Annotated in this window: 439 protein-coding genes, 1 tRNA gene and 10 pseudogenes (2 of these 450 only partly in view); 243 read left to right on the top strand and 207 right to left on the bottom strand. The window is 37.8% G+C overall.

Features of this window, described 5'->3' with window-relative positions; all coding sequences use genetic code 11:
• The 6 genes from KIP84_RS10725 to KIP84_RS10700 form a co-directional block, all read right to left on the bottom strand.
• Positions 1 to 926 carry the 5' portion of an MFS transporter gene (locus KIP84_RS10725; protein WP_213688445.1) on the bottom strand. Its footprint begins 247 nt before the window's first position, so 926 of the gene's 1,173 nt are visible here — the first part of the coding sequence; its start codon is at positions 924 to 926; its stop codon lies off the left edge, out of view.
• A 63-nt stretch (positions 927 to 989) separates the two neighbouring features.
• The gene (locus KIP84_RS10720) at positions 990 to 1,832 is read right to left on the bottom strand and encodes an IclR family transcriptional regulator (RefSeq protein WP_000081480.1); all 843 of its coding nucleotides are present in this window, start codon (positions 1,830 to 1,832) and stop codon (positions 990 to 992) included.
• Between the two features lie 109 nt (positions 1,833 to 1,941).
• Positions 1,942 to 3,147 (bottom strand): 3-oxoadipyl-CoA thiolase, encoded by a 1,206-nt coding sequence (locus tag KIP84_RS10715; RefSeq protein ID WP_213688444.1) that lies wholly within the window; start codon positions 3,145 to 3,147, stop codon positions 1,942 to 1,944.
• A gap of 14 nt (positions 3,148 to 3,161) precedes the next feature.
• Entirely contained in the window at positions 3,162 to 4,685 is a 1,524-nt protein-coding gene (locus tag KIP84_RS10710; RefSeq protein WP_213688443.1) for a 3-hydroxyacyl-CoA dehydrogenase, read from the bottom strand.
• Positions 4,686 to 4,746: 61 nt separating this feature from the next.
• Positions 4,747 to 5,508, bottom strand: coding sequence for an SDR family oxidoreductase (locus KIP84_RS10705; RefSeq protein WP_213688442.1), 762 nt, complete (start codon positions 5,506 to 5,508; stop codon positions 4,747 to 4,749).
• A 29-nt stretch (positions 5,509 to 5,537) separates the two neighbouring features.
• Entirely contained in the window at positions 5,538 to 6,326 is a 789-nt protein-coding gene (locus tag KIP84_RS10700; RefSeq protein ID WP_069119020.1) for an enoyl-CoA hydratase, read from the bottom strand.
• Between the two features lie 311 nt (positions 6,327 to 6,637).
• Between KIP84_RS10700 and KIP84_RS10695 the strand changes: the two genes are divergently transcribed.
• From KIP84_RS10695 to KIP84_RS10670, 6 genes are read left to right on the top strand one after another with little or no spacing between them, the layout of a single operon-like run.
• Positions 6,638 to 7,792 carry an acyl-CoA dehydrogenase family protein gene (locus KIP84_RS10695; protein WP_000617391.1) on the top strand — a complete coding sequence of 385 codons (1,155 nt, stop codon included), beginning with the start codon at positions 6,638 to 6,640 and terminating at the stop codon, positions 7,790 to 7,792.
• 57 nt (positions 7,793 to 7,849) lie between these two features.
• Positions 7,850 to 9,133, top strand: coding sequence for an MFS transporter (locus KIP84_RS10690; RefSeq protein ID WP_199983926.1), 1,284 nt, complete (start codon positions 7,850 to 7,852; stop codon positions 9,131 to 9,133).
• Between the two features lie 47 nt (positions 9,134 to 9,180).
• Entirely contained in the window at positions 9,181 to 9,849 is a 669-nt protein-coding gene (locus KIP84_RS10685) for a 3-oxoacid CoA-transferase subunit A (protein WP_000608704.1), read from the top strand.
• Entirely contained in the window at positions 9,849 to 10,502 is a 654-nt protein-coding gene (locus KIP84_RS10680) for a 3-oxoacid CoA-transferase subunit B (RefSeq protein ID WP_068565376.1), read from the top strand. Before KIP84_RS10685 ends, KIP84_RS10680 begins: the two co-directional genes overlap by 1 nt.
• Before the next feature lie 38 nt (positions 10,503 to 10,540).
• Positions 10,541 to 11,857: an outer membrane trimeric porin-like protein DcaP gene (dcaP, locus tag KIP84_RS10675; RefSeq protein WP_000733484.1), complete on the top strand. Its 1,317-nt coding sequence runs from the start codon at positions 10,541 to 10,543 to the stop codon at positions 11,855 to 11,857.
• Between the two features lie 18 nt (positions 11,858 to 11,875).
• Positions 11,876 to 13,093, top strand: a complete 1,218-nt coding sequence (locus KIP84_RS10670) for an MFS transporter (RefSeq protein WP_213688441.1) — start codon at positions 11,876 to 11,878, stop codon at positions 13,091 to 13,093.
• 20 nt (positions 13,094 to 13,113) lie between these two features.
• Here the strand turns inward: KIP84_RS10670 and KIP84_RS10665 are convergent, their stop codons facing one another.
• The gene (locus tag KIP84_RS10665) at positions 13,114 to 13,563 is read right to left on the bottom strand and encodes a PaaI family thioesterase (RefSeq protein WP_130118506.1); all 450 of its coding nucleotides are present in this window, start codon (positions 13,561 to 13,563) and stop codon (positions 13,114 to 13,116) included.
• Between the two features lie 307 nt (positions 13,564 to 13,870).
• Here KIP84_RS10665 and KIP84_RS10660 point away from each other — a divergent pair, with 307 nt between their 5' ends.
• A complete protein-coding gene (locus KIP84_RS10660; protein WP_213688440.1) occupies positions 13,871 to 15,673 on the top strand; it encodes an acyl-CoA dehydrogenase C-terminal domain-containing protein in 1,803 nt (600 codons plus the stop codon).
• A gap of 196 nt (positions 15,674 to 15,869) precedes the next feature.
• Positions 15,870 to 16,673, top strand: a complete 804-nt coding sequence (locus KIP84_RS10655) for a thioesterase family protein (RefSeq protein WP_213688439.1) — start codon at positions 15,870 to 15,872, stop codon at positions 16,671 to 16,673.
• Between the two features lie 60 nt (positions 16,674 to 16,733).
• Here the strand turns inward: KIP84_RS10655 and KIP84_RS10650 are convergent, their stop codons facing one another.
• The gene (locus tag KIP84_RS10650; protein WP_213688438.1) at positions 16,734 to 20,216 is read right to left on the bottom strand and encodes an indolepyruvate ferredoxin oxidoreductase family protein; all 3,483 of its coding nucleotides are present in this window, start codon (positions 20,214 to 20,216) and stop codon (positions 16,734 to 16,736) included.
• A gap of 204 nt (positions 20,217 to 20,420) precedes the next feature.
• On the opposite strand from KIP84_RS10650, the gene KIP84_RS10645 reads away from it, so the two are divergent.
• Positions 20,421 to 21,362 carry a LysR family transcriptional regulator gene (locus KIP84_RS10645; protein WP_213688437.1) on the top strand — a complete coding sequence of 314 codons (942 nt, stop codon included), beginning with the start codon at positions 20,421 to 20,423 and terminating at the stop codon, positions 21,360 to 21,362.
• Between the two features lie 247 nt (positions 21,363 to 21,609).
• On the opposite strand, the gene KIP84_RS10640 is transcribed toward KIP84_RS10645, so the two are convergent.
• From KIP84_RS10640 to KIP84_RS10620, 5 genes are read right to left on the bottom strand one after another with little or no spacing between them, the layout of a single operon-like run.
• Positions 21,610 to 22,515 (bottom strand): hydroxymethylglutaryl-CoA lyase, encoded by a 906-nt coding sequence (locus tag KIP84_RS10640; protein ID WP_213688436.1) that lies wholly within the window; start codon positions 22,513 to 22,515, stop codon positions 21,610 to 21,612.
• The gene (locus KIP84_RS10635; protein ID WP_213688435.1) at positions 22,512 to 24,503 is read right to left on the bottom strand and encodes an acetyl/propionyl/methylcrotonyl-CoA carboxylase subunit alpha; all 1,992 of its coding nucleotides are present in this window, start codon (positions 24,501 to 24,503) and stop codon (positions 22,512 to 22,514) included. Before KIP84_RS10635 ends, KIP84_RS10640 begins: the two co-directional genes overlap by 4 nt.
• Before the next feature lie 11 nt (positions 24,504 to 24,514).
• On the bottom strand, positions 24,515 to 25,318 hold the full coding sequence (locus tag KIP84_RS10630) for an enoyl-CoA hydratase/isomerase family protein (RefSeq protein ID WP_213688434.1): 804 nt from the start codon (positions 25,316 to 25,318) through the stop codon (positions 24,515 to 24,517).
• A 9-nt stretch (positions 25,319 to 25,327) separates the two neighbouring features.
• Positions 25,328 to 26,929 carry a carboxyl transferase domain-containing protein gene (locus KIP84_RS10625; protein ID WP_033850254.1) on the bottom strand — a complete coding sequence of 534 codons (1,602 nt, stop codon included), beginning with the start codon at positions 26,927 to 26,929 and terminating at the stop codon, positions 25,328 to 25,330.
• A gap of 24 nt (positions 26,930 to 26,953) precedes the next feature.
• The gene (locus KIP84_RS10620; RefSeq protein WP_005076583.1) at positions 26,954 to 28,126 is read right to left on the bottom strand and encodes an isovaleryl-CoA dehydrogenase; all 1,173 of its coding nucleotides are present in this window, start codon (positions 28,124 to 28,126) and stop codon (positions 26,954 to 26,956) included.
• A 144-nt stretch (positions 28,127 to 28,270) separates the two neighbouring features.
• Between KIP84_RS10620 and KIP84_RS10615 the strand changes: the two genes are divergently transcribed.
• From KIP84_RS10615 to KIP84_RS10595, 5 genes are all read left to right on the top strand, one after another.
• On the top strand, positions 28,271 to 28,888 hold the full coding sequence (locus KIP84_RS10615; RefSeq protein WP_002114305.1) for a TetR/AcrR family transcriptional regulator: 618 nt from the start codon (positions 28,271 to 28,273) through the stop codon (positions 28,886 to 28,888).
• A gap of 109 nt (positions 28,889 to 28,997) precedes the next feature.
• Positions 28,998 to 30,692 carry an AMP-binding protein gene (locus KIP84_RS10610; RefSeq protein WP_213688433.1) on the top strand — a complete coding sequence of 565 codons (1,695 nt, stop codon included), beginning with the start codon at positions 28,998 to 29,000 and terminating at the stop codon, positions 30,690 to 30,692.
• 71 nt (positions 30,693 to 30,763) lie between these two features.
• Positions 30,764 to 31,456, top strand: a complete 693-nt coding sequence (locus tag KIP84_RS10605; RefSeq protein WP_213688432.1) for a class I SAM-dependent methyltransferase — start codon at positions 30,764 to 30,766, stop codon at positions 31,454 to 31,456.
• A 257-nt stretch (positions 31,457 to 31,713) separates the two neighbouring features.
• Positions 31,714 to 33,003, top strand: a complete 1,290-nt coding sequence (locus KIP84_RS10600) for a DcaP family trimeric outer membrane transporter (protein ID WP_213689838.1) — start codon at positions 31,714 to 31,716, stop codon at positions 33,001 to 33,003.
• A 100-nt stretch (positions 33,004 to 33,103) separates the two neighbouring features.
• Positions 33,104 to 34,459, top strand: a complete 1,356-nt coding sequence (locus KIP84_RS10595) for an MFS transporter (RefSeq protein ID WP_213688431.1) — start codon at positions 33,104 to 33,106, stop codon at positions 34,457 to 34,459.
• Between the two features lie 48 nt (positions 34,460 to 34,507).
• On the opposite strand, the gene KIP84_RS10590 is transcribed toward KIP84_RS10595, so the two are convergent.
• Complete coding sequence (locus KIP84_RS10590) at positions 34,508 to 35,746, bottom strand: SGNH/GDSL hydrolase family protein (RefSeq protein WP_213688430.1); 1,239 nt, start codon at positions 35,744 to 35,746, stop codon at positions 34,508 to 34,510.
• A 111-nt stretch (positions 35,747 to 35,857) separates the two neighbouring features.
• On the opposite strand from KIP84_RS10590, the gene KIP84_RS10585 reads away from it, so the two are divergent.
• Entirely contained in the window at positions 35,858 to 36,763 is a 906-nt protein-coding gene (locus KIP84_RS10585; RefSeq protein WP_213688429.1) for a LysR family transcriptional regulator, read from the top strand.
• On the opposite strand, the gene KIP84_RS18825 is transcribed toward KIP84_RS10585, so the two are convergent.
• Entirely contained in the window at positions 36,756 to 37,058 is a 303-nt protein-coding gene (locus tag KIP84_RS18825) for a hypothetical protein (protein WP_016806122.1), read from the bottom strand. The two genes, KIP84_RS10585 and KIP84_RS18825, sit on opposite strands and share 8 nt — an antisense overlap.
• A gap of 906 nt (positions 37,059 to 37,964) precedes the next feature.
• Here KIP84_RS18825 and KIP84_RS10580 point away from each other — a divergent pair.
• From KIP84_RS10580 to KIP84_RS10570, 3 genes and pseudogenes are all read left to right on the top strand, one after another.
• Positions 37,965 to 38,111: a hypothetical protein gene (locus tag KIP84_RS10580; RefSeq protein WP_005069891.1), complete on the top strand. Its 147-nt coding sequence runs from the start codon at positions 37,965 to 37,967 to the stop codon at positions 38,109 to 38,111.
• A 265-nt stretch (positions 38,112 to 38,376) separates the two neighbouring features.
• Positions 38,377 to 38,804 (top strand): annotated as a pseudogene (locus KIP84_RS10575) (hypothetical protein).
• A 95-nt stretch (positions 38,805 to 38,899) separates the two neighbouring features.
• Complete coding sequence (locus KIP84_RS10570; RefSeq protein WP_063098611.1) at positions 38,900 to 39,121, top strand: hypothetical protein; 222 nt, start codon at positions 38,900 to 38,902, stop codon at positions 39,119 to 39,121.
• Positions 39,122 to 39,203: 82 nt separating this feature from the next.
• Here KIP84_RS10570 and surA1 read toward each other — a convergent pair whose 3' ends face one another.
• The 3 genes and pseudogenes from surA1 to KIP84_RS10555 form a co-directional block, all read right to left on the bottom strand.
• Positions 39,204 to 39,521 (bottom strand): surface antigen protein 1, encoded by a 318-nt coding sequence (gene surA1 / locus KIP84_RS10565; protein ID WP_002114287.1) that lies wholly within the window; start codon positions 39,519 to 39,521, stop codon positions 39,204 to 39,206.
• 115 nt (positions 39,522 to 39,636) lie between these two features.
• Complete coding sequence (locus KIP84_RS10560; RefSeq protein WP_213688428.1) at positions 39,637 to 39,864, bottom strand: hypothetical protein; 228 nt, start codon at positions 39,862 to 39,864, stop codon at positions 39,637 to 39,639.
• 280 nt (positions 39,865 to 40,144) lie between these two features.
• Positions 40,145 to 40,620 (bottom strand): annotated as a pseudogene (locus tag KIP84_RS10555) (CinA family protein).
• Between the two features lie 314 nt (positions 40,621 to 40,934).
• Here KIP84_RS10555 and KIP84_RS10550 point away from each other — a divergent pair.
• Both KIP84_RS10550 and katE read left to right on the top strand, forming a co-directional pair.
• Positions 40,935 to 42,353, top strand: coding sequence for an iron-containing redox enzyme family protein (locus tag KIP84_RS10550; protein WP_005076561.1), 1,419 nt, complete (start codon positions 40,935 to 40,937; stop codon positions 42,351 to 42,353).
• 41 nt (positions 42,354 to 42,394) lie between these two features.
• Positions 42,395 to 44,539, top strand: a complete 2,145-nt coding sequence (gene katE / locus KIP84_RS10545; protein ID WP_213688427.1) for a catalase HPII — start codon at positions 42,395 to 42,397, stop codon at positions 44,537 to 44,539.
• Between the two features lie 55 nt (positions 44,540 to 44,594).
• Here the strand turns inward: katE and KIP84_RS10540 are convergent, their stop codons facing one another.
• Entirely contained in the window at positions 44,595 to 45,473 is an 879-nt protein-coding gene (locus KIP84_RS10540) for an SDR family oxidoreductase (RefSeq protein WP_202744254.1), read from the bottom strand.
• Positions 45,474 to 45,613: 140 nt separating this feature from the next.
• Positions 45,614 to 46,015 (bottom strand): DUF6367 family protein, encoded by a 402-nt coding sequence (locus KIP84_RS10535; protein ID WP_213688426.1) that lies wholly within the window; start codon positions 46,013 to 46,015, stop codon positions 45,614 to 45,616.
• A 474-nt stretch (positions 46,016 to 46,489) separates the two neighbouring features.
• Between KIP84_RS10535 and KIP84_RS18930 the strand changes: the two genes are divergently transcribed.
• Complete coding sequence (locus tag KIP84_RS18930; RefSeq protein WP_213688425.1) at positions 46,490 to 47,737, top strand: KGG domain-containing protein; 1,248 nt, start codon at positions 46,490 to 46,492, stop codon at positions 47,735 to 47,737.
• 62 nt (positions 47,738 to 47,799) lie between these two features.
• Here KIP84_RS18930 and KIP84_RS10525 read toward each other — a convergent pair whose 3' ends face one another.
• Positions 47,800 to 48,033, bottom strand: coding sequence for a hypothetical protein (locus KIP84_RS10525; protein WP_002114518.1), 234 nt, complete (start codon positions 48,031 to 48,033; stop codon positions 47,800 to 47,802).
• 287 nt (positions 48,034 to 48,320) lie between these two features.
• Between KIP84_RS10525 and umuD the strand changes: the two genes are divergently transcribed.
• Positions 48,321 to 48,932 carry a translesion error-prone DNA polymerase V autoproteolytic subunit gene (gene umuD / locus KIP84_RS10520; protein ID WP_213688424.1) on the top strand — a complete coding sequence of 204 codons (612 nt, stop codon included), beginning with the start codon at positions 48,321 to 48,323 and terminating at the stop codon, positions 48,930 to 48,932.
• 69 nt (positions 48,933 to 49,001) lie between these two features.
• On the opposite strand, the gene KIP84_RS10515 is transcribed toward umuD, so the two are convergent.
• Positions 49,002 to 49,613 (bottom strand): LysE family translocator, encoded by a 612-nt coding sequence (locus tag KIP84_RS10515; RefSeq protein ID WP_086355143.1) that lies wholly within the window; start codon positions 49,611 to 49,613, stop codon positions 49,002 to 49,004.
• Positions 49,614 to 49,769: 156 nt separating this feature from the next.
• Here KIP84_RS10515 and KIP84_RS10510 point away from each other — a divergent pair, with 156 nt between their 5' ends.
• Positions 49,770 to 50,225 (top strand): Lrp/AsnC family transcriptional regulator, encoded by a 456-nt coding sequence (locus KIP84_RS10510; protein WP_000376211.1) that lies wholly within the window; start codon positions 49,770 to 49,772, stop codon positions 50,223 to 50,225.
• A gap of 58 nt (positions 50,226 to 50,283) precedes the next feature.
• Here the strand turns inward: KIP84_RS10510 and KIP84_RS10505 are convergent, their stop codons facing one another.
• Positions 50,284 to 51,900 (bottom strand): allantoin permease, encoded by a 1,617-nt coding sequence (locus KIP84_RS10505; protein ID WP_213688423.1) that lies wholly within the window; start codon positions 51,898 to 51,900, stop codon positions 50,284 to 50,286.
• 195 nt (positions 51,901 to 52,095) lie between these two features.
• Here KIP84_RS10505 and KIP84_RS10500 point away from each other — a divergent pair, with 195 nt between their 5' ends.
• From KIP84_RS10500 to KIP84_RS10490, 3 genes are all read left to right on the top strand, one after another.
• A complete protein-coding gene (locus KIP84_RS10500) occupies positions 52,096 to 55,560 on the top strand; it encodes an ATP-binding protein (protein WP_213688422.1) in 3,465 nt (1,154 codons plus the stop codon).
• Complete coding sequence (locus tag KIP84_RS10495; protein WP_151827832.1) at positions 55,557 to 56,516, top strand: response regulator transcription factor; 960 nt, start codon at positions 55,557 to 55,559, stop codon at positions 56,514 to 56,516. The genes KIP84_RS10500 and KIP84_RS10495 overlap by 4 nt, the downstream gene beginning before the upstream one ends.
• A gap of 142 nt (positions 56,517 to 56,658) precedes the next feature.
• Positions 56,659 to 56,943 carry a GNAT family N-acetyltransferase gene (locus tag KIP84_RS10490; RefSeq protein ID WP_005069864.1) on the top strand — a complete coding sequence of 95 codons (285 nt, stop codon included), beginning with the start codon at positions 56,659 to 56,661 and terminating at the stop codon, positions 56,941 to 56,943.
• 106 nt (positions 56,944 to 57,049) lie between these two features.
• Here the strand turns inward: KIP84_RS10490 and KIP84_RS10485 are convergent, their stop codons facing one another.
• Positions 57,050 to 57,163 (bottom strand): hypothetical protein, encoded by a 114-nt coding sequence (locus KIP84_RS10485; protein ID WP_079748338.1) that lies wholly within the window; start codon positions 57,161 to 57,163, stop codon positions 57,050 to 57,052.
• Positions 57,164 to 57,227: 64 nt separating this feature from the next.
• On the opposite strand from KIP84_RS10485, the gene KIP84_RS10480 reads away from it, so the two are divergent.
• The 5 genes from KIP84_RS10480 (at position 57,228) to KIP84_RS10460 (ending at position 61,117) form a co-directional block, all read left to right on the top strand.
• Positions 57,228 to 57,887, top strand: coding sequence for an amino acid ABC transporter permease (locus KIP84_RS10480; protein ID WP_002114214.1), 660 nt, complete (start codon positions 57,228 to 57,230; stop codon positions 57,885 to 57,887).
• A complete protein-coding gene (locus tag KIP84_RS10475; RefSeq protein WP_151683885.1) occupies positions 57,877 to 58,542 on the top strand; it encodes an amino acid ABC transporter permease in 666 nt (221 codons plus the stop codon). Before KIP84_RS10480 ends, KIP84_RS10475 begins: the two co-directional genes overlap by 11 nt.
• A gap of 2 nt (positions 58,543 to 58,544) precedes the next feature.
• Positions 58,545 to 59,276 (top strand): amino acid ABC transporter ATP-binding protein, encoded by a 732-nt coding sequence (locus KIP84_RS10470; protein WP_001130360.1) that lies wholly within the window; start codon positions 58,545 to 58,547, stop codon positions 59,274 to 59,276.
• Between the two features lie 30 nt (positions 59,277 to 59,306).
• A complete protein-coding gene (locus tag KIP84_RS10465) occupies positions 59,307 to 60,167 on the top strand; it encodes a transporter substrate-binding domain-containing protein (protein WP_000476797.1) in 861 nt (286 codons plus the stop codon).
• 83 nt (positions 60,168 to 60,250) lie between these two features.
• A complete protein-coding gene (locus tag KIP84_RS10460) occupies positions 60,251 to 61,117 on the top strand; it encodes a cysteine ABC transporter substrate-binding protein (protein ID WP_213688421.1) in 867 nt (288 codons plus the stop codon).
• 54 nt (positions 61,118 to 61,171) lie between these two features.
• Here KIP84_RS10460 and KIP84_RS10455 read toward each other — a convergent pair whose 3' ends face one another.
• The gene (locus tag KIP84_RS10455; RefSeq protein ID WP_213688420.1) at positions 61,172 to 62,101 is read right to left on the bottom strand and encodes a LysR family transcriptional regulator; all 930 of its coding nucleotides are present in this window, start codon (positions 62,099 to 62,101) and stop codon (positions 61,172 to 61,174) included.
• 91 nt (positions 62,102 to 62,192) lie between these two features.
• Here KIP84_RS10455 and KIP84_RS10450 point away from each other — a divergent pair, with 91 nt between their 5' ends.
• Both KIP84_RS10450 and KIP84_RS18810 read left to right on the top strand, forming a co-directional pair.
• Positions 62,193 to 62,831 carry a LysE family translocator gene (locus KIP84_RS10450; protein ID WP_213688419.1) on the top strand — a complete coding sequence of 213 codons (639 nt, stop codon included), beginning with the start codon at positions 62,193 to 62,195 and terminating at the stop codon, positions 62,829 to 62,831.
• Positions 62,832 to 62,919: 88 nt separating this feature from the next.
• Positions 62,920 to 63,040 (top strand): annotated as a pseudogene (locus tag KIP84_RS18810) (hypothetical protein).
• A 394-nt stretch (positions 63,041 to 63,434) separates the two neighbouring features.
• Here the strand turns inward: KIP84_RS18810 and KIP84_RS10445 are convergent.
• The 5 genes from KIP84_RS10445 to KIP84_RS10425 form a co-directional block, all read right to left on the bottom strand.
• Positions 63,435 to 65,396 (bottom strand): family 2A encapsulin nanocompartment cargo protein cysteine desulfurase, encoded by a 1,962-nt coding sequence (locus tag KIP84_RS10445; RefSeq protein WP_213688418.1) that lies wholly within the window; start codon positions 65,394 to 65,396, stop codon positions 63,435 to 63,437.
• Positions 65,371 to 66,303, bottom strand: coding sequence for a family 2A encapsulin nanocompartment shell protein (locus KIP84_RS10440; protein WP_001107594.1), 933 nt, complete (start codon positions 66,301 to 66,303; stop codon positions 65,371 to 65,373). Before KIP84_RS10440 ends, KIP84_RS10445 begins: the two co-directional genes overlap by 26 nt.
• Positions 66,304 to 66,543: 240 nt before the next feature.
• Positions 66,544 to 67,485 carry a serine O-acetyltransferase EpsC gene (epsC, locus tag KIP84_RS10435; RefSeq protein WP_086238171.1) on the bottom strand — a complete coding sequence of 314 codons (942 nt, stop codon included), beginning with the start codon at positions 67,483 to 67,485 and terminating at the stop codon, positions 66,544 to 66,546.
• An 18-nt stretch (positions 67,486 to 67,503) separates the two neighbouring features.
• The gene (locus KIP84_RS10430) at positions 67,504 to 68,013 is read right to left on the bottom strand and encodes a rhodanese-like domain-containing protein (protein WP_213688417.1); all 510 of its coding nucleotides are present in this window, start codon (positions 68,011 to 68,013) and stop codon (positions 67,504 to 67,506) included.
• A gap of 237 nt (positions 68,014 to 68,250) precedes the next feature.
• Entirely contained in the window at positions 68,251 to 68,988 is a 738-nt protein-coding gene (locus KIP84_RS10425) for an SDR family oxidoreductase (RefSeq protein ID WP_023896905.1), read from the bottom strand.
• 125 nt (positions 68,989 to 69,113) lie between these two features.
• On the opposite strand from KIP84_RS10425, the gene KIP84_RS10420 reads away from it, so the two are divergent.
• Positions 69,114 to 70,034, top strand: a complete 921-nt coding sequence (locus KIP84_RS10420) for a LysR family transcriptional regulator (protein ID WP_031993582.1) — start codon at positions 69,114 to 69,116, stop codon at positions 70,032 to 70,034.
• Between the two features lie 37 nt (positions 70,035 to 70,071).
• Here KIP84_RS10420 and yghU read toward each other — a convergent pair whose 3' ends face one another.
• The 3 genes from yghU to KIP84_RS10405 form a co-directional block, all read right to left on the bottom strand.
• A complete protein-coding gene (gene yghU, locus KIP84_RS10415) occupies positions 70,072 to 70,932 on the bottom strand; it encodes a glutathione-dependent disulfide-bond oxidoreductase (RefSeq protein WP_031993581.1) in 861 nt (286 codons plus the stop codon).
• 33 nt (positions 70,933 to 70,965) lie between these two features.
• A complete protein-coding gene (gene yfcF / locus KIP84_RS10410) occupies positions 70,966 to 71,592 on the bottom strand; it encodes a glutathione transferase (protein ID WP_213688416.1) in 627 nt (208 codons plus the stop codon).
• A gap of 119 nt (positions 71,593 to 71,711) precedes the next feature.
• Positions 71,712 to 72,617 carry a LysR family transcriptional regulator gene (locus KIP84_RS10405; RefSeq protein WP_000949920.1) on the bottom strand — a complete coding sequence of 302 codons (906 nt, stop codon included), beginning with the start codon at positions 72,615 to 72,617 and terminating at the stop codon, positions 71,712 to 71,714.
• A gap of 110 nt (positions 72,618 to 72,727) precedes the next feature.
• Here KIP84_RS10405 and KIP84_RS10400 point away from each other — a divergent pair, with 110 nt between their 5' ends.
• The gene (locus KIP84_RS10400) at positions 72,728 to 73,159 is read left to right on the top strand and encodes a CidA/LrgA family protein (protein WP_000102767.1); all 432 of its coding nucleotides are present in this window, start codon (positions 72,728 to 72,730) and stop codon (positions 73,157 to 73,159) included.
• A 13-nt stretch (positions 73,160 to 73,172) separates the two neighbouring features.
• Positions 73,173 to 73,862 (top strand): LrgB family protein, encoded by a 690-nt coding sequence (locus KIP84_RS10395; protein WP_001028714.1) that lies wholly within the window; start codon positions 73,173 to 73,175, stop codon positions 73,860 to 73,862.
• A 7-nt stretch (positions 73,863 to 73,869) separates the two neighbouring features.
• On the opposite strand, the gene KIP84_RS10390 is transcribed toward KIP84_RS10395, so the two are convergent.
• Positions 73,870 to 75,360, bottom strand: a complete 1,491-nt coding sequence (locus KIP84_RS10390; protein WP_213688415.1) for a PLP-dependent aminotransferase family protein — start codon at positions 75,358 to 75,360, stop codon at positions 73,870 to 73,872.
• 114 nt (positions 75,361 to 75,474) lie between these two features.
• Here KIP84_RS10390 and KIP84_RS10385 point away from each other — a divergent pair, with 114 nt between their 5' ends.
• Both KIP84_RS10385 and KIP84_RS10380 read left to right on the top strand, forming a co-directional pair.
• Positions 75,475 to 76,110, top strand: a complete 636-nt coding sequence (locus KIP84_RS10385) for an FMN-binding negative transcriptional regulator (protein WP_068929585.1) — start codon at positions 75,475 to 75,477, stop codon at positions 76,108 to 76,110.
• A gap of 42 nt (positions 76,111 to 76,152) precedes the next feature.
• Complete coding sequence (locus KIP84_RS10380) at positions 76,153 to 76,746, top strand: GNAT family protein (protein ID WP_000060332.1); 594 nt, start codon at positions 76,153 to 76,155, stop codon at positions 76,744 to 76,746.
• Positions 76,747 to 76,753: 7 nt separating this feature from the next.
• On the opposite strand, the gene KIP84_RS10375 is transcribed toward KIP84_RS10380, so the two are convergent.
• Positions 76,754 to 77,941 (bottom strand): MFS transporter, encoded by a 1,188-nt coding sequence (locus KIP84_RS10375; protein WP_213688414.1) that lies wholly within the window; start codon positions 77,939 to 77,941, stop codon positions 76,754 to 76,756.
• A 382-nt stretch (positions 77,942 to 78,323) separates the two neighbouring features.
• On the opposite strand from KIP84_RS10375, the gene mdcA reads away from it, so the two are divergent.
• From mdcA to madM, 9 genes are read left to right on the top strand one after another with little or no spacing between them, the layout of a single operon-like run.
• Positions 78,324 to 80,003, top strand: coding sequence for a malonate decarboxylase subunit alpha (gene mdcA / locus KIP84_RS10370; protein WP_213688413.1), 1,680 nt, complete (start codon positions 78,324 to 78,326; stop codon positions 80,001 to 80,003).
• Entirely contained in the window at positions 80,003 to 80,887 is an 885-nt protein-coding gene (locus KIP84_RS10365) for a triphosphoribosyl-dephospho-CoA synthase (RefSeq protein ID WP_213688412.1), read from the top strand. Before mdcA ends, KIP84_RS10365 begins: the two co-directional genes overlap by 1 nt.
• A gap of 2 nt (positions 80,888 to 80,889) precedes the next feature.
• Positions 80,890 to 81,189: a malonate decarboxylase subunit delta gene (locus KIP84_RS10360; RefSeq protein ID WP_126645657.1), complete on the top strand. Its 300-nt coding sequence runs from the start codon at positions 80,890 to 80,892 to the stop codon at positions 81,187 to 81,189.
• On the top strand, positions 81,182 to 82,033 hold the full coding sequence (locus tag KIP84_RS10355) for a biotin-independent malonate decarboxylase subunit beta (protein ID WP_213688411.1): 852 nt from the start codon (positions 81,182 to 81,184) through the stop codon (positions 82,031 to 82,033). Before KIP84_RS10360 ends, KIP84_RS10355 begins: the two co-directional genes overlap by 8 nt.
• Complete coding sequence (mdcE, locus tag KIP84_RS10350) at positions 82,030 to 82,857, top strand: biotin-independent malonate decarboxylase subunit gamma (protein WP_213688410.1); 828 nt, start codon at positions 82,030 to 82,032, stop codon at positions 82,855 to 82,857. The genes KIP84_RS10355 and mdcE overlap by 4 nt, the downstream gene beginning before the upstream one ends.
• Complete coding sequence (locus KIP84_RS10345) at positions 82,848 to 83,456, top strand: malonate decarboxylase holo-ACP synthase (protein ID WP_213688409.1); 609 nt, start codon at positions 82,848 to 82,850, stop codon at positions 83,454 to 83,456. Before mdcE ends, KIP84_RS10345 begins: the two co-directional genes overlap by 10 nt.
• Before the next feature lie 12 nt (positions 83,457 to 83,468).
• Positions 83,469 to 84,401, top strand: coding sequence for a malonate decarboxylase subunit epsilon (mdcH, locus tag KIP84_RS10340; RefSeq protein WP_213688408.1), 933 nt, complete (start codon positions 83,469 to 83,471; stop codon positions 84,399 to 84,401).
• 53 nt (positions 84,402 to 84,454) lie between these two features.
• The gene (gene madL, locus KIP84_RS10335; RefSeq protein WP_002114391.1) at positions 84,455 to 84,856 is read left to right on the top strand and encodes a malonate transporter subunit MadL; all 402 of its coding nucleotides are present in this window, start codon (positions 84,455 to 84,457) and stop codon (positions 84,854 to 84,856) included.
• A 43-nt stretch (positions 84,857 to 84,899) separates the two neighbouring features.
• The gene (madM, locus tag KIP84_RS10330) at positions 84,900 to 85,661 is read left to right on the top strand and encodes a malonate transporter subunit MadM (RefSeq protein WP_002114328.1); all 762 of its coding nucleotides are present in this window, start codon (positions 84,900 to 84,902) and stop codon (positions 85,659 to 85,661) included.
• Between the two features lie 54 nt (positions 85,662 to 85,715).
• Here madM and KIP84_RS10325 read toward each other — a convergent pair whose 3' ends face one another.
• The 5 genes from KIP84_RS10325 to KIP84_RS10305 all read right to left on the bottom strand — a co-directional run bounded on the left by KIP84_RS10325 (position 85,716) and on the right by KIP84_RS10305 (position 90,841).
• Complete coding sequence (locus tag KIP84_RS10325; protein WP_213688407.1) at positions 85,716 to 86,633, bottom strand: LysR family transcriptional regulator; 918 nt, start codon at positions 86,631 to 86,633, stop codon at positions 85,716 to 85,718.
• Between the two features lie 101 nt (positions 86,634 to 86,734).
• Positions 86,735 to 88,153, bottom strand: coding sequence for a PLP-dependent aminotransferase family protein (locus KIP84_RS10320; protein ID WP_213688406.1), 1,419 nt, complete (start codon positions 88,151 to 88,153; stop codon positions 86,735 to 86,737).
• Between the two features lie 93 nt (positions 88,154 to 88,246).
• Complete coding sequence (locus KIP84_RS10315) at positions 88,247 to 88,381, bottom strand: hypothetical protein (protein WP_000749813.1); 135 nt, start codon at positions 88,379 to 88,381, stop codon at positions 88,247 to 88,249.
• A 14-nt stretch (positions 88,382 to 88,395) separates the two neighbouring features.
• Positions 88,396 to 89,403, bottom strand: a complete 1,008-nt coding sequence (cydB, locus tag KIP84_RS10310; protein WP_086376588.1) for a cytochrome d ubiquinol oxidase subunit II — start codon at positions 89,401 to 89,403, stop codon at positions 88,396 to 88,398.
• Complete coding sequence (locus tag KIP84_RS10305) at positions 89,396 to 90,841, bottom strand: cytochrome ubiquinol oxidase subunit I (RefSeq protein WP_213688405.1); 1,446 nt, start codon at positions 90,839 to 90,841, stop codon at positions 89,396 to 89,398. Before KIP84_RS10305 ends, cydB begins: the two co-directional genes overlap by 8 nt.
• A 643-nt stretch (positions 90,842 to 91,484) precedes the next feature.
• On the opposite strand from KIP84_RS10305, the gene KIP84_RS10300 reads away from it, so the two are divergent.
• From KIP84_RS10300 to KIP84_RS10285, 4 genes are all read left to right on the top strand, one after another.
• Positions 91,485 to 92,303 carry a hypothetical protein gene (locus KIP84_RS10300; protein WP_087400512.1) on the top strand — a complete coding sequence of 273 codons (819 nt, stop codon included), beginning with the start codon at positions 91,485 to 91,487 and terminating at the stop codon, positions 92,301 to 92,303.
• A 136-nt stretch (positions 92,304 to 92,439) separates the two neighbouring features.
• Positions 92,440 to 93,735, top strand: a complete 1,296-nt coding sequence (locus tag KIP84_RS10295) for an acyl-CoA dehydrogenase family protein (RefSeq protein WP_213688404.1) — start codon at positions 92,440 to 92,442, stop codon at positions 93,733 to 93,735.
• Between the two features lie 177 nt (positions 93,736 to 93,912).
• Positions 93,913 to 95,304 carry an LLM class flavin-dependent oxidoreductase gene (locus KIP84_RS10290; RefSeq protein WP_213688403.1) on the top strand — a complete coding sequence of 464 codons (1,392 nt, stop codon included), beginning with the start codon at positions 93,913 to 93,915 and terminating at the stop codon, positions 95,302 to 95,304.
• Between the two features lie 194 nt (positions 95,305 to 95,498).
• Positions 95,499 to 96,965 carry an MFS transporter gene (locus KIP84_RS10285; protein WP_005069766.1) on the top strand — a complete coding sequence of 489 codons (1,467 nt, stop codon included), beginning with the start codon at positions 95,499 to 95,501 and terminating at the stop codon, positions 96,963 to 96,965.
• Between the two features lie 61 nt (positions 96,966 to 97,026).
• Here the strand turns inward: KIP84_RS10285 and KIP84_RS10280 are convergent, their stop codons facing one another.
• Positions 97,027 to 98,211, bottom strand: coding sequence for a hypothetical protein (locus KIP84_RS10280; RefSeq protein WP_213688402.1), 1,185 nt, complete (start codon positions 98,209 to 98,211; stop codon positions 97,027 to 97,029).
• Between the two features lie 441 nt (positions 98,212 to 98,652).
• Between KIP84_RS10280 and tauA the strand changes: the two genes are divergently transcribed.
• From tauA to tauD, 4 genes are read left to right on the top strand one after another with little or no spacing between them, the layout of a single operon-like run.
• On the top strand, positions 98,653 to 99,693 hold the full coding sequence (gene tauA, locus KIP84_RS10275) for a taurine ABC transporter substrate-binding protein (RefSeq protein ID WP_213688401.1): 1,041 nt from the start codon (positions 98,653 to 98,655) through the stop codon (positions 99,691 to 99,693).
• A 9-nt stretch (positions 99,694 to 99,702) separates the two neighbouring features.
• Positions 99,703 to 100,497 carry an ATP-binding cassette domain-containing protein gene (locus KIP84_RS10270; protein ID WP_213688400.1) on the top strand — a complete coding sequence of 265 codons (795 nt, stop codon included), beginning with the start codon at positions 99,703 to 99,705 and terminating at the stop codon, positions 100,495 to 100,497.
• A complete protein-coding gene (gene tauC, locus KIP84_RS10265; RefSeq protein ID WP_163049825.1) occupies positions 100,494 to 101,363 on the top strand; it encodes a taurine ABC transporter permease TauC in 870 nt (289 codons plus the stop codon). Before KIP84_RS10270 ends, tauC begins: the two co-directional genes overlap by 4 nt.
• 8 nt (positions 101,364 to 101,371) lie before the next feature.
• Complete coding sequence (gene tauD, locus KIP84_RS10260) at positions 101,372 to 102,253, top strand: taurine dioxygenase (RefSeq protein ID WP_199112352.1); 882 nt, start codon at positions 101,372 to 101,374, stop codon at positions 102,251 to 102,253.
• 67 nt (positions 102,254 to 102,320) lie between these two features.
• Here the strand turns inward: tauD and KIP84_RS10255 are convergent, their stop codons facing one another.
• Entirely contained in the window at positions 102,321 to 103,055 is a 735-nt protein-coding gene (locus KIP84_RS10255) for an aspartate/glutamate racemase family protein (RefSeq protein ID WP_199112353.1), read from the bottom strand.
• Complete coding sequence (locus KIP84_RS10250; protein WP_199112354.1) at positions 103,052 to 104,521, bottom strand: NCS1 family nucleobase:cation symporter-1; 1,470 nt, start codon at positions 104,519 to 104,521, stop codon at positions 103,052 to 103,054. Before KIP84_RS10250 ends, KIP84_RS10255 begins: the two co-directional genes overlap by 4 nt.
• A 400-nt stretch (positions 104,522 to 104,921) precedes the next feature.
• Here KIP84_RS10250 and KIP84_RS10245 point away from each other — a divergent pair, with 400 nt between their 5' ends.
• A complete protein-coding gene (locus tag KIP84_RS10245) occupies positions 104,922 to 105,662 on the top strand; it encodes a GntR family transcriptional regulator (RefSeq protein WP_213688399.1) in 741 nt (246 codons plus the stop codon).
• 49 nt (positions 105,663 to 105,711) lie between these two features.
• On the opposite strand, the gene KIP84_RS10240 is transcribed toward KIP84_RS10245, so the two are convergent.
• Positions 105,712 to 106,602 carry a LysR family transcriptional regulator gene (locus KIP84_RS10240; RefSeq protein WP_005802433.1) on the bottom strand — a complete coding sequence of 297 codons (891 nt, stop codon included), beginning with the start codon at positions 106,600 to 106,602 and terminating at the stop codon, positions 105,712 to 105,714.
• A gap of 196 nt (positions 106,603 to 106,798) precedes the next feature.
• On the opposite strand from KIP84_RS10240, the gene KIP84_RS10235 reads away from it, so the two are divergent.
• From KIP84_RS10235 to KIP84_RS10225, 3 genes are all read left to right on the top strand, one after another.
• Entirely contained in the window at positions 106,799 to 107,485 is a 687-nt protein-coding gene (locus tag KIP84_RS10235) for a hydrolase (RefSeq protein ID WP_001043290.1), read from the top strand.
• A 109-nt stretch (positions 107,486 to 107,594) separates the two neighbouring features.
• Positions 107,595 to 109,469 (top strand): amidohydrolase, encoded by a 1,875-nt coding sequence (locus tag KIP84_RS10230; protein WP_213688398.1) that lies wholly within the window; start codon positions 107,595 to 107,597, stop codon positions 109,467 to 109,469.
• A 56-nt stretch (positions 109,470 to 109,525) separates the two neighbouring features.
• Positions 109,526 to 109,687, top strand: a complete 162-nt coding sequence (locus tag KIP84_RS10225) for a DUF1427 family protein (protein ID WP_000784879.1) — start codon at positions 109,526 to 109,528, stop codon at positions 109,685 to 109,687.
• Between the two features lie 69 nt (positions 109,688 to 109,756).
• On the opposite strand, the gene arsC is transcribed toward KIP84_RS10225, so the two are convergent.
• Positions 109,757 to 110,185 (bottom strand): arsenate reductase (glutaredoxin), encoded by a 429-nt coding sequence (arsC, locus tag KIP84_RS10220; protein ID WP_213688397.1) that lies wholly within the window; start codon positions 110,183 to 110,185, stop codon positions 109,757 to 109,759.
• A gap of 84 nt (positions 110,186 to 110,269) precedes the next feature.
• On the opposite strand from arsC, the gene KIP84_RS10215 reads away from it, so the two are divergent.
• Genes KIP84_RS10215 through arsH form a run of 4 tightly spaced genes read left to right on the top strand, consistent with a single transcriptional unit; the run spans position 110,270 to position 112,834 of the window.
• The gene (locus tag KIP84_RS10215) at positions 110,270 to 110,599 is read left to right on the top strand and encodes a metalloregulator ArsR/SmtB family transcription factor (protein WP_005076425.1); all 330 of its coding nucleotides are present in this window, start codon (positions 110,270 to 110,272) and stop codon (positions 110,597 to 110,599) included.
• Between the two features lie 4 nt (positions 110,600 to 110,603).
• Entirely contained in the window at positions 110,604 to 111,077 is a 474-nt protein-coding gene (locus tag KIP84_RS10210; RefSeq protein ID WP_213688396.1) for an arsenate reductase ArsC, read from the top strand.
• 10 nt (positions 111,078 to 111,087) lie between these two features.
• Positions 111,088 to 112,134, top strand: coding sequence for an ACR3 family arsenite efflux transporter (gene arsB, locus KIP84_RS10205; protein WP_213688395.1), 1,047 nt, complete (start codon positions 111,088 to 111,090; stop codon positions 112,132 to 112,134).
• On the top strand, positions 112,121 to 112,834 hold the full coding sequence (arsH, locus tag KIP84_RS10200; protein ID WP_213688394.1) for an arsenical resistance protein ArsH: 714 nt from the start codon (positions 112,121 to 112,123) through the stop codon (positions 112,832 to 112,834). The genes arsB and arsH overlap by 14 nt, the downstream gene beginning before the upstream one ends.
• Before the next feature lie 57 nt (positions 112,835 to 112,891).
• On the opposite strand, the gene KIP84_RS10195 is transcribed toward arsH, so the two are convergent.
• A complete protein-coding gene (locus KIP84_RS10195; protein WP_017386147.1) occupies positions 112,892 to 113,794 on the bottom strand; it encodes a LysR family transcriptional regulator in 903 nt (300 codons plus the stop codon).
• Between the two features lie 101 nt (positions 113,795 to 113,895).
• Here KIP84_RS10195 and KIP84_RS10190 point away from each other — a divergent pair, with 101 nt between their 5' ends.
• The 3 genes from KIP84_RS10190 (at position 113,896) to ahpF (ending at position 116,718) form a co-directional block, all read left to right on the top strand.
• A complete protein-coding gene (locus tag KIP84_RS10190) occupies positions 113,896 to 114,456 on the top strand; it encodes a chromate transporter (protein ID WP_005069729.1) in 561 nt (186 codons plus the stop codon).
• Positions 114,456 to 114,977 carry a chromate transporter gene (locus KIP84_RS10185; RefSeq protein ID WP_000501457.1) on the top strand — a complete coding sequence of 174 codons (522 nt, stop codon included), beginning with the start codon at positions 114,456 to 114,458 and terminating at the stop codon, positions 114,975 to 114,977. The genes KIP84_RS10190 and KIP84_RS10185 overlap by 1 nt, the downstream gene beginning before the upstream one ends.
• A 175-nt stretch (positions 114,978 to 115,152) precedes the next feature.
• Complete coding sequence (ahpF, locus tag KIP84_RS10180; protein WP_032055535.1) at positions 115,153 to 116,718, top strand: alkyl hydroperoxide reductase subunit F; 1,566 nt, start codon at positions 115,153 to 115,155, stop codon at positions 116,716 to 116,718.
• 53 nt (positions 116,719 to 116,771) lie between these two features.
• On the opposite strand, the gene KIP84_RS10175 is transcribed toward ahpF, so the two are convergent.
• The 8 genes from KIP84_RS10175 to KIP84_RS10140 all read right to left on the bottom strand — a co-directional run bounded on the left by KIP84_RS10175 (position 116,772) and on the right by KIP84_RS10140 (position 130,310).
• The gene (locus KIP84_RS10175; protein WP_101663585.1) at positions 116,772 to 118,778 is read right to left on the bottom strand and encodes an alpha/beta fold hydrolase; all 2,007 of its coding nucleotides are present in this window, start codon (positions 118,776 to 118,778) and stop codon (positions 116,772 to 116,774) included.
• A 116-nt stretch (positions 118,779 to 118,894) separates the two neighbouring features.
• Positions 118,895 to 119,833, bottom strand: a complete 939-nt coding sequence (locus KIP84_RS10170; RefSeq protein WP_017399898.1) for a hypothetical protein — start codon at positions 119,831 to 119,833, stop codon at positions 118,895 to 118,897.
• 105 nt (positions 119,834 to 119,938) lie between these two features.
• Positions 119,939 to 120,751, bottom strand: coding sequence for a serine O-acetyltransferase (gene cysE / locus KIP84_RS10165; RefSeq protein ID WP_017403186.1), 813 nt, complete (start codon positions 120,749 to 120,751; stop codon positions 119,939 to 119,941).
• Positions 120,744 to 121,583, bottom strand: coding sequence for an RNA methyltransferase (locus KIP84_RS10160; RefSeq protein WP_032006696.1), 840 nt, complete (start codon positions 121,581 to 121,583; stop codon positions 120,744 to 120,746). Before KIP84_RS10160 ends, cysE begins: the two co-directional genes overlap by 8 nt.
• Positions 121,584 to 121,597: 14 nt before the next feature.
• Positions 121,598 to 125,161 carry a DNA polymerase III subunit alpha gene (gene dnaE, locus KIP84_RS10155; RefSeq protein ID WP_213688393.1) on the bottom strand — a complete coding sequence of 1,188 codons (3,564 nt, stop codon included), beginning with the start codon at positions 125,159 to 125,161 and terminating at the stop codon, positions 121,598 to 121,600.
• Between the two features lie 197 nt (positions 125,162 to 125,358).
• Positions 125,359 to 126,426: a type II asparaginase gene (locus KIP84_RS10150; protein WP_014206524.1), complete on the bottom strand. Its 1,068-nt coding sequence runs from the start codon at positions 126,424 to 126,426 to the stop codon at positions 125,359 to 125,361.
• A 670-nt stretch (positions 126,427 to 127,096) separates the two neighbouring features.
• Positions 127,097 to 128,404, bottom strand: a complete 1,308-nt coding sequence (locus tag KIP84_RS10145; RefSeq protein WP_174724638.1) for a dicarboxylate/amino acid:cation symporter — start codon at positions 128,402 to 128,404, stop codon at positions 127,097 to 127,099.
• A 475-nt stretch (positions 128,405 to 128,879) separates the two neighbouring features.
• The gene (locus KIP84_RS10140; protein ID WP_005069706.1) at positions 128,880 to 130,310 is read right to left on the bottom strand and encodes a pyridoxal phosphate-dependent aminotransferase; all 1,431 of its coding nucleotides are present in this window, start codon (positions 130,308 to 130,310) and stop codon (positions 128,880 to 128,882) included.
• A 238-nt stretch (positions 130,311 to 130,548) separates the two neighbouring features.
• Here KIP84_RS10140 and msrB point away from each other — a divergent pair, with 238 nt between their 5' ends.
• The 4 genes from msrB to KIP84_RS10120 all read left to right on the top strand — a co-directional run bounded on the left by msrB (position 130,549) and on the right by KIP84_RS10120 (position 132,992).
• A complete protein-coding gene (msrB, locus tag KIP84_RS10135; RefSeq protein WP_002114184.1) occupies positions 130,549 to 130,968 on the top strand; it encodes a peptide-methionine (R)-S-oxide reductase MsrB in 420 nt (139 codons plus the stop codon).
• Positions 130,965 to 131,450, top strand: a complete 486-nt coding sequence (locus KIP84_RS10130) for a glutathione peroxidase (protein ID WP_213688392.1) — start codon at positions 130,965 to 130,967, stop codon at positions 131,448 to 131,450. Before msrB ends, KIP84_RS10130 begins: the two co-directional genes overlap by 4 nt.
• An 8-nt stretch (positions 131,451 to 131,458) precedes the next feature.
• On the top strand, positions 131,459 to 132,295 hold the full coding sequence (locus KIP84_RS10125) for an AraC family transcriptional regulator (protein ID WP_213688391.1): 837 nt from the start codon (positions 131,459 to 131,461) through the stop codon (positions 132,293 to 132,295).
• Positions 132,296 to 132,359: 64 nt separating this feature from the next.
• Positions 132,360 to 132,992 carry a LysE family translocator gene (locus KIP84_RS10120; protein ID WP_199112372.1) on the top strand — a complete coding sequence of 211 codons (633 nt, stop codon included), beginning with the start codon at positions 132,360 to 132,362 and terminating at the stop codon, positions 132,990 to 132,992.
• 53 nt (positions 132,993 to 133,045) lie between these two features.
• On the opposite strand, the gene dapC is transcribed toward KIP84_RS10120, so the two are convergent.
• The 6 genes from dapC to KIP84_RS10090 all read right to left on the bottom strand — a co-directional run bounded on the left by dapC (position 133,046) and on the right by KIP84_RS10090 (position 139,838).
• On the bottom strand, positions 133,046 to 134,215 hold the full coding sequence (dapC, locus tag KIP84_RS10115) for a succinyldiaminopimelate transaminase (protein ID WP_025469676.1): 1,170 nt from the start codon (positions 134,213 to 134,215) through the stop codon (positions 133,046 to 133,048).
• Between the two features lie 25 nt (positions 134,216 to 134,240).
• The gene (glnD, locus tag KIP84_RS10110; protein ID WP_000608324.1) at positions 134,241 to 136,904 is read right to left on the bottom strand and encodes a [protein-PII] uridylyltransferase; all 2,664 of its coding nucleotides are present in this window, start codon (positions 136,902 to 136,904) and stop codon (positions 134,241 to 134,243) included.
• Between the two features lie 27 nt (positions 136,905 to 136,931).
• Positions 136,932 to 138,149 carry a formate-dependent phosphoribosylglycinamide formyltransferase gene (purT, locus tag KIP84_RS10105; RefSeq protein ID WP_213688390.1) on the bottom strand — a complete coding sequence of 406 codons (1,218 nt, stop codon included), beginning with the start codon at positions 138,147 to 138,149 and terminating at the stop codon, positions 136,932 to 136,934.
• Positions 138,150 to 138,251: 102 nt separating this feature from the next.
• The gene (locus KIP84_RS10100; protein WP_213688389.1) at positions 138,252 to 138,641 is read right to left on the bottom strand and encodes a tautomerase family protein; all 390 of its coding nucleotides are present in this window, start codon (positions 138,639 to 138,641) and stop codon (positions 138,252 to 138,254) included.
• Positions 138,642 to 138,772: 131 nt separating this feature from the next.
• Positions 138,773 to 139,114 carry an L-valine transporter subunit YgaH gene (gene ygaH, locus KIP84_RS10095; RefSeq protein ID WP_001047275.1) on the bottom strand — a complete coding sequence of 114 codons (342 nt, stop codon included), beginning with the start codon at positions 139,112 to 139,114 and terminating at the stop codon, positions 138,773 to 138,775.
• Between the two features lies 1 nt (position 139,115).
• On the bottom strand, positions 139,116 to 139,838 hold the full coding sequence (locus tag KIP84_RS10090; protein WP_213689837.1) for an AzlC family ABC transporter permease: 723 nt from the start codon (positions 139,836 to 139,838) through the stop codon (positions 139,116 to 139,118).
• Between the two features lie 121 nt (positions 139,839 to 139,959).
• On the opposite strand from KIP84_RS10090, the gene KIP84_RS10085 reads away from it, so the two are divergent.
• Positions 139,960 to 140,430 carry a hypothetical protein gene (locus tag KIP84_RS10085; protein ID WP_025469827.1) on the top strand — a complete coding sequence of 157 codons (471 nt, stop codon included), beginning with the start codon at positions 139,960 to 139,962 and terminating at the stop codon, positions 140,428 to 140,430.
• 74 nt (positions 140,431 to 140,504) lie between these two features.
• Here the strand turns inward: KIP84_RS10085 and KIP84_RS10080 are convergent, their stop codons facing one another.
• A complete protein-coding gene (locus KIP84_RS10080) occupies positions 140,505 to 140,840 on the bottom strand; it encodes a hypothetical protein (protein WP_213688388.1) in 336 nt (111 codons plus the stop codon).
• 171 nt (positions 140,841 to 141,011) lie between these two features.
• Positions 141,012 to 141,719, bottom strand: coding sequence for a Crp/Fnr family transcriptional regulator (locus tag KIP84_RS10075; protein ID WP_213688387.1), 708 nt, complete (start codon positions 141,717 to 141,719; stop codon positions 141,012 to 141,014).
• A 92-nt stretch (positions 141,720 to 141,811) separates the two neighbouring features.
• On the opposite strand from KIP84_RS10075, the gene KIP84_RS10070 reads away from it, so the two are divergent.
• Complete coding sequence (locus tag KIP84_RS10070; RefSeq protein WP_213688386.1) at positions 141,812 to 142,333, top strand: Mpo1-like protein; 522 nt, start codon at positions 141,812 to 141,814, stop codon at positions 142,331 to 142,333.
• Positions 142,334 to 142,385: 52 nt separating this feature from the next.
• Here KIP84_RS10070 and ychF read toward each other — a convergent pair whose 3' ends face one another.
• The 8 genes from ychF to KIP84_RS10030 all read right to left on the bottom strand — a co-directional run bounded on the left by ychF (position 142,386) and on the right by KIP84_RS10030 (position 150,868).
• The gene (ychF, locus tag KIP84_RS10065) at positions 142,386 to 143,477 is read right to left on the bottom strand and encodes a redox-regulated ATPase YchF (protein WP_002050104.1); all 1,092 of its coding nucleotides are present in this window, start codon (positions 143,475 to 143,477) and stop codon (positions 142,386 to 142,388) included.
• Between the two features lie 93 nt (positions 143,478 to 143,570).
• Positions 143,571 to 144,230, bottom strand: a complete 660-nt coding sequence (locus tag KIP84_RS10060; RefSeq protein WP_017386774.1) for a methionine ABC transporter permease — start codon at positions 144,228 to 144,230, stop codon at positions 143,571 to 143,573.
• Entirely contained in the window at positions 144,211 to 145,287 is a 1,077-nt protein-coding gene (locus KIP84_RS10055; RefSeq protein WP_213688385.1) for an ATP-binding cassette domain-containing protein, read from the bottom strand. The genes KIP84_RS10060 and KIP84_RS10055 overlap by 20 nt, the downstream gene beginning before the upstream one ends.
• A 5-nt stretch (positions 145,288 to 145,292) precedes the next feature.
• Positions 145,293 to 146,126 (bottom strand): MetQ/NlpA family ABC transporter substrate-binding protein, encoded by an 834-nt coding sequence (locus KIP84_RS10050; RefSeq protein ID WP_213688384.1) that lies wholly within the window; start codon positions 146,124 to 146,126, stop codon positions 145,293 to 145,295.
• A gap of 13 nt (positions 146,127 to 146,139) precedes the next feature.
• Positions 146,140 to 146,970 (bottom strand): MetQ/NlpA family ABC transporter substrate-binding protein, encoded by an 831-nt coding sequence (locus tag KIP84_RS10045; protein WP_039760684.1) that lies wholly within the window; start codon positions 146,968 to 146,970, stop codon positions 146,140 to 146,142.
• Positions 146,971 to 146,984: 14 nt separating this feature from the next.
• Positions 146,985 to 148,397 carry an LLM class flavin-dependent oxidoreductase gene (locus KIP84_RS10040; RefSeq protein ID WP_213688383.1) on the bottom strand — a complete coding sequence of 471 codons (1,413 nt, stop codon included), beginning with the start codon at positions 148,395 to 148,397 and terminating at the stop codon, positions 146,985 to 146,987.
• Positions 148,397 to 149,620, bottom strand: coding sequence for an SfnB family sulfur acquisition oxidoreductase (locus KIP84_RS10035; protein ID WP_213688382.1), 1,224 nt, complete (start codon positions 149,618 to 149,620; stop codon positions 148,397 to 148,399). Before KIP84_RS10035 ends, KIP84_RS10040 begins: the two co-directional genes overlap by 1 nt.
• Positions 149,621 to 149,632: 12 nt before the next feature.
• Positions 149,633 to 150,868, bottom strand: a complete 1,236-nt coding sequence (locus KIP84_RS10030; RefSeq protein WP_213688381.1) for an SfnB family sulfur acquisition oxidoreductase — start codon at positions 150,866 to 150,868, stop codon at positions 149,633 to 149,635.
• A 345-nt stretch (positions 150,869 to 151,213) separates the two neighbouring features.
• On the opposite strand from KIP84_RS10030, the gene KIP84_RS10025 reads away from it, so the two are divergent.
• From KIP84_RS10025 to KIP84_RS10005, 5 genes are all read left to right on the top strand, one after another.
• Positions 151,214 to 151,978 (top strand): glutathione S-transferase family protein, encoded by a 765-nt coding sequence (locus KIP84_RS10025; RefSeq protein ID WP_005076380.1) that lies wholly within the window; start codon positions 151,214 to 151,216, stop codon positions 151,976 to 151,978.
• Between the two features lie 533 nt (positions 151,979 to 152,511).
• Positions 152,512 to 153,405, top strand: a complete 894-nt coding sequence (locus tag KIP84_RS10020; RefSeq protein WP_002114541.1) for an amino acid ABC transporter substrate-binding protein — start codon at positions 152,512 to 152,514, stop codon at positions 153,403 to 153,405.
• A gap of 94 nt (positions 153,406 to 153,499) precedes the next feature.
• A complete protein-coding gene (locus KIP84_RS10015; RefSeq protein WP_002114400.1) occupies positions 153,500 to 154,342 on the top strand; it encodes an amino acid ABC transporter permease in 843 nt (280 codons plus the stop codon).
• 2 nt (positions 154,343 to 154,344) lie between these two features.
• Positions 154,345 to 155,022, top strand: coding sequence for an amino acid ABC transporter permease (locus tag KIP84_RS10010; protein ID WP_213688380.1), 678 nt, complete (start codon positions 154,345 to 154,347; stop codon positions 155,020 to 155,022).
• Between the two features lie 13 nt (positions 155,023 to 155,035).
• Positions 155,036 to 155,779, top strand: coding sequence for an amino acid ABC transporter ATP-binding protein (locus KIP84_RS10005; protein WP_174723884.1), 744 nt, complete (start codon positions 155,036 to 155,038; stop codon positions 155,777 to 155,779).
• A 51-nt stretch (positions 155,780 to 155,830) separates the two neighbouring features.
• Here KIP84_RS10005 and KIP84_RS10000 read toward each other — a convergent pair whose 3' ends face one another.
• Entirely contained in the window at positions 155,831 to 157,144 is a 1,314-nt protein-coding gene (locus KIP84_RS10000) for a DcaP family trimeric outer membrane transporter (protein WP_213688379.1), read from the bottom strand.
• A 346-nt stretch (positions 157,145 to 157,490) separates the two neighbouring features.
• Between KIP84_RS10000 and KIP84_RS09995 the strand changes: the two genes are divergently transcribed.
• Positions 157,491 to 157,961 carry an Lrp/AsnC family transcriptional regulator gene (locus KIP84_RS09995; RefSeq protein ID WP_002050132.1) on the top strand — a complete coding sequence of 157 codons (471 nt, stop codon included), beginning with the start codon at positions 157,491 to 157,493 and terminating at the stop codon, positions 157,959 to 157,961.
• Between the two features lie 45 nt (positions 157,962 to 158,006).
• Here the strand turns inward: KIP84_RS09995 and KIP84_RS09990 are convergent, their stop codons facing one another.
• The 3 genes from KIP84_RS09990 to KIP84_RS09980 form a co-directional block, all read right to left on the bottom strand.
• Complete coding sequence (locus KIP84_RS09990; RefSeq protein WP_002114471.1) at positions 158,007 to 158,756, bottom strand: YebC/PmpR family DNA-binding transcriptional regulator; 750 nt, start codon at positions 158,754 to 158,756, stop codon at positions 158,007 to 158,009.
• A 161-nt stretch (positions 158,757 to 158,917) separates the two neighbouring features.
• Positions 158,918 to 159,463, bottom strand: coding sequence for a 1-acyl-sn-glycerol-3-phosphate acyltransferase (locus KIP84_RS09985; RefSeq protein WP_002114566.1), 546 nt, complete (start codon positions 159,461 to 159,463; stop codon positions 158,918 to 158,920).
• Positions 159,464 to 159,649: 186 nt separating this feature from the next.
• Positions 159,650 to 160,222, bottom strand: coding sequence for a TetR/AcrR family transcriptional regulator (locus KIP84_RS09980; protein WP_005802380.1), 573 nt, complete (start codon positions 160,220 to 160,222; stop codon positions 159,650 to 159,652).
• A gap of 277 nt (positions 160,223 to 160,499) precedes the next feature.
• Here KIP84_RS09980 and KIP84_RS09975 point away from each other — a divergent pair, with 277 nt between their 5' ends.
• Positions 160,500 to 161,363 (top strand): iron-containing redox enzyme family protein, encoded by an 864-nt coding sequence (locus tag KIP84_RS09975; RefSeq protein WP_002115982.1) that lies wholly within the window; start codon positions 160,500 to 160,502, stop codon positions 161,361 to 161,363.
• Between the two features lie 168 nt (positions 161,364 to 161,531).
• Here the strand turns inward: KIP84_RS09975 and KIP84_RS09970 are convergent.
• Both KIP84_RS09970 and KIP84_RS09965 read right to left on the bottom strand, forming a co-directional pair.
• Positions 161,532 to 161,608 (bottom strand) — tRNA-Ile (locus KIP84_RS09970).
• Positions 161,609 to 162,722: 1,114 nt separating this feature from the next.
• Positions 162,723 to 163,607, bottom strand: coding sequence for a LysR family transcriptional regulator (locus KIP84_RS09965; protein WP_005076369.1), 885 nt, complete (start codon positions 163,605 to 163,607; stop codon positions 162,723 to 162,725).
• Positions 163,608 to 163,696: 89 nt separating this feature from the next.
• Between KIP84_RS09965 and KIP84_RS09960 the strand changes: the two genes are divergently transcribed.
• Complete coding sequence (locus tag KIP84_RS09960) at positions 163,697 to 164,134, top strand: PACE efflux transporter (RefSeq protein WP_005076367.1); 438 nt, start codon at positions 163,697 to 163,699, stop codon at positions 164,132 to 164,134.
• Between the two features lie 59 nt (positions 164,135 to 164,193).
• Here the strand turns inward: KIP84_RS09960 and KIP84_RS09955 are convergent, their stop codons facing one another.
• The 3 genes from KIP84_RS09955 to KIP84_RS09945 all read right to left on the bottom strand — a co-directional run bounded on the left by KIP84_RS09955 (position 164,194) and on the right by KIP84_RS09945 (position 167,482).
• Positions 164,194 to 165,609, bottom strand: a complete 1,416-nt coding sequence (locus KIP84_RS09955; protein ID WP_213688378.1) for a cytosine permease — start codon at positions 165,607 to 165,609, stop codon at positions 164,194 to 164,196.
• Positions 165,610 to 165,850: 241 nt separating this feature from the next.
• Positions 165,851 to 166,315, bottom strand: a complete 465-nt coding sequence (locus tag KIP84_RS09950) for a hypothetical protein (RefSeq protein WP_202744199.1) — start codon at positions 166,313 to 166,315, stop codon at positions 165,851 to 165,853.
• 237 nt (positions 166,316 to 166,552) lie between these two features.
• A complete protein-coding gene (locus KIP84_RS09945) occupies positions 166,553 to 167,482 on the bottom strand; it encodes a DMT family transporter (RefSeq protein WP_005076361.1) in 930 nt (309 codons plus the stop codon).
• Positions 167,483 to 167,576: 94 nt separating this feature from the next.
• On the opposite strand from KIP84_RS09945, the gene KIP84_RS09940 reads away from it, so the two are divergent.
• Positions 167,577 to 168,428 (top strand): LysR family transcriptional regulator, encoded by an 852-nt coding sequence (locus KIP84_RS09940; RefSeq protein WP_069123055.1) that lies wholly within the window; start codon positions 167,577 to 167,579, stop codon positions 168,426 to 168,428.
• A gap of 53 nt (positions 168,429 to 168,481) precedes the next feature.
• Here the strand turns inward: KIP84_RS09940 and KIP84_RS09935 are convergent, their stop codons facing one another.
• From KIP84_RS09935 to KIP84_RS09915, 5 genes are all read right to left on the bottom strand, one after another.
• On the bottom strand, positions 168,482 to 168,661 hold the full coding sequence (locus KIP84_RS09935; protein WP_031948130.1) for a hypothetical protein: 180 nt from the start codon (positions 168,659 to 168,661) through the stop codon (positions 168,482 to 168,484).
• 559 nt (positions 168,662 to 169,220) lie between these two features.
• Entirely contained in the window at positions 169,221 to 170,240 is a 1,020-nt protein-coding gene (locus KIP84_RS09930) for a fimbrial protein (protein ID WP_060465772.1), read from the bottom strand.
• Positions 170,237 to 172,681: a fimbria/pilus outer membrane usher protein gene (locus tag KIP84_RS09925; protein ID WP_081325730.1), complete on the bottom strand. Its 2,445-nt coding sequence runs from the start codon at positions 172,679 to 172,681 to the stop codon at positions 170,237 to 170,239. The genes KIP84_RS09930 and KIP84_RS09925 overlap by 4 nt, the downstream gene beginning before the upstream one ends.
• Positions 172,682 to 172,820: 139 nt before the next feature.
• The gene (locus tag KIP84_RS09920; RefSeq protein ID WP_017399866.1) at positions 172,821 to 173,564 is read right to left on the bottom strand and encodes a fimbria/pilus periplasmic chaperone; all 744 of its coding nucleotides are present in this window, start codon (positions 173,562 to 173,564) and stop codon (positions 172,821 to 172,823) included.
• A 73-nt stretch (positions 173,565 to 173,637) separates the two neighbouring features.
• Positions 173,638 to 174,210 (bottom strand): fimbrial protein, encoded by a 573-nt coding sequence (locus tag KIP84_RS09915; protein WP_213688377.1) that lies wholly within the window; start codon positions 174,208 to 174,210, stop codon positions 173,638 to 173,640.
• Between the two features lie 410 nt (positions 174,211 to 174,620).
• On the opposite strand from KIP84_RS09915, the gene KIP84_RS09910 reads away from it, so the two are divergent.
• The gene (locus KIP84_RS09910; protein ID WP_017386793.1) at positions 174,621 to 174,971 is read left to right on the top strand and encodes a hypothetical protein; all 351 of its coding nucleotides are present in this window, start codon (positions 174,621 to 174,623) and stop codon (positions 174,969 to 174,971) included.
• Between the two features lie 63 nt (positions 174,972 to 175,034).
• The gene (locus tag KIP84_RS09905) at positions 175,035 to 175,247 is read left to right on the top strand and encodes a hypothetical protein (RefSeq protein ID WP_081174201.1); all 213 of its coding nucleotides are present in this window, start codon (positions 175,035 to 175,037) and stop codon (positions 175,245 to 175,247) included.
• Positions 175,248 to 175,295: 48 nt separating this feature from the next.
• Here KIP84_RS09905 and bioB read toward each other — a convergent pair whose 3' ends face one another.
• The gene (bioB, locus tag KIP84_RS09900) at positions 175,296 to 176,285 is read right to left on the bottom strand and encodes a biotin synthase BioB (protein WP_005076331.1); all 990 of its coding nucleotides are present in this window, start codon (positions 176,283 to 176,285) and stop codon (positions 175,296 to 175,298) included.
• Positions 176,286 to 176,372: 87 nt separating this feature from the next.
• Complete coding sequence (gene queG, locus KIP84_RS09895; protein WP_213688376.1) at positions 176,373 to 177,473, bottom strand: tRNA epoxyqueuosine(34) reductase QueG; 1,101 nt, start codon at positions 177,471 to 177,473, stop codon at positions 176,373 to 176,375.
• 26 nt (positions 177,474 to 177,499) lie between these two features.
• Between queG and KIP84_RS09890 the strand changes: the two genes are divergently transcribed.
• Positions 177,500 to 178,957 (top strand): NAD(P)H-hydrate dehydratase, encoded by a 1,458-nt coding sequence (locus KIP84_RS09890; RefSeq protein WP_213688375.1) that lies wholly within the window; start codon positions 177,500 to 177,502, stop codon positions 178,955 to 178,957.
• A gap of 9 nt (positions 178,958 to 178,966) precedes the next feature.
• Here KIP84_RS09890 and ruvC read toward each other — a convergent pair whose 3' ends face one another.
• Positions 178,967 to 179,512, bottom strand: a complete 546-nt coding sequence (gene ruvC / locus KIP84_RS09885) for a crossover junction endodeoxyribonuclease RuvC (RefSeq protein ID WP_002121356.1) — start codon at positions 179,510 to 179,512, stop codon at positions 178,967 to 178,969.
• A 197-nt stretch (positions 179,513 to 179,709) separates the two neighbouring features.
• Between ruvC and KIP84_RS09880 the strand changes: the two genes are divergently transcribed.
• Both KIP84_RS09880 and KIP84_RS09875 read left to right on the top strand, forming a co-directional pair.
• Positions 179,710 to 180,303 carry a helix-turn-helix domain-containing protein gene (locus tag KIP84_RS09880; RefSeq protein WP_199976692.1) on the top strand — a complete coding sequence of 198 codons (594 nt, stop codon included), beginning with the start codon at positions 179,710 to 179,712 and terminating at the stop codon, positions 180,301 to 180,303.
• A complete protein-coding gene (locus KIP84_RS09875) occupies positions 180,300 to 180,845 on the top strand; it encodes a GNAT family N-acetyltransferase (protein WP_213688374.1) in 546 nt (181 codons plus the stop codon). The genes KIP84_RS09880 and KIP84_RS09875 overlap by 4 nt, the downstream gene beginning before the upstream one ends.
• Positions 180,846 to 180,920: 75 nt before the next feature.
• Here KIP84_RS09875 and blaOXA read toward each other — a convergent pair whose 3' ends face one another.
• Positions 180,921 to 181,742: an OXA-213 family carbapenem-hydrolyzing class D beta-lactamase gene (blaOXA, locus tag KIP84_RS09870; RefSeq protein ID WP_213688373.1), complete on the bottom strand. Its 822-nt coding sequence runs from the start codon at positions 181,740 to 181,742 to the stop codon at positions 180,921 to 180,923.
• A gap of 417 nt (positions 181,743 to 182,159) precedes the next feature.
• Here blaOXA and KIP84_RS09865 point away from each other — a divergent pair, with 417 nt between their 5' ends.
• Complete coding sequence (locus KIP84_RS09865) at positions 182,160 to 182,726, top strand: FxsA family protein (RefSeq protein ID WP_002121432.1); 567 nt, start codon at positions 182,160 to 182,162, stop codon at positions 182,724 to 182,726.
• Between the two features lie 66 nt (positions 182,727 to 182,792).
• Here KIP84_RS09865 and KIP84_RS09860 read toward each other — a convergent pair whose 3' ends face one another.
• On the bottom strand, positions 182,793 to 182,984 hold the full coding sequence (locus KIP84_RS09860) for a hypothetical protein (protein ID WP_068527076.1): 192 nt from the start codon (positions 182,982 to 182,984) through the stop codon (positions 182,793 to 182,795).
• Between the two features lie 259 nt (positions 182,985 to 183,243).
• On the opposite strand from KIP84_RS09860, the gene KIP84_RS09855 reads away from it, so the two are divergent.
• Positions 183,244 to 183,492 (top strand): hypothetical protein, encoded by a 249-nt coding sequence (locus tag KIP84_RS09855; protein ID WP_002121448.1) that lies wholly within the window; start codon positions 183,244 to 183,246, stop codon positions 183,490 to 183,492.
• 128 nt (positions 183,493 to 183,620) lie between these two features.
• Here KIP84_RS09855 and metK read toward each other — a convergent pair whose 3' ends face one another.
• On the bottom strand, positions 183,621 to 184,787 hold the full coding sequence (metK, locus tag KIP84_RS09850) for a methionine adenosyltransferase (protein WP_005069601.1): 1,167 nt from the start codon (positions 184,785 to 184,787) through the stop codon (positions 183,621 to 183,623).
• Positions 184,788 to 185,323: 536 nt separating this feature from the next.
• On the opposite strand from metK, the gene tkt reads away from it, so the two are divergent.
• Positions 185,324 to 187,312 (top strand): transketolase, encoded by a 1,989-nt coding sequence (gene tkt, locus KIP84_RS09845; RefSeq protein WP_174725627.1) that lies wholly within the window; start codon positions 185,324 to 185,326, stop codon positions 187,310 to 187,312.
• Positions 187,313 to 187,368: 56 nt separating this feature from the next.
• Here the strand turns inward: tkt and KIP84_RS09840 are convergent, their stop codons facing one another.
• Positions 187,369 to 187,776 (bottom strand): OsmC family protein, encoded by a 408-nt coding sequence (locus KIP84_RS09840; protein ID WP_174725629.1) that lies wholly within the window; start codon positions 187,774 to 187,776, stop codon positions 187,369 to 187,371.
• A 213-nt stretch (positions 187,777 to 187,989) separates the two neighbouring features.
• Here KIP84_RS09840 and KIP84_RS09835 point away from each other — a divergent pair, with 213 nt between their 5' ends.
• On the top strand, positions 187,990 to 188,580 hold the full coding sequence (locus tag KIP84_RS09835) for a YceI family protein (protein WP_002121395.1): 591 nt from the start codon (positions 187,990 to 187,992) through the stop codon (positions 188,578 to 188,580).
• A gap of 45 nt (positions 188,581 to 188,625) precedes the next feature.
• Here KIP84_RS09835 and KIP84_RS09830 read toward each other — a convergent pair whose 3' ends face one another.
• Positions 188,626 to 189,216 carry a lecithin retinol acyltransferase family protein gene (locus KIP84_RS09830; protein WP_213688372.1) on the bottom strand — a complete coding sequence of 197 codons (591 nt, stop codon included), beginning with the start codon at positions 189,214 to 189,216 and terminating at the stop codon, positions 188,626 to 188,628.
• Positions 189,217 to 189,409: 193 nt separating this feature from the next.
• Between KIP84_RS09830 and KIP84_RS09825 the strand changes: the two genes are divergently transcribed.
• On the top strand, positions 189,410 to 190,156 hold the full coding sequence (locus KIP84_RS09825; RefSeq protein ID WP_213688371.1) for a phosphodiester glycosidase family protein: 747 nt from the start codon (positions 189,410 to 189,412) through the stop codon (positions 190,154 to 190,156).
• A 35-nt stretch (positions 190,157 to 190,191) separates the two neighbouring features.
• On the opposite strand, the gene KIP84_RS09820 is transcribed toward KIP84_RS09825, so the two are convergent.
• The 4 genes from KIP84_RS09820 to putA all read right to left on the bottom strand — a co-directional run bounded on the left by KIP84_RS09820 (position 190,192) and on the right by putA (position 196,194).
• A complete protein-coding gene (locus KIP84_RS09820) occupies positions 190,192 to 190,422 on the bottom strand; it encodes a hypothetical protein (protein ID WP_213688370.1) in 231 nt (76 codons plus the stop codon).
• A 248-nt stretch (positions 190,423 to 190,670) separates the two neighbouring features.
• Positions 190,671 to 191,756, bottom strand: a complete 1,086-nt coding sequence (gene trmA / locus KIP84_RS09815; protein ID WP_213688369.1) for a tRNA (uridine(54)-C5)-methyltransferase TrmA — start codon at positions 191,754 to 191,756, stop codon at positions 190,671 to 190,673.
• A gap of 107 nt (positions 191,757 to 191,863) precedes the next feature.
• Entirely contained in the window at positions 191,864 to 192,337 is a 474-nt protein-coding gene (locus KIP84_RS09810) for a GrpB family protein (protein WP_213688368.1), read from the bottom strand.
• Between the two features lie 104 nt (positions 192,338 to 192,441).
• Positions 192,442 to 196,194, bottom strand: a complete 3,753-nt coding sequence (gene putA / locus KIP84_RS09805) for a trifunctional transcriptional regulator/proline dehydrogenase/L-glutamate gamma-semialdehyde dehydrogenase (RefSeq protein ID WP_213688367.1) — start codon at positions 196,192 to 196,194, stop codon at positions 192,442 to 192,444.
• 124 nt (positions 196,195 to 196,318) lie between these two features.
• Here putA and KIP84_RS09800 point away from each other — a divergent pair, with 124 nt between their 5' ends.
• On the top strand, positions 196,319 to 196,807 hold the full coding sequence (locus tag KIP84_RS09800) for an Lrp/AsnC ligand binding domain-containing protein (RefSeq protein ID WP_213688366.1): 489 nt from the start codon (positions 196,319 to 196,321) through the stop codon (positions 196,805 to 196,807).
• A gap of 34 nt (positions 196,808 to 196,841) precedes the next feature.
• Here the strand turns inward: KIP84_RS09800 and putP are convergent, their stop codons facing one another.
• The 14 genes from putP to KIP84_RS09730 all read right to left on the bottom strand — a co-directional run bounded on the left by putP (position 196,842) and on the right by KIP84_RS09730 (position 210,461).
• Positions 196,842 to 198,332: a sodium/proline symporter PutP gene (gene putP, locus KIP84_RS09795; RefSeq protein ID WP_213688365.1), complete on the bottom strand. Its 1,491-nt coding sequence runs from the start codon at positions 198,330 to 198,332 to the stop codon at positions 196,842 to 196,844.
• A gap of 412 nt (positions 198,333 to 198,744) precedes the next feature.
• Positions 198,745 to 199,452 carry a Sir2 family NAD-dependent protein deacetylase gene (locus tag KIP84_RS09790; protein WP_213688364.1) on the bottom strand — a complete coding sequence of 236 codons (708 nt, stop codon included), beginning with the start codon at positions 199,450 to 199,452 and terminating at the stop codon, positions 198,745 to 198,747.
• 109 nt (positions 199,453 to 199,561) lie between these two features.
• Entirely contained in the window at positions 199,562 to 199,936 is a 375-nt protein-coding gene (gene gcvH / locus KIP84_RS09785; RefSeq protein ID WP_005069578.1) for a glycine cleavage system protein GcvH, read from the bottom strand.
• A gap of 37 nt (positions 199,937 to 199,973) precedes the next feature.
• Entirely contained in the window at positions 199,974 to 200,999 is a 1,026-nt protein-coding gene (locus KIP84_RS09780) for an AraC family transcriptional regulator (RefSeq protein WP_002121430.1), read from the bottom strand.
• 108 nt (positions 201,000 to 201,107) lie between these two features.
• Positions 201,108 to 201,548 carry a MaoC family dehydratase gene (locus KIP84_RS09775; RefSeq protein WP_002121358.1) on the bottom strand — a complete coding sequence of 147 codons (441 nt, stop codon included), beginning with the start codon at positions 201,546 to 201,548 and terminating at the stop codon, positions 201,108 to 201,110.
• A complete protein-coding gene (locus KIP84_RS09770) occupies positions 201,548 to 203,395 on the bottom strand; it encodes an ABC transporter ATP-binding protein (protein ID WP_014206581.1) in 1,848 nt (615 codons plus the stop codon). Before KIP84_RS09770 ends, KIP84_RS09775 begins: the two co-directional genes overlap by 1 nt.
• A gap of 361 nt (positions 203,396 to 203,756) precedes the next feature.
• Complete coding sequence (locus KIP84_RS09765; protein ID WP_068566137.1) at positions 203,757 to 204,293, bottom strand: DUF2058 domain-containing protein; 537 nt, start codon at positions 204,291 to 204,293, stop codon at positions 203,757 to 203,759.
• 3 nt (positions 204,294 to 204,296) lie between these two features.
• On the bottom strand, positions 204,297 to 204,977 hold the full coding sequence (locus KIP84_RS09760; RefSeq protein ID WP_213688363.1) for a YoaK family protein: 681 nt from the start codon (positions 204,975 to 204,977) through the stop codon (positions 204,297 to 204,299).
• A 5-nt stretch (positions 204,978 to 204,982) separates the two neighbouring features.
• Positions 204,983 to 206,185, bottom strand: a complete 1,203-nt coding sequence (gene sstT, locus KIP84_RS09755; RefSeq protein ID WP_213688362.1) for a serine/threonine transporter SstT — start codon at positions 206,183 to 206,185, stop codon at positions 204,983 to 204,985.
• A gap of 407 nt (positions 206,186 to 206,592) precedes the next feature.
• The gene (locus KIP84_RS09750) at positions 206,593 to 206,904 is read right to left on the bottom strand and encodes a metalloregulator ArsR/SmtB family transcription factor (protein WP_002121379.1); all 312 of its coding nucleotides are present in this window, start codon (positions 206,902 to 206,904) and stop codon (positions 206,593 to 206,595) included.
• Positions 206,905 to 207,372: 468 nt separating this feature from the next.
• Complete coding sequence (locus KIP84_RS09745; protein ID WP_002121343.1) at positions 207,373 to 207,936, bottom strand: TetR/AcrR family transcriptional regulator; 564 nt, start codon at positions 207,934 to 207,936, stop codon at positions 207,373 to 207,375.
• A 354-nt stretch (positions 207,937 to 208,290) separates the two neighbouring features.
• Positions 208,291 to 209,454, bottom strand: coding sequence for a cupin domain-containing protein (locus KIP84_RS09740; RefSeq protein ID WP_174723758.1), 1,164 nt, complete (start codon positions 209,452 to 209,454; stop codon positions 208,291 to 208,293).
• Positions 209,455 to 209,484: 30 nt separating this feature from the next.
• Positions 209,485 to 210,078: a Maf family protein gene (locus KIP84_RS09735; RefSeq protein ID WP_017482282.1), complete on the bottom strand. Its 594-nt coding sequence runs from the start codon at positions 210,076 to 210,078 to the stop codon at positions 209,485 to 209,487.
• Positions 210,078 to 210,461: a DUF2237 domain-containing protein gene (locus KIP84_RS09730; protein WP_002121396.1), complete on the bottom strand. Its 384-nt coding sequence runs from the start codon at positions 210,459 to 210,461 to the stop codon at positions 210,078 to 210,080. The genes KIP84_RS09735 and KIP84_RS09730 overlap by 1 nt, the downstream gene beginning before the upstream one ends.
• A 138-nt stretch (positions 210,462 to 210,599) precedes the next feature.
• Between KIP84_RS09730 and KIP84_RS09725 the strand changes: the two genes are divergently transcribed.
• The 3 genes from KIP84_RS09725 to fba all read left to right on the top strand — a co-directional run bounded on the left by KIP84_RS09725 (position 210,600) and on the right by fba (position 213,315).
• Positions 210,600 to 211,787, top strand: a complete 1,188-nt coding sequence (locus tag KIP84_RS09725; protein ID WP_032007254.1) for a phosphoglycerate kinase — start codon at positions 210,600 to 210,602, stop codon at positions 211,785 to 211,787.
• Between the two features lie 123 nt (positions 211,788 to 211,910).
• On the top strand, positions 211,911 to 212,156 hold the full coding sequence (locus KIP84_RS09720; RefSeq protein WP_002121463.1) for a hypothetical protein: 246 nt from the start codon (positions 211,911 to 211,913) through the stop codon (positions 212,154 to 212,156).
• A gap of 121 nt (positions 212,157 to 212,277) precedes the next feature.
• Positions 212,278 to 213,315: a class II fructose-bisphosphate aldolase gene (gene fba, locus KIP84_RS09715; protein WP_002121428.1), complete on the top strand. Its 1,038-nt coding sequence runs from the start codon at positions 212,278 to 212,280 to the stop codon at positions 213,313 to 213,315.
• A gap of 118 nt (positions 213,316 to 213,433) precedes the next feature.
• On the opposite strand, the gene KIP84_RS09710 is transcribed toward fba, so the two are convergent.
• Complete coding sequence (locus tag KIP84_RS09710; protein ID WP_017482279.1) at positions 213,434 to 214,744, bottom strand: peptidylprolyl isomerase; 1,311 nt, start codon at positions 214,742 to 214,744, stop codon at positions 213,434 to 213,436.
• The gene (locus tag KIP84_RS09705) at positions 214,744 to 217,176 is read right to left on the bottom strand and encodes an LPS-assembly protein LptD (RefSeq protein ID WP_213688361.1); all 2,433 of its coding nucleotides are present in this window, start codon (positions 217,174 to 217,176) and stop codon (positions 214,744 to 214,746) included. The genes KIP84_RS09710 and KIP84_RS09705 overlap by 1 nt, the downstream gene beginning before the upstream one ends.
• A gap of 120 nt (positions 217,177 to 217,296) precedes the next feature.
• Here KIP84_RS09705 and KIP84_RS09700 point away from each other — a divergent pair, with 120 nt between their 5' ends.
• The 28 genes from KIP84_RS09700 to pyrF all read left to right on the top strand — a co-directional run bounded on the left by KIP84_RS09700 (position 217,297) and on the right by pyrF (position 239,408).
• On the top strand, positions 217,297 to 218,310 hold the full coding sequence (locus tag KIP84_RS09700; RefSeq protein ID WP_063098710.1) for a phosphotransferase: 1,014 nt from the start codon (positions 217,297 to 217,299) through the stop codon (positions 218,308 to 218,310).
• Positions 218,310 to 218,999: an N-acetylmuramate alpha-1-phosphate uridylyltransferase MurU gene (gene murU / locus KIP84_RS09695; protein WP_199976721.1), complete on the top strand. Its 690-nt coding sequence runs from the start codon at positions 218,310 to 218,312 to the stop codon at positions 218,997 to 218,999. Before KIP84_RS09700 ends, murU begins: the two co-directional genes overlap by 1 nt.
• An 87-nt stretch (positions 219,000 to 219,086) precedes the next feature.
• Positions 219,087 to 219,719, top strand: a complete 633-nt coding sequence (rsmG, locus tag KIP84_RS09690) for a 16S rRNA (guanine(527)-N(7))-methyltransferase RsmG (protein ID WP_017482277.1) — start codon at positions 219,087 to 219,089, stop codon at positions 219,717 to 219,719.
• A gap of 21 nt (positions 219,720 to 219,740) precedes the next feature.
• Positions 219,741 to 220,523 (top strand): AAA family ATPase, encoded by a 783-nt coding sequence (locus KIP84_RS09685; RefSeq protein ID WP_002121458.1) that lies wholly within the window; start codon positions 219,741 to 219,743, stop codon positions 220,521 to 220,523.
• Positions 220,520 to 221,407 (top strand): ParB/RepB/Spo0J family partition protein, encoded by an 888-nt coding sequence (locus KIP84_RS09680; protein WP_104074600.1) that lies wholly within the window; start codon positions 220,520 to 220,522, stop codon positions 221,405 to 221,407. The genes KIP84_RS09685 and KIP84_RS09680 overlap by 4 nt, the downstream gene beginning before the upstream one ends.
• A gap of 50 nt (positions 221,408 to 221,457) precedes the next feature.
• A complete protein-coding gene (locus KIP84_RS09675; RefSeq protein WP_005069550.1) occupies positions 221,458 to 222,093 on the top strand; it encodes a MotA/TolQ/ExbB proton channel family protein in 636 nt (211 codons plus the stop codon).
• Between the two features lie 15 nt (positions 222,094 to 222,108).
• On the top strand, positions 222,109 to 222,537 hold the full coding sequence (locus tag KIP84_RS09670; RefSeq protein ID WP_005069548.1) for a biopolymer transporter ExbD: 429 nt from the start codon (positions 222,109 to 222,111) through the stop codon (positions 222,535 to 222,537).
• Positions 222,534 to 224,261 carry a lipid A export permease/ATP-binding protein MsbA gene (gene msbA, locus KIP84_RS09665; protein WP_069030654.1) on the top strand — a complete coding sequence of 576 codons (1,728 nt, stop codon included), beginning with the start codon at positions 222,534 to 222,536 and terminating at the stop codon, positions 224,259 to 224,261. The genes KIP84_RS09670 and msbA overlap by 4 nt, the downstream gene beginning before the upstream one ends.
• Positions 224,262 to 224,263: 2 nt before the next feature.
• A complete protein-coding gene (gene lpxK / locus KIP84_RS09660; RefSeq protein WP_069123106.1) occupies positions 224,264 to 225,274 on the top strand; it encodes a tetraacyldisaccharide 4'-kinase in 1,011 nt (336 codons plus the stop codon).
• Between the two features lie 9 nt (positions 225,275 to 225,283).
• The gene (gene kdsB, locus KIP84_RS09655; RefSeq protein ID WP_213688360.1) at positions 225,284 to 226,045 is read left to right on the top strand and encodes a 3-deoxy-manno-octulosonate cytidylyltransferase; all 762 of its coding nucleotides are present in this window, start codon (positions 225,284 to 225,286) and stop codon (positions 226,043 to 226,045) included.
• A 13-nt stretch (positions 226,046 to 226,058) separates the two neighbouring features.
• Positions 226,059 to 227,039, top strand: a complete 981-nt coding sequence (locus tag KIP84_RS09650; protein WP_039761071.1) for a DNA polymerase III subunit delta' — start codon at positions 226,059 to 226,061, stop codon at positions 227,037 to 227,039.
• Between the two features lie 10 nt (positions 227,040 to 227,049).
• The gene (locus tag KIP84_RS09645) at positions 227,050 to 227,391 is read left to right on the top strand and encodes a PilZ domain-containing protein (protein ID WP_002121335.1); all 342 of its coding nucleotides are present in this window, start codon (positions 227,050 to 227,052) and stop codon (positions 227,389 to 227,391) included.
• 17 nt (positions 227,392 to 227,408) lie between these two features.
• The gene (locus tag KIP84_RS09640) at positions 227,409 to 228,182 is read left to right on the top strand and encodes a TatD family hydrolase (protein ID WP_005069538.1); all 774 of its coding nucleotides are present in this window, start codon (positions 227,409 to 227,411) and stop codon (positions 228,180 to 228,182) included.
• A gap of 36 nt (positions 228,183 to 228,218) precedes the next feature.
• Positions 228,219 to 228,827, top strand: a complete 609-nt coding sequence (locus KIP84_RS09635) for a TetR/AcrR family transcriptional regulator (RefSeq protein WP_213689836.1) — start codon at positions 228,219 to 228,221, stop codon at positions 228,825 to 228,827.
• 6 nt (positions 228,828 to 228,833) lie between these two features.
• On the top strand, positions 228,834 to 229,388 hold the full coding sequence (locus tag KIP84_RS09630; protein ID WP_039761075.1) for a type II secretion system protein: 555 nt from the start codon (positions 228,834 to 228,836) through the stop codon (positions 229,386 to 229,388).
• Entirely contained in the window at positions 229,378 to 229,758 is a 381-nt protein-coding gene (gspI, locus tag KIP84_RS09625; protein ID WP_002121425.1) for a type II secretion system minor pseudopilin GspI, read from the top strand. The genes KIP84_RS09630 and gspI overlap by 11 nt, the downstream gene beginning before the upstream one ends.
• The gene (gspJ, locus tag KIP84_RS09620; RefSeq protein WP_039761079.1) at positions 229,758 to 230,513 is read left to right on the top strand and encodes a type II secretion system minor pseudopilin GspJ; all 756 of its coding nucleotides are present in this window, start codon (positions 229,758 to 229,760) and stop codon (positions 230,511 to 230,513) included. Before gspI ends, gspJ begins: the two co-directional genes overlap by 1 nt.
• Positions 230,514 to 231,473, top strand: coding sequence for a type II secretion system minor pseudopilin GspK (gene gspK / locus KIP84_RS09615; protein WP_213688359.1), 960 nt, complete (start codon positions 230,514 to 230,516; stop codon positions 231,471 to 231,473).
• A gap of 227 nt (positions 231,474 to 231,700) precedes the next feature.
• Positions 231,701 to 232,297 carry a 6-carboxytetrahydropterin synthase gene (locus tag KIP84_RS09610; protein WP_017386831.1) on the top strand — a complete coding sequence of 199 codons (597 nt, stop codon included), beginning with the start codon at positions 231,701 to 231,703 and terminating at the stop codon, positions 232,295 to 232,297.
• Positions 232,298 to 232,350: 53 nt separating this feature from the next.
• Positions 232,351 to 233,064 carry a uracil-DNA glycosylase gene (gene ung, locus KIP84_RS09605; protein WP_005069527.1) on the top strand — a complete coding sequence of 238 codons (714 nt, stop codon included), beginning with the start codon at positions 232,351 to 232,353 and terminating at the stop codon, positions 233,062 to 233,064.
• A complete protein-coding gene (locus KIP84_RS09600) occupies positions 233,061 to 234,185 on the top strand; it encodes an enoyl-CoA hydratase/isomerase family protein (protein WP_014206599.1) in 1,125 nt (374 codons plus the stop codon). Before ung ends, KIP84_RS09600 begins: the two co-directional genes overlap by 4 nt.
• Positions 234,186 to 234,190: 5 nt before the next feature.
• Positions 234,191 to 234,691, top strand: a complete 501-nt coding sequence (tadA, locus tag KIP84_RS09595; RefSeq protein WP_213688358.1) for a tRNA adenosine(34) deaminase TadA — start codon at positions 234,191 to 234,193, stop codon at positions 234,689 to 234,691.
• Between the two features lie 74 nt (positions 234,692 to 234,765).
• Positions 234,766 to 235,206, top strand: coding sequence for an SRPBCC family protein (locus tag KIP84_RS09590; protein WP_014206600.1), 441 nt, complete (start codon positions 234,766 to 234,768; stop codon positions 235,204 to 235,206).
• Between the two features lie 10 nt (positions 235,207 to 235,216).
• Complete coding sequence (gene cmk / locus KIP84_RS09585) at positions 235,217 to 235,897, top strand: (d)CMP kinase (RefSeq protein WP_213688357.1); 681 nt, start codon at positions 235,217 to 235,219, stop codon at positions 235,895 to 235,897.
• 111 nt (positions 235,898 to 236,008) lie between these two features.
• Complete coding sequence (gene rpsA, locus KIP84_RS09580) at positions 236,009 to 237,682, top strand: 30S ribosomal protein S1 (protein ID WP_002121348.1); 1,674 nt, start codon at positions 236,009 to 236,011, stop codon at positions 237,680 to 237,682.
• A 156-nt stretch (positions 237,683 to 237,838) separates the two neighbouring features.
• Entirely contained in the window at positions 237,839 to 238,141 is a 303-nt protein-coding gene (locus KIP84_RS09575; protein ID WP_002121337.1) for an integration host factor subunit beta, read from the top strand.
• A gap of 25 nt (positions 238,142 to 238,166) precedes the next feature.
• On the top strand, positions 238,167 to 238,532 hold the full coding sequence (locus tag KIP84_RS09570; RefSeq protein WP_002121360.1) for a lipopolysaccharide assembly protein LapA domain-containing protein: 366 nt from the start codon (positions 238,167 to 238,169) through the stop codon (positions 238,530 to 238,532).
• A 177-nt stretch (positions 238,533 to 238,709) separates the two neighbouring features.
• Entirely contained in the window at positions 238,710 to 239,408 is a 699-nt protein-coding gene (gene pyrF, locus KIP84_RS09565; protein WP_063098720.1) for an orotidine-5'-phosphate decarboxylase, read from the top strand.
• On the opposite strand, the gene KIP84_RS09560 is transcribed toward pyrF, so the two are convergent.
• Entirely contained in the window at positions 239,405 to 240,316 is a 912-nt protein-coding gene (locus KIP84_RS09560) for a lysine exporter LysO family protein (RefSeq protein ID WP_213688356.1), read from the bottom strand. The genes pyrF and KIP84_RS09560 overlap by 4 nt on opposite strands.
• A gap of 46 nt (positions 240,317 to 240,362) precedes the next feature.
• Entirely contained in the window at positions 240,363 to 241,910 is a 1,548-nt protein-coding gene (locus KIP84_RS09555; protein WP_213688355.1) for an NAD(P)/FAD-dependent oxidoreductase, read from the bottom strand.
• Between the two features lie 121 nt (positions 241,911 to 242,031).
• Between KIP84_RS09555 and KIP84_RS09550 the strand changes: the two genes are divergently transcribed.
• The 4 genes from KIP84_RS09550 (at position 242,032) to KIP84_RS09535 (ending at position 247,357) form a co-directional block, all read left to right on the top strand.
• Positions 242,032 to 243,054, top strand: a complete 1,023-nt coding sequence (locus KIP84_RS09550) for an AraC family transcriptional regulator (protein WP_213688354.1) — start codon at positions 242,032 to 242,034, stop codon at positions 243,052 to 243,054.
• Positions 243,055 to 243,131: 77 nt separating this feature from the next.
• Positions 243,132 to 244,274: a cell division protein ZapE gene (gene zapE / locus KIP84_RS09545; RefSeq protein WP_002117902.1), complete on the top strand. Its 1,143-nt coding sequence runs from the start codon at positions 243,132 to 243,134 to the stop codon at positions 244,272 to 244,274.
• A gap of 368 nt (positions 244,275 to 244,642) precedes the next feature.
• A complete protein-coding gene (locus tag KIP84_RS09540) occupies positions 244,643 to 246,808 on the top strand; it encodes a malate synthase G (protein ID WP_002117981.1) in 2,166 nt (721 codons plus the stop codon).
• Between the two features lie 99 nt (positions 246,809 to 246,907).
• On the top strand, positions 246,908 to 247,357 hold the full coding sequence (locus KIP84_RS09535) for a GNAT family N-acetyltransferase (RefSeq protein ID WP_199992455.1): 450 nt from the start codon (positions 246,908 to 246,910) through the stop codon (positions 247,355 to 247,357).
• A 68-nt stretch (positions 247,358 to 247,425) separates the two neighbouring features.
• On the opposite strand, the gene KIP84_RS09530 is transcribed toward KIP84_RS09535, so the two are convergent.
• From KIP84_RS09530 to KIP84_RS09505, 6 genes are all read right to left on the bottom strand, one after another.
• The gene (locus KIP84_RS09530; protein WP_213688353.1) at positions 247,426 to 247,839 is read right to left on the bottom strand and encodes a biopolymer transporter ExbD; all 414 of its coding nucleotides are present in this window, start codon (positions 247,837 to 247,839) and stop codon (positions 247,426 to 247,428) included.
• A gap of 19 nt (positions 247,840 to 247,858) precedes the next feature.
• Positions 247,859 to 248,281 (bottom strand): biopolymer transporter ExbD, encoded by a 423-nt coding sequence (locus tag KIP84_RS09525; RefSeq protein WP_002118000.1) that lies wholly within the window; start codon positions 248,279 to 248,281, stop codon positions 247,859 to 247,861.
• A 15-nt stretch (positions 248,282 to 248,296) separates the two neighbouring features.
• The gene (locus KIP84_RS09520) at positions 248,297 to 249,178 is read right to left on the bottom strand and encodes a MotA/TolQ/ExbB proton channel family protein (protein WP_075382891.1); all 882 of its coding nucleotides are present in this window, start codon (positions 249,176 to 249,178) and stop codon (positions 248,297 to 248,299) included.
• Positions 249,179 to 249,218: 40 nt separating this feature from the next.
• Complete coding sequence (locus tag KIP84_RS09515; RefSeq protein ID WP_213688352.1) at positions 249,219 to 249,932, bottom strand: energy transducer TonB; 714 nt, start codon at positions 249,930 to 249,932, stop codon at positions 249,219 to 249,221.
• Between the two features lie 109 nt (positions 249,933 to 250,041).
• Entirely contained in the window at positions 250,042 to 252,729 is a 2,688-nt protein-coding gene (locus KIP84_RS09510) for a TonB-dependent receptor (RefSeq protein ID WP_213688351.1), read from the bottom strand.
• 520 nt (positions 252,730 to 253,249) lie between these two features.
• Positions 253,250 to 253,372, bottom strand: a complete 123-nt coding sequence (locus KIP84_RS09505; protein ID WP_014206611.1) for a hypothetical protein — start codon at positions 253,370 to 253,372, stop codon at positions 253,250 to 253,252.
• Between the two features lie 131 nt (positions 253,373 to 253,503).
• Here KIP84_RS09505 and KIP84_RS09500 point away from each other — a divergent pair, with 131 nt between their 5' ends.
• The 7 genes from KIP84_RS09500 (at position 253,504) to KIP84_RS09470 (ending at position 263,781) form a co-directional block, all read left to right on the top strand.
• Positions 253,504 to 255,294 carry an ABC transporter substrate-binding protein gene (locus tag KIP84_RS09500; RefSeq protein WP_213688350.1) on the top strand — a complete coding sequence of 597 codons (1,791 nt, stop codon included), beginning with the start codon at positions 253,504 to 253,506 and terminating at the stop codon, positions 255,292 to 255,294.
• Positions 255,295 to 255,309: 15 nt separating this feature from the next.
• On the top strand, positions 255,310 to 257,133 hold the full coding sequence (locus tag KIP84_RS09495) for an ABC transporter substrate-binding protein (protein WP_213688349.1): 1,824 nt from the start codon (positions 255,310 to 255,312) through the stop codon (positions 257,131 to 257,133).
• Positions 257,134 to 259,167: a M3 family metallopeptidase gene (locus KIP84_RS09490; protein WP_081309837.1), complete on the top strand. Its 2,034-nt coding sequence runs from the start codon at positions 257,134 to 257,136 to the stop codon at positions 259,165 to 259,167. It begins immediately after the preceding gene.
• Positions 259,168 to 259,179: 12 nt separating this feature from the next.
• A complete protein-coding gene (locus KIP84_RS09485) occupies positions 259,180 to 260,118 on the top strand; it encodes an ABC transporter permease (RefSeq protein WP_000881922.1) in 939 nt (312 codons plus the stop codon).
• Positions 260,119 to 260,125: 7 nt separating this feature from the next.
• Positions 260,126 to 261,268 (top strand): ABC transporter permease, encoded by a 1,143-nt coding sequence (locus tag KIP84_RS09480; protein WP_213688348.1) that lies wholly within the window; start codon positions 260,126 to 260,128, stop codon positions 261,266 to 261,268.
• 12 nt (positions 261,269 to 261,280) lie between these two features.
• Positions 261,281 to 263,014 carry an ABC transporter ATP-binding protein gene (locus KIP84_RS09475; protein ID WP_213688347.1) on the top strand — a complete coding sequence of 578 codons (1,734 nt, stop codon included), beginning with the start codon at positions 261,281 to 261,283 and terminating at the stop codon, positions 263,012 to 263,014.
• A 107-nt stretch (positions 263,015 to 263,121) separates the two neighbouring features.
• Positions 263,122 to 263,781: an SOS response-associated peptidase family protein gene (locus KIP84_RS09470; RefSeq protein ID WP_213689834.1), complete on the top strand. Its 660-nt coding sequence runs from the start codon at positions 263,122 to 263,124 to the stop codon at positions 263,779 to 263,781.
• A gap of 58 nt (positions 263,782 to 263,839) precedes the next feature.
• Here KIP84_RS09470 and KIP84_RS09465 read toward each other — a convergent pair whose 3' ends face one another.
• Complete coding sequence (locus KIP84_RS09465; RefSeq protein WP_046811477.1) at positions 263,840 to 264,208, bottom strand: hypothetical protein; 369 nt, start codon at positions 264,206 to 264,208, stop codon at positions 263,840 to 263,842.
• Positions 264,209 to 264,503: 295 nt separating this feature from the next.
• Here KIP84_RS09465 and KIP84_RS09460 point away from each other — a divergent pair, with 295 nt between their 5' ends.
• Positions 264,504 to 265,361 carry a 3'(2'),5'-bisphosphate nucleotidase CysQ gene (locus KIP84_RS09460; RefSeq protein ID WP_213688346.1) on the top strand — a complete coding sequence of 286 codons (858 nt, stop codon included), beginning with the start codon at positions 264,504 to 264,506 and terminating at the stop codon, positions 265,359 to 265,361.
• A gap of 57 nt (positions 265,362 to 265,418) precedes the next feature.
• Complete coding sequence (locus tag KIP84_RS09455; RefSeq protein ID WP_213688345.1) at positions 265,419 to 266,153, top strand: histidine phosphatase family protein; 735 nt, start codon at positions 265,419 to 265,421, stop codon at positions 266,151 to 266,153.
• 57 nt (positions 266,154 to 266,210) lie between these two features.
• Here the strand turns inward: KIP84_RS09455 and rpsT are convergent, their stop codons facing one another.
• Positions 266,211 to 266,477, bottom strand: a complete 267-nt coding sequence (gene rpsT / locus KIP84_RS09450; protein WP_002117906.1) for a 30S ribosomal protein S20 — start codon at positions 266,475 to 266,477, stop codon at positions 266,211 to 266,213.
• 212 nt (positions 266,478 to 266,689) lie between these two features.
• Between rpsT and KIP84_RS09445 the strand changes: the two genes are divergently transcribed.
• The 8 genes from KIP84_RS09445 (at position 266,690) to KIP84_RS09410 (ending at position 275,947) form a co-directional block, all read left to right on the top strand.
• On the top strand, positions 266,690 to 267,355 hold the full coding sequence (locus KIP84_RS09445) for an NAD(P)H-binding protein (RefSeq protein ID WP_005802305.1): 666 nt from the start codon (positions 266,690 to 266,692) through the stop codon (positions 267,353 to 267,355).
• Between the two features lie 12 nt (positions 267,356 to 267,367).
• Positions 267,368 to 267,874 carry a ribonuclease E activity regulator RraA gene (rraA, locus tag KIP84_RS09440; RefSeq protein ID WP_213688344.1) on the top strand — a complete coding sequence of 169 codons (507 nt, stop codon included), beginning with the start codon at positions 267,368 to 267,370 and terminating at the stop codon, positions 267,872 to 267,874.
• A gap of 21 nt (positions 267,875 to 267,895) precedes the next feature.
• Positions 267,896 to 268,678 carry a glutathione S-transferase N-terminal domain-containing protein gene (locus KIP84_RS09435; RefSeq protein ID WP_213688343.1) on the top strand — a complete coding sequence of 261 codons (783 nt, stop codon included), beginning with the start codon at positions 267,896 to 267,898 and terminating at the stop codon, positions 268,676 to 268,678.
• Between the two features lie 143 nt (positions 268,679 to 268,821).
• Positions 268,822 to 269,754 carry a Dyp-type peroxidase gene (locus KIP84_RS09430; RefSeq protein WP_206216324.1) on the top strand — a complete coding sequence of 311 codons (933 nt, stop codon included), beginning with the start codon at positions 268,822 to 268,824 and terminating at the stop codon, positions 269,752 to 269,754.
• A gap of 81 nt (positions 269,755 to 269,835) precedes the next feature.
• On the top strand, positions 269,836 to 270,192 hold the full coding sequence (locus tag KIP84_RS09425; RefSeq protein ID WP_086264580.1) for a hypothetical protein: 357 nt from the start codon (positions 269,836 to 269,838) through the stop codon (positions 270,190 to 270,192).
• 134 nt (positions 270,193 to 270,326) lie between these two features.
• Positions 270,327 to 273,788, top strand: coding sequence for a transcription-repair coupling factor (gene mfd / locus KIP84_RS09420; protein WP_213688342.1), 3,462 nt, complete (start codon positions 270,327 to 270,329; stop codon positions 273,786 to 273,788).
• Between the two features lie 201 nt (positions 273,789 to 273,989).
• On the top strand, positions 273,990 to 274,424 hold the full coding sequence (locus KIP84_RS09415) for an HIT domain-containing protein (RefSeq protein WP_002117900.1): 435 nt from the start codon (positions 273,990 to 273,992) through the stop codon (positions 274,422 to 274,424).
• Between the two features lie 56 nt (positions 274,425 to 274,480).
• The gene (locus KIP84_RS09410; RefSeq protein WP_014206624.1) at positions 274,481 to 275,947 is read left to right on the top strand and encodes an adenylate/guanylate cyclase domain-containing protein; all 1,467 of its coding nucleotides are present in this window, start codon (positions 274,481 to 274,483) and stop codon (positions 275,945 to 275,947) included.
• Positions 275,948 to 276,001: 54 nt separating this feature from the next.
• On the opposite strand, the gene fdx is transcribed toward KIP84_RS09410, so the two are convergent.
• The 8 genes from fdx to KIP84_RS09370 all read right to left on the bottom strand — a co-directional run bounded on the left by fdx (position 276,002) and on the right by KIP84_RS09370 (position 282,118).
• Positions 276,002 to 276,340 carry an ISC system 2Fe-2S type ferredoxin gene (fdx, locus tag KIP84_RS09405; protein ID WP_009387062.1) on the bottom strand — a complete coding sequence of 113 codons (339 nt, stop codon included), beginning with the start codon at positions 276,338 to 276,340 and terminating at the stop codon, positions 276,002 to 276,004.
• Between the two features lie 17 nt (positions 276,341 to 276,357).
• A complete protein-coding gene (hscA, locus tag KIP84_RS09400) occupies positions 276,358 to 278,217 on the bottom strand; it encodes a Fe-S protein assembly chaperone HscA (protein ID WP_014206625.1) in 1,860 nt (619 codons plus the stop codon).
• A 38-nt stretch (positions 278,218 to 278,255) separates the two neighbouring features.
• The gene (gene hscB / locus KIP84_RS09395) at positions 278,256 to 278,774 is read right to left on the bottom strand and encodes a Fe-S protein assembly co-chaperone HscB (protein WP_005076214.1); all 519 of its coding nucleotides are present in this window, start codon (positions 278,772 to 278,774) and stop codon (positions 278,256 to 278,258) included.
• A 90-nt stretch (positions 278,775 to 278,864) separates the two neighbouring features.
• Entirely contained in the window at positions 278,865 to 279,185 is a 321-nt protein-coding gene (iscA, locus tag KIP84_RS09390) for an iron-sulfur cluster assembly protein IscA (RefSeq protein ID WP_002117986.1), read from the bottom strand.
• Positions 279,186 to 279,215: 30 nt separating this feature from the next.
• A complete protein-coding gene (iscU, locus tag KIP84_RS09385; RefSeq protein WP_002117907.1) occupies positions 279,216 to 279,602 on the bottom strand; it encodes a Fe-S cluster assembly scaffold IscU in 387 nt (128 codons plus the stop codon).
• Between the two features lie 66 nt (positions 279,603 to 279,668).
• Positions 279,669 to 280,886: an IscS subfamily cysteine desulfurase gene (locus KIP84_RS09380; protein ID WP_002117998.1), complete on the bottom strand. Its 1,218-nt coding sequence runs from the start codon at positions 280,884 to 280,886 to the stop codon at positions 279,669 to 279,671.
• A gap of 1 nt (position 280,887) precedes the next feature.
• Complete coding sequence (locus KIP84_RS09375) at positions 280,888 to 281,361, bottom strand: Rrf2 family transcriptional regulator (protein WP_002117915.1); 474 nt, start codon at positions 281,359 to 281,361, stop codon at positions 280,888 to 280,890.
• A 109-nt stretch (positions 281,362 to 281,470) separates the two neighbouring features.
• Entirely contained in the window at positions 281,471 to 282,118 is a 648-nt protein-coding gene (locus tag KIP84_RS09370; protein WP_213688341.1) for a hypothetical protein, read from the bottom strand.
• 208 nt (positions 282,119 to 282,326) lie between these two features.
• Between KIP84_RS09370 and KIP84_RS09365 the strand changes: the two genes are divergently transcribed.
• From KIP84_RS09365 to KIP84_RS09355, 3 genes are all read left to right on the top strand, one after another.
• Positions 282,327 to 282,782 carry a phasin family protein gene (locus tag KIP84_RS09365; protein WP_005069443.1) on the top strand — a complete coding sequence of 152 codons (456 nt, stop codon included), beginning with the start codon at positions 282,327 to 282,329 and terminating at the stop codon, positions 282,780 to 282,782.
• Positions 282,783 to 282,951: 169 nt separating this feature from the next.
• On the top strand, positions 282,952 to 283,224 hold the full coding sequence (locus KIP84_RS09360; protein ID WP_001043034.1) for an HU family DNA-binding protein: 273 nt from the start codon (positions 282,952 to 282,954) through the stop codon (positions 283,222 to 283,224).
• 131 nt (positions 283,225 to 283,355) lie between these two features.
• On the top strand, positions 283,356 to 285,221 hold the full coding sequence (locus KIP84_RS09355) for a SurA N-terminal domain-containing protein (protein ID WP_032034927.1): 1,866 nt from the start codon (positions 283,356 to 283,358) through the stop codon (positions 285,219 to 285,221).
• 47 nt (positions 285,222 to 285,268) lie between these two features.
• On the opposite strand, the gene KIP84_RS09350 is transcribed toward KIP84_RS09355, so the two are convergent.
• Positions 285,269 to 286,231, bottom strand: coding sequence for an AraC family transcriptional regulator (locus KIP84_RS09350; protein WP_005076206.1), 963 nt, complete (start codon positions 286,229 to 286,231; stop codon positions 285,269 to 285,271).
• 171 nt (positions 286,232 to 286,402) lie between these two features.
• On the opposite strand from KIP84_RS09350, the gene KIP84_RS09345 reads away from it, so the two are divergent.
• Entirely contained in the window at positions 286,403 to 287,614 is a 1,212-nt protein-coding gene (locus KIP84_RS09345) for an alkane 1-monooxygenase (protein ID WP_017386863.1), read from the top strand.
• Between the two features lie 125 nt (positions 287,615 to 287,739).
• Here the strand turns inward: KIP84_RS09345 and KIP84_RS09340 are convergent, their stop codons facing one another.
• The 4 genes from KIP84_RS09340 to KIP84_RS09325 all read right to left on the bottom strand — a co-directional run bounded on the left by KIP84_RS09340 (position 287,740) and on the right by KIP84_RS09325 (position 292,391).
• A complete protein-coding gene (locus KIP84_RS09340) occupies positions 287,740 to 288,945 on the bottom strand; it encodes an acyl-CoA dehydrogenase family protein (protein ID WP_213688340.1) in 1,206 nt (401 codons plus the stop codon).
• Positions 288,946 to 288,968: 23 nt separating this feature from the next.
• The gene (locus tag KIP84_RS09335) at positions 288,969 to 290,252 is read right to left on the bottom strand and encodes an acyl-CoA dehydrogenase family protein (RefSeq protein ID WP_213689833.1); all 1,284 of its coding nucleotides are present in this window, start codon (positions 290,250 to 290,252) and stop codon (positions 288,969 to 288,971) included.
• A 228-nt stretch (positions 290,253 to 290,480) separates the two neighbouring features.
• The gene (locus tag KIP84_RS09330) at positions 290,481 to 291,854 is read right to left on the bottom strand and encodes an AarF/ABC1/UbiB kinase family protein (RefSeq protein ID WP_213688339.1); all 1,374 of its coding nucleotides are present in this window, start codon (positions 291,852 to 291,854) and stop codon (positions 290,481 to 290,483) included.
• A gap of 234 nt (positions 291,855 to 292,088) precedes the next feature.
• Positions 292,089 to 292,391 carry a hypothetical protein gene (locus KIP84_RS09325; protein WP_005076193.1) on the bottom strand — a complete coding sequence of 101 codons (303 nt, stop codon included), beginning with the start codon at positions 292,389 to 292,391 and terminating at the stop codon, positions 292,089 to 292,091.
• A gap of 189 nt (positions 292,392 to 292,580) precedes the next feature.
• On the opposite strand from KIP84_RS09325, the gene ybaK reads away from it, so the two are divergent.
• The 8 genes from ybaK (at position 292,581) to KIP84_RS09285 (ending at position 301,244) form a co-directional block, all read left to right on the top strand.
• The gene (gene ybaK, locus KIP84_RS09320) at positions 292,581 to 293,045 is read left to right on the top strand and encodes a Cys-tRNA(Pro) deacylase (protein ID WP_213688338.1); all 465 of its coding nucleotides are present in this window, start codon (positions 292,581 to 292,583) and stop codon (positions 293,043 to 293,045) included.
• A gap of 621 nt (positions 293,046 to 293,666) precedes the next feature.
• On the top strand, positions 293,667 to 295,814 hold the full coding sequence (locus tag KIP84_RS09315; protein ID WP_213688337.1) for an HAD family hydrolase: 2,148 nt from the start codon (positions 293,667 to 293,669) through the stop codon (positions 295,812 to 295,814).
• A gap of 105 nt (positions 295,815 to 295,919) precedes the next feature.
• Positions 295,920 to 296,546, top strand: a complete 627-nt coding sequence (locus KIP84_RS09310) for a 2'-5' RNA ligase family protein (protein ID WP_213688336.1) — start codon at positions 295,920 to 295,922, stop codon at positions 296,544 to 296,546.
• A complete protein-coding gene (gene cobU / locus KIP84_RS09305) occupies positions 296,534 to 297,052 on the top strand; it encodes a bifunctional adenosylcobinamide kinase/adenosylcobinamide-phosphate guanylyltransferase (RefSeq protein WP_213688335.1) in 519 nt (172 codons plus the stop codon). The genes KIP84_RS09310 and cobU overlap by 13 nt, the downstream gene beginning before the upstream one ends.
• A 1-nt stretch (position 297,053) precedes the next feature.
• On the top strand, positions 297,054 to 298,109 hold the full coding sequence (gene cobT / locus KIP84_RS09300; RefSeq protein ID WP_213688334.1) for a nicotinate-nucleotide--dimethylbenzimidazole phosphoribosyltransferase: 1,056 nt from the start codon (positions 297,054 to 297,056) through the stop codon (positions 298,107 to 298,109).
• Positions 298,102 to 298,701, top strand: coding sequence for a histidine phosphatase family protein (locus KIP84_RS09295; protein WP_213688333.1), 600 nt, complete (start codon positions 298,102 to 298,104; stop codon positions 298,699 to 298,701). Before cobT ends, KIP84_RS09295 begins: the two co-directional genes overlap by 8 nt.
• A gap of 124 nt (positions 298,702 to 298,825) precedes the next feature.
• Positions 298,826 to 300,394, top strand: coding sequence for a histidine-type phosphatase (locus tag KIP84_RS09290; RefSeq protein ID WP_213688332.1), 1,569 nt, complete (start codon positions 298,826 to 298,828; stop codon positions 300,392 to 300,394).
• Between the two features lie 106 nt (positions 300,395 to 300,500).
• Entirely contained in the window at positions 300,501 to 301,244 is a 744-nt protein-coding gene (locus tag KIP84_RS09285; RefSeq protein ID WP_213689805.1) for an adenosylcobinamide-GDP ribazoletransferase, read from the top strand.
• A 72-nt stretch (positions 301,245 to 301,316) separates the two neighbouring features.
• Here the strand turns inward: KIP84_RS09285 and KIP84_RS09280 are convergent, their stop codons facing one another.
• Both KIP84_RS09280 and KIP84_RS09275 read right to left on the bottom strand, forming a co-directional pair.
• Entirely contained in the window at positions 301,317 to 302,426 is a 1,110-nt protein-coding gene (locus KIP84_RS09280; RefSeq protein ID WP_017482234.1) for a 3-deoxy-7-phosphoheptulonate synthase, read from the bottom strand.
• A gap of 96 nt (positions 302,427 to 302,522) precedes the next feature.
• Positions 302,523 to 303,410: a sulfite exporter TauE/SafE family protein gene (locus KIP84_RS09275; RefSeq protein WP_032052162.1), complete on the bottom strand. Its 888-nt coding sequence runs from the start codon at positions 303,408 to 303,410 to the stop codon at positions 302,523 to 302,525.
• A 61-nt stretch (positions 303,411 to 303,471) separates the two neighbouring features.
• Between KIP84_RS09275 and KIP84_RS09270 the strand changes: the two genes are divergently transcribed.
• Positions 303,472 to 303,588, top strand: a complete 117-nt coding sequence (locus tag KIP84_RS09270; protein WP_002122212.1) for a hypothetical protein — start codon at positions 303,472 to 303,474, stop codon at positions 303,586 to 303,588.
• Here the strand turns inward: KIP84_RS09270 and KIP84_RS09265 are convergent.
• From KIP84_RS09265 to KIP84_RS09250, 4 genes are all read right to left on the bottom strand, one after another.
• Complete coding sequence (locus KIP84_RS09265; protein WP_017482232.1) at positions 303,563 to 303,844, bottom strand: hypothetical protein; 282 nt, start codon at positions 303,842 to 303,844, stop codon at positions 303,563 to 303,565. The two genes, KIP84_RS09270 and KIP84_RS09265, sit on opposite strands and share 26 nt — an antisense overlap.
• A complete protein-coding gene (locus KIP84_RS09260) occupies positions 303,841 to 305,397 on the bottom strand; it encodes a PepSY-associated TM helix domain-containing protein (protein WP_213689804.1) in 1,557 nt (518 codons plus the stop codon). Before KIP84_RS09260 ends, KIP84_RS09265 begins: the two co-directional genes overlap by 4 nt.
• Entirely contained in the window at positions 305,390 to 305,689 is a 300-nt protein-coding gene (locus tag KIP84_RS09255) for a hypothetical protein (RefSeq protein WP_068566255.1), read from the bottom strand. The genes KIP84_RS09260 and KIP84_RS09255 overlap by 8 nt, the downstream gene beginning before the upstream one ends.
• Positions 305,690 to 305,755: 66 nt before the next feature.
• Entirely contained in the window at positions 305,756 to 307,855 is a 2,100-nt protein-coding gene (locus KIP84_RS09250) for a TonB-dependent siderophore receptor (RefSeq protein WP_213689803.1), read from the bottom strand.
• 220 nt (positions 307,856 to 308,075) lie between these two features.
• On the opposite strand from KIP84_RS09250, the gene lpxB reads away from it, so the two are divergent.
• Positions 308,076 to 309,251, top strand: a complete 1,176-nt coding sequence (gene lpxB, locus KIP84_RS09245; protein WP_213689802.1) for a lipid-A-disaccharide synthase — start codon at positions 308,076 to 308,078, stop codon at positions 309,249 to 309,251.
• A 35-nt stretch (positions 309,252 to 309,286) separates the two neighbouring features.
• On the opposite strand, the gene KIP84_RS09240 is transcribed toward lpxB, so the two are convergent.
• Complete coding sequence (locus KIP84_RS09240) at positions 309,287 to 310,156, bottom strand: DUF2797 domain-containing protein (RefSeq protein ID WP_213689801.1); 870 nt, start codon at positions 310,154 to 310,156, stop codon at positions 309,287 to 309,289.
• 39 nt (positions 310,157 to 310,195) lie between these two features.
• Between KIP84_RS09240 and KIP84_RS09235 the strand changes: the two genes are divergently transcribed.
• Together KIP84_RS09235 and KIP84_RS09230 are read left to right on the top strand one after the other, a co-directional pair.
• Positions 310,196 to 310,657 carry a DUF6231 family protein gene (locus KIP84_RS09235; protein WP_005069394.1) on the top strand — a complete coding sequence of 154 codons (462 nt, stop codon included), beginning with the start codon at positions 310,196 to 310,198 and terminating at the stop codon, positions 310,655 to 310,657.
• Positions 310,658 to 310,756: 99 nt separating this feature from the next.
• Positions 310,757 to 311,347: a YidB family protein gene (locus KIP84_RS09230; protein ID WP_213689800.1), complete on the top strand. Its 591-nt coding sequence runs from the start codon at positions 310,757 to 310,759 to the stop codon at positions 311,345 to 311,347.
• A 110-nt stretch (positions 311,348 to 311,457) separates the two neighbouring features.
• On the opposite strand, the gene KIP84_RS09225 is transcribed toward KIP84_RS09230, so the two are convergent.
• The 3 genes from KIP84_RS09225 to KIP84_RS09215 all read right to left on the bottom strand — a co-directional run bounded on the left by KIP84_RS09225 (position 311,458) and on the right by KIP84_RS09215 (position 313,532).
• Positions 311,458 to 312,576: a porin gene (locus KIP84_RS09225; protein WP_017386885.1), complete on the bottom strand. Its 1,119-nt coding sequence runs from the start codon at positions 312,574 to 312,576 to the stop codon at positions 311,458 to 311,460.
• Between the two features lie 255 nt (positions 312,577 to 312,831).
• Positions 312,832 to 313,245 (bottom strand): HIT family protein, encoded by a 414-nt coding sequence (locus KIP84_RS09220; RefSeq protein WP_005069390.1) that lies wholly within the window; start codon positions 313,243 to 313,245, stop codon positions 312,832 to 312,834.
• Positions 313,246 to 313,262: 17 nt separating this feature from the next.
• Complete coding sequence (locus KIP84_RS09215) at positions 313,263 to 313,532, bottom strand: YARHG domain-containing protein (RefSeq protein WP_002122146.1); 270 nt, start codon at positions 313,530 to 313,532, stop codon at positions 313,263 to 313,265.
• An 845-nt stretch (positions 313,533 to 314,377) separates the two neighbouring features.
• On the opposite strand from KIP84_RS09215, the gene KIP84_RS09210 reads away from it, so the two are divergent.
• Positions 314,378 to 314,842 (top strand): hypothetical protein, encoded by a 465-nt coding sequence (locus KIP84_RS09210; RefSeq protein WP_033849959.1) that lies wholly within the window; start codon positions 314,378 to 314,380, stop codon positions 314,840 to 314,842.
• A 113-nt stretch (positions 314,843 to 314,955) separates the two neighbouring features.
• On the opposite strand, the gene KIP84_RS09205 is transcribed toward KIP84_RS09210, so the two are convergent.
• Complete coding sequence (locus KIP84_RS09205; RefSeq protein ID WP_213689799.1) at positions 314,956 to 316,041, bottom strand: alpha/beta fold hydrolase; 1,086 nt, start codon at positions 316,039 to 316,041, stop codon at positions 314,956 to 314,958.
• Between the two features lie 136 nt (positions 316,042 to 316,177).
• Between KIP84_RS09205 and KIP84_RS09200 the strand changes: the two genes are divergently transcribed.
• The 5 genes from KIP84_RS09200 to KIP84_RS09180 all read left to right on the top strand — a co-directional run bounded on the left by KIP84_RS09200 (position 316,178) and on the right by KIP84_RS09180 (position 320,429).
• The gene (locus tag KIP84_RS09200; protein ID WP_213689798.1) at positions 316,178 to 317,365 is read left to right on the top strand and encodes an O-succinylhomoserine sulfhydrylase; all 1,188 of its coding nucleotides are present in this window, start codon (positions 316,178 to 316,180) and stop codon (positions 317,363 to 317,365) included.
• A gap of 169 nt (positions 317,366 to 317,534) precedes the next feature.
• On the top strand, positions 317,535 to 317,771 hold the full coding sequence (locus KIP84_RS09195) for a hypothetical protein (protein ID WP_060465696.1): 237 nt from the start codon (positions 317,535 to 317,537) through the stop codon (positions 317,769 to 317,771).
• 265 nt (positions 317,772 to 318,036) lie between these two features.
• Complete coding sequence (locus tag KIP84_RS09190; protein WP_002113538.1) at positions 318,037 to 318,366, top strand: YbaB/EbfC family nucleoid-associated protein; 330 nt, start codon at positions 318,037 to 318,039, stop codon at positions 318,364 to 318,366.
• A gap of 9 nt (positions 318,367 to 318,375) precedes the next feature.
• The gene (gene recR / locus KIP84_RS09185) at positions 318,376 to 318,972 is read left to right on the top strand and encodes a recombination mediator RecR (RefSeq protein WP_002113756.1); all 597 of its coding nucleotides are present in this window, start codon (positions 318,376 to 318,378) and stop codon (positions 318,970 to 318,972) included.
• A 332-nt stretch (positions 318,973 to 319,304) separates the two neighbouring features.
• On the top strand, positions 319,305 to 320,429 hold the full coding sequence (locus KIP84_RS09180; RefSeq protein ID WP_213689797.1) for an HRDC domain-containing protein: 1,125 nt from the start codon (positions 319,305 to 319,307) through the stop codon (positions 320,427 to 320,429).
• Between the two features lie 464 nt (positions 320,430 to 320,893).
• Here the strand turns inward: KIP84_RS09180 and KIP84_RS09175 are convergent, their stop codons facing one another.
• Positions 320,894 to 321,568 (bottom strand): NAD(P)H-dependent oxidoreductase, encoded by a 675-nt coding sequence (locus KIP84_RS09175; RefSeq protein ID WP_213689796.1) that lies wholly within the window; start codon positions 321,566 to 321,568, stop codon positions 320,894 to 320,896.
• Between the two features lie 118 nt (positions 321,569 to 321,686).
• Between KIP84_RS09175 and KIP84_RS09170 the strand changes: the two genes are divergently transcribed.
• From KIP84_RS09170 to KIP84_RS09160, 3 genes are all read left to right on the top strand, one after another.
• Entirely contained in the window at positions 321,687 to 322,538 is an 852-nt protein-coding gene (locus KIP84_RS09170) for a LysR family transcriptional regulator (RefSeq protein ID WP_213689795.1), read from the top strand.
• Positions 322,539 to 322,635: 97 nt separating this feature from the next.
• On the top strand, positions 322,636 to 322,902 hold the full coding sequence (locus KIP84_RS09165) for a hypothetical protein (RefSeq protein WP_014206661.1): 267 nt from the start codon (positions 322,636 to 322,638) through the stop codon (positions 322,900 to 322,902).
• 178 nt (positions 322,903 to 323,080) lie between these two features.
• Positions 323,081 to 323,416: a hypothetical protein gene (locus KIP84_RS09160; protein ID WP_213689794.1), complete on the top strand. Its 336-nt coding sequence runs from the start codon at positions 323,081 to 323,083 to the stop codon at positions 323,414 to 323,416.
• Between the two features lie 71 nt (positions 323,417 to 323,487).
• On the opposite strand, the pseudogene KIP84_RS09155 reads toward KIP84_RS09160, so the two are convergent.
• A pseudogene (locus KIP84_RS09155) lies at positions 323,488 to 323,652 on the bottom strand (hypothetical protein).
• A gap of 510 nt (positions 323,653 to 324,162) precedes the next feature.
• Here KIP84_RS09155 and KIP84_RS09150 point away from each other — a divergent pair.
• The 8 genes from KIP84_RS09150 to KIP84_RS09115 all read left to right on the top strand — a co-directional run bounded on the left by KIP84_RS09150 (position 324,163) and on the right by KIP84_RS09115 (position 331,563).
• Positions 324,163 to 324,423, top strand: a complete 261-nt coding sequence (locus KIP84_RS09150) for a YcgL domain-containing protein (RefSeq protein ID WP_002113722.1) — start codon at positions 324,163 to 324,165, stop codon at positions 324,421 to 324,423.
• Positions 324,416 to 324,802, top strand: a complete 387-nt coding sequence (locus tag KIP84_RS09145; RefSeq protein ID WP_002113949.1) for a hypothetical protein — start codon at positions 324,416 to 324,418, stop codon at positions 324,800 to 324,802. The genes KIP84_RS09150 and KIP84_RS09145 overlap by 8 nt, the downstream gene beginning before the upstream one ends.
• 29 nt (positions 324,803 to 324,831) lie before the next feature.
• The gene (locus tag KIP84_RS09140; RefSeq protein ID WP_002113662.1) at positions 324,832 to 325,683 is read left to right on the top strand and encodes a MoxR family ATPase; all 852 of its coding nucleotides are present in this window, start codon (positions 324,832 to 324,834) and stop codon (positions 325,681 to 325,683) included.
• A 15-nt stretch (positions 325,684 to 325,698) separates the two neighbouring features.
• A complete protein-coding gene (locus KIP84_RS09135) occupies positions 325,699 to 326,886 on the top strand; it encodes a VWA domain-containing protein (protein WP_000498060.1) in 1,188 nt (395 codons plus the stop codon).
• 36 nt (positions 326,887 to 326,922) lie between these two features.
• The gene (trpB, locus tag KIP84_RS09130) at positions 326,923 to 328,128 is read left to right on the top strand and encodes a tryptophan synthase subunit beta (protein ID WP_213689793.1); all 1,206 of its coding nucleotides are present in this window, start codon (positions 326,923 to 326,925) and stop codon (positions 328,126 to 328,128) included.
• A 236-nt stretch (positions 328,129 to 328,364) separates the two neighbouring features.
• Positions 328,365 to 329,372 (top strand): 50S ribosomal protein L3 N(5)-glutamine methyltransferase, encoded by a 1,008-nt coding sequence (prmB, locus tag KIP84_RS09125; RefSeq protein WP_002113580.1) that lies wholly within the window; start codon positions 328,365 to 328,367, stop codon positions 329,370 to 329,372.
• A gap of 12 nt (positions 329,373 to 329,384) precedes the next feature.
• Positions 329,385 to 330,476, top strand: coding sequence for a chorismate synthase (gene aroC / locus KIP84_RS09120; protein WP_086264617.1), 1,092 nt, complete (start codon positions 329,385 to 329,387; stop codon positions 330,474 to 330,476).
• 331 nt (positions 330,477 to 330,807) lie between these two features.
• Positions 330,808 to 331,563, top strand: coding sequence for a hypothetical protein (locus KIP84_RS09115; RefSeq protein WP_068565733.1), 756 nt, complete (start codon positions 330,808 to 330,810; stop codon positions 331,561 to 331,563).
• Between the two features lie 270 nt (positions 331,564 to 331,833).
• Here the strand turns inward: KIP84_RS09115 and KIP84_RS09110 are convergent, their stop codons facing one another.
• Positions 331,834 to 333,063 (bottom strand): diguanylate cyclase, encoded by a 1,230-nt coding sequence (locus KIP84_RS09110; protein ID WP_060465690.1) that lies wholly within the window; start codon positions 333,061 to 333,063, stop codon positions 331,834 to 331,836.
• Between the two features lie 320 nt (positions 333,064 to 333,383).
• Between KIP84_RS09110 and KIP84_RS09105 the strand changes: the two genes are divergently transcribed.
• The gene (locus KIP84_RS09105) at positions 333,384 to 334,136 is read left to right on the top strand and encodes an iron-containing redox enzyme family protein (RefSeq protein WP_002113940.1); all 753 of its coding nucleotides are present in this window, start codon (positions 333,384 to 333,386) and stop codon (positions 334,134 to 334,136) included.
• 48 nt (positions 334,137 to 334,184) lie between these two features.
• On the opposite strand, the gene KIP84_RS09100 is transcribed toward KIP84_RS09105, so the two are convergent.
• Together KIP84_RS09100 and lipA are read right to left on the bottom strand one after the other, a co-directional pair.
• Positions 334,185 to 335,324 (bottom strand): hypothetical protein, encoded by a 1,140-nt coding sequence (locus KIP84_RS09100; protein WP_032003586.1) that lies wholly within the window; start codon positions 335,322 to 335,324, stop codon positions 334,185 to 334,187.
• A gap of 156 nt (positions 335,325 to 335,480) precedes the next feature.
• The gene (gene lipA, locus KIP84_RS09095; RefSeq protein WP_213689792.1) at positions 335,481 to 336,467 is read right to left on the bottom strand and encodes a lipoyl synthase; all 987 of its coding nucleotides are present in this window, start codon (positions 336,465 to 336,467) and stop codon (positions 335,481 to 335,483) included.
• 364 nt (positions 336,468 to 336,831) lie between these two features.
• On the opposite strand from lipA, the gene KIP84_RS09090 reads away from it, so the two are divergent.
• From KIP84_RS09090 to KIP84_RS09065, 6 genes are read left to right on the top strand one after another with little or no spacing between them, the layout of a single operon-like run.
• Positions 336,832 to 337,794, top strand: a complete 963-nt coding sequence (locus KIP84_RS09090; protein WP_213689791.1) for a thiamine pyrophosphate-dependent dehydrogenase E1 component subunit alpha — start codon at positions 336,832 to 336,834, stop codon at positions 337,792 to 337,794.
• Positions 337,795 to 337,807: 13 nt separating this feature from the next.
• Positions 337,808 to 338,827 carry an alpha-ketoacid dehydrogenase subunit beta gene (locus tag KIP84_RS09085; protein WP_001133054.1) on the top strand — a complete coding sequence of 340 codons (1,020 nt, stop codon included), beginning with the start codon at positions 337,808 to 337,810 and terminating at the stop codon, positions 338,825 to 338,827.
• 1 nt (position 338,828) lies between these two features.
• Complete coding sequence (locus tag KIP84_RS09080; RefSeq protein WP_213689790.1) at positions 338,829 to 340,364, top strand: 2-oxo acid dehydrogenase subunit E2; 1,536 nt, start codon at positions 338,829 to 338,831, stop codon at positions 340,362 to 340,364.
• 10 nt (positions 340,365 to 340,374) lie between these two features.
• Positions 340,375 to 341,778, top strand: a complete 1,404-nt coding sequence (lpdA, locus tag KIP84_RS09075; RefSeq protein ID WP_213689789.1) for a dihydrolipoyl dehydrogenase — start codon at positions 340,375 to 340,377, stop codon at positions 341,776 to 341,778.
• 26 nt (positions 341,779 to 341,804) lie between these two features.
• Positions 341,805 to 342,590: an acetoin reductase gene (locus tag KIP84_RS09070; RefSeq protein WP_213689788.1), complete on the top strand. Its 786-nt coding sequence runs from the start codon at positions 341,805 to 341,807 to the stop codon at positions 342,588 to 342,590.
• A 29-nt stretch (positions 342,591 to 342,619) separates the two neighbouring features.
• On the top strand, positions 342,620 to 343,678 hold the full coding sequence (locus KIP84_RS09065) for a 2,3-butanediol dehydrogenase (RefSeq protein ID WP_057092891.1): 1,059 nt from the start codon (positions 342,620 to 342,622) through the stop codon (positions 343,676 to 343,678).
• 47 nt (positions 343,679 to 343,725) lie between these two features.
• On the opposite strand, the gene KIP84_RS09060 is transcribed toward KIP84_RS09065, so the two are convergent.
• Positions 343,726 to 344,637 (bottom strand): bestrophin family protein, encoded by a 912-nt coding sequence (locus KIP84_RS09060; protein WP_005305012.1) that lies wholly within the window; start codon positions 344,635 to 344,637, stop codon positions 343,726 to 343,728.
• A gap of 69 nt (positions 344,638 to 344,706) precedes the next feature.
• Positions 344,707 to 345,978 (bottom strand): sigma-54 dependent transcriptional regulator, encoded by a 1,272-nt coding sequence (locus tag KIP84_RS09055; RefSeq protein ID WP_213689787.1) that lies wholly within the window; start codon positions 345,976 to 345,978, stop codon positions 344,707 to 344,709.
• 191 nt (positions 345,979 to 346,169) lie between these two features.
• On the opposite strand from KIP84_RS09055, the gene KIP84_RS09050 reads away from it, so the two are divergent.
• From KIP84_RS09050 to KIP84_RS09035, 4 genes are all read left to right on the top strand, one after another.
• Entirely contained in the window at positions 346,170 to 346,865 is a 696-nt protein-coding gene (locus KIP84_RS09050) for an MBL fold metallo-hydrolase (RefSeq protein WP_213689786.1), read from the top strand.
• A gap of 9 nt (positions 346,866 to 346,874) precedes the next feature.
• A complete protein-coding gene (locus KIP84_RS09045; protein ID WP_213689785.1) occupies positions 346,875 to 348,530 on the top strand; it encodes a bifunctional protein tyrosine phosphatase family protein/NAD(P)/FAD-dependent oxidoreductase in 1,656 nt (551 codons plus the stop codon).
• A gap of 173 nt (positions 348,531 to 348,703) precedes the next feature.
• Positions 348,704 to 349,495 (top strand): sulfite exporter TauE/SafE family protein, encoded by a 792-nt coding sequence (locus tag KIP84_RS09040; protein ID WP_017399570.1) that lies wholly within the window; start codon positions 348,704 to 348,706, stop codon positions 349,493 to 349,495.
• 109 nt (positions 349,496 to 349,604) lie between these two features.
• Complete coding sequence (locus KIP84_RS09035) at positions 349,605 to 350,612, top strand: homoserine dehydrogenase (protein WP_063098788.1); 1,008 nt, start codon at positions 349,605 to 349,607, stop codon at positions 350,610 to 350,612.
• A 31-nt stretch (positions 350,613 to 350,643) separates the two neighbouring features.
• Here the strand turns inward: KIP84_RS09035 and KIP84_RS09030 are convergent, their stop codons facing one another.
• On the bottom strand, positions 350,644 to 351,561 hold the full coding sequence (locus tag KIP84_RS09030; RefSeq protein WP_213689784.1) for a DMT family transporter: 918 nt from the start codon (positions 351,559 to 351,561) through the stop codon (positions 350,644 to 350,646).
• A 166-nt stretch (positions 351,562 to 351,727) separates the two neighbouring features.
• Here KIP84_RS09030 and KIP84_RS09025 point away from each other — a divergent pair, with 166 nt between their 5' ends.
• The gene (locus KIP84_RS09025; protein ID WP_213689783.1) at positions 351,728 to 352,582 is read left to right on the top strand and encodes a helix-turn-helix domain-containing protein; all 855 of its coding nucleotides are present in this window, start codon (positions 351,728 to 351,730) and stop codon (positions 352,580 to 352,582) included.
• Between the two features lie 18 nt (positions 352,583 to 352,600).
• Here the strand turns inward: KIP84_RS09025 and chrA are convergent, their stop codons facing one another.
• Together chrA and KIP84_RS09015 are read right to left on the bottom strand one after the other, a co-directional pair.
• A complete protein-coding gene (gene chrA / locus KIP84_RS09020) occupies positions 352,601 to 353,947 on the bottom strand; it encodes a chromate efflux transporter (protein ID WP_063098791.1) in 1,347 nt (448 codons plus the stop codon).
• Between the two features lie 184 nt (positions 353,948 to 354,131).
• Positions 354,132 to 355,418, bottom strand: a complete 1,287-nt coding sequence (locus KIP84_RS09015) for an MFS transporter (protein WP_002133419.1) — start codon at positions 355,416 to 355,418, stop codon at positions 354,132 to 354,134.
• A gap of 516 nt (positions 355,419 to 355,934) precedes the next feature.
• Here KIP84_RS09015 and KIP84_RS09010 point away from each other — a divergent pair.
• The gene (locus KIP84_RS09010; protein ID WP_213689782.1) at positions 355,935 to 358,151 is read left to right on the top strand and encodes a TonB-dependent siderophore receptor; all 2,217 of its coding nucleotides are present in this window, start codon (positions 355,935 to 355,937) and stop codon (positions 358,149 to 358,151) included.
• 54 nt (positions 358,152 to 358,205) lie between these two features.
• Here KIP84_RS09010 and KIP84_RS09005 read toward each other — a convergent pair whose 3' ends face one another.
• Positions 358,206 to 359,624 carry an aspartate ammonia-lyase gene (locus KIP84_RS09005; RefSeq protein ID WP_032013041.1) on the bottom strand — a complete coding sequence of 473 codons (1,419 nt, stop codon included), beginning with the start codon at positions 359,622 to 359,624 and terminating at the stop codon, positions 358,206 to 358,208.
• A 413-nt stretch (positions 359,625 to 360,037) separates the two neighbouring features.
• Between KIP84_RS09005 and KIP84_RS09000 the strand changes: the two genes are divergently transcribed.
• From KIP84_RS09000 to KIP84_RS08985, 4 genes are all read left to right on the top strand, one after another.
• Positions 360,038 to 360,220, top strand: a complete 183-nt coding sequence (locus KIP84_RS09000; RefSeq protein ID WP_005305057.1) for a hypothetical protein — start codon at positions 360,038 to 360,040, stop codon at positions 360,218 to 360,220.
• Between the two features lie 111 nt (positions 360,221 to 360,331).
• Positions 360,332 to 360,553 carry a hypothetical protein gene (locus KIP84_RS08995; protein ID WP_080645707.1) on the top strand — a complete coding sequence of 74 codons (222 nt, stop codon included), beginning with the start codon at positions 360,332 to 360,334 and terminating at the stop codon, positions 360,551 to 360,553.
• A 544-nt stretch (positions 360,554 to 361,097) separates the two neighbouring features.
• Positions 361,098 to 361,991 carry a LysR substrate-binding domain-containing protein gene (locus tag KIP84_RS08990; RefSeq protein WP_002113716.1) on the top strand — a complete coding sequence of 298 codons (894 nt, stop codon included), beginning with the start codon at positions 361,098 to 361,100 and terminating at the stop codon, positions 361,989 to 361,991.
• Positions 361,992 to 362,223: 232 nt separating this feature from the next.
• Entirely contained in the window at positions 362,224 to 363,117 is an 894-nt protein-coding gene (locus KIP84_RS08985) for a LysR family transcriptional regulator (RefSeq protein ID WP_003651675.1), read from the top strand.
• Between the two features lie 49 nt (positions 363,118 to 363,166).
• Here KIP84_RS08985 and KIP84_RS08980 read toward each other — a convergent pair whose 3' ends face one another.
• The 5 genes from KIP84_RS08980 to KIP84_RS08960 all read right to left on the bottom strand — a co-directional run bounded on the left by KIP84_RS08980 (position 363,167) and on the right by KIP84_RS08960 (position 368,404).
• Positions 363,167 to 364,339, bottom strand: a complete 1,173-nt coding sequence (locus KIP84_RS08980) for a thiolase family protein (protein WP_213689781.1) — start codon at positions 364,337 to 364,339, stop codon at positions 363,167 to 363,169.
• Between the two features lie 65 nt (positions 364,340 to 364,404).
• Positions 364,405 to 365,814, bottom strand: a complete 1,410-nt coding sequence (locus KIP84_RS08975) for a TIGR00366 family protein (protein ID WP_213689780.1) — start codon at positions 365,812 to 365,814, stop codon at positions 364,405 to 364,407.
• Positions 365,815 to 365,930: 116 nt separating this feature from the next.
• On the bottom strand, positions 365,931 to 366,572 hold the full coding sequence (locus KIP84_RS08970) for a 3-oxoacid CoA-transferase subunit B (RefSeq protein ID WP_014206696.1): 642 nt from the start codon (positions 366,570 to 366,572) through the stop codon (positions 365,931 to 365,933).
• Between the two features lies 1 nt (position 366,573).
• Positions 366,574 to 367,278, bottom strand: a complete 705-nt coding sequence (locus tag KIP84_RS08965; protein ID WP_002113873.1) for a CoA transferase subunit A — start codon at positions 367,276 to 367,278, stop codon at positions 366,574 to 366,576.
• A 244-nt stretch (positions 367,279 to 367,522) separates the two neighbouring features.
• On the bottom strand, positions 367,523 to 368,404 hold the full coding sequence (locus tag KIP84_RS08960) for a LysR family transcriptional regulator (RefSeq protein ID WP_213689779.1): 882 nt from the start codon (positions 368,402 to 368,404) through the stop codon (positions 367,523 to 367,525).
• 806 nt (positions 368,405 to 369,210) lie between these two features.
• Here KIP84_RS08960 and KIP84_RS08955 point away from each other — a divergent pair.
• The 12 genes and pseudogenes from KIP84_RS08955 to KIP84_RS08900 all read left to right on the top strand — a co-directional run bounded on the left by KIP84_RS08955 (position 369,211) and on the right by KIP84_RS08900 (position 377,976).
• The gene (locus KIP84_RS08955; protein WP_104074553.1) at positions 369,211 to 369,549 is read left to right on the top strand and encodes a hypothetical protein; all 339 of its coding nucleotides are present in this window, start codon (positions 369,211 to 369,213) and stop codon (positions 369,547 to 369,549) included.
• 607 nt (positions 369,550 to 370,156) lie between these two features.
• Positions 370,157 to 370,765 (top strand): hypothetical protein, encoded by a 609-nt coding sequence (locus KIP84_RS08950; RefSeq protein WP_104074552.1) that lies wholly within the window; start codon positions 370,157 to 370,159, stop codon positions 370,763 to 370,765.
• Positions 370,766 to 370,985: 220 nt separating this feature from the next.
• Positions 370,986 to 371,339, top strand: coding sequence for a hypothetical protein (locus tag KIP84_RS08945; protein WP_104074710.1), 354 nt, complete (start codon positions 370,986 to 370,988; stop codon positions 371,337 to 371,339).
• An 8-nt stretch (positions 371,340 to 371,347) separates the two neighbouring features.
• On the top strand, positions 371,348 to 371,539 hold the full coding sequence (locus KIP84_RS08940; RefSeq protein WP_063098800.1) for a hypothetical protein: 192 nt from the start codon (positions 371,348 to 371,350) through the stop codon (positions 371,537 to 371,539).
• A 119-nt stretch (positions 371,540 to 371,658) separates the two neighbouring features.
• Positions 371,659 to 371,792: pseudogene (locus KIP84_RS08935) on the top strand (glutamate 5-kinase); the annotation flags it as partial.
• Positions 371,793 to 371,833: 41 nt separating this feature from the next.
• The gene (locus KIP84_RS08930; protein ID WP_063098801.1) at positions 371,834 to 372,430 is read left to right on the top strand and encodes a hypothetical protein; all 597 of its coding nucleotides are present in this window, start codon (positions 371,834 to 371,836) and stop codon (positions 372,428 to 372,430) included.
• Between the two features lie 189 nt (positions 372,431 to 372,619).
• The gene (locus KIP84_RS08925) at positions 372,620 to 372,973 is read left to right on the top strand and encodes a hypothetical protein (protein WP_081309813.1); all 354 of its coding nucleotides are present in this window, start codon (positions 372,620 to 372,622) and stop codon (positions 372,971 to 372,973) included.
• Between the two features lie 102 nt (positions 372,974 to 373,075).
• Positions 373,076 to 373,411, top strand: coding sequence for a hypothetical protein (locus tag KIP84_RS08920; protein ID WP_228308309.1), 336 nt, complete (start codon positions 373,076 to 373,078; stop codon positions 373,409 to 373,411).
• Positions 373,412 to 373,538: 127 nt separating this feature from the next.
• Positions 373,539 to 373,955 (top strand): hypothetical protein, encoded by a 417-nt coding sequence (locus KIP84_RS08915; protein WP_213689778.1) that lies wholly within the window; start codon positions 373,539 to 373,541, stop codon positions 373,953 to 373,955.
• A gap of 466 nt (positions 373,956 to 374,421) precedes the next feature.
• Positions 374,422 to 375,843: a GntP family permease gene (locus KIP84_RS08910; protein WP_213689777.1), complete on the top strand. Its 1,422-nt coding sequence runs from the start codon at positions 374,422 to 374,424 to the stop codon at positions 375,841 to 375,843.
• Positions 375,844 to 375,876: 33 nt separating this feature from the next.
• Entirely contained in the window at positions 375,877 to 376,662 is a 786-nt protein-coding gene (locus KIP84_RS08905; protein ID WP_213689776.1) for a 3-hydroxybutyrate dehydrogenase, read from the top strand.
• A 327-nt stretch (positions 376,663 to 376,989) separates the two neighbouring features.
• Complete coding sequence (locus KIP84_RS08900) at positions 376,990 to 377,976, top strand: AraC family transcriptional regulator (RefSeq protein ID WP_069036033.1); 987 nt, start codon at positions 376,990 to 376,992, stop codon at positions 377,974 to 377,976.
• Between the two features lie 69 nt (positions 377,977 to 378,045).
• On the opposite strand, the gene KIP84_RS08895 is transcribed toward KIP84_RS08900, so the two are convergent.
• Together KIP84_RS08895 and KIP84_RS08890 are read right to left on the bottom strand one after the other, a co-directional pair.
• On the bottom strand, positions 378,046 to 379,389 hold the full coding sequence (locus KIP84_RS08895; protein ID WP_199112517.1) for an MFS transporter: 1,344 nt from the start codon (positions 379,387 to 379,389) through the stop codon (positions 378,046 to 378,048).
• 16 nt (positions 379,390 to 379,405) lie between these two features.
• Positions 379,406 to 380,659, bottom strand: a complete 1,254-nt coding sequence (locus KIP84_RS08890; protein WP_213689775.1) for an OprD family outer membrane porin — start codon at positions 380,657 to 380,659, stop codon at positions 379,406 to 379,408.
• 324 nt (positions 380,660 to 380,983) lie between these two features.
• On the opposite strand from KIP84_RS08890, the gene KIP84_RS08885 reads away from it, so the two are divergent.
• Genes KIP84_RS08885 through KIP84_RS08865 form a run of 5 tightly spaced genes read left to right on the top strand, consistent with a single transcriptional unit; the run spans position 380,984 to position 385,873 of the window.
• Positions 380,984 to 382,234, top strand: a complete 1,251-nt coding sequence (locus KIP84_RS08885; RefSeq protein ID WP_213689774.1) for a dienelactone hydrolase family protein — start codon at positions 380,984 to 380,986, stop codon at positions 382,232 to 382,234.
• A 12-nt stretch (positions 382,235 to 382,246) separates the two neighbouring features.
• Positions 382,247 to 383,032 (top strand): SDR family oxidoreductase, encoded by a 786-nt coding sequence (locus tag KIP84_RS08880; protein WP_199976837.1) that lies wholly within the window; start codon positions 382,247 to 382,249, stop codon positions 383,030 to 383,032.
• 43 nt (positions 383,033 to 383,075) lie between these two features.
• Positions 383,076 to 384,314 (top strand): styrene monooxygenase/indole monooxygenase family protein, encoded by a 1,239-nt coding sequence (locus KIP84_RS08875; RefSeq protein WP_213689773.1) that lies wholly within the window; start codon positions 383,076 to 383,078, stop codon positions 384,312 to 384,314.
• Between the two features lie 28 nt (positions 384,315 to 384,342).
• Positions 384,343 to 384,873: a flavin reductase family protein gene (locus KIP84_RS08870; RefSeq protein WP_213689772.1), complete on the top strand. Its 531-nt coding sequence runs from the start codon at positions 384,343 to 384,345 to the stop codon at positions 384,871 to 384,873.
• 52 nt (positions 384,874 to 384,925) lie between these two features.
• Positions 384,926 to 385,873, top strand: coding sequence for a transporter (locus tag KIP84_RS08865; protein ID WP_213689771.1), 948 nt, complete (start codon positions 384,926 to 384,928; stop codon positions 385,871 to 385,873).
• A gap of 53 nt (positions 385,874 to 385,926) precedes the next feature.
• On the opposite strand, the pseudogene KIP84_RS08860 reads toward KIP84_RS08865, so the two are convergent.
• The 4 genes and pseudogenes from KIP84_RS08860 to antA all read right to left on the bottom strand — a co-directional run bounded on the left by KIP84_RS08860 (position 385,927) and on the right by antA (position 390,384).
• Positions 385,927 to 386,986 (bottom strand): annotated as a pseudogene (locus tag KIP84_RS08860) (AraC family transcriptional regulator).
• A gap of 448 nt (positions 386,987 to 387,434) precedes the next feature.
• The gene (antC, locus tag KIP84_RS08855) at positions 387,435 to 388,469 is read right to left on the bottom strand and encodes an anthranilate 1,2-dioxygenase electron transfer component AntC (protein WP_213689770.1); all 1,035 of its coding nucleotides are present in this window, start codon (positions 388,467 to 388,469) and stop codon (positions 387,435 to 387,437) included.
• Between the two features lie 5 nt (positions 388,470 to 388,474).
• The gene (antB, locus tag KIP84_RS08850) at positions 388,475 to 388,966 is read right to left on the bottom strand and encodes an anthranilate 1,2-dioxygenase small subunit (protein ID WP_000076809.1); all 492 of its coding nucleotides are present in this window, start codon (positions 388,964 to 388,966) and stop codon (positions 388,475 to 388,477) included.
• 2 nt (positions 388,967 to 388,968) lie between these two features.
• Positions 388,969 to 390,384 carry an anthranilate 1,2-dioxygenase large subunit gene (gene antA, locus KIP84_RS08845; RefSeq protein WP_213689769.1) on the bottom strand — a complete coding sequence of 472 codons (1,416 nt, stop codon included), beginning with the start codon at positions 390,382 to 390,384 and terminating at the stop codon, positions 388,969 to 388,971.
• 221 nt (positions 390,385 to 390,605) lie between these two features.
• On the opposite strand from antA, the gene KIP84_RS08840 reads away from it, so the two are divergent.
• The 7 genes from KIP84_RS08840 to KIP84_RS08810 all read left to right on the top strand — a co-directional run bounded on the left by KIP84_RS08840 (position 390,606) and on the right by KIP84_RS08810 (position 396,297).
• Positions 390,606 to 390,956, top strand: coding sequence for a LysR family transcriptional regulator (locus KIP84_RS08840; RefSeq protein ID WP_000664122.1), 351 nt, complete (start codon positions 390,606 to 390,608; stop codon positions 390,954 to 390,956).
• A 471-nt stretch (positions 390,957 to 391,427) separates the two neighbouring features.
• On the top strand, positions 391,428 to 392,213 hold the full coding sequence (modA, locus tag KIP84_RS08835; protein ID WP_213689768.1) for a molybdate ABC transporter substrate-binding protein: 786 nt from the start codon (positions 391,428 to 391,430) through the stop codon (positions 392,211 to 392,213).
• Positions 392,210 to 392,902 carry a molybdate ABC transporter permease subunit gene (gene modB / locus KIP84_RS08830; RefSeq protein ID WP_199984365.1) on the top strand — a complete coding sequence of 231 codons (693 nt, stop codon included), beginning with the start codon at positions 392,210 to 392,212 and terminating at the stop codon, positions 392,900 to 392,902. Before modA ends, modB begins: the two co-directional genes overlap by 4 nt.
• 4 nt (positions 392,903 to 392,906) lie before the next feature.
• Positions 392,907 to 393,527 (top strand): ATP-binding cassette domain-containing protein, encoded by a 621-nt coding sequence (locus KIP84_RS08825; RefSeq protein WP_213689767.1) that lies wholly within the window; start codon positions 392,907 to 392,909, stop codon positions 393,525 to 393,527.
• Positions 393,528 to 393,886: 359 nt separating this feature from the next.
• Complete coding sequence (locus tag KIP84_RS08820) at positions 393,887 to 394,657, top strand: SDR family oxidoreductase (RefSeq protein ID WP_213689766.1); 771 nt, start codon at positions 393,887 to 393,889, stop codon at positions 394,655 to 394,657.
• Between the two features lie 72 nt (positions 394,658 to 394,729).
• Entirely contained in the window at positions 394,730 to 395,392 is a 663-nt protein-coding gene (locus KIP84_RS08815) for an isochorismatase family protein (protein WP_213689765.1), read from the top strand.
• Positions 395,393 to 395,895: 503 nt separating this feature from the next.
• Entirely contained in the window at positions 395,896 to 396,297 is a 402-nt protein-coding gene (locus KIP84_RS08810) for a transcriptional repressor (protein ID WP_086395109.1), read from the top strand.
• A 67-nt stretch (positions 396,298 to 396,364) separates the two neighbouring features.
• Here KIP84_RS08810 and KIP84_RS08805 read toward each other — a convergent pair whose 3' ends face one another.
• Positions 396,365 to 398,146: a bifunctional metallophosphatase/5'-nucleotidase gene (locus tag KIP84_RS08805; RefSeq protein ID WP_213689764.1), complete on the bottom strand. Its 1,782-nt coding sequence runs from the start codon at positions 398,144 to 398,146 to the stop codon at positions 396,365 to 396,367.
• A 247-nt stretch (positions 398,147 to 398,393) separates the two neighbouring features.
• Here KIP84_RS08805 and pqqA point away from each other — a divergent pair, with 247 nt between their 5' ends.
• From pqqA to KIP84_RS08765, 8 genes are all read left to right on the top strand, one after another.
• Positions 398,394 to 398,468, top strand: a complete 75-nt coding sequence (gene pqqA, locus KIP84_RS08800) for a pyrroloquinoline quinone precursor peptide PqqA (RefSeq protein ID WP_001982218.1) — start codon at positions 398,394 to 398,396, stop codon at positions 398,466 to 398,468.
• A 74-nt stretch (positions 398,469 to 398,542) separates the two neighbouring features.
• Positions 398,543 to 399,454, top strand: a complete 912-nt coding sequence (pqqB, locus tag KIP84_RS08795; RefSeq protein WP_213689763.1) for a pyrroloquinoline quinone biosynthesis protein PqqB — start codon at positions 398,543 to 398,545, stop codon at positions 399,452 to 399,454.
• Between the two features lie 8 nt (positions 399,455 to 399,462).
• The gene (pqqC, locus tag KIP84_RS08790) at positions 399,463 to 400,221 is read left to right on the top strand and encodes a pyrroloquinoline-quinone synthase PqqC (RefSeq protein ID WP_002113690.1); all 759 of its coding nucleotides are present in this window, start codon (positions 399,463 to 399,465) and stop codon (positions 400,219 to 400,221) included.
• Positions 400,218 to 400,502 (top strand): pyrroloquinoline quinone biosynthesis peptide chaperone PqqD, encoded by a 285-nt coding sequence (gene pqqD, locus KIP84_RS08785; protein WP_017481150.1) that lies wholly within the window; start codon positions 400,218 to 400,220, stop codon positions 400,500 to 400,502. Before pqqC ends, pqqD begins: the two co-directional genes overlap by 4 nt.
• Positions 400,499 to 401,653, top strand: coding sequence for a pyrroloquinoline quinone biosynthesis protein PqqE (pqqE, locus tag KIP84_RS08780; protein WP_213689762.1), 1,155 nt, complete (start codon positions 400,499 to 400,501; stop codon positions 401,651 to 401,653). Before pqqD ends, pqqE begins: the two co-directional genes overlap by 4 nt.
• 15 nt (positions 401,654 to 401,668) lie before the next feature.
• Positions 401,669 to 402,721, top strand: a complete 1,053-nt coding sequence (locus KIP84_RS08775) for a dipeptidase (protein WP_086354828.1) — start codon at positions 401,669 to 401,671, stop codon at positions 402,719 to 402,721.
• Positions 402,722 to 403,300: 579 nt separating this feature from the next.
• Positions 403,301 to 403,477, top strand: a complete 177-nt coding sequence (locus KIP84_RS08770) for a hypothetical protein (RefSeq protein ID WP_002113575.1) — start codon at positions 403,301 to 403,303, stop codon at positions 403,475 to 403,477.
• Positions 403,478 to 403,729: 252 nt separating this feature from the next.
• Positions 403,730 to 403,966, top strand: coding sequence for a hypothetical protein (locus KIP84_RS08765; RefSeq protein ID WP_014206727.1), 237 nt, complete (start codon positions 403,730 to 403,732; stop codon positions 403,964 to 403,966).
• 80 nt (positions 403,967 to 404,046) lie between these two features.
• Here KIP84_RS08765 and KIP84_RS08760 read toward each other — a convergent pair whose 3' ends face one another.
• Both KIP84_RS08760 and KIP84_RS08755 read right to left on the bottom strand, forming a co-directional pair.
• Positions 404,047 to 407,154 (bottom strand): efflux RND transporter permease subunit, encoded by a 3,108-nt coding sequence (locus KIP84_RS08760; RefSeq protein ID WP_213689761.1) that lies wholly within the window; start codon positions 407,152 to 407,154, stop codon positions 404,047 to 404,049.
• Entirely contained in the window at positions 407,151 to 408,317 is a 1,167-nt protein-coding gene (locus tag KIP84_RS08755; RefSeq protein WP_057070833.1) for an efflux RND transporter periplasmic adaptor subunit, read from the bottom strand. Before KIP84_RS08755 ends, KIP84_RS08760 begins: the two co-directional genes overlap by 4 nt.
• 143 nt (positions 408,318 to 408,460) lie before the next feature.
• Between KIP84_RS08755 and adeR the strand changes: the two genes are divergently transcribed.
• The 3 genes from adeR to KIP84_RS08740 all read left to right on the top strand — a co-directional run bounded on the left by adeR (position 408,461) and on the right by KIP84_RS08740 (position 410,953).
• Positions 408,461 to 409,192 (top strand): efflux system response regulator transcription factor AdeR, encoded by a 732-nt coding sequence (gene adeR / locus KIP84_RS08750; protein ID WP_213689760.1) that lies wholly within the window; start codon positions 408,461 to 408,463, stop codon positions 409,190 to 409,192.
• On the top strand, positions 409,182 to 410,246 hold the full coding sequence (gene adeS, locus KIP84_RS08745) for a two-component sensor histidine kinase AdeS (RefSeq protein ID WP_213689759.1): 1,065 nt from the start codon (positions 409,182 to 409,184) through the stop codon (positions 410,244 to 410,246). The genes adeR and adeS overlap by 11 nt, the downstream gene beginning before the upstream one ends.
• A gap of 119 nt (positions 410,247 to 410,365) precedes the next feature.
• Positions 410,366 to 410,953, top strand: coding sequence for a uracil-DNA glycosylase family protein (locus KIP84_RS08740; protein ID WP_206242561.1), 588 nt, complete (start codon positions 410,366 to 410,368; stop codon positions 410,951 to 410,953).
• Between the two features lie 17 nt (positions 410,954 to 410,970).
• Here the strand turns inward: KIP84_RS08740 and KIP84_RS08735 are convergent, their stop codons facing one another.
• Positions 410,971 to 412,560: a phospholipase D family protein gene (locus tag KIP84_RS08735; RefSeq protein ID WP_213689758.1), complete on the bottom strand. Its 1,590-nt coding sequence runs from the start codon at positions 412,558 to 412,560 to the stop codon at positions 410,971 to 410,973.
• Between the two features lie 201 nt (positions 412,561 to 412,761).
• Here KIP84_RS08735 and KIP84_RS08730 point away from each other — a divergent pair, with 201 nt between their 5' ends.
• The 3 genes from KIP84_RS08730 to KIP84_RS08720 all read left to right on the top strand — a co-directional run bounded on the left by KIP84_RS08730 (position 412,762) and on the right by KIP84_RS08720 (position 414,983).
• Positions 412,762 to 413,208: a GFA family protein gene (locus KIP84_RS08730; protein WP_104074533.1), complete on the top strand. Its 447-nt coding sequence runs from the start codon at positions 412,762 to 412,764 to the stop codon at positions 413,206 to 413,208.
• A 176-nt stretch (positions 413,209 to 413,384) separates the two neighbouring features.
• Positions 413,385 to 413,846: a hypothetical protein gene (locus KIP84_RS08725; RefSeq protein ID WP_213689757.1), complete on the top strand. Its 462-nt coding sequence runs from the start codon at positions 413,385 to 413,387 to the stop codon at positions 413,844 to 413,846.
• An 831-nt stretch (positions 413,847 to 414,677) separates the two neighbouring features.
• Positions 414,678 to 414,983 carry a hypothetical protein gene (locus tag KIP84_RS08720; RefSeq protein WP_017386953.1) on the top strand — a complete coding sequence of 102 codons (306 nt, stop codon included), beginning with the start codon at positions 414,678 to 414,680 and terminating at the stop codon, positions 414,981 to 414,983.
• A gap of 65 nt (positions 414,984 to 415,048) precedes the next feature.
• Here the strand turns inward: KIP84_RS08720 and KIP84_RS08715 are convergent, their stop codons facing one another.
• On the bottom strand, positions 415,049 to 416,206 hold the full coding sequence (locus KIP84_RS08715) for a catalase family protein (protein WP_213689756.1): 1,158 nt from the start codon (positions 416,204 to 416,206) through the stop codon (positions 415,049 to 415,051).
• A 183-nt stretch (positions 416,207 to 416,389) separates the two neighbouring features.
• Between KIP84_RS08715 and KIP84_RS08710 the strand changes: the two genes are divergently transcribed.
• Together KIP84_RS08710 and KIP84_RS08705 are read left to right on the top strand one after the other, a co-directional pair.
• A complete protein-coding gene (locus tag KIP84_RS08710) occupies positions 416,390 to 418,261 on the top strand; it encodes a phage capsid protein (RefSeq protein WP_213689755.1) in 1,872 nt (623 codons plus the stop codon).
• Between the two features lie 228 nt (positions 418,262 to 418,489).
• Positions 418,490 to 419,599, top strand: a complete 1,110-nt coding sequence (locus KIP84_RS08705) for an S-(hydroxymethyl)glutathione dehydrogenase/class III alcohol dehydrogenase (RefSeq protein WP_125507624.1) — start codon at positions 418,490 to 418,492, stop codon at positions 419,597 to 419,599.
• A 56-nt stretch (positions 419,600 to 419,655) separates the two neighbouring features.
• On the opposite strand, the gene KIP84_RS08700 is transcribed toward KIP84_RS08705, so the two are convergent.
• The 5 genes from KIP84_RS08700 to KIP84_RS08680 form a co-directional block, all read right to left on the bottom strand.
• The gene (locus tag KIP84_RS08700; protein ID WP_213689754.1) at positions 419,656 to 420,609 is read right to left on the bottom strand and encodes a DUF4882 family protein; all 954 of its coding nucleotides are present in this window, start codon (positions 420,607 to 420,609) and stop codon (positions 419,656 to 419,658) included.
• Positions 420,610 to 420,722: 113 nt separating this feature from the next.
• The gene (locus tag KIP84_RS08695) at positions 420,723 to 421,733 is read right to left on the bottom strand and encodes a fimbrial protein (RefSeq protein ID WP_213689753.1); all 1,011 of its coding nucleotides are present in this window, start codon (positions 421,731 to 421,733) and stop codon (positions 420,723 to 420,725) included.
• Positions 421,730 to 424,288: a fimbria/pilus outer membrane usher protein gene (locus KIP84_RS08690; protein WP_213689752.1), complete on the bottom strand. Its 2,559-nt coding sequence runs from the start codon at positions 424,286 to 424,288 to the stop codon at positions 421,730 to 421,732. Before KIP84_RS08690 ends, KIP84_RS08695 begins: the two co-directional genes overlap by 4 nt.
• 58 nt (positions 424,289 to 424,346) lie before the next feature.
• Positions 424,347 to 425,081: a fimbria/pilus periplasmic chaperone gene (locus KIP84_RS08685; RefSeq protein WP_000774083.1), complete on the bottom strand. Its 735-nt coding sequence runs from the start codon at positions 425,079 to 425,081 to the stop codon at positions 424,347 to 424,349.
• An 86-nt stretch (positions 425,082 to 425,167) separates the two neighbouring features.
• Complete coding sequence (locus KIP84_RS08680; RefSeq protein WP_213689832.1) at positions 425,168 to 425,683, bottom strand: fimbrial protein; 516 nt, start codon at positions 425,681 to 425,683, stop codon at positions 425,168 to 425,170.
• 735 nt (positions 425,684 to 426,418) lie between these two features.
• Between KIP84_RS08680 and adeT1 the strand changes: the two are divergent.
• Positions 426,419 to 427,294: pseudogene (adeT1, locus tag KIP84_RS08675) on the top strand (putative multidrug efflux protein AdeT1); the annotation flags it as partial.
• Between the two features lie 43 nt (positions 427,295 to 427,337).
• Here the strand turns inward: adeT1 and KIP84_RS18800 are convergent.
• A pseudogene (locus tag KIP84_RS18800) lies at positions 427,338 to 427,433 on the bottom strand (hypothetical protein); the annotation flags it as partial.
• Positions 427,434 to 427,563: 130 nt separating this feature from the next.
• Between KIP84_RS18800 and KIP84_RS08670 the strand changes: the two are divergent.
• Together KIP84_RS08670 and KIP84_RS08665 are read left to right on the top strand one after the other, a co-directional pair.
• Positions 427,564 to 428,199, top strand: coding sequence for a 3'-5' exonuclease (locus KIP84_RS08670; RefSeq protein ID WP_213689751.1), 636 nt, complete (start codon positions 427,564 to 427,566; stop codon positions 428,197 to 428,199).
• Positions 428,200 to 428,409: 210 nt separating this feature from the next.
• The gene (locus tag KIP84_RS08665) at positions 428,410 to 429,297 is read left to right on the top strand and encodes a prolyl oligopeptidase family serine peptidase (protein ID WP_213689750.1); all 888 of its coding nucleotides are present in this window, start codon (positions 428,410 to 428,412) and stop codon (positions 429,295 to 429,297) included.
• A 49-nt stretch (positions 429,298 to 429,346) separates the two neighbouring features.
• Here KIP84_RS08665 and KIP84_RS08660 read toward each other — a convergent pair whose 3' ends face one another.
• Complete coding sequence (locus KIP84_RS08660; RefSeq protein ID WP_213689749.1) at positions 429,347 to 429,874, bottom strand: hypothetical protein; 528 nt, start codon at positions 429,872 to 429,874, stop codon at positions 429,347 to 429,349.
• A 171-nt stretch (positions 429,875 to 430,045) separates the two neighbouring features.
• Between KIP84_RS08660 and KIP84_RS08655 the strand changes: the two genes are divergently transcribed.
• On the top strand, positions 430,046 to 430,588 hold the full coding sequence (locus tag KIP84_RS08655) for an RNA 2'-phosphotransferase (protein WP_213689748.1): 543 nt from the start codon (positions 430,046 to 430,048) through the stop codon (positions 430,586 to 430,588).
• Between the two features lie 24 nt (positions 430,589 to 430,612).
• Here KIP84_RS08655 and KIP84_RS08650 read toward each other — a convergent pair whose 3' ends face one another.
• The 5 genes and pseudogenes from KIP84_RS08650 to KIP84_RS08630 form a co-directional block, all read right to left on the bottom strand.
• Positions 430,613 to 431,200, bottom strand: a complete 588-nt coding sequence (locus tag KIP84_RS08650) for a hypothetical protein (RefSeq protein ID WP_068564324.1) — start codon at positions 431,198 to 431,200, stop codon at positions 430,613 to 430,615.
• A 170-nt stretch (positions 431,201 to 431,370) separates the two neighbouring features.
• Positions 431,371 to 431,448 (bottom strand): annotated as a pseudogene (locus KIP84_RS08645) (TetR family transcriptional regulator); the annotation flags it as partial.
• Positions 431,449 to 431,452: 4 nt separating this feature from the next.
• Positions 431,453 to 431,971 carry a GNAT family N-acetyltransferase gene (locus tag KIP84_RS08640; RefSeq protein ID WP_213689747.1) on the bottom strand — a complete coding sequence of 173 codons (519 nt, stop codon included), beginning with the start codon at positions 431,969 to 431,971 and terminating at the stop codon, positions 431,453 to 431,455.
• 61 nt (positions 431,972 to 432,032) lie between these two features.
• Positions 432,033 to 432,701 carry a HEPN domain-containing protein gene (locus KIP84_RS08635; protein ID WP_213689746.1) on the bottom strand — a complete coding sequence of 223 codons (669 nt, stop codon included), beginning with the start codon at positions 432,699 to 432,701 and terminating at the stop codon, positions 432,033 to 432,035.
• A 52-nt stretch (positions 432,702 to 432,753) separates the two neighbouring features.
• Complete coding sequence (locus tag KIP84_RS08630) at positions 432,754 to 433,308, bottom strand: TetR/AcrR family transcriptional regulator (RefSeq protein ID WP_213689745.1); 555 nt, start codon at positions 433,306 to 433,308, stop codon at positions 432,754 to 432,756.
• 810 nt (positions 433,309 to 434,118) lie between these two features.
• On the opposite strand from KIP84_RS08630, the gene KIP84_RS08625 reads away from it, so the two are divergent.
• Positions 434,119 to 434,559, top strand: coding sequence for an HD domain-containing protein (locus KIP84_RS08625; RefSeq protein WP_213689744.1), 441 nt, complete (start codon positions 434,119 to 434,121; stop codon positions 434,557 to 434,559).
• A gap of 200 nt (positions 434,560 to 434,759) precedes the next feature.
• Here KIP84_RS08625 and KIP84_RS08620 read toward each other — a convergent pair whose 3' ends face one another.
• The 10 genes and pseudogenes from KIP84_RS08620 to KIP84_RS18970 all read right to left on the bottom strand — a co-directional run.
• Complete coding sequence (locus tag KIP84_RS08620) at positions 434,760 to 435,923, bottom strand: hypothetical protein (RefSeq protein ID WP_213689743.1); 1,164 nt, start codon at positions 435,921 to 435,923, stop codon at positions 434,760 to 434,762.
• Positions 435,916 to 437,244 carry a TolC family protein gene (locus KIP84_RS08615; RefSeq protein WP_213689742.1) on the bottom strand — a complete coding sequence of 443 codons (1,329 nt, stop codon included), beginning with the start codon at positions 437,242 to 437,244 and terminating at the stop codon, positions 435,916 to 435,918. The genes KIP84_RS08620 and KIP84_RS08615 overlap by 8 nt, the downstream gene beginning before the upstream one ends.
• Entirely contained in the window at positions 437,241 to 438,827 is a 1,587-nt protein-coding gene (locus KIP84_RS08610; RefSeq protein WP_213689741.1) for a GH3 auxin-responsive promoter family protein, read from the bottom strand. Before KIP84_RS08610 ends, KIP84_RS08615 begins: the two co-directional genes overlap by 4 nt.
• Entirely contained in the window at positions 438,824 to 439,612 is a 789-nt protein-coding gene (locus tag KIP84_RS08605) for a hypothetical protein (RefSeq protein WP_171261699.1), read from the bottom strand. Before KIP84_RS08605 ends, KIP84_RS08610 begins: the two co-directional genes overlap by 4 nt.
• Before the next feature lie 187 nt (positions 439,613 to 439,799).
• Positions 439,800 to 441,347 (bottom strand): DHA2 family efflux MFS transporter permease subunit, encoded by a 1,548-nt coding sequence (locus KIP84_RS08600; RefSeq protein ID WP_101663398.1) that lies wholly within the window; start codon positions 441,345 to 441,347, stop codon positions 439,800 to 439,802.
• A gap of 24 nt (positions 441,348 to 441,371) precedes the next feature.
• The gene (locus KIP84_RS08595) at positions 441,372 to 442,433 is read right to left on the bottom strand and encodes an HlyD family secretion protein (protein WP_213689740.1); all 1,062 of its coding nucleotides are present in this window, start codon (positions 442,431 to 442,433) and stop codon (positions 441,372 to 441,374) included.
• A 693-nt stretch (positions 442,434 to 443,126) separates the two neighbouring features.
• Entirely contained in the window at positions 443,127 to 444,587 is a 1,461-nt protein-coding gene (gene iaaH, locus KIP84_RS08590) for an indoleacetamide hydrolase (RefSeq protein WP_213689739.1), read from the bottom strand.
• A gap of 91 nt (positions 444,588 to 444,678) precedes the next feature.
• Positions 444,679 to 445,398, bottom strand: a complete 720-nt coding sequence (locus KIP84_RS08585) for a helix-turn-helix transcriptional regulator (RefSeq protein ID WP_199992333.1) — start codon at positions 445,396 to 445,398, stop codon at positions 444,679 to 444,681.
• A 252-nt stretch (positions 445,399 to 445,650) separates the two neighbouring features.
• Complete coding sequence (locus KIP84_RS08580) at positions 445,651 to 445,989, bottom strand: hypothetical protein (RefSeq protein ID WP_000720086.1); 339 nt, start codon at positions 445,987 to 445,989, stop codon at positions 445,651 to 445,653.
• A 267-nt stretch (positions 445,990 to 446,256) separates the two neighbouring features.
• Positions 446,257 to 446,436, bottom strand: a pseudogene (locus KIP84_RS18970) (DUF4236 domain-containing protein); the annotation flags it as partial.
• A 460-nt stretch (positions 446,437 to 446,896) separates the two neighbouring features.
• Between KIP84_RS18970 and KIP84_RS08570 the strand changes: the two are divergent.
• Entirely contained in the window at positions 446,897 to 447,787 is an 891-nt protein-coding gene (locus KIP84_RS08570; RefSeq protein ID WP_213689737.1) for an endonuclease/exonuclease/phosphatase family protein, read from the top strand.
• Positions 447,787 to 448,200, top strand: coding sequence for a hypothetical protein (locus tag KIP84_RS08565; RefSeq protein WP_213689736.1), 414 nt, complete (start codon positions 447,787 to 447,789; stop codon positions 448,198 to 448,200). The genes KIP84_RS08570 and KIP84_RS08565 overlap by 1 nt, the downstream gene beginning before the upstream one ends.
• Before the next feature lie 8 nt (positions 448,201 to 448,208).
• On the opposite strand, the gene KIP84_RS08560 is transcribed toward KIP84_RS08565, so the two are convergent.
• The 7 genes from KIP84_RS08560 to KIP84_RS08535 all read right to left on the bottom strand — a co-directional run bounded on the left by KIP84_RS08560 (position 448,209) and on the right by KIP84_RS08535 (position 455,390).
• On the bottom strand, positions 448,209 to 448,733 hold the full coding sequence (locus KIP84_RS08560; protein ID WP_213689735.1) for a hypothetical protein: 525 nt from the start codon (positions 448,731 to 448,733) through the stop codon (positions 448,209 to 448,211).
• Positions 448,734 to 449,431: 698 nt separating this feature from the next.
• On the bottom strand, positions 449,432 to 449,554 hold the full coding sequence (locus KIP84_RS18925) for a hypothetical protein (RefSeq protein ID WP_013197824.1): 123 nt from the start codon (positions 449,552 to 449,554) through the stop codon (positions 449,432 to 449,434).
• Between the two features lie 166 nt (positions 449,555 to 449,720).
• A complete protein-coding gene (locus KIP84_RS08555; RefSeq protein WP_213689734.1) occupies positions 449,721 to 451,115 on the bottom strand; it encodes a methylenetetrahydrofolate reductase C-terminal domain-containing protein in 1,395 nt (464 codons plus the stop codon).
• Positions 451,116 to 451,187: 72 nt separating this feature from the next.
• Positions 451,188 to 451,955, bottom strand: a complete 768-nt coding sequence (locus KIP84_RS08550) for an NUDIX domain-containing protein (protein WP_213689733.1) — start codon at positions 451,953 to 451,955, stop codon at positions 451,188 to 451,190.
• Between the two features lie 60 nt (positions 451,956 to 452,015).
• Positions 452,016 to 453,509, bottom strand: a complete 1,494-nt coding sequence (locus tag KIP84_RS08545) for a nicotinate phosphoribosyltransferase (RefSeq protein WP_213689732.1) — start codon at positions 453,507 to 453,509, stop codon at positions 452,016 to 452,018.
• 11 nt (positions 453,510 to 453,520) lie between these two features.
• Positions 453,521 to 454,405, bottom strand: a complete 885-nt coding sequence (locus KIP84_RS08540; protein ID WP_213689731.1) for a phosphoribosyltransferase family protein — start codon at positions 454,403 to 454,405, stop codon at positions 453,521 to 453,523.
• A 181-nt stretch (positions 454,406 to 454,586) separates the two neighbouring features.
• On the bottom strand, positions 454,587 to 455,390 hold the full coding sequence (locus KIP84_RS08535) for a sulfite exporter TauE/SafE family protein (protein WP_213689730.1): 804 nt from the start codon (positions 455,388 to 455,390) through the stop codon (positions 454,587 to 454,589).
• Positions 455,391 to 455,488: 98 nt separating this feature from the next.
• On the opposite strand from KIP84_RS08535, the gene KIP84_RS08530 reads away from it, so the two are divergent.
• Positions 455,489 to 456,277, top strand: a complete 789-nt coding sequence (locus KIP84_RS08530; RefSeq protein ID WP_213689729.1) for a helix-turn-helix transcriptional regulator — start codon at positions 455,489 to 455,491, stop codon at positions 456,275 to 456,277.
• Here the strand turns inward: KIP84_RS08530 and KIP84_RS08525 are convergent.
• Genes KIP84_RS08525 through KIP84_RS08510 form a run of 4 tightly spaced genes read right to left on the bottom strand, consistent with a single transcriptional unit; the run spans position 456,272 to position 459,553 of the window.
• Positions 456,272 to 456,763 (bottom strand): GNAT family N-acetyltransferase, encoded by a 492-nt coding sequence (locus KIP84_RS08525; RefSeq protein ID WP_213689728.1) that lies wholly within the window; start codon positions 456,761 to 456,763, stop codon positions 456,272 to 456,274. The genes KIP84_RS08530 and KIP84_RS08525 overlap by 6 nt on opposite strands.
• Positions 456,760 to 457,524 carry an ABC transporter ATP-binding protein gene (locus tag KIP84_RS08520; protein ID WP_198078176.1) on the bottom strand — a complete coding sequence of 255 codons (765 nt, stop codon included), beginning with the start codon at positions 457,522 to 457,524 and terminating at the stop codon, positions 456,760 to 456,762. The genes KIP84_RS08525 and KIP84_RS08520 overlap by 4 nt, the downstream gene beginning before the upstream one ends.
• Entirely contained in the window at positions 457,521 to 458,531 is a 1,011-nt protein-coding gene (locus KIP84_RS08515; protein ID WP_199976936.1) for an iron ABC transporter permease, read from the bottom strand. The genes KIP84_RS08520 and KIP84_RS08515 overlap by 4 nt, the downstream gene beginning before the upstream one ends.
• A gap of 2 nt (positions 458,532 to 458,533) precedes the next feature.
• Positions 458,534 to 459,553 carry an ABC transporter substrate-binding protein gene (locus tag KIP84_RS08510; protein WP_213385000.1) on the bottom strand — a complete coding sequence of 340 codons (1,020 nt, stop codon included), beginning with the start codon at positions 459,551 to 459,553 and terminating at the stop codon, positions 458,534 to 458,536.
• Between the two features lie 323 nt (positions 459,554 to 459,876).
• On the opposite strand from KIP84_RS08510, the gene KIP84_RS08505 reads away from it, so the two are divergent.
• Positions 459,877 to 461,220 (top strand): PepSY-associated TM helix domain-containing protein, encoded by a 1,344-nt coding sequence (locus KIP84_RS08505; RefSeq protein WP_213689727.1) that lies wholly within the window; start codon positions 459,877 to 459,879, stop codon positions 461,218 to 461,220.
• A 116-nt stretch (positions 461,221 to 461,336) separates the two neighbouring features.
• On the opposite strand, the gene KIP84_RS08500 is transcribed toward KIP84_RS08505, so the two are convergent.
• Positions 461,337 to 461,373: the end of an NAD(P)-dependent oxidoreductase gene (locus KIP84_RS08500; protein ID WP_213689726.1), read on the bottom strand. The gene runs 836 nt beyond the window's last position; only the last 37 of its 873 coding nucleotides appear in the window; the start codon falls outside the window, past its right edge; its stop codon occupies positions 461,337 to 461,339.

The raw sequence follows: 461,373 nt of genomic DNA, 5'->3' as shown, positions 1-461,373 counted from the left end.
AGAATGAGTAAGGCAATAATATAAAAGGCGAAATGGTAGGGTAAAAGTGAAAACAGAACCCAACTTAAAATAAGGCCAACGCCACAATAAATTGAAATTTTATGGACATAGCCTTGGTCAATAAATTTGCCTGAAAAATTGGCAACGAAAGTTCCTAACACGCCAACAAAACCGAAAAGGCCAATGGTAAAGTCACTAAAAAAATAGGGCGCTGGAGCCAGAAGCAAAGACATGGTGGTAAAGGTTAAACTTACACAAGCAAATGTAAAACCACCAATATAAGTTCTGGTTCTTAACCGTCGATTTTGAATAAAAATCTGTGGAAGAGAGCGAATAGTTTTTACATAATTTTCAGATTTAGTCGGTGGAAATAACCCAATATTACGATGCAAAATAATGGCAATGATGAGTAACAGAAAACCACTGACCAGATAAATAATATTCCATGCAAAAAGTGTAGACATTAGCCCAGAAAGGGAGCGGGCGAGTAAAACCCCCATCATCAGTCCACTCAGTAGAAAGCCAACGACACGACCGCTTTGTTGAATTGGAACCAGACTTGCAGCAAGCGGTAACAACAGTTGGGCTGCACTAGAAAATAGGCCAGTAATGACAGTACCAAGCAGTAAAAGATAAATATTGTGCGAAAACCCGCTAATAATTAATCCGCTTGAAGCCAATAACATAAAGATAAATAGCAGCTTGCGCTTTTCTAATATGTCACCCAACGGCATTAAAAAGAGTAAGCCACATGCGTAGGTGATTTGGGCTAGAGTTGGCACCCACGCTGTAGTTGTTTCAGTTAAATCTAGGCTTACACTAATTGAATGAATAAGTGGCTGACTAAAATAATTTCCACCTGTACAAATGCCTGCGGCAATCGCCATTAAAATAATGGTTGGGGTATAGAGTGCGTTTTTCATCATGCCTTAGTCATAATGAAAGTGGAACTTTAATCAATACAACCATGACTGTTTTAAGCACGACTGTTAGTGCGTTTCATTCAAAGCATCTTGAATATTGTGCACCATGTGGATTAAACGTGGTCCAATTTCACCTTCAAGTTTTTCCGGATTTAAATGAAAACTTGGCGCACCACAGTTAAAAACATAAAGACCGTGTTTCGAGCTGACCAAAGGTACAGCCACTGAGTTCACTTCTTTATGCCACTCACCTAAAGACAAACAATATCCATAATCTTGGTAATCACGGAAAGCTCGTTCTAATGAGCGTTTTATGGCTGGCCAGTTTTCGGGATTTTTTTGTTTCAACGCATCAAGTAGAAAATTGCGCTCACGTTCAGGGGTCGCAGCCAAGCATGCTCGGCCCATAGAACTACTATGAATTGGCAAAGTCGAACCAATTGGACGGCGCATATTTAAGGCTGTTTCAATTTGCACAACATCGATATACACCATATTTAAGCGGTCACGTGTTGCCATCGCCACAGGCGCTTGAACATACTGGCTCATCTCTTCCATATATTGATGAGCAATATTACGAATCGAGATGTTAGATAAAGCTGCGTATCCTAAAGATAAGACACCAATATCTAATGTGTACTTGGTCGAGTTAGGCAGTTGTTTTAAATAACCTAATGACACAAGGGTATTGGTAATACGTGCAATGGTCGGTTTAGGTAAACCTGTCATTTTTGCTAATTCTTGGTTGCCAAGCACCTGATTATTTGCAGAAAAGCATCTTAAAAGTTCTAAACCGCGCGCTAAAGAAGCAATAAATTGCGGATTATTTTCCCGATGTATATGCGAAATAGGATCTAAACGTATCTCATCAAAATTTATTGGTTTCTCAGTTTCCGTGTTTTGAGACATTCGATCCTCAAATATAATTAAAGCAATAGTTTTGCCATTATATTTCGCTCTGCAAAATAAATCCATTCATCACTGCGCTGTTGTGATGAATGGATATCTGGTTCAATGGTTATGAAACGTTTTCAATCACCATTGCAAGACCTTGGCCTACACCAATACATAGGCTCACCACGGCATATTTTTTCTTACGGCGAATTAACTCCCGCGCTACTGTTAACGCAAGACGAGCGCCAGAGGCACCAAGTGGATGACCAACTGCAATTGCACCACCGTTGGGGTTCACACGCGGGTCATTAAAATCAACATTTAAACCTTTTAAACAAGATAAAACCTGTGAAGCAAAGGCTTCATTAATTTCAATAATATCCATGTCATCTAAAGTAAGGCTAGCACGAGTAACTGCTTTTTTAATGGCTTCGATCGGGCCTGCACCCATAATGCGCGGTTCAATACCCGCAGCTGCCGCTGATAAAATTTTTGCCATTGGTTTTAGGCCATATTTTTGACCCGCAGCTTCTGAACCAATCAATAGGGCTGCTGCACCATCATTAATGCCTGAAGCATTACCAGCTGTAACCACGCCACCTTCAAATAGAGGTTTTAACTTTGTGAGTGCTTCAACAGTTGAGCTTGGGCGAGGGTGTTCATCTTCTGAAACGAGTTTGGGCGGTAATTTTTTGCCTTGGAAAACCTCAATTGGAGTAATTTCATCAGCAAAGAAACCTTCTTCTTTGGCTTTTTGATATTTGGCTTGTGATTGAGCTGCAAATAAATCAGCTTGCTCACGGCTAATACCAAAGTCGGCTGCAACGTTATCGCCTGTTTCAGGCATTGAATGACCGCCGTACTGAGCAATAATTTTTTTATTTGGAAAGCGAGAGCCAATGGTGGTGTCATAAATTTTTGCATCACGGCTATAAGCACTTTCAGCTTTACCCATCACAAAGGGTGCACGTGACATACTTTCTACACCACCTGCAATATACAGTTCTCCTTCACCACAAGTAATGGCACGTGCTGAGTCAATCACAGCGCCTAAACCACTAGCACATAGGCGGTTTACCGTTTGGCCCGGCACAGTGACAGGTAAACCGGCAAGCAATAGTGCATTTCGTGCCACATTACGACTATCTTCACCCGCTTGGTTGGTGTCGCCTAAAATCACATCTTCAATATCAGCGCCCGGTATACCAGTTTTTTCTAGTAGTTTTTGAATGATAGTGGCAGCTAAATCATCAGGGCGAATTGAGGCAAGTTCACCTGCATGGCGGCCAAATGGGCTACGCAAACCATCATAGATATATGCATTTAACATTGAGAAATTCCTTTTCAAGACTCGTGAGTAAAAGTAAGAGGTAAATGAAGTGCGACACGACGCTGTAACCACGGGCTAGGGCGGTAACGTGGGTCATGCGTAAGTGCTGTGATACGGTTCAGAATGAGTAAGATTTTTTCGCTGCCGACTTGATCGCCCCATTCAATTGGGCCAAATGGATAACCTAAACCAAGACGTACCGCGGCATTAATGTCATCTACAGTGGCAACATTTTGCTGTGCAATATCGCAGCCTAAATTAATGACCATGGCTAAAACGCGCTGCGCAACAAAGCCAATACTTTCAGCAATCATGCTCACCACATTTCCATCTAAATTGAAAATAGAGTGAGCTGCTTGACGATATTCAGGTTTGGTAACAAGTGAAGGCATCAAGGTGCGGTGCTTTGCAATGCCATAAAGCATGTCTATAGCAACGGCTTGTTCGAGGTTAATCCCTAGTCGGGTCGCCGCTTGGGTTGTGTCTTCACCGTAACAAGCGAGCAAACATAAGCTATCTGTTTGTGGTTCCGAATTGGTGTCTAAGGTAATATTTTGCTGAGTTAAATAATCTTCGAGCTGTTTTTTATCGTCTAAAAAATCTGCCGCAATCCAAACTTTTGGATATTGTGCTAAACGCTCTACAAACTTCGCAGGTTGTTCACCTGTTTTTGAACCAGTTTCATAGTTATAAAAACCTTGATTAACTTTACGTCCAAGTTGTTTGGCATCTAGCATTTGTTTGGTGAGCGGGTTTGGTTTGTAGCGGGCTTCTTCATAGTATTGGTGATAAATCGACTCCATGACTGGATGAGAAACATCAAGACCTGTTAAATCGAGTAATTCAAAAGGACCCATTCTAAAACCAACGCCGTCACGTAAAATTCGATCAATTTCACTGATATCACAGACGTTCTCATTTAAAATTTTAAGCGCTTCTGTTCCATAAGCTCTGCCCGCGTGATTAATAATAAATCCAGGGGTGTCCTTCGCTACAACAGGGCGGTGACCAAATGCACGAGACAGATCGTTTAAAGCATCAATAATAAGTGGATCTGTTTTTAAACCACGAATGACTTCGACCACTTTCATGAGTGGAACTGGGTTAAAAAAATGATAACCCACAACACGCTCAGGCTTTTTACAGTTTGCCGCAATGGCTGTAATAGAAAGAGAAGAGGTGTTTGAGGCTAAAATAGTATTATCCGAAACAATATCTTCAAGTTGCTGCATCAAGCTTTGTTTGATATCAAGACGTTCAACAATTGCTTCTACAATCAGGTCGCAATTTTTTAAATCTTCAATTTGATGAACAACAATTAAATGGTTATTTGCCGCTGTCGCTTGCTCAGATGTAATTTTATTTTTGTCGACTAACTTTTGAAATGTAGCAGCCAGTTTTTCTTTTGCCTGTTCTGCTGCACCGGCTTTGGCATCATATAAATAAGTGGTATGACCTGACTGTGCAGCAATTTGAGCAATACCACTGCCCATGACACCTACACCAATCACAGCCATGCTTTTAATATCATAAGTCATGTCGATCATCCTGATTATTGATCTATATTTGAAATTAAACGGAAAAATAGGGTTGGGTGATTTAGCTTAAACATTGTTTATCACCATCAATTGGTAAGATTTGTCCTGAAATTGAGCGGCCACTATCTGATGCTAAAAATAGGCATAAATCTGCAATATGTTTTGGATTGACAAAATATTTGAGTGACTGATTTTTCAGTGCATTTTGAATCACTTCTTCAAGTGAGGTATGCGCTACATCGGCACGGGCCTGTAATACGCGTTGAACCCGATCACCATCGACTGCACCCGGAAGAATAGCGTTAACTCGAATATTGTCTGCACCGAGTTCCATAGAAAGGGTTTTGGTAAAACCGATCAGCCCCCATTTTGAGGTGGAGTAAGCTAATCGGTATGGATAGCCTAAGCGTCCGGCAATAGATGACATATTAATAATCACGCCTGCTTCTGCTTTCTTTAAATAGGGAATTGTTAATTGGGTAATTAAAAAAGTGCTATTCAGGTTTAAATTTATAACTGTATTCCAATCTTCAAAACTTAGCTCATCTGCGGCAACAGTCGGGCCTGAAATGCCTGTGTTATTAACTAAAATATCAATACCGCCAAGTTTCTGAACTGCATGACCAAACATGAGTTTAATTTGCTCATGATTAGCTAAATCACAGGTATATATGTGCAGCTTTGGATAATCTTTTTGAAATTGTTCTAGGCTTTTAGCATTAATATCACAAACGAAAACCTCATCCTGATTGTTTAAAAAGACTTCAGCAATGCATCGTCCAATCCCTGAGCCACCTGCACTAATCAATACTTTTCTGGCCATTTTCATTCCTTTGTTATTATGATTTTAAGTTATTTACCTTGATAAGATGGTTTACGCTTTTCGATAAAAGCTTGAACGCCTTCATTTTTATCTTCGGTAGAAAACAACAACTGGAATGCTTTTCGTTCTAGCGTTAAGCCTGCATTTAATGGAACATCTTCGCTCATTAAGGCAACTTCTTTAATTTGTTGTAGGGCAATAGGAGGCATTTTTGCGAGGCTTTGTGCCATTTGAATCGCAGTTGGAATAGTTTGGTCATCTTCGGTGACTTGTGAAACAAGACCGATGATATAAGCTTCTTCGGCTTTCACCATGGCACCCGTCATAATCATGCGCATGGCATGGAATTTACCGACAGCACGGAATAAACGTTGTGTACCACCAGCACCCGGCATTAAACCGACTTTAATTTCTGGTTGACCAAAAGTCGCGCCTTTACCAGCAATAATAATGTCAGCATGCATTGCAAGTTCACAGCCACCACCTAATGCATAGCCATTTACAGCAGCAATCACAGGTTTAGGGCACTGAGCAATCGCATTCCAGTAACGTTCCGTATGACGCAATAACATTTCTGTGGAAGTTGCGGTTGCCATTTCTTTTAGATCTGCGCCTGCGGCAAAGACTTCTTCACCACCTGTGAGCACAACCGCATTGATCTCATCGTTAAAACTTAATTCGGTAAAAGCTTGTGCTAGTTGTTTGCGAACCTCTGTATTCAGTGCATTTTTTGCTTCAGGTCGGTTTATTTTTACAATCGCTATTTTTTGAATAGAAAAGTCGACTTCTACGAAATTATTCCCTGTTAATACACTCATTTTTGAATTCCTTGTTTCGCATATCAAAACTGTATTCCTTTTATGATGCTTATTTTGGAATTTATTTCAAGTCTTATTTAGTCCATTAGAGCAATTATGATTTATTAAATAAGCTAAGTTATTGATATTTAGTAATGGTGATTTTTTAAATTTCGTTAAACGAAATTAATTTTCAAAAAAGCTTGAAATTTGTATTTTCGTTCTCGTACTATGAAACACATCCGCAGTAAACAAGATTTAAAACATGGTATCCAGACAAGCTGGAGATGGCTGATGGGTACGATGGAAATACATAAAAAGGGAGATCACAGATGATCCGTGATGAAGGGATGTTGGAGCAGTTACTTTCAACAATTCGAGATTTTGTAAAAAATGAATTGATCCCTCGTGAAAACGAAGTGGTAGAGAAAGACAAAATTCCGGATGACATTGTGCAGCAAATGCGTGAGCTTGGTTTGTTCGGCCTAACAATTCCCGAAGAATATGGTGGCTTAGGCATCACTATGGAAGAAGAAGTCAGAGTTGCATTTGAACTTGGACAAACTTCACCGGCTTTCCGTTCTTTAATTGGGACTAATAACGGTATTGGCTCAAGTGCAATTTTGATTGATGGCACAGAAGAGCAAAAGCAAAAATATTTACCTCGTTACGCAAGTGGCGAAATTATTGGTTCATTTTGTTTAACCGAGCCTGAATCTGGCTCTGACGCTGCCTCCTTAAAAACCAGCGCAGTTAAAGATGGTGACTTTTATGTGTTAAACGGCACAAAACGTTTTATTACCAATGCACCTCATGCTGCAACTTTTACCGTAATGGCTCGAACCAATCCTGAAATTAAAGGGTCTGGTGGTATTTCAGCTTTTTTAGTCGAAGCAAATACACCGGGCATTACGTTGGGAAAAATTGACCAAAAAATGGGGCAAAAGGGCTCGCACACTTGTGATGTAATTTTTGAAAATTGCCGTGTGCCTGCTTCTGCATTGATTGGTGGCGTAGAAGGTGTCGGTTTTAAAACGGCCATGAAAGTGCTGGATAAAGGGCGTTTGCACATTGGTGCCTATAGCGTGGGTGTTGCCGAACGCATGTTAAACGACGCACTGCACTATGCGATTGAGCGTAAACAGTTTGGTCAACCTATTGCGAACTTCCAGTTGATTCAAGCCATGCTTGCCGACTCAAAAGCTGAGATTTATGCAGCTAAATGTATGGTTTTAGATGCAGCTCGCCGCCGTGACAATGGCGAAAACATTAGCACAGAAGCATCATGCGCAAAAATGTTTGCGACTGAAATGTGCGGACGCGTTGCTGACCGCTGTGTACAGATTCACGGTGGTGCGGGCTATATCAGTGAATATGCCATCGAGCGTTTTTATCGTGATGTTCGTTTGTTCCGCTTATATGAAGGAACCACGCAAGTTCAACAAATTATTATTGCTAAAAACATGATTAGGGAAGCTACAGCCTAATAAAAAACAAATGCCATGAGGCATTGGATGCCTCATGTTCCTTCTGAGGATATGGACATGACAACAGAAACAGTTACCCAAAATACGGCTAGCAGTGAAGCTATCCAAACACCAAAAAAGATTTGGATTACCGCATTTATATTCGCTTTTTTAACATTGTTGTGTGATGGGGCAGACTTAGGTTTTTTGGCATTGAGCCTGACCAGTCTTAAAACAGAATTTCATTTGACGGGTGTACAAGCTGGAACGCTAGGCAGCTTAACGCTTTTCGGTTCCGCTGTGGGCGGTCTGATTGGCGGCTGGGCGTGTGACCGTTTTGGGCGAGTTCGCATTATTGTGTTCTTTATTGCTTATTCTTCAGTTTTAACTAGTGCGCTGGGTTTTACTGATTCTTATATGCAATTTGCAGTTTTAAGAACATTTGGAGCGATGGGCTTAGGCGCACTTTATATTGCCTGTAATATTTTAATGTCTGAAATGGTGCCAACCAAACATCGCTCGACCGTTTTGGCTACTCTCATGACTGGTTATACACTGGGTTCTTTACTCGCGACCTTATTAGCTGGACATATTATTCCTGAACATGGCTGGCGTTTCCTTTACTGGATTGCAATTGCGCCTGTGGTGTTGTCAGTTTTAATGCACTTTTGTGTACCTGAACCTGAGTCTTGGAAAAAAGCGCGTCAATTAAAAGCGTTAGAAGTTGCTCAAAGTAACCAACCTAAAAAACGTCAAAATCCATATTTTGAGATTTTAAAAGATAAAAAACATGGCACCATGTTTGTTCTCTGGATTATTAGTACGGGTGCATTGCAGTTTGGCTATTACGGCGTGAGTAACTGGTTACCTGCTTATTTAGAGTCTGATCTTGGCATCAAGTTTAAAGAAATGGCCATGTATATGGTCGGTACTTTCCTGATTATGATGTTTGCTAAAGTGATCGCAGGGATCGTTGCCGATAAATTAGGACGCCGCGCTGTATTTGCTTTTGGAACTATTGGTACAGCTTTATTTATTCCAGTGATTGTCTATTTAAATACACCAACCAATATTTTATGGATGATGCTGTTCTTCGGTTTCCTTTACGGTATTCCTTACGCCATTAATGCCACATATATGACAGAAAGCTTCCCGACTTCGATTCGAGGCTCGGCAGTGGGTGGTGCTTATAACATTGGCAAAGTACTTTCTATTTTCTCTCCATTAACAATTGGTTATCTATCGCAAAATGGTTCTATTGGCTTAGGGCTTTTGGTGATGGCTGCAGCTTATTTTATCTGCGGTGTAATCCCATTGTTATTTATTAAAGACCGACTATTTAACCCGCAAAAGGCAGAGTGACAGATCAATCTGTCACCTTAAATTAAGGATGAAAAGGGACAAGTGAGATGATAAATAAAATCACCAGTGACATTGAACCAATTTTAAAAGCTATTCCTGATGGGGCAACCATCATGACAGGCGGGTTTGGTGTGACTGGGCAACCTGCTGAATTAATTGAAGCCTTAATCGATTTAGGAAAAAAAGAACTCACCGTTGTAAATAACAATGCGGCTTCTGGTGATCGTGGCCTAACCAAGCTCATTATTGCTGGCTGTGTAAAGAAAATGATTTGTTCATTTCCGAAATCTGCTGGGTCAACCGTTTTTCAAGATTTATATAGAGCGGGAAAAATTGAGTTAGAACTAGTTCCACAAGGTAATTTGGCTTGTCGGATTCAGGCCGCTGGGGCTGGTTTAGGGGCTATTTTTACGCCGACTGGTTATGGCACCAAAGTTGCCGAGGGTAAAGAGACCCGAACCATTAACGGTAAAAATTATGTGCTTGAATATCCACTTGAAGCTGATTTTGCACTGATTTATGCCGATAAAGCCGACCGCTGGGGCAATTTAACTTACCGCAAAGCAGCCCGCAATTTTGGGCCGATCATGGCAAAAGCCGCCAAGACCACGATTGTTCAAGTGAATGACACCGTAGAGCTAGGAACGCTTGACCCAGAGTGCATTATTACACCGGGAATTTTTGTTCAGCACGTTGTAAAAGTAGGAGATATCTAATGTCAGTTCAAAAACGTTCTCGTGAAGATATTGCCAAGCTCATTGCTAATGACATTCCGGAAGGTTCATATGTCAATTTAGGAATTGGCTTGCCGACCAACGTTGCTAAATTTTTGCCCAAAGACAAAGAAATCTTTTTACATTCGGAAAATGGGGTTTTGGCTTTTGGCCCACCACCACAACCGGGTGAGGAAGATGAAGACTTAGTAAATGCCGGAAAAGAACTTGTCACTTTGTTAGATGGCGGATGTTTTATGCATCATGGTGACTCGTTTGACATTATGCGTGGCGGCCATCTGGACATTTGCGTAATTGGGGCATTCCAAGTTGCGGTAAATGGAGACTTAGCAAACTGGCATACCGGTAAAGCAGATGATGTACCCGCAGTTGGCGGTGCTATGGATTTGGCAGTCGGCGCAAAAACGATTTATGTCTATATGGAGCATGTCACCAAAAAAGGTGAGCCCAAAATTGTAAAGGAAATTACATATCCAATGACGGGTGAGCAGTGTGTAGATCGTATTTATACCGATTTATGCATTATTGAACTCAAAGACCAAAAAGCTTATGTCACGGAAATAGTCGAAGGCTTAACTTTCGATGAATTACAGGCTGTCACAGACTGTGAATTGATAGATGCACGTGTAGCCTAAATTACACACGGAAAAAATGCTTCTTTAAGGATTAAAAGATGAAAAAATTAATTTTAGCTGCAGCTTGCGCTGCGGCCTCAGGGACTATTTTTGCAAATTCTTCAGATACCACAGAACAAAGAATTAATTTGCTAGAAACCGAGCTGCAAAAATTAAAAGCAGAACTTGCTGCTCAGAAACAAACTCAAAATAATTTACAGGTCAAACAGGTAAAGATTGAAGAGAACATCGAAAAAACTAAAGCGACTGTAACAGAGAAGCCTGTTGCTCCTTCGTGGGTGACTTGGACGGATAATGTGAAGGTTTACGGTATTGCTCGTATTGATGCGGCGGTCGATTTTAAATCTTCACCAGATTCGGGTGGTAGAACGACCAGCAGTCTGTACCGAACACCTTTTGAAAGTGAAAAACGTTCAAATCATGCACGTTCCGATGCCATGATTAATGCAAGCCGATTAGGTGTTTATTTTAATAGCCCAAATAAAGCGGTTACAGGGAATATCGAAGCCGATTTCTTTGATAGCTCTAACATGGGAACGGGGGATGGTAAATTCCGTATCCGCCATGCATTTTTTACCTATAAAGACTGGACCTTTGGTCAAACATGGTCACTCATGTCTAACATGGAAACCCGTACAGAAGCTGTCGATTACACCCAATTTGTGGGAACTTCCTATACGCGTACTCCTCAAATTCGTTATGACTGGAAAATTGATGCCAATAATGATTTAAAAGTAGCTTTGGAATATACAGGTTCGAGAGTCTCGGCATTTCCAACTTTAACGGGGCGCTACACCTTTAAACAAGGGCCTTTAACGGCACTTGCACAAGGCTTTATTAATGAAAAGTCTACAGATGTCGCAACTGCCACAGTGAAGAAAGTAAGCTGGGGTGCTGGAGGCGGCTTAAAATATCAACTCACACCAAAACAATCGGTACAAGCAAATTATCAATATATTGTCGGTGATCAAAAATTTATGCCGTACACCACCCAAAGTGGGTTGGCAAATTCAGCAAGTTTAAATGCCGCGGGTGATTTCTCATTAAACGAAGATAAAACAGATTTGGTTATGAATAAGTTGAATAGCATCAATATTGGCTATTCATATAAATTTAATGAGCAATGGCGTGCAAACTTATCGGCTTCAATGTTTGATTATGATGACGACACGGCTTATGCCAAACTCAACCCAGATGCTAATAAACGCTTAACTGACTATGCAGCTAACGTCTTTTATTCACCAATTGAGCAAATGGATATTGGGATGGAATATCACCAAGGCAAACGAGAAGTATTTGATGGCAGAACCGCTGATGTATCACGCGTAAACTTTGTATCGATGTATAAATTTTAAAATAGGGCGTAGTTAAAAATGGAAAAAATAGTTGAGCCCAATGCAGAAAATATACTGTCAAAAAGCTTTATTTTTATCATGGCAATGACATGTGGAATTTGTGCGGGTTCAAACTATTATAACCAGCCCTTAATCTATTCAATTGCAGAAGCATTAAAAGTTAATGCTGATCAAGTCGCTTTAACTATTGTGATTAGCCAACTGTCATATGCAGTTGGCCTTTTTATATTGGTTCCCTTAGGCGACTTTTTTGAAAAGCGCAGTTATATTTGCTTGCTCATGTGTTGTACGGGGCTTGCACAAGTAGGGCTATCTTTAAGTCAAACCTTGCCAGCTTTATATGGCTTTACCTTTTTAGCGACATTCTTTTCGATTGCAACTCAAGTTTTGGTTCCTTTCGCCGCAGGTTTAGCCAGCCCGAAAAAAAGCCCTCAAGTTGTAGGCACTCTCATGAGTGGTTTGTTCTTAGGAATATTATTAGCGCGTTCCATTGCAGGCTTACTTTCTACAGTTTGGTCTTGGCATGCGGTTTATTTAATTAGTGGAATTGTCATTTTGGTGTTTGCTTGGGTGATGTGGGTGAAGTTGCCAGTTGCGCGTAAGTCTCACCAACTCAATATTCTACAGATTTATGGTTCACTATTTTCATTAGCTGTTCACCAGCCGCATTTATTACGCCGTGGTTTTGCTGGTGGAATTGGCTTTGGAATTTTAGCTCTGATTTTTACCACTATGACTTTTATTTTGGCGAATGAGCCTTATCACTTTAACGATTTCCAGATTGGTTTATTTGGGATTGTTGGATTGGCAGGTGTATTTGCGACTCCTTGGGCAGGTAAGAAAATTGCAGCGGGTCTTGAAAATAAAATTGCAGTGATTTGCATGGGGTTATTAATAAGTGCATGGATACCACTATTTTTTGCCCAGCAGTCTTTGGTTGCCTATGCTGTTGGTGTAATTATGGCGTACTTTGGTTTGTCGGCATTTCATGTACTCAACCAAAATTTGGTCTATCGAATTTCGGCTGAGGCGCGTTCTCGTATTAATTCAATTTATATGACTTTATATTTTGGTGGAGCCGCTTTGGGTTCTTTTATTGCGGTGTATGCATGGAAACACTGGGGATGGGAAGCGTGTGCTGCTTTAGGCTTAGCGATGGCATTGGTGAGTTTTATGATTGATCGCTTAGATTTTTATGAAATGAACAAGTTAGCAAAGCAAGAAAAAGCTCCATAAATAGGAGCTTAGATATTTTATTATTTGCGAATAATCATTAAGGTTGCTGAAGCAAAAGCATACACTTTGCCGTTCTCATCTACGATTTTTCCTTCGGTACTAATAATATTACGGCCCGCATTAATTAATTCGGCTGTCGCATAGTACGAAGTATCAACTTGCATGGGACGGATCATTTTTACATTTAAATCAATGGTTCCATAGCCAACACCATGTTCAAGTAACGTGTGAGCTGCGCTGCCTGTTGCTGTATCTAAAGCTGTAGCGCAAAAGCCGCCGTGTACACCGCCTTGTATATTTCTATGTTCTTTGCGAGGGGTAACTTTATAAGTTGCTTTACCTTCGGAAACTTCAATGAGTTCCATTGGTATGGTGTGAGCCATAGGTGACGGAGAAACTTCACCATTTTTTAAAGCGGTTAAAAACTCAAGACCTGTGTATTTCGGGCTTTCCATAAATCGTCCTTGCATGATTAAGCAATCTAAATCACCATACTATAAATTGATTTTTTACGGAATAAAATTTTGCAATACAAAATTTAAATTTATTCTGATTAAGCAATGTTAATTACTTTTAATACTATATTTTTATTTTAAAACATGAATTTATGTCTTATCTTCATTTATGAGTTACGATAATTTTATTAAATTAGTGAAAATATATTTTGCTATAAGAAATTTTTTGATATTTTGGTGAGATTGAAACAATAAAAGTCCATTTTTAAGGAAAAACGATATCTGCCCATGACACAGGCAGTGAGGTGAAAGGAAAAAAACTATGCCTTTATACAAAGCTCCATTGCGTGATATGCAATTTGTATTGCATGAAATGCTTCAAACAGAACAAAACTATCAAGGTTTAAGCAAATATCAGGAAAGCGTAAATCGAGAATTAATTGATCAATATTTAGAAGCAGCAGCAGATTTTTGTGAAAATGAATTGGCGCCCATAAATCAAAATGGTGATCAGGAAGGCTGTCATTTAAATCAAGGTATAGTCACAACCCCGAAAGGTTTTAAAGAAGCCTACCAAAAATATGCCGAGCTAGGTTTTACCTCACTAACCGCCGACCCTGAATATGGTGGGCAGGGCTTGCCGACATTGTTGCGGATTGCGATTTCTGAAATGTTATGTGGTTCTAATTGGGCGTGGGCAATGTATCCGGGCTTGTCTCATGGCGCGATGAGAACCATTGAACACCATGGTACTGAGCAACAAAAACAGCAGTATTTAACTAAACTCATTAGCGGTGTCTGGACCGGAACCATGTGTTTAACCGAATCACATGCGGGTTCAGACCTTGGGTTAATTAGAACTAAAGCAGAACCAAATCCGGATGGTAGCTACTCCATTACAGGCGAAAAGATTTTTATCTCGGCGGGGGAACACGATCTTTCCGAAAATATTATTCATATTGTTTTAGCCCGTTTGCCTCAGGCACCTGCAGGGACCAAAGGTATTTCTTTATTTATTGTGCCTAAATTTAATGTGAGTGATGACGCTCAGGTGCTTGACCGTAATAAAGTCGTTTGTAGTGCGATTGAACATAAAATGGGGATTCATGGAAATGCCACCTGTGTACTGAATTTTGATGGCGCCAAAGGCTATTTGATTGGTCCTGAAAATCGCGGACTCAATTGTATGTTTACCTTTATGAATACCGCACGCATTGGAACGGCAGTACAAGGGCTCGCTGCTTCTGAAATTTCATTTCAAGGCGCATTAAGTTATGCCAAAGAGCGACTCGCTATGCGTTCGTTATCTGGTCCTAAATATCCTGAGGAGAATGCCGACCCAATTATTGTGCATCCTGCTGTGCGTTCAATGTTAATGACACAAAAAGCTTTTTCTGAAGGCGGTCGTGCTTTAGCTTACTTTTTAGCTCAGCATGTCGATATTGTCGAAAGTTCAAATGATCAGGAACAGCAAAAACACTCCGATGAATTACTGGCTTTTTTAACGCCAATTGCTAAAGCTTTTTTAACAGAGTCAGGTAATGAGTCTGCCAAACATGGCGTTCAAGTATTTGGCGGTCATGGCTTTATTGTTGAGCATGGCATGGAGCAAATTGTACGTGATGCGCGTATCTCAACGTTGTATGAGGGAACGACCGAAATTCAGTCTTTAGATCTACTTGCACGTAAGGTCCTTAAGTCGGAAGGCAAACTTTTAAAGAACATGACCGACTTAATTGATCAATTTATTGGTCAACAGCAATCAAATGAAGTGCTGAAACCTTATCTAGAAAAATTAGCTGAGCTTAAGCAGCAATGGCTGTCACTGACCAAATCGATTGCAGAGAAAGCCAAGCACAACCCTGAAGAAATAGGAGCCGCTTCAGTAGATTATCTTTATTTTTCCAGTTACGTCGTGTTCGCGTATTTGTGGGCTCGAATGGCACAAGTTGCCCATGAAAAATTAGAATTGGGTACACAAGAGGAAGCTTTTTATAAAGCAAAATTAACTACTGCTAAGTTTTTCTATCAAAAGCTTTTGCATCGTACACAGAGTCATGCTGCTTCTATCGAGTCTGGTGCTGACGCTGTGATGGAGCTCGATCAAGATGCTTTTGCTTTTTAGTGAATAGTCATTTTTAGAATCACTGGGTGAAATTGACATGCGAAATTTTACCTAGTGATTAAATTTGTAATTTTAGACTCATCAGTTTTTGGTAGGAAAAACCAGTTGAGCCAATGAAATAGAGGGTTAACATAAGCATTATAATGTGAATTTTCATCAAATATTGATGTTGGACAAGGACTACGGAAAGAAAATCATGAATGCTTATTATCAATTACTGAATAGAACAATTGGTCCTCAAGGTGAAGTTATTGCTCATTATTGCTCAATTGTTCATGCACAAGGAGCTTGGAATCCTCATGAACAGCACATGGCGCCTGCAAGTGGTGTAATCGCAGCAGAGTTAGAGCAATTTTCACCACGACAAGATATGCGAATTGGTCGAATTAGTTTTGATATTTTTGGATTGATTGCCTTTGGTGAGTTTACGATTAAGACACATGTCATTCGTGCCGGTAAAACCATTGAACTGATTGAAGCTGAAATGCAAGCACAAGGTAAAACTTGTATTGTGGCTAGAGCATGGCGCATGTGTACTCAAGATAGTTCCGATATTGCTGGGCTTGAAGATCAACCAATTCATCATCCCGATACCTTTACTGAATGGTCGGGCATGAAAAGGTGGCCGGGTGGTTTTATCCAGACATTAGTCACTAAAACTAATGATCAGCATCGCGCGGGCAAAGGCATTGTTTGGCTAAACAATGACAAAGAAATGGTTGAAGGGCAGCCGCCCACAGATTTTGCCCATTTAATTGGCATGGTAGATGCGGCAAACGGCATTGTCCCAAGACAAGAAGGCGAATTTACTTGGGGCTTTCCAAATCTTGATTTACAAATCCACATGCACCGTTATCCGCAAGGGAAATGGCTAGGTTTGGAAACCGTTCAGCAATATGGTTCGGATGGTATTGGTTTAACCAGTGCAGTTTTACATGATGTATATGGCCCATTTGGACGAAGCGAGCAGATTTTGACTTTGCGTAAAATGACTGAATAAATTTTTGAGCCAATAAAAAAGTCATCCTTAGGGATGACTTTTTTATTTTGAGATTTAATTTTAGTTACGGACTTTTAGCAGTGTTGGTGTAAGTTCATCCCAACGTTGTTTTGCAGCGTCCATTGCTTTCATTTTGATATGACCATAACCGCGGACTTCTGCTGGTAATTTTGCAATTTGCTCAGCAACTGCCAAGTTATGATTGTCTGGTGCTTCAACAAGTGCTTCAACAAATGCGATGTAACGATCACGCCATGCTTGTTCGTGTTGACGTTCTTCTTGACGTGCAAATGGGTCAAGGAAAGTTTCACGAAGCCATTGTAAGCGAGCAAGCATCATCATTGGGAAGCGCATCCAGTAACCAAACGCACGTTTACGGACATTTTTCAGACCACCAAGCAACGCTGGCGGAGCAAGATGATACGTTAAACGTAAGCCTTTACCAAACTGGGTTTCAATCGATTCTTTGAAGCTCTTACCTGTTAAAAGACGAGCAACTTCATATTCATCTTTATAAGCCATGACTCTATAAAGCTGAGTTGCAATGGTACCCGTTAATTCTTCTGGTAACTTTTTAGCTGCAAGTTCTACAAGCGTGCGGTATTTAGCTGCATAAGCTTCATTCCAGTAGTCTGTTAAACGAGCAGAACGGTCTTCAACAAGTTCAGCCAAAGTTTGCGGAGTTTTGGTTTTTGGCATTGCTGCAAGTAAACGAGCAGCTAAAGTCGGGTCACTTGCAAGATGACAACCTACACGGAAAGCTTCGAGGTTCTTTTCAACAGCAGTACCATTTAAACGAATTGCTTTTTCAATGCTTTCACGTAATAACGGAATACGACCAGATTGCCATGCCATACCGAGTAATAACTGGTTGGTATAGATTGAGTCACCTAAGAGTAGTGTTGCGATGCGAGCTGCTGGCAGAGAAACCAGTTGACCTTGACGAACACGACCACGAAGACGATCAATTAAATCAGTAATAGGTGCATACCAGTCACGAGATTTGATAAATTCAGAAGTAGGGGTACTGTCTTCATTCACAATAACCAAAGCGTCATCTTTTAAGCGAGATAGAGCAGCGCTACCACCAGCCACTACGGCATCTGCACCAATCAATAATTCACATTGGCCCGCGGGAATTTTTGTAGAAGAAATTTGCTCATCAGTTGCCGCAAGTTGAACGTATGAATAAACCGTACCACCTTTTTGGGCAAGACCTGCCATGTCCATAACACGTGTGGCTTTACCTTCTAGGTGAGCTGCCATACCGAGAAGTGCACCAATAGTTACAACACCTGTACCACCAATACCGCCAACCATAATACGACTTGGAACGTCATATAACTGAGGAATAACTGGTGATGTTGGCCAGCCTGCACCAATACCTTCAAATTTAGCAGGACGTTTCATATCACGTGTATGAACAGTCACAAAACTAGGGCAGAACCCTTCGGCACAAGTGAAGTCTTTATTACAGCTACTTTGGTTAATTTGACGTTTAGTGCCTAAAGCTGTTTCTACTGGCTCAATAGATAAACAGTTTGATTTTTTTGAACAGTCGCCACAGCCTTCGCAAATATCACTGTTAATGTATAAACGCTCAGCTGGGTCAGGATAGGCATCACGTTTACGACGACGGCGTTTTTCACTGGCACAGGTTTGTACATAAATTAAAGCGGTCACACCTGTAATTTCTCGAAGCTCGCGTTGAACTGTATCGAGTTCATTACGGTGGCGAATTTCGACACCCGGTGCAATGCCATCTTCTTCGTTTAATAGTTTAACTTCATCAGTAACAATAACTTGTTTTTTAATGCCTTCGGCAGCAAGCTGACGAGTTAACTGCGCAACACTCAAATGTCCATCTACATGCTGACCACCTGTCATAGCGACTGCATCGTTGTAGAGGATTTTGTAGGTAATATTGGTTTTTGCAGCGATAGACTGACGGATTGCTAAGTAACCAGAGTGGAAATAGGTTCCATCACCAAGGTTAGCAAAAATGTGTTTTTCATTGGTAAATGGTGATGCACCCACCCAACTTACACCTTCACCGCCCATTTGAGAGAACGTTTCTGTACCGCGGTCAAGTGAAACGGCAATATAGTGACAACCGATACCGCCTAATGCACGGCTACCTTCAGGAACTACGGTTGAAGAGTTATGAGGGCAACCACTACAGAAATAAGGTTTACGTTCTGCAAGATCAATAACACGTTTTGATTCTTGCTCTGCTTTTAATAGTAAGTCGATTCTGCTTTGGATTTGTGTTTTTAAGCTTTCTGGAATATTGAGTCTTAAGAAGCGAGCAGCCAGCATTTTTGCAATAGGTTCAGGCTGGTACTCATAGTGACCAATGAGCGGTGCTTCTTCAATAGAAGTACTCCATTCGCCTTTGCCGTCAGTTGCTTTACCAATCACACGAGGACGTTTGTCATCAGGCAGTGAGTACAGCTCATCTTTAATTTGTGTTTCAAGAATTGGACGTTTTTCTTCAATAACGATTAGCTCTTCTAAACCTTCGGCAAATTCACGAATGCCTTGTGGTTCTAAAGGCCAAATCAGTCCAACCTGATAAACACGTAGTCCAAGCTGTTGGGCTTTTTCATCTTCAATACCTAAAATGCGTAAGGCTTCAATGGTATCTAAATAACCTTTACCACTTGCGGCAATACCAACACGGGCATTTTCACAAGGCCATGTAACAGTATTGATTTTATTGGCACGGGTATAGGCCAAAACAGCAGGTAAGCGATACTTATAAAGGCGTTCTTCTTGTTGGATACCATGATCGGGCCAACGAATGTTAACGCCACCCTCTGGGAAATTGACATCTTCAGGTATAACCGGAGTAACACGGTCTAGGTCGACATGAACTGACGCAGAAGTCTCTACAATTTCACTGACCAGCTTCATTGAAGACCAAACGCCAGAAAAACGTGAAACAGCAATGGCGTGAACACCAAAGTCTAAAATTTGTTGAACGGATGTTGGGTAGAAAATTGGAATACCGCAACCAATCATGACATGTTCGGACTGATGCGGGATTGTAGAAGATTTACATGAGTGGTCATCACCAAATAAAGCAACAACACCACCACGTTCAGAGGTACCAGCTAAGTTAGCATGGCGGAGCACATCGCCTGAACGATCAACACCCGGGCCTTTACCATACCACCATGAAGACACTCCATCATATTTGCCTTGGCCTGAAAGATTAACTTGTTGGGTACCCCAAATTGCGGTAGCAGCCAAGTCTTCGTTTACACCAGGTTGAAATACAACATTATGGGATTTAAGTAATCCTTGAACTTGCCAAAGGAAACTATCATAGTTACCAACAGGAGAACCGCGATAACCAGAAATAAAACCAGCAGTATGATAACCATTCATCGCGTCACGGCGAGTTTGGGCAAGAGGCAAACGAACAAGTGCCTGAATGCCGGTCATATATGCTGTACCGTTATCACTTACATATTTATCTTCAAGTGACACATCCTTTGTTGCAATAATATTTGGAGTGACTTTTGTAGCTATATTCATTTATATCTCCTTAGAATTTTTAGTAGCTCGGACTACTTTCTTTTTTCAACATCCAGTTGAATATTTGGAGCAAGTGACATACGAAATAAAAAAAGATCGGTTCCTCTTCTTAAAAAGAATTAGTGCCAATGTATGTACATTTAGTCATTGTGGTTGAACTAAACTGGTGCAACAATCCGTAATTTAGGAAAACATATTTACGTTATGCGCAAAAATCTCGATGGTGGACTATTGCATGCAATGCATGCATTCCTGAAAGTGATTGATAGCGGGAGTTTCACAGCAGCAGCTGAGCAGATGGATCTGACCACAGCACAGGTTTCACGTCTTATCAGCGAGCTAGAAACACGCTTAGGTACAAAATTAATACAACGCTCAACGCGCCAGCAGGCACTGACCGATATTGGTGCGACTTATGCAGAGCGCTGTCGCCAAGTCATTTCAATGGTGGATGAAGCAGAATCAGAAGTAACAGGGACGGCATCTAAACCCAAAGGACGTTTACGTGTGTTAAGCATGGGAAGCTTTGGGCATCATTATGTTTTTCCAGTGATGGCCGAGTTTTGTAAGCATTATCCCGAATTAACCGTGGAATATACGACTTCACAGTACGTTCCAGACTTGTTGGCAAAAGGGGTGGATGTCAGTCTGTATCTGACCGAATCATTAACAGATTCTCGTTTTGTTGCACGTAGAATTGGCACTATTTTTTCTGTTTTATGTGCATCACCTGCTTACCTAGAAAAACATGGTGTGCCGAAGTCCCCAGAAGACTTAAAAGATCATGCCTGTTTACGCTTGGTAAACCCGTCTATTACACCAGATTGGCACTTATTAAATACAAGTGGTAAGTCTTACCAAATCGACATTGGCGGGCAACTCATTGCAGATAACCCTGAGTTATTATTAGATGTAGTGCAACAAGATATGGGCGTGGCATTATTGCCGATGTTTTCGGCTTTAGATGCGGTTCAAAATGGAAGATTATGTCATATCTTGCCAGAGTGGCGTTCGCCCGATATAGGAGTTTATACCTTATTGCCTTCGCGCCATTTTATCGATGCCAAAACACGTGCATGGTTAGATTGGGTGGAAGAATATATTTCCCCAAGAATTGAAATGGATGCATCTTATTTTTATAAATAATAAGATAAATTTTTTAAGGACTAAGATAGAAAAGGATGAAGAATAATACGGTTTAGAATAAAAATAGGGTAGAGAATGCTTCTTTTGAAAGAGGCATTTAATACAGAGATAAATAATAGATTTTAAAAAAATTGCATGAGGAACTTAGTCCCAATTCCTGAACAGAATGAGATAAAAATGAGATAGGATGATCTGGTACTTCGCCTAATATTCAGCTTTATACCAGATGCTGAGCTATTTTAATTGATTACGATGCACAATTGGTTTGCCAATACGCATTTGCATAATTCGACAAGCTTTTTCGGTTTAATACGTTGCTAATATTTTGGCTGGCTTGCATCAGTTTCTCTAAGTCAATGCCAGTTTCAAAGCCCATGTGTGACAGCAAATAGAACAGATCTTCGGTCGATACATTACCCGAAGCTCCTTTGGCATAAGGGCAACCACCGAGTCCTGCAAGAGATGAGTCAAAAACACGAATACCTTGCTGTAAAGACTGATAAATATTGGCAATCGCCATGCCGTAGGTGTTGTGGAAATGCCCAGCCAAAACCTTGCTGTCGAGTTCAGCAAGGCAGGCCTGCCAAACCTTTTGAACACGATCTGGTGTTGCGGTGCCAATAGTTTCACCTAAAGACACTTCATAGCAGCCCATGTCATAGAGTCGTTTAACAACTTTTACCACTTGTCTAGGGGCAATTGCGCCTTCATAGGGACAATCGACAATACAAGAGACATAACCTCGCACCCGTATGTTATGGGTTTTTGCAGCAGCCATGACATCGCTAAATTTCTCAAAGCTCTCGTCGATTGAGCAGTTAATATTTTTACGAGTAAAACTCTCAGAAGCTGCGGTAAACACCGCAACTTCTTTGCATCCTACCGCATGAGCAGTTTCAAAACCTTTGATATTGGGGGTGAGCAGGCTAAATTGCACATCGCTTGTTTGGGGTAGTTGCTTAAATAGCTCATCACTTTGGGCCATTTGCGGTACCCATTTTGCCGAAACGCATGAACCGACCTCAATCGATTTTAGGCCCGCACTGATTAGGTCATTAATAAAGTTTAAGCGTTGTTCGACAGTCAAAGCCTGCTTTTCGTTTTGGAGGCCGTCTCTGGGACCGACCTCCACAATTTTGACAAACTCACTCATGCAACTTCCTCCTGAGCAGGCTGAAATTCCACAAGCTCGTCACCAGCTTTGACCTGATCACCGACTTGGAAATAAGAGTCTACAATCACGCCGTCTTTAGGGGCGCGGATGGTATATTCCATTTTCATGGCTTCAAGCGTCATTAAAATATCATCTTTTTTAACGCTATGATTTGCGCTTACCAAAACTTGAGTGACTACACCCGGCATTGGTGCTTTTAGGTGGCCTTCATCGGCTTGGCTATCTGCTTGATTAAAGTCCTGACGAATATAAGCAAACTTATAGCTTTGTCCATTTTGGAACAAGGTAATGCCTTGCTGACTTTGGTTAAAAGAAAGTTTTTGCTGAGTCCCACCAATTTGAACAGAGGCAGTATGCGTATCAATCAATTGACCTGAAATTGGGTAGCTTTGACCGTTATATTCTGCGGTGAAGCCACCTTCATTTGAGGCAAACTTGATTTGGATATTTTGGTTTAAATAATTCAGCTTAATACTGTGCTGATAAGCAATATTTAAGCGCCAAAGTGGCTGAGCTTGCCAAAGCTGTTTTTGGCTTGAGCTGTTGTTATTAAGTTGGCTTAAAAACTCAATAAATGCCGCTGCTACCACCAGTTCTGGTTTGATCTCTTCAGGACTAAACAAGAAGTTTTGTTCACGTTGAATCAGGTTGGTATCAAGCTTGGCTTGTTTAAAAGATTCGCTACGAACAATCTTTTCAAGAAAGGCAATGTTGTTACCTAAGCCATCGACATGGAATTGACTTAAAGCGTGTTGCATTTGAATGAGCGCAGCTTCACGGTTTTTACCCCATACGATCAGTTTAGCAATCATTGGGTCGTAATAGGTCGTGATTTCATCGCCTTCAACAATACCGCTGTCTACACGCACATATTGGTTTTGCGTTGGGTAGTGCAGATAGTCAATTTTACCAATGGCAGGTAAAAAACCTTTTTCAGGTTCTTCGGCGTAGATCCGCGCTTCAAGCGCATGTCCATGAATCTGCAATTCGTTTTGTAGTTTAGGTAAAGGTTCACCATAAGCCACACGAAGTTGCCATTCAACTAAGTCTTCACCTGTTATCATTTCGGTGACAGGGTGTTCGACTTGTAAGCGCGTATTCATTTCCATGAAATAGGCTGTACCGTCTTGTTCCACAATAAACTCAACTGTACCGGCACCGACATAATTTACCGCACGCGCAGCATCAATTGCCGCTTGGCGCATTGCATCTAGCTTTTCGCTTGGCATTTGTGGAGCAGGGGCTTCTTCTAGCACTTTTTGGTGACGGCGTTGTACGGAACAATCACGTTCAAACAAATGTACATAGTTGCCATGTGTATCGCCAAACACTTGCACTTCAATATGGCGAGGCTGAATCACATAACGCTCAATCAAGACATCATCATTACCAAAGCTCGATTTGGCTTCACGTTTACAAGAGGCTAAAGCATGCAGAAAATCTTCACTGCGTTCAACCAGACTCATGCCTTTACCACCACCGCCAGCACTGGCTTTAATTAAAACAGGATAGCCAATTCGGTCTGCCTGTTGTTTTAAAAAGTCGGCATCTTGGTTGGTTCCGTGATAACCCGGTGTTAAAGGGACACCAGCTTTTTCCATTAAAGCTTTCGAGGTGGCTTTTAAACCCATCGCTAAAATGGCATCCACTGGTGGCCCAATAAAGCAAATGTTGTGTTGTTGGCAAGCGAGTGCAAACTGGTCATTTTCCGAAAGGAAGCCGTAACCTGGATGAACCGCTTGGCTACCTGTATCAATGGCAGCTTGAATAATGCGGTCAGCTTGTAAATAACTTTGAGTTGCAGGGGACTGACCAATATAAACTGCTTCATCTGCAAGTTTGACGTGTTGTGAATTTGCGTCTGCATCTGAGTAAACGGCAACCGTTGCAATACCTAATTTTTTAGCTGTGCGAATTACGCGGCAGGCAATCTCGCCACGGTTCGCAATTAAAATCTTTTCAAACATGATGATCGTCCTTAATTGTTGTTATTCGAGTTAGAAACCCAAGCAGGCTGCTGTTTATTTAAAAAGGCACTCAGACCTTCTTTTGCCTCGCTGCCTTGACGAACTTGAGCAATATGATGTGCTGTCTGTTGCAGCAAGTCATTGCTCATGGTCTGGTTGCTGACCATTTGAATGAGTTGTTTTGAGGCCGCTTGAGCATGCGGGCCACCAAGTAATAGAGCATCAACAATTTCTTGAACTTTTTTATCTAAGTCTTCGGCATCTGCAACTTCATGTGCCAAGCCAATTTGTTTGGCTTCACGTGCTGAAATCCGCTCGGCAGTTAAGAAGTAACGAGAAGCTTGTCTTGCACCAATCGCACGAATCACATAAGGACTAATGGTAGATGGGGCAAGCCCTAAACGAACCTCAGATGTTGCAAACTTGGCATCCGTGCTGGCAATGCAAATATCACATGCCGATGCCAAACCCATACCGCCGCCAAAGGCAATGCCATGTACACGAGCAATGGTCGGTTGTTTTAACGTTGCAAGTGCATCAAGCATTTGCGCAAGTTTTAATGCATCTGCTTCGTTTTCTGCTGAAGATGCCTGACCAGCCTGTTTCATCCAGTTGAGGTCGGCACCTGCCGAAAAGCTTTTGCCGCGACCAGCCAGAACCACAACACGAATATCATCACGTGTATGGATTTGCTTAAAGCAGGCATGTAGTTCTTCAATGACTGTGGTGTTGAATGCATTGTGCAATTCAGGGCGATTCAGCCAAACATAGGTAACCTGATCTTGTTGTTCGAGTTGTAAAAATTGAAAGCTCATATACACCTCTTACATGCGGAACACGCCAAATTTGGTTGGCTGGATTGGGGCATTCATAGCAGCAGCAAGACTTAAACCGAGTACTTGGCGAGTTTGCGCTGGGTCAATGACACCATCATCCCAAAGTCGGGCAGAAGCATAATATGGATGACCTTGACGCTCGTATTGTTCACGAATTGGTTGTTTGAATTCATCTTCTTGCTGAGCTGACCAATCGGCACCTTTTTGCTCAATTTGATCACGTTTTAAAGTTGAGAGTACGCTTGCTGCTTGTTCGCCGCCCATCACAGAAATACGAGAGTTCGGCCATGTCCATAAAAAGCGTGGCGAATAAGCACGGCCACACATACCGTAGTTACCTGCACCAAACGAACCACCAATAATCAAAGTGAGTTTTGGTACATTTGCTGTGGCAACTGCCATAACCAATTTGGCACCGTTTTTTGCAATCCCTTCATTTTCATACTGGCGACCGACCATGAAGCCCGTAATGTTTTGTAGGAATAACAATGGAATATTGCGCTGTGTGCATAGCTCAATGAAGTGCGCACCTTTTTGTGCAGACTCAGAAAATAAAATCCCGTTATTGGCAATAATGCCGACCGGCATACCATAGAGTGAAGCAAAACCGGTAATGAGTGTTGAACCAAAACGTGCTTTAAACTCATCAAAACGAGAACCATCTACAATGCGTGCAATCACTTCACGTACATCGAAAGGTTTACGCGCATCGCTTGGCACCACGCCATAGAGTTCAGATGCATCAAATAGAGGCTCATCAACTTGTTTATTTAAATCGTTTGGCTTTTTATTGAGGTTAGCGACAATGTTACGTGCAATCGCAATTGCATGTTCATCATTTTCAGCTAAATGATCAGCTACACCTGAAAGACGTGTATGCACATCACCACCACCTAAATCTTCGCTGCTCACCACTTCGCCAGTTGCAGCTTTTACCAGAGGAGGGCCGCCTAAGAAAATCGTACCTTGATTACGGACAATAATCGTTTCATCCGACATGGCAGGTACATATGCACCACCTGCGGTACAGCTACCCATCACCACAGCAATTTGGGCAATCCCTAAGCTCGACATGCGTGCCTGATTATAGAAAATACGCCCGAAGTGATCACGGTCTGGAAAAACCTCATCTTGCATTGGTAAATAGGCACCGCCTGAATCCACCAAATAAATACAAGGCAAGTGATTTTGTTCAGCAATTTCTTGTGCGCGTAGATGCTTTTTAACCGTAAGGGGGTAATACGTTCCGCCTTTAACCGTTGCATCATTGGCAACGATCATGCAAGTGATGCCGTTGACTTGACCAATACCCGCAATTACACCCGCAGCAGGAACATCATCTTCATAAACGTTGTACGCTGCCAATTGACCAATTTCTAAAAATGCCGTACCGACATCAATGAGTTGATCAATACGTTCACGAGGTAAAAGTTTACCTCGAGCCAAATGTTTTTGACGGGCATTTTCACCGCCGCCTAAAGCAATACGCTGGGCAACTTGTTTTAGATCTGTGACCAATGTTTGCATGGCTTGCTGGTTTGTTTTGAAGTCTTCACTTCGAACATTAATCTTGCTTTGTAATTGGTTCATAAGATGCGTCCTTATTTATAATTATTATTTGGTTTCATTAAAGAGTTCGCGGCCAATCAGCATGCGGCGAATTTCAGAAGTTCCTGCACCAATTTCATAAAGTTTTGCGTCGCGCCATAAACGGCCAGCGGGGAATTCATTGATATAACCATTACCGCCTAAACTTTGGATTGCTTCACCAGCCATCCATGTTGCTTTTTCGGCAGCATATAAAATGGCACTTGCAGCATCTTTACGTAGGCTGCGGTCATGGTCAGCTTTATCACATGCAGCACCAACAGCATAAACAAGAGCTTTACATGCCAACCAAGTTGAATACATATCGGCAAGTTTGCCTTGCATAAGCTGGAATTCACCTAAAGCTTGGCCAAACTGTTCACGTTGGTGCAAGTATGGGATTACCACATCTAGGCAGGCATCCATAATGCCTAAAGGTCCGGCACTTAAAACTGCACGTTCATAATCCAAACCACTCATGAGTACTTTTGTACCGTTACCGACACCGCCGAGTACGTTTTCAGCAGGAACTTCTACATTGTCAAAGAACAGCGGGTATGTGTTAGAGCCACGCATACCGAGTTTGTCTAAGTGGTTGCCATGACTAAAGCCTTTCATGCCTTTTTCAATTAAAAAAGCAGTCATGCCTTTTGCGCCAGCTTGTGGGTCAGTTTTGGCGTAAACCACCAATACATCTGCATCACCGCCGTTAGTGATCCACATTTTTGAACCATTTAAAACGAAGTGATCACCTTTTTGTTCAGCACGTAATTTCATGCTGACGACATCAGAACCCGCATTCGGTTCAGACATCGCAAGGGCACCCACATATTCACCGGAAATCAATTTTGGTAAATACTTTTGTTTTTGCTGCTCGTTACCGTTACGGTTAATTTGGTTTACACATAAATTAGAATGAGCACCGTAAGACAAACCAATGGCTGCCGAAGCACGAGAAATTTCTTGCATAGCAATAATATGAGCTAAATAACCCATATTGGCACCGCCATATTCTTCAGAAACCGTCATGCCTAAAAGGCCCATATCTCCGAATTTTTTCCAGAGATGTGCAGGGAATTTGTTGTCTTGATCAACTTGTTGGGCAATTGGTGCAATTTCCTTTGCACAAAATGCTGCCACTGAATCTTGAAGCGCAATTAAAGTTTCATCTAGACCGAAATTCAAGCTGCGTAGGTTCATGATATCTTCATCCTATTGGTTATATTTGTTGTCCATAAAATATTTTGTGGGTATTTGATAATTACCATACAATGATTTTTTAAAAAAGTGAATACTGATTCATAAAATGATTTACAATTCATTTTATTTGTTAGAGAATAAATTATGAGCTATAAACGATCATCTTTAATGCAAGAGCGGATGGAGCAAAATCGTAAGTCGATTTTGAGTTCAGCCAGAAAGTTAATTTCAGAGGGAGGGTTTAAAGACGCACAAATACAAACAATTGCAGAGCAAGCGGGCGTATCAAGTGGTCTGGTTTATCGCTACTTTGATAATAAAAGCCAAGTGCTGATTGAAGTTTTGTCCGAAGCCATTAATACGGAACTATTAGTGATTGATTCGATTACTGAAAGTGACTTATCGGCAAAGCAGAAATTACATAAGGCTGTGGCAACCTTTGTAAAACGGGCACTCAATAGTCCTCAGCTTGCATATTCACTCATGTTTGAACCTGTCGATTCAACGGTTGAACATGAGCGTTTTCGTGTGAAGCAATTGATCAAACAAAGTATTAAAAAAATACTTGCGGATGGAAATGCAAGTGGTGAGTTTGTCTTGGATGATTTAAATACAGCAGCACTTTGTGTTGTCGGTGCCATGACCTATGTGGTGGTTGAACCCCTAGACCCAGCTCAAAATACAAAGTTTGATCATGCGCATAAAGACTATTTTTCAAAACAGATTGCTGACTTTTGTGTAGATGCTGTGCAGAGGAAATAGAGCATATAAAGGATAAAACAACACAAAAAAAGCGGTTTAGAAAAATAGTTGCAGTAACAACAATTAGATCAGGTAAGAAGAGAATAAAAGAATCAAGGAGAATGATTCAATGCAACAAGAACGGTTAAGCTACGCCTCGGGACCAAGCACGCAGCCCTTATTGGGTATGACCATTGGTGAACAATTTGATCAGGCTTGTCGGCAATATGCTGAAAAGGAAGCAATCGTTAGTTTTCATCAAAACAGACGATTAACCTATAAAGCTTTACAGGATGAAGTAAATGCTTTTGCTTGTAGCCTTTTAAAATTGGGATTAAAAAAAGGTGATCGATTAGCCATCTGGTCACCTAACTGTGTGGAATGGACGGTAACCCAATTTGCAGCTTTTAAAGCAGGGATTATTTTAGTCAATCTAAATACAGCTTATAAAAGCCATGAACTTGAATATGTGTTGAATAAAGTCTCATGTAAAGGATTGATTATTGCTTCTCAATTCAAAACGACTGATTATCAAGAGTTACTTACAAAAATTGCCCCTGAGTTAACTATCAGTCCAGATAAAGTGCTGAGTTCAGCTCGACTACCACATTTAAAATTTGTCATTAAAATTGATGACCAGCATCATACGGGTATTCATCGCTTTAGTGATTTAGTCACTACACCAACTCCTGAACAGCTAGAAGAATTAAAACAATTAGCCAGACAGCTCCAGTTTGATGAAACCATTAATATTCAATTTACTTCAGGTACAACGGGTAATCCTAAAGGGACCATGTTGACCCACCATAATATTTTAAATAATGGCTATTTTGTCGGTGAAGGCATTCGTTTAACCCCTCAAGATAAAGTCTGTATTTCTGTACCGTTGTTTCATTGTTTTGGCATGGTGATGGGGAATTTAGCCTGCGTTACGCATGGTTCAACCATGGTCTATCCATCGGCGGTATTTAATCCTTTAGAAACTTTAAAAGCGATTCATCAAGAGCGTTGTACGGCAGCTTATGGCGTGCCCACCATGTTCATTGCAACCTTAGAACATGAACAGTTTAATGAGTTTGACCTGTCGAGCTTAAGAACGGGCATTATGGCAGGTAGTCCTTGTCCAAGAGAAATTATGCAGCGGGTTATAGACCGCATGCACATGTCTGAAATCACGATTTGTTATGGTATGACTGAAACCTCGCCAGTGAGTGTACAAAGTTCGGTAAATGATTCGATTGATAAACGAGTAAGCACAGTTGGGCATGTCCATCCGCATGTTGAAATTAAAATTGTCGATTTAGAAGGGCAGATTGTTCCGCAAGGAACTTTGGGTGAGCTATGCGTTCGCGGTTATTCAGTGATGGCTGGCTATTGGGGCGAAGAAGAAAAGACCCGTGAAGTGATTGATGCTGCTGGCTGGATGCATACAGGTGATATTGCCGAAATGGATCAAGACGGTTTTATTAAAATTAAAGGCCGTATTAAAGATGTGGTGATTCGTGGTGGGGAAAATCTCTTTCCAAAAGAAATTGAAGATTTCTTATACACTCATCCAGATGTAAGCGATGTCCAAGTCATTGGCTTGCCAGATGCCAGATATGGCGAAGAACTCTGTGCTTGTATTATTTTGCATGAGCATCATCAAATTGATGAAGACAGCATTCGCCAATTCTGCAAAGAGCATATTTCTCATAATAAAGTGCCGCGCTATGTCCGATTCTTTAATGAGTTTCCAATGACAGCTTCAGGCAAAGCGCAGAAGTTTAAATTGCAGGAAATTATGCGAGCTGAACTTAACTTAACTGGAAATGTCTTTGACTAAAGAGGTTAAAAGTTTGGTCAAAGTGCAGCAAACTATAAGTTGAAAGGCAGCTTAAATAGAGGATAAGCAAAATGGCAAAAGACTTTAATAGCCCAAAGGTAGTCGAAGGATATGACGAACATATTCGTAAATTAATTCCGGGTTATGAGGTGATCCATCAACAGGTGGATGCCATTTTGCAATCAGTGTTATCACCAAATGCTCATATTTTAATTGTGGGTTGTGGCACGGGGTATGAACTCGAATATTTACTTAAACGTCATCCAAACTGGAAATTTACAGCAGTTGATCCATCTTTGACTATGCTGCAAAAAGCTCAGGAACAGGTTGAACTTTTAGATAAATCTTCTCAAGTCACCTTTGTTCACGGTGAAACGTCAGCTTTACCTCTTGAGAATTGCTTTGATGCTGCACTTTCTATTCTTGTGGCTCATTTTATTGCAGATGATATAAAACCTGTTTTCTTTAAAGATATTTATGATCGTTTAAAAGAAAATGCTGTTTTGCTGACCTACGATTTAATGACGTGTGTAAATCCACAGCATCTTCAAGCTTTACATTATTTATGTTTAGCACAAGGCTTAACAGAAGAACAATGTCAAAAAATGTTAGAGCGTATGGCGCAAGACTTTTTTAGCCTAACCACTGAAGAGTATATAAAACTTTTAGAAAAAACTGGTTTTGAAAGTGTGCAGCCTTATACACAAATTTTGACGTATCAAGGGTTTATTGCAAAAAAAATAATAGATTTCGGAAAGCGTTAATACGGATATAAAACCTACATATTCTCAATGAGGAAGAGAATATAAAAACTGAAAAAAATTAGAAGATTTAGCTTTACTTAAAAACAAATTAAAAGTGGTTTTCAGGCCGCTTTAGGGAGGTTTTGTCTAAAAAATATGATTGAAGGTCTTTCTTGTGAAAGAAAAGCAAATTTTAAGCACCTATTTTAGATAGGTACATAACAAAAAGGATGTCGAGATCTTTAAGTCGAATTAAAGATCAAAAGGAAAATTTCATGATGAAAGTTTTAAATAAAACGGTTCCAAAAAGCCTATTGGCTGTTTCTGTGACCCTGTTTGTGTCTTCTGCTTTTGCAGGTCAAACAGATCCTGAAATAGCACAACTTCGCCAAGAAGTAAAAGAACTTCGGGCTATGTTACAAGCCAATATGCAGGCGCAAGAATCTTTATCGCAAGGACGAGTGGAACTAGCAAATTCAGCGACTCCTCAAGCCGTACCCGTACCACCAATACAGCAAGGTTTAACCAAGTCTGGTGCAGAATTTAACTTATATGGTTATATACGGGCAGATGCTTCTTATCAAATGAAAGGGGCATCTACGATGTATAACAATATTAGCGGTGTTCCACTTGAGAACACGCCAGAAGAATCTGCACAAAAAGACCAGTTGCACAGTACGGTTAATGTGACACGTTTCGGGTTGAATTTTAAAACCCCAACTGCTGTGGGTGATGTGGGCGGAAAGTTAGAAATGGACTTCTTTGGGGCAGCCACTCGTGATCAGTTTCGAATACGCCATGCTTATTTAACGTTTGATAAATGGCTTATCGGTCAAACGTGGTCAACATTTATCGCACCTGAATATTATCCGGAAACGATTGATGCGGGAACATTTGTAGGCAGTGCATTATTAAGATCACCGCTAGTTCGCTATAGCGATAACTTAACGGCAAATACAAGCTTTGCAATATCGGTTGAAGATCCGAAATATACTGCGACCTCAGATCCAGATAATAAAATGCGTTTACCAGCCTTGGTAGGGCGCTTAAATCATAAATTTACTAATGGATCGATGTTATCGGGACGTAGTTTTGTTGCTGAAAAAAGAACTAATCATGATGAGGAAGTCGCTTGGGGCGTAGGCTTCGGCGGTAAATACCAAATTACACCTGATACATTACTCAAAGCCGATTATTACCATGTCAAAGGAGATGGGCGTTTCCTGCTATGGAGTAACAGCGGCTATGCAATAGATGATCAAAACAATATGCATAGCAATGAATTTGATACCGTTTCTTTCGGTATTACTCATCAATTTACACCGCAAATTCGCTCGACTTTAGGCTACGGCTATATGAAAGCCAAAGATGATAACCGTTTTGCTGAATTACAACGTAATAGCACCACTCAAAACAAAGAGCTTTGGCAAAGCTGGGTGAATGCACTGTATAACCCATACAAACCAATTACCTTGGGCGTCGAATATGTGTATGGCGAACGAGAAACTTTTGATGGACGTAACGGGATTGATAACCGCTTCAATATGATGGCGAGTTATGACTTTTAATTTATTCAATAAAACCTTGAATAATTTGTTTTTTCTTTAGGGTGCAGTATGTCGTTTTAAAAAATTGAATATGAATTTATCTCACAAAGGAGGTGAGTAAATGACAACATCTAAATTAAATGTAAATGAAGTTATTGATCAGGCCAGATTTACCCCTTTTCACTGGAGTATTTTACTTTGGTGTTTATTAATTATTATTTTTGATGGTTACGATCTGGTGATTTATGGCGTTGTATTGCCTTTGCTAATGCAAGAGTGGTCGTTAACAGCTGTACAGGCGGGGATGTTAGCAAGTACGGCACTATGCGGAATGATGTTTGGGGCGATGTTCTTTGGAACATTGGCAGATAAAATAGGCCGTAAAAAGGTAATTTTAATCTGTGTGACTTTTTTTAGTGGTTTCACCTTTTTAGGTGCTTTTGCATCAAGCCCACTTGAGTTTGGGGTACTTCGGTTCTTGGCGGGATTAGGCATTGGTGGGGTTATGCCAAATTTAGTTGCACTTACCTCCGAATATGCGCCTAAACGTATAAGAAGTACGCTGGTGGGGAGTATGTTCAGTGGTTATGCAATTGGCGGGATTCTTTCAGCATTAATTGGTAGTTATTTGGTTGAAAGTCAAGGATGGCAAATTATGTTTTTAATTGCCGGTATTCCACTATTTTTATTACCTGTCATTTGGAAGTTTTTACCTGAGTCTTTAACCTTTTTAGTTAAGACGGGTAAGACTGAGCAAGCACAGCGCATTATTCAAAAGATTTCACCTGAACAAAACCTAACGATTAATACTTACTTAGTGCTTAATGAGGATAATGTACCCACAGGTAGTTCTGTAAAGGGATTATTTCAGCAAGGCCGTGCTTTCAATACACTCATGTTTTGGCTTGTATTCTTTATGTGCTTACTCATGGTGTATGCCTTAAGTAGCTGGTTACCAAAACTCATGCTAGCAGCAGGCTATTCGCTTGGAAAGAGTATTTTATTCTTGCTTGCCTTAAATGTGGGGGCAATGATCGGTTCAATCGGTGGCGGTATTTTGTCTGATAAATTCCATTTAAAACCTGTAATTATGGGAATGCTACTGGCAGGTGTTGTCGCTTTAGTCGGTTTAGGTTTTAACTCACCAGCCTATGTTTTATATGGTTTAGTGACTGTTGCAGGAGCAGCAACAATTGGTACTTCAATTCTTCTTTATAGTTATGTTGCACAATATTATCCACTAAGTGTGCGTTCTACTGGGATTGGCTGTGCCTCTGGTGTAGGTCGAATTGGAGCTATTGTTGGACCTATCTTAACGGGCCTGTTATTGGGTTTAGAGTTACCACATAAGATGAATTTTGTGATGATCGCAATTCCTGCAATTTTAGCGCTTTTCGCCGTCATGGTTTTAAGACGATATGCAACTGAAAAACAGCCTATTACACCAAAACTTAATGTCGAGTTAGAGGGTAATTAATCCATATTGATACAGGTAGGGGAGCAAATTCCTACCTGTATCTAGACATTAATTATTGAGTAACTGGTTTATATCAACCAGATTTGCCATTTGTTGATTACCACGGTCATTCGGATGTAAATGATCACCCGAATCATAAATTGGATTTAATCGATCGGGATGTTTAGTGTCTTTTAAGCCTTGCTCAAGATCAAGTACACCGTCAAATGTATGGCTGGTTCTGATCCAATGATTAATGCGCTGGCGTAATTCATCTTTATTCGGTTGATAGTAGTTATCAAGAGGAGTATTGGGTAAAGCTCCCGAAAATGGTAATAAGGTTGCTCCAATCACTTGAATACCTTGGCGATGTGCTTCATCTACAACACGTTTATAACCTTGGGTGAGTGCTTCAAAAGTCGGTATTTGTTGTTTAGGTGCAAAAGCAGTACCGGGCCATGAAATATCATTAATACCCACCAGAACAATTAATGTTTTCACACCTGAATATTGAAATATTTCTTTTTTCAAACGATCTAAAGCATTGTCACCCATACCGTCTGTGAGTAGTCGATTTCCTGAAATTCCACTATTAATTACTGCGACTTGATGTGGTGATAAGCGCTTAGCTAAAAAGTCGGTCCATCGAGTATTTGCATCTAAAGTTGCAGTTGCTCCATCGGTAATTGAGTCTCCAATGACAGCAACAACATGGGCTTTACGCTTTGGTTTTACTTCTACAGCCGATAATAATAATCGTGCAGTTGTGGTTTTGGCACTGCTAGGCGTATTTAAGTTCGCAGCCTGGTTGCCCGTAATGAGCCAACTGGTTTGTTTAGCATCCCAATGAAAAGTTTTAAATGTAGTGGGCTTTTGAATAAAGGTATTTACCATTAACTGTGCATGATCTGGAACAGGGAGCGGGATTGGATCACTGATCAGTTGTTTGCCTGGTAAAATTTGTGCTTTAAGCTTTCCAGAGAAATAAACTGGATAAGCACTCTTTGATTTAAGACTTTGTCCTTTGACTAACCCCACAGTAGTTTTATCAATATAAAGCGGTTGATCCCCATATTGATTGGTAAAAACGAGCCTAACCGCTTCACCACCTAAACTAATTTGACTGATTTGCTTAATGGTCTGATTCGATATTTGATCTGGAATATTGGTCGGGAAAAAGAAATCTTTATTCCAGACTTTTTGTGGACTAGCTGCCCAAGTGGTAACCCACTGGCTCTTTTGTACTTCTGCTTGTGCAAAGCTCGTAAATAAAACAAGAGAGAATAGGGTGGGTTGATAAAGTTTCATCTCGTAAACTCTTTAAAAGAAATTAAAGTTATCTTGAAACAAATTACTGGCTTGTTATAGCAACATAAGCGGAATAAGATTTGTGAATGAAATTCATAAATAGATTTTGTTATGTCATATTTTGATATTAATCGGTCTGGTGAGTTAGCAATTTTTATTCGAGTGGTCGAGTTAGGAAGCTTTTCAGCAGTCGCAAGAGCTTGCGACATGACGCCGTCTGCGGTGAGTAAGTTAATTTCTCGGTTGGAAAAAAGACTTGGCGTTAGGTTGCTTAATCGCTCAACACGTCAGTTCCAACTCACCAGTGAAGGATGTCAGTTTTATGAGCAAGGTAGTCACATACTCAATAACTTAGATGAACTAGAACAATCTGTTACTGTAAATCACATGCCGCAAGGGCGAATTAGAATTCATACCAGTCTTTCATATTGGACACACTTTTTATTACCTTGTATTTCTCTATTTAACGAGTGCTATCCACAAATTGAATTAGAGGCTCATTTGAGTGATGAAGTCATTAATTTAGTTGAGCAAAGAATTGATATCGCAATTCGCACGGGACCTTTGAAAAGCTCAAATTTGGTTGCTCGCTCACTCGGAAGCACTCAGAAACATTATGTATGTTCACCTACCTATATTGAAAAGAATGGTTATCCGCAGCATCCAGAAGAGTTATACGAACATCAGCTTTTAGACGTAAGTTACCAACGTCAAAATAAAACGTGGCTTTTTAAAAAAGACGATCAAGAAATCACACTTGCTCCCACTAAGGTTTTAAGAGTAAATCATGGAGAAGCCATCTTACAGTTAGCGCTTGCAGGTGCTGGTATTGCACAGCTTAACCAGTTCCAAGTCAAAAAAGCTTTAGAACAAAAACAGTTGGTCAAAATCCTTGAAGACTGGAATATCAAGGCTTCAGAAGAATTTCATGCTGTTTGGATAGGACATGATAAATATGTCCCTAAGCGAGTAAGGGCTTTTTTAGATTTCTTGGTAGAGCATACAAAAGTTAGTTAATGGAGTCTTTTCTTGCGCTTAACTGACATTGGTGCATAGTTTCATTCATAGTTTCCACAAAGTGCATATTCGCATTAATATTTTGTAAGCTTACTTTGGGTAAGTTCTCTACAAACTGCGGTGAATAATGTTTTTCTAAAGAGTTATAAATACAGTTGCATTGTGAAAGTGCACGACCTGCCCAAACACAATGTGTATTAAATTCATTTTTACTGATAGACCTGCAACCTAATAAACTTATAGAACTTATTAATAGGGTGCAGATTAAAACAATACGATATAAAAAAAACATCATTATTGCTCTTCATTGGTTGTTGTTATCGTTAAGTCATGTTTATAGAAATTTTCTAGTCTTTATCGAGAGTTAAATATGGAAATATTTACTCTGAAAAGATAGGAAAGCAGAAACATAAAACTGTAGGATATTTTCTTAAAAATATTTTCAGTTAAGTCGATAACGTGATGAAGAGTAGAAGAAAAAACACGATATAAAATAATAGTCATTAGAGACTCCTTGATGAAAAGAAGTTGCGCCCAATCACTGCTATTAATTATGGTGGTGAAACGAAAGAGGGTTAGCAGACTGATACCTAAGAAACCAGCACACCCGAAGGTGTCCCACTCCCGTTCCTCCGTCAAAGGCACGAGGGGCTACACACCAAAAAACTTGTTTTTAGTGCGCTTAGGTAGACGGTCTGCTAAAACCGACTGACAAAATAGGTCAGCCGGAGCATCATAAGCTGAGCCTTAAAGCGGGTCAATTGCAAAAATAAAAGATTGGTTTATATAAACAAATATTAATATTTTTAAATTTTCATTAATAAAATAATGAGTTATTTAGAATTGAAAATATTGAATAATGGTTCAATAGAGGTTAAAAAATAATTTTTAATGTTTATATATCAAATATTTATTAATTGTTTATTTATATAGTGTTTGCAAGTAATGACTTATTTCAACATAAGTCAAAAAAGAGCGGGAAATTTTGATTTTATGAATATCATGTAATTAAATAAATAGCCGTTGCCAAATTTTAATTAAAATATCAATTGCAAGAAAAGTAATTTTTTAACATTTATATTATTTAGATTTTTACAAAAGCTTGCACAACCTACAAAACTTAAGAGAACCATAGCGGTAGGCCAACATAAGATAATGTTATTCATAAGCCTACATCTTAAGATTTATAAGGGTGACCTCAATGTTAAGAATTTTTTGTGCAGTGAGTATGGTAGTTGCAATCGCAATGGGTATGAGTGCCTGCCAAGATCGAAATTCAACAGATGATGATGGAACACATGGTTCGAATGACCCAGCAACTACTCAACAAATGGAAAAAAACTCATAATTATTTCGCTTAAGAAAACTCACATTTATGTGGGTTTTCTTATCGTTATTTTCTATAAAATATGTAACATAATAAAAAAAGCAATTATATAAAAATATAAAATTAATCAATAAATTAGTGTGTTATAGCCTTTATATTAATTTGTTGTTATTGAATTGTTTCCTCAGTAAATTATAGTTTCAAAAAATTAATAAAATAAACACAATAAATTACTTATATTCATCCAAAATTCATTTTAGTGAAAACAATTTTTAAAGGTAAGGATATGCCCCAGTACTTAAAAATAGCTGAGAAAATCTATCAAAATGTTAAGGAAAAAAAGGGTTTGTAGATGATCCTATGGAAGATCTTAACAATTTAATGATTGAGCTTAGACATGAGATTAAGGGGACAAAACTTAAACTTTTATACAATTATATTGATTTTGCTGAATTGCTGATTAAGCCTCTTCAGGAATCTAAAATTAAATTAGATTTAAGTATTATTCCGAAGAGTAAAAACACACAAGAATTTGTATTGTGGCTTGCAGGTTTTATTGAGCGTATTACTACAGGTGGCCAAGAAAAGTTACCGCCAATTCGCGATAAAGTTGCATTACCTGCATATGCTTATGAAGAAACATATCCTGCTAAAGAAACTCCCGTGAATAACGGGGAAGAAATTATTGAATATTTTAAGAAAAACCAAAATTGATATTTTGTTTATGTACGGCTCAAGTTTATTGTTAGGCTTTTACGTTAAATAAATGGGAAAAACCAGTAACTTTAATTAAGAGATAAGGTGGCGGTATGTTTGTATATTTTACTGATGGAACTTGCATTAATGACTCTGAAATTTATGGTGTGAAAGCTAAGCAAGAACAAAACAGATATGTAGTAGAAGTTACGATCAAACCAACACATACTCTATCTACAACGCCGGATGTACAATTTAAAAAAGAAATTTTTGATGATCCGAACCAAGCCAATCAATATCTTAGTAATAATTTTAATATGCCGCCGTTTTTCTAATATAAATACTTCAAATAATAAAAAAGCTTATTTCCCAGGGCCAATAGGAAATAAGCTATATGCTTTGGACCAATTAAGGATGTTACATGTCATCCCATGCATCTTTAATGGCTTGTTTTGCATGTTCCCATTTTAATCGGGATTCAGCTTTGAGCTCTTCCCATTTTTGTTGCAAGCTACCTTCCATCTCTTCAAACTGAGTTCCTTCTTTAGATTCTGAACGGGCACGATGACCTAGTTCATAAGCTGCAGAAAAATCACGATCATAATCCAGATCTGGCGTAGTTAATTGAGCTTCTTGATAATAAGGTCGAGTAAGATAACTTTCTCGCCAGCGAGAGTCAGAATAATTATGGTCGCCAGCTACAAGTTGAGCATGGTCTGTATTTTGATCTGTCATCAGTTTTTCCTCTTCTCTTATTTAATTTTATGCTTATGTTAAATTTAGGAAGGTGAGGGCACCTTCCTAAATAAAATGAATGACCGCATCAAATGACATTTAATTCAACAACGGATTAGCGTTGCTGATTATTGTTATTTGAGTTTTGTTGGCCTGAATCTTTTTGATTAGAGCCTTGTTGTTGGCGGCGGTTGTCATTTTGCTGTTGTTGCTGATAGTTTTGTTGCTGTTGATCGTTTTGCTGTTGGTTGCCTTGCTGCTGCTGGTTGTTACGGTTGTCGTTTTGCTGTTGTTGTTGCTGCTGATTATTGCGTTGATTGCTTTGATTATTAGTAGTGCTCATCTTTAATTACCTCATATCATTTATGATGTGTGTTTTATCTGAGAGCTTCAGATAGGTTCATTAAAACATGAAAATTTTTAATGTGTAGCGTTGGGGTGTTACCCTATATTTAAATGTAAATTTAAAAAATTAAATAAAACCTTGATTTCTATAAAATGTAATTTTAATGATTAAACATAATTAATATGAATATAGTTAAAATTACATTTGGGTACATAGAGGTTAAATAAAAACTATGATCATTTCTAAATGTGTATTTGTTATCTTTTATAAAAGAATTCTATTTTTTATTATCTGATATTATGCATTTAATATCTTGTGTAATGTAATAGAGTAATTGTATAAGCTTAAGGCTAGGAGGTCCTTTAAATATACGTCTAAAATTATAAAAATTATCTTTATAATAAATAGAATAAAAAAGGTGCCTACAGGTTTTTCTTGAGTTTCAGAGCCTCCTTTTTTTAATAACCCAGTACAAGCGATATAAAGGTCAGCATGTAAAAGTTCTTTACCTTTTTTGATCATTTCTACAGTGACTTGCATCGACTCAGGTGTATATTTTTCAATGAGTTCAGGTGAAATGTGAAGAGTATTTTCTTTTACACGTAAGTCGTAGCTAACTAAGCTTCCAATAAGAATGTCACCAGAATAGGGGCTTAAAGAAAAACGGTAAGCGAGATAACCCGCCGAAGCACTTTCAAAAAAAGCGATTTTAATTTTTTCCTGTGCTAGTAATTTGCAACATGAGTTAAACATTTGTTTTCTCCCTAAAACTGTTTTAATTTATTTATAAAATTATTTTTAATTTCTTTTTGTTAAGTTTTTAGCCTTTATAATTTTAAAAGTAAATCAAATGTAAATTTAGTTTGTTATTTATATATTTTTTATAAAAACAGATAGTTAAATTATTCTAAAGTTGAGAATGTAAGTTTGTGTTATTTTTTATGTCATTGAATTTTAATGATTTAAAAATATATGAGATTTCTTAATAACGTAATATAACAAAGATACGCTGGGATTATAGTTTGGTTAAAGTATGGTAATTTATATCTCACTAAAGGAGAATAGAAATGCCTGTTGTAGTGAAAAAAAGATTATTAGACCTATTACAAGATAATCAACAGAACTATTACGAATTATTCGTTTTTTTCCTTGATCCTGATATTTCTAGTTTTGAAAAAGAGAAGAAAGCACGAGATTTCCTTGTTAAAGAAATAGATAAAATAAATGAAAATGAAATAGATTTTCCTGCAACTATAAATACGGTTAAAGAATGGTGTGTAAATGACAATAAACAAAATTGTGAGTTATTTCAGGCCTATTTAAACCGTAGACAAAGTGGGGGTGAGAGAGAGTATTTCCAGAATGTCGGTCAGGCATTTGAATTTTTAATTAAGGTCTCTCCAACTAAAAAGGTAGATGGTGCATGGTTATATAGTTCAGTTCACTACTGGAACGATCCGGTTTTTCATGACCTTATTATTACCTATCTAGAAGAGCTTGGACTCGGTGAGCCGAAAGCAAATCACGTCTGTATCTATGAAGACTTGCTGCGTAGTCTAGGACTCGATAGCTTTGATCTGCTTTTAGAGGATGAATACTATCATAATGCCGTGATTCAGCTGGCGCTTGGTTATGCTCCACCTGAGTTTATTCCCGAAATTGTCGGTTTCAATTTAGGTTATGAGCAACTGCCACTGCATTTACTCATTAGTAATTATGAGCTTGCAGAACTGGGTATTGATTCTAAATATTTTAATTTGCACATTACTATCGACAACATTGATAACGGACATGCAGATAAAGCAATTAAAGTTATAGAAAATATTTACGATAAATACAGAGATAAAGAAGCTTTCTTTAATAAATTAAAACGTGGTTTTGCTCTTAATAACCATGGTGTTTCTTCTTCAAAAATTATTAAAAATTTAAATCTTGAAGATTTAGTCCTCAAAATTTTAAAAAGAAAAGCGCTCGTGGGTCAGCTAATACATAACGAAACCAGACAGTTTGGATGCAAAACCATTAACCAATGGTTATCAAATCCAGAAGACGTTAAAGGCTTAGTTACACATCTCATTGATCACAAGTGGATTAAATTGAATACCGATCCTGAACAGAGCGTATTCTGGCGAATGATTAATGAAGAAAATGGAAAAATGTTTGGGGTATTTAACCCTGTAGAACGACAAATTATTCATGACTGGATTGCTGGAAGTGATCATTCTTCTAACTACTTGGCCTACAGCAGAGAACTAAAGAATAGCCAGCGTATTCAAGATTATCTGTTTAGCTATATTTCTGATGGCGAACTCGATGCACTCCAAGAGCGTATACGTCAGACACCTGATCTTGCCATAAAAATATGCAAGCTGACTCCGTTTTTGGCCCCAGATTCACACCATAAAAGCATTGGGCTTTGGAGCACACGTAAATATGTCGAGCTCCTTTTTCCATATTTAAGTTCCTTTAACAAAACTAACTCTTGAAGTTTTTAATTCACCCCACGTTTAACTTTAAAACATAGGTAATGAACATGACTGATAATGTTAAATCAACAAATAAAACAAGTGAAATGGCTGGTGCTGACGCTGCAAATAAAGCCAATACTACCCAAAAAACTGAACAATTAGACTCAGTCAGAGATGATGCAACCAATGAAGCATTAACCACAAATCAAGGGGTTAAAATTGCTGATAACCAGAATAGTTTAAGAGCAGGTATTCGCGGTTCGACACTATTAGAAGATTTTATTTTACGAGAAAAGATTACTCATTTTGACCATGAACGTATTCCTGAGCGTATTGTGCATGCGCGTGGCGTGGGTGCTCATGGTTACTTTCAGGCTTATGAAGGAAATGAGCGCTTAACAAAAGCTGGTTTTTTGACTGACCCAACCATTCAAACTCCAATTTTTGTACGCTTCTCAACAGTGCAGGGACCACGTGGTTCTGCTGATACGGTCCGTGATATTCGTGGTTTTGCCATTAAATTTTATACCCAAGAGGGTAATTTTGATTTAGTCGGTAACAATGCGCCTGTGTTTTTTGTGCAAGATGGCATTAAGTTTCCAGACTTCGTTCATGCTGTAAAACCTGAACCAGATACAGAAATGCCAACAGGAGCATCTGCACACGATACTTTTTGGGATTTTGTGTCTTTAGTACCTGAGTCAGCACACGCGGTGATTTGGGCAATGTCAGACCGTGCAATTCCACGTAATTTACGCTCAATCCAAGGGTTTGGGGTTCATACATTCCGTCTCATTAATGCCGAAGGAAAATCACATTTTGTGAAATTCCACTGGACCCCTAAACAAGGTTTAAGTGCGTTAGTTTGGGATGAAGCTCAAAAGCTTGCTGGTAAAGATCCAGATTTCCACCGTCGCGATCTTTATGAAGCCATTGAAAATGGGGTTTATCCTGAATGGGAACTCGGTGTACAAATTGTTGAAGAAAAAGACGAGATGAACTTTGACTTCGACTTATTGGACCCGACAAAAATTATTCCTGAAGAGTTGGTTCCAGTGACACCAATTGGACGATTTGTTTTAAACAGAAATGTAGATAATTTCTTTGCAGAAACAGAGCAGGTGGCTTTCTGTCCGGGACATATTGTGCCAGGAATTGACTTTACAAATGACCCGCTTCTACAAGCACGACTATTTTCATATACCGATACACAGTTAAGTCGTTTGGGTGGACCGAACTTCCATCAAATTCCGATCAATAAACCTGTGTGCCCATTCCACAATAATCAACGTGATGGTATTCACCAGCATACGATTCATAAAGGGCAGGCTTCATATCAACCAAACTCAATTGATAATGATTGGCCAGCCGAAACCCCACCTGCTGCTTCAAACGGCGGTTTTGAAAGCTATCCTGAACAGATTAGCGGACATAAACTTCGTCAAAGAAGCGAAACTTTTTCTGATCATTTTTCTCAACCGCGCCTTTACTACAAGAGCCTTGCCCCTCATGAGCAAAAGCATGTGGTCGATGCCTATACTTTTGAATTAAGTAAAGTGCAACGAAAACACATTCGTGAGCGTCAAGTTCAACAAATTTTAGCAAATATTGATCTTGACTTAGCACGACAAGTAGGCGCTAATTTAGGAATTGAAGTGCCTGATTTGACGCTAGATTATAAAAAAACTGCAGTTGAAAAATCGGCTAAATTATCTTTCTTGGCTTTCCCGCCCCAAGATATTCAAGGTCGAAAAGTTGCAGTACTTATTCATAATTTAGTGAAATCTGATGCATTAGAAGCGATGAAAAACTGGGCAATTAAAGAAGGGGTGACTCTTCATTTATTAGCGCCAAGCTTAGCTCCTGTAAAAGATCATCAAGACAGTATTATTACGGCTGATGGTATGCAAATGGCTGAACCTTCAATTGCTTACGATGCGGTAATCATTCCTGATGGCGATAACTTAAATGTCGTGCTGCAAGATGGCGTAGCGCGCCACTATGTACTCGAAGCTTACAAGCATTTAAAACCAATTGCGTTTTTAGGTAATAAATCTGATTTGCTTGAACCGCTAGGTTTAGTTCCCGATGAAGGCACTCTAGTTGGAGATGAATTCCAGCCGATTGCTGAAAATTTCAAAAATCTGATTATGGCTCATCGTGTTTGGTCAAGAGAACAAATAGCTGCTCAGATACCGGCTTAACAAACAAAAAAGCCCTGAAAGTTTTAACTTTCAGGGCTTTTTTATATCTTAGGGATTAACCATTTACGATTTGACCACCATTTACATGAATGACTTGACCTGTAATGTAACTTGCATCATCTGAGGCAAGGAAAAGATAAGCAGGTGCAACTTCACTTGGTTGTCCCATTCTTCCCATTGGGGTATCTTTACCAAACTCCTTAACGGTTTCTGCATCGAAACTGCTTGGAATTAATGGTGTCCAGATGGGTCCTGGCGCAACACCATTTACCCGAATTCCTTTTTTCTGTTTCATTAAATTGTTCGATAAGCTACGCGTAAAAGTAGTAATCGCACCTTTGGTACTTGCATAATCAATGAGCTCATCATGGCCTTGATAGCTGGTAATACTGGTTGTATTAATAATACTGTCGCCTTCTTCCATATAAGGAATGGCTTCTTTAGTAAGATAAAACATTGGGAAAATATTAGTTTTAAAAGTTTTTTCTAATTGCTCATTACTAATGCTTTCAATTTCTTTTTGTTGATATTGCACACCAGCGTTATTCACTAAAATATTAATTTTACCGTAATGTTGTAGAACTTTATCAATATCAAGTTTTGCCACATCTGGATCAGAAATATCACCTTTTAATAAAAGACAATGCTGTCCTTCTCTTTCAACGAGTTGTTTAGTGATTTCAGCATCTTGATCTTCTTCAAGATAAAGGATTGCAATATCGGCACCTTCACGGGCAAACAATACTGCGACAGAACGCCCGATACCGCTATCGCCACCACTAATAACCGCAACTTTACCTTTTAGCTTATCGCTACCTTTATGGGTACTTTTTATAATCTCAGGTTCAGGGTGCATTTTTTCCTGATCGCCTGGTTGATGAGATTGAACTTGTGCGGGGGCAGATGTTGGATACTGGTTTGTTGAGTTTTCCATTTTTAAATACCTCGGTTGTAATATCTAATTTTCATATAGTGAGCTGTTACCGCGTAAATGTGAGTAAAATGAATTTTTTAATAAGTTGTCTTTGTTATTTTATTTATAAGGATGTAAAAAAATATTTTTATATTTAAGGATTAAATAATATCGATTACCTTGATTTTGTTTTTATCAATCATACTTTCAATAATAGATCTATTTCCTGTATCCTCTAACCAGTTTTCTATCGGTATATTATTAGATAAATCTAATATTTTTTTAATAATTTCTTTTGCTCCATCTATATTTTCTGAATTTTTATTATTTTTAATAGCTATATTATCTAGCAACAGTTTTATATCTTCATGTTCTATATTTTCTGACTTAATAATATATAAGTCTCTTTGGAAGGGATGACTTGCATGAGGTGGGTCTAATCTATAGCTCCATTCTTTGTCATAGTCCTGCCATGAGTTTTTGGACTTAATATGTCCTAGTAAAATTTCAGGGATAGAAATATGGATATATTGCAGAGCTGACTGTTGATTTTTTAATTGCATAGTTAAGTTACTCAAACCATCTTATTAAAATTAGTTTTAAATATTCATATTAATCTCTCAAGTAAATTAATTCTGAAAATGTAATGATATATGTTATTGTTTTTTAATTAAAAAAATTGTTTGCTTGTTATTTTCTCAATAGATCTGGTGTTGTGTTAGTTTACTGTTTTGTACGTTTTGAAATTTTTTGTTATCAGTTAAATTATTTTAACTGTGTTTGTAAAAATATATTGTAGTGTGCCCTTAGGTAATAATGAGTATATCCAATATTTAAAGAGTAAAATTATTAATAATTAAAATTTTTAAAATATTTTAAAAATAATGTGTTTATAAGAAATTTCATTTTTTGATTGATATACATTTAAAAGGATTGATACATCACTTGGGTGGGAAAATATTATAGATATTCTATTGTTATTAAATCCGTTAACTAAAAGCGGTAGTGACTATAATTAAATATAGGAAGATATAACTATGGCTAATACTAGATATGAAGATGATGATAACAATAGAACAGGTACTTCAAATCGTGGATTTGCAAGTATGGATCCTGAAAGAGTACGAGAAATAGCCAGCAAAGGTGGGCGAGCTGCTCACGCGAGTGGTAATGCACATGAGTTTACCTCTGAAGAAGCTCGTGAAGCTGGCCGAGCAGCCCATGCAAGTGGTAACGCTCATGAATTTACGTCTGAAGAAGCGCGTGAAGCGGGTGCATTAAGCCATAAAAATGATGGCCGTAATGGTCGTGGCCGCGGTCGTGATGATGACGACAATGATGACGATCGCGGTGGCCGCTCAGGCGGTCGAGGTCGAAGCCGTTACGACGACGATGATGACGATGATCGCGGTGGCCGTTCAAGCGGACGAGGCCGAGGTCGCAGCCGTGATGACGACGATGATGACGATGATCGCGGTGGCCGTTCAAGCGGACGAGGTCGTGGTCGCAGCCGTGATGATGATGATGACGACGATCGCGGTGGCCGTTCAGGCGGACGAGGTCGTGGTCGCAGCCGTGACGATGATGATGACGATGATCGCGGTGGCCGTTCAGGTGGCCGAGGTCGTGGTCGCAGCCGTTATGATGACGACGATGAAGATGACGATCGCGGCCGTTCAGGCGGACGAGGCCGAGGTCGTAGCCGCGATGACGATGAGGATGACGATCGTGGCCGCTCAGGTGGACGAGGTCGTGGCCGCAGTCGCGATGACGATGATGATGACGATCGCGGTGGTCGCTCAGGTGGTCGAGGTCGTGGTCGCAGCCGTGATGACGATGATGATGACGATCGCGGAGGCCGTTCAGGCGGACGAGGCCGTGGCCGCAGCCGTGATGACGATGATGATGACGATCGCGGAGGCCGTTCAGGCGGACGAGGCCGTGGCCGCAGCCGTGATGACGACGATGATGATGATCGCGGTGGTCGCTCAGGTGGACGAGGTCGTGGTCGCAGTCGTGATGACGACGATGATGATGATCGCGGAGGCCGTTCAGGCGGACGAGGCCGTGGCCGCAGCCGTGATGACGATGATGATGACGATCGCGGTGGCCGCTCAGGCGGACGAGGTCGTGGTCGCAGCCGTGATGACGACGATGATGACGATCGTGGCCGTTCAGGCGGACGAGGCCGAGGTCGCAGCCGTGATGACGACGATGATTATGATGGCCGTGGTCAAAACTCTCGTAATCAAAAACGTGATGCCTACGGACGTTTTACGTCTTAAGCAGAATGTTTTAAAAACAAAGGAGGCTTTTGCCTCCTTTGTTTTTAGCTTACTTACTGTATTTACTGAGGGAGAGGTTGTAGGCCTTTTACAATATCAAGGTATTCAGAACCGTTTAACCAAAAAGATTTTTTCAAAAAAAGTGTCGTCATAATACTTTCGGCTGCTTCGCTATCTGGATTTTCACAAAATAATCCGTAGCTTTCACCTAAAACCGCATCATTTTCAATTAGGCGGATATAGTAAGCATGTTGCTCATTTGCATAACCTAAAACCGCATCACGTTGATTTTTCATTTCGCATGTCTCCATACCAAAAAACTGAATTTAACCAGAATGTTAAGTGTTCAGAATCTCATTTGATAAAAATCAAAAAACAGTCAGCGATAACGACTATTCCGAAATAGGTTTTGATTTTCTTCAAATTGCCATTTTGGTTAAAACATCCCTGTTAAAAGCAAAATGGATTAAAATCTGATCATGAGATTTATTGTTATGCAAAAAAAATATTTCGTCAACTTGAAAATGTAACTTTTTCAAGTTACATTGTTTGTGTAGGATTTGAACAGTGGAATGGAGGCAATATGCCAAAGAAAAAAGAGTTCGAGCATGGCGGTGCACGAGAAAATGCCGGACGTAAAGCACAGTTCAATGAACCCACCAAAGTCATTCGTGTTCCCGAGTCTCAAGTTAAATTTATCAAAAATTGGTTACTGAATAATGTCAAAACCAATAACTTGACCGACTTTAACTCAAAACTTAATGTCCAACAGGTTCACCCAAATAACGATAAAATTTACCACATTCCTCTGGCAACTGAACGTGTTGCGGCAGGTTTTCCTTCACCTGCGCAAGATGATATTGAGCAAGCACTCGATTTAAATGAATATTTAATTAGAAATGAAAATGCCACGTTTATTGTTAAAGCCAACTCTTTATCCATGTTAGATGCTGGAATTGATATTAATGATCCGCTTATTGTGGACCGTAGCATTCCCGCTAAATCAGGTGATATTGTGATTGCACTCATCGACAATGATTTTACTGTGAAGCGCTTAATGATTGATAGTCAATTTCATCCACCTAAAGTTTGGCTGAAAGCAGAGAACCCTGATTATCAGAATATTTATATTGAAGAGGGGCAAGAACTGGTGATTTGGGGAGTGGTGACTTATAACCTCAAACGAATGAGATAATTTTTTCTTATATTTATTATTTAAGTTACTGACCTGAAATCGAGGCCAGTAACTTTTGTTGAATGACTTTTAAATTTGCCCAATCAATAAGCACGTTGCGATAATGATCATCAAACCACCTGAAAAACGACCAACTAACTGTGCTGCTTGTGGTCTGGTTTTTAAAATAGCCTCTGAACCATAACCCACCATTAAGTAAATTATCGCGCAGCTAATCATGTGAACAACACCAAAGGCAAGAATTTGTGTTGTTACTGACCATGAAGCAGTAGTATCAATAAACTGAGGAAGCAGGGCTAAAAAGAGTAAAAAAACTTTCGGGTTTAATCCACTCACGTAAACGCCTTTGGTTGCCCAGCTCAACCATGACTGAGCTTTTTCAGAACCAGATTCGTTCGGAGTAGGAGGGGTAAGTAATAAATTTATACCCATCCATAACAAATAAGCAGAACCCGCAACAGTAAGAATCATTAGAGCAGTTGGATTATTTGCTACAAGCAGACCAACACCAGCCGCTACCAATAAAATCGTAATAAAGTGTCCAAATAGCATACCTGCGACGGCGGGTACGACGACTTTGCCTTTAATCCCTGCTGAAATGGCATAGGCCCAGTCTGCCCCTGGCGTAATAATAAAAAGAATGGAGACACTCCAAAATGCAATAAAAATGTTAAAAGCCATATGCTTATCTCAGCAAACTATTTTCCAAAGGTTTCGCTCGTGGTTTAGAAAAAATCCCTATTTATTCGAGCTTGTTGAAAATAATATGCTCATGTATTTAGAATGTGCTTTTAAATGTTTGCTCATATCACACTCATTTGGGGTAAATTTTTCTAAATGGATCGCACAGATAAAAAGATTCTTGCTGAATTGCAATTAAATGGCCGATTATCTATCACCGAGTTGGCAGAAAAAGTCGGTTTGAGCATTTCACCTTGTCATAGACGAGTAAAGGCTTTAGAAGAGTCAGGAGCTATCAAAGGTTATCGGGCAGAACTCGACCCAAACTTAGTGGGATTTGAATTTTCAGCGATTGTTTTTATCACGCTTAAAGAGGGCGATAAACAGGCAGTCGAGAAGTTTGAAAATGCCGTGATAGACATCCCGCAAATTATTCAGGCACAGCGTTTGTTTGGTGAGCCAGATTATTTACTACATGTGGTGGCTAAAGATTTACCTGCTTTTCAGCGGTTATATGATGAAAAATTATCAGCTATTCCAAGTGTGCAACGACTCATCTCAACCATTGTGATGAAAGATGTAGTACCTGAACGTTTATTCCCGATTGGCTAAGGATCATCAGATATAAAAAAAGAAGCTTTAAAGCTTCTTTTTTAGTTGGTATAGAATTTTAAGCATCAAGAGTTTTACACAAAGAGCAGATCGTACCGTTATGTTTATGAGAGAACATAATATCTGGACGCTCGTAGCCTTGCTCACATACGCGGCAGTGATAGACGGTAGCAACAGGAGTGCCTTCAGCATCGTAACGTGGTTCTTTAATACCGTCATCGTGTGACTTGATGTAGTATTTTCCTTTGGTTAATAACCCCATGATTGGTGTTAATACAAAGGCAAGTACAAGTGCGATAAGCGGTGAGTAAGGCGCCAAGAAACTACCGAGTAAGCCGAAGAATGCTGCAATTGATAGGCCTGCTGATACAAGGAATGCAACCATACCGACAGGGTTTACGTTGTATAACATGTCACGGCGGTATTCCGGCTCTTTAGGTGAAAGTTTTAAAACATATTTGTTGATTGAAATGTCTGTTGCGACAACTACAACCCAAGCAATCGCAAAGTTTGAATAGAACCCTAAGATTTTACCTAGTACCGCAAACATATTGCCTTCCATCAAAGCAAGCGCAATTGCTAAGTTCACCATCACAAAGATAATACGACCAGGATAATGTTTGCTAATACGAGTGTAGGCACTTGTCCATGCAAGGGAACCAGAGTAAGCATTAGTCACATTAATTTTAATTTGAGAAATAACCACCAAAATCACTGCAAGTGTTAAAGCTGCCCAGCCCGGAAGCATGTCATGAAACGCTGCATTAAACTGTTGAACAGGTTCAGTGCTGTTTACGCCCGGTATTTTAGTGAGTAAATAGAACCCTAAAAATGCCCCAATAATTTGTTTAATCGCCCCTAAAATCACCCAACCCGGACCCGCTGAAATAACCGCAGTCCACCATGCTTTGCTATTTTCTTTTGTTTTTGCAGGCATGAAACGTAAATAATCAATTTGCTCACCAATTTGCATGATGAGAGATAAACAAATACCAGCACCCAACATGATTGCAGCCATGTCTACAGTTGCAAAACCTTCGTTACCTGTGAAAGTTGCAAACTGGCTGACTAAGGTAGGTTCTTGATAAATCAGATAGGCCACAGGACCAATCATCAGAACCAGCCAAAGCGGGGTAGTCCAGACTTGTAATTTACTTAAGGCTTTCATGCCGTAAATTACCAGCGGTATGACCATAACGGTTGAGATGAGATAACCTGCCCAAAGCGGAATACCTAAACCGAGCAATAACCCTTGCGCCATGATTGAACCTTCAAGGGCAAAGAAAATAAAGGTAAAACTGGCGAAAATGATACTGGTCAGGACTGAACCGATATAACCGAAACCTGCACCGCGGGTAATCAAGTCAAGATCGATGTTATAGCGCGCTGCGTAGTAGGCTAAAGGAATGCCTGTTAAGAAGATAATAATCGCTGCAAATAAAATGGAGAAAACAGCATTGGTTGTTCCGTAAGACATACCAATACTGGCGCCAATAGAAAAGTCAGCAAGATAGGCAATACCACCAAGTGCAGTAATAGCGACAACTTTGGGACTCCAGCGCCGAAAGCTGTGTGGAGCATAACGTAAAGTATAATCTTCTAAGGTTTCATTCACTGCTTTTTGTGAATCTGTACCTTGCACAGTGTCCAGATTTGGATGTTCAGATACACTCATAACATCAATCTCCCAATCATTTTCGGTCAATCAACACAAATATTGATCATTGTTTTTTGATGGATTTGAGTGTGTGATTTTTGGGAAAAATTGAAAATACGTTATTTTGCGTATATGTGCGTATTCGAGAAAATCGCCATGATAATTGACTTTTGGCATAAGGATTGCTGGGTTTAATGCAGCCACAAGCCAAACATGAGTGTTATGCCAGATTCTTCACGCCCCCAACAAGCCCCACAACGTGTGATCAAAACACGCCGTGAATATAATATTTGGGTGGCAGATGAAAGTATTGAAGATTATGCGCTCCGCTATGCACCCACCTCTGTACGTAAATGGTCACCTTGGACTGTGACCAACACCGCAATTTCGACCGTTAGCTTTTTGGCGATGGAAGCCATTGGGGCGACTATGCTTTGGCAGTATGGCTTTAGCAATGCAGTATGGGCAGCAATAGTCGTATGTACCATTATATTTTTAACCAGTTGGCCGATTAGTTACTACGCCGCAAAATATAATGTAGACGTCGATTTGCTTACTCGTGGTGCAGGTTTCGGCTACATTGGCTCAACCATTACATCTCTGATTTATGCCAGCTTTACCTTTATTTTGCTTGCGTTTGAAGCCGCAATTATGGCGATGGCACTTGAGCTGGCTTTAGGTATTCCACAAGTCATTGGTTACTTAATTTCGGCATTAGTGATTTTGCCTTTAGTGGTCAAAGGTATTGGTTTTATTAATAAAGTTCAGGCAATCACACAGCCAATCTGGCTCTTATTGCTGTTATTACCGTGGTTTTTTGTACTTTGGAAACAACCACAAATTTTAAGTAGTAGTTTGCATTTTGTTGGTGCGGTTTCAAACTCGACTGATTTTAATCTGTATTACTTTGGTGCGGCGTGCACTCTTATTTTTTCATTTGTGATCCAAATTGGTGAGCAAGCTGACTATTTACGCTTCTTACCGCAAAAAGAAAAGAACAGAACCGCATGGCGTTTTGCCGTTTTTCTAGGTGGTCCATCTTGGATTATTTTTGGATTTCTAAAAGTTTTGATGGGCATGCTGCTGATGGTGTTGGCTTTTCAGTTGTTTATTCCTGTCTCTGAACTAGATAATCCGACTTATTTGTATTGGGTCGCCTATCAACAATTTATTCCAAATCCTCAGCTAGCGTTAATATTGACTCTAGCGCTAGTTTGCTTGGCGCAAATTAAAATTAATATGACCAATGCCTACGCTGGCTCATTGGCATGGTCCAACTTTTTTGCGCGCTTAACTCATAGCCATCCGGGGCGAATTGTTTGGCTTCTTTTTAACGTTTTTATTGCCATTGTTTTGATGGAAATGGGCATTAGCCATGCGGTTGAACGTATTTTGGGACTATATAGCAATATCGCTTTGGCATGGATTGGCGCCGTTGTTGCCGATTTAATTATCTGTAAGCCTTTAGGCTTAAGCCCAAAGGGAATTGAATTTCGCCGTGCTTATTTATATGACATCAATCCCGTAGGTGTAGGCGCGTTACTCATCGCTTCAGTGTTATCGATGCTGAGCTATTTGGGCTTTTTCGGTCTCATGGCGAAAGGTTTAGCAAGTTTCATTGCTTTGGGGAGTGCGGTGTTATGCGTTCCTATTATTGCTTACCTAACTAAAGCCAAATATTACATTGCACGCCAGCCTGAAAAAATTCAGGCGACTTCGGTTGCTAACTGTGTCGTGTGTGAACGGGATTATGAGCTTGCTGATATGGCGGGTTGCCCAGCCTATAACGGTACGATTTGCTCTCTATGCTGTTCACTTGAAGCACGCTGTCACGATTTATGTAAACCCGATGCACGTTGGTCAGTACAGCTCAAAAAAGCCATCTGGCACTATTTACCAGAACGTTGGGCTAGCCGTTTAAATAGCAGGGTCAGTTTGTATTTATTATTGACTTTAGGGCTGTCTATTGTTTTGGCAGTGAGTTTAAGTCTGGTTTATATCCAAGAAAAAACCTATTTAGAAACCATTAATGCCGCAGCCGTTCCTCAGTTATTTACACTGTTTGTCAAAATTTACACCATTTTATTTTTATTAATGAGTGTTGCTGCATGGTGGTTAGTGTTAAACGATGAAAGTCGTCGCAATGCCGAAATCGAAACGCATCAGCAAACTGCATTATTGATTGATGAAATTGCTGCCCATGAAGTCACTTCAAAAGACCTGCAAGATGCCAGAATTTCAGCAGAACGGGCAAATGATGCAAAAAGCCGTTATGTCATTGGCATTAGTCACGAACTAAGAACGCCTCTAAATAGTATTTTAGGCTATAGCCAATTGCTTCAAAAACAAGAGCAGCTTTCAGAACAAGGCAAAATGGCGCTCGGGGTGATTAGCCGTAGTGGGCAACATCTGACTTCACTGATTGATGGTTTACTAGATTTAGCACGCATTGAAACAGGCAAAATTTCTTTAAATGTGGTGGATGTTCATTTCCCCAATTTTATAGAACAGATTATTCAAATGTTTCAGCCACAGTTTGAACAGAAGAATTTGCAGTTTGTTTATGAAATTGGAGATAACCTGCCGCACTATGTTCGTACCGACAAAAAACGCTTAGAACAGATACTTATTAACTTACTAGGCAATGCTTTAAAGTTTACAACGAGCGGCACAATTACATTGAAAGTCGAGTACAGATTTCAAACAGCATATTTTGAAATTAGAGATACGGGCTGTGGTATTGCCGAGGCAGATTTAGAACGAATTTTTAACCCGTTTGAACGGGGCAGCAATGTAGTGCAAGGTGGATTTACCGGAACAGGGCTAGGCCTACCCATTGTAAAATTGTTGGTCGATTTACTCGGTGGACAGCTATCTGTGACTAGTCAGCTCAATCAGGGTTCACAATTTAAGATTAAGTTTTACTTACCTTCAAAAGAAGTGGTTCATCCAATTTCTAATGTTTATTCCAACCAGATTACTGGTTATCAAGGCGAACGAAAACGAATTTTAGTTGTCGATAATGAAGCGGTGGACCGAGGCCTAGTCGCTAATTTTCTAAAACCTTTGGGATTTATGATTGAAGAAGCCGAGTCGGGCATTGATTGTTTAAGACGTGTACCTATTTTTCAGCCGAACCTGATTTTGATGGATTTAAATATGCCTTTGATGGGCGGGTGGGAAACTGCGCGTTTGTTACGTCAGAATAATATTACCAATGTACCGATCTTAATTATTTCGGCCAATGCAGGCGAGCGTGAAGTCAATCCACAAGATGCGGTCTTAAGTGAAGACTTTATGTTAAAACCAATCGACCTGAATTTGTTGCTCAGTAAAATTGGAGATAAGTTAGGTTTGACATGGATTGATTCCAAATCAGATGCACACCTTGAAAATAATGAAGTTCAAGCATTGGATGTAAAAGTGTTTAAGCAAGAGCAAGCCACTGTTCATACATCAATTACACAACCAGAAAATAATGATCTGCTCGATTTACCGCAAAGCTTGCAGCATTTAAATGATTTAATTGGGCAGGGTTACATTCGAGGAATTCAACAGACTTTAACGCAATGCCGTCAAAATTTTCCGGAGCATGATGAGTTATGGGAACAGCTTGAACAGGCGATTCAAAAGTTTGATTTAAAACACGCGCAACGATTAATTCAGGATAAGCAATGAGTACGCAACATGTTTCTTTTCAGCAAGCTTCACCAAATGAGCAAGCTGTTATTCTGATTGTGGATGATGTGCCAGAAAATTTAGGCTTGCTACATGAAAGTCTAGATCAGGCAGGTTATCGCGTACTTGTCACAACCGATGGGTTAAGTGCTATTGAAATAGCACACCGATGCTTACCAGATATGATTTTACTCGATGGCAATATGCCACATATGGACGGTTTTGAAAGTTGTATACAACTTAAAGCGAGTCCAATTACGCAGTTTATTCCCGTCATTTTTATGACAGGTTTGTCTGAGACAGAACATATTGTGCGTGGTTTTCAGGTCGGTGGGGTAGACTATGTAACCAAACCTCTGAATATTGAAGAAGTATTAGCAAGGGTAAAAACACATTTGGCACATGCCAAACTATTGCAGCAACAAAAACAGGTGATTGATGCAACGGAAACAGCCATTCTTGCGCTAGATGTTCACGGTAAAATTGTTTGGAAAACCCAAAAAGCCAGTGATTTACTGAATCAATATTTACCTGAGTTAGAGGGCTTTGAAGCAGGCTTAAAAGCTTGGTTTTCAGACTTAGAGCAAGAAAAAGACCCCAAAAAAATAACAAGCTGTTCTTATTCAACGCCATCTCAGCAATTACAGCTTTTATTGCTTACGCCGTGGCAAACTGAACCAAGTGTGGCAAAAAATTATCTGATACAGATTAAGACTTCTACGTCGGCTTTGGAAATGGCTGATATTTTGAAATATTGCCCACAGTTGACTCAACGTGAGGCCGAAGTCATGCACTGGTTGTTGTTAGGCAAAACCAATAAAGATATTGCAGAAATTTTGGAGCTGAGCCCACGGACGGTGAACAAGCATTTAGAGCATGTTTTTGAAAAACTTTGCGTTGAAAACCGAACTGCTGCTGTGGCGCACATTAATAGTCTGGTACAAGAGTTTCACTAATTTAATTGACGATTGTATTTAAAAAGCATACAGACTCACTGCTAAAAATAGTCTATTTTTTTACACTTAAATTTGTTCTTATAGATAAAGATATATAAAGTCATTTTTAAATAAATTTGAGCCATAATACGAGGAATTCATTGTGAATATTCAACAAAAAGATGATGCAAAACACGGCAGCTTTAGCTTACTTGATGGTGAAACCGTTGCGGGTGAAATGACTTATACATGGGCAGGCGAAGGCATGCTGATTATTGACGCTACAGATGTAAATGAAAATTATCGGGGACAAGGCGTAGGTCGCCAATTACTTGATGCTTTGGTGGCTTTTGTTCGTGAAAAAGACGTAAAAGTAATTCCGCTTTGCCCATATGCTAAATCGGTTTTTGATAAAGACCCAAGCATTGGTGATGTACTTAGAAAATAAACAATAGATTGAAAATCATTTAATAAAAATCGGGCCTTGGTGTCCGATTTTTTATTGGTTTTATTATTCATCTTTGTTTTAGTGAATATGTTTTGAGCGGTTGTATTCAATTGATTCGAAGGTTTTCGATTGCCAGATCGAATTTATCAAACTTATAGAAAAGCTTATCTAATAAAAATAGTTTTAGACCAATTGGGAAAAAAATAAACTCGTTGCACAAATATTTAATAGCTGACGAAAGCTAAATATTTATAACGTTTTAATATTATTTGTTGGAATTTTCCTTGAACTGGCAGTATATCCATAGTGTGTTGCCGCAATTTTTCTCTGCAACTTTGACCACGCTGAAAATTTCAATTATCAGCATTATTCTGGCCATTATTGTAGGGCTGATTTGCAGCATTTTAATCACATATCGCGTGCGGGTGCTAAATAGAATTGCCCAGTTCTATATTGAGTTATCTCGAAATACCCCTTTATTAATTCAACTGTTCTTTTTGTATTACGGTTTGCCAAAACTCGGTATAAAAATCGATGGTTTCGCTTGTGGTGTGATCGGATTGACCTTTTTAGGTGGAAGCTATATGGCCGAAGCATTCCGAGCAGGTTTGCAGTCTGTTGCAAAAGGGCAGATTGACTCTGCAAAAAGTATTGGTCTACAACCGATTCAAATTTTTAGATATGTCATTTTTCCTCAAGCACTGGCTATTTCAATTCCGGCAATAGGGGCAAATTGTCTATTTCTGATTAAAGAAAGTTCTGTGGTTAGTGCCATTGCTGTTGTTGAACTGCTTTTTGTCACCAAAGACTTAATTGGCATGGACTATAAAACCACCGAAGCTTTGTTTTTACTCATCATGGCTTATCTGATTATTTTATTACCCGTGTCTATTTTAACCAGTTATCTGGAGCACAGAAGTCGGAAGGTGAGCCATGGAACTTGATTATCTATTTCAAGCGAGTCACCTCGAACGTTTAATGTGGGGACTTTGGGTAACTGCAAAAATTGCATTTATTTCAGTGTTTTTCTCTGCAATTTTTGGCACAGTTTTCGGCGTCATTATGACTTCTAAAAACATAGTCGTTAAAGCATTGTGCCGCCTGTACTTAGAAGCGATTCGAATCATTCCAATTTTAGTTTTGCTGTTTGTGTTTTATTTCGGCTTTGCGACATGGTTTAACTGGCAGTTTTCCGCAATGTGGGTCTGCGTTGTTGTGTTTGTTTTATGGGGTACGGCAGAAATGGGCGATTTGGTTCGTGCAGCCATTACTTCAATTGACCAGCATCAACGCGATTCAGCCTATGCGCTCGGACTTACCCATGTTCAAGCCTTGGTCTACGTCATTTTTCCGCAAAGTCTAAAACGAGTAACTCCAGGCGCGATTAACTTATTTACCCGAATGGTGAAAACCAGCTCTTTGGCAGTCCTGATTGGGGTGGTTGAGGTCATTAAAGTTGGTCAGCAAATTATTGAAAATTCGCTGTTGACCGTGCCGAGCGCTTCTCTTTGGATTTATGGCTTTATTTTTATTTTGTACTTTCTGATTTGCTATCCCTTATCTCGTTTGGCGGCACATTTAGAAAAGGTCTGGGAGTAATTATGCCTTTGTTATCGATACAACAATTACAGAAATCATTTGCACAAAGTCATATTTTACAGGGCATTGATCTGGATGTAGAACAAGGAGAAGTGGTTGTTATTTTAGGCCCATCGGGCTGCGGTAAAAGTACCTTACTGCGTTGTATTAATGGCTTAGAACCGATTCAGGGTGGTGAAATTCGTTTAACTGGCTCAGGTGTACTCGGTAAAGATGTGGACTGGACTAATGCTCGTCAGAAAATTGGCATGGTTTTTCAGAACTATGAGTTATTTGGGCATATGAATGTCATTGACAATATTTTGCTTGGACCCCTCAAAGTACAAAAACGTCATCGTGATGAAGCTGAACAAGTAGCAGATGAGTTGTTAAAGCGAGTGGGGCTATTTGAGCGAAAACTTGATTATCCACGCCAGCTTTCAGGTGGACAAAAACAACGTATCGCTATTGTGCGTTCGCTAGTTATGCAACCTAAAGTCATTTTACTTGATGAAATCACTGCTGCGCTTGACCCAGAAATGGTCAGAGAAGTGCTCGATGTCGTACTCAAATTGGCGAATGAAGGAATGACCATGTTGATTGTGACACATGAGATGTCCTTTGCCCGCAAGGTTGCTGACCGCATTATTTTTATGGATAAGGGCAAGATTATTGAACAGGCTTCACCAGAAGAATTTTTTGAACAGCCGAAAACAGAACGAGCGAAAGCCTTTCTAAATATTTTGTCGTACTAAATTTTTATTATTTGAATCATGAGGAAGTGAATGTTTAAACGTAATTCAATAAAAATATTAAGTAGTCTTGCGGTAGCTGGGGTTTTATTAACTGCATGTAGTAAAACGCCATCAACTGAACAGGCAAGCAATAGTCAAGAAGACCATTCTTTAGAGCAAGTCAAAAAAAATGGAGTTCTACGCGTTGCTGTTTTTGCTGATGATCCGCCGTTTGGTTATGTAGATAGTGCGGGGAATAATCAGGGCTTTGATGTGGCTTTAGCAAAACGGGTAACTAAAGATTTGCTCGGTGATGAAAAGAAAGTTGAGTTTATTGTGACTGAAGCTTCAAATCGGGTTGAGTTTTTAAAATCAAATCGTGCCGATGTTGTATTCGCGACATTTACGGTAACGCCTGAACGCAAGGAAGTTGTAGATTTTGCTGAGCCTTATTTAAAAGGTGCTTTTGGTATTGTCTCGCCTAAAGCCAAACCGATTACAGATATTGCCCAATTAGAAGGTAAGACCTTAATTGTCAATAAAGGCACAAGTTCAGATACCTACTTTACCAAGCATTATCCGAAAGTGAATTTACTCAAGTTTGAAAGAAACTCAGATGCTTTCAAAGCCTTAACTGATGGTCGTGGTGACGCGATTTCACAAGATAGTACTTATGCTTTGGCATGGGCCGCGAAGAACCCAAGTTATGTGGCGGGTATTCAGTCTATTGGTGATCAAGAGTTTATTGCACCAGCAGTGAAAAAGGGCAATACCCAATTATTGAATTGGCTCAATACTGAAATCAAGCAGCTCAGAACAAGTGGTGAAATTAAGAAAATTTATGATGAAACCTTGAAACCAATTTACGGCGACTCGGTCAATCCGAATGTGTTTTTAGATGTAGGCCAATAATTTTTGATATCGCTAGAGCAGTGTCTAAAATTAGGCGCTGCTATTTTTAAATAAGACTTTTACAAGAACGAGAGGGTGAAATAATGACAACATTAACATTTCAAAACGTGAAGCATATTTTAGCTGCGTCTTTACTGAGTTTAGGTTTGGTTGCATGTGATAAAGGAACTCAATCTACTGAAAAAACGGCCAATACCACACAAACTGTATCGAGTATTGAACAGATCAAAAAGAATGGTGTGGTACGAATTGGCGTATTTAGTGATAAACCGCCGTTTGGATATTTAGATGCTCAAGGTAAAAACCAAGGCTTTGATGTAGAGATTGCCAAGCATGTCGCTAAAGATTTGCTCGGTGATGAAAACAAAGTGGAGTTTGTTTTAACTGAAGCGGCTAACCGCGTTGAATATTTAAAAGCCAATAAAGTAGATATTATTTTTGCCAACTTTACTGTCACACCAGAACGTAAAGAAGTGGTCGATTTTGCTAAACCTTATTTAAAAGTTGCTTTGGGTGTGGTTTCTCCTAAAAGTCATCCGATAACCGATGTGGCCCAACTGAAAGATAAAACTTTGTTGGTAAACAAAGGTACAACGGCTGATTCATTCTTCACCAAGACTCATCCTGAAATTAAACTACAAAAGTATGAACAAAACACTGAAACTTTTGATGCTTTAAAAGATGGTCGTGGTGCTGCGCTTGCCCATGATAACTTGTTGGTTTTAGCTTGGGCTAAAGAAAATCCAAATTACACCGTTGGCATTACCAATTTAGGTGAGCAGGACTTAATTGCACCAGCAGTGAAAAAGGGGGATAAAGAGTTATTGGACTGGTTGAACCAAGATTTAGAGAAACTGGCAAAAGAAGGTGTGATTCATCAGGCTTATGAAAAAACGTTAAAACCAGTCTATGGCGATACGATTAATCCAAAAGATCTATTAGTTGAGTAATCGTGCTAATAACGATTAGAACTCTAGATAGTCTTTGCTCGAGTTAGGAGCCGACTAGATTTTTAAAGTTGGCTCTGCTGCTAGTTTATCTGCCAAATATTGAATCAATACACTTAATTTAGGCGGGACATGCCGTGTCGGTGGGTAAAGTAACCACAGCCCGCCACTATAATAGGTTTTAAAATACCAGTCTGGTAAAACCTGAACTAAGGTACCTTGTTGTAGAGCATGGCGTGCAACGAAGTATGGCAGGCTCGCAATACCTAAATGCTGTAATGCAGCACTCAGACGCACACCCGTATGGTTTGCAGCATAACGGCCACGCACAGCCACACTGATCGATTTGTTTCCTTGCTGAAATTTCCATTTTGAGTCACTGGCTTGTTCGCCCAAGTAAATACATTCATGCTGTTTTAAATCATGAGGATGGTTCGGAGTGCCATGCTTGGCCAAATACTCAGGTGTAGCACAAACTAAATGGTCAATATCAATCAGCTTTCGACCCATAAGGCCACCCGGTGGTTGCTCTGTAATTCGAAGCGCTAAATCGACTCCATCATCAATGAGATCTACATAGCGATCTTCTAAAAGCATTTGTATATCAATTTTCGGGTAGCGTTCTAAAAATTCGGGTAAATGCGGATGAATCATAAAATGTCCCACAGCTTTGGGAGCACTCATGCGAATAATACCTTCGGGTTCGACATGGAATTGGCCCGAACTTTCCATGACTGCTTGCGCAGCATTCACCATATCTAAACAACGTTGATAAACCTGTTGTCCACTTTCACTTAAACGAAGTTTCCGTGTAGTCCGATAGAGTAAGCGGGTGCCTAAAGCACGTTCTAATCGAGCAATCGCACGGCTAACAGCAGAAGGCGTAGTTCCGAGTTGCCTTGCGGTTTCAGAAAAACTTTCTGACTCGACCACCTTAACGAAGGTCGCCATTTCATTTAACAGAACCAGACTTTGATTTGTGCTCATGAGGCAAAAGTTATTTGGATTTTGATTAGATTATCGCGTCTAAAAAATCGCAATACAATCTTTTAGGTGATTTTCAGGAAACTAAATTGTTATGTGGCAGTTGTATGGACATGAGTTTTTAACGCTAGCTCTTATTCACTTTATGGCGGTGATTTTACCGGGACCAGATTTTGTGATTACGGTAAGGCAAAGTGTACGTTATGGCTACCTGATTGGATGTCTAACCGCAATTGGTATTGGTGTCGGGATTTCAGTGCATGTGTTTTATACACTTATTGGTATTGGCTTTTTGATTCAGCAAAGTGAATGGCTCATGTCTCTGATCAGAACAGCAGGGGCAGCTTATTTGATTTATTTAGGATGGCAGTGTTTACGTAGCCAGCCGAATACAAATCTTGAGATCAATAACCAAACTGATAGTGATGCTCCAAATTTGTTTAAAGCTTTTACGATGGGTTTTCTTACCAATGCGTTAAACCCAAAAGCCACTATCTTTTTTCTGGCAATTTTTACAACGATTGTAAGTACAACCACACCAATGAAAGTTCAGGTTTTTTATGGTGTGTGGATGTGTATGGTCAATGCCATCTGGTTTATGGTGGTGAGTGTACTGTTTGCACAGCCTATTGTACGTAAACGGTTTTTGGAGTTTGGAGTGTATTTTGAGCGGGTGATGGGAGTTTTATTAATTGGGATTGCATTGAGATTGATTTGGGGATTGTTTAATTAAGTTGGTTTTATTTATAAGTGGATGGGGTGGCGCGACGGAGTCTTACCGTTTATACGTCATAATAAAGTAGCTAATTCTGTTACTTTTTTTGGAAAAAGTAACCAAAAAACTTTGTCATCTACAGAACCTGTTCACTGTTTTCATCTATCAGGAAATGTTGCAAAAACATTATTTTTATAAATTATGGGCAGGCTGTAGATGACTCTTAGCACGAGCCGAAGGCTAATTCAGAAATCGAATTTAAAATAACAAGACTCCGCAGTGATAACTACTTTGAGTTGTCCGAACTATTGATGACTCTTAATTTGAGCTAAAATCATCTGCAACCTGCATGGTATTAAATAGTTTATGTTTCTGCGATATATCGATTAGATATAAGAAGAGGACAGGTTTTGCAGATGAAAATGCTTTTGCTTACTTTGGGCGAAACCAAAGTAAGTCTAGCCGAAGGCTAATTCAGAAATCGAATTTAAAATAATAAGACTCCACTGTAATAGCTACTTTGACTTGTTACTTCATATATAACTTTTGGGCTCAAGTAGTTTTAATAAATAATCCATAAAAAAGACCGCCCAAAAGCAGTCTTTTCTCAAAAAAATAAATTTAACTAGTACGCCTATTACGCGTCAGTTGATGTAACACCGACACCAATAAATCAATTTCTTCAGTCGTATTATAAAAAGCCAAAGACGGACGCACGGTCTGTTCTACACCAAAACGACGTAAAATTGGCTGTGCACAGTGATGGCCAGAACGTACCGCAATGCCATGTTGATTTAAAGCTTTACCGACTTGTTCGGTTGAATAGCCTTGTAAAGTAAAGGACATCACACTGGCTTTATGATGTGCGGTTCCGATCAGACGTAAACCAGACACACTGCTCAGTGCATTTTGACCATATTCGAGTAGATCATGTTCATAGCGAGCAATGTTATGAATACCTAGACTTTCGACATATTCAAGTGCAGCGCCTAAACCAACGGCATCGGCAATGTTTCCAGTTCCAGCTTCAAACTTGTTTGGTGCAGGTTGGTAAACCACTTGTTCGAAGGTCACATCCTGAATCATGTTACCGCCGCCTTCCCAAACAGGCATGCTTTCAAGTAGTTCTGGTTTTGCATAGACCGCACCAATACCCGTCGGCCCAAACACTTTATGTCCAGAAAATACAAAAAAGTCTGCATCGAGAGCTTGTACATCGGTAGGGATGTGCGAAACAGATTGCGCGCCGTCAACTAAAACACGTACACCTTTGGCATGGGCAATTTTAATGACTTCAGCAACAGGTGTAACTGTTCCTAAAGCATTCGAAACTTGAGTAATCGATAGCAGTTTAGTGCGCTCATTAATCAGTTTTGGCAACTCTTCTAAAATAATCTGGCCCGTGTCATCCACAGGAATGACTCGTAATTTCGCTCCAGTTTTTTTAGTGAGTTGATACCAAGGCACAATATTGGCATGGTGTTCTAAGTGAGAAACGATAATTTCATCACCTTCACCAATATTTTGCTCACCCCATGTTTTTGCAATCAGGTTAATGCCTTCGGTTGTTCCTCGAACAAAGATAATTTCTTTAGAAGAGGGTGCACCAATGAATCGGGCAACTACATTTCTTGCATGCTCATAGGCATCGGTTGCACGAGCCGCTAACTCATGGGCAGCACGGTGAATATTTGAGTTTTCATGCTGATAAAAATAAGCAATCCGGTCAATCACACGCTGCGGTTTTTGTGTGGTCGCTGCATTATCAAACCAGACCAAAGGTCGACCGTTGACGCGTTCCTGTAAAATTGGAAAATCGCGACGTATGGCATGTACATCGAGTGGTTGAGCACTACTTGCTACAAAAGTGGGTTGCGATGGTTGATAGTGACTATAACTTTGTCCACTTTGAGGCAAGTCTAAAAAATAAAATGCAGAGCTTGCCGAGCTTTGGGGAGTCTTGTTCGTTGCAAAACGATCTTCCGTCAGCAATGATTTCAGCTGGTCACCATGTGGTAACTGAAAAGACTGCGCAATCGAATAATTATCTTCAACACCTTTAACAGATGGTTCTACTGCATTTAGAGCAGAAAAATCATTTAAAAAATAATAAGGTGATTCACCTGCACCCGTTGGTAAGCTTGGTTCAATGCGTGGCACATTGGGTTCACTATGAGCAGCTTGTGGTAAATGTGGCTCAAATGGTGGGCGCGGCAAATTAGCTCCACCAACCACAGGCGCAGACGCTACAATTCGACGTTCAGGGTAGTCTGGCAAATTTGGAATATGCTCAGGATATTCTGGATTAAGACTTTTCTGAAAGGCGATATTGGGCGCACGACCACTGAGAGCAGAGAATGGTTCACCCGGTTGTGGAGGGTGCGGTGGCGCTCCGACAGGTAAGTCCAAGTTAAGGCCCGATGAAGAAGTCGAACTGCTTGAGCTTGGTAATGCTGAAAAAAACTCATTAGCAAGTCGAGCAATGGTGGACTCATCAGGGAAGTTGGCTGGTGGGTTAACACTAGTCACTTCAGGCCCCGTTGGACTACCTTGCAGATTACTTGTAGTTAACTGGGTAGTCATGATATTTGTCCACCTCCACATCATCTAATACTGCCAACGCATCATCAGTGAGTACTGCAAGTGAGCAATATAACGAGATTAGATACGACGCAATCGCGTTACGGTTAATTCCCATAAAGCGTACTGAAAGCCCTGGTGACTGTTCACCAGCAAGACCTGGTTGGAACAAACCAACAATCCCTTGACGCTTTTCACCTACACGAAGCAGCAAGATTTTAGTTTTGCCATCTTCTACAGGAATTTTATTAGATGGAATGAGTGGAATTCCGCGCCATGTAATGAATTGCGAACCAAATAAGCTAACCGTTGGAGGTGGTACACCACGGCGTGTACATTCACGTCCAAATGCTGCAATCGCATCAGGATGCGCTAAGAAAAACCCCGGTTCTTTCCAGACTTTACGTAATAAGTCATCAAGATCATCTGGAGTAGGTGGGCCATTTAAAGTCGAAATACGTTGGTCATCTGTCACACTTGCCAGTAAACCGTATTCAGGATTATTGATGAGCTCACTTTCTTGACGTTCTTTAATGGTTTCAATGGTTAAGCGAAGTTGTTCTTTAATTTGGTCATGTGGGCTACTATAAAGGTCGGCTACACGTGTATGCACATCTAAAACTGTAGATACACCATTTAAAAAGTATTCGCGTGGCTCAGGGTCATAATCAACAAAAGTTTGTGGCAAAGTGGCTTCATCACGTTGTGTGCAAGCCACCTGAATATCATCGGTATTATTGACACGGTTTAGGCGATAAATACCTGCTTCAACAGGAATCCACTGAAGTAAGTGAGTCAACCAGCGGGGAGTAATTGTAGAAAGCTGGGGAGCTGTCTTGGTTGCATTGGCCAATTGACGGGCCGCATGGTCCCCAAGTGCAAGTTGGGCTTTGTCTGTATTTTTCGCCATGAATCATTTTTCCTTATTACATTGGCTTTTTGAAAATAAAAATTCTAGGATGCATATAAACTAGAATTAGTTCTGGTTTTAAAATTAAAATCGCGTTATAAATTTTTTAAATACTGAGCTTATTAATGAGTTATCTATTTTCTAAATAAAAATATATTTAAACTAGAAATAAGCATTTTATTAATCTGCACGTTCTTTGTTTATTTATCTCCTTATCTATTTATTTCACATCTATAGTTTTTAACCGGCTATATGATTTTTTTGATAAGACTCATTCGGTGACTGTAAAATCTGACTACCTGCAGCAACACTATGGGTTAGCCAAACATTTCCCCCAATAATTGACCCTCGACCAATGGTAATACGGCCTAAAATAGTGGCACCTGCATAAATCACGACATCATCTTCAACAATCGGATGGCGTATATAGTCTTTTTTCAAAGCGCCATCATCATTGGTTTCAAAGCGTTTTGCTCCAAGGGTCACGGCCTGATAAATACGAACGCGTTCCCCAATCACACAAGTTTCGCCAATCACCACACCCGTACCATGATCAATGAAAAATCCTTTACCAATTTGCGCACCCGGATGAATATCAATACCCGTAGCAGAATGGGCCAACTCAGAAATAATACGTGACAATAAAGGCACTTGAGCATAGAGCTGATGGGCAATTCTGTGATAAATAATCGCAAATATGCCCGGATAGCAGAGTAATACTTCGTCTACACTATGTGCTGCTGGATCACCTTCATAAGCCGCCCGCACATCGCCGTCTAAAAGGCGCCGTATAGAGGGCAAAGTGTTGGCAAAATCCTGCACAATAGTTTGAGCAAGTTCTTGTGGCTGCTGCACTGGGCTTGAATGACTCAAATGTCGTTTCGCTTCATAATTCAAAGCCAGTTGTACTTGAGCATGTAAAGCTGTTAGCACCCGATTTAAGGTATAGGCAATATAAGAATCTTCAGTTTCTTGGCGTAAGTCGGCAGGGCCTAAACGCATTGGAAATAAAATCCCGCACAGGTCATCTAAAATGGCCTTTAAAGCTTCTTTAGATGGAAGTTCACGGCCTCCAAATTCTTTTGTTCTGTGCTGTTGCTGACGCCAGTCATGCCTTGCTTGTTGTAAACCTTGTACAACCGCATTAATGTTCCATTGAGTCACAAGCTTTCCTTGATTCACTGAAAATTGATTGAAGTATTAGTCTTGTTGCCAAGGAAGTTGGTGGATGCGCCAGCCATTTTTCTGATTACGCTGTTGCTGTTCATTTAGATCACCTTCAAAGCCTTCAAGAACGTTATAAATGTGTTCAAAACCTGCATTAAATGCGGCTTCGGCAGCTTGTGCTGAACGGTTGCCACTACGGCATAACAAAAGAATGGTTTTGTCTTTACCAACTTTTGATTCAAGTTCTTTTAAAAAGCGTGGATTACGATTAAATGACGTGCCTGTTGCCCATGCAACATGGATACTTTCAGGGACATAACCCACAAATTTGCGTTCTTCATTGGTACGCACATCAACTAAAACAGCTTCTCCTTGTTGTACGAGTTGCCATGCGTCAACAGGTGATAAACTGCCACTAAAATTTAGTTCGTGTTCTTGTGCATATTGCTGTGCTTTAGCAAGAATATCTTCGGCCGAAAAGGATGTATTTGAACCATTTGAGATAAAACCTTGTGGATTTTCAGTATTTAATTTAGCGTTCATTGAATATATCCTTATCTTTGATTCAGATTGTTAAGGTTCAATTTACGCGGTTTTAAATATAAGCAAAAATAAGGAATATCTATTTATATATATTATTTTGATAAATAAGAGCGGTGAATATTTTATATAAATTAGTATTAGTTAATTTTATAAAGTTATTAAAATAAAATAGATTTAAGAAATTTTATTATTTAGTAAAAACCGTACAGATTAAAATAATCCGCACGGTTTTTAAAATTAAGCAAATCCACCATTTACACGAATGACTTGAGAGTTTACCCAGCGCCCATCTGGACCAGCCAGCATGGCTACTACGCCAGCAATTTCGTCAGGTGTCCCGATTCGTTCCAATGGAGCAAGTTTTGCAATAGCCGCTACTTGCTCGTCAGTTTTTCCATTGTAAAAAAGGTCAGTGCCTGTCGGGCCGGGTGCAACGGCGTTTACAGTGATATTGCGTCCACGTAACTCATTTGCTAACACATGTACCAAACCTTCGACACCTGCTTTTGAAGCAATATAAGGACCATATGCCGGAAAAGATTTGGCAATTACACTGGTTGAAAGCGCAATAATCCGACCACCATCTGGCACTGTTTCGGCCGCATGTGCCAATATTAAAAACGCGCCACGTAAATTGGTATGAATCACTTTGTCGAAATCTGGCAGGCTTTCAGGTGTAATTTTTGCCATAGGCATAATACCGGCACTATGAACTACCACATCTAACCGACCGTTAATGGCCTTTGCTTCTTGAAACAAACGGCTCACCTCATGTTCATTTGCAACGTCCGCTTGAATAGCTGAGGCTTGACCACCTTGCTCAATAATATGTTCTACAGTGGCTTGGGCATGCGCTTTATTGCCAGCATAGTTAACAATCACATAAAAACCATCTTGAGCTAAGCGTTCTGCAATAGCACGGCCAATACCACGTGATGCGCCAGTAACCAGAGCTGTTTTTCTTGAAATATTCATTTTTAGATTGCCTGTTTGAGTAAGTATGGCTTATTTTAATAATATAGAAATATGGGATAAATCATCAGAATTGGATAAGATAATTCCATAAACATTAATAATGGGTAGGGTTAAAAGATAGCACCATGGACAAATTTGATACCTTGCAACTTTTTACCCGCATCGTAGAGCTGGGTAGTTTTAGTCAGGCAGCCGATCAGCTAAATATCCCACGCGCTACAGCAAGTAATGCCATTAAGGAGTTAGAGAATAACTTACAGTGCCGTTTACTAGAGCGGACGACTCGGCATGTAAGGCCATCACTAGATGGACAGGCATTTTATGAACGCTGCACACAAATATTATCGGAACTTGATGATGCCGAATCATCTTTACGCAATGTAATTGCTCAGCCCCGTGGTTTATTACGTGTCGATTTATCAGGAGCACATGCAACTAAAATTGTTTTACCCAATATCGACCAATTTCACGAGTTATACCCTGACATTGAACTGGTAATCAGTACGGGGGATCGCTTGGTTGATCTGATTAGGGAAGGGATAGACTGCGTAGTGAGGGCGGGGCGTTTAGATGATTCCACTTTAATTGCCAGACATTTGGTCGATATGCCACAAGTCATTTGTGCAAGTCCTGACTATTTAAATAAACATGGAACGCCAGAGCAACCAGAAGATTTGTTATCACATTATTGTGTTAATTTCTTCTCGACATCAGGCGGGCGAAATTATCCATTTGAATTAATGGTGAATGGTAAAAAACAAGATTATTTTTTGAAAAGCTGGATTGCGGTAAATGACGCTGAAAACTATGTATTATCTGCCTTACAAGGGGCTGGCTTAATTCAAGTACCGCGCTACCATGTGGCAAATGAATTAAAAAATGGACGTCTAGTTGAGGTTTTATCTGAGTGGGAAATTCCGAAGATGTCAGTTTCTGCTTTATATCCGCAGCATCGGCAGCTCTCACCACGCGTACGAGTTTTTGTAGCTTGGCTGAGTGAGTTATACACGAGTTATTTTGCCAACTTTGAATACCCGCAAAAATGAAATATCTTGCGGGTAAGTCAAAAACTGAATGATATTTTTAAGACTGATTCTGTAATTTATCTTGAGTCTTGGTCTCAAAATCACTTGCATCATGGCGTTCATGCAACTGCGTAGCTAAATCACCAAAGGTACGATTTACCATACGGCCACGTTGTACCGCAGGGCGCGCTAAAATCGCATCTGCCCAACGTTGAACATTTTTATATTGATCGACACCTAAAAACTCCGCGCCGTTATACACCCAGTTTTTAACAAGACCGCCATACCAAGGGAACGCTGCAATATCAGCGATGCTATATTCAGAACCAGCCAAATATTCGTTTTTTGCCAGATGCTGATCTAATACATCAAGTAAGCGTTTTGTTTCCATTGCAAAGCGGTTAATCGCATATTCAATTTTAACAGGGGCATAAGCATAAAAATGTCCAAAACCACCACCTAAGTAAGGTGCACTGCCCATTTGCCAGAATAACCAATTGAGGCATTCAGTACGTGCAGCGATATCAGTCGGAATAAACGCTTTAAACTTTTCAGCCAAGTAAAGCAAAATTGAGCCAGATTCAAATACTCTTAATGGCGGTTTTTGGCTATGGTCAACCAATGCTGGAATTTTAGAGTTGGGATTAATTTCTACAAAGCCACTGCCAAATTGCTGTCCTTCTCCGATTTTAATCAGCCAAGCATCATATTCAGCATCTTTATGTCCTAACGCTAAAAGCTCTTCAAGCAAAATAGTAACTTTTTGACCATTAGGCGTTGCTAAAGAGTAGAGTTGGAGCGGATGTTTTCCTACTGGAAGTGTATGCTCGTAACGCGCACCTGAGGTAGGTTGGTTTAAATCGGTTTTTTCTCCAGTCCATTGCCAAACTTGTGGAGGAATATAGTTTGAATCACTCATTTTTTATCTCATGTTTGGTGTAAATATAAGGGTTTAGTTATGTCGTAAGGCAAGCCATTTTTGTACGCTCGGACGTTGCCATTGCTGTAATGCATAGGTTTTTAAACGCTGTGGTACAGCATCACCATTTTGAATAAGGCGTTGCAACATCAGGGCAAGTTCAGCATCCACAATACTCCATGAACCAAAAAGAAATTCAGCATCAGACGCAAGAAGTTTTTCTGCAACAAAGAAAAGTTTCTCGGCTGCTTTTTTGCCTTCTTCTGAAAGTGGAGTGGACTTGGGCTGAATAAAAATAACATCGGTTGGACGCTCAGTTCTTAGTGCCACTAAGTCCGATCTGAGCCATGCCTGAATTTGTCGTGCTCTTGCGCGAGCTTGAATATCTTTCGGATAAATAGCTGTGTTTGGATAAAGTTCTTCTAAATATTCCAAAATGGCAGAAGATTCTGATAAGGCAAAATCGTTATGCTCAAGTACAGGCACTTTAGCTGTTAATGACTTTTCTACAAAAGATGTTTCAAACTGGCCTTGCTGAGCTAAGTCGATGGTTGCTATTTCAAATGGAATTTGTTTTTCGTGTAGTCCTACAAAAACTGTAAATGCATAGGGACTTAGAAATTGTGAATCTGTATACAGCTTAAAATGCTCGTTATTCATTGTTATTGTCCGTGTGATAAACAGATGGGTCTAGTCTAAGTGAGCTAAGCCAAGATTGGGTAGCTTTTTTGTGGAAAAGCTTTATCGGTTTTTGAACTAAGCTATTTCGGTGGTCAACGTTAGGGTTTAATGTGCTGAAAATGTTGACGAACAATGCTAAGCCAAGCTTGTACTGCTGGTGAGACAGGAAGATTCTTTTTCCAAGCCATCACTAAGTGCCACTGAATATTTGGTTTTTCGAGTGGCACTGCTGCAAATAAACTAGGGTCAAGCATGTCGGTATAATATTGAGGGAGAAGCGCAATTCCCATACGTTGTAACACCATGTCTGCCAAGAGATGCCATTGGCTGGTACGGCAAGCAATGGTTGGGTAAAAACCATGCTGCTTACAAGCATCGAGAATAATACTGTTTAAAGAGAAATTTTCAGGAAACATTAAAAATGATTGGTGTTGTAGCTCTTCTAGATTTATTTTTTTGCGGGTTGCCCAAGTTGCATCACGACGTAAAAGTACCATTAAAGGGTAGTTACATAATTCGATGCTATTAAAAGTTTGTTTATCAAAAGGCTGCAATAAAACACCAACGTCTAGCTCATTATTGAGTAAAGCCTGTTCAATACCGCGTGAACCCACTTCCATAAAAGCCAATTCAATATCTGGCCATTGACGATGAAAGTCAAATAGGGCAGTCGTTAGGAGCTGCGAACCTAAAGGTGGAACGCCAAGTTTTAAAGTACCTGTTTTTAATTGTTGGTAGTTTTCTATCTCAAGAAAGATGTTTTGCTCTGCCTGAAGAAGTTCGACCGCATGTTGATAAATACGCTCTCCAATTTCGGTTAATTCAATTTGTCTTTTTCGTCCATGATCGGGTTTAACCAAAAGCTGTACCTGAAGTTGCTCTTCGAGTTGTTGTAATATTTTACTAATGGTGGGCTGAGTCAGATATAACTCTTCAGCAGTACGGGTAAAACTTTTAGTTTTAACCAGAGTAACAAAGCACTGTAATGATTTTAGAGAAAGCATAATAAAGAATAGATTATTCCATTTTGGAATAATATTAACATGAATAATTCATATTTAGCAGGTTTAACCAAGCTAGCATAATAGTGTAGTTAACCATTTAATTTCGAAAAATGAGTACTGAATCTGCTTCTGGAACACCCTCACAACCATCACTGTTCGTGTTAGTTAAACAAATTCTCATTTTGGCTGGATTTTGGTGGATCGGATATCTCTTACACCAAAAACTCGGTGTGCCTGTCTCGGCAGGTATTTTAGGTATGTTTTTATTGCTTTTATGCCTGTTCTTTAAAATTATCAAAATGGATCAGGTGGCAATGGGAGCAACTGTGGTTTTAGGTGAGCTATTACTGTTTTTTGTGCCTGTAGTCGTTGCCGTTGTCCAGTATAAAACCTTGTTTATGACCGAAGGATGGCAAATCGTCTTAAGTATTGCGGTTGGAACCATTTTAGTCATGTTAAGCACTTCACTGACTATTCATTATTACAATCGTTTGAAGGCTTACTTACAGGCTCGAAAACGTCTTCAACATAAGCATATCTAAAGAGCATAATGACATGAATATCTGGTCAATTCTTTGTCTCATCTGGACTTTGGTCGCTTATGTTGTGGCAAAGCGAATCTATCAAAAACATCCAAAACTTTGGTTATCACCCGCAATTAGTGTGCCTGTACTTACCATCATTTTGATGACGATTTTTGGAATTTCATACCAAACTTATTCAGAAGATACCCAGTGGATTGTTAATTTATTAGGTCCTGCAACGGTAGCTTTCGCCATACCGATTTATCGCTATCGGGAAACGATTCGTAAAAACCTCGGAGTTCTTACGATTGCGATTATTGTGGGCATGAGTGTAGGCGTGATGACTGCCTATAAAATGGCGCAGTGGTTCCACTTTAGCCCTGAAGTCACCAACAGTTTGATGGCACGTTCTATTTCAACACCTTTTGCCATGATTTTAGCTGAAGATATTCATGGTTCGGCGGCATTGGTTTCCCTATTTACTGTTATTACCGGTTTGGTCGGTATGATTTGTGGCGATGCAATTTTGGCAATTACTAAAATCCGTTCTAATGTGGCAAATGGTGCCGCCTTGGGTAACGCAGCGCATGGTTTTGGTACAGTCAGAGCACAGCAAAGAAATAGTGAAGAAGGGGTGATTGCCAGTTTAACTATGGTTATTGCTGGCATTTTAATGGTACTCATTGGGCCATTTGCCATTCATCTATGGTTGCTGTTGTAGGCCTTATCTAAAAAGGCCTGTCATATTGTTGAATAATCTTTGATAATTTTTTGATAGCTTGTTGCATCAGTTCGGGTTCAAAATCGCCTAAGCCGACAATTAAACCCGAACGTCGCCGCTCTTTTGAAAATGTCGGTGAAATTGCTTTGATGGCAATACCTGCATCGACTGCCGAGCTTGCAACGTCAATATCATTAATATGCTGAGCAAGCCATAACACCATGTGCATGCCTTGATCGCCCGGTTGTAACCAAGCAAACTCTTGAGGTATGTATTTTTCAATCAAGCCAATAATGTATTCACGGACTTCCGCATAGACATTCCGAGTCCGTCGGATATGCCGTTCTAAATAACCCTCTTGAATAAAAGCAGCCAAAACGTGTTGGTCGGCAGCAGGCGGGTGTCTATCAATTAATACTCTAAGCCCACAAAAAGGAGCTACCAGTTCTTTAGGCAACACTGCATAGCCAAGCCTAAGCGATGGAAATAAGACTTTGCTGAAAGTCCCAAGATAAATGACTTGGTCAGGTGCCATGCCTTGTAAAGATGGGAAGGGCTGACCGTTGTAACGAAGTTCACTGTCATAATCATCTTCAATGATCCATGCATTTTGCTGTTTTGCCCAAGCTAATAATGCCGTGCGTCTTGCTAGACTCATCGGCATACCCAATGGATATTGGTGAGAGGGTGTTACAAACGCAGCACGCGCTTGTTTAGAAAGTTTAATTCCGGTTTCAACCTGAATGCCTTCTTCATCAACAGGAACACGCACCATTCGAATGTTTTGTACAGTATGCTCAAAAATGGCTGTTGTACCGCGATAAGCCGGATCTTCAACCCAAACTTCATCTTTCGCCTCAAATAAAATTTGGCTGCAAATATAAAGTGACTGTTGAATGCCAGGTGTAATCACAATTTGTTCAGGTTCGCAGTGGACAGAACGTGACCGTCGTATATAGTCTGCTATAGCAATTCTTAGTGATAATACACCTTGAGGTTCACCATAACCTGATGGAGCACCTGCTCCCCGTGATCTAAATTTATTACCAAATTTACGCCAAATATCACTTGGTTGAGTACGTCCAACGGGGACAGATACCGCAAAAGGAACATGGGGAAGTGGTTTAAATTCATCAAGCACTTTGGCATATGAACGTGCCGATTTGGTCAAAGATATCGAGTTAGGTTTATTTTCTTTTGATGAATGTTGTATTACAGGTGTTTTAACCAAAGCATGAGACACATAAGTGCCAGTTCGTGGTTGAGAGTCAAACACACCTTCAGCTAAAAGCTGATCATAAGCTTCAATAATGGTTCCGCGAGCGACACCTAGGGTTAAAGCCAGTTCACGAGAAGAAGGCAATGGATCGCCGGGTTGTAAATCACCACTTTGTACAGCTTCACGTAAAGCTTGAGTCAGTTGAGCACTTATCTTTCCTTTGCTTTTATCAATCTTTGCAATAGACGGAAGTTCAACAACTTTTGCCATTCTTGCCATAATTCTGGTCTACTTAAAAAAATACAAAGTGGTTCTTTTTAATAAACCACAGAAACCAGAAAATTTACAACACAAAATATAAATAACCCTGATATTTACAGCGAGGTTTTAGTCATGTATATCCCTGATGATTTTGCAGAAAACCGTTTGGATGTGTTGCATTCTATTATTGCAGAACATCCATTTGGAGTGCTTTTTACTCATGGAAGTAATGGCTTAGATGCAAATCATCTTCCATTTGAGTTGCAGGAAAATGAAGGGGAATTTGGCATGCTACATGCCCATGTGTCACGAAATAATTCTGTTTGGCAGGACATTAAAAATGGAGATGAGGTACTCGTCGTGTTTCAAGCAGGCAATGCTTATATTTCACCAAACTGGTATCCATCCAAACATGAACAGCACAGACAAGTACCGACGTGGAACTATAGGGTTGTGCATGCTTATGGCAAAGTGACAATTCGAGATGATGAGCGTTATGTTCGTGGTGTAGTGGCTCGTTTAACCCGTACCCATGAAGCATCTCAACCTGAACCATGGAAAATGTCCGATGCACCAAAGGACTATCTTGAACCAATGTTAAAGGTGATTGTGGGAATAGAAATTGAGATTACCAAGCTACAAGGCAAATCAAAACTTGGGCAAAACAAAGAACGTCGAGACATTTTGGGCGCGGCAGATGGCCTATCGAAATCTGGTCATCAAACTATAGCGAATGCCATGTACAGTGTGGCTGAGTTAAATAAATAATTTTGAAAATATAAAAGCTTAATATCAATTGAGGAGATAAAGATGTCTTTGACTACACCTGTTGAGTTGCTAGGTGAACACGTTATTTTAAAGCCGTTAGATGTAACTCAAGCTGAAGCGCTCAAAGAGGCCGTTTGCGATGGGGAACTCTATAATCTTTGGTATACCCGTGTGCCAAGACCTGAACAGATGACTGCTGAAATTGAAAGACGTCTTGATTTGCAAAAATCTGGCTCTATGTTGCCATTTTATATTGAAGACCGAAAAACGGGGCGAGCGCTGGGCATGACAACTTTAATGCATATTGAAGAAGCCCATCGCCGTGTAGAAATTGGCTCAACATGGTATCGAAAGTCTGCACAACGTACGCCTGTAAATACTGAATGTAAAAAGCTATTGTTGGCTCATGCATTTGAGACTTTAAACTGTATTGCGGTTGAGTTACGCACATCTTCTTTAAATGTTCAAAGTCAAGCCGCGATTGTACGCTTAGGTGCAAAACTCGATGGTGTGCTAAGAAGTCATCAAATTGTGAAAGATGATATTTTGCGGGACACTCATGTTTATAGCATTTTGAAACATGAGTGGCCTGCGGTCCGTCAAAATCTAGAATGGCTATTGAGCAAACCGCGTTAAAAAGAATTTAAACAAACTGCTTTTCTCTTTTTTGGCTCTGCCAGAAGAGAGAAGCTGCAGCAATCACCAACCATGGTATTAACGCGATATTCATTGCTTTCCAGCCAAATAAATCGAGTAAAGCACCTGCACTAAACGAACAAATCAAACCGACAACAAAAACGGTCATATCGTTAATGGCTTGGGCCTTGGCTTTTTCAGCCACGGCATAGGTTCCTGTGAGTAAAGAAGTACTGCCAATAAATAAAAAGTTCCAACCCACGCCTAATAAAATTAAAGAAATAGCAAAAGATGCGAACTGACTACCTGAGAGAGCAAACCCAATGTAGCAAGTAAATAATAAAAGACCTGCAAACATGATTTTAAGCACACCAAATCGAGCGATTAAATGTCCAGTAAAGAATGAGGGTAAAAACATACCAAGTACATGTAGTTGAATGACTGTCGTAATTGACCCAAGTTCATGGTGTGAATGTCGCATGGCAATGGGTGTTGCGGTCATACCTAAAATCATAATGCCATAACCTGTGACGGCACCAAACAGAGCAACTAAATAGGTCGGTTGAAAGACAATCTGTTGCCATGGACGACCAGCAGTAAAGTCAGACTTTTGCTCAACTGTATTGGCAATATGTAGGCTAGATAAAATGCCCATTGCCACAAGTGAAATGATACTAATAATTAAAAATGAACCGATATATTCTAAATGTTGAAATAATGGGCCACCAAAGCGCGCCAAAGTCGGACCAATCAGTGCGGCAACAATTCCACCTGCCATAACCCAAGAAATAGCACGTGAACGGAACGCATCATCTGCTACTTCACTGGCAGCAAAACGATAAAACTGAGCAAAGGATTGGTAGACTCCGACACATAACGTGCCTAAGGCTAAGAAAGTAAGTGAACTATAAAAGATACCAATGGCGGCAATAATACCGCCAATTACACCTAAAAAAGCGCCGAAAAGAAAACCCTTACGCCGTCCCACATGTGCCATCAACATTGATGCAGGGAACATCATTAAAGCTGTACCCAAAAACATAGATGCGATGGGTAAAGTTGCTAGTATCGGTGTGTTAGAAATATTTGCCCCAGCCAAACCACCAATCGTCATGACCATGATCGATACGGTTTGGTAAAGTGACTGAGAACTCGCCAAAATAAGAACTTGGCGATGCATCGTATTTTGAAGCATGAGAGCCTTTAATTATATGTGTTAATCGATGAGTCTGGGTGCTGAGTTTTTATATAGGAAGAAAGTATCAACAGCTCAGCTTGAAAATGTTGAGATGTTCTTGGCGGTAGTTATAACAATATTTCTTTGGCATAAACTATTTTTTATCAAGTAATTGCAGCTGAATAATCGGACTTAATATTCTATCATCTGATAGTTTAATACAAAACAATCGAAGCCCCCCAATTTTTCTAAATAAGTCTATTTTCTCAAATTCTTTTTCAGCCACCTTAAAATAAATCATTAACCTGAGGTTAATAACCATTGATGTAGGTTGATTGATCAAAATTCCATAAAGCGTTTTTATAGATTCAGAACAAAACTGCGATCTATAGGTAAGCACATGGAAGGATCAGTTCAGAATAAAGAACGGTTATGGACAAAACGGCGTCATGCCAAACAACTAAAACTAGAGATGGCAAACCAATATACCGATGGTGTGGTGATTCCAACTCAAGACATTATTAAAGTTTTGGAAACCTTGATTACTCCGGGTGACAGAGTTGTACTCGAAGGAAATAACCAAAAACAGGCTGATTTTTTATCGCGCTCTTTGGCTCAAACCAATCCAGATATTTTGCATGATTTGCATATGATCATGCCAAGCGTAGGGCGTTCGGAACATCTTGATCTGTTTGAAAAAGGCATTGCGCGTAAGCTCGATTTTTCTTTTGCTGGCCCGCAAAGTTTACGCATTAGTCAGTTAATTGAAGATGGTTTACTAGAGATTGGTGCGATTCATACCTATATCGAACTATATTCACGTTTGGTAGTCGACCTCATTCCAAATGTGGTGCTCTCAGCGGGCTTTATGGCAGACCGCCAAGGCAATATCTATACAGGGCCAAGTACTGAAGATTCTCCGGCACTGATTGAACCTGCCGCTTTTAGTGACGGTATTGTGATTGTTCAGGTCAATGAATTGGTCGATGACGTCTCAGAGTTACCCCGTGTCGATATTCCTGCTTCTTGGGTGGATTATGTGGTGGTCGCAGATCAGCCATTTTATATCGAACCGTTATTTACTCGTGACCCGAAACATATCAAGCCAGTGCATGTGCTCATGGCGATGATGGCAATTCGCGGAATTTATGAAAAGCATAATGTGCAATCGTTAAACCATGGTATTGGTTTTAACACTGCGGCAATTGAACTGATTTTACCGACCTATGGTGAATCTTTAGGTTTAAAAGGAAAAATCTGCCGAAACTGGACTCTGAATCCGCATCCAACCTTAATTCCAGCAATTGAAACGGGATGGGTTGAAAGCGTGCATTGTTTTGGTACTGAACTCGGTATGGAAAAATATGTTGCTGCTCGTCCCGACGTGTTCTTTACAGGTCGTGATGGCGCTTTACGCTCCAACCGTATGATGTGTCAGCTTGCAGGTCAGTACGCCGTTGACTTGTTTATTGGCGCAACTTTGCAAGTTGATGGCATGGGCCATTCTTCGACTGTTACTAAAGGTCGTTTAGCTGGTTTCGGTGGCGCACCAAACATGGGGCATGATCCACGGGGACGTCGTCACGATACGCCAGCATGGCTAGATATGCGTTTACAAGGTGCCAGTGAAACTGAAACCTATTTGGCACGTGGTAAAAAGCTAGTTGTACAAATGGTGGAAACCTTCCAAGAGGGTGGCAAGCCAACTTTTGTAGATCGTCTTGATGCGATTGATGTGGCTAAAATGGCAGGCTTACCTTTAGCCCCGATCATGATTTATGGCGATGATGTGACCCATTTACTCACCGAAGAAGGCATTGCTTATCTATATAAAGCAAGCAGCCAAGAAGAACGTCAAGCCATGATTGCTGCGGTGGCAGGTGTGACCAGTATTGGTTTAACTCAAGATCCGAAAACAACAGCACGTTTAAGACGTGAAGGTCTGGTGGTATTTCCTGAAGACTTAGGTATTCGCTGCACCGATGCAACACGTGAGCTTTTAGCTGCAAAAAATATTGCCGACTTGGTGACATGGTCAGATGGTTTATATCAACCACCTGCAAAATTTAGGAGTTGGTAATGATGGCACAAGTTCAATATCAAGCACTTAGCGATAGTCAGATTTTGGCAAGTTTAGCAGTCGAAGCGTTAATTGATGAAGTTAATCTGACACCGAAACCAGCTTTGGTTGATCGTCGCGGCAGTGGTGCACACAATGACCTGACTTTTGAATTAATGGAGCGCTCTGCGAAAAGTTTAGGGCCCATGTTTGAAGCGATGGCTCAAGCTGCAAAGCATCATGGAAAAGTCTGTTTGGCCTTGCGTGAAGACATTGGCGAAATTGGTCGCCAAGGTGAAAAGACCATGATGTTGGCAACAGATGGTGTTAACACACACCGCGGTGCAATTTGGGCCTTGGGTTTAATGGTTACGGCAGCAGCATTGGCGCGCACCAATCAACAATATTTATCGGCTGTTGAACTATGCCAGTTAGCAGGTCAGATTGCTCAGCTTGAAGATCGTTTTATTCCAAAGCAGACCTTGAGTCATGGTCAGCAAGTCCAAAAGAAATTAGGCATCTTAGGTGCCAAAGAACAGGCTCAACAAGGTTTTCCAACTATTGTGAATTTTGGTTTAAAGCAGCTTTACCAAAGTCGTAGTAAACCAATGAAAGAAGAGTTCGCTCGCTTAGATGCCTTACTTGCCATGATGACCAACCTGACCGATACCTGTGTGCTTTATCGCTCTGGAACAAATGGCTTAAAGCGTATGCAACAAGGTGCTCAGCAAGTGCTCGATTTGGGCGGTAGCTCAAGCTTAGAAGGTCGACGTGCTTTGCATCTTTTAGAGATTGATCTGCTTCGGATGAAAGCTTCCGCTGGTGGTGCCGCAGATTTGTTGGCAACAACACTGTTTATAGATCGTGCTCAGCAGTCATCTTTAAAAAATAAAGAGGGATTTTGATGATGGAAACACTTCATTTTGAATTTGTGGCTACAGAGCCACCAATAAAAAAAGCGTTGGTAGGATGTGTTGGCTCGGGTGATTTAGAAATTTTGATGGAACCTGGTGAAACAGGAAAAGCTTCTATTCAGGTAGTGACTTCGGTAGATGGCAGTGCAGCGCGTTGGCACAATCTTTTTGAACGGATTTTTACCGCTCAAATACCGCCAGCGGTCAATATTGATATTCATGACTTTGGTGCAACTCCCGGTGTCGTTCGCTTACGTCTAGAACAAGCATTGGAGGAAATTGCTCATGACTGATATTCAGAGTTTGTTAAATAAACAAGATTTTATTGAACTCAGCGCCAGAGAGCGTGCCAAAGCGCTATTAGATGAAGGGACTTTTCGAGAGTTACTTGACCCATTTGCACGTGTTATGTCGCCTTGGCTCGTTAAGCAAAATATTGTCCCGCAAGCCGATGATGGTGTAGTGATTGTAAAAGGATCTATTCAAGAATGCCCAGTGGTTTTAATTTCTATTGAAGGCTTATTTCAAGGCGGAAGTTTAGGCGAGGTAGGCGGAGCTAAAATTGCGGGTGCCTTAGAACTTGCAGTTGAAGACAATCTGAAAGGGATTCCAACAGCGGCAATTTTACTTTTGGAAACAGGTGGTGTTCGCTTACAAGAAGCAAATCTGGGTTTAGCTGCAATTGCTGAAATTCAGGCTGCAATTGTGAACTTACGTCAGTATCAACCTGTGATTGCAGTCGTTGCTGGCAGTGTAGGGTGCTTCGGCGGTATGTCAATTGCGGCTGGCCTATGTAGCTATATTGTAATGACACAAGAGGGACGTTTAGGCTTAAATGGCCCGCAAGTGATCGAACAAGAAGCTGGCGTGCAAGAATATAACTCCAAAGATCGTCCATTTATATGGAGTATTACTGGTGGTAATCAGCGTTTCACTAGTGGTTTGGCAGATGCTTATGTTGACGATGATCGCCAGAAAATTCGTGAGCAAGTCATCGATTATTTAATTCAAGGCGTGCCTCAGCAGCATCGTAGTTCAAACTACTCATTCTATTTAGCGAAGCTACAACAAGTCGATACTGCTGAGCAAATTACCCCAGCACAGGTTCAAGCTTTGTATCAAGGAGAGCAAGCATGAATATCGCCGTTGATACATTAAAAGCATCTACTCGTGGTGCACATTGGTTTAAAGCACTGACACAAGGCTTTAAGACAGTTGAAGGTTTTCCAGCTTCTGTTTGGGTGGCTGATGGTCAGATTGATCAGCAAGCAGTACGTGTGATTGCAGTTGTCCAAGACAGCAATAATCTGTTCCCACGGGCAAAACAAGGTGAAGTTGGACTGCTGGAAGGCTGGAATTTAGCAAAAGCGGTTGATGACATTATTCAAGCCGATACAGATGCGGAAACTAAACGCGGCATTTTATGTTTGGTTGATGTTCCAAGTCAGGCTTATGGACGCCGTGAAGAATTATTAGGTATTCATCAAGCTTTAGCGGGTGCAGTAGATAGCTATGCTAGAGCCAGATTGGCAGGTCATCCTATTGTGAGTTTATTGGTTGGTAAGTCGATGTCGGGTGCTTTTCTGGCGCATGGATACCAAGCCAATCGTATTATTGCCTTAAAAGATTCAGGTGTTATGGTGCATGCGATGGGTAAGGAATCTGCTGCACGCGTTACCTTACGATCGGTTGATGAGTTAGAGCAATTGGCATCAAGCATTCCGCCAATGGCTTATGATATTGAAAGTTATGCCACGCTTGGTTTGTTATCTGAACTGTTATCTGTTGAAAATCCTGAACAACCGACAACCGATGATCTTTTGTTAGCGAAGCAGGTGATCGCTCAAGCGTTTAAAGAAATTAATGCTGATCAATCTAGAGGATTGGAACAAAGACTTCACGGCCAAAACCGTCAAATGTCTAAAAAAGTCCGTGAATTATTGCGTGAGCAATGGTCATGAAACTTAAGTTCGAAGCCCATGATTTACTGTGGGGTATGACGGTCGATTGCTTGGCCGATGATGCTCCACTTTGGGTGAAACAAGTATTGCTACGAGGCGATCCTGTTGTGGTTCGGCGTGCAATCAGTCCTGTAAATCAGGTGGCTGTGGGTGTAAGAGGGCAATTTCGCTATCAACGATATGCAGCTCAAATGCCACGATCTGCAATTAGCAAACAGCTTAAGCCAGAAGCTCTGACTCACGTAGATAAGCAACAGTTTGAGCACTTGGCAGAACGTTTACAGAGCATTTCCAGCATCATGAAAAACTTTTCAGAATGCTGGGGATATACAGGAAGTTTTGGGTTTGAACTGGCAACGGGCATTAAAACAGTAACTGAGCAAAGTGACATAGATTTATTGATTCGAGCTGAACAGCCTTTTGCCAAAAAGCAGGCAGTTGAGTTACTCGAAAATTTTCAGCAAGCCGGGCTGAATGTGGATATACAGCTTCAACTTCCACAAGGTGGGTTGGCGTTAAAAGAATGGGCTAGGAACAGTGGAAAAGTTCTATTGAAACGTCCTGAGGGTGCTGTTTTAGTAGAAAACCCATGGAATTAGGGAATAGATATCATGGCTTCAATTTGGGTATATCCGGGACAAGGTGTGCAACGAAGCAATATGCTGCACGACTTACCTCAAAACGCTCTAGTTAAAGAATACCTTGAGCGTGCATCGGATGCACTCAAAGAAGATGTCTTGATGCTAGATAGCCCGGCTGCATTGCAGTCGACACGTGCAGTACAGCTTTGTTTACTGATTTCAGGTGTGGTGAGTTCAGCTTTATTAACAGCGGAAAACTTAACACCTGATTATGTAGCGGGTCTATCAATTGGCGCATGGTCGGCTGCGGTTGTAGCAGGAGTTTTAGCCTTTGAGGATGCCGTTCGTTTGGTTGCCTATCGAGGTGAACTCATGCAAAACGCCTATCCAACAGGCTATGGCATGATGGCCCTAATTGGTACAGACTGTGCAGCTGTTGAAACATGGGTCAAACAAATTTATGAAATAACGCCAGAGGTGTTTGTCGCAAATATTAATGCATATAACCAGATCGTTATTTCAGGAGGCTTTGAAGCCATGAACCAAGTTGCTGTTTTGGCAAAGCAACAAGGCGTGGTGGCAAAAAAATTAGATGTATCGGTGCCATCGCACTGTGAATTATTAAGTCAGCAAGCAAAGCAACTTGCAGCGTCTATGGAGGGAGTGACTTTAAAGCAGCCTAAAATACGATATTTAAGTGGTACAACGGCTCGTACGCTTAGCAGGCCAGAACAGATTGGTGATGACTTGGCTTTTAATATGAGTCGAACTATAGATTGGGAAAGTACCATCCAAGCTGCATGGGAGCGAGGTGTGAGGTTACAGATCGAAGCTTTGCCGGGAACGGTACTTACTACACTTGCACATCGAACGTTTAAAGAAGGAACTGTATTGTCATTTCAGGGAACACGTTTAGACAGCATTCAATTGGCAATGCAAAACGAAAATAATGCTTCTTTGTAATTACAATACAAATTAAAAATTGAGTAATAACCCAAGGATATGAGGGATTTACAATGATTATTTATGGAACAGCAATATTAGCGATCTGCCATTTATTAGGTGACTATCTTGGCAACACCTTAGGCATGGTATTAGGCGTTAAAGCCAATGTCGGTGGAGTGGCTATTTCGATGATTCTGTTAATCTTATCTAAAGAGTTATTGGCAAAAAAAGGTTACTTACCTCAAGTCACACAATTTGGCGTCTTGTATTGGTCAGGTATGTATATTCCGATCGTAGTTGCGATGTCAGCAGGTCAAAATGTGGTTGCCGCTTTATCAGGGGGCATGTTAGGACTGATTGTCTCTATTGCATCGTTAATCGGCACGGTTTTAGTCATCCGTTATTTAAATAGAATTAGTGGCGACTATGAAACCTATGAATGGACGATAGAATCCAAGGAAAAAATAGCCTAAGCAACATAAACTACAAAAAGTTCAATCAAAAAGGATTTAAATGATGGACGCTATAATTGCTGTGTTATCAAAAAATGCATTAGTTACTGCTCTTGCCGTAACGGGTTTAATGATGTTCGTTTCCCATCTACTCTCAAAATATTTGACGAAGGGAAAATTACAAAGTTCTGCAATCGCGATTACTTTAGGTTTGGTTGTTGCTTACTTCGCAGGGGTTTATACGCAAGGAACCAAAGGCGTTTCTGACATCGCTATTTTTTCTGGTTTTGCGCTGTTGGGCGGAGCCATGATTCGTGATTTAGCGATTGCTTCAACTGCATTTGAAGTTGATGTGAAAGAAGTGAAGAAAGCAGGCAAAATTGGTCTAATTGCATTAATGCTTGGTTGTGTTGTGCCTTTTGCAATTGGGGTTATGGTTGCATGGGTTATGGGCTATCGAGATCCAATTTCGATGACAACAATCGGTGCAGGCGCAATGACTTATATTGTAGGTCCAATTACTGGCACTGCAATTGGCGCGAGTTCTGATGTCATCGCACTTTCTATTGCAATTGGTTTAATCAAGTCAGTTTTCTTTATGGTCGGTACGCCGCTGCTTGCTAAATTTATGTATCTAAAAAGTCCACGCTCTGCCATGGTCTTTGGCGGTTTGGCAGGAACAACCAGTGGTACAGCTGCGGGATTGGCAGGTACAGATGTACGATTGGTACCTTATGGCGCTTTAGTTGCAACCTTCTATACAGGACTAGGGTGCTTACTTGGACCTTCTGTCTTTTTCTTAACGGTTAATGCGATTTTTGGATAAATTTTTGAAAATCCTATAACGGCAACTCATTATTCTTTAATAAGTTGCCGATATTTATCTTTTAAAATTAGAGGCAAACATTCGACATTCAGCAATCAGAGCAAGTAAGTTTGGGTCGCGTTCTTTACTTTTTAAAAAGACCAGACCAATTTCTTGCTGCATATGATATTGCTGTTTTAGTGGAATAAGTTTAACTGAACTTTCATAAACCGCAGAAATACGGCCGGGTAATAGTGCAAAACCTACGCCTGAGCTGACCATACTAATTAGGGTAAAGATATCATTGACTTGTAAAGCAACTTTAGGTGAAAAACCAGCTTTTTTAAAAATGATGTCGCTGTCGTTATGAGTTGCAAAACCCTTAGTTAAAGTTAAAAAAGTTTCTTCTTTTAAAAGGCTTAAATCAATATTTTTAAAATCGGCATATTTTGAATCTTTATTAACTGCCAGAAAAATGTCGTCTGAAAACATCGGCAAAATTTCAAATTTATCATCTTGAGTGGTTTCATTTAAAGCAACGATAATGGCATCCAGCTCAGTTGCTTTAAGCTTTTTCACCAAGTCCTGATTTGAACTCAGCAACAGCTGAATATCAAGCTCACTACGTCTGAGCTTAAGACCGCTAATCACATTTGGAATTGTGTTTACTGTCAAAGAATAAAGAGAACCTAAATGTAAAACCTTAGCTGCAAAGCCAGCGGCTTCTCTGGTTTTATTTACGGTGATAAAGATATCTTGTACGATTTTTTGTGCGCGTTCTTCAAAGACATAAGCACTTTTTAAAGGAATGAGGTTACGGCCTTCATTTTTAAAAAGAGGGCAACGTAAAGCGCTTTCTAAAGAGTGTAAGGCTTTATGAACACTGACATTACTTAACTGCATTTCTGTGGCTGTTTTAGACAAATTTCCACAGCGCATGAAAGCCAAAAAAATCTGTATTTTTTTAAGGGTGAGTTCTTCATCAATTTCCATATTAATCCTTTGAACCTGTTTCCCTATAAAACTATAGATTTGAGCTATAAAGTTACCACAAAATAAAGTCTATAAAATTGTGCTTAGGTCGAAGCATTTCTTTAGAGGCTTGCTTCAACTCTTTGTTGAATGGTTTTAATAACCTGATTTAATGCGCTTTGAATTTTAGTGTTCCATTCAAAAGAACAGTTAATTCTCAAATAATGCTGCTGTGCAGGTAAAACACTAAACAGAGGGCTTGGCGCAACGCCAATATCTTGCTGAATCAACTCTTCATAAACTTGCATACTGTCTAACGTACTAGGGAGTTTGATCCATAGAAAATAGCCACTTGGGTAGTAATACACTTCGCAAGAGCTCGGTAAATGCTGCTTTAAATAGTGATAAAACTGCTTTTTATAACGCTCAAGTGAAAGTCTAAGTGTACGCAAGTGCTTTTCATAATGATGATGAGACAAAAACTCAACCAATGCATTTTGAATGAGAGCATTTACTGAAATGGTGCTCATGAGTTGCAAGTGTTGAATATGATCTGAAAATTTACCCGCATAGACCCAACCAACCCGAAAACCTGCACCTAATGTTTTAGAAAAAGAAGAGCAGTGAAGCACCAGATTTTGTTGGTCAAAATACTTCATTGAAAGTGGTTTTTGGCCACCATAAAAAAGCTCTTCATACACATCATCTTCAATTAAATAGATTTGATGTTCGTGAAGCAACTTAGCAATTTTATATTTAATGTCATCACTGACTGTAAAACCAATCGGGTTATGGGCATTCAGCATGAGCCAGCACACCTTGATTGGATATGTTTGAATGACCTGTTCAAAAGCTTCTAAGTCAAAACCATGCTGAGGATGTTCAGGAATGGTAATCACTTTAAGCCCTAAACGCTCGGCGGCTTGCCAAGCCCCATAAAACACAGTTTGCTGTAATAAAATATAATCGCCGGGTTGAGCGACAGCTTGTAGCGAAAGGTTCAATGCATCTAAACCTCCAGATGTAATGACAATGTCATCTGGATCAGTCTGTATGCCTTGCATACAGTAGCGCTGAGCAATCAGTTTTCTTAAGGCTAAATTGCCTGGCGGTAGGCTCGTGGTCTGGTCATAACTTTGTCTTTGGCGCGCAAGTTGCCCCATAATTTGAATGAGTTTGGGGGCTGTTAAAAGCTGACTGTCTGGAAAAGCTGAACCAAAAGGTACGACGGACTCGTGTTGGATTGACTTAAGATATTTAAAAACTAATGAATTAATTTCAATTTTAGAGTTCAGTGAAACAACTGAATATTGCTCGAGTGGCTTTAGTGCAATTTGCTCGGCAACAAAGTATCCAGATTTTTCTTTTGAATAGATCAGACCTTGTGATTCAAGCTCCTGATAAGCATTCATTACGGTCATTAAACTAAAGCCAGAGCGTTGTACCTGATCTCTCAATGACGGTAATTTTTCATGCGCACTTAAAGTGCCACTTTCAATGAGTTGGCGAATGCTATGAGCGAGTTGTTCTGATTTATACATGTATGAGCTGCACGAAATAAAAAAAGATGCACTGAATCAATAATAAATGCCGTTTGCAGAATCTACAAACGGCATTTGTTTAGAAAGTTGGAATTACTTTAAGTAAGGGGCTGCATAAATCAATATCACTTTAAACAAACCCGCAATCACAGCTAAGGCTAAAAAACCACCGAGCCATAGTAGAATAAACCATTGGGTTTGATTGAGTTTAACTGATGACTTTTTCATAAAACCCTCCATACTTAATGATAGCCTTCATCACCTACACGGACTTTGTCTCTAAATACCCAGTAAGACACAATGGTGTAAGCAATAATGATTGGAATCAAAATAAGCGCACCGACCAGAGCAAACATTTGGCTTGAATGAGGTGCTGCAGCCTGCCAGATGGTGACTGATGGCGGAATAATATAAGGCCATAAACTAATTACAAAACCAGTAAATGCAAGGAAAACGAGGGCCAATGTATATGCAAATGGTTTGAGGTCATGATCCTGTTTTTTACATGCCGATAAAATCAGACCAACAAACAATAAGACCAAAATAGGCACAGGGCTAAAATAGAACAGATTTGGTAAAGAGAACCAGCGATCTGCAATTTCAGGATGAGTCAACGGCGTATATAAACTTACGCCACCAAAAATAATGAGCAGTGCAATAATCAGCTTTGGCATAAGCTCATACATACGTTGCTGCAAACCTTTTTCGGTTTTTAAAATAAGCCATCCACAGCCTAAAGTGGCATACATGGCAACTACGCCAACACCTGTAAAGATCGTAAACGGGGAAAGCCAATCAAAAGACCCACCAGCAAAAATACCATTTTCGGTTTTAATCCCTTGAATATAAGCACCCAAAATAATCCCTTGAAGAAAGCTGGTTAAAACTGAACCCCAAATAAAAGCTAAGTCCCAAAGGTGTTTGGTTCGATGAGCTTTAAAACGGAATTCAAAAGCAACTCCACGGAAAATCAGGGCAATGACCATGAAAATGATCGGTAAATATAGTGCTGATAAAACTGTTGAATAGACCAGTGGGAATGCTGCGTATAGACCAGCACCACCGAGAACCATCCACGTTTCGTTACCATCCCAGACAGGAGCCACGGTATTCATCATCACGTCACGTTCTTGGCTGTTCTTAATGAAGGGGAACATAATTCCGATTCCTAAGTCGAAGCCATCCATGACCACATAAATCATGACACCTAAACCGATAATACCGACCCATATTAAAGAAAGATCAATCATGACGGTTCTCCCCAGATTTTTGATTATCGTCAATGTTTTCATCGACAGCACTGAGTGGACGCATTGGTGTTTTAAAGTGTCCAACACCACCAGATTCAATAGTTGGTGTATCGATAAATACAGGGCCTTTATTAATTAGTTTTAAGGTGTAGTAGATACCGCTACCAAAAACGATGGTATAGACCACCACAAAAATAAACAGGCTCAGTCCGACCTGATCTGCGGAAACCGTATGTGAAAGTCCATCTTTAGTTCGCATAATGCCGTACACCACCCATGGCTGACGGCCAACCTCAGTGGTTACCCAGCCTGCAAGTAATGCAACATAACCTGCTGGGCCCATTAATAAAGCAAATTTGTGGAACCAAGATGTTTCATAGAGTTTCCCGCGTTTACGTAACCAAAGCGCAATTAAAGATAGAGTGACCATGAGTACACCAAGACCCACCATCACACGGAAGCTCCAGAAAACAATCGTTGAATTTGGACGATCTTCAGGTGCGAAATCTTTTAAGCCTGTCACTTGGCCATCTAAGCTATGCGTTAAAATTAGGCTACCCAAATAAGGAACACCCACTTCGAAGTGGTTACGTTCTTCTTTCATATCTGGAATTGCAAATAGCAATAATGGCATCGGCTCATTGTGATTGGTTTCCCAGTGTCCTTCCATTGCTGCAAGTTTGGCTGGTTGATGTTCACGGGTGTTTAAACCGTGGTTATCGCCAATTACCACTTGTAAACATGAAGTCACAAGCACCATCCAGAGACCCATCGAGAACGATTTTTTCACCAATTCATCACGACGGCCTTTTACTAAATGCCATGCAGATGTTCCGACGACCAATAATGATGAAACCAAAAAGGCGGCAGCACCCATGTGGGCAAAGCGGTAAGGGAAGGATGGGTTAAAGACAATTGCAAACCAGTCTTTTGGCACAATAATGCCATTTTCGATGGCAAAGCCTTGAGGTGTCTGCATCCAACTATTTGAAGATAGAATCCAGAACATGGAAATACATGTTCCGATGGCAACCATAAGTGTTGCGAAGAAATGGGCTCGAGGACCAACACGTCCCCAACCAAATAACATAATGCCTAAGAAACCTGCTTCTAAGAAGAAGGCACTCAAGACTTCATAGGTAAGTAAAGGGCCAGTAATACTTCCGGCGACACGTGAAAATTCACTCCAGTTCGTACCGAACTGGTAACTCATGACCACGCCCGAGACCACACCCATACCAAAGGCAACGGCAAAGATCTTAATCCAGTATTTAAATAGATCTTTATAAATCGGGTTTTGGGTTCTTAACCATTTCCATTCTAACACTGCTAAAAAGCACGCAAGACCGATGGAGGTGGCCGGAAAAATAATATGGAAGGATACTGTAAAAGCAAATTGTATTCGCGCTAATTCTAGAGCGGTTAGACCGAGGCTCATAAACTTTCCCCCTGTAAACTAGCTGATGATGGTTAAATGAGTTAAATACTTATTTTCAGGCAACAAAGTATTCTGACGATTAAACTTGCATCTGTGATAAATGTTCTTAGCAAGTAAAATGCCAACAGGGTTAAGCAATATAATTGCTTGATATTTCAAGAGAATAGACTGATTGATTGTTCTCAATCTATTAATAAAGTTTATGCTTGATGTTGCATTTGTAAAAAAGCATGTTGCATTGAAACATTGATGAAATATCTGGCGATATGCAATAGATCGTCTCATGAAAACTACCTACCTTAAGAAGTTTCCTTAATCATGCACTTACTATTTTTGTATATGTAGATACAGAAATTTTTCATAAAACTATAACAGTCTGCAGCAGACATGAGGTGTGCTATAGTTTTTTTTCAATTATCTGTAGCTATGTATCCATTCTTCAAAAGTCCAAAATAAATGAACAAGATTTACGAATGGCCAAAATCACTCTTCAAAATACAGTGAATGCGACTTTGGGTAATAAGTGCAGAATAATTTCTTCTTTTTTATTCCCTTGTTGTTTTGCGTGAGGTCTGGTTGTTACGTAGGTTATTAAAGACCTGATTTAAGTGTAGCTCTTCTAAAATAGCTTGGATGTTAAAAAATGTTTATTACTTCTCAACTCAATGTCCTGCATAAAATTATTAAAAATCAGCCTATTCCTGTATCTATATTGGCTCAATTAGAGCAAACCTACGTTAATTTTGAAGCTACTTTATTAAGAGCGAAAGTACTCAGAGACTTTTCTAAATCTGAAACTGTATATTTAATTCAATCTCATATTGAGGCACAGCAAAGTAGTGTGGCCTATCTATTTTCACCATTTATTTTTGCTAACTTAAACAAGGCCGCTATTTATACAACGCCTGCAACTGCGCCTGTGCTTTCTATTCTTAATAAATATTACCAAGCTGAAAAGAAAGTACTCTTTAAAGTAGATGACGTTTTAGAAAGTCTAAAAATTTATATAGATTTGGAACTTGCAGAGCTTAATGAAGTCGAATTTATTTATCTAAGCTTAATCAAGGCACTATGCCGAAGTGATCTCTCTACCGTTTTTTTAATTACGAGTTTAGAGATAGATGTCGAGCATTTAAAAGCATTGGAGCAATTTTTAAAAGTCAAAATTTATTGGATTAAAACCACAAAAGATGATGACTTAAAAAACCTAAATAGCTTAGAAATGCGGAAATTATTATTCAAAAATAAAGATGAAACTTATGTCAAATTATGCGCGAAATTTGCTCAAATGAACGCAGAGTTGGTAGGGCTGTGTGACACTTTCACGACATCTCAAATGACACATTTAATTGATGATATGTTTTATTCGGAGCATATTTTCGAAAAATTATCTGTCTATTCAGAATATATACAAACACTTCTGCAAAGCCAGCAGAGCATTAGACAAAAAGAGCTATCTTAGGGCTTGAGAGATGAGCTTTTTATGTTTGTGCTTGGGGGGCTTATATAAAGAATGAATACAGTTATAAAAAAATAATCGTTTTCATGTGAAATAAATATTTTATGGTAAAAGCAAAGCAATTATTGGTTTTACTTACATGACAAATTTAAATTTTGAGCATCATCTCGGTTCACTAACGCATGCAGCACTTAGTCAGGCTTCAATCATTTCTCGCGTGTGGGGAGAAGGGCCTTCAGAACGTTATGATGAGTTGGCAAAAAATTTCAGACCAACTTTTGCCCGTATTAAAGAAGGGGCTTTAATTCGTGAGCAACAGCATATTTTGCCCTATGAACAACTTCAGTGGCTTAAAGATATTGGTTTTACACGGTTAAGACTTCCCAAAGCTCAGGGGGGCTTTGATGCAACCATTCCTGAACTATTTGCATTGCTCATTGAACTTGCCGAGGCCGATTCAAACTTACCGCAAGCTTTGCGTGTACATTTTGGTTTCACTGAAGATGTCTTGGTAAGTAAAGACAAAGCGTTTCAACAGCGTTGGCTTAGCCGAATTGCAAATGGGGAAACAGTCGGTAGTGCATGGTCTGAAGGTGGGAAAGAGTCAATTGATCAGTTCGAAACTCATTTGTATCGAGACAGTGAAGGAAAAATTCGCGTTAAGGGTAAAAAATATTACACCACAGGGAGTCTATATGCAGACTGGGTGGATGTTGGTGTAACAGATTTAAAGGGTGAGTCTGGCTCCGTTGTTGTTCGCCGTGAAGATGAAGGTGTCGAAATTGTTGATGACTGGAATGGCTTTGGTCAGCAACTCACCGCGAGTGGTACAGCATATTTCCATGATGTGTTGGTCGATGAAACTGAAATTTTACCTGATGATGACCGTTTTAAATATTCAGCGGCTTACTACCAACTGGTTCAACTCGCAATCATTACAGGTCTAGGACGTGCTGCAACCTATGATGTTTCTCAAGCTGTTGCTAAACGTACCCGAAACTACACGCATGCAAATGCTCAATTTGTAAAACAGGATCCGCAAATTTTACAAGTCGTAGGTCAAATCCGTGGCGCGGCTTACAGTGCAGGAGCGATTGTTGAAAAAGTTGCACAAAGCTTGCAACGTGCTTATTTGGCTGCATTTCAAAATAATGAGCAGCTTGAAGAAGAGCAAAATGCACTTGCCGAACTTGAAAGTGCGCAGTCTCAAACGGTCATTACCGATCTAATTTTAAATGCTTCTACAATTTTATTTGATGCTTTAGGTGCTTCTGCAACAGACAAAGATTTAGGCCTAGATCGATACTGGCGTAATGTACGAACTTTATCTTCACATAACCCGAGAGTATTTAAAAATCGAATTGTCGGTGATTTTAGTGTGAACGGCACATTACCACCGTATCAATGGCGAATAGGGAATGTTGATAAACAATAAATTATAGTTTTAGATATTAAGCTGCTATTTTTAGCGGCTTAATATTATTTTGATTATTAAAATTAAATTATAAAAATCTATTAGAATAAAATCATATTTTGTTTGGGGTATATATTATAAAGAAAATGTAAAAATTGCTTTAGTATAAAAATTAAATAAAATGCTGGTTGATATTTTATGACTAAGAAAATTAGTTTTAATGCTTTTGAAATGAATTGTATTGCCCACCAATCTCCTGGATTATGGCGACATCCTCAAGATCGATCTGTTGAATATAAAGATTTAGAATATTGGACAGATTTAGCACAAATTCTTGAGCGTGGTTTTTTTGACGGTATTTTTATTGCAGATGTGCTTGGTATTTATGACGTTTATCATCAAAGTGCTGAACATGCCTTAACCGGTGCAGTACAAGTTCCGGTCAATGATCCGCTACAGATTGTGCCAGCGATGGCCGCAGTCACCAAGCATTTGGGCTTTGGTGTCACAACTTCGATTTCCTTTGAACATCCTTATCCTTTTGCTAGGCGTATTAGCACGCTAGACCATTTAACCAAAGGGCGAGTGGGTTGGAATATCGTGACGTCTTATTTGGAAAGTGGTTCGAAAAACTTGGGCCTGAAAACTCAGGTCAATCATGACAATCGTTATGATATTGCTGATGAATACTTAGAAGTCCTTTACAAACTTTGGGAAGGTTCTTGGGAAGAAGGTTCGGTACTTCGTGACCGTGAAAGCGGTATCTTTGCTGACCATAAAAAAGTGCATCCAATTCAGCACGAAGGTAAATACTTTACTGTACCGGGCATCCATATTTGTGAACCATCACCGCAAAGAACACCAGTACTTTACCAAGCAGGTGCATCTTCACGCGGGCAGAAGTTTGCCAGTCAAAATGCCGAGTGCGTATTCATAGCGGCGCCGTCTAAAATTGCCACTAAAAAAGTGGTACAGGGCATTCGCCAAAAATTGGCTCAAGAAGGCCGCGACCCGTACTCAGTTAAAATTTATGCACTTTTGTCGATTGTCACTGATGAAACCGATGCAAAAGCACAGGCTAAGTTTAAAGAATATCAAACCTATGGAAGCTACGATGGCGCTTTAACATTGCTATCTGGCTGGTCGGGTGTTGATTTTTCACAATATCAACCCACCGATAAAGTTGAATATATTCAAACCAACGCCATTCAATCTTTATTAGATTCTTATGTAAATGCAGATCCAGAGCGTGTTTGGACCATTGAAGAAATTGCAAACTGGAACAGCTTAGGCGGTAATGGGCCTGTGTTAGTGGGTTCGGGAGAAACCGTTTCGGATGCTCTACAGCAATGGGTTGAAGATACAGATGTCGATGGCTTTAACCTTGCCTATATTTTGGCGCATCAAACCTTTGCCGATGTAGTTGAGTTTATTGTGCCAGAGTTGCAAAAACGAGGGGTATATCAAACCTCTTATGCACAAGGAACATTAAGAGAAAAATTATTTGGTGCCGGGCCATATTTGCCTGAAAATCACCGCGGTGCAAAATATCGTAATCTAAAAGAGTTAAAACTTGCTGAGGCGAGTTAATATTTTAGGAAGCCTTTAAATAAATAGCTGGTTAAATACCAGCTTTTATTTTGTCTTTTTATATCGGTTTTATTGCTGAGTTAATAATGAAAAGATAATTCTATAATTTAGATTAAAACATCAGATTAATTTGTTTTTGTATTATATGAATAATCATTATTTTGTTCCTGTTATTAAAGTTTAGGAATTATTAAGTGAGCACACAAGAACTCGATCATAACCATCGTTATGAAATTAAATCTCCCGATGATGTTTCACAATTAATTTCCAAGTTTGCAGGGAAGGGTAAATCGAATAAAGTTATTTGGTTGGCACTAATTGGCGTGTTTATTGATGCCTATGATTTAACAACGCTCTCTTTCGGTATTGAGCAAGTTATCTCAGAATTTTCCTTAAGCCCTGTCATGACTGGTGTGGTGGCTTCAGCAATTGTCTGCGGAACCATTGTAGGTAATCTGATTGGTGGTTGGCTGACAGATAAAATCGGCCGTTATCGAGTCTTCATGGCAGACATGGTGCTCTTTGTTATTGCGGCAATTGTTGCTGGTTTTGCACCGAATGTATGGGTTTTGATTTTAGCCAGATTTATTATGGGGATTAGTGTTGGTATCGATTTGCCTGTTGCAATGTCATACTTATCTGAGTTTTCAAAATTTAACGGGAGTAGCAATAAGGCAGCGCGTTTAGCTGCATGGTGCCCAATGTGGTATGCCGCTTCTTCGGTGTGTTTTGGTCTAGTTCTGGCACTTTATTTTCTTTTACCACCTGAGCATAGCAACTGGTTATGGCGAGCATCTTTAATTTTTGGAGCAGTGCCAGCGTTACTCATTATTTTTATTCGCGGTAAATATTTAACTGAGTCACCCATTTGGCTTGCAAACCAAGGCGATTTAAAAGGGGCAGCTCAAGTTCTACAAGAATCCTATGCAATTAATGCAGTCGCTACAGTTGAAAAAGTAGAAAGAACTGCTGAAAAGAAAAAGCGCGAGGGTTTTGCAGTTTTATTTAATAAAACCTATTTACCAAGAACGATTGTGGCAATTGTGATTCACATTTCGGTGGCATTTCAGTACACGACCATTGCTTTCTTTTTACCTTCTATTTTAACGCGTTTCTTTCATACCGATGTCTTGACGACGATTACTACAACGCTCGGACTCAATTTACTATTTGCATTTACGGGCGGGTTGTTAGGCGTATTTGTTGCTAGCAGATTTAAATCTCGTCATGTGTTGCTTACAGGCTTTTTACTCCAATTTATAGCCCTTATTACCTTAGCATTAATTGGTGAACCCGGTAATAGCTTTTTACTCTATACCGCAATTGGCATGCTCGGTTTATGGCTTTTTGCCGAAGGCTTTGGGCCAGGGGCACAAATGATGGTTTATCCAACCATGGCTTATCCAGCTTCGATTCGTGGCGTTGGTGTTGGCTTTAACCGTGCAGTAACGGGTGTTGCTCAAGCAATCGCTTTGTTTGTTTTACCAATCTGGATGGCGGGATATAAAACCGATGTTTACCTGATTATTTCTATCTTTGCATTTATTCCTTTAATTGTGATTGGATTGCTGATTAAGTTTGAGCCTACCGCCCAAGATGTCGATGTTATTGATGAAGATAAAACAGAACTTCCTCTCAATAATTCACCTGTAATCGACTAGAGTAAAAATAGATATCTAAATGAAAACAAAGGCCAACAATTGTTGGCCTTTGTTCTTGGAGTTAGAAGTAATAAGCAAAAATCACAAACGCTTTTTTGTTCCATTTATCATTGCTTCCACCAGCCGCAAGGCCTTCGCTATCGCCTAAATATGGGTCATGTTTACCCATCAGCAACTCGGCTTGTACCGTCAATTTTTGATAATTAAACGCAATACCCGGAATAAAACGGGTGGAGTCTTTAAAGCCATCTTGCTCTTTGCGATAAGAACTATAGTTTAGGTATGGACGAACAGAGGTAATAGGGCCAAATTGCTGAGGAAATAAATAGCTCAGTTCGGCTGAATAAATCTGACCTTTGGTTGCCGAGTTAAATGAATAATCGAAACCGCCCAAAGTTAGGTGGTCTTTATATTCAGTGTCGGCATTATCAATGTCTTGATAACCAGCCAAAAGCTGTAAATTCCATTGATTATAATTGGTATTGCTAAAAACCGAATAGACTTGGCGATCTCCATCTTGCCCTGAACGCTTGTTTTCAATAGTGGAATACCACGCAGAGGCGCCCAGTTGGGTAGAGAAATTTTCTTGGCCTAAGACATTTTTAAAGGTATGAGCACCACGAACAACAATGGAGTTCTTTTCTTTAGTATTGGTGCCTTCTGGTACTGAGTCATCTGCATTGACAGGGTTGATACTAAATCGACTCGAGTCTTTGCTTTTACCTCTATAGGTGCCACCATCGGTAGGATAAAAGGCGAGTTGTGCTTCATTGATTCCATCATTGAAATCATATTTCACCCCAAGGTTGTGTACATCTTCCCAACCAGCACTATTGGCAATGCCTAAATAATAAGTATTTCCCCAAAAGCGACCCAAGCCAAAAGGAACGGGGTTTAAGCCAGCAATAATTTTACTGTTGTCATTAATTTTATAACCCATCCATGCATCGGTGAGCCAATTGGCATCGCCTAAATGCCCGTAATATTCATAAATCCGATAATCTAAGCGGCCAATCCATTTCGAGGAGTTGTAATCTAGCCATAATACGGCGTCATTAAAAGAAAATTTACTGGTAGAGGGTTCAGAGTCAAAATCATAAACATATTTAGCCCGAACAGTACCACTTACTTTAAGTTCACCTTCTTCAGCATTGCCAAAGGTAAGCGCTGCATGACTTGAGAGGCTGAATGTAATTAAAGACGTTGTAATTAATGTTTTTTTCAAAATTTGAGAATGTTTAAACAAAAGAATTTTTCTCCTCTTAAAAATAAAAATTAAATTTGCGTCATGTATAAACCAGAAAAAGATTTGCCCAAATCTCAATATTTGCAGAAGATTTAAGATAAAAAGATAATAAAATCTGAACTTTATATAAAAGAATAAAAATTAATTAGATGCAAAACTCTGGATGCAATAAGCAAAAATAAAAATGCTCAAATACGAGAGGATAAAATACTTAGAGGGCATTTGTCAGGTTTTTCTCATCATATGATTTGTGAATATCGTTTTTAATTATTGATATATAAGTATTTTAATTTTTATTTTAATCTGTAAGTTTACTTAAAATTTGCTTTTTACCAAAAGATAAAAACTTATAAGGAAAAGTTATTTATAAAAATTAGATAAGCAACTCATATTTTTTTATTTTTCATTATAAAGCCGGCTGCATACCATGGGCTTATATTATTGAAAGATCATGAAATTATGAGCACGAAGACCAAACCGTTGATTATCACGGCAATTGTGGTTGTAGCAATTGTTGCATTTATCGTATGGCAAAATAAGAAAGATAATAATACGGGTGCTTCAGTTCGTGACAACAAACCTGTCGTGATTGCTTATCAAACTGGGGTTGACCCAAGCAAAGTTGCACAGGTTAACGGAGATTATGAAAAACATAGTCAACGTACCATTCAATGGAAAAAATTTGATGCGGGTTCAGATGTAGTTAATGCACTTGCTTCAGGTGATGTGGTACTTGGTAATATTGGTTCAAGCCCACTTGCTGCTGCGGCAAGCCGTGATTTACCAATTGAAGTATTCTTAATTACTTCAAAAATTGGTGGGTCTGAAGCATTAGTGGTGAGTAATAAATCAGGCATTAAAACCCCTCAAGATTTAATTGGCAAAACCATTGCTGTACCTTTTGTTTCAACAACCCATTACAGCCTTTTGTCTGCACTTAAACATTGGAACATTCCAGAAGACAAAGTAAAAATTATTAACTTGCGTCCACCTGAAATTTCAGCGGCGTGGGAACGTGGTGATATTGATGCTGCCTATGTTTGGGAACCTGCATTAAGTAAAGCTAAAGCATCTGGTACGGTTTTAACTGACTCGAAACAAGTCGGTGAATGGGGTGCTCCAACTTATGACTTATGGGTTGTACGTAAAGATTTTGCAGAGAAAAACCCTGATTTCTTAAAAGCTTTTGTTAAAACTACGCTTGAGCAGCTTGAAAAATATAATCAAGATCCAGCCGCTTACGTTAAAGATGCCGATAACGTGCAAAAAATTGCGCAGCTCACAGGTTCTGATACAAAAGATATCCCACTTTTATTAAGTGGAAATATTTACCTTGACCACGCTCAGCAAAAACAAACTTTAGATGGTGAATTTGCACAAAATATTTTTGATACGGCGAAGTTCTTAAAAGGTCAGGGCAAAGTCGATCAACTGAAAGCCGATTATAAAGGCAATGTGAATTCTTCATTTTTGCAGCCTTAAGGAGTTGTCATGAGTGTACTAGAAGCCAAACATATTCATCTGACTTTTCCTAAACAGCAAAAGCCAGTTTTACAAGACATTAATTTAACGATTGAAGAAGGTTCTTTAACCGTGATTTTAGGCGAGTCAGGTTGCGGTAAAACAACTTTGCTTAATATCTTGGCAGGGTTTCAAATGCCGAGTTCAGGGGATGTGCTTGTAAATCATGAAGTCGTAACTGGACCAGATGTAACTCGCGCTGTTGTATTTCAGGATCACGCCTTACTTCCTTGGTTGAATGTTGCAGATAATGTTGGCTTCGCTCTGCAGTTAAAAGGTTTAAAGCGTGCAGAGATCGGAACACAAGTAAACGCAATTTTAAAAATTGTAGGTTTAAGTCACGTTGAAAAAGCCAATATTTGGGAACTTTCCGGTGGTATGAAACAACGTGTTGGTATTGCCAGAGCTTTGATCAGTCATGCGCCGTTTATTTTATTAGATGAACCTTTTGCGGCATTAGATGCTTTTACGCGTGAAAACATGCAGCAATTAGTGCTCGATTTATGGATTCAACAGAATAAAAGCTTCTTTTTAATTACTCATGACATTGAAGAAGCATTATTACTCAGCAATCAGCTGGTACTAATGACAGCGCATCCAGGCAAAATTGTAGAAACTCTACACCTCGATTTTGCTCAACGATATCGTCAGGGCGAGTCTATTCGTTCAATTAAATCGGATCCTCAATTTATTCAGCTCAGAGAACAGTTATTTGAAAGTTTAAGGGCACAAAAACAAAGCGGTAAGGAGGCGTTACCTACATGAACACTAAAGATAACGTCTATGAATATGACAAAGCAGAGCTTAAACCTGAGTTAAATGTGCAAACAGAAAATGCTTCATTTCTATCATCATTTTTTGAGAAGCATCGTACTTTGGCGGTCAGCATAATCAGTGTGGGAAGTGTAGTTGCACTCTGGTTCCTCATTACTGCTTTGCATGTTGTACCTGAACTTTTTTTACCGAGTCCACAGGCAGTCTGGCAAAAATTTATATCGGTCAGCCAAGAAGGCTTTATGAAAGCAACTTTGTGGCAACATTTGGCAGCCAGCATTTCTCGTGTATTTTTAGCTTTGATTGCTGCCGTTGTGATTGGTGTTCCGCTGGGTTTGTGGATGGGGCTGAACAAATGGGTTCGTGCTGTTCTAGATCCTTTGGTTGAATTATTACGTCCAGTTCCACCGTTAGCTTATTTGCCATTACTTGTTATTTGGTTCGGTATTGGTGAAACCACAAAAGTACTTTTGATTTTCTTCTCGATTTTGGCGCCTGTCATTATTAGTAGTGCGCATGGTGTGTTAAGCCATCAGCTTAATCGTGAACGTGCGGCATTGTCATTAGGGGCAAGTCAGTCACAAGTCTTTTGGCATGTCATTTTACCAACCGCTTTGCCTCATATTATTACCGGTATTCGTATTGGTCTTGGGGTGGGCTGGTCAACATTAGTTGCAGCTGAGTTGGTTGCAGCGGACCGTGGTATTGGTTTTATGGTGCAATCGGCAGCACAGTTCTTAATTACCGATACGGTGATTCTGGGCATTATTGTGATTGCGATTGTCGCAGTTAGTTTTGAGCTGTTTTTACGTTGGTTACAAAAACAGTTTTCTCCTTGGTATGGTCAGCAGTTGTAGTAAAGAAGATGAATACAGTAGTAGCAAACTTAAATATAGAAGTGATCAAGCCTACCATTGGCGCAATTATTCACGATATTGATTTGAATGCGTTAAATGAACAGACAACGAAACAAATCCAGCAGGCTTTGCTTGATCATCAAGTCATTTTTTTTCGAAAGCAACAATTAGCTCCGCAAGCACAAGCAGACTTGGCCCGTAGTTTTGGCACGTTGCATGTGCACCCGATTTATCCTTCAATTGAAGATGTACCTGAGGTGATGGTACTCGACAGTTGGAAACAAGATTTGCGTGACAATGAACTTTGGCACACAGACGTGACTTTTAGTAAAACTCCACCTTTAGGTTGTGTGTTGCAAGCCATTAAAATTCCATCTGTAGGCGGTGACACGTTGTGGTCGAGTAATACAGCAGCTTTTAAAGGGCTTCCGCTTGAGTTACAGCAAAAATTGCGTGGCTTAACTGCAACACACGATATTCGTAAGTCTTTTCCACTTGAGCGTTTTGCCCATAACGAAGAAGAGCGTGAAAAGCTTTTACAAACCTTTAAGCGTAACCCGCCAGTAGTTCACCCAGTGGTACGTACTCATCCGGTTACAGGTGAGCCTTTGTTATTTGTAAGCGAGGGTTTTACCACACACATTAATGAGTTACCCGAGCAAGAAAGTGAGCAATTACTTAACTTCTTGTTTGAACATGCGACCCAAGAGCAATTTCATTTACGCTGGAAATGGCAAGACGGTGACGTCGCGATTTGGGATAACCGTTGCACACAACATAAAGCATTATTTGATTATGGCGACGCCCATCGAATTATGCACCGCGCAACTATTAATGGCGATGTGCCATTTTATAAAGAAGAACAACAGCCAGAGTTAGCAGAGGCTTAATTCTTTTGATTATTTTTCGTTTCAATTCCAACTCTGAGTTTTGAGCTGGAATTGAAACAGTAAATCTTTAGCGTACTCCAAAACCTGACAATATGCCTGTGTAGTTCTTTACAGGAGGTGAGGCCCAATCACCAACTTTGCTGGTTTTTAAATTTAACTGAACTAACATTTCAGCTTGTTTAACTGCTGCTGCAACGCCGTCAATAACAATCACTCCCAATTCGTTTTGTAGTTTTAGGCATAAATCACTCATACCTGCACAGCCTAAAACAATTGCATCGCTTTTATCTTCTGCGAGTGCTTTTTTGCACTCATCTCGTATGGTCCGATAAGCATCTGAGTCAGGAAGCTCTAACTCTTCAACTGCAATGTCACAAGCTCGAATATTTTTGCAAAATGGTGTAGCCCCATAGCGATGAGCCAGATGCCAGCTCATATTTACTGTGCGTTGTAAGGTTGTGACCACACTAAAACCAGTACTGACATAACTTGCAGTTCGCATAGCTGCTTCGGCAATCCCAATCACAGGTGCCGAACTGATTTCACGGGCGGCATAAAGCGCAGGATCACCAAAACAGGCAATAACGTAAGCATCTACATCTAGAAGTTCACCTTGGCGAATTTCCTCTAGCACACCTATGGCACTTAGGGCTTCATCATAATAACTTTCAATTGTTGCAGGGCCCATTTGAGGACTCACAGCAATAATTTGAGTATCAGAATTTGCGACTATCTTTGCTGATGCAGCAATTTTGTCAGTCATGCTTTGGGTGGTATTAGGATTAATAATTTTAATTTTCATTGTACTTTTACCTTAGTCATTGCCGATTTAGCATGGGCAAGCGGTTGGTTAAGAAATCGGTAAATGACAAAACCGAATCCCATCCCAATAAACCATGTGAAATTAGCCAGCCCAGACAGTTGTGGTAAAAGTACGCAGAGAATAGGAATTAATGAAGCTGGAATTAACGCATAAAAGGCAGAGTGGTTATAACCATTTTTGTACCAATACGAACCTTTGGTATCTAAGGTATATAAATCATCTACCACAATTTTTTGTTTTTTAACGAGGTAAAAATCGGCTATCAATACGCCAAAAAGCGGACCGATAAATGCACCTAAAATATCAATGGTGTAATGGATCACTTGAGGATTATTAAACAAATTCCATGGGGTAATGAAGATCGAACCAACTGCTGCAATCATTCCACCCATGCGCCAGCTAATTTTGCTCGGTGAAACGTTGGAAAAATCAAAGGCAGGTGAAACAAAGTTAGCGACAATATTAATCCCAATGGTGGCAATCATTAAGGTCAAACTACCTAAAATGACTACAAATGTGTTATCCAGTTTTCCAACCATCTCGACAGGGTCTGTAATGAGCTTGCCGTAGACTGGAAGCGTTGCCGCAATACACACCACAGTAAGTAAAGAAAAGCCTAAGAAGTTAATCGGTAGGCCAAGAAAGTTGCCCATTTTAATCGCGTTAAAGCTTTTACCATAACGAGAGAAGTCACCAAAGTTCAGCATCGGCCCTGAAAAATATGAAACTACAAGCGCAATAGCACCAATCATGACTGGTACAACCGCAAAGCCGTTGTATTGAACACCACTCAAGTTTAAATCAATATTTTGCCAGCCAGCTTTCCAGATCAGCCATACTGCCATCGCAAACATAATTACGTAGACAGCTGGGCCTGCCCAGTCAATAAACTTACGAATACTGTCCATGCCAGACCAAAAAACAATCGCTTGCAGTAGCCAAAGCAGCATGAAGCCAACCCATCCTAAATAGGAAAGCCCGAGAAAGCCGTAAGTTGAAACATCAGCATAGGCTGACCATTCTGGAAAGAACTTTAAAATGACCAATAAGAATGCACTTGAGGCCAAATAGGTTTGAATGCCATACCATGCGACAGCAATAAGACCACGAATAACAGCAGGAATATTTGCACCAAGCACACCGAAAGTGGCACGACAAATAACAGGATAGGGTGTGCCTGTTTGTTGGCTAGACTTGGCAATCAGATTTGTAAAAAACTGAACTATGGCAATGCCGATGAGTAAAGATAAAAGTACCTGCCAGCTATTTAGCCCAAGTGCAAAAAGGCTCCCAGCCATGACATAGCCACCGACACTATGAACATCAGACATCCAAAAGGCAAAAATATTATAAGCGCCCCAAGTTTGCTTTTTTAAAGGAGCTAGGTCTTGATTTGTTAGCTTTGCATCATAAGAAGGTTTAATTATTGCTTCGGTATTATTCATCTTGAACACTCACTTCCCTTATGTTGGGCGGGCACGTTCTTCAGCAGCTTGAAACTCTGGCTAAAAGAATGAAGTTAAAATTGTGCACAATGTGATATTTGGATTGTGCACAATTATATTGAGCAAAAGTTATGCCAAACTTGAGATGTGGTATTGATGATTGATTTCGCTTGATACGATTTTGGAATATGAAGAGACAGATTTATAAAATGATAAGTGCTTAATTTTTTATAAAAAGTAAATAAATTTAGGTGTATAAGTTGATATTTTAAGGTTTATTTTTGAATTGTTCAGCAGCACATAGTTGCTGTGGAAATGAGAGTAATATTCCCAAAAGGTTAAGTTAAACTTACACTACAGTTATTAGATAAAGTTTTAAAAAGAGGAGGCGTTAATAAAAATGGAGAAATCAATGCCATCGAATGCACCAAAAAAAGCCTTAGAAATGAGCAATGATGAAATTGATGACCATATATATAACGCAATTGTAGATGCTATTTTAAATAGGCAACTTGCCCCTGGCGCACGTTTAGTAGAAGCACCTTTGTGTGAAGCATTCGGTGTAACGCGAGGAGTGTTAAGACGTGTTTTCGTAAAACTTGCCCATGATAAGGTCATCGAAATTCAGCCCAATCGTGGGGCACTCATCGCAAAACATAGCGCTCATGAGACAAAAGAGGTCTTTGAAGCACGCAGCATGCTTGAAATCGCCACTGTAAAAAAGCTCGCTCAAAAGTCACATAACCTAGATTTTAGTGAGCTTCGAGGCTTAGTAGATCAAGAGTCTCATGAGCGTTTAGCTGGCAATTGGGCCGAGTGGATTAAGCTATCGGGGCAATTTCATTTAAAGCTGATTGAAGCAAATCAAAATACGATTATGACCAGTTATTTGCAGACGCTTATTGCAAGGACTTCATTATTAATTGGCTTATATGAAATTCCAAAACATAATAATTGTTCGGCAGATGAACACCGTGCAATTTTAGATGCGATTGAACAAGGCGATGAAAAACGAGCCACTCAATTGATGGAAGAGCATTTAGAACACTACGCGACGACCTTTATTGAAGAAGACAGCACAGCAACAGCAGAGCAAAATTTATTAAATTTATTTAAAAATAAGAAGATTGAAACCATTTAAACTAACTGAAAATCATGGGCCAATTTCCTATGGAAAAGGCCCGGATTAGTTATTTTATAGGAACGATTTGACGTGTTAAAAAATCAATAAATAGTTTTACTTTCTTCGATAAAATCTTACGGTTTGGCCATGTGACATATAGGTGAAGCGGTTGACTGGTGTAGTCTTCCAAACATTTTTGTAATTTACCTTCTTTATAGTAAGGCTCTGCAATAAACTCTGGAAGAAAAACAATACCGTGATCTTTCAAGCACATATCTAATAATAATTCACCATTATTACAGGTCATCACAGGGAAGCAATTAAAGGACACTTCTTTTTGATCTTTTTGAAAGATCAACTTCTTATGTCGGCTATCCTGATAGTAAATTAGAAACTTATGTTCTTTAAGTTCTTCTAATGAATCTGGCAATCCATGCTGATTAAAATACTCAGGTGTTGCATACAAATATCGTTGATAGGTATTTAATATTTTACTATTTGCCAAATTTGGAGGAGAGCCATCTACACGAATGGTTAAATCAAATTTATTATTATTCATGTCTAATAGCTGATCAGTCATGAATAAATCAATTTTGATGCTCGGATATTTCTCTATAAAGTCCGAAATGATATGTTGAAGAAAAATGTTGCTAAAAGACATTGGTGTATTGAGCTTGAGTTCGCCTTCAGGGTACTGCTGATTGTAGCTAATTTCATATGCAGCCCATTCGAACTCACTTAAAATGACTTTGCTATGTTGATAAAACTTTTCCCCACAAGAGGTGAGGTTCATCTGTCTTGTTGTTCGAGTTAAAAGTGTGGTTCTGAGGTCGTTTTCGAGGTAGCAAACACGTTTGGCAACTAAGTCACGAGAAATATCGAGTGCTCTGGCTGCGCTACTAAAATTCCCATGTTCTACAACACTTACAAAAGTGGAAATACAGTCTAATCGATCCATGGATAAGCGAAAGGTAAAAAATATATATCAATGATTAAACTATAAAAATTAAAAAGCAATCATTGTTTTGATTGTATTCGTACAGAATACAGATTCGTGGTGATTTGCTGTCTATGCTTTTACATTTTTATCTGTTTTCATAATAACCAGTAAGCAATTCTAATGCATTACTCATAAGGAATAATGGAGTTTACCCATGAATAAATCACTTTTAGAACAACTATCACCAACCAATTGTCAGGTTATTTTTATTGATCATCAGCCACAAATGGCTTTTGGGGTACAGTCAATAGATCGCCAAGTATTAAAGAATAATACTGTAGGGTTAGCAAAAGCAGCTAAAACATTCAATATTCCTGTCACCATTACCACGGTTGAAACGGAAAGCTTCTCTGGTCATACCTATCCAGAGCTTTTAGACGTATTTCCAGATGCTCCATTACTAGAGCGTACTTCAATGAATTCATGGGATGACCAAAAAGTACGTGATTCGCTTGCAAAAAATAATCGTAAAAAAGTGATTGTTTCAGGTTTGTGGACTGAAGTGTGCAACAACACCTTTGCTTTTGGTGCGATGCTTGAAGGGGATTATGAGATTTATATGGTCGCGGATGCTTCAGGTGGTACATCGAAAGAGGCTCATGACTATGCCATGCAACGCATGATTCAAGCTGGTGTTGTTCCGGTAACTTGGCAACAAGTATTACTTGAATGGCAGCGTGATTGGGCACACCGTGATACGTATGATGCAGTTATGGCGATTGTCCGTGAACACTCTGGTGCTTACGGTATGGGTGTGGACTATGCCTATACGATGGTACATAAGGCACCTGAGCGTACAACATCAAAACATGAAGTACTTGCACCAGTTCCTGCAAAATAAAACACTACTGATTTAGGTAAAGGCATGTCTAGTATTCAATATTTAAGTGATATTAATACAGATATGCCTTTATTTTTTAGAACGATAATTCACAAGAATGGAGTTCAGAATGACCGAAATAAATCTCATACTCAAAAACGGTAAAATCACAACTTTAGATCCAAAAAATCCAGAAGTACAAGCAATTGCGATTGCAGAGGGTAAAGTCGTACGCACGGGTACAAATGAAGAGATCATGAAGCTCGCAACAGCGACGAGCAAAGTTGTAGACTTAAATGGTCGTCGCGTTATACCGGGTCTAAATGACAGTCATTTGCATATTATTCGTGGTGGCCTAAATTACAATATGGAGCTGCGCTGGGAAGGTGTGCCATCTGTTGCCGATGCGTTACGCTTACTCAAAGAACAAGCAGACAATACTCCAGCTCCACAATGGGTTCGTGTCGTAGGCGGATGGACTGAATTCCAGTTTGCCGAAAAGCGTTTACCGACTTTAGAAGAAATTAATAAAGCTGCACCAGATACTCCTGTCTTTGTTTTACATCTATATGCCAGTGCTTTGTTGAACCGAGCTGCACTTGATGTATTGGGCTTTAACAAAGACACACCGGACCCACCTGGCGGCAAGATTGTACGAAATGAAAAAGGTGAGCCAACAGGACTGTTGCTCGCAACGCCATCCGCTATGATTTTATATTCGACCTTAGGTAAAGGACCGAAATTGCCAGTTGAAGACCAAGTCAATTCAACTCGTCATTTCATGCGTGAGTTGAACCGATTAGGTATTACTTCAGCAATTGATGCAGGCGGTGGTGGTCAAAACTACCCTGAAGATTATGATGTGATTAAGCAATTACACGATCAAAATCAAATGACCGTACGTATTGCTTATAACCTATTTGCTCAGAAGGCAGGCCAAGAACTTGATGATTATCGTCGCTGGACAGAAATGACATTTCCGGGCGATGGTGATGAGCTATTTAGAATGAATGGAGCAGGTGAGAACCTGACTTGGTCAGCGGGGGACTTTGAGGACTTCTATGAACCACGTCCAGATTTACCAGAAAAAATGGAAGGTGAACTCGAAGCTATTGTAGAGCACTTGGCTGAAAAGAAATGGCCATTCCGTATTCATGCAACTTATGATGAAAGTATTAATCGCTTACTGAATGTATTTGAAAAAGTAAATTCAAAACAGCCATTTGCGACACGATTTATTATTGACCATGCCGAAACTGTATCTGAGCGTAATATTGAACGTATTGGCGCGTTGGGTGGTGGTATTGCCATTCAACACCGTATGGCATATCAAGGTGAGATTTTCGTAAAACGCTATGGTGCCGAAGCCGCTCAGGCAACGCCACCAGTCAAGAAAATGTTAGAACTTGGTGTTCCTGTGGGTGCGGGGACAGATGCGACTCGTGTTGCTTCTTATAACCCTTGGGTGTGTTTGTATTGGCTAAGTACTGGTAAAACAGTCGGCGGTTTACCTCTCTATGATGAAAAAAATCTATTAGACCGTCAAACAGCACTCAAACTCTGGACTAAAGGTTCAGCTTGGTTCTCAGGTGAAAAAGATGTCAAAGGTTCACTAACAGCAGGAGAGCTTGCTGATTTGGTCGTATTATCTGATGACTACTTTAAAGTTGAAGCAGAAGATATCCAGTGGATTGAATCTGTACTTACTGTTTTAGGTGGCAAAGTGGTGTACGCAGGGGCAGAGTTTAAGCACGACGATCCGCCGTTACCGCCAGCATCTCCAACATGGTCGCCGGTAAAACGCTTCGGTGGTCAGTGGCGTTTATCTGAAAACCGTAATGCTCCTTCCAATCAATCATTACAGTCACAAAGTGCATTGTGTGCATGTGCTAGCAGCTGTGGCATGCATGGACACAGCCACGCTTGGATGCTTGACGTGCCTGTAAATGATAAGGACAAAAAATCTTTCTGGGGCGCACTTGGGTGCTCGTGTTTTGCATTTTAAATAAAACAGTATGGGAACCTGCTGATTAAATGGCTTGATTCTCTAAGGTATGTACGATGAAAATGTACTTGTTATCTTTGGCTGTAGGGTTGCTTGTTGGTGTCTTATATTATGTTTTAAATGTTAAGTCACCAGCTCCACCTCTTGTTGCATTAGTAGGTTTATTAGGCATGGTAATAGGAGAGCAACTGCTTCCTTTTATTAAATCCTATTTTTAATCCGTTTCATTCAGAAAAAGCTAAATGGTGCCATGCCATTTAGCTTTTTATATTAATAAATATCTTCAATTACTTTATACGGCGGCCTTGTTCATCAATGATTACTTCGCCATCTTCTTTTGCAAAATAGCTTAAGTTTTGTGTATCTAAAATATCCAATACAATCTCAGAAGGGCGGCAAAGTCGCGTGCCTTTTGGTGTAACCACAAATGGGCGATTAATTAAAATTGGGTACTGAACCATAAAATCAATTAACTGTTCATCGGTCCAATGGCCTTGTTCCAACTCTAACTCTTTATATGGATCAACATTTTTACGAATTGCTTCACGTACAGTTAAGTTTGAATTCTTAATGAGTTGGATTAGCTCATCTTTACTTGGTGGTGTTTGCAAATATTCAATAACGATAGGTTCAATTCCTGCATGACGAATAAGCGCCAATGTATTGCGCGAGGTTCCGCAAGCAGGGTTATGGTAAATCTTCACTAGCTCAGTCATGGTAAATTTATTGTCAAATTAAGATATTGCATTTATATATGGATATCCGTATATTTGCAATAACGAATATATTCTGCTGAAGATATGATCAACCAAGTCGATTTCTTTAAATGTCTATCTGACCAAACTCGGTTAAACATTCTTAAATTAGTTCTAAACAAACAAAATATTTGTGTTTGTGAGCTAACAGAACAGCTTGAGTTGAGCCAACCGAAAATCTCCAGACACTTAGCTTTGTTACGAACTCATGGCATTTTACTTGATGCACGACAGGGACAATGGGTGTATTACAGCGTCAATCCAGATTTACCCAATTGGGCTGTTGAAGTTTTGAAAACTATAGCAAACCAAGATGAAAATTTAGTGAATCAATCATCTTCACAGTTTTCTTCTATTTCTACCTATTGTGAGTAAGACCATGAAATTCTTATTTTTATGTACTGGAAACAGTTGCCGTAGCATTTTGTCAGAAGTTTTATTTAACAGTTGTGCACCAGAAGGCTGGAAAGCGTATAGCGCTGGGAGTAAACCATCAGGACAGGTACATCCATTAACGATTGAAACTCTTGAAAACTTAGGTCTTTCAACAGATGGGTTATGGAGTAAAACGATTGATGACTGTGAACAATATCAACCAGATGTTGTTATTACAGTCTGTGACTCCGCTGCGCAAGAAGCATGCCCACTATATTTAGGTGGTGCAATCAAAGCACATTGGGGTTTAAGTGACCCATCTCACTTAGACTTGCCGAAAGAAGAAAAGCTTAAAGCATTCCAAGAGACTGTAGCTCATATTAATCGTCGTTTAGATGCTTTGTTTGTACTTGATGTTGCGAACTTAAACCGTTCACATTTGATTGCTGAGATTAATAAAATCTCTCATATTGAGTAAGAGAGCCGAGATGACTAAGCAAAAGCTTTCTTTTTTAGACCGTAACCTGACGCTATGGATTTTTATTGCCATGGCTTTAGGCTTAGCGATTGGAGTTTTCTTTCCTCAGGCATCTGTGTCTTTAAATGAATTAAGTGTAGATAACGTTAATATTCCGATCGCAATCGGCTTAATTTTGATGATGTATCCACCTTTAGCAAAGGTTGATTATGCTACGTTACCAGAAGTATTTAAAGATAAGAAAACCTTAACTTTATCGTTGGTACAGAACTGGATTATTGCTCCAGTTTTAATGTTCCTACTTGCGATAGTTTTCTTGCATAGTTATCCGGAATACATGACAGGCCTGATTTTGATTGGTTTGGCACGTTGTATTGCAATGGTTTTGGTGTGGAATGGTCTAGCTTGTGGTGATAACCAATACGTTGCAGCTTTGGTTGCCTTTAACAGTATTTTCCAAATTTTGTTCTTTAGTACCTACGCCTGGCTTTTCTTAACCTTCTTACCTCCGTATTTTGGTGTGGCAGGGCAAGTCATTGATGTGAATTTTTGGACTATCACACATGCGGTTTTGGTGTACTTAGGTATTCCATTCTTAATGGGGTTCTTGACGCGTTTGATTTTAGTCAAGTCGAAAGGGTTGGAATGGTATCAAACTAAATTTTTACCAAAAATCAGCCCAATTAGTTTAATTGCTTTACTTTTTACCATCGTGGCGATGTTTAGCCTAAAAGGTGGTGATGTAGTGAGCTTGCCTTTAGATGTATTGCGTATTGCTATTCCACTCACGATTTACTTTGTGGTGATGTTCTTTATTAGCTTCTTTATGAGTAAACGTATGGGGAATAACTATCCACGTACCACTGCTATTTCGTTTACTGCGGCTGGTAACAATTTTGAGTTAGCTTTAGCGGTTGCCATTGCAACATTTGGTTTGGCATCACCTGTGGCATTTACCACAGTGATAGGACCATTGGTTGAAGTACCCGTTTTAATTTCACTCGTTACCGTTTCTCTTTGGTTAAAGAAAAAGTATTTCTCAGATGAACAGTCTTAATAATGATTTATCAAATGTAGCGTTAGATCTTTTAGATAAACCTACATTTGAGCAAGTGCAAGCGCAGCAGCTTGAGCATCCACCTCGCATTTTATTGCTATATGGTTCTAATCGCGAACGTTCTTATAGTCGTTTTGCTGTGCTGACTGCTGGGCAAATTCTTGAATACTTAGGTGCTGAAGTCAAAATCTTTCATCCTAAAGGTTTACCTTTACCTGAGGATGCAGAAACAGATCATCCGAAAGTTCAAGAATTACATGCGCTTTTGGCTTGGGCAGAAGGTATGGTGTGGTGTTCACCCGAACGTCATGGCGCGATGAGTTCAATTTTAAAAGCCCAGATTGACTGGATTCCTTTGGCAGCCGGAGCAATTCGTGCAACTCAAGGTAAAACCTTAGCAGTCATGCAAGTTAGTGGTGGTTCGCAGTCGTTTAATGCGGTCAATCAAATGCGTATTTTAGGCCGTTGGATGCGCATGATTACCATCCCAAATCAGTCTTCAGTTGCTAAAGCCTTTTTAGAGTTTGAAGAAGATGGCAGTATGAAACCATCCTCTTACTATGACCGAATCGTTGATGTTATGGAGGAGTTGTATAAGTTCACTTTATTAACACGTGGGCAAAAACAATACCTGACAGATCGCTACTCTGAGCGTAAAGAGTCGGCAGAAGAGCTGGCAAAACGAGTAAATCAAAAATAAACAGTTTTATAAAAAAGTGCTCCACTCGGGGCACTTTTTATTGTTTAGCTTTTACATTCAGGCCATTGTGGGCAAAAGTTTTTGCAATAGTTCAATAAAGTTTGAAACTTTGGCTGAACTCTCATTTTCTCGTGTAATCAGGTAAATAGGCGCGTTTAGTTTTATTGAATCATCAAACTCGCGATATACAATTTCATGTTCCCAAAAATTATGCATTGAGGCCGGCACAATCGTTATACCAATTCCAGCAGCGACTAAATTTAATGTAGCGGTAGGTCGAGGCGCTTCTTGAATAATGCGTGGACTAAAACCTGCTTGGTAGCAACTATATAAAATATTGTCATATAAACCTTGTCCTGAAGAACGACGGTATAAAACAAAATTTTCATTTGATAAGTCATTTGAACTAATTTTTTCTTTTTGTGTAAGTGAATGGCCTATAGGCAATGCCACCATCATTGGCTCATCTAATATATGGTGATGTTTTAACCCAATATCACGGCTGATTGGTGCTCTTAAAAAAGCGATATCAAGTTTCTCTGAGATTAGTCGATCTAATTGTTTTTGGCTGCCTGCTTCTTCAAGTTTGGTTTGTACTTTTGGATATATTTCTCGATATGACCGCAATACGAGTGAAATAAGCGGGTGTAAACCTGCGGAACTTGTAAAACCAATATTGAGTTGTCCAGTTTTACCTTGGCTAACATCTTGGACTAATTTTGGAATATGTCTGGCATGTTCTAATAAAAGTTGTGCTTCTTTAAATAAGGCTAAACCAGCCTCAGTTGGTTCAATTCCTCGAGGCTGGCGAATAAGTAATTGTGTACCAAGTTCTTCTTCGAGTTTTTTAAGTAAACGCGTTAGAGGCGGTTGTTGAATAAACAATCGGTTTGCGGCATGCGTAATATTCCTTTCTTCAATTACCACAACAAAGGCATGGAGCTTATGTAAATCGAGCATAGGAATACCTTTATGGTATGGTTAATGAAAATAAAAGCATTTGTAGATATATCACAAAAGTATCATTCTATCTTGGTCAGATAAAGTGAAAAGTAACGAAAATGAACCATGTTGAGATTGCTGTGCAGAAGGAGAGTGTCCCGACCTGCACAGAGTTATTTTTAGGTTTTTTAACATTAGGTTTAATTGGATTCGGTGGCGTGCTGCCTTTAGCCCGTAAAGTTATTGTAGAGCAAAGGCATTGGTTAAGCCCTGAAAAATTCACTGAGTTACTTGGTCTGTGTCAATTTTTACCGGGCGGCAATATTATTAATTTATCGGTTGCGATTGGCATGGAGTTTCGCGGTGTTCGTGGGGCAGTGAGCTCACTCATTGGTCTGATCCTTGCACCTACGATAATTGTTGTACTTTTACATTATGTTTATGAGCAGTTCCAAGATAATTTAATGGTTAAGCATCTTTTTGAAGGTTTAGCTGCTGCTGCGGCTGGGCTACTAGTTGCAACAGGTTTAAAAATGCTTAAGCCATTGTTACGTAATCCATTAGCGATTTGCGTAGTGGTTGCTGCAATTATCAGTATTGCTTTTCTAAAAATCTCTTTACTAGTGACTATGCTGATTTTGTTGGCATTTTACTCGGCAATCATTTGGAGACGTGTGTAATGGGTGCAGTTCTACTTACTTTAGCGATCATTTTTACTCAATTGTCTCTTATTGCATTTGGTGGTGGAAATACGATTTTGCCTGAGATGCAACGCCAAGTAGTTGATATTCATCACTGGATGACGGCACAAGAATTCAGTGCATTGTTCGCCATGGCCCAAGCTGCACCCGGTCCGAACATGATGATTGTACCGTTGGTGGGATGGCATGTAGCAGGGTTGTCAGGTCTACTTGTAACGTCTACCGCTAAATTTTTACCTTCATCTCTTATTACTGTATTTGTGATGAGAGGCTGGTCAAAATTTAAAGATAAAAAATGGAGACGTGTTTTACAGCTTGCTTTACAACCTGTCACTGTGGGAACTGTACTTGCTAGTGCTTGGATTATTTCTGAGGCAGCGGCAATAAATACGTTACTCATTATTATGGTAGTCATTGCGACTTTATTATCTTTAATTAAAAAGGTTCATCCTTTACATGTCTTGATTGCTGGGGCTGTATTTGGTGTGGTCTTACTCTAGTTTAACCAGTTTGCCGACCTGCGCTGGATGAGTTCAGGTTGGTTTTTTTTAATGAAGTAAATAATTGAATCTAAAAAACCGATCAAATATATAAAAACATACTGTTTTACCTATTTTATGTTTTCACGTACTATGCATCTATTGAAAGAATTTGGATGCATTGGAGAAAAAACAGATGTTAGATCAAAACATTAAAACTCAATTAAAAGCTTACTTAGAACGTCTAGAAAGTCCAATCGAATTAGTTGCTGCTTTAGATGAATCAGACAAAGCAGCTCAAATTAAAGAGTTGGTAAGTGAAATCGCTGAGCTTTCTGACAAGGTAACAGCCCGTTTTGACGGTAATAATACACGTCGTCCAAGCTTTGGTGTGGCTAAAGCAGGTGAACAGCCTCGTGTGTTCTTTGCAGGCTTACCAATGGGTCATGAGTTTACGTCTTTGATCTTGGCACTGTTGCAGGTCTCTGGCTATGCACCTAAAGTGTCGGATGAAGTTTTAAATCAAATTAAAGGTTTAAACCTTAAAGCAAACTTCGATGTGTTTGTATCCTTAAGTTGTCATAACTGTCCGGATGTAGTACAGGCACTTAACCTGATCGCGATTTACAACCCGAACACCACGGCAACCATGATTGATGGTTCATTCTTCCAAGACGAAGTGGAACAACGCAAAATCATGGCTGTACCGATGGTATTCCAAGACAACGAGCACATTGGTCAAGGTCGTATGACCCTTGAAGAGATTGTGGCAAAACTTGATACCAACTCAGCTGAAAAAGATGCAGCAGCACTCAATGCCAAAGATGCTTTTGATGTATTGGTGATTGGTGGTGGTCCTGCAGGTGCAACAGCTGCAATCTATGCTGCACGTAAAGGCATTAACACGGGTATCGTCGCTGAACGCTTTGGTGGTCAGGTCATGGACACCATGGATATTGAAAACTTCACTTCTGTGCAAAAGACTCAAGGTCCTAAGTTTGCTGCCGAGATGGAAGCACATGTCCGTGAATATGATGTCGATATCATGAACCTGCAACGTGTCAGCAAAATCACGGGTGCAAACCAAACTGAAAATGGCTTGGTTGAAGTTGAACTTGAAAACGGTGCAAAACTTGAATCGAAAACTGTGATCCTTTCTACAGGTGCACGTTGGAGAGAAATGAATGTACCGGGTGAGCAAGAATACCGTACCCGTGGTGTTGCCTACTGCCCACACTGTGATGGTCCATTGTTCAAAGGCAAACGTGTTGCGGTGATTGGTGGCGGTAACTCAGGTGTTGAAGCAGCAATTGACCTTGCAGGGATTGTTGAGCATGTCACTCTGGTTGAATTCGATACCAAACTTCGTGCAGACCAAGTCTTGCAAAACAAATTGCATAGCTTGCCAAACACAACGGTGATTATGAATGCCTTAAGTACCGAAGTATTAGGTGATGGTTCACAAGTGACTGGCCTTAAATATAAAGACCGTGCGACTGATGAAGAGCATGTAGTCGAGCTTGCAGGGATCTTTGTACAGATTGGTTTACTGCCAAACACTGACTTCTTGAAAGACAGTGAAGTTGAGTTAACCAACCGTGGCGAGATCATTGTGAATGACCGCAACGAAACCAATGTGCAAGGTGTATTTGCTGCAGGTGACTGTACGACTGTACCTTACAAGCAAATCATTATTGCTACAGGTGAAGGTGCTAAAGCATCGCTCTCTGCGTTTGATTACATCATCCGTTCTGGGCAGTAAAATTTAAGTCCAAAACGAAAGAGCCAAAGGATATCCTTTGGCTCTTTTTCTTTTTATGGTTTATATAAACCGTGTTCGACTAAATGCTCTCGTAAAATACGACGTAACTCTAATACAGCTTGTGGTGTCAGTTGAATTGAATGGCCACCTGGAAGAACCTTCTCAGACTTTGCTCCATCTAAGTGAGCACTTTTGTACGGAACGATGCCATCGGTAATCACATTAGGATCATCACTCTTGGTAATATTTCCCATTATTGAATGGAAAACTAATCCTTGGTGTGGGTTAATATTTTTAGTCAGCTCCATAAATTTAGATTGATGACTTAGATCACTTGGTCCATTTTGAATCAAACCATTATCAATATTACTCAAGAAATCTTTAACATCTAAATTTTCAGTTGTCAGTGAAGTCGCTACAGCTGACAAGAATGCACCGGGTAAACGAATAATTTTACGTGCTGCCAAGGTAAACCAACGATCTGCATAATCTGTACCTCGATGAGGAGAAGCCAAGAAAATTGCACGATCAAAATTATTGATTGAATGCATTTGCAATCGTTCAGTAACCATTGGATGTTTTTTAAAGCGGTTTTGCTGACGAATCGTCATCAAATCTAAGGCAGGTTTAGTAATATCTCCATCACTGACCAGTAAACGGCTGATAATACCTCCCATACTATGTCCAACAAGGACTGCATCATGCGCGGCAGGGTCACTTGGGTTTAATGAACCAAAAGCTTGTTTCAAGAGTGCATAAATCTGAAAACGACTTTCCAAAATTGGCATGTTGGTCGAATAGAAAACCTGCCAAACTTGGTAATTGTCTCTTAAAACCGTATCGCCCATAACATCATTGGTCAGTGCAATCCATGCCTCGGGGCTACTTGCTAAACCATGTACCAACACGATAATTTTTTTGTTCGGATTATACGGTTCAAGCATATATAAATGCGGCATAGTTAAATGCTGATCGCGGTCAATCAGAGTTAAATAAGCTGCAACCCCTAAATTGTTTTCGGCTAACCATAGGCCATAAGGTGCTGAAAAGTTAGCTGCTAGAGGATATTGTTTGCCTGCTACATTAATATTATCTGTTCGATATGGGTCATAAACTCGAATCACGAATTCTGGATTATTAATAATTTCTTCGACAGTGGTCGCGTGTTTGGGTTCAGCTACAATAGTCGCAGCTAAGTAGCGTGCATTATGAATATTTGGATTAACACCATTTTTATAATTATATTTAAGTGGGTCTAGGATATATTCATTAATATCTTCATTTCCTGAACTCGGAAAAACAGCCACAAATTCGGAGCCAAAACCATCGCGGCGGTTAATGGTTCTTAAGCCAGAAAAATTCAGGTTATAACTTGAAATTAATTTTTCTAGTTTTTGACCCGTTAATTGTTTATGAAATTCAAAATCGATTGAATAAATACTCTTACCAATATGAATTTGTGGTTCAACAACATTTTTCTTTGGATGTCTTAAGTCGTAAACACCGACCATTTTGGCGATTGCTTGATTATAGAAATCGCGAATTTGAACTTGTCTATTATCAAAAATACGGTCATTAGGCTTACGTTTTGTTGAAAATAGATAGGCATAGCTATAACGAATACTTTTATCTAATAGGCTCAATTGCTGGTCTAAGCAATCATCATATCTATTCAGAATATTCTTTTGTTCTTCTTCAGATTTATGTTTAGTAAATCTACTTACTTTACAGTCAGATGTATCTGATAAAGCCATTGCTTTTGCGAGATACATTTCGCTTGCTGCTGATAAGAACTGTTCATCTAAAATTTGAGGAAGGTTTTTGAGTTGATTTACACAGGTTTCAGGTGTATCTGTACAAACTTTAGCTTCCTGACCAGACATTGATAAAACATTCAGACTCGCTTCGCTAAGTTTATCTTGGGTAAGAATACTATTACGTTCATTTGCAATCGTTACATTCAAAGCTTGCTGTTTAACATTTACGACCTGACAACCACTCAGAATTGAACCGAGTAGTATGACCGTCAACAGTGTTTTGCTTCTTTTTATTGAAAACATTATGGTCAAAATATAGTGGCTCAATGGTAGGTAGATCATACAAATTTTAAAATATTTTTCAAATGATCAAATATAAAAAAGGGCTGTCAAAACAGCCCTTTTTTATAGAATTAAGCTTATTTTTTAGGTGCAGCAGGAGTAGTTGCTGACATTGCTGGGTTAGTTAAAACTTGCCATACGTTCCAACGACCTTGTTTTTCAATTTCTTGAATTAAACGGTCAGCAATTTCCGCTTCATCTGGATATTTAACTTTATAGTTCTTTAGCGTCTGGATCGCGTTTTTCTTTTGCTCCATTGCAATATAGTTATTTGCAGCAGCTAAATATGCTTCTTGAACATTACCTTTAATGGCTTTGTCTAAGTATGGAATCGCTTCACGTTGACCGCCACCTTCAGATAAACCAAAACCGAACCAGAAATTTGTTTCCGCATCATCTGGATTAATTTTTAAAAGTCTTTGAGCATATTCTAAAGATTTAGTGGTATGAACAGTACCTAAATCAAGGTTACGTGCAAGAACACTTGCTTTAAAAGCACGAATTAAAATATCAAATGATGCATTTGGATTTGCAGCAAGTGTATCAAGTTGTTGTGTTACTTCTTTAAGTTTACTTTCAAAGCCTTTACGTTCTTGACGGTCAGTAAAGCGAGGTGGGTAGTGACGTGCTTTACCTTCCACTAACTGTAAGAAGTCATCAATAGTAGTCACGTCAATTTCATTTTCACCGGCTAAAACTGCGTATTTCATTGAACGTTGTGAATTATTGACAGTCGGAACGATCAGTTTATTGACGTCGAGAGTAAGCTGTTTGGTTGGATCATCTTGACGATTAACGACCATTTTGGTTACAGGCTGTGCAGCAGCGTCTTTTAATGCAACTTCAAATGCCGGTGGCTGATCATAGTTAAAAGGGTTTAGCGCATAAAAAGGAGGAGTAAGCTCTGGTTCCTTGAAAACAAAAGGCTCAATTTTTTGTTCTTTTACGGGTGCCATTGTACAAGCGGTTAAACTTGAGGTCGCAAGGATTATATATGCCAAAGGCTTAAAATTCATAGGATCTTCCGTTCATTTTAGTAAAGTCAGATTTGGTACAGGTAAGTCTAGGAAAAGCTAAACAGACATGCAAGGGTAAGCGTGTTACATTATGAATCAAGAATATTACGTTTTTGATGTCTTATCTTGCGCACCGCATTCACGACGAACTTCTTCAATAATTTTCAGTTCTTCATCACTAAAAGGCTGTTCATCCTGACTTTCTTTTTTGAAGCTCGGGTCTAGCTCTGATAAACGTTGGCATAAATTATTCATACGCGTTTCATTATGCTGAATACGATCAAGTAAAACGCGCATACCCTCTAATATAGGGTCAGACTGATCAGCAGTTGTCGCATATGGAGCGAAACCAATACTTTGCGCATAATCACGGCGACGTTCTTCATCTTTATTCTTGTCAGGTGCATCTTTATAAATATAGCGAGCAGGGTTCCCTACAGCGGTCACGCCAGCAGGAACAGCTTTAGTCACCACAGCATTTGAACCGACTTTAGCGCCTTTACCTATTGTAAATGGACCTAAAATTTTTGCACCCGCACCAACAACAACGCCATCTTCTAAAGTTGGGTGGCGTTTACCTTTATTCCATGTTGTTCCACCTAGGGTCACACCATGATAAAGCGTAACATCATCACCAATTTCAGCAGTTTCACCAATCACAACACCCATACCGTGATCAATAAAAAAACGTTTACCGATTTTAGCGCCAGGATGAATTTCAATGCCTGTTGCAAAACGACTAAATGAAGAAAGAAGGCGAGCAGCACCTTTACAATCTTTTTGCCATAATTCATGAGCAACACGATGCATCATAATCGCATGAATGCCAGGATAGGTCGTGAGAACTTCGAGTGTATTGCGGGCAGCAGGATCTCGCGCAAATACAGCCTTTATATCTTCTTTCAGCTGTTTAAGCATTGGGTTGATCCTCCTTGTCAGATAATGCTTTTTTCCATTTACCACTGGTTAGGGCTTGTACACGACTAAAAATACCGCGAAGTAAATGATATTCCATACGATCTAATTGTATACGACCAAATAAACGACGCAAGCGTAAAGGTAACAAACGTGGATTATCTGGATCTAAAAATTCAATTTCGGTTAGCATTTTCTCTAGATGAGGATAAAACTCTTCCATTTGTTTTTGAGTCACCAATGGTTCATCCCATTGCATGCTTTGACCTTGGACTAATGGCATTTCATCTGCATCTTGATCCACGTTTTCTTGTTCCAGAGCTGACATGCGAAGCTCGTAACATACCACTTGAATTGCTTGCGCAACATTTAATACACCATAGTCAGGATTGACAGGAATTGTTAAATGATAATTTGCTAGGGCTAATTCTTCGTTAGTTAAACCACGATCTTCGCGGCCAAAAACAATCGCAATTTGCTGTCCCTGAGAGGTGGCTTTAATGGCTTCTTTGGCAGCAGGTCTTACGTCAAGTAAAGGCCAAGGAATGGTGCGGCTACGTGCACTTGTTCCAAACACTAAATGGCAATCTTTAATAGCATCTTCTAAAGTATCGACAATCTCAAGATGTTCAAATAAATCCTGAGCACCAGCAGCAAGCGCTTGTATGTCTGGGTGAGGATATGTTTTAGGTGCAACAAGAACTAATTTAATTAGCCCCATTGTTTTCATGGCACGTAAAGCACTGCCAATATTGGCAGGCAAGGTAGTGTTTACCATGACAATACGCACTTGTGCTAATTGTTTTGACACAGTGTTGTGATCAAACGAACTCATAAGATTTCCAGAAATTACGAATATTGAGAAACTTCGCTTTGGTATAAATCCAATGCATCGTCCATAGTCATGTCCGCGGGAGGGGAAGCAACGGTTTGCGGACGAGCAGGTTCTGCTGCTTTAGCTGCTTTCGACTTTACTTGATATTCAATATAAATATTATCTTTACCAAAATAATCTCTGAGTTTAGCAAGTAATTCATCGAGAGGAGCAACTTTCCATTGCGGACCAAGTTGAAGCTCGGCTTGAGCATAAGGTTGATCAATCAGGAGTTGTAAAGTGATATGTTGATGCATATCTACATTGCAAAATGGCAAGATTATGTTTTGTAAATCTTTTGCCAAAGTGGCTTGCATAAACTCTTCTGTTAATTTGATCTGAATGCTATTAGCACGTTTTTGTCGTATTTCATTTAAAGTAAAAGCCTTGGTTAAACGGCCCATTGGACGTTCAAAGCCTTCTCTTTCATAAATTTCGCCTTCAAAGACGACAACACGCTCAACTTGGATAATATCTTTAAAACGTTGGAAACGTTCATGGTTGCAACTTACTTCAATACGAGCTGTACCATCATCTAGTACAATAACTACGCGATTTGGAAAGTTTGCGACGTCAATGACTAAACCCGCATAGACTGTTGTAACACCACGACGTGTAGCCGTAATTTCATTAAGTTTTACCGGAATAAAAGCCTTAAGCTCTTGGCGGTAAACATCAATTGGGTGGCCCGTTAAATATAACCCAAGCGTGTCTTTTTCGCCTTTTAGACGAACCTCGTCACTCCACGGTTTAACAGGTTTAGCTGGCTTACGCTGAACTTCTTCAACCTCACCAAATAAATCCATAATACCGCTTTCACGGTTACTGCGCGCTTGTTCAGCAGCTTGAACAGCTTCAGGCAATTGTGCCATTAAGCTTGCACGTTCAATTCCCAAGCAATCGAGTGCACCTGCACGAATTAAAGCTTCAAGAGTACGCTTATTGATTTTCTTCAAATCAATACGATGGCAAAAATCGAATAAATCTGTATAAGGACCAAATTGTCGACGAGAGTCAATAACTGACTGCATCGCTTGTTCGCCGACACCTTTAATTGCACCTAAACCATATACAATAGTTTTATCATCGCTCGCATGGAAATGATAAGTCGACATATTGACTGATGGTGGTAAAACTTCTAGGCCATTATTTCGGCAGTCATCAATTAAAAATACAACACTGTCAGTGTTCTGCATTTCCGATGACATTACTGCTGCCATAAACTCAGCAGGATAATGTGCTTTTAACCAGGCAGTGTGGTAAGCAACGAGGGCATAAGCTGCGGCGTGAGATTTGTTGAAACCATAGCCTGCGAACTTTTCCATATAGTCAAAGATATGGTTGGCTGTACTTTCATCAATTCCTTTTTCAGCAGCACCTGCCAAGAAGATTTGGCGTTGCTTAACCATCTCCTCAGGTTTCTTTTTACCCATTGCACGACGTAGTAAATCCGCGCCACCGAGCGTATAACCCGCACAGATCTGTGCTGTCTGCATCACCTGTTCTTGGTAAACCATAATCCCGTAAGTTGGCTCTAATACACCTTCAAGAAGTGGGTGAAGATATTCAAAATCTCCACCATGCATACGGTGAATAAAGTCAGGAATAAGATCCATTGGACCAGGACGATACAATGATACGAATGCAATAATCTCTTCAAATTTACTTGGACGTGCTTCTTTGAGCATTCGTTTCATGCCGACGGATTCAAACTGGAATACCGCTGTTGTATTTGCATCGGCAAAGACAGAGTATGCTTTAGCATCATCAAGTGGAACATGCGAAATAATGAGCGGATCATTACTATCGCGATTTTTATTAATATTTTGAATTGCGTCTTCAATAACGGTTAAGTTACGTAAACCCAAGAAGTCGAATTTGACGAGACCAGCTGCTTCTACATCGTCTTTATCATATTGAGCAACACGGCTAGTTCCATCTTCATCACAAAGTACAGCCGAGAAATCGGTAATCTTACCGGGTGCAATAACAACACCACCGGCATGTTTACCAGTATTTCGGGTGATACCTTCTAGTTTTAATGCCATTTCCCAGATTTCACTCGCATCATCATTATCTGGGTTAGATGGGTTGGTAACGATATCTTTAAGCTGAGGTTCCATCTCGATAGCAGTGGCTAAGTCCACACCGAGTGGTTTCGTAGGCACCATTTTTGAGATACGGTCAGCTAAACCGTAAGACTTACCCAATACACGGGCAACGTCACGAATTGCACCTTTTGCCGCCATCGTACCGAAAGTTGCAATTTGCGACACGGCTTCACGGCCATAAGTACGGGAAACATAATCAATAACGCGGTCACGTCCGGCAATACAGAAGTCGACGTCAAAGTCGGGCATCGAAACACGTTCTGGGTTTAAGAAACGTTCGAAAAGTAGATCGTAACGAAGTGGATCAAGGTCAGTAATTTTTAAGCTATATGCAACGAGTGAACCCGCACCTGAACCACGACCAGGTCCTACAGGAACGCCATTATTTTTTGCCCACTGAATGAAGTCCATGACGATAAGGAAGTAACCCGGGAATCCCATTTTGAGGATAATACCAACTTCGTAATCAATTCGTTCATCGTAAGGCTTACGAATCTCCGGCCAGTCTTCGCCACGTTTTTCGAGAGGGTAGAGATAATCTAAACGTTCTTCTAGACCTATTTTTGACAAATGCTCAAAGTAGGTGTCGATGGTAAAGCCATCTGGAATTGGATAGTCAGGTAAAAAGTAGGTGCCTAGTTGTAAGCTAACATTACAGCGTTTTGCAATGTTATAGGTGTTTTCGATAGCACTTGGGATATCTGAAAACAACTCAATCATTTCATCGGAGGTTTTAAAATGTTGCTCAGGACTATATAAGCGTGGACGACGGTCATCTGCTAATACATAGCCATCAGCAATACAAACACGTGCTTCGTGGGCCTCAAAATCTTCCTTTTCTACAAAGTGCACATCATTATGCGCAACTACACCGACATTATATTGGGCAGCAAGTTTAGCGGCTTCTTGAATAAAGTCTTCTTCACCAGGACGATCGGTGCGTGTTAAAGCCAGATAAACACGGTTACCAAATTTTTCGATCCATGCTTCTAAAAGCGGAGCTGCTTTTTGAGGGTTAGATGAGCAAAGCATCTGACCCACATCACTATGTTGGCCGAGTAAAACAATAATATCTTGATGCTGTTCAAGTACCCATTCTTTTTTTACACATGGAATACTGAGTTGTTGACCTTCAATAAAACCGCGTGAAACGATTTCGGTAAGACTTTTCCAGCCTACATTACTCATTGCAAGTAAAGTTGCACGATGTTGAGCATCGTCAAGGCGAATTGTGCTACCTAAAAGCGGTTTAATTCCTTTTTTTAAACAAGAATTATAAAATTTTACTGCTGCATGAAGGTTTGATAGATCGGTTAATGCCAGCGCGGGCATTTGGTCCTTAACCGCAGCGTTGACCAAGTCAGGTATGCGAACTATCGACTCTGTAATCGAAAATTCTGTATAAATACCGAGATGAACAAACTGCATAAACCAATCCTTAATACGACTGCAGCATAGTTTAGCACGCAAAGTTAAAACGAAATGCTTAATATTTTGGCAAACTGTTAAGGATTTTATTATTTAAGAAGAATGATTTGAATATCTATTGTACAGATTTAATATAAAAGAGCTTATTTTAAGAAATAGAACCAACCCAAACTTTGTGTTTGGGCTGGTTGAAAAACTTAGTACTGCCAGAACATGCGCTGAATTTCTTTCGTGTCATTAGTCTTAGTAAGAGCTAAAGCTGCAAGAAGACGCGCTTTTTGAGGGTTTAAATCATGTGCAGCTACCCAACCATATTTAGAGTCAGGTTGTTCTGCATCACGTAATACGAAGCCTTGTGCGACACGTGATGAACGGATAATTTGAATACCGTTTTTGTCGTGAAGATTTTGTAAGGTTGGTACGATATATTTTGGTACAGAACCGTTACCAGTACCTGCATTAATGATCGCTTTAGCACCAGCTTTTGCATACGCTTCATATGCATCTGGAAGCATAGAGTCCGAACCATAAACGATCTGTACAGTTGGAAGTGCATCGCCTTTAATATTTTCAATATTAAATTCTGAAGCATTTGTATGGCGTTTTACAGATTGTCTGAACCAGTATGGTTTGCCTTCAACTAATGTACCTAAAGCGCCCCATTGGCTAACAAAAGCATTGGTATGAATGTTAATGCCTTTAGTTACATCACGTGCAGCAAAAATAGAGTCGTTCATAAGAACCATAACGCCTTTATTTTTTGCATCATCAGAAGCTGCTAAAGCAACTGCACTATAAAGGTTAAGTGGACCATCAGCTGAAAGAGCAGTTGAAGGACGCATTGAGCCAACAAGTACAATCGGTTTATCAGTATGAACAACCAAATTTAAGAAAAATGCTGTTTCTTCTAAAGTATCTGTACCGTGTGTAATTACGACACCATTAACAGATGGCTTTTTAACAAGCTCATTCACTTGACGAGCAATTTCTAATAATTCCTTGTCAGTAATACTCTCAGAAGCGATTTGTAATGCTTGAATACCAGTTACATTTGCCAAATCTTTGATTTGTGGAACTGCGTTAATTAGCGTATCAACAGGAACTTTTGCAGCAGTATAAGTTGCACTATTTGCCGAGCTTGCGCCAGCACCAGCGATAGTACCGCCAGTCGCAACTACAACAACATTATTTTTTGCATAAAGTGGGAGAGAGCAGGCTAATAAGCCCATCGCTAAACCTAAAGATTTAACAGTTTTAGTCAACATCGAAAATATCCTTATGAAGTGACGAAGTAAAAGTTTGTTGAATATGACTGCTTTTCCTAAGCAAAATACATACCATGTAAAACATATTCATAACTTGTTTGAATAAGAAGCATCCTTGAATAGCATTTTGTTTCATCAACAATTGCTTAGTCATTGCTTTTATTTAGCGCTAATAAATAACATGAATAAAATAAAAAATCTATTAAGTTTTTCTAATTTATCTTGATTTGTTTATTTTTTAATATAAATAAAGCAAATGATTTTTTTATCTGTATAAAATTAAAAAATAATAGATGTGTTTGAGTAATTTTTTGCCATTTGATATTTTTATCTTATTGATTTTTATTGTTATAATTTAATATTAAGATGGTTTTAAATTTTTCAGTATGAATTGAAAAATAATTCCATTAATTTAATATAATTTAATTTTTGTAAATTGAATTAAAATTTAATCACTTGGTATTTATTTTTAAAAATATAAAATTTGTTTGAATCATTTTTATTCTATTTTTAAGGTTTGATTTAAGAAAATTTAATAGCAGTTTAAAGTCATTATTTAATATAAAAATATAGGTGAATTTCTGCCAATAATTTTAAAATAAAAAAAGAGCAATTTTATAAGGTCATATAAAATTGCTCTTAAGTTGGGAGAGTGGGAGAAAAGAGAAACTTAAGCGGTCGTTTGTTCTTGAGTTGATTTAATTAATACTGGTTCTGGTAGTTCTTCAGTATCAACCACTTTATCGCCTTCAAGCTTGGCAACAACTGCGGTTGCAATACTGTTACCTACTACGTTTGTTGCGGTACGGCCCATATCAAGGAACTGATCGATACCGAGCAATAAAAGGATGCCAGCTTCAGGTAAGTGGAACATAGTGAGCGTCGCTGAAATAACTACAATAGAAGCTCGAGAAACACCTGCAATACCTTTACTTGTTACCATTAGAGTTAACAAAATTAAGATTTGTTGAGTGAAACTAAGGTCAATATTGTAGGCCTGAGCAATAAAGAGTACTGCAAACGTGGTGTACATCATTGAACCATCAAGGTTGAATGAATAACCTAAAGGTAATACAAAGCTCGTTACTTTTTTAGGCACGCCAAATTTATTTAGTGCATCCATTACTTTAGGGTAGGCTGATTCACTTGAAGCTGTAGCAAAAGCAAGCGTTACAGGTTCACGAATTAATTTACCTAAACGGAAAATATCTTTTTTAAGTACGATTGCACCTACGGAGAATAAGATGATCCACAGTAATAAAAGACCAAAGTAGAACTCCGCGATTAAAATGCCATAGTCAACAATCAAGCCTAAACCTTGTACTGTAATTGCTGAAGCGATTGCTGCAAATACTGCAACAGGTGCAAACATCATGACGTAATCAGTAATACGGAACATGATTTTGCTGAGTTCATCAGTCAAACGAATGATAACTGAATCTTTTTCTTTGCCTTGATTTACAAAAGCAAGGGCTGAGCCAAAGAAAATAGAGAAAACAAGGACTTGCAAAATATCGTTATTTGCCATTGCTTCGGCAATACTGCGTGGGAAAACATGGCTTAAAAATGATTGTAGAGTGAAGCCTGTAGTCGCTGGAGCAGAAGAGCTACTCAATTGTTGCGCAGTTGGTAATACTAAATCTAAAGCTGCACCTGGTTGGAAAAAGTTTGCCAGACCCATACCGATAGCAAGCGATACGAACGAAGCAGTAATAAACCAAGTCATTGATTTAAGGGTGATACTGCCGATCGATGTAGATTTCCCCATTGATACAATGCCTGAAACAATAGTGGCAAACACCAATGGAGCAATAATCATTTTGATAAGGCGTAAAAAGATATCTGTAGGTATGTTGAGATAAGAAGCGATTTGCTTCAATTGTTCACCCTCATTAAAGAAGTGGTGACAAATCCAACCTGTCAGTATGCCAAGTAAAATAGCAACAACAATATACTTGAGCAATTTCTTTTGCTTCATATGAACCTCTATCCATTTGATTCAATCATCCTTTGATGGGATTTGGATGATTGAAAGCTTTCCTTGTTAGTTCAGTTCGGTCGTTCTAACGATGTTATCTTCCAAGATCTGTATCTGTTTTAACCGAATCGAATATGGTGATGTTGTTATGGAGATGGATTGTTGCTCGATTTTGATGCGGTGTGAAATGCAAAAAAATATTGATCCATGCATTTTTTGCATAATATAGTTTGAGTAGATTTAAAAAAATCAAGTGATTTTAAACGTATGGTAAAAAATATATAAATCAAAAAATTAACTAATTTTAATAGTTGAAATAAGTGTAAATTTAATAAAAATTACTTAAATTTTAATTATTTATTCTGTGGAGATAAGGTTGTTGTGTGGTTGGGAGATTCTTCTTTTATAAAAATGAATAAAATAGAATTATAAAAAAGGCACCTATTTAGAGATGCCTTTTTTGTTATGCATTTTTTTAACGACGATTGGCTAAAAAACGACCTAGACGGGTAATAGCTTCACGTAATTCATTTTCAGCAGGTAAGAAAACCACGCGGAAATGATCAGGTGTTGGCCAGTTGAAGCCTGTACCTTGTACCAATAAAACTTTTTCTGCACGTAGCAAATCAAGCATTAACTTTTCATCATCTTCAATTGGGTAGATGTTCGGGTCAAGGCGCGGGAAACAGTACATTGCTCCATCTGGTTTTACACAACTTACACCTGGAATTTCATTAAGCATTTCCCAAGCAATATTACGCTGTTCATATAAACGGCCACCAGGACGGATCAAGTCATTAATTGATTGATAACCGCCTAGGGCAGTTTGAATCGCATATTGAGCTTGAACGTTTGCACATAGGCGCATTGACGCCAACATGTCTAATCCTTCAATATAGTCGGCAGCACGGCTTTTATCACCCGTAATTGCCATCCAACCTGAACGGAAGCCTGCAATACGATAAGCTTTTGATAAACCATTAAAAGATACACAAAGCTGGTCGCCCGCTAATGACGCTACTGAAACATGTTCAATACCGTCATAAATAATTTTGTCGTAAATTTCATCAGCAAATAAAATTAGATCGTATTTTTTTGCAATCGCTACAATCTGTTCAAGAATGTGGCGTGGATATACCGAACCCGTAGGATTGTTCGGGTTAATGATGACAATACCGCGAGTATTCGGAGTAATCTTGCTTTCAATATCAGCAATATCTGGATACCAGCTATTTTCTTCATCACATTTATAATGAATTGCTGTGCCGCCTGAAAGATTAACGGCTGCTGTCCAAAGCGGATAGTCCGGCATTGGAATAAGCATTTCGTCTCCGTCATCTAATAAGCCTTGCATAGCCATTACGATAAGCTCAGATACGCCATTACCAATATACACGTCATTGACATGCATATTGAGAATTCCTTTTTGCTGGTAATACTGACAAATTGCTTTGCGAGCAGGGAAGATACCTTTTGAGTCAACATAACCAATTGCGTTTGGTAAGTTTAAAGCAACATCATTAATAATTTCTTGTGGTGCTTCAAATCCAAAAGGAGCTGGGTTACCAATATTCAACTTGATAATCTTATGTCCTTGCTCTTCCATTTCATTGGCGGCTCGTAAAACTGGCCCACGGATGTCATAACAAACATGCTCAAGCTTCGATGATTTTTTGATTTCTCGAGTAGATGGCATGGAATGGAGGGTAGCAGTATTTTTAGACATAACGGGATTCACTTTTGCATATCGGTATAAATAACTTTTAAATGTTTTAACTGTTACCAAATTTAGATCATGTTGATCTTTCAATAGTTCAACAATTTTTTCATGGGTAAAACCCGATTGTTGATATTGTTTGATAATTGGTAGTAGTTGTTGGAAAACCACACTTTTTTTCTGAGACATGTTCTGTCCTATACAACCGTGCGCACTTAGAATAGCACTATGTTTGCTTGCTTTAAAGAAGATTAGTAATAAATTTGCTTACTTTTGATTTTGTGTTTTGCTTACTTTTTGCTTTTCGTTCTTTATATGTTTAAATTCCAACAAATTTTACGTTCAGAGACTAGTGTTTTTGTGATGAATGGCGTAAATATAAAACTCGATCATTAGAAATGTTTACTTCAGAATAAAGGTGTATGTCATGGGAAAAGTCAATAAAACAGACCGGGAATGGCAAAGAGAGTTATCACCAGAAGAGTATCGGATTACACGACAAAAAGGCACTGAACCTGCATTTACGGGGCAATACTGGAATACTAAGCAACATGGTACCTATGTTTGCCGTTGCTGCGGTGCGGAGTTATTCTCATCGGATACCAAATATGATAGCGGTTGCGGTTGGCCAAGTTTCTTCCGTCCGATCAATGGTGCTGTCATTGATGAACATGAAGATTTAACGCATGGTATGGTCAGAACTGAAATAGTTTGTCATGATTGCGAAGCTCATTTAGGGCATGTATTTGAAGATGGACCACAGCCGACTGGTTTGCGCTACTGTGTGAACTCGGCATCATTACAACTGAAAACAGAAGAAAAAAATGATGAGGAAACCTATCCATGAGTAATATTTATCAGTTTGAAGCTGAGCTGTTAGAGGGTGAAGTTAAGCAATTGGCTGATTACAAAGGTAAAGTTTTACTAATTGTAAACACCGCCAGTAAATGTGGTTTTACACCACAATTTGCTGGCCTCGAAAAACTTTATGAAAAATATAAAGATCAAGGATTAGAAGTTTTAGGTTTTCCCTGCAACCAGTTTGGTGGGCAAGATCCAGGAAGCAATAAAGAAATTGGTAGCTTCTGTCAGCGTAACTATGGGGTAAAATTTCCCATGTTTGCTAAAGTTGATGTAAAAGGTCCGGAAGCCCATGTAATTTTTAGATATTTAACACGTGAAGCTAAAGGTATTTTAGGTAGTAGTAGCATTAAATGGAACTTTACCAAATTTTTGGTAGGCAAAGATGGTACTGTTTTAAATCGCTATGCACCTACGACTAAGCCAGAAGCTTTAGAAGCTGATATTGAAAAAGCATTAGCGAGTTAATCGTTTAAATGAACGCTATTCCTCAAGCTTTTGAGTTTTGGCAAGATGGGCGAATGCCGTATGTTGAAACCAGAAGATCCTGTTTTAGCCGAACGTGTTATAAGTCTCATAGTCATCCAACGTTTTCTATCGGGGCTATAGACGAGGGGAATAGCGTTTTTCAAAGTACATTTGGTACACCGCAAAAGATTGATGCTGGTACTTTGGTGATCGTACCCGCACATATTGAGCATTCATGTAACCCTTTGCCAGATCAGGCTTGGAGCTACCAGATGCTACATTTGGACATAAGGTGGTTAAATCAGCTGTATTCAGAATTTCGAGAACATGGTCTCGATTTGCCTCTGCCTCAGCATAAGCCGCTCATAATAAAAGAAGAAACTTTATATCAGGCTTTTTCTGATATGAATGAAACTTTATTTGATCCTGAAAAATTAATTATTGAAAAAGAACAGTCGCTGATCTATTGCCTTACCCAGCTGTTACTCCCTCATTTCGTATTACAAGAAATACAAAAAACTGAATATTTGTATGAAGATTTTTTGGACTTAATTCATATTATTAAATCGTCAGAACGATTTATTTCTCTTGAAGAGCTTGCAGAACAGGTTGGTCTTAGTCGATATGCAATCATTCGTTTATTCAAGGCCAATGTTGGTTTAACTCCACATGCATTTCAAATTAATTTAAAGATTAATCAAGCCAGAGCTCAATTAAAGCAAGGGATTTCACTCGCAGAGCTAGCTGTCAATTTAGGCTTTAGTGATCAAAGCCATTTTCATAAAGCTTTTAAAGCACATACGGGAATTACTCCTCGACAGTTTCAACTTGCAGCCGCGCAATAATTTACAAGAAATTATTTTTCTCTATTTTTAAGCTACTCCATACAATTTTAAAGATGAAATCGTTATGGAAGTTTTTTTGGTTATCGCCTTTACTCACTTTTTAGCACTACTATCTCCAGGTCCAGATTTTTTTCTTATTTTGACCAGTCTTTTGCAAAAAGGAGCGCGTTATACCTATGGCGTTATTCTGGGAATTACTTTGGGTAATGCTGTTATCTTAATGGTGTGTATATTTGGATTTATGGTGCTTGGCAATTTAAGCACAACGATTCTTTTAGTACTTAAATGGCTGGGGGCTGGATATTTAGTTTATTTGAGTTTTCTTTGTTTTAGAGCCACTCAAGGAACAATCTTAAATATTACAGTTGCTGAAAATAGTTTGTTTGAACAAGAGTCTAGTTATAAGAGTAAAGTTAAAAGCTTAGCTTTGGGTTTGCAATCCAGTCTTCTTAATCCTAAAAATATTATGTTTTATAGTAGTTTAATGCTACTTATTCAACAGGAATTTAGCTTATTTCAAAAATTACTAATGAGTATATGGATGACAGGAGTAGTTTTTGGCTGGAATTTATTATTGGTTCGTTTATTGCGTCAAGAGCGGGTATTAGCACAGATTAAACGTTCTGCTAGAGGAATATATTATTGCTCTAGTCTGGCTTTCATTTTTTTCGCAGTGTTATTGGTTGTCTATAGTTAATATGCATTGCATAGCCTTCTAAATAATACTGAAGGCTATGCAATTTGCTGGGTTTAAAGAATCGCTTTTAAACGTTTAACAACTTCTTCACATTGTGCCAAATCTGCTACTAAAGCCATACGCACATGGTTGGCACCAGGATTACCTTGTTCGGTATCACGAGATAGGTAACGACCCGGTAAAACTTTAATGTGTGCTTTTTCCATCAGCATCTTGGCAAAAGTTTCATCATTATCGACTTTTAACCAGTAATAAAAACCGGCATCAGGTTTTTGTAATGGGAGGAGATGACCTAGCTCAGATTGGAATAAATCAAACTTTGCACGATATTGCTTACGGTTTTCTTCAACATGGTTTTCATCGTTCCACGCTGCGATTGAAGCAAGCTGGTGTTGTACTGGCATTGCAGCGCCGTGATAGGTGCGGTATTGCAAATATGGCTTTAACAGATCGGCATCACCCGCTACAAAACCTGAGCGCAAACCCGGTAAGTTTGAACGCTTTGAAAGTGAATGAAATACGATACAGTTTTTGTAGTCATCACGGCCAAGCTCAGCACAAACTTCTAATAGACCAGTAGGTGCTTGGTCAAACCAAAGCTCTGAATAGCATTCATCAGAAGCAATAACGAAATTATATTGATCAGATAAGGCAATTAGCTTTTTAAATTGTTCTTTGGAAAGCACAGTACCTGTTGGGTTACCCGGTGTACATACAAAAAGTAGGGCTGTCTTTTCCCAAACTTCTGCTGGTACTGCATCAAAATCACCTAAATAGCCATTTTCTTCCGTGCAATTAATGAAGTATGGCTTTGCACCTGCAAGTAAAGCTGCACCTTCATAAATTTGATAAAACGGGTTCGGCATCACCACATAAGGTGCATCTTCACGATTAATTAATGCCTGTACAAAAGAGAAAATGCCTTCACGTGTACCAGAGACGGGCAAGATGTGGTTTTCAGCGCTAATGCTGTTAAGTTTAAAGCGCTTAGTTAACCAATCTGCAATGCTTTGGCGAAGCTCAGGTAAGCCTTTGCTGTTTGGATAAGTTGATAAATGGTTAAAGTTATCAATAATAGCCTGTTTAACAAACTCTGGTGCTGGATGCTTAGGTTCGCCAATTGATAGAGGAATCAAGGGAAGGTTAGCAGGAGTAGTATCCTTAAAAAGTTGGTTTAACTTTTCAAATGGATACGGGTGTAATAACGACAAGCTAGAGTTCATTAAACAGTTACCAAGTAGTTGAGTTTCAGTGCTGACAAATTTGATTAGATGCTTCATCTAATGCAGCTTTCAGTTTTTCCGAGAAGAGTTTGACCTCTTCGTTATTCAGCGGTTTCCCATCTTTTTTGGTGACAAAGAAAATATCTTCGGCACGTTCACCTAAAGTTGCGATTCGAGCTGAATGGATGTCTAAACCTTGCATCATAAATAAACCACCCACACGTGCAAGTAGGCCGGGGTGATCGAGTGTTGAAATTTCGACCATATTTTGCTGTAAGGCTTCATTTAATGTTACGTCGACTGTATTTTCAATATCGAAATGACGTAATTGACGTGGAATACGACGTTGCATGAGTCCCGGATATTGGTCTGGTTGGCTAAGGGCTTTCACTAATGCATTTTTAACGGTTTCTTCACGTTCTGGGTCGGTAAGCAATGTACCGAAACGATCCAGTACTACATAGGTATCTAAGCTAAATGCTGTACTGGCCGTGATAATTTTTGCGTCCTGAACGTCTAAGTTCATTCGGTCTAAAACGGCAACGGTGGTAGCAAATAGGTTAGGTTGATCGCGAGTATAAATAAAGATTTGCACCGCATCTTGAGCTGCTTTACGGTGAGCACGCAAGAGGACTAATGGCTCTGGATTATCGCCATGTTTTAAAATTGCTTGTGTATGCCATGCAATTTCATCAGCTGATTCTTTAATGAAGTATTCATCACCAAGTTCTTGCCATACTTTTTCGACATCTGCTAATGCGAAGTTATTTACCAGTAATTCACTTGCTGCAAATTTGGTGTCTTCAATTAACATTTGGTAGTCAACAGGACGACCTAAACCTGTACGGATTACATCACGGGCATGCGTATAAAGCTGACGCATAAGCGATGCGCGCCATGTGTTCCAAAGTTTTGGATTTGTGGCGTTAATATCTGCAACTGTTAAGGTATATAGATAATCAAGATGCTCCATGTCGCCAAGTTTTTCTGCAAAATCTTTCACGACATCAGGATCAGAAATATCTTTTTTCTGAGCAGTCAAAGACATGAGCAAATGGTTTTGAATGAGCCATGCAATTAATTTACATTCACGCTCTGTAAAGCCATGTGCACGACCAAACTCAATCGCGTCTTCTGCACCTAGTTCGCTATGGTCACCACCGCGACCTTTTGCGATGTCATGGAATAAAGCAGCAATAAATACAATATCTTGACGAGCAAGACGTTGGAAAACTGAACTTACTACAGGGAATTCTTTGGCAAATTCAGGTTCTCTAAAACGATTTAAATTACGCAGCAATAATAATGTGTGAGCATCGACCGTATAGATATGGAACAGGTCATATTGCATAAGGCCCATAATTTGGCCAAAAGCAGGTATATAGTTTCCTAAAACCCCATAACGTTTCATCGCAACCAAGGTATCGTATAAACGATATGGTGAGCGAATAATCGACATAAATAGTGCTTGATGCTCTGGATTATCACGATAACTTTGGTTGATTCGTTTCGCAGCAAGAATAAGTAAGCGTAAAGTCCGAGCGCGAATCCCTTCAATATCTGGCCGATTAGCCAAAATATAGAACAATTCTAAAATTGCGCTTGGATGCTCGGCGAATATTTTATGATGTTGTACGGCAAGTTTATTATCGACAATTTTAAAGTGATCGTTAACGACTTCAATTTTGCGTTCATAGTTGGGTAAGCGAGGGGTAATCACTGACTCGCTAAAATACGCCAGCAACATTTCATTGAGTGTTGAAACTTGTTGCGCCGTACGGTAGTAACGTTTCATGAACTGCTCAACACCATAATTTACAGGTTGGCCTTCTTGACGAACATAACCAAATTTAGCGGCAATTTCCCTTTGATGGTCAAAGAGTAAACGGTTTTCATCACGTTTAGCTAAACGGTGCAAATGGTGACGAATTTCCCAAAGAAAACTTTCTGCTTCTTCTAAAACTGCCAATTCAAACTCTGAAATGAAACCTAAATGCACTAAGTCATAAATACGATTTACACGAAAGTGACGTTTGGCTATCCAGCCAATTTGATTAATGTCACGAATACCGCCCGGTGCATTTTTAATGTCAGGTTCTAAATTACTTTCAGTATTGTTGTGTTGATGGTAACGCTTGGCTTGTTCGGCCATTTTTGCGTCATAAAATGTTTTATCTGTCCATGTCTGCGAAACAATACGGCGAGGCCATTTCGCAAGCTGACTATTGCCAGTAATTAACCGCGCCTCAATTAAAGTTGTTGCAACGGTTAAATCGGTAGCGGCCTGTTCAACACAGCTTTGAATCGTGCGAACACTAATGCCGGGTTTGAAATTACCAACGTCCCATAAAGAGGAAATAAATGTAGAGATACGTTTTTCGTTTTCTTCGTTAATTTCATGCTCCGATAGGATCATGATATCGACGTCGGAATAGGGCAACATTTCACGGCGCCCATAACCACCTACAGCAAAAAGGCCCAGTTCTGTCTGATCGAGTTCAGCATGTTTCCATAAAAAGATCAGTGCTTCATCTACTAAATCTGAACGGGCTTTAATGATTTCGCGAATAGATTGCCCATTTTCATATGAATCTTGCAACTGCTTTTCTACATCCGTTCGCCATTGATTAATGGCTTTAATATCATGATGACTTGAGACATAGTTCAACAATGGCGATATATTGATCATGAAAATGGGTCTACCAATAAGTAAAAATTAAGAGTTTGTTTGAACGCTTACTTGATCAGCGGTTTCTTTCGCTAAAGTACGAGCAAGATCAGTATTTTCAGCACGAGCGGTTGCTACCCCCATACGACGACGTTTGAAACCTTCTGGTTTGCCAAACAGGCGTAAATCGGTGTCTGGGTGTGTTAAAGCTACATTGAGATTGCTATAACTTAAATTGCTGGCATCAACTCCAGCATAAATTACTGCACTTGCTGCAACACTGTGGCGTGCTGTGTTTACAGGTAAACCTAAAATTGCACGTGCATGCAGTTCAAATTCACTTTGAAATTGTGATGCTAAAGTTACGAGTCCTGTGTCGTGTGGACGAGGTGAAACTTCACTGAACCAAACCTTGTCACCTTTAATAAACAGTTCTACACCAAAAATACCACAGCCACCAAGTGCAGTTGTCACTTTATTCGCAATACGTTTTGCTTCTTCGAGTGCTGCCGCAGTCATTGGTTGAGGTTGCCAGCTTTCTACATAATCACCGGCATCTTGGCGGTGACCAATTGGGTCACAGTAATGAGTTTCAATTTCACCAGTTTCAGGGTTTTTAGCGCGAACGGTAAGTAATGTAATTTCAAAATCAAAATCAATTTGAGATTCAATAATGACCGTGCCTTGGTTAACACGGCCACCTTGCATTGCATATTCCCAAGCTGCATCGACTTCATCGAAACTTTTTACACGAGACTGTCCTTTACCAGAAGAAGACATGACCGGTTTTACAAAGTTTGGATAACCAATGTCATCGCAAGCAGCACGGAAGCTTTCGAGCGTATCAGCAAAGCGATACGCAGAAGTAGGTAGGCCAAGTTCTTCAGCCGCAAGACGGCGGATGCCTTCACGGTTCATGGTCAGGTTTACAGCTTTAGCCGAAGGGATGACAGCTGCTACTTTGCTCGCTTCAATTTCAAGTAAAACTTCTGTCGCAATTGCTTCAATTTCTGGAACAATTAAATTTGGTTTAATTTTCTCGATGAGTTGTTTTAATTGGGCAGGATCTGCCATGTTTAACACATAAGAAAAATGTGCAACTTGCATTGCTGGTGCGTGATCATAACGGTCGGCTGCATGTACTTCTACACCAAGGCGTTGTAAGGAAATTACAACTTCTTTGCCAAGCTCTCCTGAACCTAACAATAAAACTTTAAATGCAGAAGATTGAAGTGGGGTACCGAGTGTCACGCTCATGCGAATCATCCTGACAAAATTATTTTTTTAAGCATAGCAGAACTTATGGTGGAGTTAAGCCTTATCATGCATAAAAAAAGTAATTTTGTCGGACAATTAAAAAAGTGGTTTTTAGATATTAACCTGATAGTTTAAAAGCAATTCATCCGCATTTTTACCACGGATGCCCCAATTTTCTTTTGGTGTTTCAAAAATAGTAATTTCAATGTCTTGTGGAGAAATTCTGCATTGTTCTTGAATATTACGGAATAAGGTTTGAATAAGCTGCTTTTTAGTGGCTGGACTGCGGCCTGAAAACATTGAAAGTTCAATAATAATGTAATGCTGGCTTCTGTCAGAAGGGTAAATGAAATTTCCTGGTTTAAGGCTAATAAAACGTTGAAATCTTTTCTCAACAGGATATTTCAATTCTTCAATAAGCGCTTGATGGATTGCATGAGAAAGTAATTCTCGGTACTGCATAATGGTTTGTTCATTTGCATAAATTTTAACTTGTGACATTTTTATCTCTATTAAGTAGCTAAGGTTATCTTTTTAATCAATTCAAAAATTAAATTTTCCAAGCCAGAAGTTTCAATCTTAAACGCTTCTGGCTAGGTTTTATTTTATATAAGGAAGATGAGTTTATCTATTTATAAAGGTAAATAAGTATAGATCAGGCCATAAACAATTGCGGCAGTTAAAGTTGCCGGTACGATTTTCTTAAATTTAAAATAAAGACCTGCTAAAACTAAAAAACCGATAAGCATTGCGAAACTCTTATTGGGAGTTTCAAGGAGAGGTGGAAGAGTAGCAACTACAAGCATGGCACTAATTGCAGATATTCCAATACTTCCTAAGGCAATTTTGATCCAGATTGAGCCGCGTCTTTGTTGGTTGCCCTGTAGTTTTTGTATTACGAAAAAAGGTCCAAAGCGTGAAGCAAAATTGGCTATGCCTACAATAATGCCGACCAGAATAATTTCTAGGTTCATATTAAGCCTCAACCTCATCATGCTGTTTCAGCACATAATGTTTAAATAGACCAGCTAAAATGCCTGAAAAAATACCAATAAAGATAGCCGCTGATAAGTTAATCCAATAACATGCCAAAGCTGAAACTACTAACGATACAGCAACAACAAGGCTATGCTTTCGTTCGAATGCCGCTAATAAAAAACTTAAAAATAAAGCAGGTAATAAGAAGTCTAAAGCTGCTTGTAAAAACTTTGGTAAATGAGCAACTTGATCGGCGAATAATCCACCTAACAAAGAGCCACTTGCCCAAGCCATCCAACTAAATAAACTTAGGCCAAGCATCCAAGACTCGGACCATTGTTCTCTGCGCTGTGAAAGTTGGATCATTCCACTGGCAAAAACTTCATCCGTTAAGCCCCAAGCCCATATTGCCGTTTTCTTAAGATTTAATTTGTTTGGAATCAGGTTGTATAGAGCAGGTCCATAAAGGACATGGCGAATATCTAGTGCAATGACTGTTAATGCTGTTAGCCAAATGGATGAACCGCTAGCTAAAAGCGCAACAACCAAAAATTGGCTAGCGCCGGCATACATTGAACAAGATAGAAAAAAAGCTTCCCATGGTGTAAAACCAAACTGAGATGCAGAAACGCCAAAGGCAAAAGAAACGGGTAAATAGGTGAGTACGATAGCTTGGCTATCTTTGGCGCCTTGCCAAAAAGTTGCTGTTTGGGCAGGCATCAATTGTTGTTCGGACACAATACACCTTGGCAATAAACCAAATGATAAAAATACTTGAAAGATTGAGTATTGTAGCCGAATTTAATAGCATAGTGCCGAAATGTTTAATCGGCAGTTTGATATGTTCAAGGCAAAGATTCGTTTAGTTTATATCGCCATGATAAGTGCAGGTATTTTTACATTGCAGGGCTGTGATAATGGTAATCAGGGTGCAGAAAAAAAAGTAGAAATTAAGCCAGCACCGAAACTAACCAATGATGCAACTGTTTATGCTCAAAAAGCATGGACATTGATTAACACGGTTGAGCATTTAGTTTATGAAAAACAACTCAGCCAAATTGATGACAAAGTTCGTAAACCTTTACGCCAATTGAGTACAGACTGGCGCATTAATGTAAAAATGACGGACTCAGTGACAGAAGGGAAATATGCACTCTGTCGTAAAGCCCTGACAAGTTTAGATATATGGGCACGCGAAACACTAGAAAACAATAGTTCAGTGGCCCAAAAACAAGCGGACTATGAGCGAGATAAGGCTCAATGTAAGGATGCGATCGATACGCCAAATCTTGGAAATACTTCGCCAAAATAAAACTAATGAATATAAAAAAGCGAGATGATCAATCTCGCTTTTTTTGCTTTTAAACGATAATGAGTGAATGTGAATTACGGTTTTGTGGCAGCTTTAGCGGTGTTGGCAGTTTTCACAGCGTCTTGTTTCATTTGGTGAGTCATTTGCTGTGATTCATGTTGAGCATGTGTCGCGCTGGTCATTGCATCATGTTTTTGAGTGCTTAAGTCTTTTTTAACATCCTGTTTAGTTTTAGTTACCTCTTTCTTGGCTTTTTGAGCTGTAGTTTTTCCATGTACCACTACACATTTTCCACCTTTGTGATTCGGTCCTGTACCGCCTTGTAGTTGAGTTCCTTTTGGACATGCAAATGCCGAAGCACTTAACATAGCCAATACGCCTGCTGTAAGAATTGTTGATAATTTTTTCATGTTAATCAGTGCCTTGTTGAGTATTGTTGCTCAGCTTGAGTGTAGGGTGAAAATATCTGCTTTAACACATTTATTTTGTGGAAATAGAGTTTGAACAATGTTTTGATTTGCAGTGTTATCTAATTTTTTAATTTAATTTTAAGTTTTTATTATTTAGCCGCTTTTAAAAAATTAGCATTGTGCTTGAGCAACTACTTTCAATTTCTCAATATCTAGAATCTCAATTTTTCTAAAAGCAATTTTGATGATTTTCTGTTTTTCGAGTAGGCTCAGCTCATGATTGATCGTCTGTCTAGATGTGGTCAGCATATTTGCCAACTGTTCTTGAGAAATATGAATTTGATGATCTTGAATAAGAATATGGTTACCGTATCCCTCTAAAATGAACAGAAGACGTTGAGCTAGCCGTTGAGAAATACTACGTGTTTGGATAGCAATCTGTTCTAAGAAAACATATCTGAGTTTTTGGCTCGTTAAACGTGCGAAAAAATACCAATAATATGGATTGTCCTTGAGTAGATCATTTAATGGTTTTGCAGGAATATGTAGAACTGTACTTTTTTTCAAGGCAATGGCATCGTGTGAGCGCGGTTTATGGTCAATTAGCGATATTTCACCAAACCACATAATCGGCTCAGCAATTGCAGAAAGAGCTTCATTACCATTTACATCGACATAACCCAAGCTAATTGAGCCTTCAAGCACAGTATAAATGCCATCAAACTCATCTTGAGCGTGGAAAACGTAGCTATTTTTATCAAAAATAATTTGCTTGCCATGTTCTAAAATAAAATTTTGGAATGTTTCTGGAAGCACATTAAACCAAGTGTTTTCTTTTAGTCGGTTAATATAAATTAGATCCAAAATTCGGTCATCCATGAAAAAATTCTTTACTTTGTCAAATAGCTGACAACTTTAAGTTTTCCTTATTTGTACAGTATGACTATATGTTGATGAATAGGGAATAACTCATGTCAAATCTGGAGCAGAAACTGAGCCAATATGCGGCTTATCATTTAAATCATCAAAATATTTTGACGCATTTTATAGGCATTCCACTCATCGTGTTTTCAATTTTATGTTTAACAGCGAGGGCAGGAATCGATATTGGTAATTTTAAAGTTACTTTAGCTATGGTACTGATTGCAGCTAGTACGATCTATTATTTATTTCTAGATAAAGTTTTTGGCTTAATCATGCTCATGATATTGGTGGCTGTGTATCCATTAGCGAGCCAAATTGCCGAACTTTCTTTAGGACAATGGTTGGCTGCAAGTATTGGTTTCTTTGTTGTGGGATGGGCTTTTCAGTTTGTAGGGCATTATTTTGAAAAGAAAAAACCTGCTTTTGTTGATGATGTGATAGGACTTGCGATAGGACCATTATTTGTATTGGCAGAATTTATATTTATGCTAGGTTTTAGAAAGCCTTTGCATGCGCGTATTTTACAAGAGGCGCGTAGTAAACGAGAGACGATGGATTTAAGTCATTAAATATAAAAAAGCCCCAACATACTGGGGCTTTTTTCTTTTTTAAGCTTTAAACTTAAACGTTAAAACGGAAGTGCATTACATCGCCATCTTGAACAACGTAAGTTTTACCTTCTAAACGCCATTTTCCAGCTTCTTTAGCGCCGTTTTCACCGTTGTATTGTACGAAGTCATCATATGCAACAACTTCAGCACGGATAAAACCTTTTTCGAAGTCAGTGTGAATAACACCAGCTGCTTGAGGAGCGGTTGCACCAACTTTTACAGTCCATGCACGAACTTCTTGTACACCAGCAGTGAAATAAGTCTGTAAACCTAAAAGCGCATAACCTGCACGAATAACCACATTTAAACCTGGTTCTTCCATACCCATTGCTTCTAGGAACTCAGCACGATCTTCATCTTCTAATAATGAAATTTCAGCTTCGATCTGGTTGCAAAGAGGAACAACAATTGCGTTTTCTTCCGCAGCAAGTTTTTTAACTGCTTCTAAGTGCGGGTTGTTTTCAAAACCATCTTCTGCAACGTTTGCAATATACATAGTTGGTTTTAAAGTCATTAAACCAAAACCACGAACTAATTTGCGTTCGTCATCAGATAAATCAGCTGCACGCGCTGGTTTACCTTCGTCAAGTAACGGTTGGATTTTTTCTAAAACTGCTTTAGTTGCTACAGCTTCTTTATCACCGCCTTTAGCAACTTTAGTTAAACGTAAAATTGCTTTTGCAACAGTTTCAAGATCGGCAAGTGCAAGTTCAGTATTGATAGTTGCGATGTCGTCTAATGGATCAATTTTACCATTTACGTGAATGACATTTTCGTCTTCGAAACAACGTACAACGTGTGCAATTGCATCAGTTTCACGGATGTTAGCAAGGAATTGGTTACCTAAGCCTTCACCTTTTGACGCACCAGCAACAAGACCAGCAATGTCTACAAATTCCATGGTGGTAGGCAAAATACGCTGTGGTTTTACAATCGCAGCAAGTTTGTCTAAACGTGGATCTGGTACAGGAACAATACCTGTGTTTGGTTCAATGGTACAGAAAGGGAAGTTTTCCGCTGCAATCGCTGCTTTCGTTAATGCATTGAAAAGGGTAGATTTCCCTACGTTTGGCAGACCAACAATACCGCAATTAAAACCCATGAAAACCACTCACAAATGTGTAAATTAAAAATTGTCGCTGATTTTACATGAAAGCCATGACAAAGTCATGGCTAGAGCAGGGTTGTATTGCGTTTAAACTTTACGTTTATCAAGTTGCTGGGCTAATGCATCGCCAGTCGCTTGTACCAACATGACTAAAACAATTAAGACTAAAATGACAGCCACCATAATTTGCATATCAAAACGTTGATAACCATAACGATAAGCAATGTCTCCTAATCCACCTGCACCGATAGCACCGGCAATTGCAGAAGAGTTAATCATAGTCACAATAGTCACGGTAAAGCCTGCCACAATACCCGGCAAAGCCTCTGGTAAAAGCACATGCCAAATAATTTGTTTACGGTTACAACCCATGGCTTGAGCAGCTTCAATTAAGCCTTGGTCGACTTCACGTAAGCTGACTTCTGCAATACGCGCAAAGAAGGGAATTGCCGCAATCGTCAATGGAACAACGGCTGCCCAAACGCCATAACTTGTACCCACAATCCAGCGAGTAAGCGGAATAAGCGCAACCATTAAAATAAGAAAGGGTACAGAGCGAGTAATGTTGATGACCCAACCTAAAGCTTGATTAATCTTTTGTGACGGATGAATGCCGTGCTCAGAAGTACTGACTAAAACAACAGCAATCGGTAAGCCAATTAAAAAAGCAATAAACGCAGATGCACCTACCATGAGTAAGGTATCTACAGTTCCAGTAATTAATAAATCAATGAGCTGGTCGTGCATAGCCAAGTACCTCAAATTGTGCAATTGCAGTTAATGCATCTTGTCGTATAGATGAAATATTAATTTCTACGTTAGGAATACCGACTAAAAGTGAACCAATAATATGCCCTTGAATGGTATCGACCTGACTTTGATATAAATTGACAGGTGCTTTAAATTTGGCAAGTAATTCTTGAATATCCGGAACCTGATGTGCTTCAGCCTCATATTTCAGTTTTACAATAATATGAGTCGAATCTTCATCGGGTAGAGGACTGATTTTAAAAGGCAGGGTAATTTGCTCAAGGTTTAACAATTCTTGAGTAATTTGTTGTTCTGGTCGTGAAAATACAGACCAGACTTGTCCAGCCTCTACTATCTCACCTTGATCAATCACCACCACTTGATCACAAATTTCTCGAATGACCTGCATTTCATGAGTGATGAGTACAATCGTTAGACCCAACCCATGATTAATCTTTTTAAGCAAAGCCAGAATAGTGGCGGTACTTTCAGGGTCAAGTGCAGAGGTTGCTTCGTCACAGAGTAAAATTTCTGGATGGTGAACAAGTGCACGTGCAATACCGACACGTTGCTTTTGTCCGCCTGAAAGTTGCGATGGATAGTAGCCAGACTTATCGGCAAGACCGACGAGTGCTAGAACTTCATTTACACGTTGGTCGATATCTGCTTTGTTGTAATTGGAAACTTTTAAGGGCAATGCCACATTTTCCCAGACCGTTTTTGCAGACATTAAATTGAAATGTTGAAAAATCATTCCAATGCGTTGGCGAGTTTGAATAAGCTCTGAATGACTCAATTCAGCAATGTTTTGTTGATGAATATGAATGCTGCCAGTATTTACTTGTTCTAAGCCATTTAATGTGCGGAGTAGGGAAGATTTTCCCGCACCACTTTTACCAATAATGCCTAAAATCTTACCTTGAGGAATATCAAGGTTAATATCTTTTAATGCATGCAGTTTTTGACCTTGCGATTGGTAAAACTTATTTAAACCGCGAATTTTGATATGGGGTAGAGAAAAATCAACTTGCGATCCAAAACTCACCATCATCATTCTCCTTATTTCCAGCCTTGAAACCACATACCTTTACCAAAGTCTTTATCCAGAATGTCTTGTGCTTGTTTTGAGTTCTGGAATGCTTTAACAAAGGTTGCAAGTTTTTGGTTTTTGTCTTGGTAATCGCGACGGGTCACAAACAAAATTGCATATTTTTTATCGATTGGATCTAAAAATAATGCGCTATGTGGGTCGGTTACTTTTGCCATTTTTAAGTAGTGGGGGAAGCCGAAAATTAAATCGACATCGTTATAGGCATGTGCTGTCTGTGGGCCTTCAACTTCAACGAAGCTCAACTGTTTAGGATTAGCAATAATGTCTTGAGTGGTTGAAAGCTCATTATTTATATCTTTAAGCTGAATTAAACCTGCACGATGCAATAAAATTAAAGCACGAGCTAAATTGACCGGATCGTTTGGAATAGCCACACGGGCATTTGAAGGTAAGTCTTCAAGTGATTTATATTTTTTTGAATATAAACCCACATGACTTCCTGAACCCACACCAAATGCGTGTAAGTCATAACCTGTTTCTTTAACAGCATTACGTAGAAATACGCTTTGCTGGAAAAAGTTTGCATCAATATCGCCGTTTTGTACGGCAACATTGGGTGCTCGCCAATCAGAAAATTCAACGAGTTTGACATGAACGCCTTGCTTCTCTACTTTATTGGCTACGCTTTGTAATAGCTCAGCATAAGGTGGGCTAATACCGATCGTTAAAACATCATCGGCTTGTTTATTTTTAATATAACGGTAACCGACGAGGCCCAGAATTACGATCAAAATCGTAATTCCGAGTAACCAAGGCTTATGCTGTTTGAACTGAATCGCCATAATCTTTCCGTTATTACTTCCAGCCAGGGAACCAAAGTGTTGGCCCAATCTCGGCATCTAACACAGCTTTAACTTTTGGCGAGTTTTGATAGATCTCAACAAATTTCTTTAATTTGTCTCCCTTATCTTGGTAGTCATCACGCACTACAAACAAAATTGCATAACGTTTATTGGTATTGTCATCAAGTAAAAGTGCACTTTCAGGGTCAGCTGTTTTTGCTAAGCGTAGGTAATGCGGATAGCCAAAAGCCAAGTCAACATCATCAATTGCACGAGCAGTTTGTGGTCCTTCAACCTCTACGAATTGCAAATTTTTAGGGTTTGAAACTACATCTTTAAGTGCAGATAAATGATTATTTGAATCTTTAAGCGTAATTAATTTAGCTTGCTGTAAGAGTAGCAGGGCACGACCTTGATTCACCGGATCATTTGGAATGACTACGCGCGCGTTTTGTGGCAATTCATCTAAGCTTTTGTACTTCTTTGAGTAAAGTCCCACATGTGATGCTGCACCCACTGCAAATGCCTTTAATTTAAAGCCTGTTTCTTTAATTGCATTGTCTAAGAAAGGTTGGTGCTGGAAAAAGTTCGCATCAATATCCCCGTGATTTAAAGTAATGTTTGGTGTATTCCAGTCAGAAAATTCGACCAGTTTTACATTTAAACCCTGTTTCTTTGCTTCATCGGCAGCAGCTTGTAAAGTTTTTGCAAATGGTGGGCTAATACCAATCACAAGTTCATTTGAGCCACTTTGGCGATGTTTATTCCAAAAGAATAAAGCAACAATAAGGACTACAACGACTAAGCCTACGCCTAGCCATTTTTTTGAGGCTGTTTGAGCCATGTCTATCTCCAAATTTAAGCGGTTATTTCTTCAATTGTTGTTAAGTTTTCGCTGTTGTTATAGGGACTACATCGGAACGCTTGAACAGGGTGTTGTTTTGGTAATTGATCACCCCGATTAAAAATTTTGTTCCGCAGTGAACCCGTTTTATATGCAGTTTTATAGCGACCACGTTGTTGTAGCTCAGGAATGACCAAGCGAATAAAGTCGTGGTGAGACTCAGGTGCAACTGTACGTGTCAAATTAAAGCCATCAATATCTGTCTCATCTAAAAGATGAATTAAGTATTCAGCAACTTCTTCACCACTACCCACGATGAGGGGATAACGACCACCTAAAACATGCTGAGCTTTTAAGTCATTTTTCGTGATTTGTTGCTCTTTAAACTTTTCGGTAATCGAAACTATGCTGTTACTTTTTTGGTAAGGAATCGCTTCATCGTCGGCAAATTTACTTAAGTCGATGCCAGTTGAACTCGCATAATGCGCTAAGCCAGCTTCAGGGCTTGCATACTGACGATATTCATTCAGTTTCTGTACAGCGAGACCATGTGTTTCGGCCACAACAACAGTTATACCGACAAAGACTTTAATGTCATCTGCTGAACGGCCTTGCTGTTCTGCAAGAGCACGAATCTTTTTCACTTGTTCGCGTATTTTTTCGGGTTTGTCGCCGCCAATAAATACACACTCAGCATGACGAGTAGCGAACTGCATACCTTTGGGTGAAGCACCAGCTTGGAACAGCGTTGGAGTACGTTGCACAGAAGGAGATACCTGAAAGACACCTTCGCTCTGGTAATATTTGCCGTGGTGATGAATGGTGTGAACTTTAGACGGGTCTGTAAAAACACGTCGTGCTTTATCTTTTTTAACGGCGTCGTTTTCCCATGAACCTTCCCAATATTTGTAGCAAAGTTCTAAAAACTCTTCGGCTTGCTCATAGCGGGAATCGTGATCTTTTAAACCTTTTTGACCAATCAAGCGTTCAGCACTATCTAAATAACCCGTTACGATATTCCAGCCAATACGTCCTTGAGTTAAATGGTCAAGACTTGCGAAGCGACGAGCAAATTGATAGGGATGTTCATAGCTCAAATTCACAGTGACCCCAAAACTTAAGTTTTGAGTAACTGCCGCCATAGCTGAAATAAGTGTAGATGGGTCATGGCTCGGAAGCTGAATGGACTCTCTTAAAGTCAAATCAATACCATTTTGATAGACGTCATATACACCTGTAATATCGGCGATGAACAAACCGTCAAATAAACCACTTTCTAAGGTTTTGGCTTGTTCTGTCCAGTAGCTCAATTCGTTAAAACGATGTGATTCATCACGTGGATGTGTCCATAAGCCATGATTGATATGCCCAACACAGTTCATGTCAAAGGTATTTAGTAGAATTTCTTTTGGTTTAAAGTCTGCCATTACAATGTCCCCCGACGAGGTGGTAGAACACCGTTAAGAACATAGTTCCCAATAAAGTAATATTTCCATCGCGCAGCATCATGCAACGTATGTACACGTGCATTACGCCAGAAGCGATCTAGGCCATCTTGTGATTGACTACCACGGCTTCCAGCAAGTTCAATCAGCTTAGACGATGCTTTCAGTGCGATATCGCTACTATGAGCACGCACTTTGGCAACATCAATTGAAGCTTTTGCAATGTTTTCAGGTGTGGTTTCAATTTTTGCGGCATCAATTGATTGAGCTGCTTGTTTTAATAACACTTCACTTGCTCGTACATCTACGGCAATGCGTCCTAGCTCATAAATCGTTAAAGGATCTTGGTTTGCAGTTTCTACATTTGAATCAATCCATGGGCGCGCTTGATGCACTCTTTGCAAGCTTTCTTCAAAGGCTCCACGTGCAATGCCTACTTCAATTGATGCATGCATAATTTGGGCAAAAGGGCCCACTAAGGTTGGCTGTAAAAATGCAGTATCAAAAGGAATAACATCATCTGCATCGACAAAAACCTGATCAAACTTGACCGTGCCGCTGCCTGTGGTTTTCTGTCCAAAGCCAGACCAGTCATCAACAAGTTTTAATCCTTGTGAACCGCTTTTTACAAAGGCTAGATACTCACGCCCAGCATCGTCTAAAACTAAGGTTGGAATACGGTGAGCAAATAAACTTCCTGTGCAGTAAAACTTTTCACCCTGAATCAAATATCCATTCTCATAAGGACGGATATTGGTTTGTTTGTGAGTAGAAGTTTTAGTTTTGAATTCAGCAAGGGCATTACCAAAGCGGGTACCATTTAAAACTTCGCCGTATAATCGTTGTTTTTGAGCTTCTGTTCCAGTATTGCGTAAAACTTCTAAAGCATAAAAATGGTTTTGTGGAATTTGTCCGATTGAACCATCTGCACCGCTTAAAAGTGCTATCACTTTAGCAACTGTATGGCTTGAAACTTCGGCACCGCCATATTGCTTTGGCACTGTAATTGCCCATAGGCCAGACTGGCTCAAAGCATCGATTTCTGTATACGGTAAAATCCGCTTAGCGTCTCGCTCAACAGCGGTTTTTTTAAATTGTTCGGCAAATTGTTTGGCAATTTCTAAAGCTTCAGCATCATTTTGAATAATGTGTGCTTGGCCAGATGCCGAGGTTTGTTTAGTTTGAACTGATTGATATGAAGTCATGACAATTTCTCCTTAAATCCAAGCATGGCGGGCAGGGAAATGACCATTAAGGTAATAATTGCCAATGGCGTGTAATTTCCAGCGGACAGGGTCGTGTAAAGTATGTACACGGGCATTTCGCCAATGTTGATCTAAATTGTGTTGGCTTAAACTTGAACGGCTACCGCCCAGTTCTAGCAACTTTTCAGAAATTTGTAGGGCAGCATCATTGGCATACACTTTCGCTTCAGCGACCAAAATTGAAGCTTTAGCTACTTGTTCATCAGTCACCGTTTGAAGTTGATCAAGTTCATCTAAATATTCAGCAGCTTCATCAAGCAGTAAAATTGCCGCGTCGAGTAAAATATTTAACTTACCTACCTCTTGCAGTGTGTAATGTTCAAAGCTGGCTTTTTCAACCTTTGCATCAATAATCGGGCGTGCTTTATGAATAGTCGATAAAGTATCGTCAAATGCAGCTTCTGCAATCCCCACATCAATGGCAACTTGTAATAACTGAGAATAAGCACCGCGATAAGTAGGGGCTTTAGTTAATAAGCGTTCATCAAAAATGAGTTCTGGATTAACTTCAACATGATTTAATTTAACCGTACCACTCGCTGTCGTACGTTGCCCAAATCCATTCCAGTCATTAATGACTTCAATGCCTTGAGCATCTCGGTTAACAATCACTAAAACCACATGACTATCAGGATGAATTGCTTTAATCGCGAGCCAGTGCGCAAAGCTCGTACCTGTCGAATAAAACTTTTCGCCGTTTAAAATATATTTGCCGTTTTCAACAGTAAGAGTGGTTTTTAGTGTTTTTGAATCATGGGTATTACGTTCTGGCCCACCGTTGGCAAGACGTTTACCTGCTAAAATTTCTGAAAAGATAAATTGTTTTTGTTGTTCTGTACCCATGATTTCGATCAGGTTTAACAGGCTAATCTGATTTTGTGGAATCTGACCAACATTCGCGTCACCTTTACTCAAAATACGGAAAACTTGAGCCAAAGTTTTATTGGAAACAAAAGCACCACCGTATTTTTTTGCAATGCGAATACCACCTAGGCCTTTTTGGCTAAAGTTTTCGATTTGCTCATGCGGTAATAAGCGTTGTTGATCACGTGTATTACGACCCTCTAAAGCATAATCCGCCACTTGATAAGCAGCATTAATCGCTTGTTGATCATTTTGAATGATTTGGACGTATGCAGTCGTTTTTGATAGAGAATTAGACATAATGACACCTTGTATTGCTGTCATTACCTTACAAAAGAAATATTTTTCCACTAAACGAGGACTTATGCTCAGCTTATGAAATAAAGTGCAAAGCATTTTTTTTGCTTTTTAATGAAAAAATAGAGATATTGAAAGATTATAAAAAACAATAGTTTAAGTTTGTTATGCGGAAAAATAATAATAGAATTGGTTTTAATATGAAAAAGAGCAATAAGTACGGTAAAAAAAGATATAAAAAAAATAGACTTAAGTGTCAGTGAAAAATGAGCACAATATCCATTGTTTTAACTAAAAATAGCTTCTAAAGTATCTACTTACCGACGACCATTTTTGTACAAATAGTCAAATAAAAATAAACGTGGAGATTTTATGCGGGTTTTGTATCAGTTTCCTTTGTCCCATTATTGTGAAAAAGCTCGCTGGTTGTTAGACCATAAAGAACTTGATTATGTGGCTCATAACTTAATTCCAGGCTTTCATCGTGCTTTTGCACAACTCAAAACAGGCCAAAATTTACTGCCTATTTTGAAAGATGATCATCAATGGATCGCTGAGTCGACTAAAATTGCACTTTATCTGGATGATACTTATCCAGAGCATTCACTGTTACGTCGTGATGAACAATTAAGACAGCAAACATTAAAAATAGATAGCTTGGCTGATGAGCTGGGTATTCATGTCCGTCGTTGGGCTCTAGCTCATACGTTGGCGCATGGAGACCATGCTTTAGAAATTATGATGGGTGAACAAGGCTATTTACGTCAGTTTGAAAAAATATCGAAGCCATTTCTCAAAACACTGGTAAAGAAGAACTATAAACTTGAAGAAGAGCTAGTCAACCAGTCAAAAGAACGTATGGATGAACTCATAAATGAACTAAATAACTGCTTAATCGAAAATCAGGCACGTTATATGGTAGGTGATCGCTTAAGTCTTGCTGATATTTCTGTATGTTCTATGCTTGCTCCTTTATTAGAAATAAAGGGTACACCGTGGGAGCGGGAAGAGGCTGAAGGTGTTTCGGAAGAATGGAATAACTATCAACAAAATTTACTCGATTTACCTCTAGGTCAGTATGTTTTAAGAATATATCAAACTGAGCGTAATGCGCGAGTAGATTGGCGCGGAATTTAAAATTATAAAATGCCCTGAGAAAATCGGGGCTTATTTTTATCTTTGCTAGTTATTTTATTAATGTAGATATTACTATCAATTTTCTAAATGATTTTTATTAAGCCATTTGTTTATATTATTTTGATGCCAAAATTACTTTCTACAATATAAATTCCATTTTATCTAAATGACTAATAACTTTAATTTTTATGATTTTTTGGAAAATACAATTTTTCTAAATACTATTTTTAGCCAAAGTTAAGCTACTTTATTGTGCATGTGTTTACAATGTAATCAATAATTGCCACATTTAAGTGTAAATAGATGAGCTTAATAATAGACAGAAGATTAAAACATAGATTAAAGTAGAAACATGTGAGCAGTTTTAAAGGTATTAATTCTGCAAAACAGATTGAATAGAATAAGTGAAGCAAATGGATGGGTCCGACTTGGAAAAGTTGGCTCGATAATTGCAATTTAATAAAAAATCACTCTATTGCTCTATATGAATGATTCTATAGATAAATAGAGAGAATGATCATCAAGGAGTTCTTATGAAACGTTCTGCAACCTCTCTCATTATTTCAACAGTTATGCTTTGTACGGTTGGCGCTACTTCTCAAATTCAAGCAGCAGATACATTAGCTAAAATTAAAAGTACCGGAAAAATCGTAATTGGTCATCGAGAATCCTCAGATCCAATTTCATATGTTGTTGCAGGTAAACCAGTAGGTTATGCAGTCGATATCTGTAACCAGTTTGCAAATGACATTAAAAAAGAATTGAAAATGCCTAGCTTAAAAGTTGAGTACAAGGCAGTAACTTCATCAACACGTATTCCTGAGCTTTTGGCAGGCAATATCGATATGGAATGTGGTACCACTACAAACTCTAAACAACGTCAGCAACAAGTCGGTTTCTCAACTAACTACTATGCAACAGAAGTGCGCATGGCTGTTAAAGCAAACTCTGGTATTAAAAGTTTGGCGGACTTAAATGGTAAAGCAGTTGTTACTACTCAAGGAACTACATCTGACAAATACATCAAGATGAATGAAAAAGGTCAGGCAGTTAATGTTCAAAATATTTATGGTAAAGATCATGCTGACTCTTTTGCCATGATGGCATCTGGCCGTGCTGCTGCATTTGTAATGGATGATAATATTTTAGCAGGCTTGATTGCTAAGTCTTCTACACCTAAAGCTTTCGCAATTGTAGGTCCGGTACTTTCATCTGAACCTTATGGAATTATGCTTGCTAAAGATGATCCAAAATTTAAAGCGGTTGCAGACCGTACTGTAAATAACTTGTGGAAAACTGGTAAAATGGACGCTTTATATAAGAAGTGGTTCTTATCTCCAATTCCACCAAAAAACACGAATTTGAACATGCAACAAAGTTCATCTTATAAGAAATTAAAAGCTAACCCAACAGATGCAGGAATCTAACTGGATCTTTTTGTCCTAAATTTACTTGTGTAAGTGTAAAGATTCATTTGCACAAGTGGTCTATTTTCTAAAGATATTAATTTAAGGGGCAAACATGTCAGTCGGCTCGCTAAACTGGACTATATTCTGTGCGGAGTCTAATGAATATGGTGTCGATAAAGCCGCATGGGCAGAATCAGTTTGTAAAGCTATTGGTAGCTCAAGCTACAATGCTTATGCTGAGGCACCCACATGGTTACAAATGTTAGGTTCAGGCGTGTTCACTATGGTTTGGACAGCTATTATAGCCTTTCTTATCGCATTTTTATTAGGTTCTCTCCTAGGGGTAATTCGTACATTACCCAACAAACCTCTCGCATTTATCGGCAATTGTTACGTTGAAATTTTCCGTAATATTCCACTTATTGTGCAACTATTCTTTTGGGCTTTTGTTTTTCCCGAGTTTTTACCGGACAGCTTAAGTGCAGGTAGTGGGGATGTAGTTGCTGGTGGTTGGTGGAAAAATATTTTAAATCAGCAACCTGCGGTTATTGGTGTTTTTGCATTAGGTCTCTACACGGCTGCCCGTGTATCTGAGCACATACGTGCCGGAATTAATACCGTTTCTCGTGGACAGAAGTTCGCAGCTTCCGCTATGGGTTTTACTACTGCACAAAGCTATCGTTATGTCATTTTACCGGTTGCATATCGTACCGTATGGCCAACGATTACATCTGAAGCAATGAACGTTTTTAAAAATTCAGCTGTTTTATATGCGTTGAGTGTGTTGAATTTCTTTGCTTACACGAAAACCATGCGTGAAGAAACTTCTCAGGACATTATCATTCTTATTCTCTCTACACCTGTTTATTTGATTATCACTTATAGCATTAAGTTTGTGATGGCATGGATTGAGAAACGAATGGCTGTACCTGGCTTAGGTTCAGGAGGGAAGTAATCATGGATTTTTCTTTATTACAAAACCCTGATGTGATCGCGGCACTCAAAGAAGGTTTCATTTTTACGCTTACTGTAACGGTATTAGCAATGATGGGCGGTATCCTAATTGGAACCCCATTGGCAATGATGCGTTTATCTAGCAATGCCATCGCAAGTAATTTTGCAAAATTTTATGTTGATCTGTTTCGTGGTATTCCACTGATTCAGGTGATCTTTATCTTCTACTTTTTGTTGCCGAAAATATTTGAGTTCCAATCTGATACCTATTGGGGTCCGTTGTTTTCGAGCGTTGTAACTTTTGCCATTTTTGAAGCAGCTTTTTTCTCGGAAATTGTACGTTCTGGAATTCAGTCTATTTCAAAAGGTCAGGTACATGCAGGCTACGCGCTTGGTTTTACCTATGGTCAATCAATGCGCTACGTGGTTTTACCTCAAGCCTTTCGCAACATGCTTCCGGTATTGTTAACTCAGACCATTATTCTGTTTCAGGATGTGTCGTTAGTTTATGTGATTAGTGCACCAGACTTTTTAGGTCGTGCAGATACATTAGCTAATACTTATGGACCTGAAACGAAAGCAACATTCTATTTAATCGTCGCTGTAGTGTATTTCTGTAGCTCGTTTGTGCTGTCGCATTTAGTCAAACGCTTACAGCAAAAAATTGCCATCATTCGCTAATTGGAGATTTTAAATGCCAATGATAGACATCCAACATATCTCTAAATGGTATGGTGATTTTCAAGTTTTAACAGATTGCACGACGAGTATTGAAAAAGGTGATGTCGTTGTTGTTTGTGGACCATCTGGTTCAGGAAAATCGACACTCATCAAAACAGTAAATGCTTTAGAACCATTTCAACAAGGTGACATTGTTGTTGATGGAATTTCGCTTAAAGATCCAAAAACAGATCTTGCTAAATTCCGTTCACGAGTGGGAATGGTCTTTCAGCACTTTGAACTTTTTCCGCACATGACTGTTTTGGAAAATTTGACGATTGCTCAAGTTAAAGTGTTAAAGCGTTCAGTTGCAGATGCTCGTGCAAAAGGTCTGAAATATTTAGAGCGTGTAGGCTTACTTGCTCATAAAGATAAATTTCCGGGGCAGTTGTCGGGTGGTCAGCAGCAACGCGTAGCGATTGCACGTGGCTTGTCTATGGACCCAATCTGTATGTTGTTTGATGAACCAACTTCTGCACTTGATCCTGAAATGGTTGGTGAAGTTCTTGAAGTTATGGTGCAGCTCGCACATGAAGGCATGACCATGATGTGTGTTACTCATGAAATGGGCTTTGCTAAAAGAGTATCTAACCGTTTAATTTTTATGGATGAAGGTAAAATTTTAGAAGATTGCCCAACCCATGAATTCTTTGATAATTTAGAAGCTCGTCATGAGCGTGCTAAACTTTTCTTAGAAAAAATTCAGGCGATGCACTAATAACCCTAATAAAAAAAGAGCCATTAAAGGCTCTTTTTTTATATCTAATTTTTAGAAGCTATACTTTGCTAGCAGGTTGATACGTGAGTAATCACCCTTGTCACCTGCAAAAGTTTCACGTTGACCGTAAGTATATTCTGCTCCTAAATCAATATTTTTAACTGGGTTCCAGATTAAATTGACTAAAGCGTTATAAATTTCTTTGTTATAGCTGGTATTGGTTAAATTGTTATTTGCATAGACATTATCATCTTTGTATTGAATACCGCCTACAGCAAAAGTAGAACGTAGAATAGGGCTCCATTTACGTTGATATCCAATTACTGCGCTATCAAATTCACCTAAATTAATATCCTGTGTTGTGGTGTCATAGTTATAAGCTGAATTGCTATAAAGTAAATAACGGCCATCACCTTTAACATGATAGTAGTTAGCAACCACGCTATCTTGGGGCGTTAAATCATATTTACCACCAACGCCTACACCCCAACCAAATTTTTCTTCTGAAGCACTATCTTTTGGAGCTACACGGTTTTCATGGGCAAGACCATGTAACTGTAATAGGCCTTTGTTATTCGTAGTTTTGAAATCATATCGTGCTGTTAAAGCAGGAAAGCGGCTTCCACCAGCAGCATTACCAGCTTTTTCAACATCACCACCTTCTAAGGCAACTAATATTTTCTGTTGTGCATTAATTGGCTGAGTGTATCTAACCTGTACTGTTCGTGTAGTACCTGTACCAATAGCGCCATTAAAATCTACTGTCTCTGGTGATGTATCGGTATTTACAAAAGGTGAGGTCGTTTGACCAGCTAACCATTTTCCTAAAGACATATAGGCATGGCGAACACGGAAAGTACCATTGCCATTATCTCCATTCCCACCCATGAAATCGGCTTCAATTTTACCTGTTAAATCTCCATATTGAGTTGGACGAGTAATATCTAAGCCAATTCGTGAAGTTGCTGCAGATACATTTAGTGAGTCTTGTTTAGGGTCATCTTTATTCAGTGGATAATTGGCACCATTTGAAATACTGCCATTTGAACCTTTAAAGTCATAGGTTGCATCTGCGCGAACACTACCATAAAGCTTGACTTGAGTTTGTCCATCGACCATAGCCATCCAACCTGGTTTTGATGCAGGTGGTGTAGGGGTGGCAGGTAGTGCGGGACTTGTTGCTGGAGCAGTGACAGTTAAAGCTGTTTTTTGTTGATCAGATAGTTTCTGAACGAGTTGTTTTAACTCCTTTACTTCATCACGTAAGGCGTTAACTTCAGCATCTGTAGCGGCATGCACAGGCATCGTCACGCTCATTACACCTAAAGAACTCATTGCTAACACTAGTGTTTTGATCTTATTCACAGGAACTCCCCCGACATGGATAAAAATTTTCCTGCAAATACATAACAAAAATGATGCCAACTTTACGAAGCTTTAAAAATAGTCAATTTTTGATGATTACTTCCTTTTTAGCCTTAAATGGTAGTGAGAATAAGGATTCTGAATAGATAAATCAGATTTAAGCATAAAACTGACTCTCTAAAATGAACCGCCTCTGACACTACTTGCACGTTTAAAAGGCATAAAAGAATTAAGCTCTATAAAAGAAAAAGAGTTTTGCTGTCCATAAACCTTTGTATTTTCAATGCAGAGGTGGTGGTATAGGGTTATACTGTCTTTACTGTGAAATTCTGGCTGGAGATTAAGAGTGGAGTTAGATCGTTTTGATAAACAAATTCTAGAAATTTTGTCTCATGAAGACTTAAATTTGAATGAACTTTCAGAACGGATCAATCTGTCAGTCAGTTCTGTGCATCGCCGTATTAAGCACCTGATTGAAGCCAATATCATGGGGCAGCTCAAAAGGGAAATTAATTTTAGTAAGCTTGGTTTTACTTTACATATTTTATTGCAAGTTTCATTGAGTAAACATGATAGTGAAACATTTGATAAGTTTCTGTCTGAAATAGAAGCAATTCCAGAAGTAACCAATGCATTCTTGGTAACGGGTCAGAGTGCCGATTTTATTTTAGAGCTTGTAGCACGCAACATGGATGACTACAGTGAAATTTTATTAAGACGTATTGGAAAAATCGACAACGTAGTTGCTTTGCATTCTAGCTTTGTCATTAAAGAATATAATGTGTTCAATTGCTATAACTTGCTCAACAAGCTATAAAAAAACGCACCATTTGGTGCGTTTTCTTTGATTCAAATGTTTGATTTAAGCATCAAGTTGAGCCAAAACCTCATCCGAGAATTCAACGTTAGTATAAACGTTTTGTACATCGTCAAGATCTTCAAACATATCAATCATTTTAAGAATTTGTTTTGCTTGGTCAACATCTGTAATTTCAGCTTTTGTAGATGGGCTCATCACAACTTCTGCGTTATCAGATTTTAAACCAGCAGCAGTAAGGGCATCTTGTACTTCACCGAAAGTTTCTGGTGAAGTGATTACCAAAATTTCATCTTCTGAAACTTCAATATCTTCAGCGCCAGCTTCTAAAGCAACTTCCATGATTTTATCTTCTAAAGAAACATCTTCAAAAGTAATCTCACCACGTTTAGTAAATAGATAAGATACAGAACCCGCAGTTCCTAAGTTACCATTTGTTTTACTAAAACAGTGACGTACGTCTGGTACTGTACGGTTTAAGTTATCTGTCATTGTTTCAACAAGAACAGCAACCCCGCCAACACCATAACCTTCATAAGTTACTTCTTTTAGATCATCATTATCTTCACCACCAGCACCACGTTGGATAGCACGGTTAATGGTGTCACGTGTCATATTAACTGAGAGAGCTTTTTCAACTACTGCACGCAGACGAGGGTTGCTAGCAGGATCTCCACCACCAAGTTTGGCAGCAGTCACAATTTCACGAATATATTTAGTAAAAACCTTACCGCGACTTGCATCTTGTTTAGCTTTACGATGCTTAATATTGGCCCATTTAGAATGACCCGCCATGGACGTGAACTCCAAAAAAAGAAAATGCAAAAGTGCTGGAATATTAGCATAGGCTTGGTTTTGTTGAAAACTGTTGCCCTGCGTTTTGTTAGCCAATTGAATAAGAACAATAAGCTTAAGACCTAATGATTGAGATTAGGTCAAATCAAGTCCAATTTGATTTAGTTAATTTTTACATCTATACCAAATTGAGCGTACAGCTCTTTAATGGTTTCCAAGTCTTTTTGTAAATCAGTCGGGTAAATTTTACCTAAAATCCCACCTTGTTTACTTCGAGCATTGGCATACATTAAAACAATAGGAACATTGGCTGCTTTTGCAATATGCCAAAAACCTGTACGGATAGGCTTACGTTCAGAGCCATCTTTAGCACGTGTAGCTTCTGGAGCAATCACTAAGTTAAAAGTTTCATGGGTTTGAAATTGTTCAACCATTTGCGAAACGATATCTTTACTTGCTTTACGATCAACAGGAATGCCACCCAATTTTTCTAAAATTGGCTTAAGTGGGCCTTTGAAAAGTTCTTTCTTTATTAGAGTATGAATTTTGATGTCTAACATTTGGAAGAGGGCAATCGAGAGCACTGCATCTAGATTTGAGGTATGTTCAAAGCCAATAATAACTTGTTTTTTCTCAAGAATTTGTGGGTCTACATTGTAGGTCCAACCAACGGCTTTAAAGATAGAGTTACCTAGAAATTTTTTCATACATCAGTGCAAATTGATAAATTTTCAGGATTCTAATATGAGTTTGTAAAAAAGCCTAGAAAAATTATGAAAGCTAAAGTAGAGCACAAAAGTTAAGGATTATCTAAGTTCTAAAATACTTTAAAAGTTCTTTTTTTATTTTTCTCAAACTTCGTCTGAAAGTAATAAACCTAGATAATTTTAAAATTAAGATACTGGCTGCGGTATCTCTTCATTAATTAAATATTCAATATATTTCCAAATTTTTTCAGGGTTAATAAGGTTTTTATCGGTCGTTCCATCAATAATCATCCCATCAATAATAGAAATAATGATATGAACAAGGGGCGTTGGATTTTCTATACCTAATTGATTAAGCTTTTCATGTAATAGATTAGTCAACCATTTTGTATATTCATAAAATGGTTCACGAATTGAAGTATATTGTTTAGATACTTCAATAAATGCCTTTTTAAATAAACAGCCATTAAATGTTTCGCTATTGATCCATTCAATATACCAATTAAAAATAATATGAATTTGCTCAAGAGGACTAGCATCTTGATGTAAACTTAATTGTTCATTGATTGAGTTTTGAATATTTATATTTCGATGTTGCAAACATTCCATAATTAAATTTTCCTTTGATGGAAAATATTTATAAAAAGTCATTTTTGCAACATTTGATTCAGCAATAATACGGTCAACACCAGTAGCATTGTACCCAATCTGATTAAATAAATTTAAAGCAGTATTTATAATATCTTCTTTTTTTGACATTACTATTCCATATAGTTAAAACTAATTATAACTTAATCTAAAATATTAAATTTTTAATACAAATTATGATAATAAAAAACTGATTTTGATTCAAGTTGAGATTGTGATAATGATTATCATTAATTGGATTTTTTAAAATTTTTTATTTGATTTCGTACGATTTTAATTCTAATATTAATCAATGAAGGAACATATTTAAATATTAATTTAAGTCATTGTTTTTATAATAAAATATGTAAAAATCGATCATGCTTCAATAAGTTTAATGAGAGCGGATATGCCTAAGAAATTTGAGAATTTTAATAATCCTAGAAAGAAAGCACTCGCAGGGATGAAACAAAGCATTTCAGCTGAACTATGGGAAAAAAATTCAAACTTTTTGACCCGATTAAGAGCAAAGATAGCGAAACATCCTGTATCTCATCATCCTGCAATAGATACTTTAAATAATGGCGAAATTAATAAAGAAGATTTAAAAAAAATTCATTTAGAGTATCGCCATGCAATTGTGCAAACTTTTACTGATGCATTGCTCATGGCTCAATTTCAAACTAAACAATTAGAGCCGAGATTGCATGCTGGTGCAAAAATGTTCCCGCGTTTTCTTTTAAGTTTAAATATTTTTGATGAATTTGGATTTCGGCCAGGATTAGATAAAGACGGCTACTATCAGGGCAATCCTGAATATGCTCATTATCCCTTATTTGAAGATATATTGAATGATTTTGGTATTACAGAACAAGATCGTCTAACTTATCATCCGACTGAAATTGCAGATCAGGTTAGAGTATTTTTAGAAAATGCTTATGATGACTATAAAGCTGTTTCAGCCTTATTAGCAGTCGCAGAAGAAGAAGTCATTCTGTATAGTCCACCTTTACGTAGAGCAACTAAGGCAGTTGGTCTAGATGTGGAGGGTGGTGGTTATTATCATGTACATGGTATCTCTGAAGATGAAAGTGCCGAAGCAGCAGATGATGATCATGAAGAAGATTTATGGTATGTCTTGATGCAAGCTTGTACAGAAGAAGACTATAACTATATTGAAAAATTGTGCTTAGAGTATTGTGATTTATGGGAAAAGTTCTGGGATACACAATTAGAGAATTCTGAGCCCATGCGAAAGCAAATCTTAGCTTAATAGATGAAAGATGGATATTTAGTACGGAACGTAAGTGTATTTTAAAACATCTAAAATTTAGGGATAAAATAAATTTAAAATTTGAGTTTTTTTATAAGAGCAAAGCATATTCTATTTGGATATATATTAAAAAACCCCATAAACTTTTTGTTTATGAGGTTCGGTATTTGGTGGGCCCACACAGACTTGAACTGTGGACCAACGGATTATGAGTCCGCTGCTCTAACCAACTGAGCTATAGGCCCTATAAGGCAGAAAAGCTTTTAATCTCAATGCTTTTCAGTGCGTGCAATACTAATCAATTTTTTAATTAAACACAAGTCATTTTCTGAAGTAGACGCAAACTAAACCCAAAAATATTGTGTCTTATTGGTTAATATTTCAAGCGATAGTGATTCTAGCTTATGTGTAGTTCAAGAGTAAAGTGGGGGAAGTTATTTATCGATCAATTAGAATTTATTCCAACAATCTATTGTGACGATGACTTAATTGTATTTGTAGTTTGAGACATTAATTTATATAAAATAAATTTTGTTTAAAATATGAGCAGGAATTGTAGATGTGCTGTTTGTGTGTTGTGAAAATATAGAATTAGAAAAAACTTATTTAAGATAAATATAAATGGTGATTAAAAATATTATATATTTTTATATTGTAGTTGAGCTTTAGATATATGGTAGATTGCCTTTTTAATTATATATTTCGAAAAATAATAGTTACAATAATTCTATTAATAGAGTTCTAGCCTATATGTAGTAAAAAATATAGACTATTAGGCCCAAATTACTTAAGAAAAATAATATTATTAATTTTTAGAGTAGGTGTGAAACTTAAATTCAACTTAATGAAAAGTAAAAATTAACATATAAAGTTAGCAACTTTAATAATGAAACATAAAAGTAACGAATAAACGGATTCAATATTTTTTGATGCAAATAAATTTAATTAAAATATAATACTTTTTCTTAAAGTGTTGTTGTTTTTTTCTAAAAAAAAGCTGTTAAGGGTGGTAATAGAAATTTTTATTACTAAAATATCTTTCCTTCTCTAAAGTATTTTCTATATAAAACCTAAATTGTGATTGTCTTCACAAGAATACAAATGTTTGTATCTTATAAACTTTATTCTTGACTAAAACACTTGGTTTTAATAAAGTATAAGTGTATTTTTTACAAAACAAAATATTATTGCTTAATCCTGAAATACAACAAGAGGCCTACTTTCTAAGTAGGCTTTTTGTTTTTAGTAGTATTTAGAGAGATGGTACAGAGTAATAAGCTTAAGCTTTAAATAAACTAGATTTAACAAAAATAAAAATTATAAAAAATCTTTAGACTTTCAGAACTAACCTATAAAGTTTTATAAATTTTCTTGAATAATTTGAATTAACTCTCTAGCTGCTTTAGGTAAAGGGCGGTCTTGGAGCCAAATTAAATAAATAGATAGAGGTAAATGATTTTTCGTATTTTTAAAATCTAAAAGGACTAAGTGACCTTGATCAATTTTATCTTGTACTAGTGATAAGGGAAAATTTCCCCAACCAAGTCCAGCTTCAACCATATTAATTGCTGTTTGTAGACTATTGGTTTTCCAGTACATTGCACCAATAATTGAGCGGGAATCTGTCATTTCATGCTCACTACTCGCCACAACAATTTGTCTAATATTAATTAATTCCTCAATAGAAAAGCGTTTTGTTCTATCTTGTAGAAGAGCATGGTTAGAAGAAATCGTAGCCGCCACTGTTTCGGTCATTACCAATTGTAGATTCTCGCGCATTTTTATATTGAGGTCTGAACCCGCTAAGCAAAGACTGATTTGCTCCGTATAAAGTAAATTAACAATGTCGTCTTGGGGAGCAGTAATAACTTCTATGTTCAGTAAAGGGAATTTATCGGCTAGTTTCTTTATTGAATGGAATAATAATTTTGTATTTACATCGGAAACAACGCCAATACGCAATTTACTTTCAAGTCCTAAAGAAAGTTCATGTGCATGAGTGCTAAATAGCCTAAGTTGTTCAGAAATGATCCGTGCTTGAGGTTCCAAGGCTAATGCTGTAGCTGTAGGAATGACCTTTCGAGGAGTCCGTTCAAATAATATATAACCCAATTCTGCTTCTAAATTAGCAACGGCCATACTTACTGCTGAGGGGACTCGATTTAGTTTACGAGCAGCCGCAGAGAAAGAACCCGTATCGAGTACGGTTATGAAAAGTTCAATATTTTCACTGTTAAAATTCATTTTAATATCAGCTGAACTGAAAGCTATTAACTTTATATATGATTTTGACTGAAATTAAAATATAAGGAATGAAGCAGAGTTTATTGATTATGCAAGGTATAAAGCGTCGAATTGTATATGTTTCTTCCTATGAAATAATCGGAATGGTTATTTCATCAGTAGGGTTAGCGATTTTGGCGGGTGATAGTGTTGAACATACTGGACCACTATCTGTCATGATTACGACCATCGCTGTAACTTGGAATTTTATCTACAATATTTTATATGAGAAATGGGAAGCTAAACAAAGCAGTCATATCCGTACAGTTAAGCGTAGAGTTGGACATGCCATCGGGTTCCAGCTTACTTTGGTTCTGTTTTTAATTCCGCTTATTTCATGGTGGATGGATATTTCACTGATTGCTGCTTTTTGGTTAGATGTGGCCTTTATTATCATTATTCCTGTCTATACTTTTATATTTAATTGGAGTTTTGATAAGTTATTTGGATTGCCTATTTCGGCACAGGCTAAAGCGCTATCAGAATAACCGTAAAATTATTTTATAAGCTATCAAGGTGATCGACGTTGATAGCTTATCTAGTTTCATTATTTGATTTGATCAATGACTAACTGTTTTGAAAACTTGAGTTGAGCTTTCTTGGCGAAAATATAATAAATCACTGCTGCAGAGATAAGTCCTACAAGCCACGATAAATCGATTCCTCCTAGCATTGCCGCAATTTGACCCGTATAGAATTTACTATCAATAAATGGTAATTGAATCAAAATACCTAGAAAGTAGCAGGTAATACCAATCCGATTCCAACGGCCATACTTACCATTTGGATCATAGAGCGCATCTACATCACATTCTTCTTTAGAGATAAAGTAATAATCAACAAGATTAATGGCGCTCCACGGAATAAAAAAGGTAAGCAAAAACAAAATAAATGCTTTAAAGGCAGTTAAAAAAGTATGCTCACCTATAATTGCAATAAAGGTTGAGACTACAACCATAGTAAGAACAATCAGTAATCTTGTTATTTTTGAGATTTGATTTGTCGATTTGAAACTATTCCAAATCGTAGCAATACACATAAAACTGCCATAGGCATTTAAGGTCGTTAGAGTAACTTTCCCAAAAGCGATACTAAAATATAGAAAGGTTACGACAATGGCAATTGGGTTCATACCCACAACATATTGAACTTCATTTCCGACAAAATTGCCGTTTGCAACCTGAGCGATTAAAACGCCTAAGCTCATAGAAATTTGTGAGCCAATTAAAGAACCTAAGCCGACAGCCCAAAAAACACGAGATGAAGATGTTTTAGTTGGAAGATATCGAGAATAATCTGCAACATAGGGACCAAAAGAGATTTGCCAAGAAGCAGAAAGGGAAACTGCTAACAAGAATGAAGACCAGCTGAAATGACGTACTGCTAAGAGTTCAGAAAAATCAGAAAGTGCGAAGATCTGAGTCAAAATAATCACAAAAGCAATCAAACCAATAATACTGGCTACTTTGCCTACCAAATGGATTAAACGGTATCCAATTGTTGCGAATAAAATGATTAAACTTGCATAAATTAAGATACCAGTTGTATTGCTGACATGTGCCAAATGTGCAATTGCTTTACCCGCTAATACCTCTCCAGTTGCGGTAAAGCCAATATACATAAGGCAAACGAGTATGATTGGAATACAAGCGCCATAAACCCCAAATTGCACACGGCTTGAAATCATTTGAGGGAGACCAAGTTTAGGACCTTGGGCAGCATGCAGTGCCATGACGGCAGCACCAAAACATTGTCCTACTAATAAGCCGATAATAGACCAAAAAACATCTCCGCCTAACACAACGGCTAGCGCGCCTGTCACAATGGCTGTGATTTGTAAGTTGGCACCGAACCATAGGGTGAATTGAGCAAATACTCCGCCATGTCTTTCATTTTCAGGAATAAAGTCGATGCTTCGGTTTTCTATAAAACTACTATTAGGTTTCCCAGCCGATGAGTCCATTTCACTCTCCTTATCCTTTAAGAGCCATCCTATTCTTATTCATTCATATTTGTATAAGCAAATACAATCATGTATATACAAGTAATTTTAAGGAGAATCAAATATTTTTGAAGTATTGGACGTTAAAATTGAGTTAAATAATTCATAGATAAATAGAAAAAGTATTTGACTGATTTTATTTTTTAAAAGTTAAATGATAAAAAAATAATATATGAAAAAGCCCTCTGCAGAGGGCTCAATTTTATGCGTTTGCGTCTAAAACAAGTTGGATATAAGTGGGAAGTTCGGAAAATTGTACCAGTTGGGTCTTATCGTCTTGCTTAAAATAATACTGATAATTTGGAGTGTCTAAATGGTTATCTAGATATTGGGTTGCATCTGTAAACTGTGCTTTTGCAATAGGCTTATCTTTCTTGCATTTAATAATAACAGGATTTACAGAGTTTAATTTTACAGGAACACCATTTTCAAATTTAGCAGTTTCAATCAATAAGGAAATTTTGAAATCTCCGAAGGTTACACAGAAGTGACCTCCATTTTCAGTCTTAATTTTTCGGTCGGAGAAAAGATCTTTAAATAAATTCTTAAGGGATTCTCTGTGTTTATCTAAGGCAACTTGAAATTCATGATCTCGTTGCTCGATCTTTTCTTGCTCTTCTTGTAGCAATTTGGCTTGCTTTTCAATTGTTGTAAAATCCAGCTTCATTTTAATATCTCCTTTGATTGTTTCAAAACTATATATGGCAATCTTTTATTAAGTTTTAAAGAAACATACAGTATTTGTTACAACGGAATAATTAAGATGAGCTTTTGTATAAGCCATCACAATTGTAAAAAAATATTTTGAAAATATAAGAATTTAAAGAAATTGTTGAGGAATAATTTATATATTTGAAATGCTGCTACATATTAAGAATAGATTTTTAATGTAGCAGCATATTTCTTATTTTGTACAATGTTTTGCCATAAGTGGAGTGCTTTTAATTTTAAAAAAACCTCCGCTACTCATTACACCAAGCATCACTAAAACTGTTCCTACTAACTGCCAGATATTGAGGGCTTGTCCAGTAAGTAGAGCAATTATCATACTGAACACTGGCACAAAGTTAAAAAAGACAGAAGCACGACCAGCTCCTAACTTTTGTATACCATTAAACCAGAATAAATAAGCAATCATGGTAGAGCAGATAACAACATATCCCATGGCTAAGTGCGCATTTATAGGGGCAGATGTAATCGCTGTAAGAGGATCTTCAAATATCACACTCAACAAACCAAGTGTTATTGCCCCGAACAGCATAGAAAAAGTTGTTGTTTCTAAGGGAGTAGCATTTTTTACATAACGGCGAGACAGTACATTTGCAAGACAAAATCCAAATGCGCCCAATAATATAAATAGATCTCCAATGTCTATTTTGAGGTGCAGCAAAGTCGTTATATGTCCCTGACTAATCACCAGTAACACGCCACTTAAGCCAAATAAAACGCCTAAGAATTTATTAGTAGTAAGTTTTTCACCATCTAAAAGGATTGTCATTAATAGAGTCATTAATGGCGTGGTTGCCATAATTAAAGCACCGTTAACAGCTGATGTGGTTTGAAGTCCATAAAAACAGCCAATGTTAAATCCCGCAATTCCGATAATACCAATAATCAGATAGATAGCTAGATTCTGTCTTAAGGCTGTCCATCTAAGCTGGCCTGTTATTGAAAAGATTAAGAGTAAGCCTAGACTTGCAATAAAAAAACGTTCAGACGCAGCAGATAACGGGGGCATATGTTGAATAATATAAGACATTGCATTAAATGCAGATCCCCAAAAAAACATCGTTAAGACAACACCAGCATAGGCATAAGCCACCGTTCTGTTCATGGACAGGCTCCCATTAAGAAAGGTTTTATTCTCGACAAATCTATAAAGGTGTACAATTCCATATTAATACACTTCTAATGTGAAAATTTGCACAATGATTGATTGGGAAAATTTGCATTACTTTTCAGTTTTTACAGAAGAAAAGTCACTTTCTGCTGCTGCCAGAAAATTGGGAGTAGATCATGCAACTGTATCTAGAAGAATTGCCCAGCTAGAACAAAATTTAAAACTTAAATTAGTTGATCGTAGGCCACGGACATACATTCTGACTCCTGACGGAGAACGTCTTGCACAAGTAGTTGCTCGTATGATGGAAGAAACTTTTTCTATTGAACGTTTAACTCAAGCAGGTCAGCAAGAAGTAATGGGAAGTGTCTCTATTAGTATGCCTCCTTTAACTGCTGCACATCTCATCATGCCTCATTTGGGTAAATTTTATCGCCATTATCCGCAATTAAAATTACGGGTGCTCGGTGATGTTCATTATGTTTCTTTACAGCATAGTGAGGCCGATATTGCGGTACGATTTGGACGTCCTAAGGATGAAAATTTAGTTGCTCGAAAAGTAGGTGAAATACCTTTTGGAATATATGCAGGTCCAAATTATTTAGCTTCAACAGATCCTGAAAATTATGAATGGATTAGTGTAGAAGTGGGGGGAGTGCATGGTCAAAAACAGCAAAAGTTAAAAGAAAGGTTAAATCATAAAGAACCGATAATGGTTACCAATAATCCCGAGTTACAGTGGAGAGCTGCATGTGGAGAAATTGGTTTAGCGGTCTTACCAGATTTTTTAGGAGCTCTTAGTAATTTGGTCAGATTACAAGATGATTATCCGATGAGTGCTGAAATATGGTTAGTCACACACGAAGATTTAAGGCATAGCCCTGCAATACGTGTAGTAATGGATTTTCTAGTAAGCTGCTTCGAACCTTTCAAAATATAAATTTTCTTTAATAAACAAGGTAGAAATTGATAGTTACACCCAAGTGGTTTCATCTAGTTATCAGAAAAAAAGCCTGCATCTTCACGTGCCTGTTTTAAAGCTAAAATAAAAGATATTAGTAAAAGTAGCCCTATGAGGAAAAGAAAAAGATCAATTTTACTGATCGCGTAACCTATACTTGTAGCTCCTAGACTTAGTAAAACAATACATAATATTTTCCAAAAAATGAGCATGTTACGTTCTGATAAAAGCCTAAGAATATTGTTTGTAATTGAAGGGGATTTCTAAATTTATTTATGTTTTTTTTTATTATAGATTATGTAATTCTTTATAATTTTATAAAATTCATTTTCTATTAAGCTTATGAAAATAAAATAAATTATTTTTAGGTCATATGTATCGCTTTCTTTCTTTTTTTCTTAAAATTAAGTTTTTATTAATTAATAGAATGATAATTCTTTAGAAACACTATAAAATAGGATTCTAAAATATAAATTTAATTTTTTAATTATTATAAAACAATATCTTAATGTGATTATTTAAATTTTTGTTAAAAAAAAGACTTGATTTTTAAGCTAAATTTTGGAATTATAGTAATGCAAATTGTGATCTATTTCCCACAATTTGTATTTCAGGTTAAGTGGTTATCACTAATGCTCATTTGCTATTTTTGCTTATGAGCATTTTTTTATGGGACTTTTTAATATAACTACAAAATTTTGGAAATATTAAGTTTTAAGATTATTTAGCTGAGCTAAGCTTAATTATTTTTAGTAAATTTTAAGAGATAAATTAATCATATTGAATAGTCACCGTCGCAGTGGCTTTAACCTCACCTGCGGTCACATTGGTGGCGGTCTGATAATAACGAGCAGTTAAGGGGATATCGTACTCTATAGTCTGATTAGAGCTGACTATGCCTATATTTTGTTTTATTGTTTTTTGAATTGGGGTAGTGGCACCATTCATATTCCATAATAATTCTACACCCACACCATTGGCTTTGGTTGAGTCCGCGGCACTATTATTAATGACCTGATTATTTGTAGAGTCAGAAGTATAATCAAAACTTAAACTGATCATATTACTTGTAGATATACCGGAAGTATTTTCGCCGCCGTTACATAAAATTGATAGATTAAAATTCTGTTCTCCTTGGGTTGAACCAATCGCTTTAAAACCTGACTTTGTAACAGTTGGGAGCTGAATGGGTATATCCACACCATTTTGAATTTCACACGATGAAGATGCAATTCGGATAGGAGCATTACTTAATACAGTTGTTGTTAATAAAGGTCGATTTAGTTGTCCTGTTACATAATAACTACTATAACGGCCAGCTACTAATGCTCCAGAGCCAGTAATTTCAGCAGTTTTAATTATCTCCATAACGAAATATCCTTGTGAAAGCGTATATGGTGTATTTGGAGGTAATGGCTGTGAGTATGGATAATATCCTGTAAAATCTGAAACATCTGATGTTTCGCGATAAAGACGAATACCAATACCAGGTATATTTGTCGCAAAGACATTATTTCCAATAGGACTAATAGGATAATTTAAAGGGAGGATGGCATTAATCAGATCACCGGGACGGTTACAAGTTGCAGTTGAGTCATTTGGAGAAATTGCAAATGTACTTTTCTGTAAGATAGTCCCTATAGGGTCCGTAGGACGAACTACAATTGTTCCAACTGTCATTATAATGTCTATTGTTTTAAACCCTTTACTTAGAATGCAATTTGCATTTGTATGACTATATGCAAATAGACTCATCGCCAAAAATCCAATTTTTTTTAAGATATTGTTCATTTACACGCTGCCTTTGTCATAATAATTGACTGATTGTTATGCTTTATTTGATCCGTGATATCGTATTCAAGCTCGCACTTTTCAGTACTCTTATCACCCCATTTCACATATAAACGGTCATGTGTTAAAGGGGTTCGTAAATAAATACGGCTGCCTTGCGCAACAATACCTATCACTTCGTTATTTTGGTTGTATACCTGTGCTGCAAAAGGTAAGTGTGAGCCATCTAAAGTGGTCGTGCTAATAAAAAGTGCATAACCTTTTTTTGTTGTGAATTGAACTTTAGTGATTGAGCCTGCATAGGGAGCAATACGTAAGCTAGTTTCAGCTAGCTCAACCTGAGTAGACATGTTTTGCGGATCAAGACTAATGTCATTCATATGGTAAGGCGTAACATAGGGGATAACCGCATATCCATTTTTGTTTATGCTGAGGCCTGGTGTATTACCGACTTGTGCTCCTGTTGCATCTGGTGCATAAACTAAAACCATTGTTTGTGCTTGATCTGGCCCAAATAGAATTCCTTCGGAGTGGGCAACGATATTGCCACTCAAGTTAAGCATTTCTTGTTGATATGAGTCAGCGTAACTGAATGAAGCACCTAATGTTGTGTAGTTTGTCTTATAGTTGCCATTAATGTTGAGGTTTGTTTGACCATGGTCTTGACTAGAAATTGATGCGCCGTAATTCAAACGGTTTCCTGTAAAACCGCTAAAACTCAAAATTTGGCTATCTTTACTTAGAAGACTATTTAAATTTAAAGAGCTTTTCTTAAAATCTAAGGGAAAGGATAGAGAAATGAGGTATTGAGTATCTTGGTCAGCTCGCCCACCAGCTTCAATAGTTTCACTATTAATTGCAGAGAAACTATAAGTTAAATCTTTAAATTGGTTGCTATAACCTAATTGGAATTGCTTATTAGTAGTAGACTGGTTCCAATAGTTTGTCCACGAACCTACTAAATAGAAATTTCCCCATTGGTTTGGAAGAGCTTGATTTAAATTAATCTGGAATTCACTTTTTTGCTTACCTACCGAAAAACTATCAATGTTTTGCTCTTGTAAGTCCCGAATTAAAATTGCATCTCGTAGCTTGATATAGTTTTGTGTTGAATAACGATAAGTTGCTAGTGTTAAGTTAGTATGCGTTGGAGAAAATAACTTATTGTAACTTAGACGATAACTTTGCCCTGTCATTTTAGGTTGATGGGAAAAATTGGCATTTGACTGAGTTGCATCAAAAGAAATAGCACCAGCTGGCGTTGAAAAAGCTGTACCTAACAATACAGAGAAATACTGCTGCGTTCCTTGAATTGCGCTATAAGTTGTAAGGTAATTATTGATTCCGCGTTGATATTTACCCTGTATTAGCCATGGAGTTAACTTAATGTTTGGGTCTCGAAATTGTCCTAACGTGAATGAATATCGGCTTATTTGAGGACGTAACATTTCAATGACAGAAGCATATGGAATAGAATATTTTTGAACTATTCCATTAGATTCAAGTACCGAAACTTGTAATTCACCTCCAAATCCTGTGGGATAGAGATCATTAATTTCAAAGTTCCCAGGTGGAACAGTGGTCTGGTAAATTAAATTACCTTGTTGTCTAACTTCGACTTTTGCATTGGTTTTGGCATAACCTCGAACTCTTGGAGCATAACCGAGCATGCTATTTGGAAGCATTCGGTCATCACTTGAAATATTCATTCCACGATAGGGCAAAGAGTCAATAAAATCGCTATTAGTAAAATAATCTCCTAAAGTCACAACACCGTGAATATCGGGAAACGCCTTTTGTATATATGTATTTGTCGATGTATAAGAAGAATTATTAGATTGGCTTTGCCATTTCCATTGTCCATTATGGCGAAACTGCCACCTTGCTAAATTTGCTCCAAGATTGGTTCCCATAAAAGCATAACTATTTTGATGTTGTTCATTGACTATTCGATATGCTGTGGCGTTATAGCTTAAAAAAGCTGCATTAATACCGCGATCCCATAAATGTGGATCGATATAGCCTTGCGGATTTTTTTCTAAGACGACTTGCGGGATCGAAATATCAATTCTTAAACGGGAACTATCAAATACATAAAAAGCACCATCTATCCATGACGCGAGAGCTTTACATGAAGGTGATGAATTAGAATCATGTTGACTTAGAACATCAGCTTTTACGCCATATTCAAGCAACGCGGCTTCTGTAAAACATGTTTCAGCATTTGTGTTAGGAGCTGAGGCAGTAAATCGCATACGCCGTTTACCCAGCCATTGACCATTAATATAGACATCTAAGCTATATTCACCAGGCAAGATCGGGTTTCCGTATTTGAAGCGAGCTATATCAATTTTTTGTGCATTACCTACTAAGAAATTGCTATCAAATTCAGCCTTTGTAAAATGTGGAGCATCAGTATTATTTTCAGCATATATAGCCACAGGCATGAATAGCGTAATACTTGAGACGACATACCAAGTAAAGGGGCTTTTTAAACATATATAAGGTATAAACCATTTAGACATAGTTCTAGAGTCTATTCATGATAGGTTTTAAATTTTCTTAAGTAATACAATGAGGTTAGAATTTTATTGGGTGTTCAACTCGTCCACCGTAATCATTGATATATACAAAGCTCATATCGGCTAAGTTTTTATTTTTTAGTTTAATTTTATCCTCTGAATAAGGGGCAATCATTAAGCCTTGTTGCAATAAGTCTGTTTTATGGCCTTCACTTCCTTGAAAAATGGAGGTAATAGTAAGAAAAAAAGGTGTCGGATTTTTTATCATTAGATATTGATCATTTATTTTCCACTCGACTTTGTCACTTAGTTGATCAATATTTTCTTTTAGATCTATAGGGCGGTAAAAAAATTTAATTCGCGAACGAACAGCGAGTTGCAAAAAATTGTTAGAGGTTGTTGTGGTTTGACCTTGTTGAGTTCTCCCTTCAGGTTTAGGAGGTATATCTAAAACATTAAGCCAAAAAATAGATTCTTGTTGTTGGCTTAGTTGAGATGTAGTAGGCAACGCTGTAATTCTTAAGGTTTGCCCCTTAGTTGCTTCTACTCTTGAAATTGGTGGAGTAATAATGAAAGGTACATTTGTTTCATCTGGTGTTAAATTTGCATTTCCATCATCGATCCATGCTTGAACAAGAGACGGGGCCGTGCCGTTATTACTTAGTTGTAATGTGATCTCACGTGCATTTGAAGGGTAAATGACACGAGTACCATGTAAAACAATTTCAGTATGGCCTGTAGTAGTGAGCGCTACTTGCAGACAAACTAATCCCCAAAAAAATTTACGACCACGAAAAAGCATCAGTCATATTCTCAATAATAAATAATAGGAAGGAGATAGCTTCTATTCATGAATAGAAGCTTCAATTTTAAGTTTATTGATAAATGATCGTGTATTTTACTTGCGATGTTACCGTACCAGCAGTAGAAGCACCTGTAGCATAATATTCAGCATAATAGTTAAGATCAGCACTACCGCCTGCTGAAACATTTACCCATTGTGAATTCGTTTGAGTTTCATTTGTGCTTGTAGCAAGTACAGGAATTACAGCGTTATTACTGCCAAGTAACTGAATATTTACATTTGTTGCTGCACCAGAAGTTGCTTGGTTTAATAAACGACCCGTATTAAAGTCAACGGTTGCGCCTGGTTCAAAATAAGTTGCGACTTTACCTGCAGCGGTACAGTTCGTTAAATTAATTTGAAAAGGTGTGCGACCAGCTACATCACCAGCATTTTTTAAGGTTTGAGATGAAACAGTAGGTAAATTGATTGTTAAATTTTTATCTCCAGTATCAATAGTACAAGTATTATCCGTGACAAGACCATTAATAGTAATTGTGCCATCTGCTGCTTGTGCATTTGCTATATTTAAGAGAGAAACCCCCACCACAAAAATAAACTTTTTCATAAAATCCCCAAAATATATTTTTAAAATAAAACCCATTACTTTTCAGTAATTTTATTCTGATTAAGTAAGGCGAAGGAAATATATCACTTTTCAATCAAAAAACAAGAAAAACATTATATTTATATATATTTTGATCAATTATTTTCATTAATGAAAATTAAAAAAATTATTTTTTATCATTTGGTAAAATAATTAATTAGTTTTTATCTAAAATAGAATTTAAAAATTAGTAATATCTAAGTAATTGTATTCTATTGAATTAATGAAATTTTAAAATATTTAAGATAATATATATTTAATATTTTTTTATTAAACCATTGTTTTTAAATGATAAAATTGTTTTGTGTGTATCTTATAAATATATTTAATTTTTTAAGAATTTTTTAAGGTTCAATTCCTACTGTTTTAGTTGTAATTCAATAAAAGATAATCTGGAGTTCAGTTCCATGAATACTATGAAGTATAGCTATAAACCTAATTACTTTTTCTTTGCTCATAAATTAGTTTTATTTTTAAAGGATTATCTCATCAAGCATCCGACGGAGCAGCAAACAACGTTTAACTTGCAAACGATTTATGACATCTTTAGCCATGATCTTGCTTCAAGTACGACAAACCTTGAAGGTATCTTAAATATTGCAGATGAATATGTCTTTGAAACAGAAGATGGCTTACTTCCATTAATTAGTAAGCATTCAGTCAATCTCAAAAATCATGTGCTTTCTTTAGAATTTACACCTCAAGCCTTGGCAAGTCTGTTATCAGGTCATTCGTTAGTAAATCCTAAAGCAGCTTAGATTTTCTTTTAAGGTAGAGTGAACTCATATAAAATTCATAAAATTTATTTTTAAGAGTTATTTATGAGTAAAGACTTCAAGGCCTTAACTTATATTGCGGATGATAATGTAGCAGATACGGTGACTTGGCTTTTACACCATCAAGATGTTTTTGATTCTTTTAATTTTGATGTGTTGAGCCAAGAATTCACAGTAACGCATGCAGCAGGAAAGGATATTATTCGAGTCGGAACCTTTCTGAATGCTACTTACGGAATATTAGTAACTTCTATATAAATGAAAAAAGCCCTGAATGATCAGGGCTTTTAAATTTTTTAATTTGAGTTAAGCACTCATTGCATCTACTGATAAATCAGCAACTGTTGGCTTTGGTTTTTCAGCCGTTAAACCTAGTTTATTAAATAAAGCTTGGTCTTTACCTTCACCGGCATTTGGTGTGGTTAGTAGTTTATCACCAGAGAATAATGAGTTTGCACCTGCCATAAATGCTAATGCTTGGTCTGAATCACTTAATGACTCACGACCAGCAGACAAACGAATATAGCTATACGGCATGATAATACGCGCCACAGCAATAGTACGAATCCACTCAATAACATCAAGCTTTTCAACATCAGCTAAAGGTGTTCCTTCAATTGGAACAAGCATATTGATTGGCACAGATTCAGGATGAATTGGTAGGGTAGCTAGTTCATGTAATAAACCAATTCGGTCTTCACGAGTTTCGCCTAAACCTACAATACCGCCACTACAAACTTTCATACCAGCTTGACGAACATAATCAAGGGTATTTAAACGATCATCAAAAGTACGAGTACTAATAATGTGAGAGTAATACTCACGAGATGTATCTAAATTGTGGTTGTAGTAATCTAAACCAGCAACTTTTAGGCGTTCTGCTTGAGATTGATTAAGCATGCCTAAAGTCATACAGGTTTCCATACCTAATGCTTTAACTTCACGTACCATTTCTAAAACATAAGGCATATCGCGCTCATGTGGGTTACGCCAAGCAGCACCCATACAAAAACGTGAAGAACCGGAATCTTTTGCAGCTTTCGCTTCACTAATCACTTTTTCTACAGCAATACGTTTTTCTGCTTCTAGTTTTGATTCGTAATGTGCCGATTGTGAGCAGTATTTGCAATCTTCAGGACATTTACCCGTTTTAATAGATAAAAGGGTACTGACCTGAATTGAATTGGCAGTGAAGTGCTCACGATGTACTTGTTGAGCCTTGAAAACTAAATCCAAAAAAGGTTGTTCATATAAAGCTTGGATTTCTTCACGATTCCAATCATTACGTAGAGTCATTGTCATATCCATGATGATGGCATTAATTCACTATACATAATCATACAGAATTCGTATTAAAGCTATAGGGCAAAAAACATCATTTTTTTAATTTGATAGCTGAAGTTGATTAAGTTGCTGTTCAATTGCCCAATCAATATGCACATTGACGATTTCGTCATGTAAATTTTTGCCATTTTGTAGTTGATCTACAATTTCTTTTGAATAAGGAGCATTTCCTAATCCGATTGCAATATTACGTTTAAATGATTGATAACCTGTGCGGCGGATAGGGCTACCTTCCGTATTGGCTAAAAAAGTTGCTTCATCCCACTGCCAGATGTCAAGTAGACTAATATTATCTAATCCATGTCTAGGATTAAAATCAGAAATAGAAGCTGTTTTGGCAAAGCTATTCCAAGGACAAATTAACTGACAGTCATCACAGCCAAATATTCGGTTTCCAATACCTGTACGTAATTCTTCAGCAATAATTCCTTTATATTCGATAGTTAAATAAGCAATACAACGTCTTGCATCTAACATATAGGGCTCGACAATTGCTTGCGTCGGGCAAATATCAATACACGCACTACAAGAACCACAATGTGCTGTGGCTGGCTCGTCAAAAGGTAGGTCGAGTGAAGTAAATAACTCGCCTAATACGAAAAAAGAACCAGACTTTTTATGAATGAGTAAAGTATGTTTACCTGTCCAACCCATTCCAGCACTTTCAGCTAATGATTTCTCAAAAATAGGCGCCGAATCTGCAAAAGGACGAGATTCAAAGTCACCAACTTTTTCACGAATTCGTGTTGCTAAAGTTTTCAATCGGCCACGCATGACTTTATGGTAATCACGCCCACGTGCATAGCGGGCGATAATGGCAGAGTTAGGTTCCAAAGGTACATATCGCGGTTTTGGAGATTCCACAAGATAATTCATGCGGACACAAATAATACTTTTTGTGCCAGGCACTAATAGTGTTGGATCAGCTCGCTTTTCTAGATTTTCTTCTAAATAGGTCATGTCTGCATGATAACCACGTTCAAGGTACTCCAAAAAACGTGGCATTTGCTCTTGAGCATCTGGTTTTGCGATGACACAATCAGCAAAACCCAAGTCTAATGCTTGAGCTTTGATCCATGCTTTTAATTCATGTGGATCAATTTGTTGCACTGTAATGCGTGATGTGTCGGAAGATGTCATAAACCAAAATGCAAGAGGATAATAATATGCAGGCGGTAGTTTACCATAGCGATGATATTCGAGCATGGGAGCGGCGCTGGTTTGCTGCGCAAAACTCATCATTAGGCTTAATGCAACAAGCAGCTTGGTCAATCACTCAACAGCTCATCGTACTTTTTGAAAATCATGCCACTAAGAATATCGCGGTCTGGTGTGGACAGGGTAATAACGCAGGTGATGGTTACTTTGTAGCAAGTTACCTTAAACAAGCTGGATTTAATGTTGAAATCTTTGCAGCTCAATTGGGTGAGTCAGCCGATTTACATTGTGCAGCGCAATTTGCTAGAGAAATAAAAGTCCCAATTCACTCAAATTTTGAGATTAAAAGAACATTTGATTGTCATATTGATGCTTTATTTGGCATAGGTTTAAACAGAGAATTAAATATAGATTGGCAACAAGTAATTCAAAAGTTTAATGAACAATTGGGCCTAAAAATTTCGATTGATATACCTAGTGGCTTACAAGCAAATACAGGACGAGTCTTACCCTGTGCAGTAAGAGCTAATCATACCTTTACTGTTTTAGGTCTTAAAGCAGGGCTATTTACAGGACAAGGTAAAGAGTACGCCGGACAAGTTCATTTAATTAATTTAATTCCTACAGACCACGAGTTGAAACCCTTAGCTTATTTGTCACCCACAAATATTAAACTTCCTCAGCGTATGGCATTTGGTCATAAGGGAAGTTACGGGCATGTTTTAGTGGTGGGGGGACATGAGCAAATGGGCGGTGCAGTTATTATGGCTGCTGAAGCGGCCTTTCATGCAGGAGCAGGCAAAGTGACGGTTGTCTGTCACCGTAATCATCATCATGCTATTTTGTCACGGGCGCCTAATATTATGCTTCGTGATATTAATGCCTTAGATGAAAACAGTATTAAAGAGATTCTATCTCAGGTCGATGCAATATGCTTTGGAATGGGATTAGGCCGTGACGATTGGGCAAAGCAGATTTACCAACAATGGTTTAAATTGTTAAGTCATAGTACACGCCTAGAAGTTGTTTTAGATGCAGATGCTTTATGGTTTCTGGCTAAACAGCCTGAAAAGTTAAATACACATATTTATGCCACACCTCATCCTGGAGAAGCTGCAACTTTACTTGGTTGCTCTACAGCGCAAATTGAAAATGACCGAATTGCTGCAATTTATGCCTTACAACAAAAATATGCAGGCCAGTGGGTACTTAAAGGAGCGGGTAGCTTAATTTTAGAAGATAATTTGTATATTTGTACGCAAGGTAATGCTGGTATGGGAACTGGTGGAATGGGAGATGTGTTAGCAGGAATGATTGCAAGCTTAAAAGCCCAGTTTCACAAAGGTATTGCATTACATGAGATTGTTGCCCTTCATGCTCAAGCTGGAGACCTCTTAGCAAAAAATGGTATGCGTGGTTTACAGGCCTACCAAATGAATCAAGCCATTACTCAGGTTGTAAATTAATAAGTTTTTTTAACGTCTACGACTGCTAGAGCGGCTTCGTCCACGTGCCATACCACCTAAGGCGTTTAAAACAGACAATTTGCTCATACTTCCCGATGCATGAGCATGGCAGATAGCAGCAGCAAGGGCATCGGCTGCGTCGGATTGAGGTTTAATGGTCAAATTAAGTAATCGCATCACCATCATTTGGACTTGTTCTTTATCGGCAGCGCCATAACCAACCACAGACTGTTTAATTTGACGGGCAGTATATTCTGCAACTTGTAAATCTAAATTCACTAATGCGGCTATGGCAGCACCACGCGCTTGTCCGAGTTTTAAGGCAGAGTCTGGGTTTTGAGCCATAAAGACTTGCTCAACCGCAGCTTCAGTTGGACCATGAAATTTCACAATTCGCTCAACGCCAGCAAAAATACGTTTTAAGCGTTCTGGCATTTCTTGAGTTTCTGTTCGGATTGTACCAGCATCAACAAAACGCAGTTTACTACCATCTTTTTCAATGATTCCATAACCTGTTAAGCGTGAACCTGGGTCAATACCAATAATCAGTGCCATGTGAAGACTTATATAAATAGTTTAGAGAGTATTGTTACATAGCCAAAAAGGTTCTGCATGCGTAATTTAAAGAATGCTGCGATGAATGGTTATTTTTCGGTTTTTATGGGACTAATTTATATCTTTAAAATAATTTGATGTAATTCTATTTTAGTGGAATACTTATCTATAATTTTGGAATTAAATTTTATCGGTAGATGGAAGATATTAATATCCGCATTGCGCAGCAAGTGCGTGAAATACGTCTAGCGCGTGGATATACTCTAGATGTTCTTGCTAGTCGATGTCAGGTAAGCCGTTCTGCAATTTCACTCATTGAAAGAGGAGAAGCGAGTCCTACAGCTGTTGTCCTTGAAAAGCTGGCAAATGGTTTAGGAGTGCCTTTGACTCAGCTATTTGATAGCCCACAGAATACTCAATCGCCTCAACCTATGGTGCGACGTAATCAACAATCACAATGGAAAGATCCAGAAACAGGGTATATTCGCCGTCAAGTTTCCCCTCCAAATTGGAAATCTCCATTTCAAATCGTTGAAATTGAATTTCCTGCTCAGTCTCGAGTTACGTATGAAACAAGTGTAAATTCTAAGGTTGTATTACAGCAGATTTGGGTAATTGAGGGACAAATCGATATTCAATTGGGTGAAAACTTTTATGCTTTACATGAGGGTGATTGTTTGGCGATGCAATTAGGTCAACCGATCATATACAGCAATCCTTCTTCTAAAACCGCTCGCTATATTTTAGTTGTATGTAATGAGCTCGTCTCTGTTCTTAAGGAATCTTCATGATTAAAAATCTTAATCCAAATTTACGTTTAATTGATTGTCATGAAGCTACACATGCAAAGGCTATATTAGATATTTTGAATGAAGCAATTATCAATTCTACCGCTTTGTATGACTATTTGCCGCGCTCTGAAGAGTCAATGAAAAGTTGGTTTGCAGTTAAAAGAGAAAATGGTTTTCCTGTGATTGGTATTGTAGATGAGACAAATAAGTTATTAGGTTTTGCAAGCTGGGGAACCTTTAGAGCTTTTCCTGCCTTTAAATATACGGTCGAACATAGTATTTACATTCATCATGAACATCGTGGTGGCGGATTAAGCAAAATTCTAATGCATGAATTGATTAAGCGTGCTCAAGAGGCAGATTTGCATGTATTGATAGGCTGTATCGATGCAACCAATCAAGCAAGTATTGGTTTACATGAAAAAATGGGCTTTATCCATGCAGGTACTTTTAAGCAAGTCGGTTTTAAGTTTGGCCAGTGGCTCGATGCTGCTTTCTATCAGTTAAATTTAAATACACCGCATACGCCAGTTGACGGATAAATAATAAAGCTTTCAAATTTTAAGCAAATAGCCCAGTTCATGATGATGAAATTAAATTGGGCTATAGGGTCTAAATTATAAAATACCTAATTGTTCTAATCCTTTATAAGCAATTTCTTTTCGAATAGAACTAGGTATTCCTTTTTTCATTTCTAAATTAAGTGCGAACGCTACAATTTCTCCTTGTGGTTGAACCACCCAGCCTGTAAACCAACCAACTTGTGGTTCAACATCCCATCCCCAACCACTTTTAGCATAAATTTTTCGTCCATTTTTTTCTTCTATGAACAGCATAGATTGAACTTGTTCTTGCACATTTTTGCTAAAAGGAAGAGTTTTATGGGCTAGTTCATAAGCAAACTGGGCTTCTTGTTGAGGTGTAATTTTAAGTGGGCCAACAAGCCAAAAATTATCTACTTTTGAACCAATATCAGCATTACCGAAACCAATGCGCTTTACCTCTTTAGACATAAGATCAAGGCCAATTCGTCGAGCTAGTTCCTGATAAACTGGAATAGCAGAAGCTTTCATAGCATCGCCTAATGTCATGTCTTTTTCCCAATCGGGAAATAAACGCTTTTGCCCATCCCATTTAAACACTTCAGTTGGCGTTGCTTTATGATGCTCAAGTCCAATCAAAGCATTTAACATTTTAAAGGTAGAGGCGGGAACATATTCGGTTGATGCTCTTTTAAGATCATTGCCATAGACTTCCTCTATTTGCCCACGTTTTATAACTAAAACACCTTCAGTTTGTGCTTGATCAAACAATGATTTAATTTTCTCTGAGTTTTTATTGGTAGAAATTGACTGTATTTGATGCTGTTCTACCGTATTAAAAGAACATGCCGATAAAAACATCGTACCAATGGCAAAGAAAAGAGCTTTTTTAGTCATGAGTCTATGTGGGTTTAAAAGAGTTATTCTTTAATTTAACTTGAATAGAAGTCCTTTTAGATAGAAAAAATGTAAGTTATTTACGAAATTCTATATCTATGTACTACTTTTTAAAATTTTATAAAACAACTATATAAATAAAGGAATATATCCATGTTTTCTAAGAATCTAAGTTTTCAACTAGACTAAAAAACTGCTTTCTTGAAGGACTTTCCGTTTAACTAAAGTAAAAAAATTAAAATCTAATAGAAGTCACACTTGATAAACTTGATACAGCACTCATTAATAATAAAGCATGTTTGTTTTTATCGAGTTAAAATCAAATGTACTCTAGTATTGCAGACTCTGGCTGATTCGATAGGGTTGGGGCAAATAAAACTGCAATGAATTTTCTTTTTGAGATAGATAAAGTTTTACATGAATTTACTTCTTATTGTAGTTCTGGGCGCGATTGTTGAAATTGCCGTATGGATTGGCGTAGCACAGTTCATCAGTGGATGGTATGTGTTCTTTTGGTTCATTCTTGCTTTCTTTATTGGTTTGGGGCTTATTCGCAGAAGTACTGCTGGTATTATGCCTCAATTACAGCAAATGCAGATGACTGGCCAACTAGGTAATGACCCAACAGTAACTAAAAAACTTGCTTATGCTTTTGCAGGTTTCTTATTAATGTTGCCAGGCCTTGTTTCTGATGTGTTAGCGGTTTTAATTTTGATCCCTGGTGTTCAAACTGCTTTCCGTAATATAGCCATGAGAACTCTTGCAAAACGCCAACAAGCTATGATGGATAAAATGATGGGTGGTATGGGCGGTAATATGGGTGGGCAAAATCCATTTGCAGATCTAATGCGCCAAATGCAAGATATGCAGAATCAACAAGGTGGTGGTAGTCAAGGTCAATACCGTGATTCAAGCATTATTGACGGAGAAGCGCGAGAAGTCACTCCAGATCACAAGAAAATTGAACATAAAAATAAGGATTAATAAATACCTTATCTAAAGGCCTAAACCTCTAAAGTTTAGGCCTTTTTTATTTTAAGAAGATATAAATTATTTAGTTAGATGTTCAGTCACAACAGAATCTGTTTGAGCCACTTCAGTTGGGCTTTCTTGTGATTTTGTTTGAGGTTGGTATTTGTTTGAAGCTAAGGCTGTTTGCTTATTCTCAGATTGTTGATAACCTCGGCTTCGGTTGGCTCGTTCGCGAAAGCCACCTTTATTAATGAGCTTTGTATGTGACATGCATTTGCCTAAAATGTGAGATTATTTGCTTATTTTAACAAATTTGGCAAAATATCAAAATAAGAAAAATAGTCCTATAAAAATAATATTTAACTTATATATATGTTTTTAATTAATATTTTTTAATTGACTCAATTGTTCATCCAGATTGAATTATCTATTCATTTCACATAGGATAAATATAAAGGATGTATAAATTAAAAAATGTAGCAAACCTATTAAAACAACAACGGTTGAAATGAGGGAAGGAGGGTTACCTATGCTATATCAATACCATTGTGCGTGTTGCGACAAAGTTGTGGCATCGACTGATAAATCATGTCCATATTGTGGTTCACAACATATTCGAAGCCCGTATGGCTTATGGATGTTTTGTGTGATGGCTTGTCTAGCTGTTGTCGTTGTATTTAAAGTTGTCCATATTTATATCCAGAACCATCAAGATACTCCAACGCAGTCAACTTTACTGGATGTATTAAATCAGGATGATAAAACGACAAGACAATAGATTTTGATTACAGCTACAAATGATATGGCATCAAGGATGATTGCTAGAAGATTAAACCCTACATACCATAAAATTTGAACTATAAATAAAAAAACCCGCTCAATGGCGGGCTTTTTTATGATTTTATTTTAGAGGCCAGCAGCATCTTTAAGAGCATCAACTTTATCAGTTTTTTCCCAAGTAAATGCAGAGTCAGAACCTTCGCGACCAAAATGACCATAAGCCGCAGTTTGTTTGTACATTGGTTGAAGAAGATCCAACATACGAGTAATACCAAACGGTCTTAAATCGAAATGATCACGCACAAGTTGAATAATCAACTCATCAGAAACTTTTGCTGTACCAAAGGTATTAATTGAAATTGAAGTAGGTTCTGCTACGCCAATTGCGTAACTCACTTGAATTTCACATTTGTCAGCAAGACCAGCAGCTACAATATTTTTTGCAACATAACGGCCAGCATAAGCAGCAGAACGGTCAACTTTAGATGGATCTTTACCAGAGAAAGCACCACCGCCGTGACGAGCCATACCACCGTATGTATCAACAATAATTTTACGACCCGTTAAACCACAGTCACCTACAGGGCCGCCAATAACGAACATACCTGTTGGGTTAATATGGAACTTAGTAGCTGCATGGAACATTTCAGCAGGGATGATCGGTTTGATAATTTCTTCAATAACTGCTTCTTTAAGCTGGCTTTGAGAAATTTCAGGATCATGCTGAGTAGATAAAACAACAGCATCTAGACGTACAGGCTTGCCATTTTCATAGGCAAAAGTAACTTGGCTTTTTGCATCTGGGCGTAACCATGGCAGGGCACCAGAACGGCGAAGTTCAGCTTGACGCTCCATTAAGCGGTGAGCATAAGAAATTGGCGCAGGCATAAGCACGTCTGTTTCACGGCTTGCATAACCGAACATTAGGCCTTGGTCACCAGCACCTTGATCTTCTGGTTTTTGACGGTCTACACCTTGAGCAATTTCAGGAGATTGTTTACCAATCATATTGATTACAGCACACGTTGATCCATCAAAGCCAAGATCAGAGTGGTGATAACCAATACCGTTAACAGTATTACGAACAACAGCTTCAACATCAATATTAGCAGTCGTTGTTACTTCACCAGCAAGTACAACAGCGCCTGTTTTTACCAGTGTTTCACAAGCAACACGTGCGTATGGGTCTTCTTTTAAGATTGCATCCAAAATAGCGTCGCTAATTTGGTCGGCCATTTTATCGGGATGACCTTCGCTTACAGATTCCGAGGTAAAAACAGCGTACTCGCGCATGAAAGTCCTATCTTGGTTATTTCAAAAGACATAATATGTTACATCGACTTGAGCTTTAGGACCAGTTCATACTGACTAAAAAGCATGAATTTATTTCATTTATAGTGTGTTTTAATTGATAAGTGTATTAGCAAAATTGATATAGAAAGCTTTAATTTAAAGTATTTATATTTTAACAACTTGTTGCTAGTGTGTTTTTTAAACATATAACTTAATAAAAATCTTAAATATCAGAATTTGAATTTTAAAGTAAAGAAACATGATCAACGCATACAAGATTAGCTAATTATTTTATCTATATATCAAAAGCTAACAAGATTAATGTTCTTACATTTAGTCGTTGTGCAGAAAAATGAACACTGTTTTGTATAACTTAAAGATTCAAATGTTTTTTGTGTAACCAAGAAACGGTTAAAAATAAAGAAATATACCGTGTTGGGGTTTACCCTAGGCCTTTTTTTTAAGACAATATAGCGGCATTGAATGGTTATTCATCTTCTTCTTTTCATCAATCTATTAAAATTGGATTCTGATCTATGACGACCCCTTTAAACGAACGTCGTATTGCAAATGCAATTCGTGTATTGGCAATGGATGCTGTGCAACAAGCAAACTCAGGGCATCCAGGTGCTCCAATGGGGATGGCAGATATTGCTGACGTCGTCTGGCGTGAGTTTTTAAATCACAACCCAACAAATCCACAATGGGCAAACCGTGACCGTTTCGTTTTATCAAATGGCCATGGCTCAATGTTGCAATACGCTTTGCTTCATTTAACAGGTTATGATCTTTCAATTGAAGATTTAAAACAGTTCCGTCAATTGCATTCTAGAACTCCTGGTCATCCTGAATATGGCTATGCACCGGGTGTAGAGACGACAACTGGTCCTTTAGGTCAAGGTATTGCTAATGCTGTTGGTTTTGCTTTAGCAGAAAAAACATTGGCTGCTCAATTTAATAAAGATGATTTAAAAGTTGTTGACCATTTCACTTACTGTTTCTTAGGTGATGGCTGTTTAATGGAAGGTATTTCTCACGAAGTATGTTCTTTAGCTGGCACATTACAACTTGGTAAATTGATTGCTTATTATGATGATAATGGCATTTCAATTGATGGTGAAGTAGAAGGCTGGTTCAGCGACGATACAGAAGAGCGTTTCAAAGCCTATGGTTGGCAAGTTCTTCGTGTAGATGGTCATGATGCTGATGCGATTCGTCAAGCGACAATCGAAGCAAAAGCTGAAACTCAGAAACCAACAATCATTATGTGTAAAACGATTATTGGTTTAGGTTCACCAAATAAGCAGGGTAAAGAAGACTGTCATGGTGCGCCATTAGGTAAAGATGAGATTACTTTAACTCGTGAAGCATTAGGTTGGAACGAAGAAGCATTTGTTATTCCTGCTGACGTATATGCTGCATGGGATGCAAAAGCAAAAGGTAGTGAATCTGAAGCGGCTTGGAATGCGGTATTTGCACAATATCAAGCAAAATATCCAACTGAAGCGGCTGAGTTACTTCGTCGTATCAGTGGTGACTTACCAGCAGAATTTGCAGCGCAAGCAGATGCTTTCATTCGTGAAACAAATGCGAAAGGCGAGACAATTGCAACTCGTAAAGCAAGCCAAAATACATTACAAGCATTTGGTCCTTTATTACCTGAATTGTTAGGTGGTTCTGCTGACTTAGCAGGTTCTAACTTAACACTTTGGAAAGGTTGCCAAGGTGTTCAAGAAAACCCAGCTGGTAACTACGTATATTATGGCGTACGTGAATTTGGTATGACTGCGATCGCTAATGGCGTTGCATTGCATGGTGGTTTCGTTCCTTACGTTGCAACATTCTTAATGTTTATGGAATATGCACGTAATGCAGTACGTATGTCTGCTTTGATGAAACAACGTGTAATTCATGTTTATACACATGACTCAATCGGTCTGGGTGAAGATGGTCCAACTCACCAACCGATTGAACAAATTGCTTCATTACGTGGTACACCTAACTTAAATACATGGCGCCCTGCGGATACTGTAGAAACTGCAATTGCTTGGAAATCTGCTTTAGAACGCAAAGATGGCCCTACAGCACTTATTTTCTCTCGTCAAAACTTACCATTCCAAGCACGTTCTGAAGAGCAAATTCAAAACGCTGCAAAAGGTGGTTATGTACTTGCTCAAGAAAAAGGCGAATTAAAAGCAATTATTATTGCAACTGGTTCTGAAATTTCTTTAGCAATGGAAGCTTATGCACAACTTGAAGGTGTGCGTGTAGTTTCTATGCCATGTGCAGAAGAATTTATGAAGCAAGATGCCGCATACCGTGAAGCAGTATTGCCAGCTCATATCCGTGCGCGTGTTGCTGTCGAAGCAGCTCATGTTGACTACTGGTGGAAGTTTGTTGGCCTTGATGGCAAAGTAATTGGTATGACAACTTATGGTGAGTCTGCACCAGCAAAAGATTTGTTCCAATTCTTTGGTATTACGACTGAAGCTGTTGTTGCAGCGGTAAAAGAATTAACTGCTTAAATATTAAAGTAGTGTAAAAAAGCGCTCTAGATAGAGCGCTTTTTTTATTTGAGAAGTTAACTAGTGAGTTCTGTTTGGATATTAATCTGAGAGGTTAATAACTTATGAATAGGGCAATTCTCTGCAACTTTTAGTAATCGCTTATGCTGGTCTTCAGTAAATTCACCTTTGAGCGTAATTTTACGCTCAATATTATTTTGGCCTTTTTCAGGTTCGCCACTTGGGTTTAATGCTAAATCCACTTGAACATGATCAAGCTTAATACCTTTAAGATTCGCATACATTTCTAATGTAATTGTAGTGCAAGCCCCTAAAGCGGCTAATAAAAGCTGAACCGGATTCGGAGCTGTATCTTGTCCACCTTTATCAGTCGGTTCATCTGCAAACCATTGATGACCTGAAGGATCGGTAAGAGTTACTCGATATGGGGTAGAAGTACTTTGTGCTTGGGCTGTATTAACCATGTTTTACCTTGTTATTCATCAATAAAATCGTAATAAAAATTAATAAATCTGAAGCTTCGAATAGAAGAATATCTATACTTTATAATATTGTTTTTGAATAACAACTGTAACGCTTTTATTGTTGCATGGATGAAACATATCGTTTTATAAAGAATAGTGAATTAAATTACTTGATGTATACACTAACGACTATATCAATAAAGGATACGAAAAATGCATCTTAAAACATTAAGCTTCGGTTTGGCAGTAGCATTAGCTAGTTCAGTTACTTTAGCTGCACCAGTAGACTACAAAATTGACCCAACACATACAGCTACTGTTTTCTCATGGAATCACTTTGGTTTCTCTACTCCAAGCGCTAACTTCTCGGATATCCAAGGTGTAATTAAAGTTGATAATGCTAAACCAGCAAACTCATCTGTAAATGTGACTATTCCTTTAAGCAGTGTAAATACAAACGTACCTGCTTTAGATAAAGAGTTCCAAGAAGAAGCTTGGTTTAATGCTGCTAAATATCCAAATATTACGTTTAAAAGTACTAAAGTTGAAACCAAAGACAAAAAGCACTTTAAAATTACTGGTGACTTAACTGTTAAAGGCGTAACTAAGCCAGTTGTACTGGACGCTGTTTTAAACAAGCAGGGCGAGCATCCAATGGCTAAAGTTCCAGCGATTGGTTTTAATGCTACAACTTCATTCAAGCGTTCTGACTTTGGTTTAGGAAGTTATGTACCGAACGTTGGTGATAAGATCACTGTAAACATTACGACAGAAGCAACTGCCGCTAATGCAGCTAAAAAATAAGTTATAAGTTTTCTAAAAAGCCCTCAAATATGAGGGCTTTTTTATTTAGACTGGCTCTTTTTTATCTGGGTCTATAAATACTAAAGGCGCTGAAGGATCGATATTTCTTTTCTGAGATTTTTCTCTTAAGAACTGGTAAGTAGGGACTTTTCTTTTTGCCTGATCGCGCAGTTTCTTTTTAATATAAAGAACCAGAGCAAAACATGTAGTTGCAACGGTGAGCATCATACCATTCATATAGCTCATGATTGAGCTTACATAGCCAATAGTCGTTAAGCGATGCATCATACGTTCAACTTGAGTGCTACTTTCAATGCCGGTAATTGCCCAACTACATAGATGTTCACAGTTATTAATAATCAAATGATAGTGGTTTTCATTCATACGTGAACGCATTCGGCGAACGACAATCTTTCCTTTATAACGAGGTTTGTCATAAGAACGGACGTGTATTTTTTTGCCATGTGAGAAAGCATCTATTGAAGTGATTTCAATCGGGCGTTTTTTGATGAAATGAGCTAAGCCGGAATAATGAATAACTCGACCTCTCCCTGCATATATACCATGATGGCTATAGCCGAGATGCTTTACGATGAGGTGAGCCCCTAAAGGGTAGCGTTTATTCGGTTGTTGCATGCTTACGCTGATCCAATAAAGTGTAAATGGCTTTTATTGAAAAGCTGCTAAAGATTATAACCAATATCAGCAATTTGGAGTGTATTGATTACGTCGAATGAATGAGTTTGATGCATATCCAATCTATTTATATTTCTTGTATATAATTTAGTTACTTAATATGAAGGATAAATGTCATGTCAGGTGTTATTCAATGAAATGGGTTGTCGGGTGCTTAGCTTTTTATGGGCTTTTGTTTCAGTCTGCATATGCTATAGCACATCAGCAGGTTAAAACGGTGGAAGGTGATCAATACGATGTGGTCTCGATCAGCGATTTTAAAGCATTGCGCTTATTTTTAAAAAATCCTCACAATCAACAATACTATAAAAGCTTTAACACTATTCAGGAACAATTAAAACAATGTGAGCAACTTAGCTTTGCAATGAATGCAGGCATGTTTCATTTAGGGTTTTCTCCAGTAGGGTTGTATATTGAACGAGCTAAGGTGATCCATCCTATAAATAAGAATAAAGGGTTTGGAAATTTCTTTTTACAACCGAATGGTGTATTGGCTTGGAACAAAAAACAGGCCTTTGTTTTAACTACACAGCAATATAGCCAAAAAAACTTGAAAGTTGACTATGCAACTCAATCAGGCCCGATGTTAATTATTGATGGAAAGATAAACTCTCTTTTTGTAACGGACTCTCAATCAAAGAAAATTCGTAATGGAGTTGGTATTCGAGATAATAAACTCTACTTTGTAATATCGAAAAATAGGGTGAATTTCTATAATTTTGCCGAGTTTTTTCAAAGAAACCTTAAGGTGGAGCAGGCTTTATATCTCGATGGTTCTATTTCTAGTTTATATATGCAAAAGAACAATCGGAATGATCAGCAATTTCAAATGGGACCAATGGTCGGTTGGGTGGATGAGTCTAATTGTGCATTAAAGTGAAATATAAAAAAGCCAGTACAAGACTGGCTTTTTAATTAATGAATAGACGGTTTATGAGTGAGTTCATTTAACTCTTTTCGGCTATAACCACGGGAAATAAGAACTTTTTTAATTCCCTTAATGACATCTTCATCTGTTGCTTGTGCAAGTGCACTTAGAAGTTGTTCATTAGTTTTACATGAGCAGTCATTTTCAACACAAGCAGTTTGGTTTTTATGCTCGTTATGCTGTTGATCTGCCAAGAACAGCTTTTGCCAAAAACTCATAGAGCCTTCATATACAACCTAACATAGCTCGAAATATAGCCAATTTAAAATAAAATACAAGACTCTATAAGTGATAAATCCACCACTTGAACTCGAGAATTTTCGATGGGAATGCTTGAGTTAAACGAAATTATGACACACAGATGACTTGATATTTTTTGAAAATTTAAATACTTAAATAATAAAACTTTAAAAAATAAGGAGGTATATAACCTCCTTATTTAAAACTTTACAATGAAAGATTTTGTTTAAATCTTCTCAAGTAAAACACCAGACTCGACATGATGCGTATAAGGGAACTGATCAAATAAGGCAAATTTAGTCACTCGATGAGTTTGACTGAGAGTTTTTAAGTTTTCATATAACGTGTCAGGATTACATGAAATGTAGATAATACGTTCAAAACCTTGTAAAAGTTTTAAAGTCTCATCATCAATTCCTGCTCGCGGTGGATCTACAAATACGGTGTCAAAGTCATAGCTTTGAATATCAATATTTGCTTCTTGTAGACGACGGAATTCGCGCTCACCTTGATAAGCTTGAGTAAACTCTTCAGCCGATAGACGTGCTACTTGAATATTATCGATTTGATTTTGTTCAATGTTCCATTGAGCTGCATAAACAGAGGATTTTGCAAGCTCGGTAGCCAATATTCGTTCGAACTTTAAAGAGAGCGGAAGCGTAAAATTACCATTACCACAATAGAGTTCTAATAAGTGTTTCTTTGATCCTTCAGCTGCGTCACATGCCCATTGCAGCATTTTTTTGCAAACCTGTGCATTAGGCTGGGTAAAGCTACTTTCGATTTGCTTGTATTTAAATGAACGATTTAAAAGCTCGAATTCTTCAACAACGAAATCATCGCCAATAACAATTTTCTGGCCACGGCTACGGCCCATAATTTTAATATCTAATTTATCGGCAAGTGCTTTAGCGGCTTGTTCCCATTCTTGATCCAGTTTACGGTGATAAATGAGGGTAACCAACATTTCTCCGCTAAGTGTTGCGAGGAAATCAGCTTCAAATAAACGATTAGAAAGCTTAGGTTCAGCCTTGAGTTCTTCCAAAAGTTTTGGCATTAAATCATTGATGCTTTGATCTGCAATTGGAAACTCATCAATGCGTACAACGGTTTTTTGCTTGTCGTCATCGTTACGCTCAAACATGGCATAGAACATATCATTTTCTGTATGCCAGATACGAAATTCAGCACGCATACGGAAATGTTGCTCAGGTGATTCAAACACTTCTAATGTAGGTGGTGTAAATTCAGAAAATTGAGTAGTAATGCGTTCAATTTTAGCTTGAAGTTGTTGACGATAAGAAGAGGTCATAGACAAAGAAAATTTAGACAGAATCAAATAGTGAATGGTATCAAAAAAAATGAACTTACAGGAGCCAATTTTAACCAGATATTCATAAGAGAAAGCAGGTACCTAAACTAGAGATGATTTAAAACGCGATTAATAAAGTCTGATTTTATTGTTCTATATTGATCGGGGTCTAAATGGCTACACTGTAATTTTAATTGATTATATTCATTGACCAATGTGGGTGAGCTTATAAGCTTATTTTTAAATGTTAAGAAAAATGTGAATATTGAATCCGTGACTACAATTTGAAATGCTACATCATCATTGTTGAGTGATTCGAGCATACAAAGCTCATGTGTCCTTAATGTATTTTGTTTTTCGATAAAATTAAGTGTTTTTAATTGTTCTATTGTGAATTCGAATTGCTCAGGTATAACTTCAATATAAATATCTAAATCACCTTTTGAAATTGTATTCGGTATAGCGGATGAACCAATATGCTCAATTTTGGCAAATGGTAGAAGTGTGGAAATTTCTTTTTGATATGAATTAAAAAGTTGAGTGCATCTTTGTTGATACTGTTCTGGTTCTAAAAAGATCATTATTAGAATCTCGAATTGATAAAATTTATATATTTAGGGATAGCTTACTTTATTAAATAAAAAAGCCCAAATACTGAGATTTGGGCTTTTTAGAAAGTTATATATTAATCAGTCATTGTCATTAAGCTTGCGTTACCACCAGCTGCAGCTGTATTCACGCTAATTGCACGTTCAATCACTAAACGCTCAAGTGGAATAGTTTCATTCGGCTCAACATGGGTAATACCGACAATTGCACCAGAACGAGTAGCAATCTCTTGCTGTAATGAGAAGATCTCTTCGCGATTACCATGATGTAAAACTGCATCAAAATCATCTGATGTGATATTTTTAACTGTAGTAATTGCAGCAAGCACATCTTTTGGCAATGTTTGTTTGTGTTTTGCCAATAACGGACTATTTGGCATTACGGCCGCTTGGCTACCCACTGCAAAAATTGCGAGCAACTGATGCAACTGATTTTGTTCTGTATCAGCGATAGAAAGAACACGATGACGTGGCAAAATAATATATTGGTTACTTTCCCCAGTAGGACCTTGTAACTCATAAAACTTGCCTACACCAAATGGTTCAATCTCAAGATTTGCTTGCGGTAAATGCTGTTTCGCCCAATTTTGTAAGCTCTGATAAACCTCACGGTTAAAGCCTTCAAAAGCAGTTTGCTCAGTCTTCATAGCAAATGGTGTTGCTAATACTTTGTTTGAACACTGCTGCATCAAGCGATACATGTAAAGCGGACCACCAGCTTTCGGGCCTGTACCAGATAAACCTTCACCACCGAATGGTTGTACACCAACAACAGCACCAACAATATTACGGTTGATATAAAGGTTACCCACTTCAGCATGCTGAATGACTGTTTGGATGGTTTCATCAATACGGGTATGTAGACCCATTGTTAAACCATAACCTTTGGCATTAATGCGTGAAATGAGTTGTTCAAGCTCACCATACTTATAGGTAATGATGTGTAAAACTGGACCAAAAACTTCACGTTGTAAGTCATCAAGATTAGGAAGTTCAATTGCTGTTGGTACAACAAAAGTTCCTTTATCTAGTTCATTCTGACTTGTTGCACCAAACATTAACTGATGTACTGGATAGCCTTTCGACTTCATTTTTTGGATGTGTTGATCAATCGTCTGTTTTGCTTCGTCATCAATAACAGGACCAATGTCAGTTTTTAAAATTGCAGGGTTACCTACAATTAACTGTTGCATTGCACCTTTAAGCATTTTAATAACGGTTGCAGCGCTGTCTTCTTGCACACATAAAATACGTAAAGCAGAGCAACGTTGACCCGCGCTATCAAAAGCGGAACTTACAACATCGAGTACGACTTGTTCAGTTAATGCAGATGAATCCACAATCATTGCATTTTGACCGCCAGTCTCTGCAATGAGAGGAATCGATTGACCATTTTCAGATAAACGTTTCGCAACGGTTTTCTGTAAAATTTTTGCAACTTCAGTCGAACCAGTAAACATGATGCTATCAATACGGCTATCTTGGCTAAGCTGAGCACCGACTGTCTCACCGCGGCCAGGAAGTAACTGTACAGCACCATGTGGAATACCAGCTTCCCATAAAATCTGAACTGCTTGAGCTGCGATTAATGGGGTTTGTTCAGCAGGTTTAGCAATAACGCAGTTACCACTGACTAATGCTGCAGCAATTTGACCAGAGAAAATTGCAAGAGGGAAGTTCCACGGGCTAATACAAAGTACAGTACCTAAAGGTTGAATAGCTGTATTTGCAGGAAGATTCTCAACTTGAGTTGCGTAGTAACGTAGGAAATCTACAGCCTCACGAACTTCTGCAATCGCATTGGCATAAGTTTTACCACTTTCACGGCAAAGTAATACCATCAACTCTTGAATACGGCTTTCCATTAGGTCAGCTGCACGTTTTAAGTATTGAGCACGGTGTTCTTTAGGCGTATTTGACCATTCTGATTGAGCTTGTTCAGCTGCATTAAGTGCAATTTCAACATGCTTAAGATCAGCTTCTTGCACATAACCAACAATTTCATCATTTTGTGCTGGGCTTGTAATTGCAACAGAATGACCTTGCTCTAACGACTCGTTATTTGCCAATAATGGATGACTTTGCCAAATACGATTACGTAATTCTTGAGCTGTGTTATCTAAAGCTGCAAGTGGAGTGTCGTTTGCTAAATCATAACCTTTAGAGTTCTTACGAAGTGTTCCGTACATATCTAAAGGTAGAGGAATAGATGGATGTTTTAAGCCAACTGAACCTTCAAGCTTAGCTGCATGACGAATATCGTAAATTGGAGACTGGATAAGGTCTTCAACTTTAAGTGTTTTATCGGCAATACGGTTAACGAATGAAGTATTCGCGCCATTTTCGAGTAAACGACGAACTAAATAAGCTAACAAAGTTTCATGGTTACCAACGGGTGCATAAATACGGCATGGCACGCCTAATTTATTTTGCTCGCGTGGACCAACAACTTGTTCATAAAGCGGTTCACCCATGCCATGTAAGCATTGGAATTCATATTGACCAGCATAATATTTGCTTGGATCAGCTAAATGATAGATCGTTGCCAATGTTTGAGCATTATGAGTTGCAAATTGCGGATAGATAAACTCAGGTGCTGCAAGTAATTTTTTAGCACAAGCGATATAAGATAAGTCTGTATGTACTTTACGAGTAAAGACAGGGTAGTCATCCATACCTTCGATTTGCGCTTTCTTAATCTCGCTATCCCAGTACGCACCTTTCACAAGGCGAATCATGAGACGCTTTTGGCTGCGTTTAGCAAGGTCAATAATATAATCAACCACGAAGAAACAGCGTTTTTGGTAAGCTTGAATAACGAAGCCAATACCTTTCCAGTTTGCAAGTTCTGGCTCGAAGCAAAGACGTTCTAGTAACTCAAGAGAAATTTCTAAACGTTCTGATTCTTCAGCATCGATATTTAAGCCAATATTGTACTTTTTAGCCAAACGAGCGAGTTCAAATACTTTGCCGTAAAGTTCTTGATGAACACGTTCAATTTGCGCGCGTTGATAACGAGGGTGTAAAGCAGAAAGCTTAATTGAAATACCTGGGCCATCATAAACGCCTTTACCATTAGACGCTTTGCCAATTGCATGAATGGCTTGTGTATAATCGTTAAAGTAGCGTTCAGCATCATGTTCGGTTAAGGCTGCTTCACCTAACATATCGTAAGAATAGCGGAAACCTTTGTCTTCGAGTACTTTCGCATGGTCTACAGCTTCTTCAATGGTTTCACCAGTTACAAACTGTTCACCCATCATACGCATTGCAACGTCAACAGCTTTACGAATGATGCCACGTCCACTGCGTGCTAAAAGGCCAGTAAGTACACTTGAAAGACTGGTTTGCTTAGGAGTTTCCATCAGCTTACCAGTTAACATGAGGCCCCATGCCGCAGCATTTACAAACATTAAGCTGCTTTGGCCAACATGTTCTTTCCAGTTACCTTGATTGATTTTATCTCGAATAAGCAAATCACGTGTTGCTGAGTCTGGAATACGAAGCAAAGCTTCGGCTAGACACATGAGCGCCACGCCTTCTTGTGAAGAAAGAGAGAATTCTTGTAATAACCCTTGAACAATACCTGCTTTGCCGGAAGAGGTCTTACGTTCACGTAAATTATTGGCAAGATTAAAAGCAAGGTCATAAATTTTATGATCTAAATCATCAGATACCGCGGCAGCTTGTAATAGCTCTTCTACAGCTTCTGGTTCAGCACGTCGCCAAGCTGTATTAATGCGTTGTTCAAACTCACTTTTATCGTTAAATTCGGTGATATAGCCTTGGTGAGATTTATCCATTTGATGAAAAGTATCCATTGTGTTCATATCTGTTTCCGCCAAGCAACTCTCATACTGCCATCTTGAGTAGAGAGGTTTAGATAATTTATCATTACAGAAGAAACACCGAATAACTCACTATATTTTGCCAATTTTTTAGAGGAAAATTCAGATGAATGGCCCAATATTAAGCCTTGACCGCATTGATTTAAAAATTTTGGATATTCTTCAAACAGATGGGCGAATTTCTAATAGTAAATTAGCCGAACTTGTTAACTTGTCACCAACAGCAGTGATGGCCCGAGTTCAAAAATTAACGAAAGATGAATTCATCTTAGGATATGAAGCGAAATTGAATCCAATTAAGTTAAATGCAAATTTTTTGGTGTTCGTAGAGGTGCTATTAGATAAAACAACACCCAATGTTTTAGATGAGTTTATTGATGCTGTTGTTCACTATCCTGAAATTGTTGAATGCCATATGGTCAGTGGTGGGTTTGATTTTTTAATTAAATTACGAAGTGGCAGCATGGAAGAGTTTAGACGAATTGCGGGGCAGGTACTGTGGCAATTACCAGGGGTAAAAGAGACTCGTAGTTATCCTGTCATGCAAGTTGTAAAAGATACTTCAAAAATTAAAATCAAAACTAAAAATAAATAAAGGGGCCGAAGCCCCTTTGATTTATTTCAATAACTTATACACTTTCTTTGTAGAGTTCATCTGCTTTTTCAAAGCGGCCAGTTACTGTCGTATTTGGCGCTTTAGTTAAGAGACTCACTACAATGATGCTGATAAATGCAAGGATAAAGCCTGGGATAATTTCGTAAACACCAGTGTCTGCGAAAAGATTTTTCCAGCCAATCACTACAACTGCACCAACGATCATACCCGCTAGAGCACCCTGTAAATTCATACGTTTCCAGAACAATGATAAGATGATAAGCGGACCAAATGCAGCGCCGAAACCAGCCCATGCATAAGCAACAAGACCAAGAACTTTACTGTCTGGATTACCAGCAAGAGCAATTGCAAGAACAGCAATCGCAAGAACCATGATACGGCCAACCCATACAAGTTCTTTTTGAGATGCATTCTTACGAATGAAGCCTTTGTATAAATCTTCTGTTAATGCACTTGAACATACCAAAAGCTGGCAGCTCAATGTACTCATCACAGCAGCTAAAATCGCAGCCAGAATGATACCTACAATCCATGGATTGAATAAGATTTTAGTCAATTCCATAAATACTGTTTCAGGGTTTTTGCTTACAACTGCTGCTAATTCAGGGTGTTGCTGGAAGTAAGCAATACCGAAGAAACCAGCACCGACTGCACCAGCTAAACATAAAATCATCCAAGTCATACCAATACGGCGCGCAGCAGGAATTGATTTTACAGAGTCAGCAGCCATGAAACGTACAAGGATATGTGGTTGACCAAAGTAACCCAAACCCCATGCCATGGAGGAGAGAACCGCCACAACACTCAAATCTGAGATGATGTTAAACGCATGTGGACGAGCAGTTTCAATGAGTGTCACAAATTGTGTTGTATCGCCAATTGCAAGATAAGTTACGATTGGTGTTAATAACAGAGCAAAAATCATTAGGCCAGCTTGGAACGTATCGGTCCAGCTAATCGCTAAGAATCCACCGATACAAACATAACTGATGGTTGCAATTGCGCTGAGCCAAATAGCAGTGGTGTATGACATTCCGAATAAATTTTCAAATAAACGGGCGCCTGCTACCATGCCTGAAGCACAATAAATTGCGAAGAAAACCAAGATGATAACGGCAGAGAAAATACGAAGTACTTTTTTCTGATCGTCAAAACGACTTGTAAAATAATCTGGCAACGTGAGTGCATTATTTTGGACTTCAGTATGAACGCGTAATCGACCAGCAACCAGTAGCCAGTTAAGCCAAGCACCGATAATAAGACCAATTGCAATCCACGCTTCAGATAAACCAGAAAGATAAATCGCGCCTGGTAAACCCATGAGCAGCCAACCACTCATGTCTGATGCGCCTGCGGATAATGCAGTTACGAAACTGCCTAAACTACGACCACCGAGAATATAATCTGAGAAGTCGCTTGTAGCACGGTAGGCAAATAAGCCGATAAGAACCATTGCTACGATGTACACCATAAACATGATGAGGGTGGGATCAAAATAACTCATAATGGATGTGTGTCCTTATATCCATAATCCGTGATTGTAACCTAATCCAGGTCGCTGTTTTCTTGTACGGCATCCAAGAGGTTGAGATTCAACCACAAAAGATTTTTTTTGCACTGTTATTTTTGTATTATACTTTTGTATCATTGTGTAACTTGAAATAAATTGATTTTAGAGATATAAAATTATAATATTAATCATTAACTTATAATTTTTTAATATTTATTTTTTTAATTTTTTTCAGCAAAAAAATGTCATTTTCTAAAAAAATAAATCTATATTCAGTCATAAATAGGCTATTGCTCAAAAAAAATTTATAGAAATTTAGAATAAAGTTAAAAAAATCGACAATTTTTTGTTCAATTAATAATTTTTTTTATTCAAATTAAGCTTATTTACTGTCTAAAAATAGCAATTAGCCGATTAAATTTTCAAAAAGTCTATGCATTCCTTGAGTCGCTGACATTTTTAATAATTCATATTGATGAGGAACACGCAGATGATCCGCATTTGGATCTATATAGTAGGCTTTACATTGATTTGAAATTTCATGAACTAAAGCTGCAACCGGATATACGCTTAATGTCGAGCCGATCACAATAAAAATATCTGCACTTTGTACTAATTGAATTGCTTCTTCATAGGCAGGTACAGCTTCACCAAACCAGACTACATGTGGACGCAGCGGATAGCCATCTGGGCAAAAGTCTTGTTCTAAATCTAGCTTCCAACCATTAATATCGTAAAACTTTGTTGCAAATTGTGCATTTGGGCCAGAGCTTTTCGCTAAACGAATATTTCCATGCAAATGTAAAACGTTAGAGCTTCCAGCCCGTTCATGTAAATCATCAATATTTTGAGTAATCACTTGTACGTCAAAGTAGTCTTGTAGTTCGGCAATATATTGATGAGCTTCGTTAGGTTCAGCCTCTAAAATATTTTTACGTCGCTCATTATAAAAGCGTTGAACTAAAGCAGGATTCTTTTGCCATGCCTCAGGTGTGGCAACTTGTTGGATGTCGTAATTTTCCCATAAGCCATTGCTGTCACGAAAAGTGCTAATTCCACTTTCAGCACTCATGCCAGCGCCAGAGAATACAACAAGCTTTGTCATAGAAGTCACCGATTCGTAAAACTGAATTTGAATAGATTTTGAATAGATAATAGATAAAGAAAAAACCAGTTTAAGACTAAACTGGTTTTTATTAAATATGAAAAGCTATAGCTATCTTTTATAAGCCAGCTTCATATTCTGCATTTGTTAAAAGTTTTTCAACATCTGCAATGTTGTCTGGTTTGATTTTATAAATCCAGCCTTTTCCATATGGATCGTCATTTACAAAATCAGGATCATCTTCAAGGTCAGTATTTACTTCTACTACAGTGCCTGAAACAGGAGCATGGATGTCAGAAGCAGTTTTTACTGATTCAACCACACCAGCTTGTTCGCCAGCAGTAACTTTACTCCCAACTTCCGGAGTTTCAACGTAAACCAAATCGCCAAGTTCATCTTGTGCATGATCGGTAATCCCTGTAATAACAAGATCACCCTCAATCTTTACCCACTCATGTGTACGTGCATACTTCAGTTCCGAAGGATGATTCATGGTAACTCCTTAAGCTTGTGTCCAATAGTTTTTAACATTATAAGTATGGGTCTTTACGCCAGTTGCTTGGGCTACGGCCACTCCAGCGTTTAAAAGCACGGCTAAAATTTGCAACGTCTGAATAGCCAAGTTCATCTGCAATTTGTTCAAGACTGTAATCTGTACGTGAAAGCAGAGATGTTGCGTGTCGATAGCGTACTTCATCAACTAAAGTTGAAAATGATGTTCCTTCCGCTGCTAATTGGCGCTTTAGTGTGCGGTCTGACATGTGTAGACATTCAGCTACATTTTCAATGCTTAAATAATGTTGTTCAGAATTACTTAAAATATCACGAACTCGCATTGCTAAACGACGGCGCTCACCTAAAGCGGAAAGTTCTGCTTCGCACTGATTAATAGCAACCTGACTTGCGATAGGATCAGCATTAACTAATTTAATTCCTAAGTATTTTTTATCAAAACTTGAAATCAGATGTGGCTGGTTGAAGCGAATTGTGCTGCTTAGTTTATTTCTATACTTTTCAAAGCCTTCTGGTTCAGGAAAGTCCAAATCTACATCACCAGCTAAATCTTCGATACCCGTAATCGCTTTGGCCATACTCATAATACCAATGGTCAAACCTAAAACGATTTCTGTTCTTAGAGGTTCAAGTTCGATGTCACACTGTAATTGTAGGGTAGCTTTTGGCCCAAACGTTGAAAAATAGAGTTGTAAAAAAGGTAGTCGTAGTTGAATAAAGCGTGCTGCAAGGGCAATTGCTTCAGTAATGTCTTTGGCTGTCATAATCGCATAGCCAATAAAGCCATGAATCGAAATACGCATTTGAGTACCAAGGTGGTAACCCAACGTAGTTTCACCAGTTAAATTAAGCGCGTGTTTAACTAGTTCGTTTGCTACAGGTGTAGAAATACGATAATCAGGATCGGCCAGTTGCTCACTAGTAAGATGAAATGGAGCAAATAATGTTTCATCGTTATATCCCCAACGCGAAACAACATCTAATAGCAATAAGCCATAGACACCCGGAATACCTTGATCTTGACGAGCTGAGGTAATTTTCATATGCGTTCCATTGCTCTCATCAATTTGTCACATGCATTTCTTACACATCTTGTCATGAAATATAATCTGAGTTTATAAAAACTGTTAGACAATCATATCAACCATGTTTTAAACATTCTTTTTAAAGACAACAATTTTTGTTGTTGAAATAAGTAATACGTCGCCATTTTGATTTAAGGCTTGCGTAACGTAACTTACAATACCACGATCTAATTTTGTTTTGGATGGTGTGATTGCTGAAATTTCTGCTTCCACATGAATTTTATCACCTGGTCGAGTAGGGCGTGGCCACCGTAAGCTAGACTCTGAACCAATCAGGCCGCCATGAATCGGCATACATTCCGTCCATAACCGCATAGTAATTGCAGAAGTATGCCAACCGCTAGCAGCAATTCCTTGAAAAATTGGATCGTGCTTAGCTTGTTCTTCATCTATATGGAAGGGTTGAGGGTCATAGGAGCTTGCGAATTTTTTGATTTCATCTAAGGTAATTTCATATTCACGGCTAATGAAACGATCACCAATTTTCAAATCTTCTAAATAAAGCATTAATCTTGACCCTGTAATACTTTTTGTTCAATTAGGAAACCGCCTGTTTGACGTTTCCATAACTGTGCGTATATACCATTTTGCGCAATTAACTCTTCATGAGTTCCTTGCTCAGCAATTCGACCTTCATCAAGAACGATTAAACGGTCCATTTGTGCAATAGTAGATAAACGGTGTGCAATTGCAATAACGGTTTTATCAACCATTAGGTCATTTAAACTTGACTGGATTGCTGCTTCAACTTCCGAGTCTAATGCACTAGTTGCTTCATCTAAAATAAGAATAGGAGCATCTTTTAAGAAAACACGTGCGATAGCAATACGCTGTCTTTGACCACCAGAAAGCTTGACGCCACGTTCACCTACTTGAGCGTTATAACCACTACGTCCTTTTAAATCAACTAATTGTGGAATAAATTCAGCAGCTTTGGCTTTATTTACAGCATTCTCCATGTCTGCATCAGACGCATCTGGGCGACCATATTTAATATTTTCTGCAACTGAGCGATGTAATAAAGACGTATCTTGAGTAACTAAAGCAATATTAGCTCTTAAACTATCTTGAGTTACATCTTCGATGTTTTGGCCATCAATTAAAATAGCACCTTGCTTAAGATGGTAAAAATGTAAAAGCAACTGAATCAGCGTAGACTTTCCTGCGCCAGAACGGCCCACAATTCCTATTTTTTCACCTGCTCTAATATGCAAGTTGAAGTGATCAATCACATTTTTATTGTTATAAGCAAAGCTTACATCTTTAAATACAATCTCACCTTTGGTCACTGCAAGTGGTTTCGCATCTGGTTTGTCTTGAATATTGATTTTTTTACCTAATGTTTGCATACCATCTTGAATGGTTCCAACATTTTCAAATAAGGCTGACATATGCCACATCATAAATTCAGCCATACTATTAAGTTTTAAAATCATTGCAGTCGTTGCTGCGATTACACCTAATGCTGCTAAACCTTGGGTCCATAGCCAAACAGAAGTACCAATTACACCTACAAACAAAACAGCAGACAACATATTGATGCTGACTTCAAAGAGGGTGCCTAAACGCATTTGAGCATAGACTGTAGTCATGAACTCTTTCATAGATGCTTTTGCGTATTGGCTTTCACGACCAGCATGGGCAAATAGTTTTACCGTTTGGATGTTGGTGTATGCATCTGTTACACGGCCCGTCATGATCGCTCTAGCATCGGCTTGTTGCTGAGAAACTTTACTTAAGCGGGGGATAAAGAACCATGCGCTTAATAAAAATAGGCTTAACCAAACTAAAAGTGGAATAAGTAAAATTGGTGAAATTGCGCCAAGAACAATGCTGACTGTAATGAAGTAAATGCTGACGTATGCCAACATGTCACCCAAAATAATCCAGAACTCACGGATTGCTAACGCTGTTTGCATAACCTTAGCAGAAAGTCGTCCTGCAAAGTCATTATGGAAAAAGTCCAAGCTTTGTTTCAATAAAAGATTATGGAAACGCCAGCGCAAACGCATTGGGAAGGTGCTATATAAAATTTGATGTTTGATAATAGATTGAATATTTACAAAAAAGATGTTGGTAAATAAGACCGCAATCAAAATGAGTAAATCAGTAGCATGCTGACTTAAAAAGCTTTCTGGATGACTTTTACTTAACCAGTCTACGAGTTGTCCAATCTTTGAAAAAAGTAAGGCTTCAAAGCTTGCAGCACCTGCTGTAAAAAGAATAAGTAAGAATAAGTAAGGGCGTAGGCCTTCCGTAGCTTGCCACACAAATGGAAAAAAACGAGTCGGTAAGGGTTCATCTAAACCTTTAGTTGGGTAGGGATCTACAAGTTTTTCAAACCACTTCAGCATGAATTACTACCTTTGAGACAAAAGCCACTTAATTAAATCTTTGCAATTTAATTTGCAAAAAGTCAGTTAGATCAATATCACTTAGGGTTTTGATCTTGTGAATATATGCAAATACACATGAACTGATAATGTTGTACGTCTTAAATTAATACATGACGTAAAAAAGGAGACTTGAAGAAACCTTCAAGAACGTCGCGAGGACTAAAAGTATTATTCATTATATCGAGATTAATAGATAAAGGGGGAAGGAATTTATGCTTTAAGTATTTTTTCTTAGTATTTTGAACATTTGTTAAATTATTACAGCTACACGTATTAGAAAAGGCCTTTAGATCTATATCCTAAAGGCCTAAGTATTGTATTACCACATTAGGTCGTCTGGAATAACATATGCTGCATATGGATCTTCCTCATCTGTGGCTTGTTCGTTTTTCTCAGCATTATTAATCAAAATGAAGCCTTGCATTTTTTGATCAATTTTTTCACCTAAAGCTTTTGGAAGATAGGCGTATTGATCTTGATCTTTAGCAATAACTAGGCTACCTGCAACAAGTGCATTATAAACTTGCTGAGATAGATACACTTTTTTGATTTTATTTTCATCAATAAATTGATAAGCCACATCCCCAGCAAAATCAGTAATCTTGTGCTGCTTAATCATCTGAATGATTGATGCTTTAAGTGCTTTTTCTTCAAGCTGTTTCTGTTTTTCTAAATTTAAAGCCTGATCTTTAGCTAACTTTTCTTGTTGAGCTTTTTCAATATTTGCTTTGATTTCAGCTTCATTATTTAGCCCAAGACGTTGTTCGTGATGAGCTTGCTTTGTTAATTTTTTTGCTTTTTTATTATCAACTAAACCAGCTTTTAATAGCTGTGCTTGTAAGGCATTTTTAACCATGTCTTAGTCCTTGTGTGAAGTTGAAGTACTATAGAGATAAACTATCCAGTAAGAAATACTTAAGGCTAAGCTTAAAATTGCTGGCAATAAAAATGATTGTAATTTCAAATATGGATGTACTGAAGCAGCAATAATTCCACCCAGCAGAAAGCCAACAAGAATAAGTAAATGTAAAACAATACGTCGATTTTCTACAATTAAGCCTCTGGCTTTATATCCAAGTGCTAAACCAATATCAGTCAGCACACCAGATAGATGAGTAGTGCGAATAATCGTTCCTTTGTAGTGGCTTACCATCGCATTTTGTAACCCCATTGCCGTACAAGCCCATAATAATCCATAGCGTGGAAAATAAGGAAGCAATAGCCAGCAAAGGAAAATGAATAAGGCAACAAGGCTCAAAGGTAAGCCATAACGACGACCTAGTCGAAAATGACTACTACCTAAAATAAAACCACTATAAAATGAACCGCAAACATAACAAATAATCACCAGAAGTAAAAAAATGATATGTTCTGGTTGCCACTCTACCAAACTCATAGCCAGCATACTAACGTTGCCAGTCATATGTGAAATAGATTGATGCAAAAGAGTAATTAACCCTAAGACATTAATCATTCCGGCATTAAATGCCAGCAAAAAGGCTCCAAGTTGGAACCAGTTTGGTAGACGTTGAAATGGCATTTTGTTTAAGACGTTTGCTTAGAGCGAATATCTACAGCTGCGGTAAATAATACATCTGTAGATGAGTTAAGGGCTGTTTCTGTAGAATCTTGCAATACACTGATAATCATACCAACAGCTACAACTTGCATAGCAATTTCTGTTGAAATACCAAATAGACTACAAGCTACTGGAATCAGAAGTAGAGAACCACCTGCAACACCAGAAGCACCACAAGCTGAAACAGTAGCAACAACTGATAAAATAACCATTGTCGCAAAATCAACATGAATGCCAAGCGTATGTACAGTAGCTAATGTAAGTACAGTAATCGTGACTGCTGCACCTGCCATATTTACTGTTGCACCTAAAGGAATAGACACACTAGCTGTAGATGGGTTAACACCTAAACGCTCTGCCAAATCTAAGTTAACTGGAATGTTTGCTGCTGAGCTTCGAGTAAAGAAAGCTGTAATACCACTTTCTTTTAGACACTTAAATACGAGAGGGTATGGATTTCCACGTATAGTAAGGGCAACAAGAATAGGGTTGATAACTAATGCAACAAAGAACATGGTACCTAACAATACCACTAATAATTGTGCATAGCTTTCAAGTGTTGCAAGGCCCGCATCGGCAAAAGTCACTGCAACTAATCCGAAAATACCGATTGGTGCAAAAGCAATTACTTTATGAATAATAGCACTTACAGCATGTGAAACATCCTGCATCACTTGTTTTGTAGTGTCTGAGCTATGACGCATAGCTAAACCTAGGCCAATTGCCCAAGCTAAAATACCAATAAAGTTAGCTTCACTAATTGCTTGAACAGGGTTCGCAATAAAGCTTAAGAGCAAGTTTTTTAATATATCTGCGAGACTACCAGGCGCTTGTAAATCATTATGCGAAACTGTATTGAGGAATAATGTGCTTGGAAAAGAAAGACTGACAATCACAGCTGTGAAAGCTGCAAGCAACATACCTGCCACATATAGAATCATAATAGGGCGTAAATTGGCGCTATGACCCACTTGGAAGTTGGCAATAGAAGAAAGCACCAATACAAAAACTAAAATAGGGGCAACCGACTTTAAGGCTTTAATGAAAAGCTCACCAAATAAACTTAAGTAAGGCGTAACGTTCGGAAATAGTAATGCAACGCCTATCCCTAGAATAATGGCGATAATAATCTTAGTGACTAAGCTTAATCGAGAAAAGAATGCAAGCATATAAAGGCCTTATTAACCTAATCATGGCTAAAGGTTGAACAAGCGGAGTATTTTATACTTAAGTGATGTGAATCTTAAGCTTTTTTATAGCACCTAGAAGTATTTATACTTAATGGTAATATTAAATATTTGTTTTTATTGGCCTTAATTTAATATTTTTAATTTTGGAGTTGGTGATTTTGCTTGTTAATTGCTCATTAAAAAACTAGGTATATCAAAAAGCTGTGAAAGCATGGAATAGGCTAAAGAAAATAGGGTGGCAAAAAGTTAAATATGGTTGAGCTTTTTAGAAAAGCTACGCGAATTTTCAAAACTTTGTGCTTGGATTGGACTCTAAGCTTTCAAGCTGAAAAATCGCATATTTCAGGAAGTTACTACTATTATTATAATTTATAATTTAAAAAATATTATTTACTTGCACAGTACAGCTGATGAAGCGTATTTAAAATTGAATGCATATTGTCATCCTTAATTGAATAAAAAATTTGCTTGCCATCACGACGGGTTGATACAACATCACTTTTGCGTAGCATCATAAGTTGTTGTGAAAGAGTGGGCTGGGTAATTTGGGTCTTCTCTTCAATTTGAGAAACATTTAACTCCTCATAAGCTAAGTGACATAAAATTAATAAACGATCTGTATTAGCCAAAGATTTAAGAATTCCAACGACTGAATCAGCCGCATTTTTCATTTCTTCGATTTGGAGTCCATCTTTCATACTTTATACCTATATCAATATAGCGGGCATAGTATAGATTGATCTTATGAAAATGAATGTAGCAAAACTAATCAATCCAATTGTTTTTGTTGAAAAGCAATATAAGCGGAATTGATAAATAAGTAGTCTTTCTAATTAAAAACAACTATTTGTATTTCTTTTGTGTCTAAAGTGTTGCTTTGTGTTATAAGTGTAATTGTTAAGTATAAGTGAAACGAAGTCAACCTAAAACAATTTCAATTTGCTTTCGATAAATAGTTAAATCTAATTTATCTTGAGACAAATCATAAAAAAGGATTGAGTTTTTATTTTTTAAATATATAATCTGTTTTGTACAGACAGGTCTGTATATTTTGGTTCAGTAAGGTCGAAAAAAACGTCTAATTGTGAACCAAAATGACTTTCAGACGCAGCGTGATACATAAGAAGAATCATTAAATATAAGAAGAAGAATATCACGCTTTATTTTTAGGCTGCTCTTTCGAAATCGATTAATTTTTCTACTCGAGTCCAGTAATCATTAATTTTTATTGAACCATGTTCGACTTGAGCCTGTATGGTCATACCTTCCAAAATATTAACGAGTAGTAAAGATAGGGGAACTGGCTCTTTTACATCATACTGGTTAAGAAGATTTTGCATGAGTTGGGTCAGCCAAGCTTTATACAAAGTGGCAGGTTGATGTGTTGAAGGATATTGTTTTAAAACCTCTTCCAAGGCTTTTTGAAACATACAGCCATTAAAATCTTCGCTATTAAACCAGTCAGAATACCATAAAAATACTGCTTTAATTCTTGCAAGAGGATCTAACTCATCATGTTTTGATAAGGCAGAAGTAAGAGAGTTTTGTAGAAGCGTATTTCGAAGAAGTAGACACTCTTCAATTAATTTTTCTTTTGATGGAAAATGCTTATAGAAAGTCATTTTTGCAACGCCAGATTCATTAATGATGCGATCTACACCTATAGAATTATAGCTATACGAGTTAAAAAGTCTTAATGCGGTGTTAATAATATCATCTTTTTTCGACATATTTTAGCCTCTCACAAATGAATTGCTATTAGCTTGAACGGTGATCTTTATCAATGAGAATCTAGATAATTTAATTTTACAAGGTATTGTTTGTTATTGATAGAAAAAAGATATTATTTTTTTAAACGCTGAAGTTTTACTTTTAAGGAAATGGTAAAGAGTTTTAGGCTATATATTTAAATAATTATACTTCCTTTTTCAAAATCTTTTAACTCCAATATTTTTGCCATAGGTCGCTTTAAAATTTTAAAAAGGGAAATTAATAAATAAAAAACAAATTTATTTTTGATTTTACTGACCAATTTACAAGTGGACTTCCCATTGCTTTGAAAAGTCCACTTTTATTAAAGTTTCTTACTCTGAAGGGGGTAAAAGCATCAAAATAGATTCATTGAGTAAATAAACAACATTTTCAAGGATTTCAAGCTCATTAAAGTCGTTATCGAAAGCTAAGCTTTCTCCATCAGCAATAGCTTTTAATTTTGGTGCAAAAGTTTCAGCTATACATAGCGCTTCGCCATTTCCCCAGAAGCTTAGAACTCCATCACTTTCTGTATAAAGTAGGCGAGAAGCAGGTTCTAATAGAACTTCATAACCTTCATGTAAGATCTCTTGAAGATCATCGGCTTCGATCTCATCAGGTTCTGGAATATTATCTGGATATTTAGGTTCGCTCATATAAGACATGATTGCTGCATCAAGTGCTGCAGAGTCTTGCAACTGAGCTAAAACTAAGTCTTTTAGATAGCTTAGTTCAGTTGAGTTAATTTCACCAATTTGACTCATTTGTTTGCGTGCGATGTCTATAACAGGATTTTGAAGTAAAGTATTAGCTGAAAATTGATCACTAATGCGTTCCATCATTCCTGCAACGTTTGGCATGCGAAAGCCAAATGAGAAAGTTAAGCAGTCATCTTCGGCAACCCCATAATGTGCCATTCCAGGTGGAACATAGAGTAAATCACCTGGTGCTAAAACTTCATCAAATTGCACATCTATTTCTGGCAAAAGTTTTAATGGTTGATTGGGTGCAAATGCAGTATTTACATCGCACATTTGACCTAGCTGCCAGCGACGATGACCATGACCCTGAACTAAAAACACATCATAAAAATCGAAATGTTTCCCAACTGAACCACCCTTAGGGGCATAAGACACCATAATATCGTCGCGGCGCCATTGAGGAATAAAAGGAAATTTTTTCCAAAGTTCAGAAAGATCAAAAGAGTAGTGATCTACTGCCTGTACTAAAATTGACCATAATTTTGGTAGCTTTTGAAAATCACCTTTGGTTAAAGGTGAAGACTTTACGTGCCATTCATTTGGATTTTTATCTTTTTGGCGAATCAGTCTGGCACTTGCATGTTCTTCCAAGGCAAGTTCTTGCACATCCTGAGGTTGTAAAAGACCTATAATTTCTGGTAATCCGTTACGCACCAGTAAAGGTTTTTTCTGCCAATACTCTGCTAAAAATTGCTCGGCAGTAATACCGCCTAAAACTGTTAAAGGTTCTGTCATGGAAATAACCTATTTATAAAATATCTAGAATTAAGGAATTTGTAGATCAAGTTGCCTTAAAATATGGCAAAGTTGAATCATAGGAAGACCCATAAGAGTGGTCTGGTCTTGGCCTATCATTTTTTCAAACAAGCTAATTCCTAAACTTTCACACTTAAAGCTACCTGCGCAATATAGTGGCTGATCTAATAGAACGTATCGTTCAATTTCAGCTTGATTCAGGTTTCGAAATTTAACTTGATAATGTTCAACAAGCGTTTGCTCAAAGTCTCTATCGAGCCATTGCACGCTAAGAGCTGTACTAAAAAAAAGAATTCGACCAGAATTTTCGGCTAGTTGTGCTTTGGCATTTTCACTAGTCATCGGTTTGCCAATAAAGTCATGCGGGGTATGCTCTCGCCAAGCAACTTGATCTGAACCAATAACGATGGCTGATGGATTCTGTTCAGCAATCACCTGAGCTTTTGTGAAAGCGAGTCTTTTTGCAAGTTCATCGGCATGGGTTTCATCGCGAGGACTTTCATCAATATCGGGACTAATACAAATATAATTAATTCCAAGACGGTCCATTAAGTCTTTGCGAGTTTGACTACTCGATGCCAAAATAATTTGTGGCTGAACCATTACACTGCAAATTCCATTAATACATCTAAAGGTACATAGCTTAATACAGCTTGATGACATGCATGTATTTTAATAGGAGGAGCTTCACCAGCTTGATAAGCCTCTACCCAGCGAGTTACGCAGATACACCAGAAATCACCCGGTTTCAGACCAGGGAAACCTACTTCTGGCAAAGGAGTAATAAGATCATTACCAATTTTCTGAGAGAAATTTAAGAAATCAGAGGTCATTTGTGCACATACGGTGTGCTGACCAAGGTCTGTTACTGCTGTGTGGCAGAAACCATTTCTAAAATAGCCTGTAATAGGGTCAAAGCAACAACTTGCTAAAGGTTCCCCTAAAACATTTAAGCGATTGATTTGTGGATCTGGATGAATAGACATAATGGGTGAAATATCAAATAACTACCTCTATCATAATCAAAACTGGGGCTTTCTACAGCTTTTATGCAAAAAAACTAACCTTTTTTGATGTAATCATTTAAAATTGGCGCGTTTTTAAAATCATAAAGAGAGCTTTACATGAATTTTCAGCGTATGACTGACCTTAACTTAACAGGCAAACGTGTCCTTATTCGTGAAGATTTAAACGTTCCTGTCAAAAATGGTGTGATTACTAGCGATGCTCGCTTACGTGCAGCATTACCAACTATTAAAGCTGCTTTAGATAAAGGTGCAGCAGTGATGGTATGTTCACATCTAGGTCGTCCTGTTGAAGGTGAACCAAAGCCAGAACAATCACTTGCACCAGTCGCTGCTTATTTAACAGAAGTATTAGGTCAAGAAGTTAAATTATTAACTGATTATTTAGAAGGCGTTGAGGTTGAAGCTGGTCAAGTTGTATTGCTTGAAAATGTACGCTTTAACCATGGCGAAAAGAAAAATAATCCAGAGCTCGCTCAAAAATATGCTGCATTATGTGATGTATTTGTTATGGATGCATTTGGTACTGCTCATCGTGCAGAAGCATCTACTGAAGGTGTAGCTCGTTTTGCTCCAGTTGCTGCTGCTGGTCCTTTGTTGGCTGCTGAGTTAGATGCACTAGGCCGTGCAATGCAAACTCCTGAAAAACCAATGGTTGCAATTGTTGCTGGTTCTAAAGTTTCAACTAAACTCGATGTTTTAAACTCACTTTCTAGTATCTGTGATCAACTGATCGTTGGTGGCGGTATTGCAAATACATTCTTAGCAGCTGCTGGTTTTAACGTTGGTAAATCATTATATGAAGCTGACTTGGTTGAAACTGCTAAACAAATTGCTGCTAAAGTAAGTGTTCCACTTCCTACAGATGTTGTAGTTGCTGATGCATCGCAAATTAATTTTGAAGATTTCTTAGGTTCTTTAGCAGCAGCTCAAGCTGTTGTGAAGAAAGTAGAAGATGTGACTGCAAATGATATGATTTTAGACGTTGGTCCAGAAACTGCTAAAGCATTCGCTAATATTTTAACAACATCAAAAACGATCCTTTGGAATGGTCCAGTAGGCGTATTTGAGGTAGATCAATTTGGTGAAGGTACGAAAGCGCTTTCTCTTGCGGTTGCTCAATCGGAAGGATTCTCGATCGCTGGTGGTGGAGATACATTAGCTGCAATTGATAAATATAACGTAGCTGATCAAATTGGTTATATTTCTACAGGTGGTGGCGCATTCCTTGAGTTTGTTGAAGGAAAAACATTGCCAGCAGTTGCAGTTTTGCTTGAACGTGCTTAATACTGTTATATAGAAATAAGAAGGGATTGGGTAACCAATCCCTTTTTCATTGATAAGTCATTAAACTGTCATATATTTGCAATAAAATGTCGAGTATTAAATCACCAACTGTGGAAAATAGTGATGAATTTAAAGCTTACATTTGCTGCTATGTTAATTGTACCAATGATGTTGACTGCTTGTGCTAAGAAAGATGAAGCATCTCAAGCGGGCCAAGAATCAGCTGCATCTACTGCTGTTTCTGAAAAAGTAACGCCTGAGCAACAAGCAGCAATTGATGCGATTGATAAGCCAGTTCTAGATGAAAAGAATACAGATGTGGTTGAAGGTAGTGCGCCAAGTGAGGCTGCTGCTTCAGAAACACATTAATTTGTTGTTTTTTGTTAAAAAATCCCTGCAAATGCAGGGATTTTTTTTGAAATACTGTGATTTGTTGCTGAATTGAAATAAATGACAGGGTAGAATAAGCCGCACTACCTGGGAGGATATTATGGCACTCATTTCAATGCGCCAGCTCTTGGATCACGCTGCTGAACATAACTACGGCGTACCAGCATTTAACGTAAATAACTTAGAACAAATGCGTGCAATTATGCTTGCCGCGGATGCAACCAATTCACCTGTAATTGTTCAAGCATCAGCTGGAGCTCGCAAATATGCAGGCGCTCCATTCTTACGCCATCTTATTTTGGCTGCAATTGAAGAATGGCCACATATTCCAGTGGTAATGCATCAAGACCATGGAACAAGCCCTGATATCTGTCAGCGTTCAATTCAGCTTGGCTTTAGCTCAGTGATGATGGACGGTTCATTAGGTACAGATGGTAAAACACCTACTTCTTATGAATACAACGTTGATGTAACTCGTAATGTTGTTGCTTTGGCACATGCATGTGGTGTTTCTGTCGAAGGTGAGATTGGCTGTTTAGGTAGCCTTGAAACTGGTATGGCTGGCGAAGAAGACGGTGTTGGTGCAGAAGGTGTACTTGATCACTCACAACTTCTTACTTCTGTTGAAGAAGCGACTCAGTTTGTTGCCGATACTAATGTAGATGCATTAGCGATTGCTGTAGGTACTTCACATGGTGCTTACAAGTTCACTCGTCCACCTACAGGTGATATCTTGGCAATTGACCGCATTAAAGAAATTCATGCGGCATTACCAAATACTCATCTTGTTATGCATGGTTCAAGTTCTGTGCCGCAAGAGTGGTTGAAAGTAATCAATGAGTTTGGCGGTGATATTAAAGAGACTTATGGTGTACCTGTTGAGCAGCTTGTAGAAGCAATTAAACATGGTGTGCGTAAGATCAATATCGATACAGACTTACGTTTAGCATCTACTGGTGCAATTCGTCAGTTTATGGCTGAAAACCCAGCTGAATTCGATCCACGTAAATACTTTGCTAAAACTGTAGATTCAATGAAGCAAATTTGTATTGATCGTTATGAAGCGTTTGGTACAGCTGGAAATGCTGACAAGATTCGTCCGATTTCTTTAGAGAAAATGGTTGATCGTTATAAATAATTCCCGTCAGGGTTTAATTTATAGGAACCGGTTATTTATATAACCGGTTTTTTTATTAGGTAAATTTCATGCATAAAAAACCTGTGACAAACACAGGTTTTAATAAAGAGAAAAAGAGTTACTTTTGTAAGTTCTTTTTGTCTAGACTTGGATCTTTGATTTCTACATATGCATTTGCACGTACTTCACGTAACCAGCTATCAATTTCAGTGTTGAATTGGCGTTCACCTAAAATTTGACGTGCCATACGCTCTTGATATTCATGCGTCATATCTTTTTCACGTTTATCCGTTACTTGTAAGATATGCCAGCCGAACTGAGTTTGGAAAGGTTCGCTAATTTCACCTACAGGAATTTCCTGCATTTTTTTATCAAATTCAGGAACCATCATTCCAGGTGTTACCCAACCCAAACTTCCCCCATCACGTGCTGAACCTGTGTCATTTGAATAGGTTGCTGCAAGTGTTGCAAAATCTTGACCAGCTTTTAAGCGTTTATAGATGTTATCAATAATTTGCTTAGCATTCTCAAGAGTGACTACTTCAGATGGTTGAATGAGAATGTGGCGGGTTTGAAATTGAGGTACTAAAGCTTTTTGCTCATTTTGTTTACGTTCAAGAAGCTTTAAAACATGTACACCATCACGTACTGAAACTAAGTCAGTTGTTTGACCATCTTGTAATGGAGTAATACGAGCCGCAAGTTCAGCAGGAATATCAGACAGTGGGCGGAAACCCATGTCAGCACCTTCAACTTTTACATTTGCAGTTGAAAGTTTTTTCAAAGCATTTATATCATTACTTTGCGCAAGCTTTGAGCGTACTTCTTGAGCTACAGATTGAACTTCTTGTGCATTGTCACCTGAAATGCGCATATGAATTACATGTGCTTGATTACCTAACGCAGCTTGTCCCTGAGGTGATTTTAAGAAGTTTTCTACATCTTGATCACTAATTTTAATACGAGACATCACTTGTTGTTGGCGCAAACGGCTAATCGCTAAATCCTCAGCGATTCGGCCACGTAAACTTTCATAAGTTCCTGGTGCCATAGCATCCAACTTTTGCTGGAAAGCTTCTAAACTTTTAGAGCCAGATTGACCTGCTACTTTAAGTACAGCTTCATTTAAGCTCTTTTCATCAGGTTTAATGCCATATTTTTTAACTTGTTCAAGTTGTGCCTCACGCAAAATTAATTGATCTAATACCTGAAACTGTAAGTATTGCTGAGGTGGCACTTCTTTCTTTTGAGCTTGCAGTTCATGAGCTGCTTCAGCCATACCTTGTTGAAGATCGCTTTTTAAAATTACGCTATTGTCCACAATTGCCACAACTTCATCAGCGGGTTGGGCAAAACTATGCATTGATGAAGAGATTAGGGCAGCAAGTGTAGTTGCTTTAAAAAACTGTTTAAGATGCTTTGTCTTCATTAACGTTGTGTCCAAGATTGATTAATTTTGTTAAAACCTAAAACGCGATTTTCAAGTAAAGACGCGAGTTTATTGTTTAAACCACCTAAACCTTTTAGTGTAATTTCGGCCATGATCGCGCGCTTTTCACTAACATCTGGAGATTTTGGATCGTCTAGATCGTTATAGTATGAACGGCCATAGACAGAAATACCCCAGCAACATGACTCATAGTTAACTCCTAGCAAGAGTTCACGGGCAACATCATTGTCCATGTCATATTGTACGTGGCCCATAATACGCCAATTGTCTTTAATTGGTTGTATAAACGATGCAACAACTTGGTCATAAGTATCTTGACGACCAGGAATATCTTTACGATAGAAATAGCCTAAGTTATATAGATTTCCTTTATCACCAGTATAGTAAAGTTGGAAGTCACGTTGAGCATTGTCACCATTCGACATCCATGCTGAGTTGGCAGCAATGGTAAAGTTTTGATTAAGCTGGCTTGATAGGCTTACAACAGGACCAGTGTTACGCTCGGTATCAAATTCATCTTGCTGTTTTAATGTGACACGACGATCTTCGAAATAGTAACTTTGACCAACACTTGCACGTAAGCGTTCTAAGCCTACTGTATCAAAGAGGCTATAACTTACACCCAATGATAAGAAGTTGTTGTCTTCAAGACGGTCATGTCCATAAAAACGATATGGGTTAAATAGCTGATCATAACTAATTGATGCACTTGTCGAATCAAAGTTAGGGTAGCCATCTTGATTTTTGTAAGGCGCGTACGCATAGAAAGCGCGTGGTGTAAGTGTTTGTAAGTACTTACCATCACGTTCAAAGTTTAGCCCAGTGTCTAAAGTAAACTGAGGTACAACGACTGATTTATTTTCAGAACCGCCAGGGTTATTTAACTGAGTGTCTTTATCATAAAACGTTTGAATAGAACGTACAGAGACTTCAGGAATCACAAAAGCTGCTGGTGTTCGGTAGTTATAACGTGTTGCGAACTGGTTATAAATACGTGTACCACTACTTTCTTGAGCAGAATCATCATTAATTGATTTCTTAAAGTAAGCAGTGTCGTTATTAAATTCGTATTGTAGTCCTTGTGGATTACCTGTGACGTAATTTAATAAGAATTGTGGTAAACGCGCGTATGGTTTATCTGCATCCGCAACTTCTGGATCAAGCGTCTGGAAATCTTCGACCTTAAGCTGTGCTTTTAAACCCGGAATACCATGTTGATAGTTAAGTTCCCAAGCTCTACGTAAGTTAAGATCTGTTTTAGAGTTAGGACTGCTATCTAAGTCAGAGAAATAATCTTTATCTGATGCATAGTTATATTCGAGGTTAGTAGACCACTGATCGTTGATATCCCAATTATGTAAAAAATGGAAATCTTTACGGTCTTTATCATCATAACCTTTGTCAGATGGTAAGATGCCACCCCACATTTCACCAGCACCAAAGCCATCGGTTAAATATCTAAACTCACCTTTTAGCATTGCACCGCGGTCTGCTAAATATCGCGGAGTAAGTGTCAGATCGTAGTTAGGCGCAAGGTTTAAATAAACCGGAACTGAAAGCTCAACACCACCATCGTTTGAGAAACCAAATTGTGGGTTGAGGATACCTGTAGTACGGCGGTCATCAATCGGGAAGTTAAAATAGGGAACAGCTAGAACAGGAACGTCCTTAACATATAATTTTGTTCCACGAGTTACGCCGCGTCCAGTTTCCTGATTTAACTCAATTTTATTGGCTTGGATTTTCCAACCGGGTTTTTGGCCTGGTGGGCAAGTGGTATAGGTTGCATCATTAAGAACCATAACGTTTGGTGAGGTTCTTTCGATTTTTCCTGCGTGACCATGGGCATGTTGCTGTTCAGAAATATAAAAACTATTGTCTAAATTCCCGGTTTGGGTTTTTAGGTTGTAATTAATTTCATCACTCTGTGAAAGTAACCCGCCTTGAGCTAACTGTACTCGACCTTGTGCATGCGCAAAGGTTTGGGTCTTATCAATCGTTACTTTGTCAGCACGAACTGTGCGTCCTTCCTGATCAATAACGACATCACCTTCTAAAACAGAATCACCCGCTGGATTGTAATGTCCGTAGTTAGCCGTAACGACAGAAGTCGCTTTGTCGGCATCTAAAGCTTTGGTCTCAGGGTTAATCGGTGTAACCCATGTGCCTTGGCAAAATGCCGAGCTTAAATATTTATTGTCACGAAGCTGAGCTTCAGGTGCAGATTTATCAACATAATATTGCTGAAAGAATTCTTGACCTGGGTAAGCTTCCTTGATGCTCGCTTTAAGTTGATTATTGTCTATATTGGAGACAACATCAGTTGACTCAGCATAACTTGATTGTATGGAGCCACATAAGAGCGTAAAAATAGCTGTCGCTAAAGGATTAAATTTAAACTGATGCTTCATTGTCTCATTAACCAAGTATGCTAATTCACAATTAATTATTGTCGCATCATAGAGAAAAAGTTTATAAGTGGCTACACTTAACCCTTCAAAAATCTCAGCTTGTTTTAGATTTTATTGCAAATGAATACACAACGTGAACAATTGATATATACATGGCTTACATCTGTTCTTGAAAATGATCAATTTAAGATCGCTTTTTTAGCAGGTGATGCAAGCTTCCGCCGTTATGCGCGTATCGAGTTACAAAATAAAACGTATATGCTCATGGATGCCCCTCCAGAAAAAGAAGACTGTGTTCCGTTTGTGACCATTGACGAGTTTTTTGCGAGCCATGGTGTGCGTGTGCCTCAGATCGTTGCGAAGGATCTGGCTCAAGGTTTTCTATTGTTAGAGGACTTTGGTGATGTGCTTTTGTCGACATTATTAACTAATGAAACTGTTGATAAATACTACGAACAAAGTTTTAAACAGCTTATTCAATTGCAGTCTATTGACGGGACTAATCAGTTCCCAGCTTATTCTTACGAAAAATTAATGTCGGAAATGCAGCTACTCACAGACTGGATGTTACCGTCGCTTTCTATCCAGCCGACTGCTGAACAGAAAAAAACGATTGATAATGCATTTGATTTCTTGGCTCATGCTGCATTAGCCCAACCTCAAGTTATTGTACATCGAGATTTTCATAGTCGAAATTTGATGAAAATTACCGATGAGCAAGAGTTAGGGGTAATCGACTTCCAAGATGCTGTTATTGGCGCTGATACATATGACCTAATTTCGATTACTCGTGATGCGTATGTTCAATGGAACGCTGATCGTGTTTATCAATGGTTTAAAGTGTTTTATGACCTGTTGCCAGCGTCGACTAAACAAAACCGTAGCTTTGATCAATTTAAACGTGATGCAGATTTAATGGCGATTCAACGCCATATTAAAATTCTAGGTATTTTTGTTCGCTTGTTTGAACGTGATGGGAAGTCGGGTTATTTGAAGGATTTACCACGTGTCATGTGGTATTTACTTGAAGAAAGCCGTGGTTACGCTGAGCTTGAAGAGTTTATGGTATTTATGAATAACATCGTGATGCCTAAATTTATCGAGAAATATGGTAGCTATGAGGTGGCAGCATAATGAAAGCAATGATTCTTGCTGCTGGCTTGGGCAATCGTATGCGTCCACTTACGCTATATACACCAAAGCCTCTGCTTGAGGTGGGTGGTAAACCGCTTATTGTGTGGCATATTGAAAAACTTAAGAAAATTGGTGTGACTGAAATAGTCATCAATTCTGCATGGTTGGCCGATAAACTCATCAGTAGTTTGGGCGATGGCTCTCAATTTGGTGTGGATATCCGTTGGACACGAGAGGAAGAAGGTCTGGAAACAGCTGGTGGAATTATTAATGCTTTACCACTGCTTGGAACAGATCCGTTTATTCTGGTGAACGGAGATGTATGGACCACAATGGATTTTGAATCTCTACGCCATATTAAGCTAAATGATGATTTGGCACATCTTGTGTTAGTTGATAATCCGAAACAACATCCTGAAGGCGACTTTACATTATTGGATGGACGCGCTTTTGCATTCGATCAAGACGTGGAGGGTGAGAATCTTACTTTTAGTGGTGTATCTGTTATTCATCCTAAGCTTTTTGATGGATTGGAAGCTGGTAAACGTCCTTTAGCCCCACTGTTAAAGCAAGCGATGCGCAATCAAAAAATATCTGGTGAAAAGCTTAAGGGTGCATGGGTAGATGTGGGGACGCCAGAGCGTTTAATGGAGCTAGATTTGCAAATTCGTGAAGGCTTCTACGATTAAGTGTGTAATCCCTAATCGTTAACTAGTGTTCCACGATGCATAAATGGGTATACTTTGTTTTAAATTTTACTTAGATGTTATCTGTTTATGCATCCGTTTTTTCAAGAGTTACAACAGGGTAGTCAAAAATTAGGTTTATCGCTTAGCGATGAAGCTTTGACATTATTGTTGAAGTATCAAGATGCTTTGGTACTTTGGAACAAAGCTTATAATCTAACAGCGATTCGTGATCCGAAAGAAATGTTAGTGAAGCATTTGTTAGATAGCCTAAGTATTTTGAAAGATTTGCCAGCAGGCCGTTTGCTTGATGTAGGTACAGGTGGTGGTATGCCGGGCATGATCATTGCTTTATGTCAGCCGGAACGCTCATGTGTATTACTTGATTCAAATGGTAAGAAAATTCGTTTTTTGAAACAGTTTATTGCTGACCTTAAGTTAAAAAACGTAGTAGCCGTGCAAACACGTGTTGAAAATCAAGATACAATTGATGAGCTTGGTCAATTTGATGTGATTACAAGTCGCGCTTTTGCTTCTTTAACGGATTTTGTGGATGCAGCTCAGCCATACTTGCATCAGAGCAGTATAATTGCAGCAATGAAAGGAGTTGTGCCAGTTGAGGAAATTGAGCAACTTAAGCAGGACTTTTTATGTAAAGTGATTGAGCTGCGCGTACCAAGACTTGATGAACAACGTCATTTACTTTTACTTCAACGTATTTAAATAAAAAGTATTAGGGTTACCATGGCTCAAATTATTGCGATTGCAAACCAAAAGGGTGGTGTTGGTAAAACAACGACTGCAGTAAATCTTGCAGCGTCTCTAGCTGTATTAAAGAAACGTGTATTACTTGTAGATATGGATTCACAAGGTAATGCTACGATGGGGTCCGGTATTCAAAAGAACGATCTTTTGTATTCGATTACGGATGTTCTACTTGGTGAAGTACCAATTGAAACAGCTATTCAAAAAGCAGAAGTTGGATATAAAGTTTTAGGATCTAATCGTGAACTTTCCGGTGTTGAGCTTGCTATTGCAGAGCAAGAAGGGCGCGAATTTATTCTAAAAAATGCTCTGAATGAAATCCGAAACTCATTTGATTTTATCATAGTGGATTGTGCGCCAAGCTTGAGCTTGATTACTGTTAATGCTTTGGCAGCTGTAGATAGTGTAATCATTCCAATGCAATGCGAATATTATGCGCTAGAAGGTTTAGCTGATTTAACCCAGACTATTGATCGTATTCAAAAGGCATTAAATCCTGATTTAGAAATTATTGGTGTATTACGTACAATGTACGATGCACGAAATGCTTTAACACGTGATGTATCTGCTGAGTTAGAACAGTATTTCGGTAAAAAACTTTATGATACTGTCGTTCCACGTAATGTTCGCCTAGCAGAAGCGCCAGCACATGGTTTGCCTGTTATCTATTTTGAGAAAAGTTCTAAAGGTGCAGTTGCATACTTAAATCTTGCAGCTGAGATGTTGAAGAAAAGTAAAGTGAAGAAAGGAAGTAAAGTATGAGCATCAAAAAACGCGGATTGGCTAAAGGACGTGGTTTAGATGCATTACTTGGTTCAATTCAAAAAGAAAAATTACAGCTGGAAGCACAGGCACTTGACCACGGACAGTTGAAACAAATTGATGTAAATTTATTGAAACGTGGTGAATATCAACCACGTCGCTTTATTCATGAGCATGATTTGCAAGAGTTAGCATCTTCTATTGAAAAACATGGAGTGATGCAACCTATTGTAATTCGTCCAGTTGATGATGAATCACATCCATACGAAATCATTGCGGGTGAACGACGCTGGCGTGCAGCGCAGCTTGCGGGTTTAACTGAAATTCCTGCAATTGTTCGTGATTTAAATGATCAGGTTGCCATTGCGTTAGCACTTATTGAGAATATTCAGCGTCAAGATTTAAATCCGATTGATCAGGCTATAGCCTTGCAGCGTTTTCATGATGAATTCGGTTTGAGCCATCAAGAAATTGCTGACACAGTAGGGAAAGCACGTACTACGGTAAGTAATTTACTTCGTTTGTTGAGTTTAGCGGATGAAATTAAAGATTTCATGCAGCAAGGCCAGCTTGATATGGGGCATGCTCGAGCTATCTTGACGTTAAAGGGTAAAGATCAATTAGACATTGCTAAAATCGTAATTGAAAAAGGACTATCTGTTCGTCAAACAGAGCAATTGGTGCGTGATAGAAGTGAGCCGAAGCAGGAGAAGGAAAAAGCACCTGTAGCACCAGATATTGAACAATTGACACAAAAATTATCAGAGCGTTTTGGCGCTAATGTGAAAATTGATCATAATCAAAAAGGTAAGGGTAAGCTTGTTATTCATTACCATACCTTAGATGAGTTAGATGGCATTTTAAATATTTGTTTGCCTGATTAATTTACATTTGGGTCATATATTTCTAATTTTATATTCTTGGGGAAGAAGATATGTGGGAACTTGTGAGAGCGGGTGGCTGGTTGATGCTGCCTTTAATTCTATGCTCAATTTTAACTGTTGCGATCAGCATTGAACGTTTTGTTCGGTTAAGACGTTCACAAGTTCTACCCAAAGCATTAATTGATGATAGTTCGTTAAGAACTGAAGATATTGTGGAAAATTTGGAACAAAATGTAGAAGTGCAAAACAGCGCATTGGCTCACATTTTAAAAGCAGGTTTTGATCATCGTGAGCATGGCGAGCAATTTGCACGTGCACAAATGGAAGTAGCCGCTTCTCAAGAAATTTCTTATTTAGAAAAAAATATTAATTTCTTGGGGACTTTGAGTGCTGTGGCGCCTTTATTAGGGCTGCTTGGTACAGTAGTCGGGATTATTGAGTCATTCCTTGTGATTGATTTTGGATCGGCAGGTAGTCCAAGTTTAATGATTCCGGGTATTTCTAAAGCGCTTATTACTACAGCTGTGGGAATGTTAATTGCGATTCCTGCTTTAGTTGCTTATCGCTATTTTCAAAGATTAGTACAAGATTATATTGCTGAACTAGAGCAGCAATCGACTTTATTTCATGCCTCATTGTTCTATAAACGTTCCTCGTCTATAGCAGAACATCGTCGTGTTGGTTGATGGGTGAATAGCCAGATGAAATTTAAACGTTCTCAGGTTGAAGACATTCATATCAATTTAACGCCTATGATTGACTGTTTGTTGTTCATTTTGGTTTTTTTATTACTATCGACTACTTTTAATCAGCCAAGTCGCCTCAATTTAACGTTACCAGATGCACAAGGTGTTCCACCAAAACAGTACGATCACAAAATTGAAGTCGTGGTAGACTCTTCTGGTCATTATGCTGTAAATGGTCAGGCACTTTCGTCTAAAGAGGTTGCTGATCTGAGTACTGCGATTAAGCAAGTTGCTCAAGAGCGCCGTGATTTTATGTTCATCATTGCTGCGGATGCCAAAGCGTCTCATCAGGATGTAATTCGCGTTATGGATGTAGCAGGACAGCTCGGTTTTGTTAACATCAATATTAGTACCAAAGTTCCTTCTAGAGGTTTTTCTGAGTGAATCAAGATTTTAAGGTTTATTTGCGTCTCATAGCCTATTTAAAACCTTATTGGGGCGTGGCCTTATTAGTTCTTATCGGGTTCGGTATTAACTCAGCAACAGAAGTCTCCGTTGCTAAATTGATTAAATTTATTATTGATGCAATCCAAAATGGCAGTAGAGCTAATTTGGATTGGTTCCCATTATTAATCATTTTATTGGTTTTTTTCCGTGGCTTAGGCCTTTTTATGGGAGGTTACTATACTGCGGTGATTTCACGTAGTTTAGTTTTTAGTATTCGCCAAGAAGTATATGCCAAACTTTTAAGACTACCGGCACAATATTACCTAGATAATTCATCTGGCCATATTACTGCCAAGATTATGTATAACGTTGAGCAGCTAACGGCAGCTTCTTCAGAGTCATTGAGAACCATCGTTAGAGATGGGATGGTTACTCTAGGATTATTGGGTTATCTGTTTTATACAAATTGGCGTCTTACGCTATGTATTTTTGTATTTTTACCCGTAATTGGTGTATTGGTACGTAAAGCTTCAAAACGTATGCGAAAACTCTCATTACAGGTTCAAGATACGATGGGTGATGTGAATCACGTTGTGCAAGAGAGTATCAATGGTAATGCTGTAGTAAAAACTTTTGCTGGTGAAGAGTTTGAACAAGAACGATTCTATAAATCATCGGAAGAAAACTTAAAACGTGGTTTAAAAATGGTAATTGTACAAAACCTGAATAGCCCTGTGGTTCAGGTAGTGATGGCTTGTGCGATGGCCCTTATTGTATGGTTAGCTTTACGACCACAGATTTTAGGTAATACCAGTGCTGGTGAGTTCGTGGCTTACATTACAGCTGCTGGTCTATTAGCAAAACCAGTAAAAAACCTGACTGATGTTAATGAAAAGTTACAACGTGGTTTGGCGGCAGCTCATTCTGTTTTTGAACTATTAGATTTGCCTGAAGAGCAAAATAATGGTCAGTTGAAACCTAAACTAAATGGTGCGATTCGTTTTGATCATGTGGCATTAAATTATGCTGATGGCGTACAAGCTATTAAAGATTTCTCTTTAGATATTCTCCCTGGTCAAACTGTAGCATTAGTTGGGCGTTCAGGCGCTGGTAAAAGCTCATTAGTTAATATGTTGGTACGTTTCCAAGAAGTATCAAGTGGGCAAATTTACTTAGATGGTTTGCCAATTAATGACATTGATCTTTCTTGTTTGCGTACCCAAATCGCAATGGTAAATCAGCAAGTTGTATTATTTAATCGTACTGTTCGTGAAAACATTGCGTATGGTCAGTTGCAAGGTGCATCAGATGAGGAAATTCATGCCGCTGCAAAAGCTGCATATGCACATGATTTCATTATGAACTTACCAAATGGTTATGATACTGTTTTAGGGGCACAGGGCCTAAACTTATCTGGTGGTCAGCGTCAGCGAATTGCTATTGCTCGAGCAATTTTAAAGAATGCTCCAATATTAATTTTAGATGAAGCTACAAGTGCTCTTGATAATGAATCTGAACATTTTATTCAGCAAGCATTTGATGAAGCGATGCAAGACCGCACTACGATTGTCATTGCTCACCGTTTATCAACAATTGAGAATGCTGACCGTATTGTAGTGATGGATCAAGGACAAATTGTTGAACAAGGTACTCATCAAGAACTCCTCGCAAAACATGGTGCTTATTATCAATTACATCAGCGTAATTTCGAGGATAACTAAGCATGTCATTAGCCCAGCTGATCCAGAATGCATGGAATAAACAATCGAGTTGGTTGATTGCTTTACGTCCATTGTCTTGTTTGTATCGGGCTGGGTTTTTACTAAATCGTAATCTTTATAATTCAGGTTTTAAGCAAGTTTATAAAGCGCCCGTACCTGTGATGGTTATAGGTAATATCACAGTAGGCGGAAGTGGAAAAACTCCCTTGCTCATACAACTAGTGAATTATCTACAGCAGCATGATGTAAAAGTGGGGGTAATTAGTCGGGGATATGGGGGTAATGGTCCTTTTCCAATGCTGGTTACCTCGGGTGCCCAGGTAACTCAGGCGGGGGATGAGCCAGCATTAATTGTTCAGGCTACAAGTGTACCAATGGCGGTAGGTCCCAATAGACAGGCTGCAATAGAGTTATTGCTTGAGTCATCAGAAATAGATTTGATTATTAGTGATGATGGGTTGCAGCATTGGGCATTAGATCGACAGATCGAGTGGATTGTACTGGATCAAAATCGTGGTTTAGGGAATAAAAAACTATTACCTGAAGGCTATCTGCGAGAGCCTGTTGAACGTTTAGAAACTGGAACAGTGATTGAGCATACTCATAAACCTGATACAGAATTAAACATGCATCTCGAGACAGGACAGCCATATTTACTTAACCCTTTATCTAATTCTAAACCAAGCCTTAATCTTGAGAATAATTATCATGCTGTAGTTGGTATTGGTTTTCCTCAACGGTTTTATCAAACACTCAAAGATCTAGGGGTGAAGCAATTCCAAGAACATGCATTTCGCGATCATCATGATTACACAATCAATGATTTAATTTTTAATGATGAGCTGCCACTTATTACAACTGAAAAAGATGCAGTTAAACTATTACCATTACTTGAAAAACATCCTGAATTTAAACAATCTATTTGGGTAGTTCCTGTTAAAGCTGTCCTGTCTACACAGTGTTATCAGGTTTTAAAAATGCAATTGCAAGAACTTGATATTCAATTATCTTAGGAAGAAAAAATGAAACACATCGTCATTCCAGCACGCTTCTCAAGTTCGCGTTTGCCAGGTAAACCATTGTTGCTTATTCATAACCGTCCTATGATTTTACGTGTAGTGGATCAGGCAAAAAAAGTCGAAGGTTTTGATGATTTATGCGTGGCAACAGATGACGAACGTATTGCTGAGATCTGCCGTGCAGATGGAATTGATGTAGTTCTTACCAGTGCTGATCATCCTTCGGGTACAGACCGTTTAAGTGAGGTGGCTCGCATTAAGGGTTGGGATGCAGACGATATTATTGTAAATGTTCAAGGTGATGAACCTTTATTGCCAGCTCAACTTGTTCAGCAAGTTGCAGAACTTTTGGTTAATAAACCAAATTGTTCAATGTCTACGTTGTGTGAGCCGATTCATACCTTAGATGAGTTCCAGCGTGACAGTATTGTAAAAGTAGTCATGTCTAAACAAAATGAAGCTTTATATTTTAGCCGGGCTACCATTCCTTATGATCGAGATGGGGCTAAGCATGATAAACCGACTTTACATTCACAAGCATTTCGTCATTTAGGTTTATATGCTTATCGAGTGAACTTATTACAAGAATACGTAACATGGGATATGGGGAAGCTTGAAAAGTTGGAGAGCCTTGAACAATTACGTGTTTTGGAAAATGGTCATCGAATTGCAATTGCTGTAGCCGAAGCCAATTTGCCACCAGGTGTGGACACTCAAGCTGATCTTGATCGCTTAAATAGTATGTCTGTTGAATCTTTCGAATAAGCGTTAATTTTTAATGAATCCGAATGTTACTTCAAAGGTTTATCCTTGGCAGCAAACAACATGGGACACCTTGACATCAAGGTTTCCCAATATTGGACATGGTCTCTTGTTTTACGGCAAGCAAGGCTGTGGGAAACATGCTTTTGCTAAGCAGTTTTTGGCATGGGTACTTTGTTTAAATAAGCAGCCACAGGGCGCTTGTGGTGAATGTAGTAGTTGTCAATGGTTAAAATCAGACACTCATCCCAATTATGTTCATATCACAACGGATGAGGAAAATAAAAAACAGAATGCAAAAATTAAAATAGAAAAGATTCGTGACTTACTACCTTTCGTACAACAAACGGGAGAAGGTTGGCGCGTTATTGTGATTGAGCCTGCAGAAGCACTTAATTTGGCATCTTCAAATGCTTTGCTAAAGACTTTAGAAGAACCAGGCGAGCGTGTTGTTTTAATTTTATTAGCTGATCACTATCTTAAACTACCGGCCACTATTCGTAGCCGATTGCAACATTTCGCTTTAGATCGTATTTCATATGAGCAAGCTACTTCTTATTTGAATGAGCATTTATCTGAACTTGCGGAAGTGCAGCCTGATTTACTGCTTGGCTTATCTAATGATATGCCTTTACAAGCAATAGAAATTGCTCAAAGTGACTGGTTTGCGAAAAGGCAAGTTTTCTTAAATGATTGGCTTAAAATTGTTGCTCAAAAAAATATGCCTTTATTTTTCTCAGGCAAATGGCAAAAAGAATTAAGTTTTAATGATTTTATAATGCTTTTTGAATACTTGTTGGGTGATTTAATTTGTGTCAAGCTAAACCAACCACAGAAAAATACTGATTTAGATTTTGATCAGTTAAGCCCATATTATGATTTAGAAAGCTTATTTAATATTTATAGTGAATTACAGCAAGCAAAAAAGCTTGTTGAACAAAATGTACAAAGCCAACTTATTATTGATCAATTATTTATAACGTTAATGAATATTTAAGGGGAAAACTATGCAGCCGCAAATGGGGGGGATTATTCAGGTAAATATTCCTGATAAAGCTACTTTGCAAGCAAGCTATATGGGATATGTGCAAGGTGGAGGCCTATTCGTACCATCAAAACAAAAGGTAAAGATGGGACAAGAAATTTTCATTTTAGCGACTTTGCCTGAGCAGTCTCAAAAAATTCCTCTAACAGGCAAAGTAATCTGGATCTCCCATAAGCAAAGTGGATTTAAACCTCAAGGTTTTGCTATTCAGTTAAGCGGAGATAAGGGAATTTACTATAAAACTGAGGCAGAACGAGTTTTGGCTGGTAGTATGTCTCTAGACCGTCCAAGTTATACGATGTAATTAAATAGGAAAGAAAAGTGTTTGTTGATACGCATTGCCATTTAACGATGTTAGATTTAACACCTTATAACGGTGATCTGGACCTTGCGCTTGCAGCGGCGCGAGCAGAAGGAGTGTCTAAGTTTATGGCAATTTCCGTTGATCTCGATGACCATATTGCATTGGCTGAAATTGCAAATAAACATGCAGATGTTGGTTATACGGTAGGTGTACACCCTTGTGAGGATGTGGGCACAATGGCACGTGCAACAACTGAGTATTTGGTTGAATTGGCTCAATCAGAAAAAGTATGGGCTTTAGGTGAAACTGGACTGGACTATTATCACAGTACTGATTTTATTGAAGAGCAAAAAGCATGTTTTGCAAGACATATCCAAGCTTCAAAAATTGTAAAAAAACCAGTTGTCGTTCATACCCGATCAGCAAAGCATGATACGGTAGATATTATCCGTGCTGAACACTCAACACATGGGATTCTGCATTGTTTTACTGAAGATTGGGAAACTGCTAAAGCTGTACTTGATTGTGGTTATTACATTTCTTTTTCCGGTATTGTGTCATTTAAGAATGCACAGGATTTGCGCGATGTAGCTAAACAGGTTCCACTAGATCGCCTTTTAATTGAAACAGATAGCCCGTATTTAGCACCTGTCCCATATCGTGGTAAAACAAATGAACCAAAATATGTGCCTTATGTAGCCAAAGCGCTCAGTGATGTATATGATAAATCGGTTGAGGAAATTGCAATGATCACCTCACAAAATTTTGAGAACTTGCTAAAAGCGATTTAGGTTATAGAAACTATATAAGAGAGTAATTGCGTGAAGATGGATCGTCAGGCTCAGTTCCGAGCAAGAGAAGTATTAATATTTCAGGTTGCGGAACAATTATTGCTAGAAAATGGCGAAGCCGGAATGACACTCGATGTCTTGGCTGCTGAGCTTGATTTAGCAAAAGGAACTTTGTACAAACACTTTCAAAGTAAAGATGAGTTGTACATGCTGTTGATTATTCGTAATGAGTGTATGTTACTTGAAATGGTTCAAGATACTGAAAAAGCCTTTCCAGAGCATTTGGCCTTTTTCATGTTGCATCATTTACATCATCCTGAACGAACAGTTTTATTTCATCAAATTGAGGAAAAACTCTCAATCACTGCTCAAGGCGTACATCATCTTTTTCACGAACTTTATCAAGTGCGTAAACAGAGATTGCGAATTATCATTCGCATGACAGACCATTACCTGGAATCTATTCAAAGCAGTATGCCTACACGAGATTATCTTGCTTCTATTTGGTCATTAACTCATGGTGCGGCAGCTATTCTCAATTCAAGTTTTTATCAACGATATTTAGGTTCAAGAGACACTTTAAGAGTGGCTTATATTGATCAGGCTTTAGCCTTACCTAAACAAGCTGTTGAGCAATATGCTTAGGTCGATATGAAATCTCAATCACCACTTAAATCCCAAAAAGGTTTTACTCTCATAGAAGTGATGGTGGTGATTGTTATTATGACGATTATGACTTCTTTAGTTCTACTCAACATAGGTGGGGTTGACCAAAAGAAAGCGATGCAAGCAAGAGAGTTATTTTTGCTTGATATGCATAAAATTGGTAAAGAGTCGCTTGATCAGTCTCGTGTTTTAGCTTTATCTACTCTCAGTGAAACAGATGTTTCACCATTTTCTTATGAATTGTATGAGTATCACGACCAGAGTAAATTACAGGTCCAAGATTTAAAAAATCGCTGGCAGAAATATTCTGAGTTTAATACACGCCAGTTGCCTAAACATGTATCGTTTACAATACAACCTTTAGATGAGCAAAACTATTCAAAAGCTACGAATACCGATTTAATTGGAGGGCAGGCTCCGCAGTTAATCTGGTTCGGTAACGGTGAAGCTAAAACTGTGAAAATACAGTTTTACTTTGAACAAAAACCAATTGGTTCAGAAATACAAATTGATCATTTGGGTAAAATAAATGAAATCTAAAGGCTTTACTCTATTAGAAGTAATGGTTGCTTTAGCAATTTTTGCAGTAGCGGCTGTCGCGTTAACTAAAGTAGCCATGCAATATACTCAATCTACCTCAAATGCAATTCTTAGAACCAAAGCTCAGTTTGTAGCAATGAATGAAATTGCTTTAATGGAGATAAATCAGGAATGGCTTGAAGGTACTCAAAGTAAGCAAGTTACTTCTCAAGGCGAAACATGGCAGATTGACAAATCTGCACAATCTACAATTAGCCCGAATGTTCAGAAAGTAGATTTACAAATTAGCTTATATGATTCTGATAAGGGCAAAGTTCAAAATGGTATTACTCACTTGGTATTTTTTAATTATCCAATGAAAGCAAAATAATGATAAAGAATAAAAGTTTTCGCTCTCCAAGCTCAGCTTCCCGTCTTGCGGTACGATCGGAGCAGATGATGAGGGGTTACTCTAAGCAAAGCTCTTCGTCTTCCGCTCAGACAAAGCTTCGCTTTGTTAATCCTCGCTCAGGATTTACTTTAGTTGAGCTTTTAGTTTCAATTGCAATTTTTGCTATTTTATCTTTGTTGGGGTGGAAGGTTTTTGACTATTTATTAAAAGTTCGCGATCGTAATACTCAACATGAAGTGCAGCTATTTGAATTACAAGATGCTTATCAACAAGTTTTGCGTGATACATTGCAAATTATACCTTTATCAGCCAATCAAGGCGGGCAATTACGTCCAGCTTTAGAGATTGATAATCAAGTTCTCCGCTTTAGTAAGGCGGGTGTTACTGATCCATTAAAGCAAGGATTATCACCTTTTGAGCGTATCGAATATCGATATGATCCTGATCAAAAAAAGCTTTATCGCCTAAAATATAGTAACTTAAATACTTCAAATAGAGAGCAACCCTTATCAAGTACGCTGTTGAGCCAAGTTGAACAATTTCAAATTATGGTTTTGACACCTCAAGAAGTAACAAAGTGGCCTGAAGTTAACATTGACCCTACAAAACCTGATGAATTTAGGAAGTTGCCAAAAGGAATAAAAATGCAACTCACGGTTGCAGGTGTAAGTTATGAGTGGATTTATAGCTTAAACCAAGGTGACTTATCGCTCTCCAAACAGGGAGGTCAATAAATGTTACTCTATAAAAAAAATCAGCAAGGTGTAGCGTTACTCACAATTTTGATAATGGTTGCTTTGGCTACAATTTTAGCTGCCTCTATCGCAAAGCATCAAACTAATACGATGGAAAATACGGGTTATTTGATGCGTCAAAATCAGTCATTACTCTATGCAAAAAGTGCAGAAGCTTTTTTTTCTGAATTATTAATTCAAGATGCAAATAATGCTGGTGGTATCGATCATTTAAAGGAAAGTTGGGCTCAGCCAATGCCACCTTTTCCAATAGAAGATGGAGCCGTATCGGGGCGCTTACTAGATGAGTCAGGAAAATTTAATCTAAACAATTTAACGACCAATGAAGGCAAGGTAAACGAAGCTGCTAAAAATTGGTTTGAGCGATTGCTTGTGCGTGTAGGATTGCCAGCAGAGTTAAGTCAAGCAGTTATTGATTGGCAAGATCCAGATGATGAACCAAGCGGCCCTATGGGGGCAGAAAGTAACTATTATGAAGGACTTGACCCTGGCTATTTGGCTTCAAATGCTAAATTTCATCGTATAGAAGAGTTGAAATTGGTAAGAGGTTTTGAAGGCAAGAAATATGATTTAATAGCACCATATATTTCTGCATTACCTGAAAATACAAAAGTGAATGTTAATACCGCATCACCATTAGTATTAGCGAGTATTGATCAAAAATTAGATTTAGGGACTATAGAAAAAGAACTTCAATTACGCCAACAGAATTTAAAGTTCTTTCAAAATATTGATGAATTATGGCAATTGAATGCTTTTTCAACAGTTGATCCACAAAAGAAAACTGAAGTTAATAGTCTTTTAGATGTGAAGTCGAACTTTTTTCAAGCACAAATTGAGGTTGTGTTGAATAATAGAAAAAGACAGTTTACAAGTGCTTTAATGCGCAGTGATAAGCAGGTTTATGTATATTCTAGAAATATAGTGCCTTTTAACTAATTGAAAAATTATGATTTATTTACTTTTGATGTTCTTTAAGTTTGTAATTATAAATTTTTCTCAAGTTAAACGTTAAAGTAAATATAAATTTTCTATATGTTTATATTCAATATTTCTTCATCAGTCTTATCATACTTTTTGCTAATTGTTTCTAATTGAAAAGTGGTGCGAAATTTTCGTCTTTTGCTTTATAATAATGTTCTTAGAAGGAATGATCGATTTGGCACATGTTAATTCGTAAGTTATTTAAGTTTGAAAATGCACATGTTGTACGTAACTGTACATCGGATCGTTGTAAGCGATCAATTCATGGACATAGCTATAAAGTTGAGTTATTGCTTAAAGCTTCGAAATTAGATCATGGGCAAATGGTTTATGATTTTGGACTCCTAAAAGGAGTAATAAAAGACCTATTCGACAGCTTTGATCACGCAATCTGTTTTTGGGAAAAAGATGATTCTCAATATATTGATGCATGTCAGACTTTTAGTGCTCGTTGGATTTCTTTACCTGTTTCACCATCGGCTGAACAGTTTTCACGTATTTTCTTTTATCTAGCTCAGCAAGTTTTACAATCAACAGTCACTCAAAATGGGGAAGGTGATGTTGAAGTATATTCTGTTATTGTTCATGAGACTGATACTGGATATGCTCAGAGCTTTATTGAAGATATTCAAAACGAACAAATGGGTATTTTAAGCCTTGATGGAATTGTTTTTTCAGAACAAATTCAGATAGAGTGGACAAATCCACAAATGTATGAAGACTTGAAAAAAGGGATTAAATTTAATAATCCTCAAGTTGATTTGCAAGTCGAAGTATAAATCGAATTACTTATTTTATTTGTAGAATTGAAAATTGATCTAGGATGACATTAATGCAATTAACTGAGCAACAGCAAGATAAACTCAGTAAAGTTCAATTAGAAGAAAGTTGGAAAAGATCTTTAGCACCTTTTCTATTAAGTCCTCAGATGGATAGTTTGCGCGATTTCTTATTTCAACAGAAACAAGCTCAGAAAATAATATATCCGCCTAGTAAACAGATCTTTAATGCTTTAAATACCACACCACTGGCTGATGTGAAAGTTGTGATTTTAGGGCAAGACCCGTATCACGGGCCAAACCAAGCGAATGGATTAAGTTTCTCTGTTCAAAAAGGTATTGCATTACCACCATCTTTGCGCAATATTTTTCATGAATTACATACAGATTTGGGTATTCCGGCTCCTCGCCATGGTGACTTAACAAAATGGGCTACGCAAGGCGTGCTTTTACTCAACAGTGTGCTTACCGTTGAGGCTGGACAGCCGACTTCACATCAAAAGCAGGGTTGGGAAGCCTTTACTGATGAAGTTATTGATGTTCTTAATGAACAGAGACAACATATAGTATTTATTTTGTGGGGTGCTTATGCACAGCGCAAAGGACAACGTATAAATAGAGATAAACACTTGGTTTTAACAGCCGCACATCCATCACCTCTTGCTGCAAATAGAGGGGGATTTTTTGGATGCAAAGTGTTTTCAAAAACAAATCAATATTTGAAACAACATGGCATTGAGCCCATAGACTGGCAATTGGACGCATGATGAACTCTCCCAATGTAAATAACTATCACCCGGACTTGGTGGTTGAAGAAGCAAAAAATGGCTGGCGTATAGTACGTTTGAATCGTCCTAAATCGTTACATGCTTTAGACGAATCAATCGTAACGGCATTATTGCGTGTATTTGAAGATTTCCGTGACGATGAACAGGTTAAAGCAATTTGGTTAGACTCAACTACACCAAAAGCTTTTTGTGCAGGTGGTGATGTTAGAAAATTACGCCAACTTGTTATAAATCAAGAAGTCGATACTGCAAATAAGTTCTTCCAGCAGGAATATGCTTTAGATCTACTTTTACATAATTATGCTAAACCGGTTGTGGTTTGGGGAGAAGGTTATGTAATGGGCGGTGGTTTAGGCTTGTTTATGGCTGCACCATTCCGTCTAGTGACACCATATTCACGTTTAGCAATGCCTGAAATTAATATTGGTTTATATCCTGACGTTGGTGCGAGCCGTTTCTTGGCAGATCGTGGTCCAATAGGTTTGTTTACGGGTTTAACCGGTTCAATCATGACCGCTGCTGGAGCATATAGCATTGGTTGGGCAACACATATTTGTGAAGCACAGCGTGATAATGTTTTGCAAAAAGTTTTAAATATTAATTGGGCTCATTATCCTGCAGGGGATTTCCGAGCAATTGATGATACTTTAAATAGTTTGCACCGTCCTGTTGCGGCAGGTCCATTGCAAAACTCACTTGATGTAATTCATAGCGTTTGCCGTGGTTTTAATTTTGAACAAGACTATCAAGCTATTGTTAGCTTACGTGATGCGAGCAGTGATTGGTTACGTCAAGCGAGTGAGAATTTGCAAAAAGGATCTCCTAGTACTGCAGCAATTACTTGGTTACTGTGGCAATGGGGCAAACAAATTCACTCATGGGATGAGGTCTTTGATCTAGAGGCTCAGATTTCTGAGTGGAAAATACGTCATCCTGACTTTGTGGAAGGTGTTCGCGCACGCTTAGTTGATAAGGATTTATCTCCTGAATGGAAACCATGTGACGATCTAAGCTTGAGAGGTATATTGGCTGATTGTCCACCAGTAACTTCAATTGATAGCTGGAATGCCTTACTTAGACAACACGGTGTGATCACCTAAAATAAATGACTGAATATAGTGATGAATACTGGATGCAGCTTGCTTACGAGCAAGCTGAATTAGCTGCTCAGCAGGGTGAGATCCCTGTTGGAGCGGTTCTGGTGAGCCAAAATCGAGTAATTGGATCTGGTTATAATGCTCCAATTACTTTATTAGATCCAACTGCACATGCAGAAATTCAAGCTATCCGTGCAGCGTGTTCCTCTTTAGAAAATTATCGATTACCCGAAGATACAACTTTATATGTCACTCTTGAACCATGTACTATGTGTGTAGGTGCGCTCGTACATGCAAGAATTAAACATGTGGTTTTTGGTACACCAGAACCTAAAGCAGGCTCTTTGGTGAGTGCGCGTCAGTTATTACAGCAAGGTTATTATAATCATAGGTTTACATTTCAGAATGGCTGTCTACAAGAAAAATGTGCACAACAGCTTAGCCATTTTTTTAAACGAAGACGTGAGCAAAAGAAACAAGATAAACAACAAAAAAACGTCCTTAAATGATTAAAAATTAACATACTCTTATGGCAAACTAACGCGGTTTTAATGTCATGATTCTATTTAATAAGGACGATCCAATGCGTAATGTAATTACCGTAGAAAAAGAATTTAATGCTCCTCTGACTGATGTATTTAATTTGCTCTCTAAGCATTCAACTTACAATACTGCTTTTGCACCTTTACAGGTTGTGCGTGTTAAAGACTCCGCAGATTCTAAAAGACCTGATGGTTTAGGCTCAATTCGACGTATGGGATTTGGTCCAATTAAGCCACTTAAAGAAGAAATTACATTGTTGGAAGAAAATAAAAGTATTGAGTATAAATTAATAGACAATCCTTTGATTAAACACCATTTAGGTAGAATCGAGTTTTCTGAGATTACTCCATACATTACCTTAGTTACATACCGCATCGAGTTAACGGCAAAAGCGCCAGTGGTCAGTAAATTAATCCTTGCACAGCTAAAACTAGCCATTACACTAGGCTTTTCGAGATTAGCTAAAGCATTTGCTTCTTAGTGAGAGTTCAATGACAGTTCAAATTATTACTATTGATGGTCCGAGTGGTTCGGGTAAAGGAACATTGGCCGCAAAAATTGCAGCACATTATCAATATCATTTACTTGATTCGGGTGCCTTATATCGTTTATTGGGGTTGTCATTACATAAACACGATTTATTAGAGAAATTAGACAGTCAGCTTGATGAATGTATTCAATATGCACGTCAACTGGACATCAAATTTGAAACATCTACCTCAGGGATTTTGGTCTTCTTGGATGGAGAAGATGTATCTCAAACAATCCGTACAGAGCGAGTTGGTGAGTACGCTTCAAAAGTTGCAGTGGTTCCAGAGCTTAGACAGGCACTATTTGAAAGACAAAGAGCTTTTGCGCAAAGTCCTGGTTTAGTTGCAGATGGCCGTGATATGGCAACATCTATCTTTCCAGAAGCTAATGCCAAAATTTATCTGACAGCTTCGGCCGAGTCGCGCGCTGAGCGAAGAGTAAAACAGTTGCAGGGTATGGGGCTAGATGCTAAAATAAACGACATTTTAGCTAATATACAGGCACGAGACAAAAGAGATATGGAGCGAGAAGTTGCTCCGCTCAAGCCAGCCAAAGATGCTTATATCATTGATAGTTCGGAATTAACGATCGATCAGGTATTTAAGTTAATGGTTGATTATGTCGATAGCCGTACTATTTAGTAAATAGAATTATCAGTTGAAGCATAGCTTGATCAGTCTATAAAGACTATGTTGATACTTAACTAAACCGGCCTTGTCTGATCCAAGACCGCTGAATTTATCAGGTATATCATGACCGAATCTTTTGCAGCCCTCTTTGAAGAAAGTGAATTAAACCTCAACGTTGAAAAGGGTGCAGTCATCCAAGGTGTTGTTGTAAACATCGATAGCGACTGGGTAACTGTTGACACTGGCCTAAAGTCTGAAGGCATTGTTGACCGTGCTGAATTTTTAAATGAACAACGTGAACTTGAAGTTCAGGTTGGTGATACTGTTGACGTAGTTGTTGAAGCTCTTGACAACGGTATGGGTCAAACAGTTTTATCACGTGAAAAAGCTAAGCGTGCTGAAACTTGGACTAAACTTGAAAAAATCTTTGAAGATGGCGAAATCGTTACTGGTGTTATCTCTGGTAAAGTTAAAGGCGGTTTCACTGTTGACATCGGTCCTGTTCGTGCATTCTTGCCAGGTTCATTAGTTGACACTCGTCCTATCCGTGACACTACTCACCTTGAAGGTAAAGAGTTAGAGTTCAAAGTAATTAAACTTGATGCTAAACGTAATAACGTTGTTGTATCTCGTCGTGCTGTTATGGAAGCTGAATCTTCTGCTGACCGTGAAGCATTACTTGCTCAACTTGAAGAAGGTCAAACAGTTACAGGTACAATCAAAAACCTTACTGATTACGGTGCATTCGTTGATCTTGGCGGTATTGATGGTCTTCTACATATCACAGATATGGCTTGGAAGCGTATCAAGCATCCTTCAGAAGTTGTTGAAGTTGGTCAAGAAGTTACTGTTAAAGTACTTAAATTTGACCGTGAACGTAACCGCGTATCTTTAGGCCTTAAACAATTAGGCGAAGATCCATGGTTAGCGATCATGAGCCGTTACCCTAAAGGTTCTATCGTTAAAGCTCGCGTAACTAACTTAACTGACTACGGTTGTTTCGCTGAAATCGCTGAAGGCGTTGAAGGTTTAGTTCACGTTTCTGAAATGGACCACACTAACAAAAACATCCACCCATCTAAAGTTGTTCAGATTGGTGATGAAGTTGACGTTATGGTTCTTGAAGTTGATGAAGAACGTCGTCGTATTAGCCTTGGTATCAAACAAACTCGTGCTAACCCATGGGAAGAGTTTGCTAAAGCTCATGAGAAAGGCGAAAAAGTATCTGGTACTATCAAGTCTATCACTGACTTCGGTATCTTCATTGGCTTGAACGGCGGTATCGACGGTTTAGTACACTTGTCTGATATTTCTTGGAACGAGCAAGGTGAAGAAGCTATTCGTCGTTACAAGAAAGGTGACACTGTTGAAGCAGTTATCTTGTCTGTAGACGCTGAAGGTAACCGTATCAGCCTTGGTATCAAGCAATTGAACAGCGATCCGTTCAATGACTTCTTAGCTGCTAACGAACGTGGTGCTTTAGTTAAAGGTACTGTAACTGCAGTTGATGCTCGTGGCGCAACTGTTAAGTTAGCGGACGAAGTTGAAGCAACTCTTAAAGCTTCTGAAATCAACCGTGACCGCGTAGAAGATGCGACTAAATTCTTAGAAGTTGGTCAAGAAGTTGAAGCGAAGATCATCAATGTTGATCGTAAATCTCGCTCTATCAACTTGTCTATCAAAGCGAAAGACGAAGCTGAAGAGAAAGAAGCAGTTGCTAGCTTACGTACAGCAACTACAAGTCAAGACAATGGTCCTAAGACTATTGGTGACTTGATCAAAGCACAAATGAAGTAATAAGTTAACAAAGTACAGTTTCATGTAACGGAATTGTACTTTTTATACAAATTACTGTAAACGGTAGCCTAGTATTCAACATACTGCGCTACCGTTTTGTATTTAAACAGGTTATTATCGAACGACATAGAGTAGCAATAAATAACGAGGTCGTAGATGACTACTGAAGCTCTTAATAAGTCTGATTTGATTGAACGCATTGCGCTAAAAAACCCACACTTAGCTGAACCTTTGGTGGAAGAGGCGGTTAAAATTATGATTGATCAAATGATAGAAGCACTATCAACTGATAATCGAATTGAAATCCGTGGTTTTGGTAGCTTTGCTTTACACCACCGCGATCCAAGAGTTGGTCGCAATCCTAAAACAGGAAAATCAGTTGAAGTTGCAGCTAAAGCTGTTCCACATTTTAAACCCGGAAAAGCCCTTCGTGACGCAGTAAACGAATCTGGGAAATAAATAAAATTTATAAGTCGGGGTGCCTATGCGTTATATTTTAATTGCATTGCTTATTGTTGTATTTGGCTATTCTTTAGCACTTGTTTTGCAGAATCCAACAGAACTTTCTGTTGATTTGTTATTTACCCAAGTTCCAGCTATGCGTTTAGGCTTATTATTGCTACTCACATTAGTACTAGGAACAGTGGTCGGTCTTTTACTTGGTGTACAGGTTTTCAGAGTATTCCAAAAAGGTTGGGAAATTAAACGCCTGCGTAAAGATATTGACCATTTAAGAAAAGAACAAATCCAAAGTGCTCAATTAGCAGCGGCTGAAGCAGCTGCAAATGTAAGACATGAAAAAACCGTTGTAGATATTTATCCGCAAGATAAAAATTCTACTCCGCTATAATCCCCGTACTACTCTTTATTAATGAGTAAAGAGTAGTATCTCTCTAAATTTTATTTCTTCTTTTATTCTTCCAAATATAAATGCTTTTGTTCTTATCGCTTTAATTTTGGAAAGCAGCTCTCTACATTCCTTTATTCCTTCATGAGTTGTCTATTATAATAACGCTGATTTTATATGATGGAAGAAAGTCTCTTGAGTATCATTGTTGCGTTAGATGCAAAAAGCCAATATGACGCTTTAAAAATTGTTGAACAGCTTGATCCTGCTTTATGTCGTGTAAAAGTGGGTAAAGAGCTTTTTACTCATGAAGGCCCATCTGTTGTAAAAAAACTGCAAGAACAAAATTTTGAAGTTTTTCTTGATCTTAAATTTCATGATATTCCAAACACTACAGCTCAAGCAGTATGTGCAGCGGCTGATTTAGGTGTATGGATGGTAAATGTTCACGCTTCAGGTGGCCGTAAAATGATGGAAACCTGTGTGGAGCGTTTAAAAGCGGGTAACTATCAAACCCAACTTATTGCTGTGACAGTACTCACATCAATGGGTCGGGAAGATTTAAAAGATATTGGTTTAGATGTTGAACCTGTAGAGCATGTGAAGCGCTTAGCTAAATTAACTAAAGAAAGTGGCTTGGATGGGGTGGTTTGTTCTGCTCAAGAAGCTAAGATTCTTCGTGAATTGATCGGGCAAGACTTCTCTCTGGTAACACCAGGAATTCGTCCAGAAGGTTCTAATGCAGACGACCAAAAACGTATTGTAACTCCAAAGCAAGCTATGCTTGATGGCTCTACGCATCTGGTAATTGGTCGACCGATTACTAAAGCAGAAAAGCCAACAGAAATGTTGAAGTCTATTCTTGCTTCGATTGCCTAAAAATTTAGGAATAAGCTAATTAATAATGGGGCGAGTAGGCTTAATAGTAAGCCGCTCATCATGGCATGTGGTACATAATGTGTACCACATGACTGTTTTACCATTGCTAAGGTAACATCCATGGAGGTTGCGCCTGCACTTGAGATAGCAGGGCGTGGAAAACGCCAACCCATGGTATACATTAGAAAAATGGCAACAATTTCTCTAAATAAGTCAGTTAATAAAGCAATTCCACCCAACTCTGCCGAATGTAATTGCGTAAATAAAATCCCTGACATTGAATACCAGCCATAGCCTTGTGCTAAAGCTAAAGTTTCATTAAGTGTAAAATGCTTGTTGAGCAAATAGTAATTCAAAAAGCCCGCTATACATGACCCTATAAAAGCAGCTAAGGGTACAATTAAAATCTTCCAGCTTAACCATGTGCGGTTAAAGTGGGTGAAGGCAAGTTCGATACCAATTAAAAAAATAAAAAGTAATAACAAATACCAGCTATTAAATGCGATATGTGAGGTGAATTGAGTAATGATAGCGCCGAATAAAACACCGACACCTAGTGCAAGAAAAGCCTTCGCAATATTCTTTAAAGCATTTACAAAAAGTTGTAGGGAAATTTTGCCTTTAACACTTTGTTTATCAAAAATTGTATAAGCAAATAAACACGTAAAGAAAGAACCAAAAGATGTTGTAAGAGCAATGATAATAGCGGGTGGAAGTATGGCAGAAGGATTCTCGATTTGATCAAGTGCCAAGGTTAATTCAAAAGCTACACTAGCTAAAAGAATATAAGAAAAATAGGGCAGTATTTTAAATATAAAGTGTCGGATATTTAGAGATAGTTTGGGTGCTAGGAAATAACCGGAAGCAAGTGCTAAAAAGATTTGAATAATGAGATAAAAAGATTGCATATAATAGGTAGATTGTTATTAACCTACCTATTATGTCTTGAACATTTTAAGCTGCATAGCTCTGTGAGCTTTTATTTAAAAGTAAGTAGTCATTGGGCTTAACTTTACGAGTTTCTAACCAATACTTCCATGTGTAAGTTGGCCATAGTGAAAAGTTTCTACCATCGGCAGATTGATACCAGCTACTACACCCACCAGCTTGCCATACAGTTCCTTGAAGCTGCTTTTGAACACGTTCGTTAAAAGCATCTTGAACATCTGGTTTGATCTCAATTGCTTTTTGACCAGACTCTTCTACTAACTGAATAAGCTGTAAAATGTAATTTACTTGAGATTCAATCATAAAAATAATCGAATTATGACCTAGAACTGTATTAGGACCTACCAATTGAAATAGGTTAGGAAAATTTTTGGTCATAATTCCGTAATAGCTTTCAGCGCCATCTTTCCATGCTTGTTTTAACTCGATTTGATTACGTCCGATACATGTGAAATGTTTTAAATAAATACGTGGGTCAGTAATAAAACCTGTACCGTAAATTAAACAATCAATAGCTCTTTCTTGTCCATCTTTGGTAATAATACTGTTTTCTTTAATCTCTTGAATACTATCAGTTACTAGCTCAACATTTTTTCGGTTAAAAGTAGGAAAGTATTTATTTGAGATAAGAATACGTTTACATCCCATAACGAAATCAGGTGTAAGTTTTTTTGCTAACTCTTTATCTTTAACTTGAAAACGTATGAATGCTTCTGCCAATTTTTGGCCATACTTCATGATTTGAGGTTGAACAATGGGTACAACGCGAGATTCATTACTCCAGTAAAGTCGACTACGATGAAGCTGGCGATAAATATTAGAAGATTTGAATAATGCTTTACTTAAGCTTGAATATTTACGCTCATCTCGTGGTATTACCCATGCAGCTGTTCTTTGAAATACATAGAGCTGTTTAACATCTTTGGCTATTTCAGGAATATATTGAATTGCGCTACCACCTGTACCAATAGATGCAACTGACTTTCCGTTTAAGTCATAGTCATGTTCCCATTTTGATGAATGAAATACTTTTCCTTTGAATTTCTCTATCCCCTTGATAGGAGGAATTTGTGGGATGTGTAGGGGACCAGATGCAAAAACTACAAATTGCGCTTCTATAGAAGGTTGGTTCTTAAAATCTAGAATCCACACATGACGTGTTTCATCATATTCGACATGAGTTACATCATGGTTAAACTTGCAGTAATCTTTAATTTTATATTTCTGTGTAATGTCTTGAATATAATTAAAGATCTCTGGCCCCTCAGCATAGCGTTTTGTCCAATCTGTTTTTGGTGCAAAAGATAATGAATACATATGAGATTGAACATCACATGCTGCACCTGGATAACGATTTTCTCGCCAAGTTCCGCCGACATCGTTTGATTTTTCTAAAATAACAAACTCTTGCTGTTGATTTTGTAGTAAACGGATTGCCATTGCTAGGCCACCAAAGCCAGCACCAATAATAGCGATTTTAGTTTTTTGAATAGCATATTGCTTTGTGTTTAGCATTGGAAACCCTGCATAAGCTGAAAAGAGGATTGCTCGCAAGACTAACGTTTTTTAATCAGTTTAAACATGATTGTAACGACGTGAAAATTGATAGATTCGGCAATTAATTTTCTTGCTTCTTTATAGTAAAACATTTCAGTCTAGGGAAATTGATAGAAGAATGAAACGGTCGATACTTGGTTTAATCTATTTAATTCAAGGAATGCGCAATGCTGGCATTGATGTCGACTCACGTTTGGCTGATATAGGTATTAAAGTTGATGCTTTAGACCCGAGCTCTACAATTCATGATCGTCTTGAATGGGACATTCAACAAATAATTAGTAAAAATGTAGAGCCTGAAAAGGGTTTATTTATTGGACAGCATTATGCTTTAGCCGGTTACGGCCCATTGCTTATGCTACTTGTCACAAGTAATGATATTCAAACTGCTTTAAATAAGGGTATAAAATATCAAAAGCTTACGCATTTATTTGGTAGCTTAGCTTTATACGAAACTGATGAGCGGACCATTTTAAATTATTTGCCTGTTGATTTAAAAACGGAAATTGGGCAGTTACGGGCACAATGTGAAGTCTCAGGAACTTATAAGTTTATTCAAGATATTTATACGATGATGGGATTGCAAATGCCTGCGATGCGTATAGAACTTCCATTTGAAAAGCCTACTAATATAGATACTTTGTCACGCTATTTTGCATATTATGGCGAAGATGTGCATTTTAATGGTAAATATGCGGCATTTAGCCTAAGTAAGGATGTACTTGAAATCAAGATTCCTTCTTCCGATATCATTACACATCGTATTTATGAATCAAAATGTATAGCAGAAATAACAAGATTAAATCAACAAGATCATCAAACTCCACATATCATACAATGTGTGCAAGATTATCTTGAACTGCAACAAGGAATTATCCCGAGCATGGCGGAAACGGCTTTTGCATTGAAAATGCCTGAAAGGACATTAAGGCATCAACTGCAACAGCTAAATACGAGTTATAAGCAAATTCGTGAACAAATTATCAAGAATAAGGCATTGAAGCTTATGGAATATAGGGAATACTCAATAGAAGTTGTTGCCGAATTACTCGGCTATTCTGAACCAGCGGCATTTAATCATGCATTTAAACGATGGTTTGGACAGAGTCCTCGACAATATGCAAAAGAGTCATCGTCGTAACTCTTGATGCTAAAAGCTAATGTGGTTGAACAAAATGTTCGCTATACTCTCATCAGTTAAAATTGAAATAAAACGATATGTTAAATTTAAAATCTTCTCATAGTACTGCATTCACACCTTCTTCCCCAGCAGAACGCTATGCTGAGGCTTTAGCTTCAGGTCAATTTATGGCAGATGAAGCGCAAGCACAGGCAGTGCAAGAATTAGATCGCGTATGGAAAGAACTTTTAAACCGTTATAAAGCCTCAAAAAAAGCTTTCCGTCGTTTTCGTCGCCAAACTTCACCTAAAGGTGTATATATGTGGGGCGGAGTAGGCCGTGGTAAAACTTGGCTTATGGATCAATTTTACGAGTCTGTGCCATTTCGCCGTAAAACGCGTATGCATTTTCATCATTTCATGCAACATGTTCATAAAGAGCTAAATAAGCTTTCAGGCCAGCGTAATCCACTTGAAATCGTAGCTGACCAAATCTATAAAGATGCTGTCGTTATCTGTTTCGATGAGTTCTTTGTATCAAACGTAACAGATGCAATGATTTTGAGCGATTTATTCCAAAAATTGTTTGTACGTGGTGTAACATTAATTGCAACATCAAACATTGCACCAGATGGCTTATATAAAAACGGTATTCACCGTGATCGTTTCTTGCCAACCATCGAAATGGTTAAAAAGAACTGTGCTGTTTTAAACGTAGATGCAGGTGTGGACTATCGTTTACGCGTACTAAAACAAGCTCAATTATTCAAATCGCCATTAACGAATGAAGCACAAAGCTGGATGGCTGAACGTTTTAGTGCATTAACTCATACACAAGCTCATTCTCAAGAGCCGATTGTGATTAATAATCGTGTTGTCGAGACTCTGGGGCATACAGAAGATGTGTTGTGGTGTGAGTTTTCTGAACTCTGCTTTAAACCACGTAGCCCAGCAGATTTCATTGAAATTGCAAATATTTATAATACGGTTTTAGTCAGTAATGTTCCTCATTTGACAGATTTCTTGTCTGAAGGTACTCGTCGCTTTATTTATCTAGTCGATGAATTCTATGATCGAGGTGTGAAATTACTTTTAACGTCTCAAGATAGTATTATTGATATTTATCAAGGTGAAAAGTTAGCATTTGAAATTGAACGTACGCGCTCACGTTTGCTAGAAATGCAATCTGATGAATATTTACATTCTGAACATCGTCATATTGATGCTACTAAAACTTCTTAAGAAAGTAGATATGAAAAGCGCTCTAAATTGGGCGCTTTTTTTACAACAAAAATTGATAAATTTAGTTAAATAGTGCTTTTTCACGCTGTAAAGTTTGATATAACTAAATACGCTTTAGAAAAACAAGATAGTGAAATTTTTTTGTCTGTTAACAAAAAGTCTAGTTTCAGTATCTTTAAATATTGAATAAATTGATGGGAATCCTAGTTAGAATTTTAATATTTCCTATATAGAAAAATTTATCTTTGTCAATAGTTTTGCAATGGAAAATGCTTACTATTTAGGAATGTGATATTAGTATTCAGCTTAATTTAAATCGGTATACTAGGATTCTCTTGGTATAAAAAGTAGCAACTTCAGGAAAGACAATGACTGCACGTATTCAAAAAGGCAAGTTAGCGATTGCTAAAGAACTTTACGATTTTATCGAAAATGAAGCTTTACCAGGTTCTGGTTTAGATAGTGAAACTTACTGGAAGAACTTTGAGCAAGTTGTTGTCGATCTTAGCCCAAAAAATAAAGCATTATTGGCTAAGCGTGATGAATTACAAGCAAAAATTGATGAATGGCACCGTAACAACAAATTTGAATTAGGTGCTTATAAAGCGTTCTTAACTGAAATTGGTTATTTATTGCCAGAAGTTGAAGATTTTCAAATTACTACCGAAAATGTAGATGAAGAAATTGCGTTGTTGGCAGGGCCACAGTTAGTTGTACCTGTACGTAATGCACGTTATTGCTTAAATGCAGCAAATGCCCGTTGGGGTTCTTTATATGATGCACTTTACGGCTTCGATGTAATTTCTGAAGAAGGTGGAGCTGAAAAGGGTAAAGGATATAATCCTGTTCGTGGTGCAAAAGTTATTGAGTTCGCTAAGAATTTCTTAAATGAAGTTTTCCCGCTTGCTCAAGGTTCACATGCAGATGCAACAAAATATGCAATTGAGCAAAATAAACTCGTTGTAACTTTGAAAGATGGTTCAAAAACAGGTTTAGCACATGAAGCTCAGTTTGTTGGTTTCAATGGTGAAGAAGCAAATCCTTCAGAAGTTGTACTTTTAAGTAATGGTCTTCATGTCATTATCGAAATTGATGCAAATAGCCCAATTGGACAAACTGATCCAGCGGGTGTTAAAGATTTAACATTTGAAGCGGCAGTAACCACAATTCAAGATTTGGAAGACTCGGTTGCGGCTGTTGATGCAGAAGAAAAAGTTGAAGGTTACCGTAATTGGTTAGGTTTAATGAAGGGTACACTTCAAGAATCTATTGAAAAGAATGGTAAAACGATTGTTCGTGATCTCAATAAAGATCGCGAAATTAAAAACTTAATTGGTGGTACAACAAAACTTCATGGTCGTTCACTTATGTTACTTCGTAACGTAGGTCACTTAATGACTAACCCAGCTATTTTGGTAGATGGTGAAGAAATTTTTGAAGGTATTATGGATGCATTGGTAACTCCATTGTTATCAATTGCTGATATCCGTAGTACAAACGAAAATAAAAACTCTCGTAAAGGTTCTATGTATATTGTTAAGCCAAAAATGCATGGTCCTGAAGAAGTTGCGTTTGCTGTAGAGTTATTTGAGCGTGCTGAACAGGCGATTGGATTACCACCTAAATCGTTAAAAATCGGTATTATGGATGAAGAGCGCCGTACGTCTGTAAACTTGAAGAACTGTATTGCTGCTGCAAAAGACCGTACGATCTTTATTAATACTGGCTTTATGGACCGTACGGGTGACGAAATCCATACTTCTATGGAAGCTGCGCCAGTTGTTCGTAAAGAAGCGGTTAAAACACAAAAATGGATTGCTGCTTACGAAAATCGTAACGTTGCAATCGGTTTGAAATGTGGTTTACAAGGTAAAGCACAGATTGGTAAAGGCATGTGGCCAAAACCAGATAGCATGAAAGATATGTTAGCAACTAAAGCTGCACATCCAAATGCTGGTGCTTCATGTGCTTGGGTTCCATCTCCAACTGGTGCGGTACTTCACGCGATGCATTACCATCAAGTGAATGTAAAAGCACGTCAAGATCAGTTAAAAGCTGAAGAAATGTTATCATTAGATGACTTGTTGACCCCGCCGTTTGCACCAGATACAAACTGGTCAGCAGAAGAGATCAACAATGAACTTGAAAATAACTGCCAAGGTATTTTAGGTTATGTTGTTCGTTGGGTTGACTTAGGTGTGGGTTGTTCGAAAGTTCCTGATATTAACAACGTGGGCTTAATGGAAGACCGTGCAACATTACGTATTTCTTCTCAACACGTTGCTAACTGGTTACGTCACGGTATTGTGACTCGTGAACAAGTTGAAGAAGTGCTTAAACGTATGGCAAAAATTGTTGATGAGCAAAATGCGAATGATCCATTGTATAAACCAATGGCAGCTAACTTTGAAACAAATATTGCTTTCCAAGCAGCTTCTGATCTTATCTTCAAAGGTTGTGAACAGCCTTCTGGTTATACTGAGCCTTTACTTCATGCGGCTCGTTTGAAGTTAAAAGGTTATACAGGTGATTAATTTCATCCTGTTTTGAAAAAAAGCCTCTTCGGAGGCTTTTTTATTTTCGGTATATTTTGTGCTTATAGAAAGGGAATTTATAGCTAAAAGGTTTTGAATTTGATTAGTCTAAAAGATCTCGATCGTGAGAATTGGCTTCTATGCGCAAAATTATCATTAGATGATTCTCAAAAAGATTATGTTGCACCAAATGTATATTCTATTGCTGAGTCTAAAGTGGAAGCACATTATTGTCCAAGAGTGATTTTTTCGGATGATAAAGTCATTGGATTCTTAATGTATTGTATCGAAGTTGATCCACCTGATGAGACATTATTTTGGTTGTTTCGTTTTATGATTGATGCAAATAATCAGGCTAAAGGTTGTGGTACCATTGCATTGCAAATAGCGATTGATGAAATGGCTGCAAAAGGAGCTAAGCGTATTCGAACAATGTATAAATCATCCAACTATGTGGCTGGAAAACTTTATAAAAAAAAGGGTTTTCAAGAAACTGGAGAATATGATGAGTGTGGAGATATTATTTTAGAGTTGAATATTTCTAATTAAAAAAAACGCTAACTGAAGATTCAAGTTAGCGCAGGAGTTAATAGAATTAAATATATTGAAAAGCAATATTAGTTACTGCTCACAATTCCAATTTTATTGACACCTAAACGTTGTGCTGTAGCCATGACCATCGCTACATTCTTATATTCAGCCATCTGGTCTGGTTTGAGTTTGATTTGGTCTTGATCTTTTTTAGCAACAACACCTTGAAATAAAGTCTCTAGTGCCTTTCGGTCAGAAACCTCTTGGTTATTCCAAAATACTTTGCCTACTGCATCAATTCTTACATCAATCACTTCAGGTGGTTTTTCATTTGTTGGTGGCGGTGTGCCATTTGGCAAATTAATATTAATCGCGTTGTTTGGTGCAGGTATGGTAATAATAAACATAATAATGAGTACCAGCATGACATCAATGAGAGGTGTCATGTTGACTTCTAACATCACATCGTCATCATTATTTGAACCGACATTCATACCCATAAAATTCTCCTTAAGTTAATTACGGGGAGGCTGGAGGGGTAGTAACAAAAGCAATTTTGCCAATACCAGCTTCTTTGGTCGTACTAATGACCTGATCTATCGCTTCAAAATGAGTAAGCTGATCACCCCGAATATGAACTTCTGGCTGAGGTCTTTTTTGTGCAACTGCTTGAAGTTTTGCCAGCAATATCTCTTTACTAGGCACATAACTTTCGTTCCAGAAAATATCGCCTTTCTTATTTACTGAGAGTTGAATATTTTCAGGAGTGGTTGCATATGGAGTATTTTTTTCTTCTGGTAGTTTCACTGGAACCGTATGTGTGACTACCGGAATAGTAATAAGAAAAATAATAAGTAAAACCAACATGACATCAACCAAAGGTGTCGTGTTAATTGTGCCAATCATTTCATCATCATCTTCAGAACCAACACTCATACCCATAATATTTGCTCCTGATTATTTAATACTGCGATTAACTGAATTATTGGTATTAATTTCTCCACTTAATAAAACCGCGTGTAAATCTGAACCAAATGAACGGACATTTTCCATAACGGCCTTATTGCGGCGAGTAAGCCAGTTATAACCAAGTACAGCAGGTACTGCGACTGCAAGACCAATCGCTGTCATAATGAGAGCTTCACCAACGGGGCCTGCAACTTTATCAATAGATGCTTGACCTGAGATACCAATGGCTGTTAATGCGTGATAAATTCCCCATACAGTACCAAAAAGACCAACAAATGGTGCAGTAGAACCTACTGTTGCTAAAAAGGCTAAACCACCGCCTAAATGATTTTGTATTTTCTCAATTGCGCGTTGAATTGAAATGCTCACCCATGTATTAAAATCGATTCGTTCAAGTAAAGAACCGCCATGTGATTTAGTTGAATTAATGCCTTTTTCTGCAATAAAGCGATAAGCGCTACTTTGTTCTAAACCTTCTGCAGCATTATCAAGGGAAGTCGCTTCCCAAAAGTGTTTTTCAGCTTCTTTGCCTTGGCGTTTGACTTTACCTTGCTGCAATAGTTTAGAGATGATGATGTACCAAGTTCCAATCGACATGAGTACTAATATAAATAAAGTAGACTTAGCAACTAAATCACCTTCGCGCCAAAGGGCTTCTAGGCCATAAGGGTTTTTAACAGTTTCACTCGTTGCGGGTTTCGGTGGTGGAGTTGGAGTATTTGTACTTGATGTAGCTTCAGTAGTTGCTGTGGCCACAGGAGTATTGCTTGTTTCTTCTGCGAAAACTGAGCTTAATGGAAGTAACGAGCAAGCTGCGATTAGACTTGCAGAAGCGAAACGAACTAACGGTTGAGTTGATTTTTTCATCATATATCTCCAATATTTTTTAATTTCTTGCTAATTCAATTGTTTATTCAATTACAAATGGATATTCAATTTCATACCAATCTTGCTGAGGTACACCATCTTTCATTGCTGGTTTGAACGTACATAAGCTGTAAGCTTTAGTTGCCGCCTTATCTAAAATTTTACTGCCACTCGATTTTTTTACTTTGGCATCAATAACTTTGCCGGATGTATCAACCAGAACACGTATACGTACTGTCCCTTGTTCTTCATTCATAAGTGCTTCTCGTGGATATTCTGGTTTTTCACAACCAGCAGAACCCTCTGAAACACCACGACTTACACCAGCTGGTTTGGGGGCTGGCGCAGCAGCCACTGGAGCAGGTGCGGCAACAGGGCTTGGTGATGGGGTACTAGGTGCCGCAGGAGCTGGGGTAGCCGCTTTAGTCGGTTGAGCCACTGGTGTCGTTTTTTGTACCGGTGTTGCTACTTTCTCTACTTGTTTAGGCGGCTCAGGAACCTTGGCAACTTTTTCTACCATTTTTGGTGGCTCAGGCGGTTTTTCCTCTGGTTTCGGCTCTTCCGGCTTTGGTGGAGGAGGCGGCTTAATATCCTGAATAATTTGTAATTCCACAGGTTTTTCTGCTGGTTTTTGAATATTGTTTGCTAAACCTGACATCAGAATATAGGCAACAAGAAGATGCAGAAAAATAACTGCAGCAATACCAATTAGGCGTTTGGCAGATTTATTTTCTATGTCTGTAAAAGTCATGCCCATAGTTACTCCTGAAACTGTAGACAAACAATTTTTAAAATGACTGTTTGGCTAAGAATGAGTATTTGTTCTGCAAACTAACCGTTGAGAGTTATATTTGCAGAACAACCATTTAGAACTTATATGTACCTCGTACAAAGTAAGTACGTCCTAAAGGATCTGCGTAACGTGGGTCATATCCCATTTGGAAGTTGTCGCCAACATTTGAAGCTGGTGGGTCTTCATCAAAGATATTCTTAATGCCCGCTGTAACTTCTAGATTTTTAAAGCCTTTGTATGTGCCTGAAATATTATAGGTTGTATAGTCGCTCACTTTGTGATTTCGATAGCCTGCCTTAACAGAAGAACTTGAATTTTGATCCTCATAACCGCGTGAAAAATTTTGTTGTAGGTTTAAAGCCCAATTCTCATAATTCCAATTTAGGTTTGCAGTATGTTTCCAGCGAAGAATAATAGCTTGGTAGTCTAGACCGCTATAAGTGCCTGCAACACTTTTCCATTCACCATTTTGCTCGGCTTGATATTTGTAATCCGTAATATATGTTCCATCAATATTGAAACCAAAACGACCTGTAGCAGTCATTGGAGAAACCCAACTTAAGCCCACATCGAAACCAGATGTTTTAATTCCACCTAAATTTTGTTGTGTTGTAATAATATAATCTAATGAGCCATCAGGATTACGTACAAATTTGTCTGCATATTTCACAGGGTCATCAAAAATAGCAGTTTCTGAAAGCGTAGCAATTTGCTTATCTACTTCAATATTGAAATAGTCGAGAGTCAAGGCTAAATTTTTAATTGGTTCAAATACTAAGCCAGCAGTAAAAGACTTTGACTCTTCCGGATCAAGACTTTTATTTCCCCCATTTTGTCTATCAAATTGCATATTACAATCACGCTCTCTTACACCACCTGGTTTTAAGACATTCCCTGGGCAGAGTACGGGATCATAATAGTATCCACCCGTATTGGTTACGGAGTTTGGTCCATTCACTTCCCAAAGTGTTGGAGCTCTGAAGCCCGTACTATAAGTCGTACGGAACATTAACTGTTTAATAGGTTCCCAACGAAGTGCAAATTTTGGATTAAACGTATCGCCAAAATCGTTGTAGTCATCATAACGAGCAGCGATTTGAGCTTCTAAAGTTTTATGAAGGGGGATATGAAATTCGGTAAATACCGATTTAATATTACGATCGCCAGTATTTACTGGCTCATCAGGATCGACACCTGTACTAGGTGCAACTCGGGCAACATCAGTAACGACTTTTGAAGTCCAATCTTCATAACGATAGCTTGCTCCAACTGCAAAAGCCACATCTCCTGCTGGTAATTTAAATATAGGTCTACTTGCAGTGAAATCGACTGTAGTTGTATCAAGATTGGCTTTTAAATATTTACCTTCAACACCTAACTGGTTCCATACATTGGCATCTTCAGGACTTTGCGGTCCGAATGGGTTTAAAATACCATTGTTTAAAGCTTCTTGTGTTTTGTCAAAGTTTAAATAGCCACTTACTACTGCATCCGATGCACTACTATGAGCATAGGTAACGCCGGAGTTAATGTCCCAACCATGAGTTTCACCCTCAATACCAGCAAATATTCTATGTGATTGATTAATACTATTACTTACACGATTACCTGATTGTGAACGCAAATATAGAGGGATAGTTCCAGTAGCGCCTGCTAAAGCTGGAGTAATACCTTTACCTGGATAATATTTACTACTAGGGTCAAGCGTCAAATCAAAAAATACATCTGGTGCGACTGACGTTGTAACTTCATTTCTTGCATATAAATATTCTGCAATCGCGTTAAAATTATCATTTAATTTAAAAGTAGCTCGGCCCATAGCTGAGATGTCTTCTGTCTTTGGAACAATACCAATTACTGCTTGGCTGTTATATTTACAAATTTGACCATCAGTCTCTACTAGAGGGTTATTACCACAACCTGTAGATGCATAGGGATTACCTAATCCAGGTATATTGGCAGGGAATGAACCACTACTAGTTTTATGGATTCCTAATTCAGGTAATATGCCTCCACGTCGACTAACTTTACGATCTTTGGCCATGACATCGTCGCCTTTGCGATAGTCCACAACACCAAAAACATTGTAGCCATTTTCGTCTAAATCACCGAAGCCGCCAAAGATACTGTAGTCTTGTTGCTCACCGCCTTTTTGTTCTGGTTTTTGATAGCCAGCAGTCAGATTAAGTCCTGTAAACTGTTTTTTGGTAATGAAGTTAATTACCCCACCAATTGCATCAGTGCCATAAATGGAAGAGGCACCATCTCGTAAAACCTCAATACGGTCTAACATTGCGAGTGGAATAATATTTAAGTTGGTAACGCCACTGTCATAGGCGTTTGCAGCCAATCGACGGCCATTAAGTAAAACAAGTGTCTTATTGGCACCTAAGGCTCTAAGGTTCGCTGCTGAACCCACCGTCTTACTTGCGCCTACATTACTTGCAGTCACAAAGTTCGATTGGTTTGCACTGATCTTTGCTAATGCTTCCTCTGTTGTTGTTACCCCTTGTTTTAAGATTTCATCAACTTTTACGATGGTAATGGGGGAAGCACTTTGTGCTGCAACTCCTTTGATTGAAGAACCTGTAACGGCAACTTTTACGACTTTTGTTGGTTTTTCATCAGTACTTGATTGTTCAGTTTCTGCTGCCTGTGCCAGGGTAAGACACATCATACTTAAACTAAGGGTGCTTAATTTAAGAATTGTTTTGCTGATCTTGGGGGTTGCCTGAGATCGAACATTGTATTTTTTTTTCATCGTGGATTTGATCCCTTTTTGTTGTCGTTAGCGATATTGCTGGAAAGTTTTTAAGCAAAGCAAGTGCCAACTATATATTTTTCTTTTTTTAGTTTATGCAAAATATTGATATATATTGATTTTATTATGGTTCAGCACGAAGGTTCATCTTTTATTAAACAAAAATAAATTTTCCGTTTGGAAAATTTTTGAACGCTGGCCAAAAGTTTCAAATTTTTTTGTATAAAAAATATACATTGCTGGACTCTTCACATGCTTAATAAATAAAAATGTATCGTTTTAGAACCTTTTTATATGTAATGTTATACTATTTGTAATGCTGGGATTTGTTTAATTTTTTATTTTAAATCAATTGTTTATTTTATATTTATTTGTTAATTTGGCTTGTCTCAATATGAATCATAATGTGTCATTAATGTATTTTATTTGTGCATTTAAGGTATTGGATGATTAACATATGCAAATATAATATTTGGCAAAAAGTTACTTTTATTTATATAGTTCAAACCATTTTAAGTACCTAATAAAAATATGAATTTCTAATATTATTAATTATTTTGTGATGAATATTAATAAATGGCATGAAATTCGCTTTATTTTCAGTAGTTACAAAAGATTGGGTTTTTTGACTTTGTTTTTCCATTTGTTCAAATAAAAACGCTTATAGAAAAGTAAAGAATTAAACCCAAATAGGCTTATCTGTTGAAAAAGAACTTTTCTTATGCAGATTTAGATGTTACTCAAAAGGATAATATCTTTTAAAAAACTAATTACGTGGGTATGAACTTGAAATTAAAATTTTTTAAGCTCGCCATTTTAAGTCTGGCTATTACATCAGTTCCTTGTGCTTACGCAATTACACCAGCACAACCAAACAAAATTTTGCATGTTGCCTATGAAGCTCCAGATGATGGCTTCGATATGGTTAAAACTACCAATTTCTATAGTGCTAATATTGCTGAGGCAATTTTTGAGCCTTTACTCAAATATGACTATCTGGCACGTCCATTACAGTTAGCTCCCTATACAGTAGAGAGTCTGCCTAAAGTGGAACAAGACGGTAAAGTTTATACTTTTAAAATTAAGCCAGGTATCTATTTTACCAATGATCCAGCTTTTAAAGGTAAACGCCGTGAGCTAGTAGCCGAAGACTACGTCTATACAATTAAACGGATTCTAGATCCTAAAAATAGAGCACCGTCTGTTTCATTCATTGATGGTAAGTTACTAGGTGCCGATGCGGTTGTAGCCCAAGCAAAGAAAACTGGAAAATTTGATTATGCTGCTCCAATTGCAGGAGTCAAAGCGCTTGATCGATATACTCTACAATTTACCTTAACTCGCCAAGACTATAATTTTCCTTATATTCTTGCCTATATTACTTTTGGCGGAGTTGCTAAAGAGGTTGTTGATTATTACGGTGACCGTATTGGTATGCATCCCGTAGGTACAGGCCCTTACATGTTAAGTAAATATGTACCAAGAAGTAAGGTCGAGTTGATTGCTAATCCTGATTATCGTGGTTTTGTCTGGAACTTTAAGTCGACAGGAACACCTTGGGATAACCAGCTTGTTAAGGAAATGTCTGGAAAGAAAATGCCACAAATTGGAAAGGTGGTGGTCAGTATTATTGAAGAACAACAGTCAAGATGGTTAGCTTTTCAATCTGGGCAACTAGACTTTGACAAACTTACAGCAGATGCTGTTCCTCAAGCTTTAGATGGAAATCAACTTAAAGCCTCTTTCAAGAAAAGAGGAATTAAACATTATCCAAATAAAGACCCCGAGATTACCTATACCATGATGAACATGCGTGATCCGGTGATTGGTGGTTTTAGTCCAGAAAAGATCGCTCTTCGTAGAGCAATTACTTTGTCGTACAACCAAAAAGAAAGTATAAAACAGGCTTACAAAGGGCAAGCTGTTCGGGCTGAAATGTTTATACCTGAAGGTGTGAATGGCTATAATCCGAAATATAAAAGTAGCGTAGGATACAACCCGCTATTAGCAAATAAATTACTTGATTATTATGGTTATAAAAAAGGTGCTGACGGTTATAGAACCCAGCCAAACGGGAAACCTTTGATTTTAAAAATTAATACAGAAAATAGCTCGGCCTCAGTTATCCACTCCGAACTCTGGAAAAAGAATCTGGATGCGATTGGCATTCGAGCTGACTTTAAGGTGAGTAATTTTGCAGATAACTTAAAAGCCGCAACTCAATGTAAATATATGATTTGGAGTGGGGCATGGATTGCTGACTATCCTGAAGGAGATAATTTTGCACAATTATTATACGGACCAAATGCTGGACAGGGAAACCATGCTTGTTATCAGTCCAAAACGTATGATGCTCTTTATACTCAGGCCATTCATTTACCACCGCAACAACGTCTACCATATTATGAAAAGCTCAACCGCCAGATTGAAGCTGATAACCCATGGATTGTTCATGTAACTCGCATTCGTAACTGGTTAGTACGGCCACAAGTTCAGGGTTTTAAACCCCATCCTATGATGAATACAAACTGGCAATATCTTGATATTACTCCTATTAAAAAATAATTTTAGATAAAGATCATGATGACTGAAAATTTAAAACAAAAGCTCAAGCACTGTAGTATCAGCTTGCTATTCGCTAGTATGGCCTTAACGGGATCTACAAGTATTTTTGCGAAAAGCCCAGCCGATCCGAATAAAGTTTTACGTTATGTATTTCCAACAGCTGAGACAGGTTTCGACCCGGCTTATATCCATGATTTATATTCGGCGCATGTAACCACTTCGATATTTGAAACTCTATATACCTATGATTATTTAGCGAGGCCGGCAAAGCTTATTCCGCAAATAGCAACTGCTATGCCAGAAGTCAGTGCCGATGGTCTGAGCTATACCATTCGAATTAAAAAGGGAATTTATTTTACGCCAGACCCTGTTTTTAAAGGCAAACCTAGAGAATTAACAGCCAATGATTATGCGTACTCTTTTAAGCGTTTATTAGACCCGAATCTGCGCTCTCCAAATAGCTGGCTATTAGAAAACAAAATTGAAGGTATGGATGCGTTAGTCAAAGCAGCCAATAAGTCCGGAAAATTTAACTATGATCAAAAGGTAAGTGGTTTACAAACACCTGATAAATACACTTTGGTGATTCGTTTAGTTAAGCCAGACTATAACTTTCCGTTATTACTGGCCCATGACCCGACAAGTGCTGTGGCACGCGAAGTTATCGAAAAGTATAAAGACAAAGCCGGTTATGTTATGGGCCATCCTGTAGGTACAGGTCCTTATGTGCTGAGCAAGTGGGTACCAGCATCGCGCATTGTTTTAAAAGCGAATCCTGATTATCGGGGTTTTACTTGGAACTTTAATGCCAGCAGCCCTGAAGATCAGGCAATTGTGAAGCGACTTAAAGGTAAAAAAATGCCTCAAATCGGCACAATTGATATTCAGGTGATGGAAGAAAACCAATCGCGGTGGCTAGCATTTCAGCGTGGTGAGGTTGATATATTTCAGCTTGAAGGCCAACTGGTCGCAAAAGCGGTTAAAGACGGTAAATTAAGACCTGAACTTGCTAAAGAAGGTGTGCAGTTATCTCGCATTGTTGACCCCGAAATTAGCTATATTTATTGGAATCTTAAAAATCCAGTCATTGGCGGAATGAGTAAAGAAAAAATTGCTTTACGCCGTGCGATTGCGATGTCTCGTTCGATAGATCAAGAAATTAAACTAGTAAGAAATGATGATGCACAGCGTCTACATTTTTCAATTCCACCAGGTGTAGTGGGTAATGACCCTCAATACAGAACCAGTACCCCATATTCTGTGAAAGCAGCAAATTTACTATTAGATAGATATCACTATAAAAAAGATGCCTCAGGTTGGCGTACTCAACCAGATGGGAAACCTCTGGTCATTGAATATATGGCGCGTAGTGACAGTATTGGCCAGCAAAGCGCTGAACTCTGGAAGAAAAATTTTGATAGTTTGAATATCCGTATGGTCTTTAAACCCATGCTCTTTGCAGATCTTATTCGTGCGCAAAAACAATGTGAAGGGATGTTCGGGTCTTCTGCATGGATAGCCGATTATCCAGATGGGGATAATTTTATGCAAAATTTTTATGGACCCAATACACATATGACGAACTGGTCTTGTGGTTCTACACCAGAGTTTGATCAGTTGTATCGCCAAACGCAACAAATGCAAGCAGGTGCTGAGAGAGATGCGCTTTATCGAAAAATGACACGGTTGTTAGAAGTGTATATGCCTGTTCAAATCTCATATGCACGCTACCGGAATATGCTGGCTCAACCAAAAATCATTGGATATAAGAAGCATCCAATTTTACATGCAGAGTGGATGTATTTCGATATTGATACAAATACTAAATCTAATCATTAAATGAAAAAAATTGGAGATACGATGAAAAATAATGCACTGAAAATGACAACCTTATGTATGTTGACCATAGGTGTAAGTCAGTTTGCAACGGCAGAGACAACACGTCCTATTTTGCCATTACTTAAAGCACAACAACTTCCAGCATGGTGTGATGCGAATTTAAAAAAGATTCAGAAAGAGATTTCAAATTTTGAAAAAACGCCTGTTAAAGATAATGCAGCAGCGGCGCCTATATTGGCAAAATGGGATAAAGTTTTTGCGCATTTTGAAGATTTCTCAGGTCCTATAAGTCTATATAGTAACGTAGACCCAGATGCAAAGTTACGTAAGGCAGCAGAAGACTGTGAAATCAAAATTAATCAGTTTCATACTGATATATTTCAAAATTCAAAATTATATAACGTCATTAAGAATACAAAAGCTACTGATCCGATAGGCCAAAAATATCGTCAAGATATCTTAGATCAGTTTGAAGACACAGGCGTTCAACTTGAGCCAGTAAAACGTGCACGAATGAAAGCTATTCTGGATGAGTTGACCAAACTCGAACAAGAATATGCCCGTAACGTCCGTGATAATCCGGAAAAACTTGAGTTTACTCCTGAAGAGATGAAAGGCTTACCTCAAAGTTATATTTCAGCATTAAAGAAAAATGCTAAAGGTAATTATTTATTAGGTTTTGAATATCCAGAGTATCGTCCTTTTATGGAGTTGGCAGATAATGATGATGCCCGAAAAAGATATCAAATTGCCTTTACTAGACGTGGTACTGAACAAAATTTAAAACTACTTAAACAGGCAATTGATTTGCGTTATGAGCTTGCTCAGTTATTTGGAAAAGCAAGTTATGCAGATTGGGTTTTAAAAGACCGTATGGCTAAAACGCCTGAGGCTGTAAATCAATTTTTAGCAGAAGTACAAAAAACAGTAGCACCACTAGAACGCAAAGAAGTAGAAGAACTCCGAGCATTTAAAGCACAAACATTAAAAACACCATTAGAAAAAACCGAGATAACACGTTGGAGTGAAGCTTACTGGAGTGAAAAACTTCGTAAGAGTAAATATCAAATCGATCAGGAAAAACTTCGTGATTATTTTCCAACTTTAGCTGCTCAAAAATGGTTATTTGCCATTTCATCTGACCTTTATGGTATTGATTTTAAACCTGTCAAAGTTAAAGCATGGCAGGACGAAGTTGAATATTACGATGTAGTTGATAAGAAGACAGGAAAACTCCTTGGTGGCTTATATATGGATAAATTCCCTCGTGAAGGGAAGTATGGCCATGCCGCTGTTTGGGGAGTATATGGTGGTAGTACATTAACAAACCGCTTACCAGTTTCAGCCCTAGTTACGAACTTTAATCGTAAAGGGCTAAATAGCGATGAGCTTGAAACGTTTGTCCATGAGTTTGGTCATGCTCTACACGGCATTTTGTCAAATACCCGCTATACCAGTCAGTCTGGAACATCCGTAGAGCGTGATTTTGTAGAAGCACCATCTCAAATGTATGAAGAGTGGGCACGCCGTAAAGAGACTTTATCTAAAGTGGCTGATTATTGTGATCCAGCCTGTCCACGTGTTGACGATGAATTAATTGCCCGTTTAAAAGCTGTACATAACTATGGTCGTGGCTTGCGTTATGCCCGTCAGACCCTTTATGCACAGTATGATATGTCATTGCATACTGCTGATGCCTTAAAAGTAAAACCTTTAGAAAATTGGCAAAAAATGGAAGCTGCTACAGCTTTGGGTTATGTACCAACAACAGAGTTTCCTGGGCAGTTTGGGCATTTGATGGGCGGTTATCAAGCAGGTTATTACGGCTATATGTGGTCTGAGGTTTTAGCTTTAGACATGCTTTCTGCATATGGTGACAACCTTAATAACCCGCAAGTAGGGCAACGTTACCGTCAAACGATCTTATCGCAAGGTAGCCAAAAACCAGCAGCTGAATTAGTTAAAGATTTCCTTGGCCGTGATCCTGACAATAAAGCATTCTTTAACGAAATTACCGGACAACGGGTTAAATAAGGAATTATCACTATGCTGGCATATGTTATTCGGCGTTTATGGCAGATGATTCCAACGATGTTGGGGGTAGTCTTACTTATTTTTATTCTTTTTAACTGGGTAGGTGGAGATCCTGCTTATATTTTAGCGGGCAAGATGTCTAATCCTGAGCAGATCGAAAACATTCGTAAGCAGTTAGGTGTCGATCAGCCTTATTACGTTCAGCTTTGGATTTTCATTAAGCAGATTCTCACTTTTGACTATGGTGCAAGTTGGAGTACTGGCGAACCTGTTTCTCAAATTATTTTAACTCGATTAGGGCCCTCGCTCACGCTTTTAATTCCACTGACTATTTTACAGACGGTTATTTCAATTATTTTGGCATTGGCTGTTGCCGCGGTACGTGGTTCTTTAACCGACCGTATGGTCATGATGCTATGTACTATTGGCATGTCGATCAGCATCTTAGTTTACATCATCGTTTTTCAATATGTTCTGGCTTATCAGCTAAGTTGGTTTCCTGTGCAAGGCTGGAGCGACACCTTTACTGATAATTTATTTAAGTTTGCCTTACTACCAATTCTAATCATGTTGGTGGTGAGTATTGCACCGACTTTACGTTTATATCGTAGCTTTGTGCTTGATGAAATTAATCAGGACTATGTTCGAACAGCACGTGCTAAAGGTGTGGGGGAAAGTCGAATCTTAGGTGTGCATGTACTGCGTAATGCTTCAATTCCCATTATTACCGATGTGATGTCAACTTTACCTGCATTGCTCATAGGCGCATTTTTAATTGAACGTTTTTTTGGTATTCCTGGGATTGGTCGAGAGGTGATTATTGCAGTTGAGCGGAGTGATTTTCCTGTTATTAAAGCAATTACAGTTTACATCGCAGCTGCAACCATGATTTTTAACCTGATTGCCGATTTGGTCTACAAAGTGGTTGATCCACGTGTACAGTTGAAGTAGGTGGGCTATGCTGAGCGTTTTATCAAAAAGAAAACAACAAACAAAAGCCGAAGCTCATTCATCTGGCCTGTGGAAACTTGCCATACGTCGTCTTCGGGCCGACAAGATCGCAATGTCATCGCTAGTGATTGTATTGCTTTATTTTATTATCTTGGTTCTATCAATGACGGGCGTGATTGCATCTGACTGGAATAAAGAAGTTGCTGTGAGTTATGCGCCACCGACATTTATAGGGGCAGACAAGACAACAGAAGCTGGACAAAATTCAGCAGCAATTGAGGAGGAATTACCAGAAAATCCAGTTGATCCTTTAAAAGATGTAATTAACAAGCTTAAGGCTGAAATTAAACAAGAAAAGAGCTCTGGAAGCGCAATTGATTATTATGGTGTAGTTGACCCATTAGCCGATGATATGAAAGCGATCGATCAGCAACTGGGCGGACATCTACTAGATCAGCAAGCAGAACTGAAAAGTACCCTTGTGTTTGGAGCTGATAAATGGGGACAGGACGTTTTAAAGAAAACTATTAAAGGTGCTGAAACTTCAATTATTGTTGGGGTGATATCGGCTTTACTCGCAGTAGGGATTGGTACACTTTTAGGCGCAATTTCTGGATATTTCGGTGGTTGGGTTGATGATATTCTCAACTGGTTTTATAACATTTTTACCTCAATTCCATATTTATTATTAGTTCTCGCGATTGCTGCCGTACTTCAACAAAAAGGCATATTGTCCATTGTTCTGATTTTAGGTTTAACGGGCTGGACCGGTGTTTATCGTTTAATTCGTGCCGAATATATGAAACATACTGCACGTGAGTACGTTCTTGCTGCCAAAGCAATTGGTGTTGGTCACTTCCGCCGTATGTTCATTCATATTTTCCCAAATGTCAGCCATATCGCTTTAGTCCAAATGTCAATTTTGGTGGTTTCTTTTATTAAATCTGAAGTTATTTTGAGTTTCTTGGGCTTCGGTGTGCCTGTAGGCGTAGTGTCTTGGGGGAGCATGTTAAATGAAGCGCAAAGTGAACTTCTTTTAGGTAAATGGTGGCAGTTAGTCGCTGCCTCTGTCGCAATGGCTGTTCTGGTTACGGCATTCTCAATGTTTACTGATGCACTTCGTGATGCGTTAGATCCAAAGCTAAAATAAGAGGAAGGTCAAATGTTAGAACAAGAAAATAAGAATGCGCCGCTACTGCATGTTAAAAATTTACGAGTAAGTTTTAAAGGTGAAGATAAGCAATATATTGAAACCGTAAAAGGAATTACTTTTGATATTCCTGCAAATACTACGGTTGCTTTAGTGGGTGAGTCGGGTAGTGGTAAATCGGTTACTTCTTTGGCAACTATGGGATTGCTGCCTGTAGGTCAGAGTAAAATTGATGAGCAAAGTAAAATTATATTTGAAGGCAAAGATTTACTGAGCTTATCTCGTAAAGATATGCGCAAAATCTGTGGTAAAGATATTGCGATGATTTTTCAGGAGCCGATGTCATCATTAAATCCAGTTTTTACGGTTGGCAATCAAATTGCAGAAGTGTTGTGTTTACATATGGGGTTGAATCGTAAACAGGCTCGACAACGCGTTTTAGAATTGCTTAAAGAAGTAGGTATTCCTTCACCTGAAACTAAAATTAATGCCTATCCAAATCAACTTTCGGGTGGTCAACAACAACGTGTCATGATTGCTATGGCGATTGCATGTGAGCCTAAACTGCTCATTGCCGATGAACCGACTACGGCCCTTGATGTCACGATTCAAAAGCAAATTATTGATTTACTCGAGTCATTGCGTAAGCGCCGTCAAATGTCGATGCTTTTTATTACCCACGATTTAGCATTGGTCGGTGAAATTGCAGATAAAGTCATTGTAATGCGTCATGGCGAGATTAGAGAGCAAGGTGCTGCTGAACAGGTTCTTGAACAGCCTAAAGATGTATATACGAGAGCTTTGTTATATTGCCGCCCGCAAATGTCACAACGACCTTATCGTTTACCAGTGACCAGCGATTTTATGCGTCAAGAAGACGATGTATTGGTCGAGCAAAGTTTTGATGCTTCAGAAATTCCCGAACGCAAACGTGGCTTAAATGGTGATGAACAAATCATTTTAGAAGTAAAAGACCTGAAAAAAAGCTTTTATAGCCGTAAAGGTCTATTTGGCAAAGAAGAGTTTCAGGCCGTAAAAGGTGTTTCTTTTAAGCTGGCTAAAGGAAAAACCTTAGGATTAGTTGGTGAGTCAGGTTCAGGTAAAACGACTGTTGGGCTATTACTCATGCGCTTACATCAGGCATCTGGTGGGCAGGCTTTCATCGAAGGTAAAGATATTCTTTCATTAACTGAAAAAGAGTTTGCTAAATATCAACGGAAAATCCAGATCATCTTTCAAAACCCATATGCCTCTCTTAATCCACGCTTTACCATTGGACAGATTTTATTAGAGCCTATGCAAATTCATAACATTGGTAAAGATGATGCAGAGCGTAAACAAATTGCCCTTGGACTGCTTGAGCGAGTGAATCTGCCTGAACAAGCTTACTACCGATATCCACATGAGTTTTCAGGTGGACAACGTCAACGTATTGCCATTGCACGCTGTTTAACGCTAAAGCCTGAAATTTTAATTTGTGATGAATCTGTTTCTGCGCTCGATGTTTCAGTTCAGGCACAAGTACTTAACTTATTACAAGACTTACAAGATGAGTTTGGGCTTAGTTATATATTTATTTCACATGACTTATCGGTTGTGAAATATATCTCTGATCAGGTCATGGTCATGAATCATGGCGAGGTTGTTGAAATAGCTAATTCAGATGAACTCTATGCACATCCTCAACATGATTATACTAAACGACTATTACAGGCGATTCCTCAAGGGATTCAACACGTTTCATGAGCGTAAAGTTATGTCGTTAAGGGCACTTTCGAGTGCCTTTTTATTTGGTTTATGTGGTAAATGCTTATAAAATAAGAGAGATAAATGTAGAGTATTTTATTCTTGCTATGTGCGCTAATTTTAAACCTTTAACGCTTGCCCAATTACAGCAACTTCAGTTGCCTGTAGTCGGCTTTAGCTATGCCGAAGAGGTTTATCCTGCAGGAACAATGCCACTATTATTCAAATCACCACAAGGTTTTGAATGGCGCAAAGTGATGTTTGGATTGGTTCCTAAATGGGCTGAAGATACAAATATAGCAAAACATACCTACAATGCCCGCCATGAGACTATTTTCCAAAAACCGAGTTTTCAAGAAGCCGCACTTAAATGTAAATTTGGTGTGATTCCAGTGACCGAATTTTATGAAAGTAAGTATATAAATGATAAGCCTGAGCGGTGGGGTGTACGCCGTAAAGATGGGCAGGCTTTTTTTATTGCAGCGATCTACGAAATTTGCAAAATGAATGAAACGATTATTCGTTCTGCAAGTATGTTGACGATGGATGCTATAGACCATCCGATGATGAAAGACTTTCATGAACCAGGCGATGTCAAAAGATCAGTGATTGTGATTCCACATGATCGACTAGAAGAGTGGTTAAGTTTAGAATCACCTGATATTTCCAGCTTTATCGAAGGCTTTCCGGTTGAAGAATTTGAATGCTCTCATGTGCCAAAAGAAAAAGTTATAAAACCGACACCACAGCTAAGCATGTTTGACTAATCTATCTAAAATAAGATGAGGTTATTGATATCAACTCTGAATCAATAACCTATATTATTTATTCAATATTTTTACTTAATGTTTGTACTTCAGAATCTTGAGCTAGATAACTTAATTCAATGGGTGAAATAACAAAAGTTGTATTATCTGAAGTCTGTTTAAATACAAAACCATATTCAAAAGACTGGCTACTTTTGTTTGGTAACCAGAATAGATAAGGACATCCTGTATAACTACCATCCCAACCCATTTCTCTTGCTAAAGCTAAAGCTGTATCTGATTTTGCAATGATTTCTTTAAGAGATTCTTTATCTCTTGTTGAAACATCACCATCATCATCTGCAAAAGTTTGTAGAAACTCATTTAAGGGCTTAAGGTCTTCCCAGTTATGTTCTATTGTCGAGAAATGATATCCATATAGCATCATGTGCACTTTCTTCCATCTTGTTATTGTGTCCTTGACCATACCAAGAAATATATGAAAAGGAAATGGATAAATCTGATTTAAGTTGTTTATTTTTCATAACTTATAGATTGTTTTTTGTACGGAATAAAGGCTTTTATAAATAATATAATTATTCATATTAACTAAATAGCATATGCAGAAAGCAATGGTTCTAATGATTAAGATAAATGACTATTTTAGTAAATCAAACTGTTGGCGAATATAGAATTGTTCATAATTCACCTATAATAGAAGTGAAACTATGTAGAGCATATTTATGTTTATAACAACTACGCGCCCACAAGATAATTTAATTAATCAACTTTTGCCTATTTTGGAACAGGCGAGCCAGATTCTACTAGAAGAATATCAAAACTATTCTGCGGGTTATGAGTTTACTATTCATGAAAAGCAAGATGATTCACCTGTAACCCAAGCAGATCTAAAGGTAAATAGATTTTTATTAAAGCATCTTGCAGACATTACTCCAGAGTTGCCTGTATTGTCTGAAGAAAGTGATTATAGTGCCCGTCATGAATGGTCTACTTGTTGGATGTTAGATCCACTCGATGGAACCAAAGAATTTATACATGAACGTGATGAATTTACGATCAATCTAAGCTTGATCAACGGCAAAGAAACAGTTTTCTCAGTTATTGCCGTGCCATGTGAACAAGTTGTGTACTTAGGATATCTGCAAGATTTACCTTTTAAATATAGCTTTAGCCAACAACAATGGTATCAATATCAGGTTAGTTCAACTCCGCTAGATGCACCTATACAAATAGGACTTAGTCACGGTAGTAAAAATCCAAAATACCAAAAATTTATTCAACCTATTGAAAAAGAACATCGCATTATTCGACGAGAAGCCGGGAGTGCCTATAAGTTTTGTATGATGTTAGAAGGTGAAATAGATATTTACCCACGCTTTCATCCTACTTCTGAATGGGATACCAGTTCTGGTCAAGGTCTCTTAGAAAGTATAGGCGGTGGTTTACTTACTCTTGATGGAAAACCTTTTGAATATAACCAAAGAAGCACGGTTTTAAATAAGGGCTTTATCGCTTTTCGTGATCAGGAAAGCAAAAAAATAGCATTTGAAGCATTAGCCCAATCAGGTGTTATAGATTGAGAGTTATGCCAGACATGTTATAGTGGCAAAGTATTGAAAAAAGATGACAAGATAAAGATGGCACTCGATTTATTGCCTAAAAGTATGTTTGAAGCAATTGATTTATTGCCCGATGCTTCAACTCCTGTAACCTTATTTACGCGCCATTCTTTAAGAGAACTTGTAGATGGGCAGGGCTTGGCTGGTTATGATCTCCAACTTACTCCTCAAGGACGTGAGCTTGCGCAGGCATGGGGTAATTACTTAATCAAAAATACAGATCGTGTTATTCAGCATTGTATTTCAAGTCCAATACAACGCTGTGTCGATACGGCGGCACTCATGATTGAAGGGGCTGATGACGTAAGTCCTCAATCAAATACTCATACGATTGAAATTATTGAGCAAGGGCTACTTGTTGAACCAGGTAGCTTTGTGTTGGATATACAACAAGCTGCTCCTTATTTTAAAAAGCAGGGCGCTTTAGGCTTTATTAATAGTTTTGTAAATAATGTATTACCGGGTATGAAACATCCTATTACGGGTGTTTTAGATGTACTAGAGCTTATTTACCGAACTCATCCAAAAACTAAAGGCGGTCTTAGTTTAGCCGTCAGTCATGACACGATTATTGCAGCAATTGTTGCTGTAATTTCTGGCGAAAATAAAATTAAGAAAGAAGACTGGCCGGAAATGATGGAAGGATTATTTGTCTGGTTTGAAGGTGAAGAGTTTCCAAATTGTAAATTAAAGTGGATTTGGAGAGGAAAAGCCTATGAGCTGAATGTAGCTAAATTTCATAAAGTGCTATAAGCTCAAAAACGATAGATAATAAAAAAAGCCCTATTGGGCTTTTTTTACATGTTCAAATTAGTTAGCTAACGCTTTAACTTGAGCATTTAAACGGCTCTTATGACGAGCAGCTTTATTTTTGTGGATGATGCCTTTATCAGCCATGCGGTCGATTACAGGAACAGCTTTTTTGTAAGCTTCTGTAGCAACAGCATAATCACCACCAGCGATTGCACTTAAAGTACGTTTGATGTAGGTACGAACCATAGAACGCAAGCTTGCGTTGTGTTTACGCGCTGTAACGTTTTGACGCGCACGTTTTTTAGCTTGAGCAGAGTTTGCCACTCTTGCACTCCTTGAAAATAAGTTGGTCTGGGCGGGCTGTGGTCAATTCAGTAAACTGGTGTAACCATCACCAGCCCGTAAACAAGTGCCATATTGTGATGAATCAACACCGTGAAGTCAAGCCTTGCGAGCATTTTAAGCGGTTTTAGGGGCTGCTAAAACGGTAAGAAAAGGTTAAATTTGATACAAACTTAAAGAGGGTTGGATAAAAAATGACTATAAGTACTAAAAAAGCAATTGTGATAGGTGCTACGGGACTTGTGGGTTTAGCGCTTGTCGAACAGCTTGAGCAAACTCCGGAATTTGAAGCGATTACTGTTGTGGTCAGAAAAGAATCACAACTACTTAATACATATAAAAAAGTTACTCAACTCGTTATAGAGGATTTTTTATTACTCAATGATGAAGATGTGAATGGCCATACCCATGCATTTAGCTGTTTGGGAACAACATTAAAAGTGGCAGGCTCAAAACAGGCTTTTTACGCTGTGGATTATGAAATCAATGCTCATTTAGCAGATTTAGTGCAAGATAAACACATTCATTTACTGCTAGTGAGTGCCCTTGGAGCAAATGCAAATTCTCCAATTTTCTATAATAAAGTGAAAGGACAATTAGAAGATTATATTGAGAGTCTAGAACTCGAAAAACTATCTATTTTTAGACCGTCTTTACTGATTGGTAAACGCAGCGATGTACGGTTTATTGAAGACTTAGGGCAGAGTCTATTTAAACTTATTGAGAATAAATTTCAGAAGCCATTCAAATATAAGCCAGTAACTGCGGAGCAATTGGCTCATACGATGGTCGTAGCGGCGCTAACGCAAATTGAAGCCTTTAAACGATATGATAATCTGAGCATACAACAAACTCGATAAGGGAGTATTAAAGTGTCGACAGTACCATTTGTAACATGTGATTTATTAGATGATAACCCTGAAAAAGACTTACAGGTTGTAATCCCATCAATGGATGGCAAGTTCTTTCAAAGTTATGGAGCACGTAAAACTTTTGGGGGACAGGTTGTAACAGTAAAGTGCTTTGAAGATAACTCACGTGTAAAAGAGTTATTGGCAACAGATGGTACAGGTAAAGTATTAGTTGTGGATGGTGGTGCATCTATGCGCTGTGCACTCATGGGTGATTTGATTGCTGAGTCAGCGGTTAAAAACAACTGGAATGGTGTAGTGATTTACGGTTGTGTAAGAGATGTTGATGCACTTGCGAACTTAGATTTGGGAGTACATGCATTGGCTGCAATTCCACAAAAAAGTAATCGTAAGGGCATTGGTGAGGTAGATATTAATTTGTATTTTGGTGGAGTCACAATTCAATCTGGTGATTTTATCTATGCTGATAATAATGGGATTGTGATAGCAAAAGAAAAATTAGTCTAATTCTCTAATATAAAGGAAGGCATGATGGTGATTCATCAAATTAAAGTACTTCAAGCAGTTGTATCTGCAATTGCTGAAGGTGGTAGAGGTGTTTCAGGAACAGCATTTCCACAACAACCTGTAAAGGCTTTGAAATTATATGAATTTGAAGGTTCACCATTTTGCCGTCGTGTTCGTGAAGTGATTACACTTTTGAATCTGGACGTTGAAATTTATCCATGTCCTAAAGGTGGAACAAAGTATCGTTCAGTTGTAAAAGAAAAAGGCGGTAAATTACAGTTTCCATTTTTAATTGATGAAAATACTGGCGATCAGCTATATGAATCACAGGATATTATTCATCATTTATTTAAATATTATGGCAAGACAGGGAAAACACCACAGAAATTTTCGAGTTACCCAAACATGCCTTATGTTGCAGTTGCTGGAACTATATTAAATGGAGCTCGTGGAATATGGATAAATAAAAAAATTGTTAATAGAGCTGCACCTGAACAAAAACTTGAGTTATGGAGTTTTGAAGCAAGTCCGTATTCACGAATTGTAAGAGGTCTACTCTCTGAACTTGAGCTTCCATATATTTTGCATAATGTAGCAAAAGAGAGATGGCAAGATATGGGACCTGCTATTCTTCGCTTAAAACCAGGGAAATATATACCTTTAGAAGGTGGGAAAAGGGAAAAGCTGTTGCCTATTATGCAGGATAAAATGCAAGTACCATACTTGGTAGACTCAAATACGGGAGTGAAGATGTTTGAGTCGGCTCAAATCGTAAAGTATTTAAAAAAGCAATATGGACGTTGATTAAGGTTAATTTGAGTAAGGGTTTAAGGCGTTTTACTTAAACTCTTATCAACATCAGATTTCTTAACAGGTTGTATGAAAAAAATATGAGTATGCTAAATTAATAAACTTAAATACCTAAAAAGGCATATTTTATGGAATGTATGAGAATTCAACCTGTAACGAGTGCTCCTGGTGAAAATGCATTATTTATTGTATTGGGACTAGCTCAAGGTGATTCTGTAATAGAAAAAGTAAAAGATTTTGCTGCTAATTTTTCAGCACTAACCAGAAGTCTCTTTAATCGTTACCCAGATAGTAAATTTAATGCCACTTTAGGTTTTAGCTCCAATGCATGGGATATATTATTTCCAGAGCAATCCAAGCCTCAAGAGTTAGAGCCATTTCAAGAAATTAGAGGCCCGAAATACACAGCTGTCTCAACTCCGGGTGATTTATTTTTTCATATACGTGCTGATCGTCAGACTTTATGTTACGAGATGGGCAATATAATTAATCAACAGCTTGGTAAAGTAACGTATCCAATTGATGAAGTTCATGGTTTTCGTTATTTTGACGGACGAGCAATTATTGGCTTTGTAGATGGGACTGAGAATCCTGAACCAGTTATTGCAGCGCAGTGGGCGTTAGTAGGTGATGAAGATCCTGACTTTATCGGGGGAAGTTATGCTTTTATCCAAAAATATACACATGATATGGACAAATGGCGTTCATTAACTGACGAAGAACAAGAAAAAGTGATTGGCCGTAAAAAGTTCAATGATGTTGAGCTCGGCGATGATGAAAAACCTTTAACTGCTCATAATGTCGTTAGTAAAGCTCATGATGCGGAAGGTAATGAACTTAAAATTATGCGAGCTAATATGCCTTTTTCAAATCCTTCTAGAAATGAATATGGCACATTCTTTATTGGCTACTCGCGTAAATTTAGTACAACCCGACAAATGCTTGAGAACATGTTTTTAGGCAACGAGCATGGTAACCTAGACCGGTTACTTGACTTTAGTACTGCTCAAACAGGTACTTTATTCTTTGTACCGACTGTAGATTTTCTTGATGATTTAGGCGATGAATAGTCGTTAATTTAGAAGACTTAAATGATGGAAGTGACTAGGTTACTTCTATCATTTAAATTGAAATAAATATGATGTGATGAAATGTTTAAAAAGATAACGCAGCTTTTTCAAGGCTCGAAAGAGACACCTGAACAAATTTACTTGCAAGAGAACCAATTAAAATTTGATTCTGAACGTGGGCCTATTATTAATGATGTATTGATTAATCAGAAATGGTCAGAGCATCTGGAATATTTCTCAAACCGTAAATTACAGAATTTTGATAATCTTCAAAAGTTATTTCAAATTACGCCACAAATTAATGAAAAGATTGATCTAGAAATTGCAACACAGCGTTATGTTGCAAGATTAGAAAATACTCAAGAAAAACTACTTCAACTCAAAGCGATTATACAAATATTGAATCAATATTACGTTTTGTTTTTGCGTGATAAATAATCATAGTTGATTGATTAAAAAATATAAAAAGTAGGGCCAACTAGTAGTTTGATTTTCAAAAAAATAACTCATTTCACTAAAAACATCATGCTACTATTGAGCTCATATCTTCTTAGCTGATAAAAGCCATATACATGTTTCAACAAGAAATCTCTCAATTGAATTTACAACAGCTCAAAGCCGGTGAAAAGCGTTGGGTAGGGTCGTTATTAGGTTCATCTGCTGCATTATTATTCAAAGAAATTGCCGTTCAGCATTCATCTTTGCTCGTTATAGTGGCTCGAAATAACCAACATGTTGCTCAGTTAGAAAGTGAACTTGAATTTTATGGCATAAAGCCGACAATTTTCCCTGATTGGGAGATTCTGCCTTATGATCGCTTGTCACCTCATCAAGATATTGTTTCAGAACGTCTCGCGATTTTATCCAATATGCCGCAAAAAGGTGTATTGCTCGTTTCAGCAAGTACTTTAGCTCAAAGAGTTGCACCCTATTCTTGGGTTTTAGGTGAGCATTTTGATATTCGTGTGGGGCAAAAATTTGATTTAGAACAGCAGAAGCTGCGTTTAGTACAAGCTGGGTATCATTTAGTAGATACAGTTTACGACCATGGTGAGTTTGCTGTACGTGGTAGCATCATGGATATTTTTGCATCAGGACAGGAAGCACCTATCCGTATTGACTTATTTGATGATGAAATTGATACTTTAAAATTCTTTGATCCAGAAACACAAAGAACAACAACTACTTTAAAAAGTTTTACCGTCTTACCAGCAAAAGAGTTCCCATTAAAAGAAGCTCGTTCAATTTTTAGAGACCGTTATTCTGAACTTTTTCCGACTGCAAATCCTAAGAAAAACCCAATTTACCAAGACGTTCTTGATGGTATCGCATCTCCGGGAATCGAGTTCTATTTACCGTTATTTTTTGATAAAACCCAAATGCAATCCCAAAGTACACTTACAACGTACTTTCCAAAGAATTGCATTGTAATTACAAATGATGATGTGGATGCTGATTTAACCAGTTTTTGGAAAGAAGTTTTCCGTCGCTATGAAGATAGACGTCATAACGCAGACCAGCCAATTCTCCCACCTGATGAGTTATTTATTGCACCAAATAACTTACTAAGTGCCTTAAATCAGTTCCCACGTATGCTTGTGAGCGCTGAAACAGTTGAAGAAAAAGCTGGGGCTCTAAATCTTAAGGTTGAGCAACCACCTAAGTTGCCAGTTGATCCGAAAAAAGACAAACCATTTGCCGTAGTTAAAAAATATATTGATGAAGCAAATCATCCTGTTTTATTGGTTGCAGAAAGTGCTGGTCGACGTGAAAGTTTAAGAGACGGTTTGCGTGCCAGTCTGGGAGATATTCCTAGTGTAGATAGTTTCGAGCAATTCCAGAAAAGTCAGTTTGCGATTGCGATTACGAATGCGCCATTAGACCGTGGGTTGCTTTTAACCGATCAATTGTCTGTTATTTCAGAAAATCAGTTATATGAGCATCGCGTAGTTCAACGTCGTCGTAAACGTCAGCAAGAAGTTTCAGAAGAGTTTCTAATTCGTAGTTTGACCGAATTAAGCATAGGAGCTCCCGTTGTTCATATCGATCATGGTGTCGGGCGTTACGCTGGATTAATTACTTTGGCAATTGAAGGGCAAGATTATGAATTCTTGCAACTAGACTATGCTGAAGAGGCAAAAGTTTATGTGCCCGTGACTAACTTGCACCTCATTAGCCGCTATAGTGGCGGAGATCCAGATTTAGCACCATTACACAAAATTGGAACTGACGCGTGGAGTAAGGCTAAACGTAAAGCTTTAGAACAAATTCATGATGTTGCAGCAGAGTTGCTACATATACAAGCACGTCGTCAGTCAAAACCTGGCTTTGGTTTTGAAGTCGATCAGTCACTTTATATGCAATTTGCAAGCGGATTTGCGTACGAAGAAACACTTGATCAAGCCAATGCTATTGAAGCGACGCTTTATGATATGCAACAAGCTAAACCGATGGATCGACTTGTTTGTGGGGACGTTGGTTTTGGTAAAACAGAAGTTGCGATGCGTGCGGCATTTGTTGCGGTGCAAAATGGCAAACAGGTCGCTGTGTTAGTACCGACGACATTACTTGCTCAACAGCATTATGAATCTTTTAAAGACCGTTTTGCCGATTGGCCTGTTCGTATTGAAGTATTATCACGTTTTGGTTCAAATAAAACCCATACGAAAAATATTGAAGACCTTGCTGAAGGCAAAGTCGATATTGTGGTGGGCACCCATAAACTTTTACAAGAAAATGTGCAGTTTAAAGATTTAGGCTTAATGGTGGTCGACGAAGAGCACCGTTTTGGGGTGCGAGATAAAGAGCGTATTAAAGCATTACGTGCAGATGTAGATATGTTAACGCTTACAGCTACACCAATTCCTCGTACGCTTAATATGGCTTTTTCGGGAATGCGTGATTTATCTATCATTGCTACACCACCAGCCCGTCGTTTAGCTGTTAAAACCTTTGTACAAGAACATACTGAAGCATCTATTAAAGAAGCGATCTTGCGTGAGTTACTACGTGGTGGCCAAGTATATTTCTTGCACAATGAAGTTGATACGATTGAGAGAGCAGCTGAAAATATTCGTGTGCTTGTCCCTGAAGCTCGTGTAGCTGTTGCACACGGACAAATGAGGGAAAGAGAACTTGAGCAAGTCATGCAACAGTTCTATCACAAAGAATACAATGTATTGGTATGCTCAACAATTATCGAAACCGGAATCGATGTTCCAAATGCCAACACTATTTTGATAGAAAGGGCCGACAAACTAGGTTTAGCTCAACTACACCAATTACGTGGCCGTGTAGGACGTTCACACCACCAAGCCTATGCCTATTTATTGGTTCCTTCGATAAAGCATTTAAAAGGTGATGCTGAAAAACGTCTAGATGCAATTCAACGTGCTTCAACTCTTGGTGCTGGTTTCATGCTGGCTACAGAAGATTTAGAAATTCGAGGTGCCGGTGAGCTTTTAGGTGAACAGCAAAGTGGTTCAATGCAGGCAATTGGATATAGCCTATATATGGAAATGCTGGAAAAAGCTACTAAAGCGATTCAGCAAGGGAAAACGCCGAATTTTGATGCACCTTTATCATTAACAGCAGAAATTAATTTACACATTCCTGCACTGATTCCAGATGAGTATTTAGGTGACGTACATCAGCGTTTATTATTCTATAAGCGTATTAGTAATACAGATACCCAAGAAAAGCTCGACAATATACGTATGGAGCTGATTGACCGTTTTGGGGTTCCACCGCAATCAGTTAAACACTTATTTAGTGTTCACCAAATTCGCCTGAAAGCTGAACAGTTAGGTATTACTAAAATCGATATTAATACTCAAGGTGGCAATATTGAATTCTCGCCTGATACACCTGTTCAGGCCATCAGTATTATTCAACTCATGCAAAAGCATCCAACCTATTATCGTATGGAAGGTGGTCAACGTTTAAAGGTTATGGTTCAGCTTGAAGAGCAGGAAAAACGAATCCAATTTATTAATGATTTATTAGCGAAATTATTGAATGAATTACATGCTTAAATAGTGTTTTAAAGTGATTTTTATTCTATATAAATCCTTTGTATGTTGATAACAGAATTTTATGCACGATTTCTCGGTCTATTAGGGGAATAAGTGCATAAAATCATTGTTATTTGTAATCAAACCAGACACTAGCAATACTCACATCAAAACTGATGTGATAGTATTAGCCATTATTGTTTATTGTCATTTATAAAAGATATGTTTAGTTTGCATCCACAACTTGCTCAAGATACTTTTTTTGTAGGCGATTTTCCGCTTTCAACATGTCGTTTAATGAATGATATGCAATTCCCTTGGCTGATTTTAATCCCTCGTGTGCCGGGAATCACAGAACTATATGAGTTGAGCCAAGCTGACCAAGAACAGTTTTTACGTGAATCAAGTTGGTTATCTAGCCAGCTATCTCGCGTATTCCGTGCTGATAAAATGAATGTTGCAGCTTTGGGGAATATGGTGCCTCAATTGCATTTCCATCATGTGGTACGTTATCAGAATGATGTTGCATGGCCTAAACCAGTATGGGGGACACCTGCGGTTCCTTATACAAATGATGTGCTGGCTCATATGCGTCAAACTCTTATGCTTGCGTTACGTGGTCAAGGTGATATGCCATTTGATTGGCGCATGGACTAAATCAATGCAATGCCACATTTATATGAATGTGGCTACATTGAGGTGTGGAGGATAGGGTGCAATTAGAGAGGTTTATCGATAGAGAGCCTAAGCAGTTTGCATATTTTCATCGTTTGATGGGATATTCAATTCTGTCATTAATTTTAGTGATCTATGCTTTTACCTCACCTAATACTAATTATCAGATCTATGTTCCACCTTTTTTCCTATTCCTACTTTTTATTAGTTCGAAGTTAGAACACTGGCTTCAGTACCAATTCGATAAAAAAACTCAAAAAAGTGTTTTCTTTGCAATCGATGCAATTGTTGTAGCCGTTACCTTAGCAGGTTTGCATCTTAATTTGGTGCCTACATTTATTGCAATTTTTGCATTATTTTATTCAGCAATTAATAGTCGTATTTCTTTCGCAGTCATTTGTTTGACCAGTTTGTTAGGCGCGATTATTTTTTATTTAAGTACTTTCTTTTTATTTGGTTTTTATACATATTTTGAACCTACTAGCCAAGAGTTGACTGTAATTACACTTCTTGGCTTGGTTATGTTTATTACTATCGGAAACTACTACCAGCATCGTTGGGTTAAAAAAATCAGTCAGCAGCGTCAACATTACTATGACCAAATGACCCGCTATATTGCTTTTGCTAATCAGTTAAGCCGTTATGCGCCATTACAGTTATGGCAATCTATTATGCGTGGTGAGGCTGAAGCAAAGATTGAATATAAGCGTAAAAAAATGACGGTGTTTTTTTCTGATATTCAGGGTTTTACAGAATTATCAGAAACTTTAATTCCAGATGATTTAGCATTTTTGCTTAATGACTATTTAAGTCATATGACAGAAATTGCTAAACAGTATGAAGCCACAGTCGATAAATTTATGGGTGATGCCATCCTCATATTTTTTGGTGATCCGAATTCACAAGGTGTGGAGCAAGATGCTAAAGCATGTGTAGAAATGGCAATCGCTATGCGTCAGCAAATGAAATTGTTGCGCGAGCGCTGGAAAAAAATGGGTTACTCAGCATTGCATATCCGGATGGGTATTAGTACTGGTTATTGCCACGTAGGAAATTATGGGGCAACCCATCGTATGGCTTATACGATTGTGGGGCGTGATGTGAATTTAGCGGCTCGTCTGCAATATGCTGCTGAAATAGATGAAATCTTAATTTCAGATGATACTTATCAATTAATCAAAAGTGATTTCCTGTGCGCACCTAAAACACCGATTTATCTAAAAGGTATTCAAGGTGCCGTAAAGACATGGCAAGTGATGGAGAAATATACAGGGAATAAGTCAGATCATCAGCAATGGTTTGATTATGAGTATAAAGGCTTTCACTTGGTACTTAATTTAGAGGAAGTACAAAACTATGAATATCCTGAACTAGTAGAAGTGCTTGAAAAAATGATTCAACGAATTAAAGTTCAACAAACTTTAGTGAATACTCAAGGTATAGCGCAGTTAAGACTTGAAGATGAAGTTAAACCTTTAGAAATAGACCAGCAAGATCAGGTTTAGAGTTTATAAAACATAAAAAAAGCTGCTTTTAAAGCAGCTTTTTTATTAACACGATTAATGATTTTCTGAAGCGTGGTTGATTGTATATTTAGGGATCTCAATTTCTAAATCTTCATCAACAATTTTTACTTGGCATGAAAGGCGAGAATCTGGTTCAAGACCCCAAGCGCGATCTAAAAGGTCTGCTTCAACATCATCCATTTCTTCTAGGCTATCAAAACCTTTGCGAACTACTACGTGACAGGTAGTGCAAGCACATGACATGTCACATGCGTGTTCGATTTTAATTCCTCGATCAAGCAAACTTTGGCAAAGATTTGCATTCTGTTCAACTTCAAATTCTGCACCTTCAGGACAAAATTGAGCGTGAGGAAGTACTTTAATGCGGGGCATATTGATCACCTATACCTTTAGTTTGAATTTGACCAATCTTCAAGTTTTGTACCTTTTAAGGCGTGGTCAATATGTCGATTCATACGTAGTGCAGCAAAAGCATCACTATGTACTTTAAGTTGTTCTACAGCTTTTTCAATTGCTTGAATATCATTGCCTTCAAGTTGTACTTTAAGCGAGTTTTCAGCGGCTTTAAGTGCTTCGAGCTGTTCATTATTGAGTAAATCAGCATCTACTTTCAAAGCTTGTTCTAATGCTTCAAGCTCGCGTTGGGCCTCAACTTTGGTTTCTTTTAAATGACGCAGATTTTTGTCTTCTTCTGCGTGTTGGAAACCTTCAATTAATAAGCGTTCAGTGTCAGACTCTGATAAACCATAAGATGGTTTAATATCAATTTGAGCTTGTACGCCTGAAGTTGTTTCACGAGCTGAAACAGTAAGTAAGCCGTCTGCATCTACCTGAAAGGTAACTTCAATACGTGCTTGACCAGCAGTCATTGGAGGAATGCCATGAAGAACGAATCTTCCTAACGATCGACAGTGTTCGACTAAATCTCTTTCGCCTTGAACTACATGAATCAGCATGGCAGTTTGGCCATCTTGATACGTAGTAAACTCTTGGCGACGAGCAACCGGAATAGCTGTATTACGAGAAATAAGACGCTCTACTAATCCACCCATGGTTTCTAAGCCAAGAGAAAGAGGAGTAACATCTAAAAGTAGTGAGCCGTCTTGGCTGTTTCCAATTAATTGATTGGCTGTAATAGAAGCACCAATCGCTACTACTTCATCAGGATTAATTGTGCAAAGTGGTTCTTGGTTAAATACATTGCGAACTGCTTGCTGAACAGCATACGAACGGGTAGAACCACCTACTAAAACAACATTTTGAATATCTGATAACTCAAGTTTTGCATCACGTAAAACACGTTTGCAAACACTGATTGTTTTGTCTAAAGCAACTTGAATAATGCTCTCAAAGGTTGCGCGATCAAGTGTTAGTACATTTTCAAGTAGTTTTAACTGAACGGATTCTTGTGTAGAGAGCTGTTCTTTTGCTTGGCGAGCAGCAACAATAAATACTGCATAGTTTTCATCACTTAGCGTATCAATATTTAATTGTTTTTTAGCCCACTTAACAATGAGACGATCTAAATCATCACCGCCTAAAGCAGTATGACCACCTGTAGCTAATACTTCAAAGACACCTTGTGAAAAACGTAAGATTGATACGTCGAAAGTACCACCACCTAGGTCATAAATCACATAGTTATGATCTGTAGCTAAATTCGTTTCTTGGTCTAAACCATAAGCCACAGCAGCAGCAGTTGGCTCATTTAAAAGACGTAGTACATTCAACCCAGCCAGCTGTGCAGCATCGCGTGTTGCTTGACGTTGTGCTTCATCAAAATAAGCTGGAACAGTAATTACGGCTCCATTTACTGGGTTTTGTAAACTAGATTCAGCACGTTCTTTTAGTTGTTTTAAAATTTCAGCTGAAATTTCAACAGGCGTTTTACGACCAGAACGTGTCTCGAAAGCTGGCATCTCATTTTCAGAACCCACTAATTCATATGGGTGTTGAAATTTGATATCTGCTTTTGAGCGTCCCATAAAACGTTTTACAGAAACAATTGTATTTTTTGGATCAGCAATAATGAAAGGTTTTGCTTCTTCACCATAATGAGTGACATCATTTCCATAATGCACAATAGAAGGAAGAAGTCTTCTTTCTTTTTCGTCGTTAAGGACTTTTGGTTTGCCTGATAACACTGTCGCAACTAAAGAATGTGTTGTTCCTAGGTCGATACCAATCGCAATGCGGTGTTCATGTGGGGCACTGGATTGACCCGGTTCAGCAATTTGCAAAAGTGCCATGAGTTAAATCCTTTGAATATAAATTGGAAAAAAGCAAATTAAAAATCATCGTCTAAATCAAAGTTGTCTTCATCATCCAACAGTTGATCTTCTGCTTTTTCAATATCGTTAAGAACGCGCTGAAAGAAACGTAATTTACGTACAGTATCTCGAGCTTCGCCCCAATCTTCATCTGAGTAGTCAATTTTAAATTCGCGAACTAAGCCCTCAATCCACTGAAAAACTTCTTGCTTAAGAGTACTCAAATGCTCTTGTGAAGTTGCTTCATCAAGTTGCTCACGAAGCTCTAGAGCTGATTGTAGGAACTCAAAATCACTGATGGATTGATCGAGGTGATGATCTTGCTTTTTTAACGCTAATAGATAAGCAGCGCGGCTATCTACTTGCGAAAGTACTTTAAAAGCTTGATTGATTTCACTTGATTTGATCAATGCCTGATCTTTATCTTCTGCTTTATCTGGGTGATATTGCTGTTGCAAACTTAAGAAACTAGATTTTAAGCTCGCCAAATCGATATCGAGTTCTACGGGTAAATTGAACAACTCAAAATGATTCATTAGAAAGGAGGTCCACGTTAATTAAATACATTAAAACAGTGCTATAAAAAGTCACTGTTTTAATGAAAAGGATGGAAGGAGAAGAGGGAGTTATACAGTGAAAGACTCACCGCAACCACATTCACCTTTTTTATTGGGATTGTTAAATTCGAACCCTTCGTTAAGGCCATTCTTTACGTAGTCCATTTCTAAGCCTTCTAAATAGACAAGACTTTTCGGATCTACAAAAACCTTAACGCCAAATTGTTCGAAAACTTGGTCATGTTCATCGACAGAATCAACAAATTCGAGAACATAAGCCAACCCAGAACAACCAGAAGTTTTCACACCCACGCGAATGCCTTCACCCTTACCTCGATTTTTAAGGTAATTGCTAATATGAGTCGCAGCATTTTCAGTTAAATGAATCATGAAAACTCCAACGTTTACAATGGTAACAAATTAAGCTTTAGATTTTTTACTGCGGTAATCATCAATCGCAGCTTTAATTGCATCTTCAGCTAGTACAGAGCAGTGAACTTTTACTGGAGGAAGAGCAAGCTCAGTTGCGATATCAATATTTTTGATCGCTTGAGCTTCATCAAGAGTCTTACCTTTTAACCATTCAGTTACAAGTGAGCTTGATGCAATTGCAGAACCACAACCATAAGTTTTGAAGCGTGCTTCTTCAATCACACCACTATCATTTACCTGAATTTGCAAACGCATCACGTCCCCACATGCAGGTGCTCCCACCATGCCTGTACCAACATTTTCAGAGTTTTTATCTAAAACACCAACATTACGTGGGTTTTCGTAATGATCAATTACCTTTTCGCTATAAGCCATTTCGCTTCTCCAAACCTCGGGGTCAGCCTAATATTAATATGAGGGTTAAAACACTAATTTCAATAATTAGTGTTCTGCCCATTCAACTGTAGAAAGATCGATACCTTCTTTGTACATATCCCAAAGCGGAGAAAGTTCACGTAATTTCTCAACAGCAGCTTTGGTAATTGTAAGCACGTGGTCAATGTCTTCTTCAGTTGTGTATTTACCAAAACTAAAGCGGATTGAGCTGTGTGCTAGCTCATCAGATAAACCTAATGCGCGAAGAACATATGAAGGCTCTAAAGTTGCAGAAGTACAAGCAGAACCACTTGATACTGCAGCATCTTTAAGCGACATCATTAAAGATTCACCTTCAACAAAGTTGAAGCTAACATTTAAATAGTTTGCAACGTTTTGAGTTGGGTGACCATTTAAGAACACCTGTTCAAGGTCTTGTAAACCGTTCCAAAGTTTGTCACGAAGTTTACGGAGACGCTCTTGTTCTGCATGCATTGTTTTGCCTGCAATTTCAAAAGCTTCACCCATACCAACGATTTGGTGAGTAGCCAAAGTACCAGAACGCATACCACGCTCATGACCGCCACCATGAATTTGTGCTTTTAGGCGAACACGTGGGCTACGACGTACATATAATGCGCCGATACCTTTTGGACCATAAATTTTATGAGCAGAGAAACTCATAAGGTCAATTTTCATCGTAGATAAGTCGATATCAACTTTACCAGCTGCTTGCGCTGCATCTACGTGGAAAAATGTTTTGTTGGCACGTGTTAATTCACCAATCGCCGCTACATCTGTAACTGTACCGATTTCATTGTTTACCATCATAAGAGAAACAAGAATAGTATCTGGGCGAAGGGCAGCCTTAACCATTTCAGGAGTGATTAAACCTGTTTGTGGTTCTGGCTCTAAATAAGTAATTTCAAAACCTTGTTCTTCTAATTCACGACAAGGATCTAGAACAGCTTTGTGTTCAATTTTACTTGTAATGATATGTTTGCCTTTAGATGCATAGAATTGAGCTACACCTTTAAGGGCAAGGTTATCTGATTCAGTTGCACCAGAAGTCCAAACAATTTCACGTGGATCAGCTTTAATTAAATTTGCTACTTGCTCACGTGCATATTCAACTTTTTCTTCTGCCTGCCAGCCATAAGCGTGCGAACGAGACGCAGCATTACCAAAGGTACCGTCGAAAGTTAAACACTCCATCATACGTTCTGCAACTTGCGGATCTACTGGAGTGGTTGCTGCGTAATCAAGATAAATTGGACGTTTCATATCAAATACCTGTACCCGATAAAAGAGCTGAATCTGTGCCAGTCACATTTTGGCGTAATGCAACAGTTTGAACGTTGTCTCGGCTAATGAGGTCGGCAAGAGAGATTTTTGCTAAATAGTCGGCAATATGATGAGAGAGTTCTTGCCATAAATCATGAGTGAGACACATTGCACCATTTTGGCAGTTACCTTTATGGTCACAACGTGTTGCATCAACCGTTTCATTTACAGCTTCAATAATTTCTAACACAGTAATTTCATCAGCATTTCGAGCCAAATGGTAACCACCATTTGCACCACGAACACTAGAAACTAACCCATGACGCTTAAGTTTTGCGAATAACTGTTCTAAATAAGCAACTGAAATGGATTGGCGTGCGGCAATTTCGGCGAGCGTGATCGTTTGTTCAGTTGGCTGCAAAGCTAAATCAAGTAGAGCAGTCACTGCGTAGCGACCGCGAGTTGTAAGGCGCATGATTCGATACACATGTTAAGACTAGATAATAGGATTTTATGAATCCCGACTAAAATAGTCAAGTTTTTTTATTTTTAATTCAAGTGTAGGAACAAAATAGAAAAATAAATTAGGCAACCCACAAATTATATATGAAATAAACAATAAATATTAGGCTAATTATACCAAAGGAGAAGTTAATATTTCGTTGACGTCGTTGTAAGCGAGTAATTCGATTTTGATACTGTTTAATTTCCACGTGAAGGGAGTTGATCTCTGATCTTTGTTGATCAATTTTCTCAAGTAATGGAGCGATCCGTTTACGTGAAGCAAGGGTTTCAGCTTCATCATCTGAAGTGTTAAACCACTGTTTCCAGTCAACTAGCAATTTTGGAAGAGTTAAATGAGAAATTAAATCTAGAAGTTCCTTTTTCGTTTCCTCATCACCATCAATACGCATATTTTTAAGACTGCGTTGGTTAGAAAAACCAAAAATTTTAATTAAATCGATAAGCGTACTATTGATCTCAAGATCAACACGTCTATCAAAAGAATGAATATCGAATAACAAACCTTTTTCTGTAAATTGAACATAGAAGTCAAAGAAAGGTAAATAGCTATTAATACGAATCGTTGTTTTGTTCAAAATAAACTTTTTCGCTTGCAAGCGAAGGGCACCATCGTGGGTGAGAATAAATGAAAAAAAAGTTTCTAAAATAATTAGAACAATATTCAGCAACAGACGCGGATGTTTTTGTCTTTGTTGCGTTTCACTCATAAAAGTTTATCCTTAGAAATAGCAATTAACCGAAGAATGGGACATCCTATCCCAAACTTAACACAATGTCGTGTTAAATATATTTACATGACTTATTTGCTTTGTAGAACAGTTTTGTAAATGGATCAAGTCTTTACTTTGATATTATAGAAATATTTTGTGGTCAAATCAGTCATCATTTCTCTCATCTGATTAGGAGTTTAGATTAATGGATAATGCAAATACAGATACCCAGATAGAAGAGTCGGAAGAAAAAAATAAATTAAAATCAAAAAGTTCAAGAAAATCAGCTTTAGATTTTAGGAAGTATACTAAGCAAATTTGGCTAGCAGGACTTGGTGCTTTTTCACGTGCGGAAGAAGAGGGAAATAAGCTCTTTGATTCTTTGGTTAAAGTGGGTGAGGAGCTAGAATCAAAAACTGGAGACTTGGCAGACAATACTGTTGGCAAGGTCACAGAAAAAGCAAAAGAATCTGTATCTGAAACAAAAGACAGAGTAGAAAAGATTCTTGATACGAGTGTTAATCACTCTTTAAACCGTATTGGGTTGGTGACACCGAAGGATTTGCAACACATCGAACAACTGCTCGTACAACTGCATATTAAAGTGGATGCTTTAATAGAAGAAAATCAACAGTTGAAAGCAAAATTGAATAAAAAGTAAAAAAATGTTGGGATTTAGCAAATATATAACAGTTTTTTAGCATTTATTTTTGCTAAAAGCCCTGCTCTAGTATTGCGTTTTCCCCTAAAGCATTGCTATAAAGGCGTCATGGCCTTTTAAACTATAGCCTTGGACCTTAAACAAACGATATTAAGAGGATGTTTTATTCATGAATAAATCAGAATTAATCGATGCAATTGCTGAAAAAGGGGGAGTATCTAAGACTGATGCAGGCAAGGCACTCGATGCGACAATTGCGTCAATTACTGAAGCACTTAAAAAAGGTGACACAGTAACTTTAGTTGGTTTTGGTACTTTCAGTGTTAAAGAACGTGCTGCACGCACTGGTCGTAACCCTAAAACTGGTGAAGAGCTTCAAATTAAAGCAACAAAAGTACCTAGCTTTAAAGCTGGTAAAGGTCTTAAAGATTCAGTAGCTTAATCTTTTAAGATGAATAAACGCGCCAATATAGGCGCGTTTTTTATTAAATATCTGAATTGACCAATATTGCTCATTCATTGATTGTGGTTTTTCAGTTAAAATTCTCCTCGAAATAAAATATTGGAATACTTATGGAATCGTTTCGTACAGTCATTAAGGGTTGGCTCGGCAAAGTCCTTCTAATTTTGTTTTTGACCCCTTTAGCACTTGTAGGTATTGAAGGATATTTTAATAGGGGAAACAAGGCTGATGTTGCTAAGACAGTAAACGGTCAAGAAATATCTAAAAAAGACCTTGAAACTTTAACTCAGTCTTACAAAGAACAATATTTAGCTGCTGTTAAAGGGGATGAAAGTTTACTTAATTTGCCTGTCATTCAGGCTAAGGCACTCGATATTTTGGTGTCACGTAATCTATTAATACAGCAAGCAGAAAAATTAGGTATCTCTTTGAGTGATGCTCAAATTGAGCAAATGTTAGCTCAGCAGCCTAGTTTGCAAGAGAATGGTCAATTCTCACAAAAACTCTATGAAAATTACTTACGTTCTATTGGCATGACGAGTCAGGGTTTAATAGCAAGCCTACGTCAAGATCATGCTTTGAAAATGTTAACGTCAACCTTTGCTGATTACTCTTTAGTAAGTAAAGTTGATCTAATGCAAATTGCGAATTTGCAAACTGAACAACGTACGTTACATTTAGCTAGTATTAAATTAGATGCTTACAAAACAGGTTTAACTGCATCTAATCAAGAAGCTACAGATTACTATAACAAGCATCAAAATGAATTTAAGCAACAGGCTTCGGTTGATGTTGATTATGTTGTCTTATCTCCATCAATGATGGCTAAACCAGCTCCTGCAACTGAAGCTGAACTTCAGCAAGCTTATGCAAAGTTTGTTGAAACTCAGAAAAAAGATGCTAAACGAACTGTAAAGCATATTTTAATTACTACTGATGCTCGTGATGATGCAACTGCACAAAAACTTGCAAAAGAAGTTTATGCAAAAATTCAGGGTGGTCTATCGTTTGCACAAGCTGCATCGCAGTTCTCTGAAGATCCTAGTTCAAAAGCAAAAGGTGGTTTAGTTGAAGCATATGCTCCAGGTGTTTTCTCGGATGCATTTGATAAAACTGTTTTAAGTTTGAAAAATGGACAAGTTTCGCAGCCAGTAAAAACACAATATGGTTATCATATTATTGAAGCAGAAACTCAAGCTAACCAAATCCCTTCATTTGAAGCTGAGAAAGCGCGTTTAACGGCTGAGGTTGAAAAGAATAAAGTTGCTACTGTTTATTCAGATGCCGTAAACAGTTTGAATGAAACAATTGTTGGTAATGATTCTTTAGAAGCTGTTGTACAAGAAGTAAAAGGTGCAAAAGTTGAATCATTGAATGGTGTAACTTTAGCAACTCAAAACCCATATTTAAGTGATCCAAGTGTCAAAATTAAGCTATTTAATGATGATGTGAAAAATGGTGACCGTAATGCATCATCTAATATTCAATTAGCAAATGGTGATACGGTATGGGTTAAAGTACGTGATTACCACGCAGCTGGTGTAAAACCATTAGCGCAAGCGATGAATGAAGCAAAAGCCAAAGTTATCGATGCAAAAGCGCGTAAAGCAGCCCAAGCAAAAATTGCTACCATGTTGACTGAGTTTAAAACTCAACCAGCAGAACAAGTAGTTGCTAAAAATAAAGTCGCATTTGAATCAGCTGGCGTATTTAGTCGTTCACAGGGGTTAAAGCGTGAAATTGAACGTGCAGCATTTAGTTTAGCTACCCCTAAACCGGGTATGTGGTCTGTTACAACAGCAAACTTACCAAATGAGCTGGTAGTCGTTGCAGTTTCAAATGTAAATTCATCAGCCGCTAATGCTATTCCTGCTGATCAATTACAACAGCTAAAACAACTTTATCGTCAATCTCGTGGTCAACAAATATTGGAAGATTACAGCCAATATTTAAAATCACATGCAAAAATTAAATAATAATTTGATCAAATAAAAAAAGCGCTTCGGCGCTTTTTTATTTTCTATTAATCGAGATGATGTTCGATATATTGCTGTCGATATTGTTTAGGTGATAAATCAAAAATTCTTTTAAAGGCCTGACTAAAAGCAGTTTCGGATGAATAGCCGACTTTGTTTGATATTTGCTGAATTGAAAAATTACTTGTGCGTAAGTACTGACTTGCTAAACGAAAACGGTAATGTTGCAAATAAGTTAGAGGTGGTTCCCCAATAATACTATTAAATAGATTTGCAAATTTGGACCGTGACATACAGCATTGTTCTGCTAAAGATTCAACTGTCCAAGCGACTTCTGGTTGGCTATGAATAGCGGATAGGGCATTACTCAATTCAGGATGGGTTAACGCACTTAGCCAGTTTTGTTGATCAGTCATTTGTTGAACATGATCACGAATGCACTCAATGAGAAGAATACTGACTAAATGATCAATAATTTTGTCATGTCCCGGCCTGATTTTTTGAGTTTCAATTGCTAAAAAATAAAGCCCAATTTGTAGCCATTCTGGTGGGTTGGTTTGATTTTCGTGTTGAATATGCATGATCGAAGGCAATGCATTAATCAAAGGGCCTGCCATATGAGTATCAATCTGACAGCGTAAACACAGTAATAAGGTTTTATTAGGAGAGGAGGTGCCAAATTCAATTGCGTCTTGTCTATGGCCGTTAAAAAGCGAAGTAATATCTAATGAATCTACTAATTTAGTTGCTGTTGATTTTGAGTCGGTGGCATTATGTGCCTTTCCAGAAGGAATTAAAATAATATCACCAGCTGTCGCAATTATTTTTTCTGACGCATTAAGTTGAATATATACTGAACCAGTTAAAACAATATAGGCAAGTAAAGCAGATTGATCTTGTGTTTTAAAAGCCCATTCTCCTTGTGCTTTTAAATAGATGTATTCAGACTTATTAAGGTGAATATCATCAAAAAATTTACTTAGTGCATCCATCTTTAAATGATCAATCATTATTTTAATAAAATTATAGTGAGGTATAAGAATAGATCAACATGTGTTTTTAGGACAAAAAAGTGGAAGAAAATGCCAAAGACTTTGAAATAGGTTTTTTGGACGGTTACTACTGTTAAGTAAGTACTATTTCTTTAACTATATAGATATATAGAAAAAGGAAATATGACTATGAATGCACCAGTAAATGTTCAGCAAGAACTTATGCCAGTGCCAGCGTCTATGCGTGAGATAGATCGTAAGCGCTATTTATGGATGATTAGTCCAGCTCTACCTGTAATTGGTTTAGGTATTTTAGCTGGTTACCATTTTGGTCCACGCCCATTAAAAAAAGTTTTCGCTTTAGGTGGTCCACTTTTATTACATGTTGTGATCCCTGCAATTGATACTGTTATTGGGAAGGATGCACGTAATCCGACTGATGAAGAAATTAAGCTTTTAGAAAAAGATCCATATTATTCACGTCTTGTGAAGAGTTTTATTCCACTGCAATATGCTGCAAATGTTTATGCATGTTATTTAACAAGCCGTAAAACCACGTCATTCATTGATAAAATTTTGCTCGGTGTTTCAATGGGGGCGATTAATGGTATTGCGATTAATACAGCCCATGAATTAAGCCATAAGCATGATCGTATTGATCATATTTTATCTCATCTTGCTTTGGTTCCTACAGGTTATAACCACTTCCGTATCGAACATCCTTATGGACACCATAAACGTGCAGCAACTCCTGAAGATCCGGCTTCTTCACGTATGGGCGAAACATTTTATGAGTTCTGGCCACGTACAGTTGTAGGTTCTTTTAAGTCTGCAATTGAAATCGAGAAAAATCGTTTAAAACGTAAAGGAAAAGAGTTCTGGTCAGCAGATAATGAATTATTACAAGGCTGGGGAATGAGTGCTGCTTTTCATGCTTCTATGGTGGGAATTTTTGGTAAAAGTACAATTCCATATTTAGCGACACAAGCATTTTATGGCATTAGTCTTTTTGAAATTATTAACTATATTGAACATTATGGCTTACTGCGTCAGAAAAAAGAAAATGGTCAATATGAGCGCACAATGCCAGAGCATAGCTGGAACAATAACAACGTAGTAACAAACTTATTTCTGTACCAGTTGCAGCGTCACTCAGATCATCATGCTTATCCGACTCGTCCATTCCAAGCATTACGTCATTTTGATGAGGCGCCAGAATTACCAAGTGGTTATGCAAGTATGTTATTACCTGCGTTAATTCCTTCGTTGTGGTTCAAAATAATGGATAAGCGAGTTTTTGATCACTATAAAGGTGATTTGAACAAAGCGAATATTTCACCAAAACGACGTGCAAAAATCTTCAAAAAATTTGGTGCAGTAGATAAATCATTAGAAGCATAAAAATTGAATAAATAATATATATTCCTGAAATACCAAACCCTCTAATCATGTGATTAGAGGGTTTTATCTTTTAGATAAATCTTAGAGTTATGAAGCAAGAGAGTTTAGATTCTCTTGCGTCTTTTTTATTTTAATTCACTGGAAGATTTACCAAGCTCACGACGCGCAATAATTAATTGTTGAATTTGCTGAGTACCTTCAAAAATATCAAGAATTTTTGAATCACGTGCCCATTTCTCAAGTAATTCATCTTCGTTATAGCCAACACTTGCTGCTAACTCGACACATTTTAAAGTGATCTCGTTACCAACACGACCTGCTTTTGCTTTTGCAATAGAAGCTTCTTTAGAATTTGGCTTTTTGTTATCAGCCATCCACGTTGCTTTTAACATGAGCAGACGAGCAGCTTCCCATTCAGCCTCCATGCGGTAGATTTGTGCTACAAGGTTAGAAGCATGCAGATAGGGAGTCGAGTAGTCAGGATCAAGCTGATCTTTAAAAATCTCTTTAATACGCTCTAGTGAAGCTTTCGCACAACCGATTGCCATTGCTGCAACTAAAGGCCGAGTATTGTCAAAAGTTTCCATTACTCCGGCGAAACCTTTAGCAACATCCACTTCGGCATTACCCAAAAGGTTCTCAGCAGGTACACGGCAGTCAATAAAACTGATGACTGCCGTATCTGATGCTTTAATTCCTAATTTATGTTCGAGACGTTCGACCTTCATGCCAGGCGTACCTTTGGGCACTACAAATGATTTAATCGCTGCACGGCCAAGTTTACGATCAAGTGTAGCCCAAACAACGACAGAGTCTGCTCGTTCACCTGAGGTCACAAAAATCTTTTCACCATTTAGAATGTAGTGATTGCCATCTTTGGTTGCTGTGGTACGGATAGCGGCAGAGTCGGAGCCACAACCCGGTTCTGTGATGGCCATTGCTGCCCATGTTCCTTTGAACCGTTCTAATTGCTCATCATTTGCGACAGCAGCAATTGCTGAGTTTCCAAGACCCTGACGAGGCATACTCAGTAATAAGCCTGTATCGCCATAACACATCTCAATAATTCCAAGAGCGGTCGACATGTTGGTTCCATTGCGAATACCTTCATTGTCGGTATCACCGCGCTTTCCAGCACCCGCAGCACCAGCATTAATTCCTTCACCACCTTCATTCATGCCATCAATGAGCGAGGCAAGCATATCAAGTTCTTTTGGATATGCATGTTCAGCTTTATCATATTTGCGAGAAATAGGGCGTAAAACATTGATCGCAACATCATGTGCCTGATCAATCATCATTTTGAATTTTTTAGGATTTTGTAAATTCATTAAAGTATCCTCTGATTGATCTTTTAAGCATGTAAGCCAGATTGTAAAATTGCAGTAGCCCGTAAATCTCGGTACCAACGTTCAACGGGATGTTCTTTTGTGAAACCATGTCCACCAAGAATTTGCACACCGTCTGTACCAATTTTCATGGATTTTTCAGCACAAAGTAGATGAGCTAAGTAAGCTTCGCGGTGAAATGGCTTGCCTGACTCTGCAAGGCTTGCTGCATTTAAAATCAACATACGCATTGCATCAATTTCAATTGCCATATCTGCAATCATGAAAGCGACACTTTGACGATGTGAAATAGGTTCACCGAATGCAGTTCGTTCATTGGCATATTTAATACAGTAAGCTTTTACAGCTTCACATGTACCCACAGCCATTGCACACCACATTAAGTTGCCCAAATCTAAAAAAGCAGTGTAATCAAAATCTGTTGCACCTAAACGTAGAGCAGGAGTGTGATTAAAGCGAAGAGTTGCTGTTTCTGTTGCTTTAAGGCCCATGGCCGGAGTGTTTTTTATTGAAATTGTTTCATTACACTGCACGACAAATACATCTGGTTTACCGTTAAAGTCTGCACTTACTAAAAATACATCAGCTAAATCGCCTAAAATGACTAATGTTTTTTCACCATCAATAAAAAACTTATCATTTTCAAGTGATGCTTTTGTTTTTAAAGCATAAGAATTAAATGCTGGAGTTGTTTCTTGAACAGCAAAAGTTGCGGTAATGTCTGAGTCTTCTGCAAAACATGGTAGGTACATCGACTGAACTTCAGCAGAACCCCAACGTGTGATTGCATTAATAACGCTAAATGTACTGAGTAATCCTGCTGTAAGACTAAAATCACCTTCAGCTAGTTTTTCAGCAATTAATAAGTTACTAACAATATTTTGTTCAGCCGCTACTCCACCGAGTGCTTCTGGAAGTGCATAATAGTTAAGTCCTAAATCTTCAACATATTGCCAAAGACTTTCAGGAAACTGAGCTTCCTGATCGGCATCATGAGCTAACCCCAATAAAACCTCTTGAGCAAATTGAGACATTGCTTCAGAAGTCATTTGTTGTTCTTCGGTTAAACTTAAATCAAATAAATTTTTTTGTTGGCGAGGTAAACGTTGTTGAGAGATTTGCTTGGGCTTAAATGCTTTTTGAGTCTGCGTTAATGCTCTAAAGCCAGCTTTTGAACCTTGATAAAGAGATTTTTCAACAAATTTACGCAACTTGAGTTGATCAAGTACATCGCTTCCAGCCAATCTGGTGATCAGCGATAAACCCAAACCCTGAGCTTTATTGATCATACTTGTCATGATTATGGTGTCCTAACACATTGTTATTGTTTTATGCTGACACGCCTTATATTAAAAAACTATGTCGTTACTGACATTCGAAAAATGAGTAGATAAATGGTAAATAGAAAATAAGAAAACTATAAGTTTTTGATTTTATTTATTTAAAATAATTGCAATGTTGGGGAGCCGAGAAGGATTGACTAGAATGACATGGAATCATTCTAGTCATTCATTAAATCAAGCAAAGTTACGAATCATACGTCGCACATTGGTTTTTGCATCAATAACCGTCATAAATGTGTAGGCTCCAATGAATTTACGGCTAATAAACATAAACTCTTTTGGCGGAACTGAAAAATAACGTGAAGCCATTGATTTACTAGCTTGTTGCATGACACGGCTATGAAGCTGGCTTTTCTTCCAGTCATAACGTTCGTGTTCATCCATAAGACCAGCGGGCATATCTGGGTTATTTGCAGGAGTACTGAATGCTTCTGTTGCAAGTAAAAAGACATCAGCCATACCTGGTTTAATACTTTCAGGCATCGCATCAAAGAACTCGTAACCAGTCATGGCTTTGACCATTGCATCTTTATTATGTTCATAACCTGCCTGAATGAGTTGACGGGCAACTGATAGCAAGTGTTCATCAAACTGGCGAATAGCACCAAAATCTAATAATACAATTTTGTCTTGAATGTCTTGGCCATTACCTAAACGAACAAGGTAATTACCAAAGTTAGGGTCAGTTTGCATTTCACCCCATTCAAAAATTTCACGAACCGCAATCTCTAATGACGCTTCACCGAGTTGATTACGACGTTCCTGAGGTAATGACAACATCACAGGGCTATTAATTGGCACACCACGTTCAAAAGTCATGCAGAGCACTTGATTTGTGCAATATTCATCTACAATTGTAGGAACAATATAGCGCTCATCATCTTTTAAGCGTTCACCAAAGCGACGAGTAGTGGCAGCTTCAACATCATAGTCAACTTCACGATGCATCATTTCACGTACTTCATCAAACCACTGATCAAATTCACGGGTTTGTGGAACCATACGCGTCAGTTTAAGCATGTTTTTAAACAAGCTCATATCGGAGTCAATAGCATTTGCAACGCCCGGATATTGAATCTTTAAAACTAACTCTAAACCATCTGATTTACGCGTTGCACGGTGTACTTGTGCGAGAGAAGCCGTACCAATTGGCTCATGATCAATTGTTAAATCATTTAATTTAGCGCCCAATTGCTCTTGAAGGTGCGGCTTAATTGCAGGCCAATCTAAAGCAACTGTCTGGTTATTTAAGGTGTTTAATGCTTGTGTAATTTCTTCAGGTAAAAAATGTTCACCATAAAGGGCCATCATTTGTCCAATCTTAACAATAGAACCCTTAAGTTTACCTATTTCAGAAACCAGATAATTAGCTTGCTCGCTCATCGCTTTTTTGCGTTTCTTTTCTTTTTCTTCCTCATTAGAAAATAAAGAAGAGGCACTTGCAGTTGCCCAACGTGTTCCTGCAAGTAAAGAAGCTTTCGCGATTGATAAGCGTCGATCCATGGAAGAAGTTTTTAAACTCTTAAGCTTATCTTTCTGATTTGACATGAAAATAGAATCCTATGCGCATCATGCAGCCAAACGCTGGTGATCTAAAATTGTAACGAATATTACATGTTTTGAGCGTATTAAAATAGTTCTCTCAGACTGAATGATCAGTCGAAATGGCTATCTTTATTTCATTAACTTTAAAATAGCCTAAGCAATTTTAAAATTTAAGAAATTTACAGCGTTCAGGTGAGTAAAACTAGGGTAAAAACAGATCTTTCACAAAAACTTAAATTACATTTTAAATTGGATCTTTAATTCAGACTTCTGCATTAAGTGAAGGCGATTGGACTGAATATGCTGTAATAACATTTGTTTGACTGAATCATGCATAAAACCAAGTGCATGAGCTTTTACAATAATAATGCTGGGTAAGGTATAGAAAAAATACTTAACATCCTCAAGTGTTGCGTTATTAAAGATGCCTTGTTCAATTAACGTCTGCTGTAAAAACTGCTTTTCATTTAAGACATAATCTGAAGATTCATCCCAAAAACGGTGACGCATAGCCATCAGATTGTTGTGTTTATAACTCATAAAATTGTCAGCTCAGACTTAAATCTAAATAAAATATATGGAGTCGAGCCATGAATATCAAGTTGAGATTATTTTTTATTCAGTTGCTGTTTGATTTTTTATGTAATTCTTGTAAATAGCCTAAGCGAATTTTAAAAATTTTCTAAAAAAACTATAATCGAAATAATTTCATCCATAACACAACCTATTATGACTCCTGCATATAGACTGTTAAAAAGTAATAAAATTGAATTTTCTATTCATGAATATGAACATGATTCAAATGCTAAAAGTTTTGGATTAGAGGCAGCAGAAAAACTAAATTTAGATGTAAGGGAAGTATTCAAAACTTTAATGGTGAGTGATGATAAGAATTTTTTTGTTGCAGTATTGCCAGTTAATCACCAATTAAATTTAAAAAAAGTGGCTATGGCGTTTGGCTGTAAAAAATTGCAGATGGCTAATCCTAAAGACGCTGAACGTTTAACAGGATATTTGGTCGGAGGGATTAGTCCTTTAGGTCAAAAGAAACGCTTAAAAACCGTTATTGATGCATCTGCACAAGAGTTCAGCAAAATTTATGTGAGTGGAGGAAAACGGGGACTAGATATTGGCTTAAACCCGAAAGATCTAGCACAACTCTTAAATGCTCAATTTGTTGATGTGCTTGATTAATAAAAGACTTAGAGAAATTTGCTAAGAACTAATCATTATTTTTAGGTGATATTGTATTAAGAGAGGTATCAAGTGCTATGGACATCTCATTTTTCAAAAATGGGATGAGCAAAAATGATAAAGAAAAAGCTTGAATTTATAATTGATAATGATTATCATTATCTATATTGAAAGTTGAGAAACGTTCTAGTAATTAAGATTAACGTCTACTACTGTAATGCTAAGTTTTAGGCGATTTAAAGTTATACCAGAGACTCCAATAACAATGGTGTTGAAAAATATGAGTTGATTTCTGGTATGTGAGCGCCTGCAGGATATTATAAAAATAGGCAGGTTCAACTAGCGGTAAATGGAACAAAGAAAAATAAACATTATCAGCGCAACAAAAAGAACTAACCAAAAGCAGCAGGCGAGGATGGCCTGCTGCTTTTGTAGTTAAAGTTGATTTCATAATTATTTATATATTTCAACTCTTTTGGATGTTTAACTTGACTCAGTAACAGATCGATTATATTTTTGATTAAAAAATAACCACTAATGTTTCATTTATTAACATCCTGCCTTTTTAGCCATTTTTTTGTATACCCTGAATAAAACATGATCAAAAAAAGAGGTAAAAACGTGCTTATTTTTCATGGAAAACCTGTTCACGGAGCTATCTTCGATATGGATGGGACAATGTTTGATACTGAGAGATTGCGGTTTCAAACATTGCAACAAGCATCTCAAGAACTCATTGGACAGGAGTTTTCACACGAATATTTAATGCAATGTTTAGGTTTAAGTGCAACTACTGCTGAGCAATTGGCGCAACGTCTATATGGCGTAAATGTTCCATATAAAGAAATTCGAAAAAAAGCTGATGAGATGGAACTCGAATATATTCGAAAACACGGCGTACCTATCAAAAAGGGTTTAGTTCAAGTTTTAGAACGTTTACGAAAATCTGGTTTGAGAATGGCTGTTGCGACTTCAAGCCGTAGGGCAATTGCAGAAGAATATTTAATTAATGCGAATGTTTATAAATTTTTTGATGTGATTACCTGTGGTGATGAAGTAGAGCAAGGCAAGCCGCATCCAGAAATCTTTTTAAAAACTGCTAGTCAACTTCACTTGGATGCCAACCAGTGTCTTATGTTTGAAGATTCTGAAAATGGTTTAACTTCAGCCCACACTGCAAAAGGTTTAACGATTTTATTAAAAGATATTAAAGAACCAAATGATGAAATGCTGGAAAAAGCACATTTTTATTATGATCAGATGTATGACTTTTTAACCGATCTCGATCAATTTATCCCTGTTATGGACATGCCGGAAATGCAGGAACCTTTTCCACAAAGTCTCAACCAATTAACAGTTGGAATACATGGTTTCGGTGCTATTGGCGGTGGTTACATAGCGCAAATCTTGTCACATTGGGATGGATATACAAAACCAAAACGTATTATTGCATCAACGCGAAATAGTCTTTTTCGCGAAGCCGTAAATGCATTTGGAACATATAGCATTCGCTATGGGCAATTTTCTTATGATGAACGTATTGAGAATATGACCATTGTTGATTCTGAAAATGAACAACAAATGTTGGAGATGTATACCCATTCAAGTTTAATTGCACTTTGTTTACCCGAACAGGCCATCGAAGTTGAGGCAAAAATAATTGCAAAAGGGCTATATGCACGTTTTAACTCATCACTTGAAATATGTATTGAACCGTTAACTTTTCTAATTATTTTAAATAAAGTCGGCGCGAAATATTTAGTTATGAAGCATCTTAGAGAAGCTCTATTAGAATTGACCAACGATGAAGATGTGACGGAGCATATTTTAAAAGAACATTACTTTTGCGATACCGTTGTAAATCGCATGGTTTCAAAATTATCTAATCAGAATTTGTATCGCCAACTTCGTATTAAGCATAATTTTCTTGAACAGCATTTAGAAGATGTTGAACACGAAGAACAAATCGAAATTGAAGACTGTAATAAACTGACTCAAGACCAGCAAAACCAGGCATCTTTATATGTTGATAACATGCGCCGTAATTTCCAGCCAGGCCATATATTACAAAGCATGGACTTAATTCTGTTTCATAGCGAAATGGATATGCCAATTTATGTAGAAAAAGGCAGCCCTTTACTCGAAAAGTTGCGTCAAGTTGTCTTGGTTAATCAGATTACAGACACTCAATTAATCAAAAATCGTCTATGGAACGGCGTACATGCCATGCTTGCTTGGTATGCATCTTTACTAGGTCATGATTCTATTGGTGTTGCCATGGGAGATCAGTCAGTTAAAGCATTTGCAGAAAACTTAATTACAGACGTAAAACAAGGGCTTGCAATTGTATTACCTAATTATGCGAAGGATTTGGACCGGATGGCACAAAGCTTTCTAGACTCATGTGAATATGCTTTTAAAGATCCTTGTCAAAGAGTGGCAAGAGATCCACTTCGCAAATTAACTCATAATGAAAGAGTAATTGCATCAATTGGGGTGAATATCGCTCATGATTTACCTTATAAAAACCTTTTAAAAGGTGCTGCGCTAGGTTATGCCTATGCGATTCAATTTTTAGAAATTCAAGAGACTGATGCAATTAAACATTTACACGACCAAGTTCAAAAACTGGATATGAGTGCCGCTCAAAAAGGGCAACTTGAAGTTGAGTTAACACAATTAGTTCAATATTTATTTTCTGAACAAAGCAAACAGCCTTTAAACATGAAAATTACCAATTCAAAAAATGCGAGTGCTCAACATGCCTAAATTCTTTTAAGTAATTAATGCTCTACAACTGAAAGGCAAACATGCTTTAATACAAAAATTGAATGATTTTGAATTAAAGCTGTGCTGATAAAACCCTCGAGGTTCATGGTGCCAACATCTATACGTGATTATCCTGAGTGGCACCTTGGGCGTCAAAATTACGCTTTATGGTATCTAGAAATTAATGATCGGAAATTAGTTCATTATCTAGATCAATTGCGTGCGCATTTTTCAGAATTCTTATTAGAACCCAATAGCCGTCAATATCATGTCACATTATTTATATGTGGATTCTTAACTCATGAAACTAAAATTTATAGTGATGACTTTAGTTTTGGTGAATTTGAGCAGCAAAGAGAAATCTTAAGAAAAGAAGATTTTGCTCCGTTTCATTTAAGAATTGGTTTAGTCGATAGTTTTAGTAGTGCTTTATTTGTAGAAATCCAAGATATCAAAAATACCTTACCTCTAATACGCCAAAAGCTAGGTTTAGTTTCTAATGAAATAGCTGCTTTAGAGTATTGCCCGCACATTACATTGGGGTTGTATAAAAAAGACTATAGTAGTGATTTGATTTTACGAAAAATTTCTGAATTACCTGTACAATACAAACACGCTGAATTTGATCTTAAAGTCGAGCATTTAACGTTTGGTTATTATCAAGCTCAAACTTTACAAGGTAAGTTATATCCATCTCAGCATTTGTTTTTAGGTGATTCATGTTGCAACTGATTTTAGGTGGAGCCCGTTCTGGTAAAAGTCGACTGGCTGAACAAACGGCAATAAATACGCAATTAGCTGTGACTTATGTTGCTACGGCGCAAGCGCTTGACCTAGAAATGCAAAGTAGAATTGAACACCATCAAAATCAGCGTCCTGCTCACTGGTCTTTGGTTGAAGAACCATTGTATTTAGCAAATGCTCTACAAAAAATTGATCGCCCTAATCAAATTATTTTGGTGGATTGTTTAACGCTTTGGCTAACCAATTTGTTACTTTTAGATGATCAAAGTGTTCAACAACTTGAGTGTGAGCAGCTGTTAAAAGTTTTACCTACGCTTGAGTCAGAAGTTATTTTAGTAAGTAATGAAACGGGTTTAGGCGTTGTGCCACTCGGTGAGATAAGCCGCCAGTTTGTAGATGAAGCAGGCAGACTACATCAAGCTCTAGGGCAAATTGCAGATAAGGTTGTGTTTTGTGTGGCGGGTTTTCCAATGATTTTAAAAGGTGAGAAATAAAATGAACTGGTGGTTAGAGTCTGTACAGCAACCAAATTTGGACGCAAAACAACAAGCAGAGCAACATCAACTCCAACTCACAAAACCTACTGGTGCCTTAGGTGATTTAGAACTGATAGCCGTTAAACTTGCCAGTTTACAGTCAAATGCACATCCACAAGTTAGTCATCCCTGGATTACGATTTTTGCGGGCGATCATGGCGTGGTTGAAGAAAATATCTCTGCATACCCTCAAGCCGTAACTCGTCAAATGCTGCAAAACTTCACAACTGGCGGGGCAGCAATTAGTGTCATCGCCAAATATCATCAAGCTCATTTGCAAGTGATTGATTGCGGAACCGTAGGTGAAGCGTACGAATACGCAGGCTTTGAACGTCATTGTATTCGTGCTGGGACAGCAAATTTTGCCAAACAAGCGGCAATGAATGCAGATGAATGTCGTGCTGCTTTAGAGTTAGGTAAAAACAGTGTAGACACGGCCAAATCTAAAGGTGCAGATATTTATATTGCGGGTGAAATGGGGATAGGAAATACCTGTTCTGCTTCTGCCTTAGCATGTCTTTTATTAAATGATACTGCCGAACAATTAACTGGAGTTGGTACAGGAATTGGTGCCGATCAGTTAAGACATAAAATTGAAGTAATTGAAAAGGCAATTGAACTTCACCATAAACATGTTGTTGGTGATGTATTCAAAACACTATGTGCTGTAGGTGGTTTGGAAATTGCAGCAATTATCGGTGCTTACATTCGCTGTGCGCAGGTAGGTTTACCTATCATTGTCGATGGTTTTATTAGTTCGGTCGCTGCTTTATGCGCAGTACGAATGAATTCTAACGTGCGTGACTGGATGCTTTTTGGCCATCAATCGGCAGAATATGGACACCGACGTATTTTACAAGAACTCAATGCTGAGCCGATTTTAAAAATGAATTTGCGTTTAGGTGAAGGTAGTGGGGCTGGCGCTGCTTTGGCATTAGTTAAAATGGCATGTGTATTACACAACCAGATGGCTACATTTGCTCAAGCTGCTGTAAGCGGGGATAAAATTGGGTAAATTCAGAATTGATTTGCTCAGACATGGCGAAAGTCAGTATAGCCATACTTTACGTGGACATTTGGATGATGAGTTAACGGCAAAAGGTTGGCAGCAAATGCAGTCAACCATTGAGCAAGTTACAAATCAGTCATGGGATGTCATTATAAGTTCAACATTAAAACGTTGTGCTTGTTTTGCTGAGAAACTTGCAAAGACAACTCAGCTACCTTTACTTTTAAACCATGACTTAAAAGAAATGTATTTTGGTGATTGGGAAGGCGTCTCAGCTCAGCAAATTTATGAAACCTCACCCGAATTACTTGCAAATTTTTGGCAAAAACCGAGTCAATATTGTCCACCTCGCGCAGAAACATTAAACCAGTTTCAAACAAGGGTGCTTAAAGGTTTTCAGGATTTGCTGGAGCATATGCAAAAACAAAACTTAGAGCATGCACTGGTTATAACTCATGGCGGTGTAATTAAGCTATTGGCTTGCTTAGCCAGACAACAGCCTTTAGACGATTTACTTAAAATGCCAGCAGAACTTGGGAAATTATATTCTCTTGAATTTTCTGAAGCAGATGGTCAATTAACTTTTATATTAAGATAGTAGTTTTATATTTTTATACACTTGTAAGTTATTATTTTTATAAAGATATTTAAGTTAATGTAATAGAACTGTCATTGCTAAAAATTAAGCTATTGGCATTTCTTATTAATCACTCATCTGACTTATGAATATTTTATTTAAAACAACTATGCTCGCCGCATCACTATTACTCGTAGCTTGTAACGATAATGATGATCAAGAAGCTCAAACTGTACCATCCACAAACCCATCAAAATATTATCAAACGAAAACGCCTTACCAACCTCAACAAGAAATAAAAAACTATGAACAAGCACCGAATGGATTCCAGCCAGTTTTTACAGAGCTAGTGGCGCGTCACGGTTCAAGAGGCCTCTCAAGTCTGAAATATGATTTGGCACTTTATAATTTATGGAAACAGGCAAAATCAGAAAATGCCTTAACACCTTTAGGTGAGCAATTAGGTGCTGATTTAGAAGCCATGATGAAGGCAAATATCTTATTAGGTTATGGCGTGGAAGGGATCCGCCAGTACGGTTATGGAAACGAAACCATGACTGGTATCTTAGAACACCGTGGCATTGCAGATCGTTTATTACAACGCTTACCAACTCTTTTAAATTCGCAAGCATCTATATTGGTACAAAGTTCTGGAGTGGATCGTGCGGTAGATAGTGCAAAATTCTTCACTGCTGAACTCATCAAACAACGACCGCAACTGAAAGATAAAATTTTTCCATTGTCTTATACCAATTTATCAAGTGAGAGCGTGGCGAGTGTTGAAGATGGCGGCGTAGATCGTTTCAAACTCTATTTTCATAGTTTGAATGCAGACGAAGACTTAGCTCAACCCCTGAGTGCTAGCCAACAAAAAATTTATGATGCTAGTCAGGCCTATCAAGATTTTGAAGAAAATAATAAAGATTTAGCACAAAAGTTAGATGAGTTATCAAAAAATACTGAGGCTGAAAAAACAGCTCAAACAGTGCTCAGCCCGATTTTTAAAGCAGACTTTATTAAGAAACTTGGTACAAAAGGTTATAGTTTTAGCAACACTGGATCTTTTACAGTCACTTCACCTAAAGGTGAGCAAATTACAGAAAAAGGTAAGGGCAAAAATACGATTGCTAGTGCAGTAGATGCAGCAGCTTATATTTATGAGCTCTATTCAATTTCTGGTGGTATGAAAGATGAGTTGAAAGGTATTGATTTTGATAAATATATGCCGTTAGATGCTGCAAAATTTTATGCTGAATTTAATGATGCGAATGATTTTTATGAAAAAGGTCCAAGTTTCACAGAGTCAAATCAGGTCACAAGTAAAATTGTTCAAGGACTCAAACAGGAGCTGTTCCAACAAGTTGATGCTGTGGTGAATAAAGCCCAACCTTACAAAGCCGTTTTACGTTTTGCCCATGCTGAAATTATTATTCCTTTGGCAACCAGCCTAGATTTGTATAATATGATGCAGCCGTTACCACTACGTCAGACTTATAACTATTCAACAAGTACATGGCGTGGTGAAGTAGTTTCACCTATGGCGGCAAATGTACAGTGGGATATTTATCAAAATAGCCAAGGCTCTACTTTGGTAAAAATGCTTTATAACGAAAAGGAAACTTTATTTAAATCTGCATGTGATTATGCACGTTACACACCAACCAGTTTTTACTACGATTACATGAAATTGAAACAGTGCTATCAAATGCAATAGATTTTCAGTTTTTGAAGTCTTTAATGGGAATAGGGATTGCTATTCCCATTTTTATTTCTTCATAATTCAATTTGTTTTTAGATATAGATCAGTTAGAGACTTGGATATGACACCTTTTTGGATAGCATTGCAATTTTTAACTGTTCTGCCTATTGAGCTAAAGACAATACCAACGGCGCAACAAAATGGTCGAGCTATTTTGTTTTATCCTCTGGTCGGGCTGATTATTGGCGGTATTCTTTTTCTTATCTCATGTCTTTTAGCTAAATTACCCGTTCTTTTGCTTGCTGCCATCATAATGACTTTATGGATTTGGCTGACAGGCGGATTACATTTAGATGGGCTAGCAGATACTGCAGATGCGTGGGTAGGCGGTTTTGGGGACAAACTACGTACTTTACAAATCATGAAGGATCCAAGTTGTGGCCCAATTGGCGTACTCAGTCTAGTCATTATTTGTTTACTCAAATTTGCACTGATTTATGTGTTGATTGAACAGCATCAAACGTTATTTTTATTCTTTGTTCCTATCTTTGGGCGTGTGGTGCCATCTATTTTATTCTTAACTACACCATATGTCCGTGAAAAAGGCCTAGGCCGTTCTTTGACAGACCATTTACCCAAAACTACTTCATGGATAATAGCTGCGGTAGTTTTGTTATTGGCTTTATATTGGGAATGGCAAGGGCTCATCGCCATTATTGGCTTTTTAATCAGTCTGGTTTATTTAAGACATTTATTTGTAAAAAGGATAGATGGTATTACAGGTGATACAGTCGGGGCAGCGATTGAGCTTAGTGAAACCGTGCTGCTTTTTGCTTTTGTTTTGAGTTATTTTTATTTAGTTTAATTTTGAGTTTCATCCAAAAATAAAAAAGCCCTCAAAAAATGAGGGCTTAATTTTCAATCTTAAAAAGATGAATTAGCGGTTTGGTAAAACATCTTTTAAAGCTTCATGCATTTCAAGCAACGTCTTTTCAGTAGTTTCCCAATCGATACAACCATCAGTTACTGATTTACCATATTCTAAATCACAAAGATTATCTGGAATATCTTGGCGTCCACCTTTTAGATGACTCTCAACCATAATACCTACGATTGACTTATTACCATCTAAAATTTGTTCAGTAATATTTTTAAGAACAAGTGGTTGTAAGTACGGGTCTTTATTTGAGTTAGCATGGCTCGCATCAATCATGATTTTGTTGCTCACTTTAGCTTTTGCTAAAGCATTTTCTGCTTCTGCAACCGAGCCTGCATCATAGTTCGGTTTACCGTTACCACCACGTAATACAACGTGTGCATAAGGGTTACCATTTGTATTAATAATTGAAACTTGGCCGTCTTCGTTTAGACCCAAGAAACTATGACCATATTTAACAGATTGCATCGCATTGGTTGCAACAGTTAAACCACCATCTGTACCATTTTTAAAACCAACTGGTGAAGATAAGCCAGAAGACATTTCACGGTGAGTTTGGCTCTCGGTTGTACGTGCGCCAATTGCAGACCATGAAATTAAGTCTTGGTAGTACTGTGGAGAGTTAGGGTCGAGTGCTTCAGTTGCACATGGCAAACCTTTTTCATTTAACTCAAGCAAGAGTTTACGGCCAATACGTAAACCTTTTTCGATATTAAATGAGTCATTCATATCAGGGTCATTGATTAGGCCTTTCCAACCAATTGTTGTACGTGGTTTTTCAAAATAAACACGCATAACTAGATATAGAGTATCTTTAACCTTTTCGCTTAGCGCTTTTAAGCGATCAGCATATTCGTGAGCAGCTTTTGGGTCGTGAATAGAGCAAGGACCAATAACAACAAACAAACGTTTATCTGAACCATCTAAAATATTACGAATAGTTTCGCGGCCTTTTAGAACAGTTTGCGAAGCAACATCAGATAAAGGAAGTTCTGACTTAAGCTCATTTGGTGTTACAAGAGTTTGAATGCTTTTAATATTAACGTCGTCGATATCTGGCTTTGAAACGGAATTTGAATGTGTAGTCATTGCTGTCACTGGTTCGATCATACTAAAGGTTGTTTTGTGTACTGAATATACCATGAAATAATTATGAAAATACTACATCTCATGGTATTTCAGATTGGAAAAATCCTATTGATTTTACTATCTTTCAGTCGAGTTGCCTGTTTTTTCGGCAACTACTGCTTGTTGTTGTACCACAGGTGCTTTCGGTTTTGCTTTGACTGGATGAACCATAAAGTTAACACCGAGGGCAAATAGGGTAATCCCTAGAATTTTTCGGATTAAACGTTCAGGCATACGAGAGCTAATTAATGTTCCAATAATAATTGCTGGAATTGAACCCACCAATAACCACATCAGAAGGGTAAAGTCGACGTTACCAGCACTCATGTGTCCAAGGCCAGCCACTAGGGTAAGTAATACCGCATGTACAACATCCGACCCGATAATTCGGATCATTGGCAAGTTCGGGAACATAATCACAAGTGCCATGATCCCAAATGCACCCGCACCAACTGATGAAAGAGTTACGAATACACCTAAAATGATGCCCATAATCACGATAAAGCTACGTTTTTTATGGATTGCCAATTGCTCATTTTCAGTTTGAGTGACTTCTTTAGTTCTGAATTTATTAAAGAATTTCTCAATACGCGTACGGAAAATGATGGAAACACCAGTTAAGGTCAGCATAAAACCTAACACCATGGTGAGTACAGCTTTATAGTGTGTTGACTGGCTTAAATAATGCTCAAGTACCCATGAAGTACCGAAAGATGCAGGAATACTACCTACTGCTAACCATAAAACAATTGGCCAGACAATATTGAGTTTTCTAGCGTGAACCATTGATCCACAAAATTTTGAGATTGCAGCATAAAGTAAATCGGTACCAATTGCGATATGAGGTTCAATTCTAAAAAGGCTAATTAAAATTGGTGTCATTAATGATCCACCACCAACTCCTGTAATCCCTACACAGAAACCAACTAACATACCCGCTAAGATAAATTCAAAAGCACCAGACATCTTTATCGCCACTTATCACGAAACGCAGATATCTTATTCCTTTTAGAGATAAACAGTTGTCATGAATAATGATTTACTTATGCAAAAAAAAGCTAAGCAACGAAAATTTTGCTTAGCTTGTACTATTTTTCATCATTTTTTAAAGAAAATGATTATTTTGATGACTTTAGTGGGTTAATTAAAAGTATAAGAATAAAAGTTAATGGCGTTGCAAAGATCCACCAACTGACAAAACCAATTGAAAATTTATATTGTTGAATAAGAATAAATGCACATAAACCAAATAGCATGAATGCAGCTATTTTAAAGTGCCGGTAATATTTTTGAGCTAATGATTTGAAATGACCTGTTGATTTCGGTGATCGATATTTTTCGCTCGCCATAAACAACAAATACATACCTAATAAAATTAAGATGAAAGCTATAAGAATCATGAGCTCACCTCAGTATTTAATTTATTCAGCTTTTTTTGAATTTTTGCGACAGCTTTATGCTGGATAGGTTGAATTTTGCAAAATATAAAAATGGCTAAAGCTGAAAATAGCCACAAAAATACATCTACACGTGCAAAGATCCAATAATCACTGAGGCTTTGAGCATACTCATGTTTAAGTAAATAAATTAGATTTAAGATTGGAAGTGCAAGACACAGCATAATAAAAACGCTAAGTTGAGTTCGCCACAAATGCTGCTTTTTAGTGATTAATGCAATGATTAAGCTGATTAGCCAAACCAAGAAAAAGCTATAAATTTCATAATTGGTTGTGGTTGAAGTAACTGTAAATAATCGATTAGCGCTTAAGTAGGCGACAGTTGCACACGGCAACCCTACAAACGCTGCAACATTTAAACGGTCAACTAAGTAGTGCCCGAAATGAAACTGACTACTTTTATTTTGAATTTGGCGTTTAAGACTCCAAAGTAATAAACCAGAGGCAATCATTACACAGCCTAAAATGCCTGAGAAAAAGAATCCTAAGCGAAGTAAAGGCTGAGCAAATGTTGCCATGTGCAGGCCATAAACACCCGCATTTAACGTTGCAATAGGACTATTATTACGTGTATCTGCCAAGACTTTGCCAGTTGAAGCATTTAAGGTAATTTGAGGCTGATTTCGAGTAATAGTGCGGTCTTCTTTTTGAATAAATGTAATTTGAGCTTGATTGGTATTTGGATTTTTTACACTCATTGTTGATAAAGGTTGGTTGCCCCAACTTTGTTGAACTTGGCTCAACAGCTTCTCAATAGCTAAGTTTTGAGCAGGCTGAATCGATTGATTCTCAAGTACAGTCTTTGTGCGGATTTCGGTAAAATATTGATAAGGGTTTTCAGGGTAAAGCTTTTGCATTCCCCAAGGCAAATATAAATAAAAGAAAATAGCTAAGCCCGTAAATGTAATAGTTAAAAAGAAGGGCAGAGCAACGACTGAAGAAATATTATGAAAGTCTAGCCATGAACGCTGAGACTTAAATGTACGTAAAGTAAAAAAGTCAGTGAATATTTTTTTATGGGTAATAATGCCTGAAACCAAAGCAATCAGCATAATAAATGCTGCAAGACACACGACTAATCGCCCAACTATTATTGGAATGCCAAAAAGTTGGTAATGGAAACGGTAAAAAAAATCGCCGCCTAGAGTTGCCGAAAGTTGAAGTTCTTTTCCCGTATTAGCATCAAGTGTGGCATTGCCATAACCGCCGTCAGCTTTTTCCCAATACATAGTGTTGACGGGACTTTCTGGTGTAGCAACTGTTAAATACCAAGATTTGGCATCTGGAGCGTTTTCTTGTAAATATTGATATGCTGTTTTAATAGCAATATCTTGCTTTACTTCATATTGCGCAAGTGCAGGCTGCATCCATAAATTAATTTCGTGGCGGTAATAAGATAGGCTACCCATTAAGAAAATGGCAAACACGAGCCATCCAAAAATTAAGCCAGTCCATGAGTGTAGCCATGCCATAGATTGACGTATACCTTTATGCATAACCCACCGTCCGTGTCACAATAAAGAAAAGGGCAAATAGTGCGATTGATAGAATGGTCAGTCGTACTAATGATTGAATGCAGAACCCAACAATCACAAAGACTAGGTAAAATAAAATCGCTATAAATGCTGAGAGATAGATAGCCTCAGCTTTGTCCAGATTCAAAAGGAAAATTCCAGTGAGTCCAAGACTTAAACACGCCATGCAGGCAAAGCCCATACCGAAAACTAGCAAGAATCGATAGAAAACTTTTATACGATATGACACAGGGAGATTTACAGTTTTGGACATCTTTATTGGCACATAAACAAAGAATAATAAGTAAAGCCAATCCCTAAATTGGGATTGGCTACGGTATTAATATTTAAACTTTACAGCAACTGTATAGTTGGCTGGAGCGCCGTAGTAACCTTGGCCACCAGATAAACCTGTCAAATATTTTTCATTTGTTAGATTGTTTCCATTTATTTGGAACAGTACATGTTCGTTTAAATCATAACTGGCCATAACGTTAAGCAATGCATACGCATCCTGTTTTACAGTTGAGTAAGAGGTGTCATGTATATCATCTTGCCATTTAATGCTTGCACCAACTTTTAATTTTGGAATCTGTGGAACAGTATAAGAAGCTAAAACATTAAGTGTTTGAGTCGGGATATTAGGTCTGCCTCTTTCACCCGTTTCCATATTTTTTAGACTAAATGTTGAAAAACCAAAAACCAAATCTAAGTTATCAGTTAATTTTCCAGTTAATCCGACCTCAACACCTTGCGATCTAATTGTTCCGATTGGAGATGAGTATTTGTTATAAAGCGGATCCCATAATGGGTTTAGTGCAAAATTATCTTCATCTGTTCTAAAGATTGCGATATTTCCTGTTAAAGCTCCATCTAACCACGCGCTTTTTACACCTAATTCATAACTTTCACCCTCTACTGGTACAGCTGTTTGTTTAGTAGAAAGATCAATAACAGTTTGTGGTCTAAAAATAGAGGTGTAACTCATATAACCTGTATATTCAGGAGTAAAGTTATATGTAATACCTGCATATGGAGAAACTTTATTCTTTTTATATTCTAAAGTATCGATTTCAGTGTAGTTGGCACCTAAGATAAATTTAAGATCCTCACCTAAATGAAGACGGGTCGCACCGTAAACGGACTTCATGGTTCTTTCTTCTGGGTCTGCATAGGTAAAGTCTCCCCAAGTCGGTTCATCAGGTGTCCAGCTTGGTAAGTCTGTGGTAATAACACCTAAACTACTGCCATACGAATAAACACTTTGAGCACTATATTTTGACCAGTTATAACCAATATTTGCTTCGTGTTGCTGCCCTAATAAATTAAAAGTACCTTGGATGTCTGCATTAGCAGTAGTTTCTTTAAATTTTTGATTATAAATCTCTGGATAGAGCGAAATACCAGATGTATTGTCAGTAGCAGAAGGAGAGCCACTGAGATAAAGCATTTTATCTTTAACATCTGATTTCTTAAGGTTATAGCCTAATCTTAACTTCCAGTCTCCCCATAATTTTTGTTCAATATTGGCAAAGTAATTATCTATTTCCCAATCGTAGTATGTCCATGACGGTGCATAATTATAGTTACGAGAATAACTTAATGGTTCACCTTTGGAGTTAACCAAGGGTAGAGCACCCCATTGAGAACCATTAGCGTATTGACGAGTTTTCGAATATCCTGCTGAAACATTCGTAGTGTCTGTAATATCAGCTTCTAAAATTCCTTGAAATCCATTTTTTTCTTCTGAATAGCGGTCTAGATAAGAATCTCCTACTTTCTCATAACCTACAAGACGTCCTCGTACTCGTCCATCTTGTGTAAGAGAACCAGAGATATCCGCTTCATAACGTTGTGTATCCCATGAACCATAGCTCACCCCAGCATTTGCTTGGAATTCTTTAGTGGGACGTTTACGGATATAGTTAATTGTAGCGCCAGGATCTCCCAGAGCATTTGTTAAGGCATCAGCACCTTTGACAATTTCAACACGATCATAGAAATAACTGTCTGCATCACTATTGTTATAATTATAGCTGTCAACTTGAGGGATACCGATTCCATCAACCAAAATATTTGAAATATCAAAACCACGAGCCGTATAAGTTGTTCGGTTGGTTTCTAATCCGGTTACAGTTACACCTGGTGTATTACTTAAAATATCTCGGGTACTGGTAAGTCCGAAATCTTCAATTTGCTGACGAGTAACGACGTTAATGGTTTGAGGAGTTTCTTTAGCCTCAATATTAAGCTTGGTTGCGCTACTCGAATTTTTAACATTATATGCTTTGGTTTGTTCAGAAGACTGCTCAGCATTTGATGCTTTAACTTGAATCGTCTGTAAAGATTGTACCTCTGAGTCCTGAGCATGAGAGAGGTTCGCATAACAAATCGCGCAGGCGATTACGGTAAGCTTAAATGGTCGAGGTGGGATATTCATAAGATTAAGGATAATGTAAATAATTCTCATTTATTTTATTGTTTGTAAATGTAAGCTACAATTCAAATTGCATTGTTAATTTAGATTAAAAGACGGTGAATGAGTGTAATTTTAGATAGCTTGTGCTGTGGCTGCTCTTGGTAAGTACATATAGATCAAGTTCAAGATTGATAAACCTCTATGCTAGAATGCATTATTTCAAATTCTTGGGTAAATCACCTTGGCAAATCGAAAACTTAAAATAGGCATTGTAGTTGGGGAAGTTTCTGGAGATACGCTTGGTGTGAAACTTATGCGTAGTTTTCGAGAACAGGGAATCGATGCTGAATTTGAGGGAATCGGTGGTCCCCAAATGATTGCTGAAGGTTTTAACAGTTATTACCCGATGGAAACTCTATCTGTGATGGGGATTGTTGAGGTCTTAAAAGATTTAAAAAAATTATTCGCCGTGCGGGATGGTCTAATCAATCAATGGACTCAAAATCCGGTTGATATTTTTATTGGTATTGATGCACCAGATTTTAATCTCAGACTTTCTAAAAGTATTAAAGAAAAGAATCTTCCCATAAAAACTGTTCAATATGTGAGTCCTTCAGTTTGGGCGTGGCGTCAAGGACGTGTTCATGGCATTAAACAGAGTATAGATTTAGTACTTTGCTTATTTCCTTTTGAAAAAGTTTTTTATGAACAATATGAAGTTCCAGCGGCATTTGTAGGACATCCGCTAGCTAAACAATTACCACTTGAGAACCCAATTCAAATTGCCAAACAGCAATTGGATCTTAATGAAAATCAGAAGCATATTGCCTTGTTACCTGGTAGCCGCAAAGGTGAAGTAGAGCGCCTTCTTCCTATGTTACTGGGTGCTGCTAATATTTTGCATACCAAACATCCAGACATTCAATTTTTAATTCCGGCAATTAATGATGCTCGTAAACAACAGATTGAGCAGGGTGTTGAACAATTAGCGCCGCAGTTAAAAGCAAAAATTCATATTTTAGAAAATACGGATAGTGAATCGAAAATTGGTCGTATGGTCATGAACGCGAGTGACGTTATTGCTTTAGCATCAGGAACGGCGACATTAGAAGCCATGCTCATGCATCGACCAATGGTCACATTCTATAAATTGCATTGGTTAACTTATTTAATAGCTAAATTCTTGGTGAAAATTCCTTATTATTCTTTACCCAATATTATTGCGGGTAAAAAAGTAATTGAAGAGCTGATTCAGGCCGATGCAACACCAGAAAATTTAGCAGCTGAAATAGAAAAATTGATGAATGTAGAAACCGCTCAAATTCAAGTGATGCAACATTTAACTATGCATAAAAAGCTCATTTCTGGAAATACAGAAGACCCAGTTCAAGCAATCCTAAAAGTACTTGAAAAGTAAAAAAAGCCCCATTTCTAGGGGCTTTTTAAATCTACTTAAGCACGTACAATCAGCTCGTAACCAGTATATTTACGAATGTTGATAACACCGATATCAAAGATTAAATATTGTCCTTTAATACCTTGTAATACACCGCGAATTTTTGGTGTTTTATCTAAGTTTAAAGACTTAATTTTTTCAGGATATTGTTCAACTGGGTATATAAACTCACGTGACAATTCATTTTCTAGTAGTTCAACCGTTTCGTTAAATTCAAGGTTTTGACTAAATTCTTCACGAATAGTTTGAATTTTAGGGGCGAACTCTTCGATTAATTGATCACGTTGTTCAACCATATTTAAAGGTTCAGCTTCACCCTTGAGGAGTTTTCGCCAATCTGTTTTATCAGCAATTAAAGAACCAAACATGGTTTCAAGCTGACCAGATAAACGGCGTGATCCAACTTTTAAAATAGGTAAGGCTTGAGTTGCACCTTGATCTAACCAACGACCTGGCATATGACTAACGCGAGTAATACCTACTTTTAGAGCACTTGAATTTGCCAAATATACAATATGAGGTTGGAAACAAACACTATGGGCAAAGTCATCTTCACGACATGTACCTAAATGATAGTGACATGTTTCAGGTTTCATAATGCAAAGGTCACATTCTGCTTTGGTCTTAAAACATTTAAAGCAGTGGCCTTGAGAATAAGACTTTGGTGTTTTAGTGCCACAAGAAGTGCAATAAATATTACCTGTCCATTCGATTTCTAGTTCTTGTCCTAAATTAAAAGGAAGATCAATTTCTGAACGGTCTAATACAAATTTGTATTCAACATTTGCCTTGGTTGTCTGTTGATCAGTTACACTAGCATCTTTTAGGCCTGCATGCATTTTATGGCAAATGCCTTGTAGTTCCATAAAGTTTAAACTCACATCTTTCAATTAAGGGTTGCAGTTATGGCTGAACAAAATGTCATCACTTCTATGCTAGACGATTTATCAAACGAACAGCCCATTCATACTGCACTTTGTATTGGCCAGAAAATTGACCAGAATAACGCAATTCAATGGCACTATTTTACCGTAACTGAGCTTTTAAGTCTGCCTTTTACTCAGCGTTATGACTTGGGTTTTGTATTGTTTGATACTGATGAAATGCAAAACATCAGCGATGTACAAAAATCACAATTATTAGTAAAGCTAAGAGATTTATTAGCGAAACGAATTGTAGTGGTAAGTAAACGCAGTGATGAGCAGTTATTACGTTCTTTAGGTTTTACTCAACTTATTGATAAAACTTCACATGATAGTGATTTTGCTTTATGGCAATTTAATATATTGACTTATAAACATGTTCCAGACTGGTTTAATTCAAAGTTCTGGGCGAACCCGGAAAACTGGAATAAATTCCGCTGGTAAAAGGGCCTTAAATCTCTTTCAAAATTTAACAATTTGGTTTTTGCTGTCTTAACAAGAATCCGCGTATGCTCATGTATAAACCATACATAAGAGTTACACATGACTAATTTAAGCAACATTGTAGAAGTTTTGGCTAAGCAGGCTTTAGGTGGGAATCAGCAAGCGTCAGGTCAAGATGGTTTAGGTGGAATTTTAGGTTCAGTACTCGGACAAATGGGGGGCAATACTTCTTCGGGCGCTCAAGGTGGCCTTGGAGGAGTATTAGGTTCTGTATTAGGGCAAGTGACTGGCAATAACAGTACACCTCAAACAGGTGGCGGTGTACAAAGTTTATTAATTGCAGTTGTGCCTTTAATTTTAGGTTGGGTACAGCAACAAGGTGGTTTACAAGCTGCATTAGAAAAGTTAAAAGGGGCTGGTTTAGGAAGTCAGGTTCAAAGTTGGGTTGATCCAAATCAAAGTAATAGCGAAGTTCCGACCCAACAGTTACAGAGCCTATTTAATCCGTCTGACATTGAACAAGTTGCCGAGCAAGCTCAAGCGCCCAAAGAACAAGTTTATGGTGCAATCGCATCGGTTTTACCTCAGGTCATTGACTCTTTAACACCTCAAGGTGACAGTACCGATCATCAAGAAGCAAACCAAGATATTCAAAATGTCATGAATCTTGTAAGTGGTTTTTTAAAATAAGATATAAATCTTAAAAAAGCCGATAAGTTTTATATCGGCTTTTTTTACTCAGGAAAAAAAATAAAAGGGCATAAGCCCTTTTATTTTAGATCTGAATCAAACATAACTGATTAGAAGTTATATTCGATACCAGTACCTACAACAGTTTGTTTGTCGTCTTCTTTAATCCAGTCGCGTTTTTGTTGAGCAACGATACCGTAGAAGCGAGCTTGTTTGTTGATTTGGTAATCAAGACCTAAACCGTATAAGTCAATTTTACGATCTTGTTTACCGCTTACTTGTGTTTCAGCAGAAGCGTATTCTGCTTTCACTTTAAGTTTAGTGTTAGGAATTTTATAAGCAGCTGTTACTGCATATGCTTCTTCTTCTAAACCTTTGTAGTTTGTATAGGTATCTGTAGTTTTATCAACACCATCTACACGCGTAGTTTTTGACGTTTTATAAGCAGTCAAGTCATCAGTAGGTTCAGCGTGTTGCCATAAAGCACCTACAACAAAACCAGATTTAGCAATATCATAAGAACCAGTTACACGGTAAGCATCGGTATAAACATCTTTTAGACCGTAAGCTGCATATTTACCTTTAATACCAAAGTCACCAGCAGCAGCAATTGCTAAACCGATATCTTTGTTTTCGTAACCAAGCGATGTTGATACAGAGTCAAAGCTATCATTTTTGCTGTCTTTACCAGTTTCACCCGGTTTGCTATCAGAGGTGCTTTCACCAGTTTGAGCCATAATATTGAATGTTAAACCAGCTAATAATTTAGGGTCTAATTCAAAACCGATCACGTTGTCTAAACGGTTTTCACCATACATGATATTAGTAATATCTAAACGTGTATCGTCATTAAAGATGTCTTGGTTACCACCGGCAGCTGTTTTGAAGTAAGAATCATACTTACCTACTTTTAATGTACCAACACCTTCAGTTTTTAAACCGATAAAACGGTTACGAGCACTAAGGTCAGTATCAGAACCTGAACCATCAGTAGAAATTGCCCATTCAGCTAAATAAACAGCAGATAACTTGTCAGTTAATTTCTCTTCGCCTTTTACCCCAATACGAGAAGAGTTTGAGTTAACTTCGGTAACGTCACTTTTACCATCGAAATTTTTATTATCAACTTGGTTAATAGAAACATTTAGTTTGCCATACAAAGTTGGCGCTGCTTGCACCGCGTTTACGCTCAAAGTTGCAACTGCGGCAGCGAGTAGCAATTTCTTCATTGAGATTTCTCCAAAAGGTATTTAAAAATGGCGTATGCCTAGCTAACTATTTATTTTGTAGTTGACTTATGTACAAAAAGTTACAAAAGCTCACCAACTTGCTAAGCAGTATCGGTAAATTTTGTGACAGAGAAGTGAAGAATAAATGACAGTTTTATGACGTTTAAAATTTAGAAATAAATTAGTTGTTTGTATTTTTTATAGTTTTTAGACGAAAAAAAGCGGAGCCTAAACTCCGCTTTAACCATCTAAAAATCAAAGAGCTGCTTTAATTTTTTCAGCTAATTCTTTAATTTTTTCTTGATCCCCTAACTCAACAGCATGGCGTCCAAGATGATGCACATTTGTTGGGATTAGGTGAAAATGAACATGTGGAACAGTTTGTCCTGCTGCTGCTCCAGAAAGTTGCATCAATACAATACCTTCCAAATTGAGCGCTTTTTCCATTGCCTTAGCAATCTTTTGAACAATTTGTATAGTATAGGCTGCTGCTTCAGCAGGTAAGTCCAGCAGTGTTACAGCAGGTGTTTTTGGAATAACTAATGTATGACCATCGGCTTGAGGCATAATATCCATAAAAGCTAGAACTTGATCATCTTCATAGACTTTTATCGCTGGAAGTTCTCCACGTAAAATTTTTGCGAAGATGTTTTGATCATCATATGCCATGTATTATTCCTTTAAAATTATTTACATTTCAATTCTTTTTGACGTTCTTTAATAGCGTCAAGACGTTGTTGCTCTTTGTCAGAAAACTTTGGTTTTGTCGTATGACAGTTTTCATTACCATATTTTTCTTTAGCATCAGGATCTTTAAAACAAAAGCCTTTTGACGCATAAATCAAATTGTAATCATCTTGCAATTTTTGACATTCTTGCTCAGGTGTTGCAGCTTGTACGCCTAAACTAGCAATGCTCACCATGCCAGTAAAGACTGCAACCATAAATTTATTCATGAGCTTTTCCTCAGTTAAAGGTATGAACCTGTACTCAATATAAGGTTTCTTACCAATATTTCAATGACTATTAATTACTCAAGTGTCATTTTGGTTTGAATTTTGGGCAAAAAATAAATAAAATCTTTACATATCAATGTTTTAAAAATAAACAATAAAAACAAAAACTTAACTAAATTTTTATATATCTTTCTATAATTTAAGTACTATCTAACACCTTGTAATTGCTCGTAATGAATCAGATAGGGGGCTTACCTCTATTAAATAAAAAATCAAAAAGTTCGTAGAAAAGTCCTATTCATGACTCATCTTTTGCTGAAAAGACAGTTTTAGTTTGAATTTTGGTCAATGGAAAAGAAAGATATTAATGCAATGATCAAAGAATAAAGCGTGATAATTATCACGTTTTGTATTTTAGGATTTGGTGGAATTCACTAGGCCCATTTATTTTAGACGGAAATGGGCTTCTCTTATTGAAACAGAGACAAAATTATTTTCGACTTTTATTTAAGACTAAAATTCACCTGAAAGATGCATTGATTTTACATATTTAAAGTCTTATTATATGGCCCATAATTGCTGCGTTTGATAGTTTTTGTTTTTATAGCCTATTTCTCCAAATGAAATAGGCTTTTTTTATTAAAGTTATTTCAAATCATGAAAAATAAACGGTTTATAATGATAATTATCATACACGATATTGTATTTTTGTGATCAAATAGATGGATCACTTTCACAATTGCTCTAGTCGTTACTTTATAGCATCAGACCCTTACATATAATAATAGCATACTTCCTTAAAGGATCTAGTCATTCGTTAAGACTAAATATTAAAGGAATAGGTGATGCCACAATTTTTACTAATTGCTGAAAGAGTTTATAAAAAATTTGAAGAGCAAAAGCTTTTCTCAGAGGATATGATCGAGCATTTGAATAGCTTAGTTAGTATTATTCGACTAGAGATAAAAGACACTTCATATAAACTAAAATATAACTTTATTGATTTTGAAGAATGTTTAAATAAGCCTGCAAAGGAATGTACAGTTAAACTCGATATCAGCTTAATGCCAACTTATAAGAATAAAAGTGAGTACATTATGTGGTTGGCAAGTTTTATCGAAAAAATTACTCTAGGTGGTAGGGAAAAGTTTCCACCGCTTACAAATAGTTTACTACCGAGCTGTATAGTGACGAATCCTTATGTAACAAAACTGGAGCAGGCCAAGGCCTCTTCTGAAAAAAGTGCACAGATGATTGTAAATTACTTTAAATCATCCGATTATAAAAAAGTTAATAAAGTGCCTTCATAATGAAAATAATAATTTTCTATTAAAACAATAATATTATTGGTAAATGCACTGTTATACGAGGGTTTATTCCACCCAAGCGAATAAAAGCAATAGATTGAATCATGACCTTATTCTTAAATTTGCGTTGATCGATCGGTGAGCCATTTTGCTAGTTGTGGCCAGAACTCCAATGCACTTGCCTGACTCGACATGAGGCCTAAATGTCCGCCAGGGATGAGAGTAAACGTAACATCTTGGCTACTGGTTAACTGGCTTAATGGTTGAGCTGCATCAGCGGTAACCAGTTGATCACTACGACCCGCGCCTACTAAGAGAGAGCAGTCGATATTTTTTAATTCAATTTTTTTATCTTTTAACTCAATAAAGCCGCGCTTCAATGGATTTTGTAGCCAAACATTGAACAACATGTCCTGATTAATTCCCCCCGGGTAATCAATCATATTATTTAAAAAGCTACTTAGAGTGGCATGCTCTTGTACGAACTGAAGATCATTAAGATTTTTTAGTAGTTGAATATGACCATCGAACCAGCCTTTAGGGTCGAGAATTTTGAAACCTAAAGAATTTAAAATTCCTGGGCTATGAATCAGACGTTTTGGTAATCCGGAATAAATACGTTCTTGAATTTTTTTATTGCGACTAATCGCGTTGTTTATGGTTCGATAGAGTTTCCCAATATAGCCAGAAGCATAACTGTCTATTGGACTACCAAGTACTATAAGGTTTTTAACATAATTTGGATGATTATGCGCTGTATATAAAGTGACGAATATACCTGCCATACTCCATCCATGAAGCGAGATTTGTTCACTTCCTGAATGTGTGCGTACAAGTTGTATTGCTTTAGGAAGGAAGTCTTCAATAAATGATAAAAAGGTAAGATGTCTGTCCTTAAACTTTAAACGGCCCCAATCTACCAAATAGACATCAAAACCAGCATTTTGGAAGTATTTAATAAGAGAACGATAAGGGTATAAATCATATATCGCCATATTAATAGCGAGTGGTGCAACAAATACCAAAGGTTCTTTAAATTGTTTTTGGTTAGCGGCGTAATAACGAATACGGGTTTGATTGAATTCACCAATCACTTCAAACGGAGTGCTTTGTGACAATACTAATGTTTGAGGGCGAAATAGTCGGGTAGAGAGGTGCTTGATTTGACTTTGTTCAGAGACAAGGGACTTTAAGCGTTTCATCTTGCTTTTACCAACTATTTACTAAAGTTGAATAAAGTCTAAGCGATAATTTTAAGGTTTACCTTGACCTTAAATACCCTAGACACTCAAAATGATGATAGTTTTTTAGTACATGACCAGTAAAGGCGAACATTTAATGCACCAGTCTGATGATTTAGAATACCAACTTGATACTTTAGCCATTCGTACCGGACATACTCGTAGTTTTGAAGGCGAACATGGCGAACCGATTTTTTTGACTTCATCATTTGTATATGAAAATGCGGCTGAAGCTGCAGCAAAATTTTCTGGTCAGGTTCAAGGAAATATCTATTCTCGTTTTACTAATCCGACTGTATCGATGTTCGAAAAACGCTTAGCAGCTTTAGATGGTGCTGAACGAGCTGTAGCGACGAGCTCTGGAATGGGCGCAATCTTGTCAGTTGCTATGGCATATCTAAAAGCGGGTGATCATGTTATTTGCTCAAGAGCAGTTTTTGGTTCAGTTGTTGCTTTGTTTGAAAAATATATTGCCAAGTTTGGTGTAGACATTACATTTGTTGATTTGTGTGATTTAGACGAATGGAAAAATGCTGTACGTCCTGAAACCAAACTTTTCTTTGTTGAGTCACCGTCTAACCCTCTAGCTGAGATTGCAGATATACAAGCACTAGCAGATATCGCCCATGCGAATTGCGCATTACTTGCGGTTGATAACAGTTTCTGTACACCTGTTTTGCAGCAACCACTCAAGTTTGGTGCGGATCTTGTGATTTACTCTGCGACTAAATACTTAGATGGCCAAGGCCGTGCATTAGGCGGTGCTGTTGTTGGTAATCATCAGTTGTTAGAAGAAGTTTTCGGTGTTGTTCGTACGCTTGGACCATCAATGAGCCCATTTAATGCATGGGTTTTCTTAAAAGGTCTAGAAACTTTACGTTTACGTATGAAAGCACACTGTGAGAGTGCTCAAATTCTTGCAGAATGGTTATCTAGTCATGAAAAGGTAGAGAAGGTTTACTACGCTGGTTTACCAGCTCATGAAGGTCATGAACTTGCTGCTAAACAGCAAAATGGCTTTGGCGGTATTGTATCCTTCGTTGTTAAAGGCGAGCGTGAAGGTGCTTGGAAGGTTATTGATAATACTAAGTTTATCTCGATTACAGGTAATCTAGGTGATGTGAAATCGACGATTACCCATCCAGCAACCACAACTCATGGCAAACTTTCTATTGAAGCAAAAGAAGCAGCTGGTATACAAGAAGGTCTAATTCGTGTCTCTGTGGGTCTAGAAGATATTAATGACATTATTGGTGATATCTCGCGTGGATTAGATTTAATCTAATTAAATTATGTTTGTTATGGAAAAGCCACATACATTTTAATGTGGCTTTTTTGTGTTACTAATAAGCAACAATAGCAATAAAAAGTCTACATATTGTTATAAATCAGTCTAAAATTTCAACGTATAAAAGTTCTAAATTTAATAAAAATAACAAAGAGAGTCTTTAGTCATGCTTAAACCAATAATTATTTTAGTTGCGATAGGGGCAATTGGACTGGTTGGATATAAAGTATTTGCTCAAAAAGATGAACCAACACAGATGAGTGAAACTGTATTATTAATTAATGATGCAAACAAATCCGTTCAAGATGCTGATCTTTCAATAGAAAAAGCCAATACTTCGTTCAAGAAAGTTCCTTTAAGTGAATATAAAACAAACAATAAAAGTCTACAGGCTGCCCAGTAACTTTTCTAAATTTTACTTTTTTCTATTCATCAAAAGTTTTTTATATAAAAGCTTTATAGTGGATTGACCATAGAAAATAGTTTCATAGATACCAATAGAAAACATTGATTTATTGTGTCAGAATTACGGATTAATTTTGATTTAAACGTACTAACCTCAATGATCTTGATGATCTATAGGGGGAGTAGAAAGAGTTTAAGTTTTGCAGTGTTATGTGACTATCAATAATACTTGAAATATTTGATAGAGATACGGAGTTAGGTTTATGAATATCAATATGCTTATGCAGCAAGCGCAGCGCATGCAAAAAGATATGGAATCAAATATAAAAAAGGCTAAAGAAGAGCTTGCTCAAACTGAAGTACACGCTGAAGCGGGCGGTGGTTTGGTTAAAGTCACAATGACTGGCCGTTATATCGTAAAACGTATCGAAATTAATCCAGAATTACTTCAAGATGAACCAGACATGATTGAAGACTTAATTGCTGCTGCAGTAAATGATGCTGTGCGTCAAGCAGAAGTGATTTCTGAAGAAAAAATGCAAAAAGCAAATTCTGGTATGGGTTTACCACCTGGCTTAGCGGGCATGTTCTAAGGAAATTCAGTGTTTAGCGATAGATTTGAACAACTCGTTCAAGCTTTACGTATATTGCCAAGCGTTGGTCCGAAGTCGGCTCAACGTATGGCTTTACATCTTTTGATGAAAAATCGAGAAGGGGCATTTGCATTAGCGCATGCTTTACATGAGGCTTCAAGTTATATACATGAATGCAGTGTCTGCCATTCTCTGACTGAACATGAAATTTGTGATATTTGCGCCTCAACTGACAGAGATGATCAGTTATTGTGTGTGGTTGAATCACCAGCGGATGTGATGGCGATTGAGCAAAGCGGTAGCTTTCGTGGAAAATACCATGTTTTAGGTGGCCATCTTTCTCCATTAGATGGTATTGGTCCGGAAGAAATTGGTATTCCTTATCTCATTCAGCGTCTAAGCCAAGGTACTATTGAAGAAGTCATTTTGGCAACTAATGCGACTGTAGAAGGACAAGCGACAGCCCATTATTTGGTAGAGGCGACTAAACATTTACCAATACAAATGACGCGTATTGCTCAAGGTGTACCTCAGGGTGGTGAACTCGAATACGTAGATAGCCATACTTTAAGTCAGGCAGTGCATAACCGCATGAGAATGAAATAAGCATTCCGATGCTTATTTCATTAATGAATGTACTATCAATTTGATTAAATTTATTAATTAAATTCAGTTATTAAACATAAATATTATTCTGTCTTTTATTATTAAAGATAGTTTAAATAAAATATGAATATAAGAATGAAAAAGGTCTTATAAATTTTAAATAAAGAACATTTGGAGATAAATTTAAAAAGTACAAATAAAAGATCAAAAAATTATCTATTTTCGAAAAATTGTTCAAAAATAGAGTATTCATAAAGGTTTAAGTGGCATTTTTCTGCTTCTATGTTATATATACCAGAGTTTAAAGCACTCTTTGCAATACTTGAGAAAGCATGTTTCAGTTTATCCAACAGCAAACCGAATTGGTTGATGTTCTTCAAAAAATGGATCAATGTTCAATATATGGACTTGATACAGAATTTATTAAGGTTGACACACTCTGGCCTAAACTTGGAGTATGCCAAGTCAATGTAAATGGTGATGTCTATCTGTTGGATGGTGTTTCATTAGATCTAAGTCAGTTTTGGAAAAAGATCTTCCTCGCACAGCAAAACATTTTTCATGCATGTGGAGAAGATATTGATTTAATCTATCATTATGCTGATCAAGAAGATTTGCTTAATGTGTTTGATACTCAAGTGGGTCTTTCTTTTTTAGGTTATGGCCTGCAAGTGAGTTACCAAGGTGCTTTAAAACTTTGTCTTGATATTGATATTGAAAAAGATCAAACCAGATCTGATTGGTTAGCTAGACCTTTATCGCCTCAACAACTTTGTTATGCTGCTAATGATGTTTTGTATCTAATGAAGTTAGCTCATCATATTCAAGAGCAGCTTAAGCAGAAAGGGCTTTATAATTATGTTCTTGAGGACTGTAGTAGTCTAACTAAAGAAATCATTAGTGAAACCCCTAATGAGTTACTATATACAGATGTGGGAAATTATCGTCATTCACGTCGTCAGTTAATGCAATTACAAAATTTAAGTGAGTGGCGTGAATACATTGTAAAAGCAACGAATCAGCCACGCAGTTTTATTCTTAGAAATTCAACCATGATTGATATGGTTGAAAAGAACCCACGCAATAGCTTTCAACTTTCGCAAGTTAAAGATATTCGTCCAAACGTAGTTCGCGAGTACGGCAAAACGATTTTAGAACTTCTTAAAGATTTACCAGTCGAAAGCAAATGGCCATCAAAGATTGCAAAACCATTTAAGGTTACGTCTAAAGAGACTTTAAATAAAATGGATATGGTGCTTGCTCATGCAATAAATGAGACTTCTATTCCTAAAGAAGTGTTGCTGAGAAAAAAATGGTTAAACGCCATTCATCAACATGTTCTATCTCAAGGGGATGAACAGGATTTACCCGACTATCTGTTAGGATGGCGTTATGAGTTATTAACGCAACCATTAATCCAATTGTTTCAAGAAGAAAAACAAAGTTTATCTATTTAAAATGCAATAAATAATTAGAAATTTAAAGGCTCATCATATGATGAGCCTTTTTAACTAAAGCATAACCATTCTGTTAAATTTTTAATTAATTACTATTTAAAATGAGCTAATTATAATATCTAAGTATACAAAAAATAGATTTTCTGTAGTTTATCTAAATAATTATTTAATCTAATAAAATTCATAAAATAATGTAATAAAGTAAATATAATTTGAAATTTCAATAATGAATTAAATTAACTTATATAATGAGAAAAATTTAATTGATTAAACATACAGGTCTGTATATTATTGGGTTTAAGAAAAACAACTTCAATTTATATAATATATAACTATAAGTTTGTTTCGGTGCAGAAATGAAAAGCCTACCCAATTGGGTAGGCTTTTTTATTTTTAATGATATGGCTTAGTTAAAGTAACTTAATTTTATGAAATTTAAAAATGAGTATTAAAATCTACAGATATTATCTAAATGAATCAGCAAGTTTAGAAACAACTTCTTCAGCTTTTTGAAAAGCATTTTCCAATGATTCTATATGCCTATGATCTCCAAACTCTTGATACTCAGAAGTAATTTCATAAATTTTTTCTACGCCTAAATATTTGCTCAGTGTACGAATGTGGGGTACAAGATGACTCATATCATGCCGAATCTCATCTTTCTCAAACCCAAATTCACCGCTGGAAGTGATAATAATTAAAATTTTTCCAGCTAAAAGAGGTTGTAAGGGAAAGTCTCCACGAGCTAGGTCAAAATCAAAAGTTTTATTGATACGAATAATTTGATCAAACCATGCTTTCAGTTGAGCAGGCATGCCGTAATTGTACATAGGTGAAGAAATTACAAGAATATCTGAGCTCGAAACTTCTGCTATTAATTGATCTGATATAGATAAAACATCACGTTGAGTTTCGGTCCTTTTATTGTCAGGTGTGAATACAGCATCAATCCAGTCTTGATTAATAAAGGGTGGTGGATTCATTCCTACATCACGATAAATATACTCATCTATAGGCAATTGTTGTTTCCAAGAGTTGATCAACCGACTGGCAATATTTTTTGAAATAGAATTGTGATTTGGGTTGGGGTTACTCGCAGCTCTGACACTAGCATCTATATGTAATATTTTACTCATCATTAATTCCAAAAAGGTTAGGATTTAATTTATTTTGAGTTTTAAAACATAAGTAGACAAACGAGAAAATTACATTTATAGATGATTTTAATTCATTCATAAATGTAAATGGGGAGGAAGCATGCAAGTTTCTTTGCAAGCACTTAAAGCATTTGAATCAGCCGCTCGATTGGGTAGTTTTAAGTTGGCTGCTGAAGAACTCTCGCTTACACCGACTGCAATTTCACATCATGTTGCGAATCTAGAAAGCAGATTAAATGTTGATTTATTTCATCGACAGGTAAGGAAAATAACCCTTACAACGACAGGGCAAAGACTTGCTGGAGCAATTTCTGAAGGATTTCGTAAAATTGAAGATGCACTAGATGAAATAACAGTAAATGGAAACATAGTAAGAGTCGCTAGTACGTCTTCACTAGCTGCAATGCTGCTAATTCCTTCAATAAATGAATTTTATCAATTGCATCCCAATATATCAGTTGAGTTTTCTACAGGTGAAACTTTAGATAATCACTTATATACATTACCTATTCGATATGGCGACGTATCATTGGTCCAGTCTCAAGATATCGTTAAATATGAGTCCTTTAATGTATTTGGTTCATCCAAACTTGATCCGCTTAAATGTTCTAGTAAACCAATAACTTTATTTACGACAGAATGGAAAAATAAGGCGTTACCAAGCCCACCACTAGAGGCTTGGCTTGAGGAAAATGAATGGAACCAAGATAGGATGACAATTAAGAAATATGATCAGGAAATTTTTGGGATACATGAGGCTTTATCTGCTAATGGTTTAGTATTTTGCTCTACTACACTTACCCATAGGTTTGTTAAAGCGAATCTTTTACAGGAGTTTAAAACTAAAGCCGTAGCATCAAAGCTGTGTTACTACATTCAAAATAAGGAGAATCTTAAAAATAGAAATGCGAGAAAATTTATTGAATGGGTAGAAAGTTTATTCAATCAATAAACTTATATCTTTGATTAGTTTCAACTACACAACACTAAAACTTACATAGCCTTTTTATGCTATAAAATTATATAGATTAATAATTAGAGAGATAAATATGCTTAACAACTTTAATGCTGAACAAGCTCGTCAAAATGCTAAAAACTTTAAAATAAATCAAGACGTCATATTGGAAAAAATTTTAACTGGTACTGAGTCTGAATCTAAGGAGGGGAAACGAAAAGCAACTTTCTGGTTTCCTGTTGATGCTATAAGTCCTGATCATCTTACACTGGTTGAAGAGGAGCTTAGAAGCAGAGGTTTTAATGTCTCAACTGATATTGAGCACTCCGGTACCACGATCACAATTGAAATAAGCTTCTAATGAATGATAGTTTTAACTAAACCACTCTTAAAAAGGAGTGGTTTTTTATTGCATGATTTATTGTGAGTTAAAAGAAATTAAATATAAATTTATTTACAATTAAATTTATATTAATCAGGATATTATTTGACAGGTTCTATCTTCTTCTGTAGCTTTACTTTTTAAGTGGAATATGGATATGAACTTCCAAACAATACTTTTATCTTTCAAAAATCAAACTACTGGTACAGATGCATTTAAAGACTTAAAAAATGCATGTGAGCAGTCTCTTAAAGAATCTCAAGATACAAAAGAAAAAGCAGCAGTTTACCTAATCTACGGTTTTGCACGTAGTTATGTAATCTTATATGAAGATGAAGCTGTAACGACCGAATTTGCCCATACTTCTAAAACCCAACTCATCGCTTATATGGAAAGTCTTAATGAGGCTTTATTAAGTCAAGATGATAGCGCTATTTTGAGTGCCTTAAATCAAGTAAGCGATGACTACATAAAAAGCTCTCGCGTCTTCTAGAAAAAAATTAAAACGTCCTTAAATAGAAAATACTTCTTTAGTTTGGCTAAAGAAGTATTTATTTTTATATATTAATGGGACTTTTTCTTACCGCCACCATCTTGTTTGTTGACGGTAGACCATGCAATTCGTTCGGCTTCTTCTTAAGAATGGCCTCTAACTACTTCACTCTCAACAATATGTTTGGCCTGACGTTTTTGCTTTGCTGTATAAGCAGTTTTATCACCACGAGGCATAAGTTCATCCTCCATATCTATGAACAAGATACTTATTATTGAAACATATCTCGCTATTAAACGAGTTAAGTAACGTCTGGTGATGTGTAGTGAAGTAGTTAAAAGTTTTACTCAAGTGTGTATTCTTAAATAGGTGAAAAAGAAATTTATTATTTTGATAGCTTAAGTATAAATCTTGCAAGAACACTATTATCAAATCTTTGATGATGAATACTTTTTTTTAAAATCCAAGAACTGCTTTTATTTTAATAAAATAGATTTTGTATTTTAATATTTAAAATCAAAAACTTATATTGTTTTTATGAAATCTAACTCCTGTTTGGAACAAAGTTATTATCGACCTTAATCAATGTTGTAGGTTAATATTTCTCAAGAATTAAAAAAACGACTGATGCGTAAACAAACCTGCGTGTGTGTGTCGTTTTTTTTCATGTATGCTGTCCTTAGTTCAAGAGTTGATTTGAAATGCACTGTGATATTTATAGATCGAGCAAAAAAGATGAAATGTACATGTATATTGCTCGTCCAAACTATCCTGACAATACGGAACAAGCTGATCCGTTTGAAAATGTTCCTGAAGCTGTTTTACAAGCGTTTGGTCGTGCAACGTTTGTCATGCATTTAGAGTTGGCTCCAACACGTAAATTGGCGCGTGTTAATGTTTTACATGTTTTAGACTCATTACAAACAAAAGGTTTCTTTATTCAGATGCCGCCAGAAGGGTTAATTAACCCGAATGCAGTTGAACCAGAGGGCTTACGTGGTGCGTGAAGATCAAACTGGAATAATGAATCAGTTATTCTCTTTTTTGGATGTTATTCCTGAAGGTGTTATTGCTTTAACAGCTTATGGAATAGGCGCTATTATTGCTTTGTGGTGTTGGTGGCGATTAATGCGCCGTCTTCCTACCACTTTTGGTGCAATTAGCTGGTTGATTGTATTTGCTATTTTAGTTACACCAACAGTGTCTGAAGGACCGAATGCATCTGTAGCACCAGCTATTTTTGGACTTCTTTTTGGTGTTTTAACTAAAGATAGTCCGTTAATTTGGTCAAATTTATCTTTAATTCTGTTTGTAGTTGGTCTAGGTTTGGTGATTGGATATTGTTGGTCAAAATATTCAACAAACAAAAGCATGCGTTCCATCTAACCATTGAAATAGAAAAATAAGGTCTTTACATGTCTGCTGATACCCAACATTTTACCGGTACAGATCAATATATCGCGACTGATAGTCTTAAGCTTGCTGTAAAAGCAGCTCGTGCTTTGCAAAAGCCTTTACTGATTAAGGGTGAACCGGGCACGGGTAAAACTTTACTTGCTGAACAAGTAGCACAAAGTTTGGGTTTAAAACTGATTACTTGGCATATCAAATCTACAACTAAAGCGCAGCAAGGGTTGTATGAATATGATGCGGTTTCTCGTTTAAGAGACAGCCAGTTAGGTGATGACCGAGTTTACGATATTAAGAACTACATTAAACCCGGTAAATTGTGGGAAGCTTTCACCAGTGAAGAGCGTTGCGTATTATTAATTGATGAAATTGATAAGGCCGATATCGAGTTTCCAAATGACTTGTTGCATGAACTCGATAAAATGTCTTTTTATGTTTACGAAACGAATGAAACAATTACGGCAACGCAACGCCCAATTGTAATTATTACTTCAAATAATGAAAAAGAATTACCGGATGCATTCTTGCGTCGTTGCTTCTTCCACTATATTGAGTTTCCAGATGAAGCCACAATGCGAGAAATCATTGCGGTTCATTTCCCAAATATCTCTGCAACACTAGTAAACGAAGCTTTACAGGTTTTCTTTAAACTACGTGAAATTCCTAATTTAAAGAAACCACCATCAACCTCTGAGTTAATTGATTGGTTAAGCTTACTCATGGCAGATGATATGCCTGAAGATGTATTACGTAATCGAGATACCTCTAAAGCTATTCCACCTTTATATGGTGCTCTCATCAAAAACGAGCAAGATGTACAACTTCTCGAACGCTTGGCTTTCATGTCTCGACGTTAAGGGAGGGAGTAACCCATGTTTGTGCGGTTATTTTACACCTTACGTAAATATGGTGTTCCAGTTACCACTCGTGAACTCATTGATCTAAACCGTGCGGTGAGTGAAGGTTTGGTTTTTGCCGACCAAGAAGAGTTCTATCAGCTTGCTAAAACTATTTTAGTTAAAGATGAGCGATTTTTTGATAAGTTTGATCGTGCCATGAAAGATTACTTTGATGGCATTGAAACTTTTGATATCGATGAGTTGCTTAAGCAAGTTCATAAATTACCAAAAGACTGGTTCGATTTAGAACTTCTCGAAAAGCATTTAACACCAGAGCAAAGAGCTGAACTTCAAAAAGCGGGTTCTTTAGAAGAACTGATGAAAATGCTAGAAGAGCGTTTACGCGAACAGCATAAGAAACACCAAGGTGGTAACCGTATGGTTGGCACAGGTGGAACTTCACCTTTTGGAGCTTTTGGTGACCATCCAGAAGGCGTCAGAATTGGTGGGCCGGGGCGTAAACGTTCGGCGGTTAAAGTCTGGGAACAGCGGAAATACCAAAATCTAGATGATGACCAAGTTCTTGGAACTCGTCAGATGCAAATTGCGTTACGACGTTTACGCAAATTTGCTCGCCAAGGCGCAGCTGAAGAGTTAGACGTTGATGGAACTATTCGAGAAACAGCCAAACAAGGTATCTTGGATGTTCAGATGGTGCCAGAGCGTCGCAATCGAATCAAAGTACTGATGTTGTTCGATGTGGGTGGTTCGATGGATGCACACATTGCCCAATGTGAAAAGCTTTTCAGCGCAGCTAAAACCGAATTCAAAACGCTTGAGTACTTTTATTTCCATAACTGTCTTTATGACTATGTTTGGAAAGATAACTACCGAAGAACAGCAACCCGCATGAATACGTGGGATCTGTTCCATACTTACGGACGCGACTATCGTGTAATTGTGGTGGGTGATGCCAGTATGGCACCGTATGAGCTGAAATCGGTAGGTGGCTCGGTTGAATATATGAATGATGAAACAGGTGAGGTTTGGTTACGTCGCCTACGTCAACATTTTGATAAAACAGCATGGTTAAACCCTGAAACTGAAGGGTATTGGCATTACACTCAAACCATTGGTTGGATTAAAGAGATTTTTGAAAACCATATGTATCCAATGACCTTAAAAGGCATTGAGGACTTAACACGCTACCTTTCTCGATAAACTTGATAACTTTAATAATTTAAAAAGAGGGATGATATGCAACATCAAATTAATGGTATTGCTTTGCCAAATGAACAGGGATTTTTTGGTGAATATGGAGGCCAATTTATTCCTCCGCATTTAAAAGAAGCAATGGATGAAATTAATGTTGCTTATGAAGAAATTCGACATACACCAGAATTTCAAAATGAATTATCGGACCTCTTTTCAAATTACGTAGGTCGTCCAAGTCCTTTATTTCACGCAAAACGTCTTTCTGAGCAGTTAGGCGGTGCACAAATTTATTTAAAACGTGAAGACTTAAATCATACGGGTGCCCATAAAATTAATCATTGTTTAGGTGAGGCTCTACTTGCCAAATATATGGGCAAAAAGAAAGTTATTGCCGAGACTGGTGCGGGACAGCATGGCGTTGCTTTAGCCACGGCTTGTGCTTTAGTTGGCATTCCATGTGAAATCCACATGGGGCAAGTAGATATTGAAAAAGAACACCCTAATGTGGTCAAAATGAAAATTTTGGGTGCTCATTTAGTTTCAGTAACACGTGGTACAGCAACCTTAAAAGATGCTGTAGATAGCGCGTTTGAAGAATATTTAAAAGACCCTAAAAATTTTATTTATGCGATTGGTTCTGTGGTTGGACCACATCCATTTCCAAAAATGGTCCGAGATTTTCAATCGATTATTGGTAATGAAATTAAAGAGCAGACGCATCATCGTTTTGGTAAAAACCCAGATTATGTTGTCGCATGTGTTGGTGGCGGTTCAAATGCAATCGGTGCCTTTACAGCATTTCTAAATGATTCGGATGTAAAATTGATTGGGGTTGAACCAGCAGGACATGGTTTAGAAACTCACATGCATTCGGCAACTTTAACCTTAGGTAAACCAAGTCAAATTCATGGTATGGCGTGTTACGTGCTTGAAAATGAAGCTGGTGAACCATTGCCAGTGCATTCTATTGCTTCAGGATTGGACTATCCGGGTGTTGGGCCACAGCATAGTTTCTTAAAAGATTTAGGTCGTGTGGAATATAACACTGCAACTGATCAAGAATGTTTGGATGCTTTTATGACCTTATCGCGTGTTGAGGGAATTGTTCCTGCGCTTGAAAGCTCACATGCTGTGGCTTGGGCAATGCGTGAAGCACCAAAGCTGCCGAAAGAAACCATGATTGTGGTTAATCTTTCTGGCCGTGGAGATAAAGATTCGGATTATGTGGCAGAAAAGCTTAAGCTTTAAACCGACTAAACACAAAACGCGGTCGAACTTCAAAGACCGCTTTTTTATTTCATAGACTAAATCTATCCTTTCTTAAAAGTTCATTATTTCTTAATTAAAACAAAGTATTCTGATTTCAAGCTATGATTGTTAGAGATAGGTGTGTAAAACACTGCTTCACAAGGCAAAGCGTTGCGTTGCTTTGTCTCACTCAGTAGAATAGTCACTTTGCAAAATTTGCCTTTGGAGACGCCTAAGTGGAGCGACCGACGATTAGCCCTGAACATTTACAGGAAGCTGCTGAAAATTTATCTACAATTCGAGATTTTATTCGTTTTGGGGTATCAGCATTACGTCAACATGATGCACATTTAGGACAAGGTACTGAAGATTATTTTGCAGAAAGTTCTGCATTAGTTTTACAAACCTTATCTCTTGAATGGTCAGCAGACTCAGAGATTTTAGATGCTAAGCTTTTGCCAAGTGAAAAAGCAGAATTCTTAAGTTTGTTAGAACGTCGTATTAATGACCGTATTCCGACTTCTTATTTATTAAATTTAGCTTACTTCTTTAATAAGCCATTTTATGTGGACGAGCGTGTACTTATTCCGCGTTCACCAATTGCAGAATTAATTGAACAACGTTTTGCACCATATTGCTTGGATGAAAATGGTCAAATGCGTGAAGCACTTAACAACCTACCAGAAAATGCAAAACCTAAAACTCCACAACGTATTTTAGATATGTGTACAGGTTCTGGTTGTATTGCTGTAGCTTTGGCTTATGCATATCCAGATGCTGAAGTAGATGCAACGGACATCTCGAAAGAAGCTTTAGAAGTAGCATCGATTAATGTTGAACACCATAATAAACAATATCAAGTTGCTTTACTTGAATCAGACCTATTTGCCAAAATTCCAGCTGAAAACCAGTATGATTTGATTGTAAGTAACCCTCCATATGTTGATGCTGAAGACATGGCTGACTTACCGGAAGAGTTTTTACATGAACCTGAGCTTGCATTGGCAGCAGGCCAAGATGGTTTAGATCTTGTGCGTAAAATGCTTGCTCAAGCCGCAGATTACTTAACTGAAGATGGTTTAATTGTAATTGAAGTGGGTAACTCTGAATGGGCTATGCGTCAGAACTTCAATACCATTGATTTCAACTGGCTTACTTTCCAAAAAGGTGGTTCTGGCATTTTTGCTTTAACTGCAGAACAATGTCGTCGTTATAGAAAACTATTTGAACAGCAACAAGCATAAGGAGTTGTACATATGGCAGGGAACAGTATTGGACAACTCTTTCGTGTAACGACATGTGGTGAGTCTCATGGTGTTGGTTTGATGGCAATTGTTGATGGTGTGCCTCCAGGCATTGCATTAACCGAAGAGGATCTACAAAAAGATCTAGACCGCCGTAAACCAGGTACATCAAAATTTGCGACACAACGCAAAGAGCCTGATCAGGTTGAAATTATTTCAGGTGTATTTGAGGGAAAGACTACCGGCACATCAATCGGTTTACTCATTCGTAATACTGACCAAAAATCGAAAGATTATGGCAATATTGCGCAAACTTTTAGACCGGGTCACGCAGATTATACCTATACACAAAAGTACGGTTTCCGTGATTACCGTGGTGGCGGGCGTTCAAGTGCTCGTGAAACTGCTATGCGTGTTGCAGCTGGTGCAATTGCAAAGAAATATTTAGCAGAAAAGTTTGGTGTATTGATTCGCGGTCATGTCACACAAATTGGTAATGAAGTTGCTCAAAAACTGGATTGGGATGAAGTTCCAAATAATCCATTTTTTTGTGGTGATGTAGATGCTGTTCCTCGTTTTGAAGCATTGGTTACATCTTTACGTGAACAAGGTACAAGCTGCGGGGCTAAGCTAGAAATTTTAGCTGAAAAAGTTCCTGTAGGTTGGGGGGAACCCGTTTTTGACCGCCTAGATGCTGATATTGCACATGCGATGATGAGCATTAATGCAGTTAAAGGTGTTGAAATTGGTGATGGTTTTGAAGTTGCTGGGCAGTTTGGTCATGAAACACGTGATGAGCTAACTAGTCATGGTTTCTTAGCAAATCATGCGGGTGGTATTTTAGGTGGTATTTCAAGTGGTCAGACGATTCGAGTCGCCATTGCATTAAAACCTACTGCAAGCATTACAACACCAGGTAAAACGATTAATTTAAATCGTGAAGATACTGATGTGTTAACTAAAGGCCGTCATGATCCGTGTGTAGGTGTTCGAGCAACTCCAATTGCTGAAGCAATGTTAGCAATTGTCTTAATGGATCATTTTTTACGTCATCGTGCTCAAAATGCAGATGTTGTTCCTCCATTTGCTCCGATTGAACCCTAGTCATAATTTATGACTATAGTAAATAAAGCCCCAAATTTAAGTTAAATATGGGGCTTTAATTTTTTATTAGATTATGATCTATTAAATTTTAAATTATTTTCTTGTCTTATAATCTCTATATAAATATAATACCGGCGATTTATTTTTGAATATATTTATCTTTTGGCTTTGAAAATTAAAGCTTTATTAATTTACTTAGTACATCAGATATCTATATTATTTCTTAAAACTGATTTTAGTAAAATTAGTTTTATATGACTTTTTTACATTTTAAATTTTATTACTTTAACAAATACTTTTTAAAGTCATCATTGAAATTGGGGAAATATCAATGAATCAATGCACATATAGAATTGGCTGTATGTCAAAGGATAAGCTATTGCCTAAAAATTTACAGGCAATGATAAAAGTTATTCATGACTTGTCTTTGTCATCTCAGTTATCTGAAAACTGGGTGTATAATGATGATAATCCAGATATACATATTATTGATTTAGATAGTGGTTATACCAATATTCTTCTTCCTAAAAAAATTAAAATCGTATTAAGTAATAATCCCGAACTTTTAAGAGGTTACCAATATAGGCTGAAAAGACCAATACGCTATCCAGAACTTTTGAATATTTTAAAAGAAATAGAAAACAATGAATATTTTCAAAAGACTCATCAAGAGCGTATAACAAATAATAAAAATATAGCCACTATAGACTCTTTGGAAACGAAAATTTCATATAAACTGGTTTGTTACCCGAATTTCAAGAATATTCATGACGAACAAATCGTTAATGTAACTAGAGTTTGCACTTTATTATCTATTGAATCAAAAACAGTTCAAGAGATTAAGAAGTTTTTAAACTTATCTGTAGATGAAATACAAAAAATTATAGAAATTATTAAAAAAGAAGCTTATCCAAACTATGAAACGATACATGAAAATATTGTTTCAATACTGCCATTTTCAAGTGAGACTATTCCTGTCGTACCACAAAGAATACAGCAAAGTTTATTGCTTAATTTTATCAATAAACTCTGGAATAAGTTAAAAGTAAAAAATTTAATGAACTGGCGCATTTTTAAATTAGAGTAGTTGAATAATCATTTTAAAGATAAATATTTAAAATATTTTACACGTATAAATGATATAAATTTACCATAGGGTTTATATAAATTATTTCTAGTAAGATATTTTAAGACTAAATTGAAGAAATGTAGGGTATGTACTAGATTTAAATTACATGTTAGCTTTTCCAACGGCTGGGAAAAGCTAATTGATTATTTCTAGTCATTTTAATTTAAAGAGGGAAGCTATAAAAGATCATAACTATTCAAAAGTCATTTTGAATAACGGTCTGACTTTCTAAGTCAGATCTACAATTTGTTCTTCGTTTACAGCAATCTTATATTGATTACGTCCATTGGTTTTTGCTTTATATAATGCATGGTCAGCTCGTGCAACAAAAGCAGAAATAGAATCGTTTAGACGTGGAATTGTAGTTGCGACTCCTACACTAATAGTGACATGTGGTGAAACATCACTACATGGATGCTTAATTGCAATTCTATTAATCGCATTCATTAAACGTTCGACTTGTATCAAAGCTTGCTGAGAATTTGTCATTGGGAATAGTAGTAAAAATTCTTCACCACCATAACGAGCAACTAAATCTCCACTACGAGCAGCGATAGAAGAAATAGCGATGGCGATTTCTTTTAAACATTCATCACCTTTGAGATGTCCTAGCGTGTCATTGTATGCTTTAAAATAATCGATATCGACCATCATAATGGTGAGTGGGGTTTCATGTCGTAATGCACGGCGCCATTCATTATCCAAGGTTTCATCTAGATAACGTCGATTGGCTAAACCAGTAAGTGCATCTTGCTGGGAAAGCAAAGATAATTGCTGTGCTTGCTGCATGAGCTCAATGCGATTCAGCTCGATCATGCAGTTTTGTAAGTAGTTTTCTCGATGTTGGCGGTCAGTTGCATAGGCAAGGGTCATTCCCAAGAAACTACTGAAGGTGTAAGTTCGGTTTAAGAACGTCCAGTCGATCACACCATTTAAGTAGTTGCTTGCTAAAATTCCAACCAGTCCTCCCATCCATCCAGCAAATATAGCCGTATAGAAGCGCATACCAACAGCACCATAAATAATAACGATTGCATACATCATCGCAGCATGAAAAAGAACATTATCTTGTCCATTCTCAATAACGTTAATTAAAATAAAAGTAATTGCTACCGCTAAAGCCGAGCCAATTCCTACATAATAATCAAAATACTGATTTAATTTTTTAATAAATGATAAAATCCAAGCGATAAGAACAATTACACCTACCCAAGAATAATAGCTAAACCAGGATAAAACTTGCTCACTTGGTAAAACTTGATATATACCAAAGCTTAAAAATATATATAATATTAAAATAATAGGCGCTCTATAGCGGAACTCATAGGCAGCGCCATTTTGGTATTGAAAACGATAAATCGTTTCAAGCTGCTTTGGAAACCATACGAAGTTTAGTCCTCGTGTGGTTAATAAATCTATTTGTTCCTGTCCCAATATATTGGAACCTTGCAACTTCATAATTAATGCTCTCTATATTGGAAGTTGTCATAAAATGAGACTTATTTTAAGTAAAGTTCCATCTAAAAATATTGATTATATAATGTGTGGTTTATTCAAAATAATAATACAGATTTTTTAAAAAAGTAATGATTTTTATCTATGTTAAATGTGATAAAAATCACGACATTTCAATGATTAGCCTAGTAATTATCTAAAGCTCCCCAATCCGTCGAAAAAAGTTACAAATGGTCTATTACCGATTGTATCTTTATCATTTTCGGATAGACTTATAGCGTGAAATACAGATGATTGCTGTCATATAAATAGGAAAATTAGCAATGACTGCTCTAAATCAATATGGAATGAATTTAGAAATTACGCCGCATAATGGATGGTCACAACGGTTCTGGGACGACCTGTTACCAGCTAAAGAACGGGTGAGTAAACATCCGTTCTTTACGGAAATGGCCAATGGGGGATTGAGCCTAGATAGTTTCCGTTATGCTTTACTTAATTTCTATCCATTAGTCGCCCATTTCCCGTCATATATGGCTGGAGCATTGGGGAAAGCGACTGGATTTTCTGAACCGGGAGTTACTGAAGCTCGAGATTGGTTAATTCAAAATATTAAGGTGGAAGAGCGACACTTAAAATGGTATCGCGATTGGGCTGGAGGTTTTGGCTTAACAGTTGAAGAACTTGATCATGTAAGACCACCCGCTGCTATGAATGCTGTAAACCATTTTCTATGGAATATGAGTCATCGAGGCAATTTGGCAGAATGTCTGGCTGCAACAAATTTGGCGATTGAATGGGCAACTGGAGATTGGTCTATTCAGGTGTATAAAGGTATTCATACCTATACTAATCATCCTGAAGTCACGATTGATAAACGTTCTTTAGCTTGGTTACGCGCGCATGCACATTACGATGATCTTCATCCTTATGAAGCTATGGAGTTGATTAAACGCTTATGTAATGACCGTCCTGACTGGCAGCAAAAAGCATTTCATGCTGCTGAAGAAGGGCTACGATATTATGAATTAGCTTTGGACGACTGCTATAGGGTACAGCTTCAAGCCTCTGCTTGATCTAGCCTTAAAAAGGGAGAATATCGTATGGATATTCTCCCTTTTATTTTATTCGAGCAACTTTAAGAGTTTAGTTCGATAAGGTGTTTCTTCGGGTAATAATTCAAGTAAACGTTCAACGGCATCTACACGGTCTGGTACACGACTGACCACTCGTAATAATTGATCAATATCTTCAATTTGATAAATCACATGACTCAAACGAGCGTCAAAACAATCTCTCCATGCGCATAAAAAAGGACTTTCTGATTTAGCTAAGAAACTTCCTCTATAGAGTGTAAGCGTAGTTGATGTAAAACCAAGGTTTAAGGCTTGTTCGGCCATTAAAAAATCACATTGAATTTCGCAGTTAAGTCTATATGGTCGTGACTCGATAACATCGGGTATTAAGTTTCTGAGTTGAGAAAGTTCTGCTTTTAAAGTGGTGGTACTTACAGGTCGATCACCATATAGAGCATAGTGAAGTTCTTCAAGATTAATCCCTTCGGGACAAAGAGTTAAAATACACAGAATCTCAATTTGACGTTGAGTCAATGTAAGGCTGTGTTGGTTATATTGAACTTTAGGAGTACCGAAAGCTTTAATATATAAGATATTTTTCTGATGAAGCTGAATTGCTTGTTTAACAATGTCAGCACAACGCTCTACTGCTAAAACTCCAAGTGAATTATGTTTTTGATATTTGGTCGATAAATTCATAATTCCATAAAACTGACCTGTATTTGTATCGGTAATCGGTGCTGCATAACAGACCCAGTCTCTGACACTATTCATTTGGTTTTCATGTGAGTAAACACAGCTTGCAGAATGTGTATTTAATGCTAGACCAATGGCGTTTTGACCTACTGCCTGAGTAGACCACTGACCACCTTCAACAAAGTGTACTTGCTCAGCCGATGAGCGCATAGGGTGACTACTCCATGTCCAAAGTAGAGTACCATGAGGATCAGTCACACCAATGGCCATATCGGCATCTTCGGCAATATGCATTAAGTTGCGATGGCACTCGTGAATCGAACGACCAAATAATGAGTGTTCCCATTCCTCACCCAGATCAAACAAAGGTGCTGCTTCAAGGTCAAGTGATGGTTTTTTTCCTAATTGTTTAGAATGAGATGAGGATTCCGACCGAAATAAGGACGGACTAGTGTCTATTAAAGGCGATGATAATTGTTCTGACATATCCATATCGAAATTCCTTTATCATTGAAATGGCGTATCCGTAGCCGCTCAACAGTTATAACTTTCTTATTGTGACTATTTCCTAGTTATCTCCTTACCTTAAATAATTTTATAAGTCTTGACCATTATCCTATTGGATAAGTTTTGTTAATTGTCTAATCATTAAGATAAGACATCTTGTCGGCTGAAAGGCTTTGGCACTTCTTCTCCGAAATATTGTCGATCAGCAAAATAGCTAGAACGAACCATAGGTGCACTCCAAATATTTTTAAAACCTAATCGCTTACCGTGTCGGGTATATCGTTCAAATTCTTGTAAATTTACAAACCGATGAATAGGCGCATGTGATTTTGAAGGCTGAAGATATTGACCAATCGTGACAAGATCGACTTGATAGTCTTTTAAATCGTTGAGTAGGGCAAGCACTTCAGCCTCTATTTCTCCTAATCCAACCATCAGGCCAGACTTGGTTTTGATATCGGGACAATATGCTTTAAAGCGTTTAAGTAACTCTAGTGAATGTTGATAATCTGAACCGGGGCGCATCGCTTTATATAAACGAGGAACGGTCTCAATATTATGATTAAACACATCGGGTGGTGATAAGCTTAATGTAGAGAGTGCTGTTTCTAAACGGCCACGAAAGTCCGGAACTAAAATTTCAATCAGCGTATCTGGACAACGGTTTCTGATTTCTTCAATACACTTCACAAAATGTGCTGCACCACCATCGTGTAGATCATCACGGTCTACAGAGGTAATGACTACATATTTTAAGTTTAGGTTAGCGACCGTCTCAGCTAGATGTTTAGGTTCATTTTCATCTAAAGGCATTGGACGACCATGTGCTACATCGCAGAAAGGGCAACGTCTTGTACAAATATCTCCCATAATCATAAATGTTGCCGTACCACCGCCAAAACATTCAGGTAGATTTGGACATGCGGCCTCTTCACAAACACTATGTAGCTTTTGTTGGCGTAATAAATTTTTGATACGTTGAATTTCTTCGAAATCAGTTATTTTTGCTCGAATCCATTCAGGCTTTTTAGGTAATTCTTCGGTAGGTAAAATTTTAATGGGAATACGAGAAACTTTATCTATTCCTCTTAACTTAATACCTGTTTCTATTTGCCTTTTTAAGTCCATATATAAAATTCCATTTTATATTAAATTAATTTGCAACTAGACTGGTTATAATAAAAAACCTTATTTCTATAAATAAGAAATAAAGAATTTATTAATGCGTATAGTGCACAGCAAATATTATAAATTAATAAAGGTTGGTTAAAGGTTTGTTTCACAAGTGAATGAAATTAATTAAAATTTTTTAATTTTATTTTTGTGGTGTAAGTTTGTGATAAATAAAAATTAATAGCTAAAAAACTTATTTAAAACTTTTTAGTCTAATAGCATATTAAATTAAATTGAGCTTTATTATTTATAGCGAAATATATAACACTCGCTGAAACTTGGTTGATTTTTAATAATCAAGATAATAAAGGAAAAGGATATGCAATTAACGGAAGAGCAATTACTCGCAGCATATAAACGCATGCGTGATATTCGTGAATTTGAAGATCGACTTCATGAAGAAAATACCAATGGTGATATTCCAGGCTTTATTCACTTATACAGTGGTGAAGAAGCTGTAGCAGTCGGGATTTGCGAAAATTTAACCGACAAAGACTATATCACTTCAACACACCGTGGACATGGACACTGTATTGCAAAAGGCTGTGACATCCACGCCATGATGCTGGAAATTTTCGGTAAAGATGATGGGCTATGCCGTGGAAAAGGCGGTTCTATGCATATTGCCGATTTAGATAAAGGTATGCTCGGTGCCAACGGGATTGTGGGTGGTGGACCTCCTTTAGCCATTGGTGCAGCGTTGACAGCGAAAACCTTAAAGACTGGTGGCGTCGGACTTTCTTTTACAGGCGATGGTGGTTCAAACCAAGGCCTTACTTTTGAAGCGATGAACATGGCTGTTGTACTTAAACTTCCAGTAATTTTCGTTTTCGAAAATAACGGTTTTGGTGAGGGGACTGGTCATGATTACGCTGTAGGAAGCAAAGACATTGCTGGTCGTGCATCAGGGTTCGGTTTACCGGCAGTTAAAGTTGATGGTACAGACTTCTTTGCTGTCTATGAAGCCGCTCAAACTGCCATTGAACGTGCACGTCGTGGTGAAGGTCCAAGCGTGATTGAAACCATTACAAATCGTTTTTATGGCCACTTCGAAGGTGACCCTGGCTTGATTCGTTCTAAGGAAGAAGTCGAGTTCATCAAGGAAAACAAAGATCCTTTGAAAATTTTCCGCGAGAAAGTCAAAGGCAAAATTGATGAAGCCAAACTAGACGAGATTGATGCATCTTCTAAGGCAAATGTTGATGATGCCGTTGCTAAAGCTCGTGCTGCGGCATACCCAAAACCAGAACAACTCCTTACTGACGTCTATGTCTCTTACTAAAGGAATAGTAAAGATGCCAAATAAAAGTTTTCGTAATGCAATTAAAGAAGCCATTGAATCAGAAATGCGCCGTGATCCAACCGTATTTGTTGTTGGTGAAGATGTTCGCGGTGGGCACGGCGGTAAAAACACTGAAGAAAACCAGTTAGAAGGTTTCGGTGGTGTATTGGGCGTAACCAAAGGTTTATGGACAGAATTTGGTTCGGAACGTGTTATTGATACGCCAATTACCGAGTCTGCAATTATCGGTATGGCCGCTGGTGCTGCAGCAACAGGTTTACGTCCTGTTGCCGATTTAATGTTTATGGATTTCTATGGCGTGTGCCATGACATGCTCTATAACCAAGCCGCTAAATTCCGTTATATGTTCGGTGGAAAAGCAAAAGCACCCATGGTTGTACGTGGCATGATTGGTGCGGGTTTTTCTGCGGCAGCTCAGCATTCTCAGTCGCCATATAACGTATTTGCCGCGGTTCCGGGCTTAAAAGTTGTGGTTCCATCTAGCCCATATGATGTGAAAGGGCTATTAATTCAGGCCATTCGTGATGACGACCCTGTAGTGTTCTGTGAACATAAAATGCTCTATGACATTAAAGGCGAAGTTCCAGATGATGCCTATACCATTCCTTTTGGTGTAGCAAATTACACCCGTGAAGGGACAGATGTGACCATTATTGCTTTAGGCTTGATGGTACACCGTGCCAATGAAGTAGCAGATAAACTAGCAAAAGATGGCATTTCGGTTGAAGTGGTAGACCCTCGTACAATTTCACCTCTGGATGAAGAAGGAATTTTAGAGTCTGTTGCATCAACTGGGCGTGTGGTTATTGTGGATGAATCAGCGGCACGCTGTGGCTTTGGTCATGATGTGGCTGCACTAGTTGCACAGAAAGGTTTCCACTATTTGAAAGCACCTGTTGAACTCGTAACGCCACCACATACGCCTGTCCCATTCTCTCCAGTTTTAGAAAAAGAATGGATTCCAAGTGTAGAGCGTATTGAGCAAGCTGTGCGAAAAACATTGGAGGCTTAGGATGAGCGAAATTAAAACGCTGGAGATCCCGAAATGGGGATTATCCATGGAAGAAGGCACGATTGCCCAATGGTTGATTAAAGAAGGCGATAGCTTTAATAAAGGCGATGAAATTTGTGAAATTGAAACCACAAAAATCGTCAATGTATTAGAAGCGCCTTTTGCTGGAACACTCCGTAAAATTTTAGCAAAAGATGGTGATACTTTACCTGTTGGTGGCCTTATTGCCGTATGTGCTGAAAGCCAAGTTTCTGATGCAGAAATTGAAAAATTTATTGCGTCACTAGGCGGTTCAGCAGCTCAAGCACCTGAAGCACCTTCGGAACAAAGTAAAGCGGAAATATCTGCACCTATTGCTGAAAAAGCAGAACAACCACAGACTGTAGCAGTTAGTGCTTCAGCTCCTGCAAAGGTCGCTAAAGGTGACTATGCTGTACCCGAGTCATTACAAGGTTATCAAACATCTAATGAGTTGTTTGCAACGCCGCATGCATTGAAGCTTGCAGAAAAACACAATGTAAACTTGGCAAAAGTCACAGGTTCTGGTCGTGAAGGACGTATTAGTGTTCAAGACATCCAGAAGGCTGTACAGGCTGCTGGTGGTCAGTGGCCTGATGTTAAGCAGCAAACTCAAGTTAAAGTGGTTAAATCTACGGCCGATGATAGCCAAGTTTTAGCGACACCTGTAGCACGTCGTTTAGCAAAGCAGTGGGGCATTAACCTAAATGACTGCCGTGTTTCAGGTACTCGTGGCCGTGTCTGTAAAGAAGATGTTGAAGCGGTTTACTATCGTAATAACCCAACGTCGGTAAATGAACAACTTGTGCAATGTGCTGCTCAACCACAATCGACTGTTACTACGGTTACTATGAATGGTATGCGTAAAGCGATTGCTTCACGGTTACAGGCTGCAAAACGTAATGCACCGCATTTCCGCTTAGTGGTCGATCTAAACGTAGAAGCTTTGCAAAAACTACGTAAGCAGATTAATGAGACTGTTCCACAAGTGAAACTTTCTATTAATGACATGCTAATTAAGGCAGCGGCGGCGGCACTGATTAAAGTACCTGAAGTGAATGTTCAATTTGATGAGGCGACTCAATCAATTTTACAGTTCTCTCAAGCGGATATTTCGGTGGCCGTAGCGATTCCAAACGGTTTAATTACACCCATTGTGAAAGCAGCGAATCAGAAGTCTTTAGCACAAATTTCTGATGACATGCGTGATTTGGCAACCCGTGCCAAGACTGGCAAGTTACAACCTGATGAGTTTCAGGGCGGCAGCTTTAGCATTTCAAATTTAGGAATGTTAGGCATTAAACAGTTCGATGCCATTATTAATCCACCGCAAGGTGCAATTATGGCATTAGGCGCTTCTGAATCACGTGCTGTTGTTGAAAATGGCAATGTCGTGGTTCGTGAGATTGTCACAGCGACGTTGTCATGCGATCACCGAGTCATTGATGGTGCAGTTGGGGCGAAATTCTTGGCCAGCTTTAAGCAGTTTGTTGAAAACCCTGCTTTAATTTTGGTGTAGGAGAACCCGCATGTCAGAAGCTCAATTTGATTTAATTGTGATTGGCGCGGGACCGGGTGGGTATGTGGCTGCAATTCGTGCAGCCCAGCTCGGATTAAAAACCGCAATTGTAGAAGAGCAACATTTAGGCGGAATTTGCCTAAATTGGGGCTGTATTCCAACCAAAGCTTTGCTTGCAGGGGCAGAGCTTGCAACTCAGTTTAAACATGCCGGACAGTTTGGTTTTCAGGTATCTCAACTCGATTTTGATATTCAAAAGCTTGTGCAACATAGCCGACAAGTATCAGCTCAGTTAGTACAAGGCATCGATTATTTACTTAAAAAGAATCAGGTGACAGTGTTTAATGGCCGTGCTCAACTTACGGCTAAAGAAAAACTTGAAGTGACCGATGCTCAAGGTAATAGTCAGGATTTGAGTGCACCACATATCATTTTGGCAACTGGAGCTAAAGCTCGACATGTTCCTCAGCTTCCCGTAGATGGAACATATGTCTGGAGCTATAAAGAAGCGCTTGTTCCAGAGCAATTACCAAAAAGTTTACTGGTTGTAGGCTCAGGTGCAATTGGTAGTGAGTTTGCTAGTCTTTATCAAGACTTGGGGTGTCAGGTCACACTTATTGATTTAGCCAAGCAGATTTTACCAACCGAAGATGCAGAAGTTGCTCAATTTGTCAGAAAACAATTTGAACAAAAAGGAATGAAAGTCTTAACCGATGCTGTCGTTCAAAGTACTCAAATTGAAAATGGTCAAGTTCACTGTGTGGTTGAAACGGCAAATGATATTCAAACGCTTGTTTTTGACCGCGTGCTTTCGGCAATTGGTGTACAGCCTAATACCACGGGGCTAGGACTAGAACGTTTAGGTGTAGAACTCAACCCACAAGGTTTTGTGGCAATTGATGACTATTGTAAAACCAACGTAGCGGGGCTTTATGCAATTGGTGATGTGGCTGGTGCACCGTGTCTTGCCCATAAAGCAAGCCATGAAGCCATTATATGTGTCGAGAAAATTGCTGGTGTGGTAAACGTACATTCACTCGATCGTAGCCAGATACCGGGTTGTATTTTTACACATCCACAAGTGGCGAGTATTGGTCTAACAGAAAATGCAGCAAAAGCTAAGAATCTACCTATACGTATTGGTAAGTTTTCTTTAACTGCAAATGGTAAAGCTTTAGCAATTGGAGATGCGTCAGGTTTCGTTAAAACGGTGGTACATGCAGAAACGGGTGAATTACTTGGTGCACATATGGTAGGCCATGAAGTGACTGAACATATCCAAGGCTTTGCGATTGCCAAATATCTAGAAGCAACTGATGAAAGTTTAGCTCAAGTGATTTTCCCACATCCAACCTTATCAGAAGCCATGCATGAGTCCATTTTGACCTCAATGCAACGAGCGATTCATATGTAGAAATTCTACATTTACAGGAGTTGAACATGGTTAAGGGATTAAAAAATAAAATCGTTTTAGTGACTGGGGCAGCTCAAGGCATTGGCCGTGGGATTGCCCTACGCTTGGCGCAAGAAGGAGCACATATTGCATTAGTTGATATGAAACAAGATCGACTGAACGATGTGCAGCAAGAAATTCAGGCTTTAGGTGTAAATGCGAGCACATTTATTGCCGATGTCAGTGACCGCGAGCAAGTGTATGTCGCTATAAATCATGTTGAGCAGACACTTGGTGGATTTGATGTCATGATTAATAATGCTGGAATTGCCCAAGTTCAGGCGATTGCTGATATCACACCTGATGAATTTCAAAAAATTGTTGATATCAATATTGGTGGAGTGCTGTGGGGCATTCAGGCTGCTGCTGCAAAATTTAAGCAACGCCAACATAAAGGAAAAATCATTAATGCTTGCTCAATAGCGGGCCATGATGGGTTTGCTTTACTTGGTATTTACTCGGCTACCAAATTTGCGGTACGAGCACTTACCCAAGCTGCGGCAAAAGAATATGCCAGTCACGGTATTACGGTAAATGGATATTGTCCCGGAATTGTCGGAACGGACATGTGGGTTGAAATCGATAAACGTTTTGCTGAAATTACCGGTGCAGCAATCGGTGAAACTTATAAAAAGTATGTGGAAGGCATTGCTTTAGGTAGAGCCCAAACACCAGATGATGTAGCTGCATTAGTTGCTTTTCTGGCAAGTGAAGATTCGGACTATATAACGGGTCAATCCATTTTAACGGACGGCGGAATTGTCTATCGCTAAAACAACATCCTGATTTGAGGGAGATAATAATGAAAGCAGCGCGTTTTTATGACAGAGGCGATATTCGTATTGAAGATATTCCTGAACCAAAAGTCACTCCCGGCACTGTAGGCATTAAGGTAGCTTGGTGTGGAATCTGTGGTACAGATTTGCACGAATTTATGGAAGGGCCAATTTTTATTCCACCGTGTGGACATCCGCATCCTATTTCAGGTGAATCTGCGCCGATTACCATGGGACATGAATTTTCAGGTGTGGTTTATGCCGTAGGTGAAGGTGTTGATGATATTGAAATTGGCCAGCATGTAGTCGTAGAGCCTTATATTGTGGCCGATGATGTACCGACTGGACCGGGTGATAATTATCATCTTTCCAAAAATATGAACTTTATTGGTTTAGGTGGTCGTGGTGGTGGTTTATCGGAAAAAATTGCGGTTAAACGCCGTTGGGTGCACCCAATTTCCAATAAAATTCCACTCGATCAGGCAGCCTTAATTGAACCGTTATCGGTAGGTCACCATGCTTTCGTACGTAGTGGTGCAAAGGCTGGTGATATTGCACTGGTTGGCGGTGCGGGGCCAATTGGTTTATTGCTTTCGGCAATTTTAAAAGCGAAAGGTCTTAAAGTCATCATTACCGAACTAAGTGCAAAACGTAAAGAAAAAGCCAAAGAGTCGGGTGTTGCAGATTATATTTTAGACCCGTCAGAAGTTGATGTTGTTTCTGAGGTCATGAAAATCACTAATGGTGATGGTGTCGATGTCGCGTTTGAATGTAGTAGCGTTAACAAGGTATTAGATACTTTGGTTGCGGCAGTGAAACCAACAGGCGTTATTGTTATTGTTTCGATTTGGAGTCACCCAGCATCAATTAATGTGCACAGTGTGGTAATGAAAGAGCTTGATGTACGAGGCACAATTGCCTATGTAAATGACCATCAAGAAACCATTAAACTGGTAGAAGAAGGAAAAATAAATCTGGAACCTTTTATTACGCAGCGTATTCAACTTGATGATTTGATTTCACAAGGCTTTGAAACTTTAATTCATAATAATGAGTCAGCCGTTAAGATTATTGTACATCCATAAACAGACACTTAAACCTATAAAAAAGAGCGATGATTCGCTCTTTTTTATTAAAGTAAATTGTTGTTTTGAGCTTCAATAATAGGGGGTAATGGCTGCCCTAATGAACTTAGAGACTCACGTTCAATCAAACGTACAATTGAATCTAGCGGTAAATCATTTTCTTGCAAACCAAAAGGTTCTTCAATTTGAGCACTTAAAGCATCTAAACCTAAAAACATATAAGCAATTAAACCGACAATAAGCGGTGTCCAAATACCTAAAGCTGCTTCAAGGCTAAATGGTAAGATGAAACAGAAACAATAAACAGCACGGTGCAAAAGTACTGAATATGAGTAGGGCAAAGGTGTCCCCGCAATACGGTCACAACCCGCTTGAATATTGCCTAACTCAATAATATGTCGATTTAGCGTGCTATAGATAATGTCACTAATTTCGCCATCTTTGAGTATTTTAACTAAATCTTTTTGAATATTTTCGAGTACAAACTGAGGGGCATTAATATGCTCATTTAAATAATTAAGTGAAGAATTATTTAAATAGGCATGCTCAAGAAATTTTGTGGGTTCGACTGTTTGTTGACGCAGTCGATCACGCAACAAGTTACTAAAAATTAAGACCTGATGAATTAAATGTTCACGTTGTTCATTAGATAGAACATGGCTGTCTCTAACAATATGTCTGGCATTGGCAATTAATGCACCCCAAAGTTTGCGGCCTTCCCACCAACGGTCATAACACGCGTTATTTCGAAAACCCGTACAAATCGACAGAATCACACCGAAGATGGTAAATCCAATTGCAGGTACGGTAGGAATTTGAATCCAATGATAATAAGAGAGCCAGACCACACATGCTGAAATAAGGACAACAAAACTCAGTGCTGGCAAAACCTTCGGTAAAATTGTTCCTTTCCAAGCAAATAAAAGTTTAAATACATTGCTTTTATCACGAACAATCATATAAAGCCTTTGAACTAATGAACCTAACCAAGTGCAATATGATACGCCTTAGACGAGCTAAATACCTAACTAAAGCTTATGCTTTTGTCTATATCGCCAAAGGGTAGTACGGCTAATTCCAAAAATATTCGCGACCATATTTAAGTTATGGTTATATTTTTCTAAAGCGGCTTGTACATTTTCAGGGGTAAGTTCTGTATTTGACTCAGGCAATTTAACGTAATCATCTGCATTTAAAAGCTCATTGGGTAAGTCTTCGACTTCAATTTCATCCTTACCATTTGCCATGGTTAACGCATAAAGTAGGGTGTTTTTAAGCTCACGAACATTTCCTGGCCAGTCATAATTTAAAAGAACTTGCATGGCTTTTTGATTGACATGACGAGGCATGGTGTCGAGTTGAGTGGAGCTTTCTTTTAAAATCTGATCGACAATAAGTGGAATATCGACTTTCCGCTCTCTGAGTGGTGGTATAAAAATTGGAATCACACGCAAGCGGTAAAGCAAATCGTGACGGAAACGCCCAGCCTTAGCCTCTTCGCGTAAAGCTTTATGTGTTGCGGTAATAATGCGGACATTGGCTTGAATCGGTTTTTCACCACCTACAGGAGTAAATTCACCTGTTTCTAACACTCGTAATAATTTAGCTTGAAGTTCTAAAGGAATCTCGGCAATTTCATCCAGAAACAACGTTCCGCCAGCAGCACGTTCAAACACGCCTTTATGGTCACGAATTGCTCCCGTAAAAGCACCTTTCACATGTCCAAACAGCTCACTTTCTAGAATATTGGCATTAAGGGCAGCACAGTTAATTGCCACAAAAACCTTATTTTTACGTTGGCTATAATCATGAATTGCTTTTGCCACAAGTTCTTTACCGCTACCAGATTCACCGCGTACGAGCACTGGAAACTCAGTAATAGCCACTCTTTGAATGATTGAAAACATACGGGCCATTTCTGGTGAACAACTATTGAAAACTTTAGCCAAGTCTTGCAATTGTTCTGTTAGCTCTACTTGATCAGCAATATCATTCTCTATGCTAACGGGCTGTAGAATATGCAATTTCCCGATAATACGATGTTCTGCGATGTAAATATCATTTTCCTGATAAATGAATCGCTTTCTCATTTTAGGAGTATTAATTTCAAGATACTGATTATGATGGTCTTGAGTAAGTGCTGCCATGCTCTCCACAGAAATGTCATCTGTATTAAATTTATAGTGAATTGCTTGAGTAGATGTGTCCGCTAAAAACAGAATCGCATTTGGGAATAGAGCTTTAAGCTGCTCAAATAAAATATAAAAATCCTGTTCTAACTCAAAATTTAACTTTGCCATTGTCTGTGTTTCACATTCGTTTCATTGAAACATACTTGAGTTTCAAAGGAACATCAAGCTGCGTTTGTTTTTTAACTTTAATTTTACTTATTATTTTAAATAGTTGATTTTTATATTTATTATTTAATTTCAAATAATTGGCATCTTATTTGCAAAATATAGGAAAGAAATAAATTATTAGGGTATAAATCATGTTCTTTAAGCAGTTTTTTGAGCAGGAAAGTTCGACTTATACATATATGCTTGGGTGTAAAGAAACACAAGAGGCTGTTTTAATTGACCCAGTTGCATCAGATATAGAGATTTATATAAAAGAATTAGAGCGGTATCAATTTACGCTCATCTATACCTTAGATACCCATGTTCATGCAGACCATATTACTGCTGCAAATTTACTTCGTGAACGTTTTCATTGCAAATCGGTTTTACATCGAAACTCAGAAGTAAGTTGCGGAGACATTTTAATTACTGATGGTTGCATGCTTAAAGTTGGCAACCTCAGTATTGAGGCGCGTTACACACCAGGTCATACCAATGCTTGTACGAGTTATTTGGTTGAAAACATGGTTTTCACTGGTGATGCATTATTAATTGACGGCTGTGGTCGAACCGATTTCCAGCAAGGTAATGCAGGCACACTTTATGACAGTATTCATAAACAACTTTTCAGCCTACCTGACGACACTATTGTGTATCCGGGGCACGATTACAAAGGTCGCCTGTCTTCAACGATTGGTTATGAACGCTTAAATAATTCACGTTTAGGTCAGAATCGCTCACGAGAAGATTTTATTGAATTAATGAATAACTTAAATCTGCCATATCCAAAACAAATCGATAAAGCACTTCCTGCCAATCAGGCTTGCGGCTCAATTTCACAATTATAAGGTGGCAATATGGAACTTAAACGAGTTAATCAAGATTTTTATGTTGCTGACCAGATTACTGCCAACGATATTGCAAAAATTGCAGACCAAGGAATAAAAACACTGATATGTAACCGACCAGATGGAGAAGGTGCAGATCAACCCAATGTGATTGAAATTGAAGAAGCAGCTCAGCGACATGGCCTAAACGTAATCTATCAGCCTGTTACCAGTGGCAAAATTACCGATCAACAAGTTACCGAGTTTAAGCAGCTTTATCAGAACGCTCAGAAACCTGTTTTAGCGTATTGCCGTTCTGGTATGCGTGCAATCAGTTTGTGGGCTTTGGCTGAAGTTTCTCCACCAGATGCAGCACTGTTAGTAGAAGCGGGTAATAAGCTTGGGTTTAATTTGAAAGGCTTGGTGCCACGTATTTTAAAACGTGATCATGAACCAGCGACAATTCCTTGTTATAGCGTTGTGATTGTGGGCGCTGGAGCAGCAGGAATTTCTGTAGCGTCTAGTCTTTTATGTCGTGAACCTCATTTAGATATTGTCATTATTGATCCGGCAGATACCCATTACTATCAACCGGGTTGGACTATGGTCGGTGGTGGTATCTTTAAACCCCAAGTAACCGCACGCTCAATGGCAAGTGTGATTCCTTCAAAAGTGAAATGGATGAAAGCTGCTGTTGCTGGATTCGACCCTGAGCATAATCAAGTTATTTTGGAAGGATGCCAACCCATTCAATATAAAGCTTTAGTCGTCTGTCCCGGTTTAAAACTGAATTGGCATGGAATTGAAGGTTTAGTCGAAACCTTAGGAAAAAATGGGGTGACGTCTAACTATCGTTATGATCTAGCGCCGTATACATGGGAACTGGTGCAACAGCTAAACGGTGGAAAGGCAATCTTTACCCAGCCGCCTATGCCGATTAAATGTGCCGGTGCTCCTCAAAAAGCGATGTACCTTTCAGCCGACTACTGGTTAAAGCAAGGCAAACTTAAAGATATCTCTATCCATTTTTATAACACTGGTGCTGTTTTATTTGGTGTGAAGGAATATGTACCTGCACTAATGCAATACGTTGAAAAATATGGCACTGAACTTCATTTTAACCATCAACTTGTCAAAGTAGACGGGCCTGCAAAGAAAGCATGGTTCAAAGTCGTGAATGATGAAAATGCAGCATTGGTCGAAACTGATTTCGATATATTACACGTTGTTCCACCGCAACAAGCACCTGATTTTATTCGTGCAAGCACACTCACTGATGAAGCAGGCTGGGTGAGCGTGAATCCTCAAACCCTACAACATACACAGCATGCCAATATTTTTGCTTTAGGTGATGTGATGAATGCGCCTAATGCCAAAACTGCTGCTGCGGCACGAGCACAAGCTCCGATCGTTGCAGTAAATGTTCTCGCACAACTGAACGGTGAGCAAAATTTATGTGAATACAACGGCTATGGCTCATGTCCACTCACCGTAGAGCGTGGAAAAATCGTTCTGGCTGAGTTTGGCTACGGCGGCAAATTACTTCCAAGTTTTCCGAAATGGATAATTGATGGGCAAAAGCCATCTCGTTTGGCTTGGCTGCTTAAGGAGCAGATTTTGCCACCGATTTACTGGCAAGGCATGCTCAAGGGCCGCGAGTGGATGGTCAAACCTGAGCGAGGATAAGTAAAGCAACGCTTTACCCGAGCGCAAGACGAGAACTATGTTCGAGTTAAGAGGATAAGTAAAGCAACGCTTTGTCCTGAGAAGCGACTAAAGTTTCACAAGAAGACGGATCTATTCACTCATTAACCAGCAGTCTACTGCAAATAATGTATATGCAATTTTAGGCTTTTGATATGTTATTACTTGTCGTTGAAGGCATCGTGATTGGCTTTTTACTTGGTCTTACTGGTGCAGGTGGGGGTATTCTTGCTGTACCCGCGCTCATGACCAGTCAAGGCTGGAGTGTGGCGCAAGCTGCACCGATTGGGTTGTTGGCGGTTGCGCTATCTACTCTCATAGGAACCATTGAAGGCTTATTTAAAAAGATTGTGCGTTATCGCGCTGCAATCTGGATTGCCCTAATTGGTGCTCCTATGGCACATATCGGCATTTTAATAGCCAACGCGATTTCACCTATTTGGCTCATGTTAATGTTTAGCTTGGTCATGTTTACAGTGGGCTATCGACTTATTAGTAACCGAGTATCAGACTTTCATAACCCGCCGTGTCAGGTTAACCCAAGTACGGGACGCTTTATCTGGAATTTTAAAACGGGAAGCGTTCTTGCCAGCATCGGAATTATTGCTGGGCTTTTAACAGGCATGCTAGGGGTTGGTGGCGGCTTTGTAATTGTACCAGCGCTTAGAAAAGTCACAAATTTGGATATGCATAGCATTGTTGCAACGTCACTTATGATTATTTTTCTCATTAGTGGAATGAGTATTGTGATGCATATTGCAGAGGGTTTTCACTATCCAGTAGGCATTACCAGTGCGTTTGCGCTCGCATGTGCAGTTGGTATGTTATTAGGGCGCAGAGCTATTCGTTTTATTCCGTCTGCAATTGTGCAAAAAGTCTTTGCTTTAATGGTTTTTGCTGTCGCAATTTATATGGTTATTAAGATTGTTAATCTAACAAATATCTGAGCGATATAGTATTTTAACCATCTCTATAATTAGCAATTTTCCAAAGACGAGATGTTAAAATTCTCTTGGGAAATTTGATTTAAACGATATAAATTTTTGAGAAAGTGAAATGAAGCAAATTAATGTGGCAATTTGTGGTTTTGGACGGATTGGGCAACAAATTGCAGAGCTTCTTTTAAATCGATCGACCTACTATAAACAAAAATATCAAATTGATGCCCGTTTAGTGGGCGTCTGCAACTCATCATCAGGTTTAATTGATCAAGAAGGTTTACAAGCTTCAAAGTGGCTAGATAAAACAAAATATCAAGTAGGCCTAACAGAGCAAAAGTTTTTAGAACAGGTTCAAGCAGATGTCATTATTGAGACAGGGCCAAGTGACTATGTGACAGGTGGAAAAGGCCTATTTTATTTAGATTATGCTTTAACACATAGCATGAATGCGATTGCGGTATCTAAAGGTGCTTTAGTCGTAGATGGTAAAAAATTAGTTAACTTGGCACATCAGCACAATAAAAAACTATTTTTTAGCGGTGCGACAGCTGCTGCCTTACCGACTGTTGATTTGTTTGAATATAACTTGGCTGGCTGCCAAATTTTAGAAATAGAAGGTGTGTTTACAGGCACCACGAATTTTATTTTGAATGATATGTTGCAGCATGAATGTACGTTTGCAGAATCTCTTGAAAAAGCTCAAGCAAAAGGTATTGCGGAACCTGACAGTTCTTTCGATGTAGATGGATGGGATACCGCTGCAAAAATTACTATACTGGCAAATACTGTTTTGGGGGCTGATGTAAAAATTCAAGATATTCCAAGACAAGGAATCAGTCACGTTACGGCTGAACATATTCGTGGTTGGAAAAAAGAAAATGTAATTCCTCGTCTGGTCGGTTTTATTCACATTAAGAATCAGCAAATTCAAACAGGTGTTGAATTAAGATTAGTTGCAGCAAATCATCCTTTTGCTCATCTGCAAGGTTCTAATAAATGCATTCGGGTGTTAACGCAAGAAATGGGTGAACTTGTTGTAAGTGGAGGAGCATCTGCGCCTTTAGCTACGGCAGCTGCGGCTTTAAAAGATTTTGAGCTGATGCTAAAAACGGGCTACTGCTGAAATTAATTATGATTTATAAAAAAGCAGGCTATTAAGCCTGCTTCTCACAACTTTTTTGACTATTAAATAACTTTTTTCCAATTTCAAATTTACTAAACATTAAGTAGTTACCAAGTAAGATTAATAAAATTCCAAATACCGCATTTAAAGTCCATACATATCCTTCAAAGAAAGTAGAAACTGTTAAAGCAACTAAAGGAAAGAGCAACGTGCTATAGGCTGCTTTGGCTGCACCAATTCGCCCAACCAAAGAAAAATAAGCAGAGAACCCAATAACCGTACCAAATACAGCCAAGTAAAGTACCGAACTTAAAAATGGAAAATTCATCGGCGGCATTAAATCTTGGCCAGTAAATAAAGCTAGACTTAACATCACCAATGCCCCATAAGTCATGGCATAACAATTTGTTGAAAAAATATTTAGGCCACATTTTTGGTGTCTAACACTAATCATGTTCCCTAAAGAAAAACCGTAAGTACCTATTGCACATAGCCCAATACCCATCAATAACTGCGTATTAAACTGGCTATTAATCAGGTCATGCCAGAACAGTAAAACAATACCACTTAGGCCCAAAAGTGCAGCTGGCGCAAAGTTTGGGGAAGGCTTCTGCTTAAAAAAGATAAGCGCATTAATGGCATTAAAGAAAACAGCCATCGAAAAAATGACAGACTCTAAACCGCTATTTACATATTTAACCGCAGTATAAAAACAAATAAAGTTTAGGCCGAAAACACAGAGTCCTTGCAGCATACAGAACAAATGATCTTTTAAAGCAATTCGCTGTAATTTCCCTGAAAATAGTAAAACAACCCACAGTAATAAGGCTGAAATGGCAAAACGCCATAAAATTGCGACAACGGGCGTTGCATAGTGGCTTTGAACGGCAATTCCAATCCATGTTGTTCCCCAAATCAACACCACCGCAACATAGAGTAAAATATTCATAACTTCATCCTCGATTACCAAGCTTAAGTATCTAGGAATGCTTCATTTTTCACGTATATATTCTTGTGTTGCACATGCAAGATCTTGCGTTTTTTATAGATCTAAACTAGCTGAATTTTGCTGAATATGGTTAACTTAAGCTCAATGATATTCGTTTTAATTTTGCATGGCCTATCAAACTTTAGAACAGCTACAGCAATCTAAAGCCAAGCTTCACGAGACTGTGGTGCTTGATGAAAATATGCAACTTGCATTTTGGTCTAATCAGCAAGATCGTGTAAGTGTCTGTAGTGATCACCACACTCTAAGTCTTTATATTCAAGATGGCTATGAAAGCTATCAAAAAACACCTGCGGGCTGGAAAAATGGTGGCGGGCCGGGTCGTTTTTGCTTATTGCCTGAACATCAGGAGTCGACTTGGGATATCCGAGGTGGGCTTAAATTCGTTCACTTGTATTATACTGACCAACATTTGCGTGATGTTGCCGAAAAAATATGGGACAAAGAACCCAATCAAATTGAACTAAACGAAGTTGTGTTTAATGACGATGAACGGATTCGAGCGTTATATCAATTCTTCTTGCTAGATTGTGATTGGAAAGATTCTTCAAATCATTTGCAAATGAGTACAACAGCAAGTTTATTGTTGAATCACTTGATTCGAAGATATAGCAACGTGAAGTGGCAGCAACCCGTCATTAAAGGAGGCCTCGCGCCTCATAAACTCAAATATATTCAAGACTGGATTGAAGGGCATCTAGACCAAGCACTGACTTTGTCTGACTTAGCAAATGTTGTGAATTTAAGCGAATATCATTTTGCCCATATGTTTAAACAGTCCAGGAATATGGCGCCTCACCAATATGTCATGCAAAGACGCTTAACTAAGGCAAAGGGGTTAATTCAGTCATCTCAGCTTTCTTTGCAAGATATTGCGCTAGTATGTGGGTTTAGCTCAGCAAGTCATTTAAGTCATCGCTTTAAACAATTTTATGGCATAAGTCCTTCGCAGTTACGTTGAAAGACTCATGACTAATTTTTATAAAAGATAAACCCCTAAACCAACCAGCGCTGATGCAAATATCACATATAACACGTTCACGTTAAATCGGAATAAAGCAATAAATGCAGCAACAGTAATGAGGGCTGCAATAACATCAAAATGCCCTGAAAAGCCTTGTGGCCATAACACGTGATAACTAAAAAATAGTGCGAGATTTAAAATTACACCGACCACAGCCGCGGTAATTGCAGTGAGTGGCGCAGTAAATTTAATTTCATTATGTGTAGATTCAATAATGGGCGCACCCGCAAAAATAAATACAAATGAAAAGAGAAAGGTAAACCAAGTCACAATGACTGCACCCAGTGCTCCAGCAAAAAATAGATGCTCAGAGCCAAGTAATGAATGATTGACGCCTCCTAAAAAGCCAACAAATGCCACTACCATAATCAGTGGACCCGGTGTAGTTTCACCTAAAGCTAAACCATCAATCATTTGTGTAGGTGAAAGCCAGCCAAAATGATTGACTGCTCCTTGATAGACATAAGGTAAAACTGCGTAAGCGCCCCCAAAAGTGAGCAAAGCAGCTTTGGTAAAGAACCACGCCATTTGAGTATAAGAATGATGCCATCCAAAATATGCGCCTAAAGCTAAAATTGGCAATAGCCATAAAGCGATTGCTATAAAAATAAGTTTAGCTAACCGCAACCAATGGAATTTAGCGTGCTCTGGTGTTGGAGTCTCATCATCAATAAATGCCGGACCATAATCTTTCTGACTGGCTTTATGTCCAGCCGCGGAGGAAAATAGTTCTGGGTACTTTTTACTCGCTAAATAGCCAGCAATACCAGCGGATAAAACGATAAGCGGGAAAGGAAGCTTTAAGACAAAAATGGCAAAGAATGCTGCAATCGCGACGGCCCATAAAAACTTATTTTTAAGCGAACGACTACCTATACGGTAAGTTGCATGGAAAACAATTGCAGTAACGGCAGGCTTAATTCCATAGAAAATACCTGCAATAACGGGAACATCTCCAAATTTTATATAAACCCAAGACAGCCCAATTAAAATAAATAAGGAGGGTAATACAAATAGAATACCTGCAACTAATCCTCCAGCAGTTCTATGCATAAGCCAACCAATATAGGTTGCTAATTGCTGTGCTTCAGGACCGGGTAACAACATGCAGTAGTTCAGAGCATGTAAAAATCTTTTTTCGGATATCCAGCGCTTTTGCTCAACGAGTTCCTGATGCATCACAGCGATTTGTCCAGCTGGCCCCCCAAAGCTAATAAAGCCGAGCTTAAGCCAAAATAAAAAGGCTTGCCAGAAGGTGACTTGAATAATACTTTCAGGTAAAGGGGATTTTTCGTTTTCCATTTTTTTATCCCATCAAAAAATTGATTCATACGGATCAAGAACATCAAAAACTAGTAACTTTTAGTTAATTGAATAAGTTAGATGTGCTAGGCAGCTATAGCATACAGAACAAAAATGACTTTCTTATTATTTTAAAAAGATATTCTTCTAAAAAATCTCTAGAAGAATATCTATCTTTTACTTTTTAATGATCATGTTCTAAATAATCTGGTTTTTTCGGAAGCGCAAGGCTACACAAGAAACAGATAATCAGCATGACAATGACATATATAAAGAAGGTATTTTCAATTCCGGCAGCTTTAAACTGTAAGGCAACCGAAGGTGCAGAACCACCAAACAGCGCATTACCTACCGCATATGAAAATCCTACGCCTAAAGCTCGTACATGAGGTGGGAACATCTCCGCTTTTACCAAACCACTAATAGAAGTATAGAAGCTGAGTAACATCATCATAAAAATGAGTAGCAAGGCAATAATGATCGGCGAATCAATATAGGCACGCATCCCGATCACCATGACTGGGTATATAAAAATCGCAGACAATAAGCTAAATGCCAGCATTGAAGAGCGTCGCCCAATACGGTCGGAAATTGCACCAAATACAGGTTGAGCACACATATAGACAAATAGGGCGAAGGTCATGATATAACCAACGGTTTTTCCATCCATCCCTAAATTGGTTAAATAGGTTTTTGAATAAACAGTCTCTACATAAAACGTTAATGAACCAGCAGAAGTGTATCCAACCACCAATAAAAAGGTTTTCCAGTGCTTTTTAAAGAGCTCTCTTAAACTACCAGACTCTTTTCGTTCGCTGTCTTGATGAGAAAGTGTTTCTTCTAAGCGACTACGTGCAAGCAAAGAAAAAATTGCTGCAATACCACCAATAACAAATGGAATACGCCATCCACCATCATGTAATTGTTGTTCACTTAAGAACGTTAATAAAATTACACCAAGTAAGCTAGCAAGTAATTGACCACCAGATAGAGTGACATATTGGAAAGACGAGTAAAAACCACGTTGACCTTTTAAGCCTAATTCACTCATATATGTTGCTACTGCACCATATTCACCACCAACCGATAAGCCTTGAAGTAAGCGCACTACCAGTAAAAGAAAAGGGGCAAATAAGCCAACTTGGTCATAAGTAGGTAGGGCTGCAAATAGAAAAGAACTCAAAGCCATCAGACAAATTGAGATGACCATCGACTTTTTTCGACCATGCCGGTCTGCAATTCGTCCAAATACCCAACTACCAATAGGACGCATAAAAAAGCTTGCAGCGAATACGCCCCATACATAGATAGATTTAGTCGTACTATCCATATCAGGTGCTGTTAATGCTTGAGTAAAGTAGGCAGCAAATACTGCATAGATATAAAAGTCGAACCATTCAACTAAATTACCAGAGGCTGCGCCTACAATCCCACGTATTCTGCTACGTTTTTCTTCCTGAGTGTATGTCATATTTCTTCCATCATTTTGCAGACAAAAATGAGGAATTTTTAGATATGCTGGATAGAAAATAGAATGAAACTTTAAATATCACTCAATCCTGAGCACTTCCTTAAATTCCTAACTATTCATTTTTTCTAATTTTAAAATTCGTTTCTAGTAAGATTACGTCCTTTTGTTCGATTTAAAGATAATTTTACCAATGATCGAACACTTCCTTTCATTTAACTTAATAATTAATTCTATTTAAAATCAGTGAGCTAATTTACAACGGTACTTTTCTATTTTATTTCTCCTTTTAAGTTTCATTTCGAGCTTAAGTTTATTTTGAATATTTGGTAATACTTAAAAAGTTATAGCGTCAATTCCTAATAAAATAAATGAAATTTATATAATGATAAGTTCATAAAATTTGTATCAAATACACTTAATCGAAAAAGTACAGAATGTATTGTTTCTCAATATATGTAGCTGTATTCTTGCGTGGCTAAAAATAGACTCCGCACTCATTTCTAGCGCTTTAGAATTATGCACGGTATGGCAGGTAGTTATTCAATGGAAAGACGTTCGTTAAATCTTCACTTCATGACATGCTCTAAAACAGCATTGGCTTCATCTATTGCACTCATAACATCTGTCGTCTATGCAAATGAAGCGGAGGTTTCGCAGCTCCCAACCATTACTGTGAATGCTACACAAAATAATGATGCACTATATACGTCTAAAAAAGTTAATTTATCTGGTTTTCAAACTGGTGATGTAAAGAAAGTCCCTGCATCTATTACAACTATTACATCTGAGCGCATAGCAGACCAACACGCAAAAACTTTAACTGATGTTATTAAAAACGATTCTTCTTTAGGGGATGGCTATGCTGCAATTGGCTACTATCCAAATTTTGTAGCACGTGGTTTTGCGCTTGATTTAGGCTCAAGTTATCTCATTAATGGCCATACTATACGTGGCGAACAAAACGTGGCTTTAGAAAATAAAGAACAAGTTGAAATCTTAAAAGGCATTTCTGCAATTCAATCTGGAATGTCGACGCCGGGTGGTGTGGTTAACTATGTAACCAAAAGACCAGCCGATGTTAAAAACATTACTGTAGATGCAAATTCAGAAGGTGGCTATACGCTGGCAACAGATGTTGGCGGCTTTGTTAATAATAGTTTTGGTTATCGAATCAATTTAGCCCATGAAAGCATCCATCCAAATGTTGATCATGCAAATGGTAAACGAGAGTTTGGTTCAGTTGCTTTAGACTGGAAAATTAATGATCGTTCTAAATTATTGTTTGATATTGAAGCTCAGCATCAAAGTCAACGTTCAGTACCAGGTTATCAACTGCTTGATGGGCAAGAAGTACCAACAAATGTAGATCAAGACCGTTTATTGGGTTATCAGTCTTGGAGTAAACCTGTTGTAAATAACAGTGTAAATGCAAGTTTGAAATATCAATATGCATTTAATGATCAATGGAATGCTAGCTTAAGTGCATCGCAAAGCCGTGTTGTGATTGATGATTATATTGTGTTTCCTTATGGAAGTTATTATTCATCGGGTAATCCACTTGCAGTATTTGACAAAGATGGAAACTATGATCTTTATGACTATCGTAGCCCAGATGACACACGTATAACTAATCAGTTTTCTGCTGGGTTAGAGGGTCAATTCAATACTGGCAATATTGAGCATCAGGTAGCTTTTGAATTGCAAAATACACGTAAAAACCTGAAGCGTTATGATCCGAGTAATCAACTTATTGAGAATGAAATTGGCAATATTTATACTGATTCATCAGATTTTAAAATGCCACCTGAAAAATTAGGCAATCGCTTTAAAGCTCTAGAAAGCGATCAGACTGCTTTTACCATATCTGACCGAGTTCAGTTTAACGATCAATGGTCAACTTTATTGGGTGGAAAACTTATTCATCTTGACGAACAAGCCTATAAGCCAGATGGCCAGCAAAGTCGTGATACCGACTTAAACAAGTTCTTACCACAATTAGCGCTTATGTATAGCCCAACTGCTAAGACTAATCTTTATGCTTCATATGCCAAAGGATTATCGGATGGTGGTGAAGCACCTTGGTATACAAACAATGTCATGTATGGCACTGGTCCCCAGATATTATCACCTAGAAATTCTGAACAATATGAAATTGGTGTTAAGCAACAAATACGAAACTTCTTATTAACAGCAGCTATTTTTGATTTAAAACAAGACAATCAATATAGCAAAGTAAATGCTGATGGAACTTTCGATTTTATTGAACAAGGTGAACAGCACAATCAAGGTATTGAATTAGGTTTAACTGGTGCATTAACCGATACAGTTGACGTAAGCTCTGGCATTACCTATACCAAATCTCGTCTAGTTGATATTGATAGTGACAGCTATAAAGGTCATCAAACTCAAAATGTACCGAAAGTACGCGCAACTGCACAGTTATCTTATAAAGTTCCGTCAGTTGAAGGATTAAGATTATTGAGTGGCATGCAATACAGTAGCAGTAAATATGCAAACAAAGAGGGAACTGCAAAAGTAGGTGGCTATAGCGTCTTTAATATTGGTGCTGCCTATAAAACAAATTTTGCTGGACATGACACAACTTTTAGATTCAATATTGATAACTTATTTAATAAGAAGTATTGGCGTGATGTGGGTGCATTTATGGGTGATGATTATTTATTCTTAGGTAATCCACGTACAGCCCAGTTCTCTACAACTTTCAGTTTTTAAAATATAAAACAAATAAAAAAGGAGCTTATAAAAGCTCCTTTTTTATTTCAGGAATTAAGCCGACATTTTTGGTTTAACCATATTATTAATCGACAAGATATCATCAAGCACTTGTGCCGATAATAAACCTTCATTTTGAACTAAAGCCAATACGCTTTGTCCGGTTTCGTTTGCAGTTTTAGCAATACGAGTTGTAGTTTCATAACCTAGATATGGGTTAAGTGCAGTCACGATACCAATCGAGTTTTCAACCAAAGCTTTACAATGCTCAGGGTTCGCCGTAATTGTATCAATACACTTACTTTGGAACATTGCCATTGCCTTACCAAGCAAATCCATAGATTCAAACAGTTTGAATGCAATAAGTGGTTCCATTGCATTTAACTGTAATTGACCCGCTTCAGCAGCTAAAGTTACAGCCAAGTCATTTGCAATGATCTGGAAACAAGCAAGGTTCATTGCTTCAGGTATAACTGGGTTTACTTTACCCGGCATGATCGAGCTACCCGGTTGGCGAGCTTCTAAATTAATTTCATTAATGCCAGTACGTGGACCACTTGAAAGTAAACGTAAGTCATTGGCAATTTTTGAAAGTTTAGTTGCGGTACGCTTTAATAAACCAGATAAAAGAACAAAGTCACCCATATCTGAAGTTGCTTCGATTAGATCAGGAGCAGACTTAATTTTCTTACCAGAAATTTTTGCAAGCGCTTGAATCGCAAGTTCACGGTAACTATATTCAGTAGTAATTCCCGTACCAATCGCCGTGCCACCAAGGTTCATATACGCTAAAATATTTGGAATAAGCGTATTAATTTGCTCAAGGTCTTTTTGTAAAGTTACTGCAAAAGCACCAAACTCTTGACCTAATGTCATTGGCACAGCGTCTTGTAACTGTGTACGGCCCATTTTTAGAATATGAGCAAATTCTTGAGATTTATTGCGGAAACTTAAGATTAAGTTGTTAAAAGGAAGATTTAGTTCATCTAAGCTTAATAACAAACCTAAGCGAATCGCAGTAGGGTACACGTCATTTGTTGACTGTGACATGTTAATGTCATTATTAGGATGCAAATATTGATATTGGCCTTTTGCGTGTCCCATATATTCTAAAGCGACGTTTGCTAATACTTCATTTGCATTCATATTGGTTGAAGTACCAGCACCGCCTTGCATCATATCAATTGGGAACTGGTCGTGAAAATTACCACGAATAAGTTGATTACAGCTGTATTCAATCGCTTCAAATTTAGTCTGATCTAAGCTTTTAAGATTATAGTTCGCTTCAGCACAAGCAAGCTTTACCATTGCTAAAGCTTTAATAAGGTGAGGGAAATTTCCGACCTTGCTTTGAGTTAAATTAAAGTTTTCTAGAGCACGTAATGTTTGAACTCCGTAGTAGTCATTATTATTGATCTCTCTATAACCAATAAGATCCTTCTCAATACGGGTGGTAATTTCAGCGTTCATCATTAAACTTCGAATTAGTAAAGAAGATAATTCATATTAGATTTCGAAATGCTTCACTTCTAATGCATTTATCAAGTTGATTATGCATTTTTTGCATATCAATTTTTTCCTTTTCTAAACCTAAAAATAGAAAAACTTTTTTCTTCACACATTACATCTAAATTTTATTTTATAAATTAATAGTTTACTTTTTAGATAAATTAAAAATAAAAAGTTCTATGATGAACTAAATGAAGATGTAATTTGAAAAAGAGCTGCATGCAAAATTTTAGACTTGTTAATTTAAGTGAAATATCAACTAATTTAATGAGGGCAATTAAAACGGAAGTGTAGTTTACCTAACAAATTTATATAAAAATGTGATGCATTTCACATAAAAGACACTATAATACGAAAAAATCTTAGTTTTTAAGTTTATGTTAAAAGTCACAGCCGCATTAATCATTTTGGGTAGTTTTACATACTATGTACTTTTTCATGGTGAAGAGAAAAGTGAGTCTAAAACTTCCCGTTTACTTAAAGACGCGGAGCAATCGATTGCTTCTGCTGAAAGTTCAGTAAACAAAGCCAATAGTATTGTACCAATATCTTATAAATAGCCACGGTTACTCAGCCTAACTATTTTATATTAACCATCAAAATATTGTTTTATCTAAATTTTATTGAAATTTAGATAAAAGACTGTATGTATAGAGACAAAATTCATGAGAATGAAGTTTATCGCCTATGATCCCAATTCTGGGGAAAAAGTAAGCTTAAAAGAGCATATCCATCACATGGATAAATACACCACTTATATCTTTTTTAGTGATGAAAAAGATAATATGGTATTCAATCCGCAGAAAAAGCAAGTTTTTGAAATTACTCAATATACAGCGAATATGATGGTTGAAATTTCAAGAAAGCTATATTATCTGATTGGTGAATATTAAAAATTTATTTCAGGTCAATCTCGGATAGATACTTTAGTAGAATAGTCAGGTTTATTTAGTTGAACTATACTGCAAATATATCTTCTGATTTGAACTAATTGATTAGGTCAGAAAGCTTAAATCCTGAAATAATCAAATTAGCAAAATTTTAGTTTTACAGTCCGTATTCTTCCCCAAGGTGCGGACTTTTTTTTATAAAAATTAAGACTTGATAAAACGATGAGGGTATTTTTAGTTTTTATTAAAGCTTAAATGGTTATTTACTTGATTTATATAACCTTACTTTTTGATTTAAAATAATTTTTAGAATAATGATTTTATATTTGTATGAGTTGTTGCGCTAAATGAAAGACTTTTATTCTCTTACACTCTTTTCTATGTCAGAATTATTAAATACTTACTTTTATCGTTTGGCTTTGCCATCCTTCCATCGCATTTTTGCAGGTACTCCCATGTTTTATATTTTTCATTCATCTATTCAGCTATTTATTCAGCTTCCCAACAAGACAAATTAAGGACATAACTATAAAAAGGGAATGCAAAAATGAACTTAGAAGTACGTTGGGTAGAAGACCTTTTGACACTTGAGCGTGAGCGTTCTATTTCAAAAGCAGCCGAAAAACGATTTATTAGTCAATCTGCGTTTACGCGTAGAATTCAGCAAATAGAAGAGATGATCGGAGCTGAAGTTATTATTCGAAATAATAAAAATAATATTGAATTTACAGACATTGGGCGGATTATGCTGGTGATGTCTAAAAATATTGAGAAGCAGGTAGAAGAAACAGCAAAGCTGATTAAAAATATCAAAAATGAAACCGAATCTACGATTCGTTTCTGTGTTGTTCATTCATTAGCATCAGGTTTTTTAACCACTTTTTTAAAAAAATTCCCAACGTTTATGCGTGATTTAAAAATTGAAATTGTCGCAACGAATAGTGGTGAAGGCTTATCTCTTTTAAAAGAAGGTGCCTGCGATTTTATGATTTGCTATGCAGATCGATCTAATATTAATCGGGTTGGTGATGATATTTTAAGTGGTATCAAGATCGCTGAAACAGAGATTGTTCCAGTGTCAGCTACCGAAGCAGATCATACGCCTAAGCATACAATTCAGAGTAATTTTTCATTACTTGCTTATAGTAAACATGCTTATTTACGCAAATTGGTCGATCAATTGATTGAAGGTAAACTGATCTATAAAACCTTATATGAAACTGACAATGCCACCAACTTGAAAGAGCTTGTATTACAAGGTTTAGGTGTAGCATGGATTCCAAAAATTAATGTAGAGGAAGATCTCGCTACCGGAAAATTGGTCATGTTGGACCATAACGAATACTGCCTGCCACAGGATATTTATATTTTTAAAAATAACTTGAGTGATAACAAATCAGTTCAGCAAATCTGGAAGGGCTTCCAAACTCAGCATGATTAAAATTTATAATGATATGTAATGTCCTCAAGATATTTACATACAAAGTAATCAATCAAAGAGCTCATACCTTTGTCTTTATGATGAAAGGCTTTATAAAGCATTGCTCATGGTCTAGGTTCTTTGTTAATTTAGACCATATATCAATAATTCAGAAATCTAGTGAGCATTTTATATATGCTGTGCCTGATTTCATTCCTTTTGAATGGATTATTTGATCCAGACGGAGACAATTTTGTTTGATCTAGATAGTAGATTACTAAATATTTTTTATCATATTTATCGGTTTAAAAGTGTTTCAATGGCAGCTGATGCTATTGGGCTTACACAACCGAGTGTTAGTAATGGACTCAACAAAATCCGTCAGCATTTTAATGACCCGCTTTTTATTCGTGTTGGGAATGAAATGATTCCAACCGAATTGGCTAAAGAAATCTTTCCGCTCATTAGTGAAGTGATTGATAAAGTAGAAAGCATTAATAACTTTAGTGTGAACTTTGATCCGCTAACTTCAGATCAGCTTTTTACAATTGCGATGACAGATGTCTCTCATCTGGTTTTATTACCGCAATTAACCAACTATTTAAAAGAGAAAGCCCCTTTAATTCGCTTGAATATTAGGCCGATTACGCCAGAAACCAGCTATCAAATGGCAAATGGTGAGATTGATCTTGCAATTGGCTTTTTACCCCAATTAGAAGAAGGCTTTTATCAACAAAAGTTTTTTAAACAACATTATGTGGTGATTAGCTCTAAGAGCCATCCTCGTTTAGACCCAAATAATTTTACTTTAGATGATTATATGCGCGAGTATCATATCGACATTGATGCGGGAATCGGGCACTACCATATTAAAAATGAATTGCAGAACAAAGGATTAGATCGAAATATTTTAATTCGATTACCAAGTTATCTTGGAGTGGGATTAGTCGTTCAAGAAACAGATGCGATCGCAACGGTGCCGTATTATTTAAGCCAAGTCTTATTGGTGAGAGAAAATTTACAGATTTTACCGGCACCTCTAGACTTTCCAACTTATGATGTTAAACAACATTGGCATATGTCTTGCCATCATAAAAGTAGCCATAAATGGTTCCGTCAAACCTGTTATGAACTTTTTAAAGTTTAAAAAAAGAAGGGGTAAGAAAAATTCTTACACCTTCTGCGTGGTTTGATTTTTAGACTTCAATTGCAACAGCTGTAGCTTCACCACCACCAATACATAATGCAGCAACACCTTTTTTCTTACCAAGGCGTTTTAAAGCATAGATAAGAGAAAGAATAATTCTTGAACCCGTTGCGCCAATTGGATGGCCTAAAGCACAAGCACCACCATGGACGTTTACTTTTGCCTCATCAATGCCGAGTTCATGAATTGGCGCCATTGCCACCATTGCAAAAGCTTCATTAATTTCCCAAGCATCTACCTCGTCAACTGACCAACCAGCGCGCTCAAGCACTTTTTGAATAGCACTAATTGGAGCGATAGTAAATTCACTTGGATGCTGGGAGTGCGTAGAAGTTGCAACAATTTTTGCTAAAGTATTTAAACCATGACTTTGAGCATATTCTTCAGTGGTGAGTACTAATGCAGCAGCACCATCAGAAATTGAGCTTGAGTTAGCTGCTGTAATTGTCCCATCTTTACTAAAAGCTGGACGCAATGTTGGGATCTTCTCAAGATTCGCTTTTAATGGTTGCTCATCTTGATCGATAACTTCGACACCTTTACGTGTTTTTACTTCAACAGGAACAATCTCTTCTTTGAAGTAACCTTCCGTAATCGCAGTTTGCGCTTTTTTAAGTGAAGAAATTGCAAAGTTATCCATTTGCTCACGTGTAAAGCCTTTAGTGTTTGCCATGTCTTGCGCAAACGAACCCATTAAGCGGCCTGTTTCTGCATCTTCAAGACCATCTAAAAACATATGGTCCTTAATTTCACCGTGACCCATACGGTAACCACCGCGAGCTTTGGGTAAAATATAAGGCGCATTGGTCATAGATTCCATACCGCCAGCTACAATAATATTGGCACTGCCTGCTTTTAGAGTATCTGATGCCATTAACACCGCTTTCATGGCAGAGCCACACAATTTATTAATGGTAACTGCACCGACATGATCAGGTACACCAGCTTTACGCATCGCCTGACGAGCAGGGCCTTGGCCAATACCTGCACTTAATACGCAACCAAAAATAACTTCATCTACTTGGTCAGGTGCAACACCTGCACGTTGAATAGATTCACGGATAACAGCAGCGCCAAGTTCTGGTGCCGTTAAAGCCGATAGACTGCCTTGAAAACCGCCCATTGCAGTACGGCTACCTGAAACTATAACAATTGAACTCATCTTAATATCTCTTATTGATGTATTTGCTAAATTTGCCTTTAGCCGAAACTAAAGGCGCCAGTAAATTAAAAAGTAGGTGGGGTGTAGCTAAGTGTTCTTCCAAAGAACCACAATAAAAATAAAACTAATGGAAAATGCACAACGAGCTGAGTGACTGTAAAACCAATCACATCTTTTGCTTTTAGTTTTAGAATTCCTAACATTGGAAGCATAAAGAATGGATTGATTAAGTTTGGTAAAGCTTCGGCTGCATTATAAATTTGTACAGACCAACCCAAATGAACCTTTAAATCATTTGCTGCTTGCATGACATATGGGGCTTCAATAATCCATTTTCCACCGCCAGATGGCACAAAGAACCCAAGGATGACAGAGTAAATTCCCATCACAATTGCGAAGGTTTCTTTTGAGGCGATTGAAACGAAAAAATCAGCTATATAATGCGACAGTGATAAATCTTGACTGTTTAAAGCTTGCGTCATAATAAAGGCGATGCTTCCGTAAAGTGGAAACTGAATTAAGATTCCTGAGACAGCCGGAACTGCCTTTGAAACAGCATTTAAGAAGTTTCGTGGTGTGCCATGCAATGCTAGACCAAGCATTAAGAACACAAAGTTGTAGGTGTTTAAACTTGAAATAGCAATGATTGGATTGCTTTTTGAAAACTCAAAAAACATCCAGATTAAGCCTAATGCGACCACAATAATCGTTAAGATAGGCGAGTTTTCTAACCAGTCACCTGGACGATTAGATTTCTCATCATGGGGTTTGTCTTCTTCAAACTGCACATCAAAACTATCAATCGTTTTAACATTATTACCTTTTGGAGCTGACCAATAAGCGATTGCGATTGAAACAATCACTAAAATAATGGTCATCGCAATTGATTGCCAAAGGAAAATCGTTTCAGTAAATGGAATAACGCCAGTTAGGTTGTAAATTGACTCAGGTAAACTGGTTTTATTCGCTTGAAGCTGTGCTGCCGAAGAGCTAATTCCCAGTGCCCAAGTTGCCCCCATCCCAATAATTGCAGCCGCTGCCGCTGCACGGTAATCCATATTAAGCTCTTTACGTTTCGCTAATGCAATCACTAAAAGTGCAGTAAGAATCGTGCTTACTGCCCAATTGACCAGTGAAATTAATAAACTAACGGTTGCAACTAAAACAATAGCACCACGTCCCGAATTTGGAATACGTGCCATTTTTTGGATTAGGAACTTTACGGGCTTAGATACAGAAACGACATAACCTACAATAATGAGCATCGTCATTTGCAGGGTAAAGGGAATAAGACTCCAGAAACCGTTACCGAAAGAAGTCGCGACATCGTGAATAGGCGCACCAATACCTAAAGCGGCAACTGACACGATAATGACGCCAAGTAATGCAAAAATATATGAATCAGGAAACCATTTTTCAGACCAGTCACTAATCCGAAGAGCAAATCTTTCAAAAATTCCTTGCTGTTTTTCCATAGCTGAAAAAATCCTTCTCATTCTTATTTATAGACAGCACATCCGGTGCTTTAAAGGGCTAAGACTCAAGCTCACTTTCTAACTTAAGTCTTATCTGGCTTACTAAAAATTAAAATTTACGCGACTAAGGTTTTATAAAACTCAACGCCAGTAGCGGCTTGAATCTGTTCAAGCGTGACATCTTTAGCAAGTTCAATCAGCTCTACGCCTTGTGGTGTAATGTCCATTACACCTAAGTCAGTAATAACGCGATGAACCACACCTTTACCTGTTAAAGGTAGGCTACAGTTTTTAACGATCTTTGGCGTACCATCTTTTGCACAGTGTTCCATAAGCACTACAACTTTTTGGACACCAACAACCAAATCCATGGCACCGCCCATACCTTTGACTTTCTTGCCAGGAATCATCCAGTTCGCTAAGTCACCATTTTCGGAAACTTCCATTGCACCTAAAATTGCAATGTTGACATGGCCACCGCGGATCATGGCAAAAGATTCTGAGCTTGAGAAAAAAGCAGCACCAGGGCGAGCAGTAACCGTTTGTTTCCCAGCATTAATTAAATCGGCATCGACAGTTTCTTCGGTTGGAAACTCCCCAATACCTAATAGGCCATTTTCAGACTGAAGCCAAACATTAATATTTTCAGGAATATAATTAGCAACTAGAGTAGGTAAGCCAATACCTAAATTGACATAAAAACCGTCTTCAAGTTCTTTTGCAGCACGTTGTGCCATTTCATTACGTGACCAAGCCATTTTATACTGCCTCCGTGCTTAAAGTTTTATGCTCAATGCGTTTTTCAGGTGATGCATTCAGTACAATGCGGTTTACATAGATACCCGCTAAATGGATCTCATCCGGATCTAATTCACCAATTTCAACAACCTGTTCAACTTCGGCGATTGTAATTTTTCCAGCCATTGCACATTCAGGGTTAAAATTCTGAGCAGTTTTACGGAACACTAAGTTACCAGCCTTGTCTGCCTTATAGGCCTTAACAAGAGCCACGTCTGCTGTTAAAGATTCCTCTAAAATGTAGTTTTTGCCATTAAAGGTACGTTCTTCTTTACCTTCGGCAATGAGTGTACCGACGCCAGTCTGAGTATAGAACGCAGGAATACCAGCACCGCCAGCACGTAACTTTTCAGCTAATGTACCTTGTGGAGTAAGTTCTACATCGAGTTCACCATTTAAATATTGGCGCTCAAATTCTTTGTTTTCACCAACATAAGAAGAGATCATTTTTTTGATCTGTTTTGTTTGAAGCAAAATACCTAAACCAAAATCATCTACACCTGCGTTATTTGAAATACATGTGAGACCAGTCACACCACTTTGCTTAACTGCAACAATCAGTTTTTCCGGAATTCCACATAAACCAAAACCACCTACGGCAAGTGTTTGATTATCTGCAATAACATCTTTCAGTGCTGCCTCTGCATTGGCATAAACTTTATTCATTCTATTGTTATCCTATATCCCTTAGTAATCTTAGTTTTAGCATCACATTTTGTGTTATAGAAGTTAATTTTTTTAAATGATTAATAAGTATAATCAATGAATGGTTTCAAATCGCCTACAAAAGATCAGACACATATAACGTTTAAACTTTTAAAAATTTTTATTAAAATATTGAAAATTATAACAATTAAAAACTCAACGTAGCCTTGAGCTTAGTTCGCCCTAAAATACAGTCTTTAATTTTTTAAAATTTATATTGCACCAAAGCCTCAATAAATTGAGTTGAAATATTTGAAATTTCAAAATTCTTTTTATAAACAATTCCCACAGTTTTATGAATGGCTTCATCCTTTAATTCAATGAGGACGTTATGTTCTTTATCAATGTGCTTAGCAAAATGCCTTGGAATTGCACTCACCCCAATTCCATAGGCCACAAAACTTGATAGTGATGAAATTTGATGACATTCAACTTTCAAATCGAGCGTTATATTATTTCGCAAACAATTTTGCTCAACTAAATAACGAACAATTGAAGGTTTTTGTAAGGTCACGAATGGATTTGAACAAAGCTCATGCCATGTAATAAAAGGTAATTGAGCGAGTGGATGATTCTTAGGTAATAAAGCTAAGAAATCTTCTTCAAACAGAGGCTTGAATTCTAAGCCCTCGGTGAGATCAGGTTCAAAGCAGATACCAAGCTCAAAAATACCGTCTTGTACTTTTTCTATAATGGTTTCATTGGGAATATCGTGAATTGAAAAGTTAAGATTAGGATGAAGTTCTAAAAATTGATGAATCACCTCAGGCAAAATTGCATGGGTCACAAAGGGCATTGAGGCAATACTTAAGGTTCCACGATTGAGCTTAAAACGTTGTTTAACATCGTTTTCCATTTCATCCCAATTGGCGAGTAATTTTTTTGCATAGGGAATGAGGGATTTACCTTCTTGTGTAAGCTCAACACGGCGAGTATTACGGTTAAATAGTTTTCCGCCTAATTCTTCTTCTAAGCTTTTGATAGTAAGACTTAAAGCAGACTGGCTGAGATGTAGCTCTAAAGAAGCATTGGCATAGTTAAGTGTACGTGCAAGGGCTAAAAAAGCTTTTAGTTGTTTAAGTGTCATTTCTTTCCTTTAGATTGCCCAACTCATCTAGAAGGGTAATTTATACGAAAATCTGTCTAATATGATGTTTTTTGAAAAAATTATAAAAATAAAGCAGGGGACAATAGGCTGAGCTGATACTCAATATTAAAATTAATAAATTTTGGTCATGGTTCCAACCTGGCTTTGCTTCAATAAAAATTCATTCTGAAATTGATGCAGAGATTTTAGATGCTAAACACTCTAACCGTCCGCCATTTAAGATCTATAGTAAGATAACTAGATCAGCTCAAGTAGCGAACGAGTCAAAGTGGGTTGAAAATATTGACAACGTGCTCAATGACTACGAAAAGCAACTGATTGTCGAGCTTTCTAAACAAATTCAGTAACTTTCATTAGGCATTTGATATTTCTTTAAATTAAAAAGCACTTTAGGGTGCTTTTTGTATTTTAGTATTTTAGCCCATAAGCGGTATTAATATTTAGAGACGTAGAAAAGTGAAGTAAGAATTACAAATAACTTTTGTAATGAATTGTGGTAGATTTTTAATAATTAAGCTTTTGATAATATTTTCGTATACCATGACATGATTAAAAAATAATTAAAATCTCTAAGGTAAGATTAAATGAATAAGATAGCCGGAGTTTTGATAGTTGCTCTTCTTTTTTGTATTTTTGCTAACTGTGAAAGTTTCAAATTATTAAAATTTGATCAAAACACAAGTGCTAAAATTAACAAAACTCTTCCTAAAAACTAATCCATCTAAGGGTGGTTTTTTTATATCTTGTACCTTTAAATTTTATTTTTAATAATAAAGGGTAATTTCATGAGAACAACATTAATTGGAGCTTTATTCTTAACATTTGGAGCTTCAGTAAGTGCCGCATCAAAAATTGAAAAGGAGGAAACAAAAAACTTTTCAACAATGAAGCAGTGCATTGAATGGTTAGATTCTAAATATCCAAATAGTAAATGGCATGACAACAAAGGTACTTCTTGGAAATTAGAAAATAATAATTCAAATTTTCTATCTGGATTTACTCATATTCCTAGTGAGGAAAATCAAAAACTGACACATTCCGTTGCCATTTATTGCAAATTAAAAGAAACAAGCACCGAAGGCCTTTTCTATGAAGGAAAGTATATCGTTATAGAAGCTATTTAAACTCAAATTTTGATTGAAAAAACCATTCAATGAGTGGTTTTTTAATAGCTGAACAAATTTAACAAACTCATTACTAAAAAATTTCTATATGATTGTCTTTCTAATCCAGTAGTGATTTAAAAACTTTAAGGAATAACTATTTCCTAAGCTTTTATCTTATTCATACAACTATATGTTATGACGGCCTGACTTTAGCTTTCTTTGTCAAAATCTTGATAATTTTAAAAAATTTACAAAAGATTTCTGGATGTTAAAGTTTGTCATTTTCAAAACGATAATAATCTTTACTCTTGAAATACAAGGTTTTAAATAGGTCAGGTTGTAAGCGTGGAGTGTAGCTGTCAGAAGGAAGAGATAGCTATAGAAATGGCATTGGAGAGAGATTTTTTCTACCTTGAGAAACTGCAGAAGGTAAAAGATATTCGTGAAGAGCAGAAAGCTCTTTTACTAAAACATAAAGGTATTAAATAATCCTCAATAGAGCTCCTTTAAATTCATAATCTTTTAATTTTAAATTATTAATAAATTTGACTATTTCTTAGAGAATATATTTAACTTATAATTCAATTTATTAGCATAGCTCAGAAAATTAAAAACAAGGTTAGATATGAAAACTCAAATGAAAATATTATTTTTTCTCGTTGTATTTCTTTCTGGTTGTGCTCAGTTAAATATCAAACCGGGAAAAGTTCTATCGGAAAGTACCAACAAAGGAGTATTAGCTGTAGGACTCACTGCTGAAAATGATATTCCTAATTTTTATTGGAAACTCCGTAAAATAGGAACTAATCAGTCAAAGGATTTAACATTTTACACTCTGTACGATCCTTTAATTTGGAGTGATCCTCGCGGGCGTTTAGTAGTAATTGAATTAGATGAAGGTAATTATGAATTCTATGATTGGACTATTGCTCTTGGCCTAACTCCTACATCCTACTTCTCTATTCCTTTTACCATAGAAAAAGGTAAGGTGACTTATCAAGGACGGCTACATCTTAAAGCTGATAAAAAATCAATGATTTATGCAATTAGTGTATCTGATCATATATTAGAAGATAAAAAAATAATTAGTAATTATATTATTAATTTAGATGAAAAAAATATTACCAAACAACTAGCTACTATTCATAAATGCAGTGATTTTGAATGCGTAAAACCAAAAAAGCAGAATAATAGTTATTTCATATATCCAATTTTTATTCCCAGTACTCGATAATTTAAATAAAAACCCATAATCAAAGCCGGTTTTTTTATTGGATTAAATTTATGAAAAATGAAGTTGGCTTTCATGTTCTATTTAGGCCAATGCTTTTTTATAAAGTAGTCTGTTACAGTTGAGTCTGTAAATATTATAAGAGTTCCATATAGCTGATATTGTAATATTGATTCGTATTTGTGGAGATAGATGAGTGAAACTAAAACTTATAGTAATTTTAATGTCAGTTGGAAGTCTATTACATGCTGAAGAAAATGAATCAAAAGTCTGTGAAAAGCTTAATAGTGCAGCATATCAAATCATGTTAGAAAGACAGTCTGGTATTAAGTCTCTAGATTTGCTTGAAAAGCTAATGGTTCCATTAGATCAAGATAAGGAAAATGTAATAACGAATTACTATATCAATCACTTTTTTGGTCATGTAAGTAGTTTGGCTTATGAGACACCTCTATATACAACAGAAGATGAAAAACAAAAAGCAGCTACAGATTTTGGTTTGAGAATTCAAAGAATTTGTACAAAGGATAAGACGGCATTATTTGCTCCTCCGCGATTTCAGACTTTTGAGGAATAATTAGCCTAATGCAAAATCAAAATGAACAAATTATTAATGTTGAGCAATTAGATACCGAGAACGAGCAAAAGCAAGAAAACTCAGTGCTTAATTCTGTATACCCTGATCCAGTTGAAGTAACAGATTTAATTGTAGAAATCGGGAAAGATATAGCAGATTTTGCATCATCTATTTTAGATAACATCGATATCAATTTTTGACATTTGAGCTTACCAATCGGTGGGCTTTTTATTACCTATCGAAAAGTAATATGAATTTCATATATGAAGGTGAAAATATCAAATCACTCGATTGAGTAGTTTTTACTCCTAAAGTTATTGTTATTTATAATAAAATAATATGATTCCTAAAATTGATGATGAGTGGATAACTGCCTTAGGTTCATTTCGAATCATCCATATTCAGCAGGATCCTGCTGCGACAATTTGGAAATACCAGTTGAGGAAAATATAGGAAAAATTCTATATTATTAGGCTCGAAATATAGGAATTTTTATGAATAAGAAATTTTTACTATGGAGCATAATTTTATTATCAGGTTGTTCATCTGTTAATAATCCAGTGAAGCAAGAATTAACTCCAACTACTATCTCAAATGCGTATAAAGAAATTTCTGAAATCAAGGATTACAAATCTCGCTTATTTTTAAATTATGCAAAAGAAATAAAAACAAAATACCCTGAGATGAAGACGTCAACTTATGGTCGTCCAATGTCTATAAGATTTAATCCAGTAAGTTCGGATTACTATTATGAGCATACAAATGATAAAAAATGGTTGAATTTTTACCTATCACAGAGTTTTGATGAAAAAATATGGAGAGATCTTTATGTATATTCAAAACATTCAGGAAATTATCAAGCCTCTAAAGATGAAGCTATTAAATATTGTAAAGAAATTACCTCACTTATCTCTCCAAGCTTTAGCATTGTAATAGATAAATTAAGTCGTGATTTAGAAGTAAAAGAAAAGAAAGGATCTGTACGAGCACTCAGTACTTTCAGTGGAAGATTTAATATCTTATTAAATGGCGAAGAGTTTGATGAAGGTGGGCCCTTTATATGCAATATTACTCAGTTTGAAGATAGCTAGACTACTGAAAAAAGATAGCTGAATTGACTGATTTTCTATTAATTAAATATCCCTTTATAAATTTAATGAAATTATATGGCTACAACTACCCATAGCACACTTTATATTTCTCGTCCAAGCAATTACGAGGGAGATGGAACTGACGATAAAGAAGAATTCATTGAGACATGTAATATTCATTTTAAAGATCTGTTTAATGATCAAAAATCCATCTCTACGCTTTCTAAAACTGAAAAAAAGTATTTTGATAAATGTGTTTCAGCTTCAAATGATAAATATACTGCTGAAGAGGTTATTTATGATCTTGGAGTTGGTTTTGCGATACTAATTGTTTTGCTGGGTATAGGCTGGGGATTCTATGAGGCGAAAAAATCTTTAAATACTCCAATGATAATTAATCCCAAGGAAAATCCTGAGAATGATGCCAATGGAGATCATATTTCTGACGGAATTATCATAGTCTTTATTTCCGTAATTATTGCTGCATTTATTTATCTCATTTTTAGTTTTGTTTCTGGAATATGGATATCGATTAAATATTAAAGTTTCGAACAAGGTGGATACGGAACCAAAATGTATGAGGACATTCAAATTGTAATATTAATTTATAGATATAATTTCAACTCCACTTCGGTGTTTTTTAGTGTGAGCAATTTAGGAATTAAGTTGATAAGTACAGATTATATCCCTTTATGGCACTATCGCCATTTCAGCATGTGCAGTAAACGCTGGCTAGAAATCAAAAAGAGAGACTTCGCGGGGGCCAAAGGAGTTGATCAAAAAGCAATCTCTCTTTCTATGCCAATAGATGGCAAATTTAGAGTTGGACTTTACTTTAATCAGGTTAGTAAACAAATAGGGTATATCATCAACGGCACAAATTATGGATATCTTCATTTAATTGCTGAAAATGCTCTTAAAAATCCAAATCCTAATTATAAATTTTTAGGTAAAACTGTTTCAGTTCAGTACTGTATTTAACTTTAATTTAACACTAACTAAGTTTTTACTCTTACTACTAAAATATCATTAAATTTTAAGACACCTTTTGATGGTTTTTCGTTTTCTAAGCTGTTAAATTTTACACATTATTAAAATGGATAATTTCATGAAAAACATTATTTTTTTAGGACTAGTTCTCAGCTTAATTGGGTGTTCAACAGCTCCAGTTGCTTCAAATACAGCCAAGCCAGTACCTAATGAGAGAGTGTACAATCAGGAATACTTAAAGAAACAGACTCCTGAACAAGCAAAAGTTACATTCTTAAGAGATAAAGGTTTTCTAGGATCTGGCTGTACTCATGATATTTATGTAAATAACGAAAAAGCATTCTCAATTCGCTCAAACGAAATAGCTACCATTTATCTTGAGCCTAAATATTATATCTTTAGATTAGAAACTGGTGGCGGAATGTGTCCAAATATTGCAACTTCCCAAGAAACAGAAGTCAAATCAGGGGCAGAGATAGAATATCGCATTTTACTTCCATCCGACTTTAATTTAAGACTAACTCGAATGAAATAAGAGAGTAAGATCTTTTATCTAAAGCAAACAAGCAATATTAGATTTTAATTAAACCCACTCGTCATCAAGTGGGTTTTTCTTACTTATTAATAGACATTAATCTAAGCCAAGAAAATATTTATCAAATTATTTTAAAAACTATATTATTTAATTATCTTTATTAAATAATATGTTGGGTATTAATTTAATTTGCTCAACAATTAATAAGTTTTATCAAATAATAATAGCTTTTAAATAATAAAATTTTACCAACAAATTAACTTAATTGTTTGTATTGTATGTATATTTTAAAATTTAAATAAATTACATTGTTTTTAAATATTTTAGTGATATTTTATTTTTAAGCTCATTTACCTATTACCACACATGGATATTGTGATTTTTATCATTATAGGTTTGGGATAACCTAAATATCTTTTGGTAATTTTATTGAACCTAATATCTATTCTTTAGGGAGAAGGAATATATGTGGGAATTATTTGTAATTCTACTTTCACTTGGGCTGTTAATGTATACAGCTTACAAGGGCTTTTCTGTCATTCTCATGGCACCAATTTGTGCCTTACTTGCTGTTTTACTCATTAACCCAGCCAATGTCTTACCGTTTTATTCGGGTGTATTTATGCCCAAAATGGTGAACTTTATTAAAGATTACTTTCTTGTATTTTTGCTCGGGGCAATTTTCGGTAAAGTTGTTGAAATGTCAGGAATTGCTGAGTCTATTGCACGAACCATTGTGAGATGGATTGGAGCAAAAAAAGCAATTTTAACCGTTGTATTGTTAGGTGCAATTTTAACATATAGCGGTGTAAGTTTATTTGTTGCTGTATTTGCCATTTATCCTTTTGCAAACCAGCTTTTTAGACAAGCAAACATTCCCAAACGTTTAATTCCGGGAACTATCGCACTCGGTGCATTTACATTTACCATGGATGCTTTGCCTGGTACACCACAAATCCAGAACGTAATTCCAACCACATTCTTTGGCACTAATATTTATGCCGCACCATTTCTAGGAATTATCGGTGCAATTTTTGTTCTATGCATGGGTTTGGCTTACTTGGAATGGCGTCGCCGTGCAGCTGTAAAAGCTGGTGAGGGCTACTCTGGTTTTGGTGTAGACAATACGCCGTCTCAAGAAATTGAAGCCGATATGAACTTGCAAAATAATGGAAGTACGGCGCGTCAGTTTTTAGCGTTTGTACCCCTCATTCTTGTTGCAGTAATGAACAAATATTTGTCTAAAGCAATCAAAGAATGGTATCCAAATGGCTTTGATTTTGCCGCTGTCGGTCTAGCGGATTACACCGTTGATGTTGCAAAAACCGGTGCAATCTGGGCGGTGGGCCTTGCGCTTATTGTCGGGATTATTTCTGCAATTTTATTTGATTATCAGCGTGTAGTGACGAACTTCAAAGAAGGTATTAATGCCAGTATTGGTGGTTCACTTTTAGCGGTGATGAATACAGCTTCTGAGTATGGTTTCGGTGCAATCATTGCGTCATTACCAGGCTTTGCCCTGATTAGCCATGCAATGAGCAGTACCTTTACAAATCCTTTAGTCAATGGGGCTGTGACCACAACCGTTTTAGCAGGTATTACCGGTTCCGCTTCTGGTGGCATGAGTATCGCTTTAAGTGCGATGGCTGAACAATATAACGCCGCGATTTTAGCCGCGGGTATTCCACCAGAAGTCATGCACCGTGTGGTTGCAATGGCATCGGGTGGTATGGATACCTTACCGCATAATGGTGCTGTTATCACTTTACTCGCTGTTACGGGTTTAACCCATAAACAGTCGTATAAAGATATTTTTGCAGTCACCGTAATTAAAACGGTAGCGGTATTTGTGGTGATTACGGTCTTTACCGTAACGGGTATTGTTTAAATCAGCACGTTATAAGTATTAAGGAGTAAATAAATGACAAAACTTTTAGACGGTAAGGTCGCTTTTATTACAGGTTCTGCAAGTGGTATCGGTCTAGAGATTGCTAAGAAATTTGCTCAAGAAGGTGCCAAAGTTGTTATTTCTGATATGAATGCTGAAAAGTGTCAAGAAACGGCGAACTCACTTAAAGAGCAAGGTTTTGATGCATTATCTGCACCATGTGATGTGACCGATGAAGATGCTTATGAACAAGCAATTGAGCTGACTCAAAAGACCTTTGGTACAGTTGATATCTTAATTAATAATGCTGGTTTCCAGCATGTTGCGCCTATTGAAGAGTTTCCAACTGCTGTTTTTCAAAAGTTAGTTCAGGTCATGTTAACTGGGGCATTTATTGGAATTAAACATGTTCTTCCAATTATGAAAGCTCAAAAATATGGCCGTATTATTAATATGGCTTCAATTAATGGCTTGATTGGTTTCGCTGGAAAGGCAGGTTATAACAGTGCTAAACACGGCGTAATTGGCCTAACAAAAGTTGCAGCTTTGGAATGTGCACGTGATGGTATTACGGTAAATGCTTTATGTCCGGGGTATGTAGATACACCATTGGTCCGTGGTCAAATTGCAGATTTGGCTAAAACCCGTAATGTGAGTTTAGACAGCGCACTTGAAGATGTAATTTTGGCAATGGTTCCTCAAAAGCGTTTGCTATCTGTTGAAGAAATTGCTGACTATGCGATTTTCCTTGCGAGTAGCAAAGCAGGTGGGGTAACAGGCCAAGCTGTTGTTATGGATGGTGGTTACACCTCCCAATAATTTAAGTATTTTATAAAAGCCGCTTATTTAAAATAGGCGGTTTTTTATTCGTTAAAAATTTACGATAGTCTCCTGTTCAAAATAATGATTTATCTCTACTCTATTTGCTTATAAAAAATCTAATAAAATAAATTCGTTAAGGTATGAAATTATACTTTAAAGGTATTTAACTTATTTCTATTTTTAAAATTTAATAGAGTATGAGAAAGTAATCTTTACTCTCTTTCTTGATTCGATATTTTTCAGGAAAACTCGTCAATTAAAGGATATTAATTGGCATACAAGTTGCTTTTTAAGCAATAAGTTATTTAGCTAGGTGAAAAGGATATGATATCACTCAGCCAACAGATGGAACTCAATCATTATTCACGCAAAGCTGAATTTGCGCAGAATTTGATGTCCACAATTTGTGGTGAACACCGTCTAGACACAATTTACAAAGACACTCTCGATTTTCACTATGACGGAATGCGTTTGCCTAATAAAAAAATGGCGATCGGTACAATCAGTTATGGTGCAAACGTTGCCATCAACATCTCAAATTTAAAAGCGTATAGCATTAGTTTACCTATACAAGGTCGACAAGCTCTTAATATTCGTGGCGCTCATTATCAATCTGATGAAAACAGGGGCCTTATTGTTTCTAATAACGATCAGCAAGATTTGATTATCGATAAAGATTGCAGAAAATTTCAGGTGGTTATTCCTGAGCGGAGTATGCAGATTGTTCTTGCGGATCTACTGAATAAACCTATAGAAGCTCCCATTATTTTTAATCCTGAAATGCATCTGGACTCGGAGCAACTGATTGGTGCGTGGTGGAAAAATATTCAGAATTTTTTACAGCTAAAATCGCAATATAGTAATTTTTATGGTTTGCAGATGTTATCTGAAGACTATGAAAATTTTGTAATTAAAGCGTTATTGTTGTCTCAAGAAAACAACTATTCTGAAGCTTTAAAGTCACTTTCACATCAGGATGAGCCAGCTTATATCCGTAAGGTTCGTAATTTTATTATTGAACATGCACATGAAGAAATCTGTGCAGAAGACTTGCAGCGTCTGGCTGGGGTTTCAAAATCAAAATTGTATGATGAATTTCAACAATACTATGGCACCAGTCCAATGTCATATTTAAAAAAATATCGCCTCCAACAAATTTACAAGATCCTGAGCACAACAGGTGCAGATAGAAAGGTTTCTATTTCAAAGCTTGCCTATGACTGGGGCTTTAACCATTTAAGTCGTTTTTCTCAAGAATATCGTGAAGAGTTTGGTGAAAATCCAAGTGAGACCAAAGGCAAAATTTTCTGATATTTAATTTTCCCATTAAAAAAACTGATTTAGTTGCCTAAATCAGTTTTTTTATTTATCGATTGATATTTATAGACTTTCTTCTAGCTTTAACACTTGTTTGTTTTTAGATTTCTCATAAATCACTTTCAGGCTAAGTGCAATAAATGAGATGAAGGTTGGTAGTGCGAGAATAAAGAAAATACCGCTTAAGCTTAAGTTAAAAGTGAAAATGAGCGAGCCAAAGAAAGCGCCTAAAATTGCACCGATACGACCAATACCATGCATCCATGAAACACCAACTGCACGACACACTGCTGGATAGAACATAGCTGCAAGTGGCAGTAATGAAGATTGAGCGCCTGCGAGTAATGCACCAATTAAGAAAATAGTAAAACCTAATAATAAAATATTTGAGCTTACTAGACCTGCAACAATGAATAGGCCGAAGGCAATCAGATATGAATATTTAATGACTGTGGTTGGATTCAGTTTATCCATATACCACCCCATAATGGTTGCGCCAATCACACCACCAAAAGGGAAAATCGCAGCAATTAAACTAAACTGTTGAGTACTAAAACCTGCTGTTTTTAAAATCGTTGGCATCCAGCTTGTTAAAAGATAGAACACCAAAAGACTGGTAAAGCAGCAAAGCCAAAGCATGCTTGAACCCCACAGATATTTTCCTAGAACCACTTTAACTGGATTTTCATCTGAAGCAGTTTCAGCCTGAGTTAAAACGAGTTTTACCGGCTCTTGAAAAGAATGACCTTGAATATTTTCTAAAATACGCTGTGCTTTGTCTTGTTGATGACGTGTGATTAAGTATTGAGTTGATTCAGGTAATTTAAACAACAAAGCAACCACTAAAATTAAGGGAATGCTTCCACCAATAATAATCACTTTTGCCCAGCCATAGCTTTCTAATAGATAAGCTGACAACACACCGCCACAAGAAATACCCAGCATAAAACCACAGCCAGCAAGGCCTGTAAGGAATGCTTTACGTTTTACGGGCATATATTCAGAGACAATCGTACTGATGTTTGGCATGGCTGCGCCTAAACCAACACCTGTAATAAAGCGATAAATCATTAAGTCTTGGGTTGAATTGGCAAAGCCACACAAAATGGTAAATATTGAGAACAAAAGACTTGTAAAAACAATCACACCTTTACGGCCAAATTTATCGGACAAAGGCCCAGAAATGATTGCACCGATCGACATACCGACTAAAGCAGCACTTAAAACTGGAGCGAGCTGAGGCTTGGTAATTCCCCAATCATCGAGCAATGCTGGAGCAACAAAACCAATAATTCCTGTATCTAGACCATCACAGAAGAAGACAAAAAAGCCTAGGATAAAAACCATCCACTGTAATGGAGACAGTTTTTCGCGATTGATAATCGTGTTTGCATCTATCGTTTTCATATGTATTCCTTATTCATTAAAATTTTTTGCTGTAATTGACGAAGAAACGGTTTTCTGAGAAATCATTTCCATGCTTAACGTCGTAATTGATGAAGATGTACTGAAGAGCTAAACCTTTGAGAAAAGACTGTTGAAGGGCATAATTGACAATAACGTTTGCTTCACTTTCTTTGTTTTTTAAGCCATCTGCTGTTTTGAAGTGATCGCCGTATACATACTTCAAAGTGGTATTTAGGCCCGGCACATGATCTTTAAAGTCATAGCCATAAATGAAGTGATAAGACTTTTCATCTTGTTTGAAGAAACCAGTCGTATTCCAGTTAATGAAATAAGTTTCAGGCAAGAAACCATCAGGTAGTGGGTAGGCAGACTCGCCAATAATTTGTTGATAACCCACACCAAAGCTGTGATTTTTTATTTTGAGCGTTTCTAATAAACCTACATTTTGCGCATCGATGTCAAAAAGGTGTCCATTATCTTTGGCATTGAAATATTTGAATTTTGAATTAACTGAAAAATTAGCGTTTTTCCATAGGTGGTCAATGCCGACATAATGTTTGTTATATAAATCCTCCATATTTCCAAAGTAATATTCACCCTTCAATGTAGGCGTAAATTGATAACGCAGATCTATATAATTAAGTCCATCGGAGTAGCCAGTCACACCTTTTGAAGTAAAAGAAAATCTGTGAAAGTCTTCTTCATTTCGCGGAGATACTTTTTCAATACGGCCAATTTCAGCAAAAAGTTTGTCGTTTAGCTGGCTCTTAAGATTAGTTCCCCAATAAGACGTCAGGAGTTGTCGACTTGCATCTACAGTGGTTACGGGTAAATCCAGCCATAATTCACCAATGCTGAGTAGCGTTTTGTTATAGCCTAACTTTAAGGTCGCTCCATATTTTAGATAATCAGGTGCTTGGGACTGCGTGGTTTTATCAAAAGGCAATACCGTATCTGCAACATGTTTATCTTGGCTTAAACGAACCGCATATTGTGCTGAAGCATTTGCGCCAATTTGAATTGGGGTTCCACCAATTTCTAACGGCGTATCATGCATATTTGAGTTGTAAAATAGAGAAACTGATTGTGACCAGCTACCTGTGTCTTTTACATCTGGATTGTCATAGTTTCTGTCTATATATGCATTTTTTGATGTAAATTTCCATTCTTCATCCGCTGAATAAGCCTGAGTAGAAAATGCACTACAACATAAAATATTGATGAGCATTAACGTTTTTTGTTGTCCATAAATTGGCCATGGTCGATGCATAAATAAACGCCTTAATTTAGAAAATGACTGGGCTTTTTTATGTAATCAAATTAATTACATGACTTGATTGAACTATTTTTAGCCAATCGTCACTATCCAATAAGTCCTAATCTTCATCCATTTTTTCCAAATTAGATAAAAAGCATTCATTTTATTTTTAATTTAAGGTTTTGAAATATAGGTGTTTCTTTGTTTTTAATTTTTTATCCAGTTTGATTGATTTTGATAATTGCGCAGAGATTGGATAGTGCTTGCAGCTTTTGGACAGCCTAAAAAAATATTCGGATAGAAGATAAAGCCATAACAATGTCAGGAGTTGACACTATGGCTGGTCAAACCGTTCAAATTAAAACAGCATCTGGAAAGCAGTTCAGTGCGTATTTAGCGACACCAGAAACAGGAAAAGGACCTGGAGTGGTGCTTTGTCAGGAAATCTTTGGAGTGAATGCCGCCATGCGAGAAAAAGCGGATTTTCTTGCGGAAGAAGGCTATACCGTTTTAGTTCCTGATTTATTTTGGCGTGTAGCACCTAATATTGAACTGAGTTATACACCAGAAGATTTTCAAAAAGCTTTTGAACTTTATCAGCAATATGATGAAAACCTCGGTGTTGAAGATATTCAAGACAGCTTATCTTTTTTAAAGACTCGACCAGAATGTGACACTTCTACAGGCCTCGGCGTGGTGGGCTATTGTTTAGGTGGAAAGCTTGCTTATCTAGCAGGCTGCCGACTTTCTGACGTGGCATGTGCCGTAGGTTATTACGGTGTAGGCATCGAAAAAGCACTAGATGAGTTAGCTAACGTAAAAGGACGTTTGGTTTTACATATTGCAGAACTAGACCAATTTACACCGCCAGATGCGAGACAAGCGATTGTCGATGCAGCTAACCAATATTCAAATGTACAAGCCTATGTTTACGAAGGTGTTGATCATGCTTTTGCACGACCAAAAAGCAATCATTACCACAAACCTTCAGCACGCTTTGCTCACGAGCGTACAGTAACCGCTCTACATGAAACCATTGGGCCGAAATATGACTTAGTTGCCTTATGGGAAGAGCATATACGTCATGAGTTCGATACACGTGACGTACCAGCAACCATGGCAACGATGGTCGCAGAACCTTATGTCAATCATATTCCAACCTTAACTGGTGGTGTAGGCCAAAGCCAGCTTGCCCGTTTTTATCAATATCACTTTGTTCATCAAAATCCGAAAGATATGAAGATTACCTCGATCTCTCGTACGGTTGGCTCAACGCAAGTGGTGGACGAATTCATTATGAGCTTTACCCACGACGCTGAAATTGACTGGTTATTACCAGGTGTAAAACCAACCGGTAAATACGTCGAAATTCCAATGTTGGGTGTAATTCAGTTCAGAGGTTCAAAGCTGTGTCATGAGCATATTTATTGGGACCAAGCGTCGGTGCTCGTTCAAATTGGTTTATTCGACCCAACAGGCTTACCAGTTGCAGGTGTAGAGACCGCTCGAAAACTTCTTGATGAAGATCTTCCTTCAAATACTTTGATGCCATCTTGGTCAAGTAGTGAAGGCAAGCCAGTCAATTAAGGAGAATCTGCAATGAATATAAATTTAAAAGGAAAAGTCGCTGTGGTGAGCGGCGGCGCAACACTCATTGGTAAAGCTGTTGTACAAGCTTTGGTATGTGCTGGTGCTCATGTCGCTATCTTAGATATCGATGCCAAAGGCAAGGCGATTGCTGAAAGTTTTAACCATGATGTGATGTTTATTCAAACCGATTTAACCAGTGATGCAGCCATTCAACAAGCTGTGGCGGATATTCACCAACATTTAGGTGAAGTGAGTTACTTGGTCAATCTAGCATGTACCTACTTAGATGACGGTTTTAAATCTTCACGTCAGGACTGGTTACAAGCACTCGATCTTAATTTGGTCTCTACCGTTGAGCTGAGCCGTGCTTTATACCATGACCTAAAAAAGCAACAAGGTTCAATCGTTAATTTTACTTCAATCTCGGCCAAAGTGGCGCAAACAGGGCGCTGGTTATATCCAGTTTCCAAAGCTGCAATACGTCAACTCACACAAAGCATGGCAATGGATTTTGCTGCCGATGGTGTTCGCGTCAATTCAGTTTCACCGGGTTGGACATGGTCTCGTGTCATTGCAGAAGTCAGTGGCAATAACCGTGAAAAAGCCGACAGTGTAGCAGCCGATTATCACTTGCTAGGCCGATTGGGTCATCCCGAAGAAGTTGCCAATGTTGTTTTGTTTTTATTGTCACCTGCTGCGAGCTTTGTTACCGGAGCAGATTACGCAGTTGACGGTGGCTATTCAGTGATGGGCCCCGAAGGATTACAGCCCGCTATTCCACGTTTAGCCGAATAGCACAGCGTTTTAAAAGCACATTTAGAAAATTATGGAGAAGATTATGCGCCGTATTGCAATTGTTGGAGCAGGACAGTCTGGTTTACAGCTTGGTTTGGGGTTATTAGATACAGGTTACGACGTAACTATGATCACCAACCGAACTGCCGATGAAATCCGTCAAGGTAAAGTCATGTCAAGCCAGTGTATGTTTCATACCGCTTTACAAACTGAACGTGACTTAGGACTGAATTTTTGGGAAGAACAATGTCCAGCGGTTGAAGGCATTGGGCTGGCTTTAGTTAATCCTGAAAATGGTGGTAAAGCATTTGAATGGAGTGCTCGTCTTGAGCGCTACGCTCAATCGGTCGATCAACGCGTCAAAATGCCATATTGGATGGAAGAGTTTGAACGCCGTGGCGGTCGTTTAGTGATTCAAGATGTGGGTATAGAAGAGTTAGAACAACTCGCAAACGAATATGAACTCGTATTACTCGCTGCTGGTAAAGGCGAAGTCGTTAAACAATTTGAGCGTGATGATGCACGTAGTGTTTTTGATAAGCCTCAACGTGCTTTGGCTTTGACCTATGTCAAAAATATGAAGCCAGTTTCACCATACTCTCGTGTGACTTTTAATATTATTCCTGAAGTCGGTGAGTACTTTTCTTTTCCGGCACTGACCATCAATGGACCTTGCGACATCATGGTATTTGAAGGTATTCCAAATGGGTCAATGGACTGCTGGCAAGATGTCAAAACACCCGAACAGCACCTGCAATGCAGTCTCGACTTACTCAAGAAATTTGTGCCTTGGGAATATGAACGCTGCGTAAATGTTGAGTTAACCGATGCTGGTGGATATTTAGCAGGGCGTTTCCCACCTACAGTACGCAAACCCGTTTTAACCTTACCGTCTGGCAAGAAGATTCTTGGCATGGCAGATGCCTTAGTGGTCAATGATCCTATTACCGGTCAAGGCTCAAACAATGCTGCTAAGTGTAGCAAAATCTATTTCGATGCCATTTTAGCCAATGATAATCAAAGTTTTAGCGAACAATGGATGGTTCAAACCTTTGAGCGTTATTGGGCTTATGCAGAAAAAGTGGTGGCTTGGACCAATAGCTTGTTGTTACCACCAGAGCCTCATGTTGTTGATCTATTAGCAGCTGCAAGCCAAAACCAAAGCATTGCTTCAATTATGGCCAATAACTTTGATGACCCGCGCGCTTTTGCTCCTTGGTGGTTTGATGCAGATCAGGCTCAAGCATTCTTGGCTTCAAAAACCGCAGCAAAAGTCGCTTAAGGTCAAAATATCAAAGGGAGATTTAAAAATGGACAAAATTGAAACTTTAGCTTTGCAAGCGATTAATACTGAAAACCCAAGAGAAATTCGTAACTTACTTGGTCAGTTTGCAACTGGCGTTACCGTGATTACAACTCGTGGAAAAGATGGCCGGAAAATAGGTATGACAGCCAATTCATTTTCATCGCTGTCTTTAGATCCGCCATTAATTTTGTGGAGCCTTTCAAAAACGGCACCAAGTTTGTCTGATTTTATAGAAGCTGAATATTTTGCCATTCACATGTTGGCACAAGAGCATCATCAGCTTTCGGGACATTTTGCTCGAGGTGCCGAAGACAAATTTGCAGGCATTGCCCATCAACAATGCAATGCTGGCGTTCCAATTTTGACTAATGCACTCGCAACCTTGGTTTGCCGTAATGTAAATCAGTATGAAGGCGGAGATCACCTGATTTTTATTGGCCAAATTGAACAGTACCAACAACGCCAAGGTGAGCCTTTGGTATTCCACGCAGGAAAGTATCGGATTGCCGCTGAGCATCCAGAATTAACCCATTAATTCACCACAATCACGATCAATCCGGTCGTGATTTTTTATAGGAAATAAGAAGATGAAAAGCAATTTAATTAAACATGGCTTTTTAGCAGGGATATTGTTGGGTTTGCCATTGGTTACACATGCCTATGATTTACCGACCGTAAACTTAGGTATGACCAGCTTTCTCGATGGCGGTTTACCCGCAGGACCCGGCTGGTATGCTCAAACCTATTTTCAAAATTACGATAGCAGTAAACTGGTCGATGCCAATGGACAAAAACTCGGTTTACCTAAAACAGATTTAAATTATCAAGTACTGGTTGAACAGATTAGTTATTTATCGAATGTCCGAGTAAAAGATAAAGCCAGTCTAGGCATGAATTTTTTAATTCCTTTTGTCAGCAAAATGGACATGGATGATGGCTTGAATAATGCTGCCATTAAGGCCCAAAGTGGCTTTGGAGACATTATGATTGGACCTTTTATTCAGTTCGATCCAATCATGGGTGCACAAGGGCCGAAATTTGTACATCGTTTTGAGTTTCAGGTGAATTTACCTACTGGGGAATACGACCAGCAAAAAGATATTAATCCAGGTAATAACGCTGTTTCATTTGACCCTTATTGGGCTGCCACATATTGGTTTAGTCCAAAATGGACAGCTTCAACGCGTATCCATTATCTCTACAACTTTAAAAATGATGACCCGAGCTATGCGTTTGCTGGAGCTAATGATATGCAAGCTGGGCAAGCAATTCATGCAAACTTTGCAACAGATTATGCCATTACTGAACAGTTTCGCTTAGGACTCAATGGCTATTGGTTAAAACAAGTCACTGATACCGAAGTCGATGGTGAAAAAGTCAAAGGTAGACGTGAGCAAGTCTGGGCAATTGGCCCGGGTGCAATGTATAGCTTTTCTAAAAATGATCATTTGGTCGCAAATGCTTATTTTGAGCAAGATGCTGAAAATCGTCCAGAGGGAACACGACTACAAGTTCGCTATGTTCATCATTTTTAAGTCATAAAAAAGCCTTTTATATTTATTGATATAAAAGGCTTTATCTATTTGTTTTAAGAAAAAATTGAAGTAATTAAGCCTGAACCTTCGCTGTGAACAGTACGGCGGGTAGAAGATGGTAACTCCCCATAACGGCGTTTGTATTCTTGTGAAAAACGGCCTAAATGACTAAATCCCCATTTAAATGCAACGTCAGTTACAGAGAGATTTTCATTGTGCATCAGCTCTAAATGGGCTTGTTCAAAACGTAATTCTTTTAAATAAGACATTGGGGTAGTCCCCAAATAATTTTTAAAACCAGTAAATAATGTTCTCACACTCACGCCTGCATGTTCAGCCAAAATTTCGACATTAAGCGGCTCATGTAAATGTTCTTTAATATAGGCTTCTATACGCTTCACGAAATAAGGAGAGACTGTTTTTTTCTTTATAATGATCAAACTTATGTAATGCGTTATTGGGTTGACCATAAATGAGCGCATTAAACAAATTTGACTCAAACTGTTTAAAAGCTAAAGGATGATGGAGTGGATGTTGCTCACATGCTAAAGCATCCATTAATGTTCTAACGAGCTGTAAAAAGTAGGCTCCACTTTGTGTAGAAAAGTCCAATTTTGGATCAAAAACGAGTAAGTTGTTCTCTGAATCGGCAATGTGCTGACGGCAATGGTAAGTAAAATCATTCTTTGACACTTTTAGAATGAGCTGCGGTGAGTTCGCGTGCCAGCGCATACGTAACGATTGCTGAGGAGAAATAAGAGATGCAACGTGAGAATAAGAAATAAACCTTTGTGAACCAAACTCGATTTCTGCGTAGCCTTGAGTTGGAATTTGAATGAGGTAAAAGTTATCCAGATGATCTGGTTCAATAATGACATCCGCGCCATATTCCAAGCGACTAATAGACAATGCGCCTGTTTTAACATGGTGCATGGTTGCACTGAAATCTCGCTTCTGCTGAGAGATTTTAAGATCATGTGGTTTAAAAATTTGGCCTACATTTCGGCAAGTTTCGCTTAAATCGTGGTGATCAAACACCAGATTATGATTGGTAAAGATAGACTCATTTTGAAAATGACGCCCACTGAGTTCTGGGGAGTTGGCTTGGTTCATATTTATCCCTTTTGGCTCACTCCTGTATTTACTTGTATTGCAAGAGCTTTAAAACTTCGCTGCACAGCAAGTAAATACGGCACTTAAAAAATTAAGTTACTCGCAAATTACAATGAGATATAAGCAAAATACAGACCAATTTAACCGCTAGTTAATGTGATTTTCTCAAATTTTTACATCGGATTTTGTCCATCAATTTAGTAAATTCGAGAAATAGAATAGGGGGATATAAAAGGTGCTATAAGTTAATCTCATCATGATCTTATTCCTTAAGATCTATCAAAATATATAGCAAATCCGAGTGAGCTGGTCAATTTATTTTGTCGGAATTTATTATTTTATATTATTGATATATAAAAACTTTTAATTTAAATGCAAAAATTCAATATACCCCCTACAGAGTATATTGAATGATTTCAGGTTTAGTGGTTTTTAAATTATTTATACTTCAACGTGATGTATTGCTCTGTAAAAACTTCTCGCTGTAAATACGATAGTTTTGCAAAGCTTGCTCATCTAACCAATTTTTAACGGCTTCAATCATTGGTGGTGGGCCACATAAATACATATCAAAAGCCTGCTCGGCCAGTTGATCTTTATTTAAGTGCTCATGGATATAACCAGCTTTACCTTGCCAAGCTTCCGTTGCCTTAGTCACAATCGGGTGATAACTAAAGTTGGGTAGCTGTTCAGCATAGGCATGTAAACGTTGTTGTTCACATAAATCGGATTCATTATTTACGCCGTAATACAACTGAACTGCAGGTGAGTTTGGTTGATCCACCAAGTTATCAAGCATTCCCAAGAAAGCTGATAAACCAGTTCCACCTGCCACAAAAACCAGTGGTCGCTCTACTTCACGTAAATAGAAACTACCAAGCGGTGCTTCAATAAGTAAGCTTTGTCCGACCTGGCAACAATCACGCAGGTAATTACTCATCACACCGTCTGGCAAGAGGCGAATGAGAAATTGCAATTGATTGGTCGCATTTGGTCTGTTTGCAAAAGAATAAGAACGCCAGTCTTCAGTATCCGGTATTTGCAAACGAGCATATTGACCCGGTAAAAACTGAAGTTGTTCAGCATGATTGCTTGCATCAAGATGTAAGATTGCTGTCGTTTCAGAAACCAGCTCAACCGCAGTGACTTTGGTTTCAATTTTTAAGGTATCACCAGCGTTACAGATAGCAGAATCATGATCGAAATAAAAAGCTGCATCTGATTTCACACGCGTCTGGCAAGCTAACATTTTGCGCTCGGCCAAATCACGTTCACTTAATGCATCTTCATCAACATATTCTTGTTCATAAATCCCGGTTTCACACTGACCCTGACAGGTACCACAAACACCTTCACGGCAGTCTAGCGGCAGGTTAATTCCTTGGCGAACTGCTGCATCAAGCAGCAATTCGTCGTTATTTACCGAAATGAAAAAGGTTTTGCCATCGGCAAAGTTAAGTGCAACTGAATGTCCCATTTTCATTCCCCTTAAACGTGATAGAAGTCTAAAACGGAATCAATTTTGTCATTCAGCAAAATGCTGTGCTGACGACGAATGCGGAAACCATCTGCTGTTTGGCGTAAAAGATAAGTAGCGTGTCCGTAAAAACAGCCTTCTAAACCTTGACGGTTATAAAGCGTTTGCCATGCAACTTTTGCTTCAATTAATCCATCATCCAATGTTTTAACTCGAATGTTGTTTATGCTGTGCAACGTACGTGGTAACGGAGTTGCAGACGCAGCTTTTCCGGTACGAATACGGAATACACGGTCTTCGAGTCCAGTACGGTCTGCATAATAAATATAAGACAAGCCCTGATTTGGATCTTGAACATAGTTATGGTCATCAATCCATTGTGGAATATGATATTCACTATCTTCATCGTAAAGCTCTAGATAGGCATCCCAGTCATAAGCATCGCAAAGCTCTGCCTTTTTGTACAAAAACTGAGATACAGCAAAATGTAGTTCTTGTGACATGGTTACACCTCATCCATTACGGCATTGTTTTCAAAAGTAATATCCTGCATTTTCAAGGCTTTCTTGTTTAAGCCGTCGAGCATGAGACGTTGCCAGTGCCCATGTTGATTTACATAGAGTCCTTCATGAGTAAACTCACGGCCAGTAATGACGGGTTGAATGCCTAAATCTTGTGAGTTTTTGGTCGCGCCATATTCCCAAGACTGACAACCGCGAGAAATATCGCTCCAACGTTCAAGCCGTGCCTGAAAACCTTTTTGTTGCTCACGGAATTCAACTAGATCATCCGGCGTACCAAGACCCGACACATTAAAGAAATCTTCGAACTGGCGAATACGGTTACGGCGTGCTTCCGCAGATTCACCTTTAACCCCAATACATTGGCTGATGACTTCGGTTTTATTCCATGCCACAGGACGAACAATACGGAGCTGTGAACTAATCTGGTCCATAAAGAATAGGCTAGGGTACAAGTTCAAATTTCTTAAACGATGCATTGCCCACTCAGCATATTTGTCGCCATATTTTTCGACCATATATGGCATAACCGTGCTATAACCCGGACGAACTGTTGGGTTCGGCATGTCACTAAACAATACGCTATGTCCATTTTTAAAACTAAACCAGCCATCGTCAGTTTCTGAGTCACCGGCACCTAACTTGCTATAGTCGAGCGTGTCGAGTTCTTCACCTTTTGATGCATTAACTTGCTGACGGTGTTGAACTGTAGAGACATAGTTATAGTGAACAGTACTTACATGGTAACCATCTAAGCCATTTTCATTTTGTAGCTTCCAGTTGCCTGCAAAAGTATAAGATGACTTGCCTTGTAATACTTCGAGTTCACCTGTTGGCGACTGGTTAACCATTAAATCAAGGAATAGTTTTGCATCGCCTAAAAAGTCTTCTAGTGAATCTGTTGCTTGAGTATCAAGGCTTACAAATACAAATCCACGATAGCTGGCAATACGGCCTTGTTTTAAACCACGGCTTGATTTATCAAAATCTTCACAATATTCACCAGGTGCTTTGACTTTCACCAAACGACCATCTGACTTATAGCACCATGCGTGGAATGGACAGGTAAATGTAGATTGATTGCCTTTAGCAACACGGGTTAAGGTCGCGCCGCGATGCTCACAAGCATTGACCATTGCGTGTAATTCGCCTTTACCATCACGGCTCACAATAATCGGTTGACGACCAATTTGAACTGTTAGGAAATCATGATTGTTTGGAATCTCACTTTCGTGACATGCATAAATCCAAACCTTTTCAAAAATAAATTCCATTTCCAAGTCAAATAGTTCAGGCTCGGTAAACATATTACGTGCAATACGAAACACGCCATCGTTAGGACGGAAGTCGATACATCCATCTATAAAATCATTCCATTGTTTTAAATTAGATGAGGTCATTGCTCAATCCTCCAATCAATCAGCTTTTAACTGATTGAACCGCGATTAAGCCTTTGCCTCTATCCGTTTTTTCCAGATCTTTATCCACTTTGTGCAGTTTTGATTTTTTGATCGAACTCTTTTTAGGAAAGAGTATAGATTTAAAAATTCTATGTGTTTTAACCTATCAAAGTTCCTTATAATGTTAAGGAGCATAAAATGAAATTTTGTGAACTAAGTCTATGAAAGAACAAAACTTAAAATTACAAATTAGAATTCTTTTAGAGCAAAACATCGCATTTGGTCCGGGTAAAGCAGATTTACTTGAAGCAATTGAAAGAACTGGTTCGATCTCACAAGCTGCAAAATCTATGAATATGAGTTACCGCCGTGCGTGGCAGTTGGTCGACACCATGAATCAGTGCTTTGAAACAGCTTTAGTGGAAACGCAAACAGGCGGAACACATGGTGGTGGGGCAGCTGTTACAGCTTTAGGGCAGAAAGTCTTACAGCATTATCGCCAAATGGAAATCAATGCTCGACAAGCCTTAGAACATGATTATCAAATTATGAGTAGCTATTTAAAAGGTTAAGATAAAAGATTGTTTAGGCAGGAAATCTTTTAATTTGGTATAACTTTTGCTTAATATAAATTGCACGCTGAAAAAGCACTGCTGCAATTTTCAGTTACACAGACAATGGCGTCTATTCTGCACTATCGTAAAAGATGGTTTGGGATAGGCGTTTTTTATTGCGTATCTAAAAAAGTAGCTGGCATAAACGACTGATCTTTATGGTTATCTCTATGTGTTTTTTGGCATAGGGGTAACCATAAAACCAATCAAATAACTCACTAACATTTGTAAGAAAATAAGTTTTATATAGTGCTCTTAAATGCTTAGTACTCACTACCGAGTGCACCAAAATGAAGTTCTAAATACAAATTGCGCTATTTGCCTTCATTCCGATCATCTATATTTAGCGAATTATGCTTTTCATAATCTTCGTGTAGCGCTATATTCTTGGGTATATATCGCCGCAAAAACGACAAAAAGGTAAAAATAATGGTAAGTGATACGAAGATAAAAAAATTGGCTTTAGCCTGTTCAGTCCTCAGCATAGGATTGGTCTTTAATGTTCCAGCCAAGGCTGAATCGGTTACCGTTTATGCAGCAGCGAGCTTAACCAATGCAATTAATGATTTAGAAAAAATTTATGAAAAACAGAATAAAGTAGAAGTTAAAACTTCGTATGCAGGATCATCAACCTTAGCTAAACAAATTGAAGCTGGAGCACCAGCTGATATTTTTATTTCAGCAGATACCCAGTGGATGGATTATCTACAAAATAAAAAACGAGTTGCAGCAAATGACCGTATAAATTTATTAGGTAATCGTTTGGTGTTAATTACCCCAAAAGGGCAGTCATTAAACATAAAACTAGATAAAACGACTGATCCAAATAAAGTGTTTACAGGAAAGGTTTGTACAGGGGATACCAAAAGTGTGCCTGTAGGAAAGTATGCTAAACAAGCTTTTACTAATTTAGGTTGGTGGAGTCGTATTGAGCCAAAATTAGTCGAAACAGAAGATGTTCGAGCTGCATTAAACTTTGTTGCACGTGGTGAATGTCAGGTTGGGATTGTTTATACAACCGATGCAGCAATTAGCAAAGACGTGAAAGTAGCTGGTGTATTTCCAGAAAATACGCATTCGCCAATTATTTATCCAGTAGGCATGATTAAAAAAAGTCCGAATTCAGCAAAGTTCTATCAATTTTTACAAAGCAACCAAGCTAAAGCTGTCTTTAAAAAATATGGCTTTAGTGTGTTGGCTCCAGTCAAGCCATAATGTTTTCTTTAACCCCAGAAGAACTCAGCGTGCTGCAACTTTCTTGTAAGGTTGCAGCAAGTTGTCTTGTCATCAGTATTATTCCTGCAATTTGTGTGGGATGGTTTTTGGCGCGTAAAGAGTTCTGGGGTAAGTCATTCATTGAAACTTTAGTGTTTTTACCTTTGGTGCTGCCGCCAGTGGTTCCTGGTTATTTGTTATTACAGGTATTTGGTAGCCGAGGCATTATTGGGCAATATTTGGCGCCACTCGGAATTGATTTTGCATTTAACTGGAAAGGTGCCGTTCTTGCTTCGGCAGTGATGGGTTTTCCGCTATTGGTGCAATCGATTCGACTAGCAATTGAACTGGTCGATCAGCGCTTAGAAATGGCAGCAAAGACACTAGGTGCCTCATCTTTAGGGGCATTTTTTCATGTCACTTTACCTCTTGCCAGCAGTGGTATTTTAATTGGTACTATTTTATGTTTTTGCCGCAGTTTAGGTGAGTTTGGTGCAACCATTACCTTTGTGGGTAATATCTCAAATGAAACACGCACTTTGCCTCTAGCTATGTATAGCTTAATGCAACAGCCCGATACAGAAGCAGCTATTCAAAGGCTTATTGTTTTATCGTTAAGCGTGGCTTTTTTAGCCCTATGGTTTGCACAGTGGTTTCATCGTTATCAAAAAAAGCGCTTAGGACGGTAGAATTATGTTGATTGATTGCCGTTTTCAGCTACAAATGGGCCAATTTCATATTAAACCTAGTTTCCAGTCAGATGCTTATGTTATTGGCTTATTCGGTGCATCAGGTTCAGGTAAAACATCGATTTTACATGCCATTGCAGGGCTGAACACACCGCGTAGTGGACTCATTAAAATACAAGATCAAACGTGGTTTGATTCGGATCAAAACATTAATTTGAGCACCCAAAAGCGACATGTTGGATTGGTTTTTCAAGATGCTCAGCTTTTTCCGCATAAAACGGTAAAGCAAAACTTATTATTTGGTCATAAGCATCTATCTCAACAAGAACGTCACTTCGAAGCAGATTACATTATTGAGTTATTAAAGTTAGGGCACTTATTACAACGCATGCCCATTAAACTCTCAGGAGGGGAAAAACAGCGCGTAGCACTGGGTCGAGCATTGTTATATTCACCTAAACTGTTACTTCTAGATGAGCCTTTATCAGCATTAGATGCGAATCATAAAGCTGAAATTATTCCTTTTTTTCAGAAAGTAAAAGAGGAAATAAAAATTCCAATGATTTATGTGAGTCATGATATTCAAGAGATTAAACAACTGACTGAAACAATGTGGATTCTATAATTTTTCATTTTTTATATGCATTTCCAAACTTATGAGAGTCCGAGTTATCGAGAACTCATTCTGAGCCTGCGGGAGATTGAACCCTAAAAAGTTACTGGGTTCGATAAACCATAAACCTGATTTTAGCCGAATAAACCAAAACCTGCCTTATTGAAAATGATTATTAATAATAAAATATTTCTGTTCTTTAAATTTAATAAAACTAATATAAAACAACAATTTAATTTAAAATTTTAAGCTAAAGCTCATTTGCCTGAGATCATAAATTAATCTTTTATCTTAATTTGCTCTTGATAAGAATGATAATTATTTGCAATTATATTTATAGATTTCTTTATAATATAAATTGGAGTATCCACATGCGCTCTACCATCGTGGTCACAGGTGCTGCAAGAGGGATAGGAGCGGCTATTGCCAAGCAACTACTAGATCAGGGCTATCATGTTATTGGTATTGACCGACAAGAAAATCCTAAACAATGGGATATCAGCAAAACAATAACGCCAGATCAAACTTCACAATGGCAAGGCATCTCACAAGACATTACCTATCAGCAAGAAACGCAAACTTTAATTTCAGAGCTTTTAGAAAGATACGAAATTACGGGGTTAGTAAATGCAGCAGGCGTATTAATTATGCGCTCCATGCTTAAAGCCAAAACGGAAGATTGGGAAACACTTTTTGCGGTCAATGTTATGGCACCTATTGCGATTAGCCAACAAGTTGCTAAACATTTTTGTGCAAAAAGGCAGGGCAGTATTGTCACTATTAGTTCAAATAGTGCACGCATGCCGCGTATGCAACTTGGTATGTACGCCACCACTAAGGCTGCACTGAGTCATTTTTGTCGCAATCTGGCACTTGAAATCGCACCTTATCAAGTCAGGCTAAATATCGTTTCACCAGGATCTACTCTCACTCAAATGCAGCAACAACTCTGGACTGATAATGCACCTCCACCTGCAGTAATTGATGGTGATTTGAGTCAGTACCGAACAGGTATTCCCTTAAGAAAACTCGCGCAACCAGATGATATTGCCAATACCGTGAGCTTTTTACTTTCGGACCGAGCGGCCCAAATTACGATGCAAGAAATAGTGGTAGACGGGGGAGCTACGCTTGGGGTCTAAAGATTACTTGAGCACAACAACACCCTGAAATTAAAAAACAAATCTTTTTAAAGATAGAAAAGGAAAATACTAATGAGTATTCCAAAGATTGCAAGTTACAGTATGCCCCAAGCCCATGAATTTACTCCCAACAAAACAAATTGGCCATTGCATACCAATCGAGCTGTTTTATTGGTTCATGATATGCAGCAATATTTTTTAGATTTTTATGACTTGACTCAGGAACCTATTCCAGAACTCCTTAAAAACACCAAAGCATTAATTGACGCCGCTCATCAATCTAATATTCCCGTTGTTTATACAGCACAACCGGGCAATCAATCACCTGAACATCGACAGTTATTAACTGATTTTTGGGGACCTGGTTTAAAGAATGAGCCGAGCTTTACGCAGATTTTGCCAAAAATTTCACCTCAAAAAAATGATACGGTTCTTACCAAGTGGAGATATAGTGTTTTTAAATTTTCACCTCTCGAACAACTCATGCGGGAATCTGGTCGCGATCAACTGATTATCTGCGGAGTATATGCGCATATTGGTTGTCTTATGAGTGCTGCTGAAGCATTTATGCTAAACATCCAACCATTCTTATGTGGTGATGCACTAGCTGACTTTAGCCGCGAAGAGCACGATATGGCATTAAAATATGCTAGTACACGATGCGCTCAAGTCATGACAACACAACAAGTGATTCATGCATGGATGCAAGAACAAGATGTACTATCCTTAGCATAATAGTGATTTAACTTATTCTACTTAAAATATAAAAAGCAGATCATCGATCTGCTTTTTATATGGGTGGAAATGAATACTTATAATAGAGAATGAAGGCAACTCATCATCATTTAATCATTAATATATAATGGTTATCATTATGTATTTGATAATTACTTAATATTGAATATTAAAACTTATATGTATATGATACACCGCTAAACACAAATGATAATATTTATCATATGTTAATCATTATATAGAATGAGGTCGGAAAATGACTTAATGAAGAGGGTCGCCATATGGTTCAGCTCAAGAATGCTTTTATTCACCAAACGCGTACATGTAGATAGTGAGGTAGGAATAATATTAAATTATTCAGAAACTTATAATCAGCTCAAAGCTTATTTATAGGGTAATAAGCTCTGATTTATACATCAAATCATTTCCATAATTTTCAAGTAAGTATAGACAAAATAATTTTAAAAATTTCTATATTTTTTCAACATTAAGGTTAGTTAATCATGACAGCAACTTCAAAATCATTATTAAATGGACTACCAATAAAAAAATCGAGAATACAGGTTTTTGAAATTTTAAATCAAAATCCACAAGGCTTAAGTGCTGTGAGTATTTATACGCAAATTAAAAATGAACATAAAATAACGCTAGGAACGATTTATCGAATCTTGTCGGAATTTGAAAACCGTAAACTCATCAAAAGAGTATTTCTAGGAAAAAGCAAGAGTATTTATAAGCTTAGAAAAGACAAGATGAGCTGTAACCTCATTTCGCTCAAAACCTCTGAAGCATTAAACTTTGAAAATGAGAAAGTTAAAGAATTACTTCATGAAGTTACGGATATTATTTTTGCAAACACCGGAGTCGATATTAGTAGTGTTGAGCTCAATCTATATACCGAATAAAAATATTTTAAACTGCCATAAAAAATAAAGGACAACGTCATACTGTCCTTTATTTTCATGAAATCAGTTACTTGATAACTTTAATTCGAGTCGTAGCTGGAATATTTAAAGGTGAGTTGTTAGCAACATAAGTTTCAAGAGCATCTATATCTTGACCACCACCGACACGGTTTTGGCCTTCTTTTAATACCGTAAAGTTGTCACCACCATTTGCCAAGAAGCTATTTACCGTCACGCGATATACTTTAGTGTCAACTAACGGCGAACCAGCAACCATGATGTTACTTGCTCGTGGTGAAACAGATGTATTTGCCGCATATTGGTAACTCAACTCTTTAGATGGCTGTAAAATTCTAGGTGAATTTGCATTTGCGCCAGACCATTGCTGTTCAAGCACATCTCTAATCTGTTTACCAGTTAAGCTCAACGTCACAATAGAGTTACCGAATGGTTGAACCGCAAAAACATCGCCAAAGGTAATCTGGTTATTACTATTAATAAGTAGATCAGCACGCACACCGCCCGGGTTCATTAGCGTAAAGTCTGTGCCTTGATTACTTGCTTTTAAGGCAGCCGCTTGCTGAGCATCGGCAATCATAATACCCAGCGGACTTTCACCACTTTCGACTTGAGTACGGCTTACAACGGCAGTAGATGTACCAACCACACGACTTGAAATGGTGGTCACAGCTTGGCGGTATTTATCTAAGATTGCTTCAATGCTTGGGGTTTTACTAAATTTTTGATAGAGATCTGTAAGACTTACTGTGGTTGTACCAGACGTATATGCTTCACTTTGTACAGGAACCTGTTTTGCATCTTTTTTAATGACATCACCAGTTTTACCATCTAATTCAATCTTGATGTCAGTAATGAGCGTGCCATATTGTCCAGCTGAAGTAAGTAAGAATGGTTTAGCTGGATTTTTTGTCGCATAGTCACAAATATAAGATTGATGCGTGTGACCTGAAACAACAATATCAACTGCTGGATTAAGTTTATCCAAAATACCCAAAATTGGACCGCTTAAGCCATCACATGTTTTTTGATTGAGCTTGGTACTTGGCGCCGCACCTTCATGGACAACGACTACAATGGCTTCAATTCCTTGTTTTTTTAATTCAGGAATCAAGGCATTTACCGTATCTGCTTCATCACGGAACTCAACGTCTTTAATACCCGCCGCAGAAACAATACTTGGCGTCGCTTTAAGGGTTAAACCAATAAATGCAACTGGAATTCCACCATAAGTTTTGACTTTATAAGCAGGGAAGATTGTTTTACTGGTGTCGTTTTTCATTGCTACGTTAGCAGCAAGGAAATCAAATTTTGCACCGCTAAAATTTTTATTAATTTGACAAGGTGCAGTGCTGGTATATTGCTGACATCCACCATTTTTTAAACGGCGTAATTCGTCTGTACCCCGATCAAATTCATGGTTACCTACAGCATTAAAGTCAATTTGAATATCATTCATGACTTCAATGGTTGGTTCATCTAAAAATAAAGAAGAGGTGAGAGGAGAAGCGCTAATTAAATCGCCTGCCGAAACCACAGCATTATTTGGATTCTCTGCTTTAAGTTTTTTAATCGCATCGGCGAAGTAACTCACTCCTCCTACAGGAATACGAACAGATTGAGCAGCATCATTTGGATTTGGTGCCTCGACATAACGCTTAGGTGGCTCAAGATTTCCGTGAAAGTCATTAAAAGCTAAAATATTTACGGTTTGATTGCTTCTTTGAGCAGGTGGTGCTGTGTCATTATCATCATCGTCATTACATCCCACCAATAATGCTACAGCCAGAGAAAGTGTTGTTACTTTAAAAAGTATTGTTAAATTTTTCATTTTTTATCATTTGATCAATTAAGACGCATAAAAAATACGCTTTTAGTGTGAATGTTTGATGAAACACCCAATAAGCAAATATGTTCGAAATATTAAAATTTGGACAAAAAACACAATTATCGAACAATATCTTAGCTAGGGGTGGTCTACAAACCCAATTTTTTTATTTAGAATAAATTTTTAATTGCCTTATAAATCTTAATCAAGTGATTCATTTCATAAGATTAATATGAACCGGAGATAATTTATGCAATGGACTAAACCAGCTTTTACTGATTTACGCATTGGTTTTGAAGTTACAATGTACTTTGAAGCACGTTAATCAGTTTCATCAAATATGTCATAAGCCCTAGTCTTGTTCTAGGGCTTATCTCTTTCTAATAAGATATTAATTTTATGTATATTTATGTTTTAGGTTCAGCTGCTGGAGGCGGGTTTCCGCAGTGGAATTGTAATTGCCCGAATTGTCATGGTGTGCGCACAGGTACAATCCAAGCCAAAGCCCGTACTCAATCATCGATTGCTGTTTCTGAAAATGGAACAGACTGGGTTTTATTAAACGCGTCACCTGATATCCGTCAGCAACTCTTCGAATTTAAAGCAGCGCAACCAGCGCGTAAATTGCGTGATACAGGAATAACAAGCGTTATTTTAATGGATAGTCAGTTAGACCATACCACTGGGCTTTTAACCTTACGTGAAGGTTGCCCAATGAATGTATGGTGTACAGAAATGGTCCATCAAGATTTAACGAGCGGCTTTGCAGTTTTTAATATGCTCAAACACTGGAATGGTGGTCTTCAATATCATGAGATTAATCCTAAACAAGCTTTTAAAATTGATGGTTTCGAAAATTTAGAATTTTTGCCTTTAATTATTAAAAGTGCAGCTCCACCATATTCACCGCATCGACATGATCCACATGACGGCGACAATATCGCTTTAATTATCAAAGACTATAAAACACAAAAGCAGTTATTCTATGCACCGGGTCTTGGAAAAATTGACGATCAAATCATGCAGATTATGCAGAGTTCAGACTGCGTCATGATTGATGGTACGCTTTGGACAGACGATGAAATGCAACAAACAGGGGTTGGAACTAAAACTGGCCGTGAAATGGGGCATTTATATATTAGTGGCGAAGGTGGTTCATTGTCTTATTTAAACCAGTTGAGTACATCTAAAAAAGTGCTGATTCATATTAACAACACCAATCCAATTTTAAATGAAAATTCTAGCCAGTTTGCTGAGCTTAAAGCAAATGGTGTAGAAGTTGCCTATGACGGCATGCAGATTGAACTCTAAGGTGAAACATGACTCAAACACCTGAAGCTTTAACGACTGAACAATTCAAACAAGCTATTATCGATAAAGGTCAGTACTATCATATTTATCATCCATTCCATGTGATGATGTATGAAGGTAAAGCCACCCAGCAACAAATTCAGGCTTGGGTTGCAAACCGATATTACTATCAAATTAATATTCCGCTTAAAGATGCGGCAATTATGGCAAATTGCCCCGACCAGCGAGTCCGTCAAGAATGGATTCAACGCATGATCGATCAAGATGGTGAATATCCAGATGGCGGTGGTCGAGAAGCATGGTTACGCTTAGCCGAAGCTGTGGGCTTGAGTCGCGAACAAGTTATTTCTGAAGAGTTAGTTTTACCGGGCGTTCGCTTCGCGGTAGATGCCTATGTAAACTTTGCACGCCGTGCATCATGGCGTGAAGCAGCAAGCAGCTCTTTAACTGAACTTTTTGCCCCACAGATTCATCAGTCACGACTTGATTCATGGCCACAACACTACCCATGGATTGATGATAAAGGCTATGAGTATTTTCGTTCTCGTTTGAGTCAGGCACGCCGTGATGTTGAACATGGTTTAACGATTACGCTTGATTCTTTTACAACTTTTGAGCAACAAGAACGAATGCTTGAAATATTGCAGTTTAAGCTGGATATTTTATGGAGCATTTTAGATGCTTTAACTTTGGCATATGTTCACAATGAAGCACCATATCACAGCGTGACAAGCAAACGAGTTTGGCACAAAGGACTATTTAAATGAGTAAAGAGCAGTTTGATTTAAACCTTGTGCCAACATGGCGACAAGGTTACCGTTTTCAGTTCGAGCCAGCTCAAAATGGTTTTGTGATTTTATATCCTGAAGGCATGATCAAATTAAATGAAAGTGCAGGGGCAATTGGACAATATATTGATGGGCAGCAAAATGTTTCTGCAATTATTGCTCAGTTAAAGCAAAAATTTGGTGATATTGCTGAGATAGATCAAGATGTAGTGGATTACATGCTGGTCGCACAGCAGCAACACTGGATTGATTTAGTATGACAGAAGGTGTTGGCCTGCCTTTATGGTTATTAGCGGAGTTAACTTATCGTTGTCCGCTACAATGCCCATATTGCTCAAACCCATTAGACTACGCTCAGCATAAAAATGAGCTAACCACCCAAGAGTGGTTTGATGTTTTTGATCAAGCACGTCAGATGGGTGCTGTTCAACTCGGTTTCTCTGGTGGTGAACCACTGGTACGTCAAGATTTAGAACAACTCGTTGCACATGCTCATCAGCAAGGGTTTTATACCAACCTCATTACCTCAGGCATGGGCCTTACCGAACAACGTATTGCTGATTTAAAACAAGCGGGTTTAGACCACATTCAAGTGAGCTTCCAAGCGAGTGATCCTGTTGTAAACGATGCCTTGGCAGGTTCAAAGCATGCTTTTGAACAAAAGTATGAAATGTGCCGATTGGTTAAGAAATACAATTATCCAATGGTGCTTAACTTTGTTATTCATCGACGTAACATTGACCAGATTGAACAAATCATTGAACTTTGCCTTGAGCTCAATGCAGATACAGTCGAGTTGGCAATTTGTCAGTTTTATGGATGGGCTTTTCTAAACCGCCAAGGTTTATTACCCACCCAAGAACAACTGACACGAGCTGAACGGATTACCAATGAATATCGAGAAAAATTAAAAGCGCAAAATCATCCTTGCAAACTCATTTTTGTAGTGCCTGATTATTATGAAGAGCGACCAAAAGCCTGTATGAATGGTTGGGGTAAAATCTTCTTTACAGTTGCTCCAGACGGTATGGCGCTACCTTGCCATGCAGCACGACAATTGCCAATTTCGTTTCCAAATGTCCGCGAACATAAATTGTCAGATATATGGTACAAGTCAACTGGATTTAATCATTTCCGTGGCGATGCATGGATGCCAGAAGGGTGCCGTAGCTGTCCCGATAAAGACCGTGACTTTGGCGGATGTCGTTGTCAGGCCTATATGTTGACTGGAGATGCGGCTAATGCCGATCCTGTATGTGGGAAATCGCCGTATCATCAAATGATTGAACAAGCACGGGCAGAAAGTCAGTTGGCTGCACCTTTGCAAAATTTAGTATTTCGTAATAGTAGAAACTCTAAATCTTTAAGCACCACCCAAAATATTCCAGTCCACACGATTACAGATATATAGCAAGTAGGAATACTCATGAAGCCTCGCCATATTCCAGTTTTTGATGGACATAATGACGCATTAACACGTTTATGGCTAAGTGACCATCCAGATCCTGTACATGCTTTTATTCATGAACGTTTAGTAGGCCATCTTGATTTAAAACGCTGTCAAGAGGCTGGTTTTATTGGTGGAATGTTTGCGATTTTTTTACCACCATATAGCTATGTGCAACAGCATCATTCCAATAAATTATTTGATCAGAATGCTTCTGATTTTACGCAACAGCAAATTGAACAAATTTGCTTGGAACAACTCGATTTAGCTCACCAACTTGCTCAGTATTCTAAAAATATTAAAATTTGCACCTCGGTTCAAGATATTCAAGATTGCAGAGCAGAGAAAAAGCTAGCAATTGTATTGCATATGGAAGGTGCAGAAGCTTTACAACAAAATCCTGATTTACTCGATGTATTTTATGAAAGAGGCTTACGTAGTATTGGCCCCCTCTGGAATAGACCTAGTCGTTTTGGACATGGTTTAAATGCTAAGTTTCCTCACTCACCTGACACTGGAGCAGGTCTCACGAGTGATGGCAGAGACTTTATCAAACGCTGTGCTGATAAAAAGATGGTGATTGATGTTTCACATATGAATGAGAAAGCTTTTTGGAATACTGTAGATATATTGCAGCAGCCAATTGTAGCAACACACTCTAATTCACATGCTTTATGTCCTCAAGCTCGCAACTTAACTGACCCACAACTCAAAGCAATAAGGGAAAGTAAAGGGATGGTAGGCGTAAATTTCGATGTCGCTTTTTTACGGTCGGATGGACAACGCAATGCAGATACATCGATTGATGTAATTTTGGAACATTTAGAATATTTAATGGATCATTTGGGCGAAGAACATGTGGGCTTTGGTTCAGACTTCGATGGTGCACTTATAGGTACTGAACTTGAAGATGTGACAGGCCTACATCGCTTAATTGAACGTATGCAACAGCGTGGTTATTCAAAAACACTGATTGAAAATATATGTCTTAATAATTGGGTGAGGGTGCTTTATAGAATTTTTGGTCAATAATGAATGACTAAACAGAGTTAATCTACAGAATCATAACTATTTTTTTATTGGCCGAAATGACTAAAAAAAATACAAATAGTTTAATTGTCAACCATTCGGTATATTCACTACACTCAACCTTACTGAATGTAAGAACATTTGGTATTTCAGGTCTTTTGTGGTTTTCACATCACCCATTTCTTTATGAGAAGTAGAAATGGGTTTTTTCTTATCCCAATTATATAAATGTGACAGTCATCACAATAATCGCTAATTATTGGTAAAAACCCTCAATCTCATCTTGACTAAAAGTTCAGCATTAAATACATTTGTAATGTATTTTTAAAGATAATAAGATTGCCTAAAGCGATTCATAATACTGCTTAATCCTGAAATACAGTGAAAAGCCTATTCTTTTTTAGAATAGGCTTTTTGCTTTGTATCAAAATTTATTTTTCGGGATTATTTTACTCTTCAATTAACATAAAAAATAAACACCTTACAAAAGCGGAGCAAATGAAAGCCGTTAAATAACAAATTTTATGCTATTAATTTAAGCTAATTTCTCAAAAGTTACTCCGTTAATCGAAGAGGTGCAAAATGTTAAAGTCAATTATAGTATTGGGAACAGGTATCGCGATTGGGATGTGTATGTACAAGAAAAAGCAAAAAAATAGCAAAAGCTTTACCACAGATAGCGATACAGACTCATTGATTAGTAAAGACACTGCTAAAAATAAAGATGATGGTTCGCTGGATAACGCAGTACAAGTTTAGAATTAAATAAAAAGGGTTCAGTTAATGAACCCTTTAATTTTGATTAAAAGTAAATTTTTTAATAAGTAATATTTACATTGAATAGATTAACTTAAAAATAATATTTAAATTAAATAATCACTCAACTATTCATTTAATTATTACAAAAATATGATTAGAACAAAGAAAACACTTTCATTATTAAAATTTACATATTGTATCAGTGCAATCTTTATTATTGTCGATGCGGATAATAAAAAAATGGAGACTAGTATGTCAAAACGCCATATCTTAAAAGAAGTGAATGCTAAAAGTATGTGTGGTATGGAAATCGTTGTCGAACAAATTTATGAAAATATCAATGAAAAAAACTTTGTAGACATTGAACTGGAACAGAGCTGGTTACCACTTTCTAAAATTGTGATTTCGGATAAAGTCATCAATTTAGATCCAGATAATAGCTTTGCTCATCCTAGAACAGGTAAAGTCTTTAAAGTCCTTAATTCTTAATCGTTTTCCTGTCAGTACATTTTTCATATTTCTAAGTCATTGAGGCGAAACATAGATACGTTTCGCCTCAATGTATTTAACTAAGAATTAATTTTCTTTTTGGAAAATAGTTTCTCTGCGGCTCCTAACACAAAAATAAAGAACACGGGAACAAAAAAGATGGCCAAGATGGTGGCAGATATCATACCTCCAAATACCCCTGTACCTAATGCATGCTGAGTTTCCGAACTTGCTCCAGTTGCAATGACCAATGGGATAACACCACAAGTAAAGGCAAGGGAAGTCATCAAAATTGGGCGTAGGCGTAACTTTGCTGCTGCAACGGCTGCTTCAATTAAAGTCATGCCTTCTTCTTTGAGCATCTTTGCGAACTCAACAATTAAGATCGCATTTTTGGCGGATAAACCAATAATAGTGATAAGACCAATTTTGAAGAAAATATCGTTTGGTATTCCTCTTAACATAATAGCTAATACTGCACCAAAGATGCCTAAAGGAACAACAAGCATGACAGATAATGGAATTGACCAACTTTCATAAAGTGCAGCTAAAACTAAAAACACGACTAACATTGATAAAGCAATAAGGAATACCATTTGAGATTCAGATTGCTTTTCTTGTAATGAAATACCTGTCCACTCATAACCAATACCTTGAGGAAGTTTGGCAATCAGCTTTTCCATTTCTCGCATCGCATCACCTGAAGATACCCCTATGTTAGGCACTCCAGCGATACTTAATGATGGTCGGCCATTGTAGCGGTTATATTGCTGTGGCAACTTATTCCACTGAGGAATCACGACCTCAGATAAAGACACCAGTTGTCCGTTTGCGCCTGCAACCTTCAAACTCAAGATATCTTTTAAATGCATTCGTGATTTTGCATTGGCTTGAACAATAACTTGCTGCATTCTGCCTTGATTTGGAAAATCATTGATATACATCGATCCCATTGAGGTCGAAATAATATCCGAAACAGAAGCAAAGCTTACTCCTAGAGTGTTTAGTTTTTCGCGGTCGATTTTCAAGCTAATATTGTCACCTTGAGGTAGACCTTCTGGGTAAACCATGTAAAACTTTTTGTTTTGTGCCGCCATTTCCATGAGCTTTTCTTGGGCCGAAATTAAAGCAGGCATTCCTAAATTTGCTTTGTCTTGTAAACGCAAACTAAAGCCTGAAGATGTACCCAATTCATCAATGGCAGGAGGAAGTACAGACATAGTTGTACCTTCTTTACTGTTTGCCATTTCAGCATTTATGAAGTTGGTATAGTCAGTAGTAGATTTATCACGCTCACCAAAATCTTTTAAGGTTGTAAAAGCGAGTGCAACGTTTTGGCCAGCGCCACTAAATCCCCAACCCATAATTGAAATATTGCTTTTAACATCCGACTGCTCATTTAAATGGTTTTCAAAATCTTTCACAATTTTTGTTGTACGTTCAGCAGTCGCATCTGAAGGTAGTTGGAACGAAGTTAAAAACCAGCCTTGATCTTCCTCTGGCATAAAAGCAGTTGGCCAATATTTCATGCCTGCAAAAGTTAAACCTGTAATCACCACAAAAATAATTAAAGTCGGAATAGTATGTTTAACGACTTTAAGTAAAATCGCTTCATATTTTTTTGTGACTTTATCAAAGCTACGGTCAAACCATGCATAAAAACCTTTCTTTTGATGATTTGCATCAACTGGTTTTAATAAGGTTGCACAAAGTGCAGGGGTAAGCGTTAAAGCTAAAAATGCCGAGAATAAAATTGAGACTGACATCGTAATGGTAAATTGGCGGTAAATAATACCGACTGAACCACTTGCTAAAGCCATTGGTAAGAATACGGCTGCCAGTACCAAAGTAATACCAATAATCGGGCTGGTAATCTCTGTCATGGCTTTGGAAGTCGCTTCTTTAGGCGATAGACCTTCGGTTGCCATAATTCGTTCTACATTCTCAACGACTACAATCGCGTCATCGACAATAATCCCGATCGCAAGCACCATACCGAACATAGTTAACACATTAATTGAGTAACCAGTTAAAAGCATGATGGTAAAGGTGCCAAGCAGGGCAATTGGAGCGACAATCGCAGGAATTAAGGTATAGCGAACATTATGAAGAAATAGATACATCACAATAAAGACCAAAACCATGGCTTCAATTAATGTATGAACGACCTTTTCTATCGAAATTTTAACAAAAGGCGCAGTATCGTAAGGAACGCTAAATTGCATGCCTTCAGGTAAATTTACTTTTAGTTCTTCGAGTTTCTGTTTTACCGCATCTGCTGTTTTTACTGCATTCGCACCAGGGCTCAACTGAATGGCCGCGGCTGTTGCAGGTTTACCATTTTCTAAAATCCCAAAATTATATGACTGAGCCCCCATTTCTACGTCGGCTACATCCGACAACTTAATATTGGCACCACTAATATTGTTCTTTAGACTAATATTTTTGAACTGCTCTACATTTTCAAGCTGTCCTTGAGCGGATAAAGGTATGGTAATTAATTGACCATTAACTAGAGGACGATCACCAAGTCGTCCTGGTGCAATATCGATATTATTGTTACGAATTGCATTATTTACATCACTAATCGATAGACCATAAGAAACTAATTTATTAGGATCGACCCAAATTCGCATCGCTTTTTCGGCACCAAAAGACTGAATTTTTCCGACACCTTCAACACGTTTAAGCTCTTCGATCACATTACGTACCAGATAATCACTCAAATCGACTTCTGAATAACGATGGTTAGGTGAGTTTAAACCGACAAGCATTAAAAAGCCTGAGGAAGATGCCTCTACAGCTAAGCCTTGTTGGCGGACGACTTGGGGTAAACGTGCTTCAACCGCTTTAATTTTGTTTTGTACGTCGACTTGCGCCATATCCACATCGGTACCGGGTTTAAATGTCGCGGTAATTTCAGCGGTTCCTGACGAATCCGTTGTAGCACTATAGTAGAGTAAGTTTTTTACTCCTGACATTTCCCGTTCAATGAGGGTAATCACACTATCATTAATCGTTTTGGGAGTAGCGCCAGGATAACTTGCTGTAATGTTCACTTCGGGTGGAGCGACACTCGGAAAGCGTGCAATGGGTAACTTTGGAATACTCAGCACACCAAATAGAATGATAAAAATTGCAATTACCCATGCAAAAACAGGACGGCGAATAAAGAATTGAGACATCATTTAGCATCTCCTTGCTTCACCGTATTTTCTGTTGAGGCCGCTTTCCATGCTGAAATTGCTAGTTTTTGGTTGGGCTGGATACGCTCTATACCTTCAACGACAACTTTTTCGCCTGCTTTCAACCCTTTATTGATGAGATAAAACTGCTCATATTGTTGCCCTAACTCTACTGAGCGAACATCTGCGCCACCTTTGGCATTCACTACATAAACTTGAGGATCACCATTCATATTGCGCTGAATAGCTTGTTCTGGCACGAGTAAGGCCTGAGGAACCGAAGCACGCTCAATATTAACGCGGACATACATACCCGGCAGTAATTTTCTTTCAGGATTATTGACTTCAATACGAATTGTGACATCCCCAGTTTCAGGGTCCACATTAATATCTTCAAACAGCATTTTCGCTGTAACGTTATAGGACTGTCCCAAACTGTTCAAAATCTGTACAGCTTTTTGATTGTTGGCAGATAACTCCCCACTTTGTAGAGCCGCCTGTAGGCGCTCATATTCTCCAATAGACTGCTTTACATCGACATAAACGCGGTCAATTTGTTGAATAGTCGCCATAGTATTGCTATCAGCCTGACTAACCAAAGCACCTTCTGTTACGAATGATTTACCAATACGTCCGGAAATCGGTGCTCGCACTGTCGCATACTGTAAATTAAGATTTTGTCGAGCTAATAATGCTTTCATTTGAGCAACATCTGCAATCGCTTGTCGATATTGCGCTTCGACATTACTTACTTCTTGCTTACTAATCGCATTACTTGGTAAAAGTTGCTGATAACGCTCAAGTTGTATTTTTAAGCGATTTACTTCTGCTTCAGCCTTATTTAAACCCGCTTTATTACTATTTACATCAGCCTCAAATGTTTCTGAGTTTATTTTGTATAGTGGTTGTCCAGCTTTAACTTCACTACCTTGAGCGAATAAAACTTTTTCGATAATACCGCCAACTTGAGGACGAATTTCGGCAGTTCTGAAAGCTTGAACGCGCGCCGGTAGATTTTCACTAAAGTTAATAGACTGCGGTTGAATTGAAATAACGGTAACCTTAGCCGTAGATACTTGTGTTTGATCACTTACTTGTTCATTGCCACAGCCGTTTAACACAAAAACGAAAGATAAAACGAATGGAACTAAAAAATGCTTTTGCACTTTTATAACACCTAATGGACTTCTAGATGCTGGCATTATTTTTGATGTGTGTGTAACCAAAATCACGAATATGTGGAAAAAGTGTGGAGATCTATCAAAAAATACGCGTATGATAAATCAAATTTTTCCCGCGTTTTATTGCTATGTTCGAGTCAACCTTAACGTTTAATTGTCAGGATAAGCTTATTCTTGTTGTAGAAGATGAATATGATATTGGCGATATTATTGAACATTATCTTAAGCGTGAAGGTATGCGTGTTGTACGGGCCATGAATGGTAAGCAGGCAATTGAAATACACGCAGCGCAGCCTATTGATCTGGTAATTCTCGATATAAAAATGCCGGAACTGAGCGGGTGGGAAGTACTGAATAAAATTCGGCAAAAAGCAGCGACACCAGTCATTATGCTTACGGCTTTAGATCAAGAAATTGATAAAGTCATGGCTTTAAGAATTGGAGCAGACGACTTTGTCGTAAAACCCTTTAACCCAAATGAAGTGGTCGCACGTGTACAAGCAGTTTTAAGACGTACTCAACAAAACCAGCAAACTCCTAACCGAAATCTGATTTATAAAAATATTGAGGTGAATACCGAAATTCATACTGCTTACATCCATTCGGGCGATCAAAAACAAACACTCAATTTAACTCTAACTGAGTACAAAATTTTATTACTGATGTTACCGCATCCTCATAAAGTCTTTACTCGTTCAGAGCTCATGAATCAGTGTCTACCAGATCGAAATGCATTAGAACGTACGGTCGATAGTCATGTCAGTAAGCTACGAAAGAAAATAGAAGATCTAGGTTTACGAAATACGCTCATCAATGTTCGTGGTGTAGGCTACAGGTTGGATCATCCACATGAAAAATAAAACAGGCATTAGTAAACAACTGATTATTGCACTGAGCTTTACCAGCCTAAGTGTTACGCTGAGTTCGCTAATTTTAGGTTATGGCACCTACTATGTTGCAATTGAAGTAGGGCTTATATCTCTCGAAAAGCTGAAAGAAAGTGATGAGTTTTTCCACTATCTAGATGGTATATGGTTATTCGCCGTGCTTTTGTTTGGCACAGCATTATCAATTATTTTAGGCATCAAGCTTGCTCAACGCTTTATTGTGCCTATTAATCTATTAGCAGATGCAGCCAAGAAAATTAGTCATGGGGATTTAAGTGCACGAGTTGAAAAACCGACGCATCATTCTTCTGAAATTGGTGAGCTTATGGATAATTTTAATGATATGGCTCAAAAACTAGAGACCTCAGTTGAAAATGCTCATGTCTGGAATGCCGCAATTGCACATGAGTTAAGAACGCCAGTCACCATTTTGCAAGGTAGGTTGCAGGGGATTATTGATGGTGTTTTTGAAGCTGACCCCATTTTATTTAAAAATTTACTAAATCAAGTAGAAGGTCTTTCAAACCTAGTCGAAGATTTACGTACATTGAGTCTTTTTGAAAACCAACAGCTTAGACTTAACCTCGAAACGATTTGTTTTAATGAAACTGCTCATAAAGTCGTGCACATGTTTGAAGAAAAATTAGAAAAAGCTCAGCTTAAAGTCATTTTCGATATTGAAGCGCCAAAAGTTGAGTGTGATCAACGGCGAATTGAACAGATTTTAATTGCTTTACTGGATAATGCTACACGTTATGCAAATCCAGGAAAGTTAATTGTTTCAACCAGACAAGAACAAACTAGCTGGATTCTTGAAATAGAAGATGAAGGACCTGGCATTTCAGCTGAGCATCGCAAAGATCTATTTAACCCTTTTTTCAGGTTAGAACAATCAAGAAATAAAGAGTTAGGCGGCACTGGGTTAGGTCTTTCGGTTGTACAAGCCCTTGTCATTGCCCATAAAGGTCAAGTCGATTATTTAAATCAACATTCACATAGTATTTTTAGAATAAGCATTCCTCAATAATGATCGCTTTTGTACAACCTTTAACGCTTTAATCAAGAGAAATTGCATTTCATGACTCGTGATTAACTAAAAAATAAGTTAATTTGTATATAAAATTTTTAAGTAAATACTGATTTTTTATGATAATTGAGATAGAAACCCATCCACTTGAGCCATTTTTACCTGAAAATGCCCGTTTATTAATGTTAGGTAGTTTTCCACCGCCACGTAATAAATGGAAGATGGATTTTTACTATCCCAATTTCCAAAATGATATGTGGCGTATTTTCGGTTTGATTTTTTTCCAAGACAAAACTTACTTTTTAAGTGAGAGCCAAAAAAATTTTAATGAAGAACGTATTCGAAACTTCTTGATTGAAACTGGTATTGCAATCTTTGATACCGCTTATCAAATTAAGCGGTTGAAAGGGAATGCCGCAGATAAATTTCTTGAAATAGTAACACCAACAGATCTTGCAGTTTTACTTCAGCAGATTCCTCTATGTCAAACCATTATGACCACAGGCGATAAAGCGACTGATACTTTAATTTCAGTTTTACCAGAGCACACCGAAAAACCGCTTATAGGAATGTCTACCCCGACTTACTTTGCTGGACGAAATATTAATTTATATCGTCTACCATCTTCTTCTAGAGCATATCCATTAGCGCTAGAGAAGAAAGCAGAGGCTTATCAAAAATTCTTTAAAGAGATAGGCATTTTATAAGTAAACTTGAAGTGCTGTTACATCATCCATTCAACTGGTAAATATGAAACAGCTTTAATCATGGTACGTTGGAAAAGGCTCGTATCTGGGTCTTTTTCATATTCAACAATCTTTCCATCCGACTGATAATCTAACCAAACAATTTTGCCTTCACTATTTAACTTAAGCTGGTAAGCAACTTGAGGTAAGTGCTGATCGAGCATGACCGAAATTTGCGCTTGTAATTGACTCGACTCAATAACCAGACCGACCTCAGTATTTAAGTAAGTCGAACGAGGATCAAAGTTAAACGAACCAATAAATACTTTACCGTCTACATCAAAAAACTTGGCATGTAAGCTCGATTTATTTTTACCTTTAGCAGGGATCACACTTCCAGTCACCACTTCATACCAAGTTCTGCGTCTGCGTTCTAAAAAGGGCTTAAACTCAAATAGTTCTACACCACTTTTGAGCATCTCAACTCGATATTGACTATAAAAGGCATGCACAATTGCTACGTCATTTGCAGCAAATGAGTTGGTTAAAACCCTGACTTTAACACCTTGTACCTTGAGTTGTTTTAAATAGTAAGTGCCTTGTTGGGTAGGAACAAAATAAGCAGAAGCTAATTCGATATGCTGCTTTGGTTCACCCATAATCTTTAGGACTTGCCCATAAAGCATTTCTTCTTTAGCGGCCAGTCCTAAGATTTTTTTAGGTGAATCAGCAACAAAATATGCTTTTGACCACTGGATTGGATAGTGCTCTAAAAGTTCTTTTAAATAGCTTTGAGCATCGTAAAGCTTATCTTCAGTTTGAGTATGATTTTCACTTTCATGAATTAAATCATGGTAGTGCTGCCTTAGTGTTTGCAAATGGTGAACAGCACATGTTCCCACCAGCTCAGTAGCATTTTGACTTAAATCACTTTGCCAAAAATCATTAAAGACAGACTGTGCATGTTGTACGGTATGTCCATAAAATAAAATATCTAGATCTGTAAACTGAAATTTACTACTTGCATCAAAATACTCACTACTAATATTTCGACCGCCTGTTACCGCAATCACGCCATCTGCAATAATTAACTTATTATGCATGCGATGGTTTACTTTTTTGAACCGAAAAATATAGTCTAAAATTCTTAAATATCTAAACTTGTAGGGATTGAATAGTCGAATTTCAAAATTGGGATGGTGGAGAAGGCTTCTAAGAACTCCATCCAGCTTTACTCCATTTTGATCATCAATAAGTAACCGAACTTTTACACCACGATCTGCCGCCGTTAGTAACTCGTGCAGCATTAAGTTTCCAACAAAATCATTTGTCCAAATATAATATTGTAAATCGATTTTTTCTTTTGCATTTCTAATCAGATACATACGAGAAGCGATACTGATAAAGGCATCATCTAATGCCACAAAAGCAGTCAGTCCTTGTTCTGTTTTATTTGTAGCTTGCTCATCATTCAACCAATTAAAGCTATTCGTCACTATATCATTCTCATCAGGGTCGTATGTACCGTTATACGAAGTTGTATGTGTAAAGCCCCAAGCATTTAATGCCATACTACTATACTGCTGATAGATTTGATTAATCATGTAAGCTTTTAAAGTCGCATCCAAGATAAACACATCTCAGCATTTTTATATTCAATTTATATGTCAAAATTCATATTAAACGTTATAAATACATTCTGCCAAGCCTCAGCGCTAGCAATTCCTTATATTTATTTGCACTTCTTAGAAAACATATCCATTAAAAAAATATAAAGTAAAATTTAACGTTTTTATGCCTAATGCTATATTCAATATTATTTTTTAAGGATGCTTGAGATGAGTCACGTGGGTTCTTGTCTATGCAATGAAGTCAAATTTTCAGTTACTAACGAAATAAACACGGTCTATCATTGCCACTGTAGTCTCTGCCGCAAACAAACTGGAACGGGGGCAAATGCAGCAACATTAGTAAATAAGGATAAATTTGAATGGTTATCAGGTTTAGAACTTGTCCGCACCTATAAAAAAGAAACAGGCTTCACATCTTCATTTTGTAGTCAATGTGGATCACCAGTACCTAACTTAGTAGGCACTACTGATTTTATGTGGATTCCATTAGGTTTATTAGACAAAGATATTGTTGTGCTAAAAAAGCTTAATTTTTGTATCGTTTCAAAGTCGAATTGGGTAAACACAGTAGATGCAGATGAATCTTACGATGAACTTCCAACTCTGAATGAACTAAACATATTGTTTGACCAAAGAATTTTTTAAAAATGAGACTTAGTTTGCATTAAATTTAATTTTTTCGGATGGTTATGCTTGCAGGTTTCACAAAAACACACTAATTACAATTAGCAGTACAACAATTACATTAGAAAACATGATATCTATCATACTTCCTTAAAGGGCTGAGTGAGTAGCTTAATAATAAAAGGGAGAAAATAGAGATGCCACAATATTTAATCATCGCTGAGAATGTATATAAAAAGATTGAGGACAAAAATTTATTTTCAGAAAGCTCGGCAGAAAACTTAAATCAATTAGTTGGTGTAATTCGTAATGAAATTAAAGGCACCAAATTTAAACTTAAATACAATTTTATAGATTTTGAGGAATGCCTAACCAAGCCCTTAGAGGAATGTGCCATTAAGTTAGACATGAGCCTTATGCCTAAATATAAAAATAAAGACGAATATATACTTTGGCTCGCGGGTTTTATTGAAAGAATTACAACAGGAGGTGAGGCAAAGCTTCCACCAATCTCAAAATTTATTCCTCCAGATTTTACATTTAATTATGATGAACTATCCAAAGTATCTACTACTACTTCGACTCGAGATGATGGAGAGATGATTATTAATTATTTCAAATCAGATGCCTTTAATAAAATTATAAGCCAAGAAAAATAAGTACATAAAAAATATAGAAGTGATCGTCCACTACACTTCTATATCTCGCTGTAAATTCAGCAACCGCCTACTGGGGCGGTTTTTTAATTTTATCCACCTTATTCATAAAAATATATTGTTATAACTTTTCACAAAAGTTTGCATAACGCACAGAATCTGTCTCATTGGCCTAAAAACAGATACAACCTTCAATGTTAACTTTAAATTTACTTAACTATCGTTTGGAGATAAGTATGTTCAAGGCTATGTTTTTCTTTAGTGCTGGTGCTGTTTTCGGTTACTGCTGTAAACACAAGGAGGATAAAGCTAAAGAAGAAAACTCATCAAAATAAGCGAAGTGCATTCATAAAGAACTTACTACTGAGTTGGTTTTTTATAAGGAGGTGTCTATGCTCCACAACCTTAGACAGGTTTTCTGTATTCATGTCTGGGAATATGACTTTGATATTACTCATGACGAAATTAAAGAATGCAGAAAATGTGGGAAAATTCATAAAATCAAGAGTTTCCCAAAATTGACTTAAGATGTAACTTTTTACTTTCAGTCTTAAGTGAATATTAAAAATTAAATAGGCTCAAAATTTTAAATATTGAGCCTATTTAATATAAAACTTAATTAATTACCCTTAAGTAAGATTAAAGAATACCTACCAATTTAATCAGAATAAAATCCCAAACAAATCACATTTTAAATCTATAAAACAGTTATATTGCACATAACTTATCAATTAAAATTAAAAATACAGAAACAATTTAATAAAAATTAAAAACTTATTTTTATAGCTTTTAACTTATACTTATATTTTAAAAATAATTAATAAGGAGATAGAAATGCCAAAATACTTACTATTAGCAGAAAAAATTAATAAAAATATTAAAAGTTCTTATTCAAACAATCATTTTAGAAATTTAAATAATCTTATTTTAGAAATAAAAAAAGCTATTGCAGGCACTGAACTAAAGTTTTTATATAACTTTGTGAACTTCGAAGGTGTTGTTATTAGTGTAAAAAATGAACTCCCTATTAAGCTAGATATGAGTTTGATTCCAAAGCATAAAAGCGAAGATGACTTCATTTTATGGTTGGCAGATTTTATTGATCGAATCACTATCGATACAAGCAAAAATCTCCCTTAAAAGAAACAATTGCACACTCTCATCTTTAGAAAAATTTTTACACCAAACTACAATGGCTAAAGTATTTAAGGTTCTTGTCTAAGAGCTGAATTCATATCATGTCGAACTCTGCTGATGTTTTCATAAATGACTTTACGCATTCGGTTTACTGCGCCTAATGGTTTATGCTCAGGTAGGGCATGCCACGGTGTAAAAGACAAATTCTCACAAAACTTATTTTGCTCGGGTGTGTCAAAGTTCTGCTTGGGAATATGAATAGTTGCTACTTGATAGAAAGGAGCTGCTTTTTCATCCCATTCTGTCATTGAGTCTTCTACCAACATTTGATTTGAAGTTCGTGGTTGAATAAGAAATTCCATACAAGCATCTGTGCTTTGCAAAGTTTTCTTTAAAGCTTCTCTTAAAAAATCATGACTAGGATTCTTAGGTAGATTGTTTGGCTGCATTGAACAAGCACGTACTGAATATTTAACTGCTTGTCGATCATTGCCAAGCCCTAACTGATAGGGAACCATAGACCAATAACGTACGTATAATGGATTTGCAATTTGTGAATTACGTGCTCCAAGAGCATTCATTGTTCCCTTAAAACCTAACGCAAATGGAATGTGAAGTTTTCTGACCATATTATGGCTATTCACGTCATTCATAAAAGAAAGATATCGTTTAGCATCATTCGCAAAAAAGACTGGATGATTAATCATAATAAAATCTTGAGTAGTTGCTTGCTTTTCACTTTCTAAAATTTTCTGTCCAGACACACCTAAAATTTTTATTGCTATGCCACGTGCATCTTTTTTAATGTCGGCATTAGAGGCATCATTTGAAGCATTAGAAAATCGAATCCATGCTTGATAACTTCGATCTGGAATAAACATTCCTTTAGCAAACTGGGCAGGTATATTTTTTGAGACATGAAAATCGGCACGAACACAACCATGCGTCTTAGGGTGTGCATCACGTAAAGCATTTCCAACCGTATACTGTTCTCGAATTGACTTTTCAATGACTTGAGCTATGTTTTGAGCGAGTAACTCTTCGTTAGGCTGTAACTTTTCTCCTAATACTGGGTCGATCTCTGGATAAGAGTTACTTTCCGAAAAGCTCTTTGCAGTTGACGTTGTGTTGGAATATACAGTTTCTTTACAACCTGATAATGCAAATACAAGAGGAGTAAATAAAAACAAACCCTTAAAATTTATAGGCTGTATAAAAGTTTCCATTTATTAACTCCTCAGTGTAAAAATATTTTAGAATAATAATAAGATTTCATGTTTAATTTTATTTTGAACTTGAATATAAATATAAACTGTAAATAATTTAAACGTCATTGTTACTTATCTGAACAATAAAATAGGAATTATTATTTAATATAAAACTTCTTAATACATTAAGAGAATGTAGACATGATAACTAACTCACAAAATGTACAAAATAATACTAATACATCACCTCGCCCAATCACTCAGAATACACTTATTGATCGGTTTAACCCTATTTATTGGAGAATAGACGGCCCGCAAACGATGTCTTTCGCCATTACGAACTATGGAAATGGTTTTGAAGCATCTTTTAGATCACGTATGACAAATGATTTGGTAGGAATTACTTGGGATTCTTATGACACTAAAGATCATAAATTTTTAGCGTATCAAACCAAATATAGCTATGCAGGGGTGGTTTGGGACTTCGATATTGAGCTATCTGCCACGATGCCAGTGCTTAACAATCCAAGTTTAACGCCCACTTTAACGGTGTACTACAATGAAAATGGCGTAAATAAAATTGCATATATTGTTCTATTTAATTACGCAAATAATCCTTCCTCGCGAACGGCGCATATTCGTATTAATTGGGATACAGTAAAATCAGGCTTCTCTGCTACAGATAGCTTTCCGGTAACCAATATTCAGCGAATCTCATTTTCTGGCTTTACCAGTGACTATAATGGTCAAACCGCTATACCTTTAAGTCAACCAAAAGATGGCTACATTCGCCTCACTAACTCCGTTGTAACTGGAACAAATGCAAAGTTAAATTTGAGCCGTGTAGTTGTGCCACAGCACAATTATGGCATCTGCACCAGCTATGATGACCATTATGACTTAAACCCGCAGCGCCTAGTCAACAATATGGTCGCTTTGGGATACCAGGGTTTCGTTAACCACTATTGTGGAATGTCGCATTATCCGGAAATGACATGGAAAAGCGATATTAATAAATGGCAGATACCTGATACGTTGGTGACAGGCGAGGCGGTCGTAAATTCCTGTACCCGTAAATGGCATGAGAAATATGCCCAGGCTTTACATAACGCCAGTTTGCAACCCATCTTTGGGGTCAGCTTTGAAATGTATTCCTTGGGGGCCAATGAATATTGGGCACAGCGTGACTGGAACAGTAATTTAGGTAAAACAGGCTACCAACCACCGAGCTATTTTTTTAGTTTAAGTCATCAGAATGCTTTGGCATATCTACATAAAGTCTTTATTGAGTTTGCAGATACAATGGTAGTGGGTGGATGCGATGTAAATATGCAGATTGGTGAACCTTGGTGGTGGTATAACACTGACACCAATCTACCTTGTGTGTATGACTACCCAACAAAATTGGCTTTTAATGCAGATACAGGATTATATGCACCAGATTTAGGTACTATTTATGAGGCAATGAATAAAACAGGAACGCCATATGATGAGTTTAAAACATGGCTTAGAAATAAATTAGGTCAAACCTGTCAAAATATTCGTACCGTGATCAAAGCAAAATATTCCAGTGCCAAAGTTAGCCCGCTCATTTTCTTTCCTTCCATTCAATCTCCAATTCAGACTTTAGCCACTTATATTAACTATCCAAGCCAACACTACTCATATCCTAATTTTGATTACATGATGACAGAAGCTTATGACTGGTTGCTAGAAGCTCGCTTAGACTTGGCACATCAGGCAGTTTCCCAAATACCTATACAAGGGTTAGGCTATCCTGCCAATAAAGTCATTTATTTATCTGGTTTTGTTCCCGATGCCTCTATTGCTTATATCTATGGTTTTGATAAAACCAAGCCATATCGAACACCCATTTGGCAACGAATTTTTGGTGACATGAAAAACAATGTTTCTTTAGGGTTAATGAAGCAATTTATCTGGGCATATCCACAAGTTATGTATGATTCAATTACGATCGATACTACTCAAGCCCCAAATGGCTTCTTTGTTGAAAATACGCTTTACTCACCAATTAGTGATAACACACCATATCCACCAGATATTTACCTCTAAGTAAAAACAAGCTGCTTATAAGCTAATGATTTGATAAGAAACCTCTTAAAGTAAGAGGTTTTCTTCTTTTTTAAATGTAGGCTTGCTTAGATGTATTTGACTGGCTATGCTGTGATGGATTGTCATGAAAGCCAATTTTAATTTAAGCAAAATTAAGCTCTTGTATTATCAATATATAATCTATTTTGCTCGACTATAAATACCGAATGATTTAAAGGAAACCCAAAGATGAAATCTCGTGCAGCTGTCGCCTTTGCCCCAGGAAAACCTTTAGAAATTGTTGAAGTTGATGTTGCACCACCTCAAGCAGGTGAGGTTTTAATAAAAATTACCCATACAGGGGTATGTCATACCGATGCTTTTACATTATCTGGAGATGACCCAGAAGGTGTTTTTCCTGCCATCTTAGGTCATGAAGGCGCAGGTGTTGTGGTTGAAGTGGGTGAGGGCGTAACAAGCGTTAAACCTGGTGACCATGTGATTCCACTTTATACGGCTGAATGTAAAGAGTGTTTATTCTGTAAATCTGGAAAAACCAACTTATGTGTTGCGGTACGTGCTACTCAAGGTAAAGGTGTAATGCCAGATGGAACCACACGTTTTTCATATAACGGCGAACCGATTTACCACTACATGGGTTGTTCAACCTTTAGTGAATATACGGTAGTTGCAGAAGTCTCTTTGGCTAAAATCAATCCTGAAGCGAATCACGAACAAGTTTGTTTACTTGGATGTGGGGTGACTACTGGTATTGGCGCCGTGCATAATACAGCCAAAGTACAAGAAGGCGATTCTGTTGCTGTATTTGGTCTGGGCGGTATTGGTTTGGCTGTTGTACAAGGTGCACGTCAAGCGAAAGCAGGGCGCATCATTGTTGTAGACACCAACCCTGATAAATTTGAACTCGCTAAGCAATTTGGTGCTACAGATTTTTTAAATCCAAAAGATTATGATCAACCTATTCAGCAAGTGATTGTAGAAATGACAGGCTGGGGCGTAGATCATTCATTTGAATGTATTGGTAACGTTAATGTTATGCGCTCGGCTCTAGAGTGTGCACATCGTGGTTGGGGACAATCCGTTATTATTGGTGTTGCTGGTGCAGGTCAAGAAATTTCAACACGCCCATTCCAGCTAGTGACGGGCCGTAAATGGTTAGGTACTGCGTTTGGTGGAGTAAAAGGTCGTACACAACTTCCTAAAATGGTCGAAGATGCTATGAAAGGTGAGATTCAACTTGAGCCTTTTGTAACACATACCATGCCTTTACAAGATATTAATACTGCTTTTGATTTAATGCATGAAGGTAAATCAATTCGTACTGTCATTCATTTCTAAATGAAATAAAGAAGGGCTGTGATTCAGCCCTTTTTTACCACTTATAGTTTTATATCTTAAATGGCATTACCACACATGTCAGTTGTACCCTGAGGGTAGTTGAACTGTAGCGCATTACGGTCAGTAATGAGTTCGTTCGATAACTCTTGTCCAAATAAATTGGTTGAAAGAATATTTATATTTCCATTCATTGAGAAAGCTATTTTCTGTAGTGCACCAGGTAATTTAAATTGATATCCCTCATCAACACCATTGGAAATAAACCCGACTTGGTTCGTATCCTGATTAATGTAAACACCTAAGCGTTGATATTCATTTGTATTATCTGTCATTTTTTTGTTTTTAAAGTAATGATCAATAAGTTTATAATCCCCTACTTCCGATGATAAACTATGATACAAACTAGGGGGATTTTCACCAAACTCAAAATCATGGACACCAATATCAAAATGATAAGATGATCTAATCGTATAGTTATTATCTGTAATACCATTAAAACTAATACCGGTTGAATAAGAGGAGCTACTTGAAGAAAGAGTAGGGACTTTAAGCTCCATCTCAAAAGCAATAACACCTTTATTGGGTAATAAAAAATCCCCCTCATAACTGGTTGAATTCATTTTTGCTTTACTTTTTGCATTATAATCAAGATAACCATAATTATCTTCTGTGACAGGCTCCACTTTAAAACCAAATTTCTGACCATTTATTAATGGAAATATTTTCATAGGTGGTCGATCTGGGTCCTGAGCATTCAATACATCAAAATCTTCTTGAGTCGCATCAAAATTATATTTACAGACTGGGGTAGAAGAATTAAGGGAGGTAGTTTGGGCCAAAAGCATTTGAGAAGCTAATTTTTCATTCTTTGTAGTTGATGAATTGTTTTGAGATGCTACTTTTGGACTAGTTTCTTTACCCAGTGCTGTATTGGTACTATCAGGGTATACCTCATACATAGCCCAACATAATGTAATTGCGCTAGCAGCAACTATGCCTATTTTCTTCATAAAATATTCCTATCGAGTTAAGTATTAAGTTTTTAGAAAGTAGTGATAAAGTAAAATTTATTATTAATATTTAAATATTTAAAATTATTAGGTTTAAAAACTATTGAATATGATTAATCATATTCAATAGTTACAGTAGCCATTGCACGCACTTTACCAGCTGTCACATTTGCTGCGGTTTGATAGTAGCGGGCAGTCATCGGTACGTTATATTGAAGTATCTGATTAGAAGACAACGAACCTAAAGCTAATTTATCGCCTTTTTTGATGACTTGATTTTTATTTTGATAATTCCAAAGTAACTGCACACCAACACCATTTGCTTTTTCAGAAGTGGCAGCCGTATTTGCCAATACCTGGCTATTTGTGCCATCTTGGGTAAAGTCATAACTTAAACTAATAGTGTTTTTCTGTTCATAACCTGCTGGACTTGTACCACCATTACATAAGAGGTTCATATCAAAGATTTGTTCACCTTGAGTTGAGCCAACACCTTTAAAGCCTGCTTTTGTTACTGTTGGAAGCTGTACAACTTTATTGATGTTACCTTGAATTTCACATGAAGAAGAAGCAATGGTAATTGCATTAGCATTGACAGTACTTGTTAAGAAAGGTTTATCTGGATAGCCACGGATATAATAACTACTATATCTGCCTGGCACCAAAGTTCCCGAACCTGTTTGTGGGGCAATTTTAATAATTTCTACAACAAAATAACCCGATGCTAAATAACGCCTACCGGATATTCCACCACGTACATAAGGATAATAACCAGAAAAATTGGAATTATTTTCGGCTTCACGATATAGGCGAATACCAATGCCAGGAATATTAGTGGTATAAATGCTATTTCCTAAAGAGCTTAAAGGATAAGCTTGAGTTAATTCAGCAATCGCCCTATCATAACTGTCACAATATTCCGCTAGAGTACCTTTATCACTAATAGGAAAAGTCGCTTTTCTTAATATTGTACCCACGGGATCAGTGGGTCTTACAACTACACGCCCCACACTCATAAGTACATCATTTGGTTCATATCTAGTTATAATACACGAAGCATTAGCCTCACCATATACACCAAGGCCAGCCGTAAATAGAGCACTCGTTAATAATATTCTTTTCATTTGCAGATAGCCTCAGTCATTACCATGCTTTGTTGCTTATTTTGCAACTGATTACTGATGTTGTACTCAACCGAGCAACGTTCATTGCTTTCATCACCCCATTTCACATAGAGACGATCTTGAGCAAGTGGGGTACGTAAGTAAATCATACTACCTTGAGCAACAATACCGACAGCTTCATCTTTCTGATTAAAGACTTGAGCAGCAAACGGTAAACTGTTGCCATCAGCAGTTTTACTATTAATGTAAACTGCATAACCTGTTTTGGTTGCAAAATCTACTTTAGCAATTGCACCAGCAAAAGGCGCAATACGTTGACTAGTTTCTTCAAGCTCTACTTGGCTCGACATTTCTTGTGGGTCAAGGGTAATGTCATTAAGACGGTACGGAGTAACATAAGGAACTACTGCATAACCCGCCTTATTTACGCTTAAACCAACAGCATTATTAACTTTTGCTCCAGCGGCTTCTGGTGCATGCACAAGTACCATCGTTTGGCCTTGTTCAGGTCCAAATAAAACACCTTCTGAATGTGCAACTACACTACCAGTTAAGCTAACCATCGCTTGTTGGTAAGAATCAGCCACACTATAAGATCCACCAACAGTTGTATAGTTGGTACGATAACGTCCATTTACGTTAAATGATGGATTTGAATAGTCCTGATGTGACATTGAAGCGCCGTAACTAAAGCGATCTCCAACCATACCACTTGCACCAACAGTACGACTGTCTTCAGAAGCAGTAACGTTAACGTTGACTGAATTCTTTTTGAAATCAATCGGGAACGATAATGTCATTAAATATTCAGTATCGTGTGTTTGATTGGTTGAGCCATATTCAACTTTACGGTTAATTGCAGATAAACCATAAGTTAAACCATGGAAGTTATTACTGTAACCAACCTGATATTGTTTAGTACTCTCACTACGGTTCCAATAATCAACCCATGAACCTACTATGTAGAAGTTACCCCAACCTTCAGGCAATCCTTGGTTTAAGGTAATTTGGAATTCACTACGTTGACGACCAGCAGAGTACGTATTAATACCTTTTTCTTCAAAATCACGAATCTGTAGAGCATCACGTAATTTATAGAAGTTTTCTGTTGAGTAACGATAAGCTGCTAGTGTTAAGTTTGTGTTGGTTGGAGTAATTAACTTGCTATAGCTTAAACGGAAACTTTGTCCTGACTGTGAAGACTGTTTTTCAAATTCAGCTTCAGAGTGGGTAATATCTAACGCCACGGCACCAATTGGTGTAGCAAAAGCGGCACCCAACAGTATAGCGGCATAATTTTCCGTTGCTTGTATGCCTGTATAGCCTGTTAGGTAGTTGTTAATACCTTGCTGATATTTACCTTGAACAACCCAAGGGTCAATATCAATATCTGAATCACGGAACTGACCTATAGTTAAAGCATAACGGTTCATACCAGGGCGCAGCATCTGCACAACAGATGCGTAAGGCACAGCAAACTTTTGTATTTCCCCATTCGCTTCGATAACAGAAACTTCAATTTCTCCACCAAAACCAGTAGGGTAAAGGTCATTAATTTCAAAGTTACCTGGTGCTACTGTTGTTTGATAGATAAGTTGGCCTTGTTGCCGAACTTCAACTTTTGCATTAGTTTTAGCATTACCACGAATACGTGGAGCATAACCCACCATACTATTTGGCAACATTCGATCATCACTTGAGAAATCAATACCGCGATAACCATATGAATCAAATATTTCGCCATTTGTAAAACTATCACCTAGTGTTAAGACACCGCGATATTTAGGGAAAGCTCTTTGTAAATATGTACTCGTTTCTTCATAACTTGATTTAGATTGGTTTTCAGCAGGGGTGTCTTGCCATTGCCACTGGCCATTATGACGTAATTGCCATCCAGCTAAATTTAGCCCAGCAGTCACTCCCATAAACGCATTTGAAGTTTCGCGTATATCGCCAGATTGATTAAAAGTCTTATATGCACTACCGTTATAAGATAAAAATCCAGCATTAATACCACGATCCCATACACTTGGATCGACATAGCCTTGCGCATTTTTTTGCAAAGCAACTTGCGGAATAGAAATATCTACACGTAAACGAGAGGTATCAAACTCATAAAATGCATTTTCAACCCATTCTTCAATTTTATAACAACTAGTATTTTCTTTTTGAAGGGTAGTGTGCTGCGATAGAACTTCTTGTTTTACACCATATTCAAGAAGATTATTTCCAGTAAAACACGTTACAGCATTTTTATTTGGATCTAATGCTTTAAAAAACATGCGACGTTTGCCAAACCATTGGCCATTTACATAAACGTCAACGTTATATTCGCCTGGTAAAACAGGATTACCATATTTAAACCGAGAAATATCAACTTTTTGTGCATCACCAATTAAAAAAGCAGAATCAAATTCAGCTTCCACTGGTGCACTCGCGGCTGTTTCTTCAGCATGCACGAATACAGGCATTGTCATTGTGACAACACCAGAAGCCAAGTAATAACAAATATGGCGTTTTAATAATTTATAAGATTCTTGCCTTTTTTTTGGCATAACTAAGTCCGCCTACTCACATAATAGGTGCTTAAATTTATTAAAAAGATAAATCTGATTACTGAAGTTTTATTTGGTGTTCGACTCGACCACCGTAGTCATTGACATTCATAAAACTCATATCTTGAAGATTGCCATTCTTAAGCTGAACAGACTCTTCAGAAAAAGGTTTAATCATTAAACCTTGAGGTAATAAATCAACTTTTTTATCACCAACCTTCTGATAAACAGAAGTCATTGTGATATGAAAAGGTGTTGGATTTTTTACCTTTAAATTTTGACCAGATTTAACCCATTGAAGCTTATCAGCCGCTAAATTCGCATCTTCTTTAATTGAAGCTGGGCGATAGAAGAATTTAATTCGTGAACGAATTGCTAATTGCAGAAAATTATCAGGAGTCGCATTTTCGCCTTTTGATGTTGGTCTTGGAGGAATATCCAAAACATTCAACCACAAAACTGTTTCTTGCTTTTGATTTAGCTGAGAAGCCGTTGGCAAAGCAGTAATACGAAGCGTCTGACTTTTTGTTGCTTCAACACGAGAAATAGGAGGAGCAATCATAAAAGGAACTTTTGATTGATCCGGTGTGCTTTTTGAGTCGCCTTCATCAAGCCATGCTTGGACAAGTGCTGGTTTTGAACCGTTATTACTAACTTGTAGTGTAACTTCGCGAGCATCCGAAGGATAAATCACACGAGTACCATGAATTACAATTTCTGCTTGAGTAGCAGGTGCAACAACTGCTGAAGCAAATGCCAGACCTAACAAAAAATTATAACTGTTCAATTTCATTTCAGAATTCACAACCAAGAAAGATTCGGGAAAGCGCCACAAAACAAGGGCTTCTATGCGAACACAGAAACCCCACCATCAATTAATTATTGATAGATAATTGTGTATTGAACAGAAGTATTTACTTTACCAGCAGTAGAAGCGCCAGTTGCATAGTATTCAGCATAGTAGTTAAGGTCTGCGCTACCAGCTGCAGCTACGTCAACCCATTGAGAGTTAGCTTGAGCACCGTTTGCACCAGCAGCAAGAACTGGGATGAAGTTGTTGTTGCTACCTAAAAGTTGAACATTAACGTTTTTAGCACCAGTAGCGTCTTTGTTAAGTAAACGACCAGTATTAAAGTCAACGTTAGCACCTGGTTCGAAGTAAGTAGCTACTTTACCTTCAGAACAGTTAGCTAATTTAATTTGGAAAGGAGTACGACCAGCAACATCACCAGCAACAGCTAAAGTTTGTTTAGAAACAGTTGGAAGAGTAACTGTGAAGTCTTTACCAGCAGGGGTAACGATGTCACAAGTTTTATCTGTAACTAAACCATTAATTGTAATTGTACCATCAGCAGCTTGAGCATTCGCAATCCCTACAACCGAAAGAGCAGCGATTTGCGTATGTTTAACTCAACTTGTTACTTTTAGTCTTATAAAATTCAATAGCTTAACTTTATGTGATAACAAGTACAGTTAAACATACGGCAACAGAATCAAGGACTTAATAATGAATTATATAACTGTTCGCATAATGTATATTATGTTAAATAGAAGATTTGGAAACCTACCATATATAAGGCTTCGCTTCTCTATGTTGTTGCTTCACTACTAATTCTTTACTGTGCTGTGATGAATACTTAGCTTGGTTAACTGTATGTGTTGTTCTAGCAAATTACTAAACGCCTAAGCTGGTTCTATTGGATGCTTATGTATTAAACCCTATTTCTAATTTTAGCCAGATTAATTCTCTAGGCAGCCTTCTACAAAGTGTAATTACATTTTTAATTTGCCCTAGCGAGCTGAGCGATTCACTATATTCTAAATTGACGATCTGTATTCTGGTTACTAGCTACCGTAAAAATTTCTTTTGCTAGATCGCCTTTTGGTTCCTAAAGTTGTTAATTTGCTTAGGCTAAATTTCAATACATAGAATATTTTGTATCATATTGAAATTTATATAAATATTTTTAAAACCTTCTTTACATGCTTTAAAAAACTGATATAGTACGTGTATGTAGCTGTTCTTTAAATTTAGCTCACTGGTAGATCTCAAATTATCTAAACAATAGCTAAATCACAAAAAAATAAAATCCAACTCAAAGCTATCTTTTGACTTTTTCTCTTTAAATTTTAGCCAAAGACTATGCACTTGAAGCCAAAAATTGGGGAGCTGATCTATCTTTAAAAGCCTATGTTGATGAACGCGTTGCGGCTGAAGATTTAAAAGTTGGAAAATGTGATGGCGCTATTATTAGCGGTTTACGTGGCCGTCAGTTTAATAAATACACAGGATCTTTAGATGCGGTTGGCGCATTAACAAATATGAAAACGGCAATTAATGCCTATAAGCTGTTGTCCTCACCAATAGCCGCAAAAAATATGGTTGTAGGTCCTTACGAAATTGCAGGTTTAGGCACAATAGGTCCTGCCTATTTATTTGTAAATGATAGAAGTATAAATACACTCGCCAAAGCTGCCGGTAAAAAAATTGGGGTATTTAAATATGACGAAGCCCAACCAAAGCTTGTGCAACATGTTGGTGGTCAGGCTGTATCTGTAGATGTTACCAATGCCGGTGCGAAGTTTAATAACCATGAAATTGATATTGTGCCCACTCCTATTGTGGCATTTAAACCTTTTGAACTACACAAAGGTTTAGGTGAGAAAGGAGCAATTGTTCGTTTTCCTTTAACTCAAATTTCAGCAAACTTCATTATTCGTAAAGACCAGTTCCCAGCAGGTTTTGGGCAAAAGTCTCGAACTTGGGTAGCCAGCCAACTCAATAGAACCTTTGGCATTATTGCCAAATATGAAAGTGATATTCCTTCAAAATATTGGATGGATATTCCTAAAAATGAACAAGTAAATTATATGAAAATGATGCGCGAGGCACGTATACAGCTAACTAAGGCAGGCATTTACGACCCTAAAATGATGAATTTTTTGAAAAAAGTAAGATGTAAAGAAAACCCAAGTAATTTTGAATGTGCGTTAAATGATGAATAAACACTCAAAACATACGCACATCTCATTTTAAGAGGTTCTACCCTCAGTTATTCATTTCCTCGCGGGCTTGTTGTGGCGTTTTACCCGACCACTCTTTATAAGCCCGTGTAAATGGACTGTGCTCGGCATAACCTAACAACTAAACATATCACTTACTAATATAGTTTCAATATTTAGATAAGTTAACTTAGTGCTATCTTTGACTTAAAGCTATTATGATGAAAAGTGTTGTGCTCTTAATACCTAATTTCTAATAGAGAAAGCGTTTTATGAATGTTTCGCCAATCATTGTACTTGATTTCGAGACTACAGGAGTCAGCCCTGAGGCTGGTGATCGTATTACAGAAGTCGCGGCGTTACGTATTGTAGAAGGTGAAATCACAGAACGTTTTGTTTCATTAATAAAGTGTGGTGTAAAGGTTCCATACTACATCACACAGTTGACTGGTATTACTCAAGATATGGTTAATCATGCTCCTTTAGTGGAAGAAGTCATTCCTTCTCTATTGGACTTTATTGGAACAGATCCTTTACTTGCTCACAATGCAGGATTTGATGAGAAATTCCTAAAAGCAGAAAGTATTCGACAGGAGTTAAGTCCATCACACAATGGACTCATTTGTTCTTTGAAACTTGCTCGCCGTATTTTGCCTCATCAACCCAGTTATCGACTTGGGGCAATGGCAGACTTATTCAATATTAAGTTTAATGGCACAGCTCATCGTGCAGAAGCAGATGCTGAAGTTACGGCTCAATTATTCAACTATCTTTGTACGAATATTTGTCACACATATGGCTTCAATAGCATTGATCAAGATTTATTGTTAGCCATTAATAAACTTACTATATCTAGAGTACCGAAATACCTAAAAAATATAGCTGCCCAATCCTTACTTCTTAAATAGCAATCCATAGGCGACATTCCCTGTTAATTTACAGGTGTCCTCATGACAAATTTAAGATCTTATTTTCGACGTAAATCAAAAATCTATCGAAGCCTTTCCGCATTCGGAGGGAATTCAATTTAGCAAAAACAATTAATAAATTTATATATTGATTTTAATTTTCAACAGATAGAAAATCACTCGCAATCATAAATAACCACAAGAGTTCTCATGCTTCCTAATAAGAAAAAGAATATAGCCCTTTGCTACATTCTTCCTTTGATTTTAGTTGTTGGCTTCTATGCCTTTTTCCGTGTATCTATTCTTCCTTATATTCATACCAAGCAAGCACAGCATCAACTTTTAACAGCAGATAATCAAACAACTGAGATTTATTGGCAAGAACCAGACCTCTTAGCCAATAAAAAGTATCCAGCAATTATCTTTTTACACGGCATTCAGAAAGACAAACAAGGTGCTAAAGCCTTTATACGCTCAGGCTTGTTAAATGAATATAGTAAAAAGAATTTTTTCAGTGTTGCTGTATCTATGAGTGGATATGGTGAATCATCTGGAAAATCAGATTTTTGTGGTAAAGCCTCACAAAATAATCTTGTACAAGCCATTAATTTTGCTCGATCACAGCCGCATGTTGACCCAAACAAAGTTGCAGTGGTTGGAATAAGTTGTGGTGCTTCCATAGCAAATGTTGTAGCTAACTCAGGCAAGATAAACGTTTTGATTTTGGTATCTGGATTTTATGACTTTAAAGGTATGTATGCCGAGTGGAGTTCTAACACTAAAACACTACCGTCAAATGTTATGAATGAGATAAATGAATCGATTGCTACTGAAAAGAATATAGAAACGGTGTCTGCTGCTAGATCATCATTACCGATTTCGTCTCAATATCCACCTACTCTTATATTGGTTAGCGCCAAAGACCCTATTGTTGACCCAAAGCAAAGTAGTCAGCTACATCAATTACTTGATAGTAAAGGTATTCCAAACACCTTAGAACTTATACAAGATGCCAAACATCCTGTGCCTGCTAATGTGTGGAAAACTAAAAGTGATTCATTTTTGGAAAAGACTTTGAATATGAAAATTAAGCAATAAATGAGATACATTTTTTAATCTACTCATCTAATGCATCTTAAACATTTAATTAATGAGAATTTGTATATATCATAATCCCTTCAATAATTTGGTCCGAATATTCTTCTGAATAAGCAGTCCTATAATTTGTTGATATTTCTGCTGGAATGATTTCACCAAACATATCATTATCTTGTTTATATTCTAAATAGTGCGCATCACATGAAAAGTAGAAATTAAAATCATCTGCAACTAAATCTAAGCGATCACCTATCCCTAAAAGACCTAATAGTTTTCCCTTATATCCTTCACCAAGAAAAATTCGTATTAATTTCTTTGAATTTCCATCAAATGTTAACGTAACACTACTTTCCCATGAACAATAAATTTCGTTAATCCGCTCCTGCCACGGCAATAATTCATATCTATGAAGAACTAACCAAATATTTTTCTCTTGAGCAGATTCGTATTCCTCCATTCCCACATCTCGAAATAGTGCCAAATTTCGGAACTCATCAAAATCCATTCCTAAAGAAATTCCTGCTGCTTCTTTTGACGGAAATATATCTTTACTCAAATCGGGCACTAAGTAATTCATTCTTTTCTCAATTTATAATGAGCTTATATTTTATATCTACATTATTATCTATTAAAACAAGTTTGATTTAAGAAATAATATTTCTTTAAAATTTCTACTGATCTTTATACAGCTATCCTTAAACCAATAAATTCACTAAAATATAATTAACTCTAATACTTATCTAAAACAATGAACGAAAAAGCAATTAGCCAATATTTAAGCTTTATCCTTAGACACAAACCAGAAGAAATTGGTCTGACATTAGATCTCGAAGGTTGGGCAAATATTGAAGAGTTAATTTCAAAATCACAACCTATCAAGAATGTAGCTTTAGATGAAGAGATCATTAAAACCATCGTAAGCAATAGCGATAAAAAGCGCTTCCAAATTTCTGATGATGGAAAACTTATTCGTGCTGTACAGGGTCATTCAACTACAAGTGTAGATATCACTCTTAACAAACTTAAACCGCCAACTTATCTTTATCATGGTACGGCTCAAAGGTTTATAGATTCCATAAAAGAACAAGGTTTAATTTCGAAAGATCGTCAATATGTCCATCTAACTGAAAATAGAGATACGGCTCTAACCGTTGGTGCTCGCTATGGTAAGCCTGAAATTCTTGTTATTGACGCCTTAAAAATGCACGATAGTGGATTCGAATTTTTCCAAGCTGAAAATGGTGTTTGGTTGAGTAAACATGTACCAATAGAATTTATTGCTTTTCAATAGTAAGAAAACTCACTTATTTACTATTCAATCTTTTGCCAAGTGCATATGTGGTGCAAAAATAAAATGTCGAGGTTCTTGGTATTGCATAATTAATGAACGCAATTCGGTAATGAATGCCTCTGCTTCTTCTTTGTTAAGATTAATACCAAATGAACAACCATCTTCATATCCAATTAAGTGAATAGTACCTTGGCTACAATCTGGTAAAAAAGGCGGATACGCTCCACCACTCCAAGGTCTGTAGACAATCTCTATAATCTTCTGAGTATTAATATCCTTTGTTAACAAATTTTTCCCAAGGCAGTCTTTGGAAATGCGAAGATTATTTTTGGAAATAAAAAATGTTTCCTCGGCATTCTTAGCCCATCGTTTATTTTTTCTATATTCATAGTGCTTGTAGAAAAGAAATAATAAAAATAATAGTAGTACAATAAATGTTTGAATCCCTTCATTTTCTGTATATGCTTCAAAAGCAATACATACAAAAAAAATGTCATATGTAGTTACTATTACACGGTCCCAAATTATTAAATTTTCTAAATTCTCACCATTCATTTTTAAATGAATCGTAGTTCCCACATCTGAAGTATGTGTTTCAAATTGATTCGGCATCCAATACTCAATTTTCTATGTTTATTGTTTAATAAAATCACTGTACTTATTGAATCTTACTTATTAGTACAGCGCTTAAACTTTCGTTATTGCTATGTATTATAAAATCACCAAGCAGAATTTTATAGCAGTTTAAGTCGACATGTGTCTCTCAATTACCCTCCCAAATGTCACAACAACTGTAATAAAAAATACTCAAGTAATCTCTTCCGTTCATCTGGTTTGTTTGGATCTAGAAGCTGAACCATGCAATCAAACAAGCTTTTTATAATAAATCGCTGTGCCGTCATAGCTCCCATTTGAACTTAATGCGAAACTTGGAATTACACCCACACGGACAAATCCAATTTTGCTATATAAAAGCTCGGATACATCACCTTCACGCGTATCTAAGACAAGTAAGCGCAGCCCTTTTTCTCGTGCAAACTTTTCTAGTTCATTCATTAGTAATGTTGCTATTCCTTGTTTTCTTGCAGAGGTAAGCACCATGAGTTTTTCAACTTCAGCTCTATGAACTCCATTCTTTTTACTCACTAAGGACAATTGAACACTACCTACAATCTTTCCTTCTTGTATGGCAATCCAAAGACGGCTGTTACCCTGTGCTAATTTATGGTTGACCTCACGCCAATAATTTAAGACCTCGTTCTTTTCTACGGGAGCTAAGAAACCTATAGAAGCTCCACTATTGATAGAATCTTCTAACAGTAACGATAGGTCTTTTTCATAATCACCAATTTCTTTTATTTCTAAGATTTCAATATTTTTCATATTTCTACTCAAAGTTATAAGGATGAATTGCAGATGAAACTTTTATCCTAAGAATCTTACCTTATGAAGAATAAGTTAATAAAAATCTCTCAATATCACTAATCATTCTTTCTACATCTTCTTTTGTAAATTCATCATAATCACCATGAGCGGCATTATTTCGTATATCAGCTAAAGCTGTAATTTGCTTTTGTTGTAGTTTGTTGTAGATACCAGCTTTTGCTAAATCATCACTTAGCTGAGTTAATCTTTTTCTTTCAATATCTATACCATTATTCAAACATAGTTCTTTTATTGCAGTTTCTAAAACTACACCTGCAATTACAGCGGCAGCATTTTTATAACCACTCTCAAGCAGTGATTTAGCCTGCTCAAGCTCACTATCAAAAACTTCAGCCTGAACAATCTGCTTGAAAGTTATTAAAAAACCATTTTTCAAATCATCATATGCGGCATTAAGTATAGGAATTAGCTGTCTTAACCTTTTTGGTGTATCACTAGAACCTGACAATTGACGCTTAAATGCAGTGAAATGAATTGAATTATCTCCGCATGCCAAAAGTAATATATTCTGAGCTTTAATAATCCACTCAGAGTAAAGCGCTTGATAGTTTGGAGGAAAATCTTCAAAGTTTGGGAATCGAATATTTGTATCTATAAAAGAATTATTACTAATTTCATTTGCTTCTTTAAGTAACTCAACAAACCGATTTAAAATTTTCTGACTCATATATAGATACTCAAATATTAGTTATTAAGAAATTATCTTTTATACATCTAACTTAGCATATGCTTAAGCTTTTCAAAAACACCTCAACCACCCTTTCATCAAGCTCACCTAAACTTAAGCCCTGAATAATGGCGCCTTCGATCATATATAAAAATAGTTTGGCATCGGTAAAGGAAGCATCACTGTTAAGTGTTCTAAGCAGGCTATAGATTTCGTTGGTAAGCCATGTTCTATATCGCACGGCGGTTATGTACGCTTTTGGATGGGTCAGTTTTGTTTCAAAAATGGCTTTAAATAATAGGTAATACAGTCCATCTAGGTCTGCATGCAAAAGATAGAGCTTTTTGAGTTTATCTATTGCGTTTGTGCTGTGGTCATATGCAACCACTGAAATCACTTTTTCTTTTAAGCGCTCTTTTTGCACAATCAGGCAGATTTCAATCAACCGTTCTTTAGAGTGAAAGTAGTTATAAAAAGTCGCTTTGGTCACTTCACACTCTTTCACAAGTCTGTCGATGCCGACCAGATGAAATCCGTTGTAGTGAAATAACTCAATTGATTTATTTACGACTTGTACTGCACGTGTTGGGAGAACTATTTTTGGCATATTTTTACCGTTATAAAATTATTGTTGTATATAAATGAGATATAAAAACCGCTACCTTTTGGGAGAAAAAAAGGCATAGCAAAGCCATAAAGACTGTGCACAGCACATCTCAAGGTTTAATTGTCTAGGTTGTAAGTAATAACGAGCTAAAGCCTGAAAAAGCCTTACGGCGATCAAGCTGCGTTAAATGTTTTAAGCTGTGTTGTTATAGCTTTTGGCAAAGGTTGCCAAGAAATAATGGATGTGCAAAGCCAGCTCCTTATATATGGAGTTCTGCCAGAGCATAAGATTTATGGTGGCAGAACGGAAGAGGGTTAGCAGACTGGTTTCGACTCCAGCACACCCGAGGGTGTCCCTCTCCCGTCCTACCGCTACGGGAGGGAACTGGGAGTGCGCGCACAAAACTATTCCTCAGAAGAAATAATCCTGATGCGGTCGAAATAAACGGTCTGCTAAAACCGACTGGCAATGTAGGCCAGCCCGCAAATGGTAATCTCCAATATTTGAAGTGTCAATGTGAAATTGGCTAGAAATTATTTAAATAATTATTGTTTTTCATTTAATTACATAATTAAGGAAATTCTTAAGTAATATTTTTAATCTACCCTTATATCATTAAGTTAAAGTTTAAAATTTCAAAAACTTAAAGTCTGAATTGTCCTAACTCAACTAAAAATGAATAAATAAAAAGAGACACTACTGTTATTAAGAGATGTTTTTAAGAGTCGCTATTCAGTATAAACTTGTGATTTAAGCGACCCATCTCACAAATTAGGTTGCGTTATATACTCAAAGTAATAAGAGCAAAAAATGACTCAAAATCAAGTTGAACTCGCAGAGAAATTATCAAAAGAATCACATCAAGGTCAAAAGTATGGTCCTCATGATTACTTTGATTACCATATTAAAGGTGTGGTCAATTCATTAATTGAGCACCAATTTTCAGAAGTTTATATTATTACAGCCCTTCTACACGATAGCGTTGAAGACACACCCCTTACCCTAGACAAAATCGAAAGTTTATTCGGAAAAGAAGTCCGTGATGCCGTTGATGCATTAACTAAACGGGAAAGTGAAACACGCGAAGAATATTTAATTCGTTGTGGTTTGAATCCGATCGCTCGAGTTGTGAAACTTCATGATGCAGCCTTTAATGCACATAACTCGCATAAGGAAAATAATCAATCACGTGTAGATTATTATCTTCAAACCATGTTAGCTGTTTCAACGGCGCAAGAGAGTTTGGGCTAAAGGGTCAAATTCACTAGGTTCATTAAATCCAAAACGTTTTATCTTGATTTTGTAACGTAATCAAAATCACCATGAGAAAAGACTCTTGCTCTAGCTGACATTCACCATTTTGCGCATATATTTGCTCAATCCTATTTAACATTCCTAAGAATTGAGCAAATTTTTGCGCATTAATGATCTACAGCGAAGCTATATAAGGGTTAAATACGCCCAACTTCTAAGTAGGGAATCAAGTTTTTATCAAAATTTGGTCTTGGGTCACCTTCATAACTAATAAAACCATGCATTCCTGTTAAACGTTCGCCTTTATAAAACTGGTTTAACTGATAACGCGGGTCTTTATGGGAAAGCGTAAAACTCACCACACCAACGCCCTGTTGTTTTGACTTGTTATAGGCATCTTCAAGCATTTTATGATGCAAAGCTAAATCTTCGGGATGGCACATAAGCGTATGTAGCACATGGTACTGAATAGAGTCCCCGACTTTAGGCAAACGCATGCCTTTGGTTAGCGGAGTTAGCAAGTTATAAACGGGTCTAAAAATTCCAATGACTGAACTGTAATGCAAAATTTTGGTTTGCTTAATACTGTGCTGATCCCATAAACCAAACATGCCCACCAGTTTTTCACCCTTAAAATAGAGTGAAAAGTCCGATAGTTTCATTCCTGAAAAATACTGATGACCTTGAGCAAGCTCTTCAAAGTTATAGGCAGGAATAAAGTTATAAAACTCTGCCATGTCGGCAATAAACTGGTTCATGGCTTCCACGTGCTGAGCTTCTGCAACACAGCTACGAATCTCTTGAAGATCACTCTGTTTATCAACTTGCTTTAAAAAAGCCGTGACTTTTCGTTTTGCGCCAGTACTCGTCAGACTGAGTGTCTCTATAAGCCCTTCGTCATAATAATCAGGCATTCCCGTTTTGCCCGTTTGTATAGCGGCGCGTGCGGCATGGTTATCATCAAAAATAATCATTTGACTATAGTTCGGTTCATGCATGGTCTGTTTTACATGCTTTGCCAAAACCTTCACCAGTGATTTACCACGGTAGTTGTGATCTACCCGTAAATCCCCCGCATAACGTAAGTTTTGAATGTTCCGATCGACATAACACGGGCGGTAACCATTACTATAACAAGCGACATTCTTTTGGCTTTCAGTGTCTTCAATTACAACATGCAGTTTATGACGATAGACAATGTCAGACGCTCTAAAATAACTTGGTTCGCGCTGAAAGCTAATTTGTATGCCTTTGGTGGTCATCGGTACGGCGATTAAGTCTCTTAAAGCCTCGTCATCTGCCAAAGTTGCTTCACGGGTAATGAGAGTGCTGTCAGCAAGTGGTGTATTTGTTTTATTCATTATTCACCTGTTGTGCGGTCTGTGTGGGAACCAAGTTATTTAAACGCCCCATTTGGTCGAGTAACTGATAGACAAACACCACTTCGTCTTGGTCATTTACGGTTTTTTGGGTTTCTGCATCGAGTAACTTTTGCTCGGTATTGAGCAAATCAAACGTGGTTTTGGTGCCGACATCAAACTCTTTACGTGTGTAAACAAAGGCAATAGACGCTGCCTCTATAGCATTTGCCAATGCCTCTTTATTTTGTCGAATGGTTTGAAGCTGCGCATAGGTCGTGCGTGTACGCTTATTCAAATCCAGTTCAAGACTTCGCGTTTTTTGGTTAGCTAAATCGATATCGGCCTGTGCTTTTTTGACGTTAGCGCGATTTAATCCATCGTCATAGAGCGGTACATTCAACTGCACCCCAACCATATAGTTATTACTTTCCGAACCAATATAACTCGCTTCATCTTGCTTTCCGGCACGGCTGGTCAGCATGACTGTTGGCCACAGTTCCCGCTTAGTTAAAGCATATTGTTTTTCGGCGGCCTGCTTTTCGTATTTACTACGCATTAAAGCTGGATGGTTTTTGGTTTGCGCCAAAATTTCATCCAAGCTCGCGGGAATAGCAGGTAGCTGTTTAATGGCAACAAGATTTTCAGGCGTTACACCCGTTACTTGATAAAACTGTGCTTCGCTTACGGTCAAGTTAGATTGGGCTTGTGTGATATCGGCTTGGCCTTGAGCAACTTGCGCCAAAACCTGAGCCAAATCTGCACGGGTAATCATACCCACGTCAAAACGGCGCTTTGATTCATATAAAGAGCGTTGCAGGTTCGCCATGGTCTTTTGTCTGAGTTCTAAAATAGCTTTCTTTTTTAATACGTCGGTATAGACCATCACGGTATTTAAAATGGTTTCCGATCTTTGATCTGACAAGCCTTGGTGTTGGGCAGAAAGCTGACTTTCGGCAACATCTATTCCTAAACGGTGTCGTCCAGAGGTATAAATCGGATAATCTGCCTGCAATTGCAAACTTCGGCCTTTACGGTTTCCTTCGGTTGGAAACAGGACGTGTGAAGGCGTATCTATTCTTTCATAGTCCAGTTGGCCGACTAAATTGACTTTAAGTCCATCGCGCTGTTTGGCTTGTTCAAGCATAGCGGTAGACTGATTCACACTTAAACGGCTCACTTCAAGCTGACTTTCATGCCTTAAACTTGCATATAAAGCCTCGTCTAAAGTCATGGCATGTGTGTTCGACACCAACAACACGCCTAGATACAAGGCGTGTCGAAGTGTTAAAAACCGAGAGTTAAATTGCTTCATCCCTTTCATAGTTGTTCCAAACTATTGAGGGTGACTTTTTTGAGTGGCTCAGGCTTGATATTGCCTTCGATAATGCCATCAAACATGACCAGTTTTTTATAGGCATTCCAACCATTATTGGCCTGACGAATTTGAGGTTGGTCGAGCTGCCCCAAGTTTCGTGCAAGTTCATAATGGAAATTTTGACGCAAAATACTGTCGATATATTCATTGTTAATGCTGTGATGAATGTCGCCTTCAAAAAGCACGCAATAAAATGGTTTAACCTGTTGTTGGGTATCAATTGCGAGTAAGGAAATCGCTTTCGATTCAGTTTCATTTAATTGAGACAACAACTGTTGAGCTGTTTCAGGTGCAAGTTTCTCACCAACCAGATCCACCCCAAAACGGCGACCTTGGAACTCAAAACACGGAATTTGCTCTAAAAAGCCAGTCACTCTTAAGCAATCATCCAAACAGTAACGAAGTAAGCCATTACCCGAAGTAATGAGCGGACTTACTACATCACCTTGTTTAAGCTGCCACGACGGAATAATTTGACCTTGTTTATCGCCTTCTAAATACTCAAATTCATAGAAGTGACTTTGGTATGCGAGTGGGTATTGATCGTTATAGGGAATCGTTACTACACCTTCCGTCGCCCATAGGCCTTTGCCTTCAAACTGAACACTGGGCAATTTTTCTTTTAATTTTTCGGCCCAAGCTTTTGAACCTGCGGTGTCCCAACTCGACACCAGACTTAACTTTGGCCAAAGTTTTTTAAAGTCGATCTGTGTACCGTTTGAACTTGCAATTAAGGCTTGAGCACTTTCAGAGCTACGCGGTGCAGTCACTTCTTTTAATGAAGCCTGACGGTTACCCCATGAACCACTTTGTAAAACCTCAATCACGTCTTGTTGTAGTGACTCCAAACGTTCAAGTAATTGCAGCGCAAAAGTTGGGCTCCATACCGAAATCATGGCTAAGTTACGGTTTGCGACCAAATAACAAATGGTGGCAAACAGTGCATCATCGGCATTGGCTGCAAAAGCAACGTTACTTGGAACCGCTTGGGTAAACTTAGACAATATACGTTTACCTACACCAAGTAGTGCACTGTCGTCATTTAGGTTTTTGTCTTTTAAAACTTCACGCTGGCTTTCAGGCAACCACGACACCGACCAGTAATGTGTACCTGAACTCAACTGTGGACATTTACGGTATAAACTCGCCATCCACGGCGCAATTGCATGGTCAAGTTCATCTAAAAACAGCTTGGTATATGGAATAAACTTGATTTGCTCACTCGAACCACTGGTCGGCTGGAAACGAACTAGCTTACTGCTCGAGAGTGAAAGCTTTTGTTCACGGTAACGCTGAATGTCTTCTCGCCATGCACCGTAACGTGTTGCAGGAAATACTTTTACAAACTGCTCATAGTTTTGAACTTTCTTATCTTGGGCAAAGGTCGATGTTTGTAATATCGAATGCAAAATTTGACGTTGCGTGGTCTCTAAGGCATTAAATTTTTTTTGAAAGTTACGGTCAGATGCATCACACCATTTTTTTAGAATCAGATGTGAACCCAAAGTTAGCCATTCATTAGTTTTCATTGGATGGCCTCTCTACGTTTTGTTTTATGGGTTACGCATGCTTCAAACTTTCCTTTACTGGTCGGTTTAGTCATTAGTTTCACAGGGAAACGGGCTATGTCTTTCCATCCAAGACGACCAATACACGGTAGTTCTGTGCCAGCTTTCCATGTCGGATTTTTTTGTTCAAAGAAATGAATATTTGGGTTCTTTTCTCTCATTTCGGCAGTAATTGGTGCAACTTCACCTTTTAAAGGTTGATAGTCATCTCCAAAATTTAAGAGCCCCGCATCTTTGTCATAATATTCGCCAAAGAATTTCTCACAGTAGTGCTCGACGACTTCCGAAAGATGCTGGTTTTCATCTTTAATATTTGGGTAATAGACATAGTAGTTATTGGCGAGCAGTAAGTAGGTTTTATAACCTTTAGAAATGAGGAGCCAATAGAGTTCGTTAAATGGATATTTGATTCGAAGCTTAATCATCAGTTTTAGCATGGTACTTTGCAGACTACGCGTACCCCAAAACTTCTTCAAAATGACCGTATCACCGCTAAATAACACGGTGTAGTCTTTACCGTTTAAGTAGAAATGCTGCACCACCACAGTCGAGAAACCGACAATCTCATTTGTTTCCGAATCAAAAATTAAGATCGCACCGCTTTTATTTTGGAAATCATCTACGAAAATAGAAAATCTCGTATTTTCATAATACTGTTCGTAAATGGAATACATCACTTTTAATCGCTCAGTATCGATTTGCTCTTTTTCAAAATATTGACCATAAGTCGTGTTTTTCAGGTTCAATTTTGAAATTAGTTTATACGTTGTATTAATCATAATCCTTTAACCTTCCACCTCTAATTTGTGAGTTCCCCGATCTCATCAACCGATTTTAGAAAACTCAGATCAATGTTCTTTTTCTATGAAGGGATACGTTTTGATATGCCCTATTGTTTTTCATTCTTTGAAAGCTGCCTTTATTTTTTAATATCTACATATTCATTTTCTTCCCCCGATCCATAAAGATGGTTAAAAATGCGGTCACAAACATAATGATTGCGAGCATGCGTAATAGATCATTAAAGCTAGAGGTCAGTGCCTGAAAATGAATGTCGCGATAAATCACACTCAGCGCGATTTGCTGTGCATTTGAGCCAACTTCCTGATATTGCGCCGTGAGTTGGTCGAGTCGTTCTGTAAAAATCCAGTTTTGCGGTGTCATCGACTGATTTATCTGAGTGACATGTAGCGCAGTCAGCCAATCTAAAGATGAGTTAATGAGAGCTAGTCCAACCGCACCGCCAATATTGCGCATCAGGTTATAAATACCGCTGGCATCGGCTACTTTGCTGAGTGGCAAAGTGCTCATGGCTAAATGCGAAACCACAATCAGGCAAATCATGAGACCAATACCACGGTAAATTTGCGGCCAAAACATAAAGTCGTAATCGCTATGAATGCTCAAATGTGAATTGAGCCAGACACCAAAACCAGCCAGAACCATTCCAACAAATACGGTTTTTCGGGTATCAAAATTGGGAATAAGCCATGCAAGAAATGGCGCAAAGCAGAACATGACAATACCTGTCACCATCATGACGTGACCAATCTGGCTACTGTTCATTTCACGGACTTGCCCAAGAAATACGGGAATCATATAACCCAAGCCATAGAGCGCCATGCCAATCACAAAAGTTGTGATGGCACTTAAGGTAAAGTTTTTATTTTTAAATACAGATAAATCGAGCAAAGGCTTAGGCTGGGTAAAACTTCTAGAGAAGAAAATCATGCCGCCCACAACGCAAATCATAAACGCAATCCGAACGCCTGTGTCTGCAAGCCAGTCATGTCTTGCGCCTTCATCAAGGAAATATTCCAACCCACCCAAAAACATCGCCATACCAACGAGGCTAAACCAGTCCATACTTTTGATGAGTGAATAGTTCGCGCGGTCGATATTTGGACCCGAGTAGATGACCGTAGCAATGATAATGCCCGGAATAATATTGATTAGGAACATCCAGTGCCATGAGAAGTTATTGGTGAGCCAACCACCAATGGTTGGACCAATCGCTGGCCCTAAAGTACTGATCATTCCAAACATGACTAAAGGCAATGAACGTTTTGGTTCTGGAAAAAGTAAGTACAACGCCGTCATGGAGGTCGGAATCATTCCGCCACCCATAAAACCTTGAATACCACGAAAAACTAATAAACTTTCTAAGTTCCATGCCAAGGCACAAAGTAAAGAACTGACCGTAAAACCAATTGCACAGATGGTGTAATACACCCGTGTTGAAAGCACCCGCGAGACAATACTCGACATTGGAATTGCAATAATCTCTGCAATTAAATAAACAGTTTGCACCCAAGTGACTTCGTAACGACTTGCACTCATTCCAGCTTGAACTTCGTTTAAAGAACTCGCCACAATCTGAATATCAAGAATCGCCATGAAGTTGCCAAAAATCATGGCAGCAAAAATTGCCCATGCAGTTTTTGCTGGGAATCTCCACTCGGCCTCAAGGTGCTTATTCATTGGTTATTACCTAAAATTTTATTATTAAGTTCTTAGGTCAACGGTGGCACTCACCGACATTCCAGGTTTTATCAAATCAATATGTGGGCTTGAATCTATGGCAATACGCACAGGAATACGCTGAACAACCTTGTTAAAGTTGCCTGTGGCATTGTCTGGTGGCATGAGTGAAAAAGTTGCGCCTGAAGCAGGTGAAAAGCTTTCAATTTTTCCGGTATAGGTCAGGCTTGGGTAGGCATCAAGTTTTAATTTAACTTTCTGACCAATATGCATTTTTTCAATTTGGGTTTCTTTGAAGTTGGCTTGTACATACAAACTATTTTCAGGAATGATCGCCATTAAACGGGTTTGCGGAGAAACACGTGAACCTTTCTGGATTGCAAGGCTACCGATTTTACCGTTTACAGGACTGACCACTTTTGATGAAGCCAAATCGACCTGATACAGGTTTAAGTTTGCATTGGCACTTTGAATATCTGCTAGAAGCTGCGCTCGACTCGCTTGTAAACTCCCCAACTGAGCTTCTGCCGCATTTACGGCGGCTTGCGCTTTGCTGAGTTGAGCTTGAGCCGTTAAATATTGAGACTGAACCCCTTCAAAGTTTTGTCGGGTAATCACCCCATCTTTTAATAAATCTTGATAACGCTCGAACTCTTTTCTTAAACGAGTTAAATCAGCTTGTGCTGCCACTACGCCACTATGAGCTTCAATAATTGAAGACTTGGCAGACTTTTCATTTTGTTGTTGTACGCCCAGTGCGGCTTCTTTCAAGCTGACTACTGAACGAGCCTGATCATAACGAGCTTGATAATCTCGGTGATCTAATACTGCTAAAGTTTCCCCTTTTTTTACTACCTGATTATCGTTAATTAATAACTCCATCACTTCGCCTGAAATCTTTGGCATCACCCAAGTGACATCGGCTTGCACATAAGCATTATCCGTAGATTGATAGAATCGATATATAAAAAAATAATATAAGATACCAGCAACTACAAATAACAGCAGGACACTAAAAACACCCCAAGTTATTTTCTTTCGACTTTGGAAATTAGTATCAGTTTCTAGCTGAGCTACGTTATCCATATTCATTCCGCTTATTTGTAATATTCGATTTTTTATTTAAGTCAATAAAACTATTGATTTCTTTTTTACGTAACTTTTCACTTGGTTTTATTCAATGAATCGTGACATCGTAAAATTTGGTGCAAATTATGGTTCTTAAGTGAATTAAATATCATTGACCTCTTTGCCAGATATTTTTTCTATTTATGTCAATAAAGCAAGTTATATAAACTATGTTTAAAAATTATGTAATTTTATATTTTTTCAAATAAATTTCTCTAAAAATAGCTTCAATATATAAAAATTATCTTTATAATTCAAACAATTACAATAGATTTATTTATTTAAAAAATCTTACATATAACGCGGTTTATTTCACTAATATTAAAGATTAACTTTCTATTTGTATTAATTAAGTAGAATTATTTAAAGATCGATGTAATCAATAAATAGTTATAGAGAAATTTTATAATATTAATAGAAGGATAAAATATAAATATTCTGGTTTAGTCAAAATAGCAAAAAAGCGTTTATCAAAAGACTATTCCAACAACTTTTCATTAATTATATTAAGTAAAATAATATAGAATCTCCCAGCCCCAACCCAACATACACCTAAGAAACCAAATATTATTAAAAAACAAAATTAATGTTAAAAAAGAGTTACTTTTAACTCTTTTTTATTTAGGAATTAGACAATGTACGGATCATTTTTTACTGATTTAAATCACTAAAAATTTCTTCTAGAGTTACTCCAATTGCAAGTATTTCACTATCCTGATGAGGTAAACCATCGATTTCCAACCCAATTGGTAGTTTCGATTTCACTCCCTTTCCAAGGGGTAAACTCAGCCCTGGTAATCCGATATTACTGCCGGGGTCTGTATTTCGAATTAGTGTTTGGAAATTCTCAATTGAACTGACTTGTTCGTTTGCTAGTGGTGCAACAATCGGTGAGGTCGGCAATAATAAAGCATGTAAGTTATGCGCTTTAAATGTGTTTTGGTAGAGTTCAAGCAATTGTGGACGAGCTTCCCTGATAGCCTTTTCATAGAAAGGTAAAACTGGAACAAGTTGACCCGTGTGATCTTGAATTAATTGGGGAAGAATATTCTGTTTAAAAATTGCCTGTACATCTGGGCTTGAGATTTGATCAATTACATCCTCTAAAGTCAGATTTACATGATGATGTTTTAGATATTGAATAAGGTCATATTTGCCTTCATAGACGACTACTGGAAATGAAATCGCATGATTGAGCTGTTCTAAATTCGGCATATCGACATTAATAATTTCGACTCCTGCCTCTTTTAAAAGCCCAAGTGCAATATGCGCCTGCTCATGAACATCTTCATCTAAATGATTCCAAAAGTATGAATTGATACCGAGCCTAATTTGATGAGGTTGTAATGGTTCTTTTTTTGGCTCTTGGGTAATAAGCTGATCAATTAAAATAATGTCAGATACTGTGTGTGCAATCGGGCCAGCGGTATCTCGAGTATGTGAAATTGGGGTAATACTGTCTTGTGAGTATCTTCCTACCGTTGGACGAAAGCCGACACAACCATTTAATGCACTTGGCAAACGAATCGAAGCACCCGTATCTGTACCAATCGCAATTGGAACCATGCCCGCTGCAACAGCCACAGCACTACCAGAAGAAGACCCACCAGCGATATGCAATGGGTTTACAGCATTTCGTGTACCCACGATACCTTCAATGTGCATGGCAGTATTATAGCCTGTGACTCCAAAGGCCAATTCATGCATATTGGTTTTACCAACAATGATCGCGCCTTGATCAATAAGTTTTTGAATAATCGGTGCAGAGCTTTGAGGTTTAAAATCAGCTAAAGCTGGTGTGCCTGCACTATTAGGGAAACCAGCAACATGAATATTATCTTTAACCGCAATTAAAATACCCATTAAAGCTGGACATGGTTTTCCACTAAGCAGGTATTTATCCCAATATTGAGCTTGTTGAATTGCTGAAGCTTTATCTGTGCTAATAAAAGCATTCAAAGACTGTTGTTCTTCAATAGTGTCGAAGTAATAATGCACAAGTTCTTCACAAGATACTTTTCTTTCATGAATCAGTTTAGTGATGGCATCTACTGAAGCATTTGCTAAACCCTGTAACTCAATCCAATTATTTTTTTCAACTGCATTTGACATGGTGACTTAAAATCCATTTAAGTTGTGACCTTAAGAACTTAGTACAAATTGCTCAATAATTCGTATCCTCAAAATTGAGGAGTGCTTTGCTTTAATGTTGAATGAGTAAAGCCATTTCAGTGCGATTATTGCAGCCTATTTTTCTCATAGAATTATTCAGATGGGTTCTTAATGTGGTAAAGCCAATACCAAGTAAATTTGCTACCTCTTTATCACTTAAACCTTTAGAGACTAAATGAACCACTTCTTGTTCACGTGGAGTCAGACCATATTGTGTTGATAAATCTAGTGGTAAGGCTTGGGTAAAATAAGGTTCAAGCAGAGTTAATATTCTTTTTTCACGCTCACCAAACATGTCAGCATCTTTTGCACGCCAAATGCGTAAATCGCCAATATCTATACCATTTCGGACAAAATAAATATTTATCCCGTGATACAAACCATAGGCTCTCAAAAACTCATTGTAATAACTTGTTTTTTTCAGGTCTGAGAGAGGCATGACTTCGTTTACAAATGTTGGTTTCTGGAGCTTATGAAGCTGTGCAGTAATGGGGTCATTAAATTGCCAAATGCTTTCATAGTCCTCCATCGCTTTTGGGTCGATTTTCCATATTACGCCTTCTTTCGATAAGTTATGCGTTGAATCCCAAATATAAGATGCGGCAAAATCAGCCCGTAATAAGGTAGCAATATCTGCAATGATATTTTCACGTAAATTATATTGCCCTTTTCCTGAGCCAAGTTTCCATAATATTTCAGAAAACAATGTAAACTCAGATGGGCTGAAATCCTTTTCTAAAAGTGCGGTCATCGTCTACCTATTTAACGAAATCCATCGAATTTTAAGAAAAATTGAGCTTATGCTCTTCTATAACACATCCATAGAAAATTTAAAGAGTTTGTATAATAACGAATTTGAAAGTATAGAGATAAAATCGCTTGATGAAGAAAAAAAGTACTTTTAATAAAATATGTAGAAATAAAAAAAGCACCCTTTAGTGCTTTTAAGACTCTTTTTCTTATCAATAAGCTTGAGGATTTAGAAGTTTAACTTTTGCTAATTTTATTTCTTACAAACAAAATGAGCTAGGTCACTTTTACTTGATCCTTCTACTAAATCAAACCACTTAGTAGGATTAATTTTTATAGCTTTTATTGATCCCTCGCCAGTTCCAATTTCACGCATTTTCATAGTCTTACAGTTTGTCTCCAATCGAGTATAATCTGTAGTTTCTACACCAATGCGTTTGTGAAGTGTAATAATAATATCGCCTTGTTTTTTCTTCTCAATTAAATAATATTTTCCTTTATCGCCTTGAACGCTTCTTGGAATAAGGGTATCTGCATTTGTAAAATTAGAAATGACCAAACCCAATACTGTAGTAAAAATAATCTTTTTCATAAATTAACTCCTTATTAATAATTAGCAGTTTCAATCTGCCATAACAATCAATAAAACAAATACCATCCAAATAAAGCTTATCCATCGAGCTGTACTGGAATAGCCAGATCTTAAAGTAAACCATGCAAAGATATACGGCATCCAAAAGATTCCAAAACCGAGTAGAAATGAAACACTTCTGTTTGGTAGCATCTGAGAGGTCGAAGTATCAATAAATGGTTGCTGTTGGTAGCTATTTAATTGAGGTAGTGCTTTTTTCTTATGGGAACTAAAACTACTATATGACAAGCCTGTTTTAGGAATCCCCAAAGTAGTTCGTGTTCCTTTCTTACTGAGATTTACACGAGCGCCCTTACCACCTATAGAAACGCTAGAGATTCCTTTTTTGCCAACATTGAGTCGTAAACCTGGTGCAATCTTAAAACTCTTTCTAAAGTTAAGTCCCATAGCTAAACCTATCTAGTACAAATTTTCTTGGAACCACTTATTGAGCCATCCTTACAGACGAATTTACTACCATCACAGTGACTAATCCCACCTTTACTACCTGAGCAGGGTTGGCGGCCTCTACCAGCTTCTGTAATGCTGACAGAACTTAAAGTTAATAAAATTATTAATGTAATCTGTTTCATTATTTTTTCACCGTTAGTTATAAATTAACCCACTGTAACAAAATGGTTACTAATTGTCACATAGGAATTTTTAATGTAATCTTCTAAAAATAATTTATTTACACTGATATAAACAATGTAAATAGAAAATTGGACTGATTAATAGTTGAAGAGCATTATGTACTTTCCTCATAACCTGAAAAAACTAACTTTAGTTAAATTTTTATACAAAATATAAGTTAGATTAAATAAACATCTGACGTACTTATTGAGAAGGGTTAAAGTAAATAGAATTTATGGAAAATTTTGAACTATCAGTTGTCTGGTGGAATACAAGTCTTTCTCCCCCCGTTTCGTCAAAAAGAGATAAATCTAGTGTTGAGAAGCGTGCTTCAATTGCATCCGTAATTCAAAAGTTTATGGAAAATGGTTATGAATTTATTTGCTTAGGTGAAGTTGGGCCAGAAGATATAGATTTCTTTGAAAAAACTATCTTTCCACAAACCTTAGGATATTTTTGTGCAAAAGGTATAGATGGAGTTGGACGTACCTTTTTTGATACCTGTATTTATTATAAAAAAGATCATTATTTAATTAGAAATGGGAATAGTGACGTTCAAAATTTTACAATGACTTCAGCTACTAGAACTTTTAAATATGGTCAAAAATATAGATTCTCTTTATTAAATGAGGAAAGAATTACAATTTATCTTTCACATTGGCCAAGCAGATTGAACGATGTATCTTTACAAGTAGTACCAATTGCTGAGCGCTTAAGAGTTAATATTGAAGATGAATTAAACGAAACAAAAAATATTATTCTTGTTGGTGATTATAATGTTGAGCCTTACGATCCAGCAGTTGTTCACCAATTACAAAGTTCTAGAGAGAAAAATATTGTTTCGAAAAAACCAAATATTTTTTATAATCCCTGTTGGAAATTTCTTGTTCCTTCACTTCAATTGAAATCTTTGAATACTCATGGAACATACTACTACGCTAATGGTCAATTCCATAACTGGCATGTTATTGATCAAATCATGTTCTCTAGTAATTTTTTAAGCGATGAATGGGACTTACAAGATAAGTATATAAATATTGTCAATCTTACTAATTTGGATGATACTAAGAAGCCTCTTTTATCAGACCATCACCCGTTAAGCGCTGTAATTACAAGGAAATCATGATGACTGATTTTTTAAAATCCTTATCTATTGGTATGCAAATAGCTCAAAATAGACATAAAAATTTTCTTGAAATTCATGATATTTTTTATGAATTAAAAAAACAGTTAGAAAGTTTCGGAAAGGGAAAAATTTTGATTGAATTTGTTAGTCAGTCGGGTGACTTTTTTAATAATGAAAAACAAGACAATATTTATGAAGATAAAAAGTTATATGCAAGTCTTGCAGTCAACCCTGATATTGTATTTGAACAATTAACGGAAGTTAAATTTTCTAATGAAGGGTACCCTTGTACTATTTATATAGATGATAATTTATTTGATGCATTTGATAAAACTGGTTTAGAAAATAATCTAAAAATCTTATTAGAATCTCCTCTAACTGGACAAAAATTATTTGATTTACTTACACAGTAAAAAGTACTTTATAGTACTTTTCTTAACCAAAAAAAGTTTTTAAAAATGATATGTTGACGTTTCAAAAAAATATTAAACTTAATAATTTTTGGCTCAATATTTAATTTATCAGTTTTATAATTAAGATAAAGCATTATATAAATAGCAATATGATAAAAAAATAAAAATAAAATAATATCTTTATATGATTTTGCATCTGTAAAAAACATTATATCTACTCCTTTTAAAATTTGAGATGAAGCAAGAGCAAAAAAATTAATTAATGGCAATGAAATTATTATTAAAATTTTCTCTGAATTAGAAAAACTCTTATTAACTAAAAAATTTCCTAATCCAATACTACAAACAGTAAATGTACCCCATATAAATAACAGTTTAAAAAAAATATCTAAATCATTGAAATAGTAAAATAAATTAGTAGAATTTGGAATATAAAAAATTAATGAAAATATTTTAGGCATAAAAAATGAGATAGATATAAAAAAAATCCAACGTATTATTAAAAATTTTTGAAGGTCCAATTTTTTTAACATTCTATAAATCCTGAATTTAATTAAAATTTTAATAAGCTCTTTTTAGGTGCTTTCTTCTACAACTCTCAACTTAGGTTTCTTGTAATCTCTAGACCCACTAAATTCTCAAGAAAATCTAAGTTTACATTCAATTCACAAGCAATATATTTAACAAAGATTTTCTTTTTTGCAAGCATAGCAAGCTGGGATGGGTTCTTCATGCTTCTATTTAGGAATTAAGTGGTCATATTTTTCCGTAATTATCTCACCTGTTTTTTAAAGTAGATCGCACCACTAGTGTATTGCTATTGCGTTATAAACTCAATTGTTTAGCACGATACAGAATGACTGCCTTACTTACCCTCCAAGTTTGTTTAAAATCACTCAGCTTAGTTCAGTTATAACGACCATTCTTATACAAAGTTGGAAATTTTCATATAGAAGATAAATAATAATCTTAAGAAGTGTTTAATCTAAAACTTTTCAAGAATGTCAAAAAACAAATAAGTTCGTTAATGTCCTAGAAACTATTGATGCAAAACCGCCCTATATTTTGGTTAACTTTCCTAAAACTGAAATCAGATTTAAATGTATAAACGAAGAATAAATTGAGCCATAAGAGAGTAGTTTCCACTTTTAGCCATATTTGTTTCAGGGGAAGGTAAAGAGATTACCAGAACCAAAAATGAAACCCACTCATTGAGTGGGCTTTTTTATTACTAACCGTTTTGCCTGAGGTGGTCTTGGAACTCTTGGTCGTGTATTTTGTCGTAATTAACAGGGTCGTAAACGCATCCAGTTAAAACAACAATTACAGCAAGTACAGCAACCAACTTTTTCATTGAGACAGCTTTCCTTTTAACGCAAAAGATTTGCTTTAAGTATACTCCTCGATAGCCATTTTGATTGGACATAATTAAGGCAAATAATTGTTATTTTTAAATTATTTCCGTGCTTTAGCCTATCATTTGATTTTTAACAAATTCAAATCACAGGTTAGTACAGCACTTAAGCTTCAGTCGCTAAATACCAGTTTTTCCAAGAACTGGTCCCTCTCGTTTCAAGTGGTACCGTTGGAATGAGTTTTTCTTTTAATATTTCAGTTTGTTCAACAGCTTTTGCAAGTCTTGCTTTAACGGAATGAATACATTCACGGTCACCAAATTCGCAGCGGTCTAAAGTTGTACCGCCACAAGGCCCGTTGGCTAAACCTTTTGGACACGTTTCAGGGCAAATATATAAAGTATCGCTTAGACGACACTGACCACAGCTTTCACAACCGACTAGGCTATGTTTACTCAGTACTTCTGTTTTAATTAATACCTTATCGACTAAAGCATTTTCCCAAAAAGATGCTTTAAAAATAAAGCGTCCAAGCCCCTTGGCAATTTTTGATCCAAACATTGCTTCATGCATAACATGTAGCTGACGATATTTAATTAATTGTTTAGATGTTGGCTGACGTGAAAAATGCGTAATTTCAGGTGAAAACTCTTTGCCTGACATGACTTGCCAAAGTGAATTCCAAAGCTCTTCTAAGGCTTTAAGCTCCAGATGTCTGTGTTGCTCAATGTAGCTTTCAAGCAGCATTTGCTCTTCTGGCTTATGGCAAGCAGATAAATGAATTCCTGAAAATCCTACATGTTTGCATATTAAAATCTGTAAAGCACAGCGCAAATAAACTCGGTCTGTATGGCCTGCCTGTTTTTCGTCTGCCAAAACTTTTAACATGTGTGGGGTAATCACAATACCCGCAACTTTATGCTTCACCATAAAATTGGCACGGCCCAAAGTCAGAGGCATCACACAAGCCAGTATTTGCTGCGAATAATTGTTCTTAGTTAAAAATGATTTAGCTTGTTTTAAGGCTTCAATGTCATAGCCCAATTGGGTAATGATAAAGTCAGCACCTGCTTTAATCTTCTTATGCAGTTTTAAATACTGTGCATCACGCTCAGCTTCGACATATTTAAATGGATTAAAAGCAACCCCAATACGAAACCCACCATGTTGCTTGGCAGCCATTACGGCGTTTACCGACTCTAAGTAACGACTACGAGGCTGCCCATCTCGACCATTATGGTGTTCTTTGAGTTTATCGCCTGTAAGCAATAACAAGTTTTGAATATTGGCTGCTTGAGCTTGTTCTAAAAAGCGCTCAAAGTCTTGTATATCTCGGGCCTTACCTGAAAAGTGTAAGACTTTCTCTATTGAGTCAGGGTAACTTTTGCTGGCTTCAAGCGGCGCAATATCATGATCTGAATGTACACGATCTGCCAATGTCATTGCAGCCGGATACCCTGCAAACTCATGTCTTACAGGATAAATTTCATGTAGTGAAGTGAGATATTCCACCAACACAAAAAACTGGTTTTGCTGGAAGCAGGGAGAAACGTGTGACATAGGCAAAGCGCTTATCAAAACATGACATCAATCATAAGCGCGGCATTATAAATCAAAGTGCATCAAGATGCGCTAGTCAGAAAGCTCATTGTTTTGCTTATCTTCATCCTCTTTATTTCTGGGTAATTCGAGTGAGCGAGGAAATATAAAATCGAAGGAATCGAGTGCATAACGGTAAAGCTGAGCTGGTCGTTTACCCACAATTTTACTGTGGTTGGTTTCTTCAACTGCGCCTGCTTCTATCATACGGCGCCTGAATGCTTTTTTATCTAAGGATTGCCCAAGAATAATTTCATAAATAGTCTGCAGCTCGGTCAGTGTAAATAACTCGGGCATTAGACTAGCTGGCAATGCGGTATAGCGAGTTTTATTAGTTAAACGCTCTAATGCCAAGTTAAGCAATTCATTATGATCAAACGCCAATGCTAAATCTTTTGCTTTTGCTACAGGCACCCATTCACTGTATTCAGCCAACGCTTGGTGTTGATAGGCATTAAAATCAATTAAAGCAAAATACAAAATGGTTACTGCCCAGCCACGCGGGTCACGTTTAGCATTGCCCACAGAAGCAACTTGTTCCAAGTAAGGTGAATTAATTCCTGTTTTTTCGACCAGCTTACGATAAGCCGTGGCCATCAAGTCTTGGTCCTGGGTTAAATCGGCAAACCCGCCGGGTAAAGCCCACTGGTCTTTGGCAGGAAAGTTTGGGCGCTTAATGAGTAGTACCTGCAACTGACCATTAAATACCGAGAAAATAGCCATATCGACAGTGAGTAAAGGTGCGTCATAATCTCGGCGATCATAACTGGCAAGGAATTCTTGTTCAGTTTGAATAGTCACGTTCAGCCTCTCAATAAAAATGATGAGCCGATACATATGCAACGGCTCATCTAAGCTCAGTTATGCGATGGATAAACGCTCACGTATTTGATCCAAAGTACACTCATATTGAAGTTTACCATTTTCAAAGACTGTTTTAAGTGCTCCACCTTGTTCTTGTTCGGCTGTTTGCTCATCAAACAAGGTAAAACCATTTTCACTTTCTTCAATGCGTAATAGACCTTTTGCAGATTTTTTCACACCTGAGTCAGTAATTGGGTCTTTGAACAGCTCTCGGCCTACACCATTCACTTGTCCCCAAGTCGCTTTAACAGCAAACCCAAAAGTATCGCGAGTTAAGTAGTTATAGGTAAAACTGCCAATCCCAAACACCAAGTTGTTTGAAGCAAAACCTTTGGCTTCTAGTCCTTCTAAAATACGCTGCGCACGCTCTAGAGTAATCGAGTCGCCGTAAATTAAACCAACACGTTCATTGAGTACTTTATAGCCTTGGTCAGTTATTGTACCGCCAAATACTTCCCATAAACATTCAACTGCACCTTTATATGCTGGGCTGCCGACTTCGGCGTCTGGGTCGCCGCAAATAATTTTAACTGGGTCACCAGAGTCTGGTCGGAAAACCAATTTGGCCAAGCCTAAAGCATTAGGTTGTCTTGCCAGAATTTCAGGTTTTAAAGCCACCGTAAATTCTGTAATGACTCGCCAAAAGTCCCAAGTATCAGACACAATACTGACAACACCCGACGGATAAAGTTCGCAAATTAAACGCTTAAATGTTTCTAGCTCACTGTTTTCCGTACCCATACACATCACACTGTGTTCGGTCGCTGGTACAGATACCCCAATCACCCCTGTAGCATTGTAATATTCTTCTGCATAGTCAATTGAAGCAACCGAGTCTGTTCCAATAAAACTAGTTAAGTGTCCCACACCAGACTGAGCAGCATCATAAACTCCACTCATGCCACGGCTACTAAAATCGTGTCCTTGCACAGGCACAAAATCGAGTGGTGCGCCAGTTTTTACGGCGTATTGAGTTAATAAACGTTTGTATTCATAGGCAATAGTGGCCGTAGTACAGCTTTTCCAAAGTTCAGCACTTAATACGGTTTCGATATAGTTAGTTAACCAAAAGAAACGCGGGTCGGTATTAATTACGGTAAGCACAGGTACACGCATATTTACACGACTGCCTTCTGGCAATGCTTTAATAAGTAATGGTAAATAACCCAAGTCGTGTAATGCTTCAATGTGATCAACTGGTACAGCACCTTCACCTAATGAACTATCCATACGGCGTTTATAAGCAGCCACTACTTTGTCTTTAGGTTGTTTGAAAAAGCCTTCATTCCATGTATCGATTAAAAAGTGTTTGATAAAACCCTGAAGCCCAAAGAACACCACTTTATCGTCAAAGTCAGGCAACATTTTAGCGAGTCGAGATGAACGCGGCGTAAAGTTGGCATACACGTACTCCGTACCTGCTGGATACTGACGTCTGTGATCAGCTTTATAAAAATCGATAGCGTTTAATGGATTAAGTTTAATCGTCATCTTTGTTCTCTTTATTTTGCTGCAAAAGCAATTACTGAAATTTTGTCTGATGGTTGTTGTGGAAAGCTGTCTGAGGTAAATAGTTGATCTAGCAGTCCATCAAAAACCTCTATACCTTTACTAAAAATACCGTGGGTCACATATAGAACGACCTTATGGCAATTGAGGCGACGGAGTTCTTTAGCAATACCAATAAAGGTTGCACCGCCATCACAAATGTCATCGGTAATGACCGCTGTTAGGCCTGATAAATCCGTTGCATGTACATGTGTACCTAAAATTTTGCCAGTCACTGGGTCACGTTTTTTATCACACTGAACAATAGTGATGGGTTGTTTGCGCTCGCCATTAGAAGCATCTGCAACCATTTGTGTACGTGCTTTCGCGCCTTTGTCTGGGCAAACCAGCACTGTTTTTTCATCTTTTAACAATGTGCTTAGCGCTGCACTCTTTGCGATGATGTCGACTGAACTGATGTTTACAACTTCGCTAAAAGAAGTATTGGCAGCGAGTAAGGCTGTCGTTACTTCACTATGACAGTCCCAAACAGTGATCTTGCCTTGTTTGCCCGCTTTTTTATCTGCATTGATGTTGAGTAACTTGGTCATCACATCAAGCGAGAACGCTTGGCCTACTGCACAAATACGGTCCTGACGTGCATATGGAAAATATGGAACTTCTAGGTCAATGGTTAAACCCTGAGTCAGCAATATATTTTCAAGTAACAAATAGTCCATCACATCGTGACTTGAGGCCATCTTTGCACGGATCAATACCTTGCCAGATAGTGAATTCAATGTTTTCTCATCAATTTGAACATGACGCTCGCCACCAGAAAACTGCGTGAATTTCACTGGAATTTCATTTCTTGCCGCATCTAAAAGCTGGATAGCCATATCATCCTCTTTTTGTCTGATGACCTTCGATGAATATATAGTGGCATAAAGCCACTATATATTTCAAGTCTAATTTTCAAACTTTTTTCAAAGCCCTTTAAGACATAAAATTTACAGTTCTAGAGCATTTAGTGATTCGATATTTCAGAGAAATTATTCTTCAATTAATTGAAATAAAAAATTAATTTACAAAAAGCATGACGAGTAGAACTATTATTAAAAGTAGCGGATACAACTTTGCCCGCCATAAATCAGGTAGTTTTGAAATAAATTTTTCTGAAAAATATAGCCCGATCCATGTCCCTGCAACCAAAAATAATGCAGCTTCAAACCAGATTAGGCCGATAAATCCGTTGGGTGTAGATTGCCAAAGTGACAATACACAATAGGTCAGTGTTGCAGTTAAAGACAAAGGCAGCGTGAGAATGTTTGCAATAGCCGCAGCTTCTGCCATAGAACTACCCCGCCGCCGTAATAAAGGAACCGTCATTACACTGCCACCTACACCTAAAAGTGCCGCAACCCAACCAATAATTCCCCCTTTAATGAGTTCGCTGTTCTGACCATAGTGTTGCTTTTGCCTTGATGTCACCATAAACCCTGGTCGGTAATAACAATCAATAATCGTTACGAACACATAGCTCATAAATATCCAGCGAAGCCAATTTCCATTAAATAATGAGGCCATTACTGCACCGACAATTCCACCAAATGCGATACCACCCCATAAAAAGCGGATTTTTTGCCAATCTATCGGCCCAGAACGATAGTGTCGGAAGGTTGCAAAACTTGCCGAACACAGCATGACAAAAGCTGATGTAGCTACGGCGATTTGCATGGCATATATGCCGATATTACTTTCATTACTCCACTTTTGAATAATGACTGTATAAAGCAAAGGTACAGCCACAAAACCGCCGCCAAAACCAAATAACCAAGTGGTTATGCCTGAAAGTAGTCCAAATAAAAATAGCTCATATAGCATGAATATCTTCCTCACGTTTATAGAGGCATGATATAAAATAGCCCTATGGCAAACTAACGTAGAAAAGCCATCTTTTTATTTTTTTCAGCCAAAAATATATGCGTAATATTCCAATTAACGATGTAGACCATCTACCGCAAGCGGTTTTAGCGTTAGGATCGGACTATCCTGCTGATACTTTGTTAGATACGCATAGCCATCGCCGTGCTCAGTTCTTATATGCACCCGAAGGGCTTATGAAAGTTGAAACTGAAGACGGCCAATGGCTCGTGTTACCGTACAGTGGTGTATGGATACCCGCAGGCAAACCACATCGAGTATGGCTATCTAAAGTCAGTACTTATAGTCTGTATATAGAATTAATTAATGCCCCAAGACAGGCAAACTATTGCGAGGTCGTGCAAGTTTCACCGCTAATGCATCAGTTGCTGATTCAAGCAAATCAACTGCCTGTTGACTACCAACGTTCAGGCCGTGACGGCGCTGTTATCGATTTATTGTTATATGAATTAGAAGCTGCACCAGCCCTGCCTCTGTTTATTCCATTGCCTCACAACACATTACTATCTAATCAGTGTGCTGAGTTTATGGAGCATCCCGATATTCATAGCAGCCCTAAAGATTGGGCACATGTCCATAATAAAAGTGAACGAACTTTTCATCGTTGGTTTAAGTCAGAAACGGGCATGTCATTTCAGGCTTGGCGTAATCGAGTCTGCATCATCTATGCTTTAAATGCGTTAAAAGAAAATATCTCAATTACGGAAATTGCCTTTAGTTTGGGCTATGAGCACTCGGCAGCATTTACTGCAATGTTCAGTAAAATTATGGGTCATCCACCTACCCATTTTCAAAAAAGATTTCATACTCAGAATGAAACGCTATAAAGATTTACTCATGTGAATGGTGTCATAGGTCTCGATCCACTCACGTTTAATCACATCAAAGCCGTGGAGCCGCCAAAATTCTTCAGCCGCTGGCAAAAATGGATGAGTGTGCAAATAAAAAGTGGTAATTTCATTCTTTTGTGCATGGCTAAACAACATGTTACATAGCATGGTTGCGATACCATTACGTCGGTATTCAGGCAATACAAATAACTTAACGACCTCAACCGTATTAAGCGACAAATTTAAATCAAAACGATAGTCATAAGCTCGATATGCAATGGTGCCAATAATGCGGTTTTGATCTTTTACCGTAATGAAGCAACCCAATGAGTCATGAACATAATGTTGCTCAAAATTTTGTAAATCTTTGGGAACTTGCCCATGATAAATTTCTGGGAATAACAACTGTCTTGTATAAAGTGCAAACTCTACCGCAGACTCATAGTCTACTTTGCCCACTACTTGATAATTCAACATATTCATAGCCAAGAATGATCAGGGATAACAATGGTTTTGTCTTGAATCATGGCTTCATGGAACTCAACATCGTAGACACTTTTTAAAAACTTTGGATCAGTTATTCGTGTTTTTGACTCAGGCTTAACCACTTCGTGTTGGCGCATAAAAAACAGATGATCTGCAAATAAAAAAGCTAAATTGGGATCATGCATAATCGCAATCACCGTAAAATTTTGCCGCGACAACTGACGCAACTTTTTCATTAAATAAGACTGATAATAAACATCGAGATGGTTGGTTGGTTCATCGAGCAAAATGACTTTTGGGGCTTGCACTAAAATACGCGCAATCATAACCAATTGCCGTTCACCACCCGATAACTCGGTATAAGGACGGTCACGCAAATGCTCGATGTCTAAATCAAGCAAAGCTTGGTCTACACGTTCCCAATCTGACTTTGAAGGCCTATATCTGCTGAAAGCGGCACGCCCTGTAATCACTACATCTTTAACCAGAAATGGAAATACGGTTTTATGAAACTGCGGTAAAAAGCCGAGCAATGCAGCCCGATCTTTACCTTTAAAGTTCGATAATGGTTTTCCAGAGTAACGGATTAATCCATCTTTTACGGGTTCTAGACCCGCCATCAGCTTAAAAAGTGTCGATTTTCCGCAGCCATTACGTCCTAAAATGACGGAAAACTGATTTTCAGGAAACTCCAGATGAATATTTTTAAGAACCTGTTTATGCCCATAGGCATAATTTAACTGATCAATTTGAATCATGCCCAATGAGTCCTCTGAGTTTTCATTAATAATAAGAAAAATGGCGCGCCAAGTAGCATGGTAAAAATACCAATCGGTATTTCAAACGTAAGTAAAACCCGAGAAAAGTTATCAATCAACAGTAAAAAACTACCGCCCAACACCATATTGGCAGGAATACTATAGCGGTGATCTGGCCCAACCAACATTCTCACAATATGCGGCATAAAGAGCCCATATAGACTAATAATGCCTGCAGCGGCTACAGAAGTTGACGTACATACTGTGACTAGAGCAATTAAAAGCAGTTGTTCCCATCTTGGGTTAACACCCACAGCCTGCGCTTCTTCAGCACCAAGTGCCATCAAGTTTAATCGCCAACGCATCGCAAATAATCCGGCAAGGCCAATACAGATCGGTAGCACGGCATATTGGACCTTTTGCCAAGACGCCTGATGTAAGTTGCCCATGGTCCATTGCACGATCGCTTGTAATTTAAATGGATCACTTAAGTATTGAATAACTGTAAGTCCTGCTAAAAACAGCCCCGAAACAATCATGCCTGATAAAATCACCATCACTAAAGACGTCTGGCTTTCATGTTTTTGATGCGCAAATAAATACGTTAAGCCAACAGCACAAACGCCAAAAATAAAGGCTGATAGATTGGGTGAAAGCCAACTTAAAGAAAGTGCCAAGGCTGCACCGAACGCAGCGCCAGATGAAATACCAAGTACATAAGAATCGACCAATGGATTACGAAACAATGCCTGCAAACCATTACCCGCGGTTGCTAATGCAGCTCCCACCATAAAGGTCAGTAAAATTCTGGGCAATCTGACATTCACAATAATGTTCTGCATCAGTCTAAATTGTTCTGCATCAAAATAAGGTGTACCAAAAACTGCTTGTACACCCCACAGCGTGTAGTCCCATGCACTCAAGGTCTGAGTTGGCCCAATAAGCAGCGAGATAAAAATCATGAGGAAAGGTAAAGGGTAAAACCAATAATATTTCAGTTTTTCCATATTTATTGCACCAACGTTTTTGCAAGGTGCTCACCATACAACTTAGTTAAAATGCGCTGTTGTAAAGCACTTACAGGTAAATCGGAGTTTTCGGGATAAATACTATGATTCAAATAAATCGCCGTAATAATAATTTTGATGGTGTGTGGGTTATATATAAATGCAGGACTCAAATTAAATACCTTTCGGTTTTGCACAGCGCTTAAACCTTGTAATTCTTTTCGTTCATAAATCAGTTGGGGGTTGGTATTCCAAAGCACAATATTGTCGGGATTCCATTCAATTAAAGTCTCGGGATTTACATTGGGTTGATTCGTATTGGTCTGAACAATGTTGTACGCCCCCGCCAGCTCAATAAAATCATTGGTAATCGACTGACGTCCCGAGGTAGAAAAAATTCGGCCACCAGACCAAGCATAGTAAATCGATTGTTTATTTGGCTGACGTGCGGTTTTGGCTGCGACCTCCGCCACAATTTCATCAGAGAAATTTAAAATTTCTTGAGCTCGCTTTTGGGCACCGCTCAGAATAGCAATTTCAGAAAGTTCTTCTTTTACTTGCTGGTAGGTACTGGACTCCATCACATATACAGCAATGCCGAACTGCCGTAACAGTTCAATTGTTTGAGTCTGCCCACTCCCTACAATCACCAGATCAGGTTTTAACAACACAAGACTTTCAATATTGGTTGCATTTGCCCCTTGTGAAGGCGTCGCAAGCTGCTTATTGGCGATACGCTTATCTATTTTTGAATAGGCATTAAATAATAAAGGCTGGATGTATACTTCGGCTGGTATGCCAATCACTTTATGACCTTGCCCTAGCATATATAAGCCATCTAAACCCGACTCAAACAAAGAAACAATTCTTTGGGCGGGTTTGGCTACACAGACTTTTGTATTTGTACTATCAAAGACACATATCGAATGGGCTGCTAACTTTTCTTGTGCTTTACCACTTTGTTCAGATGAAGAACATCCACATAGAATGAGTAAAGTGAGTAATGAAGCGAATAACTTCATTACAGCATACCTTGCACAAATACAGTGCATAATAAAAATATGTGCCTATTTGGTGCATTTTTCATGTAAAAAAACACCATAAGTGAGCAAGACGGTTTGAATCATCGGTAATACAGCGGTCAAATTAAATGAGATAGCTAAGATATTAAGGAGTAAGCAAAAAAAACGCCAAATTTACCAAGTAATAAAAACTATTTAATTATTAGGCCAAAAAGTGTATATCAGAGCTAATCAAATAATTTAATAGTGGTTACCACTCAATCAACATTAAAATAAATAACTCGTTATAATCCAGCCCAAAATCTGATAGACATTATCTTCCGATGCTGACCCAATCATCTTTCTGGCGTAGTCTTTACCGCTTAATTCATATTTATGCCGGTATTTTTATTGCACCATTTATCTTGTTCGCAGCAATCACTGGTTTACTCTATGCAATTACACCACAATTTGAACAAGCCATTTATAAAGATGTTCTATATGTTGAGCCACTGAATCAAACACCACATAAGCTGAGCCAGCAAATTGAAGCCGCAAAGCAAGTAATGCCTAAGTCTGCACAAGTAATTGAAGTTAGACCAGCTCCAAGCTCTAATCAAACAACTCGTGTAATATTTTCAGACCCTATCCACGATTTTACAAGTGAAGCCGTTTTTATTGATCCTTTTACACTTAAAGCTCAAGGCCATCTAGCGGTTTATGGTACGAGTGGAGTGCTACCGTTTCGAACTACCCTTGATCAACTGCATAGTAATTTATTGCTAGGAAAATGGGGCCGCTTTTATAGTGAACTGGCGGCAAGCTGGTTAGCCATTTTGACTTTAACTGGACTGTATAATTGGTTGAAACGGCGTCAAAATCTTAAAATCAGGCAAACAAAAAAAAATAGATTATTAAGATGGCATAGCACGTTGGGTTTAACTTTATTTCCTCTCTTATTAATAATCGCCGTTACAGGTCTTACATGGTCTGAATGGGCTGGAGATAATATTCGAGTTGCTCGTCAGTGGCTCAACTGGCAAACCCCAACTTTAGCAACTTCCCTTCAAACAGATAATTTACCTACAGTAATGCACCATCAACATCATGAGATGCCTCATAGTGAAAATCTTAATTTAAATATTGTCTCTACTGAGTACGATACTGCTCTTTCAATCGCCAGAGCACATGGTATTGATGCAGCACAGATACAAATCAAACCACCGACCAGTGGAAATCAAGCTTGGACTGTAGCCGAAATTCAGCGTAAATGGCCAACTCAAGCAGACAGTATCGCCATTGATATGGAACAACACAAAGTCATCGATCAACTTGCGTTTAAAGACTACTCGTTAGTGGCAAAACTCACTCGTTGGGGAGTTGATGCGCATATTGGGGTTTTATTTGGCTGGATAAATCAATTGGTACTGGCACTTTATGCCTTTCTACTGTGTATTATGATTATTTATGCATATAGGGCTGCGTTTAAAAACTCGAATTTAAAACTCATGACAACTCACTTCATTGGTCAAAGTCTATTAATTTGGAACCGCGCAACTGGCTCACAAAAAACATGGTTAATATTGGGGGGACTCGTGTTAGGTCTCAGCTTACCTGTTTTTGGTTTTAGTATTTTATTTACGCTGTTTATCTTTGCTATGCGTAAATATATTTCGTCTAAATCGTAAATAAAATTTCAATAAACACTAATTATTTTTCTTATTACAATATCTAAGCATCAACCATAAAAAAAGCGGTACTTGATTATGTCTATTCATCAAGTACCGCTAAATTTAAAGCAATATTACACTGGATTCATTCGCTCAAGTTCACGAATTAAA

The organism is Acinetobacter sp. BHS4 (assembly GCF_018454425.1).
Lineage (GTDB): Bacteria > Pseudomonadota > Gammaproteobacteria > Pseudomonadales > Moraxellaceae > Acinetobacter > Acinetobacter pittii.
This window is presented reverse-complemented; position numbering and strand designations above follow the sequence as displayed.

Bases quoted from the DNA above. Each gene is read 5' to 3' on its own strand.
- KIP84_RS08870 (WP_213689772.1), top strand. From the start codon at position 384,343: ATGGACAAAATTGAAACTTTAGCTTTGCAAGCGATTAATACTGAAAAC.
- KIP84_RS10570 (WP_063098611.1), top strand. From the start codon at position 38,900: ATGTTTGTATATTTTACTGATGGAACTTGCATTAATGACTCTGAAATT.
- KIP84_RS09735 (WP_017482282.1), bottom strand. From the start codon at position 210,078: ATGGTTCAGCCACAAATTATTTTGGCATCGAGTAGTCAAACTCGCAAA.
- KIP84_RS08940 (WP_063098800.1), top strand. From the start codon at position 371,348: ATGCAAAATCAAAATGAACAAATTATTAATGTTGAGCAATTAGATACC.
- KIP84_RS09110 (WP_060465690.1), bottom strand. From the start codon at position 333,063: ATGAAGTTGCAAGGTTCCAATATATTGGGACAGGAACAAATAGATTTA.
- KIP84_RS10080 (WP_213688388.1), bottom strand. From the start codon at position 140,840: ATGAAAAAATTATCAACAATTCTTACAGCAGGCGTATTGGCTATGTTA.
- KIP84_RS10500 (WP_213688422.1), top strand. From the start codon at position 52,096: ATGAGTGTTATGCCAGATTCTTCACGCCCCCAACAAGCCCCACAACGT.
- iscU (WP_002117907.1), bottom strand. From the start codon at position 279,602: ATGGCTTATAGCGAAAAGGTAATTGATCATTACGAAAACCCACGTAAT.
- KIP84_RS08595 (WP_213689740.1), bottom strand. From the start codon at position 442,433: ATGGATAACGTAGCTCAGCTAGAAACTGATACTAATTTCCAAAGTCGA.
- mfd (WP_213688342.1), top strand. From the start codon at position 270,327: ATGTTTCAACAAGAAATCTCTCAATTGAATTTACAACAGCTCAAAGCC.
- lpxK (WP_069123106.1), top strand. From the start codon at position 224,264: ATGTCATTAGCCCAGCTGATCCAGAATGCATGGAATAAACAATCGAGT.
- KIP84_RS08670 (WP_213689751.1), top strand. From the start codon at position 427,564: ATGAATGTTTCGCCAATCATTGTACTTGATTTCGAGACTACAGGAGTC.
- KIP84_RS08515 (WP_199976936.1), bottom strand. From the start codon at position 458,531: ATGGAAAAACTGAAATATTATTGGTTTTACCCTTTACCTTTCCTCATG.
- KIP84_RS08610 (WP_213689741.1), bottom strand. From the start codon at position 438,827: ATGAAAACTAATGAATGGCTAACTTTGGGTTCACATCTGATTCTAAAA.
- KIP84_RS10610 (WP_213688433.1), top strand. From the start codon at position 28,998: ATGCAACAAGAACGGTTAAGCTACGCCTCGGGACCAAGCACGCAGCCC.
- KIP84_RS10130 (WP_213688392.1), top strand. From the start codon at position 130,965: ATGAGTAATATTTATCAGTTTGAAGCTGAGCTGTTAGAGGGTGAAGTT.
- KIP84_RS09515 (WP_213688352.1), bottom strand. From the start codon at position 249,932: ATGGGCATGACTTTTACAGACATAGAAAATAAATCTGCCAAACGCCTA.
- metK (WP_005069601.1), bottom strand. From the start codon at position 184,787: ATGCGCGAGTACGCTGTTTTTACCTCGGAATCTGTAAGCGAAGGTCAT.
- mdcH (WP_213688408.1), top strand. From the start codon at position 83,469: ATGGCTTCAATTTGGGTATATCCGGGACAAGGTGTGCAACGAAGCAAT.
- KIP84_RS09435 (WP_213688343.1), top strand. From the start codon at position 267,896: ATGATGGTGATTCATCAAATTAAAGTACTTCAAGCAGTTGTATCTGCA.
- KIP84_RS09015 (WP_002133419.1), bottom strand. From the start codon at position 355,418: ATGACATACACTCAGGAAGAAAAACGTAGCAGAATACGTGGGATTGTA.
- KIP84_RS09270 (WP_002122212.1), top strand. From the start codon at position 303,472: ATGAATAATGATTTACTTATGCAAAAAAAAGCTAAGCAACGAAAATTT.
- KIP84_RS10150 (WP_014206524.1), bottom strand. From the start codon at position 126,426: ATGTTGACTAAAACTGTTAAATCTTTAGGTTTAGCGATGGGCTTATTA.
- KIP84_RS10160 (WP_032006696.1), bottom strand. From the start codon at position 121,583: ATGAGTTCGTTTGATCACAACACTGTGTCAAAACAATTAGCACAAGTG.
- KIP84_RS09310 (WP_213688336.1), top strand. From the start codon at position 295,920: ATGGTGCCAACATCTATACGTGATTATCCTGAGTGGCACCTTGGGCGT.
- KIP84_RS09030 (WP_213689784.1), bottom strand. From the start codon at position 351,561: ATGAATATTTTACTCTATGTTGCGGTGGTGTTGATTTGGGGAACAACA.
- KIP84_RS08530 (WP_213689729.1), top strand. From the start codon at position 455,489: ATGCGTAATATTCCAATTAACGATGTAGACCATCTACCGCAAGCGGTT.
- KIP84_RS10380 (WP_000060332.1), top strand. From the start codon at position 76,153: ATGTCTTTGACTACACCTGTTGAGTTGCTAGGTGAACACGTTATTTTA.
- KIP84_RS10345 (WP_213688409.1), top strand. From the start codon at position 82,848: ATGGTCATGAAACTTAAGTTCGAAGCCCATGATTTACTGTGGGGTATG.
- yghU (WP_031993581.1), bottom strand. From the start codon at position 70,932: ATGAGTGATTCAAACTATATTCCTCCACAAGTTTGGCAATGGACTGGA.
- KIP84_RS10300 (WP_087400512.1), top strand. From the start codon at position 91,485: ATGTTTATTACTTCTCAACTCAATGTCCTGCATAAAATTATTAAAAAT.
- KIP84_RS10090 (WP_213689837.1), bottom strand. From the start codon at position 139,838: ATGCCTGCCCAAACAGCAACTTTTTGGCAAGGCGCCAAAGATAGCCAA.
- KIP84_RS09465 (WP_046811477.1), bottom strand. From the start codon at position 264,208: ATGATGCTATATGGATATCATTTCTCGACAATAGAACATAACTGGGAA.
- murU (WP_199976721.1), top strand. From the start codon at position 218,310: ATGAAAGCAATGATTCTTGCTGCTGGCTTGGGCAATCGTATGCGTCCA.
- KIP84_RS10690 (WP_199983926.1), top strand. From the start codon at position 7,850: ATGACAACAGAAACAGTTACCCAAAATACGGCTAGCAGTGAAGCTATC.
- umuD (WP_213688424.1), top strand. From the start codon at position 48,321: ATGCCAAAGAAAAAAGAGTTCGAGCATGGCGGTGCACGAGAAAATGCC.
- tadA (WP_213688358.1), top strand. From the start codon at position 234,191: ATGACTGAATATAGTGATGAATACTGGATGCAGCTTGCTTACGAGCAA.
- KIP84_RS10620 (WP_005076583.1), bottom strand. From the start codon at position 28,126: ATGAACCTACGCAGCTTGAATTTCGGTCTAGATGAAACTTTAATTGCG.
- kdsB (WP_213688360.1), top strand. From the start codon at position 225,284: ATGAAACACATCGTCATTCCAGCACGCTTCTCAAGTTCGCGTTTGCCA.
- KIP84_RS09610 (WP_017386831.1), top strand. From the start codon at position 231,701: ATGTTAATTCGTAAGTTATTTAAGTTTGAAAATGCACATGTTGTACGT.
- KIP84_RS09880 (WP_199976692.1), top strand. From the start codon at position 179,710: ATGGAAGATATTAATATCCGCATTGCGCAGCAAGTGCGTGAAATACGT.
- KIP84_RS08975 (WP_213689780.1), bottom strand. From the start codon at position 365,814: ATGGAAAAACAGCAAGGAATTTTTGAAAGATTTGCTCTTCGGATTAGT.
- lipA (WP_213689792.1), bottom strand. From the start codon at position 336,467: ATGGACTTAAAAAGGCAAATAGAAACAGGTATTAAGTTAAGAGGAATA.
- KIP84_RS09170 (WP_213689795.1), top strand. From the start codon at position 321,687: ATGCAAGTTTCTTTGCAAGCACTTAAAGCATTTGAATCAGCCGCTCGA.
- arsB (WP_213688395.1), top strand. From the start codon at position 111,088: ATGACTAAGCAAAAGCTTTCTTTTTTAGACCGTAACCTGACGCTATGG.
- dapC (WP_025469676.1), bottom strand. From the start codon at position 134,215: ATGAACTCTAGCTTGTCGTTATTACACCCGTATCCATTTGAAAAGTTA.
- KIP84_RS09760 (WP_213688363.1), bottom strand. From the start codon at position 204,977: ATGCCATTTCAACGTCTACCAAACTGGTTCCAACTTGGAGCCTTTTTG.
- KIP84_RS10225 (WP_000784879.1), top strand. From the start codon at position 109,526: ATGAAAATGTACTTGTTATCTTTGGCTGTAGGGTTGCTTGTTGGTGTC.
- KIP84_RS10385 (WP_068929585.1), top strand. From the start codon at position 75,475: ATGTATATCCCTGATGATTTTGCAGAAAACCGTTTGGATGTGTTGCAT.
- KIP84_RS10290 (WP_213688403.1), top strand. From the start codon at position 93,913: ATGACTAAGAAAATTAGTTTTAATGCTTTTGAAATGAATTGTATTGCC.
- KIP84_RS08910 (WP_213689777.1), top strand. From the start codon at position 374,422: ATGTGGGAATTATTTGTAATTCTACTTTCACTTGGGCTGTTAATGTAT.
- KIP84_RS08960 (WP_213689779.1), bottom strand. From the start codon at position 368,404: ATGACACTTAAACAACTAAAAGCTTTTTTAGCCCTTGCACGTACACTT.
- KIP84_RS08705 (WP_125507624.1), top strand. From the start codon at position 418,490: ATGAAATCTCGTGCAGCTGTCGCCTTTGCCCCAGGAAAACCTTTAGAA.
- KIP84_RS10600 (WP_213689838.1), top strand. From the start codon at position 31,714: ATGAAAGTTTTAAATAAAACGGTTCCAAAAAGCCTATTGGCTGTTTCT.
- KIP84_RS09905 (WP_081174201.1), top strand. From the start codon at position 175,035: ATGAGTAAAGACTTCAAGGCCTTAACTTATATTGCGGATGATAATGTA.
- KIP84_RS09750 (WP_002121379.1), bottom strand. From the start codon at position 206,904: ATGAAAGATGGACTCCAAATCGAAGAAATGAAAAATGCGGCTGATTCA.
- KIP84_RS09010 (WP_213689782.1), top strand. From the start codon at position 355,935: ATGCACGGTATGGCAGGTAGTTATTCAATGGAAAGACGTTCGTTAAAT.
- KIP84_RS09060 (WP_005305012.1), bottom strand. From the start codon at position 344,637: ATGATTGTTCGTGATAAAAGCAATGTATTTAAACTTTTATTTGCTTGG.
- KIP84_RS10585 (WP_213688429.1), top strand. From the start codon at position 35,858: ATGTCATATTTTGATATTAATCGGTCTGGTGAGTTAGCAATTTTTATT.
- KIP84_RS08695 (WP_213689753.1), bottom strand. From the start codon at position 421,733: ATGAAAAGAATATTATTAACGAGTGCTCTATTTACGGCTGGCCTTGGT.
- KIP84_RS08650 (WP_068564324.1), bottom strand. From the start codon at position 431,200: ATGCCGAATCAATTTGAAACACATACTTCAGATGTGGGAACTACGATT.
- KIP84_RS08630 (WP_213689745.1), bottom strand. From the start codon at position 433,308: ATGCCAAAAATAGTTCTCCCAACACGTGCAGTACAAGTCGTAAATAAA.
- zapE (WP_002117902.1), top strand. From the start codon at position 243,132: ATGTTAAATTTAAAATCTTCTCATAGTACTGCATTCACACCTTCTTCC.
- KIP84_RS08990 (WP_002113716.1), top strand. From the start codon at position 361,098: ATGAACTTAGAAGTACGTTGGGTAGAAGACCTTTTGACACTTGAGCGT.
- KIP84_RS09070 (WP_213689788.1), top strand. From the start codon at position 341,805: ATGGTTAAGGGATTAAAAAATAAAATCGTTTTAGTGACTGGGGCAGCT.
- KIP84_RS09335 (WP_213689833.1), bottom strand. From the start codon at position 290,252: ATGATCAATAAAGCTCAGGGTTTGGGTTTATCGCTGATCACCAGATTG.
- adeR (WP_213689760.1), top strand. From the start codon at position 408,461: ATGTTCGAGTCAACCTTAACGTTTAATTGTCAGGATAAGCTTATTCTT.
- KIP84_RS09460 (WP_213688346.1), top strand. From the start codon at position 264,504: ATGTTTATAACAACTACGCGCCCACAAGATAATTTAATTAATCAACTT.
- mdcA (WP_213688413.1), top strand. From the start codon at position 78,324: ATGGAAGGATCAGTTCAGAATAAAGAACGGTTATGGACAAAACGGCGT.
- KIP84_RS10140 (WP_005069706.1), bottom strand. From the start codon at position 130,310: ATGTCTCAGAAAAAAAGTGTGGTTTTCCAACAACTACTACCAATTATC.
- ygaH (WP_001047275.1), bottom strand. From the start codon at position 139,114: ATGAACCTAGAAATTATTCTGGTCGGCATTATTGTAGGCATAGCCAAT.
- KIP84_RS09745 (WP_002121343.1), bottom strand. From the start codon at position 207,936: ATGTCGAAAAAAGATGATATTATTAACACCGCATTAAGACTTTTTAAC.
- KIP84_RS10630 (WP_213688434.1), bottom strand. From the start codon at position 25,318: ATGAGCTTTCAATTTTTACAACTCGAACAACAAGATCAGGTTACCTAT.
- KIP84_RS09090 (WP_213689791.1), top strand. From the start codon at position 336,832: ATGCAATTAACGGAAGAGCAATTACTCGCAGCATATAAACGCATGCGT.
- KIP84_RS10665 (WP_130118506.1), bottom strand. From the start codon at position 13,563: ATGCAAGGACGATTTATGGAAAGCCCGAAATACACAGGTCTTGAGTTT.
- antC (WP_213689770.1), bottom strand. From the start codon at position 388,469: ATGAAAATGGGACATTCAGTTGCACTTAACTTTGCCGATGGCAAAACC.
- dnaE (WP_213688393.1), bottom strand. From the start codon at position 125,161: ATGCAGTTTGTTCATCTCGGTATTTATACAGAATTTTCGATTACAGAG.
- KIP84_RS10325 (WP_213688407.1), bottom strand. From the start codon at position 86,633: ATGGAAATTGATGAAGAACTCACCCTTAAAAAAATACAGATTTTTTTG.
- KIP84_RS10450 (WP_213688419.1), top strand. From the start codon at position 62,193: ATGTGGCAGTTGTATGGACATGAGTTTTTAACGCTAGCTCTTATTCAC.
- KIP84_RS09350 (WP_005076206.1), bottom strand. From the start codon at position 286,231: ATGATTGATCATTTAAAGATGGATGCACTAAGTAAATTTTTTGATGAT.
- yfcF (WP_213688416.1), bottom strand. From the start codon at position 71,592: ATGAATAACGAGCATTTTAAGCTGTATACAGATTCACAATTTCTAAGT.
- KIP84_RS09985 (WP_002114566.1), bottom strand. From the start codon at position 159,463: ATGAAAAAATTTCTAGGTAACTCTATCTTTAAAGCCGTTGGTTGGACC.
- KIP84_RS10455 (WP_213688420.1), bottom strand. From the start codon at position 62,101: ATGAGCACAAATCAAAGTCTGGTTCTGTTAAATGAAATGGCGACCTTC.
- KIP84_RS09975 (WP_002115982.1), top strand. From the start codon at position 160,500: ATGCCTAAGAAATTTGAGAATTTTAATAATCCTAGAAAGAAAGCACTC.
- tauC (WP_163049825.1), top strand. From the start codon at position 100,494: ATGAACACTAAAGATAACGTCTATGAATATGACAAAGCAGAGCTTAAA.
- KIP84_RS08895 (WP_199112517.1), bottom strand. From the start codon at position 379,389: ATGAAAACGATAGATGCAAACACGATTATCAATCGCGAAAAACTGTCT.
- KIP84_RS09830 (WP_213688372.1), bottom strand. From the start codon at position 189,216: ATGCAACAACCGAATAAACGCTACCCTTTAGGGGCTCACCTCATCGTA.
- KIP84_RS10185 (WP_000501457.1), top strand. From the start codon at position 114,456: ATGGGTGCAGTTCTACTTACTTTAGCGATCATTTTTACTCAATTGTCT.
- KIP84_RS09550 (WP_213688354.1), top strand. From the start codon at position 242,032: ATGAAACGGTCGATACTTGGTTTAATCTATTTAATTCAAGGAATGCGC.
- madM (WP_002114328.1), top strand. From the start codon at position 84,900: ATGGACGCTATAATTGCTGTGTTATCAAAAAATGCATTAGTTACTGCT.
- KIP84_RS08585 (WP_199992333.1), bottom strand. From the start codon at position 445,398: ATGACCGCACTTTTAGAAAAGGATTTCAGCCCATCTGAGTTTACATTG.
- rpsA (WP_002121348.1), top strand. From the start codon at position 236,009: ATGACCGAATCTTTTGCAGCCCTCTTTGAAGAAAGTGAATTAAACCTC.
- KIP84_RS09890 (WP_213688375.1), top strand. From the start codon at position 177,500: ATGCAGGCGGTAGTTTACCATAGCGATGATATTCGAGCATGGGAGCGG.
- arsC (WP_213688397.1), bottom strand. From the start codon at position 110,185: ATGACTGAGCTAGTGAAGATTTACCATAACCCTGCTTGCGGAACCTCG.
- KIP84_RS10670 (WP_213688441.1), top strand. From the start codon at position 11,876: ATGGAAAAAATAGTTGAGCCCAATGCAGAAAATATACTGTCAAAAAGC.
- KIP84_RS08880 (WP_199976837.1), top strand. From the start codon at position 382,247: ATGAATATAAATTTAAAAGGAAAAGTCGCTGTGGTGAGCGGCGGCGCA.
- rsmG (WP_017482277.1), top strand. From the start codon at position 219,087: ATGCATCCGTTTTTTCAAGAGTTACAACAGGGTAGTCAAAAATTAGGT.
- ung (WP_005069527.1), top strand. From the start codon at position 232,351: ATGCAATTAACTGAGCAACAGCAAGATAAACTCAGTAAAGTTCAATTA.
- KIP84_RS09820 (WP_213688370.1), bottom strand. From the start codon at position 190,422: ATGAGTTTTTGGCAAAAGCTGTTCTTGGCAGATCAACAGCATAACGAG.
- KIP84_RS08765 (WP_014206727.1), top strand. From the start codon at position 403,730: ATGTCAAAACGCCATATCTTAAAAGAAGTGAATGCTAAAAGTATGTGT.
- tkt (WP_174725627.1), top strand. From the start codon at position 185,324: ATGACGACCCCTTTAAACGAACGTCGTATTGCAAATGCAATTCGTGTA.
- KIP84_RS08570 (WP_213689737.1), top strand. From the start codon at position 446,897: ATGGAAAATTTTGAACTATCAGTTGTCTGGTGGAATACAAGTCTTTCT.
- KIP84_RS10040 (WP_213688383.1), bottom strand. From the start codon at position 148,397: ATGGCAGACTTTAAACCAAAAGAAATTCTACTAAATACCTTTGACATG.
- KIP84_RS10195 (WP_017386147.1), bottom strand. From the start codon at position 113,794: ATGCTCGATTTACATAAGCTCCATGCCTTTGTTGTGGTAATTGAAGAA.
- cmk (WP_213688357.1), top strand. From the start codon at position 235,217: ATGACAGTTCAAATTATTACTATTGATGGTCCGAGTGGTTCGGGTAAA.
- KIP84_RS10145 (WP_174724638.1), bottom strand. From the start codon at position 128,404: ATGAAGCAAAAGAAATTGCTCAAGTATATTGTTGTTGCTATTTTACTT.
- KIP84_RS09945 (WP_005076361.1), bottom strand. From the start codon at position 167,482: ATGAACAGAACGGTGGCTTATGCCTATGCTGGTGTTGTCTTAACGATG.
- sstT (WP_213688362.1), bottom strand. From the start codon at position 206,185: ATGCTTGCATTCTTTTCTCGATTAAGCTTAGTCACTAAGATTATTATC.
- KIP84_RS09530 (WP_213688353.1), bottom strand. From the start codon at position 247,839: ATGGGTATGAATGTCGGTTCAAATAATGATGACGATGTGATGTTAGAA.
- KIP84_RS10715 (WP_213688444.1), bottom strand. From the start codon at position 3,147: ATGTTAAATGCATATATCTATGATGGTTTGCGTAGCCCATTTGGCCGC.
- KIP84_RS10660 (WP_213688440.1), top strand. From the start codon at position 13,871: ATGCCTTTATACAAAGCTCCATTGCGTGATATGCAATTTGTATTGCAT.
- KIP84_RS10045 (WP_039760684.1), bottom strand. From the start codon at position 146,970: ATGGCTCAAACAGCCTCAAAAAAATGGCTAGGCGTAGGCTTAGTCGTT.
- KIP84_RS09780 (WP_002121430.1), bottom strand. From the start codon at position 200,999: ATGAAAATTACCTCAGCTCGTCAAGATCAAGGTATTCCGGGTGTCTAT.
- KIP84_RS09005 (WP_032013041.1), bottom strand. From the start codon at position 359,624: ATGATGAACGCTGAAATTACCACCCGTATTGAGAAGGATCTTATTGGT.
- KIP84_RS09255 (WP_068566255.1), bottom strand. From the start codon at position 305,689: ATGTCCAAAACTGTAAATCTCCCTGTGTCATATCGTATAAAAGTTTTC.
- KIP84_RS09225 (WP_017386885.1), bottom strand. From the start codon at position 312,576: ATGAAGAAATTGCTACTCGCTGCCGCAGTTGCAACTTTGAGCGTAAAC.
- pqqB (WP_213689763.1), top strand. From the start codon at position 398,543: ATGTATATTTATGTTTTAGGTTCAGCTGCTGGAGGCGGGTTTCCGCAG.
- gcvH (WP_005069578.1), bottom strand. From the start codon at position 199,936: ATGAATCATCCTTCGGAACTGAAGTATGCACGTACACATGAGTGGGTA.
- KIP84_RS09135 (WP_000498060.1), top strand. From the start codon at position 325,699: ATGTTTGTGCGGTTATTTTACACCTTACGTAAATATGGTGTTCCAGTT.
- KIP84_RS09055 (WP_213689787.1), bottom strand. From the start codon at position 345,978: ATGGCAAAGTTAAATTTTGAGTTAGAACAGGATTTTTATATTTTATTT.
- arsH (WP_213688394.1), top strand. From the start codon at position 112,121: ATGAACAGTCTTAATAATGATTTATCAAATGTAGCGTTAGATCTTTTA.
- KIP84_RS10365 (WP_213688412.1), top strand. From the start codon at position 80,003: ATGATGGCACAAGTTCAATATCAAGCACTTAGCGATAGTCAGATTTTG.
- msrB (WP_002114184.1), top strand. From the start codon at position 130,549: ATGGGAAAAGTCAATAAAACAGACCGGGAATGGCAAAGAGAGTTATCA.
- KIP84_RS10475 (WP_151683885.1), top strand. From the start codon at position 57,877: ATGGAACTTGATTATCTATTTCAAGCGAGTCACCTCGAACGTTTAATG.
- KIP84_RS08820 (WP_213689766.1), top strand. From the start codon at position 393,887: ATGCGCTCTACCATCGTGGTCACAGGTGCTGCAAGAGGGATAGGAGCG.
- KIP84_RS09285 (WP_213689805.1), top strand. From the start codon at position 300,501: ATGACACCTTTTTGGATAGCATTGCAATTTTTAACTGTTCTGCCTATT.
- KIP84_RS09455 (WP_213688345.1), top strand. From the start codon at position 265,419: ATGGCACTCGATTTATTGCCTAAAAGTATGTTTGAAGCAATTGATTTA.
- KIP84_RS08915 (WP_213689778.1), top strand. From the start codon at position 373,539: ATGAAAAACATTATTTTTTTAGGACTAGTTCTCAGCTTAATTGGGTGT.
- KIP84_RS09725 (WP_032007254.1), top strand. From the start codon at position 210,600: ATGAATTTTCAGCGTATGACTGACCTTAACTTAACAGGCAAACGTGTC.
- adeS (WP_213689759.1), top strand. From the start codon at position 409,182: ATGAAAAATAAAACAGGCATTAGTAAACAACTGATTATTGCACTGAGC.
- KIP84_RS10705 (WP_213688442.1), bottom strand. From the start codon at position 5,508: ATGGCCAGAAAAGTATTGATTAGTGCAGGTGGCTCAGGGATTGGACGA.
- KIP84_RS08810 (WP_086395109.1), top strand. From the start codon at position 395,896: ATGACAGCAACTTCAAAATCATTATTAAATGGACTACCAATAAAAAAA.
- KIP84_RS09085 (WP_001133054.1), top strand. From the start codon at position 337,808: ATGCCAAATAAAAGTTTTCGTAATGCAATTAAAGAAGCCATTGAATCA.
- KIP84_RS09230 (WP_213689800.1), top strand. From the start codon at position 310,757: ATGACTAATTTAAGCAACATTGTAGAAGTTTTGGCTAAGCAGGCTTTA.
- KIP84_RS10190 (WP_005069729.1), top strand. From the start codon at position 113,896: ATGAACCATGTTGAGATTGCTGTGCAGAAGGAGAGTGTCCCGACCTGC.
- KIP84_RS10295 (WP_213688404.1), top strand. From the start codon at position 92,440: ATGACAAATTTAAATTTTGAGCATCATCTCGGTTCACTAACGCATGCA.
- putP (WP_213688365.1), bottom strand. From the start codon at position 198,332: ATGAGTTATTTTGATCCCACCCTCATCATGTTTATGGTGTACATCGTA.
- dcaP (WP_000733484.1), top strand. From the start codon at position 10,541: ATGAAAAAATTAATTTTAGCTGCAGCTTGCGCTGCGGCCTCAGGGACT.
- KIP84_RS08720 (WP_017386953.1), top strand. From the start codon at position 414,678: ATGCCAAAATACTTACTATTAGCAGAAAAAATTAATAAAAATATTAAA.
- KIP84_RS09860 (WP_068527076.1), bottom strand. From the start codon at position 182,984: ATGTCACATACAAAGCTCATTAATAAAGGTGGCTTTCGCGAACGAGCC.
- KIP84_RS09290 (WP_213688332.1), top strand. From the start codon at position 298,826: ATGAATATTTTATTTAAAACAACTATGCTCGCCGCATCACTATTACTC.
- KIP84_RS09495 (WP_213688349.1), top strand. From the start codon at position 255,310: ATGATGACTGAAAATTTAAAACAAAAGCTCAAGCACTGTAGTATCAGC.
- KIP84_RS09560 (WP_213688356.1), bottom strand. From the start codon at position 240,316: ATGCAATCTTTTTATCTCATTATTCAAATCTTTTTAGCACTTGCTTCC.
- KIP84_RS09740 (WP_174723758.1), bottom strand. From the start codon at position 209,454: ATGACAGAACCTTTAACAGTTTTAGGCGGTATTACTGCCGAGCAATTT.
- antB (WP_000076809.1), bottom strand. From the start codon at position 388,966: ATGTCACAAGAACTACATTTTGCTGTATCTCAGTTTTTGTACAAAAAG.
- KIP84_RS09680 (WP_104074600.1), top strand. From the start codon at position 220,520: ATGAGCATCAAAAAACGCGGATTGGCTAAAGGACGTGGTTTAGATGCA.
- pqqC (WP_002113690.1), top strand. From the start codon at position 399,463: ATGACTCAAACACCTGAAGCTTTAACGACTGAACAATTCAAACAAGCT.
- KIP84_RS10655 (WP_213688439.1), top strand. From the start codon at position 15,870: ATGAATGCTTATTATCAATTACTGAATAGAACAATTGGTCCTCAAGGT.
- gspJ (WP_039761079.1), top strand. From the start codon at position 229,758: ATGATAAAGAATAAAAGTTTTCGCTCTCCAAGCTCAGCTTCCCGTCTT.
- purT (WP_213688390.1), bottom strand. From the start codon at position 138,149: ATGATTCGCATGAGCGTGACACTCGGTACCCCACTTCAATCTTCTGCA.
- KIP84_RS09670 (WP_005069548.1), top strand. From the start codon at position 222,109: ATGAAATTTAAACGTTCTCAGGTTGAAGACATTCATATCAATTTAACG.
- tauD (WP_199112352.1), top strand. From the start codon at position 101,372: ATGAATACAGTAGTAGCAAACTTAAATATAGAAGTGATCAAGCCTACC.
- KIP84_RS09765 (WP_068566137.1), bottom strand. From the start codon at position 204,293: ATGGTTAAAAATGCCTTACAAGCACAGCTATTAAAAGCTGGTTTAGTT.
- KIP84_RS10590 (WP_213688430.1), bottom strand. From the start codon at position 35,746: ATGAAACTTTATCAACCCACCCTATTCTCTCTTGTTTTATTTACGAGC.
- KIP84_RS08760 (WP_213689761.1), bottom strand. From the start codon at position 407,154: ATGATGTCTCAATTCTTTATTCGCCGTCCTGTTTTTGCATGGGTAATT.
- KIP84_RS09115 (WP_068565733.1), top strand. From the start codon at position 330,808: ATGAATCAATGCACATATAGAATTGGCTGTATGTCAAAGGATAAGCTA.
- KIP84_RS09630 (WP_039761075.1), top strand. From the start codon at position 228,834: ATGAAATCTCAATCACCACTTAAATCCCAAAAAGGTTTTACTCTCATA.
- KIP84_RS08660 (WP_213689749.1), bottom strand. From the start codon at position 429,874: ATGAATTACTTAGTGCCCGATTTGAGTAAAGATATATTTCCGTCAAAA.
- KIP84_RS09910 (WP_017386793.1), top strand. From the start codon at position 174,621: ATGAATACTATGAAGTATAGCTATAAACCTAATTACTTTTTCTTTGCT.
- KIP84_RS08655 (WP_213689748.1), top strand. From the start codon at position 430,046: ATGAACGAAAAAGCAATTAGCCAATATTTAAGCTTTATCCTTAGACAC.
- KIP84_RS09540 (WP_002117981.1), top strand. From the start codon at position 244,643: ATGACTGCACGTATTCAAAAAGGCAAGTTAGCGATTGCTAAAGAACTT.
- KIP84_RS10055 (WP_213688385.1), bottom strand. From the start codon at position 145,287: ATGATGATGGTGAGTTTTGGATCGCAAGTTGATTTTTCTCTACCCCAT.
- KIP84_RS10495 (WP_151827832.1), top strand. From the start codon at position 55,557: ATGAGTACGCAACATGTTTCTTTTCAGCAAGCTTCACCAAATGAGCAA.
- aroC (WP_086264617.1), top strand. From the start codon at position 329,385: ATGGCAGGGAACAGTATTGGACAACTCTTTCGTGTAACGACATGTGGT.
- KIP84_RS10605 (WP_213688432.1), top strand. From the start codon at position 30,764: ATGGCAAAAGACTTTAATAGCCCAAAGGTAGTCGAAGGATATGACGAA.
- KIP84_RS08740 (WP_206242561.1), top strand. From the start codon at position 410,366: ATGATAATTGAGATAGAAACCCATCCACTTGAGCCATTTTTACCTGAA.
- KIP84_RS09080 (WP_213689790.1), top strand. From the start codon at position 338,829: ATGAGCGAAATTAAAACGCTGGAGATCCCGAAATGGGGATTATCCATG.
- KIP84_RS10720 (WP_000081480.1), bottom strand. From the start codon at position 1,832: ATGTCTCAAAACACGGAAACTGAGAAACCAATAAATTTTGATGAGATA.
- KIP84_RS10420 (WP_031993582.1), top strand. From the start codon at position 69,114: ATGGACAAATTTGATACCTTGCAACTTTTTACCCGCATCGTAGAGCTG.
- KIP84_RS10245 (WP_213688399.1), top strand. From the start codon at position 104,922: ATGGAGAAATCAATGCCATCGAATGCACCAAAAAAAGCCTTAGAAATG.
- KIP84_RS09045 (WP_213689785.1), top strand. From the start codon at position 346,875: ATGGAACTTAAACGAGTTAATCAAGATTTTTATGTTGCTGACCAGATT.
- KIP84_RS10640 (WP_213688436.1), bottom strand. From the start codon at position 22,515: ATGAGTGAGTTTGTCAAAATTGTGGAGGTCGGTCCCAGAGACGGCCTC.
- KIP84_RS10560 (WP_213688428.1), bottom strand. From the start codon at position 39,864: ATGAGCACTACTAATAATCAAAGCAATCAACGCAATAATCAGCAGCAA.
- KIP84_RS08520 (WP_198078176.1), bottom strand. From the start codon at position 457,524: ATGATTCAAATTGATCAGTTAAATTATGCCTATGGGCATAAACAGGTT.
- mdcE (WP_213688410.1), top strand. From the start codon at position 82,030: ATGAATATCGCCGTTGATACATTAAAAGCATCTACTCGTGGTGCACAT.
- KIP84_RS10250 (WP_199112354.1), bottom strand. From the start codon at position 104,521: ATGAATAATACCGAAGCAATAATTAAACCTTCTTATGATGCAAAGCTA.
- KIP84_RS09250 (WP_213689803.1), bottom strand. From the start codon at position 307,855: ATGAATATCCCACCTCGACCATTTAAGCTTACCGTAATCGCCTGCGCG.
- KIP84_RS08540 (WP_213689731.1), bottom strand. From the start codon at position 454,405: ATGGCTATCCAGCTTTTAGATGCGGCAAGAAATGAAATTCCAGTGAAA.
- KIP84_RS10170 (WP_017399898.1), bottom strand. From the start codon at position 119,833: ATGAATTTTAAGCCTTTGGCATATATAATCCTTGCGACCTCAAGTTTA.
- KIP84_RS09415 (WP_002117900.1), top strand. From the start codon at position 273,990: ATGTTTAGTTTGCATCCACAACTTGCTCAAGATACTTTTTTTGTAGGC.
- KIP84_RS09645 (WP_002121335.1), top strand. From the start codon at position 227,050: ATGCAGCCGCAAATGGGGGGGATTATTCAGGTAAATATTCCTGATAAA.
- KIP84_RS10510 (WP_000376211.1), top strand. From the start codon at position 49,770: ATGGATCGCACAGATAAAAAGATTCTTGCTGAATTGCAATTAAATGGC.
- KIP84_RS08560 (WP_213689735.1), bottom strand. From the start codon at position 448,733: ATGTTAAAAAAATTGGACCTTCAAAAATTTTTAATAATACGTTGGATT.
- KIP84_RS08685 (WP_000774083.1), bottom strand. From the start codon at position 425,081: ATGAAATTGAACAGTTATAATTTTTTGTTAGGTCTGGCATTTGCTTCA.
- KIP84_RS09920 (WP_017399866.1), bottom strand. From the start codon at position 173,564: ATGCTTTTTCGTGGTCGTAAATTTTTTTGGGGATTAGTTTGTCTGCAA.
- KIP84_RS09065 (WP_057092891.1), top strand. From the start codon at position 342,620: ATGAAAGCAGCGCGTTTTTATGACAGAGGCGATATTCGTATTGAAGAT.
- KIP84_RS09960 (WP_005076367.1), top strand. From the start codon at position 163,697: ATGCAAGGTATAAAGCGTCGAATTGTATATGTTTCTTCCTATGAAATA.
- KIP84_RS09325 (WP_005076193.1), bottom strand. From the start codon at position 292,391: ATGAGTTATAAACACAACAATCTGATGGCTATGCGTCACCGTTTTTGG.
- iscA (WP_002117986.1), bottom strand. From the start codon at position 279,185: ATGATTCATTTAACTGAAAATGCTGCGACTCATATTAGCAATTACCTT.
- KIP84_RS08930 (WP_063098801.1), top strand. From the start codon at position 371,834: ATGAATAAGAAATTTTTACTATGGAGCATAATTTTATTATCAGGTTGT.
- KIP84_RS10210 (WP_213688396.1), top strand. From the start codon at position 110,604: ATGAAATTCTTATTTTTATGTACTGGAAACAGTTGCCGTAGCATTTTG.
- KIP84_RS08700 (WP_213689754.1), bottom strand. From the start codon at position 420,609: ATGAAGAAAATAGGCATAGTTGCTGCTAGCGCAATTACATTATGTTGG.
- KIP84_RS08770 (WP_002113575.1), top strand. From the start codon at position 403,301: ATGTTAAAGTCAATTATAGTATTGGGAACAGGTATCGCGATTGGGATG.
- KIP84_RS09840 (WP_174725629.1), bottom strand. From the start codon at position 187,776: ATGGTTAATACAGCCCAAGCACAAAGTACTTCTACCCCATATCGAGTA.
- KIP84_RS09510 (WP_213688351.1), bottom strand. From the start codon at position 252,729: ATGAAAAAAAAATACAATGTTCGATCTCAGGCAACCCCCAAGATCAGC.
- KIP84_RS10355 (WP_213688411.1), top strand. From the start codon at position 81,182: ATGACTGATATTCAGAGTTTGTTAAATAAACAAGATTTTATTGAACTC.
- KIP84_RS08535 (WP_213689730.1), bottom strand. From the start codon at position 455,390: ATGCTATATGAGCTATTTTTATTTGGACTACTTTCAGGCATAACCACT.
- KIP84_RS08815 (WP_213689765.1), top strand. From the start codon at position 394,730: ATGAGTATTCCAAAGATTGCAAGTTACAGTATGCCCCAAGCCCATGAA.
- KIP84_RS08805 (WP_213689764.1), bottom strand. From the start codon at position 398,146: ATGAAAAATTTAACAATACTTTTTAAAGTAACAACACTTTCTCTGGCT.
- KIP84_RS08710 (WP_213689755.1), top strand. From the start codon at position 416,390: ATGATAACTAACTCACAAAATGTACAAAATAATACTAATACATCACCT.
- KIP84_RS09825 (WP_213688371.1), top strand. From the start codon at position 189,410: ATGAAATGGGTTGTCGGGTGCTTAGCTTTTTATGGGCTTTTGTTTCAG.
- KIP84_RS10615 (WP_002114305.1), top strand. From the start codon at position 28,271: ATGAGCTATAAACGATCATCTTTAATGCAAGAGCGGATGGAGCAAAAT.
- KIP84_RS10445 (WP_213688418.1), bottom strand. From the start codon at position 65,396: ATGACTACCCAGTTAACTACAAGTAATCTGCAAGGTAGTCCAACGGGG.
- KIP84_RS08825 (WP_213689767.1), top strand. From the start codon at position 392,907: ATGTTGATTGATTGCCGTTTTCAGCTACAAATGGGCCAATTTCATATT.
- KIP84_RS10010 (WP_213688380.1), top strand. From the start codon at position 154,345: ATGGATTTTTCTTTATTACAAAACCCTGATGTGATCGCGGCACTCAAA.
- KIP84_RS09430 (WP_206216324.1), top strand. From the start codon at position 268,822: ATGAGAATTCAACCTGTAACGAGTGCTCCTGGTGAAAATGCATTATTT.
- KIP84_RS09600 (WP_014206599.1), top strand. From the start codon at position 233,061: ATGATGAACTCTCCCAATGTAAATAACTATCACCCGGACTTGGTGGTT.
- KIP84_RS08900 (WP_069036033.1), top strand. From the start codon at position 376,990: ATGATATCACTCAGCCAACAGATGGAACTCAATCATTATTCACGCAAA.
- KIP84_RS09700 (WP_063098710.1), top strand. From the start codon at position 217,297: ATGAATACACAACGTGAACAATTGATATATACATGGCTTACATCTGTT.
- KIP84_RS09490 (WP_081309837.1), top strand. From the start codon at position 257,134: ATGAAAAAAATTGGAGATACGATGAAAAATAATGCACTGAAAATGACA.
- KIP84_RS10440 (WP_001107594.1), bottom strand. From the start codon at position 66,303: ATGGCGAAAAATACAGACAAAGCCCAACTTGCACTTGGGGACCATGCG.
- KIP84_RS08840 (WP_000664122.1), top strand. From the start codon at position 390,606: ATGAAAGAACAAAACTTAAAATTACAAATTAGAATTCTTTTAGAGCAA.
- KIP84_RS09190 (WP_002113538.1), top strand. From the start codon at position 318,037: ATGAATATCAATATGCTTATGCAGCAAGCGCAGCGCATGCAAAAAGAT.
- KIP84_RS08725 (WP_213689757.1), top strand. From the start codon at position 413,385: ATGCCACAATATTTAATCATCGCTGAGAATGTATATAAAAAGATTGAG.
- KIP84_RS10235 (WP_001043290.1), top strand. From the start codon at position 106,799: ATGAATAAATCACTTTTAGAACAACTATCACCAACCAATTGTCAGGTT.
- KIP84_RS09575 (WP_002121337.1), top strand. From the start codon at position 237,839: ATGACTACTGAAGCTCTTAATAAGTCTGATTTGATTGAACGCATTGCG.
- antA (WP_213689769.1), bottom strand. From the start codon at position 390,384: ATGACCTCATCTAATTTAAAACAATGGAATGATTTTATAGATGGATGT.
- KIP84_RS09165 (WP_014206661.1), top strand. From the start codon at position 322,636: ATGCTTAACAACTTTAATGCTGAACAAGCTCGTCAAAATGCTAAAAAC.
- KIP84_RS09485 (WP_000881922.1), top strand. From the start codon at position 259,180: ATGCTGGCATATGTTATTCGGCGTTTATGGCAGATGATTCCAACGATG.
- KIP84_RS08635 (WP_213689746.1), bottom strand. From the start codon at position 432,701: ATGAGTCAGAAAATTTTAAATCGGTTTGTTGAGTTACTTAAAGAAGCA.
- hscB (WP_005076214.1), bottom strand. From the start codon at position 278,774: ATGAATCATTTTGAGTTGTTCAATTTACCCGTAGAACTCGATATCGAT.
- KIP84_RS10425 (WP_023896905.1), bottom strand. From the start codon at position 68,988: ATGAATATTTCAAGAAAAACAGCTCTGGTTACTGGCGCATCACGTGGT.
- KIP84_RS09360 (WP_001043034.1), top strand. From the start codon at position 282,952: ATGAATAAATCAGAATTAATCGATGCAATTGCTGAAAAAGGGGGAGTA.
- pqqD (WP_017481150.1), top strand. From the start codon at position 400,218: ATGAGTAAAGAGCAGTTTGATTTAAACCTTGTGCCAACATGGCGACAA.
- KIP84_RS10020 (WP_002114541.1), top strand. From the start codon at position 152,512: ATGAAACGTTCTGCAACCTCTCTCATTATTTCAACAGTTATGCTTTGT.
- KIP84_RS09730 (WP_002121396.1), bottom strand. From the start codon at position 210,461: ATGTCTATTCATCCAGATCCACAAATCAATCGCTTAAATGTTTTAGGG.
- KIP84_RS08545 (WP_213689732.1), bottom strand. From the start codon at position 453,509: ATGACGATTAAACTTAATCCATTAAACGCTATCGATTTTTATAAAGCT.
- KIP84_RS10070 (WP_213688386.1), top strand. From the start codon at position 141,812: ATGTCAAATCTGGAGCAGAAACTGAGCCAATATGCGGCTTATCATTTA.
- cysE (WP_017403186.1), bottom strand. From the start codon at position 120,751: ATGCTTAAACAGCTGAAAGAAGATATAAAGGCTGTATTTGCGCGAGAT.
- KIP84_RS09375 (WP_002117915.1), bottom strand. From the start codon at position 281,361: ATGCGCCTTACAACTCGCGGTCGCTACGCAGTGACTGCTCTACTTGAT.
- KIP84_RS08665 (WP_213689750.1), top strand. From the start codon at position 428,410: ATGCTTCCTAATAAGAAAAAGAATATAGCCCTTTGCTACATTCTTCCT.
- KIP84_RS18925 (WP_013197824.1), bottom strand. From the start codon at position 449,554: ATGAAAAAGTTGGTTGCTGTACTTGCTGTAATTGTTGTTTTAACTGGA.
- KIP84_RS10685 (WP_000608704.1), top strand. From the start codon at position 9,181: ATGATAAATAAAATCACCAGTGACATTGAACCAATTTTAAAAGCTATT.
- KIP84_RS09810 (WP_213688368.1), bottom strand. From the start codon at position 192,337: ATGATCTTTTTAGAACCAGAACAGTATCAACAAAGATGCACTCAACTT.
- pyrF (WP_063098720.1), top strand. From the start codon at position 238,710: ATGGAAGAAAGTCTCTTGAGTATCATTGTTGCGTTAGATGCAAAAAGC.
- KIP84_RS10030 (WP_213688381.1), bottom strand. From the start codon at position 150,868: ATGACAGCAATACAAGGTGTCATTATGTCTAATTCTCTATCAAAAACG.
- KIP84_RS09265 (WP_017482232.1), bottom strand. From the start codon at position 303,844: ATGATTCTTATAGCTTTCATCTTAATTTTATTAGGTATGTATTTGTTG.
- KIP84_RS10120 (WP_199112372.1), top strand. From the start codon at position 132,360: ATGGAAGTTTTTTTGGTTATCGCCTTTACTCACTTTTTAGCACTACTA.
- KIP84_RS10400 (WP_000102767.1), top strand. From the start codon at position 72,728: ATGAGTACTGAATCTGCTTCTGGAACACCCTCACAACCATCACTGTTC.
- KIP84_RS08640 (WP_213689747.1), bottom strand. From the start codon at position 431,971: ATGAAAAATATTGAAATCTTAGAAATAAAAGAAATTGGTGATTATGAA.
- KIP84_RS10525 (WP_002114518.1), bottom strand. From the start codon at position 48,033: ATGAAAAATCAACGTGATGCGGTTTTAGGTTATGCAAATGAGCAACAT.
- KIP84_RS09990 (WP_002114471.1), bottom strand. From the start codon at position 158,756: ATGGCGGGTCATTCTAAATGGGCCAATATTAAGCATCGTAAAGCTAAA.
- KIP84_RS09470 (WP_213689834.1), top strand. From the start codon at position 263,122: ATGTGCGCTAATTTTAAACCTTTAACGCTTGCCCAATTACAGCAACTT.
- trpB (WP_213689793.1), top strand. From the start codon at position 326,923: ATGCAACATCAAATTAATGGTATTGCTTTGCCAAATGAACAGGGATTT.
- KIP84_RS09955 (WP_213688378.1), bottom strand. From the start codon at position 165,609: ATGGACTCATCGGCTGGGAAACCTAATAGTAGTTTTATAGAAAACCGA.
- KIP84_RS09940 (WP_069123055.1), top strand. From the start codon at position 167,577: ATGATTGATTGGGAAAATTTGCATTACTTTTCAGTTTTTACAGAAGAA.
- KIP84_RS08970 (WP_014206696.1), bottom strand. From the start codon at position 366,572: ATGGCTTGGTCACGTAATGAAATGGCACAACGTGCTGCAAAAGAACTT.
- KIP84_RS09210 (WP_033849959.1), top strand. From the start codon at position 314,378: ATGCCACAATTTTTACTAATTGCTGAAAGAGTTTATAAAAAATTTGAA.
- KIP84_RS09345 (WP_017386863.1), top strand. From the start codon at position 286,403: ATGAATGCACCAGTAAATGTTCAGCAAGAACTTATGCCAGTGCCAGCG.
- cobT (WP_213688334.1), top strand. From the start codon at position 297,054: ATGAACTGGTGGTTAGAGTCTGTACAGCAACCAAATTTGGACGCAAAA.
- KIP84_RS09875 (WP_213688374.1), top strand. From the start codon at position 180,300: ATGATTAAAAATCTTAATCCAAATTTACGTTTAATTGATTGTCATGAA.
- surA1 (WP_002114287.1), bottom strand. From the start codon at position 39,521: ATGACAGATCAAAATACAGACCATGCTCAACTTGTAGCTGGCGACCAT.
- KIP84_RS10305 (WP_213688405.1), bottom strand. From the start codon at position 90,841: ATGAGCCTCGGTCTAACCGCTCTAGAATTAGCGCGAATACAATTTGCT.
- KIP84_RS10315 (WP_000749813.1), bottom strand. From the start codon at position 88,381: ATGAAAAAGTCATCAGTTAAACTCAATCAAACCCAATGGTTTATTCTA.
- trmA (WP_213688369.1), bottom strand. From the start codon at position 191,756: ATGACCTCTTCTTATCGTCAACAACTTCAAGCTAAAATTGAACGCATT.
- KIP84_RS09275 (WP_032052162.1), bottom strand. From the start codon at position 303,410: ATGTCTGGTGCTTTTGAATTTATCTTAGCGGGTATGTTAGTTGGTTTC.
- KIP84_RS10255 (WP_199112353.1), bottom strand. From the start codon at position 103,055: ATGAAAATTAAAATTATTAATCCTAATACCACCCAAAGCATGACTGAC.
- KIP84_RS10505 (WP_213688423.1), bottom strand. From the start codon at position 51,900: ATGAGTGTATCTGAACATCCAAATCTGGACACTGTGCAAGGTACAGAT.
- KIP84_RS08555 (WP_213689734.1), bottom strand. From the start codon at position 451,115: ATGTCACACGTTTCTCCCTGCTTCCAGCAAAACCAGTTTTTTGTGTTG.
- KIP84_RS09710 (WP_017482279.1), bottom strand. From the start codon at position 214,744: ATGAAGACAAAGCATCTTAAACAGTTTTTTAAAGCAACTACACTTGCT.
- KIP84_RS09330 (WP_213688339.1), bottom strand. From the start codon at position 291,854: ATGTCAAATCAGAAAGATAAGCTTAAGAGTTTAAAAACTTCTTCCATG.
- KIP84_RS09195 (WP_060465696.1), top strand. From the start codon at position 317,535: ATGCTTAAACCAATAATTATTTTAGTTGCGATAGGGGCAATTGGACTG.
- KIP84_RS08620 (WP_213689743.1), bottom strand. From the start codon at position 435,923: ATGAATAAAACAAATACACCACTTGCTGACAGCACTCTCATTACCCGT.
- bioB (WP_005076331.1), bottom strand. From the start codon at position 176,285: ATGACTCTACGTAATGATTGGAATCGTGAAGAAATCCAAGCTTTATAT.
- KIP84_RS09685 (WP_002121458.1), top strand. From the start codon at position 219,741: ATGGCTCAAATTATTGCGATTGCAAACCAAAAGGGTGGTGTTGGTAAA.
- KIP84_RS10710 (WP_213688443.1), bottom strand. From the start codon at position 4,685: ATGACTTATGATATTAAAAGCATGGCTGTGATTGGTGTAGGTGTCATG.
- KIP84_RS09105 (WP_002113940.1), top strand. From the start codon at position 333,384: ATGACTGCTCTAAATCAATATGGAATGAATTTAGAAATTACGCCGCAT.
- ruvC (WP_002121356.1), bottom strand. From the start codon at position 179,512: ATGGCACTGATTATTGGTATTGACCCAGGTTCACGCTTAACAGGTTAT.
- KIP84_RS10375 (WP_213688414.1), bottom strand. From the start codon at position 77,941: ATGCTTCAAAATACGATGCATCGCCAAGTTCTTATTTTGGCGAGTTCT.
- ybaK (WP_213688338.1), top strand. From the start codon at position 292,581: ATGACTCCTGCATATAGACTGTTAAAAAGTAATAAAATTGAATTTTCT.
- KIP84_RS08510 (WP_213385000.1), bottom strand. From the start codon at position 459,553: ATGAAGTTATTCGCTTCATTACTCACTTTACTCATTCTATGTGGATGT.
- KIP84_RS09525 (WP_002118000.1), bottom strand. From the start codon at position 248,281: ATGGGTATGAGTGTTGGTTCTGAAGATGATGATGAAATGATTGGCACA.
- KIP84_RS09705 (WP_213688361.1), bottom strand. From the start codon at position 217,176: ATGAAGCATCAGTTTAAATTTAATCCTTTAGCGACAGCTATTTTTACG.
- KIP84_RS08875 (WP_213689773.1), top strand. From the start codon at position 383,076: ATGCGCCGTATTGCAATTGTTGGAGCAGGACAGTCTGGTTTACAGCTT.
- blaOXA (WP_213688373.1), bottom strand. From the start codon at position 181,742: ATGACTAAAAAAGCTCTTTTCTTTGCCATTGGTACGATGTTTTTATCG.
- KIP84_RS10700 (WP_069119020.1), bottom strand. From the start codon at position 6,326: ATGAGTGTATTAACAGGGAATAATTTCGTAGAAGTCGACTTTTCTATT.
- KIP84_RS09215 (WP_002122146.1), bottom strand. From the start codon at position 313,532: ATGAATAAATTTATGGTTGCAGTCTTTACTGGCATGGTGAGCATTGCT.
- KIP84_RS09800 (WP_213688366.1), top strand. From the start codon at position 196,319: ATGAATGGCCCAATATTAAGCCTTGACCGCATTGATTTAAAAATTTTG.
- KIP84_RS10405 (WP_000949920.1), bottom strand. From the start codon at position 72,617: ATGCTTTCTCTAAAATCATTACAGTGCTTTGTTACTCTGGTTAAAACT.
- KIP84_RS09240 (WP_213689801.1), bottom strand. From the start codon at position 310,156: ATGGAACTACAAGGCATTTGCCATAAAATGCATGCAGGCCTAAAAGAT.
- KIP84_RS08615 (WP_213689742.1), bottom strand. From the start codon at position 437,244: ATGAAAGGGATGAAGCAATTTAACTCTCGGTTTTTAACACTTCGACAC.
- KIP84_RS08690 (WP_213689752.1), bottom strand. From the start codon at position 424,288: ATGCCAAAAAAAAGGCAAGAATCTTATAAATTATTAAAACGCCATATT.
- KIP84_RS10175 (WP_101663585.1), bottom strand. From the start codon at position 118,778: ATGTTTTCAATAAAAAGAAGCAAAACACTGTTGACGGTCATACTACTC.
- queG (WP_213688376.1), bottom strand. From the start codon at position 177,473: ATGACATCTTCCGACACATCACGCATTACAGTGCAACAAATTGATCCA.
- cydB (WP_086376588.1), bottom strand. From the start codon at position 89,403: ATGATTGATCTTTCTTTAATATGGGTCGGTATTATCGGTTTAGGTGTC.
- KIP84_RS10550 (WP_005076561.1), top strand. From the start codon at position 40,935: ATGCCTGTTGTAGTGAAAAAAAGATTATTAGACCTATTACAAGATAAT.
- KIP84_RS09340 (WP_213688340.1), bottom strand. From the start codon at position 288,945: ATGAATTTACAAAATCCTAAAAAATTCAAAATGATGATTGATCAGGCA.
- KIP84_RS09100 (WP_032003586.1), bottom strand. From the start codon at position 335,324: ATGGATATGTCAGAACAATTATCATCGCCTTTAATAGACACTAGTCCG.
- KIP84_RS10025 (WP_005076380.1), top strand. From the start codon at position 151,214: ATGCGGGTTTTGTATCAGTTTCCTTTGTCCCATTATTGTGAAAAAGCT.
- KIP84_RS08905 (WP_213689776.1), top strand. From the start codon at position 375,877: ATGACAAAACTTTTAGACGGTAAGGTCGCTTTTATTACAGGTTCTGCA.
- KIP84_RS09590 (WP_014206600.1), top strand. From the start codon at position 234,766: ATGCGTAATGTAATTACCGTAGAAAAAGAATTTAATGCTCCTCTGACT.
- KIP84_RS09140 (WP_002113662.1), top strand. From the start codon at position 324,832: ATGTCTGCTGATACCCAACATTTTACCGGTACAGATCAATATATCGCG.
- KIP84_RS08885 (WP_213689774.1), top strand. From the start codon at position 380,984: ATGGCTGGTCAAACCGTTCAAATTAAAACAGCATCTGGAAAGCAGTTC.
- KIP84_RS10215 (WP_005076425.1), top strand. From the start codon at position 110,270: ATGATCAACCAAGTCGATTTCTTTAAATGTCTATCTGACCAAACTCGG.
- KIP84_RS09675 (WP_005069550.1), top strand. From the start codon at position 221,458: ATGTGGGAACTTGTGAGAGCGGGTGGCTGGTTGATGCTGCCTTTAATT.
- KIP84_RS10240 (WP_005802433.1), bottom strand. From the start codon at position 106,602: ATGGATCGATTAGACTGTATTTCCACTTTTGTAAGTGTTGTAGAACAT.
- KIP84_RS08730 (WP_104074533.1), top strand. From the start codon at position 412,762: ATGCTTGAGATGAGTCACGTGGGTTCTTGTCTATGCAATGAAGTCAAA.
- gspK (WP_213688359.1), top strand. From the start codon at position 230,514: ATGTTACTCTATAAAAAAAATCAGCAAGGTGTAGCGTTACTCACAATT.
- KIP84_RS10430 (WP_213688417.1), bottom strand. From the start codon at position 68,013: ATGAACGCTAAATTAAATACTGAAAATCCACAAGGTTTTATCTCAAAT.
- KIP84_RS10270 (WP_213688400.1), top strand. From the start codon at position 99,703: ATGAGTGTACTAGAAGCCAAACATATTCATCTGACTTTTCCTAAACAG.
- madL (WP_002114391.1), top strand. From the start codon at position 84,455: ATGATTATTTATGGAACAGCAATATTAGCGATCTGCCATTTATTAGGT.
- KIP84_RS10635 (WP_213688435.1), bottom strand. From the start codon at position 24,503: ATGTTTGAAAAGATTTTAATTGCGAACCGTGGCGAGATTGCCTGCCGC.
- chrA (WP_063098791.1), bottom strand. From the start codon at position 353,947: ATGGAAAACGAAAAATCCCCTTTACCTGAAAGTATTATTCAAGTCACC.
- KIP84_RS09635 (WP_213689836.1), top strand. From the start codon at position 228,219: ATGGATCGTCAGGCTCAGTTCCGAGCAAGAGAAGTATTAATATTTCAG.
- lpdA (WP_213689789.1), top strand. From the start codon at position 340,375: ATGTCAGAAGCTCAATTTGATTTAATTGTGATTGGCGCGGGACCGGGT.
- KIP84_RS09835 (WP_002121395.1), top strand. From the start codon at position 187,990: ATGCATCTTAAAACATTAAGCTTCGGTTTGGCAGTAGCATTAGCTAGT.
- gspI (WP_002121425.1), top strand. From the start codon at position 229,378: ATGAAATCTAAAGGCTTTACTCTATTAGAAGTAATGGTTGCTTTAGCA.
- KIP84_RS10595 (WP_213688431.1), top strand. From the start codon at position 33,104: ATGACAACATCTAAATTAAATGTAAATGAAGTTATTGATCAGGCCAGA.
- KIP84_RS09220 (WP_005069390.1), bottom strand. From the start codon at position 313,245: ATGGCATATGATGATCAAAACATCTTCGCAAAAATTTTACGTGGAGAA.
- KIP84_RS08995 (WP_080645707.1), top strand. From the start codon at position 360,332: ATGAAGTTTATCGCCTATGATCCCAATTCTGGGGAAAAAGTAAGCTTA.
- KIP84_RS09445 (WP_005802305.1), top strand. From the start codon at position 266,690: ATGACTATAAGTACTAAAAAAGCAATTGTGATAGGTGCTACGGGACTT.
- KIP84_RS18930 (WP_213688425.1), top strand. From the start codon at position 46,490: ATGGCTAATACTAGATATGAAGATGATGATAACAATAGAACAGGTACT.
- KIP84_RS09570 (WP_002121360.1), top strand. From the start codon at position 238,167: ATGCGTTATATTTTAATTGCATTGCTTATTGTTGTATTTGGCTATTCT.
- KIP84_RS08565 (WP_213689736.1), top strand. From the start codon at position 447,787: ATGACTGATTTTTTAAAATCCTTATCTATTGGTATGCAAATAGCTCAA.
- KIP84_RS10625 (WP_033850254.1), bottom strand. From the start codon at position 26,929: ATGAACCAATTACAAAGCAAGATTAATGTTCGAAGTGAAGACTTCAAA.
- KIP84_RS10540 (WP_202744254.1), bottom strand. From the start codon at position 45,473: ATGGAAAACTCAACAAACCAGTATCCAACATCTGCCCCCGCACAAGTT.
- KIP84_RS10465 (WP_000476797.1), top strand. From the start codon at position 59,307: ATGTTTAAACGTAATTCAATAAAAATATTAAGTAGTCTTGCGGTAGCT.
- KIP84_RS09150 (WP_002113722.1), top strand. From the start codon at position 324,163: ATGTATATTGCTCGTCCAAACTATCCTGACAATACGGAACAAGCTGAT.
- KIP84_RS10015 (WP_002114400.1), top strand. From the start codon at position 153,500: ATGTCAGTCGGCTCGCTAAACTGGACTATATTCTGTGCGGAGTCTAAT.
- KIP84_RS09180 (WP_213689797.1), top strand. From the start codon at position 319,305: ATGTTTCAGTTTATCCAACAGCAAACCGAATTGGTTGATGTTCTTCAA.
- KIP84_RS08950 (WP_104074552.1), top strand. From the start codon at position 370,157: ATGAAAACTCAAATGAAAATATTATTTTTTCTCGTTGTATTTCTTTCT.
- KIP84_RS18825 (WP_016806122.1), bottom strand. From the start codon at position 37,058: ATGATGTTTTTTTTATATCGTATTGTTTTAATCTGCACCCTATTAATA.
- KIP84_RS09935 (WP_031948130.1), bottom strand. From the start codon at position 168,661: ATGCTCATTTTTTGGAAAATATTATGTATTGTTTTACTAAGTCTAGGA.
- katE (WP_213688427.1), top strand. From the start codon at position 42,395: ATGAACATGACTGATAATGTTAAATCAACAAATAAAACAAGTGAAATG.
- KIP84_RS09380 (WP_002117998.1), bottom strand. From the start codon at position 280,886: ATGAAACGTCCAATTTATCTTGATTACGCAGCAACCACTCCAGTAGAT.
- ychF (WP_002050104.1), bottom strand. From the start codon at position 143,477: ATGGGTTTTAATTGCGGTATTGTTGGTCTGCCAAACGTAGGGAAATCT.
- KIP84_RS08965 (WP_002113873.1), bottom strand. From the start codon at position 367,278: ATGAATAAAGTTTATGCCAATGCAGAGGCAGCACTGAAAGATGTTATT.
- KIP84_RS08525 (WP_213689728.1), bottom strand. From the start codon at position 456,763: ATGAATATGTTGAATTATCAAGTAGTGGGCAAAGTAGACTATGAGTCT.
- KIP84_RS09235 (WP_005069394.1), top strand. From the start codon at position 310,196: ATGGCTGAACAAAATGTCATCACTTCTATGCTAGACGATTTATCAAAC.
- KIP84_RS08955 (WP_104074553.1), top strand. From the start codon at position 369,211: ATGAGAACAACATTAATTGGAGCTTTATTCTTAACATTTGGAGCTTCA.
- KIP84_RS09425 (WP_086264580.1), top strand. From the start codon at position 269,836: ATGTTTAAAAAGATAACGCAGCTTTTTCAAGGCTCGAAAGAGACACCT.
- KIP84_RS09865 (WP_002121432.1), top strand. From the start codon at position 182,160: ATGAATTTACTTCTTATTGTAGTTCTGGGCGCGATTGTTGAAATTGCC.
- KIP84_RS10360 (WP_126645657.1), top strand. From the start codon at position 80,890: ATGGAAACACTTCATTTTGAATTTGTGGCTACAGAGCCACCAATAAAA.
- fba (WP_002121428.1), top strand. From the start codon at position 212,278: ATGGCACTCATTTCAATGCGCCAGCTCTTGGATCACGCTGCTGAACAT.
- KIP84_RS09160 (WP_213689794.1), top strand. From the start codon at position 323,081: ATGAACTTCCAAACAATACTTTTATCTTTCAAAAATCAAACTACTGGT.
- KIP84_RS08890 (WP_213689775.1), bottom strand. From the start codon at position 380,659: ATGCATCGACCATGGCCAATTTATGGACAACAAAAAACGTTAATGCTC.
- KIP84_RS10535 (WP_213688426.1), bottom strand. From the start codon at position 46,015: ATGCAATTAAAAAATCAACAGTCAGCTCTGCAATATATCCATATTTCT.
- KIP84_RS10470 (WP_001130360.1), top strand. From the start codon at position 58,545: ATGCCTTTGTTATCGATACAACAATTACAGAAATCATTTGCACAAAGT.
- ahpF (WP_032055535.1), top strand. From the start codon at position 115,153: ATGTTAGATCAAAACATTAAAACTCAATTAAAAGCTTACTTAGAACGT.
- KIP84_RS10230 (WP_213688398.1), top strand. From the start codon at position 107,595: ATGACCGAAATAAATCTCATACTCAAAAACGGTAAAATCACAACTTTA.
- KIP84_RS09370 (WP_213688341.1), bottom strand. From the start codon at position 282,118: ATGAGTGAAACGCAACAAAGACAAAAACATCCGCGTCTGTTGCTGAAT.
- KIP84_RS09205 (WP_213689799.1), bottom strand. From the start codon at position 316,041: ATGAAACGCTTAAAGTCCCTTGTCTCTGAACAAAGTCAAATCAAGCAC.
- KIP84_RS08715 (WP_213689756.1), bottom strand. From the start codon at position 416,206: ATGGAAACTTTTATACAGCCTATAAATTTTAAGGGTTTGTTTTTATTT.
- KIP84_RS08980 (WP_213689781.1), bottom strand. From the start codon at position 364,339: ATGAGTTCAATTGTTATAGTTTCAGGTAGCCGTACTGCAATGGGCGGT.
- KIP84_RS09050 (WP_213689786.1), top strand. From the start codon at position 346,170: ATGTTCTTTAAGCAGTTTTTTGAGCAGGAAAGTTCGACTTATACATAT.
- KIP84_RS08600 (WP_101663398.1), bottom strand. From the start codon at position 441,347: ATGAATAAGCACCTTGAGGCCGAGTGGAGATTCCCAGCAAAAACTGCA.
- KIP84_RS09000 (WP_005305057.1), top strand. From the start codon at position 360,038: ATGTTAAAAGTCACAGCCGCATTAATCATTTTGGGTAGTTTTACATAC.
- KIP84_RS09930 (WP_060465772.1), bottom strand. From the start codon at position 170,240: ATGAACAATATCTTAAAAAAAATTGGATTTTTGGCGATGAGTCTATTT.
- KIP84_RS09280 (WP_017482234.1), bottom strand. From the start codon at position 302,426: ATGATCGAACCAGTGACAGCAATGACTACACATTCAAATTCCGTTTCA.
- KIP84_RS10515 (WP_086355143.1), bottom strand. From the start codon at position 49,613: ATGGCTTTTAACATTTTTATTGCATTTTGGAGTGTCTCCATTCTTTTT.
- KIP84_RS09025 (WP_213689783.1), top strand. From the start codon at position 351,728: ATGGCCTATCAAACTTTAGAACAGCTACAGCAATCTAAAGCCAAGCTT.
- KIP84_RS10390 (WP_213688415.1), bottom strand. From the start codon at position 75,360: ATGGCAAGAATGGCAAAAGTTGTTGAACTTCCGTCTATTGCAAAGATT.
- KIP84_RS09260 (WP_213689804.1), bottom strand. From the start codon at position 305,397: ATGCATAAAGGTATACGTCAATCTATGGCATGGCTACACTCATGGACT.
- glnD (WP_000608324.1), bottom strand. From the start codon at position 136,904: ATGATCAATATATCGCCATTGTTGAACTATGTCTCAAGTCATCATGAT.
- KIP84_RS09475 (WP_213688347.1), top strand. From the start codon at position 261,281: ATGTTAGAACAAGAAAATAAGAATGCGCCGCTACTGCATGTTAAAAAT.
- KIP84_RS10125 (WP_213688391.1), top strand. From the start codon at position 131,459: ATGAACGCTATTCCTCAAGCTTTTGAGTTTTGGCAAGATGGGCGAATG.
- KIP84_RS09965 (WP_005076369.1), bottom strand. From the start codon at position 163,607: ATGAATTTTAACAGTGAAAATATTGAACTTTTCATAACCGTACTCGAT.
- KIP84_RS10100 (WP_213688389.1), bottom strand. From the start codon at position 138,641: ATGTCACAAGTTAAAATTTATGCAAATGAACAAACCATTATGCAGTAC.
- fdx (WP_009387062.1), bottom strand. From the start codon at position 276,340: ATGCCCCGCATTAAAGTACTTCCTCACGCTCAATTTTGTCCTGAAGGT.
- KIP84_RS10085 (WP_025469827.1), top strand. From the start codon at position 139,960: ATGTTCAAGGCAAAGATTCGTTTAGTTTATATCGCCATGATAAGTGCA.
- KIP84_RS10035 (WP_213688382.1), bottom strand. From the start codon at position 149,620: ATGACTTCATATCAATCAGTTCAAACTAAACAAACCTCGGCATCTGGC.
- KIP84_RS09720 (WP_002121463.1), top strand. From the start codon at position 211,911: ATGAATTTAAAGCTTACATTTGCTGCTATGTTAATTGTACCAATGATG.
- KIP84_RS09035 (WP_063098788.1), top strand. From the start codon at position 349,605: ATGAAGCAAATTAATGTGGCAATTTGTGGTTTTGGACGGATTGGGCAA.
- KIP84_RS09650 (WP_039761071.1), top strand. From the start codon at position 226,059: ATGAATCCGAATGTTACTTCAAAGGTTTATCCTTGGCAGCAAACAACA.
- modA (WP_213689768.1), top strand. From the start codon at position 391,428: ATGGTAAGTGATACGAAGATAAAAAAATTGGCTTTAGCCTGTTCAGTC.
- KIP84_RS08865 (WP_213689771.1), top strand. From the start codon at position 384,926: ATGAAAAGCAATTTAATTAAACATGGCTTTTTAGCAGGGATATTGTTG.
- KIP84_RS08625 (WP_213689744.1), top strand. From the start codon at position 434,119: ATGACTCAAAATCAAGTTGAACTCGCAGAGAAATTATCAAAAGAATCA.
- KIP84_RS08945 (WP_104074710.1), top strand. From the start codon at position 370,986: ATGTCAGTTGGAAGTCTATTACATGCTGAAGAAAATGAATCAAAAGTC.
- putA (WP_213688367.1), bottom strand. From the start codon at position 196,194: ATGAACACAATGGATACTTTTCATCAAATGGATAAATCTCACCAAGGC.
- KIP84_RS09480 (WP_213688348.1), top strand. From the start codon at position 260,126: ATGCTGAGCGTTTTATCAAAAAGAAAACAACAAACAAAAGCCGAAGCT.
- KIP84_RS09175 (WP_213689796.1), bottom strand. From the start codon at position 321,568: ATGATGAGTAAAATATTACATATAGATGCTAGTGTCAGAGCTGCGAGT.
- KIP84_RS10005 (WP_174723884.1), top strand. From the start codon at position 155,036: ATGCCAATGATAGACATCCAACATATCTCTAAATGGTATGGTGATTTT.
- KIP84_RS08775 (WP_086354828.1), top strand. From the start codon at position 401,669: ATGAAGCCTCGCCATATTCCAGTTTTTGATGGACATAATGACGCATTA.
- KIP84_RS09775 (WP_002121358.1), bottom strand. From the start codon at position 201,548: ATGCTTTATTTAGAAGATTTGAAAATTGGTGATCGTTTCATTAGCCGT.
- iaaH (WP_213689739.1), bottom strand. From the start codon at position 444,587: ATGTCAAATGCAGTTGAAAAAAATAATTGGATTGAGTTACAGGGTTTA.
- hscA (WP_014206625.1), bottom strand. From the start codon at position 278,217: ATGGCACTTTTGCAAATTGCTGAACCGGGTCAATCCAGTGCCCCACAT.
- KIP84_RS09770 (WP_014206581.1), bottom strand. From the start codon at position 203,395: ATGCTGAAGTGGTTTGAAAAACTTGTAGATCCCTACCCAACTAAAGGT.
- pqqE (WP_213689762.1), top strand. From the start codon at position 400,499: ATGACAGAAGGTGTTGGCCTGCCTTTATGGTTATTAGCGGAGTTAACT.
- KIP84_RS09200 (WP_213689798.1), top strand. From the start codon at position 316,178: ATGCACCAGTCTGATGATTTAGAATACCAACTTGATACTTTAGCCATT.
- KIP84_RS10395 (WP_001028714.1), top strand. From the start codon at position 73,173: ATGAATATCTGGTCAATTCTTTGTCTCATCTGGACTTTGGTCGCTTAT.
- KIP84_RS09855 (WP_002121448.1), top strand. From the start codon at position 183,244: ATGCTATATCAATACCATTGTGCGTGTTGCGACAAAGTTGTGGCATCG.
- cobU (WP_213688335.1), top strand. From the start codon at position 296,534: ATGTTGCAACTGATTTTAGGTGGAGCCCGTTCTGGTAAAAGTCGACTG.
- KIP84_RS09505 (WP_014206611.1), bottom strand. From the start codon at position 253,372: ATGGAAAAACAAAGTCAAAAAACCCAATCTTTTGTAACTACTGAAAAT.
- KIP84_RS10580 (WP_005069891.1), top strand. From the start codon at position 37,965: ATGTTAAGAATTTTTTGTGCAGTGAGTATGGTAGTTGCAATCGCAATG.
- KIP84_RS10460 (WP_213688421.1), top strand. From the start codon at position 60,251: ATGACAACATTAACATTTCAAAACGTGAAGCATATTTTAGCTGCGTCT.
- KIP84_RS09915 (WP_213688377.1), bottom strand. From the start codon at position 174,210: ATGGGTTTTATTTTAAAAATATATTTTGGGGATTTTATGAAAAAGTTT.
- KIP84_RS10320 (WP_213688406.1), bottom strand. From the start codon at position 88,153: ATGTATAAATCAGAACAACTCGCTCATAGCATTCGCCAACTCATTGAA.
- KIP84_RS10650 (WP_213688438.1), bottom strand. From the start codon at position 20,216: ATGAATATAGCTACAAAAGTCACTCCAAATATTATTGCAACAAAGGAT.
- KIP84_RS09520 (WP_075382891.1), bottom strand. From the start codon at position 249,178: ATGATGAAAAAATCAACTCAACCGTTAGTTCGTTTCGCTTCTGCAAGT.
- KIP84_RS08580 (WP_000720086.1), bottom strand. From the start codon at position 445,989: ATGAAAAAGATTATTTTTACTACAGTATTGGGTTTGGTCATTTCTAAT.
- KIP84_RS10075 (WP_213688387.1), bottom strand. From the start codon at position 141,719: ATGGATGACCGAATTTTGGATCTAATTTATATTAACCGACTAAAAGAA.
- KIP84_RS09040 (WP_017399570.1), top strand. From the start codon at position 348,704: ATGTTATTACTTGTCGTTGAAGGCATCGTGATTGGCTTTTTACTTGGT.
- KIP84_RS08505 (WP_213689727.1), top strand. From the start codon at position 459,877: ATGCTGACCCAATCATCTTTCTGGCGTAGTCTTTACCGCTTAATTCAT.
- KIP84_RS09980 (WP_005802380.1), bottom strand. From the start codon at position 160,222: ATGTCAAAAAAAGAAGATATTATAAATACTGCTTTAAATTTATTTAAT.
- KIP84_RS09355 (WP_032034927.1), top strand. From the start codon at position 283,356: ATGGAATCGTTTCGTACAGTCATTAAGGGTTGGCTCGGCAAAGTCCTT.
- KIP84_RS09950 (WP_202744199.1), bottom strand. From the start codon at position 166,315: ATGAAGCTGGATTTTACAACAATTGAAAAGCAAGCCAAATTGCTACAA.
- KIP84_RS10050 (WP_213688384.1), bottom strand. From the start codon at position 146,126: ATGGCGATTCAGTTCAAACAGCATAAGCCTTGGTTACTCGGAATTACG.
- KIP84_RS10645 (WP_213688437.1), top strand. From the start codon at position 20,421: ATGCGCAAAAATCTCGATGGTGGACTATTGCATGCAATGCATGCATTC.
- KIP84_RS10680 (WP_068565376.1), top strand. From the start codon at position 9,849: ATGTCAGTTCAAAAACGTTCTCGTGAAGATATTGCCAAGCTCATTGCT.
- KIP84_RS10695 (WP_000617391.1), top strand. From the start codon at position 6,638: ATGATCCGTGATGAAGGGATGTTGGAGCAGTTACTTTCAACAATTCGA.
- KIP84_RS09365 (WP_005069443.1), top strand. From the start codon at position 282,327: ATGGATAATGCAAATACAGATACCCAGATAGAAGAGTCGGAAGAAAAA.
- KIP84_RS10060 (WP_017386774.1), bottom strand. From the start codon at position 144,230: ATGCACGACCAGCTCATTGATTTATTAATTACTGGAACTGTAGATACC.